The organism is Rahnella sp. AA, assembly GCF_002834385.1.
Taxonomy (GTDB): domain Bacteria; phylum Pseudomonadota; class Gammaproteobacteria; order Enterobacterales; family Enterobacteriaceae; genus Rahnella.
Map to the genome: position 1 here is coordinate 115,344 of NZ_PITQ01000005.1, position 323,767 is coordinate 439,110.

Below are 323,767 nucleotides of genomic sequence, written 5' to 3' on the forward strand. Positions count from 1 at the left end.
GGGTGTGAAAAAGCTGCAACCGAACCTGCGCACCACGCCGTTTGTGCTTGATCCTTTTGCGATCAGAGCGATCGACGCCGTATTGTCCACCCACGATCACAACGATCATATTGATGTAAATGTCGCGGCCGCTGTGATGCAAAACTGCGCTTCTGATGTGCCGTTCATCGGTCCGCAAACCTGCGTGGATTTGTGGATAAGCTGGGGCGTGCCGCGTGAACGTTGCATCGTCATGACACCGGGCAAAGTGTTAAAAATCAAAGATGTGGAAATTCATGCGCTGGATTCTTTCGACCGCACCGTGCTGATAACCTTGCCTGCCGACCAGAAAGCGGCTGGCGTTCTGCCGGACATGATGGATCAGCGTGCGGTGAACTATCTGTTCAAAACGCCGGGCGGAAACCTGTATCACAGCGGTGATTCACACTATTCGAACTACTACGCGAAACACGGCAACGAATACCAGATTGACGTCGCCCTCGGCTCCTACGGCGAGAATCCGCGCGGTGTGACCGACAAAATGACCAGCGTCGATATGCTGCGCATGGCAGAATCGCTGAATACAAAAGTCGTGATCCCGTTCCACCATGATATCTGGTCGAATTTCCAGGCCGATCCGCAGGAAATTCGTGTGCTGTGGGAGATGAAAAAAGACCGTCTGAAATACGGCTTCAAGCCCTTTATCTGGCAGGTTGGCGGCAAATTTACCTATCCGAATGACAAAGATAATTTCGAATATCACTACCCGCGCGGGTTCGAAGATTGCTTCACAACAGATACTGACTTACCGTTTAAATCCTTCCTATAAAGCATTGTGAGAAAAGGCGGAGACTATTTTCTCCGCCTCTTCAGAAACAATTTTATTCGCATTATCGCTCGTTTATAATCACGCGGTAATCATCTTCTTTCAGATTCCCCCGCGGAGACACCATGACAGAGCCACAACGACACAATGCCATCCTTGATCTTTTGCAGCGTCAGGGGCAGATCTCCGTCGCTGATGTCATTGAAAATTTTGATATTTCACCGGCTACTGCGCGTCGTGATATCACTAAACTCAACGAACTGGGGAAATTGCGTAAAGTGCGTAACGGCGCTGAAGCCGTAAACCAGCCACGCCAGAACTGGACCCCGCTTAATATTCATCAAACCCATAACCTCAACGAAAAAATGCGTATCGCCAAAGCGGCTGCCCAATTGTGCCTGCCGGGTGAAAGTGTCGTGATTAACTGTGGCTCAACAGCGTTTCTGCTCGGGCGTGAGATGTGTGGGAAAGACATTCAGGTGATCACTAATTATCTGCCGCTGGCTAATTACCTGATTGAGCAGGAACACGACAGCGTGGTGATCATGGGCGGCCAATACAATAAAAGTCAGTCGATTACGCTGGCACCGCAGGATGGCGATGCAAGCCTGTACGCCGGACACTGGATGTTCACCAGCGGCGCAGGGCTGACCAGCGATGGCCTGTATAAAACCGATATGCTGACCGCGATGGCAGAACAGAAGATGCTCAATTACGTAGGAAATCTGGCGGTACTGGTCGACAGCAGTAAAATCGGACAACGCGCAGGAATGCTCTTCAGCCGCACCGAACAAATCGACGTGCTGATCACGGGAAAAGAAGCCGACGATGAAATCATCGGGCAGCTACGCCTTAAAGGCGTGAGAGTCATTCTGGTTTAACCTTTATCCCTTCTGTTCGTCTGGTCTTCGTCGTGCAATTATTAGGTAGAATGGCGATATAACTTCTTATGAGGCACGACCAGAATGGAACAATTTGAAGCAATCAGCGTTGAACAGGCGCATACCCGCCTGACATCCGGCGAAGCGGTGATGGTCGATATCCGTGACCCGCAAAGTTTTGGTGCCGCACACGCACCCGGCGCATTTCATCTGAGCAATGAAAGCATGCGCGCCTTTATGGAACAGGCCGATGCCAAAACGCCGGTTCTGGTCATGTGCTATCACGGCATCAGCAGCCGTGGCGCGGCGCAATTCCTGATTAGCCAGGGGTTTGAGTCGGTTTACAGCGTTGACGGTGGCTTTGAAGCCTGGTCACAAACCTTCCCGCAAGATATCGAAGCCTGATCTCCTCTCTCTCCGGCGCAGACTAAAGTTTTTATAAACCAAGTTTTTATAAACCGAGTCTTTATAACCAGGCTATCCGGTTTGCGCCGAAAATATTCTTAAGCCGAAAAAGCTACCGTTCTCCAGTGTTGATATAATTTCCGCCTACTATCGACAGGATTTCAAGATGAAACAACTGAACAAAACACGTTCTTTGGGTATGCGTACGCTCGCCGTTCATGGTGGCCAGCAGCCGGACGTCCAGACCGGTGCCGTCGCGACACCGATTACTGCCTCTTCCGCATTCTCCTATCCGGATTTTGACAGCGGCGCACGTCGTTTCAGCGGCGAAGAGCCGGGCTATATGTACAGCCGTTTTGCTAACCCGACGGTCACGGTTTTCGAGCAGAAACTGGCCGCGCTGGAGGGCGCAGAAACCTCCGTCGCCTGCGCAAGCGGCATGGCGGCAATCAGCGCAACGTTATTTGCCCTGCTGGTGCCGGGCGATGAAATCATTCATGTCGGCACGCTGTACGGCGGGACCGAAGGCGTAGTGCGCAATCTTCTGCCACGTTATGGCATCAAACCGGTACACGTCACGAACGTTGGCGAACTGGAGGCTGCTTTCACCAAAAACACCAAAGTCGTGCTGGTTGAGACACCGGCGAACCCGGGTCTGGACATTGCCGATCTGGCAGAAATCGCGCGCTTATCCAAAGCAGCAGGCGCAATCAGCGTGGTGGATAACACTTTCGCGACGCCTTACCTGACGCGTCCGCTGGCGCTGGGCATCGATATCGTTCTGCACTCGGCGACCAAATACATCAGTGGTCACGGCGATGCGACCGGCGGCGTGGTGGCCGGTTCTGCGGCATTAATTACGCCAATCCGCACGCTGAGCCTGAAACAGTTCGGTGGTTGCCTGAGCCCGTTCGAGGCCAGCTTGCTGATCCGCGGGCTGAAAACTCTGCCGTTGCGCGTCGAAGCAAGCTCACTGAGCGCACAGGCGGTAGCGGAATTCCTCTACAGTCACAGCGCAGTGGAAACGGTATTCTATCCTGGGCTGCCGGAACATCCGGGCCATGCCATCGCAGCGCGTCAGATGAAACTGTTCGGCGGGATTATGGCGATTGAGCTGAAAGGCGGGCTGAACGCGGCACGGACTTTCCTCGATAAACTGAACATCATCACGCAGGCGGTTTCCCTCGGCGATACCGATTCGCTGGCCTGCCATCCGGCCTCGACCACTCACAGCGCCGTCGCGCCGGAAGTTCGCCGTCAGAGCGGAATTACCGACGGGCTGGTGCGCATCAGTATCGGTATCGAAGACACCGAAGACCTGATTGCCGATCTGGAACAGGCGCTGGAAGGGCTTTAATCGTTCGGCTAATAAATATGCCGGTTTTTGTCCGTATTCTGGCGATAACCGGCATTTATCGCCAGAATACTGGCGATCTGCATTCCATCAATCATGTCCAGGAACCGGGTAATATTTCACGAGATCCCGATCCATCTCACACCCACGTGATTTTTTTGGTCACCGAAGGTAACACCGCCCCCGTAAATTCTCCCCCTTATCTCGTCTGACGTTATAATCGACTTCCCACACGCTGGCAGATAAGGTATTGCCCTAAAATGACGGCAACAAATCAAACAATTAGGGAAACCGGTTAACGCTATGGTGCGCATTCTAAACCTGAATAACCCCCGCCTCGCTCAGGCATTTGTCGATTACATGGCAACGCAGGGTTTCACGCTGACGATCAAACATGAAAGCCAGGAGGTCCAGCTCTGGCTGGAAGACAAATCCCGTCTGGAAGAGGCCGAGAAACAGGTTGCGCTGTTTGTGCGCGATCCACTGCATCCGCGCTATCAGGAGGCCAGCTGGAAAACCGGCAAAGCGCAGCCACATTTGCGGATGTCGCACACACCGTTTCTGAAAAGCCTGCGCAGCCGTGCAGGCCCCGTGACTATCGGCATGATAGCCCTGAGTTTTGCGGTCTTTATCCTGCAACAAATACTGGGAGATGAACTCGTCATGAACTGGCTGGCGTGGCCTGACAGTTCACGCGTATTCCAGGTCTGGCGCTGGTTTACACCGGCGTTGATGAATTTCTCATTCATTGCCTTGCTGATTAATCTGGCCTGGTGGTGGTATCTGGCGAGCCAGATAGAGATGCATCTGGGCAGCGGTAAATTATTCACCGTCACCGTGATTTCTGCCCTGATCAGCGGCTGGGGCCAGTCGATGGTTAATGGCGTCTGGTTCGGGGGGTTATCTGGCGTGGTTTATGCGCTGATGGGATACGCGTGGTTGACTGGCCAGTTGAAACCGGAAAGCCGGTTGTACGTACCCGGTGGCCTGTTGGTGATTTCGCTCATTTTTATGTTCATCGGTTACACCACTGGCGGTTCCGCCGTGGCGAATGCCGCCCACACCTTCGGCCTCGGGCTTGGGCTGGTGATGGCATTTGTTGATACGCGCACATCGCGCAAAAAAAGCAACTAGGGGATTCGGGTGAAACAAACACAACGCCATGATGCGATTATCGATTTAGTCCGCCAGCAAGGGTATGTCAGCACCGAAGAACTGGTGGAGCATTTTGCGGTCAGTCCACAAACTATCCGCCGTGATCTGAATGATTTAGCTGAACAGAATAAAATTCACCGCCACCACGGCGGCGCAGCGCTACCTTCCAGCTCAGTGAATGCGGCCTATAACGACCGCAAAGTGATGTGGTCAGAAGCCAAAGCACGCATCGCCGCACGTGTTGCCAGCCAGATCCCCGACGGCTCTACGCTGTTTATCGACATCGGTACGACACCGGAAGCCGTGGCGCATGCGCTGCTTAATCATAAAGATCTGCGTATTGTGACCAATAATCTGAATGTGGCCACGCTGTACAGTGCTAAAGATGACTGCCGCCTGTTTCTCGCGGGTGGCGAAGTCCGTGCCCGCGATGGCGGTATCATGGGGGAAGCGACTCTCGATTTCATCTCTCAGTTCCGCCTCGATTATGGCATTCTCGGCATCAGCGGCATCGATATGGATGGTTCTCTGCTCGAATTCGACTATCACGAAGCACGAACCAAACGCGCAATTATTGAGAACTCCCGCTGCGTCATGCTGGTCACCGACCATTCTAAGTTTGGCCGCAACGCGATGGTGAATCTCGGCAAAATGGATCTCATTCATTATATGTTTACCGATAAACAGCCACCTGACAGTGTGAAACGTATTATCGATAAGTACGACGTACATCTCGAACTTTGCTGATCCCTCTTCATTCAGGGAGCGCAGCCCGGGCAGCGCTCCCTGAGTCATCTCGCTTCCCATCCCTTCTTAAAACGAACAATTTCGAAAAATCCCGCGTGCTGTCGCGCTCGGTTTTGTACTCACCTGTTCCGTTTGCTCGTTACTGACACAAAAATGTTACCTCCATCACGCATAATTGTTTTTATTTGGTTAACTCTTGGCTTGTTTGTCGAATCTCGATTACAATCGTGAGCGAAAACGAACATAAAAGAGCTATTGCGAACATCTGGAGGAAGATGACGTGGAAACCAAAGACTTGATCGTAATTGGTGGCGGTATTAATGGTACCGGCATCGCAGTAGATGCAGCTGGCCGCGGGCTGTCTGTTCTGCTGCTTGAAGCGCAAGACTTGGCCTGCGCAACCTCTTCGGCCAGTTCTAAATTGATCCACGGTGGCCTGCGCTACCTGGAACACTACGAGTTCCGTCTGGTCAGCGAAGCGCTGGCTGAACGTGAAGTGCTGTTAAAAATGGCACCGCATATTGCCTTCCCGATGCGTTTCCGTTTACCGCATCAGCCACATTTGCGTCCGGCCTGGATGATCCGCGCTGGCCTGTTTCTGTATGACCATCTGGGCAAACGTACCAGCCTGCCCGCCAGTAAAGGCCTGAAGTTCGGCAGCGAATCAGTGCTGAAACCCGAGCTCACCAAAGGTTTCGAATACTCAGACTGTTGGGTTGACGATGCGCGCTTAGTGGTTGTTAACGCGCAGGAAGTGGAAGAGCGCGGCGGCGAAGTCCGTACCCGCACACGTGTGACCCGGGCATGGCGCGAAGAAGGTTTGTGGATGGTGGAAGCCGAAGATATCGACACCGGCAAAACCTTCACATGGCGCGCTAAAGGTCTGGTGAACGCCACGGGGCCGTGGGTTAAACATTTCTTCGATGACGGCCTGAAGCTGAAATCGCCGTACGGTATCCGCCTGATCAAAGGTAGCCATATTGTGGTTCCGCGTGCACACAATCAGCCGCAGGCTTACATTTTGCAAAACGAAGATCACCGTATTGTTTTTGTGATCCCATGGCTGGATGAGTTCTCGATTATCGGAACCACCGACGTGGAATATCATGGCGATCAGAAAGATGTGAAAATCGACGATAAAGAAGTGAGCTATCTGCTGAAAGTGTATAACGACCACTTTAAAAAGCAGATGACCACGGAAGATATCGTCTGGACTTACTCTGGCGTGCGCCCGTTGTGCGACGATGAGTCTGATTCCCCACAGGCCGTAACCCGTGATTACACGCTGGATGTTCACGATCAGGATGGCAAAGCCCCGCTGCTTTCTGTGTTTGGCGGCAAACTGACAACCTACCGTAAGCTGGCGGAACACGCGCTGGAAAAACTGGTGAAATACTACCCGAAAGCTGGCCCGGCCTGGACGAAAACCGCTGTGCTGCCTGGCGGCAAGCTGAATGGCGATCGTAATACTTACAGCGCTAATTTGCGCAACCGCTTCAAATGGTTACCTGAATCACTGGCACGTCGTTATGCACGAACTTACGGAAGTCAAACCGAGCTGTTCCTGAACGATGCCACCAGCATTGAATCGCTGGGCGAAGATTTCGGCCACGGTTTTTATGAAGCTGAGCTGCGTTATCTGGTAGAAAAAGAGTGGGTCACCCAGCTCGACGATGCCATCTGGCGCCGTACCAAACTCGGTATGTGGCTGGATAAAGCGCAGCAGCAGCGCGTTACCGAATGGCTGGAAACACATAAGCAACAGAAGAAGCATTTGTCGCTGGCGTCTTAAAATCTGGATGTCTAAATGGCACTTTAGCCAGGGTGCCATTTTTTATTGGTTTTTTAGCCGCCATCAGCCTTTTTCGTGAATAGGTTTCAATGGAACGGCGTAATTCTTCTGGTTAATGAAAATTTTTCAGTCGTTGAGCTAAAGAAACCGCTACATTCTTCAAACTTAGAACATGATTTACACTGTTCAAAATAAACTTGTTTAAAATCACTGATACTCTTTTCGCAAATATCCATAACATCATTATTTACCGTACATAATGGAAGGTTATAAATAGTCACGTCAATAGCATGTGATTTAAGTAAAGATATCGCTTCCGAGAGTGTATCTTTATAGTCAAGGGGATCCATATACAAATCATCCCGATTCAACTTAGCAAACCCCATATTCTCCATTCCCATCAGAGCGACATGCTTCACGAAGAATAAGTTTCTTGATATAAACTCAGCCAAATCAATAAGGTAAGGGATTGTCTGTTTATGCAATACCACCCTCAATTCAACCGGGATTGAATTTTTATAACACTCATATATCCCGGCTATAGTTTGATCGAATGCCCCCTGGCATTGAACAATATAGTCATGGATATTTGATACATGAGAAAAGATGGGTATTGCGATGAGAATTCTACGGCGTGATGCTTTAGCAATATCGTGAGCATATGCCGGATAAGACAAAGTCCTGCCATTGGATAATAAATGTATAATAGTACCAGGCATTGCTGAAGATATATTATCGATTATTCTAATCAGGCTGTCTTTTAGCATTGTCGGTTCGCCGCCAGTGATGCACAGCGTTTCTGGGAAATCAACCGGGTCGATGTTTCCTATAATAGAACTTACTCGTGATTCTAAATCTGAAAATTGAAAAGCATCATTCTTTTTTGGGGGTTGAGGACACATAATGCAGAAGTTATTGCATGTTTCAGTAACAAGGAACGCATTATTTTTCGATCTAACCCTGAAGTTCTTATGAATCCTTCCATTTTTATTAATTGTGATTATATCTCCTTCGAAAAACGATGTTTTTGGTTCAACAACCACAACGGGAATATTTAGAGCATTTTTAACAAGCCTTAATTGTGCATTTTCCTGGCTTATCACCAGCGCTTTTATATTTTTACAAGCGATCACATCGATATAATCACTGGTATTAAAAAAGTATATACTCTCTTCGTCATACTTTTTAAAATCCCGGCTTACTCTGCCAAAAACGATATCTTCCAGGTTTATCGTTTCCACCGGATTGACAAAGACGGCATTATCATCATTTTCAAAAAACATCATAAACTCGTCCCCCAGGATCTCATTATTCTCTGCGTTTCTCCGTCAGAATAAAGATATCTTTGAATGATAAACTTAATAATTTCTCTATTCTTCACGCAGAAATCATCATTTCCTGGGTGCCCGAATATTGAACCCGTCGTTTGGTAGCGTCTTACAGGGTCAGCCCCGCAGAAAGGTGAGTATGCGCAGTCACTGCAAACAGGAAGGGCATCGTTTACTCCCGCACTGGCAAGTAACTGCATCGTATCCCCGAAGAATATTTCCTCATAGCTATTCTCCCTGACGTTTCCCATTTTAAAGTATTTATCGCCTGTTTCAGCCATCATTCTGCTTTCGTCACTGGGATAAATATTTCCGTCATAATTATAAAGTGTTACACCAAACCCCGCACCACAAGGAGACTGGAGATCAACAAACCCTGTCGACCAGGGGGTTAGTAACTTCTTTAAAATCAAGCCCGCATAGGACTCCTGAAAAGATACTCCTTGCTTATTTAAACTGATAATGTAATCAAAACATTTTTTGTAGAAAGATAAGAAGTCTTCAGTACTGTAACCTATTTTATGGAAATATTTTTTAGCAAAACCATAAGGATTCAACTCCCGGATAAATATATTTCTAAATCCTAATGAAACATACTCATCTATAATTTCACAGGGATAATTCAGGCTGTTAACTGTTGTTGTCATTAATGCACTGACATTTTCAATTCCGATCTTATCTTTAATAGAATTTAGATTCTCTACTAAACTATCATAAGCACTAAACTTTCCGAAACGTCTGTTTTCATCATGGATGAATTTCGGGCCATCAAGTGAAGTACTAATGGAAACGTTATTTTCCAAAAGAAAACTTAGATCAGCCGTATTTATATCACATAGATTTGTGCATATTACATAGTTAATATATTTTGTTTTATTTTTTATATTTACAAGTTCAATCGCTCTCCTGACCAGCCCCATATTTAAAGTAGATTCTCCTCCCTGAAATTCCAATGTCAAATGCGTAGAAGGCATAGAAAGGAATAACTCAACATTATGCTCTAATACATCCTCATGCATATCATATGTTTGGCAGTCAGCGGTAATACTTTTTCTGGATGCCTGACAATATATACATGTATTATTACATCTTAGTGTAAGCACAAAAATGTGTAGTTTTGAAAAGGATTCTAAAAAGTTATTTTTTGTTCTGTATTTTGAAGCCAATAATTCAATATTAACTGTAGAAGTGCTATCGGTTAAGAAATTTTTTGACTTCAGCCGGTAATAGATATCTGAGTTTAACTTTAGTTTTTTGTTATAAAAATCACGGAATTCTTCATTCTTTAGTGTAATCCACTCGCCAAAATCATTTGAAAGAAAATAGACATCATCCTGAAGATGGCTGAATTTAAACGGCAGAAAAGTATAATCCTTCTCATTTTCGAATGATGATAGTGGTTTGAATTTACTGGCCATTTACGACGGACTCCTGAATACTTTTATCCAGATAATAATTCAAAAATGAATGGATTATTTCTTTCTGGTCTGAAAAATATTTCTCATATACTATGACAGTGATCTTTATGCAACCATCGTTGAACGTATAAGAACAGGACAGATATTCTTTAAAATCCTGACATACGCTGGGAATGATTTCTTGAGAATAAATATCCCCGGGCAAATTGAAATCCATATTATGCCCTTTTTATCATAATTTTTTGTACGTCATTTTGATAATCTGCTCTCATCGGCTCATTTCTTTTTGTCGCAGCAGAGAAAGCCTTTCTCACTATTATTTCACGAATTCCATTTGTCTCTGAAATTATCTTTTGCCGCATATCCTGTTCGAATAACTGTTCCAAAAACGACTGACAAACCGACGATGCCGGGCTTTCTTTACTGCCTTCCTTCAAGTATAAAAATACATTAAAAACATTAGGATGGGTTTCAGAGTTTGTAATGTGAACATAGTAAGATGTTGATATTTCATAGCAAACCTTCATTACTGAGATAAGAGAATAAATAGTCTTATCAATATGAATACACACAAACTCACCGAGTTCATTAGACCCAGAACAGACACTGCTCATATTTATGCCTCAATAATAAGAAGGCCAACATTATTTATTGGCCCGTTATAAATCAACTAGCAAGTTTTACCAGGGGTACAGGAATAATGACTCGCATGGCTTGCGTGGCTGGAGTGACTATAATGTGCTGCAAAAACGACGTCATCTACAGATGACCTTTGCAGAAGAACGGCTGATTCCACATTGTTCGTCGCTTGGGTATGTTCAACGGATTGGGCTTGTGGTACGGCAAATTCACCGCCTTCAGCGGCGAATGCAGGCGCAATAGTGCTTGCCAGTGCTGTAACCAAAACACCGCTCAACATTTTTTTTACTTTATTTTTACTATCAATCTCAGAGATTTGGATTTTATTAACTTTCGGTAGATCCATAATAATAACTCCCTTGCCATTAAGAAAGTTACCAAACATGAAAGGATGGCAACCTGATGAGGTTACCACCCGATACATAAGTCAAATATTGATCACGGATATGTAATGGCAAATATATATATTAAAGTATTCTTAGCCTGCTATAACTTCACAGGCTTAATATTCCAGATCTCATCTGCATATTCCTGAATCGTGCGGTCTGAAGAGAAATAGCCCATGTTAGCGATGTTATGCAGCGTTCGCCGCGTCCACTCTTCCGGCAGTTTATACAGCTCATCGACTTTATCCTGCGTATCGACATAACTGCGATAATCCGCCAGTACCTGATAATGGTCACCCAGATTCACCAGCGTATCGAACAGATTCGTGTAACGCTTTGGTTCGCCCGGGCTGAATACCCCGGTGGCAATTTGTGTCAGCACCTGATGCAGTTCGGCGTCCTGCTCAAAGTACGTATGCGGGTTGTAGCCTTTACGGCGAAGTTCCTCAACCTGCGGTGTGGTATTGCCGAAGATAAAGATATTTTCCTCACCAACGTGTTCGAGCATCTCAACGTTCGCGCCATCCAGCGTGCCGATAGTCAGTGCGCCATTTAACGCGAATTTCATGTTACTGGTTCCCGATGCTTCGGTACCCGCCAACGAGATCTGCTCGGAAAGATCGGCCGCCGGAATGATCAGCTGCGCCAGGCTGACGCTGTAGTTCGGAATAAACACCACCTTCAGTTTATTGCCGATACGCGGATCGTTGTTGATCACTGACGCCACGTCGTTGATCAACCGGATAATTTGTTTCGCTGCGTAATACGCCGACGCGGCTTTCCCGGCAAATATCACCGTGCGTGGCACCCAGTTGGCATCCGGTTCTTCGAGAATGCGGTTATAACGGGTGATGACGTGTAGCACGTTCATCAGTTGGCGTTTGTATTCGTGGATACGTTTGATCTGCACGTCGAACAGACTTTTTGGATCGACGACAATATTCAGTTTCTGGGCGATAAACAGCGCCAGTTTTTTCTTGTTATCCAGCTTGGCCTTGCGAATCGCCTGCAGAAAACTCAGATAATCCAGATTCTGTTCCAGCTCTGCCAGTTGGCTGAGATCAGAACGCCAGGTCTGGCCGATGGCGTCATCAATGACCGCCGACAGCGGCTTGTTAGCCAGCGCCAGCCAGCGGCGCGGCGTCACACCGTTGGTTTTATTGCAGAAGCGATCCGGATAAATATGCGCGAAATCGGCAAATAGCGACTGCACCATCAGATCGGAATGCAGCGCAGATACGCCGTTCACTTTATGGCTCGCAATCACCGCCAGCCACGCCATCCGCACCTTACGGCCGTTGCCTTCGTCGATAATGGATACACGTGACAACAGGCCGTTATCATTCGGGATTTTCTCCGCCACTTCTTTAAGGAAGTGATCGTTAATTTGGAAAATAATCTCCAGATGGCGCGGCAGGATTTTGCCGATCATGTCGACGGGCCAGGTTTCCAGCGCCTCACTCATCAGCGTGTGGTTGGTGTAAGAAAACACCCGGCACACGGTTTCCCACGCATCTTTCCATTCGAATTTATGCTCATCGATCAGTAACCGCATCAGCTCAGGAATCGACAGCACCGGGTGGGTATCGTTGAGGTGGATGGCGATTTTATCGACCAGATTGTCGTAAGTATGGTGTGTCGTGTAATGACGGTTGAGGATGTCCTGCACCGTCGCCGACACCAGGAAATACTCCTGACGCAGACGCAGTTCACGTCCCGAATAGGTAGAATCGTCCGGGTACAAGACGCGCGATACGTTCTCGGAATGGTTTTTATCTTCCACCGCCGCGAAGTAGTCGCCCTGATTAAATTTACCCAGATTGATTTCGTTACTGGCCTGTGCGCCCCACAGCCGCAGCGTGTTGGTGGCGTCGGTATCGTAGCCGGGAATGACCTGATCATAGGCGCAGGCGATAACCTCTTCGGTTTCCAGCCAGCGGGTTTTCACCCCTTCATGCTGAACGCGGCCCCCGAAACGGACTTTATAACGGGTGTTATAGCGCTGGAACTCCCACGGATTACCGTATTCCAGCCAGTAATCCGGCGCTTCCATCTGCTGGCCGTTAATGATGCTCTGCGCGAACATACCGTATTCATAACGGATACCGTAGCCACGCCCCGGCAACGCCAGCGTGGCCAGTGAATCGAGGAAACATGCCGCCAGCCGCCCCAGGCCGCCATTGCCTAAACCGGGGTCGTTTTCTTCGCCGATCAGTTCTTCGAGGTCAAAACCCATTTCATCAAGAGCACTTTTGAGATCATCATAAATGCCCATCGCCAGCAGCGCATTCGAGAGAGTCCGCCCAATCAAAAACTCCATCGACAGATAATAAACCTGCCGCACGTCCTGTGAGGTTTGCGCCCGGTTGGAGCGCAACCAGCGTTCCACCATACGATCGCGTACGGCAAACAAGGTGGCATTCAGCCAGTCATGTTGGGTCGCAATAGAAGGATCTTTGCCGATAATAAACATCAGTTTGTAGGCAATAGAGTGTTTTAGCGCTTCGACACTGACTGTCGGTGAGTTGTAATTAAACGGTGAAGTCATAACGTTACATTCCCGATCTGGTGAGCTATGTTCAGGGTTCAGGACAACAGACGGTTGTACAGCGTGAGATACTCCTGCGCTGCCACCTTCCAGCCGAAATCAATACCCATGGCGTGTTGTTGGACGTGTCGCCAGTGTTTAGGACGGCTCCACAAAACGAATGCCCGGCGGATCGCATTTCCCAGCGATTTCCCCGTTGCTTCTTCAAAGACAAAACCACTGGCCGTTCCGTCAGCCAGATTTTCCAGCGCACAATCGACTACCGTATCGGCTAAGCCCCCGGTGCGGCGCACCAGCGGCAACGTGCCGTATTTCAATCCATAAAGCTGAGTTAATCCGCAAGGCTCGAAACGACTCGGCACCATGATGACGTCCGCACCGCCGATGATGCGGTGAGAGAACGCTTCGTGATAGCCAAGCTGTACGCCGACCTGCCCCGGGTTATCGGCGGCAGCGGCCAGAAATGCCTGTTGCAGCACGGCATCCCCTGCGCCAAGCAACGCCAGCTGGCCGCCACGTTCGAGTAAATCCGGCAGTGCCTCCAGCACCAGATCCAGCCCTTTCTGGCTGGTCAGGCGGCTGACGACGGCAAAAACCAGCCGTGAGTCGTCCACATCCAACCCCATCGCCCGTTGCAAATACGCTTTGTTGACGGCTTTAGATCGCAAATCATCGGCGTCATAACGGGCGGAGAGCAGCACATCATCCCGTGGCTGCCAGATAGCATCATCCACGCCGTTGAGAATGCCGGTCAGCCGCCCCTGCATTTCGCGCTCCAGCAGCAGGGATTCCATACCGTAGCCATATTCCGGACGCGTGATTTCTTTGGCATACGTCGGGCTGACGGTCGTCACGTGATCGGAGTAATACAGCCCGGCTTTCAGGTAAGAAATCTGGCCGTAGAACTCCAGCCCGTGCATCTGGAAGAATTCACGCGGGATGTAAAGCTCATCGAGATGATGCGCGCCAAACAGCCCCTGGAATGCCAGATTATGTACCGTGAAGACGGTGCGCACCGGCGCGTTGCGGGCGCGGATATACGCCGACGCCAGCCCGGCGTGCCAGTCATGGGAATGCACAATATTCGGTTGCCAGTGCGGGTCAAAACCCAGCGCCAGTTCGCACGCCATCCAGCTCAGCAAGGCAAAACGCAGATGGTTATCCGGATAAGCGAAAGACGATTGATCGTGATAAGGGCTGCCGGGGCGGTCGTACAAACCCGGCACATCAATGATGTAAATGCCCACGCCGTCAAAGTAGCCCAGTGAAAGGGTGACATGCCCGGCGAAGGTCGCCAGTGTGCCGATAACGCGGGTCTCTCCCAGCCCTTTTTTGATATCAGGGAAAGCCGGAATGAGTACGCGGACGTCAGCGCCTTCAGCAATCTGAGCGGCGGGCAATGCCCCCGCTACATCCGCAAGGCCGCCCGTTTTTAACAGCGGAAACAGCTCGGAACAAACATGTAAAACCTGCATTCGCGCTCCTGATTATCCCGGTCGTCCCGGCGTTAATTGCCGGGACGACGAAAAAGTGCTTTCTAACGTCTGTTTATAGTTTCGCCAACATTGCGCGGGTCACCAGCACAACGCCATCCTCTGAACGATAAAAACGCCGGCTGTCTTCATCCGCATTTTCACCAATCACCATGCCTTCCGGGATCTGACAGGCGCGGTCAATCACACATTTACGTAAACGGCAGGAACGCCCGATGTTCACATCAGGCAAAATAACCGTCGAATCGATGTTGCAGAAAGAGTTGACGCGTACACGCGGGAACAGGACCGAATGCACGACCACCGAACCGGAGACAATCACGCCACCGGCCACCAGCGAATTCATGGTCATACCGTGGCTGCCCGAACGGTCCTGTACAAATTTGGCGGGCGGCAGCGGCTCCATGTGCGAGCGGATCGGCCAGGAGCGGTCATACATATCCAGCTCCGGCGTCACCGACGCCAGATCCAGATTGGCACGCCAGTAGGCATCGAGCGTCCCGACATCGCGCCAGTAAGGTGGCAATTCGTCGTTTTGCGTGACACAAGACAAACCGAACGGATGCGCACGCGCCACGCCCTGACGGGTCAGTTTCGGGATCAGGTCTTTGCCGAAATCATGGCTGGACTCCTCACTTGCCATGTCTTCTTCCAGCATGCGGAACAGATAGTCTGCATTAAAAATGTAGATGCCCATGCTCGCCAGCGCCACGTCAGGATTACCCGGCATCGCCGGCGGGTCTTTCGGTTTCTCGACGAAGCTGGTGATCTGATAATCCTCCGTCACACCCATTACGCCAAACTCACTCGCTTCAGCAATCGGCACTTCGAGACAGGCGACGGTACATTCACCGCCCTTCTGTACATGGTCGATGAGCATCCGCGAGTAATCCATTTTGTAAATGTGATCCCCGGCCAGAATCACCACAAATTCAGCGTGATAGCGGCGGATAATATCCAGATTCTGATAGACAGCGTCGGCGGTGCCTTTGTACCAATGTTCGGTACTGTGACGCTGCTGCGCCGGAAGCAGGTCAACAAACTCGTTCATTTCTTCGTTGAGGAAAGACCAGCCGCGCTGGATATGCTGAACCAGCGTATGCGACTGATATTGTGTGATCACGCCGATACGGCGAATGCCGGAGTTCAGGCAATTCGACAGGGCAAAATCAATGATGCGGAATTTCCCGCCAAAATGGACAGCGGGCTTTGCGCGGGTTGCGGTCAAATCTTTCAATCTTGAACCCCGTCCCCCTGCCAGAATCAACGCCACGGATTTAAGCGGCAACTGACGTGCCAGCATGACCGGGTCCCGGTTATCTAATGTCGCCATATCTGACTCCTTCGTTTTTATAATTACCGGCTCTGTGGAGTGAAATCTTGTAGGACACAGAGGGTTTTTGCTGCTGCCCGCCATTGCGAACCTTCCATGACACGCCGGGGTTCCTCATCAAAAAGCACGCTGTTAAACGGCGCAACGGGCTGCCAGTTTCCTGGCGGCAGTTGCATATCCACCTCGTGCAGCGAGGCATTCACCATCAGTAACCAGCGCTGTGACAGGCGAATTTGCAGCCACTGTTGCGGCCCCTGCTCCCAGTCGCCGATGTTCATCGGTTGTCCTTGTTGATTCAGCCATTGCACATCGTCCCCCTGCGCATGCCACCAGCGGTTTTGCGTCAGCGCGGGAATTTTCCGACGCAGCGCAACCAGCGCAGAAACATAGGCCGTCAGGCTTTCATCCGCGTTTCCCCAGTCGAGCCAGGTCAGCGGATTGTCCTGGCAATAGGCGTTGTTGTTGCCCGACTGGCTGTTACCCTGCTCGTCACCGGCCAGCAGCATCGGCGTGCCTTGTGACAGAAACAGCGTTGCCAGCAGGGCTCGCTGGCTGAGACGCCGTTGATGCAGAACGTCAGCAGAAGCCTCCAGCCCCTCTTCGCCGTGGTTTTGGCTGAAATTCTCGTTATGCCCGTCACGGTTTTCTTCACCGTTGGCATGATTGTGTTTCTGGTTAAAACTGACCAAATCGCGCAGCGTAAAACCGTCGTGCGCGGTCAGCATGTTGATACTGGCGTAGGGTGCGCGCTGCTCGGGGTTGAATTTATCTGCTGATGCAGCGAAACGCCCTGCAAACTGCCCGATTGGAAGGTTACCGTGCAGCCAGAACTGGCGCATTTCATCGCGCCAGACATCACTCCATTCAGCGAAAGGTGCCGGGAAATTCCCGAGCTGATAACCGCCGGTACCGATATCCCAGGGTTCAGCAATCAGCTTGACCTGGGACAGCAACGGATCTTGCTTAATCGCGTTAAACAGCGGCGATTGCTCAGTGAACTCCGGCGTTCTGCCGAGAAGTGTCGCTAAGTCAAAACGAAATCCGTCAATGTGGCATTCACGCACCCAGTAATGCAGGCAGTCGAGCGTCCAGGCGACGACTTCTTCGTCCATTAGCCGCATCGCGTTGCCGCAGCCGGTCATGTTGTTGTCCGAGCCATCGTCGTTGAGCCAGTACCAGCTGGCATTGTCGATACCGCGAAACGAAATAAACGGCCCGTCGATATCCAGCTCCGCGCTGTGGTTGAACACCACGTCGAGGATCACTTCTATGCCCGCCTGATGCAGCGCTTTCACCGCCGATTTGAATTCATTCAGCGCTGAAACGCCCCCCAACCCGCTGGCATAACTCTGCTCAACCGCGCAAGGCGCCAGCACGTTATAGCCCCAGTAATTACTCAGACCGAGGCGTTGCAGACGCGGCTCATCGGCGTGATGCTGAACCGGCAATAACTCAATGGCCGTGATGCCCAGATGCTGCAAATATTCGAGCATGACCGGATGTGCCAGCCCGGCGTAAGTGCCGCGGATCGCCGCCGGAATACGCGGGTGCTGACGCGTAAGCCCGCGCACATGCGCTTCGTAAATCACCGTTTCACCCCACGGCGTGGCGGGATGTTTATCGTCTTCCCAGTCAAACTTACCGGCGACGACCACCGATTTCGGTGCCACCACCGCGCTGTCCTTATCGTCCGGCGAATCGGTACCGCCCGTGAATCGCGCATTGTCATGCAGCACGCCGTCAACGGCTCTGGCACTGGGGTCGATCAGCACCTTTCTGGGATTAAATCGATGCCCGTTTTTAGGGTCAAACGGTCCGTAAATACGGTAGCCGTAGCGTTGGCCGGCTTTTGCCTCCGGTAAGAAACCATGCCACAAATTGCCGGTACGCCCTGGTAAAGGCAGATGCTGCTCGCTGCCGGTCTCATCAAAAAGACATAACTCCACTTTTTCCGCATGCGCGGAGTACAGGCAAAAATTCACGCCGTTATCTCTGAGATGTGCGCCAAATGGCGCGGCCTGACCGGTTTCGAGCTGTTTCATTACGCCTCCCTTCGCAAATAAACAGTCGCCAGCGGTGGAATAGTCACGCTGATCGAATGCTCACGTTGATGATGGCCAATATTTTCACTGTAAACGTCACCGCCGTTGCCGACGTTGCTGCCACGGTAAAAATGGGAATCTGTATTCAGGATTTCGCGATAATGCCCCGGACGACCGATCCCGATGCGATAGTGTTCGCGCGGAACTGGCGTGAAATTGCTGATGACAATCACCTCGCCGCCATTTTCATCGCGGCGCGCGAAGGCAAAAATGGAGTTTTCATGGTCGTCGACCACCAGCCATTCGAAACCACGCGGGTTGTAATCAAGTTCATACAACGGCGCGTTGGCCTGATACGTCAGGTTCAAATCACGCACCAGATGCTGCACGCCGCAGTGCCAGCCGGTCGGGTCATCCAGCAGGTGCCAGTCGAGGCTGGCGTTAAAGTTCCACTCACGCCCCTGCGCAAACTCGCCGCCCATAAACAGCAGTTTTTTACCCGGATGTGCCCACATAAAACCATAATAGGCGCGCAGGTTAGCGAACTTCTGCCACGCATCTCCCGGCATTTTGTCGAGCAGAGATTTCTTACCGTGAACCACTTCATCGTGCGATAACGGCAATATGAAGTTCTCGCTGTAGGCGTAAAGCACGCCGAACGTCATGAGATTGTGGTGGTATTTGCGGTGAACCGGATCCAGCTGCATATAAGCCAGCGAATCATGCATCCAGCCCATATTCCATTTGTAATGGAAACCCAGCCCGTTGGCATCCGGCGGCATGGTAACGCCAGGGTAATCGGTGGATTCTTCTGCCAGCGTCACTGCACCGCCAAGTTCGCGGCCAATCGTCTGGTTGGTGTATTTCAGGAAGGAAATCGCCTCAAGATTCTCGCGTCCGCCGAAATGATTGGGGATCCACTCCCCGGCTTTACGGCTGTAATCGCGGTAAATCATCGAAGCCACCGCATCTACACGCAGGCCATCGATACCAAAGCGTTCTACCCAATAAAAGCCGTTACCGGCCAGATAGTTACGCACTTCGTGGCGGCCATAGTTGTAAATCAGGGTATTCCAGTCCTGATGATAACCTTCACGCGGGTCGGCATATTCATACAGAGCTGTACCGTCGAATTCTGCCAGACCATGAGAGTCACTCGGGAAATGCCCCGGCACCCAGTCGAGTATCACGTTCAGACCGGCATCATGTGCGGCGTCGACAAACGCTTTGAAATCCATCGGCGTGCCAAAACGGCGGGTCGGCGCGTACATCCCCAGCGGCTGATAGCCCCAACTACCATCAAACGGGTGCTCGTTAACCGGCATCAATTCAATGTGCGTAAAACCCATCCATTTGGCGTACGACACCAGTTGTTCCGCCAGCTCGCCATAGCTCAGCCAGAAATTATCATCGGTATGACGCCGCCACGAACCTAAGTGGACCTCGTACACAGAAACCGGCTGGTTAAGCGCGTTGGCTTTTTTTCTGGCTTCTGAAAAAGGCACAACCTCCGGTATTTTTCTCACGCATGAAGCGGTATCCGGGCGCATCTGTGCCTCAAATGCGTAAGGGTCAGCACGCAGGCTGACATGCCCCCGGCAGTCGATAATTTCGAATTTATACAACTGCCCCTCGTGAACCGCAGGGATGAACAGTTCCCAGATACCGTTTTCCCGCCGCTGGCGCATCGGGTGGCGGCGTCCATCCCAGAAATTAAATTCACCGACGACGGAAACCCGCGTCGCATTCGGTGCCCAGACGGCAAAGCTGACGCCTTCGACGTCATCAAGTGTTTGCAGATGTGCACCGAGTTTTTCATAAGGTCGAAGGTGCGTCCCTTCAGCCAGCAACCAGACATCCAGCTCCTGCAAAAGCGTACCAAACCGGTACGGGTCGTCGATCACATGCCGATTCTCGCCCCAGCGGACTTCCAGCTTGTAACGGAAAGCCGTTTTACGACGGGGGATAAGCCCGACAAAGAAACCACGATCGTCGTAACGCCGCAGTTCTGCCACCTGTTTACCCTTTTCAACATCAATGACCCAGACCTGATCGGCATCAGGCAGTAAGGCACGCACTTCCTGCCCGGCTGCCACAGAGTGCATTCCCAAAAGCGAAAAAGGATCAGCGTAGTGGCCAGATATAATTTGATTAATGACGTGCTGATCGGGAAGTACAGACATGTATTTCGTCCTATGATTAATTAAATCAATAAATCCAATAAAATCATTCAGGTATTCAATGTGAAACGTGATCCCAGTGTGCTCCCCTTTTCATCGTGACATTGTGATCTGACAGAGTTTAGGTTTTGCCAAAAATGCGCGATTGCGCCCATGCTCACAATTTCTAAATAAGTTTCTAATTCAGCTTCTCAAAGAGGCAGAGCTCTTCTACTAAGCATAGACAAAGGTTCGAAATTTCAGCGGCCAGAAACCGATGAATTTTTCGCAAAATGAAATTCAGAGAGTTGCACTGGGGAAAATGCGGTTAAACGGCGAAGTGGTTGATGACAGAAATAAAAACGGGACACCGTGCTGGTGTCCCGTTGGGGTGAAATCAGGGTAATTATGCCGTTACAGCAAGATGCGCAGCATGCGGCGTAATGGCTCTGCTGCGCCCCACAACAACTGGTCACCCACAGTGAATGCAGACAGATATTGCGGGCCCATATTCAGTTTACGCAAACGACCCACCGGCGTATTCATGGTGCCGGTCACCGCCGCTGGCGTCAGTTCGCGCATAGACAATTCACGGTCGTTCGGGATGACGCGAACCCAGTCGTTGTGCGACGCCAGCATTTGTTCGATTTCAGGGATCGATACGTCTTTTTTCAGTTTCAGCGTGAACGCCTGGCTGTGGCAGCGCAGCGCACCGATGCGGACGCACAGGCCATCCACCGGAATGATGCTGGACGTGCCGAGAATTTTGTTGGTTTCCGCCTGGCCTTTCCACTCTTCTTTGGTCTGGCCGTTATCGAGCTGTTTGTCGATCCACGGGATCAGACCGCCCGCCAGCGGAACACCAAAGTTGTCAGTCGGCAACGTGCCGCTGCGGGTCAGCGCCGTCACTTTACGCTCAATATCCAGAATGGCAGAAGCCGGGTTTTCCAGCTCTTTCGCGACGCTGTTATGCAACATACCCATTTGGGTCAGCAGTTCGCGCATGTGGCGCGCGCCGCCGCCGGAAGCTGCCTGGTAGGTGGCAACCGACGCCCATTCAATCAGATCATGGGCAAACAAACCGCCGAGGGACATCAGCATCAGGCTGACGGTACAGTTACCGCCCACAAAGGTTTTGATACCTTTGTCGATACCCTGATGGATTACCGCGCTGTTGACCGGGTCGAGGATGATTATCGCGTCATCTTCCATTCTCAGAGAGGATGCTGCGTCAATCCAGTAGCCAGACCAACCGATTTCACGCAGCTTCGGGTAGATTTCATTGGTATAATCGCCGCCCTGACAGGTGATGATAATGTCCAGCGCACTCAGTGCGTCCAGATCATAGGCATCCTGCAAGGTACCAGACTGCCCCGTGAAAGAAGGCGCGGCCTGACCGTGCTGAGAGGTGGAGAAGAATACCGGACGGATAGCGTCGAAATCGCGTTCTTCAATCATGCGTTGCATGAGTACAGAACCGACCATTCCACGCCAGCCAACGAAACCTACATTTTTCATAATATCTGTCCTGCCCTGAGGGTGATAACGGCTTAAAAAGCTTAACGCGCGTTTTGCACTACGTTGGCGCCTTTTTATGATGCACCATGCTCTGTTAACGCGCTGGTCTACCACCTTACAAAATGTACTAAAAGTGGCAAGTGAATTTAATCAATAGTGCCGCCATTAATAGCAGCACAACTTATAACAAGCGTTTTTAACCCGAATTTCATCATTCTGAGGTAGTCATGACCGAAATGATTTCAGCAACCATTTTGCTGTTTTTAATTATGGATCCGCTGGGCAACTTACCGATTTTTATGTCGGTCTTAAAACATCTTGATCCGAAACGCCGCCGCGTGGTGCTGATCCGCGAAATGCTGATTGCCCTGATCCTGATGCTGATTTTCCTGTTCGCCGGGGAAAGAATCCTGTCGTTCCTGAATTTGCGTACTGAAACCGTATCGATTTCCGGCGGTATCATTCTGTTCCTGATTGCCATCAAAATGATTTTCCCGTCGGAAGAGAAAAGCAGCAGCGGCCTGCCTGCCGGTGAAGAGCCGTTCCTCGTCCCGATGGCGATCCCGCTGGTCGCCGGCCCGTCGATTCTTGCCACGCTGATGCTGCTTTCGCACCAGTATCCGAATCAGATGAGCCACCTCACGCTGGCCCTGTTCATCGCCTGGGGCATGTCGATGGCGATCCTGCTGCTGTCGAATCTGTTCCTGCGCCTGCTCGGCGATAAAGGCGTCAGCGCCCTCGAACGCCTGATGGGCCTGATTCTGGTCATGCTTTCCACACAGATGTTCCTCGACGGGATCAGGGCGTATTTGAAGATTTAGTGGGCATTAAATAGACAATATATATCCATATGGGTATATTTGCGTTTCGGATGTTCAGGGATGAGAACACGTATGAAAACGCTTTTCTGGATTGGAAGCAGTAAAAAAGATTTGGCGTCATTACCGGAAGATATTCAGGATTCTTTCGGCTACGCCCTGCATCTGGCACAAACGGGTAGTAAGCATTGTCATGCCAAACCGTTGAAAGGCTACAAAGGTGCAGGCGTTTTAGAAGTTGTGGAAGATTTGTCAGGTGATACTTATCGCGCGGTTTATACCGTGAAAATTGCCACCGCCGTGTATGTTTTACACGTTTTCCAGAAAAAGTCCTCCAGTGGAATCGCTACGCCAAAACCTGATATTGATAAGATCAATGAACGTCTGAAAATTGCTGAAGCTCATGCAAGAGGACAAATTTAATGAAAGACCCAATTGAAGTTGAAATCAGCAGCGGGAATGTTTACGCCGACATCGGCTTACCCGATGCAGAAGAAATGCTGGTTAAAGCTCAGCTTGCTCAGAAAATCGGAGAGCTCATGCAAAACCGACGTCTGACACAGTCTGCGGCCGCTAAACTTTTTGGCATGACTCAACCGAAAGTATCTGCATTACTTCGTGGACAGTTCCGTGGGATCAGCGAAGCGAAGATGATTGAGTGTCTTAATAAGTTAGGCCGGGATGTGCAAATCGTTATCGCTGAATCCCAGCAGGCTACTGGTACTTTGAAAGTCGTGTTCGCTTAAAGCCGCTGCATATTCAGAGACCTGAAAACAAAGGCGAGCCCGATGGCTCGCCTTTTTATGATTTCAGCAGTCAATCAAACAACCATCGACAGCAACAGGCATCCCACCAGGCCGCACACGGAAATAATGGTTTCCAGCACGGACCAGGATTTGAAGGTTTCGACGATGCTCAGATTGAAGTATTCCTTGAACAGCCAGAAACCGGGGTCATTAACGTGAGAGAAAATAACGCTGCCGGAACCGACCGCAATCACCATCAGCTCAGGGCTGACGCCGGTGGTTGCAATCAGCGGAGCCGCGATACCGCCTGCAGTGATGGCCGCAACGGTTGCGGAACCCAGCGCGAGGCGTAAAACGGCGGCAATTGACCAGGCCAGCAGGATCGGAGATAAGTTGCTGCCATCCATCAGGGCTGCAATGTATTTCTCAATACCGCTGTCGACCAGAACCTGCTTGAACGCACCGCCACCACCGATAATTAACAGCATCATCGCGATGATTTTGATGGAATCGGTCACGGTTGCCATGACGTCTTCCATCTTGCGGCCACGGTTCAGGCCGAAGGTGAAGATTGCGATCAGCACCGCGATAAGCGTTGCCATCACCGGGTCACCGAAGAACTCAGCGTACGCCAGAACCGGATGGCCTTTCGGCAGGATCATTTCGCAGACCGCGCGGAATGCCATCAGAATCACCGGCACCAGAGACGTCGCGACGCTCACGCCAAAGCTTGGCATCTCTTCTTCGGTAAAGGTTTTCGGGTTAAACAGACCTTCCGGAACCGGCTTGTCGATACCTTTCAGGAAGCGCGCATACACCGGACCTGCCAGTATCACCGTCGGTACCGCCAGCAGCGAACCGTAGAGTAAAGTTTTCCCCATATCCGCATGGAAAATGGTCGCGATTGCGGTCGGGCCCGGGTGCGGAGGCAGGAAACCGTGAGTCACGGATAACGCAGCTGCCATCGGCACACCCACGTACAACAGTGGCAAACGCGCAGCCGCAGCAACGGTGAAGACCAGCGGCAGCATCAGCACGAAGCCGACTTCATAGAACAGCGCAAAACCGACGATAAAACCGGTCAGCACGATAGCCCACTGGATGTGCTCACGGCCAAATTTTTCGATAAGCGTCGTCGCGATACGTTGCGCACCACCGCAATCTGCCAGCATTTTACCGAGCATGGCCCCGAAGCCCATGATCAGCGCCAGGCTGCCCAGCGTTCCGCCTACCCCGTTTTTAATCGACGTAATAACTTTATCGACCGGCATACCCTGCATAATCCCGACCGCCAGAGCGACCAGGATCAGCGCGATAAAGCCGTTCAGCTTAAATCGGATCATAAGTAACAACAGCAGTGCAACGCCCACCGCTACAATAACTATTGGCATATTCTTCCCCTCATGCGGTCACCGTGGCATCGTGGCCAGACGGGTGACGCATTATTTTTAATTTTCAACATGTTGTAGGAATTAACAGTGCAACGGGTACAGACCGCGACCGCTAAAACAGCAGTGCATTCCTTTGTGATATTAGTCACATCTCCATTTGTTACCGGTATCATGATACCGGTAACATGGTAATATTAGGACTCACTACGCAGTCGAAATGTTCATTTTGGGATAGAGATCATACTTATGGCAGGACAAAGCATCATTCTGATGGGCGTGTCAGGCAGCGGTAAATCCACCGTCGGCGCGGCACTGGCCCGTGAAATTAACGCAAAATTCATCGACGGTGATGATCTTCATCCCCGCGCAAATATTCAAAAGATGGCCAGCGGTACGCCGCTCAATGACGACGATCGTGCGCCGTGGTTATTACGTCTGAATGACGCGGCTTACAGCCTGCGCCATAAAAATGAAACCGGCATTATTGTCTGTTCCGCGCTGAAACGCCGCTATCGCGACGCGCTGCGTAAAGACAACGAAGGCATGGTGTTCATCTACATGAAAGGCAGTTTTGACGTGATTGCCGAGCGCCTGAAAGCGCGCGCCGGGCATTTTATGCCGACCGATTTACTGAGAAGCCAGTTCGATGCGCTCGAAGAACCGGGCGAAGATGAGCCGGATGTCTTACGCGTGAATATCGATCATAAGTTTGAAGGTGTGGTCGATCGCTGCGTAGCCGCCTTGAAAACATTACAGGAGTAAGACTTTCTCCTCCCCCTGCGAAGGGGGAGGTCGGGAGGGGGTTTTAATGGCAACCCTGCCATGCGCAAAACCAACACCCCATCCCAGCCTTCCCCTCGTGAGAGGGGAAGGAGTTTTAAATCAAATACTTCCGCCTGCCGAGATGGTGAACCCTACATCCACCATCCTCGGTACGACTTCTTCGCCGCGCAATCTCGCCAGCAGGCGTTCGGCTGAAATCTGCCCCATTCTTTCACGCGGCGTGAGTACGCTGGCGAGCGGTGGCTCCATCGCCTGTCCCATGTTGTGACCGTGGAAACCGGCGATCGCCATTTGTGACGGAATGCTCAACCCCTGCCGTAAACATTCAAAGAATGCGCCCGCCGCGAGGTCATCGTTGGTGCAGAAAATACTGTCGATTTGCGGCCAGTCTTTTTGCGCCTGACGCAGTAATTCCGCACCGCCGCTGTAGCTGGATGACCGGCTGGTCATCACGCTGTACGGTTCCAGCCCGGATTCCCGCATCGCCTGCTCGTAACCCTGCTGTTTGATGATCGTACGCTCATCCTGACGCGCGCCGAAATACACCACATGACGATGCCCGTGCGCAATGATTTGCTGTGTCATCTGCCGTGCGGCTTCAAAGTTGTTAAAACCGACCGCCAGATCCACGCACGGCGAGACGCAGTCCATCATCTCCACCACCGGAATACCGGCGACTTCAATCATTTTCAGTGTACGCGCAGTGTGACTCCGCTCGGACAAAATCAGCCCGTCGATGTTGTAGGAAAGCAGCGACGTGAGACGCTGCTCCTCGCGCTCCTGGCTGTAACCGTAGTGCGCCAGCATGGTCTGGTAGCCGTGAATATCCGTGACACTTTCGATGCCGCGCAGCACTTCGGCGAACACCTGGTTGGTCAGAGACGGCAGTAACACGCCGATGGCGCGACTTTTGGCGTTCGAGAGAATATCCGGAGCGCGGTTTGGGATGTAACCCAGTTCATCGAGCGCAGCCGAAATCTTTTCCTGCAAGGCGCTGGAAACTTGTTCGGGATTGCGCAAATAACGGCTGACCGTCATTTTGGTGATGCCTACTTTATCGGCAACATCCTGGAGTACGGGCCTTTTTTTCTTCACGTTTTTCAATGAACTGGATTAAGGGGATCAGAGCGTAATGGTAGCAAACAATCGCGCAGGCGGGTATCCGTTGCTGCGCGACATGAGACGTTTGTCAGAAAGGGACTGAAAGCTGGCCGCGCACCGGAGCGCCCGCGTTCGCTGAAAACTGCCCGGCCAGCAGCGCCATGGCGGTTTGCGCCAGCGTTTCCAGCGGATACGTTATGGCCGGTACGGCGGAAATCCCCGGCGGTAACGTGCTGTCGAGGCTGAAAACCATCACGCTGGCCGGCACCGCGCGCCCGTGCTGCGCGAGTTGCCGCAGGGCGTCCTGTGCACAGGCGTCATCCGGCACCAGCAATGCGTTGAACGGAACGTTTTGTGCCAGCAGCTGCGCCAGCGCCTGTTCGCCGCTGTGTACCAGCCGCCGGTCATACGGCAGCAGAAATTTTTCCAGCGCCTGATGATAGCCCTGCAAAATTTGCCCGGCGGTGTCACCATTTTCTGCGTTAATCAGCGCAATCTGCCGGCGCCCTTGTTGCAACACATACTGGCAGGCGGTTTCTGCGGCAAAGCTGCGGTCAAAGTGAATGCTGCGGTCGGAATCTTCATCAAGGCAATCAATGGTAATGACGTTTTCCGGCAACGGCGGCAGTTCAAACCGCGCGCCGATCACGATCATCGCATCGCATAACCCTCTGCCAATTTCGTTAACCGAATGCGCCAGGCCCGCCGCATCCGTAGCGAATCTCAGCAGCAAATATTTCTGGTTCAGCCGCAACTCTTTTTCCAGTGCGTGCAGATAACCGGTGGACTGGTTGATGTTTTCTGCCGCGCAAATCACGCCGATACAGCCGGTGGACTGCGTGGACAGCGACTGCGCAATCACGCTCGGTTTATATTGCAACGTTTCCACCGCCTGCATCACGGCCAGGCGGCTTTCCTCTTTTACTCCGCGGCTGCCACTCAGGACACGGGAAACCGTCGCTTTCGACACGTTCGCCAGCCGCGAGACGTCGTTTATGTTTGCCATGCCGTTCCCTTGTTAATCGAAACCGTTGTTTTTAGAAACACCCGCGAACCATTCACCGCTTTTCTTCACCGTCCGTTTTTGGGTGGTGAGATCCAGCTGCACAAAACCATAACGGTTTTTGTAGGCATTCATCCATGACCAGCAGTCAATAAATGTCCACATATGGTAGCCGAGACAACCGCTGCCTTCCTGCAACGCGCGGTGTAACCATTTCAGATGTCCGCTGACAAACTCAATGCGGTAGTCATCGTCAATCCGGCCCGCCTTTTCGAAGCGCAATTCATTTTCCACACCCATGCCGTTTTCGGAAATGAAACAACGTGGATTGCCGTAGTTTTCACGCAGATTGGTGAGGATATCGTAGATCCCCTGCTCGTAAATTTCCCAGCCACGGTGCGGGTTCATTTTACGGCCCGGCATCACGTAGTTATCGAAGAACCACTCCGGCATAAACGGGCTTTCAGGATTCACCATGCTGTCGCGGCACTGGATACGGCGCGGCTGGTAATAATTGATGCCGAGTAAATCCACCACGCCCTGCTGCAACAACGCTGCATCGCCTTCCTGACAGGTCGGAAGCTGGCCGTGTTTTTTCAGCAATTCCACCAGTTCCTGCGGATATTCACCACGCAGCGCCGGATCGAGAAAACTGCGGTTAAACATCAGGTCAGCAATGTTCGCGGCTTTCAGATCTGCCGGATTTTGCGAACGCGGGTACGACGGAGTGAGGTTGAGAATGATGCCAATTTCGCCGCCCTGCTGGCGGGCGCGGTAAGCTTTCACCGCCAGAGAATGCGCCAGCATGGTGTGATAGGCCACCGTCGCGGCACGTTTGAAATCCACCACATTCGGGTAATGGAAATCATACAAATAACCGCCTTCCACCGGCACGACCGGCTCATTGAATGTGAACCAGTGTTTGACGCGGTCGCCGAACAGCGCAAAACAGGTATCGGCATATTCTGCATAAGCCTCCACCACGTCGCGGTTTTCCCAGCCGCCAATTTCCTGCATCGCCATCGGCATATCGAAATGGAACAGGTTGATAAACGGCTGCACGCCCTGCGCCAGCATTTCGTCAATCACCTGATTATAAAACGCCACGGCTTCCGGATTCACCGCGCCTTTTCCGCCCGGGATCAGCCTCGCCCAGGAAATGGAGGTGCGGAACGTATTGTGATTGAGCTGTTTCAGCAGCGCGATGTCCTCGCGCCAATTTTTATAAAACGTCGATGTGTCCTGCGGGCCGACGTCGTTATGGAAACGCGTCGGTTGCTGCGAATACCAGTGATCCCAGACCGTCGCACTTTTACCGTGGCTCAGGGTTTCACCTTCGGTTTGCGGCGCAGAGCTGGCGCTGCCCCACCAGAATTCTTTTGGAAATGCGTATTTCATCGTCATCCTCGCTGTCCGTTGCTTTGCGTTTTAGCTGTTGACCGGTACGGCGTTACCCGCCGTTTGGGCACCGGCCTTTTCCGCTTCCTGTTTGAGTAAGGTACGTTCGTACGCCTTCAGGAACGGGTAATACATCACTGCTGATAACACCATACAGAACAGGCACATAATTACCGGACTGAATGCCCAGTTTGCGGCCCATGACGCACCAATTGGCGCAGGCGTTGTCCAGGGTGTGAGCGACACCACTTGCGCGACCCAGCCGAGTTTTGTGGCGGTATACGCGAAAACGGCGTTGAGCATTGGCACCAGGGTGAACGGCAGGAAAAACACCGGATTCATGATAATCGGCGTGCCGAACAGGATCGGTTCGTTGATGTTGAAGAAGCTCGGCACCACGCCCATTTTACCAATCGTCCGCAGATGCACGGCCTTGCTGCACAACAGCAAAATCGCCAGCGGCAGGGTCGAGCCGACGCCGCCAATCAGCAGGTAGTGATCCCAGAAACCTTGCAGATAAATGTGCGGCAGCGGTTCGCCCGCCTGTAACGCGGTCTGGTTCAGCGCCAGATTGGTCATCCAGAACGGGTTCATAATGCCGGTGACAATCAGCGCGCCATGAATACCGGCAAACCACAAGACCTGGCAGATAAACACTGAAATCAGAATCGCCGGCAGGGAATCCGACGCGGAAACCAGCGGCGCCAGCAGATGCATAATCGCTTCAGGAATAATCATGCCGGTGGTGGACTGAATAAACAGGTTCAGCGGATGCAGTGTGGCGACAATCACCACGACCGGGATCAGGATTTCAAACGAGCGCGCCACGCCGGTCGGGACTTCTTTTGGCAGACGGATCGTAATATTGCGACGTTTGAGCAGCGCATACACTTCGGCGGCATAAATCGCCGTCAGGATCGCCGTGAAAATACCCTCGCCGGAGAAGTATTGCGTGGAAATTTGTTTGTCGTGATACGGCGCGGCGACCAGCAGAAAGGCCATAAACGCCAGCAAACCGGTCATGATCGGGTCGAGTTTGTAATATTTACCCAGGCTCGCGCCGATACCGACTGAAATGAAAAAGGTCATCACGCCCATGCTCAGATACCACGGCAGCATCAGCTGTTCGCGGTATTTCAGCGAGAGATCCAGCCAGCCGCGCGCGAAACCGTTGGTGGTATCCGGCGAGAATGGCGGGAAAATAAAGACCAGCATGAACGACCCGATAATCATGAAAGGCAGTGCGGCGATAAAGCCGTCGCGGATCGCAATGACATGCCGTTGCTGGCCGACGCTGCCAGCCAGCGGGGTGATGTGCTTTTCGATGACGTTAACCATCGCCTGATAAAGGCCACTCATACGCGGCTTCCTTCCTGTGCGATCAGGCCAAAGGCGAAGTCCAGCACGTTATCGCCGCGCTGCATGCCGTAATCCATCATGTTGATCACTTCGACCGGAATATTGAATTCCGCCGCCCTGGCCGACAAATCGCCCTGCATGTAACGCACCTGCGGCCCGAGCAGCACCACCTGATAATCACGGAATTTCTCGTCAAACTCGCTGGCTCCGAACGCATCAATCTGCACGTCTTCGCCGCGCTGCGCCGCAACCTCTTTCATTTTGCGAACTAACAAACTGGTCGACATCCCCGCCGAACAACAAAGCATGATTCTTTTCATTTTTGCTTCACTCCCAGATAATTTATGTTCTGCCCGTTTTCTCTTTCTGACGGTATTTGAGTCTCTTTGGAAACCGGTTTCCATAGAACTAAAAGCAATGTGCGAAGGGGGTCAAAGATTTGCCGGTCGATTTGTTGCGGGTGTGAATACCGTCACGAAGCCGAAAAATTCAGCAATGCAAACGCGGGGAAAAGGACTAAGGGACAAAAACAAAAAAGGCGACCGGAGTCGCCTTTAGCGTGGTGCCAGAAATCATCAGACCGGTGGCAGATCGAACAGCAGAATTTCGCTGTCTTCGTCGGCATGCACCGACAACGCCGTTTCATCCCAGATGGCCAGCGCATCGCTCTGCCCGGCTCTCTGGCCGTTAATGGACACGGTGCCTTTCACCACCTGGATCCACACGCGGCGTTCAGCCTGGATCGTGTAAACCGACTGTTCGTCTTTTTTCAGCGCCCAGCGTGACAGTTCCATATCCTGGAAAACTTTCAGGGAACCATCACGGGCATCCGGAGAAAGCACCAGCTGGCGGCCCTGCGGCGCGTCGAACAGACGCTGTTCGTAACGCGGCTCCAGACCTTTTTTGTCCGGAATGATCCAAATCTGATAAAGGTGAAGTTTACGGTCGCTATTTCCGTTGTACTCGGAGTGCGTCACACCGGTTCCGGCGCTCATAATCTGGAATTCACCCGCCTGAATCTGCTCTTTGTTGCCCATGCTGTCCTGATGTTCCACAGTGCCTTCGAGCACGTAGGTCAGAATTTCCATGTCTTTGTGCGGATGTTTACCAAACCCCTGCCCCGCATCGATGAAATCTTCATTGATCACCCGCAGCGCGGAGAACCCCATAAAGTTCGCATCGTAATAATCTGCAAAGGAGAAGGTGTGCCAGCTTTCCAGCCAGCCGTGACTTGCGTGACCGCGTTCTTGTGCCTGACGTAAGTAGATCATGTTCAACTCTCCTCAATGTTTTCTCTAGTCTAGTCAACGCCGGAGAATAAGAAAGCGTAAAAACTTCACCCCTCTGTTCAAAAAATATGAACAAACGCAGATGATTAAATCCAAAGGATTTGTAGAAGACATGAGAAGAATTTGGAAAAGAGAAAAGATGTGTTGTTTTCGAAATAGTTCGTGTTGTGGGCAAGATAAGAAAAAAGGTTTTTCCAAAATAGTTCGGGTTGGGAGAAGGCGGCAAGGGAACGAATCCCCGGGAGCATACATAAGTATGTGACCGGGGTGAGCGAGCGCAGCCAACGCACTACCAGCCGGAAATATGAAGGAAAAAGGCAAAAAAAAAGCCAGCACCCGGCTGGCTAAGTAATACTGGAAGCAATGTGAGCAATGTCGTGCATTCTTGGGGACCCGTTTGACCTTGGTGTGAGGCCATCCCCGGAACGCATGGCAATAATAATCATTATCATTCGCACTTGTAAAGCATTATTTTTCACCCAACATTCGATTGACTCTTATTCAATTCCTGATAAATGTAGAGGATATTCAAACAGTAACCACTAAAAGAGGAGTGTCGCCATGAGCGAAATAGTCATACGCCACGCAGAAGCCAGAGACGCCGAAGCGCTTCAACACCTATACGCTCAGGTTCCTGTTTATCGCGACACCCTACAACTTCCTTACCCACCAGGCACACTCTGGGAAGACCGTCTGGCTAACCATTCCCCCGGCAGGTTTGCGCTGGTCGCCTGCATCGACGGTAAGCTCGTCGGTAATCTGACGCTCATGGTTGAAGATATCTGGCGACGCCGCCATGTCGCGTCTTTCGGCGTTGGCGTGGATACCGGCTTTCAGGGGCGTGGCGTGGGCAGCAAACTGCTCGAAGCCGCTCTGGAACTCTGTGATAAATGGCTGAATGTGAAACGCGTCGAGCTGACGGTTTACGCCGATAACGAGGCCGCCATCGGGCTATACAAAAAGTATGGTTTTAGCATTGAAGGCCACAGCCCGTACTACGCCATGCGCGACGGCGAACTGGTGGATACGCTGCATATGGGGCGTATCCACGGTGTCTGATGCGCGGTTTACTCACTACTGACAGTGGCGCTGGTTTCCTGCGAAGTCTGACGTAACAACAACCGCAAGGCCAGCGCCATCGAAATCAGCACCAGCAGCGCTGAACCCAGATAAATCGAATCAATACCGGCCTGCGCCATCAGAATGCCCGCCAGCGGGCCGGTAATTCCCAGTGATAAATCGAGAAACGCCGAATAGGTCGCCAGTGCGCTGCCCTGATTTTCCTGCGGCAATTTTTTCACCGCCACCACCCCTAACGCCGGATACACCAGTGAGAACCCCGCACCGGTAATAAACGCACCAATCATTGCCACCGGCGATGAGGGCGCGAAAAACACCAGAACCAGCCCGGTAATCTCCACCACAAAACAGACCAGCGCCACACGCAATCCGCCAAAACGATTAATGCTGTTGGGTAATAACAAACGCATGCCGACGAAGGCTACACTGAAAAAAGTCAGGGAAAATGCCGCACCGGGCCAACCTTTGGCGGCGTAAAACAACGTGATAAATGTGGCGATTACACCGAATCCTGTTGAGGCCAAAGCGAGCATTATCCCGTAAGGCAGAACTTTGCCCAGCACCTGACGGAAGGGGATTTGCTTCGAAGCCGTCCCTGCTACCGGCGGCTTACGCCATGCCGTGATAAATGCCGCCAGTGCTACCAGAATGATGCACACAGAGAGCAACGTCAGGCCACCCATGCTGAAAACCCATACGCCGAGCGGCGCACCAATCGCCATCGCACCATAAGTCACCACCCCGCTCCAGGAAATCACTTTACCGATATGCAGGGAACCCACCACGTTAATGCCCCAGAGCGTTGAACCGGTTCCCGCAAAACTTTGCCCCGCCCCCAACAGCAAACGCCCGATACACAACAACGCCAGGCTGACCACCGGTGAAGCATCAAACCACAGCGCCAGCAAATAAAACACGCCGCTGAGCAGGCAGCCGCTCAGCCCAAGCATCACCACGCGCTTTGGCCCGACTTTATCGGCGTAACGCCCGGCGTGCGGACGGCTCAGCAGCGTGGCGAAATATTGCAGGCTGATCACCAGCCCCGCCCAGAACGCGCTGTAGCCGAGATGGTCGTGCACATAGCCCGGCAAAATCGCCAGCGGCAGGCCAATCGTCAGATAGTTGGCAAAGTTGAAAACCAGAATGGAGAGGATCCGCAGCGTGGTTTTTGAAGACGAACTGTCGGGCAAAGCAGGAGCAGGCATGGAAATCGGCGTCTCACGAAGAAGGTTCTGGCATGTTGCACAGCCGTAAATGAGTCTTTGACTTTATTAGCAATGGGTTGTTTTAGCAACATATTGAAATGCCGGTTTACGTGCACAGGATCCACCGCTCTCTCTTAAGAATAAAAACCACGTCCTTTTTTGGACATACAAAATTAAAATGAATACCGGTATGATTCATTCACCAGTTAGATAGTTTAAAAACTTCAATAATGAGAATGAAGTTAAAGGCCAACAAATAACACTGGTATATCCATATCAGAATATCGATATACAAAAGCCCAATAATCAGGATTACTGCGAAAGGGAACAAACATGCCTTTTGTAGAGGCATGGTTATTGGGGATAATACTTAACGCATACGATTTAATAAAATGAAAAAACACACGCCATTTAAATATATAAAGATCGCCCTTTGTATTTTGATGAGCTTTCCTGTCTGCGCACAAGAAGGTTTCATCCTTCCAACGCTGGGCAGTCAGGATGTATTTTCAGAGAAAAATCCGTCCAGGAATAATGAAAACGATAGCCAAACTATCGGGAAAAAATCTGAGCAAATTCTCACAAATGAAGCGCAGCAGGGTTTCCAGAATCTCAGCGTCGAAGGGGCGAAAAGCCAGCTTTATCAGTACGGGAAAGGCGCCGCAACGCAGGCAGCACAGTCGCACGTTGAACAACTGCTTTCCCCATACGGCCATGTAAAAACGACGCTGAATATCGGCGATGACGGCGGCCTGGACGGCTCGTCGTTAGATTATTTAATTCCCTGGTACGCCGGTGAAAGTACATTAATTTTTAATCAGTTTTCCGCGCACAGTAAAGAAGGCCGCAATATTGCCAATATCGGTGCCGGTATACGTTATAACGTGAATAAAGACTGGATGTTCGGCGTGAATACCTTTTATGACTACGATATCAGTCGTGGTCATCGCCGGGGCAGCATGGGTTCCGAAGTCTGGACTAATTTCTTAAAGCTCAGTGGAAACTATTATATTCCGCTGTCTGACTGGAAAGAATCGAAAGACTTCGATAATTACGAAGAGCGCCCGGCCAGGGGCTGGGATGTTCGTCTCCAGACCTATTTACCTTTTTACCCGCAATTAGGTTCATCGCTGGTTTATGAACAATATTATGGCGATCAGGTGGCACTGTTCGGTACGGATAATCTTGAGGAAGACCCGTCCTCCGTCACGCTGGGTGTGGACTACACGCCAGTGCCTTTGGTGACGATAGGAGCGGGTTATAAACAAGGTGATTCTGGCGAAAATGAACTGACCGCCAATATGAGTTTGGATTATCACATTGGCACACCACTTTCTAAACAACTGGATGCCTCTGCGGTCGGCGAAATGCGGACGTTGGCAGGCAGCCGGATGGATTTTGTTGACCGCAATAACGACATCGTTCTGGAATATCGCGAAGTCAGAGATCTCGATATCGATGTATACCTCAAACCCACGAACACGGCGCCGCAATGTATTTTAGGCGATGACCCCGATGAGGCGCAGGCGTACGAAGGGTGTCACTGGACGTTAAATGCGGACATAAAATCTCACCGCAAAATTGCGTCGGCGCGCTGGGTACCGGTGGGGGGATATTCAGCCGAAAACACGCTAGGCTTGCCAGCATTGTCCCCCACATCGAACATTAGTACCGGTAACAATAACCACTGGACACTGACGTTTCCTGCGTGGGTCAGTTCGAAAGCTCCGCACGCCAACGAATACGATTTAGCGGTCACATTTAGCGATGATAAAGGCGACAGCAAGCAGTCCAACGTGGTGAAAATTAAAGTTTCAGAAGCCCCGGTAAGCTATCAGCTGGCGATTGCTAACGATCCGCAAAGCGATAAAGCGGTGAAACGCAATGCAAACGGCAAAGACACGGTCGATCTGGAAGCCAGCGGTACCAAGGTTTCCGGGCTGCAAGGGGAAACGACGACGCTGACTGGTGAAAATCTGAATATGAATTTCCATGCATACAGCGTGTCAGATAAAAACCATGAACACGAAGTTAAAATCCACGCAACAAAAGACGATTGCGATAAAAATACCGGCGGTCTTTATTATGTGAATTCTCCGGATAAAGGGAAATCGACAATTGCCAGCACATTACCGGGTATTTTCTCTATTATTGCCATACCCGCAGAAAATAAAAGCCAGCAAACAAATCAGGTTGTAGTGGATTTTAATGCCGGAAATAAAGAAATCGTCACGGCCATTGTGGATACACAAAATCCGGATGTGAATCTGACCGCAACAAAAGGCAATCAGCTTTTGCTGGGTCACGAATATAAATTCAGAGTCGCTTATGACAGTAATAAAAATGGTCAGTGGGATCCCTCCGACCGGGAAACTATTTCCGATACAGATAAAACACCGATCATTTCCCTGATTAATTACCGCTGGCTGTTCGACGGAATTAATCCGCAAGGCGAAAAAGGCGGTTATGCCACCAGTAACACAGACAATCGCAATATGGTTATTCCGCAGACTAATGCGCAGGCGACTGCGGTATTAGCGTCAGCAGGGAAAAGCGGTGTTCAGGGATTTGAACTGAGAGTCGATTTTGAGTTATCCGATGCTGGCTCGAAACTTTTAAAGGGCCTGTCGCCTGATTAAACCCTCATAAATGCAATTTTATAAATTAACTGAATACAAACTTACAGAGTGATATTGATATGAAAAGATTTAATAAAACCCTTCTGGCCAGCCTGTTATTTGTCGGCTGCTCACACGTTGCTTTGGCTGATATGACAGATTCTGCCGGTCAGGTCATCGGGACCGTTCCTGTGATTAAAGGCACGGATAGCGGGCAAACGGATCACAGCGTTTCTTTCTCAAACGGCCACGAGAGCGGCTCAACGGAGGCGATGTCGCCGGGCGATAAAATTACCCTGAATTATACATTTGCCGACGCGGAAGGCGACACTGACGTGAGTAAAACCACCATCAAATGGTATACCACAAGCGATGGTAAAGGTGCTGATAAAACAGCCATCAGTAATGACGGCAAGGATTCTTACATTTTAAAAGAAACGGATGCCGGCCGCTATCTGGGTGTTGATATTACCGAAAAAACATCAACCGGTATTCCATCAAAAGGTCTGTTGATTGACGTCGGGGATGTGAGTACCAACGACACTACCGATAATATTCCAAATGGCCCTGTGGTCGGCGGCACGATTGGCGTGATGATTGCGGATTCTGCAGCACCAACCGTCAACCTGATCGGCAAGGCGAACAGCGAACTGCTGGTCGGCCATACCTACCAGTTCAAAGCCTGGTATGACGTCAACAATAACGGCACGTGGGATGCGGGCGAGCTGGAAGCGACCAGCAACTATAACTACAAATGGTTCTTTGAAGGCATCAGTGCCACAACCGACACCGCGGGCGGTTACGCCGTATCGGCAACGAATAATAAAGATCTGGCCATTCCTGCGACGAATGCTCAGGCCACATCTGTCTTCGCAACGGCGGGTGCAGACGGTGTTCAGGGTTACAGCCTGAAAGTGGATTACTCGCCATTACTGAAATCAGTAAGAACCGTTAAATCCGTCAGAAAATAACTGACCTGGAAGGATCTTATCTAAAGCGTTACGTCAGGAAAGTTGGGTGCGAAAGTGCTCAGCTTTTCACATCCTCATAAATTATCAGGATGAAACTATGTTTTCTAAATCCTTAAAATTATCACGAATATTATTACTGATATTACTTTTCATAAGTACTATCAGACTGGCTAAAGCAGAAGACGCACCCGCTGGTTATATGACCACTGAATCTGCCGGTATTTTGAAGGGCAATCCTCCGGTCATCAAAAATAATTCCGGTGAGAGCAATAAAGTCGATTTCAAAAAGGTCAGCGAACATGATAATACTGATGAGCTCGACGAAGGCGATATCGTCACGCTGACGTGGGAATTGCAGGATAATGAAGGGGATGCTGACGTAACATTAGCGTCCATCGTCTGGACCTGCGACCATCCGACCAAAGGCTCCCGTGTACTGGCGACACAGGTTAACAGTTATACGATTACCTCGGCAGACTACGGCTGCAATATTGGTGTAGCTGTACAACCCCAGACGCAAACGGGTATTCCCCGGCTCGGTGACGCTATTTCCGTGCCGGATGTCACTGCCTACAATGATAGCGATAATATTATCGACGGGCCGGTCAATCCGCATTCAATTAATTTTACGGATTATATTGTCGCGCCCGGAACCACCCAGAGCAAAACCGTCAGCCCAAATCTTATTCTGCGCACAGCATGGCCCGGTGCTGAAGTTCAGCTGGAAACGGATAACCCGGAGTCCCAGATTATCTGGGCAAGCAGCAATAAAAGCGTGGCGACCGTCTCGCCGGAAGGTTTAGTCACATTCCTTTCTAAAGGCCCGGTAACGATTCAGGCCAGGAATGACAAAGCTATTGCACGTATAAAATTTAATCCGACCGAATTCTATGTGTTTAGCACCATCCGGATGAACTGGCAGGATGCCAAAGACTGGTGCGAGTCCCAGGGGTATGCCCAGCCAGATAGCGATCATTTATCGACAGCAAAAAATCTTCGGAAAATACCCGCAGACTCCTTATGGCAGGAATGGGGGGATATTTCTCAGCAACATGCTGTTTTTGATGGCACCGTTTTCTGGTCTTCGGAAGAATGGGGGGGCGACAGTGCTTACTACATGTATATCGATGACGGTCATGTAACATCGAATAGACTTACCACAACTGAAGGGGTTGCCTGCCTGGTAAATTAATAGACACTGATGGTGAACTTTAATATTCGCGCGGGAATTTTTTGAGAATGGCAATCAGCTTACCGTTCTCGATATTAATATATTCACCCTGGCGCAGATCGGACAGAATTTTCATGACTCCACTCCGGGCCAGGTGAGTATGTTCCTGAATATAATTAAAGACGCTGGTTCGGAGCCTTTCTTCCGGTGGCATCATCTCTAATTCAAAGAGGAATGCGCAGACTATCTGATACGTTGATTTACTGATCAGCAAGTTAGTGCGGTAAGCCTGAAAATCGCTGAGGTAAGTCTGAAACGCCAGCACCTCGTTGAACAGCCGATGATCATTGATAAGTTCAAGTGCGAGGGAATAAGGTAGAGATTCAATTAAGCTCCCTTTTTCACGCTTAAACTGATAAAGATTATTGCGGAAAGGGGAACCCTGCATGCCGAATATATTGGGATAGGATGCTCTGGCGAAACGTAAATTATCAATAATTCGGTAAATATTCAGCGCCCCCTCAAGGACCAAAAGAACCCTTGACTCCCCCTCTTCCTGATTCAGCCCGATAAAAGAACCTTCCCCTTTTATTTCCAGAGGGGCAGATTCCGTACGAAATATCGCAATAAGTTTGTTAATCGCCTCAACGGGTTTGGGCATAGGAGCCAATAAATCAAGAACAACCTTTTTATCCATTTGAGCGCCCACATGTCCGGCCATAAATTTTCTCTACATTATAGTGTCACGGGAGGTTATTAACGAAAATAATTCCTCACGGGAAAGGTTCGCCATTCTGTCATTTTCATGACACATCACTGTCACACCGGCTGACTATGTTCAGAGAACTTCAACCGGAGGACATCCTATGTTCAGCATGGATACCCTGTTTCAGGATCTTGACCCACAGCACAAAACCCCTTCCTGGCAACGCCGTCTGCTCAAAATTCTGTTCCGCGAAAAAGAGTTTCATCGTTTTGCCGACCAGTATCAGCACCTGAAAGGGATTGATATGGCCGAGCAGGTGCTCGAGCATTTTAATATCCGCTGTGAACTGACAGAACGTGACCGGGAACAGATCCCAAGTTATGGCCCTGTGGTAATTGTCGCTAATCATCCGATTGGCACACTCGACGGTCTGGCATTGTTACACGCGGTGGCGTCTGTACGCCCCGATGTCAAAGTGGTGGCGAACCAGCTCCTGTCACTGGTTTCCTCACTCGGCAGCCTGATGATTCCGGTGGATAATATGGGCAACCGTACCCGCCGCAATCAGGTGACGCAAATGCAGGAACATCTGGAAAACCAGGGCGTATTGATCGTATTCCCGGCAGGCGAAGTATCCCGGATGAGCTCAAAAGGCGTGCGTGACGGCAAATGGCATACCGGCTTTATTCGTCTGGCCGCCAAAGCCCGTGCGCCGGTGGTACCGGTTCATATCAGTGGCAGCAACAGTGCGCTGTTTTACCTCAGCTCGATAATTTATCGTCCGCTCAGCACGTTACTGCTGGTACATGAAATGTTCGGCCAGCGAGGCAACAGCCTGACGCTGAAGATCGGCGCACGCATCCCATATTCCAGCTGGCATGACGGACAAATGCAGGCGAGCGATCTGGCCGCACGTTTTCGTAAACACGTCTACCGTCTTAGCAGCGGCAAGCCGGGGCTGTTCCATACAGAAACGTCGATTGCCCGCGCCGAAGACCGCGCAGTGCTAAAACATGCGCTGGAAGCCAGCGAAGTGCTGGGCAAAACGCCCGACGGCAAAATGATTTATCTCTATCGCCGCCACGGTGAAGACTACGTACCGATCTTGCGTGAACTGGGGCGGCTGCGTGAAATCGCGTTCCGCGCCGTCGGCGAAGGCAGTGGCCGTCGTCGCGATCTCGACGGTTACGATGACGATTATTATCACCTGGTGTTGTGGGATCCGCAGGCACTGGAAATCGTCGGCGCTTACCGGTTTATCCCGACCGCTGAACAAGTCGCCAGCAAAGGGCTGAATGGGATATACAGCCAGAGCCTGTTTCAGTATGGCAATCAAATGGATCCGATTCTGGCGCAGGGCATTGAACTTGGCCGCAGCTTTATTCAGCCAGCCTATTGGGGTAAACGCGGGTTAGATTATCTGTGGCTCGGCATCGGCGCATATCTGTCGAAATACCCGCAAACGCGTTATCTGTTTGGCCCGGTGTCGATTTCCGGCGGAATGCCGCTGCCTGCGCGTGATTTACTGGTTGCGTTTTACCGCCTCTATTTTGCACCCGACCTGCCGCTGGCCACTTCACGACGCCCTTACCCGGCCTCCCTGCCCGATGTGCTGGCGCAGTTTTGTGGCGACGATTATCAGGAAGATTTGCAGCGTCTGAAACGCCTGCTGGCCAATCTCGGATGCAGCATCCCGGCGTTGTACAAGCAGTATTCGGAGCTTTGCGAAACAGGCGGCGTGCAGTTTATCGATTTCGGCAGTGACCCGGAATTCAATAATTGCATCGACGGACTGGTGCTGGTCGATCTTAGTCAGCTAAAACCGGCTAAGTTCGAGCGCTATATTGCGGTTCATCAGTTGAACACTGAGCAGGCGTAAACGCTTAACAGGCTTATATTTAACGCCCTCCCCTGAACACTGACGACGAGGGAGGGTTTCCTGTGCTCAATTCATATAACGAGGGAAATTTTCGCTGAGGTACTCAAATAATGCATGGTTCATTTTTTTGTTAAGATTCATCTTGTTGTAACTCATTGCAATATCTACGGGTGGCAATTCAATATCAGTCTTCAGTAATTTAATATTGAATGCGCTCCCAAATTTGTTAAACAACCATTGGGGAACGATAGCCACAGAATTTGATGACTCAACATGGCTGAGAATTGACATAAACGATGGACTGTTGAGCGAAAAAACGCGCGCTGCCTGAATCGTGTTCTCAACTCTTTGCCGGGTAATGACAGCCGGTAATTCATCAGTATGGATATAACAGAATGTCTCAGTCTGAACGTTTTCATCACTGAAAAATTCCGCCAGTCTCGGATGGTCTTTTCTACAAATAAAAGAAAGCTTCTCAGACCCTAATAAAAACGATTTCGTAGATAACCCCAGGTTTTTGCTTACACCAAAAACCAAATCAACCTGTCGAAGAGAGAGTGAATCGCTGAAACCATCTACCATGTTATCACTAACCCGGTGTACGATTTCACAACTGATATTTTCTCTTTGGAAAAACTCACTAATGATAGGAATGATTTTAATCGAAAGATAAATAGGGCATTGAACAACAAGCTGCTGATTATATTCATCTTTTTCGAAATCTTCGATATTTGAAATTAAATCATCCAGGTTATCTTTTATTTTTCTATGTAATTTTGTTGCGATTGTCGTCGGGCTTAATTTTTGCCCATCCCGGAGAAAAAGCGGATCGCCAAAATAGTCTTTTAACTTCTGCAGATATTGGCTAATGCTCGGAGATGACGTGTTAAGAAGTGCCGCAGCATTTTTCACACTCCCGGTGGTATAAACGGCATCAAACACGATCAGAAGGTTGAGGTCGAATTTTCTTATTTTAGGCGATTCAATACGCTCAGCACTCTTTGTACTCATGGCCATCTCCAACGATTTTTGCTCATTATTCTCAGTTGGTTGAATAGTAGCACTGGTTGTTACATTAGCCATCACTCCCCCTCTCGTTGAAGCCCCATCAGATGGATCCATTCAGAAAACTCGTCCTCATAGACGTAGACAATTTCTTCCTCCAGGCAATTAGTTTCACTCGTTTTCAGGTAAACCAGGCAGGGGTAAGCACGTGGAGGGGATTCAGAAAAAGCGGCTTCGATTTCAACCTGGCTCAAAAACCGGGCAACGCCAGCATCGCCGTCCGGATTAATTCTTTGCGCAAACCACTCATCATAATCCTCTTTACATAGTAAGAATTTTATATTCATTTTATGCACCTTAACTAAGCCGAATCCGATATCGCTGAGCATACTAATACTCACTTTAAGGAAGTGACAATGCATAATTATTAAACTATTTATTTAAAATAAATTGAGCAAGATGAGTGAGGCTCGTTATTTAATATAGAAAAATTAATAATGAAATTTTATGGGTGTGTAGTTTCTAAAATCACTTATATCAAAACACGACTTCTGCGTATTATTAAATATCTGTTTACATGAACAATAAGGCTCAGGGTACCGCGCGAAGCGCATTTATCCTGTTTTTCCGCCGCTCACTCCAGACGGCAAAAATACCCGCTGCTGCCACAATGGAAGCGCCAACCAGTGTGGAAGATGCCGGCAGGCTATCGAGAAACAAAAAGCCAATCACCATTGACCAGACCAGCGTCGTATAGTCGAACGGGGCCAGCAGTGACGCATCGGCATAACGCAGGCTCAGGGTAATCAGAATCTGTGCCATTCCGCCAAAAAAGCCGCAGCCAATGAGCAGTAACAGTTGTTTGGTATCAGGGATCTTCCAGCCGAAGAAAATCGTCGCCAGACCAATCAGCATCGTCATTAACGAGAAATAGAAAACAATAGCACCCGGTCTTTCGATACCGTTTAAGAAACGGATTTGCACCGATGAAACCGCAGTGCACATCGCCGCCAGCAGCGCCAGAATAACGCCCAGACCGGCGGATATTTGCGTAAAACCGCCGGACAATAACGAGCCGCTTTCACTCAGATGTGCCCACAGCATGACAATGATCCCGGTAAAGCCAATCGCCACCGCTAACCAGCGGGCTGCGTGAACATTTTCTCTGAGTAAAATGGCCGCCATGATCACGGTGAAAAGCGGTGCGGCGTAACTGATAGCCGTGGCGTCAGCCAGTGAAATATAAACCAGCGCCAGATAATTAAAATACATCCCGCCCGTGCCGGAAAAGCCACGAATTAAATGTCCGAAAATATTCTTCGTTTTAATTTGCTCGAGGATACGACCCTGGAGTTTCAGCCAGACAAGCAACGGGAATAGCGCAATAAATGAACGAAAGAATATCACTTCCCCGGTGGGAATATTTCCGCCCAACCCTTTTACACATGCCAGCATGAGTGTGGCACACAGGGCTGATAATATTTTCAGCGTAACACCCATTTTGGCGTTCATTATTAACCTTCATTCTCTGTGATTAGCGGCCTGAAACCTGATTGCCATTCTCGCAGAGCATCGTTTTTTCCGGTCATACAAAAAGCGTATCGCCATACAGGGTTTACTTCTTATACAAGGCAAAACTGAGCTTATATAGTCAGATTGTACTCATTAGAAACCGCAGCCAGTTTTGCTCATAGTGAGCCAGGGGAAGTTGTAGTCACACTCTGTAAATTAAAAAATCCCGGAGAATAAATGATGAAGCTGAAGTTACTGTCTTGCTCACTGCTGGCACTGCCATTAATGGCGGCCTTTTCTTCGGCGAAAGCCGATGTTCTTTCTGATATTCAGGCACGCGGCGCACTCAATTGTGCGGTGTATTCCGATGTTCCGCCTTTCTCATCCCCTGACCCGAAAACGCGTCAGCTGGCCGGGATGGACGTCGATTTATGTACGGCGCTCGCCAAACAGATGGGCGTCAAACTCAATCTGATGCCGACGTCTATTGAAGCACGCATCGCGGTGATCGCTACCGGTCGCGCTGACGTCCTGATCGCCAACCTGGCGTACACCAAAACACGCGGCCAGCAGATTCAGTTCAGCGATCCGTATTATGTGGCGAAAGAAGTCCTGGTGGTGAAAAAGCCTGACGTTGATAAAACCCGTGCGGATTTTAAAGGCAAACGTATCAGCGCCACCAAAGGCACCACATCGGAACAATCGATTTATCTGGCTGGCGCAAAAGCGGTGACCTTCCAGGACGCTGCATCAGCATTTCTGGCGCTGGAACAGAATAAAGCCGTGGGCTTTGTCACCAACACCATGACCGCCATTAAGATGATTTCGCAGGCCGGAAAAGATGGCATTGAGCTGGGGATGATCAAAGAGCCGATGGCGCTGGAGCCGATTGGCGTCGGCATGAAAAAGGACGAACCAGCGTTACTGGAAAAGGTTAACGCCAGCCTGAAAGCCATGGATGACGACGGTACCATCGACAAAATCTGGGCGACCTGGATCGGCCCCAATACCGAATACAAAATGGTGCGCGAAGACAAAGTTCAGCCGCTCTCCAGCCTTAAATTTGAACCTCTGGAATAGCCGATGACAATTGTGTCGCACGAGGCGCCTTCCCGCGCCTCTTTTATTCTTGCCAGCCAGGGCGACAAAATCAAAATCTCGACCATCGGCAGCCGCGCGTGGCTAATTGAAGCGCCGGGGGATTTCGATCTGCCCGCCCAGCGCCGTATCTGGTCGCTGGCGGCCACCTTGCGCACGCGTGATGATGTCGAATCGCTGATCCCCGGCGTCACCAATCTGCTGGTTCTGTTTCGCCAGACACCGGCAGATTACGACGCCACACTCGCCCTGCTGAGCACCGCGTGGGAACAGGCGCAGGCCGTTCATCCGCAAGGTAAACTGATTGAAATTCCGGTGATTTACGGTGGTGAGCATGCCACTGACCTGGATACGGTTTGTCAGCATACCGGGCTTTCGCCGCGTGAAGTCATCCACCGCCATTCTCAGGGCTGCTACACGGTGTTTTCACTGGGCAGCGCGCCGGGCTTCGGCTATCTCCACGGGCTGGATCCCTCTCTCGCCACGCCGCGCAAAAAAGTCCCCTCGCTTAATATGCTCAAAGGCACCGTCACCATCGGTGGCGCACAGACTGGGGTTTCCGCGCTGACCGGTCCAAACGGCTGGAACGCGATCGGATTTGCCGAACTGACGCTGTTTGACCCGCACGCTGAAAGCCCTGCGCTGATGGCTCCGGGTGACAGCGTGCGCTTTCTGCCAGAAAGGATAGAACTGTGACCCAAACAGCTGTGATTGAAATAGTGAAAACCGGCCCGCTGAATACCGTTCAGGACGCGGGCCGTAGCGGATTTCGTGATATCGGCATTTCGGTCAGCGGCGTGATGGATCCGCTGGCATTTCGCGCAGGCAACATCATGCTGGGCAACGATGAAAACGCCGCCTGCATTGAAGTGCAGATGTTTCCGTTTAAAGTCAGGTTTCTCACCGACACCAGCATTGCCATCACGGGTGCCGATTGCCGCACAAAACTCGACGGCGCGGAACTTCCGCCGTGGTGGGCCTGTTCCGTGCGTGCCGGACAGGAGCTGGAAATGCAGTTTCCGCGTTCCGGCGCGCGCAGTTATCTGTGCATCGCCGGCGGCATTGACGTGCCGGTCGTTATGGGTTCGCGCAGCACCGCATTGCGCGGTGGTTTTGGCGGATTAGACGGGCGGCCTCTGGAGAAGAACGATCGCCTCGCAGCAGGCAAAACCACCCTGTCGCCGTTGCCGGCAGGCGGCATGGGCATTGAACCGCCAGATATCGCACTGGCAAACGTGTTCCCGACCAGCACCGAGGGACGGGTGCAACTGCGTGCTATTCCCGCCGGAGAATATACGTTGTTTGAAGCCGATCTTCCCCGCTTCTGGTCGCAGCCGTGGAAGGTTTCCCTGCACAGTAACCGCACCGGCTACCGCTTATCCGGCGCACCGGTGACACCGTCGAAAATCATCGAAATGCGGTCATACGGCTTGATCCCCGGCATCGTTCAGGTGCCACCCGCAGGCGAGCCGATCATTCAGTTGGCTGATGCCAATACAGCCGGCGGATACCCGAAAATCGCGGGCATTATTGAAGAGGATTTATGGCGACTGGCACAGGTTCAGCCCGGCCAGAGCATCCAGCTGATTAAAAGCGATGCGCGCGAGGCTATTTATGTCGCGACTCAAATTAATCAGTGGCTGACGCGACTGCGCGATACCTTTATGCCGGTGAAAAAAGCGATGGGTTTTTAAATTTAGACAGTATTTTATGACTAAGTAAGCAGAATTATAAGTTTTATATTTCACAATTAAATTGCAGGAGTACATTGCCGCCATCTTTTATAGGGAGTATTTGAAAATGGCAATTCCTGCTTACATGTGGCTCAAAGATGACGGTGGCGCAAGCATCAAAGGGTCTGTCGATATCACTGGCCGTGAAGGATCTATTGAAATTCTGGGTTTTGGGCATTCATTGCACCTTCCGACGGATTCGGGCACCGGGAAAATAACAGGGACACGCATACATTCTGCGCTCGGTTTTGAGAAAGAATTCGACAGTTCAAGCCCCTATCTTTACCGGGCGACTGCCAGCGGCCAAACGTTACAATCGGCAGAAATCAAATGGTACAAAATCAACGATGCCGGGCAGGAAGTTGAATATTTCAACATGCTGCTTGAAGGCGTAAAAGTTGTCTCAATTAGCCCCCTGATGCATAACATCAAAAATCCAGCTTTTGAGAAACATAATCACAATGAAAGCATCGAACTCCGCTACGAAAAAATCACCTGGAAATACTGCGATGGTAATGTTGTTTTTGCCGATGCATGGAATGAAAGAGTGACTGCCTGATGCCCATTGCCTGTAGTTATGTACTTAACGGAATGGAAACTTCAATTTTAAGCTGCACGGGTGTAGGGAATTTCCCTGCGTTCTCTGGCCAGCGCCATGGCCGCAATAATCCCACGCTCACACATGTTGGCGATATTGGTCCACTCCCTACAGGACGTTATTTCGTTGTTAGTCGCGTATCCGGAGGCCGACTCGGAGGCTTACGAAACTGCATTCTCAAATATGGTTACGGGACTGACAGGGATACCTGGTTCGGGTTGTACCGGGATGACGGGAAAGTTAATGATGAAACCTTTATCGAAGGCATGAAACGTGGGGAGTTTCGGCTTCACCCTGTCGGGCCCAAAGGTCTCAGTGAAGGATGTATTACCATGACCTCGCAGGTGGATTTCGATTACCTCCGGGCGGCATTATTGAGTTCTACAATGATTACCGTCCCGGGTTCATCGTTGAAAGCGCATGGCATCATAAAGGTCAGGCTCTGATGCGTTTTTTTGAGCGTATTATCACGGCTTCAGCGTATCTGTTGGCATTCACCATTCTAATGATTGTGTTCATGGAGACCATCAACAACATTGTCACCAGTGAACAAATCCAGCATCTCGCCGGGCTCCTGGGGGTGCATGGCATTGATGACATTCTGGACTGGTATATCAATATCTCAGCGATGGTTTCCGTTTTTTTTACCGTCAGCATTCTTCTGATTTATCGGCGATATGCGCAAAGAAAAAAAACTTTCAAATAATGGTCTCATCAGGCACCGAATCCCGGTGCCTTTTTTACATTCAGAATCTTATCTCAAGCCCGCACAAAACTCCGCGATCCGGTCGCAACCGTCTTGCAGTATTTCCATGCTGGTAGCGTAGGAAATGCGGAAATACGGGCTCATGCCGTAGGCGGCACCCTGTACGGTAACCACGTGTTTTTCTTCAATCAACGCCATCACGAAGTCGGCATCGTTATTGATGCAACGCCCGCCGGCGGTAGTTTTACCGATACAATCCTGAATGTTCACGAACAGATAAAACGCGCCCTGCGGTTTATGGCAACGCAGTTCATGGACCGACGTTAAGCGCTCCAGCACGTAATCGCGGCGCTGGCGGTAAATGCCGGCGCGCTCTTTCAGCAGATCCTGCGGGCCGTTAAGCACAGCAACAGCGGCCGCCTGCGTGAGCGTGGTGACGCCACCGCTGTTTTGCGTGTTCACGTTGCTCATGGCTGTAATCAGATCTTTCGGACCGCCGCAAAAACCTAAACGCCAGCCGGTCATGGAATAGGCTTTCGACACGCCGTTGACCGTCAGCACGCGATCCAGCAAACGCGGCTCCACTTCGGCCAGCGTATAGAAAGTCACATCGTCATAAATCAGGTGTTCGTAAATATCATCGGTCAGGATCCACACGCCAGGATGGCGCAGCATCACCTCGCCAATGGCCTGCAATTCCTGGCGCGTTGCCACGGAACCGGTCGGGTTGCTCGGGTAGTTCAGCAGCAACCATTTGGTTTTCGGGGTAATCGCCGCCTCAATATCTTGCGGATACGGTTTGAAATTGTTCTCTTCCGGGCAAGACACCGGCACCGGAATACCGCCCGCGAATTTAACGATATCCGCGTAGCTTATCCACGACGGCGTCGGGATCACCACTTCATCGCCCGGATTAATGGTTGCCAGCATCGCGTTAAAAATAATTTGCTTCGCTCCGCCTGCGGTAAGGATCTGGCTCACATCGTAGCTGAGATGGTTATCACGCTGGAATTTACGTGCAATGGCAGCGCGCAGCGCCGGTGTTCCGTCGGTCGGCGGGTAACGGGTATCGCCGCCGAGCGCTGCGGCATATGCCGCTTCTGTCGCGTGCAGGGGCGTAGGGAAATCCGGCTCACCGGTGGAAAGCGCGATGACGTGCACACCTTCTGCGGCGAGGTCGCGGGCCTTTTGGGTCATGGCCACGGAGGCAGAAACAGAGACATTTTTTAAGCGATCGGCGATATCAGGCATGGTCCTGGGGTTCCATTGTTTTATCGAACGTAAAGAGACGCACTGCAATGAGGAACTACAGGGGAAAGAGTAATGATGAAGAGGCGCCGCAGACCAATAGCGCTTTGTTGTGGTGACATAACACAAAGCAATGACTGGTGGTCAAATTCTCTCCAGTTGCACCAGCATTGTGCAAGACTCGCTTTTCGCTCTTTATGCCAAACAACATATCACCTGAAAAAAGTTCGCCAGGTGCCGCATAAATCAGCAGGAAAATCGGAGTTCGGGCGTATATCCCCGCATTTAATTTAATTGGCACTCATTTTGCTTCATACAAGATGCTTATAACAACACACCTTCCCGTGATGAGGATGCCATCGTGAATCTCCGCCGCCTTAAATACTTTATCAAGATTGTCGATGTGGGCAGCCTGACCCAGGCCGCGGATATTTTGCATATTGCGCAGCCCGCGCTGAGCCAGCAACTGGCGACGCTGGAAGGCGAAGTGAATCAGCAGTTGCTGATCCGGACCAAACGCGGCGTGACGCCAACCGAAGCTGGCAAAATTTTGTATATCCATGCGCAGGCTATTTTACGCCAGTGCGATCAGGCGCAGAGCGCTATTGATGGCTCAGCGCTGGCACTTTCCGGCAGCGTTTCTGTCGGGCTGGCCCCGGGCACCGCTGCACAGCAACTGGCCCTGCCGCTGATGGAAGAAGTTCACCGGCAGTATCCCGGCATCGTTTTGTATTTCAATGAAAACTTTGGTACCACGCTCAGCGAGCTGATCATGAACGGGCGGATGGATATGGCAGTTATTTATGGCAACCGCGAAATTCACGGGTTGCGCTTTATGCCACTGATGAAAGAAGAACTGTATTTTGTCTGCCCGCACACCCTGAGCAAACCGCTGAAAACCGTCAGTCTGGCCGATGTGGCAAAGTACGATTTATTCCTGCCACGCATCTACAACATTATGCGCAAAGTCATCGATGACGCGTTTATCCACGAAGAACTGACATACCGGGTTAAATGTGAAATCGAATCCCAGACCACGCTCAACGCCGCGCTGGCCGCCGGTTTAGGCTGCACGATCATGCCGGAATCTGCCGCACGCGCAATGCTTAAAGCCTCCGGCTCGTGGATGGCGAAAATTGATAAACCGAATATCCAGGCGGCACTGTCATTTTGTATGTCAGACCATCTCCCGCTCTCCCAGCCCGCCGAAGCGGTCAAAGCGATTTTGCTGTCGCTGATGGCGAGCCGTACGGTGGACAACCGGCCACTGACGCTGGTGGGGTAATAAGCCCGCCTTATCACCGTAAAGCGAAATCCTCTTTCCTGACGCCCGAAGTGACACGATAGAGTGCTATTACCGCCCGCCATGCGGGCCGCTTTGTCGTCGTTATTGTGCGAGGACAATCTCTCTTCGACGGGATGGATATGGAAAAAAAAGCACCAGCACTCAGAGAGTTGCGTGATATCGCACGAAAGATGCGTCAGTCCGGCCTGAGCCAGATTGAACTACGCGGAAACGGCTTTCGGGTCAGCGTGAAATACGCGCCACTCTCCCCCGCCATGTTACCGCTTAACGTGCAGGATACCGCGCCAGCCCTTCCCGCAATTCCTGACCTCGATGCACTGTGTGCGCCTTTCCCCGGCATCGTGCTGTTACAGCATCCGCTCAACAAAATTCCTTTCACCAGGCCCGGTGAGAAAGTCGGAAAAGATACGCTGCTCGGGTTGCTGAAAGTCGGCGTGATTTATCTGCCGCTGCGCAGCCCGGTGCAGGGCGTGGTGGAATCCCTGGCCGTGGAAGACGGTGACTGCGTGGAATACGGCGCGGAGATTTTCACTTTACGCCGGGAGGAACTGGCCGCATGAAATACATCGATTTGAACGCTGATATCGGAGAAGGCTTTGGCGATTACACCATTGCCGACGACGACGCGCTGATGCCGCTGATCACCTCCGCTAACGTGGCCTGCGGTTTTCACGCGGGCGATGCGGTAATTATGGCGAAAACCGTTGCACTGGCGAAAAAGTACCGGGCCGATCTCGGCGCACACGTCGGGTTCCCCGATTTGTCCGGGTTTGGCCGCCGCCGGATGCACATCGAACCGGAGGTGATGGCGCATTACGTCACCTATCAGCTGGGTGCGCTTTTTGCGTTTGCGAAAGCGGCGGATTACCCGCTGACGCACATGAGCTTTCACGGCGCGCTGGGCAATATGGTTTCAGAAGATGCCGTTCTGGCACGGGTATTACTGCAGGCGGTAAAGGATTTTGATCCGAACATGATCATCAGCACGATGTCCGGCAACGCCGTTGAACGCATGGCGCGTGAACTGAATTTGCCGGTGATTTGCACGTTCCTTGCCGACCGTGCCTATGAAAGTAACGGGCTGCTGGTCAGCCGGGCCAAACCCGGTGCAGTCATTCATGACAAAGCCGAAGTACGCACGCGCATCCGCCAGCTGTTGCTTGAAGGAACGGTACAAAGCATCGATGGCGTGACGTTACCGGTGACAGCAACATCGATTCTTGTCCACGGCGACACGCCGGAATCAATCGCCATGGTACATACCCTGCGGGAAATTATTGCCGAAATGGACATCCCGCTGGCGTCACCCTCTCAGCAATTACGCCATCTGGCGCAGGGAAACGCGCTGTTATAAGTCCCGCTTATCGCCTCACACGGTTTATGTCTTATACCGGGTGAACATTACTGGATACAGTCAAAAAACACCCCGCCGGCAGAACGAGATGGAGCCGGGGGCTAACAGGAGACGCACAATGCCATTTTCAGATTACAAGACCGCGCTGGTCACCGGTGCATCGGCAGGGATGGGTGAAGCGATTGTTGAGCGCCTTTGTCAGGAAGGCATCACCGTGCACGCCGTTGCACGCCGCAAAGAACAACTCACCGCGCTGGCGGCCCGCACTGGCTGTATTCCACACGCGCTTGATGTGGGTGATCTGGATGCTTTAACGCGTCTGTGCAGTGAAATCAGCGTGGATATTTTAGTCAATAACGCCGGCGTGTCGCACCCGGGATCAATTTTAAACGCCGATGAACACGTGATTGATACGCAGGTGGATGTGAATCTGCGCGCCGTTTTGCACCTCTGCCGCCTGCTGGTGCCGGGCATGGTTGAGCGTGACCGCGGCCATGTCATCAATATCACGTCCATCGCCGCCATTTATAATTTTAACGGCAACTCGGTTTATCACGCCACCAAGGCGGGCGTTCACGCGCTGTCCCGCCAGTTGCGCGTCGATTGCTACGGTAAGCGTGTACGCATCACCGAAATCTGTCCGGGCCGCGTGGCGACCGATATCTTCGGCAACGTATCCGGCGATCACGAAGACGCACGCCGCCGCTTTATTGACGGTTTCGAACTGCCGCAGGCCAAAGATATCGCCGACTGTGTCGCTTTCGCGGTATCCGCACCGATCGCCGTCAATATCGGCAACATTGAAATCACACCGACGTTGCAGGTACCGGGTGGCCTTTCCACCATGCGACCAGGCGACGGCATTTAGTCTTTCAACCGCAGAAGAAAAAGAGGGTGAAAATCCGATGACGCTCGATTTCAGCAAAGTCCTGACCGGTCAGTTCGGGCAGATGATCGTCGATGGCATGGTTGTCACCCTCAAGCTGGCGTTAGGGTCATGGCTGCTGGCGATGTTTATTGCCCTGCTGCTGGTCGTCATCCGGCTGACACATAAACGCGCCGCTGAATATTTTGTCCGGGCTTACGTTTCCTATCACCGCAACGTGCCGACGCTTATCCAGCTGATGATGTGGTATTTCGCTATTCCGACGCTGTTGCCGGAATCGGTGCAGATGTGGATCAACGATTTTAACGCTGAGTTCCTGTTCTCAATGTTCGCGCTCGGATTGTGCCAGGCAGCGTATTTCTCAGAAGACATCCGCAGCGGGTTGCGTGCCATTCCGGAAGGGCAAACGGAAGCATCACGTGCGCTGGGCATGAGTTACACCCGATCCTTACGTTCGGTGATTTTGCCGCAGGGCATTCGCAATGCGTTGCCTTCTCTGCTCAATCACACTGTGTTGCTGTTCAAAAACACCAGCCTGGCGATGGTCATTGGCGTCGCTGAGCTGACCTACGTAACGCGTGATATCGAGAACCAGACATTCCGGACGTTCGAATCTTATCTGGTTGCCTCTGCTGGCTATCTGTTCTTCTCACTGCTGCTGATGGGGGCGGGTGCATTGCTGGCCCGCCGGTTCCAGCGGGTCTACGCGAGGTAATCCCATGCTTGAGATGTTCACGATTTTGCACGACAACGGGATGCTGTTTCTGATGGGGCAGTATCCGCAAGGCCCACTTGGCGGGATACTCTGCACCCTGCTGATTTCCCTGCTGGCCGTCATTTTTGCCCTGCCGGTCGGCGTGCTTCTCGGGCTGGCGCGTCTGTCACCTTTTCGCTGGTTAAGCTGGCCTGCCGCCTGCTGGGTCTACGGATTACGCGGCATTCCGCTGCTGATGGTGGTGTTCTGGACATACTTCTGCGTACCGCTGCTGATTGGCCATAACATCAGCGGATTCAGTACCATGCTGTGCACGCTGGTGATTTATGAAAGCGCTTATATCGCAGAGATTGTGCGCGGTGGTATTCAGGCGCTGCCGGGCGGCCAGTATGAAGCCGCACGGGCATTGGGAATGGGGTATTTCAAAACGCTGCGTCTGATTATTTTGCCGCAGGCGCTGTACAACACGCTGCCAAGCCTGGTCAGCCAGCTGGTTTCCATCATTAAAGACAGCACGCTGGGCTACGTTATCAACGTTCCCGAGCTGACATTCGCCGCTAACCAGGTGAATAACCAACTCCTGACCAAACCTTTTCAGGTCTTTGCGATTGTCGCCATCGGTTATTACATCATTTGTTTTAGCCTGACATGGCTGGCCAATAAGCTTGAAGCACGCATTACACGCAAACGACTGAACAAAACTCCCGAAGGGGAAAAAATAGCGCAATCCCTGCTGCTGACCAAGACGCAATCACAATAAGGAATGATGATGAGACCGATGATCTTATTTAATCAGGTCAATAAGTGGTACGGCGAATACCAGGCGCTGACTGATCTGAGTGCGGAAATCAAAAGTGGCGAAGTCGTGGTGGTTTGCGGTCCATCCGGCTCAGGGAAATCAACGCTGATCCGTACCGTAAACCGGCTTGAGCCGATTGAGCAAGGCCAGATCCTGTTTGACGGTATTGATATTCACGGCACCAGTACGCGCCTGAATCAGTTACGCACCCGCATCGGATTCGTCTTCCAAAACTTCAACTTGTTTCCGCACGTTTCGGTGCTGGAAAACATCATGATGTCGCCGGTAAAAGTGTTGGGGGTGAAACGTCAGGAAGCCCGTCAGCACGCCGGGGAATTGCTCGAACGCGTCGGGTTATCGCACAAGGCCAATGCCTATCCGGCGCAGCTTTCCGGTGGTCAGCAGCAGCGCGTGGCTATCGCCCGGGCGCTGGCCATGAAACCGCCGGTAATGTTGTTTGATGAACCGACGTCGGCACTCGATCCGGAAATGGTCGGTGAAGTGTTAAATGTGATGCGCAGCCTGGCGCGCGAGGGCATGACCATGATGTGCGTGACGCATGAAATGAATTTTGCCCGCGAAGTCGCCGACACGATCTGGTTTATGGATCAGGGAAAAATCCTGGAGAAATCCACACCGGAAAACTTCTTCACCAAGCCACAGCACGAGCGTGCACAGAAGTTTTTGAGTGATTTATTGCATCACTGAGAAAAATAAAGGCGCTGAGTCAGCGCCCCTTTACTTGTTATTATCACTCAACGCTGAGGGCTAAGCCCTAATTGATACGATTCACAGCAACAACAGAAATAGTGTAAATCACCACCGTATTCAGCGGGGAAACATCTTGCCCGCCTTTAGGTTTTTCGAGCGTGGCGGGTGGGATAACTACCGTAACCTGGCCGCCTTCACGGATGAGTTTCACACTGTCACGCAGCACCGGTGGCATATTGGCGACGCGGAAAATTTCATTGGCATTATCAATCGTTGGTGCATCAACCACAGTGCCATCGACTAATGTACCTTTGTAACTGACCTGAATGGTATCCGTGTCTTTCAATGCGGAACCTTCACCCAGATTATCAATGTGATACAGCAGCCCTTGTTTTGTTTTTTTAACTCCCTCACGTTTCAAGAATGCATCAACGTAGACTTTATCCTCAGCCTGTTTTTTTTCGCTCTGAGCCTGTGTCAGAACCCTGACCTGTTCATCAAATACAGCCATCGTTTGTCTGATTTCGTTGTCGCTCATTTTCACCTGATGGGTGAAAGTATCGGCAATACCGGCCAGCAAAATATTCTTATTCAGTGTGATATGCAGGCTTTTTTGTTGCGCGAGTTGCTCTTCAATTAAATGCGCCAGAATAACGCCACTGGCATAAGCACGCTTTTGCTCTTCACTCTCTAACAACAGTGCAGGCGCCGGTGCAATATCCGCCGCTTTGATACTTTCAGCCGTCACGGTGTCTTTTTCCGGTGCCGTCGGCTCCACGTTCGCAGGGGGAGTGGCTGACGGAGTCGTTGGCAGAACGGCCACTGGTGCAGATGTTTCGGCCGGCACGGCATCAGCTGTTGCTGATATTGCAGGTGCTACCGTCGGCGGCGTGATGGCCGCCGTAACAGGTTCCGCTGCGCTTGCCGATAAAAAACAACCCGGCATTATTAGGGCGCAGAGCAGGCAGAACACCTTTTTGCAAGAGAAGAAAGGCATGATATTCCTTTAAAGAATGAACGACATCAGGGGATAAACGGATTATATAAAATCAACTGCATGATATTTATAAAAATTACATTAAATAATGCGTGCTGCTTTTATGAAAGCCAGACACTAGAAGATGTAATGACAGTTCATTGTAATTGGTAATTATAGACAAGAATGTATTTATTGTGTAAAAAAACACACATCTATAAACCAGCAAAATTATTTTCTGAGATATATTATCAAAACAAATACTATTGGGTCCATTATTGGGCTGAGATATCAACACTGCGCACCCCGATATAACCGGCCTGCCGCGTAATAGTTTGAAGGTATTGATCTTCCCTTGCCAGGATATATTCACCAGCACTCATTTTATCCGGTAATATATTCTTTCTAATATTTTTACTGCGGCGCGTGCAACACTATCGAAGGATTATGAAAATAAGCGCGGTAAATAATTGAGGCTTATCTCCTCCATCCTTCAGCTTCGGAGGGTCATCATCACTATTTTGCGCCAGTCCAATACGTTCCTGTTTCTTTAACTGTCAGAAAATCACGGTTCATCAAAATAACACCTTAATCTCACCCGATGAGATTGTGTGGCTTTCCTCTCGCCGGAAAGGAAAGCCACGGTCTGGTCACATCAGAAATCGACGGAGGCCTGTAAATACATCACGCGCGGTTCACCTTCTGTCACGCGAAGGTTGCCGGCACTGGACTCGTAATACTCTTTGTTGAAGAGGTTTTTAACGTTCAGCTGAATGCTGTCTTTCGCGAACAGGGAACGGCTGTAGAGATTGGTGCGCAGATTGCTCAGCGAATCACTGTAAGTGCTGCTGCTCAGCACCGGCTCTTCGCCATAAACCGGATCATACATATTGAAAGAGCTGGAGACTTTGCCGCGGTATGAATACGCTTTATAGGTTTCATCCTGCTCGTAATCCACACCCAGCAGCAGATCATGCTCCATGCCCCAGATTTCAGGTGTGCCGCTGATATCCCAGCTCACATAGTCCGTCTGATGGTTAAATCCGCGGTTGGCATCGGCGCGTCGTGAAACAATCCCGGTCGTTGTATTGATCGCCGTCGCGCGCACTTCGTTACTGTCGTAGCGACGCTGCATCCACGCATAGTTCAGATGCGTTTCCCAGCCGTTATCCAGCTGATAGCCGTAGCTGACGTTTAAGCGTTTGTTCTTGCCCCAGGCGTGGTTGGCATTGTCATCAAGCCGGCGCTCGTAAGGAACATCGACCGGTTTTTTATTGATAAATGCCGTACCGCGATCATAAGGAACGTCGTACTTATACTCGACATAGCCGACGTTAAAGGATGCACGATCGCCATACCAGCTCAGGGACGGCGCAAGCAGCGTGTGTTCATTCACACCAAAGTTGCGCCAGTAATCTTCGCGCTGGCGTTCGGCAATCATGCGAAACGCAAACCCGTCGCCCAGAGGCCCGGTGACATCCACAGTGCCCGTGCCACCGCCAAAACTGCTGCTCTGCCCGCTGATATGGGTATTCCAGTCATACTGTGGTTTTTTGCTGACTAAATTGATCACACCCCCCGGATTCAGAATGCCATAGAGCAAAGAGGATGAGCCTTTCAGCACCTCGACGTAATCGATAGTCGAATCCATCGCAATACCCTGATTACTGCGGATACCGTCGATAAAGATCGAGCCATCAGTATTCGAACCAAAACCACGTTTAACAAAACCGTCTTCCGTGCCGCCGAGGGTGTTGCCCTGCGTTACGCCACTGACAAACTTCATGGCATCGTTAAGGCTGGTGACGTCGTAATCTTTAATGACTTTTGGCGTTACGACGCTGACAGATTGTGCCATTTCGCTGCGCGGTGTGGACGTACGTGTAGTAGCAACCGCATCATCCTGGGTGTAACTCCCCGCTTCTGCGGCGTTCACCGCATCAGCGGTGATCGTCATTGTCTGACCGTCATCGCTGCCTGCCGCCAAAACGTTGCCACTCACAGCCAGCGTGGAGCACATCAAAACAGCAGAAAGTATCTTTGCCTGGTGGGCGGAATCTGGGGAAATGTGTTTCATTGTCTGAAGTCTGTGTATTTTTGTTAGATTTGGACGAAAATGGTAATGTCATTGATTCTCATTAGTAATATCACCTATTGGCACGGTTTCGGGCGTAAAGCGTCTTACTTCAGAACGAAAGCTGTTTTTGTGGTTTTTTTTCGAAGGCTTGCAGCACAGAGATAAGCGGGAGGGGGATTCTTTCATACACGACGAGGCTAAAAAGCAGGTAATTGAAAAGAATAGAATTTACGCTTCCTTACATTCCGGATTTATTCTGATTTTTATCCTCTCCGGCGCAATAAACTTATGGCGAATGCTGACTGACTGGTTAGCTGAAAGGCCAGTTTTTGTCTTCTTCCTTAAAAATTAAGGGAAAATTAATCTTTAGAGAGTTAGATCTTGCAGTAGTGATACTGCAGTTTATTACTCCATATAAGTCCTTATTTAATGGATTTTAAATCCACGTAAGTCTAGATAATGTAGATTTTTATATCGTTTTAATCAGAAAAAGCCTGTGGAATATATTTTTCACCGTACTTTTGTTACTGAACGAAATGAAAGGCGGGATTCAGGAAGACAGAGAGCGCGGGAGAAAATCTCCCGCTATATTATGCCGTTACCCGAAAAGCGAGAGTCATCTGTTATCAAAGCGCCCGCCCTGAATCTGGATCCCCGATAGCTGGCCGCTATTTATGACCGACGTGTTATTTGCGCACAGCCATCAGGCTCTGCGCACATGCCCATGCAGAACTCCACGCCCACTGGAAGTTATAGCCGCCCAGCCAGCCGGTCACATCGACGACTTCACCAATGAAATACAGACCCGGCACTTTGGCAGCAGCCATGGTTTTGGATGAAAGCTCTTTCGTATCGACGCCGCCCAGTGTGACTTCCGCCGTACGGTAGCCTTCGGTGCCGTTCGGCTGCACCTGCCAGTTTTGCAATTGCTCAACCAGCTCGGCCTGCTGCGGCACATTCAGTTGTTTCAGCGTGACATCCGGTAACTGCCCGAGCGTTTGCAGGCATTCCACCAGACGTTTCGGCAGTTGCATCGACAGCGTATTTTTCAGGCTCTGATTCGGATGTTCCTGCCGCTGTGCATTGAGAAACGCCGCCAGATCGACATCAGGCAGTAAGTTAACGCTCACAAACTCGCCAGGCTGCCAGTAGCTGGAAAGTTGCAGAACCGCCGGGCCGGACATCCCGCGATGCGTAAACAGGATGCTTTCACGGAACACAGTGCCGTCCTGCGCGGTGAGCACTGCGGGCACGGAGACGCCGGAAAGCGTCTGTAAATGGTCGAGCAGCGGTTTGTGTAGCGTAAACGGCACCAGACCGGCGCGGGTCGGTAACACTTTCAGGCCAAACTGTTCGGCCAGACGATAGCCAAACGGTGAAGCCCCCAGCCCCGGCATGGAAAGTCCGCCGCTGGCAATCACAAGTGAGTGAGCACTTACCCTTGAGCCATTCACCTTGATAATAAAGCCATCTTCGGTTTTCTGAACGTCTGAAATCTCGCTGCGCAGACGCACATCGACGTTCCCCAGTTCACATTCTTTATCCAGCAAAGCCACAATTTGCGTCGCTGAATCATCGCAGAAAAGCTGACCGAGGGTTTTCTCATGCCAGGCGATACCGTAACGGTTAACCAGATCGATGAAATCCCACTGGGTGTAACGCGCCAGCGCGGATTTACAGAAATGCGGGTTTTCTGAAAGATAGGCTGCCGGTTCGGCATAAAGATTGGTGAAATTGCAGCGACCGCCCCCTGACATCAGAATTTTTCGTCCGGTTTTTTTGCCATTATCCAGTAGCAGAACCCGGCAGCCACCCTGTCCGGCCTGCGCTGCACAGAACATGCCTGCCGCACCCGCACCAATGACTACCACATCAACCTGTTCCACTTTTGGCCTCTCTTTACGAAAATTTCAGCTACGTTTTAGGTAGGGTTTACCCCGGTGCTAACGGGCTTTAGCCGCATTGCGACGCGGATTGTAAGGGACAGACGCGCCTTAAACCAGCCAGACAGGCGGCTTTCTGAACAGCGTAAGTAAATGTTTCGATTAAGTCAGAGTGAATAACGTTTTGATAAATAGAAAATTAATCGAATGAAGGTTAAATATCGAACTGTTTTTAGTCAAAAAAATGTCATATTTTCCTTTTCCCCTCCCCCTGTTCTCGCAGATAATGCGCGGCGTTCATGACCACTAACTGGCGTAACAATTATGCTGCATCTATTTGCCGGGTTGGATATTCATACCGGTTCGTTATTGATTCTCGCGTTACTGTTTGTTCTGTTCTATGAAGCTATTAATGGTTTCCATGATACGGCCAACGCAGTAGCAACTGTCATCTATACCCGGGCAATGCGTTCGCAATTAGCGGTCGTGATGGCAGGGGTATTTAACTTCTTTGGCGTCCTGCTCGGTGGTTTGAGCGTGGCTTATGCCATTGTCCATTTGCTTCCAACCGATTTGCTGCTCAATGTAGGCTCCGCGCATGGCCTTGCCATGGTGTTCTCTATGTTGCTGGCCGCGATCATCTGGAACCTCGGCACCTGGTATTTTGGCCTGCCGGCGTCCAGCTCTCATACACTGATCGGGGCCATCATTGGCGTAGGTTTGACGAATGCATTAATGACCCACACCTCTGTGGTCGATGCATTAAACATCCCTAAAATGATCGGTATTTTTGCGTCACTGATTGTCTCGCCGCTGGTCGGGATGATCATGGCAGGCTCTATGATTTTCCTGCTGCGCCGCTACTGGAGCGGGAATAAGAAACATGCCCGTATCCACCTGACGCCTGCAGAACGTGAAAAGAAAGACGGCAAGAAGAAGCCGCCATTCTGGACACGTATTGGTCTTATTCTGTCTGCTATCGGCGTGAGTTTCTCGCACGGCGCGAACGACGGCCAAAAAGGTATCGGCCTGATCATGCTGGTTCTGATTGGCGTGGCTCCTGCAGGTTTTGTTGTGAATATGAGCGCCACCGGTTACGACATTACCCGTACCCGTGATGCCGTGACGCACCTCGGCCAGTATTATCAGCAGCATGTTGATGCCGTGCCGCACGTTGTGGCGCAGACACCTTTGGTGCCTGCCCCAGACGTCAATATCGCGCCGACCGACGAGACAAAAGTGTTCCATTGCGACAGCAGCCATGCACTTGACGCTATTGGCCGCGCGCAAACACTGCTGACGAATCTTCAATCCTACAGCGATCTGTCACCTGATGAACGCAGCCATATGCGCCGTCTGCTGATGTGTGTCTCTGATACTGCGGATAAAGTCGCTAAGCTGCCGGAAACTTCTGCGGCAGACAAACGCTTCCTCGGCGAGCTGAAAACCGACATTTTGCAAACGGTTGAATATGCCCCTATCTGGATCATCATCGCGGTGGCTCTGGCACTGGCGCTGGGCACCATGATTGGCTGGAAGCGCGTTGCGACCACCATCGGTGAGAAGATTGGCAAGAAAGGCATGACCTACGCACAGGGCCTGTCTGCCCAGCTGACCGCAGCCGTTTCCATCGGTGTTGCCAGCTACACCGGCATGCCGGTTTCCACGACACACGTGTTGTCCTCTGCGGTTGCAGGCACCATGATTGTGGATGGCGGCGGTGTGCAGTCGAAAACCGTGAAGAATATCGCGATGGCCTGGGTATTAACCCTGCCCGTGTCGATTATTCTCTCCGGCGTTTTGTACTGGATTGCGCTGAAAGTTATCTGATGAGCAGGCGTGTTCAAACGCACCTGTAAAAAAGGCGACCTTGTTCTCAGAACAGGTCGCCTTTTTTTATTCCCTTTTTCACACATTCCTCACAACGATTTCAGACGTTCTAGTACCAGATAAGCATGGCCAGCATACTGATGAGAATCAGCCCCACCAGACATGTCGTCAGGACAAACTGACCGCGAACCCTCTCACAACGGCGGATAAACTCAGGATCGTGATGTTCAACATAGCGCTGAGCATAAATATAACGCACTAACCTTATCTGCTTGCCGGGCTGTCCGTGAGAGGTAAAGAACCCTCCGCCATCCACATATTGATACAGCAGCGGATCACACCCCCGCAGTACCACCAGCAACGCACGTAAAGAAGAGTAATAGCGCAGCATATTCACTACACACACAAAACATAAAGCCCAAAACAGCGCAACGGGACTGATCATGATTCCCCCTTGAGGCGAACTGGCATCGCGCAATGCACCCCATAATGCGACGCACACCCGATGTTTCGCCCTGCCTTTCCGCGATTTCACACCCCCGGGCAAACGACGCCCGCCCTCTTTTCCTATCACAGAAGAATGCCAAAGCAGGAGAAGCCTGCATTATTGAGTGTAGGAAACGAATCTGGAACTGTTCATATTATTTATATCTATAGATTGTCAGATTGGGAAATGAGATCTGTATGCTTGATTTCTTTAACCATTTTGGGGCTATACTGAACTCATGACATTCGCATGATGCTGATATTGCTATTAACTGACTTATGGAAGGAGTTTTCTTATGGCTTACAAACACATACTCATTGCTGTAGACCTGTCGCCGGAAAGCAAAGTTCTGGTCGAGAAAGCCGTCTCCATGGCGCGTCCGTATAACGCCAAAGTGTCCCTGATCCACGTCGATGTGAATTACTCAGACCTGTATACCGGCCTGATTGACGTAAATCTGGGTGACATGCAGAAACGCATTTCCGAAGAAACGCACCACGCACTGAATGAGCTTTCGCAAAATGCCGGTTATCCGATTTCAGAAACCCTGAGCGGCAGCGGTGATTTAGCGCAAGTGCTGGTTGATGCCATCAACAAATACGGCGTGGACTTAGTGCTGTGCGGCCATCACCAGGATTTCTGGAGCAAGCTGATGTCGTCAGCGCGCCAGTTGATCAACACGGTTCATATCGACATGCTGATCGTGCCATTGCGTGACGAGGAAGAAGAAGCGTAAGACTCAACGTCTGCGCGTTGATGAGAAAGAGGTGCCAGTGGCACCTCTTTTTTTATGGGGATTTTATCTCAAAGAGAAAACTGGTTAATTCCTGTGCAAAGGCATAATATTGTATATACAGAGAGGTTATCAATCTCTTAAATATTTATAATTTATTGTTTTACTTGAATTATAAACTCAAATTTTATGTGTATACGGAAAAGCATTTCACACAGGATGTGTCATGAATATTCATTTTTCACCCGCAGTGAAAGAGAAGTTACGCGTTAAACACAATGTGACTGAGAAAGAAGTTTTTGAGTGTTTTGCCAACCGCGAAGGGAATTACCTTATGGATACACGCGAAATACATAAAACGACACCGCCTACGCTGTGGTTCATTGCGCTCACCAACAAGGGCAAAATACTTAAAATCTGCTTTATTCCCCCGCACAGGGGCATCCGGCGCAGTTGAAATCAGCATTCGAACCGAATGAGATTGAAAGGAAGATCTACGCCAGTAAAGGTGCAGTGTGAAAATGGGTAAACAATTTTTGAATTCAGAGGACAACACTATGACAACCCGCCAGGATGCTGAAAACAATGCCGGGATGTGGGACAACCGCGAACTGGGCGCCTCAGAAGAACATGCTGAGGCGGTCAGCGCTTCTCAGGCCGCTGAGTTCGACGACATGATGGAACTTCAGGCCATCTCGATAAGGTTGCATAAATCGCTATTGAGTAACCTGAAAACCATCGCGGCCCATCATCAGATTGGCTATCAGCCGATGGTTCGGGATTTGCTGACACGTTTTGCGGAAGCCGAAATGAAGAAGATCCTGATCGACCAGCTAAAAAAAATTGATGAAGCCCAACGTGACCGGGAAAAAACCGTACCCGTCACTGAGTTTATTGAAGATTTACGTAATCAGGCCTAAACAAAAAACCGGAATTCACGAAGGTGTATTCCGGTTTTTCACGTTTAAAACAGCCGGTTTTTACAGCGGCGTATAAATATCAAACCGGTGGCTTTTGGTGACGACCGCAGCCTGCGCGGCGATATCCGCCATCGGGGGCGCATAGTCAGGACGTTTCACCACAATGCGTTTGGTCGCTAACCGGCGCGCCGGTTCCAGCAGGCCGTCGGCATCTTCGTCCGGGCCAACCAGCCCCTGAAACACGCGCATCTCTTTCTTCACCAGCGCACTTTTCTGTTTGTGCGGATACATCGGGTCGAGATACACCACTTCCGGTTTTGGCGAAAGCTCAGAGAGCGCCGTCAGGCTTGAAACGTGCAGCAGCGTCATGCGTTCACGCAGCCACGGGCCGATTTCTGCATCGCGATAGCCACGCGCCAGCCCGTCGTCGAGCAACGCCGCCACCACCGGATTACGTTCCAGCATTCGCACTTTGCAACCCAGGGACGCCAGCACAAACGCATCGCGCCCCAGACCGGCGGTGGCATCGACGACATCAGGCAGATAACTGCCTTTGATACCGACCGCTTTTGCTACCGCTTCACCGCGCCCGCCGCCGAATTTACGACGATGCGCCATCGTGCCGCCGACGAAATCGACAAAAATGGCGCCGAGTTTTGGCTCGTCGCGTTTGCGTAATTCCAGACGCTCAGGCGTCAGCACCAGCGCCATGACGGCGTCCGGGTCAGACGTCAGATTCCAGCGCTGCGCCAGAACAGATAAGGCGCCTTCATCGGCGCCTTCTTCACAGAGTAAACACACACTCACAGGCAGAAATTATCCTTTGATACCGTAATGGCGCAGCATAGCATCCAGCTGCGGCTCACGCCCGCGGAAGCGTTTGAACAACTCCATCGGCTCTTCGGAACCGCCGCGCGACAGAATATTGTCGAGGAACGACTGCCCGGTTTCGCGGTTGAAAATCCCCTCTTCTTCGAAGCGGGAATAGGCATCGGCAGACAACACTTCCGCCCACAGATAGCTGTAGTAACCGGCCGCATAACCGCCTGCGAAAATATGGCTGAACGCGTGCGGGAAACGGCCCCAGCCTGGTGATGGCACAACCGCAACCTGCTTCTTGATTTCCGCCAGCGTTTGCAGAATTTGCGCGCCTTTCGCCGGGTCATATTCCGCGTGCATGCGGAAATCAAACAGGCCGAACTCGAGCTGACGCAAAATAAACAGCGCCGCCTGATAGTTCTTCGCGGCCAGCATTTTATCCAGCATCTCTTTCGGCAGCGGTTCGCCGGTTTCGAAATGCCCGGAGATGAACGCCAGCGCGTCCGGCTCCCAGCACCAGTTTTCCATAAACTGACTTGGCAGCTCGACGGCATCCCACGGCACACCGGCAATACCGGCAACGCCCGGGGTGTCGATGCGGGTCAGCATATGATGCAAACCGTGGCCGAATTCGTGGAACAGCGTGGTGACTTCGTTATGCGTGAACAGCGCCGGTTTATTGCCGACCGGGCCGTTAAAGTTACAGGTCAGATACGCGACCGGCTTTTGCAGTTCGCCGTCGGCTTTACGCATGCTGCCGACATAATCGTTCATCCAGGCTCCGCCACGTTTGTGTTCACGGGCGTACAGGTCGAGATAGAAACTGCCGCGCAGATCGCCGGATTCATCGAACAAATCGAAGAAGCGCACGTCTTTGTGCCAGGTTTCCACGTCTTTACGTTCTTTGGCGGTGATGCCGTAAATGCGTTTCACCACTTCGAACAGCCCTTCCAGCGCGCGCTGTTCAGGGAAATACGGACGCAGTTGCTCGTCATTGATGGAGAACAGATGCTGTTTCTGTTTTTCGCCGTAGAACGGCAAATCCCAGGCTTCCATTTCGTCCACGCCAAAATGCTCTTTGGCGAAAGCACGAAGCTGCGCCAGCTCACGTTCGCCTTGCGGGCGCGCGCGCGTTGCCAGGCCGCTCAGGAAATCAATCACCTGTTTCGGGCTTTCGGCCATTTTGGTGGCCAGCGACATATCAGCGTAAGAATCAAAGCCCAGCAGTTGCGCCAGTTCGTGGCGCAGCGACAGAATTTCCGCCATCACTTCGCTGTTATCCCACTTGCCGGCATTCGGGCCCTGATCGGACGCGCGGGTGCCGAACGCGCGGTAAATCTCTTCGCGCAGCGCACGGTTTTCACCGTAGGTAATCACCGGCAGATAGCTCGGGATGTCGAGCGTCAGCAGCCAGCCTTCCTGCTCTTTCGATTCGGCCAGCGCTTTCGCCGCCGCCAGTGCGCTTTCCGGCAGGCCTTTCAGTTCGGCCTCGTCGGTAATCAGCTTGCTCCAGCCCATCGTGGCGTCGAGCACGTTGTTGCTGTACGTCGAGCCCAGCTCGGACAGACGTGCGGAGATTTCGCCGTAACGTTTTTGTTTTTCGACCGGCAAACCAATGCCGGATAACTCGAAATCACGCAGCGCGTTATCAATCGCCTTTTTCTGCGCAACGGACAACGTAGTGAAATGTTCGCCGTCTTTTAAATCGCGGTAAGCCTGATACAAACCGGCGTGCTGCCCGGTCCAGGTGCTCAATTCAGATAAAATTGGCAGACATTGCTCGTACGCTTCACGCAGTGCCGGGCTGTTTTTGACCGCATTCAGATGCCCGACGGGCGACCAGATACGGCTCAGACGATCGTCACTTTCCGCCAGCGGCTGGCACAGATTTTCCCAGGTATAAGGCGCGCCCTGAGCGACCACGCGTTCAATCGTCTGGCGGCTTTCTTCGATCGCAGATTGCATCGCAGGGACGATATGTTCAGGTTGGATCGCAGAGAAAGGCGGCAGGGAGAACGGTTTTAAGAGCGGATTCGACGCATTTTGCTGTTCAGTCATAGGGCCAGTCCTTCGTTATAGCGTTTGAGGCTGATGCGCCTGTGGCGCACCACGCCATGAATTCGGGTCGTCTTAAAGATGACGTAACTTCTAACATGCGGTCAAGTTACGGGGAAATCAATGGATCCGGCGAATTTGTCCCGCCAGCAGAAGTTATTCACCGTATCAATCACTCGCACCTGAAACATCACCCCCATTTTAGACCCGCCTCGCATTTCTCAGCATAAGTTCTGCCTGCCGGATAAACCTTATTTACAGCAAGGTTAATCGTGTTATTTTCCAGCTGGCATACGCCAGTCAAGAAAATCCAAAACACATCAGGGAATGAAACAAAAATGAAAAAACTCAAGATTGTCACGCTGGGCGGCGGATCGGGTTACACGCCGGAACTGATTGAAGGTTTCATCCGCCGCTACGATGAATTACCGGTCACCGATTACTGGCTGGTGGATATCGACGCGGGCGCGGAGAAGCTGAAAATTGTCGGGGAACTGGCAAAACGCATGGTGAAAAAGTCGGGATTACCGATGACGGTTCACCTGACCACTAACCGCAACGAAGCGTTGTTTGATGCAGATTTCGTCACCACGCAGTTACGCGTCGGCCAGCAGGAGGCGCGCATTCATGATGAAGCCATTCCGCTGAAATACGGCGTTCTCGGGCAGGAGACCACCGGCGCAGGCGGCTTTATGAAAGCGCAGCGCACCATTCCCGTCCTGCTGGATTTATGCCGCGATATGGAAAGACTGTGCCCGGAGGCGTGGCTGATCAACTTCACCAATCCCGCCGGCATTGTCACTGAAGCCATCGAAAAATATTCCCCAATAAAAACGCTGGGGATCTGCAGCGGCGCGAACAACATGATGATGGACATTGCGGGCGTCTATGGCGTTGAGCGTCGGGAGGTTTACGCCAGAGTGATGGGGCTGAACCACCTGATTTTTGCCGATCAGATTACGGTAAAAGGCCAGGACGTCACCGCTGAATTTATTGAGAAACTGGCGAAACGCTCGGGCGGCGGCTCGCAAAAAAACATCCCCGATATCGGTTTACCCCCCGATTTCATCCGTGCGCTGGGCATGTTCCCGCTCTCTTATCTGAAATACTTTTACCTCAGCCGGGAGATGGTCGAGCACAGCCTTCTGGACAGCAAAAAATATGGCACGCGCGGCGAGCAAACCCGCGAAATTGAACATCAGTTGTTTGAGATTTATAAAAACCCTCAGCTTGAGTCTAAACCGAAAGAGCTCGAAAGCCGCGGCGGCGCATATTACTCGGAAACAGCCTGCTCCATCATCAGCTCAATTTATAACGATAAGAAAGAAATCCACGTGGTGAATACCCCGAACCGGGGCGCAACGCGTGACCTGGACGATGAAAGCGTAGTTGAAACCAACGCCATGATTGACCGTCAGGGCGCGCATCCGCTGGCGTATGGCCGCCTGCCGGTGAAAATTCGCGGGCTGATCCAGAGCGTCAAAGCGTTTGAAGAACTCACCGTTGAAGCCGCCGTCACCGGCGATTATTCCACGGCGTTAATGGCGCTGTCGGTGCATCCGCTGATTCCATCGGTGGATATTGCCGGGAAAATTCTCGATGAATATCTGGCGGTAAACCGGCCCTTCCTGCCTCAGTACAAATTTGGCAAGGCGGGGAAAATATCATGATGAAGTTTTTAGAATCCCGCGTGGTGCCCTGTCTGGTGAAAGTCGGGGAAAACGTAATTCTGGTCGCCGTCAGAAACGGCATCACGCTCACGTTACCGTTTATTATTGCCGGCAGCGTGTTTTTAATTATCGCCAACCTGCCTGTTCCCGGCTGGACGGAATATCTCGGCACCTTTGGCACGGCGCTGAATGTGCCGGTTATCGTCACTTTCGGCATTATTGGTTTAATTTCCGCAATTGGCATCAGCTACAACCTGGCGAAACATTACAAACTCGACGGGCTGACGTGCAGCGGTATTACTGTCGCCGTCTTTCTGATGGCGCAGCTCGATGATAATTATCTGCTGAACGTCGATAATCTCGGCGCCTCGGGGTTATTTTCCGCCATTATTTTGTCGGTGCTGACCGTGTATATCATCCGCTTTTTCATTGATCATAAAATCTATATCCGGCTGCCGGAAAGTGTCCCGCCAGCGGTGTTGCAATCGTTCGTCAGCGTGATCCCGGCGTTTGTCTGCCTGGCACTGGTCTGGTTCGTCAGGGTGATTTTGCACTTTGATATCAACGCGTTCTTCACGATGATCCTCAGCCCGCTGGTGATTGGCCTGGGGACATTGCCCGGCATGTTAATTCTGGTGTTTCTGATTTCACTGCTGTGGTGCTGCGGAATACACGGCACCAACGTGTTATCCGGCATAACCGCACCGATCTTCCTGAAATTCATCGTCGAAAATACGCAGGCTTATCTGAGCCATCAGCCGATCCCGCATATCTTTGCCGAGGGGTTTTATAACTTCTTCATTTGCACCGGCGGCTCCGGCGCGACGATGGGTTTGGTGCTGGCGATGATGGTATCCAAAAGCCGTTATTACAAATCGCTGGGCAGAATGGCATTCGCCCCTTCCCTGTTTTGTATTAATGAACCGGTGATATTCGGCGTGCCGATGGTTTTCAATCCGCTGATGATGTTGCCGTTAATTGTCACGCCGATGCTGCTGTGTACGATGTCTTATTTCCTGATGGAATTTAATATCATCGGCCGTCCGGTATTGCAGATCCCCTGGACCATGCCGCCGTTCCTCAATGCATATTTCGCCACCGGCGGGAATATTCCTGCGGCAATCTGGTCAGGCGTCATGATTATTATTTCGACAATCATTTACTATCCCTTCTTCCGTTTGCTGGAAAAGAAACAACTGGTGGCCGAAATAGCCGAAATACCGGCAAACGCACCACAGGTCAGTGCATAAATTTCTCAGAGGGAGTTCATTATCATGATGATAAACAGTGCATTTATAGGATTCGGCAAAAGCGCAACGCGTTATCACCTGCCCTACGTTTTTCAGCGCCGCGACACGTTTCGCGTCAAAACGATTTTCGATGTGGTCCGTCGTCCGGCACTGGAGGCCGGAAGTGAATATCAGGGCGTTCATTTCACCGGCAATCTGAACGACATTCTGCTCGATGAAAGCATCACGCTGGTCACGCTCTGTACGCCGCCGGAAACACATTATGAATACGCCCGGAAATGCCTGGAGCACGGGAAAAACGTCATCGTCGAAAAACCGTTTACCCGCACGCTGGATGAGGCAGAGGCGCTATTTACTCTGGCAACTGAAAAAGGATTAACGGTGACGCCTTTCCAGAATCGCCGTTTTGACAGCTGTTTTCTGGCCGCTAAAAAAGTGATTAACAGCGGCGTGCTCGGGAAACTGGTGGAATTCGAAAGTCATTTCGACTATTTCCGCCCCGATGCACCCGACGCGCCCGGTGATTTCACCCACGGCGCGTTTTACGGGCTGGGCGTTCATCTTATCGATCAGGTTGTCAGCCTGTTCGGACGACCGGAATTCGTGCACTACGATATCCGCTCCGTCAGGAATAAAAATAATCCTGACGATACGTTTGAATTACAGCTTTATTACGGCGATATCAAAGCGATTGTGAAATGCAGTCATCTGGTCATGCAGCCTTACCCGAAATTCATCGTTCACGGAGAAAACGGATCATTCATTAAAATGTCTGTCGACCCGCAGGAAACATCCCTTAAAGCCGGGGAAATGCCGGGCAGCCAAAATTTCGGTAAAGACCCCGAACGGGGCGTGCTGAAATATCAGAATGTACAGGGCGAAATGATCACCGAGAAAGTGGATGCCGGAACCGGCGATTATGGCCGGGTTTATGACGCCGTTTATGACACACTGATCCATAAAAAACCGGCTTATGTGCCGCATCAGGATGTGATGACCACCATGGAAATATTGCATCGCGCCTTTGAACAACCGTCACCGGCGCAGATTAAACTTCGCTAATCACCTCCGCGCGCCGCTCGCTTTTCACGGCGGTGCGCCCGGATGACACCTCAGTATGTTCTGTTTATACTGCCCGAAAATAAACCGCAGCAAGAAGGCGTTACGCCATGGCCGCCCGCTACATTGATATTAAAAACAGCCTGAAACAGGCAATCCTCAATAAAGAATATCGTGTCGGGGACAAAATTCCTTCTGAGAGGGAATTAGCACTGCACTACGACGTCACGCGCGTCACCCTGCAAAAAGCGATGCATATGCTGGAGCAGGAGGGCTTTATCGAGCGCATCCACGGTAAAGGCATGTACGTCACCAAAGTGATTGAAGATAACGTTTATCTGCTTAATAACGGCACCAGCGATTCCATTCTGGGTTTTTCGCGTGAATTTAAAAATCAGGTCAAAGTCTCCAGCAAATTGATTACATTGAACAAAATCGCTGCGGGAGAATATATATCCGCACAGCTGGATATTCACGCGGATGACGACATTCATTATATCCGCCGCATCCGGCTGGTTGATAATATCCCGGTACTGATCGAAGACTCGTATATTCCCTGCGCTTTCATAGAGACAATTCCTGAAGCTGTTTTACAGGAAGCGTCTTTATATGAATATATTGAAAATAAAGCTGGCAGGAAAATTAAGTTCTATAACTCAGTAATTGAAGCCGCCCTGTTCGACGAAACCCTCTCGGCGTTGCTGAACATTGAAACCGGCAGCCCGATGCTGAAAGTCTCTGGCGTCACCAAACTGGAGGACGGAAAAGCCTTCAACTACTCCATCAGTTTTAACCGTGCGGACATGTTCAAAATTAAAAACAGCTGGGTCGGGAAGTAAGAAGGCGGCGTTTTACGGGCAACTTGGAGGCCGAATGTTTATACTGTCCGCAATACGCCACTCCGGAACAAAAAAGTTATGTTGAGTTACCGCCACAGTTTTCACGCCGGCAACCATGCCGACGTCCTGAAACACACCGTTCAGAGCCTGATCATTGAATCTCTGAAAGAAAAAGAAAAGCCCTTCCTTTATCTCGACACCCACGCGGGTGCCGGGCGCTATCAGCTGAGTGGCGAACACGCCGAACGTACCGGCGAATATCTGGAAGGCATCGCGCGCATCTGGCAACGTGATGATATTCCTGAAGAACTGGCAGCCTATATGTCCGTCGTGAATCACTTCAACCGCAATGAGAACCTGCGCTATTACCCGGGTTCGCCGCTGATTGCCCGTCAGCTGTTACGCGAAGACGACAAACTGCACCTGACCGAGCTGCACCCGAGCGATTTCCCGCTGCTGCGCAGTGAGTTCCAGAAGGATGACCGCACCCGCGTTGCGCGTGCCGACGGTTATCAGCAGCTGAAAGCCCAGTTACCGCCGCCGTCCCGTCGCGGGCTGATCCTGATGGACCCGCCGTACGAAATGAAAACCGACTATCAGGACGTGGTAAAAGGCATTCAGGAAGGCTACAAGCGTTTCGCCACCGGCACCTATGCACTGTGGTATCCGGTGGTGATGCGCCAGCAAATCAAAAAAATGCTGCGTGATCTGGAAGCGACCGGCATCCGCCGTATTCTGCAAATCGAGCTGGGCGTGCGCCCGGACAGCGATCAGCGCGGCATGACGGCTTCCGGCATGATTGTGATTAACCCGCCGTGGAAACTCGAACAGCAGATGAACAACGTGCTGCCGTGGCTGCTGAAAGTGCTGGTTCCTTCCGGTACCGGCCACACTACCGTGAACTGGGTTGTGCCTGAGTAAGTAAAGAATGTCCCTTCGCCAGAGCCTTTTTCTAAGGCTCTGGCTATCAAACCTATCGCAGCCATAGATCCAAACTTTGCGACAAAACACATTCCCGCGCTAAACTCACAAGCAATTTTTAAGATTAACGACGCCGGTAAGGCGTACTTCATTTTCGACAACTCATGGAAAATCCGATGACCAAACATTATGACTATCTGGCAATTGGCGGCGGCAGCGGTGGTATCGCATCAATCAACCGTGCAGCTATGTATGGGAAAAAATGTGCGCTGATCGAAGCTAAAGAGCTGGGCGGTACGTGCGTCAACGTGGGTTGTGTCCCGAAAAAAGTGATGTGGCACGCCGCACAAATCGCCGAAGCTATCCGCAACTACGGCCCGGATTACGGCTTTGACACCACAGTGAACAGTTTCAACTGGAAAACGCTGGTCGCCAACCGTACCGCCTATATCGACCGTATCCACACCTCGTACGACAACGTGCTGGGCAAAAATAACGTTGACGTGATTAAAGGTTTTGCGCGTTTCGTCGACGCACACACTGTTGAAGTGAACGGTGAGAAGATCACTGCAGATCACATCCTGATCGCCACCGGCGGTCGCCCGAGCCATCCGGATATTCCGGGTGCAGAATACGGCATCGATTCCGACGGTTTCTTTGATCTGACCGAAATGCCGAAACGCGTTGCGGTTGTCGGCGCAGGTTACATTGCCGTGGAAATCGCCGGTGTGATGAACGGACTGGGCGCGGAAACTCACCTGTTCGTGCGTAAACATGCGCCGCTGCGCACGTTTGATCCGCTGATTGTTGATACGCTGGTTGAAGTGATGGAAGCCGAAGGCCCTGCGCTGCACAAAGAATCCATTCCGAAAGAAGTGGTGAAAAATGCAGATGGCAGCCTGACGCTGAAACTGGAAAACGGTCAGGAATTTGAAGTCGACAGCCTGGTCTGGGCGATTGGCCGCGAACCGGAAACCGACAACTTCAACCTGAAAGCGACCGGTGTGGAAACCAACGAAAAAGGCTACATCGTTGTCGATAAATTCCAGAACACCAGCGTTCAGGGCATTTACGCGGTGGGCGATAACACCGGCGCTGTTGAACTGACGCCAGTGGCCGTTGCCGCGGGCCGTCGTCTTTCCGAGCGCCTGTTCAACAACAAGCCGGACGAGCATCTGGATTACAGCAACATCGCGACCGTGGTGTTCAGCCATCCGCCAATCGGCACGGTCGGCCTGACCGAACCGCAGGCTATCGAACAGTACGGCGCAGAAAACGTGAAAGTGTATAAATCCGCGTTCACCGCGATGTACACCGCCGTTACGCAGCACCGCCAGCCATGCCGCATGAAACTGGTGTGCGTCGGTAAAGAAGAGAAAATCGTCGGCATCCACGGCATCGGTTACGGCATGGACGAAATGTTGCAGGGCTTCGCGGTCGCACTGAAAATGGGCGCCACCAAAAAAGACTTCGACAACACCGTCGCAATCCACCCGACCGGCGCGGAAGAGTTTGTGACGATGCGTTAATCACGCTGAAAGCTCGTTCAATTTTTTTCTGATAACAGATTAAAAAGAGGTCAGATACTTCGGTATCTGGCTTTTTTTTTGAATATTTCCCTCCCTAAAACAACTGAAGCCCCCATTGCAACGTCGAAGATAACGTCTAATATCACCAGATTAAATATAGAAAAGATATGTATTTATTTTGATGATATTAAAACAGTCAATCTTTATAAGAACAAACATTATCAATACTTAATAAATAATTTAATTGATATGAAAATGCAATTATCTATACCCTAAAAACGCTGAGCAGGAAAAAACATATAAACCTTACCACAGAACAAATTCTTGGGGTGCTTTTGCACTTTAATTGTTTTCACATGTGCGAAGCTTTCTGGGTTTCCTTACCCATTAATATTAAAAGTGAAAATATACAGTAAGCCTGTGGTTATTTTAAGGAGAAAAATTGTATGACAAGACATTTCCAGAAAAAACCAAAACCCCCGGCGATGCGTATGCTTTCCGTAGCAATAATTGCAACATTATCAGGTACGGCGGAAGCAACAACCATTATCAACGCCAGTTCAAGCGTCCAGAACATTAATGGTGATACCAGCTATCTCTTTCTTGAAGGTGGAACTACAAACGGCCTCAATATTAATGGCTCTAATAATTTCACTTTTACAAACCAAGGCAATATTTCACACACGGGTACATCTTCATCTGGGGTGATATTAAACGCACCCGTAAGTAACCTTATTAATGATACATCAGGTAACATTTACGGGGGTTCTTATGGGATAACGGATGCTGATGGTAGTGCAGCTACGGACATGCATATTACCAATCTTGGCGATATTAGCAGTGCAGGCACCCACGGCACCTCTGCAATAGGCACTATCGAATTTGGCGCAGGGGCTTCAGGTGTTGTTGATAATTACAATACGATTAATGGCGGCCGGTCGGGTCAGGTGGGCAGCAATGTCAATGGCATAGTAACGGCGGCAAAAAACCAGATCATCATTAATAACCACAACGGAGCAAGCATAGCGTCTGGCTCGGCAGAAGCCGCAATTAAGATCCTCGGTGGCAGCACGCAGATTGTCATTAACAATGACGGTGAAATTACCGGTTTCTTGCAAGGAATAGTGCAAACTGATGGCGCGATACAAATAAAAAATAGCAACACGGGTCATATTACTTCAGTTTCACAAGCAGCCGTTGAATTGAATAACGATTCCACGCTGGAAAATCACGGAAATATTTCTGGTAACCAGGCAGAGGCTATTCTTTTAGATGGCAAGAATAACCATATTACGCTAGGTACTGGTTCGACATTAAGCGGTGCAAACAACAACGTTATTTTAAGCAAATCCACGGGCAATACCCTGACCCTGACTAGTGATGATGCAAACGCCTCAGTTGAAAACGGCAACATTACCAGCGATACCGCAGAACACGGCCTGAGCCAACTGACGTCAGCGACAAACAGCCATTGGGTGCTCGGTGGTGATGTCCGTCTGGCGGGAACAACAACGGATACGCTCAATGTACAAGGCGATCTTACCCTGACCGGCAGTCTCACACAAAATGGTATCGGCGGTGGAACAACGATTGCCCAAGGTGGCACGTTGGCGCTAAATGATGGCGGCCAGATGAATGGCGCAATCATTGATAATGGCACTCTGATATTTAATAAAAATGAGGACTTTGTCTTCACTGATATTATTTCAGGCAGCGGCTCGCTCATTCAGTCCGGCACTTTAACGTTAACTGCCGATAATACTTATACGGGCCTGACCACCATCAATCATGGCGGCATTTTAACACTCGGCAATGGCACTGACACAGGTAATGTCGCTGGCGATATCACTAACAGTGGCACCCTGAACATTAATCACAATAACAGTGTGGCCCTGAATGGCACACTGAGCGGTGCCGGCAATCTGAACCAGATCGGTACCGGTACCACCACACTGACGGCGCAAAATTCAGTTCAGGGGGCCGTATCGGTCAATGCCGGTACACTGGATTTTGCTCAGGAAGGGAATTTTACCGCCAGTGCGCTTAATGTTGCCTCTGCCGCCACGCTAAAGCTTGAAGACAAAGCGAAGCTCGCGGTCAGCGGTGCAGCCAGACTCGATGGCGAAGTGGATCTCAATATCATCAACGGCGGGCCACTCATCACCGCCGACAGCATCACGCTGGGCGCAGACTCGATACTCAATCTCACCGGTGCCTCAGGCACAATTCCCGAGATGGCCAGTCAGATCGCACAAAACCGGACCACCGTACTGCAAACCAATCAGGGTATCACCGGTGACTTTGCCAGCGTTGAGTTTGGCTACCAGACACATCTGGATTATATCCTGTTCGATGGAACGAAATCTGCCGATGGCAAAAGCTACAGCGTGGGTGAAGAATTAGCATGGACCTCTGCGGCTCCGGAGGCTGGCGGTACTTTCACTCTCGCCAACGCAGGCGATCACTTTAACGTCGACGTGGTGCTGAGTGACGAGAATGCCAATATCACAACGGGCTGGGATGGAAAAAGTCTCACCAAATCCGGTGACGGCACCCTGACACTTTCCGCTGCGAATACCTATTCCGGTGGCACAACCGTCAATGCAGGCAGCGTGATCCTGGCACAAGACAAAGCAGCAGGTACCGGCGCCGTCACCGTCAACAACGCGGGTAATCTCGACCTCACATTCAACGATGGCACCTTTAGCAATAATGTCGCAGGTGCTGGCAAGGTGACCGTCAGTGGCACGGGTATTGAGCTGGCCGGCGATGCGACGGGTTTTACCGGAATGTGGGATGTCACGGGCGGTGCGGGTGCCACACAGCAGTCTCAGCTCGGAGATGCGCAGGTGCTGCTTGATGGTACGCAAAGCCAGCTTACGCTGAACAACTTCAGTGACGCTTTCGCAAGCCAGCTCACCGGCGACGGGATATTGCAGATTAACCAAACCAGCTCAACAACACCGTTTAGCTTCGCCAGCACTACCGGCTCCGGGTTTACCGGTACGGTGAAGGTACAGCAAGGCACCCTGACGCTCGATAGCAACGCAGAACAAACACTGACGAATTCCACCCTTGCCCTGACACCCGCAGGCACGGCAGCAATCGATGCCGATCGCAGCATTCACAGCCTGATAATGGGCGGCGGAACACTGCAAATGGATAACAGCCGCACCGTGGCCCATACCCTGACAACGGAAACTTTCGATGCCAGCGCAGGCGGCAGAATTCAGGCCAATATCCCGGAAGCACTGTCACCACCGGTGATCCCTACCAACCCGTCCTATTTCGATCAGGATGCCATTCGCAACGTGCAGATAGTGAAGGCTACGGGCCAGGTGACCGGCATTGGTAACCATATTGATTTATATAACTTTGATGGCAGCAAGCCCGTCGGCCAGTCAACGGATGTGAGCATCATTGATGGTGGTGTGAATCTGGGGACGGCGACTTACGACCAGGCTCTCGTTGTCACCGAAGATGGCGCATGGGTTGGCTATGACCTGATCAAACTCGATGCGAACGCCGGGCAGACCCTGACGCTTGAAAACCAGCCGGGTATGGACAATATGCTGGTTGCCCAACTGACGGGAGCCGGTAACTTTGATATTCAGGGCAGCGGTACGGTAATACTGAATAATCTTACCAATGATTACACCGGTAATACGCAGGTTTCCGCCGGTAATGTTCAGTTAGGGAGTGACAATGCGCTGGGCCACACCAACGATGTGATCATCGCATCAGGCGCTGGTCTGGATATCAATGGCAAATCACAGAACATCACCACGCTACACAGTGCAGCAGGCAGCAGCCTTAATCTGAACGGAGGTAACCTGACGGTCGCTCAGGGCGGCGAAAGTCTTGGTACCCTGGCAGGCAGCGGCCAGCTGAATCTGAGCGGCGGTGAACTGGCCATTAACGGCGAAAACCAGAACCTCAGCGCCTCCATTCAGATAGCTCAGCCAGCCACCGCCACGATGAAGAATATTCTGGGTTTAGGCGACGGGGCGATTAATGTTGACGGTAATCTGAACCTGTCCGGCGCGAACGGCACAATGAGCAATATGCTTAGCGGTAATGGCACAGTCGCACTGGAAGAGGGGGCGCAGGTAACGCTCAATAACACCGTCCGGACGTTTGCAGGCGACTTCACCGTCGCGACCGGAACACAGCTGACCGCTCAGGAAGCCGGAAGTTTGGGCACGGCAACCGTCACTAACAGCGGCACGCTGGAACTGAATAACAATGCTGACTGGACGCTGACCAACGGGGTAAATGGCAGCGGCGGCGTAAACAAAACCGGCACCGGCACCCTCTTTGCTGACAGCAACATGACGTATACCGGCGACACGCACATCACCGAAGGCGCTTTGCAGGTTAACGGCAATTTCGGCAGCACCGGCACAATGTACGTTGAACAAGCGGGGGCTTTGAAAGGCCACGGCAGCATCGCCGGTTCGGTCATTAACAACGGTATTATCGACCTGACCAGCGCCACGCAAAACAATGCGCTAACCATTAACGGCGACTATAACAGCAACAACGGGCAGCTTTGGGTCAACAGCGAGTTGAATGGCGACGGCTCTGCCCACGATGAACTGTTTGTGAAAGGCAACACGAGCGGCAATACGGCTGTGACCGTTAAGATATGCATGGGTTAGGTGCTCAAACCACAGACGGTATCGAACTGGTCAATGTACAGGGGCAATCCGATGGCACATTTGCTTTACAAGGCCGCGCGGTTGCCGGTGCCTACGAATACAAACTCTATCAGGGCACCGCGACGGACAATAACGGTAACTGGTACCTGCGCTCAACCACCGAAGCACCGACGCCACCGGATCCGACGCCTGGCGCACCCGTTCTGCGGCCGGAAGCAGGCGCCTATCTGGCAAACCAGAGCCTGGCGAACAGCGTATTTATGTCAACGATGCACGATCGTAACGGTGAAAACCGTCAGACGGGTGAAGATTCACCGGCAGCCTGGGCTCACCTGGATACGGGGCGTGTAAACAGTAAAGCCGGCAGCGGCCAGTTATCTATGGGCTCCAACACCACCGTACTCCGACTTGGCAGCGACATTTATCGGCATGACTTTGGCAATCAGCAGATCAAAGCCGGTCTGATGACGGGTTACGCTAATGTCGACACCGACAGCGATGCAAAACACGTCAGCGGCTCAGCGAAGGGGACACTGGAGGGTTACAATTTTGGTGCCTACGGTACGTGGTTTGGCGGCAGAGCAGACGAAAAATCCGGGCCTTATGTCGACAGCTGGATGCAATACGGCACCTTCCACAATACGGTAAAAGGTGATGATTTAGCTGAGGAAAAATACCACGCGCATAACTGGGCCGGGTCTCTGGAAGCGGGCTATCGCATGTCGGTCAGCAGCACGCATGAACTGTATCTGCAACCGCAATTCCAGACGATTTACTCGAACTACAGCCAGGGCGATCATACCGAAGATAACGGCACCCGGATCCACAGCCAGGATTCCGGCGGTATCACAACGCGCCTTGGTACCCGTCTTTCCGGGCAGCTTGATGACGCGGGCAAAACAGAGCCCTTTGTTGAGCTGAACTGGTGGCACGGTGGAAGCAGCAACAGCGTGAAAATGGACACTGAGACCGTCAATCAGTCAATCCCGGTCAACCGGTATGAAGCGAAACTGGGCGCACAGCTCAAGGCGGGAGAAAACTGGACACTGTGGATTAACTCGGGTGTTCAGACCGGTGAAAACGACTATTCCAGCGTGCAGGGCCAGTTGGGCGGAAAATATAGCTGGTAAGGCAAAGAACGTGTAAGCCATAAAATTAGGGCTCCGGACTTCATCTCCGGAGCCTTTTTTATGGCATCAGTCCAGCAAAATCACCTTCGGGCTGTCCGTTTCAAACAGCGGTTTGCAGAGGATTTTATAACTGTCGCGGTCAAAGTGCGGAACGGCGATATCAAACTTTCTGGCGTCTTCCAGGGTTTTTACTGTACCCAGATAAAACCAGTGATTGATGACGTGATACTCCGTCACGCCGTCGGCTTCTTCCACGATGGCGATGCGCCCCGGATACGGCCAGTTGCGGACTTTCAGGGTGCTGAGCGCATTTTTAAGGCGTTCCTGGTGGGCTTCTGGAGATTCTTTTCCGCAGCACACACCGGCACATTTCCCCAAAGAGAACCGGAAACACGCACGGTTTTTTGCCAGTTTCTCCAGCCCCAGCGCGCCGTAACACAGCTTTTCCTGATCGGCGATATCGCGGATTTTTTCCAGCGCGGACATTTTGGTTTTGAACAGACCAAACAGGTCATCGGTGTGGGAAAAATCCACTTCATTGCTGAAAACAACCGTGGCGGTCAGGCCATGAAGGCGGATTGAACACAGCTTGCGGGTGTTGCGCAGACGCTTATTAAACAGCGGACGCCGGTTTTTAATCAGGTCAGATTCCAGCAATAACGCACCGACTTCACCGAGGGTTTCGATGTATTCGATATCCCGCGTCATGTGCAGAAGTTTGGCTTCGTCGGCGTTGCGGAAATGCGACATCACGCGGCTGCGGATATTCACACTTTTGCCGATGTACAGCGGAAAGTTTTTATCGTCACCGTAGAAGATATAAACCCCGGAGCGGGACGGTAAGTTTTCGAGCGTATGACGAAGATGTTCAGGGTACTTATAAAGCTCGGTAAAAAGCTCTTTTTCCGGATTCCACAAAATCGCTGACCTGCTGTTATCGGAGAAGACATCGTTTAAAAAAACAACGGCCGATAATACTGGCTATCCGTACAGCCTTCAACCAACCCGGCTAAAATAAAGTGTAAATTCTGACCGGAGAGAACTACGCCTGCGTGCGCATTTCAATATATTCCCGGCCATTCAGTAAGTTGGCTAATGTGGCTTCGCGGGTTTCGCGCTGGTCAGACTGGATCCAGCCATACAGATTATCGATGTTATCGAAACGTACCAGCACGGTGTAAATCGTTTCACCATGAACCGGGCGTAAAACATTAACACTTTCGTAACCGGCAAAGCGTGCTGAGTCAGACTTCAGCTTTTCCAGCCAGCGTTCGTATTCTTCCAGCTTATCGCGCTGCACGCCGTGGGTTATCACCATCGTGATGTGTTCGGGTTGGTGTGGGTAAGTCACAGGATACTCCTTCTGATTAACCGCTATTCTGGTTAACTGATTGTTGCGTTATATTGATGAACAATACGAAATGCGAACAGTTATTGATAACGGAAATTTTTTGGGTAGTTGTTAAACAATTTTGGGGGTGGGGGAAATAATGCGACTAAGCCTTGAAGCGCTGCTGATCCTGGATGCGCTGGATCGTCACGGCACTTTTGCTGCGGCAGCGGCCAGACTGTTTAAAACTGCGTCTGCGCTGAGTTATACCGTGCAGAAAATGGAAAGTGATCTGGATATTAAACTGCTGGACCGGTCCGGACACCGCGCAACCTTCACGCCAACTGGCCGTCTGATGCTGGAAAAAGGCCGTGTACTGCTTCGCGCGGTCAGTGAGCTGGAACAACAGGCGCAATATGTCGAAAGCGGCTGGGAAAGCAAACTGACGATCAGCGTCGATGCTTCCGTCCCTTTCGCCCTGCTCACCCCGCTTATCGACCGCTTTTACGAACAACATCAGCACACGCAACTGCTGTTCCGCCACGACGTGCTCGCCGGTTGCTGGGAAGCACTGAGCTACGGTGAAGCCGACATTGTCTTCGGCGCAGTGCAGGAACCGGTCACGCGCAGCGGCATTGAATACCGCCCTATCGGCTGGCTGGAATATGTGTTTGCCGTCGCCCCCCATCACCCGCTGGCCTCGCTGCCGGAGCCGTTGTTGCGTGAACAAATCCGCCAGTACCGTGCGGTAGTGGTTCACGATACGTCGCGTCATGGCGCAGGCACGGATTTGCGCGTGCTGGACGAGCAGAAAATGCTGAGCGTTCACGACTTCAACGCCAAAGTTCACGCACAGGTCGCCGGTCTGGGCTGCGGTTATCTGCCGCGTTATCTGGCCGCACCGCATCTGGAAAGCGGCGCCCTGGTTGAACGCCGTCTGGATACCGAAACCCGCCGCGATCAGGCCTTCATGGCCTGGAACGAAAAAGCCACCGGCAACGCCGCCATGTGGTGGCGTGAACATTTACAGAATTTCGACGGCATCTGTTCCGTTTACAGCCGGGAATAATCGTTGCCCGTTTAAGCCGAAAGGCCGCATTGCGCGGCCTTTTTTCTTTCCTGCTTTTTATCTCACGGACAAATAATGCTGAACCACCGGCTTATTTTCACCGCGGTGATAACGCGTTACCTCGCTTTGCAAATCGGCGTCGGCATGCGAAACACGCTGATGCTGGCGTAAATGCTCATGCCAGGATTCCACCAGGAACCATTCGACCAGCCGCGATGGATCGTCGCTGTGCTCGGTAATGCCCCAGGCGTAAGCGCCATCCCGCCGGCGTGCCAGAGATAACTTGCGGATTTCTGCCAGAAACGCCGGGCGATCTTCCTGCGAAATCTGGTATTCAATCTGAATCATCACCGGCCCACGGTCACCCTGCACGTCTCCGTCTACCACCGGATTTTCCCAGTGGCCGGCTGGTTGCAAATCGGCTTCACCGGCCGGTAGTTTCAGGCGCCAGCACAGTAATGCGGCAACAGCCAGCCCGATGCCCGCCAGAATTAACGCGCCGACCAGGCCGGTTTCCCGCGCCACCAGCCCCCAGAACAGGCTGCCCGCCGCCATCGCGCCGTTGAAAACCATCAGGTAAACCGCCAGCCCGCGACCGCGCACCCAGTCCGGTAACACCGCCTGCGCCACGCCGTTCATCGAGGTCAGCGCGATAATCCAGCCCACGCCCAGCACCACCATCAGCACGACCGCCAGCCATTTCGCCGGAGACGTCGCCAGCAGCAACATGACTGCGGCGGATAACAGCGCGGAAAGCAGAACCAGCCCGTCAACGCTCAGTTTCTGCCGCAAACGCGGCAACAACAGCGCTCCGAAAATCGCCCCGACGCCCACGGCACCGAGCAGAATGCCGTAGAAACCGGCGGTTCCGTGCAACATGTTACGGGCAATCAGCGGCAACATCGCCCAAATCGCACTGGCAAACGCAAAGTAAATCGCGGCGCGGAAAAGCACGCGGTGCAGTTCACGGCTGGCTTTCACATAACGCAGCCCCGCACGGAACGCGCCAAGAAAATGTTCTGACAGTTCATTTTTCGCTTTAACCGGACGCTTCCACCACAGTAGTGCGCCAATCACGAACACGTAGCTCATGACATCCGCGCCGTAAGCCGCACCGGCGCCGAGGCTGGCTAACAACAAACCGCCGCCCGCCGGGCCGACGGCGCGGGCGATATTAATGCCCAGCGAATTCAGCGCCACGGCGTTACGCAAATCCGTGCGCGGCACCAGTTCCGGCACAATCGCCTGCCACGCCGGGCCCATCAGCGCGGCACCGATACCACCGATAAACGTCAGCGCCACCAGATATTCGACGGTCAGTAAATTATTGTGCGACAAAATCAGCAAAGTCCCGCTGACGCTCGCCAGCAGTAGCTGCACAAAAATCAGCAGACGGCGGCGGTCGAGAATGTCGGATAAAACCCCCGCCGGAATGGCCAGCAGAAAAATGGGCAACGTGGCGGCGGTTTGCATCAGCGCAACGGCCGCCGGGTTTGATGACAGCCCGGTAACGAGCCAGGAGCTGGCGACATCGCGCATAAAGCTGCCGGTGTTGCCGAGAATGGTCGCCACCCAAATCGTGGCGAACAGCCCTTGTTTCAGCGGTGAAAATGCGCCGGATGCGGCGTTATTCTGGCTCATGTGCGCCCCTTCAGGTCATCCCACGCGACATAAACAAATGCGCCGGCCAGACCGATATGTTCAAAGAAACCGTTCATCAGCATCGCCCGGTCGTGTCCGGATGCCTGCCAGAAGGCGTTTGCCATAAAGTTGGCGACGAAAGTAAACAGCCCCAGCGCCAGCGCGCCCGCCCAGCGAAAACGTCCGGAAAGGATCAGCGCCGATGCGCCCAGTTCCAGAATAATCACAGCTGCAGCCATGGGTGCCGCCGGGGACAATCCAAAGTGCTGCATCTCGGCAATCGCACCGCCGAAATCAAACAACTTGACCAGACCGCCCTGCAAATACGCGGCACAAAGGGCCAGCAGGGCGAACCAGCGGATAAACGCAAAACGAACAACGGGAACCGACAGGCCGGAAACAGGTGCATTACGCATCATTCTCTCCTGCCGGAACCCGCTCGCAGCGCAGTTCCGGCGTTAATAAAAGTTAAATACCTAAATCATTCAGGTTGCAGGAAGGCGGCAAGCGAAGGGATCCCGATGAGCTTACTCAAGTAAGTGATTCGGGTGACTGAACGCAGCCAACGCGCCTGTAGCCTGGAGGATGACGGTATTTTTAAGCTTTACGCTGCGGCGCTTTGTGCACCATGGTGTAGGCGTAATCCACGCCCATGCCGTATGCACCGCTGTGTTCGCGAACCAGATCCATGACGGCGTCGTAGGTTTCTTTGCGGGACCAGTCGCGCTGGTACTCAAGCAGAACCTGCTGCCAGGTCACCGGAATTGCCCCGGCCTGCACCATGCGGTCGATGGAACGTTCATGCGCATCCACGCTGGTGCCGCCGGAAGTATCAGTCACCACATACACTTCATAACCTTCTTTCAGCGCCATCAGGGCCGGGAAAGTCAGACACACTTCGGTCCACAGTGCGGAAATAATCAGTTTCTTACGGCCTGTGGCCTCAACGGCTTTCACAAACGCCGCGTCTTCCCAGGAGTTCATGGAGGTACGTTCAATCGGCTTCACATCCGGATGAACCGCCAGCAGTTCCGGCCAGATATAGCCGCTGAAGCTTTCGGTTTCGACGGAGGTGTAAATCACCGGCACGTTAAAAACTTTGCCTGCTTTAGCGAGAGCGACGGTGTTATTTTTAAGCTGCTGGCGATCGATATTTGCGACGCCGAAAGACATTTGTGGCTGATGGTCGATGAAAATCAGGGTGGAGTTCTGTGGGTCCAGCAGATCGAATTTAGACATTTTCATTTCCTCTCAGAGTGCATTGTTAGGTTGTGTGTTTGTATTTAACGTTGTGTTGCTGTGCTGCTGGAATTAACGATAGGTCAGAAGGGAAAAAGCAGATAGCGGAAAGAATTTGCGAACTTGTTCAGATTTTTTTGACAGGCTCTCGCCTATATAAACAGCCGAAAATATTCTTTTCAGTCAGTGGGATAGGAACAACAAAATCTTTTAACGAGTTATTAAAAATAACGCATTATGACTATTCCTAAGAAGCGTCTACTGTTTATTGCAGCACAACACACATTCACTTAAAACCTGCAAAAATACTCGCTGAGGAAAGACAAATGAGCACATTCACCACGCAAGACGGCACTCAAATTTATTTCAAAGACTGGGGAAAAGGTAAGCCGGTTTTATTCAGCCACGGCTGGCCGCTGGATGCGGATATGTGGGACAGTCAGATGAATTTCCTGGCCGATCGCGGTTATCGCGCCATCGCTTTTGACCGCCGCGGTTTTGGTCGTTCAGAACAGCCGTGGGAAGGGTATAACTACGATACATTTGCTTCAGATATCAACGATCTGATTGAACACCTCGATTTGCACGACGTTACGCTGGTCGGTTTTTCCATGGGCGGCGGCGACGTAACCCGCTATATCAGCCGCTACGGCACAGCGCGCGTTTCCAGTTTAGTGCTGCTCGGCGCGGTGACGCCGCTGTTTATTAAGACGGACGATCATCCGCAAGGCGTTGATAAAACAGCCTTTGACGGCATTAAAGCCGGTTTACTGAAAGACCGCGCGCAATTTATCAGTGATTTCGCGACACCGTTCTACGGTACCAATCAGGGCATGACCGTTTCCGACGGCGTAATGACGCAGACGCTGAATATCGCGCTGCTGGCCTCGCTGAAAGGCACCGTGGATTGCGTGACCGCTTTCTCCGAAACCGATTTCCGCCCGGATATGGCAAAAATTACCGTGCCGACGCTGGTTATCCACGGCAGCAACGACCAGATTGTGCCGTTCGAAGCCACCGGCAAACTGGCCGCAGAGATGATCGAAAACTCACAGCTGAAAGTGTACGAAGGCGCGCCGCACGGTTTCGCGGTCACGCATCAGGATCAGCTGAATGACGATTTGCTGGCGTTCCTGAAAAGCCTGTAACCGCCGCCGCTGAACGCTAAAAAGGCATTCCCCGCAAAGGGAATGCCTTTTTCTTTGGCGCATGTTTTTTAGTGAACACCACGCTTCACGCCACCGGCAGTTTATCCAGAATCGCCTGCGCGGTATTGACGTCAGTGACCAGCGAATTAATCATGCCCGAACGCACTGCGCCGATAATCCCGGCGGCTTTTTCCGGCGTCGCGGCCACGCCAATGGTCAGCGGCGTTTTGCGCAACTGTTCCACCGACGCCGCAATCATTCGCTCCTCGCCTTCCCAGTGCAATAACTCGCCGGATTCCGTGAAGTAGTGGCGCAGCACGTCGCCCGCCGCGTCGCTGAGCGCCTGTTCACCCGGCGTCGCCGTGGTCGATTCACTTGGTTTTGGCGTATGTGTCAGGCCGACGCCGACAATTGCGGCGTCCAGTTTGTCCCACAGGGAAATAATTTCCTGCACGCTGCCGTCAGCGAGAAACGCATCACGCAATTCAGCCGAGGACAGATAGGGCGCATGCAAAAAATACGGTGTGCCTTCCATCTGCTCTGCCGCACGACGCACGAACTCGGTTATCTGAAAATGCGGCGCAGACTGCTGCATTCCGCCATTGAGCGCCACGGTCATAATGCCCGGCAACCGCGGCATTCCGGCCAGCGTCACCTCGCGCACCGCCCTTCCCCAGCCAATGCCCAGCACCGAACCGGCGCCCAAACCGGCTTCCTGCAACAGAGCAGCCAGCGGGGCGGCCAGCGCACCTTGTTCATTACCCGGCGGCGCATCGACCACGTAGGCCTTTTTCAGCCCGAGACGGTTTATCAGGTCAGACGTCATGTCTTCCGGCGAAGATAATCCCACCACTTCAATGCGCACAATGCCCGCCGCACGGGCTTTATTCAGCAGCCGCGAGATTGTCGCCGTTGAAACATCCAGCTTGCGCGCAATCTCCACCTGAGACATATCAGACTCGTAATGCAGCTTCGCCACCAGATGCATCATGGCACGCGTTGCTGCAATATCTTGCAAAATTGGCTCTTTCAGCTTGAAATTCCTTTCAGTAATGAATTACACTCAAATCGTCGATTGAGGGATTATTGCGCAACACCTGTAAAAATGCAATGTGCCGGATCGGGCTTCAACCCTTGTAAACCGGCATGTTACGCGATTTTTCCGCCCCTTCCAGCCTGGGGGCAAAGACAGAACGTCCAGTGTAATCGAGATTTTTTCATCTGTAATAAATTTCACGCAAAGGAGAGTTCCATGTCAAAAATGTCTACTTCTGAATTACGCAGCTATCAGCAAATTTGCGGTAAAAATGGCGCGATGCTGGTGATCGCCTGTGACCAGCGCGGTGCCATGCGCAGCCTGCTCGCCAGCGATCCTCAGCAACAATCTGCGATTTCCGAACACGAACTTGGCCTCATCAAAGCAGACATCACCCAATATCTCGCCAGCCAGGCCTCCTGCGTGCTGGTGGATCCGGTCTGTGCGGTGCCGCAACTGGTGGACAACGGCATCATTGCCCGCGATACCGCGCTGCTGATCGGCCTTGACGCATCAGGCTGGGATAATTCACCGGAAGGCTACCGTCTGTCGCGGTTAGTGGCGAACGTTGATGCGCGCCGCGTGCGTGAACTGGGCGCGACCGGCGGCAAAATTATGGTGTATCTGCGTTCGGATCAGGAAGCCGCCAACTGCCATAACATTGAAATTCTTCGTCAGTGCATCAACGATTTCGCCCGCGAAGACCTGCTGCTGGTGGTGGAGTTCCTCACCTATAAACTCGACAACGAAACCGAGGAAGAATATAAAGAAAAAGTCCCGTCACTGATTTATGGCGGCACGAAGATTTGCCTGGAATGCGGCGCGAAGGTGCTGAAACTGCCTTATCCGGGTTCAAAACAGGCCTGTGCGGACATCACTAAACTGGCCGGAGACGTGCCGTGGGCAGTGCTTTCAGCGGGCGTTGACCACGCAACCTTCCTCAAACAAGTGGCGGATGCCATGAGCGAAGGCGCATCAGGCGTGATTGCCGGGCGTTCCCTGTGGAAAGACTGTATTTCGCTGGATCGCAGCGCGACAAAATCCCGGCTCGAATCGCTGGCGGTTCCGCGTCTGAACGAACTTCAGGCTGTCATTCAGCAATATTTCCATGCCCCGGCCCGCAACCAAACTGAACAGGTGGAACATGTCTGAAAACAGAAGCGCCTCACGAAATGGCTTTACCGGCAAACGCGTCATCCTGGTAAACGGGATCCCGGCGTCAGGTAAAAGCCGGCTCGCCGTTGAGCTTTCTGCATACAGCGGCTGGCTGCAACTGTCGCTTGATGGCATCAAAAACCCGTTTCTTCAGCGGCTGCAAAATGTCGATCGCCCTTTTAACCGCGTGCTCGGGCTGGCAAGTTATCAGGTTATCTGGGATATCATCGGCGGCGCACCGCAGGGCAGCACTTTTATTGCCGATGCGTGGTTTGGTTTCCAGCCAAAAGACGTGTTACAGGATTATCTGCAACGGGCGGGCGTTACGCAGGTTCTGGAAATCTGGTGTCAGATTGATGCAGAACTGGCAGCCGAACGTTTTGCTTCACGACTCGGTGAACGTTTACCCGGACACGTCGGGGCTGAATATATTCCCGAATTAAAAATTCTCGCCGGAAATGCACGACCAATGGCGCTAGGGCCAGTTTATTCTGTTGATCAGAATGTTATTGCACAAAATAAGCCTGTAAATATTGTTGATATACATGAATGGATATTAAATTCATTTCATACCCAAACCCAATAAACATCCACTAAAGGAAAAATTCATTTACAGAAAAGTCAGTGCATTCTGATATCAGCACAATGCTAATACCCTACTATCATTAATTCCTTCGGGTCGTTTGAAATTATTACCTTTCATTAATGGCTAATAGGATTGGATAGATCACAGTTTTTATTTTAATTAAATATCATACTGAGGAAAGGCCCTATTCATATGAAGAGGTATTATGTTAAGCGACTGGATTAATGAAAATAACACCACAATTATTACCAGAATAAAAGACTGGCAAAGCGCCGTGGCATTAGCCGTGCAACCGTTAATTGATTCCGGTGCCGCTGAAAGTCGCTATCTTCAGGCGATATATGACATGCACCGGGAAATCGGCCCTTATTATGTATTGGGTGAAGGGATTGCCATGCCACATGCCCGGCCGGAAGAAGGTGCTGTCAGAACCGCACTGTCTCTGGTGATTGTTTCAGAAGGTGTTGAATTCGGCAGCGAAGATAACGATCCGGTCTATGTCATCTTCGCGCTGGCCGCCGTTGACAGCCATTCGCACATTGAAATGATCGCCAGCCTTTCTCATCTGTTCTGCGATGATGAAGCGGCCAAACAATTAAAACAGAGTAAAAACAAGCAGGAAGCATTAGATATTATCCGGCAGTTTTAGACGTGAAGTGCAGAGAAATGAACATAACCCTATTAACTCTAGCACCCAAAATAATTCGAGTTGCAGGAAGGCGGCAAATGAAGGAATCCCGATGAGCTGATATTAAGTCAGTGATTCGGGTGAGAGAATGCAGCCAACGCATCTGCAGTTTGAAGTATGAAGGGTAAGGAATACTTATGAAAAAGTTATCTATTCTTGCGGTTTGCGGTGCGGGTCTGGGCAGCAGTTTTGCCTGTGAAATGAGTATCGAAGCCGCGCTGAAAGATTTAGGCGTGGAGGCAGATTTATCGCACTGCGATATTTCCAGCGCCACCTCATCCAGAGCCGACATTATTATGACCGGCGAAAACTTCAGATCGCAGTTCCAGCATTACACCATCAGCGCCAATATTATTTACCTGAAACGTTTAGTCGATAAAAAAGAAATAAAAGACAAGCTGACGCCTGTTCTCCAGGAAATGGGCCATCTGGCGGTCTGATAACAAAAATATTTTATTCCAATAGAACAACTCTACATCTCTGCTACAGGGGACGCTTATGTCTTTCCTTCACTTTATTGTCAATGATGTATTAGGCCAGGCATCAATATTAATTTCTCTGATCGCCATGATTGGCCTGATTGCATTAAAGAAAAGCCCGGGACAGATTATTACCGGCACATTAAAAACGCTGCTCGGATTTCTGGTTTTACTTTCCGGTGCCAGTATTATTGTCAATGCACTGACCTTCCTGGGTGAAATATTCCAGAAAGGTTTTCATATGCGCGGCGTGGTCACCGACGTTGGCTCAATCGCCGGTATCGCACAACAAACGCTCGGGCGGGAAACCGCCTTAATTATGGTGCTGGCGTTTATCGTCAATATCCTGATTGCCCGTCTGACCCGTTTTAAATATATCTTCCTCACCGGCCAGGCGTCGTTATGGATGGCGACCGTCTGTTCCGTCATCGGTTATATGGGCGGCCTGCGCGGCGCGGAGCTTATTATTACCGGCGGCGTGATTGCCGGTGTGATGGCGGTCGGCATGCCGGTGCTGGCACAACCCATTGTGCGCAAAATTACCGGTTCCGATGACTTTGCGCTCGGCCATTTCTGCACTATCGGCTACATCGTGCAGGCTGGCGTGGCGAAAATCACCGGCAACGTCAATAAAAGCACCGAAGATCTCGAGTTGCCGCAGGCGCTTTCCTTCCTGCAAGACACGTATCTGTCGATGATGGTGGTGATGATCCCGATTTACCTGATCCCCGCCATCGCCGCCGGCCCGGAAGTCGTCGCGCCTTACGCCAACAGCGTTAACTATCTGGTCTACTCGTTCCTGCAATCCATCCAGTTTGTGGTCGGCGTTTACGTGCTGCTCTCCGGCGTGCGTCTGCTGCTGGCGGAAATCGTCCCGGCGTTCCGAGGGATCGCCCTGCGTATCGTGCCCAACGCCATTCCGGCGCTCGATTGCCCGGTGCTTTTCCCTTACGCGCCGAACGCAGTCATCATCGGCTTTATCTCAACCACCATCGGTTCGGTCATCGGCATGTTCCTGTTCCCGACGCTCGGGCTGGCGATGATTTTGCCGGGCATGCTGACCAACTTCTTTGCGGGCGGTACGGCGGGCATCTTCGGGAACGCCGTCGGCGGGCGTCGCGGGGCGATTATCGGCGGCATCTTCCACGGCCTGTTTATCACGCTGCTGCCGGCGCTATTGCTGCCGCTGCTGGGTAAATTCGGTTTCTCTAACGTGACATTCAGTGACTCGGACGTCATCAGCGTCGGGCTGGTGTTCGGCCATATTCTTAACTTCTTCCATTAATTAAGCCGGAGGGCATTCGTTATGGATACGCGTATTGAGCAAATTTTATCGCAACAGCTGCCGCCGCAGGAATCGGCCAAAGCGCTCAACGAACTGGGAAAAGAGTATCAGGAGCAGCAGGATCTGGAGGCCGCCATTGCCTGCTGGGAGCAAAGCATGGCGTGCTACGGAAAGCCCGGTTTCGCACAGGCGCAGCTGATGAAGGCGTACAACGCGCGGCGTCGCGAGTGTTCGCAAGCCGGTGACGGCAAGGGGCTGGAGAGGTATTCGCAAAAAATTGATGCGCTGATGCAGCAAAGTAAGGATGCGATCCGCTACGGATTTTAAGCTCAAACAAGCCAGAACAGACGTTCTGGCTTTCGTTTTACCCAGCCAGGCTGCTTTACGTTTTCGCCAGGGCATTCATTCTGCTTATCACATGTTTATCATTCATCATCCTTGCGTAGAATAGGTTTTCCACACCCAACCGGGTTTTGATAAAAAAGGATAAACGATGCCTGTTATACATTTAGAAATGTTGCCTGGTCGTACCACTGAGCAAAAACGCGATTTCGCCCGCGAAGTGACCCGCGTGGCAGTAGAAACCCTCAAATGTAAGCCTGAAAGTGTCGATGTGGTGATCACTGAAGTCCCGAAAATACATTGGGCGAAAGGGGGAGAACTGCTGGGGTAATAGTTTTCTGATCAAAAGGAAACAATCAGCCAACACAGGATAAGTGTGTTGGCTGAGCAGAAAAACAGGGTAATCGTTTGATTACTTTTGCAAAGATTTAGTTCTCTGAGCGAAGCTCTTGCGCAGTTTCTGCAATTTTGGCGGGATCACTGCCATACAATAACGATTCTGCTGCCCCGCACCATCCCAGTAATTCTGGTGATAGCCTTCCGCAACATAAACCTCACCCAGCAGCTCGATACTGGTCACAATCGGATCGCTGTGATCGTGCTGTGCCCGCAATATCGCGGCTTCAGCATCGGCTTTTTGCTGTTCACTGGCCGGGAAAATCGCCGAACGGTATTGCGTACCGACGTCATTCCCCTGGCGGTTTAGCTGGGTCGGATCATGCGTGACAAAGTGAATGTCCAGCAGATCGCCGTACGTCAGTTTCTCCGGGTCAAAACCGACACGGATAGCCTCCGCGTGGCCGGTTACACCAGTACAAACCTGCTCATACGTCGGGTTCGGGCGCGTGCCGCCAGTGTAAACACTTTCCACTGACTCCACGCCGATGACGTCTTTAAACACCGCTTCCGTACACCAGAAACAGCCGCCACCGAAAATAGCGTATTCGATTGTCATACAGACTCCTTCACTCAGGGGGTAGAGGAAATATGGGGACGGATAAGACTGAGATAAAGGTATGACATTAAAAAAACGGAATGTGAATTTCTTCTGACCTGAAAATTATAATATTTTGTCTGCGCTTATTTCCCTTAGAAATAGTAGTGATATCCCTTGTAATTGATCTGCCTTTTTTTTCGTGGCAGTATCATTGGCATTGAAATATACGGAACTCCCCTATGAAAGATGTCATCGAAGGCTTCCTCAGATTCCAGAAAGAAGCGTTTCCCCAACGTTCTAAGTTATTCAAAAAACTCGCATTAAACCAAAATCCGAAGACCCTTTTTATTTCCTGTTCTGACAGCCGGTTAGTACCGGAATTAGTCACGCAGCGTGAACCGGGCGAACTGTTTGTTATCCGCAATGCCGGAAATATCGTGCCGCCATTCGGGCCGGAACCGGGCGGCGTTTCCGCCACGGTGGAGTACGCGGTCATGGCGCTGGGCGTCAAAGATATCGTTGTCTGCGGGCATTCCAACTGCGGCGCGATGAGTGCGATTGCTAACTGTACCTGCCTGGATCACATGCCGGCCGTCGCACACTGGTTGCGTTATTCGGATGCGGCAAAAGCGATTAATGAGTCCACCGAACATGCGACCCCTGAGGCCCGCGTTAACGGTATGGTGCATCAGAACGTAGTGGCGCAACTGAGTAATCTGCGTACGCATCCGTGCGTTGCCCTCGCCTTAGCCAAAGGTGAAATTACCCTGCACGGCTGGGTCTATGATATTGAATCTGGCAGCATCGAAGCCTTTGACGGTAAGAGTGGCGCGTTTATTTCGCTCTCCGATAATCCTGAGGCAAAAGCCTCCAGTTAATTACCTGAAATAAAGCAATAATTAATCCAGAGCATGACTTAATAATGTTCTGGATTATCAATTGCCGTTGTTGACGTTATTATTTTCATGCCTGTTCTTCTCAGCCGTCAGTCTTCCTTCACAGAGAAAAGTCATGCCCATTACCACGTTGAACCGTCTGGCCGATTTGCCCGCCGAACAGTGGGATGCACTGGTGCCTGCGCAGCAACCCTTTCTCAGCCATACCTTTTTATCGACGCTGGAAGACAGTGAAAGCCTGGGGCCTGATTCCGGCTGGAGGCCAGAACATCTGCTCTGGACGGAGAACGGCAAAATGCTCGCCGCCATTCCGGGCTACCGTAAACACCACTCTTACGGAGAATACGTGTTCGATCAGGGCTGGGCGCAGGCCTGCCAGCGGTCCGGAATCGCCTATTACCCTAAATGGCTGGGTGCGGTGCCCTTCAGCCCGGTCACGGGTGCACGTCTGTTAGGTGATGAAACAGCGGCGGCGAATTTATTGCAGGCTTTGCCTGATTATCTGGAAAAAAACGACCTGACCGGCGCACACATCAACTTTACCGATGCCCGCGCAAATCACCTGATTGGCAGCCAGCCGGTCTGGCAGCACCGGCAGGGTTTGCAGTATCACTGGCAAAACCGCGGTTATCGTGATTTTCAGGATTACCTTGATGCCCTGACCTCGCGCAAACGCAAACAGTTCCGCAAAGAGCGCGAACAGGTCGCGGCGCAAGGCTTCGAATTTGTGTGGCGGGAAGGCGCAGAGCTGACCGAAACGCAGTGGGATTTTGTCTACGCCTGTTACAGCAACACCTACCACGTTCGTGGCCAGTCACCATATCTGACACGCGCTTTTTTCAGCCTGCTGGCAGAAAGGATGCCGGAAGCGATCCGCGTCGTGTTCGCACAGCAAAACGGGCGCGACGTGGCCATGGCGTTCAGCTTAATCAGCGGCGATACCTTCTATGGCCGTTACTGGGGCTGTCTGGCGGAGTTTGACCGGTTGCACTTTGAGACCTGTTTTTATCAGGGCATGGAATACGCGATTAGCAGCGGTCTGGCACGTTTCGACGCGGGCGCTCAGGGCGAACATAAACTGCTGCGTGGCTTCGAACCGGTGATCACCGACTCGTGGCACTATTTACGGCATCCGGGTTTGCGCGACGCCGTCGAAGATTTTCTGGTTGAAGAACGTGCCGGCGTGCAGAGCTGGGCCGATGAAGCCCGTGAAATGCTGCCCTACCGGCACGTTCCGTCTTAACGCTCGGTACTTAATCCATGCCAACAAATCCGCCGGTCTGATGCTGCCACAAACGGGCATACAGACCGCCGTGCGCCAGCAGCTCGGCGTGACTTCCCGTCTCGACAATCTGCCCTTTTTCCAGCACCACCAGACGGTCCATTTTGGCAATGGTCGATAACCGGTGCGCAATCGCAATCACCGTTTTGCCGCCCATCAGCGTTTCCAGGCTTTCCTGAATCGCCGCTTCCACTTCAGAATCGAGCGCCGACGTGGCTTCATCCATAATCAGGATGGGTGCGTTTTTCAGTAACACGCGCGCAATCGCAATACGCTGACGCTGCCCGCCGGAAAGTTTCACGCCGCGCTCACCGACGTGCGCATCCAGCCCGGTTCGCCCCAGTGAATCATAAAGCTGCGGAATAAATTCATCAGCACGCGCCTGACGTATCGCCAGCTGCAATTCTTCATCCGTCGCGCCCGGTCTGCCGTACAGCAGATTGTCGCGAATCGAACGGTGCAGCAGCGACGTGTCCTGCGTGATCATACCGATTTGCGCACGCAAACTGCCCTGCGTGACGTCAGCAATATTCTGCTCATCAATGAGAATCCGCCCGCCGTCGATGTCGTAAAGCCGGAGCAACAGGTTCACCAGCGTGGATTTCCCCGCGCCGGAAGGCCCGATCAGGCCGATCTTCTCACCGGGGCGGATCGCCAGATCCAGGTTCCGGATCACCGGGCTGCCTTTTCCGTAGTTCTCTTTACCATAATTAAATTCCACGTGATCAAAACGGATCGCCCCCCGATCGACTTTCAGCGCCGGTGCCTGCGGTTTATCCGTGACGGTCAGCGGCTGCGCGATGGTGTGCAGGCCGTCCTGCACCGTACCAATATTCTCGAAAATGCCGTTCACCACCCACATAATCCAGCCGGACATATTCACGATACGAATCACCAGCCCCGTCGCCAGCGCGATAGCCCCGACGGTGATCAGCGATTGTGTCCACAGCCACAGGGCCAGCCCGGTGCTGGCGACAATCAGCAGACCGTTAAGCGTGGTGATCGCAAACGCCATGCCGGTTAACAGGCGGCCAGCCAGCTGGGTTTTGACGGTTTGTTCCGTGATGGCTTCGCGTGCGTACTGCTGCTCGAGATCGGTATGCGCGAACAGTTTGAGCGTCGAAATATTGGTATAGCCATCCACAATGCAGCCCATCAGTTTCGAACGGGCTTCAGACGATTCAACCGAACGCTGCTTCACGCGCGGAACGAAATACCACAGGCAAATGGCGTAACAGAAAATCCAGATAATCAGCGGGATCATCAGACGCCAGTCGGCTTGCGCAAACAGGAACAATGCGCTGGCGGCGTAAATCACCACGTGCCAGATGGCATCGACCATTTGTACCGCGGAATCGCGCAGCGAGCTGCCGGTTTGCATGATGCGCTGGGCAATACGCCCGGCAAAATCACTCTGGAAAAAGTTGAGGCTCTGCCTGAGGACGTATTTGTGATTCTGCCAGCGGATCATGCTGGTCATGCCGGGCGTCAGCGTCTGATGAACCAATAAATCATTCAGCCCGAAAAACACCGGCCGCATGATCATCGCCACCGCAGCCATCCACAGCAGTTCGCCCATATGGTCAGAGAAAAAACTGCCCGGCGGCGTATCTTTGGTGAGATCGATAATCTGGCTGAGATAGCTAAACAGCGACACCTCAATCAGTGACGCCACCAGCCCGACGACCAGCAGCACCGCAAAACTCGGCCAGACCTGACGCAGATAATAAAGATAAAAAGGCCAGACTTTACCCGGCGGCTCAGCCCCCGGTGCCTCCCGAAAAATGTCGATCATTCGCTCGAACCGGCGAAAAAGCATAGCGTTCCCCCTCTGGAATTTCCCTGGCGGCGTTGACCTTTCCCATGCCATTTCAACGCCGTAAAGGGGAAAGCTTAGTGCATTTCACCAATAACGCAGCGGCCTATTTCTTCAGCACGCCCTCTTTTTGCAGCAGCGACAGAATAAACGCCAGCACCATAACGCCTGCGGCAATCTGGTATACCGAGTGCAGCGCCGTGCCAAATGCCTGCAAATAATCATCGCGGATTGCAGCGGGCAATTGCTGAACGGCCTGCGCACCCAGTGAGCGCGGGAGCTGCGTTCCTTCGGGGATCAGCGCTTCCAGCTGATTACGCAAAACATGTGTGAAAATCGCGCCAAACATCGCCACGCCAATCGAACCGCCGATTGAACGAAACAGCGTAACGCCGGACGTCGCAACGCCCATTTGCTTCATCGAAACCGAGTTTTGTACCGCCAGCACCAGCACCTGCATCACCATGCCCAACCCGAAACCGAGCACGCCGATGTAGAGATATAGCATATGAAGCGGCGTGCCGACTTTCAGAAAGCCCAGTAACACCATGCCCGCGAAGCTCAGTAACGTGCCGAGGATCGGGAAAATACGGTAACGCCCGATACGGCTGATAATCCGTCCGCTGATAATCGAGCTGACCAGCAAAGCGCCCATCAGCGGCAGCAGCTGCATCCCGGCTTGTGACGGCGTCGAGCCTTTTACCACCTGCAAATACAGCGGCAGGAATGTCATCGACCCCATCAGCGACATCCCGATAATAAAGCTGATGGCGCAGCTCAGCAGGAACGTGCGGTCGCGGAATAACCCGAGCGGAATAATCGGTTCTGCGGCCAGCGTTTCTTCATAGATGAATCCGCCGAGCGTAACCAGTCCGAACGCCAGAATGCACCACAGCTGCGGATCCGACCACTGATAGACCGTGCCACCTTCGCTGGTGAACAAAATAATGCAGGTCAGCGCCGCCGCCAGATAACCCGCGCCGAGGAAGTCAATTTCATGGCGGATACGCGCGGTCTGCGATTTCAGCGCCACGCCGATGACCAGCAGCGCGAAAATACCCAGCGGCAGGTTGATGTAGAAAATCCAGCGCCACGAAATGTGCTCCACCAGGAAACCGCCTATCAGCGGCCCGATAACCGTCGCGAGGCCGAACACGCCGCCGAACAACCCCTGATATTTCCCGCGCTCAGACGGCGGGATCACATCGCCCACGGCGGCCATACTGACCACCATCAGCCCGCCGCCGCCCAGACCCTGCAAGGCACGCATCAGGATCAGCTGCGTCATGTTCTGCGCCAGCCCGCACAATACCGAGCCGAGCAGGAACACCACGATGGCGGTTTGCAGAACGATTTTGCGGCCAAGCAGATCGCCGAATTTACCGTACAGCGGTACGACAATGGTTGACGCCAGCAGGTAAGACGTCACCACCCACGAAAGCTGATCAAGCCCGCCCAGCTCACTGACAATCGTCGGCAGCGCGGTGGAAACAATCGTCTGGTCGAGCGCGGCCAGCAGCATGACCAGCATCAGTGCGGAGAACAGCAGCTTTATCGACGGCTTCTGTTCTGCGACATCACTCTGCGCTGAATGTATAGTTGTCATGAATAGCTTCCTGACTTGTAATTAATTAACTGTATAATTAATATTGAAGCATCCACCCCATCCGGTCAATGGATCAAACCGCTTATGACAGACAGAAAAATCTCAGAAACGACAGGATCCGCACAAAAGGATCAAACGCCAGCACGCCGTCCGGGCCGCCCGCGCAGCGTAAAAAAAGGCGCGGATAAGCGTGAATTGCTGCTGGATGCCGCCCTGAAACTGTTTGCCCAATACGGTATCGCGGAGACGCCACTGAGCCAGATTGCCAAAGAAGCGGGCGTGACCACCGCGATGCTGCATTACTATTTTAATACCCGCGAGCAACTACTGGACGTCATGATCGACGAACGTTTCCAGCCGGTACGCGCCGGGTTTACCGATATTTTTGAAACTCACGCCGACGACCCGCTGATGGCGATTACGCACATGGCACAATGCATGATTGATGCCGCGGAAAAATACCCGTGGGTCGCGCCGCTGTGGGTGCGGGAAGTGATCAGCGAAAGCGGCATGCTGAAAAAGCGCATGGAAGAACGTAACGGCGACAAAAACCGCAAAATCGTCCATGAATCGATTGCCCGCTGGCAGGCCGAAGGGCGCCTGAACCCGGATCTGAATCCGGCGCTGCTGTTTATTTCACTGTTCGGCCTGACGCTGTTCCCGATGGCTTCGATGAAAATGCGAAAAGAAGGCGGCTCGCTGATTTCCCCCGACATGCTGCGTAAACACGTCTCCCTGCTGCTCTTTAACGGGCTGGGGCCGCAGAAGCGCTGAGCGAAATTCTGACCGCGCGGGTGACTCCCGCGCAACTCTCTTTAATCCCTTCTTTTTGTACCGAAAAATACTGCGCAGACTCGACTATCATGTAGCGAAAATGTTGCTCTGAATTAGGGAATGCCTTTAACAATGAAGGGAATGCCGCCGCTGATCCTTGCGCTGCTCGCCAGTTCGTTAGTGCTTACTATCGGACGTGGTGTCACTCTGCCGTTTATCACAATTTATCTCACCGAGCACTATCATCTGCTGCCCAAAAGCGTCGGGATTATTCTGGGCGCCAGCCTGGCGATCGGTATTCTCAGCAGTTTGTACGGCGGTTATCTGGTGGATAAATTTAATCACCGGACGCTGATTACGGTGTCGATCAGTTCGTTCGGCCTGAGTTTTTTATTGCTGCCGTTGCTGCCGGATGTCACCGGCGTTTTGCTGGTGCTGGCGCTGCTCAATGCGTCTTACGCCCTGCTGAGTATTACGCTTAAAGCCTGCATCGCCAGCTGGTTACCGGTTGAAAAACGGGTCAAAGCTTTCTCCATGAACTACACGCTGGTAAACGTCGGCTGGGCCGTCGGGTCGTCTCTGGGCGTCTGGCTGGCCGGTTTCAGCCCGATGCTGCCGTTTATTATTTCCGGCGTTCTGGCGCTGGGCACCGTGATTTCGTTGGGCTGGGGATTGCGTAATATTCCGCAAAAACCACCGCAAAATGGGCTGGAGCAAAAACCGCTGCCCAAACCAAACCTTCGCCAGACCCTCAGCATTCTGGCACATGATCGCCGCCTGATTTACTTCACGCTCGGCAGCACGCTGGGTTCGGTCGTCTTCGGGCAGTTCGCCGGTTATCTGTCGCAATATCTGATTCTGGTTTCTAACGCGGCGTTTGCGTACAAAATTATCGGCGCCGTGATGATCACCAACGCCGTCATCGTGATCGCCTTCCAGTACGTTTTAAGCAGCCGGATGAAACAAAAAAGCCTGCTGAAATGGCTGCTGCTTGGCACTATTTTCTTCATCATCGGCCTGATTGGCTTCATGACGGCCGGGCAATCCGTGCTGTTCTGGATCATCGCGATGGCGATTTTCAGCTTCGGCGAGCTGATCGTTATTCCGGTCGAATACATGTTTATCGACTATATCGCACCGGAAAACATGAAAGGCAGCTACTACGGCATGCAAAACCTGAGCAATCTTGGCGGCGCGATAAACCCGGTGATGTGCGGATTCCTGCTCAGTTACGCCGCGCCGCCGGTAATGTTTATTGCGCTGATTGCCGCTTCGGCGGGCGGGCTGGTGTTCTTCTGGATGGGCCACCGGCTGGCGGCACGGACGGCGTAAAAAAGCCCTGAGCGCATAACGGTCAGGGCTTTTTCATGGCGGGGGTGGATTACTCTTCCAGGCCCCGGTTTTTCAGCATCGGCTCAATGGACGGAGCTTTGCCTCGCCAGGTTTCATACAGTTTTTCCAGATCCTCGCTGTTCCCGCGCGAGAGGATTTGATCGCGGAATTTCTGACCATTTTCCCGCGTCAGCCCGCCCTGTTCGGTGATCCCGGCAAAAGCATCATCGGCCAGCATTTCTGTCCACAGATACGCGTAATAGCCCGCGGCATAGCCGTTCCCCCAGATGTGCTGGAAATAGCTGGAACGGTAGCGCGGCGGAACGTAAGCCAGATTCACTTTGTCCTTCGCCAGCGATTCGGCTTCGAACTTATCGACATCCTGCTGCGGTTCCGTGGCACTCAGGCTGTGCCAGTGCATGTCCAGAAGCGCGGCGGCCAGAAGCTCGGTCATGTCATAACCTTTATTAAACTTGCTGGCTTTCCCGATCTTGTCCTGCAAGGCCTGCGGCATGACTTCGCCGGTCTGATAATGCTTCGCGAAGTGAGTAAACACTTTCGGGTCACTCGCCCAGTGCTCGTTAAACTGGGACGGGAATTCGACGAAATCGCGCGGGGTTGCGGTGCCTGAAAGGCTTGGATATTGCTGGTCGGCAAACAACCCGTGCAGCGTATGGCCGAATTCGTGGAACATCGTGATCACGTCATCCCACGACAACAACGCCGGTTGCCCCGCAGCCGGTTTCTGGAAGTTAGCGACGTTATAAATCACCGGTTTGGTGCCGAGCAGTCTGGACTGATCGACGAAATTACTCATCCACGCGCCGCCGCCTTTGTTATCACGCTGATAATAATCGGCGTAAAACAGCGCCATCGATTTACCGTCTTTATCGAAGACTTCAAAAACACGTACATCGGGATTCCAGACCGGCAGGTCTTTGCGCTCTTTAAACGTAATGCCGTACAGCAGATTCGCCGCATAGAACACGCCGTTTTCCAGCACATTATTCAGCTCGAAATAGGGTTTGATCTGCGCATCGTCGAGATCGTATTTCTCTTTACGTACCTGTTGGGCGTAATGCTGCCAGTCCCAGGCCGCAACGCTGAACCCGCCTTTCTGTTTATCGATTTCTGACTGAATATCTTTCGCCTCACGCTCCGCGCGGGCGGTCGCGGCTGGCACAATTTTGTGCATGAAATCCAGCGCAGCCTGCGGCGTTTTCGCCATCTGGTCTTCCAGTTTCCACGCCGCATAGCTCGGGAATCCAAGCACTTTGGCCTGTTCCGCGCGGACTTTCGCCAGTTTCGCGATAAGCTCACGTGTATCGTTAGCATCGCCTTTTTCAGCGCGATTGACGGACGCGTCGTACAACGCCTGGCGCGTATCGCGGTTTTCCAGCGACTGCAACAAAGGCTGCTGCGTGGTGTTTTGCAACACCAGCAACCACGCGTTATCCAGCTTACGGTCTTTGGCCGCCTGCGCCGCCGCAGAAAGCTCGGCCTCGCTCAACCCGGCCAACAGCGCTTTATCTTTTACCGTCAGCCCGCCCGCTTTCGTCGCCGCGAGAAGCTTATTGGTGAACTGCGTGCTCAGCGTGGCCGCCTGCTGGTTCAGCGCTTTGAGTTTGTCTTTACCGGCATCAGAAAGATTCGCACCCGCCAGCTCAAAATCTTTATACGTGACTTCAACCAGACGCTGCGATTCCGCATCCAGCTTCAGCGTATTACGCTGGTCATACACGGTTTTAAGGCGGGCAAACAACTTGCTGTTGAGATGAATGCTGTCGTCCATCGCCGCCAGCTTTGGCGAGGTGTCTTCATCAATTTTTTGCAGGGTATCGTTGGTATTTGCGCCAGTCATGGCACCGAAAATGCTCTGCACCCGCTGCAACGTGCCACCGGATTTTTCCAGCGCAACGTAGGTATTTTCGAACGTCGGCGGTGAAGGGTCATCGGCAATTTTACCGACTTCGGCGAGTTTCTGACGGATGCCTTCGAGCAACGCCGGTTCATAATCGCTGTCTTTATACAGATTGAATTGCGGTGCCTGATATTCAAGCGGGCTCGGTTTCAGAAACGGATTATCTTTAACAATGGCGTGATTCATGACGGGCTCCTGCGTGGCGGGCTGCACGCTCTGCGCAGCGCCTGCAAACTGGCTCATGGCCAGACTGGTTGCCAAAAAGAGGTAGGACAAACGCATTTCAGTCTTCCTTATCTGATTAAGAGAAATTGCTCCGTTAAGCCATTGAGAATAGACCCCGGTCGCCGATCCGGCAAAAGAAGTGCGTAAGGAAATCGTGTGATGACAAGGGGTTTCAATATTTTCAGGGGAATTTTTCTGTCAGGATATTGCCCTTCGCAGCGCGTAAAAATGGCAGGAAAACATCATGATTAAAGACCAGACTTTCACCGGCCAGCGTTTTGGTGTGAAACAATTCACCGGCGAAACGCTGGAAAACTGCCGCTTTTACCGCTGCCATTTCGACAGCTGCGATTTGTCAGAAACCGCTTTTAGTGACTGTCTGTTTTACGATGACGACGAACAAACCGGCTGCTCGTTCCAGCACGCAAAATTACAGGACGCCAGCTTTAAGCATTGCGACCTGACGATGGCTGATTTCAAGAATATTCAGGCGCTCGGCCTGGAGATCCGCGAAAGCAAAGCCACCGGCGCAGATTTCAGCGGCGCCAGCTTTATGAATATGATCACTACCCGCACCTGGTTTTGCAGCGCGTTCATGACCAAAAATAACTTCAGCTACGCCAACTTCAGCAAAGTGATTCTGGAAAAATGTGAGCTGTGGGAGAACCGCTGGACCGGCGCCAATGTGCAAGGTGCTAACCTCAGCGGTTCCGACCTTTCCGGCGGAGAATTCACCGAGTTCGACTGGAATAATGTGAACATCACCCACTGCGACCTGACCAATTCCGACCTGGGCGAATTAAACCTCCGGAAAGTCGATCTCGACGGCGTGAAAATCGACGACTGGCAGCAAAGCCATTTGCTGGAGAGGTTGGGGGTGGTTGTGATCTTTTCGAAATAACGGTGCTTGGAATGTGAGATTTTGGGATACAAGGGATTGATGACTTACTCCGCATGGCTCCCATTGAGCAGCGCCGCGGCCATGCCATCGAGGTGAGATTTGATTTTTTCCCAGTGCGGCATGACCTGTTTCATCAGGCGGTAAAACTGCTCGCTGTGATTGTGTTCTACCGGGCTTGTGATATCAGTTAATCCTTTTTCTTAGCAATGGCATAAAGCGCTTCAATATTACTCTTTTCACCTTCCGCCTCTTTCAGACGACGTCGCTGTTCATTAAACGCTTCATATTGCAGGCTGGCTTTTTCATCGGCTTCCTTTTTAGTCGTTTTACCGCTGCCCTGCAAAATATCCAGTTCATTAAAACTGAGGAATTGCTCGAGTTTCTCCTGCCAGTTTTTTAAAAATATCTGCTGACGGCGTTTCGTCTGATCCTCGGCATAATCCAGCCACATGGAGATAATACGGTTAAGGTGATCTATTTCGTCTTCATGCAGATAATTCTTGGCAATCGTAATATCGGTTTTGCGAACGGTACTATACCTGAAGCTGGTCAGCCCCATATTTGGCTCACTGGCATTCGCACGCTGAGTGATGATTTCCGCAGCTGTCAGTCCCGTACAGGCAAAGTGCAATTTATTCTGGATTGCCTGAAAGAAATGCGCTGTCTCATTATCCGGGGACTGATAATCAACTGCCATTGAGAAGATATCTTTAATACGCAGATATACCCGGCGCTCACTGGCACGAATATCGCGGATACGTACCAGCATTTCGTCGAAATAATCCGGCACGACGGATTTTCCAACCGGCGGGTTTTTCAGCCGCTGGTCGTCCAACACAAAACCTTTGATGACATATTCCTGCAAGGTTTGTGTTGCCCATTGGCGAAACTGGGTACCACGGGCAGAACGCACGCGATAACCCACGGCGAGAATGGCATCCAGATTGTAATAATCAATCTGCCGGGAAACCTCGCGGCTTCCTTCCTGGCGAACTATCCGGAATTTCCGGATAGTTGCATTTCTATCCAGCTCTCCCTCCTGATAGATATTCATCAAATGCTCGTTAATAGTACGCACATTTTTCTGATAAATATCAGAAATCAATGTCTGAGAGAGCCACAATGTCTCTGATTCAAAACGACATTCTATTCGTAATCGACCATCCGAACTTTGAAAAAGGACGAACTCCCCTTCAGGCGCCAAAGGCATATTTTGTTCATCCATCAATCCATTCTCCTTCAAGCGCCATGGGATTTAAATCACCCGAATTAAGTCATTCTACCTGCTTAGCCAGAATGCAAAAATAGCGGTTAATCTAACCGCTTTGTGAAAAACCGAAAAGTGCGCTTCTCACCCACCCGTCATCAGATCCTCGCCGCAATATGCTATAACAGGCGTTCGCTGTGGCAACCAAATTAACCTCATGAAAGATAATAGTATTTATTCTCCTCAGGCTTCAGTTCCGGAAAAATCACGGGTTCTGGGCTGGTCCGATTTATTCTCGCTGTGGTTTTCGCTAGGCATGGGCCTGATGGTCTTGCAGGCCGGTGCAATTCTGGCACCCGGATTGGGGCTGGCGGGTTCGATTGCCGCTATCGTGCTCGGCTCAGCAGTCGGCGTCGGGCTGCTCGCGCTGGTCGGCGTGATTGGCGGCCAGACCGGTTTATCTTCGATGGCCTCGCTGAAACTCAGTCTGGGTAAACGCGGCGTTGCGCTGCCGGTCATCTTCAATCTGATCCAGCTAATTGGCTGGGGCGCGTTCGAAATCGTAGTAATGCGTGATGCAGCCAGCCTTCTGGCAAAACGTGCATGGGGCGGAGAAAGTGTCTGGGCGAATCCCACGATGTGGACATTCATCTTTGGCGCCGTCGCCACGCTGCTGGCAGCCAGCGGCCCGCTGGCGTTTATCCGTGTCGTGCTGCGCCGCTGGGGCATCTGGTTATTGCTGGCAAGCTGCGCGTGGCTGACCGGTTATCTGTTCCTGCACGCCGATTTATTTACGCTGTGGCACAAAGCCGGAGATGGCTCGATGCCTTTCGCGCTGGCCTGCGACATCGTGGTTTCGATGGCTTTTTCCTGGTTGCCGCTGGTGTCGGATTACACCCGTTTTGGCAAATCCGCCCGGCAAAATTTCTGGGGCACCGCCTGCGGGTATTTCCTCGGAAGCGTCTGGATGATGTCGCTCGGCGTGGCGTATACGCTGGCCTTTGTCAGCACATCGACCGACGCAAACGCGTTACTTCTGGCGCTTTCCGGCGTCGCGTTCGGTATTCCGCTGCTGCTGATTCTGGTGGATGAACATGAAAACGCCTTTGCCGATATTCACTCGGCGGCGGTTTCTGCGGGCACTTCCGTACCCGTCGGGATCGGTAAGCTGACGCTTGGCATCGGCCTGTTGTGCACGCTGATTGCCTGGGGCGTTCCGCTCACTCAGTACGAAAACTTCCTGCTGCTGATTGGCTCGGTGTTTGCGCCGCTGTTTGGCGTGGTGCTGACGCATCATTTTGTTCTGCGCGAAGCGACCAGTAAAACGCTGAACGTCAACTCGCTGATCGCGTGGATTGCGGGCATCGCGGTTTATCACGCCATGGCAAATCTGCTGCCCGATGTCGGTGCGACAATTCCTTCGCTGGTTGTAGCAGGGGCCGTATGCTGGGGATTAGGGCGGAGAAGATAACGTAAAAAAACCGCCCCGAAGGGCGGTTCCTCTACTGCTTTAAACCAGACCCCAAGTTGACGCTAATGTTGATATCAGAAACGTTAACGTTCCATCCATCGCCAGCAGACGTCATCAAAGAACCCAGTACAACGATCAGTGCATAAATACACTTTTTCATTGATACGGCCTTTTAAAAGCCGCGTTTCATCCATCAGCACCGGGACCGACTGATGAGAGACAAGCAGAATCTGGGTGCCTGTCCTCGCGGTGCTTAAGTGCTAATTTCGAGCCCGGTGACCCGTCGCTAAACGGGCAAATCAGCCCCGCGCAGATGCTAACACCAAGACCACAAAATATATAAGCTTATTGTTCGAAATTTAAACTTGCAGACACTTTATACGTCAGGTACATTTACGCGGTCTGGGCTGCCTGTCTTCGCTTATTTTAGCGAATCAAAACTGGGCTGATTTAGCGCTAACTGAATCACCCAACAAAAAAACCGCTCTCTAAAGCGGTTTTTTTGTGCCTGAAATCCGGTCATTACGCGGTGAATATTTCCTTATTTTCCCAGCCCGAAGAAATCGTTATAGAGCATATACAGATGCGCAGCGCTCCATGAGAAGTTCGGTGCGCCCTGCTGCTGGCCGTTGAGCGGATTGTAGTTTTCGCGGATCGGGCCGTCAGTCATCAGGCCGTCGGCGTGATCGAAAAAGGCCTGCGCCATGGCAATGGCGTCATTGCGATAGCCGTATTGTTCCATGCCTTTCAGCCCGAAATAGAGCTGATCGACCCAAACACGGCCGCGCCAGTAAATATCGGCGCCGAACGCCGGATTGGTCAGCGCTGCGGTGCCGAGCGGCACGTACGTGTTGAACTCACGTACATCCTTCATGACTTTCACCACGGCGTCGGCGTGTGCCTGCGTTGCAGCGCCGTTAAACAAAGGCGACCAGCCTTCCGGGCCTTTTCCGCGTTCGGCGATCGGTTTGCCAGCGCAGCCATTGACCAGCGGTTTTTCTTCAATTCTGATGTCGTAGAAGAAGCCGCTGCGGTCATCGAACATGCAGGTATTTATGTAATCCGCCAGTTTGCTGGCTTTTGTGCGGAAGTCCTGAGCGTCGGTTTTCTTACCCAGGATGTCAGCCATTTCAGCCAGGTACTTGTTGTCGCTGAACATGTAGCTGGCTTCATCGACTGATTCCTGTAGCAGCGAATACCCCAGCAGCGTCCCGTCGGCGGCGCGGTTTTCGGCGAAGCTGACCTGCCAGTCCTGCTTTTTACCGCCATTTTTGATGTATTTCGCCAGCTGATCCGCATCGATAAAACCGAAAGCCGCAGCATCGTCACGGCCTGACTCCCAGGAAGCGGCAACCTGCGCGGGGATTTCGATACTGTCGTATTTGCCGGATTTCACCACGCGGTCGTAGTTTTTCAGTCCTGATTCGGTCTGCTCTTTTTGCCCGTTCTTGACGGTAAACAGCATTTTCCCGTCGCCGGTGTTGTGCGCTTTATCGCGCGTTGCGCCGTATTCCGGCACGCCGTTGTGGTTGTGATCGCGGTTGCGCAGCCACCAGTCGTGATAGGCGACCAGTTTCGGGTACATTTCTGCCAGCCACTGTTTATCACCGGTCGTTTTGTAGACTTCCATCACCGACCATGCCGCCAGACTCGGCTTGGTGTTGCGCTCATTCCAGTTGGTGCCGTCGCCACCGCGTTCTGCGCCGGGGTTATAAGCGATGAGATCGGGAACAAAACCGGCGTCCCACGGGCGAACCGCATCACCGGGTTGGATCTGAAACGCGAACACCGCACGGATATTGTCTTTCGCCACGTCGGGGTTGAAATGCGCCATCGCGTAAGCCTGTTTCCAGGTATCCCACGGCCAGGTCTGATTACCGGAGAACCAGCGCCCCGTGACCGAAGGCGTCACGGAATCAAATTTCATCGCACCCGCCGCACCGCGCCAGTTGCCGTTCAGGGTTTCGATCGCTTTCACCGCCACGCGTTCCTGCGCCGCCGTCGCGTGAGGATTGGTCAGCCCTTTATTGAGATAACCTTCCCAGCGCTTTTCCGAGGCAGCGAGATAGGTTTGCGGATGCGCCAGAATGTCAGCAATTTTCGGCTGTTCCCGCTGCACTTCGGCGGCGGTCAGCAAATGCGAATAGGTGGTGTAAATCGTGGTGGAACCGGTGATTTTGGCCTTCGTGGTAAACTCATTGCCCTGCGCGATAGTCTGCACCGGCAGCGATTTATGGATCTGATATTCCGACTCACCGGACGTCATCAGGCTCGAGGCTGCACGCACTTTGCCAAACGTCACCCGCAAGCCATCGGCGGTCGGGATAATTTTTCGGGTATAACCGGGATATTCCTGCTCAATGGTTTTATCCGACTGCGGTTTTCCCTCCTGAGCGTGAAGTTTTTCCAGCAATGCGCCGTCCCAGACCAGCTCCAGTGGCGCGTCGGTGGTGATTTTGGTTTCCAGCAACGAGGTGCGGTTAGTGACAAAACGCAGCGTCAGATCGATACGGACACCGGCCGCGGTCAGCGTTTGTATTAATGCGCCGGGAATGCTGTAAGCGGTCATGCTCATCGCGACTTTTTTGCCGTCTTTCCAGACCGTCAGGCGGTCAAAATTATCCGCCATAAAGTTGATGTACTCTTCAGTCAGCAACGCCGGGCCGGGGAATCCGCCCATCCCTTCCGCGTTTACAGGTAATAAATGCCCGTGCCACGAACCGTCGTCAAATAAAGGATTAAAACGCTGATGTTCATCAAAATCATAATCGAGCATATATTGCGGCGCGCCTGTTCGATTTATCACATTCTTATATTCACCGGCGCGCAGGGTATTTTCGGTTTCGGCCAAAACATTGCCGGAAATAAATAATGTCGCGACGACAAATAACGCAACAGGTTTAAGCTTGCTGACGGTTTTCATTATGATTTACCCCAATAGAAATATTGCATCAGAAATAGGGAATTGCTGGCACCGGTATTGTCGTTGCTCATATAAAATTTACTGTCCAGCGCCGTGGCGAACCGGCCACCGTAATATTCGTACCAGATACCGGCTTGTGCGTAGGATGTGGTGGTGTCCGCCGCGTTATCTAAATGATGTTCGGCGTAACTGTAAGCGGTGGAGAAATAGAGGCCGGATATCGCTTCCACCATGGCGCTGACCATCGCGCCGGATTCGCTCCCCGGATGATTGCCGTCGCCTTTGCCGGTGTGATGCCAGACGCGTCCGGCCAGGTTTTTTCCCTGCAATCCGGCGAGGAATAATTGCCCGGTGCCGTCGGTAAGTTCGAGGCCGTTGAGCAGCGTCAGCCCTTCCGTCAGGTCATATTGCGTGTAGCCGTTGACCATCGCGCGGTAGGTGTATTTATCTGAATAGCGGTCATATTTTCCGAAATGCAGCAACGCGGTACTTTCATTCACGCGGCTTTCCGGTGCGGCAGTCACGCTGTAGCGGAATTTTCCGGTGAGATTCTGGATTTTTGCCGCCTGCGTTAAATCGCGCGTATTGGGGATCACATAGCCGTATTCCGGTGTGAAATCTCCCCACCATTGCAGGTCATCGAGCGAAGAATCGTTGCGCATACTGAGGATCATTTCGGTGCCGTTATCCGTGCGGTAACCGCCATAAAATCGGTTCAGACCGCCTTCAAATCCGCCCCAGCTGTGGTCCGGCACCCAGGCATTTCCATGGTGATCGGCCTGCACCGTCCAGCCTTCGCCATAAATAAGCCCGAACCAGTTGCCGTGTTTTATTTCCAGGCCGCCTTCAATATAGGTGCCGTCGCTGTATTTATGCTGGTCTTTACCGTTCAAATATACGCTGCCACCGCCGCCCATTTCGCCATAAAATCGGTAGGCGGTATTATTGGCGCCTTGTGGCGTTATTTCCGGTGGCGGTAAAACATTATGTTCAGCGGGCACGACAGATTCCTGCGCCCATGAACTCATTGGCGAGGCGAATAATAAAATCATGAACATTTTGTGGAATGATATTTTCTTCATGGTATGCGCTTCACTTAAGGTGAGTATTTAGAATTCAGAGAAACTGAGCTAAAAAGTAAAACGCAGTCTAGTAAATATTTTACTAAAATATACTTAAATATCGGTAAAGCGTTAACCCTGTCACATTGAGATTTTGGGGGCTTATGCATCCGGGGCCGGTGTACATAAGCCGCTGATCACATTAAGCTACGGCTTTGGTTTACCTGATTATGAGACGCTGATGGCTACTTTGAAGGAAATCGCTGAGGCCGCGAACGTATCCGTTGCGACGGTTTCACGTGTGCTAAATGACGATCCGAGCCTGAGCGTGAAAGCGCAAACCCGGCAGAAGATTTTAGAAGCGGCAGAACGCCTGGAATATAAACTGTCGCCGTCCAAACGTAACGCCACGCACCGGATGACCTTCGCCGCGCTTTTCACCTACCGGCAGGGGCTGGAAATCGACGATCCTTACTACCTTTCCATGCGCTATGGCATTGAAACACAGTGCGAAAAGCTCGGCGTCACATTGATTTCCGGCTATGACTTCACCGGCGATAAACCGCTGCCTGCCGCCGACGGTTTTCTGGTTATCGGCCAGCCGCAAACGGCGCTGTACACCCAGCTCAGTCAGCAATCCAGCCCGGTAGTTTTCATTGATGGCGTGATGGAAGACGCGCAGTTTGACTGCGTAAATGTTGATCTCTTTAAGATCAGCCAGAAAGTGATCGACTTCTTTATCGGCCAGGGTTATTCGCGGATCGGTTTTATCGGCGGGCGTGATCACCCGGAATTTGCCGACCAGCGGGAACAGGCGTTTGTGGAATATGGCCGCCTGAAAAACGTCGTGCAGCCACAGGATATTTACTACGGCGATTTCACCAGCCAGTCCGGTTATCAGTGCGCGAAGAAAATGTTGCAGGAGAATATGCCGTTTCCACCGGCGCTGCTGATCGCCACCGACACCATGGCGCTGGGCGTCACCCGCGCGCTGCTGGAACACGGTGTGAAAATCCCGGAGCAAATCGCGCTGATCAGCGTCAACGACATCCCGACCGCACGATTTGTTTTCCCTTCTTTATCAACGGTTCGCATCCATTCCGAAACCATGGGCGCGCAGGCCGTTAACCTGCTGACCGAACGTCTGCGTGATGAACGCAGCGTCCCGCTTTCCGTGTTTGTGCCCAGCTCTCTCCAGCTGCGCGACACCACCCGCCGCTAAATTTCCCGGCTTTAAAAAGGATCATCAGTTGCAGTAAAAATTAACTGCATGATCCTTCTGCGTATTTTTTAATTTTTGTGATCCCCTGAACAATCGGTAAATGTTTTTAGTTATTTTTACTAAATATTTACTATCTTGTTTCCCATAGAAACACGTCTCAGGAGAGATTACGTGAATAATTGGGAAAACATCGACAAGCAGTCAGAAAACCGTTTACCGCCGCGCGCCCGTTTTTTCAGCTATGAAAATGCGCAGCAGGCACTGAGCTTTGACCGTGCGGCCAGTCAGCACTTTCAGCTGCTCAGCGGCCGCTGGCAGTTTCGCTATTTTGAGCACCCGGCTTTAGTCCCGGACGAATTCTACAATCAGCCGGTGTCCGGCTGGGGCGACATTAACGTGCCGGGCATGTGGCAGATGGAAGGCCATGGCCAGCTGCAATACACCGATGAAGGTTTCCCCTTCCCGATCGATATTCCTTTTGTTCCAACCAGTAACCCCACCGGCGCATATCAGCGGAAATTTCATCTCGATGCCGCATGGGACAATGTGCAAACCCTCATTAAATTCGACGGTGTCGAAACCTACTTCGAAGTGTACGTGAACGGCCATTACGTGGGGTTCAGCAAAGGCAGCCGCCTGTGCGCGGAGTTTGATATCAGCGGTTTCGTACAGCGGGGCGAAAACCTGTTGTCGGTGCGCGTTTTGCAGTGGGCGGATTCAACCTATATCGAAGATCAGGACATGTGGTGGATGGCCGGAATTTTCCGTGACGTGACTCTGACTGGCCAGAATGCCGTACATCTTGAGGATATGACTGTTGTTACGGAGTTCGATGAAGACTACTGCAACGCCACGCTGAAAATTGACGCCGTTTTGCATAATCAGCGTGAACCGGTGAAGGGTTATCGCCTGCACGCACAGTTACTGGATGGCGAAAACTGCGTGGCGGAGCTTTCCGTTACAGATCTTGATATCGCGGATGAAACCCGCTGCCGGCTGGAGATCCCGGTCAGCCAGCCACGCCAGTGGAACGCCGAACATCCCGCGTTATATCAGCTGCTTTTGACGCTGTACGACGAGGCGGACAATGTGATTTCCGTGGTGCCGCAGCGCGTGGGTTTTCGCGATATCTGCGTGCGCGACGGGCTGTTTTACGTCAACGGGCGCTACCTCAAACTGCACGGCGTAAACCGTCACGATCACGATCATCGCAAAGGCCGTGCGGTCGATATGGCGCGGGTTGAGCGCGATATCATTCTGATGAAACAGCACAACATCAATTCGGTGCGCACTGCGCATTACCCGAACGATCCGCGCTTTTACGAACTGTGCGACATCTACGGTTTATTCGTGATGGCCGAAACCGATCTGGAAAGCCACGGTTTCGCGAACGTCGGCGATCTGAGCCGCATTACCGACGATCCGCGCTGGGAACACGCCTATGTTGAGCGCATCGGGCGGCATGTGATGGCGCAGAAGAATCACCCGTCCATCATCATGTGGTCGCTCGGCAACGAATCCGGCTATGGCTGTAACATCCGCGCGATGGCCGCGCGCTGCAAAGCCCTCGACCCGACGCGCCTGATCCATTACGAAGAAGACCGCGACGCCGACGTCACCGACGTCATCAGTACCATGTATTCCCGCGTGCAAATGATGAATGCGTTCGGCGAATACCCGCACGCCAAACCGCGCATCATCTGCGAATACGCCCACGCAATGGGCAACGGCCCCGGCGGATTAGCAGAATATCAGGCCGTCATGAACCGCCACGCCAGCCTTCAGGGGCATTACATCTGGGAATGGTGCGACCATGGCTTGCTGGAAACCGGTGAAAACGGTCAGTCGCGTTACGCCTACGGCGGTGATTACGGCGATTATCCGAACAACTACAACTTCTGCATGGACGGCCTGATTTATCCGGACCAAACCCCCGGCCCCGGCCTGCGCGAATACAAGCAGGTGTTATGTCCGGTGGAAATCAGCCTCAGCGGCAATGCACTGCGGGTCAAAAACCGTTACTGGTTCAGCTCACTGGAAGACATCACGCTGACGCTCACCGTGCAGGTGGCGGGCCGCTGCCTTGAAGACCATCAAATCGCCCTGCCGCATCTGCAATCCGGTGAAATCGAAACGGTTCCACTGCCGGAATTCACCGCCGACGGGCAGGAAACCTTCCTGAATATCCGCATCAGCAAAAACAGCCCGACCGCTTACAGCGAAGCGAATCATCCGCTCGGCGATTATCAGGTGTTGTTGCAGGCAGCTCAGCCGCTGGAGATTTTACCGGATCTTAAGGCCACGACAGCGCTGGTCTGCGACGAGCAAAAACATCAGCTGATCGTTCGCGGCGAAAACTTCCGTCTCGAATTTTCCCGCCTCGACGGCGGACTGAAATCCTGGCAGGCGGACGGCGAAGAAATCGTCGGGCGCGCGCCGAAACTTAACTTCTTCAAGCCGGTTATCGACAACCATAAGCCGGAGTTCGAAGGCATCTGGCAGCCGAATCATCTGCAAATCCTGCAGCAACATTTCCGCTCACTGAGCTGGAAAAATCAAAATGACGACGTGGTGATTGAAGTTCACACCATCATCGCGCCGCCGGTCTTTGATTTCGGGATGCGCTGCGTTTACCGCTGGCAGATATCGCCGCAGGGCGCGGTCAGCCTCGATTTATCCGGCACGCCGTATGGCGATTTCAGCCACGTGATCCCCAAAATCGGGCTGGATTTTGGCCTCAGCCGCCGCTTCGGACAGGTGGAATATTACGGGCGCGGACCGGGTGAAAACTATCCGGACAGCCGGCAGGCCAACCTGATCGGCCATTATCAGCAACCGGCGGCCAGCCTGTTTGAAAACTACCCGATGCCGCAGGACAACGGCAACCGGCAGGACGTTCGCTGGCTGAGCCTGCGCGACAACACGGGCAACGGCATTTTTATTCAGCCGCGCCAGCCGCTCAATTTCAGCCTGTGGCCGTACAGTTCGCAGAAGTTGCAACAGGCGCAGCACATCGACGAACTCACGCCGGACACCTGCCTGACGCTCAATCTCGATCACCAGATCATGGGGCTCGGCTCGAACTCCTGGGGCTCGGAAGTTCTCGAGTCCTACCGTGTGTATTTCCAGGCATTTCGCTACGGCTTCACGATGCTGCCGTTCCGCCAGCAGGACAACGACAGCCTGAGTCTCGCGCAATTCAGCATCCAGCCGCAGGAGGCAAACTGATGATTATTCTCGGATCTTTGGCTGAATTTCAGCAGCTTTATCCTGCCGGGAAAAAATGGCAGCGTTGTAGGGAAGCCATTAATAATATTGAGAAACTCCGTCCCGGCGTCTTTCACTCCATCGGGGATTCGCTGGTGTACCGGCTGGCATCCGGCGCGGAACCTCAGCGGGAAACGTTCGAAGGCCATCGCCGTTATTTCGACGTGCATTATTACCTCGAAGGACGCGAAGAAATCGAATTCGCCGCCAAATCCTCTCTGCAAAATTGCGCGCCCTATTGCGACGAAACCGACCGCGAACTGTTTTCCGGCCGCGGCGAAAAAATTACGGCCCAAAAAGGCAATGTCATTCTCTTTGAAAACCACGAAGCCAGCCGGTTCAGGCCGGAAAAAGACGTCAAAAAAGCCATCTTAAAAGTGACCATCGAAGAAAGTTATTTCGTTAATAAATAATAAAAAAACCTAACCCTACAAAAAGCAGTTGGAGAGAATTTATGGCCGGGTCGAGCAGAAACACAATCGGTAAATTTGGATTGTTATCCATGACATTTGCCGCCGTTTTTAGCTTCAATAATGTCATTAATAACAATATTCAGTTAGGCATCGCCTCTGCGCCGGTCTTTCTGGTGGCGACGATCATTTACTTTATTCCGTTCTGTCTGATCATCGCCGAGTTTGTCTCGCTGAATAAAAACTCGGAAGCCGGAGTTTACGCCTGGGTAAAAAGCGCACTCGGCGGCCGCTGGGCATTTATGACCGCCTACACTTACTGGTTCGTGAATTTGTTCTTCTTCACGGCATTACTTCCGCGCGTCATTGCCTATGCGTCGTACGCTTTTTTAGGCCATGACTATATCTTTACGCCCATCACCACGGCTTTTATCAGCATCTGCCTGTTCGCATTTTCGACGTTAATTTCCAACAGTGGCGCGAAATTACTTGGCCCGATGACGTCGGTGACGTCCACGTTAATGTTGCTGCTGACGTTCTCTTATATTGTGCTGGCAGGCGCGGCATTAATGGGTGGCGTGGAACCGGCGAACCCGATTAACGTAGAAGCCATGACGCCGCACTTTAACTGGGCATTCTTAGGCATTATCGCGTGGATATTCCAGGCGGCAGGTGGTGCGGAATCCGTTGCGGTTTATGTGAATGACGTCAAAGGTGGCAGCCGTTCGTTTGTGAAAGTCATTATTATTTCCGGGCTGGTAATTGGCGTGCTGTATTCCATTGCGTCATTGCTGATCAACGTTTTTGTGGCGCAGTCCGCACTGCATTTCACCGGCGGCACGGTACAGGTTTTTGAAGGGTTATCGGCGCACTTTGGTTTACCGGCCGTCCTGATGAACCGTTTTGTCGGCGTGGTTTCCTTCACCGCAATGTTCGGATCACTGCTGATGTGGACAGCGGCACCGGTAAAAATCTTCTTTACTGAAATTCCTAAGGGGATTTTTGGTGAGAAAACCATCCGTCTGAATAAGCACGGCGTGCCGACACGCGCGGCGTGGATCCAGTTTTTAATCGTCATCCCGCTGATGTTAATTCCAACATTAGGCTCCGACAGTGTGCAGGAATTAATGAATACGCTGATCAACATGACCGCTGCGGCGTCCATGCTTCCGCCGCTGTTTATTATGCTGGCGTACCTGAATCTGCGGCTGAAATACGATAGTGTCGAACGCGATTTCAAAATGGGTTCCAGAATGCAGGGCATCGCCATCGTCAGTACGCTGATTGTGATTTTCACCGTCGGGTTTATTGCTTCGACCTTCCCGACCGGTGCCAGCATTATTACCATCGTGTTTTATAACGTCGGCGGGCTGGTACTTTTCCTCGGCTATGCGTGGTGGAAATACAACAAATATTCCAAAGGGCTGGATGATAAAACGCGTTATCACGAAGACACGCCGCTGGCGAGAATAGTGCTGGAATCACAGAACGAAACGGCGCGTGTGAAAGAAGCGAGTATTACGAAACCGCTTTCAGGCGTGTAGTCAGGGATTATGAGCATAAAAAACCGCCTGAAAAAAGGCGGTTTTTGTTTTTCTGAGATCCGAACTTACAGTGCGATATCTGCGGGCTGCTTCGGTTCTTCTTTGGTTTGCACATCCAGCGGGCGGAGTTGCACAACATCGGCAACCGGCGTCGTTTCCATTGACGGGGTTTCCAGTTCGAGAATACGGCTGGTTTCCAGCAGCTCTTTCTCGGTCGCTTCCACATTGCCATTCAGTTTTGTGCCGTAGGACGGAATGATTTCGCGGAATTTCGCCTGCCATTCAGCACTGGCGGCTTTCTCTTTGAAGACCGTTTCCAGCAACTTCATCATGATAGGTGCCGCCGTAGATGCCCCCGGAGAAGCGCCCAGCAATGCCGCAATGCTGCCGTCTTTCGCGCTGACCACTTCCGTGCCCAGACGCAATACGCCGCCGTGCTTGCCATCTTTTTTGATGATTTGCACGCGCTGCCCGGCAACCCAGCGTTTCCAGTCTTTCAGTTCAGCTTGTGGGAAGAATTCCTTCAGCGCGGCATGACGATCTTCATCGCTGAGCATGACCTGCCCGACCAGATATTTCACCAGGTCGAAATTACCCACGCCGACGTGCGTCATCGGCAGTAAGTTGGAGCTGTTCACGCTGCCAAACAGATCCCACAGGGAACCGTTTTTCAGGAATTTACTGGAGAAAGTGGCGAACGGCCCGAACAGCAGAACCTGTTTGCCATCGATAATGCGGGTGTCGAGATGCGGAACGGACATCGGCGGCGCGCCCACGGCAGCTTTGCCGTAAACTTTCGCCAGATGACGTTTCACCACTTCCTGATTTTCAGTCACCAGGAATTCACCGCCGACCGGGAAACCGCCGTATTCACGCGCTTCCGGAATGCCGGATTTTTGCAGCAACGTCAGCGATGCACCGCCCGCGCCGATGAAAACGAATTTCGCATTCACGACGTGATGTTTGTGGCTGTGCTTGAGATCGGTAATGGTGACGCGCCAGGTCTTGTCGCGGTTGCGCTGGATATCGCGCACTTCCTGGCCGTTCGCCAGCGTGAAGTTGGATTTTTTCTGTAACGCTTCAACCAGCTGACGGGTCACTTCACCGAAGTTAACATCCGTGCCTGCCGTGGTGCGTGTCGCAGCGACTTTCTGATTCGGGTCACGGCCATCCATTACGGCCGGGATCCACTGTTTGATTTGTTCCGGGTCTTCCGAATATTCCATTCCGCGGAACAGGGTGCTTTCCTGCAACGCAGCGAAGCGTTTGCGCAGGAAATCGATGTTTTCATCGCCCCAGACAAAGCTCATGTGCGGCACGCTGTTGATGAATGAGCGCGGATTATTCAGCACACCTTTTTGCACCTGATACGCCATGAACTGACGGGAAACCTGGAAGGCTTCGTTGATCGCCACAGCTTTCGTGATATCGACAGAGCCGTCGGGCATCACCGGGGTGTAATTCATTTCTGCCAGCGCCGCATGACCGGTGCCCGCATTGTTCCAGCCGTTGGAGCTTTCCTGTGCCACGCTATCCATGCGTTCGATCATGTGGATCGACCAGTCCGGCTCGAGTTCCTGGAGATACGTCCCCAGCGTTGCACTCATAATTCCGCCGCCGACCAGCAATACATCAACGGATTTTTCGTCTTCTGCGGCCGCAGGCTCGCTGGCACCCAGTGAGTCACGGTTGAGAAGCATACCAAGTATCTTTCTCATGACGTCTGTTTCTCTAAATGTTCAGTTCTGTTTTGTTAAGACTATCGAACAAGAAATTAGCAAAAAAACACGCGGGAACGTTACTGAAACTTCATTTTTTCAAATGATGGCTACGAATATAACATTATCACTACATAATTTAAAAAAGGATTTAACGTTTCAAAAAAACGGTAGCCGATGATGTGATCTACCTCACAGGCCGCATCCCGGCTGGGTTTTTAAGGGTTTGAAGAGCTTTTGGGGTTCTGTCGAGCAGAAGCACAAGTCGAATGACCCAGTGGTGAAGCGTGGAATGGTCGACCAAAATACCGTGCTCCGTGATCATTTCTTCCTGGTTACGCAGGCTCAGGGAATAAGCCAGATACCAGATTGAGTAATGGTGCGACAGGATGACGGGATAATGCAGACGACGGAAGGATTTTCGGAGCAAGGTCATATTCAGGTAACATCACAGAAAAAAAACAGGATGTTACCTGGTGTAATCTCGATGCCGCAAAAGCACATGTTGCTTGCTGTACTTAAAATCGGCGTGGGTCATGCCCCTGTATCCGCATTTTTACGCTTAAGACTAAGGAGATATTTTATAGTACAAATATTATACAAGTAATTATAACAAAGAAAAAATTTTTAATTTTATAAATTAAATTATTAACCAGCCATTTAGCAACGCATATTTAGCCAAATCTGTACCACCACCAACGCAAACTGGATTTCCCGTTGATTCCAGCATAGGGATATCAGACAAATCATCACCATAGGAAAAATAATTTTTAGGGTTAGTATTAAATTTATTACAAAAATTTAGCAAAGCAATTTTTTTACCCTCGCCAATAGTTTGAGATTGACCAATTTCTCCCGTGACATTACCTGCACTATCAATTAACAGTTGTGTGCAAATTATATACCGTACGTCAAGATAACTTGCAATTGGAAGCATTGAGCCAGATAAGAAAACAACTGGCACTCCTTCTAATTGATGCCTTCGCAAGGCTTCAATTGTGCTGCTTATAAATAAATCACTATTTATTATATTTTTAAACCAGATTTCACCAGCAGTTAACAACTCATTGTATTTAACACATTTAAATTGCATATAGTATTCACGGTTAATTTTTTCTCGAGAACCCCCCTTCTCCACTTCACTTTTTAAATAACTAATGTATTTTTTTAATTTTTCAATTTTGTTTGTTTTGATACACCAAAAACTAAAGAAATCGAACATGCTTTTTATATTAATAATGGTTTCATCAACATCAAAAAAAGCAACTGATTTATACAAAATAGACTCCTGATACTTATTGTCATCATCCAGATTATTATTAGATTAATTAAATCGATATTGACTCGCATAAGAACAGATAAAACACCGCTAAATATTATCAATTTAAAATTGATGCATTATGTAAAACAACCATAAAAAAATTGACACTAAAAAAACATCAAGTCATTATTTTGTACCAACAACCAGAAAACCTATAAAGGATGCAAAGAAAAGGCCTTTTTCATTTTTTATAACTAACTCTTCCCACCAAGCCTGCTCATCTTTGGAGAGATGAGCTATATCTTCTTGTCCCAAAATCATAGACCGTAGTACGCCGAGTGTTAAATTCACACTGATGGCTTCAACGGTTACATTAACGAGTCCATGATCCAAAAACCTACGAAATAACTGGCGACCACTCCAATTGTTTTTAGCTTTATTAGATAGCCTCTCGACTATTTCCCTGGTAAGTTTTACATCTGAGTGATCAATTAAAAGCCCATCAAAATCATGGTCGAAAATAGCGACTTTACCATTAGGCTTAACAACCCTAATAAGTTCTGACAGTGTGGCATCAATGCTATCACAATGCATTAGAACTAACTTCGCACGAGCGCCATCAAATACATTATCTTCAAAATGAAGATGCTTACCATCTCCTTTTTCAAATCTAATACGAGAACCATCAATTATCCGACTATTTGCTTCAGCAATCATAGCTTCACTTAAATCGACCCCGACGATCTCAGCTACGTCTGGATAAATAGATAGCAAATAGCGAACATCATTCCCTGTCCCACACCCTAATTCAATAATGCTTTTATAATCCAGTGGCTCCAGCACTTCAGCTAATTTCCGATTAATTATTTCGTGATCAGGCAGGCAATTTGCCTCATCCATAAAGTTAATAAACCACTTAGGATCATAGGTCATATCAACAGATGTAAATTTGCCTACGGAATCTATAGTATCTTTAACAGCTTTAGAAATAGCCATAATTGAATCCTTTCTGTTTTTAAATTAAAAAATGATAATACAATAAACCGACTATCGTTTTTTACTTCTTGATCGCTCTTCTTCCAGACGAAGATCTTGTGCTTTATAGTCAAGTGAAGCCCGTCTAATTGCTTCTTCGATTGACATTACTGGATGCAGATTTAAATGGTTAGATATATCCTTAACTCTTTTTTCTACACTACCACTTACAATATAGTATGGAGTTCCTATTTCATTTAAGACTTCAATTAAACGCTTGTCGACCAAATCGCGGAAATCAGTGTTCATGGGGCGATGACCGTCTTCTGTAATAGGTAGCTCATGTTTAAGGTGGAAGAAAACGTCATATGTATTTGCTACATGGAGTTTTAGAGAACGACTAAATTCTTTTAACATTTTAGCAAAGAAGGAAATATCACTCTCATACTTTGCATTATCTAAATTACCTGCTGATGGATTGATTCCGTAAACTAGCCTTGCTTCACCATATAACAACTCCTGTAAGGAAGATCCATCTGATACATAGTTATTACCCTTTTTAATTTCCGATTTTAGTCGGCCTATATGGCGAGCAATCATTAGATGAAGAAACTCTTCTGGAGTTACTTCAGAGAGACGTTTACCAGGCATCAGTCCTGGCATGATTTCTCTTATGGCTTTTGAAAGGAGGTGAGGAACTCCTGTATAATAAGCCAGCACCATCGCCGTGAAAGTTTTACCAGAAGAGTAAGTACCTGATATAGCAATTTTCATATTTTCACCCAGTATTTTTTATATCAACTTTTTATTGAAGGTAGAGCATGTGCAAATGTTATTTTGGCTTTCTTATTTCCAAGTGTTCCTAACACTTCGGCATTACGCCACTGTTTTCCATTTAACTCAATTATTTGACTTGTTGATATTAATGTTTTGACTTTATCATGATTTTTTATTTCTCCAGCATCTTCTGAGAAATTGGTTCTAATCATCCACAGCGTTGAGGTCTCACTGCGAGATAGTCCATCTAAAGAATATAGAAGGACTTGAGCAAGCTGTGCACAAGTAACAAATACATCTATATAGCTAACTTTTTCAGGAGTAATGACTTGAGACTCTTCTTTACTGAAGATAAATTCGACCTGTGCATCTGCCGTCAGATTGGCCATATCTAAATAAACTGCAGAAAGGATATGTTTTTGTTCTTTATACCCCAGACCATAATAACGCTTTTTTATATTTAGATTATCCAAACTATTAATTTCTGTTTTATTATTCTCCTTTCCGCAAAATGGGTGTTCAATTTGACAGACTGCACGCATCAAACCTACTCGGCATTCATATGTAGATACTTTTCTTGAGGAATCATCAGTTTTTTCTACACTACGCCGTAACACAAGCGAAACAGGGATATCGTTCAGATCTTCCTGTGGTTTTGTTCCCGCATGGATAGCAATCTCATTAACATGATTAGTATCCAGATCATCCATACTGAGACCGAAATGAAATGAAAGGTGTGTTTCTACCATTTGCATAGCAAGGACGAGCATATCAATAGTACTTAAATGAGGAGTAACATCCATGCCTGCATTTTTAACTGACCAATTCGACGGGTAAAAAAACGAAACAGTTGCTTCTAAGCAACAATTATTTTCTCCGGGCTCAGGGAATGTCAGATTGGATACTTTATGCTCTGAACATCGGTAGCCTGAGGAAAAAAAACGATTCTCCGATGGGCCAAGTATTTCATCGACAGAAGAAAACTTTTTTTTAGATTTCATATATTATCCTAATAGTAGTGACTCTTCATTTTTTGTAAATATATCGATAATATCAGAAATACAATGGATATCTGATAGTAATGAATTACCCTCACCCAAAGGATCAAAACCGAATAGCATCTCTAACTCGATAAAAAGCATTGCGAGGCTTAAAGAATCAAGTCCAACCTCATCAAAATTAGATTTGATATCTATATCAACTACGTCAACCGTTATCAATTCTGAGACTTTGTTGAGAACGCCATATTTAATTTTTTCTTGATTTAGCATATTAGACCTCCATCTACGACTATTGATTGACCCGTTATAAAGCTCCCATGCGGAGAGATAAGAAATGACAACACATTTAGGATGTCGTGAAGTTCTGCATATCTCCCCAGAGGGGTGCGTTTAGCAATTTTCTCACGATTGATATCAGATACATTCTCTGAAAGCTTCGAGTCAAAAAGACCTGGTACGATAGAATTAACACGAATATTTAGCTTTCCCATTTCCCCGGCTAGACTTCGTGTAAAACCATCAAGCCCAGCTTTAGTTGCAGAATATACAGCAGTTCCGCGATAACCTCGGATCGCTCCTACAGAGGAAATATTTATAATACTACCGCTGGTTTTCTGTTTAGCCATAACACGAACACATGCTCTAGTGAGTTTGATGGGGCCAAGTAAATTTACCAACACCATTTCATCAATAGCTTCAAGAGATGTACTTAAAAAAAGGCCTTGATATAAAACAGCACTATTATTTACCAGAAGGTTTATCCCACCAAATCGAACAACTACCGACTTTATGAAAATAGACAGCTCCCTTGGAGCTTTTAAGTCAAGTTCATACCAATAAAATTGTTCAGGATATTTATTCTGATATTGGGAAATAAACTCATTCTCATGTCTGCTAAATGTTGCAACTTTCCACCCCTCCAAAATCAACTTTTCCACAATCGCTTTTCCAAGACCACGACTACCGCCACTAACAATTGCAACTTGTGCAGAAATCATGTTCATACGGTTGTTCCAGACCTGATCATTTTAAACCGTTCTGAGTGGAGATCAGATTGGGTAACCTCAATGACAACAGGAATTTTAAAAGGAGCTAAGTGTGTCTTGCAATGCTCTCTCACTCGAACTTTAAACAACCCAATATCTTCGTATTCCACGAGCTGGAAAGTAGCACGTATTACATATCCAGTGATATGGCTAGGATAGCCATTGACGCGAACAGCAGCGACATTTGGCATTGTCAAAAGTACATTCTCAACTTCATTTGGATAAACTTTTTCTCCTCCGACATTGATTATTTCTGATTTACGACCGAGAATCTGAACATAATCGCCATCGACAAGAACAACATCCTGCGTGTTAAAATAGCCATCTGAATCGATAGGTGATTCAGCATTTAGATATCCCAGCATTGCCATATTAGATTTAACCCACAAAATATTGTCCAATATTTTATAATCAAATCCACTTCCCCCTAGTTTCATCCAAAGAGATCCATTACCCTTCGATTTCGTTGGCATAATCCCTAATTCCGTTAGACCATATGTCTGTTTTAAGCGTACATGAGGCATAGTGATTTTTATAATATCTAACGTACGCTGCGGCATGGGTTCAGTACCATATGTGATTAGCTCTAATGAGCTGGTATTATATTTTTTACAAACGTCAGAGAGTAAAATCATGTTTAGAAAGGTCGGAGTGGTAGGTAGTACTTGCACCCGATGATTTTGTATTGCTTCAAAAACTGTTCTGGGGTTTCGTTCCGTGACTGTAACGAGTACCCCTCCATTAGATAGTGTATGAAGTAAAGTATTTATTCCCCCAATGTGATCCAAACTCAGAAAGGCAAGAATTATCTGAGGTCTCTTATTATCGGAGTAACGAGCAATCATCTTGTGCACGTCGAGCAAAGATGCTTTGGGACTCCCTGTTGTTCCTGAACTAAAAAGGACCAGGCCAGCATGATCACTCTCTATAATCTGGTGATAGAGTGGGTGTTGTTCTATAGAATGGTTCTGAGATGCTATTCTCCGTTTTATACTATATGGCGGTAAGTTCCTTTTAATATTAATAAATACTGTCCATTCGACATGTGCTATCTCATAATAGTCAGTTCGTTCTCCTTTAGCGTTCGGAGATATGGGGATCACAATCACTCCACGCGAAAATAGCGCGAGCATTGCTGTTACCATATCTAAGGAGTATTCACCTTCTAAAGCCACAACCGAGCCTTGAGTTATACCATAGTTAGAAAATTCAGACTCCCATCGTTGAATACCATCAACAACATTTCGATACGTAAAACACTGGCTGTTAAGGATGATGCATTTTGCGTCACCGAGTGTGTGCATAAATTCAATAAATTTCATATTCATCGGAATCTCCTTTTCCATCCCAATTTACTTATTAAAGGCAAAACTTAATAATTTAGTGCTGCCTAATGCCCTGTTTATCCATTCTAAAATAGAGAGTTCACGCTAATATAAAATCCTATTTTCTGGCATCACCCTTAAGGGTGATGCCAGAAAATAAAATTTAATGGATCTTGAAGGTGTGCATGGAAATTTTAATAAAGTTCACATAGTCATTTTAATTAATTGCACATCGGTCATCATGGAATGTTGATAGCAATTTTTCTATGCAAGAGAGTGGTATATTTTTTAGGAGTGAATTTTTAATGGATTTTGTTGCATCATCTTCTTCTAAGGTAGGAAAATTTTTGATATGAATAATTATTCAAAAGATAAATTACCCTGGTTTGGTTTATTGGCTTTGTCTATGGCTTGCTTTATCACAATGTTGACGGAAGCCATGCCTGCGGGGCTCTTGCTGTGGATTAGTCAGGACTTTGGTATATCTGCTAGTTACGGAGGTCAGCTGGTAACTGTTTATGCCGCGGGTTCATTGTTGAGTGCAATTCCTTTGATTACTTTAACTCAGGGTATGCGTCGTAAACCTTTATTGTTACTGGCCATCTTTGGATTTGCGATCGTCAATATAATCACAGCATTTTCTACCAACTATATGCTGACTCTAGTTGTACGTTTTTTTGGTGGTGTTTTTGCTGGGTTAGTGTGGTCTTTAGCTGCCGGGTTTGCCATTCGCATGTCACCTCCTCATCTTGCTGGACGTGCGATTGCAATCGCAATGCTGGGAACCCCCTTAGCCCTAACAATCGGCGTACCCGCAGGTTCATATCTTGCGGGATTAATAGGTTGGCGTACTGACTTTATAGCTATGAGTGCGCTTACTATGATCTTAATTATTTGGGTTGTTATATCCGTGCCAGATGCAGCAGGCCAAAAAAATCGTGAACACCTTTCTCTTTTTCAAGTAGCCAAAATGAAGGGGGTATCAGTTGTTTTATTTGTAACTCTGATATTCATACTGGCACACAATACAATTTTTACCTACATCGCATCATTTGTTTCAAATATAGGGCTCTCGGAACATATTGATTTAGTGTTATTTATTTTCGGCATAGCAGCACTGGTAGGTGTCTGGAGTGCCGGTCTCACCGTTGATCGATGGCCTAGAAAATCGATGATATTAAGCATTGTACTTTTTGCAGTATCAATCTTCGTACTAACGTTAACCAGACATAACTGGTCAATATATGCGTCTATAGCTGCGTGGGGTTTCGCTTTCGGAGGTGCTCCAACCCTTTTGCAAGCCGCATTAGCAAAGACCGCTGGTGATGCTATTGATGTTGCCCAATCAATGATGGTAACTATTTGGAATATTGCGATTGGTGGGGGAGGTATCCTGGGTGGGCTACTCTTAATGAATATAGGGGTGTTATCTCTGCCATATTTTGTCACAGGTCTCTTGATTATTGCTTTTTTTATTACATTCTTCGCGCGCAAACATGGTTTTACTGATAAAGTAGAATAAATAGTAAATCAATGAGATTGATTAGTATGAAGGAACATGCTATGAAAATACACAACCAACAACCCAATAACTTATTAAGATAGGTATCAGATATGGAAAGTCATGATATCTTTTCTTCAGTATTGCGTCCACTTTACGGAGTGGACGATACACAATACTCAATTCAGAGAGTACTTAATAACATTAATGCTCTATTTTGTGTTTCATCTAGTTCCCTTTCATTACGAATAAGCAACACAAAAAAACCTGTGGATTTGATTTGTCATACAGGAGTAGATAGTTTTTTTTCTGATTTTTATCTTAAAAAAAGAAGCTATCATGATCCTATATCAGAAAGAGTCACTCGATACGAGCTGGATTCCGGATTTACTATGGCCGATCTATGTAATCAAGACCCTGAGTGGGGTAAAGTTCATAGATCTTCTTTTCAATCCTTTGGATATAAGGATGCACTACTTGTCAATTTTTACTCTCAAAATGGAGACCGGGGAATTCTAGCTGTCCGAAGTGATCCTCGTCGTGGAGAATTTAAGGTGGCAGATTCTGATACTATATCTCAATTATCTCCGCTTCTAAGAAATGCGCTTCATGTACATTTACAGTTATGTAATCAATCTCTAAACGAAACTGATATTCCTGATGCATTCAGTAATTCAGCAACTGCAATAATTAATATATCAAAGTCAGGCCGACTCATTAAAATGAATTCAGAAGGGCATGGGATACTAGTCAGAGAAGATGGTATATTGCTTCTGAACAACCATATAAAAATGCAAGATAGCCATAGCCATTTTCAGTTTAAAAAATCGTTGGTGGATATTTTTATAGCAACCAATCAATGCACAAAATTAATAAAAGTCCAGCGCGAAAGGGATAGGTTTTATCTGGTTCGTATAGTGGCTAACAATTCAACATCGTTGAATGATCATAATGCTACATTAATTATATGTGATCCATTCCATAATGTTCGTAGCGAATCTATTTTATGTACGCTTTTTAATCTTACACTTCGAGAAGCCAACGTTGCTACCCATTTGGGGAATGGGAGTAAGCTTAGCGATATAGCTACCCAAAATGGAGTATCAATTAATACGGTGAAAAGTCAACGTAATATCATATATGAAAAAATAGGGATTAGGAATCAAATTCAATTGGTGAGAATTGTCTGTTATCTGGAGATTATTGTGGAAACAGAGATTCAAACTCTTCATGAAAACAAATGGATATCATCTTCATTACATGATTCCATATTTCAAAAATTAAACATTGATAAATAAGTTACTTTTTTATTTCTTCACATTTTATCCAGGCGAAGGGTGCCAACCACAGAACCCTCTTTAAGCACATCGGTTTTAGTTCCAAGCACTTTTTTATATTTCCGGGTTTTCAGGAAAGGGGTGGAAAGCGGAAATAAAAAAGCGCGGTCTCCCGCGCCTTCAAAATCACTGCTTAACCAATCCGGTCAGAGCGCGACGTCAGCCACGACTTTTTGCTCTTTTTTCGGTGCAGCATTTGTCTCTGCCGCCGGTGCCGGTTCAGCCGCTTTGGGTTGCGGATTGTCCAGCATCAGAACGCGGCTGGTGTCGCCCAGTTCTTTCTCGGTGGCGGCGACGTTGCCGTTCAGCTCAGTGCCGTAAGAAGGGATGATTTCCTTCAGTTTCGCCTGCCATTCCGGTGTGGCAACTTTGTCTTTAAACACTTTTTCCATCAGGTGCAGCATGATCGGTGCCGCAGTAGACGCGCCCGGTGATGCGCCCAGCAGCGCGGTAATACTGCCATCTTTGGAGCTCACCACTTCGGTGCCCAGACGCAGAACGCCGCCTTCTTTCTCATCTTTCTTGATGATCTGCACGCGCTGACCAGCTTCCCACAAGCGCCAGTCTTCTTTCTTCGCATCCGGGAAGTATTCACGCAACGCATCGAAACGGTCTTCATCGGACAACATCACCTGGCTGACCAGGTATTTCACCAGATCAAAGTTGTCGATACCCACGTGGGTCATCGGCATGATGTTGGAGAAATTGACGCTGCCGAACAGATCCCACAGGGAACCGTTTTTCAGGAATTTGCTGGAGAAGGTCGCAAACGGCCCGAACAGCAGAACCTGTTTACCATCAAGAATACGGGTGTCGAGGTGCGGAACGGACATCGGCGGGGAGCCGACAGCAGCTTTGCCGTACACTTTCGCCAGATGGCGTTTTACGATTTCCGGGTTCTCAGTCACCAGGAACTGGCCGCCAACCGGGAAGCCGCCGTAGTTATCCGCTTCAGGAATACCGGATTCCTGCAACAGGGTCAGGGACGCACCGCCCGCACCGATAAAGACGAATTTCGCCTTAATGACGCTTTCTTTGCCGTCATTTTTCAGGTCAGCCACCGTCACGTTCCAGGTGTTATCCGGGTTACGTTTGATGCCGCGCACTTCATGGCCGAGGCTCAGCGAGAAGTTGGGTTTTTTCTGCAGCGAGGCCACCAGCTGGCGGGTGATTTCACCGAAGTTCACGTCGGTACCGATCGGAATACGGGTCGCCGCAATTTTCTGTTTCGGGTCACGGCCTTCCATCACCAGCGGGATCCACTGTTTGATTTGCGCCGGGTCTTCTGAATATTCCATGCCGCGGAACAGCGTGCTTTGTTGCAGCGCCGCGAAACGTTTACGCAGGAAATTGATGTTGTCGTCACCCCACACAAAACTCATGTGCGGCGTGCTGTTGATGAAGGAACGCGGGTTGTGCAGAACGCCGTTCTGTACCTGATAAGTCCAGAACTGGCGGGAAATCTGGAAGGATTCGTTGATTTCGACCGCTTTGGAAATGTCGATGCTGCCGTCGGCTTTTTCCGGCGTGTAGTTCATTTCAGCCAGCGCAGAGTGCCCGGTACCGGCGTTGTTCCAGCCGTTGGAGCTTTCGAGCGCCACACCGTCCAGACGCTCGACCATGTCGATTGACCAGTCTGGCTCTAATTCCTGAAGGTATGTCCCCAGCGTCGCGCTCATAATGCCGCCGCCGATCAGTAACACATCAACGGGCTTTTCATCTTCTGCGAACGCTGTCTGGCTGAATGCAACCACGTTAAGGCAGAGGATCATGGCGAGTATCTTTCTCATGACGTCTGTTTCTCTGAATGTTTAGTTTTAGTTTTGCAGGTGAAAGCTATCCAGATTCCCTGGATAAACGAAATCAACAACCCGGTGCGGTGGGGAAATAAGCGATTATTTCCTCAGAGTCTGAAAGGACAATAATGGGGAGTAACGAAAACCGCGGTGAACAACGACAAATCAACCACACAAATGTTACCGAATACTCATATTATCGAGATTTCGTAAACAATTTAACATCGTCGTTACGTGCATTAAAAATAGTTTAATACTTTAAATAATTACATAAGTTAGTTTCGGGGAGAAACTACTCAGGCGAGATTAGCCCGCAAAGCCGCGGCCTGCGCGGCCATAACGGCCGCGGGACTGTGGCCGATCAGCATGAAGTTGTAACCCGCCTCGCGCCAGTAAACGACGTTCATTTTCTGCCGGATCTCGCTTTCCTGCGCCGTATTATCCCGGTGTTCGCTGCGGGTAATGCACAGCGCCATCGGCCCGTAACGCGCATCAAGGTAAGTGATCTGCGCAATATCGTAGTCGTCGTAATGCAAAATACGGGCGTTTTTCAGCTCAGCGCCCTGCACTTCCAGCGCTGCCGGGCTGAGCCCGATGCCCATCGTTTTATGCACCCGCGCCAGCTGAATTTGTTGTTGTTCAGCAGAGTCATTCACGTCCGCCAGCGTCTGCGCGGTGTACAGCGACATGTAATCCGCCACGCGATCGCGCCAGTTGTCTTTGGAAGATTCACCGGAAAGCAGCGCGGAATAGCGTCCGGCGAGCAGCCCGACGGCCATAAAGCTGACCGAAGCTGCCAGCAACGCACGGCGGCTGAATCCGCGCGAACGTGCAACCGGTGCGCCCGGTATCGCGTCCAAAGCTGCCTGCAAACGCCCCACCGGCGCGTCCTGCAACATCGACCCGAACGCATCGTGGAAAGGTAAATTGCTGCGCGCCATCTGCGCCAGACGCCCGGCCAGTACGTCGTCTGCGGCGAGCCGTGTATCAAACTGCGCCCGCTGATTTTCACTCAGCCGGTTATCAAGATAGGCAACCAGAACTTCATCGGAGAAAGGCGCTGGCGGGATTTCGCGGGTCATGTTTTCTCTCCCTGTTGTGGCTGAGCGCCGGAACCGGTGTCTTTTGCCAGCGAAAGCCGGGCAGCGGCCAGACGGCTCATAATGGTGCCAATAGGCACTGACAGCGTCATTGCCGCTTCCTGATAGGTAAAACCTTCGACATACACCAGAAACACCGCATTCCGCTGGGCTTCCGGCAGGGCATTCACCCGCTGCATCACCTGCGTATGCCAGTGCCGGTCTTCAAAAGAGAACGCATCGGCGGGCACGTCTGTTTCACTGACATCGACAAATCCCTGCCCCTGACGGACGTGCTGCGCCCTGAGTTCGTTGACCCATAGGGAGTGCAGAATCGAAAAGAACCAGCGATCGGCTCCGGCGCGATCAACCACCTGCGCGCAGCGTTCAAGTGCCCGCACGCAGGTCGATTGCACCAGATCATCTGCCACATCCGGCTTGCGCGATAACACCATCGCGTAACGCCACAGACGCGCCAGACACTGACTCAGTTCATGACGTAAGTCGGTGGGTGAAATTTAGCGTTTCCCCGTTTCAGGATTCAGGATGTCCGGCGATGGCCGCGCTCAGATCGCGATACTCTTCGCAGCCGGTGCCGCACAGGCCTTTGATGGTCGCCAGTTGCGCTTTCGCGAGATCAGGACGCCCTTTAATCATATAAGCCTCGCCGAGATATTCCCGGACTTTGGCGTAATTCGCGTCGATGGCGATAGATTTCTGATAATAGCTGATGCCTTCGTCGGTACGCCCGAGTTTGCGGGTAGCGTAGCCGCGATAGTTCCAGGCTTCTTTGGTGTTCAGGTCTTTCAGCGTGTCGAGCACCGTCAGCGCTTCCTGATACCGGCCCGTTTTCGCCAGATGGTAGGCGTACTGGGTTTTGTCCTGATCGGAAATCATGCTGCCTTTATCCACCATGCAGCTTTTGGTTTTGCTGTCGTAGATTTGCCCCTTCGGGCAGTCCGGCGTTTTTTTCTCATCAGAATCATCACCCATCGCGTGCGCGGCGGCGCTGAACATCAGCAAATTACCCGCCAGACACACCACCGACAACGCCTGAATCACTGTTTTTGTCTTCATAGTTTTCGTCTTCCTGTAGGGGAGAGTTTATTTACGGGCGGCTGACGCGGCCCGGGAGCATGCGGCGCAAAATGCCGTCGCGGAGAACGTAGTGATGGAACAGTGCGGCCAGCGCATGTACGCCCGCTAAAACAATCAGCGCCCAGGCCACGTTGTTGTGTAACGTGCCGAAGGTTCGGGTCATCACGCTGTCGAAGTTGAAAACGTCAGGAATGGGGAAAAGCCCGAAGAAGTAGAAGGGCTCGGCCTGCGACCAGCGGAACAAAAAGCCCAGCACGATTTGCGTGATCAGCAAAATGTAGAGCGCCAGATGGGTCAGATGCGCCGCCGCTTTCATCATCACCGGCATGGCGACAGGTTCCTGTTTGCTGCGCCCGGTGCTGACCGTAAACAGACGCCAGAGCAAACGCCCGAGGATAATCGCCGCCAGTAAAATCCCGACAGAAATATGCACGGATTGCAGCCCTTTGCGCAGCGGCGTGCCGCGCTCAAGCACTTCCCAGATATGCGCGCTGGCAAACAGAAAAATGACGCACAGCGCCGTCAGCCAGTGCAGAAGAATGGTCAGCCCGTCGTAACGGTGGCGGGAAACAGAAGTGGAAGTTTGCATAAAAAACGGTGCCCGTAAGTGTTCGATATGAGGTAAACACCTGAGCACCGCTTTTTATTCGGTATGAGGGAAAAATAATTTTCAGAAATCGTTAAACGCTGGTCGTCCGGTTGCGTCCGTGAGTTTTGGACTGATACAACGCGCCGTCGGCCACAATGATGTTTTCCTGCAGGCTTTTGCCCGGCTGGTAACACGCCACCCCCAGAGAAACGGTGATCTGGAAAGGTTCGCCGTCTGCATTAGTAAAGACCGTGCTTTCGACCGCGCGACGGATACGTTCACAGCATTTCACACATTCATAGGCATTGCCGCTGGCAATCAGAATCACAAATTCTTCGCCGCCAAAACGCGCCAGAACGTCGTCTTTTCGCAGCATCATCCGCGCCACATTCGCCACGCGCACCAGCACGTCATCGCCGATGGCATGTCCGTAGGTATCGTTCACTTTCTTGAAGAAATCGATATCCAGCATCGCCAGCCCGAATCCGCTGTGGTTTTTCTGCACCGCTTTCAGATGCTCTTCCAGCCCCATGCGGTTAAATGTTTTGGTGAGAAAATCCATCGACGAGTTTTCTTTCTCGCGGAAAAACGCACGCACATAGCGAAATTTCCCCCCGAGGCCGTGATAACAGATAAACAGGCAAAAAAGCGTCACCAGCTGGTAAGCCAGTGAGCGCAAAATAATCTCCCAGGAATGCAGGTAAGGAATAGACACCAGGAGGCGGAAGAGCAGCACGACTGAAATCGCGATGGCAAACGTCCGGATGTTGTTATCGCGCCACGGGCGGAAATAGCAGATAACCGCAATCATGGCCACCACAATCAGGTTGTCGAGCGTGAACATTCCGGTGAGGAAAAACTTCACCACAAACGCGCAAACGACGCTGAGCCAGCCGACGTAGAACACACAAATCACCAGCGGGATCATCTCGAAGCTGTAATACACCGTTTCGCTGAGGCGGAACAAATCACGATCCAGAAAAGCCGCCACGGCGCCGCAGAGCACCCCGAACAACACGCGTTTGTAGAGCGGTGAAGTGGGCCCGAGCGGGCTGTCGCTGCTGAGGAAAAAATAGAAAAACACCAGGCTTGCGTAAGTCACACAAATATTAATGTAAAGCGCATCCAGGGACCGAATCACCTGTTCCATAAAACTCCTGTAGCCCGCCGCGCAGCGGATAGCAAAAAATCCATGCCAGAGGGGAAAAAATAGCCTTCGATAGTGTGAAAGATAGCCTATATATAAAGTTAAGACGGCACAAACGGCGGTCTGACTTCAGCGGAATTTCACTTTAATTCAGAGAAAATATCAGTTATTACACAATAAAGATTTGTTCTGAGTAGCCGATAACCGTATTGGGCGCCTTACACGTCGACGGCTGCGCCATAAATTTGCATTTATTTCTTATGAGGTGTGGCAGGTGAGCGAAGTATCTAAAGAGTCGTTTGCTAAGCGGAACACGCTGGCAATCTTGTCCGTTCTGCGTGACTTAAAGAAGAATCAGACGCTGGTCATGGTCAGCCATGCCCGCGGGCAATTTATCAGTAAGATTCTGGACGTCGATGCCGACAACCATCAGTTTTTGTTCGATCTGGGCAGTTCAGACTATGAAAATAGCCTGGCAGTTAATGCCGGAACGCTAAATTTTGTCGCGGAGCCAACCGGTGCCAAAGTGGAGTTTGCCTGCGGCCAGGTGCGTCAGGTGACGTACGAGGGTTTACCGACGTTTACCTGCGATATTCCTCCCGTGCTGTATTTCATTCAACGCCGCGAGTATTTTCGTGTGAATGTGCCATGGCTGCCTGATTACCGTTGCAGCGGCATATTGCCTGATACCTCTGAGTTTGCTTATCGCGTCAGAGATATTTCCCTCGGCGGCCTGGGGCTGGAAATCGATGGCATGACCCCTCCCGAAATGACATCAGGCACGGTACTGAAAGATTCCCTGATCCAGCTGGCCGATCTGGGCTCCTTCAAACTGGATTTGCAGTACATCGGCGCGATGGGGCGTAAATCCGTGAGCAATAAAGGCGAAACCGTCAGCACGCAGCGGCTGAGCTTTAAGTTTCCTCATTTATCGCCCGCACAGGAACGTGACCTGCAACGGGCGATCTTCGAGCTGGAAAAACAACAGCATCTCAAAGCCAGACGTTTCCAGGAAAGCTAACGTTCAGGGCTGAGAAAACCGGTTCAGATAAACATCCCGCCCGACGCTTCCACACGTTGGGCGTTCATCCAGCGCGCTTCATCACTGAGCATCAGCGCCACCATATCACCGATATCATCCGGCAAACCGGCGCGCCCAAGCGCGGTGTTACTGGCAACAATTTTGTTCACCTGCGGGTTATCGCGCACCATACCACCGCTAAAATCAGTTTCAATCGCGCCAGGTGCCAGAACATTGGCGGTAATACCGCGTGCGCCCAGCTCTTTTGCCTGGTACCGCGTCAGCACTTCTATCGCACCTTTCATCATGGCGTAAGCCGAAGACCCCGGCAGCGCAAAACGCGCCAGGCCGCTGGAGATATTCAGGATACGGCCACCGTCAGCCATCAGCGGCAGCAGTTTTTGCGTCAGGAAGAACGGGCCTTTCAGGTGGACATTCATCATCAGATCAAACTGCTCTTCGGTGGTCGTCGCGAAGTCTTCATGCAGGCCCACGCCCGCATTGTTGACCAGATAATCCAACGTCTCGCGCTGCCAGACCTGTTGTAGCTGCGTTTTCACCTGCGCCACAAAAACGTCAAAAGTACGCGCGTCTCCGGTATTTAACGGTAACGCCACGGCTTTACCACCTTGCGCCTGTACTGATTTCACCACCGCCTGCGCAGCTTCAGCCTGGCTGTGATAAGTCAGAATCACGTCAACGCCCTTTTTCGCCAGCTTTTCAATGGCATTCTTGCCCAAACCACGGCTTCCGCCGGTCACAATTGCGATTTTATGGTTCATTCCGGACCTCATTGGCTTTATGTCACGTTTTCATTGGTTGAAACATAGCCTATTGGATTACCCTGTCGTGATAAATGGCTCATAATGAATTTCACTGTCTCATTACCAACAACAATCAGGCAAAATGTGGATAAAATTCAATCAATGCAGGTTTTCGTTCGCGTCGCTGAGCTGAGTAATTTTACCCGTGCAGCGGAAAGTCTCGGCCTGCCCAAAGGCAGCGTGTCGCGGCTGGTGCAACAGCTGGAAACGCGGATGTCTGCCCGTTTACTGCACCGGTCAACGCGCCGCGTGCAGCTGACGCAGGATGGACAGGTTTTCTACCAGCGTTGCAAAGAGCTGCTGGCCAATATGGACGAGCTGGAATCGATGTTTCAGTCAAGCCCGGCGAGCGTCAGCGGGCGGCTACGGGTCGATATGTCCACAGGTATGGCGACAAATCTGGTGCTGCCGCGTCTGGCTGAGTTTCTGAACCGCTACCCGGCCCTCGAAGTTGAACTGAGTTGCACCGATCACCGTGTCGATATCGTGCGTGAAGGGTTTGACTGTGTCATCCGCTCCGGCACGATGAAAGATTCTGGCCTGATTGCCCGCCCGCTCGGCCAGCTCAGCGTGATTAACTGTGCCAGCCCCGGCTATCTTCGCCGCTACGGCACGCCGGATCATCCTGACCAGTTGGCCCATCACGCAATGGTGCATTACGAGCAAACGCTCGGCAGCCATACTTCTGCCTTTGAATATCTCGATGGCAAACAGCTGAAAACGGTGAAAAGCGGCGGGGCCGTCACCGTCAATAGCACCGAAACCTATGTCTGTGCCTGCATGGCGGGGCTTGGGATCATCCAGGTTCCGCTGCTCGGGGTTCGAGATGCGCTGGCGGGAGGCCAGCTGGTGAGTATTCTGCCGCAGTTTCGTGCTCCGCCGATGCCGGTAGCACTGGTTTATCCGCATCGTCTGAATCTGTCGCGCCGCGTAAAAGTGTTTATGGACTGGCTGACGGAAATCTCTCAAACGTTCATTGCCTGACCGCTTAAACCGTTGCGGCTTAGCTCTGGCGGCTCAGGCGTCTATACTTAAGTCCGGATGCACTTTTAAGGACAACATGGATCAATGCCCATCACTTCCAGACAAGAACCCGCTGCGCAGGAAAAACAGACACCGCTGATTAACATCAAAACCGGCAATCCGACGGTGGACAAAAACATCGGCAGATTCTCACGGCTGGTGGAATACGTTCAGTCCTGGGGCTGGGTCGCGCATCTTCTGCGTGCCACAGAGCGTTTTAACGACCGCCTTGGCAGCCAGTTTGGCGCGGCGATTACCTATTTCTCGTTCCTCTCGCTGATCCCGATTTTGATGGTTTCATTCGCCGCCGTGGGTTTCGTGCTGGCGTCCAATCCGGATCTGCTGGCCGGGCTCATCAATAAAATCGTCAACAGCATCAGCGACCCGAATCTGGCAAATACGCTGAAAAGCACCGTCAATACGGCCATTCAGCAACGTACCGCCGTCGGGCTATCCGGCCTGCTGATTGCGCTGTACTCCGGCATCAGCTGGATGGGCAATCTGCGCGAGGCGATCCGCGCACAGTCGCGTGACGTCTGGGAGCGTAACCCGCAGGATCAGGAGAAGATTTATCGCCGCTACATCCGCGATTTTATTTCACTGACAGGGCTGGTGCTGGCGCTGATTATCACGTTGTCGCTGACGTCCATCGCCGGTGCGGCGCAAAAAACCATTGTAGATGCGCTGGGGCTTGGGGGCATCGACTGGCTGAGGCCGGTGATGACCAGCATTACGCTGGTGATTTCCATTGCGGCCAACTATCTCTTGTTCCTGTGGATTTTCTGGATGCTGCCGCGCCACAAACCGCGCAAGAAAGCCCTGCTGCGCGGCACGCTACTGGCGGCGATTGGCTTTGAGGTGATCAAGTTTGTGATGACGATGACGCTGCCGAAACTGGCCACCTCGCCTTCCGGCGCGGCGTTCGGGTCGGTGATCGGCCTGATGGCGTTCTTCTATTTCTTCGCCCGCCTGACGTTGTTTGTTGCGGCGTGGATTGCCACCGCGAAATACAAAGATGACCCGGTAATGCCCGATCATGGGAAAAAGAGCGCAAAATCGGCTAAAACAGCGTCGGGAAACGACAGTGAATACACACCTGACGATCTCATCGTGCCAGATGAAATGCATATAACCGCCGTTAATTCTAAAAATGAAGTCAAAAAGCAGTGAATAACACCAAATAACGCTTCTCGCCGCCCTTAAAACCAGAATAACTGACTAATGGCCGTACTTTTATTTCACGGTTTTGCAGTCAGTTACTCTGAATTTGTTCCATTGGGCAAACTTATGATTTGCGAACAGGCGGCGCTAGAAAAGAATCCCCCGATCCCGCCCAAAAATCCGTTTTTGAACATTTATCCCTCGTTGAAAACCCGTCTGGCTGTGCATAAGATGCCCTTTCACCACACATTTATTTACAAACCCTCTATTTCATCAACAACAAATAAGAAACACTTATGCAAGCCTCCATCGCTCAAGAATTAGAAGCTGACGCCAGCCTGGTGAATCAGAACTCACGCGGAAAAGTCATCGTTGCGTCGCTGATCGGGACGGCCATCGAGTTTTTCGACTTTTACATTTATGCCACCGCTGCGGTGATCGTGTTCCCGCATATTTTCTTCCCGCAGGGCGACCCGACGGCCGCCACGCTACAGTCGCTCGCCACTTTCGCGATCGCCTTTGTTGCGCGCCCAATCGGTTCTGCGCTGTTCGGCCACTTTGGCGACCGCGTCGGACGTAAAGTGACGCTCGTCGCTTCCCTGCTGACCATGGGCGTGTCCACCGTTGTGATCGGCCTGCTGCCGACTTATGCCACGATTGGTGTTTTCGCACCGATGTTGCTGGCACTGGCGCGTTTTGGTCAGGGGCTCGGTCTGGGCGGCGAATGGGGCGGTGCGGCATTGCTCGCGACAGAGAATGCGCCACCGAAAAAACGCGCGCTGTACGGTTCCTTCCCGCAGCTTGGCGCACCGATTGGCTTCTTCTTTGCTAACGGGATGTTCCTGCTGCTGTCATGGCTGCTGACCGACGAACAGTTTATTTCCTGGGGCTGGCGTGTGCCTTTCCTGCTTTCTGCCGTGCTGGTGCTGGTTGGCCTCTACGTGCGTGTTTCCCTGCACGAAACACCGGTCTTTGCCAAAATTGCCAAAGCCGGTAAACAGGTGAAAGTGCCGATCGGCACGCTGTTCACTAAATACAAAAAAGCGACAATTCTCGGCACGTTCACCATGGTGGCGACGTATACGCTGTTCTACATCATGACCGTGTATTCACTGGGTTACGGCACAACGGCGCAGCCCGTCGGTCTGGGCATTCCGCGTAACGAATTCCTGCTGATGCTGATGATTGGCGTGGTCGGTTTCGGCGTGATGGTGCCGGTTGCCGGTCAGTTAGCGGATAAATTTGGCCGCCGTAAAACGATGATCTGTATTACCTTGCTGATGATTGTTTTCGCACTGTGCTTCCCGACCATTCTCGGTTCAGGCTCGCAGGCGCTGGTGATGGTCTTCCTGCTGTGCGGCTTTATGGTGATGGGGCTGACGTTTGGTCCGATGGGCGCGCTGCTGCCGGAACTGTTCCCGACAGAAGTCCGCTATACCGGCGCGTCCTTCTCCTATAATGTGTCTTCGATACTGGGTGCGTCCGTCGCGCCGTACATCGCCACCTGGCTGGCAACTCATTACGGGTTGTTCTATGTGGGCGTTTATCTGGCCTTTATGGCAACGCTGACGCTGATCGCGCTGCTGCTGTCCAAAGAAACCGCCCATCAGTCACTGTAACTGATCCGGACACCGTGCCCGGTATTGCACCCGGCACGGTGCCTTCTGCGAAGGTTTCTTATGCGTTTACGACGATTAGTTTTGCCTGCCCTGCTCCTGCTTATCCTCATTGCCGCCGCTTTCTGGTATTTCTGGCCCCATTCTTCCAATCCCAATGCCCTGTGGAACATCATCAGCAAAAAATGTGTGCCGAATCAGCACAGCACGGGCAAACCCGATCCCTGCGCGCAGGTGGATGAACAACAGGGATTTGTGGTGTTAAAAGATCTGAACGGCCCGCTGCAATATTTGCTGATGCCCACCGCGCGGATCACCGGAATGGAAAGCCCGGCGCTGCTGGAACCGGCAACGCCGAACTTCTTCAACCAGGCCTGGAATGCCCGGCATTTTATGGCGGATAAATACGGCAAACCAATTGATGACAGCAATATCTCGCTGGCGATTAATTCACAGTACGGCCGTTCGCAGAATCAGCTGCATATCCATATTTCCTGTCTGTTGCCGCAGGTAAAAACCACGCTAAGCAAAGATGGCGCGCAGATGGGATACAACTGGCAGGAACTGCCGGACAAACTGCTGGGACACACCTATCTGGCGCGTAAAGTGACGCCCGCCGAGCTCAATGAGAAAGGCGCTTTCCGAATTCTTGCCGAGGGTGTTCCGCAAGCCGATAAGAAAATGGGCCACTTTGGCATGGCCATGGTCAGCCTGCAAAACGGTGATTTCCTGCTGCTCGCCAGCGAGCGCGATTTACTGAAGCTGAATAACGCCTCGACCGAGGAAATCCAGGACCATAACTGCGCGGTACTGGATCCGGTGCCGGTTTCCTGAATCGAGCTTTTAATCAAATAAACAGCGCGGGAGAAATACCAAAACGGGCCGCAAGCTTGCCGATATGTTCGACGGTTAGCTTGCGTTCTCCGCGTAAAATGCGCGATACCAGCGATTTCCCGCCAATTTCATCGGCAAAGTCACTCTGCTTTAAGCCGTACTGATCCATCAGCGTGGCAAGAACGGCAACGCCGCCCGGCAGGGCTTCCATCTCTTCCCGAAAGGCAATGACTTCCGGAAGCGTATTTTCATAAGCCGTGATTTTATTGCTGACAATATCGAGTAAAGGACTGGTCGGGTTGTTCATCAGCAGGTACTCAACCAGTTCCAGCGCTTCCTGATAATCCTGTTCACTGGCGTTATCCCCCAGCAAAGGCACGGCGCTGACTAACGCCTCAGTCGCTTTAATGGCTTCATTAATCATTTCTTTTTACCCCGGTGCAAATCGGTAAAACGATCATACTCAGTGTGGGTATAAACCCCTTTAACGTAAAACTTTTGGCTCTCGAAGAAGATCAACGCAATGACTCTGACGTCGTTTCTTGCGATGTTGATAACATAATGTTTATCCAGATATTTGAAGTTATCCAGCGAGGGATAAACCTTCCTGAGCGCCGCCGGATTTGGAAAATTCCCTTTCTCGATGACCTTCCCGAGGCTCAGTAAGTCCGCTTTATACTGCGGAAAACGTACTGCGGCTTCAGCTAAGGCCCGCATTGTAATCAGATGCATTTTTGTTCCATAAGTTGACAACCTGGCAACAGCGTAACACGGCAATACCAGGTTGCCAAGATGGCAACTTCAACTCAATTACTTCTCTTTCATCTGCTGCAATATCGGGCCGCACTGGTTTTCTTCGTTGTCGCTTGGGGAAATCAGTGCGAGCAACGCAGCGGCCGGGGCGACGACCGCGCCGAGAGCGACCGCAGCGGCACCACGGGCGATCAGCGGGCCGGGTTTGACACCGGCGTCCGGATTTTTGTAGGTGCCGCGCACATACAGCGGTGAACGCAGCGTCAGAATACGCACGCCCTTGCTTTCCGGATTGATCGACAAATCCAGCCGTTCCGTCGCCATATTGGTGTTCCCGGTAATGTTAATCACCGCGTTCTCGGTATCGAACACAAACAGTCGCGGCGTCACCAGTCCGTTCCTGACGTTCACGTTGGCGGCGGCGCAATTAATCGCGACTTCATCATCGCCGAACAGTTTGCTGACCACGTAGTTCCCCACGTTCAGCCCGGCCAGTTCCATCAGACCACGGCTGATCACGCCGTCATTGATGAGAATTTTCATGTCGCCGTTGCTGGTGCCGAGCAATGCCGCCACAGAATTCCCGGTGCCGGTCAGCGTTGCATCGCCATTGAGATCACCCAGGCTGCGCTCCATCGATTGTACGCTCGGCAGCAACTGTTTCAGTTTCAGCTTACGTGCATGAATATCGGCACGCGCCTGCATCGGCGATTTGTCGCCTTCCAGCCGGATGGTGGAATTGAGGTTACCGCCCGCCACGCCAAAGCGCAGAGGGTCGAGCAGAATTTCGCCGTCGGTCAGTTTGAGGTGCGTACTTAAATCGCTGAGCGGCAGGGATTTACCATGCTCAATGCGGTTCGCGCTAAATTTCACATCCGCATCCATCACGCGCCAGCTTTTGGTATCAAACTTCTCAACCGGCAGCACTTTATCGGCAGGCTGGCGGGTCGTCTCGCCGCGCTTCGCTTTATCCGTATTGGAATCGGCTCCGATAAGCGGCGCCAGATCGGCAAAGCGCAGCTGTTTGGACACCACGTCACCGGTCAGTTTCGGTCTCGGCTTGCTGGCCTGATACGTCAGCGAGCCGTGAATATCGCTGTCGCCAATCTCGCCGTTAAAGTTCTGATAGCGGTAAATTGCGCCGTTCTTCCCGTGCAATGTCGCCGACAAATGGCCGTCGGTAGAATACGGCGGGGTTTGCGGCAGCAGGACGCCGGTCAGACCGTACAAATCAGACAGCGTCTGCCCGGAGAATTTCAGGCGTAAATCCAGACCGCCGAGATTCATCGGATCCTGTAATGTCCCGGCGACGGCAACGCGGGTTTTTCCCGAACGCACATCCGCCTGTAACGGGAACAGTGCATCCGGGTCTTTCAGCGCCAGCATTCCGCCAATTTTCCCGCTGCCCGACAGGGATTCGCCGTTGTATTTACCGTCGACTTTCCAGCCAAATACATAAGGCGGGGTTTTGGTTTTCGGCGAATCTTTCTTATCGCCGACCACTTCCGTAAACGGCAGCGGTTTACCCAGCGGATCGATCACCGCACGGAAATCGGCTTTGAGTTTGGCATCCTTGTAGTCAATCTGCCCGCGATCAAACACGATATCATTGAGGGTAAATGACCAGGCTGACGGCGGTTGTGCCGGGTCTTTGGTGTCGCTGTTGGCGAGATTGAACGTCCAGTTATTTTTACCATTATCCAGACGCAGCAGAGAGGCATCCGGCTGTTTCAGCCAGAGAGTGGGGATCAGCACTTCTTTATGCAGCAGCGCGAGCGGCGCAATGCTGGCATCGACGCGGGCGAGTTTCACCATCTGTGCGTCTTTTTCGCCGGTCTGAACGTCGGAAGGGTTTCCAAGCACGATATCTTCCGCATGGATATGCGGCCACGGCACCCAGGCCCGCCAGCCTGTTTCATCTTTTTGACGCGACCAGTCCACGCCCAGATCACCACGTATGGCGAATTGCCGGTTCAGCTCGGTGCTGACTTTTTGGTTAATGGTGGGTTTGAGGCGGTTCCAGTCGAACATCGCGATGAAAATCACGATGGCAATCAACAGAATAACAATCACACCTGCAACCCAGGAGATCACTTTACCTGTGCGCGTCATAACGCTGTTCCTTTCAGACGGTTAACGAGTCCCAAGGTTTAACCATAGTTGAATTCGTCACAGCTTGCCGGAAACGGCCTGCACCTGAAGGGAAAATGCGTAGGGAAGAGACGTCAGTAAAATCTTTAAAATCAGCATGATGATAATGCATCACACCACATCAACTCGCCAGGCACTTTGAGAGTTTGCCTCAGCGGGTAAGGTGTGATTCATTACCCTTTGAAATGTATTGGCAGATTATCCAGGCCATCAAACATGGCCGGACGGGCCAGATAATACCCCTGTGCGGCGAGCGCATCTGAGTTGCAAACCATGGCCCATTCCGCGGCAGTCTCAACACCTTCGATGATCACGCCCTTACTGTAGCGATTCATCAATGTCACCAGCGTATAGAACAGCCTCGATCCTTCGTCGCTCTGACCCAACAGAATAAACAAATCGCGGGCGATTTTGATGTATTCGTAATGCCAGGTCGTGAAAGAAGAGAAGTTGGCAATCCCCTGACCAAAATCATCGAGCCACAACCGGTCCGATTGCTCGATTTGCGACAGCGGAATACTCAGCGCATTCTCAGCGCTTTCAACCAGTTCGAAACGGACGTAAGGCATCGCACTGATTTGCGCACGCAGCGCGCTGTCAGATTGCAGCATTTCCAACACCTGGCCATCAACGTTAATAGAAGCCAGTAACTCATGTTCGACGAACAGATTCTGCCAGCGCTGCAGCAGGTCGAGCTGTTCCTGCACGATTTGCAGGCGCTTACCCACCGCGATCGCGACAAAATATTCTTCAGGTGAAATGAATTTATGCGGATTCGACGGGTGAAAAACCCCGGTCAGCAATTCAATTCCCAACAGTTTTCCTGTGGTGCGGTAAATAGGTTGAAAACGATACACTCTCTGACACTGACGCCAGTAAGACTGTGCTTTTACGCGCTCAATCGCGGTAAAAGAAGGCGTAATCAGCCCTAACATCATCTTAGTTATCATATTTTTCTGCCGTCATGAATAAGAATCAGATCATCAGGGGACATGCGGCAACATGTGTTGCGTGACTACAATGTGATTAGTAGCCCGATTTCCTGGCTTTCGTTAGTAGAGATATCTATCGGCGCTGCGCGGGGAAACTTTAATCACTCCGCATTTCTCGCCACTCTGCCCGCATAAAAAACCAAAAAGGCCGGCTGGCGGTTCTTTTCATCAGCTTCTACAGTGGGGATCTGGCCTCAGATTGTTTCCCTTTTGCTAACCCGATACGGAGAAAAAAATGCCCTACGTCAATATCAAAATCACCCGCGAAGGCGCGACCGCAGAACAGAAAAAAGCGCTCATCGCCGGCGTAACTCAGCTGCTGGTCGAGACGCTGGGTAAAAATCCGGCCACCACGGTCGTGGTCATTGATGAAGTCGATACCGATAACTGGGGCATTGGTGGCCGGCCGGTGACCGAACTGCGTCAGGAAAGCCAGTAACCTCCCCACAGTGATACCCCAGGTGGAAGTTCTGCTGCTTCCACTTTTACCCTCCTTTTATTTCATTTTTTCGCTTCCTGCCTAAAAAAATAAAACCTCGTTTTAATTTATTTGACTGACCGCATTCTTATGAAGAGACTAGAGCGCAATAATGACGGTCTTTTCTTTCCTTTCGTTTTATTGCTTCAGACATAGGCCAGGTACAATGACCAGCAAAAATATTGCCGTTATCGGCGAATGCATGATCGAATTGTCTCAGAAAGGCGATGCCCTTCACCGTGGTTTTGGTGGCGACACGCTAAACACGTCTGTTTATATTTCCCGCCAGGTTTCGCCTGAAGCGCTGAACGTGCACTACGTGACGGCACTCGGCAACGACAGTTTCAGCAATGAAATGCTGGAAGCGTGGCAGCAGGAAGGTGTCCACACCTCGCTGACACAGCGTCTTGAAAACAAACTGCCGGGTCTGTATGTGATTGAAACGGACAGCACCGGCGAGCGCACTTTCTATTACTGGCGTAATGACGCCGCTGCGCGCTACTGGCTCGACAGCCCGCAATCCGAAGAGATTTGCCAGAAGCTGGCAGAGTTTGATTATCTGTACCTGAGCGGTATCAGCCTGGCGATCCTTAACGATGAAAGCCGCAAACGCCTGATGACACTGCTACAGGCCTGCCGTTCACGCGGCGGGAAAGTCATTTTCGACAACAACTACCGTCCGCGCCTGTGGGCCAGCAAAGAGCAAACTCAGGCTGCGTACAACGCGATGCTTTCCTGCACCGATATCGCCTTCCTGACTCTGGACGACGAAGACATGTTATGGGGCAAAAAGCCGTATGACGAAGTCATCGCGCGCACTCATGCGCTGGGCGTCAGCGAAGTGGTGGTTAAACGTGGAGCCGACAGTTGTATCGTCTCCAGCGCTGAAGGCGATCTGCACGACGTGCCTGCGGTGAAGTTGCCGAAAGAGAAAGTGATTGATACCACTGCGGCGGGCGATTCGTTCAGCGCCGGATATCTGGCTGTGCGTCTGACCGGCGGAACCGCAGTAGAAGCCGCCGTGCGCGGGCATGAGACGGCGAGTACAGTGATTCAGCATCGCGGGGCGATTATCCCGGTGGAGTTTATGCCAAACCGGGCATAAGGCGGTTTTCGCTTGCCAGCGGGGGGCGCTTGCAGCAAATGGCTGGACCGAGAAGATTTCGGTTTTTCAATTGCGGTGATCACTTGACGCACTGCGCCGAAACCGACCAAAGAGGCCCAGGACGGGGCCTCTTTGGAATCTCCACGTCTTTTTTACTGCGCGCTATCGCTCGCTGGCTATGTTTCAGAAACGCCTGCTAGTGCCGCAAACTCCGCCGCTGCGCGGTACTCTCACTTCGGGTTCGAACCTGCTCGAAAAAACACTCTCGCTGTTTCTCACCACTCACTCGACGTCGTTTTGAAAGCGGCCACAAACTTTCTAATTCGCAACCTCACTACTGAATGTTAATTATAAAACGAGTGAATCTTCTCGCCTGAAGTTAAGCAAGAAAACAGAATGCTGTTGAATTTAGATAAGCCTCCGGCCGCTTTCAGAAAGCTTGCCGAGCGAAGTGTTTCGAGACCTATGGCTCGAAACCGAGCAAGGGAACCGCGTAGCGGCAAGATTTCGCGGCAATAACTGCCGTGGCTGAAACATAGCCAGCGAGCGATAGCGCGTGTTGAAAAAAGCGGGGAGAGATCCAAGAGAGGGACCGCACTTCCCTCTCTTGGTCGGTTTCGGCGCAACAAGCTAAGCGGTCACCGCAATTGAAAAACCGAAACTTTCTCCATCTTAAAACGAGGATAAATAAGGGCCCAACCCTTATTGAGCAGTCGCTGCCGCCGAAGCCGCTGGCACTTCACCCGCCGGGGTATCCCCCGCCGGAGCGGTCTCCACTGGCGCCATAATTTTATCGTAGATGGCTCTCAGCTCACCCGCATTCAGCTCCGGCTCACCCTTAGGCTGTGCCACAAGCAATGCCGGATCCCGCGATAACTGCTGTTTGAGTTCCTGATTCAATACCGGCAAGGTCAGCGTGGTGAGGAATTGCTGACGCAACTGCTGATACTGCTCAGGGGCAATATCCACAACACCGTTTTGCTGTGAACGTAAACGCTGGCTCATCAGCACATCAGTGTCTGTACGGGCGTAAGTCGCGAAAAGTTTGCTCAGCTGATCGTTCTTTTGCGCAATCAGTGCATCAAACTCAGCCTGCGAAATCCCTTTATCGCGGACGGTCAGTAGCTCTTCCGACAGACGCTTAAACAATTCTGCCAGTTTGGCCTGTGGCGCTTCAATGCGGATAGCACACTGCGCGCGCTGATACTGCACGTTACAGTCAAAACCCAGTCCCGGGCCCGGTACTGTTGCATCTTTTTTGCTTTCAAAGGCATCTTTCAGCTGTTCCTGTAAATGCCAGAACAGCGCTTCGCGGGCTAAATCGCTGCGCCAGTATGCGGCCAGCGCCTGTGAATCCTGAATCGGCTGCCACGCGTTATCCCACATTAATGAGAGACGATCCTGCGTCAGATTCCCGTCCATCATCGTCATGGATTTGGAGGTGACTTCAGACAACGTCGGCAACGTTTGTGGCGTCTGGCGGTTGCCTTTCAGCGGCGAGAATATCCGGTTGATTTGTTCACCCAGAGCACGGCTGTCAACATTGCCCACGACAAACAGTGTCATCGCATCTGGCGTATACCACTGATGATAAAACTTGGTCAGCGCTTCAATATTGATCGGTTTAGCCGGCAGTTGATCCGGGCTATGTCCCACCAGCGTTGAGCCGGCAACACGGGCACGCCACCAGGCATCTTGCGTATTTTGAGGCAATGAACCGACAGGATCCTGCGGCTCCTGCCGTGCGGCACTCACCAGCGCAGGCGTTACAGAAACTTTACCTGCCGTGTTCGCCAGCCAGTTCAGCGCATCTTTCAGAAGTTCGGGGCGATTATTCGGCAGGCTCAGGTTATACATCGTGAAATCATACGAGCTGACGGCCGGTGGCAACGGACGCTGCGGATTAATGCTTTGCTGCCATAAAGATTGTAACTGAGACGTGCTGAACCCTTCGCTGTGCATCAGTGCCAGACGGGGAAGGAAATGGGCGTAGCCCGTTTGCTGGGCCGATTCTGCCAGCGATCCGGTGCGCACCACCAGACGTAATTCAATGCGATCACTCGGGCGTTGCGGCGTGGTCAGCAACTGCCAGGTAAATCCATTGTCCAGTTTTCCCTGCTGCCAGGCAGGGTCAGGTTGTAATGCTTCTGCTTGCACATGACTTGCGGCTGCTGCCAGCAGCAATCCACCAATGAGTAACCGAATTTTGGTGCCCTGCATGTGAACCCCTACGTAATGACTCTCTAATTTTCAATTTGCTGTCCTGCCGGTGTCGGTCGACTCGCCCACAGGAACTGAATGCGTATGTTAAGGACGGAAAATATAGCCCTTCGTTAGACCGCGTATTTTTCGCAATGTCACGCCGTCTGAGAAAATATTCTGGAAAATAGCGGCGGATGAGACGCCTGATGGGACATATTATGAAGATAATCCACCGGTTACATCAAGTAACCGGTGGTTATTAGGAGAGATTGAGGCTAAATAAATGCGTTTATTGATGTCTTTCGCGATATTTTCATCCACTCAACGGCCATTACTCAGAAACCTGAAGCTGACTTCTCGGCTTCTGTCAGCCCTTTCTGGCCGTTTAATGTCGCTTTTAATTGCCCTTCATCGAGCTGATCACACCACTTAGCCACAACGATAGTGGCGACGCCATTACCGACCAGATTAGTCAGCGCACGGGCTTCTGACATAAAGCGATCAATACCCAGAATCAGCGCAAGCCCGGCAACCGGTAAATGGCCAACGGCAGACAGCGTTGCGGCCAGAACGATGAAACCACTGCCGGTCACGCCCGCTGCCCCTTTTGACGACAACAGCAGAACCACAATCAGGGTGATTTGATGCCAGATATCCATATGCGTATTGGTCGCCTGCGCGATAAAGACCGCCGCCATGGTCAGGTAAATCGAGGTACCGTCCAGGTTGAAAGAGTAGCCGGTCGGAATGACCAGGCCGACGACCGATTTCTTACAGCCCAGGCGTTCCATCTTGTCCAGCATCCGTGGCAAAGCAGATTCTGAAGAAGATGTTCCGAGAACAATCAGCAGTTCTTCTTTAATGTAGTTAACAAATTTGAAGATGCTGAAACCGGTGAAGCGCGCGATAAGCCCGAGAACCACCACGACGAACAGAATACAGGTCAGGTAGAAGCACAGAATTAGCTGGCCGAGCTGCACCAGAGAACCGACGCCATATTTACCAATCGTGAACGCCATCGCCCCGAATGCCCCTAACGGCGCGAGACGCATGATCATATTGATGATGCCGAAAATGACCTGCGAGAAGCTTTCAATGACGTTGAAAATCAACTGACCTTTATGGCCAAGGCGGTGCAGCGCAAAACCAAACAGCACGGCAAACAGCAGCACCTGCAAAATATTACCGCTGGCAAAGGCTCCGATCACACTCGACGGAATAACATCGAGCAGGAACGGGATAATGCCCTGGCTCTGCGCCTGTTCGGCGTAAACCGCCACGGCCTTGGCATCCAGCGCAGCCGGGTCGACGTTCATTCCTGCACCCGGCTGGACGATATTCACAATCACCAGCCCGATAATCAATGCCAGCGTACTGACGATTTCAAAATAGAGCAGCGCAATCGCACCAGTACGGCCAACCGCCTTCATGCTTTCCATGCCCGCAATGCCGGTGACGACAGTACAGAAAATAACCGGCGCGATGATCATTTTGATTAATTTAACAAAACCATCACCTAACGGTTTCATTTGTGCGCCGATGTCCGGGTAGAAATGCCCCAGCAGCACACCCACGGTAATTGCCAAAAGAACCTGAAAATACAGGCTCCTGAAGAGAGATTTTTTCATGATAACCATCCTGATGTGATTGCATCGCCCTTTGTTTTGTTCGTTCAAAGGTAATGAGGCGACAACGTGTAGGTAACACCAACACAACATGATGGAAATATTTTGTTTCCCTCTGCAATGACGACTCATGAAAAACCAGAGCGGAAAGCATTCAGCCAGGAATTAAGAAAGTAAAAAAAGTAAAAATCACGGGGAAATGGCAGACAGGAAAGTGTTTCCTGCCGCAGACGGGCTCATAAAGGCTGGCAGAATTTCTGCTCGAATTCTTTTTTCGACAGCGGAGCAGAAAATAAATACCCCTGCCCGAGCTGAATATTTTCTTTCAGTAACCACAAGCGCTGCGCCTGCGTTTCTACCCCTTCCGCAACCAGCTGAATGTCCATCGCGCGGGCAATCGACGCCACAATATTCACCATGACTTCATCCTGTGGCAGAACGCTGACAAAACTGCGGTCAATTTTGATCACATCAATGGGCAAAGAGCGCAGACGGTTGAGATATTCCAGACCTGAATACCCCAAACCAAAATCATCCAGTTCAATAGAAACACCGACCGCACGCAGTTCACTGAGCAACAAAAGGGCGCGATCGAGATCTTCAATCCGCGCCGTTTCGGTAATTTCCAAAACCAGCTGGCCCGGATTAATTTTGTAGCGGCTCAGCAGGCTGCGCAGTTCCGGCAGGAAATTACGCTGCTGCACCTGAGCACCGGAGAGATTGACCGATAACGGCAGCGCAATACCGCGCTGTTGCCAATCCGCCAGAATCTGGCAGCCCAGCTCCAGGATCTTGTATCCCAGCAGGCTCATGACACCAATTTCTTCAGCAAGGATAATGAAATCACTTTCCAGGCCGTAGCGGCCGTCCGCCATTTTTCGGCGCAGAAGCGCTTCGGCACCGACTACCGCGCCGGTCTCCATATTGACCTGCGGCTGAATAAACAACGTGAAATCGTTCTGTTCCATTGCGTGCAGAATGTCGTTTTCCTGCAATAAACGTTTCTGGATCTTTTCTGTCAGTTCCGGCTCAAAGAACAGGATCTGATTTTTGCCCTGCTGATAAGCCGACACTCTGGCCGCCCGCGCATTGGACATCAGTTGAGACGCACTTGACGGCGTTTCTCCCGTGTACTGAACAATGCCGATACTGCCCGTCGGATGTAATGACATGTTACCGGCATCGCTGGTCTGCGGCGCATTAATACGCTCCATGACCTTTCTTGCCAGCCGCATCGCCATAAAGGGCCGCGGAATATCACCTGCCAGTAATGCAAATTCGTTATAGCTCAAACGCGCCATCAGGCAATTCTCCGGCAGTACCTCCATAATCGAAGACACCAGCGGACAATCTACGTGGCCGTCATCACGCAGGCTTTCTATGCCGATCAACAGCAGATGGAAGCCTTTTTCCGGTTCCGGAGAATTCAGCCGGTGTTGCAGGCGCTGCATAAACTGCTCTTCATTATTCAGGCTGTTTTCCGCAGGCAGAAGCACATCATTGATATTTTGCTGTAGTTTTTCCAGTTGCTGCTGGTTGCGGTTGTAACTACGGACCAGCATGCCAATTTCATCGTCCTCGTGACCTTCCGGCATACCTAACTGATGATAAGCCACATCACTTTCCGGCAGGGATTCCAGCTCACTGGCAATGGTTCGTAAGGGCTTAACAATCAGCCGGTTAATAATCCAACTCAATGAAATGGTCAGGATAAGCGCCAGCAGCAGGTAAGTCGTCAGCATGGTTGATAAAGCGCTGACGATGAACTGATACATCCGGTAGGAATCGGCCTGAAGGACCAGATAAGCCAGCGGTTTAGGGGCTTTAGGGCTTGCGGCAGCGGAATAAAGAGGGACTGAAATCGTGACCGGCAAATTGAAGCCACGGATAACCCACCGGGGCACTGGCCGGCCAGGCGGGAAATGCGTATGCAACGCGGCAATCTGGTTTGGCATCACCACGTCAGCGCGGCTAAGAATACCCACCGGTTGCAGTGTGTTAAGGATATCCTGTGTCTCTTCCAGATCGACATCCAGCACCGCTTGCGACAAAGGCTCTCTCACGGAATGTGCAATGTTTTCAAGTTGCTGGGCGTAGTCGTCCCTCCGTTGCTGTACAAAATGAAACAGCTGGATGACGATAAAGATACAAATGGTAATTGCAGCAATACTGGATACCGCTGCCATTTGTTTGATCGTTAATGAACGCCTGACCCGCAACTTAATTCTCCATAAACCACCAACCCGATTTACCCGCCCACCTTAACAGGAGCAGCACTTCTGCGCAGTATACCTTATAACGCGTTATTTCGAGGCTAAACACGGCGTTTTGGCTATAAAAAACAACACGTTTCCCGAACAGGAATCTACACTGAATATTAATTACGTTATTTAACTTACGGAAAACATACATTATCAGGCGTAACCGGATAACCCGTAATATAAGAACATCCTGACTTCAGCGCCACTAATGAAGTTAGTGTGCTATGCATCACACAAAACACAAACAATTCGTCTGCATTAAGGCAAATATACAGCAAAACAATGTTAAAAACCTTTTATGGCAGTGAGTTATACAGCCCCTGTTTTTTATGCGGAAAATCCTATTTTTTGTAAAAAGTGCTCTATGCTGTAAAAGAACTGATATATTAAGAAGAGTCTCATTCCCACAAAAAACTTTAATAAAATTAAACTTTTCACACTCTTTGTTAGCGACCGTCCCAGGTCGTTTTGACGTCCAGAAAACACCGATATATATAATCCTACCGGGCGGGATTTATGAATAAATATGATGATATTAAACGTTTTATGGATAAGACGAAGGTAGAACAGCTTGATTATAAAGAGCTTAATGAAAAAACAACGGGTGAATCCATTACCGGTTCCATGAACCAGTGGACGTTAATTAAACAAGTATCAGCCAGCGAAGAACTCGCCGGGCCGCTTGATAACGGTCGCTCGACACAACCCACGCCTCAGTCCATTTCAGCGGATGAGTTTTCGCTTTCTGCTGCACGGCCAGTGTCTGAAAACCACGAGCCACAGCCACCGGCGGCCTCGTCCATAACGCAGGTGCAAAACACGCCGCTGTCGTCAGAAGTTCCCCCTCCGGCAGCCGGTTTCGGTTTGCTGGATGCGCTGCGTGAAACACTGCCGCCAGTCGCCGCTCAACCTGCGCCAGAGCCAGTGCGACCTGTACAACCCGTACAACATCAGCCTGTTCACACAGCGCCAACGCTGCACGCACAATCGGTCATCCCTGACAGCGGTGCGGGCCTGCTCGATTCGCTGCGTAAAGCGATGCCTGAAGCACCACAACAACCCGTCCAGGCACGGCCAGCGGCACAACAATCTGCGCCGGTTCGCAGCCAGCCTGTGCAAAACACCGCACCGGCCTACAGCTCAGCGCCTGCACGCACCCCGGTGCCCGTGGCACCTGCTGATACTGAACAGCGCTTTAAACAGATGTTTAAGCAACGGGCTCCACAGCCTGCCAATGCTTACTTACATCGCGACACACCGCTTCAACCATTGTTAGAGATGATTGCCTCATGCCGTTAGTTTGCGTTTGTTCACCGAAAGGTGGAGTAGGAAAAACCACGGTGGCCTCCAACCTGGCCTACTCGCTCGCCCGCAGTGGCAGCAAAGTACTGGTCATCGACTTTGATGTGCAGAACGCCCTTCGCCTTCATTTCGGTGTGCCTATTTCTGATACCCGTGGTTTTGTTGCCGGTTCAGGTAATGAATCTGACTGGAGCCAGTTTATTCTCAAGGCAGGCTCCAATACGTTCGTATTACCTTACGGTGAAGTCTCTGAAGATCAGCGGCTGGAATTCGAACATCAGTTAGCCAGCGATCCGCATTTTTTACAGCGCGGATTAAATACCGTCCTAAATTATCCGGGTTTAATTATTATCGCTGATTTTCCTCCTGGCCCAAGTCCGGCACTCAAAGCCGTTCAGGCCATTGCCGATTTGCATGTTGTCGTCATGCTGGCCGATACGGCGTCATTATCTTTATTGCCGTTAATGGAAAAAAATAAATTAATTGGTACGCCTCTTAATAATAAGAAGGGTGAATATTACGTCGTCAACCAAAGTGACACACGCCGGACATTAAGCCGCGACGTCACTCAATTTTTCGAACAGCGTTTAAACGAAAGATTATTAGGCACAATCCACAGGGATGAATGCGTGCCAGAGGCCAACGCCTCACAGCGCTCTATTATTGATTTCAGTCCGGTATCTGCTTCCGCATTTGATATTGAACTGATCAGCAAGAAAGTCGCCGCCATTTTAGGGATTAAAGTCGGTGATGGTGAATTACACGCCGCACCTAAATCTGGCAGTTATTAACTATCACTGTTAACAGCGACCCCAAAAGCGATGAATAAATTCCTATTTTCCTTACTTGTGCTTCTGCTGCTGCCGGTGGCAGCAGTCATCATAATCACCCCAATGGACAGCCAGAAACAGTACATTTTTGGCCTGATCAGTATTGGGCTTTTATTCCTGCTCGGCATCAGCAAAAACCGTCGTATTAGTGTGGTCATGGTCATTATGTCCATAATAATGTCGACACGTTATATTTACTGGCGAGCGACAGAAACGTTGCATTTTAATTCAACCATAGAAGCCATCTTAGGGATTGGGTTATTCCTCGCCGAACTGTATGTCTGGGTTATTTTATTACTGGGCTATCTGCAAACCACCTGGCCACTGAAACGCACTATCGAACCTTTGCCGGATGACACCAGTCTGTGGCCAACGGTTGATGTGTATATTCCGTCTTACAACGAAAGCCTGGATGTGGTGCGCGATACCGTTCTGGCGGCGCAATGTATCGATTATCCGAAAGATAAAATCAAAATATATGTGCTGGATGACGGTAAGCGAGACGAATTTGCCGTGTTCTCCGCCGATGCGGGCGTGGGTTACATCACCCGTGATAACAATGCCCATGCTAAAGCCGGTAACCTGAACCATGCGATGAAACTCACTAAAGGCGAGCTGATTTGCGTATTTGACTGTGACCACGTCGCCACCCGCGCATTTTTGCAGGCGACTGTCGGCAGTTTCCTGAAGGATCCCCGTCTGGCCCTGATTCAGACGCCACACTACTTTTATTCACCGGATCCGTTCGAACGTAACCTTTCCGCTGGCCGTACGATGCCTAACGAAGGTGCGTTATTCTACGGCCCGGTTCAGCAGGGTAACGATAACTGGAACGCCACATTCTTCTGTGGTTCCTGTGCGGTAATCCGCCGCGTTGCGCTTGAAGAAGTAGGCGGCTTTGCCGTTGAAACGGTGACAGAAGACGCGCACTCGGCGCTGAAAATGCAGCGTCGTGGCTGGAACACCGCGTTTCTGGATATCCCGCTGGCCGCTGGCCTGGCAACAGAGCGTCTCGGCCTGCACGTTATTCAGCGTACCCGCTGGGCACGTGGTATGACGCAGATTTTCCGTGTTGATAATCCGTTATTTGGCCGTGGCCTGAAGTGGCAGCAACGTTTGTGTTATCTCAACGCCATGCTGCACTTCCAGTTTGGCCTCCCGCGCGTGGTTTTCCTGACGGCTCCGCTGGCGTTCCTGCTGTTCAACCTGAATATCATTTCCTCATCGGCCAGCCTGATTTTTGCTTATGCGCTGCCGCATCTGGTGATGTCTCTGTACATCAACTCCCGCATGAACGGTCGCTTCCGTTACACGTTCTGGGGTGAAATCTACGAAACCGTGATGGCGTTCCACCTTATCCTGCCAACGATTGTGACCCTGCTCGCGCCAAAACGCGGCAAGTTCAACGTGACAGACAAAGGCGGTCTGCTTGATGTCGGCTTCTTTGACTTCAACATCGTTAAACCCCATCTGATTGTCGCCATCCTGATGATTATCGGTATTGGCTATGGTGTCGTGCGCGCTGTATTCCATAATTATTTTGCGATTGATCCGAACGTTATCGCACTGAATGTGGCATGGGGCAGCTTCAGCGTCCTGATTTTGCTGGCGGCGATCGCCGTGGCGAAAGAAACCCGCCAGGTGCGTAAAACCATCCGTATTGATGTGGCAATCCCGGCCATTATTCACTACGCCAACGGAATTTCGCTGCGCACGAAGACCATTGATATGTCGATGGGCGGCGTGCAACTGGTGACGCCAGATGTGCGTTATCTGGAAGAAGAAATTGAAGAAGTAGAAATCCAGCTTTCATCGGGCGCTGAGAGCTTCCCTGTGACACAGATTAGCGGCAACAAAGAGCGCATTCGTCTGCAATTTGAAAACCTGCCGCTGTCGAAACGCCGTGAACTTGTGCGCGTTGTGTTATGCCGTGCGGACGCCTGGATTGGCGAAGAGTATCCGCCGGATAACCCGTTCAAATCACTGGCCAGTATTATCCGTTGTGTGTTTGAGCTGTTCTACAACACCTGGAAAGAGCGCCGTGCCAAAAATAAACCCGCTGACGCCACCAGCAAGAGTGAAGCAGCATGAATCGACCACGTAAACAAACATTGAAGCGCCGTTTATCTGCGGTGCCGGGCGCGTCCCTGCTCAAAAATATCACCACTGGCTTGTTGCTGACATTCAGCAGCCTGCCATTGACTCACGCTGAAGAAACGCCTGCGCCAGCGGTCGATCCGGCCACCAGCCTGCCAGCTGCACCGTCATGGCTGCCGCCTGTTACGCCAATGCCTGGGGAGGCGGCACCCGCCGCTGCGCCAGTTTCTGCAGGCGATGCACCGCAGGCCGATACCACACCGGTCAATAACAGCGGCACGATACCGGTCACCCCGGGTGCTGACCCGACAGCCGCCCCTGCGCCGGTGATACCGCTGGTTCAGCCAGTCACCACCAATGTCACGGTGGCCGAAATGGGCCAGCCGAACGGAGTCACGCTGAGCGGCGGACAGTTACAGTCAGGGATCATCTTCACCCTGCCAGCGGACGAAGTGGTAACCAATGCACACCTCTCGCTGGCACTGAAAATCTCCCCGGCGCTGATTGCCAGGGATACCACGCTCGAACTGATGCTGAACGGCCAGCCGCTGGGCAACTTGCCGCTGAATCAGAGCAGCAACGGCGGCGATGTCTATGATCTGGATATCCCGTCTGCGATGGTGGTCTCAAACAACAACCTGAGCTTTCGCGTGCATGACAGCAACACAATGACCTGCGAGAAAGATCAGTCGGATAAGTATTGGGTCACAATTTTGCCGACCACCAGCATTGGTCTGGAAGGCCAGCAGCTGAATATTGGCCTCAATTTGGGCAATTTCCCGCGTCCGTTCTTTGACGGCCTGCAAATGCAGGAATCCAAAATCACCATGGGATTCTCTGCATCGATGAAGCCAGGGGATGTCAGCGCTGCGGCGATGTTCTCTTCTTATCTCGGCATGTTGTCCGATTATCGCAACGTCGATTTCCCGGTCATTTTGAACGACCTGCCGGATAAGAACGGCATTCTGTTTGGTAAGCCAGGGGATAAAATCGGTTCTCTGACCCTGCCTGCCAGCAACGGCGCCTCAATTCAAATTATCGATAACCCGATTAACCCGGTTTATAAATTGCTGCTGGTGTTAGGCAACGACGATAACGAGCTTCGTCAGGCCGCTTACCGCCTGATCAGCGGCGGAATGCCAAACAACGTCGCTCATCTGGATGTCGCTCAGCAAACCATTCCGTCGAGCAAACCCTATGACGCACCGCGCTGGATTGACACGTCACGCCCGGTCACCCTGGGCGAACTGGCAGGCAAAGATCCGGATTCTCTGATTTCCAACGGGATTTATCACGATGGTATCCAGGTGGCATTCCGTGCCGCACCTGACTTGTTCATGTGGGACGGGCATAACATCCCCGTGCACATTGATTACCGTTTCCCGACCGAAAACTGGATTGATGAAGACAACTCAAGGCTCAATGTTTCCATCAACAGCAACTATCTGCGCAGCCTGACCGTGAACAAAGTCGGTCTGGTGGAGAATATCTGGCGTCGCCTCGGCGGTGACAGCCGTCAGGAAAGCTACACCATTCAGCTTGCGCCGTACCTGATTTATGGTGATAACCAGCTGCAATTCTATTTCGACATCAAGCCGAAAAAAGATGCGCCTTGCAGCATTCTGACCAGCGACAACATTAAAAGCCGTATTGATCCGAAATCCTTCATCGACCTGAGCGGAAGTTACCACTTTGCCCAGTTGCCGAACCTGTCGTATTTCGTCGGTGCGTCTTATCCGTACTCCAAACTGGCTGATTTCTCAGACACCCTGATGCTGCTGCCTGAAACGCCAACATCGGATGAAATCCACACGCTGCTGAATCTGGCCGCCCGCGCGGGGAAAGCGACAGGTGTGCCGGTGAATCACGTACAGGTCGCCTTTGGCCTGAAAGGGGATGAGCAAAATAATCCGTTGTTTGACCGCGATATTCTGGCCGTCACTACGCTTGGCGATACCGCCTTCAATCAGCAGTTGCTCGCGGATTCTCCGTTCAGCGTCAACGCGGGTTCGATGGGGGTGAAGACGCCAACTCAGGTTCAGCGCATCGTCGCCTGGCTGACCGGCGACTGGTATCGCCAGCCGGTGGATGCGGACCGCTACCTGTCTTCGACCGGGGCATGGCGCGGCTTTGTCAGCTACCGTTCGCGCTGGTCTGGCGATCACGTTGTTGTCGTGGCAACCGGCACGGACGATCAGCAATTATTGAAGATTCATAACGACCTGAAATCACCAAGAATCAACGCCAACGTGCGTGGCGATCTGGCTATCATTACGGATGAAAACGGTATCCGCAGTTTCTCCGTCGGCCAGCAATTCCCGACCGGGCAAATGCCGTGGTACATGATGGTGGTCTGGTATGCCAGCACACACATCGTGATCCTGGCATTAATTGCCACGCTGGTTTCTTTGGTAATCGGTCTGAGTCTGTTTGTGGTCCTGCGCCGCCATGCGGCTAAACGTCTGGGCCAGAAATGAAAAGCGTCGGCTTTATAACAAAAACAATGAAGATCGCCCCGGTGACGGGCGACTCTCTGGCGATTACCGGAGCTGGAAAATGAAAAAACATAAACTGTCCCTGGCGGTGATCAGGGCTATTTATCTGGTAGGGATCGCCGGAATAACGAGTTTCAGCGCGGCCACTTTTGCAGCCGATACGACAAATCCGGCAATGAAGGCGCTGTTTGATCAGGCGGCGTACTGGCACGAACGTGCCCATGACGATCTGGCAAAAGACGCCTTGCAGAAAGTGCTGCTGGTTGAGCCAAATAACGCGCAGGCCCTGTACCTGATGTCGCTGTATTCCATGCAAAGTAGTGACAAAACGGCGGCCAATCAGTGGCGTGAAAAGCTGGTCAGCGTATCGCCGGACGATCCCCGTCTGGCCTCGCTCAACAGCGCCAAAGCCATGCAATCTATTCCGCCGGCACAGCTGGCATCTGCCCGCCAGATGGCCGCGCAGGGCAACGTCAGCGGCGCGCTTTCGGCTTATCGCACCATTTTTAACGGCAACCAGCCGCTCGACAGCCTGGCAACCGAATATTATCTGACGATGGCGGGCGATAAATCGCTCCAGCCACAGGCGATTGCGGGATTACAGCAACGCGTTGCCGCGCGCCCGGATGATACTCAGGCGCGTCTCGGATTGGGTAAGGTGCTCACTTATCAGGAAGCCACCCGCCGCGATGGCATCAAATTACTGAGCACAATGGCCGGTTCCAGTACCGAAGCTGACCGTTCACTGCGCCAGGCGCTCCTGTGGATGGCTCCGCAGGAAGGCGATCGTGATTTGTATCAGGGCTATCAGGCACGTCATCCGAATGACACCGCCGTCATGGCCTACTTCCAGAAAAACATTGGTGGCGCGGCCAAAGGACAGGGCTTTACGGCGCTGAACAGCGGCGACGTCAACAGCGCGAAAGCCAAGTTTGAAAGCGTGCTGGCCGATAACCCGAACGATGCTGATGCACTGGCAGGCCTGGGATATATCGCCCAGCGCAGCGGAAACTTTGAAGAAGCGTCGCAGTATCTGAGCAAAGCCGCCGCACAGGGCGGGGCGAACAGTGCACAGCTGAGCAATCAGGCGCAGGATTCTGCGTTTTACGCCCAGCTGGCGAAAGCCAAAGCCGCCGCTGCGTCCGGCAGTTATGACGCTGCGCTGGCCGCCGTCACCCCGCTGGCGTCAGTCGGCGGAGAAAAAGGTCAGTCTGCCGGTTTGCTACGTGCAGATATTCTGCGCCGCAAAGGCGATCTGGCCGGTGCGGAACAGCAGTACAGCGCACTCGGTGACAACGCCGATGCCCGAGCAGGGCTTTTCTACGTGCTGCGTCAGCAAAACAAAACGGCTGAGGCCAATCAGGTTCTGAAAACCCTGCCAGCCAGTTTGCAGGCGAAGATGAATCCGCCGACCGTGGCCGACGTCATCGAACCGATGCGCCGACAGGCAGCGCAGGCCGTCGCCAACAACGATCCGCAGCGCGCGCTGAATATTCTTCAGCAGGCGCAGGAACGTCAGCCGTCTAACGTCTGGGTAAAACTGGATATGGCGCGCATTCTGCAATCGCAGGGACAAACCGCACAGGCGCAGTCCATCATGGCGCCGTCTTCGCGTCCGGGCGCGTCATCAGCAGACCTTTACGCCGCCGCGCTGTTTGCATCCGAAACCAAAAACTGGGCCACCGCCAACGCCCTGCTCTCGCGCATTCCGCGCAGCAGCCAGAATCAGGGTATGCGTGAACTGGCGCAGCGCGCCAACTTCAATGCGCAAATGGCGGATGCCGAAAATTATCTGCAACAGGGCAATACCGCCGCGGCCGCCAATACCTTGCGCGCACTGGCGCAGAACCCGCCAACGGCGCCAGCCGATGTCGGCGCGCTGGCAAAAAATCTCGCCGCCACCGGGCAGGTTCCGCTGGCCGTGCAGCTGGTTCGCCAGAACATGCGTCAGGGCGTGAACGGTAATGCGGGCGATTATGCCGATCAGATCACCGTGCTCAATTCCGCCGGTCTGGGCAACGAAGCGCAGGCTTTCCTGCAAAATCCGCAAATTCAGTCCGGCACATCCGCAACCGCGCTGGCCAATCTGCGTAACGGATACGTGATCACTCAGGCCGATCAGCTACGTGAGCAAGGTCAGTACGCCGCCGCTTACGACAAACTGGTCGTCGCACTTCAGGCCGATCCGCAAAACCGCGATCTGATGCTGGCGATGGCGCGCCTTTATCAGTCCGGCAAACTCAATAAACAGGCCGGTCAGGTTTATAACTATCTGATGCTCAACGATACGCCGACGCAGGATGCACGCGTCGGTGCCATCAATGTCGCGCTGGGCGAAGGCGATAACAAACGGGCGCAGGAACTGCTAACCGGCCTGCGCGGCGAACGTACGCCGGACCGTTTGTTACTCGAAGCCCGCGTGGCCGAAGCACAGGGCGATCACCAGCAGGCGCTGGCGTTACTGCGTTCCGCGAAGGGCAAGATGATTGGTCTGGAAGGCGCAGACAGCACGGCGCAGGTGGCGGGATTGCAGATCAGCGACAACCCGTTTATCAACCGTTCAACCCGCACTTCACCGGGCCGCCCGGCAACACAATCTTCCTACGGCACCGTATTACCGTGGCAGGTCTCTGATCAGATCACACCTCCGGGCAATGTTCCGGTGGCTGCGGTGCCGACCGCCGTGGCGCAGCGTACTGCGACGGAAAAACAGATCGACGACATGCTCGACGATTTGCAGGGTAAAACGGCCACCTGGGCACAAGGCGATATGTCGATTCGTGGTCGTGACGGTGAAAGCGGCCTCAGCCAGCTGACCGAAGCGAAAGCGCCAATGACCTTTGCTTTCGTGCCGTTCGATACGTCACGCCTGAGCATCGGCGTGACGCCGGTTTCCCTGAGTGCAGGTAGCCCGTCCGGCACCGGTAATACCCGGTTTGGTCAGGGTGCACTGGCAAGAGGCTATTCTTCTGCAGCGGCAGCTTATAATGCAGCAACGGGCTCGAGTCTAACGGCTAATGATGTCCGAGACGCGATGTCAGACCCTGCAAATGCAGGTAGAACTTTAAACAAAATTAGCGATTATCAAACAGACTTGACTGCAGAATATAATGCAGCAAATTGTTCATCGGTGAGCAGCTCTTCCAGTGCAACTCTGATCGCTCAATGTACGGCAATTAACAGCCGTATAGCCGCATTAAATGCTGTAGATCCTACAACTTTCACTGCCCCAGAAGGCGGCAACCAAAGCGCGACTGGCGTAGAAGTTAACGCCGCGCTGACCGGCGACAGCTATAAAGCCGATATCGGCAGCACCCCGCTGGGCCAGGATCTGAACTCACTGGTCGGTGGCGTACAATGGGCACCTAAACTGACTGACTTCACCACCCTGCGCCTGACGGCTGAACGTCGTGCGGTCACCGACAGTATCCTGTCCTATGTCGGCACCAAAGATACGTACAGCGGTAAGAACTGGGGGCAGGTCACCAAAAACGGCGGCAGTATTAATCTGTCCTACGATGACGGCGACGCCGGCTTCTATGCCGAAGGCGGTTACTACAGTTACCTCGGTAACAACGTGAAGAGTAACCAGTCGGTCAATGCTAACGCGGGTTTGTATATTCGCCCTTACCGCTATGACGACCGTGAGCTGAAAACCGGGATTAACGTCGGTTACATGAACTTCGACAAGAACCTCAGTTACTACTCCTATGGTCAGGGGGGTTACTTCAGCCCGCAGAACTACGTCAGCGTCTCCTTCCCGGTGGAATACACCCAGAAGTATGACGACTGGGATTTGAAACTGTCCGGTGCAGTGGGTTATCAGTCTTACTCACAGGATAAGAGTGCGTACTTCCCGAATAACCCGGATCTGCAAAAACAACTGGAAGAGTTGGTCAACGCAGGCTTTGGCACCGAAGCTTACTATGCGGGTAAAACGCAGAATGGCATCGGCTGGAGTGCGGGCGTGGGCGGTAACTATCATCTGAACAAAAACATGCAGATTGGCGGTCAGGTTGGCTACGATACTTTCGGGGATTACAACGAAAGTACCGCACAGGTCTACTTCCGCTATCTGATGGGCCAAAATTAATCGCGGTGACATATAACCATGCAAGAACATAACTATACTCAGGTCGCGCAGGAATATTACCGCCAGCGTCATACTACACCGGGCTGGCAAAGCCTGGTGCAGGTGCTTTTTTCAGGTATTCTGGCTTCCGCTGATGACGAAGATGGCCGCCGTTTTCTCACGCTGATGGGCAATAATCTGGCCCGTCAGCACCCGCTTCCTGCCTCCGCGACCCTTGGCGAGCTGGAAGATAATATCAATCACATCCTCAGTCGCTTTGACTGGGGGGTGGTGAAGCTGGAAGCCACGCAGCAACAACTGGCACTGGTGCACATTGCCTGGCCAGTCTCCCCGCAAGGGCAGGACGACGAAGTGTGGCGTATCGCGCTGATTTCGTTATTTGAGGGGTTGTATGCTGAATGGTTGTTATCACAGGGCGGGCAGCCTTATGTTCCGCTGCGCTGGCAGGAAAGCACACCGGAAGGCGCCTTCGTTTTCCGCTATCAAAATGGTTTGTAAGGAATTTATATGTGGTTATTTCGGCGCTACAGCCTGGTGCTGTGGTTCAGCCTTATTGTTGCATTTTTCAGTTCTTCAGTAATGGCGCAGGATGCAGGTTGGGCGGCTTATAAGAGTCGCTTTCTGATGCCAGACGGTCGAATTATTGATACCGCCAATAAAAACGTCAGCCACACAGAGGGCCAGGGTTTCAGCATGTTGCTGGCCGTGTTCAATGACGATCAGGCGACATTCGACAAACTGTGGCAGTGGGCAAACACAACGCTTTACCGTAAAGATATTGGTCTCTATTCATGGCGCTATGATCCAAACAACAGCAACCACGTCGCCGATAAGAATAACGCCTCCGATGGCGATACGCTGATCGCCTGGGCTTTGCTGCTGGGGGGCGAGAAATGGAATGATGCCCGCTATACGCAGGCCTCTGACAAATTGCAGGCCGCTCTGATCAAACATACCGTGATTGATTACGCAGGCTATAAAGTGATACTGCCGGGCGTATCAGGCTTCAATCAGACCAGCAATATCACCGTCAATCCGTCTTACTTCATCTTCCCCGCCTGGCAGGCGTTTTTTGCGCGCAGCCATTTAAAAGTGTGGAAAGATCTCGATGAAAGCGGCACCGCGATGCTCAGCAAAATGACCTTTGGCGAATTCCGCTTGCCGACGGACTGGGTCGATATGCAGGCAGACGGCACCATGAAACCCGCCAGCCGCTGGCCGACGCGCTTCAGCTACGACGCCGTGCGTATCCCGCTGTATCTCGGCTGGGCGCATCCTGGCAGCCCGCAGCTGGCGCCGTTTATTCTGTGGTGGCAGAAATCTCCGCGTACCGCGACACCGGCCTGGATTGACGTGATGACCGGCACCAAAGCCAGCTACAACATGTCGCCGGGCCTGTTAGCCATCCGTGATTTCACCATGGCCAACGCCAGCGCCATCAGCCCGACTCTGGCACCGAAGGATGACTATTATTCTTCCTGCCTCCAGCTGCTGAGCTGGTGGGCGAGCCATAAAGGTTAAGGGATTTATTGCAGGCCAATTTATTGTATATATGCAATAAATTGGCGCTGCAGTTATTGTATATACGCAATAAGTTTCCACAAAAAAGCCCGCTTTCGCGGGCTTTGTCATTTCTGCAGATCAGTCAGATTTACGCGACGGTTTGCGTGGTTCCGTTTTCATCCTGATCGACGGCAAAGCAGGCGACCAGCTGGTCACCGTATTGCTTCAGCTGTGGCTGGAACTGCTTGCAGGTGCCGAATGCGCGACGGCATCGGGCGTTGAACGCGCAACCGGCTGGCGGGTTCAGCGGGCTTGGCAGCTCACCGGTCAGCTTGATGCGTTCGCGGCGCTCGTCCGGGTTCAGACGTGGCGTGGCGGACAGCAGCGCCTGTGTGTACGGATGGCGCGGGTTGCTGAAGATGGCGTCTTTCGAGCCTTTCTCCACGCAGCGGCCAAGGTACATCACCATCACTTCATCAGCGATATGTTCCACAACGGACAAATCGTGAGAAATGAAGACGTAAGACAGCCCCAGATCCTGCTGCAAATCCATCATCAGGTTCAGCACCTGCGCGCGCACAGATACGTCGAGCGCGGAAACCGGTTCATCGGCGATCACCACGTCCGGGTCCAGCATCAGGCCACGGGCGATTGCAATACGCTGACGCTGACCGCCGGAGAACATGTGCGGATAACGGTCGTAGTGTTCCGTTTTCAGGCCCACTTTCGCCATCATCGCCAGCGCTTTTTCACGGCGTTCGGCGCCCGTCAGTTTGGTGTTGATCAGCAACGGCTCTTCAAGGATCTGACCGACTTTCTTACGCGGGTTCAGCGATCCGTAAGGATTCTGGAACACGATTTGGATCTTCTGACGGCGCAGCTTTTCTGCCGTGGCATCAGGTTTCAGCAAATCCTGCCCGCGATAATAAAGCTCACCGCCGGTCGGTACTTCGATCATGGTCAGCAAACGGCCCAGCGTGGATTTCCCGCAGCCGGATTCACCGACCACTGCCAGCGTTTTCCCGCGTTCCAGCGTGAAAGACACACCGTCGAGCGCTTTTACGGTACGTTCCGGGGCGAACATCCCTTTCTTCACCGGGTAATGTTTTTTCAGGTCAATCGCATGCAACAGCGGCTGCGGTTGGGTGTTATCAGGACTCATAAGTAGGTCTCCCGGCATCATCCAGCGGATAATGGCACTTCGACTGACGCCCGTTCGCGAGGTCACGCAGCGCAGGTTCTTCTTTACGGCAACGGTCAGTTGCATACGGGCAGCGCGGGTTCAGCAGACAGCCGTTCGGGCGGTCATATTTACCCGGCACCACGCCCGGCAATGACTGCAAACGGGCCTTATCCGCCGCAAATTCCGGCAATGAGCGCAGCAGCGCCTGAGTATACGGATGGCGCGGCGCACGGAAAATCTCCGTGGCTTTGGCCGATTCCACCACCTGGCCGGCGTACATCACGATGATGTGATGTGCGGCTTCCGCCACCAGCGCCAGGTCATGGGTGATCAGCATCAGCGCCATGTTTTCTTTCTGTTGCAGCTCAAGCAGCAGCTCGATGATCTGCGCCTGAATGGTCACGTCCAGCGCGGTGGTCGGCTCATCGGCAATCAGCAATTTTGGACGACAGGCGATTGCCATCGCGATCATCACACGCTGGCTCATCCCGCCGGAAAGCTGGTGCGGATACACGTCGAGACGCGAAGCCGGATCAGGGATACCGACCAGATTCAGCAGGTCGATGGTGCGCTGACGACGGGTCTTTTTGTTGCCGCCCTGATGCACCTTGATGGCTTCCATAATCTGGAAACCGACGGTGTAGCACGGGTTCAGGCTGGTCATCGGATCCTGGAAAATCATCGCAACTTCCGCACCGACAATCTGACGGCGCTCTTTTTCGCTGATCCCCTGAAGATTACGGCCACCGAACTCCAGCTTTTCCGCCATCACTTTGCCGGGGAAGTCGATAAGCCCCATCAGCGCCAGTGAACTGACCGATTTACCGGAGCCGGATTCACCGACAATCCCGACCACCTCACCCTGCTTCACGCTGTAACTGATACGGTCTACGGCGCGGAACGGCGTACCTTCGTCACCAAAGTGAACGGAGAGTTTGTCCACGGTCAGCAATGTTTTACCGACCTGAACGTCATTCGTTAATGTTGTTTCCATCTCCAACCCCTTACTGCTTGAGTTTAGGGTCGAGGGCATCACGCAGGCCATCACCCATCAGGTTAAATGCCAGCACCGTCAACAGAATGACCACGCCCGGGAAGGTCACAACCCACCAGGCACTTTGAGCAAACTGTAAAACGTCAGACAGCATGGTGCCCCACTCCGGCGTTGGCGGTTGTGCGCCCATACCGAGGAAGCCCAACGCTGCCATATCGAGGATGGCGTTGGAGAAGCCGAGCGAAGCCTGAACAATCAGCGGCGCTAAGCAGTTAGGTAAAATATTGACGAACATCTGGCGCGCAGAGCCGGCACCCGCAACGCGCGATGCGGTCACGTAGTCACGGTTCACTTCTACCAGCACCGCGGCGCGGGTTAAACGAACGTAGTGCGGCAGGGCAACGAAGGTTAGCGCCAGCGAGGCGTTGACTATCGACGGGCCGAAAATCGCCACCAGCACCAGCGCCAGCAACAGGCTTGGCAGGGCCAGCATGATATCGACCACGCGCATGATGATAGCGTCCACCACACCGCCGTAGTAACCGGCAAACAGGCCGAAAACCACGCCGAGGATCAGCGACAGCACCACGACCAGGCAGCCAACCAGCAGCGATAAACGCGCGCCGTACATCAGACGCGAGAGAATATCGCGGCCCACGTCGTCCGTGCCCAGCAGGAATTTCCAGCTACCGCCTTGCATCCAGACCGGCGGGCGCAGCAGCGCATCGCGGAACTGTTCAGCCGGCGCATGCGGGGCGATGACGTTTGCGCCAATCGCAACGACCAGCATGATGATGATGTAAACCAGGCCGGTCACGGCCCCTTTGTTACGCTTAAAGTAGTGCCAGAATTCGCGCATTGGCGGCATCGGCGCTGGCGCAGCCGTCACTAACTCGTTAGCAACTGGCTCAGTGGTTTGAGACATTGTGCGCCCCTTATTTCTTGTGGCGAATACGCGGGTTGACCACGCCGTAGAGCACGTCTACCAGCAGGTTAACCACGATGATCAGAGTAGCGACCAGCAACACACCGCCCTGCACGACCGGATAGTCGCGGCGCTGGAGTGCGTCGATAAGCCACCGGCCAAGCCCTGGCCAGGAGAAGATGGTTTCTGTCAGGATCGCGCCGCCCAGGAGCGTACCGACCTGCAAACCAATGATGGTCACGACCGGCAACAGTGCATTGCGCAAGGCGTGAATGACGATCACCCGCATACGGCTGACGCCTTTGGCGCGCGCAGTACGGATGTAGTCTTCACCCAGCACTTCCAGCATGGAAGAACGGGTCATACGCACAATCACCGCCAGCGGGATAGTGCCCAGAACAATAGCCGGTAAAATCATGTGCATCACAGCATCAACGAAATCACCCGGTTCGCCCCAAAAAAGCGTGTCAATCAGCATAAAGCCGGTCAGAGGCAGGCTGTCATCAAGGAAGACAGTATCGCTTATTCGCCCCGATACGGGCGTCAGGTTCCAGTGCACCGAGACCAGCATCACCAGCATGATCCCCCACCAGAATATGGGCATTGAATAGCCGGTCAGTGAGATACCCACTGCCGTGTGGTCAAATACCGATCCCCGTTTCACTGCCGCCAGCACCCCCACAGGAATACCGACAATGATCGCAAAGATCATCGCGCAGATACCCAGCTCCAGCGTGGCCTTAAAGCGCGGCACAAATTCCTTCCAGACAGGTGTGCGGCTTTTTAATGACGTGCCCAGGTCGCCATGCAGCACCCCATTCACGTAGTTGAAATATTGTTGATAAAGAGGCTTGTCGAGCCCCATATCTGCCATTAACTGGGCATGACGCTCGGGGGAAACACCGCGCTCGCCTGCCATGATGGTGACCGGGTCGCCTGGTATCATGTGTACGAAGGCAAAAGTCAGCAAAGTAATGCCGATAAACGTTGGGATAACTAACCCCAGACGTCGGAGTATGAACTGCAACATATCCCGTACTCTCTGTATAAAATGCCCGGAGAACCGTAGCTCTCCGGGCTTATTGATAGCTCACAAAACTATAAATCTTTGGATGTTATAGCGAGACGCTATTACTCCATTGAGACGTTTTCGAAGTGATGTTTGCCTAATGGATCAACCACATAGCCTTTCACTTCTTTGCGAACTGGCTCGTACACGGTGGAGTGAGCGATGATCAGCGCAGGCGCCTGGTCATGCATCACAACCTGAGCCTGTTGGTACAGTGCAGCACGTTTAGCGTGATCAGATTCAGCACGGGCTGGCTGGATCAGATCTTCAAACGGCTTGTAGCACCAGCGGGAGTAGTTGGAACCGTCTTTTGCTGCTGCACAGCTGAACAGGGTCGCGAAGAAGTTATCCGGATCCCCATTGTCGCCGGTCCAGCCCATCATCACAGACTGGTGCTCACCGTTTTTCGCACGCTTGAGGTATTCGCCCCACTCGTAAGTCACGATGTTGGCTTTCACGCCAATTTTCGCCCAGTCAGCCTGGATCATTTCAGCCATACGGCGTGCGTTCGGGTTATACGGACGCTGTACTGGCATTGCCCACAGGTCGATAGTGAAACCGTCTGCGTGACCTGCTTCTTTCAGCAGCTCTTTGGCTTTAGCCGGATCGTACGGGTAATCCACGATGTCTTTGTTGTAGCCCCACATTGTTGGTGGGATCAGGTTTTTAGCTGGCTGGCCAGCGCCCTGATAAACCGCATCGATGATGGCTTTTTTGTTCACAGCCATGGTCAGTGCCTGACGCACTTTCACTTCATCCAGTGGTTTTTTCTCAACGTTGAAGGACAGGTAACCCACGTTCAGACCTGGCTGTTGCATCAGGTTGATGGATTTATCTTTCTTCATTGCCGCGATATCAGCCGGGTTCGGGTACGGCATTACCTGGCATTCGTTTTTCTGCAATTTCGCGTAACGCACGGAGGCGTCAGGCGTGATGGAGAAGACTAAACGGTCGATCTGCGGCTTGGTGCCCCAGTAGCCCGGGAAGGCTTTGTAGAGGATGCGTGAATCTTTCTCGTACTGCAGAAGCTGGAACGGACCGGTACCGATTGGATCCAGGTCAACTTTCTCAGGCGTTTTCGCTTTCAGCATGTTGTCCGCGTATTCCGCAGACAGAATGGAAGCGAAGTCCATCGCGAGGTCAGCCAGGAATGGAGACTCAGGGCGGTTCAGTACGAACTGCACGGTGTTGTCATCCACTTTCACGATCTTGTTGATCAGATCGCCCATGCCCATACCTTCGAAGTATTCATAGCTGCCGCCAGATACGCCGTGATATGGGTTATTTTTGTCCAGCTGACGTTCAAAGGAATAGATTACGTCGTCCGCGTTGAAATCACGGGTCGGTTTGAATTCCTTGTTATCCTGCCATTTCACGCCTTTGCGCAGATGGAAGGTATAGGTTTTGCCGTCAGCAGACACGTCCCACTTCTCAGCCAGGCCAGGCTGGATTTCAGTGGTCCCGATCTTGAATTCAACCAGACGGTTGTAGATAGGCACGGAGCTTGCGTCATACGTGGTGCCAGAGGTGAACAGCTGAGGGTTGAAGCCTTCAGGTGAACCTTCAGAGCAATACACTAACGTTTTTGCCTGGACACTGGCCGCAACGGTCAGCGCAATCAGGCCCATACTGAATTTCAGTAGCCCCGACTTACCTAAAGAGATTGTCATCGCTTCTGCTCCATCGATTAATGGTGATGTGGATGTGTGTGTTGTGTATACAGCTCACGTCACCCTTTATTTTTATTTGCGGGTGACTGTGTTTGCTCGTGCGCTGCAATAAGTCCAACCAGAGCATGGTGAACTGCCATTTTTTTCCTTCGATCTGTAAAGCTGGCTTTACAAAACCTTACCGGAAATAATCACTGGTCTTCCTTGGGGCTATCAATTTGGCAACTCCTATCCGTGACGTCAATATAACCGTCAGGCATTTACACAGACTGTGAGTAACAGCAAACAAACATAAAAAAACATTTTATTAACGAATGCAGGATGAATGTTCAGTCCTGACGGCCAATACCCACACAATCCGCCATGTAAAAGAATATTCCTGGGGGTTTCACCCATTTTAATTCCCTAAAAATTTCTGGCTAAATGATGAATATATGAACGGTTATTTTTGAGATCGGGGTGGAAACCAGCGGAAAATGCTGAGAAGTGCAGCAAACGGCTACCGGTCATCACGAAACGTGTTTGCCCCGGCACCCGCGAAACACCCCAAAATGGCGCAAATGCACAACGGTAGTGCAGGAGATTCCGTGTACGAATTCAGGCTGTTTTTCCAGCACGGGGTGTCATGTGGCCTGAAATGGATTGAAACTAGTTTGTTAATCACTTTTTAAACTTTGGCTCACTTATTGCTAGTTCTTAAGGGCTTATCACCCGCCAGAGGTTTTCTGATGGAACTGAAGTGGTTTGAAGATTTTCTCAGTGTGTCTCAATGCTATAGCTTCACGCGAGCCGCCAGTGAAAGAAACATCACCCAGTCCGCGCTGAGTCGTCGCATTAAACAGCTGGAAGAATGGTTAGGAGTTCCGCTGTTTGACCGGAAAACCTACCCGATACGCCTGACACCCGAAGGGCAGGATTTCCTGCATACCGCCGCTGAACTGGTCTTTTCAATGACGCAACTGCGCAGTGACCTGCGTGAGCGCCACGCGCAAAAGCATGCCATTGTCCATTTTGCGGCGCTAAATACGCTCTCCCTGACCTTTTTCCCTGACTGGATTAATCAGATAGACCCGTCGCATCAGTACGGTTATATCCGTCTGTGCGACCAGCAGCCTTCCTTTAGTGGCAATATCTCCTTGTTGCTCGACGGCGAAACGGATTTTTTGCTGACTTACGCGCATGACTCTGTCCCGCTGATGAAACAGCTCGAACGTTTCCCGTATATCGAACTGGGCAAAGAGAATGCGCTGGCCGTCTGCGCGCCAGATGACAGCGGCAGGCCGTTGTTCCCGCTCAATACTTTGGGTACGCACACTCAGCTTCCTTATCTCAGCTATGGTAATCGTTCCTTTTTTGCCCATGCGCTGAGCGCGCTGTTTGCATCGCATCCGCTGCCGCTCAAGCCTGTTTATGAAAACCCGATGTGCAGCGGCCTGAAAGCCATGACCCTATCCGGCTGCGGCGTTTCCTGGTTGCCCTCAAGCCTGATCAGCGAAGAACTGGTGAACGGCTCCCTGATCCGCGCCGGGGAACGCAGTTGGGATATTCAGGCCAGCATCCGTCTTTACCGGCTGGAAAAATTCCGCACACCGCAGGCTGAACGCCTGTGGAATAAAGCCAGTCAGTTACACCACACCCGCGCCGTCGCCTGACGCCCTGAGGCGGAAAAGACATCATTACACGCCTGCCAGATAGCGGGAAGCCGCCCCAAACCCGAAAATTCCTCTTTCTATTCAAATAGTCACAGTGACTATTCTGTTTTCACATGGTTGAAAATAACTATGTGTTTTTGGAATGGGCCAGCTGAAAGACTCATTGGATCTTTGCCGCCTCTGCACACATTCTGAACAGGTTCCTCCGACACATTCACCTAACGAAACCGTAGCCACTGGCACAAGGAGTCTCCGTTGAATAACGCATCTGCGCAGAATAAAGACATCGTCTGGAGCCTGGTCGACGCTAAAAAAGCCCTGTTCACGGCCCTGAGCGATCGCGTCTGGGGTATGCCTGAGATTTGCTATACCGAATACCGCTCCGTCGCTGAACACACGGCAATGCTGAAAGAACAGGGTTTTCGCGTCACGGAAAACATCGCGGATATTCCGACTGCGGTGATGGGCGAAGCCGGTGAAGGCGGCCCGATCATCGCCATTCTGGGTGAATATGATGCCCTGCCGGGGCTCAGCCAGGTGGCAGGGATTGCGCGGCCGGAACCGCTGCCGGGCAACGGTCAGGGCCATGGCTGCGGCCATAACCTGCTGGGGTCGGCGGCGATGCTGGCCGCAACCGCACTAAAAGACTGGCTGGCGCAGACCGGAACACCGGGGCGCGTGCGTTATTACGGCTGTCCGGCAGAAGAAGGCGGTGCAGCGAAATCCTTTATGGCACGCGCAGGCGCTTTCGACGGCGTGGATATCGCCATCACCTGGCATCCGAATGCGTTCTCTGAAGTCGCCCGCGCCGAATCGCTGGCCAATACCCGCATGGATTTCGTTTTCCATGGACGTTCTTCTCACGCCGCCGCCTCCCCGCACCTTGGCCGCAGCGCGCTGGACGCCGTTGAACTGATGAACGTCGGCGTCAACTATCTGCGCGAGCACGTCCCGCAGGACTCCCGCATTCACTACGCCATGCTCGATTCCGGCGGCATCGCGCCCAACGTGGTACAGGCGCGTGCCGCCGTGCGTTACGCCATCCGTTCGCGCGACGTCCACGCCATGTTTGAACTCAATGAGCGGGTGAAGAAAGTGGCGCAGGGCGCGGCGATGATGACCGAAACCACTGTCGACATCAGCATCATGAGCGCCGTTGCCAACCTGCTCGGCAACCGCCCGCTGGAAGAAGCCATGCAGCGTAATTTTGAGCTGCTCGGTCCGCTGGAATTTGACGCAGCCGATAAAGCTTTTGCTGCCGAAATTCAGGCCACGCTCAGCCCGCAGGATTTGCAAAGCGCTTACCGCCGTATTGGCCTGAAAAAACCGCAGGATGCCTCGCCGCTGTGCGAATTTATCGTGCCGCTGGAAACCTCCGGTGAACTGATGCTCGGCTCAACGGACGTCGGTGACATCAGCTGGAAAATGCCGACCGTGCAGGCGCACGTCCCGACTTACGCTATCGGCACGCCGGGGCATTCGTGGCAACTCACCGCGCAGGGGAAAATGCCTGCCGCGCACAAAGGCCTGGCCTATGTCGCCAAAATCATGGCAGCGACGGCCATCGACACCCTGACTGACAGCGCACTGATGAGCGAAGCGAAAAAAGCCCATCAGGAACTGACGGCCGAAACGCCTTACGTTTGCCCGATCCCACCCGAAGTGAAACCGCCGGTTCAGCCACGTCCTGAATAAATAATTAAGCGACCTCCCGCCCTGCCGGGGGAGGTAAAAATTGGCTCGTTTTTTTTAATCAAAGGAACCCGATTTATGCTCAGCACCAGAACAAAAATGCTCTCCACACTGATTGGCCTGACGTTGGGATGCTCCGCTGCGCAGGCTGCCACACCGGCTGACTCGCTGGTGATGGCGTGGAACATTGACGCTATCAGCACCTTTGATCCGGCACAGATCGGCGAAGTGGTCACCAATGAAATCATCAAAAACACCTGCGATACGCTGGTTGATTTTGATCCGAAAGACGAGTCTAAGGTCATACCGCGTCTGGCAAAAAGCTGGGATATCTCCGCCGACCGCAAAGAAATCACCTTCCATCTCAATACCGGTCTGACCTTCCCCTCCGGCAATAAAGCCACGGCGAAAGATGTCGCCTGGTCGTTGCAGCGTGTCGTCCTGCTCGGTTTCGGTAACTCTGCCACGCTGACCGAATATGGCTTTAACAAAGAGAACGTCAAAGAGCGGATTACCGCGCCGGATGACAACACGCTGGTGATGAAATTCGACCAACCGTATCCCACCAATCTGGTATTGCAGGCCATCGCCGCCAATAACGTTTCGACCACGCTGGACCAGGCATTGGTCGGGAAAAACGCCACCGGCGACGACATGGGCAACAAATATCTGACGACGCACACCGCCTGTGTCGGACCCTATCAGCTGATGCGCTGGAACGCCGGTGAAGGCGTGGTACTCCAGGCGAATAAAGACTACTGGGGGCAGAAACCGAAGCTGCAACGCATTCTGATCCGCCACGTCGCGGAAACCGGTACACAACGTTTGCTGCTGACGCAAGGCGATGTGGATATCGCCCGCGACCTGGCACCGGACGATTTGCGCGATCTGGATAAAGGCGGCCAGGTCAATGTGGAGAAAGTGCTCAAACCGCAGTTGTTCTTCTGGACGTTCAACAGCGAAGATCCGATTTTCAAAAACCCGAAAGTGCGGCTGGCGATGCGATATCTGATTGATTATCAGGGGCTGGCCTCCACCGTAATGCCATACCTTGGCGTGCCCCGCGCCAGTTTCGCCCAGCTCGGCGCATTCGGTGCGCTGGATAAAGATGCCGGCCAGCCATTCAAACTCGATCTGGCGAAAGCCAAACAATTGCTCACTGAAGCCGGCTATCCCGAGGGTTTCTCCGCAAAACTGATTATTGGCACCTTGCCTCACTCTGCGCCGATAGCCCAAAGCACACAGGAAAATGCTTCGAAAATCGGCGTAAAACTCTCCATCGAAAGCATGGCGAATGCCCAGTTATTCAGCCGCGTGCGCGGACGTGAATTCCAGAGCGCCATGATGGCGTGGCAGACCTCCGTACCGGATGCCCACGGCAACGCCTCGCGGCTGGTCTACAACCCGGACAACAGCAAAGAAGCCAAGAAAACGCAGTATCCGAGCTGGCGCGCCTCGTATTTTGACCCGGCGATGAACAAAAAAGTGACCGAAGCGCTGCTCGAGCCGGATGAGCAAAAACGCATTGCGCTGTATCACACCCTGCAGGAAGAACAGATGCAGCAAGGTCCGATGGCGATCATGTTCCAGATGTACAACACCGCCGGTCTGACCAAACAAGTCAAAGACTGGACGTGGAACGGTTTTCGCGTCTATTACGCCCTGGCTTCTAAATAACCAAGGAGCGCCCGATGTCACACCTCGACCCAACCGCAGCAGGCGTCGTCTCTGCTGAACCTCTCTGGCTGCGGCTGCGCGAAAGCGCCGCCCGGCTGGGCAAATTGCTGGTTTCCGTGTTCTGCACGTTGCTGGGGCTGGCGGCGCTGACCTTCTTTATCGGACGTCTGTTGCCTATTGATCCGGTGGTCTCGGTGCTGGGTGATAACGCCAGCCAGGAAGCCTATCAGAAGATGTATCACCTGCTCGGCCTCGACAAGCCGCTCTGGGAACAGTTTCTGATGTACCTGAAAAATGTGGCGACGCTGGATTTCGGCAACGCACTGACCACCGGCAATCCGGTCACTACCGATATCGCCCGCGTTTTTCCGGCCACGCTGGAGCTGGCAACGCTGGCGGCGCTGATCGCCACCTGTCTGGGTATTCCGGCGGGTGTGTTATCGGCGATGTACCGCAACACCTGGTTTGATCACTGCATTCGCTTTGTCGGCCTGCTCGGCCATTCGGCACCGAATTTCTGGCTGGGTCTGATGGGTCTGGTGCTGTTTTACGCCGGTCTGGGGTGGATTGGCGGGCCGGGCCGCATCGACTTTATGTATGAATTTGATGTGCAGAAAATCACCGGATTCTACCTGATCGACACCGCACTCAGCGGTAACTGGGAAGCCTTTCGCAACGTCTTCAGCCACCTGATTTTACCGGCATCGATTCTCGGCCTCAGCGGGCTTTCCTATATCAGCCGCATGACGCGCAGCTTTATGATCGAACAGCTTGGGCAGGAATACGTGATCACGGCCCGCGTAAAAGGTCTGTCCTGGGCCCGCAGCGTCTGGATCCACGCCTTTCGCAACGTCGCCGTTCAGGTGGTCACCGTTGTCGCGCTCTCCTACGCCTTTTTACTGGAAGGCGCCGTGCTGACCGAAACCGTCTTTGCCTGGCCGGGCTTTGGCCGCTATCTCACCAACGCCATGCTGGCCGGCGACATGAACGCAGTGGTCGGCTGCTCGTTACTGATCGGCGTGATTTTCGTTGCACTCAACCTTATCTGCGACCTGCTTTACCGCATCTTTGATCCGCGAACCCGCCAGGAGCAATCATGACCGACTCCGCTAAACCTCATCTCTCCGCCCGTCCGGCGTTTTCCCTGCGGGCATGGCTGGATGCCCCCGTTCCGGCCACGCCGTGGCAGGCGCGTGTGCAGCAAAGCCTGAACCAGTGGCGGCGCTTTCGCCGTAATACCTCGGCGTTGTTCGGGTTAATTGTCATTCTGCTGATTGTTGCCGTCGCGATTTTTGCACCGTGGCTGGCGACGCACGACATTTACGCGCAAAACCTGCAATTGCGGCTGGCCCCCGTCAGCCGCGAGTACTGGCTGGGCACGGACGAACTCGGGCGTGACATTTACAGCCGCCTGATTTACGGCGCCCGCATCACGCTCTACATCACCGGCCTGACAGCCCTGATTGTTGGCCCGCTCGGGCTGCTGGTCGGTACGCTGGCAGGCACCGTGGGCGGCTGGACGGACACTATCCTGATGCGCATCGTTGATATCTTTCTGGCATTTCCCAGCCTGATTCTGGCACTGGGTTTTGTCGCCGCGCTCGGCCCCGGCATTGAGAATGCGATTATCGCCATTTCGCTATCGGCCTGGCCACCCATTGCCCGTCTTGCGCGCGCCGAAGCGTTGTCTATCCGCAAAATGGACTACGTCGCCGCCGTGCGTTTACAGGGCGCGTCGCAGATGCGCATCATCCTGCGCCACATCATTCCGATGTGCTTACCTTCAGTCGTGGTGCGCCTGACGCTCAATATGGCGGGCATTATCCTGACCGCATCCGGCCTGGGGTTTCTCGGCCTGGGCGCGCAGGCACCCAGCCCGGAATGGGGGGCGATGCTCTCTTCCGGCCGCCAGTTCATGATGACTCACTGGACAATTGCCGCGATCCCCGGCCTGTCGATTCTTTTCACCAGCCTGGCCTTTAACCTGTTCGGTGACGGCCTGCGCGACGTACTGGATCTGCGCCATGACTGAAAAACTGCTCGATGTACAAAACCTGAACATTACGTTCAAAGGCCACCGACAGGAAAACCACGCAGTACGCGGAATTTCCTTTTCGGTTGGCCGCGAAAAAGTGGCAATCGTCGGCGAATCCGGCTCCGGAAAATCACTGACCGGCCGTTCACTGTTGAAACTGACCCCGCAGGGTGCCAGCGTCAGCGCCGACCGGATGCAGTTCGGGGACATTGACCTGCTTACTACCCGTGAACGCCAGATGCGCAAAATTCGCGGCAAACGGATTTCGATGATCATGCAGGACCCCAAATTCTCGCTAAACCCGCTGATGCGTGTCGGTCATCAGATTAACGAGGCATATCGCATCCACTTCAACGTCAGCGAAAAAGAGGCGCGCACCAAAACACTGATGATGCTGGAGGCGGTCAATATCCGCGATCCGGAGCGGGTATTTGAACTCTATCCGCACGAAATTTCCGGCGGCATGGGACAGCGCATCATGATCGCCATGATGCTGATCCCTGAACCTGATCTGATTATCGCCGATGAGCCCACTTCTGCGCTCGATGTCACTGTGCGCCAGCAGGTACTCAGCGTGCTGGATGGCTTGCTGGCCCGGCGCAAAACCGGCCTGCTGTTTATTACCCACGATCTGGGGCTGGTATCCAGTTTTTGTGACCGGGCGCTGGTGATGTACGCCGGGCGTATTCTCGAAGAAATTTCAGCCGATCAGCTGCATAACGCAAAACACCCTTACACGCAGGCGCTGCTCGCCAGCCAGCCGGATTTGCATCATCCGGTTGACATGCTTGCCATTCCGGCACGCGACCCTGCGTGGCTGACCGGCCCGGTGTACCGATACGGAGAAGCCTGCTGATGACACCTTCCATAAACAGCTCAGCCCTTTACGAAATGCCGGTTATCCCCCCGGTGGAAAAACCGCTGCCGCTGACCGCTGACCGGATGATCGAAACCGTCGACCTGAGTATCTCCTTTGGTAAAGGGATGCACAGCAAAACCGTGGTCGATGGCGTGACGATGCACATCGCCAGAGGCGAAAGCTACGGCCTGATTGGTGAATCGGGCTGCGGGAAATCCACGATTTTGCGCACGCTGACCGGCCAGAACACCCATTACAGCGGCGCAATTTTGTACCAGAACCGTGAACAACATCCGGTACGCGATAAAGACTATTACCGGCAAGTCCAGATGGTATTTCAGGATCCGTATGCTTCACTGCACCCGCGCAAAATGGTTTACCACACCCTGCTGGAACCGCTGGTGATCCACGCCATGGACCGGCGTGAAGCGCGCATTTCCGACGTGCTTAATGCACTCGGCCTGAGTGACGCGTTCCGCTACCGCTATCCGCATCAGCTTTCCGGCGGCCAGCGTCAGCGCGTGGCACTGGCGCGGGCGCTCATCATCGAACCGCAGGTGCTGTTGCTCGACGAACCGACTTCAGCACTCGATGTTTCAGTGCAGGCGGAAATCCTTAATTTGCTGAAGACACTGCGCCGTGAACGCAACCTGACCTATCTGATGGTGACGCACGATCTGGCCGTCGTGGCACATCTGTGTGACCGGGTCGCCATCATGCACCAGGGGAAATTACTGGAAGAACTGACCGCAGATGAAATCCGCTGCGGCGCGGCAACGCAGCCTTATACCCGACAGTTTCTCGCCGCCAGCAACCCCTGACACCGGAGAGCTCAATATGAAATCTGCAATGCCCGGCGCAAGCCGGGACGCCCTTCTGCGCCTGCTCGACGGCCAGAATACCGACGCATTACTGATCGTTCAGGCAGGCAACCCGGTGCTTGAATATGGCGATTTGCAGCACCGTTTCCTGTGCCATTCAATGCGTAAAAGCTTTCTCAGCGCGCTGATCGGTATTCAGGTAGCCCGTGGCGCGATGGATTTATCCGCGACGCTGGCAGAGCTGGGTATCAGCGACATTGACCCGCTGAGCGATGTGGAATCCGGCGCCACGCTCTATGACCTGCTGACTGCGCGCTCCGGTATTTATCATCCGGCCAATTACGAGACGCCGTGGATGACGCGCATCAAACCGCCGCGCCACAGTCAGCCGCCGGGGGGGGTATGGAGTTATAACAACTGGGATTTCAATGCATTAGGCACCGCTTATTCGCAGATGACCGGATTGAATATTCATCAGGCTTTTCTGGAGCAAATCGCCCTACCTCTGGGCATGAACGATTTCCGCCGCGAAGACGGCTGGATGGAACCGGGGCCGAACTCGCAGCACCCGGCATATCCGTTCCGGCTCTCGACACGCGATCTGGCGCGTTTTGGTCAGCTATTTCTTCAGAACGGGCAATGGGAAAACCGGCAAATCATCCCGGACAGTTGGGTACGACAAAGCCTGATGCCCTACTCCCATGCCGGTGAGCGTGGTGCGTATGGCTACATGTGGTGGCTGGCGCGTGAAGGCGTCGCTTTCCCCGGCTGCGTATTGCCACAGGGCAGTTACTTCGCCTACGGCGCTGGCGGCCATTACTGCCTGATGATCCCTTCTCTCAGCGCTGTGATCGTTCATCGCGTGGATACCGACATAACAAACCGGCAGGTCAGCCGCTTCCAGTTTGGTCCGCTGATGACCGCCATCCTGACATTCCTTACATCACTCCACGGGGACATTTATGAATGTGATTGAAGCCATTGCCAGCTGGTGTTGCAGCCAGCCCGATTTCAGCACTACTGCCCGCCGTAAAGCCCGCGAGGCCATTACGGACACGCTGGCCTGCCTGTTCGCCGGACAGGATGATTTTTCCAGCCGTGCCGTCCGGGCCGCCAGCGAAAGCTATTTCAGCCCGCACGCCAGCTCCCGCTTAGCCGGCGGCGGGCGCGCACCAGCGGCCATTGCGGCACTGATCAACGGCACCGCGGCGCACGCCATTGATTACGACGACAACTTTGCCCCCGGCATGAGCCACGCCTCTGCCGTTTTGCTGCCGGCACTGCTGGCCATCGCCGATGAGATCAACGCCAGCGGCGAACAGCTGGTAGATGCTTATCTGACGGGCTTACAGGCGCAGGCGTTTGTGGGGTCAGGCGTCGCGCCTTCGCATTACACTGCGGGCTGGCACGGCACGTCGACCGTCGGCTGCATCGGCAGTGCGGCCGGTGTTGCCTGGCTGATGGGCATGGATCAGGCCGGTATCGCGCGTACGTTAAGCAATGCCGTAAGCTTTGCCTCCGGCACCAAAGGCCAGTTCGGTACACCGATCAAACCACTGCACGCCGGATGGGCCGCGCGCAATGCCGTAGACGCCGCGAAATTCGCCCAACAGCAAATGCAGGGGCGTATCGATATTCTTGAAGCCCCGCAGGGGTTTCTGGAAATGTTCGGGGGCTTAACACCGCCGGGCTGGGATATTGCGGGGATTTTGGGGACGCATCAGCATGTGATCGAAACCACCGGCGTGATGCCAAAACGTCATCCGTGCTGCGGTTCAACGCATATGATCATCGATGCGCTGGATGACCTGCGTGCGCAGCATGATTTCAGCGACACAGACGTACTGGCCGTCGATACACGGGTCGGCATCGCCAATCTGCGCAACCTGGCGTATCCCCTGCCGGCCAATGAAATGCAGGCGCGTTTTTCAATGCAATACTGTGTCGATACCTGGCTGCGCAACGGCTCTTTGGGCGTCAGTGATTTCACCCCCGCGCGGGTGGCTAAGTTGACTGACCCGGCGCGCCTGCAACGCATTTCCATGCGTTGTTACACCCCGGAGCAGGAAGCCGATACACCACCGGGTGAACGCCTGACGCATGAAGTGACACTGATATTGCGCGATGGCCGGACATTGCAGGCAGGACGGAAACTGGCAAAAGGCAGCAATACCGAACCTTTCAGCGATGCTGACCGGTTACGAAAATTCACCGACTGCTGCGCGGCAATGCCTTCTGCCGGGGCGCTTTTCCACCAGCTTAATCAGCTTGAAGAGCAGGAAGATTTAGGGTTTATGGCAGAACTGTTTGGCGAACCTTTGCGGGATACCTCGCAGGCTTGAGTGGAAAGAAAATTTCCCGGCAAGCTTTTTTACATGACACCTCGCAGGCCTGAAAATCCTGCGAAAAATCCCTTTAATGCGTGTACAGCTGCACCTGTTCTCGTGGCTCAGGAAATACAAAAGGCCGTTTTTATGCGCGACAATTTATTGCATTTAGCAATGTTATGGCGCACCCTGCCCGCAGGTGTAAAAACGAACAGAGGTCAACCATGGCAACCAGTATTCGCTTAGACGATGATTTTGTCAGTGACGTAAAAATTCATGCCGAAGCCAGCCACCGCAGCATTCCCAAACAGATCGAACATTGGGCGAAGATCGGCCAGATTGTGGAAGAAAACCCCGATATGACATACCGGTTTATTGTGGAAACGTTATTAGCTAAAAGTGAGATGGATAACAATAAGGTAACGCCTTATGCCAGAAGGACCGAGCGATCAAAGGATTGATACGTATGAATCTCGTCGTTTCACCAAAGCCTTTGCGAGACTTTCTCTGACGCAGCAGATTATCGTAGAGGATGAGATTGAACGTATACAGGAAAACCCGACACTGGGTGAACTGAAGAAAGGTGATCTCAGCTATTTGCGCGTGCATAAATTTCTTCTGGAAAAACAGCAGGCATTATTAGGCTATTGCTGGCTCGAAAAGAAAATTGAGTTGTATCTGCTGAGCTTCGATTCGCATGAGAATTTCTATCAGAGCCACAGAAATCATCGGAAGACTGATTTTAAGATGATGACCTGATAAAGAAACGCAAAACGAAAGCGCATAAACTCCAGACGAAAAAAAACCTGCTTAAAAAAGCAGGCTTTTCAAATATGGTCGGCGAGAGAGGATTACGCGCATCTGCGATGCACGCCCTGCGGGCCGTTGCTAAAGCAACGTTGTCTCGCTTCGCTCGGCTCAAACCTCCTTCGGAGGTTCTCATCCTCATAAACTCCGGGCGAAAAAAAACCTGCTTAAAAAAGCAGGCTTTTCAAATATGGTCGGCGAGAGAGGATTACGCGCATCTGCGATGCACGCCCTGCGGGCCGTTGCTAAAGCAACGTTGTCTCGCTTCGCTCGGCTCAAACCTCCTTCGGAGGTTCTCATCCTCATAAACTCCGGGCGAAAAAAAACCTGCTTAAAAAAGCAGGCTTTTCAAATATGGTCGGCGAGAGAGGATTCGAACCTCCGACCCACTGGTCCCAAACCAGTTGCGCTACCAAGCTGCGCTACTCGCCGCGAGTGGGGCGCATGTTACTGCGGCGGTTTCAAAGCGTCAACGGCTTTTTAAAACTTAAATGCTGACTGACTACAAATTATCCGATGCGCCGTCAAAATAGCCTAAAGCTTCTGTTCAGGCTGAGGTTTTGCGCACCAGTTATTCGCCGGGTTAATACCTCCGTCTGGCGAGGTATATCCCAGACAGCCCAAAATCGAATCGAACAATTCGACGTGACGTTTCTTCGCCCCCACCCGCTGCTGCGCCTGTAACTGCTCAAACGCCTGCTTGTGATCGGCCTGTTCAAGAAAACGGTCAGATGCCCAGACAATCATTGGTACACGGAACTGCTCCGGCGGTGCCATCTCACGCGGCGTGCCATGCAGGTGCGAGTTTTCGTCAATGGACTCACCATGGTCAGCGGCATAAAAAACCAGCGCTTTTTTGTCACGAAGCTCATTGATTACGTTGCCGATGAAAGTATCGGTATACAACACACTGTTATCAAAGGCGTTAATCAACTCTGCTTTGCTGCAGGTGTTACTCATACATTCCGGCGTATAACGGGCATAGCTACGCGGATAACGCTGGGAATACATGTAATGCGAACCTTTGGTATGCAAAATCACCAGATGTTTACCCTGCGGATAGTTCTTCAGTGATTCCTGTAACTCATTCACCAGCAGCATGTCATCGACCGGTTTCCCGTCGTTACGCTTCTCAGAGGCAATGATTTCACGGAAAGAATAATTGTTGGTATCCGCATTATTGTAAAACCACAGCTCGCTTTGCATCGCGAAGAGTTCCGAAGTGAACCCCAGCGATTTCATCACGGCAAAGATATTTTGTTCTTTCAGGGTTCGCTGCGGATTGTCTTCGGCCCCGCCTTCACGGACAAACATGCATCGCAGCGAAAGCTTGGTCGCGGTGTCGCAGGATTCGCCGCGAAATGCCACCAGATTCTTCTCTTTCGACAAACGCGGCGTGGTATCACGCTCGTACCCCAGTATCCCCATATGATCCCAGCGGGTCGTTTCGCCGATAATAAACACCACATAGGTATCGTCGATATCTGCGGGCGGCACATAGGTAAACGCTTTGGCCGGATCCAGATAATTCCCCGCATCCTGGCTCTCATCTGCCTGCGTATACGCATACAAACCGAGCGCAGCCAGCCAGTTTGAAGGCAGATAAGAATGCGCCACCACACCGCCGTAGCTCGGCAAATCGACATTGGTTTTCTTCTCGTTTTCACTTTGCGCGTAATCCAGCATGCGCAGCGGCAACCAGACCAGCAAAACGGCGGCAAGCAATATCACCAGCGGCAGCACGCGTTGTCCCGGTGTTTTCATCTGCTCAATCAGCGTCAGGCGCAGGTTATTTTTCCAGATAAGAAACAACGGTGCGGCACTGACCAGCGCCATCCAGAAAAACAGCGGTAACCCGATGATCTCCTTACTGAGATCGATATCCGTGGTCATCACCGACACCACGATGCCGTAGCCGATCACCACATTGAACATCATCATGTAATAACTGGCGGCGACGGAAATCAGCACCAGCAACGTGGCGATAATGCGGAAAAACGTTTTTCCGCCCAGCGACAGTAAACGCAGCACAAAGAACGTAAACAGGACGATGACGCAGACTTCCGTGATTGCCTGGATCAGCTCAGTTGACGTGAACTGATGGATCAATGCGGCGAAACGGCGCTGGAACACCGAAACGTTGAGGAAAATGCCGATATAAATCGCTAACAATAAAGAGATATTTTGCTGCGATAGAGTCTTCACTCTATTCATGTAATTGGGATATCCGGAAAAATTTTGAAAGATTCGGAATCATTGTGACATGATTATGTGAGGCGAGTTCACGGATTATGCCGGGATTACGTTTATATACAAACTTCCGGAAAATTCTGCGCAGGGCGCGCCTTGCAGGCAAGATGAAGACATTTTTGATTTTGCTTACACCATGAAAAAGGAGGCCGAAGCCCCCTTGTCATTTTCTTCTTCTTGTTTCATTAACAGCCCCTGGTGAAGGTGCTGATTCTGTTTCAGTTATTTCACGTTAAGCGTTACGTCGATGTTGCCACGGGTTGCGTTTGAGTACGGGCAAACCAGATGCGCTTTAGCCACCAGCGCTTCGGCTTCGCTGCGTTCAAAACCAGGCAGAGTGATGTCCAGTTGCACTTCAATCCCGTAACCACCCGGAATTGCACCGATACCGACTGCGCCTTCAATTTTTGCATCCGCAGGGATTTTAATTTTTTCCTGTGCGGCAACAGCTTTCAGTGCGCCGAGGAAGCAGGCGGAATAACCTGCGGCAAACAGTTGTTCAGGGTTAGTCCCGCCGCCCATACCGCCCATTTCTTTTGGCACACCCAGTTTTACATCCAGAACGCCATCATCAGATGTCGCACGACCATCACGGCCACCGGTTGCAGAGGCATGAGCACGATAAACTACTTTTTCAATAGACATGTTTCGTTCCTTTCAATGAGATTGATGAGGGAAAATACGTAAATATTATTATGCGATTTAATCGCGTGCTACTTATATACCATACACAAACGGTGTGAAAACGCTGCCTTCCATTCCGTTTGCTGAATCATTCTTCTCAGGCTTTATCCTGAAGATGGCCGCGCAGTGCTTCAAGTTGCTGTTTCAGCGCCGTAATCTCGCCCATATTGCATTCCGTGGCACAAAAAATCGCTTCCGGAATGCCCTGTGCTTTTTCGCGTAATGCCTTACCTTCAGCGGTCAGGGAAATAATCACCTGACGTTCATCGGCTTTCGCACGCTGACGAACCAGTAAACCCGCCGCTTCGAGACGCTTTAACAACGGGGTTAACGTCGCGGAATCCAGAAACAGCTTTTCGCCGATATCAGACACCGTGACTTCATCACGCTGCCAGAGAACCAACATCACCAGGTATTGCGGATAGGTGAGGTCGAGCTGCCCGAGCAGCTTGCGGTACACTTTGTGCAGCGCAAGATTTGCGGAGTACAGGGCAAAACACATCTGTTGATCAAGATGTAGCATGCTGCTGTGCGTTAAGTCAGTGTCTGTTGTCGTCTTCATGCTTTCAATATATATAGCGCACTATATTATCGCAAGCGCTTTTAACGATTATTTTCTCAACACCCTCCATTTTTTCCGTATCCCTTTCAAAAACCTTCAATTCTTTTCAGCATATACGGATAGAAAGGATTGGAGGAAACGCGCATCAGCTGATCCATGCTTACCACCAGCGCACCATTTTCGCCCCGCGCGGCCAGCGTCCCCAGATGAATACCGAACTGCGCCGGGCCTTGCGGATTGCGCCCGTAGAGCGAATCATCCGTCGGGAAAGGCAACGCAACGTGCGATAACGAATAGAATTCCGAAGGATAATTTAGCCCCAGCGGGCTGCTGCTGACCGTGGTCTGCCCTGCCTGCGTGACCTGCGCAATCGCCGCAGCGTCATCCGGTGAGGCATTAGTAATAATGGTTGTCTGATACGCGCGCGGCGGCGCAGGCAGCAGGCGGTCAACGACGGTCTCCGCCGCAGGCCGCAGCAACGGGCCAACGTAAGCACTGCGGTTGATATCAAATAACACCAGTTGGCTACCGTTGGCGGGAAGCTGATTAAATAATGCCGTGACCACCGCGCGGGTGCTGACGGTGGAATCAATCACCGACTGGAAAGCCAGCAACGGCGGCAATTGCGCCAGCTTGCCGGACTGCGCATCCTCACTGATTTGCTGCTGCAAAACATGGGTGAGCAGATAAGACTGCCGCGCCGCTTTCACCGGGAATGAATTGTATTTAAACGGATTAAATTCTGGCATCAGATTCAGCCAGGCGGTTTTGGCGAAGGCCGGGAAGATCGACGGCCAGCCCGCATATCCGGCGAAACGCGCAAAACGGGTGACGCCAATCATCGGGGAAACCAGCACCACGCGCGTCGGGCGCACCAGTGATTTATCGTCCAGCGCATCAAGCGTGTATTTCATCGCCAGCGCACCGCCGTTGGAAAAACCGACGATCTGCAACGGAACATTTTCACCGGCCGCACGATGCGCTTCTCTCACCGCCAGCCGCGTGGCAGCCAGCCATTGTTCCCAGTCAACGCGCGTCAGGCCGCCCGGCACGGTTCCATGCCCCGGCAGACGGATCCCCACCGCGACAAAACCACGGCGACGGTAATCTTCTGCAATATGGCGCAGGCTGTAGGGCGAGTCCGTCAGACCGTGCAATAACACCACCGCACCGACCGGTTTGCCGTCAGGCATCAGCTCATATGAGCGGTTCCAGTCCTGCGCAAAATGCTCAGGATAAACCGGGCTGCGGTCGTAATACCGGTTCAGCGGAATACGGTCTTCGGCATCGAGCTTGTCCGTCACCTGCTGCTTCACTTCCACAAATGCCTGCTGCTCGGCCCGCAGATACGCAGCCCAGTCGCTTTTATCCAGCTGCGACGCGCTCAGTTCATCAGGAACCAGCTTGTGCCACGGCTCCAGCGCCGGCCCCTGTAATGCGTCGTAAGTGCGAACCGCTAACAAAGTCAGCACGATAAGGATAACCGCCAGTAACAGTTTTTTCAGGCGTTCAAAAAGAGAATGAAGTTGTATCAAATCAAATTTTCCTAAAACCGTTTTGGCGGAAGGTAGAGTTAAAGATATGCCGTTCCTGCACATTATTGGATAAATAATAATGCATCAAACCTGAACGGCGATTGCATAAGCGCACAAAATCGCCCCATTTTTGTTCAGTTGCATTCCGTCCGTGGTGCAACAAATGTGCAATGCAGTCATGCTCAGATTATTAAATCCATAAAAATCAATGAATAAAATTTTGGCACAGGCATTGCTTAGATGAATTCAATCTTGTGTACTAGATGGAATTCAAAAATATGGCTTCAACTTCAGACTCCGTTACCTCGCCTTATCGCGGTTTTACGCTGCGGGAATGGCAGCAGCATTACCGCACTGCGCCGGACAGCCTGCGAACGACGCTTTCACTGGTTTTGGGCAGCCTGAGCAAAACCGACAACGCCTGGCTTTATCTCGCCACGGCGGAGCAGCTTGAAGCCCAGATTACCCGTCTGGAAACCCTGCGCAGTCAGGCCGAAGGATCCCTGAGCGCCCTGCCGTTGTTTGGCGTGCCGTTTGCTGTAAAAGACAATATTGATATCGCGGGCTGGCCGACCACCGCCGCCTGCCCCGCTTTTGCCTACACCGCCGAAGCCGACGCCACCGTCGTCGCCAATCTGAAAGCCAAAGGCGCAGTCGTCATTGGCAAAACCAATCTTGATCAGTTTGCAACCGGCCTGGTGGGCACGCGCTCACCGTTTGGCGCGGTGAGAAACACCTTCAATCCGCAATATGTCAGCGGCGGTTCCAGCTCCGGCTCGGCGTCGGTTCTGGCACGCGGTCTGGTGGCATTTTCGCTGGGCACTGACACCGCCGGTTCCGGCCGCGTCCCTGCCGGTTTCAACAATGTCGTCGGCCTGAAACCGACCAAAGGCTGGCTGTCGAACACCGGCGTAGTGCCAGCCTGCCGCCTCAACGATGCCGTGTCGATTTTTGCCCTGACCGTCGCCGATGCACAGACCGTTGCTCATGCGGCTGGCGGATATGACGCCGCTGATGCGTATTCCCGTAAAAACCCGCACACCGCACCGGCAGCCTTTACTGCGCAACCCCGGATTGCGGTGCCGGATCGTCTGGAATTTTTCGGCGACCGGCAGGCCGAAGCCGCGTTCAGTGAAGCGCTTGAGCGTTTACGCCATAACGGCGTGACGCTGGAGACGATCGATTTCACCGTGTTTCGTGAACTGGCCGAGCAGCTTTATTACGGCGCATGGGTGGCGGAACGCACGGTGGCCGTCGGTGAAATATTTGAGGAAAGCCCGGAAGCGATGGATCCGGTTGTGCGCGGTATTGTCGCCAACGGCCTGAATTACACCGCCTGTGATGCCTGGCGGGCAGAATATCTGCGGGCGGAGCTGGCACGCAAAATCAATCTGGCGCTGGAAGGGTTTGATGCGCTGGTTGTGCCGACGTCACCGACCATCCGCACGCTGGAAGAGATGGCGCAGGAGCCCGTGCTCTACAACTCGCAGTTCGGGATTTACACCAACTTCACCAATCTGGCGGATTTATCTGCGCTGGCGCTGCCCGCCGGAATGCGTGCCGACGGTCTGCCCGCCGGGATCACTCTGGTCGCTCCGGCCTGGCATGACGATGCGCTGGCAGGCTTTGGCCGCCAGTGGCAACGCAGCCTGAGCCTGCCGCTCGGCGCAACCGGCCTGACAATGAAACCGGAAGAATTTATGACCGCCGCACCGGCCAGCGCAGCCATCGTGCGCGTCGCTGTGGTCGGCGCACACCTGACCGGCATGCCGCTCAATTTCCAGCTCACCAGCCGCAACGCGGTTCGCGTCGAACAAACCACCACCGCCAGCCACTACAAACTTTACGCACTGGCGAATACCAAACCACCGAAACCGGGGCTGGTACGGGCGGAAGGCGGCAGCGCGATTATCGTCGAACTGTGGGATATCCCGCTGGCGCGCTTCGGGGAATTCGTTGCCGAAATCCCGGCCCCGCTGGGGATTGGTTCGCTCGAACTGGCCGACGGTCGCACGGTGAAAGGCTTTATCTGCGAGCCGTGGGCAATCCCTGACGCTACCGACATCACCCATTTTGGCGGCTGGAGAAGTTACATCCGGAGCCTCAATTCACCGGTAAAAAGCTGAGGAGCCACAATGATGTTTACTAAAGTTCTGATCGCCAACCGTGGCGAAATTGCCTGCCGCGCGATCCGCACGCTGAAACGTCTGGGCGTCACCTCCGTTGCCGTCTATTCCGACGCCGACCGCAATGCGCCGCACGTCGCGGATGCCGATATCGCCATCGCGCTCGGTGGCGAAAAGGCCAGCGAAAGCTACCTGATGATCGACAAAATTCTGGCCGCCGCGAAAGAATCCGGCGCGCAGGCGATTTATCCCGGCTACGGATTTTTATCCGAGAGCGCAGAGTTTGCCGACGCCTGCGAAGCCGCGGGTATCGCGTTTATCGGCCCGACCGCCGGACAAATCCGCGAGTTTGGCCTCAAGCACCGCGCCCGTGAATTAGCCGGAGCCGCCAGTGTGCCGATGACGCCCGGCACCGGCTTGCTTGACAGCATTGACGATGCGGTCAGCGCCGCCGCCGAAATCGGTTATCCGGTGATGCTGAAAAGCACTGCCGGCGGCGGTGGCATTGGCCTGACGCGCTGCGACGACGAAGACGCATTGCGCGCCGCGTGGGACAGCGTGAAACGTCTCGGCGAACAGTTTTTCCGTGATGCAGGCGTATTTTTGGAACGCTTTGTCGATCGCGCCCGGCATGTCGAAGTACAGATTTTTGGCGACGGCAAAGGCCGCGTAGTAGCACTCGGTGAGCGTGACTGCTCGTTGCAGCGCCGCAATCAGAAAGTTGTGGAAGAAACCCCTGCGCCTAATCTGCCGCAGGCCAGCCGCGAAGCGCTGCACCGTGCCGCCGTACAGCTCGGCGAATCGGTGAATTACCGCAGCGCCGGAACGGTCGAATTTATTTATGACGCCGCGCGTGACGAATTCTATTTCCTCGAAGTGAATACCCGTTTGCAGGTCGAGCATCCGGTCACCGAAATGGTCACCGGGCTGGATTTAATCGAATGCATGTTGCAGGTCGCCGCAGACGAACCGCTTGACTGGCCTGCGATGGAAAAAGCCCCGCAGGGCGCGTCGGTGGAAGTGCGTATTTACGCTGAAGATCCGCTGAAAAACTTCCAGCCAAGCCCCGGCGTGCTGACTGAAGTGTTTTTCCCGCCAGACGTTCGCGTGGACGGCTGGGTTTCAACCGGCAGCGAAGTGTCGGCGTTTTATGACCCGATGATCGCCAAGCTGATTGTTCACGGTAAAGATCGTCAGGACGCGCTGGCAAAAATGTCTGCCGCGCTGGCCGCCACCCGCCTGCACGGCATCGCCACCAATATTGATTACCTGCGTCAGGTCGTCGCCACGCCGGTATTCCGCGAAGGCGAAATGTGGACGCGGATGCTCGACAGTTTTGTCTACGCGCCAAACGCCGTCGAAGTGATTGCGCCCGGCACGTACAGCAGCGTGCAGGATTATCCGGGCCGCCTCGGCTACTGGGATATCGGCGTGCCGCCGTCCGGGCCGATGGACGATTTTGCGTTCCGCCTCGCCAACCGTATTGTCGGGAATCATCTCGATGCCGCCGGGCTGGAATTCACGCTTCAGGGGCCGGTCCTGCGTTTTCATTGTGACGCGACCATCGCGCTGACCGGCGCACGTTGCCCGGCGGAACTCGATGGTGAGAGTGTCGCTTACTGGCAGCCGGTGCCGGTGAAAGCCGGTCAGACGCTGACGCTGGGCCGCGCCACGCAGGGCTGCCGCACTTATCTGGCGGTACGTAACGGTTTTGATGTGCCGGTTTATCTCGGCAGCCGCTCGACCTTCGCGCTCGGGCAGTTCGGTGGCCACGCAGGCCGCACGCTGCGTGTCGCGGACATGCTGACCGTTTCGCAGCCGGAACTTGCCGCCTGCACCACGCCCGCGCCGGTGGATTTACCGCAGGCCGCTGCCGCCAATATCGTTCAGCCTTATGGCGATATCTGGAACATTGGCGTGCTTTATGGCCCGCACGGCGCGCCGGATTTCTTCACGCGCGAATCCATTGAAACGTTCTTCGAAGCCGAATGGCAGGTGCATTACAACTCCAACCGCCTCGGCGTACGACTGGTCGGCCCGAAACCGCAATGGGCACGGCAGGACGGCGGCGAAGCCGGTCTGCATCCGTCGAACGTACATGACTGCGAATACGCCATCGGCGCAATCAACTTCACCGGCGATTTCCCGGTCATCCTGACCCGCGACGGGCCAAGCCTCGGCGGTTTCGTCTGCCCGGTGACCATCGCCAAAGCCGAGCTGTGGAAAGTCGGCCAGGTCAAACCGGGCGATAAAATCCGTTTCCATCCGATCAGTTTCGAACAGGCGCAGGCGCTGGAACTGGCGCAACAAGGCACGATTGATTCGCTGATGCCCGTCAATGCAATGGCGCTGCCGGTGCCGTCGCTGCTGCCGGACACCACGGTTTCCGCCACGGTTCTTGCTTCGTTACCGGCCACTGCGGAACGCCCGTCGGTGGAATACCGGCAGGCGGGCGATGGCTACGTGCTGATTGAGTACGGCGATAACGTGCTGGATCTGGCGGTGCGCATGCGCATTTATCTGCTGATGAATGCCATTAAAGCAGCCGGTCAGGCCGGTATCGAAGAGCTTTCGCCGGGCGTACGTTCGCTGCAAATCCGCTACGACAGCCGAGTGCTGCACCAGACCGCGCTGCTTCAGCATTTACTGACGCTCGAACACAATCTGGCGGACGTCAGCCAGCTCAAAATCCCGACCCGCATCGTGCATATGCCAATGGCGTTTGAAGATTCTGCTACGCTCGGCGCGGTTGAACGCTATCAGCAAACCGTGCGCGCCGACGCGCCGTGGCTGCCCAATAACGTGGATTTCATCCAGCGCACCAACGGGCTGGCCAGCCGCGAAGACGTGAAAAAAATCATTTTCGACGCCAGCTACCTGATCCTCGGGCTGGGCGATGTGTATCTCGGCGCGCCTTGTGCGGTGCCGGTCGATCCGCGCCATCGCCTGCTCAGCTCCAAATACAACCCGGCACGCACGTTCACCGCCGAAGGCACGGTCGGCATCGGCGGCATGTATATGTGCATTTATGGCATGGATTCGCCGGGCGGCTATCAGCTGGTGGGCCGCACGCTGCCTATCTGGAACAAATTCCTCAAAAACGAACAGTTCAAAAATGGCGAACCGTGGTTGCTGCATTTCTTCGATCAGGTGCGTTTCTATGAAGTCAGCGAAGCCGATCTGGATATTCAGCGCGACGCTTTCCGCGAAGGCCGGGCGCAAATCCGCATCGAAGAAACTGAGTTCGACTTTGCGCAATACACGCAATTTTTAGCCGACAACGCCGCCGATATTACTGAATTCCGCACCCAACAGGCCGACGCGTTCACCCGCGAAGTGGCGCACTGGCACGAAGCAGAAAGCGCCGCCGTAGAAGCCGCCGCCAATGCCGTGCAGTTGGTGGAAGACGATGCGGATCAGGACGGGCATTTAGTCAGCGCCGATCTCAACGGCAACGTCTGGAAAATCCTGGTGGAACCTGGCCAGCAGGTCGAAGAAGGCCAGCCGCTGATTGTTGTTGAGGCCATGAAAATGGAGTTATCCGTTAACGCACCGTGCGCCGGTACGGTTCTGAAAATCAGTTGCCAGCAGGGCCGTCCGGTCGGGCCAGGTGATGCCTTGTTGTGGCTGGATGCAGCCGTTTAAAACGGTTCAAAGCAGTTTAAAAATTCAGGGAATATTTTATGCAACTGACGGGTTCTAAATCTTCACGCAGTAAAAGCCGTCCGGAAGGACTGGCAGAACGGATTTATCAGCAACTGAAAGACGACATTTTCAGCTTCCGCCTGCTGCCGGGCGATAAGTTCAGTGAAAACGACATCGCCGATCGTATGGAAGTCAGCCGGACACCGGTGCGTCAGGCGCTGTTCTGGCTGGAGCGCGAAGGCTATGTCGAAGTGTTTTTCCGCAGCGGCTGGCAGGTGCGTCCGTTCGATTTCGACTTTTTCGAGCAGCTTTATGACCTGCGCATTGTGCTGGAGCTGGAAGCGGTGAAACGCCTGTGCGCCCTGCCGCCTGCGGCACAACCGCTGCAACTGGCCGAACTGAAGGCATTCTGGATTGACCAGCCCCGGCTCGAGGATGGTCTGGTGGTTTCACGTTACGACGAAGAATTTCACATGACGCTGGTGGCGGCGGCCGGGAATGCCGAAATGGCCCGTATCCACCGCGAACTGACGGAGAAAATCCGCATTATCCGCCGTCTGGATTTCACCAAAGACGAGCGCGTTAACGCGACGTACAAGGAACACGCGAGCATCTTGCTCGCCATCATTCAACAACAAACCGGAGAGGCGCAACGCCAGCTACACGACCACATTGCCGTCAGCAAAGCCGAGGTGCGCAAGATTACCCTGCATATGTTGCACCGTGCGCGGGCGGAGAGTGACGAGGGCGACCCGTCATGACTTTTTTATCTTTTTTCGGCTTCAGACATTTTTCGACTTAAGACATGCCAGTTTTCTCTTAAATCACTTAAATCACAGCGTTTTTTACAGAGGGTACATCTATGCAACGTCGACATTTTATTAAAGCCTTTGCTCTGTCCGCCACCGTAGTCAGCATGGGATTAGCCTGGAGCGCGCAGGCTGCCGACACCATTAAAGTCGGTATTATGCATTCTCTTTCCGGCACCATGGCCATCTCCGAAACGCCGCTGAAAGACGTGGCGCTGATGACCATTGATGACATCAATGCGCACGGTGGCGTGCTGGGCAAAAAGCTGGAACCCGTGGTAGTCGATCCGGCATCCAACTGGCCGCTGTTCGCTGAAAAAGCCCGCCAGTTGCTGACGCAGGATAAAGTCGCCGTGGTGTTCGGTTGCTGGACATCGGTGTCGCGTAAATCGGTGCTGCCGGTCTTTGAAGAACTGAACGGCCTGCTGTTCTATCCGGTGCAGTACGAAGGCGAAGAGATGTCGCCGAACGTGTTTTACACCGGCGCGGCGCCTAACCAGCAGGCGATTCCGGCGGTGGAATATCTGATGAGCGAAGACGGCGGCGCGGCCAAACGCTTCTTCCTGCTCGGCACGGACTATGTGTATCCGCGCACCACCAACAAAATCCTGCGCGCCTTCCTGCATTCCAAAGGCGTGAAAGACAGCGATATCGAAGAAGTCTATACGCCGTTCGGTTACAGCGATTACCAGACCATTGTGTCCAACATTAAGAAATTCTCCGCAGGCGGCAAAACCGCAGTCATCTCCACCATCAACGGCGATTCCAACGTGCCGTTCTACAAAGAACTGGCGAACCAGGGCGTGAAAGCGACCGATGTGCCGGTGGTGGCGTTCTCCGTTGGCGAAGAAGAACTGCGCGGTATCGACACCAAACCGCTGGTCGGTGATCTCGCGGCGTGGAACTACTTCCAGTCCGTCGATAACCCGACGAACAAGAAATTTGTCGCCGAATGGAAGGCGTACGCCAAGGCTCACAAACTGCCAAACGCGGATACCGCCGTGACCAACGACCCGATGGAAGCGACGTATGTCGGCATCCATATGTGGGCACAGGCAGTTGAAAAAGCCGGGACGACGGATGTGGATAAAGTCCGCGCCGCCATGGCCGGGCAGACCTTCGCCGCACCGTCCGGCTTCACGCTGACCATGGATAAAACCAATCACCACCTGCACAAACCGGTGATGATCGGCGAAATCGAATCGAACGGTCAGTTCAACGTGGTCTGGCAGACCGACAAACCAATCCGCGCCCAGCCGTGGAGCCCGTACATTCCGGGCAACGACAAGAAACCTGATACCCCGGTTAAGACCACTAACTGATTGTTTTAGCGCCTCCCTCTTCACCGGGGGAGGCGCAAATAAGCATCAACTTTATGCGGCGAGAACATTATGAGAATCCTCATCAGATCACTGCTTTTCCTGCTTTGTTGCCTGCCGTTGCTGGCGCAGGCCGGGGCGGCGAATGACTTTGCTGCCGCCAGCCGCAGCCAGCAAGCCGACTTATTACAACAATGGGCGGCGGATCCGCAGCCGGAAAGATTGCCCCTGCTTGAGGCGCTGAAGCAGGAAAACGTCGTCATCGACGAAGCTAAACACGCCTTCACCCAAAATGGCGATCAGCTGACACCGCTCGACGGTGACGCGAAACCGCAGGGCGACACCAAAAAAGTGTGGCTGAACAACCGCCTGCGCATTCTGATTGCCAACGCATTATCCGCGCACCGCCTGGTCAGCATCGACAGCGCCGTACGTTTACAAGCCGCAAAATCCCTACAGCGTGAAGCGCAGGCCGACCAGTTGCCGCTGCTGACCCGTCGTCTCGGTGCGGAAAAAGACAGCGCGGTTCACGATGCGCTTGCCGTCGCGCTGGCGAATTTACAGCTGAGCGATCCTAACCCGCAGGTGCGCCTGAAAGCCGTCGGGCTGCTCGGCACCTCCGGCGATCCGGATACGCAGGGTCGTTTACAAAGCCTGACTGACCCGAAAACTGAAGCCGACGCCACCGTGCGCGCTGCGGCGCAGGCCAGCCTGAAAGCGGTTCAGCACCGCCTGCTGATCGGCGATTTACTCGGACAGGCATTTACCGGCTTATCGCTCGGCTCGATTTTACTGCTCGCCGCGCTCGGGCTGGCGATCACCTACGGCCTGCTGGGCGTGATCAACATGGCGCACGGCGAAATGCTGATGCTCGGATCGTACTCGACCTACATGGTGCAGTCGCTGTTTCAGCATTACGCGCCGGGCCTGCTGGCGATCTACCCGCTGGTCGCGCTGCCGGTGGCGTTTTTTATCACCGCCGGGATCGGCATGGCGCTTGAGCGTACGGTGATCCGCCATTTATACGGCCGCCCGCTGGAAACCTTGCTGGCAACCTGGGGCATCAGCCTGATTCTGATCCAGGGCGTGCGCGTGCTGTTTGGCGCACAGAACGTCGAAGTCGCCAACCCCGGCTGGCTCTCCGGCGGCATTCAGTTATTGCCCAATCTGGTGCTGCCGTACAACCGCATCGCCGTCATTATTTTTGTGCTGCTGGTGCTTGGCCTGACCTGGCTGCTGCTCAATAAAACGCGGCTCGGCATGAACGTGCGCGCCGTCACCCAAAACCGTGCGATGGCCGCCTGCTGCGGCGTGCCGACCGGTCGCGTGGATATGCTGGCGTTCGGCCTCGGCTCCGGCATCGCCGGACTGGGCGGCGTGGCGCTGTCGCAGCTCAGCAACGTCGGCCCGGAACTCGGCCAGGGTTACATCATCGATTCATTTTTAGTGGTTGTGCTTGGCGGCGTCGGCCAGCTGGCGGGAACCGTCGTCGCGGCCTTTGGTCTGGGCATCGTGAACAAAATTCTTGAGCCGGAAATCGGTGCCGTGCTGGGCAAAATCCTGATCCTCGCGCTGATTATTCTGTTTATCCAGAAACGTCCTCAGGGACTCTTCGCCTTCAAAGGCAGGGTGATTGACTGATGAGCCAACCGTTAACGATTACCGGCGTGCAGAAGGCGCCGAAAATTGCGATTTCCGTGGGCACGCTGGCGCTGATCGTTCTGATTATCCTGCCGTTTCTGGCACTCCTTCCGGCAGACAGCCCGCTGTCAATTTCCACTTACACGCTAACGCTGATCGGTAAAATCCTCTGTTACGCCATTGTCGCGGTCGCGCTGGATCTGGTCTGGGGTTACGCCGGTTTGCTGTCGCTCGGCCACGGCTTGTTCTTTGCGCTCGGCGGTTACGCGATGGGCATGTATTTAATGCGTCAGGCGGCGGGCAGCGGCCTGCCGGATTTCATGTCGTTTCTGTCATGGACCGAACTGCCGTGGTTCTGGGCCGGTACGCAGCATTTCGCCTGGGCGTTATGCCTGATCGTTCTGGTGCCCGGTGCGCTGGCGTTCGTGTTCGGCTACTTCGCCTTCCGTTCAAAAATCAAAGGCGTCTATTTTTCGATCATGACCCAGGCGCTGACTTACGCCGGTATGTTGCTGTTTTTCCGCAATGAAACCGGTTTTGGCGGCAACAACGGCTTCACCGGTTTTACCACCCTGCTCGGCTTTCAGGTCACCGCCACCGGCACCCGCGTCGGATTATTTTTGATGACCGTTTTGGTGCTGGTCTTCAGCCTGGCGCTCGGTTTCGCACTGGCGCGCAGCAAATATGGCCGCGTGCTGACTGCCGTGCGCGACGCCGAAAACCGGCTGATTTTCTGCGGCTACGATCCGAAAGGTTTCAAGCTGTTCGTCTGGACGGTTTCCGCCATGCTGTGCGGGCTGGCGGGCGCGCTGTACGTGCCACAGGTCGGCATCATCAACCCCAGCGAAATGTCGCCGACCAACTCTATCGAAGCCGCCATCTGGGTGGCGCTCGGCGGGCGCGGCACGCTGATCGGCCCGGTTATTGGCGCTGGCATCGTCAACGGCGCGAAAAGCTGGTTTACCGTCGCCATCCCCGAATACTGGCAATTTGTTCTCGGCGGCATGTTCATCCTGGTGACGCTGTTCCTGCCACAAGGCGTGATTGGCCTGCTGCGCAAAAGGAAATCCTGATGACCCCGATGACCATGACCGAAGACCTTTTTACCCAGCCGCAGCGGGCAGATAAACATCGCGAACAGACCGATCCGATTTTGCAGCTGGAAAACATCAACGTCAGCTTTGATGGCTTTAAAGCGCTGACCAATTTGTCGCTGAACATCGGCGTTGGCGAGTTACGCTGCGTAATTGGCCCGAACGGCGCGGGGAAAACCACGCTGATGGACGTGATCACCGGTAAAACCAAACCGCAAAGCGGACGCGTTTTTTACGACCAGCGGACCGATCTGACGAAGCTCGATCCGGTACGCATCGCGCAGTCGGGCATTGGCCGTAAATTCCAAAAACCAACGGTATTCGAAGCGCTGACGGTCTTCGAAAATCTGGAAATCGCGCAGAAAACCAATAAATCGGTGTGGGCGTGTCTGCGCGCCAAAATGAACAGCGAACAGCGCGACCGCATCGACGAAATGCTCGGAACGCTGCGCCTCGCGGCAGAACGCCATCGCCCGGCGGGATTACTGTCCCACGGCCAGAAACAGTTTCTGGAGATCGGCATGTTACTGGTGCAGGAGCCGCATTTGCTGCTGCTCGACGAACCGGCGGCGGGCATGACCGACGCCGAAACCGAGTACACCGCCGAGCTGTTCAAACAGCTGGCGGGCAAACATTCGCTGATGGTGGTTGAACACGACATGGGGTTTGTGGAAACCATCGCCGACCACGTCACCGTGCTGCATCAGGGCCAGGTGCTGGCAGAAGGTTCGCTGCGCGACGTGCAGGCCAATGAGCAGGTCATCGACGTTTATTTAGGGCGCTGAGGCTTTTTTTCGAGGAATAACACGCATGCTGGAAGTGAAAGAACTGAATCAGTTTTACGGCGGCAGCCACATCCTGCGCGGCCTGTCCTTTGACGCAAAAATCGGTGAAGTCTCCTGCCTGCTGGGCCGCAACGGCGTGGGCAAAACCACGCTACTGAAATGCCTGATGGGGCTGATCCCGGCAAAATCCGGCACTATCAGCTGGCAGGATCAGGTAATCAATACCCGCAAACCGCACCAGCGGGTGCAGGCGGGCATTGCCTACGTCCCGCAGGGACGCGAAATTTTTCCGCGCCTGACGGTAGAAGAAAATCTGCTGATGGGGCTTTCGCGCTTTTCCGGCAGCGCGGCAAAACAGGTGCCTGACGACATCTATCACCTGTTCCCGATCCTGCTGGAAATGAAACACCGGCGCGGCGGTGATTTGTCCGGCGGCCAGCAACAGCAGCTGGCGATTGGCCGTGCGTTAGCCTGCAAACCCGGCCTGCTGATCCTTGACGAACCTACCGAGGGCATTCAGCCTTCCGTCATCAAGGAAATCGGCGCAGTGATCAGACAGCTCGCCGCTAAAGGCGACATGGCAATTTTGCTGGTCGAACAATTCTACGATTTCGCCGCTGAACTCGCCGACAGCTATCTGGTAATGTCGCGCGGCAGCATCGTGAAACGCGGGCGCGGTGAAGAGATGGAAGCTGACGGCGTACGCGGGCTGGTGGCCATTTAAGGTTTCGAAAAAGTAACGGAGGAACTAATCACGTTATTATTCATAATTCTACACGGCGCTGTGTTTTCCACTTGCCCATGTCGTATACATTTTGAAAAATACCGATACCCATATTTTTGTGGCCATTATGCATCAAAGTCGATCACCCGCAGATATCATGCGCCAGCGGTTGCATGAGCCAGATATGGAATACCAAGCCACACCGCAGGAATAACAGAAACAAAAAAGCCGCGGCTCAGCGCGGCTTTTGCCATCAGGCGTAACGGGAAACCCTTACCGCCTGATTTTGTTATAGATAAACAGCACGACCAGCGCACCGATCACGGCGACAACGAAGCTACCGAAGTTGAATCCGTCGACGCGGCCAAAACCGAAGAAAGTACTGATATACCCCCCGACAACGGCACCGACAATACCCAGAACGACGGTCAGAATAAAACCGCCACCATCTTTGCCTGGCATGATCCATTTCGCCAGAATACCGGCGATCAGACCAAATATAATCCAGGATAAAATTCCCATTTTTGACTCCTCCAAATGAATTTCCGATACCGTGAATATTGTTCAGCAAAGTCAGCCAAACAAAAGCAGAACAACTCAGGTTCTGCGGGCCGGATGTGCATAACACACAAGCCCCACTCTTTTTGTACAACAACTAAAGTTTAGTCGTGTTTGCACAAATCCGCCAAAAATCAGCATGAAGGGCATAAATCCAGAGAAATCTAAGGCAGTTTCAGGCAGTGTCAGCATTAATGCGGTTTCGTCAGCCACCCGCAGACGTGCGTAAAATTGCGTAAAAAGTAGACCAAATATTTTGAACGAGATACTCAAATCAATCCGTTTTTCATCTCCCGCCATCAGGCCTATTATCACTCCATCGAAAGGCAAACACCTTTCACTCACATAACCTGAATGGAAAAATCATCATGAAAAACGTCAAAATTTTTGCTGTAGCTGCAACCCTTTCCCTGATCTCTTTCGGTAGCTTTGCCGCTCAGGAGATTAACCAGCCATCAAACGATATGCAGAAAATCGGTGTGATCTCTGCGGCTAACGCCACTACCCTTGGCGGCCTGGAAGCGAAGCTTTCCGAGCAAGCAAAAGAAGCCGGTGCTTCTTCTTACCGCATCATCTCCGTGACAGGTAATAACAAACTGCACGCTGACGCAGAAATCTATAAATAATCGATTCTCCAAAACCCTCTTAAAAGCCTGTGGAAGCCCAAACTTCCACAGGCTTTTTTATTTCCCCGCCCGATTGCAAACCTTCCATCTGATTGTCTATCCTGAATTCTCCACGCTGAAAACAAGGAATGAAGCCATGAAGTTACGTCTGACTCATGCGCCAACCGATGACGAGATTGAAGCGACTAAAGATGGCCTGCGCGCCTATAACAGACACTTTATCCCGGCAAAACTCCCGTGCCCGGTTGCCGTCTTTGCTGAAGATGAAAACGGTGAACAAAAAGCCGGTATCATCGCTGAAACGATGGGTAACTGGCTGATGATAAAGTATCTGTGGGTAGACGAATCCTTACGCGGGCAATACATCGGCTCATCGCTGATGCAGCGGGCAGAAGAAGAAGCAATGGCGCGCGGATGCCGCTATTCGATGGTGGATACATTCAGTTTCCAGGCCCGCCCCTTTTATGAGCGTCAGGGGTATGAATGCCAGATGGTGCTCGAAGATTTTCTGAATGACATTCGTTATTCACCGAATGGCGAGGCCAGCCATTCCCGCATTTACCTGACCAAGACATTGCGCTGAAAGCTGAGAAAGCGTGCGCGGCCCGGAAAGCCGCGCACTTTGGTTTTATTTTGCAGATAACGCCAGCCATTCTAAAACGGACGGCCTTTGCCATTGTGCATCCGCGTAAGCCGCCAGTTTTTCCGGCACCGCATCGCCGTTCAGATGCAGGCGGTTAAGCATCAGCGCCAGATCCACATCCGCAATGCTCCATTCGCCAAACAAATGTTCTTTGTCTCCCAGCAAACGCTCTGCCGCCGCATACAATTTTTCGGCAGCCTGCTCCGCGCGGGCGGAAAGCGCCGGGCGTTTCTCACCGGCAAACACGATTTCCGTCGGGCGTTCCTCACGAATAGGCATCAGGTCACTGCGCAGCCATGCCTGAACTTCACGGGCTTTGGCACGATTTTCCGGGTCTGCCGGATAAATAGCCGGGAACGTCGGTGCAGGAAACAGTTCATCAACATATTCATCAATCGCCGAAGATTCGGATAAAACAAATGTGCCGTTGGTGAGCGTCGGCACGCGGCGGGTCACAGAGATCGCCAAATACGTTTCTTTCAGGTTATCCGCCTGCGCCAGATCGACCGTTTCCAGCTCAAAAGGAATGCCCTTTTCGGTTAATGCGACAAAAACGGACATCACATAAGGGCTGAAAAAATCGGCGTCGGAATACAAAATCAGCGAAGACTGGCTCATGACGAACTCCAGAAAAATCAAACGAAAGGATAAAAAACATAGCGCAGAATGAGGGGGATGTCGTTAAAAAAGCCTTCATCCGGGCGGATGAAGGCCGTGGGAAACGTTATCTCAGCCGGAACACCTGCACGATTTCATTGAGGCGGCGCGCCTGATCTTCCAGTGAAGCAGAGGCAGCAGAGGCCTGCTGAACCAGCGCGGAGTTTTGCTGCGTTACGCCATCCATTTCGTGAACCGCCTGGGTCACCTGGCTTATCCCACGCGACTGCTCATCAGAAGCAGAGACGATTTCACTCATGATATCGCGTACATCGGTAATGGCTTTCATGATCTCTTTCATCGTTGCCCCCGCGTTTTTCACCAGCCCGACGCCGTGATCGACGCGCGTGGTGGATTCCTCAATCAGTGCAGAAATCTCTTTTACCGCATCGGCGCTGCGCTGCGCCAGGCTGCGCACTTCAGAGGCAACAACGGCAAATCCGCGCCCCTGCTCGCCTGCGCGGGCAGCTTCTACCGCCGCATTCAGCGCCAGAATATTGGTCTGAAACGCGATACCGTTAATCACTGACGTGATGTCAGCAATACGCCGGGAACTGTCGTCTATTTCCCCCATAATGCCGACAACATCCGACATAATGCTGTCACCTTTGCCGGCAATTTCGGTGGCGTTTGCCGTCAGTTCGGTGGCCACGTGCGCGTTATCGGCGTTCTGTTTTACCGTCGCCGTCAGCTGTTCCATGCTGGCAGCGGTTTCTTCCAGCGCGGCCGCCTGTTGCTCGGTCCGCGAAGCCAGATCGATATTCCCTGCCGCAATCTGCGACGCACCGCTGCCGACCGCGTGGCTGGTCGAAATAATGTCGGTCACCACATGCCGCAATTGCGACTGCATGGTTTGCAGTGCGAAGAAGATGCTTGAGTGGTCATTTTTCTGTGTGACGATCGGATGCGTTAAGTCGCCATCGGCCACCGTCAGCGCAATTTTCGCTGCATCTGCGGGTTCACCACCGACCGGGCGCAGCACTTTGCGGGCAAATATCACACTCAGCACGGTAAACACCACCACGATGCTCAGCACCATCAGCACCAGCGCGTAATAAAGCTGACGCGTACTTTCTTTCATCACCGCGTTGACGGGGGCAACAATGCCCAGCATCCACGGCGTGCCGGTGTTGCCAATCTGAATCGGCACAAACTCAGAGAAGGCGTTTTCGCCCAACACAGGATCCGGCTGTTCGCGGCTGGTCATCTGCCCCGCCTGAATACTTTTCAGCAACGACGCATCGTTTTCAAGCTTATGCGTCACCTGCTCTTTTTTCGGTGAAGAGATGTAATTACCGGACTGTGAAAACAGCATCGCATAGCCGGTGCCCTGATACGGTTTGATACCGTTGACCAGGGTCTGCAAGGTTTGCAGCGAGAAATCTGCGGTGATCGAACCGAGGAATTTACCGTCAACCATGATCGGCACCGCAATTGACGTCAGCAAGGTATCCACACCGTTATACGGATAGCTGTAAGGCTCAAGAATGACTTCTTTTTGCAGCTTACGCGGCAACAGATAGTAGTCGCCGCTGCCCGGCGTTTCGTAGTCGGTGAGATTGTGCAGCGCAATGTTTCCGCTGGTATCGCGGTCAACATACCGGACGTAGCGGCCTTGCGGATCCTGCCCCTCTTTTGCGGCAAAATCCCCGTCTTTGCCGTCAAATGCATCCGGTTCCCAGGCCAGCGACATTGACAGAAAATCCGGGTGACTCTTCAGGGCATTTTGCAACAGGGTATCAGCCAGTTTACGATCGGCATGACCGGCCTCACGCAGGCTAATCATGCTTTGCCCCAGGTCACGGGCTGCATGCAGCGCAGTATCGAGCTTCTGGCGGGCAAGATAGGCATCGGTATTCGCCGTTTGCTGGAGATAACGGCGGGCAATGTCACGCTGCTGATTCGCTGACTGCCAGCTCAGCAATCCGACCGTAATGATATAACCCAGGCTGATAGTAAGCAGCCCGACAATCAGCATCAGCGTACGGGTACGCATCGCTTTCTTAGGAACTTTTTTCTCTGGTGCAACCTCAACTCCGGCCGCCGTTGAAAGCGCCTGCATCTGACTCATAAAACACCCCGGAACAGTAAACGTACTGTGAAAGCTCACGATGAAAAAACGCAGGTTATCTGTCCCTGATACGTGTCCCCAGAACGGGCAGGAATTCCGTTATCGTCTGAATTATCGGCATCACGCAGGCGAGGCTTTAGCCAAAACGGTAAAAAACTGTTCCGCAAAGATAAACGTTCGCATCCTGCCGGTGTCTCCCTATACTGCTGTTATGTCGGCTGGCTCAGCACCTTGTTTGGGAAACTCCTATGAAGTCATGGCTCTTACCACTTTTATTGCTTGTTCCGTTGTGCTCGCAGGCGGCGTCAACGCCAAAAGAAATCAAAGCACGTTTTAGCCAGTTTAAAGTCGGGGACAAAACTATCTGCCTGGATGACGTGACCTACGCCAATAACAGCAAAATGAAGGTCATTGAGAATGGCTTCGTTGTGTCAAAGCGCAAAAATGTGCTGGTTTACCAGAGCAACACGTTATTTTTGCTCGGCAATGACATCACGGTGAACATCAAAGCGATTATTGAAAGCAAGGCGGGGAAAACATCGTTCAGCAACCAGTTCAAACAGGCGATGATTCAGGTCAACGGGATGGATGATCCGGCGCGTGCCGGCGAGAAAGCCAAAATCATTCAGTCTTTTGAAGATGTGATTTCCGACAAACACAATGAAACGCCGTACAGCTCGGTGGCGCTGACCGAAAAAGGCTACATCATCACGCAAATGGAAAGCCATTCCACCACCATCAGCGAGTGTTATGTCACTCCGTATAAAAAAGCGGAAAATCCTAAATAAATCAGAGGGAAATGATGACTATTCTAGTGCCAATGAGCGCTGCGTTTTATGAAGAATTTGCAGAACTGCTGGCGAAAGATTACGCCGAAGAGAATGTGACCGCCGGGCTGTGGCTGCCGGATACGGCGCTGGAACGTGCGCGCAGCTCCACGCAAAATGCGCTGCCGCAGGGCATTGATACGCCGGATCACTACTTGTACGAAATCAGAGACGCAGAACCCGGCAAAACCGTGGGATATTTGTGGTTTGCCAATATTGAACGCTACGGCGTGCGCAGCGCTTTCGTGTATGAGCTGACGGTTTATCCGCAATTTCGTCGTCAGGGACATGCGATAGCGGCGTTCCGGCTGATGGAAGAACGCCTGCGCGAGCTGGGCAGCGTGGCTATCGAACTGAACGTTTTCGCCAGCAATCCCGGCGCGCAGGCACTTTATGCCAGCCTCGGTTACGTCACCACCAAAATGAATATGCGCAAACCGCTTTAACGCACATACTTCATAAAGTTGGTCGCTTTACCGATACGGTCATAGAGTTTGCGGGCAGTCAGATTGGTGGTTCGAGTTGTCCAGTACACATTGGCTTTGTTGTTCTGGTCCGCATAGGCGTAAATCGCCTCGATCAATGCCTGCCCCAGCCCCAGTTTGCGGGCGCTTTCATCGACAAACAAATCCTGCAAATAGACCACCGGCTCCAGTGACCAACCGTGGTCATGATTAATGCAGTTAGCGATCCCCACCATTTCCCCGCGATATTCGGCAACATAGCCGAACATCGACGCATATTCCGGATCAGAAAGACGCAGGAAGGTATGCTGATACACCTCGTCTTCCAGTTTGCTTTCATAAAACGTCAGATACGCGTTCCAGAGTTTTTTCCAGCCCGCATAGTCAGCAGGCGTTAACGGACGAATAACAACATCTTGCGACTGGCTCATAGGTCATTCTCCTCGGCAAATTAAACGGTTACGCACGGGTATGGGGATAATGTATCAGGTCGTGAAAACGCACGGAATCACCGCTTTCATTGCGGTAGGCATGCGGGCAATCAGCGGCAAAGCGCAATGCTTCACCGGCGCTGAGCGTGCGCGTGACGCCGTCAACCGTCAGCGTCAGTTCGCCTTTAATGACAACCACATGCTCAACGACCCCTGCTTCGTGTGGCGTCGATTCGCTGTATCCGCCTGGTTTGAGATCGATAACAAACATATCCATCCGCAGCGTAGCATCATAAGGAAACAGCGGCACAACGCGCATTCCCGACGCATCGCTGTTGAATGTGGTGAGCAAACCATGACGGTGCAACGCCGCAGACTGCACGGGCGGCGTTTCGAGAAATTCGGAGAAAGAGACGTTCAGCCCGCTGGCGATTTTCCACAGCGTCGCAACCGTCGGGCTGGATTCGCCGCGTTCAATCTGGCCGAGCATCGCCTTGCTGACACCGGTTTTTTCGGCTGTCTGGCTGAGGCTCCAGCCCCGTTCGCTGCGCACGGCTTTCAGTTGGCTACCGATGTGGCGGGTGAGTTCCTGCATCCTGACTCCTCTGGCGGTCGGATTTTTGACGATCGCAATTGTGCGTTATAACGCACAGTGATATCTTGAGCGCCACGTTGTGCGCTATAACGCACAACAGCATAACGCCCGCGCCCGGTAACCAGAAGGATTTTCATCAATGCCATCGCGTATCAGCTTTCATGATTTGACGTTTTCGGCGGTTATCGCCGGATTTGTCGCCGTTCTCGTCGGTTATACCAGCTCAGCGGCGATCATCTTTCAGGCTGCCGAAGCCGCCGGTGCCAGCGTGGCGCAGATAGGTGGGTGGCTGAGTATGCTCGGGCTGGGGATGGGCGTGACGAGTATCGGGCTGTCGCTGTATTACCGCACGCCGGTGGTGACGGCCTGGTCAACGCCGGGCGCCGCGCTGCTGGTCACCAGCCTGCACGGCACGACAATCAACGAGGCGATTGGCGTTTTTGTGTTTGCGACCGGGCTGATTTTGCTGTGCGGCGTGACCGGGTTATTCGCCAGGCTGATGCAATACATTCCGCAGGCGCTTTCTGCCGCCATGCTCGGCGGGATTTTGCTGCGCTTCGGGCTGGATGCTTTTACCTCGCTGCACAGTAATTTTGCACTGGCAGGCACGATGTGTCTGGTTTATCTGCTGGCGAAACGCGCCCTGCCGCGCTACGCCGTGGTTCTCGCCCTCGCCGCCGGGCTGATGGTGGCCGGATTACAGGGCGATATTTCGCTGCACGGCCAAACCATGACGTTCGCCGCGCCTGTATTTGTTATGCCGCACTTTACGTGGTCTTCCATTATCGGCATCGGCATTCCGTTTTTCGTGGTGACCATGGCGTCACAAAATGCGCCGGGTATCGCCACGCTGAAAGCCCACGGCTATCACCTGCCGGTTTCGCCGCTGATTTCATGGACGGCGCTGACCGCATTAGTTTTAGCGCCGTTCGGTGGTTTTACCGTCTGTATCGCTGCCATTACCGCCGCAATCTGCATGGGCGAGGATATCCATCCGGATCCGAAAAAACGCTATATGGCCGCCGTCGCCGCCGGGATTTTCTACCTGATCGCCGGTGTGTTTGGCGGTTCAATCGGCCTGGTGTTTACCGCGCTGCCTCCCGCGCTTATTCATACCATCGCCGGGCTGGCGCTGCTCGGCACTATTGCCGGGAGTTTATACCGCGCACTGGAAAATGAACGCCAGCGCGATGCAGCGATTATCACGTTTCTGATCACCGCATCCGGCGTGACGCTGCTTGGCGTGGGCTCGGCGTTTTGGGGATTAACCGGCGGCGTGATCTCGCACCTGATCCTCAGTATTCCTGCGCGCAACAGGGCATAACCGCCAGCGAAAGGTTGAGTCCGTTCAAGTTATGGGTAACAGGTTTTCGTAACACGGCGCAAGGTGACAGTGATCACATTTTATGCGCAGCAAACGCTCTTTACTGGGAGCCATCAGGCCAAAAACGCCCCCTTTAAAGAGCGAGAATTCCATGACGATTACCACTCAATCCTGCGTAGTGACCGGGAAAAAAGACGTCTCGGTCATCAACCAGACCATCGACTATGCGGGCCAGGGCACGCTGGTAAAAATGACCCGCGGCGGCATCTGCGGCTCTGATCTGCATTACTACGAGCACGGCTCGGTCGGGGATTTTAAAGTCCGCGAAGCGATGGTTCTCGGGCACGAAGTGGTCGGCGTGGTGGAAAAATCGGATAACCCGCGTTTGCAGCCGGGCCAGAAAGTCGCGCTGAACCCCAGCAAGCCGTGCAAAACCTGCAAATATTGCCTTTCGGGTGATGAAAACCAGTGCACCACCATGAAATTCTTCGGCAGCGCGATGTATTTCCCGCACATCAACGGCGCGTTCACGCAGTATAAAATTGTCGACAGCGACCAGTGCATTCCTTACGACAATCAGGTCAGCGACCAGCTGATGGTTTTCGCTGAACCGCTGGCGGTGGCCATTCACGCGGTGAATCAGGCCGGGGATATTCGCGGCAAAACGGTGTTTGTTTCCGGCGTCGGCCCGATTGGCTGCTTAATCGTGCTGGCCGCTAAAGCCAAAGGTGCCGCGGAAATTGTGGTCACCGACCCGAGTGAACGCTGCCGTACGCTGGCGCTGGCCGTCGGTGCCAGCCAGGCACTTGACGCCGCGCAGGGCGATTTCTCCGCATATCAGGCCGAAAAAGGCTTTTTCGATGTGTCTTTCGATGCCTCCGGCCATCCCTCTTCTATCCGCCGTTGTCTGGAAGTCACCCGTGCGCGCGGCACGCTGGTGCAGGTCGGCATGGGGCCGGTGGTGAATGAATTCCCGCTGATGATGCTGATTGCTAAAGAAATTAACTGGGTCGGCAGCTTCCGCTTCACCGAAGAATTCAATACGGCGGTGGAATGGCTGGCGAACAAAACCGTTGATCCGATGCCGCTGCTTTCCGCCGAATTCCCGCAACAGGATCTGGTGGAAGCGCTGGAGTTTGCGCTGGATAAATCCAGAGCGTCGAAAGTTCAGCTGGTTTTCTAGTCTGCAGACAGACTCACAATATCAAAACGCCGTTTCATTTTATGATGTCCTCTGATTTTCATCCTCAGAGGACATTTGCATTATGGTGAAGGACAACGCGAAAAAGCAGGTCGCCCTGCTGCTGGCGGACGGATTCGAAGAAGGCGAAGCGGTGATCGTGCTCGATATTCTGGAGCGGCTGGAGATTCAGGTGACGACGCTGGCCTGCCAGAAAAGCCTGACGCTACGCACCTATCACGGCATTCAGATGCAGGCCAATGAATTGCTGAGCGCACAGGGCGACCGTTTGTATGACGCGGTGGTGATGCCCGGCGGCCCGGAAGGCTCGGTGGCGCTGGCGGCCAGCAAAGACGTCGTAGAATTTGTCCGCCGTCATGACGAAGCCGGAAAGCTGATTTGCCCGCTGTGCTCGGCGGCCGCGCGCGTTCTGGGCGGTAACGGCCTGCTGAAAGGGCGGCGTTATGTCTGTTCCGGCGATTTATACCAAGACGTCAAAGACGGCGTTTATGTGAATCAGTCTTTCGTCGAGGACGGCAATCTGCTCAGCGGCAAAGGCTTAGGGCTGGCGTTTGATTTCGCTTTCCAGCTGGCGTATCGCCTGACCGGCGACGCCCAAACCACCAATTTCCAGGCTGATCACATTGATTATCACCACTGGCGGGCTGACCAGAAAATCTGATTATTACCGGCGGGCGATGCAGGTCGTCCGCCATCATCAGCATCATGTCCGTTTTTGGCATTCTCCCGACAGACTTTCAGGCGCAGACTGGTTTCACACTCACCAGACGGAGTCCGAAAATGGCCCACAGCGCCCTGTTAAATATCGATGTGCAACGTTCTTTCGAGCAAAAAGACTTCTGGCAGCAGGATGATTTACCGGCTTTCAGCCAGGCATTAACCCGCCTGATAGACGGCTGTCAGACCCGCGACGTTCCCGTCATCGACGTGTTCCACGTCAATCCTGACGGTGTGTTTTCGCTTGAATCCGGGCTGGTCACGCCGATGGCTTTTCTCACCCATCAGCCGCAGCACGTTGTCCATAAACATGTTCACAATTCCCTGACCGAATCCGGCCTCGACGCGTGGCTGCGCGAACGCGGCATCACACATCTGATCATTGCCGGAATGCGTACCGAACAATGCTGTGAAACCACGGCGCGCGTGGCGTCCGATCTGGGTTACACAGTGACGTTTGTTACCGAAGCGACGCTGACGTTTCCAATGACACACGCCAGCGGCGTGACGCTGAGCGCGGCTGAAATCAAATTGCGCACCGAGCTGGTACTGGCCGACCGTTTTGCCACGATTACCGACGTCAACGGCGCACTGGCGGAACTCGATCACGCTGTGTGAAGATAAGCGCTGTGATGGTTAATCTGTGAGGCGATATGCAACGAAATGTCTACTTTATGACGCTGCCGGGCGTGATGGCCTTAGACCTGACCGGCCCGGCGGAAGCACTGCGTATCGCCGGGCAGTTTGCGTTGCACTACATCGGCCCCCTGCCGGAAATCACGATGTCCACCGGGCTGACGGTCAGCCATTTGCAGCCACTGCCGGAAACATTGCCGGAAGGCAGCATTCTGATCATGCCCGGCGTTGATCGTTCAGAAGAAAATTTTTCCTCCCCCGTCGCCCAAATAGCCTGTGACTGGCTGAGTCAGCAAAAAAACGCCATCGAGAACGGCCTGCTGACGCTGGTTTGTATCTGTTCCGGCAGCCTTCTGGCGGGAAAAGCCGGGCTGCTCGACGGCTATCAGTGCACCACGCATCACGACGTGATCGCGCGTCTGCGCCAGCAGGTACCTGCCGCACAGGTGAAAGATAACCGGATATTTGTCGAGGACCGCTCCGTGCTGACCAGCGCGGGGATCAGCGCCGGTATCGATCTGGCACTGCACCTGATCGCCACACATCTCGGCCCGCAGGCCGCGCTGGACGTCGCCCGTGAAATGGTGGTGTATTTCCGCCGCGGCGGCGATGACCCGCAGCTTTCCCCGTGGCTGCGCCACCGCAATCATCTGCATCCTGCCGTCCATCGTGCGCAAAACCTGATGGCCGCCGAACCGGAATCTCCGTGGCAGGTGGAAGACGTCGCCGCCAGAGCCCACATCAGCGGCCGCCACCTGACGCGCCTGTTCCGCCAGCATCTGGGCATCAGCGTACGCGACTACCACGAACAGCTGCGCATCGCCGTCGCACAACAACGCATCCAGCAAGGATCAGGCATCGAGAAAGCTGCCCTCGCCGCCGGATTCTCCTCCGGCAGGCAATTCAGACGGGCGCAGGAAAGGTGGAGTTGAGTGGGTTTAACTCACCCAGTTCCGCCGGTCAATTCTCCCCAGCGCCATGGCCAGCAACAGGCCGCCGCCGAGCCCGCCGATAAACAGGAAGGCGACATTAAGCAGCGGAAATTGGGGGAAATCGAGATGGCGGCCGCGCAGCCCGATGATGATCAGCGCATGAAAGCCGTAGATCGCCAGCGAATGGCGGGAGATAAGCGAAAATCCCGGCAGAATACGTTCTGCGAATGCATTTTTGAACGCAATAAACAGCGCCATCGCGGAGATATACACCAGCGGGCCGGTGTAGACGTAGAAAGTATCGGCGAAATTCTGGTTAATCAGCATCTGCCGGTAAGTCCCACCGGCAATCGCCAGCGTGCTGAGTACAAAAACAGCCGCGGCGGCCAGCGTCACGCCGGGTTTTCGGGTATCAAGCTGGCTGATGGCGCGCCCCATCAGGGCATAAAGGACGTAATAAAACGTGTCGCCGCTGATGTACAAATCCAGCGGCAGAAGATGGATTTTCCGCCAGGTGAGCGCCGGAAGCTGCGGGTTCGCCAGCACGCCCAGCAAAATCCCAGCGATCAGTAAATATTTCCCGGACACGGTTTTTACATTGATCAGCGGGGAAAGCAGGTAGATAACGATAATCGCATAGAAGAACCAAAGGTGATAAAACACCGGTTTTTCCAGAATCAGCCGCAGAGACGGCCAAAAACCAATTTTTGTCATCGTGACGATGTAAACCAGCGAGACAACACTGTAGAACAACAGGCATAAACTGACGCGCAGAAAATGGCGCTTCTGCGCACTTTTCTCCCCCAAAAAAAGCGCGCCGGAGATCATAAAGAACAGCGGCACACAGACACGGGACGCCGAATTCAGCAGGTTTGCCACAATCCATTCCGCCGTGTGTATCGCCGGGAAATTCACCACCAGTGACGTGCTGGCGTGAATCACCACCACCATCATGCAGGCGAGCGCGCGCAGATTATCTATCCAGCTGATTTTTTGGCTCATTACCTGCCATTTCCTTCCCGTTGATGTACTGTTTGCAGCGTAGTCACCTTTTTGAACGCTAACAAGGCAAAAGTGCCGTTCTCAGATCGTGCTTAACGTAAATCAGAAGATTGCGCTACGCTCAAAAAATCGGCAAAATAACGACCATTACTGCCTCGCTTGCGAATCCCGCCCGGACAGTCTCTTATTTTTTCGCTAATGATCAACCGATTAGCCTTACGTCTGTGAAATAAAAATATGCATAATTCTCCAAATACTGCGTCCCTTCTGGGGCGGCAGGCGCTTTTGTTCCCTCTGTGTCTGGTGCTGTTCGAGTTTGCGACCTATATCGGCAACGATATGATCCAGCCGGGCATGCTGGCCGTCGTGGCTAATTTTAATGCCGGGGAAGAGTGGGTGCCCACCTCAATGACCGCGTATCTCGCGGGCGGAATGTTCCTGCAATGGCTGCTCGGGCCACTGTCCGACCGGCGCGGGCGTCGTCCGGTGATGCTTGCGGGTGTCAGCTTTTTCATCGTCACCTGCCTGGCGATTCTGTTCGTGCAGAACATTGAACAATTTATGGTGATGCGTTTTCTTCAGGGTATCAGCCTGTGCTTTATCGGCGCGGTCGGGTATGCCGCGATACAGGAATCCTTCGAGGAATCCATCTGCATCAAGATCACGGCCATGATGGCCAACGTTGCGCTGATCGCACCACTGCTGGGCCCGCTGGCCGGTGCGGCGCTGATCCACGTTGCGCCGTGGCAGCTGATGTTTGTGATTTTCGCCGTACTGGCTGCGATTTCGCTGTGGGGATTGTGGAAATCCATGCCGGAAACCGCGTCACGCCTCGGCGAGAAGTTTTCCATGCCAAGCCTGCTGCACGACTACAAACTGGTGCTCAAAAACCGCCAGTTCCTGTGTGGCGCACTGGCAATTGGCTTTGCCAGCCTGCCGCTGCTGACGTGGATTGCCCAGTCGCCGGTCATTTTAATCAGCGGAGAAGGTTTACCGGCGTACGATTACGGCCTGTTGCAGGTGCCGATTTTCGGTGCGCTGATTATCGGTAACGTCACGCTGGCGCGCCTGACCGGTAAACGGACGGTCGAATATCTGATTAAACTCGGCGCGGGCCCGATGGTCGTCGGTTTGCTGATCGCCGCCGCCGCAACCTTAGTGTCTTCCCACGCTTACCTGTGGATGACCGCCGGTCTGAGCCTGTACGCTTTCGGAATCGGTGTGGCGAACGCCGGTTTGTACCGCCTGACGCTGTTCTCCAGCGACATGAGTAAAGGCACCGTTTCTGCAGCGATGGGCGTCATCAGCATGATGATTTTCACAGTAGGGATTGAGCTGGCGAAAGTGGCTTACGTCGAAGGCGGTGCGGGAATGTTTAACCTGTTCAACCTGCTGAGCGGCCTGTCGTGGCTGGCTCTGGTAGTCGGTTTCCTGCGCAGCCGTCAGGTTGTCTTGCCGCCGAACAGCGTGGTTTAATGTAGTCCAGAGTCGCCTGCTAAACCCCCTCCCAGCCTCCCCCTTCGCAGGGGGAGGAGCCGAAAACCGATCTGCTCCCTCCCCTGCAAAGGGGAGGGCTGGGGTGGGGTATTAATGGCAACACCGAATCAGAACAAGCCCATCGGTTTACTCGAATATGAAACGAGTAAACACTTGGTTTGCTGATAGTGATCCAACATCATCTTATGGGTTTCACGCCCGATACCGGATTGTTTATAGCCGCCGAACGCCGCATGCGCCGGATAGGCGTGGTAGCAGTTGGTCCAGACGCGACCGGCCTGAATGTTGCGCCCCATGTGGTACGCCACGTTGCCGTCGCGGCTCCAGACGCCCGCCCCCAGCCCGTACGCCGTATCGTTGGCGATTTGCAGCGCATCATCCATATCTTTAAACGTGGTCACCGCCAGCACTGGCCCGAAGATTTCTTCCTGGAACACGCGCATGTTGTTTTTACCCAGCAGGATGGTCGGTTGCAGGTAATAACCGTCATTCAGCGAACCTTCGAGTTTTTTCTTCGCGCCACCGGTCAGCACTTCCGCGCCCTCTTTCTTACCGATTTCGATGTAATCCAGAATAGTTTTCATCTGTCCGGCAGAAACCTGCGCGCCCATTTGGGTTTCGATATCCAGCGGGTTACCGGTTTTGATGGCTTCGACGCGTTTAATGGCGCGTTCCATAAAGCGTTCGTAGATGGATTCCTGCACCAGCGCGCGGCTCGGGCAGGTACAAACTTCGCCCTGATTGAACGCAAACAGTGCGAAACCCTCCAGCGCTTTGTCAAAGAAGTCGTCCTCTTTGTCCATCACGTCGGCGAAGAAAATGTTCGGGGATTTGCCGCCCAGCTCCAGCGTGGCCGGGATCAGGTTTTGTGCCGCGTAACCGGCAATTTGCTGGCCGACTTCGGTCGAGCCGGTAAAGGCGACTTTGGCGATACGTTTGGACGTCGCCAGATATTCGCCGATTTCACCGCCTGAACCGTTCACCACGTTGATGACACCCGCAGGCAGAATGTCCTGCACCAGCTCCATCAGCAACAGCACAGAGAGCGGAGTCAGCTTGGCGGGTTTAAGCACAATGCAGTTACCGGCAGCCAGCGCCGGCGCCATTTTCCAGCACGCCATCAGCAGCGGGAAGTTCCACGGGATGATTTGCGCCACAACGCCCAGCGGCTCGTGGAAATGATAGGCAACGGTTTCGCTGTCGATTTCGCTGATCCCGCCTTCCTGCGCACGCACGCAGGACGCGAAATAGCGGAAATGGTCGATGGCTAACGGAACGTCCGCACCGCTGGTTTCGCGGATCGGCTTCCCGTTGTCCCAGGTTTCGGCGTTCGCCAGCAACTCAATGTTTTCTTCCATCCGGTCGGCGACTTTCAGCAGTAAATTCGCCCGCTGCTGCACCGGCATTTTGCCCCAGTAGCCCTTGGCTTTGTGCGCAGCATCCAGCGCCAGCTCAATATCATCGGTACTGGAACTGGCAACTTTGCACAGCACTTCTCCGGTCACCGGCGTCAGGTTGTCGTAATACTCTTTTTTCACCGGCGTGACCCATTCGCCGCCAATGAAGTTGTCGTATTGTTTTTTGAGTTTGAGCGGGAAACCATATTCTTCCGGTTTTACGGCATGAGGATTTTTATCATAAGCCATGATGGGGCTCCTTTATGCAGCAGGTTTTAGCAGAATGCTGCATAAAGTTTAGGCAGTGGAAATTTTACCGGCGGGATGTAAAGAGAACTCTTCGAGCGGCCTCACACCTTTTTTACTGCAACGCTGACGTTACCGCTTCCGGGAGGTGTTGTGCGCGCAAAACTCTCACGCTGAAACAGGCGTTCAACCAGCCGGATGAGTTCAGGGCGCGCTACACACCAGCCCGGCGCGATACGGCGAAAGTTGATATAACCGAGCGAACAGGCGGTTGCGATATCGGCAACGTTGAGGTTTTCAGAATTGAGCAACGTGCGGTTTTCAGCGTGTTTTTCCAGTGCGTCCAGCCCACGCAAAAGCTTTTCCCGTTGGCGGATAATCCAGGCTTCGTTTCGCTTATCCGCTTCGCGTCGGTTTTCCAGCACCAGCGCCACGGCGGCGTCCGTTACGCCATCGGCAAGCGCTTCGATCTGCTTTACGCGCAACGCCTCGAGCGGCTGCCACGGCAAAAAAGTCGGTGCGACGTTCATCAGTTCGATGTACTGCACAATAATAGGAGAATCGTAAAATACTTCGCCGTCGTCAGTGACCAGCGCGGGGACTTTTCCGAGAGGGTTAAACCGGGCAATTTTGCAGCCCGCTTCGTGCGGCACGTCGTTGATGAAATCAAACGGAATGCCTTTTTCCAGCAGCATCACCGAAATTTTGCGCACATACGGGCTGGTATAACTGCCGATCAATTTCATCAGAGCCTCCACGTTTTTCGCCGGAACCTCTGTTAAAGCTAGCAGCCACGGCACGCTTTACCAGTAAAGACGCAGCGGGCTGCCAGCTTTGCGCATCATCCGGCGGGGAACAGGAAAGGATTCACGCCGCTGCCGATGAAGCCTTTATCCTCCATGCGGTCATCAAGCAACAGAGTGGCGAGATCGTCGGCAACAGCGTCGGCCTGCGGGTCTTTTTCCTGATAAATCACCTTCAGGTAAGCCCCGCAGTCATCGCAGGTCTCAGCTTTTACCGTTGCCTGTTCATCGTCGATTGACCAGTAGTGAAGATTGCCCATTTCGTCACAATTGCTGCATTTAGCGCGCACGACGTGCCATTCGCTTTCGCACAGATTGCAGTGCAGATAGCGCAGGCCGTTATTGGCACCCAGCGCAATCACCGCCGAAACCGGAATACTGCCGCACACCGGGCAGAACTGGCGGCTTTCACCATAATCGGCACGGCCAACGCCACGAAGCTGTGCGGCCATTTGCGCCCAGTACAACGACAGCGCCGCCCAGATAAACGGCGCTTTATCGGCGGGAACGTGTTTGAAATCCTGATTTAGCAACTGCGTCGCCATCATTTCCCGCTGAAGGCTCGGAGAATGCTCCAGTCGTTCCAGCACCCCGCGCACCGTTTCATCCGCATCGGGTTTGAGCTGCACAATCAGCGCGTCCAGCAGAACCAGCCAGTGCGGGGTTCGCGGAAACAGGCTGCAGTCGAGCGGCGGTTTACCGGCGGCTTTTTGCAGCTCTTCGCTGAGATCGATTTCAAGCGGAAATGTCGCCAGAACGCGCTGCTGCGCGTCGCAAATCGTCGCGGCAAAATTCAGATACCCGTCCAGCGGGCTGTCTTCAGCCAGTGTGCGCAAACGGTCGGCGCGACGCTGGTAAAGGGTTTTCAGATTGGCAAACAGTACCGGCGGGATATTTCCCGCCGTTTTGCCGTCAGCCAGTTCGTCCTGTGGAACAATCTGTATGCTCATCCGGCTTTCCTTTCGTCCTTGTCTTTTTTCAGTTCTTCAGCACGCACCTGGCGATACCAGCGCGGATGATGATATTTCGCCCATGACGCCGGGATTTTACCTTCGGTCATGGCCGTGATAGAGCCTCTCGCCCAGGTCGCGGCGTAAACATGCATGATGATCACCAGAATCAGCCCGATGCCAGCCAGCGAATGCACCAGTAATGCCAGGCGGATCAGCGGGATCGGGAAGTAACCGGCAAACCACGGACGCCAGATAATCACGCCGCTCGCCATCAGCAGGACCAGACAGCTGATGGCCGCCCAGAATACGCACTTCTGACCAAAGTTATAGCGACCGGTGTCTCCGACTTCTTCATTCATCAGGACTTTATGAATATTTTTCGCCCACACGATGTCATCTTTTTCCGGCAGATTGTGCTTCCAGTAACGGAAGAACATCCCGAGGAACGAGACGAACATCACCACACCGAAGAACGGGTGAAGGATGCGCGCCAGTTGCGGAGTGCCGTAAACATTCATCAGCCAGTTAAATGACGGGAAGAAGAAGCCAATACCGCTGAGCGCCAGCGTCACAAAACAAAAAGCGACGATCCAGTGATTGAGGCGTTCCACCAGGTTATACCGCTGGATTAACTTCTCTTTTTTCATGGGTGTGTCTCCTCATCATTCTGTTTTTCTTCCTCTTTCTCATCTACGTGATCTTCTTTCACGTAGTTTGGCCCCACGCCAAGGAAGTGGAAGGCCGCCGCCGCGAAGGTCACAGCAAAACCCACGGCCGCCAGCGGTTTCCAGATGCCTTTCCAGAGCGTGACCGCCGTGCTGATGGCCGGGTCTTTTGGCAGACCGTGGTACAACTCGGGTTTATCGTTGTGATGCAGTACGTACATGACGTGCGTGCCGCCAACGCCCTGCGGATCGTACAGACCGGCCTGTTCAAAGCCGCGCCCTTTCAGCTCGCTGATACGCTCTGCCGCCAGATCCTGCATTTCCGTTTTGGTCCCGAAATGAATCGCACCGGTCGGGCAGGTTTTCACGCAGGCAGGTTCCTGCCCGACGCTGACGCGGTCAACGCACAGCGTGCATTTGTAAGCGCGGTTATCCTGCGGGTTAATGCGCGGAATGTTGAACGGGCAACCGGCGATGCAGTAACCGCAGCCGATGCAGTGTTCCGACTGAAAATCGACGATGCCGTTGGCGTACTGAAGGATTGCGCCTTCCGCCGGGCACGCTTTCAGGCAGCCCGGATCGGCGCAGTGCATACAGCCGTCCTTGCGGATCAGCCATTCCAGCTTGCCGTTTTCTTCCACTTCCGAGAAACGCATGACCGTCCAGGATTTCGCGCTGAGATCCATCGGGTTGTCGTAAACGCCGGTATTCACGCCGACTTCATCGCGCAGGTCGTTCCATTCGGAACAGGCAACCTGACAGCCTTTGCAGCCGATGCAGGTGGTGACGTCGATAAGCTTCGCCACTTCCTGCTGGTGATCGCGGGCACGCGGCGCAGGCGTGAACCCGTTGGTTGCGGACTTACGAAGTATGTCCTGAGATTGCATTGCCATAATTCGCCTCCGTTAAACCTTTTCCACGTTAACCAGGAACGCCTTGAACTCCGGCGTTTGCGAGTTAGCGTCGCCGACTGATGGCGTCAGCGTATTGGCCAGATAACCTTTACGCGTCGCACCTTCAAAACCCCAGTGACACGTGATGCCGATGGTATCGACATGTTTGCCGTCGATGGTCAGCGGGCGGATGCGTTTGGTCACCACGGCTTTCGCCACGATAAAACCGCGTTTCGAGGAGACTTTAATCTCATCGCCCTGAGCGATATTTTTCGAGGCGGCAAGACTTTCGCCGATCTCGATAAACTGCTCAGGCTGCGCGATGGCGTTCAGCAAGGCGTGTTTGGTCCAGTGCCGGAAAAGTTCGGTGATCGAATAGGTGGTCGCGACGTACGGAAAATCTTTGGCAGTGCCCATATTCGGTAAATCGCTGGCAAAAATGCGGGCGACCGGATTGGAAATCACGTTCGGGTGCAGCGGGTTGGTGCCAATCGGTGATTCGATCGGTTCGTAATGCTCCGGGAACGGGCCATCGGCCATTTTGTCGGTCGCAAACAAACGCCCGACGCCTTCCTGTTGCATGATGAACGGCCCGACGCCGCTGCCAGGCGCGGCGGTGCTGTAATCAGCCACGTCGAAACCGGTCCATTTCGCGCCATCCCAGCGGATGATTTCGCGTTTTGGATCCCACGGCTGGCCCTGCGGGTCAACGGAGGCGCGGTTATACAGAATGCGGCGGTTCAGCGGCCAGCTCCATGCCCAGCCGGACGTGCAGCCCAGACCGGACGGATCGGCGTTATCGCGGCGCGCCATCTGGTTACCGGCTTCGGTCCAGCTGCCGGCGTAAATCCAGCAGAAACTGGCGGTCGAACCGTCATTTTTCAGGTGCGCAAAGGTGGAAATCTGCTGGCCTTTTTTCGCCAGAATATTGCCCTGATCGTCGTGGATATCCGCCAGCGCTTTGCCGTTGGCTTCACGGGCGATTTCTTCCGGCAGCGGGTCAAGCGGATCCTGATAATCCCACGCCATGTTCATCACCGGCAGCGGATTCGCCCCGCCTTCTTTCCGGTACAGCTCGCGCAGTTTCATGAACAGACGTGCAATGATTTTGCCGTCGTGCAGCGCTTCACCCGGTGGCTCAGACGCCTGGAAGTGCCATTGCAGCCAGCGGCCGGAGTTCACGATTGAGCCATTTTCTTCCGCAAAACAGGAAGACGGCAGGCGGAACACTTCGGTCTGAATATCGGCGGTTTGCACGTCGTTCATCGCACCGTGGTTCTGCCAGAAGTTCGAAGACTCGGTCACGAGCGGGTCGATCACCACCATGTATTTCAGTTTTGAAAGCGCGCGCGAGGATTTGTTTTTATCCGGGAAAGCCGCCAGCGGGTTGAAGCCCTGAACGATATAGCCGTTGAGTTTGCCCTGAGTCATCAGCTCGGCCTGTTGCAGCACGTCGTAGCTTTTGTCCCATTTCGGCAACCAGTCATAACCCCAGTCGTTGTCCGCCGTGGCGTGTTCGCCCCAGAAACTTTTCATCATGCTGACGAAGAAGTTCGGCGTGTTTTTCCAGAAGTTAACCTGATTTTCGACCAGCGTTCCCGGCGTAATTTGTTTCAGGTAATCAGTAATATTGGTTTGTTTCTCAGATGGCAGCGGCATGTAGCCCGGCAGATTGAGCGACAGCAAACCGAGATCGGTATAACCCTGAATATTCGAGTGGCCGCGCAGCGCATTCACGCCGCCACCGGGCATGCCGATATTGCCGAGCAGCAGCTGAATCATCGCCGCACAGCGGATGATTTGCGCGCCGCCTGTGTGGTGCGTCCAGCCCAGTGCATAAAGGATGGTGGAGGTTTTATCGCGCGCGCAGGTTTCCGCCAGAATCGAGCTTATCAGCAGGAAATCTTCTTTCGACGTGCCGCACAGGCGTTCGACCAGTTCAGGCGTATAACGGGAAACGTGCTCTTTCAGCAGATTCCAGACACAGCGCGGGTCTTGTAACGTTTTGTCCTGTTTCGCGATGCCCTTTTCATCGAGCTGATAATGCCAGCTGTCTTTGTTGTAGGCTTTTTTCGTGGCGTCGAAACCGCTGAACAACCCGTCGTTAAAGGCATAATCTTCACGCACCAGCAGGCTGGCGTTGGTGTATTCCCTGACATATTCGGTCTGAATTTTATTGTGCGTAATCAGGTAATTAACCATGCCTAGCAGGAAGGCGGTGTCGGAACCGGCGCGGATTGGCGCATAAATATCGGCTACGGCGGCGCTGCGGTTAAAGCGTGGATCGACAACAATGACTTTGGCGTTATTTTTGGTTTTGGCTTCGATCACCCATTTGAATCCGACCGGGTGGGCTTCCGCCGCGTTACCGCCCATAATCAAAATGACGTTAGCGTTTTTGATATCCACCCAGTTGTTGGTCATCGCGCCGCGCCCGAAACTCGGCGCTAAGGCGGCAACGGTCGGCCCGTGGCACAGGCGAGCCTGGCAGTCGATGGCGACCATACCCATTGCGCGGGTGAATTTTTGATCCAGCAGACCGGTTTCGTTACTGGCCGCAGACGAGCAGAGCATTCCGGTGGTCAGCCAGCGGTTGACCGTCACGTTGTTCTCATTTTTCTCCACAAAGTTGGCGTCGCGGTCATCTTTCATCAGGCGGGCGATACGGGAAATCGCCTCGTCCCAGGTGATGCGCTGCCATTTATCCGAGCCCGGCGCACGGTATTCCGGGTATCTCAGACGGCCTTCGCTGTGAATATAATCCAGTACACCGGCCCCTTTCGGGCACAGCGAGCCACGACTGACCGGGTGATCGGCGTCACCCTCAACATGGAAGATATTCTCGGTGACATTTTTCGCACCGTCACCCTGGCTGTAAATCAGCATTCCGCAGCCGACTGAGCAGTAGGTGCAGTTGTTGCGGGTTTCACGCGAACGGAGCAGTTTGTATTGGCGGGTTTCCGCCAGCGCCAGCGTCGGGGCGAACCCTAATAACGCGGCTGTTGTACCGGCCATTCCGCCCGCACAGATTTTGAATAATTGTCTTCTGCTGACCTGCATGAAAGACTCCTTCGCATCATTTGTTAACACATTGCTTTTCAAATTGGCGCTTTCCCCGTCAGAGGCGGAAGCGGTAAAATTAAGGCTGAATTACCCATATTTTTTGTACGGCTTATGTAGCCGGATTGTTTATAAGGTTATTGCCAATGGATGTCCATCAAGTAAACGAACTGGGCGAAAAAGATGACAAAAAAGTGACTCAGATCATCGGAGCGCGCCAAAAAACGGTGATGCAGCGCGCCAGTCTGGATACGCCGGAAGAAGACTGGATTGCTGAAGAAGTGCCCGTCGCGCTGGTCTATAACGGGATATCGCACGTGGTGATGATGGCGTCGCCAAAAGACTTCGAAGCCTTCGCCCTGGGGTTTTCGCTCTCGGAAGGGATTATCGAATCGGCCGGCGACATTTACGGAATGGACGTCGCGCAAAACTGTAACGGAATCGAAGTTAATATTGAGTTATCGAGCCGACGCTTTGCCGGGCTGAAAGAACGCCGCCGCGCGATGGCGGGCCGTACCGGTTGCGGCGTCTGCGGCATCGAACAGCTGGGCGATCTGTTTCGCCCGCTCGCGCCGTTGCCGTTTACGCAAACCTTCGATCTGGCGAATCTGGACGCCGCGCTGCATCAGCTAAAATCCGTTCAGACCATCGGCCAGCTGACCGGCTGCACGCACGCCGCCGCGTGGATCACACCGGAAGGCACGATGTCGGGTGGCTGCGAAGACGTTGGCCGCCACGTCGCACTGGATAAAATGCTCGGCCTGCGCGCCAGACAAAACGACTGGAACACCGGCGCCGCGCTGGTTTCAAGCCGCGCCAGTTATGAAATGGTGCAGAAAGCCGCAATGTGCGGTGTTGAAATCCTGTTCGCCGTCTCCGCCGCCACCACCCTTGCGGTAGACGTCGCAGAAAAATGTAACCTGACGCTGGTCGGTTTCAGCAAACCCGGCCGGGCAACGGTGTATACGCATCCTCAGCGGTTGCGGTAAACTCAGCGCAGAATTTGAACAGTTCCCCTCAACTATAATTATAAGGAAATCAAATGCGACAGCCGTACCGACTGGAAAGCATAACTCTCAGGGATGTGGGCGTATTTGAGAATACGCATTTTGATTTCCCACCGATTAAAAGCGCCGAGGCTGACGCGGAAAAGGCGGAGATTCATATCTTCACCGGCCCGAACGGCTGCGGTAAAAGTACGCTGCTGTATGCGCTGGCGGCGGTTTTTGAATATACATTCAGAAGTGAAAATTTACTTATCAGCCGATGTTCTAAGAATTCTTCAACAGTTGATTTCTCTTTTGCTTCACAGGCTAGCTCTATTTACTTAAAAAATTATATTTATACTAAAAATAAAGGGCTTGGAATTACAGGACAAATGTTGGAGCCCTCCGAAAATGAGCAGTTAAAAAAATACCAACATTTTATGGTTACAATGAACGGGGCAACTGATTTTGCAGCATTTGCCTATTCCGGCCAATCAAGTTCAAGTGATAAATTTGATGTCACTGCTATTGAAGAGATAACCGAGTCTCCCTTTGAAAAAGCTCTATCTTTCAATACAACAGTACGCCCTAAAATTGTCGCCCAATGGATTGCCCTTAATCGTTCCAATGCTGCATTAGCTTTGCAAGATGGTGCACTTGAAGAAATTAAAAATTATGATCTGGCCCTCGAGCGCATCTCAAATTTCATCAAGACCGTCTGTGATTTAGACATCTCATTTCGTTTAGAAAGGAATCCGCGTTCTGTTTCTTTAATTATCAACGGCGAAATCGTCCCCTTTAACGTCCTGCCCGACGGTCTGAAATCCATTATCGGCTGGGTTGCTGACCTCGCTCTGCGACTCGAAGCCATCCCATGGAAGGAAAGCCGCGATATCTTCTCGCAACCCATCATCTTATTCCTCGACGAAGTCGATATTCATCTGCACCCGAAATGGCAGCGCCGCATTCTTCCGGCGATTCAAAAATTACTGCCCAATGCGCAGGTTTTTGTTTCCACGCATTCGCCGTTTGTCGTGGGCTCAGTCGAAGATGCCTGGGTTTACCGGTTGCCCGATCCGCTGCGTCTGGTTTGCCGTGATCCGCATATTGCCGAAGTGATTACGCCGACGGAATCCGCAGGCGGGAAAAGTTATCAGGTGATTCTGGAAGAAGTGTTCGGCGTCGAAGAACAATTTGATGTTGAAACGGAAGAGCTATTAGAACAGCTCCGGCTTGCAAGAAATGGTTATTTAGCTGGCACGCAGGATGACAATGAACTGAAGAAAACGGTTGAATTGCTGTTGGCCAAGAATAGCGAAGAATTGGAAGGTATTGTCCAGATGGAGATGAGACAAGTTGCAAGGCGCAAACCTAAAGGGAATTAATATGTTAAAAATTACCAGACCGGCTTGCCCGCCGCTTTTAGCAACAAGGCATGCAAAGTGGGCGGATGATTTTGTGACCGCCAGAGCTGCAAATTCTAATTCGAAATTTAGCTGGCGATCCAAAAAAAGCTATCAGCAAATGCGTGAAGCGCTTTTAGCCATGACGCTGAATCATTGCGCTTTTTGTGATGGAATCATCGGCATTGAAAGCCTGGAAACTGTTGAGCATTTTCAACCGAAAAAACATTTCCCAGCGCTGGCTTATACGTGGGGAAATTTATTCCCCTGCTGCAACCGATGTCAGGAACAGAAGGGCGAGAAGTACAATCCTGCGCTGCTAAAACCCGATGACGTTCTCTACGATTTTGAACACTTTTTTGTATGTAATGATGATGGTTCGATTGAACCTTCTGCCGCAGCAACTGTGCAGGATCAGGAAAGGGCGCAAGTAACGATCGACCTTTACGGGCTAAATCTGCCTGCACGCAAAAAACAACGCCGTACTCAGCAAAAGTTATATCGCAGCGGCGCACACGGTCTGTCTCTGGATGATTTGCCTTACCGGTTTTATCTTGCTGGCTGAAGAATCAATGATTGAACCCTCTAAGCACTCAGTGCCTTTAGACAATTTAGGATTGTTTGCGATTATCTGGTTCTAAGCCCCGAATAACAGGGGCTTACGCATGGCCTTACGAAGTGTCTGGCTTAGATAATCATTTTCAATATCATTTAATTAACTATAATGATCCGACTGATTACGCGGTGCTCACAAAGACGGTGCCGCCCTACACTATGGAGACGATGAACATGAGTTATTCACTGCCATCACTGCCTTACGCATACGACGCACTCGAACCGCATTTCGACAAAGAAACGATGGAAATCCATCACTCTAAACACCACCAGGCTTACGTTAACAACGCTAACGCCGCGCTGGAAAGCCTGCCAGAACTGGCTGCGCTGTCTGTTGAAGAGCTGATTGCTAACCTGGACAAAGTGCCTGCGGACAAGAAAGTTGCACTGCGTAACAACGCAGGTGGCCACGCTAACCACAGCCTGTTCTGGAAAGGCCTGAAAACTGGCACCACCTTACAGGGCGAACTGAAATCTGCGATCGAACGCGATTTCGGCAGCGTTGACGCTTTCAAAGAAGCTTTCGAAAAAGCAGCAGCAACCCGTTTCGGTTCTGGCTGGGCTTGGCTGGTTCTGAAAGACGGTAAACTGGCGGTTGTTTCTACAGCTAACCAGGACAGCCCGCTGATGGGCGAAGCAGTTTCAGGCGTTTCCGGTTATCCGCTGCTGGGTCTGGACGTTTGGGAACACGCTTACTACCTGAAATATCAGAACAAACGCCCTGATTACATCAAAGCCTTCTGGGCTGTTGTAAACTGGGACGAAGCAGCAAAACGTCTGGCTGAAGCGAAATAATTTCGCTTTACCGCCCGTAGCGGGCACGATGTTTTTTGCAAGAGGCAGGTCTGTGACCTGCCTTTTTTATGTCTCGTTTTCATCCCTAAAACGTAAGCCTGATCACTGTATTTCAGCGAATTATCCTTCCCCCTTCCACCATTTTTAGACCGCCCTCTCATTAATCAAAAATACACCACAGATCCTATAAAGTTTGCCGAAAAGACTACCGATAGAACTTTCACAAAGGCGTCACAAAATCGCTAACTTTTCGCAGGGATGTTTGACGGAGAAAAACTATGGGCAACGGATCGGGTCTTTCGCAGTGGATGAATAATCTCAAAGTCGGCACTAAACTCGGGCTCGGCTTCGGGTTGGTTCTTTTGATTGCCGCGGTGATCACCGCAGCCGGAATGATTAAGTTTAACGACATCAGCCAGCGCGCTGAAAAAGTTGATTTCAGTAATCAGATGAATGCGTTGCTTAATGATGCCCGCCTAAGCCGCACGCTTTATCAGCTCAATTACGACCCCGCCTACCTCAAGCAAAATCAGGACAAAATCAATGCGCTGTCACAGCTGATTGCACAGTCGAAAGACAAGCTGGAATGGGATGCGACCAGCCAGGCCGATCTCAATCAGGTGCCGGTAAAAATCCGGGAATACCAGGCCGCGCAGGACGCCTTCAAACAGGCAGTCGACAGAAAAGATGCCGTGCGTGCCAGCTGGAATCTTTCCGAAACCGAGGCCGTGGTGAAGCGCCTGCAGGAACAGCTGCGCGTAGAAGATGCCGATCCCTCTATTCGTCTTTCCCTTGCGGAAGTCGTTCAGAAACTGATCAGCGTGCGTTATTACGTGCGTGGCCTGTTGCTGAACATTAACAAAGAATCCGAAGCCACTTTACTGCAGGCTATCGACGATACACAGGCCAATGCTAAAAAGCTGAACGCGTTGCTGTTGCCCAATCAGCAGGCAACGCTGGCCCCGCTGATGACGGCGCTGGCGACTTACAAAAGCCACGTCGTCGCTTACATGCCAGCCTATGAAGATGAACAGAAAAACTCGCAACTTCTGTCGGTGAAAGCCACCGAGATGAACGCGCTGGTGGCAAAAATTTTCAAAAATGAACTGGATAACACACATCAGGATATTACCCATGCACAGATGATCATGCTGGTGATTACGCTGATTGTGATGCTGGCCGGTATCCTGATTGCATGGCGAATTACCCGCCAGATTGCACAGCCAATCCGCGATACGCTGAAAACGGCTGAAGCGATTGCGCAGGGCGATCTGACTGCCGCGCGCACTACAACGCGCCGCGACGAACTGGGTATGCTGATGAACGCAGTGGCTGCGATGAGCCAAAATCTCAGCACGATGATTTATGAAATCCGTTCAGGCGTTTCGCAGGTTTCCCACGCGGCAGCTGAAATCGCCGCCGGGAACACCGATTTATCCTCACGCACCGAACAACAGGCCGCAGCGGTTGAAGAAACCGCCGCCAGCATGGAAGAACTGAGCGCCACGGTGAAACAGAATGCCGATAATGCTCATCACGCCAGCAAGCTGGCGAGCGAAGCATCAGGCACCGCAACACTCGGCGGCAAGCAGGTCGGCGAAGTCGTCGAAACGATGCAGCAGATTTCCGGCAGTTCAAAACGTATTGCTGAAATCACTTCTGTCATCAACGGCATTGCCTTCCAGACCAACATTCTGGCACTGAACGCCGCCGTGGAAGCCGCAAGAGCCGGTGAACAAGGGCGCGGGTTCTCGGTAGTGGCTTCTGAAGTCCGCACGCTGGCACAGCGCAGTGCACAGGCGGCAAAAGAGATCGAAGGGCTGATTGCAGAATCAGTCGAACGGGTGAATACCGGTGCGAAGCTGGTGGAAAACACGGGTAACACCATGCAGGACATCGTGAAATCCGTCTCGCACGTCCGCGATATTATGGGAGAAATTGCGTCGGCCTCTGACGAACAAAGTCGCGGGATCAGCCAGATTTCTCAGGCAATTGTCGAGATGGACAGCACCACTCAGCAGAACGCCGCGCTGGTTGAGCAATCTTCAGCAGCCGCAGATTCTCTGGAAGATCAGGCCGCAACGCTGACGCAGGCGGTGTCGGTATTCCGTCTGGCCGATAACGGCAATATGCTGAAAGCACCGGCGTCCGGTGCGCTGCGCCGCCCGGTTCTCCCGGCAGTGCAGAATAAAACCAGCCAGGATAACTGGGAAACCTTCTGATTTACCTCACATCGCCCCGTGTGATTTTCATGCGGGGTGATTCCTGATACGCCAAACCGACAATGCGGGTTATGCTGAGCTCAACGACTGATTTCTCGCGGAGACCTTATGCATTATCCCGACGTCTATATCGGCAATATCGAAAGCTATCCTGATTATTCGCCCAGCGCGATTGCCAAACGGCAGATTGATGGCGCGGTTGTTCTGACCTCCGCCGGGCTTGAAGGCGATCAGCAGGCCGAAAAGAGTTATCACGGCGGCGCAGACCGTGCGCTGTGCCATTTTCCGCGCGAGCATTACGCCTGGCTGCGTCAGCAGTTTCCCGAAGAAGAAGACCGCTTTCATCCTCCCGCTTTTGGCGAAAATCTCTCAACGCTCGGCATGACGGAAGATAATGTGTTTATCGGCGATATTTTCCGCTGGGGCGAAGCGCTGATTCAGGTCACACAGCCGCGTGCGCCCTGCTATAAGCTCAATCATTTTCTGGGATGCAAAAACCTGTCGCCGTTGCTGCAACAAAGCGGGCGCTGCGGATGGCTTTATCGCGTCATCGGCACCGGAAATGTCAGCGGCGATCGCCCGCTGGAGTTGCTGACGCGCAACAGCGAGGTATCCGTCGCGGAAGCGATTTCTATTGCCTTTAACATGCCGTTTGATGAGGAACAGTATCGCCGTCTGATGTCGGCCGCCGGGCTTTCTGCCAGCTGGAGCAAGACGATGCAAACACGCCTGGTTCAGCGCAAGATCGAGGATTTTGGACGGAGATTGTTCGGTTCGGAAGGGAAGTAATTTTAGCTCCCTCCCCTGCGAAGGGGAGGGTTGGGTTGGGGTATTAAGGTCAAAAACATAAGTTAAAGTGTGCTTTAGCTATTGTGTTGCCAGCTACCCCCCTCCCGGCCTCCCCCTTCGCAGGGGGAGGAGCAGGGCCGACTCGTCTGCCGTGGAGCTAAAATCAGAAGGCTTTTTTAGAGAAACCGGTAACGACTTTCAGGCCCATTTCGCGGCCCAGTGCGGTCATCGGGTGAACCACCACGATCCCGCGTACGGTTTTCTTCAGCGTGCCCATGTCAGCCTGTTCTTTCTTGGTGATTTCACGGCTGAACAGCTTTTCCAGCTTCTGCGCTTCGGTGCTGAGTTTTTTTACGCGAACTTCTTTCAGACGCGCGATCTCAGCAGTCAGCTTCTCTTTTTCTTCTTCGTGCGCGGCGATAAGCTCTGAATTACCCGCCTGAATAACGGTCGCATCTTTGTGGTTCAGGGCATCCAGCATGTCGCTAAGGCGCTTAATCTCGGCTTTTTCGATTTCTTTCATGGTCTCAGTCCGTTCATGCCGCAGCGGGCACAACTGTAAAAAGGGATAATAACGCTCAGTGTATCAGAAAGTGCACGGTTCTTCAGTTCACTCCTGCACTTGCACAAGCCCTGGCGGTAAGCCGCACATCTCACAAGCCCGCTCGCCGATGCGGATCATCGCTGAAATATAGCGCGTATCGAACACATAACAGCAGGATAAACGCAGGCCGTTACTGTAACGCCCGCTCGGGGAATACAGCTGGCCAGGCGTCATACAGATTTTATCTTTCAGCAGTTGATGGAACAGCCTGACGCAATCCACTTCCGGCGGGAAATCGACCCAGATGACGAAACCGCCCGCCGGTTGGGTCGCTCGTGTGCCCTGCGGGAAATGCTGAGCAATCAGCGCGCGCGCCTGTTCGACCTGCGAGGCATACCGGCGGCGCAACGCCCGCAGATGATGGTCGTAGCCGCCGGACTCCAGAAACAGCGTCAGCGTCTGTGAAAGCAGGGCCGATTCCGCCATCGAGGAAACGGCTTTCAGTTTATGCAGCCGGTCGGCAAAACGGCCACCTTCCACCCAGCCAATGCGAAAATCCGGTGCGAGCGTTTTGGTAAAACTGGTGCAAAACAGGATCCAGCCATCGGTATCAAACGATTTCACCGCCGGAGAGAGCGTCGCACCGAACTGGATTTCGGCATAAAGACCATCTTCAATCAGCGGTACCTGATGAACGTTCATCAACCGCGCCAGTCGTTTTTTCGCATCCAGCGGCATGGTAAAGCCCAGCGGATTTTGCGCTGTCGGCATCGCGATAACCGCATTCAGGCGCTTCTCGCTGAGCAGCATTTCCAGCACGTCCAGAGAAAGCCCGGTTTGCGGATCGGTCGGGATTTCCACCGCTTTCAGCCCGAGGCTCGCCAGCATCGGCAGCAGATAAAAATAGGTCGGCGTTTCCAGCCCGACGCTGTCGCCCGGTTTGGTCGTCACGCGCAATGCCAGCTGCAACGCTTCCATACAACCGTGCGTAATCGTGATATCGGTCGGTTCTAAAATCATGCCCAGCGCCAGCGCGCGGCGGGCGATTTGTTGCCGCAGCGCCGGATGCCCCGGCGGCAAAGCATATTTCCCGATCAGGTCCGGCTGACGGCGCAACAGGGACGACATAATGCGCCCGAGTTTTCCGCTCGGATAAAAGTCATTGGACTGCGGGCAGGCCAGCGACAGATTGGTGTACGCCGGGTCGGTTTGCGAGGCAAAAACAGTGTCGATCAGATCCAGTACTTCGTCTGCCGGTTCGGCAGCTGACGTCTGCGGCTGTTCCTGCGGCGGCTGATGTTCCAGCGCGGGCAATGCGGCGCGCACATAAAAACCGGACTGCGGGCGGGCCTCAATAAAACCGCGATCTTCCAGCCGCCGGTACGCCGCGACTACCGTATTAATGCTGACCGACCAGGTTTGCGCACTGCGCCGCACCGACGGTAACCGGCTGCCCGGTGCCAGCGTGCCGCGGCGAATGGCTTCGGCCAGTTGTTCCGCCAGCTGGTTGTAACGGGTGTCGGGCAGTTCCGCAATATCGGTCATGGTGTCAGTTCCGTAAAATTGAAAGGGTACAGTTTTTCCCTGTTGAAACTGTAACCCTAACAATAGCGTATTTCTGGTTCTGTTACCTTCCTCCTGAGCTGATTATTCTGGTTGTCTGGAACACAGGGGAAAATAAAAAATGATAGATACCGCTTTTGTCAGTTACGTCACCGTGATGTCGATTACGCCGGGCCCGAATAATCTGTTGCTGGCGGCGTCCGGGGTTAATTTCGGGTTACGCCGCAGCGTGCCGATGATGCTGGGGATCACGCTGGGCTGCGTGGTGCAATGCGCACTGATGACCTCCATGCTGGCGATTTTACTGAGCTGGATGAACGTCGTGCGCCTGCCGATGGCCGTGGTGGGGTGTACTTATCTGTTCTGGCTGTCGTGGAAAATTTACCGATCCGGCACGCCGAAAGAAGGCGAAAAACAGCAACCGATGAATATGGTCGGCGGCGCGCTTTTTCAGGCAATTAACCCGAAAGCATGGCTGATGGCGACTAACGTGGCGATCCTGTTTACACCTCCGGACGGCAATATGCTGCATCACACGCTGCTGATTTGCGTCGGCTTCGCGCTGATCAATCTGCCATGCATTCTGATCTGGGTGGTGATGGGTGACAGATTGCGTCAGGCGTTACGTGTGGAATGGAAGCTGAAACTGTTCAATACAATTATGGGCGGAATGATGGCGTTAACCGCACTGTGGCTGCTGGTCGGCGAAGTGCGTCACGCGCTTAACTAAAGCGAATCCCCAAGATAGTTCGGGTTGCAGAAAGGCGGCAAGTGATGGGATCCCGATGAGCTTACTCAGGTAAGTGATTCGGGTGAGTGAACGCAGTCAACGCATCTGCGGATCGAAGTATGACGGGGATTTATTTTTTGACCGGGGAAAGCCGTGAAGGCTGCTGATTGCTGATATGCGCGATCAGGCCGGTAATGGAAAGCACCATCGTGGAGCGGACGATTTGCTGGTAGCGCTGACGTTGCATAGCGATCAGTGATTCGTCGGCTTCGCCGGGTTTGAGGAAGGTGGGTGCAGGCGGTAGCTCCGTCACGCAATGTAATTCTCCGAACGGGCCGAGAATTTCATCGTCAGTGAAACGATACTCTTCGCCGTCGTAATTCAGCTCTTCACGCAGCGCCATCAGTAATTCCGCGTCTTCATACTCATGACGGCTGATCACGCCTAACGCGTAAATCAGTTTCAGGCGTACGGAGAGATCGCCAAGCGGGCCGGTGCCGGTCAGCAGGGGTTCAACGGCGTACTTCACTGCATAATCGTCTTTGCGAAAAACCTGCACAACCAGGATATCCAGCGCTTCGGCCAGCAATTCTACGGCGGTCATCAAAAAGCTGCGCACAGTTTTACCCGCATTGAGCTTTTCCAGTACACGGTTTTCAAACGCCTGAGCTTTTTCCATAGGGCTTACTTGCAGTAAAGAACCGGTGCTAACAGCGCCCCTGGCGTCATCCATGATGCGCACATGAAGGGCAGGAAGATCCTGCCCGACAGGGCTTTCTTTGCCTGGTGTTGGCGAAATCAAAATAAACGCAGTATTAGTGCATCGATTCGTAGAGAGCGACGGCTTTCGCCACAACTTCGCCTTCTTCTGGCAGACCTGAAATCTGGGCGAGGGCAGCTTTTGGCCCGACTTTCTCCAGCAGTTCTACCAGCTCTTTAGCTTGCGGATCCTGCTCGCTGCGATAATGCATCGCGGCAGCAATCCCTGTCACCAGGTTGTCGTGTGGAAGGCGATATTCCTGTGTCCCCAGCAACGGCTTAATCAGGCGATCGCCTGCGCTCAGTTTACGCAGTGGCTGGCGGCCAACGCGTTCAACATCATCATGCAGATACGGGTTTTCGAAACGGGACAGAATCTTTTCGATGTATGCAGCGTGTTTTTCCGGATCAAAACCGTAACGACGGATCAGCACTTCGCCACTCTCTACCATCGCGCCGCGAACCACCAGACGCACTTTCTCGTCAAGGATCGCATCACGGATTGTCGCGTGGCCCGCCTGCTGACCGAGATAGGCGGTGATCGCATGGCCGGTATTGAGGGTGAAGAGTTTGCGTTCCACAAATGCCATCAGGTTATCGGTCAGCTCCATTCCGGCGATTTGCGGCAGAGGGCCTTTAAACTGTGTTTTATCCACAATCCACTCGCTGAAGGTTTCAACGGTGACTTCCAGCGGATCAGTCGAACCGGCGGCGGCCGGTGGGACGATACGGTCAACGGCAGAATCGACAAAGCCGATATGCGCTTCAACCCAAGCTTTTTCATCCTCCGGCAGCGCGTTGAATACGTGCTGTTTGAACTGGCTGGTGCCGCGCACCATATTCTCACAGGCAATAATATTCAGTGGCTTTTCGTTGCCCTGCTGGTGACGCAGCACCAGACCTTTCGCCACATTTGGCGCGATTTTTTCGAGCACGGTCGGGCCAACGGCGGTGGTCACTAAATCGACTTCGGCAATCAGGTTGATGGCATCCTGACCGGCGCTGTTGACGGCATTCACATTGCTGACAGGCTCAACGGTGGCCTGTTCACCGACAACGTGCACGTTATAGCCTTTGCGGCTGTTCAGTGCATCCAGTAAAGCAGGGCTGACATCGGCAAATGTCAGTTCAGCCCCGGCATCAGCAAGTAATTTACCGATAAAACCGCGACCAATGTTACCTGCGCCAAAATGTAATGCTTTCATAATATTTCCTTCAAATCGGGGGCCATACTTTCTGGTAAAAAGCTTTAGGTAAAGCTGGGAGCCGCCCGGCTCCGAATCAACAAGCGGGTCTCAATATCAAGACCCGCTTAGTAACGCTCTACTGATTAACCGCGAAGAATCGTCAGAACTTCTTCAACGCTGGTGGTGTTCGCCAGACGTTCGATAACACCGTCTTCGTCAAGCGCCGTCGTCAGCTTGGTGATCACGTTGATGTGTTCATTATTACGCGCGGCGATACCGACTACCAGGCGCGCTGAATCATCTTCGTCTTCACCCCAGCGGATGCCCGCCGGATACTGACAGAACACGATACCGGTTTTCAGTACGCGATCTTTCGCTTCGATTGTACCGTGTGGCACCGCGATTGACTCGCCCAGATACGTGGAGGTCAGTTGCTCACGCGCCAGCATCGCTTCAACATATTCTGCCTGAACGTAACCGCCTTTAACCAGTTGTTCACCCGCAAAACGAATGGCGTCTTCTTTCGTTGCCGCCTGCAGGCCCAGGAAGATGTTGCTTTCGCTGATGCGGAACAGGTTTTCGTTTTCACTGTCGGAGACAATACTGTCGCCCAACGTGGTGGTCACTTTCTCTTTGTACTGGCTGCTTTTGTTCACTTCAACCAGGCGTGAAGTCAGGTCAGTGTACAGGCCGCTGTCGAGGAAGTTGGTCAGCGAGATGTGCTGGGCATGTGGCACCTGGCGCATCGCACGTTCAGTCAGGTCACGGTGTGTAATGACCAGGTCAACGTCGTCCGGCAAATTGTTGATTGCACTGTTAGTCACGCTGATGTTGGTCAGCCCTGCATCCTGCACTTTTTTACGCAGCACGCCGGCGCCCATTGCGCTGGAACCCATGCCGGCATCACAGGCAACGATGATTTTACGTACGGTAGACAGGTCGCCAGCAACGCCAGTCGCGCCTGGTTTACCGCCTTTAGATTCGGCTTTCATGTCCTGAACGCGACGGGTTGCGTCTTCCAGATCATCACCTTCTTTTGCTTTCGTTGTTTTCAGCAAGAATGAAGAGATGACGAAAGAAACCGCAAACGCAGCCACGATAGCGGCGATGTTAGCGAAATAAGCACCTTTTGGCGTCATCGCCAGCACGGCCAGGATTGACCCCGGAGAAGCCGGAGAAACCAGACCACCGTTCAGTACGGTCAGGGTGAATACGCCCGTCATACCACCCAGAATTACCGCCAGCAGCAGACGTGGGTTCATCAGAACGTATGGGAAATAAATTTCGTGGATACCACCCAGGAAGTGGATGATTGCCGCGCCGCCAGCAGATTGCTTAGCGCTGCCACGACCGAAGAACATGTACGCCATCAGGACGCCCATACCCGGCCCCGGGTTCGCTTCGATCAGGAAGAAGATTGATTTACCGGTTTCAGTCGCCTGCTGGATACCCAGCGGAGAGAAGATACCGTGGTTGATGGCGTTGTTGAGGAACAGGATTTTCGCCGGTTCAACAAAGATAGAGGCCAGCGGCAACAGGTTATGAATAACCATGATGTGCACGCCTGCGGCCAGCACTTTAGACAGCGCTTCTACCAGCGGACCGATAGCCAGGAAGGCGAGGATCGCCAGCAGCATACCGATAATCCCGGCGGAGAAGTTGTTAACCAACATCTCGAAGCCGCTTTTGATTTTACCGTCAACCCAGCGGTCGAAACGCTTAATTGCCCAGCCGCCCAGCGGACCTGCAATCATTGCGCCGAGGAACATTGGCATATCCGCACCGACGATAACACCCATAACGGTGATTGCGCCGACCACACCACCGCGATCACCACCGACCAGACGACCACCGGTGAAACCGATGAGCAGTGGCAGGAGATAAGTGATCATCGGGCCAACCAGCTTCGCTAATGTTTCATTAGGGATCCAGCCGGTAGGAATGAACAGAGCAGTAATGATACCCCAGGCGATAAATGCGCCGATGTTGGGCATTACCATGTTACTCAGGAAGCGACCAAAGTTTTGAACCTTGATCTTAACGTCTGGTGAAAACATAAAACGCACCCCTATTGATACGCGCTGACAATAGAGCGCGTGATATCAGTTAATTATCGGTGACGGTTAATTCGGTTTTTGTGCCACTACTTTAAAAATCCGTCCGTCGAATTGCTGTCTGCGAGGCGGACTCTACCATGCGATTATAGGCCCCGCGTAGTCACCCGACAGCCCGTGATGAAGATCACACATACACAGCCATCACCCCCTACATTTTGGTGATCACGATCACAAAAACAGCCTGTAACCCAGCTACACTGCAGATAATTTAATCAATTCACCGACAACAATGTGACTTAAGTCACGTTTTATTAACGACTCTTTATCATTAAAATGTGATATTCATCACAAAGTATTTTTCACCAGACTTGTGTATTTCGTTTAAAAACCGTTCAGACGTGTCAGGTGAATGCGGAATTGAGTTTACGGGGAAGATATTGAAATAAAATTACAGGAGGCGGGTAAGAAAAACGGCGGCTGTTTCAGACAGTCCGCCGTTTGATATCGGTTTTTCAGCAGAGATTACTTCCCGCCTTGCGCCTTCACGATGGCGGCCTGCAATTCTTCGGCAGACACGGCACCTGGCAGCACGGTGGTGTTTTCTGCGGTCGCGCCGCTGGTTGGCATCACGACAAAACCAGGCGTGCCGCTAAAGCCTAACGTGCGGGCAAGTTCATCGTTAGCGGCGATAGCGTCATGCGTTGCTTTACGCTGCGCGTCGGTTGGGGTTGTCGCTTTCGCCGCTTTCACAGCACCAGCAATATCCGCGTCGGTCAGTTTGCCTTCGTCATGGCCGGTGCGATAAATGCTGTTGTGGTAGTCGAAGTAAGCTTGTGCGCCCTTTTCTTTCCAGATAGCCATACCGGTTTCAGCCGCAGTGATGGACGCTTTCCAGCGGTCACCGAAGATTGGCCATTCTTTGAAGACGAAACGAACGTTCGGGTTGGCTTTCACCGTCTGCTCAACCAGTGGCGCCATGTGGCTGCAATACAGGCACTGGTAATCAAAGAATTCTACAAAGGCCACTTTGGCATCTTTCGGGCCGTAACTCGGCGTTGCTGGATCTTCAATCAGTGCTTTTGAATTTGCCAGCACGGCGCTCAGGGTTTCCTGTTGCTGCTGATCGGCCTGTTTAGCCTGAAGCTTCTGGCTGACCTGCACCAGAATTTCAGGGTGCTGAAGCATGTAATCAGCCGCAATTTTACCAATGGCTTCCTGCTGCGCCGGGGTGAAATCTGCCGTTGCGCTGTCGGCGGCGTTGGCCAGCGCAGGTGCCAGCACCAGAGAGGCCAACAGAGTCATCGTCTGACGTTTCATCAAAAAATCCTTAGAGTGAAAAACGGGGAAAATCGGACAGTTGCGATCAAAAGTAGAGGAAATCTACAAAATTTGCAGGCAATAAATTGTCATTTTTTATAAATATGCGGCACCGGAGCACTGGTTTGACCCAATAAAAAAGCCACGCATAAAATGACGTGGCTTTTGTCACTCAGGGTCGCGCTTAGTTGCTGAAATCGCCTTGTGCGACTTTCTGCGCCTGAAGCAATGTCTGCTGTTTACCCACGAGATTTGTCATCATAGTGTTGTACTGCGTCGCCTGCTGCTGAGTGGGGAACTGTACGCCGCCGTTAGCAAAAGCAACCTGAGTCCCCTGCTGTTGCAGGAAGTCACCCACGGAGACGATATCCTGCGTGAAGCTTTGCAGCGCAGGCACCAGCGGGGTCAGCACGTTCGCCGGCTGAGTCACCACCGAGTTGTAGACCTGGCCGTAAACCGCTTTCAGGTCATCCGGCTGCTTAAGTACAGCCATCGCAGTATCCGCTTTCACTTTCGAATCGCGTAGCTGTGCATTCAGCAAGCTCAGCGTGCTGGCGGCCTGTTGCAGTGCGCTGCGCTGGGTCATGTAATCCTGCGGTGTACGCACCTGACCGATGGCACTGACGACCGGGGCAAAGCTGCCTTCAACAGCACCTTTCATCTGACGGGAGAATGACAGGATGATGCCGTAGTCATTCGCGTAATTACCAAAACGTTGCTTCTGATCTTCACTCAGCGATGGCAGGTTTTGCCCGCTGCGCATCACGGTATTTTGCAAATAATCGATAAAGGCTTTGCGTTGTTCCGGTTCTTTATCGCCACATGCGGTAAGTTGAAACACTACCAGCAGTGCAATAAACGGCGCCAGCCAGCGAGAAAATGCACCGCTTCTGATCCCTACAGCCATGAGTCCTGACTCCTGATTTCAATGTTCTTCTACCGGCGAATTCCCTGCCGATGCTGTGCATCCCATGCGGGGTATAGGATAGAACATCTGGGGGGGATGTGATACTTAAGGCTGCGCCTTAAAATCCCTTTTTTTGCCGAGGCTCAGCTGTTGAGCTTTTTAAATTCAACGTCCATAACTTGGGTTACCACCCAAACTGGCGTTACTGGCCTTAATGCTAAAAGAAGAACCGCGACAATTTCGGTTTCTCAATTGCAGCGCTCACTTAACGCTTTGCGCCGAAACCGCCCAAAAGAGGCCAGGACGGGCCTCTCTTGGATCTCTCCCGTCTTTTTACTGCGCGCTACCGCTCGCTGGCTATATTTCAGAAGCGACCGCTATTGCCGCGAAAACTTGCCGCTGCGCGGTTCCTTCGTATCGGTATTCGAGCCTTGCGGTCTCGAAACTCTCACTCAGCAAGTCTTCTGAAAGCGGCTGGAGGCTTTTTAAGTCAAAGGAAGATTTGAGAATCAGCCAGTAAGGTTGTGCTTTAGAAAGCCAGTGGCCGCTTTCAAAAATCACGCCGGAGGAGTGGTGGAAAACCGCGTGTCTTTTTACGCGGGTTGTAGCCCGAACGTAGGGAACCGCGAAGCGGCGGGATTTTGCGGCAATAAGAGGAGTGTCTGAAACATAGCCAGCGAGCGGTAGCGCGCAGTGAAAGAGCCCGGGGGTCTTGGGGGCGGCGGCGATATGCCGCCCCCAAGTCGGTGTGGGCCGACGCCCACGACCTTGACCTGATTTTGACTTTTGAAAAGTTGCTTACTTACTGAAGTAAAGAAATATCCGCCACTTGTAAGAACAACTCCCTCAGCTTGGACAGTAACGTCAACCGGTTGATTCGAATCGCTTCGCTCTCATCCATCACCATCACGGTGTCAAAGAACGTATCCACGGTTTCACGCAGGGCTGCCAGTTCGACCAGCGCTTCTTTGTACTGACCGGCAGCAAACAGCGGCTCCAGTTTGTCACGCAGAACCACCAGATGCGTAGCCAGTTTCAGCTCAGCGGGTTCTTTCAGCACGGAGGCGTGAACGTGATCCAGCAGAACGTCGGTGGATTTCGCCAGGATGTTGGAAACGCGTTTGTTGGCCGCAGCCAGCGTTGCCGCTTCATCCAGCGTACGGAAGTAGCTCACCGCTTTTACACGGGCGTCGAAATCAGCCGGTTTGGTTGGACGACGCGCCAGCACGGCCTGAATGGTATCGACCGCGTGACCTTCTTCCTGATACCACGCGCGGAAACGACCGAGCATGAAATCAACCACCTCATCGACAACCTTGGCGTTAGTCAGCTTGTCACCGTACAGGCGCACCGCTTCTTCGGTCAGGGTTTGCAGATCAAGAGACAGGTTTTTCTCAACGATAATACGCAGCACGCCCAGCGCAGCACGGCGCAGTGCAAACGGGTCTTTATCGCCTTTTGGATGTTGGCCAATGCCGAAGATACCGGCCAGCGTGTCCATCTTGTCTGCGATAGCCAGCGCACAAGCCACCAGCGATGCCGGTAATTCGTCGCCCGCAAAGCGTGGCTGATACTGTTCGTTCAGCGCAACCGCGACTTCTTCCTGCTCGCCGTCGTGACGCGCATAGTGCATGCCCATCACGCCCTGTGTGTCGGTGAATTCGAAGACCATGTTGGTCATCAGATCACATTTGGACAGCAGACCCGCGCGTTTTGCGTTTTCAACGTTGGCACCGATTTTCCCGGCAATCCAGCCAGACAGCGCCTGAATGCGGTCCGTTTTGTCACGTAGCGTACCCAGCTGTTTCTGGAACAATACGGTTTCCAGACGCGGCAGGTTATCTTCGAGACGTTTTTTACGGTCAGTGTTGAAGAAGAATTCCGCATCGGCCAGACGCGGGCGAACCACTTTCTCGTTACCGGAGATGATTTGCTGCGGATCTTTCGATTCGATGTTGGCCACGAAGATGAAGTTCGGCAAAAGTTTGCCCGCGGCGTCGTACACCGGGAAATACTTCTGGTCGCCTTTCATGGTGTAAACCAGCGCTTCCGCCGGAACTGCCAGGAATTTCTCTTCGAATTTAGCGGTCAGAACCACCGGCCATTCCACCAGAGAAGCCACTTCTTCCAGCAGGCTTTCGCTGAGATCGGCAATACCGCCAATCTCTTTCGCCGCTTTCTCAGCATCCTGTTTGATGATGGCTTTACGCTGCTCGTAATCCGCAATGACTTTGCCGCGTTCCAGCAGGATTTGCGGGTACTGATCGGCGTTATCGATAGTGAATTCCGGCTCGCCCATGAAACGGTGGCCGCGAATGGTACGCGCAGAATCGATACCGAGGATTTTCGCCGGGATCAGTTCATCGCCCAACAACAACGTCACGGTGTGAACCGGACGCACAAACTGCACGTCGGAATCGCCCCAGCGCATCAGTTTAGGAATAGGCAATTTGGACAAAGATGTCGCGATCATTGCAGGCAGCAGTTGTTGCGCGCTTTCGCCTTTGACGTGTGCGCGGTAAACCAGCCATTCGCCTTTGTCGGTGACCAGACGGTCAGCCTGTTCGACGGTGATGCCGCAACCACGAGCCCAGCCTTCTGCGGCTTTGCTTGGTTTGCCTTCTGCATCAAACGCCTGCGCCACAGCCGGGCCGCGTTTTTCAACTTCGCGATCGGCCTGTGATTCATGCAGACCGGAGACTTTCAGCGCCAGACGGCGCGGTGCAGCAAACCATTTAACGTCCCCGTGTGGCAGATTCGCCGCATCGAGTTCCGCAGTCAGATTAGCGGCAAAGGATTCAGCAAGGCTACGAAGGGCCTTCGGTGGCAGTTCTTCCGTGCCGATTTCCACCAGAAAAGTTTTTTCAGTCATGGCTGTTTCTCACTTCTCGTTCTTTTTGCACATCGGGAAGCCCAGCACTTCGCGGGAAGCGTAATACGCCTCAGCTACCGCTTTAGTCAGGGTACGGATGCGCAGAATGTAGCGCTGACGTTCAGTCACAGAAATCGCTTTACGCGCGTCGAGCAGGTTGAAGCAATGTGCAGCTTTCAGGATGCGCTCGTAAGCAGGCAGTGCCAGCGGCTTTTCGAGAGCCAGCAGGGTTTGCGCTTCTTTCTCGTGCTGTTCAAAACAGGAGAACAGGAAATCGACATCGGCATATTCGAAGTTATAGGTGGATTGCTCCACTTCGTTCTGATGGAACACGTCGCCGTAAGTCGTTTTGCCCAGCGGACCGTTGCTCCAGACCAGATCGTAAACGCTGTCCACGCCCTGGATGTACATCGCCAGACGCTCAAGACCGTAGGTGATTTCGCCGGTCACAGGTTTACATTCCAGGCCGCCGACCTGCTGGAAGTAAGTGAACTGCGTCACTTCCATGCCGTTCAGCCACACTTCCCAGCCGAGACCCCAGGCGCCGAGCGTCGGGTTTTCCCAGTTATCTTCTACGAAGCGGATATCGTGGATAAGCGGGTCAAGGCCCAGCTCTTTCAGGGAACCGAGGTACAGTTCCTGAATGTTTTCCGGTGACGGTTTGATCATCACCTGGAACTGATAATAGTGTTGCAGGCGGTTCGGGTTCTCACCGTAGCGACCGTCGGTCGGGCGGCGGGAAGGCTGAACATAGGCTGCCGCAAAAGGCTCAGGGCCGAGTGCGCGCAGGCTGGTCATCGGGTGCGAGGTGCCCGCGCCGACTTCCATATCCAGCGGTTGAACAATGGTGCAGCCCTGCTGCGCCCAATAATCTTGCAGTGTCAGGATCAGGCCCTGAAATGTCTTGGTATCAAACTTTTGCATGTTGGATTCGCACGCGAGAAAGTGGGTTTATAAAGAGTCGGACAGTATACCCGCTGAACGGAAGATAATCAGCCAGAATCAGGTAAGTGCAGCTTACCTGAGAGAAAGTGTTTAATTTAAGGCAGGAATACGGGGGCCTTCGCCCCCTGGAGAGTTAAAATCTTGCGCTGATCCCCGCATTGTATGACGTTTGTTCGCCGGAATCCAGGCCGGTGGTCTGGGAGACGGCGGCGAAGGCGGAAATGCTGTGGGTGATCTGGACGTTGGCGCCCACGGTCATGTCGACCCAGTCGTCGTCCTGCTCGCCGGTGGTGCGGCTAAAATGCGTGCGGGTGGATTTGATGGCGCCGGTCGCGGTATAGGTTTTGTCGCCGAACTGGCGGTCATACGTGACCTGTGCATACGGATTCACGATGCCCAGCTCCGCGTTCAGACGCCAGCCCAGCGCGCCGATTTGTGAGTGCGAGGTCTGGTCGCCAAAGCGCATCGACGTGCTGTTATTGCCCTTCTCGCTGTAACCCTCAATGCTGCTGTAATCCCAGCTGTACTGCGCCACCGGGCCGGTTTTCAGCACCGGTAAAATCGGGAAATCCCAGCCGGCGGTGATGCGGCCGCCAATCTGCTTACCGTCGGTTTCGCCGCGCTCAGTGCGGGTGGTTGGCCCGAGTTTGATGCTGCGGTTGATGTCGTCATAATTCAGCGAGCCGTAGTGGACATCGCCGTTGATCCAGCCGTTTTCGGCGATTTTCACGCCGGTAAACGCCGTCGCCATCCAGCCACGTGTGCGGTAACTGTAATGGTCAGTCGGATCCTGTTTATCGTCGGAACCGGAAATCATCAGCCCCATCATCCAGCGATCGGTCATCTGATAATCCATCCCGATATTGAGCGAATTCGAGGTCAGGGAGCCATCACCCAGCGACGGGTAAATTTTGCTGTCCGCACTTTGCCCGGCGTAACCGCCGAACATGCCGAAGGTTCCGGCGTCGTTATCCTGTGTGCGTAATTGCTGATAACGGCTGTCGAGAATTCCCTGCGTATTTCGCGCCAGTGCCAGCGAGCCCTGATTCAGCGCTGTGGCTTCCAGCGGGCCGTTGAGCACGGACTGCATGTATTCAGCGATCAGCGCGTGCGCCTGCGGTGTCGGGTGAAAGTGGTCAGCAAACAGAAAAGCTTTGCTGCTGTCGAAACCCGGCAGATTTGACGTACATTCGGAAGCTGAAGTCCCGACCGGGCATGCCGTGCCCGCCGTATTCGCGAACCCGTACAGCGCCGGATCGGCGATCACTTCATTGAACAAACCGTTAATGTCCACGCGCGCAATATTGCCGCCGGTTTTCGCCAGCGCAATATCCTCGGTCGTGTTGTAAGTGTCGGTCAGCCCGCCTGCGACGTCCTTCAGTGCGTCATAAGCGGCGGCCAGCCCTTTCGCAATCACATCCTGAACCAGCGGAATATTCGAACCTTCGGCCGCCGCGGCCGCAAGCGCGTTATGAATCGCTTCGGTACGCGCTGCGGCGTCCGGCGTGTTCTGCGCATTCAGATATTGATAGGCCGCTTCCAGCGCCTGCTGCTGAACCGGCAGCAATCCGACCTGAATAATTCCTTCCATCAGCACCGGCGTCAGCCCAATATTTGGCACCGTCGGCACAATCACCGTTCCGGCACCCGCTTTCAGCAAATCGTTTACCTGGGACGCGGCCTGCGTCGCGCTGTTGGTGGCGATATCCAGCGCGTTCAGCGGATTGAGCGCCGCCGCCGCCAGATCGTTTCCGCCAATCCAGTGAATATACAGCCCGTTGGGATCGGCTTTGCCACCGGTCGAGGCCAGATAACTTTTCACCTGATCCTGCGTGGTGTAATCAGAATCCAGCCCCGGCACCGCGACGCCGCCGCCTTCGGCATAGTTCAGCCCGCCTTGTGACGAAGGTTTTAAGGTTATGCCGATATCGTTCGCCAGGATCTCGTCATAAAGCTGATGCGTGCTGCTGTCGAAGGTCCAGCGGCCGATATTGCCGGTATCACTCAGACTGTCGCCAAAAACATAAAGCTGATCGTAAGCCTGTGCGGAAACCTGCGTTCCGAGGCAAAGCGCCACGGCGAATGCGCCCTGCGTCAGCCGTGTTGCGTACTTTTTTGTGCCTGCCATAAACCTGTTTTCCTGAAGTTTCAGCGGCGCATGCCCCTGATTAAATGTAAGGAATTCGTAATGAATGGCTTTAAATATTGTTCAGATCCGACCAGCGTCAAGTTCGTGACAGGTAAATTGCGACGTTGCAGAGTTATCCGAGAAACCACACACTGGAGCCACGCTTTCAAGGAGAAAACGAGATGACGCGCTGCAGCTGGGTTTCAAAAGAACCGATTTACCTCGATTACCACGATAAAGAATGGGGCGTGCCGGTCAAAGATGGCCGTGAGTTATTTGAAATGCTGTGCCTCGAAGGCCAGCAGGCCGGGCTTTCGTGGATAACGGTGCTGAGAAAGCGCGAAAATTATCGCCAGAACTTCCACGCGTTTGATCCGGTGAAAATTGTCAAAATGACCGACGACGACGTCGAACGCCTGGTGCTGGATGCCGGTATCATTCGTCATCGGGGAAAAATCAAAGCCATCATCGGCAACGCACAGGCTTATCTGGCGATGCAGGCCAGCGGCGAGGACTTCTCAGATTTCATCTGGAGCTTCGTGGGCAATCAACCGGTCATCAATAATCCACTCGGCCCGGAAGGCGTTCCGGCCAAAACGACGGTGTCCGATGCAATGTCCAAAGCACTGAAAAAGAAAGGCTTTAAGTTTATCGGCTCAACGATTTGTTATGCCTTTATGCAGGCGGCAGGCCTGGTGAACGATCACCAGTCTTATTGCTTCTGCCATCCGGCGAATCAGCCGTCATGATCCGCCTTGCGCAGCCCGCCGATCACGAAGCCATTCTGTTGCTCTGGCTGCGCAGTTCCCTGATCTCTCATTCTTTCATTGCCGAATCCTACTGGATTGAAAGCCTGCAAATGGTAAGGGAAGATTTTTTGCCTAAAGCCCGGACCTGGGTTGAGTGTGACGAAAAAGGTCATATCGGCGGGTTTATCAGCGTGCTGAATCAGCAGTTTATCGGCGCGCTGTTTGTGGAAGAAAGCCGCTACGGCGACGGCACAGCACAGCGCCTGATGGCCGCAGCCAAAACGGAATATCCGGTTCTGTTGCTGGAGGTGTATCAGCAAAATCACCGGGCGATGGCGTTCTATCGCAAGGAGAACTTTGAGATCACCGCTGAAACTTGCCACCCCGGAACCAACCTGCCGACATGGATCCTTCGCTGGTACTCTCCCCTTTCCGGATAAGCCTCCAAATCTGCAAAAACGGATAACCGGAATTCTCCTACTGCTTAATCCTTCAAAATTACGCATAAAGAGCGCCAGAACGCCGCAGGGCTGAACTCTGCCTGTTGCATTTGTTTATGTTTTGACACCTTTTTATGTGCAACTTGCCGTTAAGAGCGCGGTCATAATGCAGCAGTAAAGTTCTAAAAAATAAACATCCAGAAAGGAATTACGATGAACAAAAGACTTCTAGTAGTTGCGGGCGTGCTGTGTGTGACGATGGGCCTGTCAGCCTGTACTACCAACCCTTACACCGGGGAATCAGAAGCAGGCAAAGCGGGCATCGGTGCCGGGCTGGGCGCCGCACTCGGCGCTGGCGTTGGCATGCTTTCCTCATCCAAGCACGACCGCGGCAAAGGCGCGCTGATCGGGGCAGCGGCGGGGGCGGCACTGGGTGGTGGCGCAGGTTATTACATGGATGTGCAGGAGTCTAAACTGCGCGATAAAATGAAAGGCACCGGCGTCAGCGTGACCCGTCAGGGCGACAATATCGTGCTGAATATGCCGAACAACGTGACCTTCGACACCAACAGCAGCACGCTGAAACCGGCAGGCGCGAACACGCTGACCGGCGTGGCGATGGTACTGAAAGAGTATCCGAAAACCGCCGTAAACGTCGTCGGTTATACCGACAGCACCGGTACCCGTGCACTCAATATGAAACTGTCGCAGCAACGTGCTGACGGCGTGGGCAGCGCGTTGATCACACAGGGCGTTGAAGGCAGCCGTGTGAGGACAACCGGCGCAGGCCCGGATAATCCGATTGCCAGCAACAGCACTGAGGCCGGTAAAGCGCAGAACCGCCGCGTGGAAATCACCCTCAGCCCGATGCAATAATCGAGTTAATATCCAAAATTAAAACGGGGCCTCAGGGCTCCGTTTTAATTAAATAACGGACTAGTTCGCTTAAATTAAACGTATCACTTGAGATACTAACGATAGATAACAACGCGCCACCTCAGCATCAATTTATTATTTATATACTTTACCGCGACGGTATAAATTGTTTATATATTTAAAACAAACAAAACCTGAAAGACATATTGAAAAAACTAACAATGATTTTAATAAATAATTAATCCTTCATTTCTATTCGTGACGACGACCCTTAATTATTACAACTTGCGTAGTTTATAGTGGGCCTCATTTTAAAAGGAAAATAAGGCCCGAAAATGGAATGGAAACCGAATTTATTCGTTACACTACTATCCTGTGCAATATTTAATACATATGCGGGCGTGATGCGTGAAGACGTATCCGTTCAGGATTACCGCGACTTTGCCGAAAACTTGGGTAAATACACGCCTGGCACTGAAAATATTGAAGTGTTTAAAACTGATGGCACATCTGCCGGCTTTCTTAATTTCCCGATGCCGGATTTTAGTTCTTCAGATGACAGCGCCGTTGCGACGTTAATATCACCGTCTCATATTGTTAGCGTTGCACATAATGGGGGTTATGGCGGGGTTAAATTTGGAAATGGCGCAAAATATTCCTATAGCTTTAAAATTATTAGCAGGAATATAGATCCTTCAGGTAAAGATTTTCATACCCCACGCTTAAATAAAGTTGTCACTGATGTAGCCCCCTCCTCCATGGTCATCGCCAATGACGTACGCAACGATCATGAGCGATATAAATATTTTTCGCGTGTCGGCTCAGGTACTCAATATCAGATCGACGCAGCCACACAAAAAAATAAATGGCTAAGCGGAGCTTATAATTGGATAAGTGGCGGTACGATTGTAAACCCCACTTTTGAAAACTGGCGGTTGCGGTGGACAAATTATGGCCCGAAAGATTCACGTGTACAGCCTTTCAGCAGTGCGGGGCAAGGGGGTGACAGCGGGAGCCCGCTCTTTGTCTACGACAGCCTGGAAAAACACTGGAAGTTATACGGCGTTTTAACGTCTGGCTCAGATTACGGCGTTTATAACATCACGACTTATGCCTTGGATTTGCAGACAGCATTTATACAATCCGTCATTAATGCAACGACCGATCCCGATGTCACAGATACGAAAGCGGATGGCAATATTCACTGGGGCAAGCTGGCGATAGCTCAGGGCAACTCTCAGTGGAAATGGCATGGCCTGAATTATGCGTTGCCCACTCAGGCCAGTTATGAAGAACTGAATACGACACACGACCTGCGTTTTAACGGCGAGGGCGGGCTGATCGTACTGGATTCTTCCGTCAATCACGGCGCGGCAAAACTCCAGTTTTCCAATGATTATCGGGTTATCTCAGCGGAAGGAGCAAACTCAACCTGGGTCGGTGGCGGTGTTGAAGTAGATGCAGGTAAAACCGTCAGCTGGGAAGTTAATGGGCTCGCGGGCGATAACCTTCACAAAATTGGTGAAGGCACGTTGCATGTTAATGCCACTGGAGTTAACGGAGGGGGATTGAGGGTTGGGGACGGCACTGTCATTCTGGCACAACACGCCGATCAACATAATCAGCGGCAGGCATTTTCCACCGTCACACTGGTCAGTGGCCGCCCTGTAGTACAGCTTGGCGATGCCGGCCAAATTACGGGGGACCAAATACAGTTCGGTACGCGCGGGGGTACGCTGGATCTCAATGGCTATGATCTGTCCTTCACCACCATTAATCATAATGACGCGGGTGCCGTTATTGCCAATACCAACGATGCTCATGCGTCTACGGTGACATTGAACAACACTTCCGCACAGGTATTTGTCGGCCATTTAGGCTCTGCGGAGCATCCCGACTCACTCAATATTGTCTACGCTCCGGTCGGAAATCAAAGCTGGAACTTCGCGGGTGGCGGCAATGTTAACAACATGGCATTGCAAGCTGGAACCACGATTTTTAGCGGGCGGCCCACACCCCATGCAGCCAGAGTGGTATTCAGCGATGACTGGATTAACGAAAGCTACCATGTGAATAATCTGCAGGTAAAAAGCGGTGCACATTTCGTTCTGAATGAACATGCATCCCTGTCTGGTGGCGTCACGCTTGCTGAACAAGCTGACATGGTCATGGCAGGCAAAACACATTTTACCGGCAATATTGAGGTGAACAAACTCGCGAAACTGATCATGGTGAATGATCCAACAACGCTGGCCAGCACCGATGGCTCCGCAGACAACTGGCTTATCGGTCGCGTGACAGGGGAAGGCTCGCTGGAAAAATATGGCGGCAACACCCTGTTCTGGAAGGGTGAAAATACCCTGAACGGTGGGGTTACTGTTTATGGTGGAACCCTGAATCTTGATGGCTCTGTAAATTCTGATGTGCATATGTACGAGGGTACAACCCTGGCAGGTGTCGCCACAGTCAATAATCTCACGCTGGGCGATAGCGTTTCGCTGCATCCTTTTGATGATTCAAATTCGGGGCTGCTAAAAGCGGGGAGTTTTGCCGCTGTTTCACAAACAGTGACTGGAAATTTAGTGGCTGCAAATAATACCCGTCTTAACTTACGCAGCTACCTGGGCGAGCAGCAATCTGCGAGTGATACGTTGCTGGTTGCGGGGAATGTTGATGCAACACGGGAAGCCATAACGATACAGGTTGATCTGCTCGGGGAAGGTTATATGACCGATCTGAACAGTAGCGGTATTGCAGGGGCTAAAGAAGGGATGTCACTGGTACAAGTAGGTGGAATGTCAACTAAAGACAGTTTCCAGCTTGAGCATGGTTATGTCGCCAATGGCCCATGGCAATATTCACTTTATGCGTTTGCACCCGGCAAAAGTGACGAAGCAGGCCGTAAAGTTAGCGGCAGTGGCGGGTACTGGGATTATCGTCTGGAATCTCGCTATCTGACTGAGGGCGATGAACCAACGCCCGTTCCAGACCCAACACCGGATGAACCAGTTGTGATCCCAGATCCCACTCAAGATGTGCCTGATAGCGGAGCTTACGATCCTGTTACGCCTTTGCAGCCAAGCCGGCTTGCTGTCATTCCACAGGTTCCGTCTTACTTATCGTTGCCATCCGCGCTGCTCAGTTATAACAGCAGAATAAATCAGACATTTCGTAATCTGGCGCAAACCTCGATCATGGCAGGGAAAGAGAGCGAACATTACCCGGTCTGGTTGCAGTACATCAATGGTGAAGACACCTATCATTCCTCCCTGGATTTTGCCCATTATGGTTACGATTACACCCAGAAAGAGCAGGGCTGGCTGCTGGGTGGGAAAGTGATGCATCTGGGTAATGATGAGCAATATCTGGCGTGGAATGTAGCTATCTCAAACGCCGACTTGAAAGTGACTCCGGATGCCAGGGACGGCAACAGCGAAGGGAATTACACGACGTATGGCCTGACCTCGCAGCTCACCTTCCGCCATCAAAACGGATGGACCTTTGACCTCGGCGCGGATATCACAAAATACGATGGAGATGTTTCGACCGATGCGCGCGGTAAAGTGGCCAACATTGACGCTTATTCCTGGAGCGGTACGCTTGAAAGTAGCTACCCGTTTGTCTTTGGCGACCACGAAATTGCTCCTGTAGTGGGTGCGGGTATCCAGGTATTAAAGGTGGACGACTTCACCGATATAGACGGTACTGCAGTGCACTACGACAATATCGTTCGCCCAACCGGGCAAACTGGTGCCCGTTATCGTTACAAACTACGCAATAGCGCAGCGGGTAACCTGATGTTCTACTCCAACGCTTATCTCACCAAAGACTTCAGCAATACGCCGGATGTATGGATTGGCAGCGCCCGTAATCACGATAACGCTTCCACGTTCAATATGGGAATGCCGGGGAGTTCGGCAAGTATTGATGTCGGTATCATTAGTGAGATTACCCCCCTCATCTCAGTGAATACTGGCGTTCAGTATCAGCAGCGTTTAAGTCGTAGCGATGAAGGTATCAGCTCATGGCAGGCAAATGCCGGCATGAGGATTACGTTCTAATAAAGCAAATGAATATCCACCTCTTTGAGAGGTGGATATTACACTGACAATAAGAACGGAGCCTCAGGGGTTCGTTTTTCGTTTATGCTATTCTCCGCCAAAGCCTCTTCCCCCACCTGCGCAACGGAACTCAGCATGTCGCTAAAAGCTATCGCGAAAGATCTCGGTCTCTCTGTCACCACCGTCAGCCGTGCGCTGAACGGTTACGATGACGTTTCAGCAGACACCAAAGCGCGGGTTCAGGCGGCGGCAGATTTACGCGGTTATCGCCCGAACACCCTTGCCCGCCGGTTGAAAATGGGCAAGATCGATGCCGTCGGTCTGATTTTCCCGTTCACTTCACACCCTTTAAGCAATTCTGCGTTCATCGAAATGGTCGGCTGTATTACCCGCGAACTGGCGAAATATGAAATCGATTTGCTGCTGGTGCCGGACGAACTCGGCACATTTTCGTGGCGGCGGCTTATCGAAAGTAAACGCGTCGATGCCATGCTGGTGGCGCATACGCTGGATAACGACCCGCGCCTGCTGGATTTGCAGCAGCGTAATTTCCCGTTTCTGGCGCTGGGGCGCAGCCAGTGTCTGACGCAGGATTACGCCTGGTTTGATTTCGATAACCGCGCCGGCATGCAGATGGCGGTCGATCATCTGGCCGCGCTCGGCCACAGCCGTATCGCGTTTCTCGGCGAGAACAATCAGCAATCGTTTATTGGCCAGCGCCATCAGGGTTATCTCGATGGTTTGCAGGCAAACAACCTGCCGCTCAATCCAGGTTACGCGCATAAAGTCAGCCCCAGCCGCCGTGCCGGTTATCAGGCCACGCAGGCGCTGCTGGCGTTACCTCAGCCGCCAACCGCAATTGTCTGCGACTGTAATATGCACGGCGAAGGCGCGGCGCTGGCGTTGCACGAAGCTGGTTTACTGCTCAGCGGCGGCGTTTCGCTGATTATTTTTGACGGATTACCTTCCGACAGCGTGCCCGACGTCGCCGTCACGGCTGTCCGTCAGGGCACGCGCGAAGCGGTCGGGCTGCAAATTGCCGACATGACGCGGGCGCTGATCCGCAATGAGCCGGTAAACAATTTGCAGGTACTCTGGCAGCCGGAATTACAGGCGGGCGTCACCGCACATCCACCACGCTGATACTTCCCTTTTAGATTATTTTTCCACTCTATATCACAAATTTGGACGGTTATATTTCCAATCCGAAACGTTTCGGATCAATAGTTACTCCACAAAATCGCGTTTTATCGCTGCATTTTACCCTTGTGGAGTTGTGACAATATGGAAAACCAGACCGTCCATTTAACCAGTGAACACACCAGCCTGATTGTGCGCTGCACGCCGTTCGCCGAAATCCTTTACTGGGGAAAACGCCTCAGCCAGTTTTCAGAGCAAGATCTGATTTCCCTGGCTCGTGCGGTGCCCAATGGCCGTATTGATGTCGATGCACCGGTCAATCTCAGCGCCGATTCCGGGCGCGGCTTGTTCGGTACGCCGGGCGTGGAAGGCCATCGCGACGGTCTGGACTGGTCACCGGTGTTCCATACGACGGACGTCAGGCATCACGGTAATCAGCTGACCATCACCACCGAAGACCCGATCGCCGGTCTGCAATTTCGCAGTGAACTGCATCTGGATGCCAGTGGCATTTTGCAGGCACGAAATGCGCTGACCAACCTCAAACCCGGCACTTATCAGCTGACGCGTCTGGCCGTTACGCTGCCGCTGCCAGAGCGCGCTGCCGAAGTGATGGCGTTTCATGGCCGCTGGATCAAAGAGTTTCAGCCGCACCGCACGTTGCTGGATCACGGCGGCATCGTTCAGGAAAACCGCCGTGGCAAAACCTCTTCTGAACATTTTCCGGCGATGATGATCGGTCATCGGGGTTTCAGCGAAGAACAGGGCGAAGTCTGGGGAATGCATCTGGGCTGGAGCGGCAATCACCGCCTGCGGGCAGATATCAAAACCGATGGCCGCCGCGTGGTGCAGGCTGAAGCCCTGTATTTCCCCGGCGAACAGCGTCTCGAAGAAGGAGAAACGCTGGAAACGCCATGGCTCTACGCCAGTTATTCCGCCAGCGGTCTGAACCGCATGAGCCAGCAGTTTCACCGGTTTGTGCGTGAGCAGATCCTGCGCTTCCCGGTGGAAAAACCGCGTCCGGTGCACCTCAACACCTGGGAAGGCATCTATTTCGATCACGATCCCGGCTACATCATGCAGATGGCGACAGAATCCGCGGCGTTAGGCGTTGAACGCTTCATTATCGACGACGGCTGGTTCCGCGGGCGCGATCATGACCGCGCCGCGCTGGGCGACTGGTATCTCGACGAAAAGAAATACCCGAACGGGCTGAAACCGGTGATTGACCATGTCAAAAAACTCGGCATGGAATTTGGTATCTGGGTTGAACCGGAAATGATTAACCCGGATTCGGATTTGTACCGCGCACATCCGGACTGGCTGCTGGCGTTGCCGGGTTATCAGCAACCGAGTGGCCGTCATCAGTTCGTGCTCGATCTGAATAATCCGCAGGTCTTTGATTATCTGGTGGAACGCATGAGCTGGCTGCTCGGCGAGCACGACGTGGATTATGTGAAATGGGACATGAACCGCGAAATCGTTCAGCCGGGGCATGAAGGCCGCGCGGCGCTGACAAACCAGACGCGGCAGTTTTATCGTCTGCTCGACGTACTCGGCGGGCGCTTCCCGCACATTGAGTTTGAATCCTGCGCGTCGGGCGGCGGGCGCATTGATTATGAGGTACTCAAACGCAGCCATCGTTTCTGGACATCTGACAACAACGACGCGCTGGAGCGGCAGAAAATTCAACGCGGCATGAGCTATTTCTTCCCGCCGGAAGTGATGGGATCGCACATCGGCAACAAGCTGTGCCACGCCACCTCGCGCCAGCACAGCATTGCGTTTCGCGGCCTGACGGCGCTGTTCGGGCACATGGGTATTGAGCTTGATCCGGTGAAAGAAGGCGACGCCGAACGCGCCGGATTTGCGAAATATACCCGGCTACATCAGCAGTTGCGGCCATTGCTGCACAGCGGCGATGTGTACCGCATCGACAGCCACGATGATTCCATGCTGATTAACGGCGTGGTCAGCAAAAACGGCGATCACGCGGTGTTTCTGGTCAGCCAGCTTGCGATGCCGACCTGGTCACTGCCGGGAACGCTTCGGGTGCCAGGGCTAAACCCAGACGCCCGTTATCGCGTCACGGTGCTGGATGAACCGGAATTGCTGGCAGGCGGCGGAAGCGGCCACACCATGCGCGCACAACCGGCGTGGTTGCACGAATCACCGGTGCTGGGCGGTGAATGGCTGGCGAACGCCGGGCTGACATTGCCGGTGCTGGATCCGGAAAGCGCCCTGCTGTTGGGCTTTGAAGAAATGAAATAACAACAAAAAACGCCGGTACGCAGGTGCCGGTTTTCATGGTTTCGGCAAGGAAATCACTATGAACCCTACACAAACTTCCGATCGCTGTTTCTATAAAAAAAATACTAACTTCTGGATATTTGGTGCCTATTTCTTTCTCTACTTCTTCATTATGGCGACCTGTTATCCGTTTTTACCGATCTGGCTTTCGGACATTATCGGCCTTAGCAAAACGGAAACCGGCATCGTATTTTCCAGCATGTCACTGTTTGCCATTCTGTTTCAGCCTATTTTCGGCGTTATTTCTGACAAGCTCGGCCTCAAAAAACATCTTCTGTGGATTATCGCGGTGCTGCTTTTTCTGTTTGCGCCGTTCTTTATTTACGTCTTCGCTCCGCTGCTGAAAATTAATATCGTGCTCGGCGCGATACTCGGCGGCGCATATATCGGCTTCGTTTTTGCCGGCGGTTCCGGCGCAACCGAGGCGTATATCGAAAGGGTCAGCCGCAACAGCGCTTTTGAATACGGTAAGGCGCGGATGTTCGGCTGTTTTGGCTGGGGGATTTGCGCCTCGACCGCAGGCGTGTTGTTTAACATCAACCCGAATATCGTGTTCTGGATGGGTTCCGGCGCGGCATTGATCCTGATGGTTCTGCTGCTGATTTCCCGTCCGCAGGAAAACAAGAATGCCGTGGTGATGGACAAACTGGGTGCCAATCAGCCGCAATTTTCGCTGAAAACGGCGGCGTTGCTGCTGAAAGAACGCAAACTGTGGATGCTGATTTTGTACGTGATCGGCGTTGCCTGCGTCTATGACGTATTTGATCAGCAATTCGCCACGTTCTTCAAAACCTTCTTTGCCTCACCGCAGCAGGGTACGGAAATGTTCGGCTACGTCACCACTGCGGGCGAGCTGTGCAACGCGCTGATCATGTTCTGTTCGCCGTGGATTATTAACCGCATCGGCGCGAAAAATACGCTGCTGCTGGCAGGCACCATTATGTCGATCCGCATTGTAGGCTCGTCATTTGCGACCACCGCCATCGAAGTCATTCTGCTGAAAATGCTGCACGCACTGGAAGTGCCGTTCCTTCTGGTCGGCGTGTTCAAATACATCACGCAGATTTTTGATGTCCGGTTCTCGGCGACCATTTATCTGATCGGGTTTAACTTTGCCAAACAGCTGGCGGCAATTTTCCTTTCGGCGTTCGCCGGCAGCTTGTATGACCGCATCGGGTTCAGCGACACCTATCTGATCCTTGGCGGTATCGCGTTTGGCGTCACGATCATTTCCGCGTTTACGCTCAGTAACCGGCCGGAGAAACAGGCGGTTCCGGCGGCAAGACCGGCGGAAGGATTGCGCTGAGTAACGGATGCAGCCTTTCGGCACTCTGTGCTAGTCTCCGTGGGAAAAGCATGACGGGGGAAAGGTTGTGAGCAAAAAACAGGAACCGGCCGCGGCGGTACGCGCAACAATACGCGATGTCGCCAGCGCCGCGAAAACGGGCAAAACCAGCGTTTCACGCTATCTCAATGGTGAAAAAGACCTGCTGTCCGACGCGTTAAAAGAGCGCATCGGGCGGGCGATCGCCCTGCTCGATTATCAGCCCAGCCAGATGGCCCGTAGCCTGAAAAGCGGCCAGACGCGTCTTGTCGGGCTGATTATTGCCGATATCACCAATCCCTATTCTGTAGAAGTCATGCGTGGCGTTGAAGCGGCCTGCCGTCAGGAAGGGCTGACGCTGCTGGTCTGTAATACCAATAACGAGCTCGATCAGGAAAAGCATTACCTGCAATTGCTCAGCAGTTATCGCGTGGACGGCATTGTGGTCAACGCCGTCGGTATGCGCGAGGCGGCGATTTCCACACTGCAACAGGCCAATTTACCGATGGTGCTGATCGACCGTAAAGTCGCGGATTTCGCCTGCGACGTCATTGGTCTGAACAACGTGGAAGCGACGCAGATGATGACCAATCACCTCCTGCAACAGGGTTTCGAAGCCCTGCTTTTCATCAGTGAACCCGCCACGATTAATACCCGTTTTGACCGTTTGCGCACTTTTCTCCAGCGCATGCAGCAATCACCGCAATACATCGCTGAACAGGGCGAGATTGAGATCAGTAATACCGAAGGGCTGGACACCCTGCTCAGAGAGTTCATCAGTCGGCATCCGGATAAACATAAAGCAGTAATGTGTGTAAATGGCACCCTGACCCTGCAGGTGACACGCGCAATGCGCCGCCTCGGTATTGTCTGGGGGCCTGATATCGGGTTATCCGGCTTTGACGAACTGGTCTGGGCCGAACTGGCAGGCGTCGGGATCACTACGCTGAAACAGCCGACCTACGATATGGGTGTCGCTGCACTCAAACGGCTTGTGACCCGCATACAGGGAAATACTGAACCGGTCACTGACCTGGAATTTTCCGGCGAGCTGATTGCGCGCGGTTCCACGGCGGCGCGCTGAATCTTTTTCTGTCCGGTTATCTCCCCGTTCTTCGTGAGCGGGATCATATTTTGGGCCTTTTTTCCTGTTGATTGGAACCGGTTCCAATTAGGTTGTATAAAACGAAACAAAACATTAACAACATCTCCGGCTGCCGTTTGTTTTACTAAAATGATGTTTTGGATTTGATCGCCTGCGCCGCCGCAGTGGCGCGTTTACCAGGATACACACGCATGAAAAGAGAAGTCGTCATTGTCACCGCCGCTTACGGCAACAGCGTGGTGAAGGCCCTTGGCGGGCAGGCCGCGCTGCTTTCTATCATTGCAGACGCACAGGCTGACGGTGTGGAAATTCGTCGCGAACTCTTCGGTGCAGAAGAGCTGAATTCCCTGCCCGAACTGGCGGAAAACATTAAGCGCCACGGACTGTTTTCGGTTTACTCAGTGCCCTTCCCGCTGTTCATCTCAGGCGGGAAACTGAATCCGGATGCAAAACAGTATTTTTCCGAAGCGCATGTTTTAGGTGCCCGCACCATTAAGTTTTCGCTGGGCGAATTCGAACCGGGTGCAGATCTGACGCCGTTGCGCGTGCTGCTGAATTCTCAGAGCGTCAAACTGGTGGTGGAAAATGACCAGTCGAGCGACTGCGGAATTTTGTCGCGCATTAATGCCTTTGCGTTTGCCGCGGAATCCCTGCATCTGCCCCTGAGCCTGACGTTTGATATGGCGAACTGGCTGTGGGTTGGGCAGGATCCGGCCGCTGCCGCCGAGCGTCTGGCGCGACATGTGGGTTATGTACATGTGAAAGCCGCGGAAAATCGCGCGGGGAAATGGCACGCCGTGGCGCTCGATAACAGCGATGGCAGTTGGGAACCCTTGCTGAAAATTTTGCCGCAGGATGTGCCGCGCGGCATCGAATTCCCGCTGGAAGGGGATGACCTGACCGCCGTGACGCGTTACTACACCGAACTGCTGCGTAAATAATTCTGATGCCTCATCAGGAGAAATCGCCATGAAACAGCCCGGGATCGCCACCCGCCGGTGGTGGTACATCATGCCGGTCGTGTTCATCACGTACAGCCTGGCCTATGTCGACCGCTCAAACTTCAGTTTCGCATCGGCGGCGGGCATTAATGACGATCTGGGCATCACCAAAGGCATGTCATCCCTGCTGGGCGCGCTGTTTTTCTTAGGCTATTTCTTCTTCCAAATCCCCGGCACGGTTTACGCCGAGCGGCGCAGCGTTAAAAAGCTGATTTTCTGGTGTTTATTGCTGTGGGGCGGATTCGCCTCACTCACCGGTGTCGTCACCGATATTCCGATGCTGGCGGTGATCCGTTTCGCACTGGGCGTGGTGGAAGCCGCGGTCATGCCCGCCATGCTGGTGTATATCAGCAACTGGTTTACGAAGTCCGAACGCTCGCGCGCCAATACGTTTCTGATCCTCGGCAATCCGGTCACGGTGCTGTGGATGTCGGTGCTTTCCGGCTATCTGATCAAGTCATTCGGCTGGCGGGAGATGTTTATTTTCGAGGGTATTCCGGCGGTGATCTGGGCGATTATCTGGTGGTTCACCGTTAAAGATAAACCCGAAGAAGTCAGCTGGCTGAGCAGTCAGGAAAAGAAAGCGCTGGCCGAACAGCTGGAAAAAGAGCAGGAAAGTATTCAGGCGGTGGGCGGTTATCGCGAAGCCTTCCGCTCGCGGAACGTCATTTTCCTTTGCCTGCAATATTTCTTCTGGAGCATCGGCGTATACGGCTTTGTGCTGTGGCTGCCGTCGATTTTGCGCGACGGCAAATCGATGGGTATGGTAGAAGCCGGCTGGCTCTCTTCTGCACCTTATCTGGCGGCCACCATCGCGATGATTGTCGTGTCATGGGCCTCAGACAAAATGCAAAACCGCCGGTTATTTGTCTGGCCGTTGTTACTGGTCGGCGCGCTGGCATTTTTCGGTTCATGGGCCGTTGGCACAAACAATTTCTGGCTTTCGTACAGTTTACTGGTGGTCGCCGCCGCCGCAATGTATGCCCCGTATGGTCCGTTTTTTGCAATCATTCCTGAAATGCTGCCGAAGAATGTTTCCGGCGGCGCGATGGCGTTAATCAACAGCCTCGGGGCGCTTGGCTCATTCTTTGGTTCCTGGTTTGTCGGCTATCTGAACGGTAATACCGGCAGCCCGGCAGCCTCCTTTATTTTTATGGCCGTGTCGTTACTGGTTTCCGCAGGATTAACCCTGCTGGTAAAACCGCGACAATCTGAAATGAAACAAAAAGAAGTTTCCTTAACCTGAGGGAGTTGTAATTGATGAAGCCGTCTATCGTTGTGTATAAGAAACAACCCGCAGACCTGCAGCAACGCCTGGAACAGCATTTCGCCATCACCCAATTTGATGACATCACTGAAGAAAACCGTGCGCAGGTTTTAGACGCATTGCAGAACGCAGAAGGGTTACTCGGCTCAGGCGGGCGGGTGGATAAAGATTTGCTGGATCACGCACCGCGCCTGCGCGCCGTTTCCACCAGCTCCGTCGGCTATGATAATTTTGACGTCGCTGAACTGACGCGTCGTGAAATCCCGCTGATGCACACCCCGACCGCGCTGACCGATACGGTCGCCGATACCGTGATGGCGCTGGTGCTGGCGACTGCCCGCCGTGTCGTGAATCTGGCCGAACGAGTGAAAGCGGGCGAATGGACAGAAAACGTCGGACCCGACTGGTTCAGCATTGATGTTCACCACAAAACCATGGGCATTATCGGCATGGGCCGCATCGGCCTGGCGCTCGCGCAACGTGCGCATTTCGGTTTTGATATGCCGATTCTGTACAACGCCCGCAGCCAGCATACCGAAGCAGAAGAGCGTTTTGGCGCACGTAAATGTGAGCTGGACGAACTGCTGGAGAAATCTGACTTTGTCTGTGTTCTGCTGCCGATGACCAAACAAACTTTCCATCTGATTGGCAAGGAACAGCTGGCGAAAATGAAATCCAGCGCCGTGCTGGTCAGCGCCGGTCGTGGCCCGGTGATTGATGAACCCGCACTGATTGAAGCACTGAAAGACGGGACGATTTATGGTGCCGGAATGGACGTGTTTGAGAAAGAACCGCTGCCGAAAGATTCCCCGCTGCTGAGCCTGCCAAACGTGGTGGCGCTGCCACATGTGGGTTCCGCTACCCATCAGACCCGCTATGATATGGCGGCCTGCGCGGTGGATAACCTGATTGCGGCCCTGAACGGTGAAGTAAAACAGTTCTGCGTTAATCCGGAAGTCCTCAGGAAGTAATCCTCTGTTCTCATTCCCTTTCAGTATCAACGGAGAGGGAATGAGAAATTCAAATCCCGGTGGTCCGATTGCACTGCTTTGCCGCAGGCGTTATGGTGGTCATCACATTTCGATAACATACAAAGCTTTCTATGACGTTTTCTGCTTTCGGTGACAAATTTACCCGCTTTTCAGGCATTACACGCCTGATGGGCGATATGAATGACGGTTTACGCACACCAGGTGCTGTGATGTTGGGCGGCGGTAATCCGGCGCAGATCCCTGAGATGCAGGATTATTTCCAGACGCTGCTGACGGAAATGCTGGCCGAGGGCAAGCTGACCGAAGCACTGTGCAATTACGATGGCCCGCAGGGCAAGGACGTACTGCGTCACGCACTGGCAGAAATGTTGCAGAAAGAACTCGGCTGGCAGCTCGATGCGCAAAATATCGCGCTGACCAACGGCAGCCAGAGCGCCTTCTTCTATTTGTTTAACCTGTTCGCCGGACGTCGCGCCGACGGCAGCATGTCAAAAGTGCTGTTCCCGCTGGCACCGGAATATCTGGGATACGCCGACGCAGGCCTGGATGAAAATCTGTTTATCTCTGCCAAGCCGAATATTGAATTGCTGCCGGAAGGCCAGTTCAAATATCACGTCGATTTTGATCACCTGAATATTACCGATGATATCGGTCTGATCTGCGTTTCCCGCCCGACCAATCCGACCGGCAACGTGATTACCGACGAAGAGCTGATCCGCCTCGATGCATTGGCGCAGCAAAAAGATATCCCGTTATTAATCGATAACGCCTATGGCGTGCCGTTCCCGGGTATTGTGTTTACCGACGCGACGCCGCTGTGGAACCCAAATATCATTCTGTGCATGAGCCTGTCGAAGCTCGGCCTGCCGGGTTCACGCTGCGGCATCGTGATTGCCGATGAGAAAATAATCAAAGCGATCAGTAATATGAACGGGATTATCAGTCTGTCGCCCGGCAGCGTCGGGCCAGCAATCGCCAATGAAATGATTGCCCGTGGCGATTTACTACGGCTTTCCGAGGAAGTCATCAAACCGTTTTATTACCAGCGCGTGCAGGAAACCATCGCCACGCTGCGCCGCTATCTGCCGGAAGAGCGTTGCCTGATCCACAAACCGGAAGGCGCGATTTTCCTGTGGCTGTGGTTTAAGGATTTGCCGATTACCACTGAAGTGTTGTATCAGCGCCTGAAACAGCGCGGCGTGCTGATGGTGCCTGGGGATTATTTCTTCCCGGGGCTGGAGCATCCGTGGGCACACACGCATCAGTGTATGCGTATGAACTACGTGCCGGACGCCGAACAAATTGAACGCGGCGTGAAAATTTTGGCGGAAGAAGTCGAGAAAGCGCACGCCGAAAATTAATTTTTCTGCGCGACAGGCATAAAAAAACAGGAGGACATTTGTCCTCCTGTTTTCGTTTTTACCAACCGTGCCGGATTACGCTGTCTGATTCTCCAGTGCAGGTTTCTCGGTGCCGATCGCTATTTTCTGTGGCTGCAAGGCTTCCGGCACGTCACGCACCAGGCTGATATGCAGCAGGCCGTTGACAAACTCGGCGGCCGACACATGCATATGCTCTGCCAGCGTAAAGCTCAGGGTGAAAGGCTTAATCACTAACCCCTGATGCAAATACTCCACTTTCGTTTCTGGCTGTGCCGGGGTGCCGCTGACGGTTAAGCGCGGGCCTTCCACTTCAATATTCAGCTCACTTTGCTGGAAACCGGCCAGCGCCAGTGAAATGCGGTAATGATTGTCGTCAGACTTTTCAATATTGTACGGCGGGAAAGCCTGATCGGCACCCTGCATTGAGCTGGCTAATTTATCAAAACCAATCCACTGACGAAGTAATGGGGAAATATCATAATTACGCATTGTATAACTCCTTCTTTGAAGCGAGATTAATTAATCCGTCACCCGATTTGGGTGTGACGGTTCAGCCCCCTGACGGCGAGCCTAAACTTTTTCATTTGTGCGTTGTCTTTATAAACGCTTAGCGGATCTCGATACGCCGTGGTTTGGACGTTTCAGGAACGATGCGTTCCAGATCGATATACAGCAAACCATTCGACAAATTAGCCGCTTTAATTTGAATGTGTTCGGCCAGCTGGAATTTGCGTTCGAAGTTACGCTCAGCAATGCCCTGATATAAATACGTGCGGTCTGTGTCAGACGGTGCATGCGCGCCTTTGACCACTAACATATTGTCCTGCGCCGTGATGTCCAGTTCGGATTCGGCAAATCCCGCTACCGCGATAGCAATCCGGTAATGGTTTTCATCAACCAGCTCGACATTATAAGGGGGATAGCCGCCACCCTGATTCTGACCCGATTCGATGAGATTGAATAAACGGTCAAAACCAATAGCAGAACGGTATAACGGGGATAAATCAAAATTGCGCATCACTACTTCTCCTGACATTCAGCGAGTGTATATAAATAGCCTTCCGGATTGGACAGGCTCGCAACGCAGTTTATATTTCCGATCCCTTCCGGCGATCGTTTCCTGCGTCGTACATTAAAAATGGAGACGAAAGGAATAATTTCAAGTTTCAAAAACTAAAAATTTTGGTTGTTGTTTAAACCACAGGGGCCAAAATACCTGTCGGGTAGGGCAAAACACCAGGGACTACAGGCAGTTTTCTGCAAGATTTCAAATAGTAATTACACTTAATGAGATCGCAGCCACAGAGCTACAGCTTGCTTTGTTAATTTTTTGTGCTGAGTGGTATAAGTCACTTTGACTTAAAAGCTCAGCCTGACAGCATAAGATGAGTTCTAACATGATGAAATTTGCACTAACGCCGCTGATGACAGGATGCGTTTTTTTAGCGACGAGCGGCTGTTCCAGCGTGATGAGCCACACCGGTGGCGATACCGGCTATTATTCTGGCGCACGCGCAGATGTAAACATGATGAAAAGCGATGATACCAGTTGGGTAATGACGCCACTGCTGTTAATCGATTTGCCGTTCAGCGCCGTGCTGGATACGGTATTGTTGCCTTACGATTATTACCGCAGCGGAAAAGTGACGACGCGCGATCGCGTCAAAGCCAGTGAAGAACATAATATCGCCCTGAGCAACGGCGTTGATATCGACCATGTTCCCCCCATGACGACCACGCCACGCGGGCAAAAATCTTCGGCACACAAGAAGTGAAAAAATGAAGTGCAACCGGCCAGAACTGGCCGGTTTGATAAAATGCTTAGTGACTGCCCGTCACGAAGATCTGAGCAAACTCCCCGCACTGACGCATAAAAGCAATTTTGCTGCCATCCGGCGAATACACGACAGCGTCCGCACACGGCGCGATTTCCGTTCTCCCGGTCAGCCGGTGCATTTCTCCGTTTTCCACATCAAGACGCATTACGCTGTTGTCACACACCAGCGCTATCGATTTTCCGTCCGGGCTCCAGCTAAACGCCGACTGAATTCCGCTGGCCGAATGGCTGATCTGCACCGGCTTGCCGCCATTGGGCGATACCGTCCAGAACTGCACCACGTCTTTTTCATCCTTCATCAGAAACGCAATCTGGCTGCCATCCGGCGAAGCCCGTAACCAGTGACGCGGCTGGGCTGCGATGCCTTTTTCGGTAAACGTAATGCGTCGCTGTTTTACACCCGCCGGTGGCGCAGGCAGCGTGTCCGGCGTTCCCTGCAACGGTTTTCCCCCTGCTTTCAGGTAATCCGCGTCGTCTTCCGGTAAATCCACCACAAAAATTTCCGGGTGCTTTTCGCCGCCTGCGGAAAGCGTGTCGCCGATAAAAGCCAGCGCCCGGAGCTGACGGATGCCATCCGGCTTTAAATACCCCTCGCGCCCAATCCAACCCTCTTCATAGGCGCGGTTAATATCGTCGCTGCCGGGTTCCGGTTTAGCGGTTGTTTCGCTGACCAGAACGCTGAAATGGCTGCCATCGTATTCACGTGGATGATGTTTTGGCGGCGTGACGGGATGTGCAGATAAGGCGACGCCGACGTTGCGTAAATCCTGCGCCGGATCCCGCTCATGCAAAACGTGGTCGTTGTAGGTAAAACTCAGGCGGGAGCCGTCCGGGCTGAAAACGTGAACATGCGTGCCGCCACGCAAAGCGCCGGGCGTAAACGGCGCAGTGATGTCCATCGCGTCGAGCGTCACGGCCTGCGCACGTTGTGGCTCAGAAACAATCACGCCGCGCCGGTGATGGAAATCATATTGCCAGCCGTCATCCGGATTTTCCGGGCCATGAATAAACGCATAACGGGCTGGCTGGCCCGGGCTGACTGTCACCACGCCCACGTGAGCATTTTCACCAGCGCGATAAAGGACTTCCGTCTCGCCGGTTTTCACATTCACACGCTCAATGGTCGAACCGGTGAAAGAGCCACCGTGCGGACGCACGTCGTACACCAGCCACTGGTTGTCCGGCGTCCAGATGTTAATGTTGGTCAACTGATGCCCGCGGGCATCGGAAGTTAACTGTTTTTCCATGGCCTTCTCTCAGACGTTCAGCACAAATTTGTTCACGGCAAACGCCACACCGTCTTCGGTATTGGTTTTGGTGACGAACTGGCTGACCGCTTTTACGCTGTCGAGCGCATTGCCCATCGCAACACCAATTCCGGCGTATTCCAGCATCGCGATGTCATTTTCCTGGTCGCCCAGCGTCATAACGTTTTCGCGCGGAATGCTTAGTTTTTCGGCCAGTACTTTAACGCCTTCGCCTTTATTCACGCGTTTATCCAGGATTTCGAGGAAATACGGTGAGCTTTTCATGATGGTGTAGCGATCTTTGGCTTCCTGCGGAAGCTGGCTGATGGCGCGATCCAGCACTTCCGGGTCATCAATCATCATGATTTTCGGGAAGGTCAGGGATGTATCCATTTCTTCCGCCGGGCAAAACTGAAGCGGAATACCGGTCGTGAAGGATTCATGCACGCTGAATTTGCTGATATGGCGGTTCGCGGTATAAAGATCGGTTTTAGTCAGCGCATGGAAATGCACACCAAGCTCACGCGCCAGTTGTTCGAAGTAGTGATAATCTTCAATTTTGAGGGATATTTCGGCGATCACGCTGCCATCTTTCGCATTGTGAACCAGTGCACCGTTGTTGGTAATGCAGTAGCAACCCTCCTGCTGCAAATCCAGTTCCATCAGATAACGCTGCACGCCGATAAATGGACGGCCCGTCGCCAGAACGATTTGCACACCTTTCGCACGCGCATCGGATAACGCTTTTTTTACGGCAGGAGTCACTTCATGCTGCGGATTGAGCAATGTCCCGTCCATATCAATTGCAATTAATTCAATAGCCATAGCATCCTCAGAGTTTGAAAAATCTTCCTCAATGCTAAGCGACATGCCGGGCTAAAGCCAGTCAGAATGCGGGGGGCTGCAGACGAAAAAAAGCCCGAAGCGGTTTCCCGGTTCGGACTTTCTCATTTCAGCACATCCTGTTATCAGATATCGATATTGGCGGCTTTCAGGGCGTTTTCTTCGATGAAGGCGCGGCGCGGTTCAACCGCATCGCCCATCAGCGTCGTAAACAACTGGTCAGCGGCAATGGCATCTTTCACGGTCACACGTAACATGCGGCGTTGCTCAGGATCCATCGTGGTTTCCCACAGCTGATCAGGGTTCATTTCGCCCAGACCTTTGTAGCGCTGAATCGACAGACCGCGACGCGACTCTTTCACCAGCCATTCCAGTGCCTGCTCGAAGCTGGTCACGGGCTGACGGCGTTCGCCACGTTCGATGAAGGCGTCTTCTTCGATCAGGCCGCGCAGTTGTTCGCCCAGCGCACAGATTTTGCGGTATTCGCCACCCTGAATAAAATCAGCATCCAGATCGTAATCAGTATCGACGCCATGGGTACGGATACGCAGAACCGGTTCAAACAGCTGATGTTCGCGATTTTCACGTACGATCGCACTGTAAGAACTGCCGTGCTGCTCTTTCTCATTGAGACGAGCGACCAGCGATTCCATCCAGGCCTGAACTTTAACCTGATCGGTCAGATCGGCACCCGGCAAGGTTGGCTGATAAATCAGGTTGTTAAGCAGCGCACGCGGATAACGACGTTCCATGCGGCCAATCATTTTCTGCACGCTGTGATGTTCGGCCACCAGTTTTTCCAGCGGTTCACCCGCCAGTGCCGGTGCATGCGCGTTGGCGTGCAGCGTTGCGCCGTCCATCGCAATGGAGATCTGATACTGATCCATTGCTTCGTCATCTTTAATGTACTGTTCCTGCTTGCCTTTCTTCACTTTGTACAACGGCGGCTGTGCGATAAACACATGACCACGTTCAACAATTTCAGGCATCTGACGGTAGAAGAAGGTCAGCAGCAGAGTACGGATGTGTGAACCATCGACGTCGGCATCGGTCATGATGATGATGCTGTGATAGCGCAGCTTGTCCGGGTTGTATTCGTCACGGCCGATACCACAACCCAGTGCGGTGATCAGCGTTGCCACTTCCTGAGAAGACAGCATTTTGTCGAAGCGCGCTTTCTCAACGTTGAGGATTTTACCTTTCAACGGCAGAATCGCCTGGTTCTTACGGTTACGGCCTTGTTTTGCAGAGCCGCCCGCTGAGTCCCCTTCCACTAAGTACAATTCGGAATGAGCCGGGTCGCGTTCCTGACAGTCCGCCAGTTTGCCCGGCAAACCTGCCAGATCCAGCGCGCCTTTACGACGGGTCATTTCACGTGCTTTACGCGCCGCTTCACGGGCACGCGCTGCATCGATGATTTTACCGACAACGATTTTGGCGTCTGACGGGTTTTCCATCAGGTAATCCACCAGTTTTTCGTTCATCAGCGTTTCAACTGCAGTTTTCACTTCAGATGAAACCAGTTTGTCTTTGGTCTGAGAAGAGAACTTAGGATCCGGAACTTTTACCGAAACCACGGCAATCAGGCCTTCACGGGCATCGTCACCGGTGGCACTGATTTTGGATTTCTTGCTGTAACCTTCTTTATCCATGTACGCGTTCAGGGTACGGGTCATCGCCGAACGGAAACCGGCTAAGTGAGTCCCGCCATCGCGCTGTGGAATGTTGTTGGTAAAGCAGTAAATGTTTTCCTGGAAGCCGTCGTTCCACTGCAAGGCCACTTCAACGCCGATATCGTCTTTCACCGTGGAGAAATAGAATACGGTCGGGTGAATTGGCGTTTTGTTCTTGTTCAGATATTCCACGAACGCTTTGATACCGCCTTCGTAGTGGAAGTGATCGCTTTTGCCGTCACGTTTGTCCAGCAAACGGATAGCCACGCCGGAGTTCAGGAATGACAATTCACGCAGGCGTTTAGCCAGAATTTCATACTCGAATTCGGTGTTATTGGTGAAGGTCTGGAAGCTCGGCCAGAAACGCACCGTCGTGCCCGTCACATCAGTATCGCCAATCACTTTCAGCGGATCCTGTGGCTCGCCGTGCACATAAGTCTGGGTGTGCACTTTGCCTTCGCGGCGGATAACCAGCTCCAGTTTTTCCGACAAGGCGTTAACGACGGAAACACCCACGCCATGAAGACCGCCGGAAACTTTGTACGAGTTATCGTCGAACTTACCGCCAGCATGCAGAACGGTCATGATGACCTGAGCAGCAGAAACGCCCTCTTCTTCATGAATGCCGGTAGGAATACCACGACCATCATCCTGCACGGAGACAGAGTTGTCTGCGTGGATCGTGACCTGAATCTCTGAACAGTGGCCCGCGAGGGCTTCGTCGATAGCGTTGTCCACAACCTCGAATACCATGTGGTGCAGACCAGTGCCGTCATCGGTATCGCCGATATACATGCCGGGGCGCTTACGCACCGCGTCCAGCCCTTTTAATACCTTGATACTTGAGGAGTCATAAGAATTCGACATCAACGTTTCTCGCTCATTTTTAGTCCTGTGATAGAACGGCTATTTTACCTTGTTCCACGCGGAACATCTTGCCCTTTTCACCCATCATGTCGGTCACTTGCTCAGCGCTTATCGCACTGACAAAAACCTGTGCCTGGGTGGCTTTCAGGCGATCCGCCAGCAACCGACGTCTGTCGGCATCCAGCTCGGAGGCAAAATCGTCAAGAAGATACAGGCAACGCCGCCCGCTCTGTCGGGTGAGAAACTCACCCTGCGCTAACCGGAGCGCACACATCAGTAATTTCAGCTGCCCACGGGACAGTAAATCTTCCACCGGCGTGCCGTCGGCACGAATGCGGAAATCCGCTTTGTGTGGGCCTGATGCGGTATAGGTTAAGGCTCTGTCGCGTTCAAAATTACGCTCCAGCAATTCGCCATACTCGGTTTCCCTGTCCCATCCACGCTGGAAAGAAAAACTAAGGGCGAATTCTGGCAGGAATTGCGCGCAGGTCGCGCTGATATCAGCCGCGATCGCTTCGCTGTACGCCGCCCGCCATTCGCTAATACGCTCGGCTAACGGGATCAGTTCCTGATCCCAGGCACGAATTTGCGCATAGCGACTCACCTGTCGCAGCGCGGCGTTGCGTTGCTTGAGTAACCGTCTCAGGTTGCTCCAGGCGATAAAAAAACCGGGATCGTGATGGAAACAACCCCAGTCGATAAACGCCCGCCGGTACTTCGGCCCGCCATTGAGCAGGGTGAAGCCTTCGGGCGTGATAAGTTGCATCGGCAACATCTGCGCCAACTCAGACACTTTGTGCCCGTCGCTGCCATCGATACGCACCTTACTGTCGCCCTGACGGCTCTTGCTCAGGCCAATCGATACTTCACGGTCGCCGCCGTCATCGACGCGCGCATGCAGCACAAATTCAGGCTGATCGTGACGAATGACGCGCCCGGCCTGCAAACTGCGAAAAGCGCGGCCATGCCCGAGCGTATACACCGCCTCGAGCACGCTGGTTTTACCGCTGCCGTTGGGACCAACGAGAAAGTTAAAACCCGGCGAGGGATCTAAATCCGCCGCCTCGATGTTGCGGAAATCTTTTATCAGTAAGCGCGTTAAGGCCATTAATTCAGACTAGAGCCTCATCGGCATGACAACGTACGCGGCCGACTGGCTCGCAGCGTCTTCGATCTGCACGCTGGAAACCGAATCGGTCAGCAGCAGATTCACGTCTTCGCACTTGAGCGCATTCAGCACATCCAGCACGTAGCTGACGTTGAAGCCGATTTCCATTTCGGTCCCTTCGTAGCCAACATCCAGAATTTCTTCTGCTTCTTCCTGTTCCGGGTTATTGGCGGTGATTTTCAGCTGGTTATGGCTGACATACAAACGCACGCCACGGAATTTTTCATTAGAAAGAATGGCCGCACGGGCAAAGGCCTGTTTCAGCAGATCGCAACCTGCCTGCAACGTTTTGTCCGGATTCTTCGGCAATACGCGGCGATAATCAGGGAAACGGCCATCAACCAGTTTGGACGTAAAAATGAAGTCACCGACGTGCGCACGGATATTATTGCTGCCGATTTGCAGTTGCAGCGTGGTGTCGCCGCCGTCGAGCAAACGCACCAGTTCCATCACACCTTTACGAGGCACGATCACCGAATGCGAAGGCAATGACTGACCAACCGGCATTGAACAAACAGCCAGACGGTGGCCGTCGGTTGCCACGGTACGCAGCTCTTCGCCTTCGGTTTCAAACAGCATGCCGTTTAAATAATAACGGACGTCCTGATGTGCCATGGAAAACTGCGTGGCTTCGATCAAACGTTTCAACGTCGCCTGCGGCAAGGTGAATTCCACCTCGCTTTGCCAGTCGTCGAGATTAGGGAAATCTGTTGCCGGCAGGGTCGACAGCGAGAAACGGCTGCGGCCTGATTTTACCAACATGCGGTCGCCGTCGAGCGCGACGGAAATTTCCGCACCTTCGGGCAACCCACGGCAGATATCAAAGAATTTACGCGCAGGAACCGTTGTGGCACCCGCTTCATGTGGCTGAGACAGTGCGACTTTCGCCACCATCTCCATTTCTAAATCCGTCCCGGTCAGCGACAACGCGCCATCCGTCACCTGCAATAACAGGTTACCCAGAATTGGCAACGTCGGTCGTCCACCCAGCGGGCTACTGACCTGTTGCAGTGGTTTCAGCAAGTGCTCACGTTCAACAATAAATTTCATAGCGCTAGGAAGATAATGTTCTGATTAAGTTGGAGAAATCTTCTTTGATGTCGTGATTTTCTTCACGCAACTGCTCGATTTTCCGGCAGGCGTGCAACACCGTGGTATGGTCCCGACCACCGAACGCATCGCCGATTTCTGGCAGGCTGTGGTTGGTCAGCTCTTTCGCCAGCGCCATCGCCATCTGGCGTGGGCGGGCTACCGAACGGGAACGCCGTTTGGAGAGCAGGTCAGCGACCTTGATTTTATAATATTCGGCCACTGTTTTCTGAATATTATCGATAGTGACCAGCTTCTCCTGAAGCGCCAGTAAATCGCGCAGCGCTTCACGAACGAAGTCGATGGTAATCGCACGGCCAGTAAAGTTGGCATTGGCGATTACACGGTTCAGTGCGCCTTCAAGCTCACGCACATTGGAACGCAGACGTTTTGCAATAAAGAACGCCACTTCGCCCGGCAGACGGATATCGTTCTCGTCGGCCTTTTTCATCAGGATCGCCACGCGGGTTTCTAATTCCGGCGGCTCGATCGCCACCGTCAGGCCCCAGCCGAAACGCGATTTCAGACGATCTTCAACACCGTTGATCTCTTTCGGATAGCGGTCAGAGGTCAGGATGATCTGCTGATTGCCTTCCAGCAGCGCATTAAAGGTGTGGAAGAATTCTTCCTGTGAACGTTCTTTATTAGCAAAGAATTGGATGTCATCGATGAGCAACGCATCGACGGAACGGTAGTACCGTTTGAACTCTTCAATGGCGTTGTTTTGCAGGGCTTTTACCATGTCCTGCACAAAACGCTCTGAATGCATGTACACCACTTTTGCGTTGGCCTTGCGAGCCATGATGCCGTTACCGACCGCGTGTAATAAGTGGGTTTTACCCAAACCAGTGCCGCCATAAAGGAAAAGCGGGTTGTACGCGCCCCCCGGATTATCAGCCACCTGACGCGCCGCCGCGCGAGCCAGCTGGTTTGATTTACCTTCAACGAAGTTGTCAAAAGTATGTTTCGGGTTGACGTTAGAACGGTAAGAAAGTTCGGGCTGAGCCGGGGAACTGTCCCAGCTTGGGCGGGATGGAGCCAGACGTGGGATCGCCGGCGCAGCCTGTGAGCTGACGCTGGCCGCGACAGGCTGACTGACGCGTTGAATCACCGGCTTGCTGCCGACTTCAAAACGCAGCAACGGAGCATCCGTGCCACAGAAATCGTTAAGCAAGCCGTTAATATTGTTTAAGTATTTGTCACGAACCCAATCCAGGACAAAACGATTCGGGGCGTACAGCGCCAGCGTATTGTCGTTGAGTTCCGCCTGTAGGGGGCGTATCCACATACTGAATTCTGTGGCAGGTAGTTCATCCTGCAAACGGGCAAGACATTGCTGCCAAAGCGAAAGTGACACGGCGGACTCCACTCGAACAAGTATCAAAAAAGAAAAGGATCAGGATATTTTTTAAATCATGATTTTTGGCACACGTTCCGCCGGGCAATGGGGGAATTTTCTCTCACCACCCTGTCAGTGGCGTAAAGTCACGTGCGAACCGCTCTTTGCGGTTTGTTGTCGAAAGTGCCCTGTCAGGATCACGATCGGAATGGCGGATCATAGCGCAATCCGACACAGAGATCCTCCTCTTCCTGAGAGTTTAGATCCTTTTTATCCACAGGCACCGATCGACAAGTGGGTAAGCTTAGCCGATCCTTTTAAAATTAGGCGATGTAATCATCACTCTGGTGAAAAAATAGGAGTCCGCTGACGCTATTTTCGTCAGATTGGGAGAAAGATCTCACCCCTGTGGATAAGGATCAGCCGAGGATCCTTGCGATTTATGACAGAGTCCGTATAATCCTCAGCCCTACGTGTGAAGCCTGTGTTCCTGATGGTCATAACCAGATGGATATTGCGGTGTGACCACGGGCCATTCTGGTAAACACTTGAGCCATTTCTGGCAATGTAAATTGACTCAGGACTGTACAGTTATTACAATCCCGCTTCTTTATATGTTGCGACAAAGGCATCGGTCGTATTTTCGCCGAAATGTCTTCGCGTTTACTGATCAGTAATAATTTAAGTTTAGGTAGAAATCGCCATGAAACGCACTTTCCAACCGTCCGTATTGAAGCGCAACCGTAGCCACGGCTTCCGTGCTCGTATGGCCACCAAAAATGGTCGTCAGGTTCTGGCTCGCCGTCGTGCGAAAGGCCGTACCCGTCTGTCAGCTTCTAAGTAATAAAAGCTAACCTATTTAGTGGTTAAGCTCGCTTTTCCCAGGGAGTTACGTTTGTTAACTCCCCGTCATTTCACTTTCGTCTTCCAGCAGCCACAACGGGCTGGCACGCCGCAAATCACCATACTCGGCCGCCTGAACGAGCTGGGGCATCCCCGCATCGGTCTCACCGTCGCAAAAAAACACGTCAAACGCGCACATGAACGCAACCGAATCAAACGCCTGACCCGCGAAAGCTTCCGGTTGAATCAGCATACGCTGCCGTCGATGGATTTTGTGGTAGTCGCCAAGAAGGGTGTCGCTGATTTAGATAATCATGCGCTGACGGAAGCGTTGGAGAAATTATGGCGTCGACATTGCCGACAGGCTCCCGCATCCTGATTAAACTGATACGTGGTTATCAGTTATTCATCAGTCCGTTGCTCGGGCCACATTGCCGCTTTCGACCAACCTGCTCTCAATACGGTATTGAAGCAATTGGTCGTTTTGGCATGTTAAAAGGCAGTTGGTTGACTTTGAAACGCGTATTAAAATGCCATCCTTTGAACCCAGGTGGTGATGACCCCGTACCGCCGAAAACCGACAATAACAGAGAACACTAACGATGGATTCGCAACGCAATCTTTTCCTCATCGCTCTGCTGTTCGTGTCTTTCATGATCTGGCAGGCATGGCAAACGGACCACGCTCCGCAACCCGCCAACCAGACCACGCAACAGACTGCGAACACTGCAAACGGTGATGCTGCTAACCAGGCTGTTCCTGGTAGCGGACAGGGCAAATTAATTACAGTTAACAGTGATGTGCTGTCATTAACGATCAACACCCGTGGTGGCGACATTGAGCAGGCTCTGCTGACTGCTTACCCAACATCTTTGGGCTCTGACCAGCCTTTCCAGTTACTGGAAACCACGCCTAATTTCCTCTATCAGGCACAAAGCGGCCTGACGGGTAAAAACGGTCCAGATAATCCGGCGAACGGCGAACGCCCTCTGTTCCAGACCAGCTCGGATACCTTCACGATGGCTGAAGGCCAGTCTGAACTGCGTATTCCGATGACGTATACTGCGGCGAACGGTGTGATTTACACCAAAACCTTCATCATCAAACGTGGCTCTTACGCGATTAATGTTGAATACAATATCAATAACACCTCGCCAGCTCCGCTTGAACTGACCCTGTTTGGCCAGCTCAAACAAACCACTGATTTGCCTAAGCACCGTGATACCGGCAGCAATAACTTTGCGCTGCATACATTCCGCGGCGCGGCATACTCCTCAAGTGATGACAAGTATCAGAAGTACGCGTTTGATAAAAGCGAAGCGCTGAATGTCACCACACAGGGTGGTTGGGTCGCTATGTTGCAGCAGTATTTTGCAACGGCGTGGATCCCATCTGCGAAAGATACCAATACATTCTTTACGACGACCAATAACGGCATTTCTTCGATTGGCTTCAAAGGTACTCCGTTTACCGTTGCTCCTGGCGCACAACAGCAGGTTGCTTCCACCCTGTGGGTTGGCCCTGAAATTCAGGACAAGATGGCCGCTATCGCGCCTCACCTTGACCTGACGGTCGATTACGGTTGGTTATGGTTCATCTCTCAGCCACTGTTCAAGCTCTTGAAATTCATTCAAGGTTTTGTCGGTAACTGGGGCTTCTCAATCATTGTTATCACCTTCATCGTGCGCGGCATCATGTACCCGCTGACCCGTGCTCAGTACACGTCGATGGCGAAAATGCGTATGTTGCAGCCAAAACTGGCCGCCATGCGTGAACGTATTGGTGATGACAAACAGCGCATGAGTCAGGAAATGATGGCGCTGTATAAGTCTGAGAAAGTGAACCCGCTGGGCGGTTGTCTGCCGCTGGTTATCCAGATGCCAATCTTCCTGGCACTGTATTACATGCTGTCTGGCTCCATTGAATTGCGCCACGCGCCATTCATCTTGTGGATCCATGACCTGTCAGCGCAAGACCCGTACTACATTCTGCCGGTTCTGATGGGTATCACGATGTTCTTCATTCAGAAGATGTCGCCGACCACCGTCACTGACCCGATGCAGCAGAAGATCATGACCTTCATGCCGGTCATCTTCACCGTGTTCTTCCTGTGGTTCCCGTCCGGCCTGGTGGTGTACTACATCGTCAGTAACCTGGTAACCATCCTCCAGCAACAGCTGATTTATCGCGGGCTGGAAAAACGTGGCCTGCACAGCCGCGACAAGAAAAAGTCATAAGTCCGCGTCAGGGCGTTTCCCGTCCTGACCGCTACACTCATGATTAAGACACGAAGGCGGTCATCGAGACCGCCTTTTTGCATATTCAGAAAGAGACAATTGCTATGAGTACCTCAGATACCATTATTGCCCAGGCAACACCTCCCGGTCGCGGTGGCGTTGGCATTTTGCGCATTTCCGGCCGTGCGGCGCGTGATGTGGCACAGGCTGTCTTAGGTAAACTGCCCAAACCTCGTTATGCCGATTATCTGCCGTTTCAGGACGCAGACGGCAGCACGCTGGATCAGGGGATTGCGCTGTGGTTCCCCGGCCCGAACTCCTTTACCGGCGAAGACGTACTGGAACTGCAAGGCCACGGCGGCCCGGTCATTCTCGACCTGCTGCTCAAGCGGATTGTCGCGCTGGAAAATGTGCGTATCGCGCGTCCGGGTGAGTTTTCTGAACGTGCGTTTCTTAACGACAAGCTGGATCTGGCACAGGCTGAAGCGATTGCCGATCTGATTGATGCAAGCTCTGAACAGGCCGCACGCTCGGCGGTGAACTCGCTTCAGGGCGCTTTCTCGCAGCGTATTCATCATTTAGTGGAAGCACTCACTCACCTGAGAATCTTTGTCGAAGCAGCCATCGACTTCCCGGATGAGGAAATCGACTTCCTGTCCGATGGCAAAATCGAAGCCAAACTTAACACCGTGATGGGCGATCTGGATGCTGTCCGCGCAGAAGCCCGTCAGGGCAGCCTGCTGCGTGAAGGGATGAAAGTAGTGATTGCCGGACGCCCGAACGCCGGTAAATCCAGCCTGCTGAACGCGCTGGCCGGTCGCGAAGCAGCGATTGTGACCGACATCGCGGGTACTACGCGCGACGTTCTGCGCGAGCATATTCACCTCGACGGCATGCCATTGCACATCATTGATACCGCCGGTTTGCGCGAAGCCAGCGATGAAGTAGAACGTATCGGTATCGAACGTGCGTGGAATGAGATCGAACAGGCAGACTTAGTATTGTTTATGGTTGATGGCACCACCACCCCGGCAACTGAACCGGCAGATATCTGGCCGGAATTTATGGCGCGCCTTCCGGCTTCCCTGCCGATTGTCGTGGTACGCAATAAAGCCGATATTACCGGCGAAGCGTTGGGGCAAACCGAAGTGAATGGTCACTCACTTATTCGCCTTTCTGCCCGCACTGGCGACGGCGTGGATTTGCTGCGCGATCATCTGAAACAGGTGATGGGCTTTAATCACAACATGGAAGGCGGATTCCTTGCCCGTCGTCGTCACTTACAGGCACTGGAAGAGGCTGCGCAACATCTGGTTCAGGGTAAGGATCAGCTGCTTGGCGCGTGGGCGGGTGAATTACTGGCAGAAGAGTTGCGTCTTGCGCAGCAGTCGCTGAGTGAAATCACCGGCGAGTTCACGTCCGACGATTTACTGGGCCGTATTTTCTCAAGTTTCTGTATCGGGAAATAACGACCGGAAGAATGCAGAAAAGCCCGCGACTGTTGCGGGCTTTTTTATGCCATTCAGAAAGTTATATTACCAGATTTTATAAATACGCCCGGTTTGTGCGCCTTCCACGCTGCGCACATAGGCTTTTGCCACGCGCGCCGCCGGGGCCGCTTCAAAGCCCGGGAAGAACGGGCCGTAACCTTCGAGAGATTCTTCAACGACCGTCGGGCTGACGCCATTGATGCGCAAGCCTCGCGGCAATTCAATCGCGGCTGCACGCACAAAGCCTTCTACTGCGGCGTTTACTGCCGTTGCATTTGCGCCCTGACGGATGGGTTCATCGGCAACGATACCGCTGGTCAATGTGATTGAACCGCCATCGTTGAGAAACGCATTGCCGATCAGCGCGATACGCACTTGCCCGAGCAACTTATCCTGCAAACCGGTATTAAAGTGTTCTGCCGTCATTTCTTCCAGCGGACCAAAATGCAGGCTGCCGGTCGTGGAGATAATCGCGTCGAGTTTACCGGTGCGGGCAAAAAGCGCTTTCACGCTGCTTTCATCGGTGATATCCACCTGAAAATCGCCGTGCGTTTTGCCTGCGGTGATGACGTTATGGTTGTCGCCTAACGCGCTGACCACGGCTTTACCCAATGTGCCCGTACCGCCAATGACTAAGATTTTCATTTTTTATTCCTCAATTTTGTGTACAGGCTCATCATTAAACAAACTAGAAGTTAGATATAGACTTACAATATTTGTTCTGTCCTAACTCTGGGTTAGCAATATGGATAAGCTGCGGAATATTGAAGTCTTTATCTGCGTGGTCGAATCAGGAAATTTCAGCAGCGCGGCGGAAAAGCTGGGGATTTCAGCGGTGATGGTTGGCAAGCATATTCAGCAGTTGGAAAAACATCTGAACGCCAGGCTTTTGCAGCGCACAACCCGAAAACAAAGCCTGACCGATGCTGGTGACGTGCTTTATGAAAACGGCAAACGGGTGTTGGAGCAGATGAAAGCCACTGAAAACGCAATGGAAAGCCTGCAAAGCGTTCCCACCGGATTGTTGCGCATCAGCGCGCCCGTCTCTTTAGGCTCCAGCATGATTGCGCCCATGCTCGCCCGCTATCTGAATCTCTATCCGCAGGTCAAAGCAGAGCTGGTACTGAGCAATGCACGCGTTGATTTAATCGGAGAAAATTTCGATGTCGCCATCCGTATTGGCGAAATTGGCGATGACCGGCTGGTCGCCAGACCGATGAGGCCCTACGAAATGGTCATCTGCGCTTCGCCGGATTATTTACAGCGCAACGGTACACCTGCATCACCGGAAGATCTGAAAACGCATCCGTGTCTGATCCACTCCGTCTGGAATCAGAGTGAAGGCTGGCATCTGGCGAACGTCGGGCAAACCACCTCGGCATGGCCGGTGAATAGCCGCTATGTCTCCAATGACGGCCATGCATTGCGCAATGCTGCACTGGAAGGTGCCGGTTTGCTGCTTCAGCCGAAAGTGCTGCTGGCCGGGGATATTCTCAGCGGCAGGCTTATTCCGGTTCTTGAGTCTTTCATTCCTGCGCCACGCGCTGTGCATGCGGTCTATCTGCCCGATTTCCGCCCGCGTGCGAAACTCAATAGCCTGATTAACTACATGACAGAACACGATTTCTACTGATTATTCCGGACATAAAAAACGGTAAGTGATCGCTCACTTACCGTTCGGTTTACCGCGAAAAGAAACAATCAGAGTTTAAAGCCAGCCACCACGGTTTCCAGTTGGACGGTCTGATCCTGCATGGCCTGAGCGGCCGCAGAAACCTGTTCAACCAGCGCCGCATTCTGCTGAGTGGCGTTATCAAGCTGAGTGATCGCGACGTTCACCTGCTCGATACCGAGGCTTTGCTCCTGGCTGGAAGACATAATTTCATTCATCAGCGTCGCCACGTTATTCACTCCGCCCATGACTTCATCCATCGTCGTTCCGGCGGTTGCCACCAGTTCGCTACCCGTGGAGATATCCGCCACCGAATCTTCAATCAGCTTTTTGATTTCGCGGGCGGACGTGGCGGAACGTTGTGCCAGGCTGCGTACTTCGGATGCCACAACGGCAAAACCACGACCCTGTTCGCCGGCACGCGCTGCTTCGACGGCCGCATTCAGCGCCAGAATGTTGGTCTGGAAGGCGATACCGTCGATCACACTGATAATATCGACAATTTTGTGCGATGAGCGGGTGATTGAGCCCATGGTATCGACCACCTGTTTCACCACTTCCGACCCTTTCTGCGCCACCGCAGACGCATCGCGCGCCAGCTGGTTAGCGCCTTCCGCGTTGGCTGCGTTCTGTTTCACGGTGCTGGTCAGTTGTTCCATAGACGCCGCCGTTTCCACAATAGAGCTGGCCTGCTCTTCCGTACGGGCAGAGAGATCCAGGTTACCGCTGGCGATCTCACGCGATGCAGAGGTGATCGCCATGCTGCTGTCACCAACCTGACGGAGAATAGATTGCAGGAACGACAGGAAGCTATTGAAGCTCTGGTTGATCTGATTAAATTCAGGGCTGCGGCTTTCAGGCAAACGTTGCGTTAAATCCGCACCGCCCGCAGAAAGCTGGCTGATATTTTTATTCAGCGCCGCGAGCTGACGCATGAAAATTTTGATCGCCGCAATCAGCACAATCAGCAGCAACAACACCATCGGGATTTGCACCATGCCAAGGCTTGCCAGAATACTGTGACTGCGGGCCAGGAGCTGGCTGGTAGGCATGTCGGTCGCGATAAACCACGGCCCCTGAATGTTGCTCATAAACATCGTATGGGAGGTGCCATCATTGTCGTAATCCGTCATCAGGCTTGACTGACCATCGATTTGATCAAGGCTTTTGCGGATTTGCTTCGCCAGAGGTGATTGTTCACCAAGGGAAGTCAGTTTAGGCAGTTTTTCGTCACCCGCATGGCTGGCCCCCACAATAGTGCCGTCCTTTTCCACAATATAAATTGTGGCATGCACCTTTTTCTCCATCTCGGTCACCAGCTGGTTAAAGAAGCCCAGCGTGACGTCAATGGTGGCAACGCCCCATTGCTTATCGCCTTTATAAATCGGCATTGCACAGTTGGTGCGCGGCTGCGGGCTGGCATCATCGAAATAGGCGGGAGCCCAGACACAGCGCCCTTTTTCACCTTTTGATGCAGCCAGATACCAGGACTGATCGAAATAATTTGGCGATTCAGCGCTGTTCCAGAAAGTATTGACCGTCAGCTGATTATTATTATTGCGGGCAAAGAAAGTGCTGAATTTGATTTTTGCGGGATCACGCTGATTAGGTAAAGGCCAGATACCGCCACCAAATACCGCAGAATCACCGTATTGATCGACCAGTGCGGGCAGCAGGCGGTCAATGCTGTCGCTGTCCATCTGTGCGACAGTCTGGGTGACAGTGCGGACCTGAGACTCGACTTTATTCAGACGATCGTTAATAGCGACCGCCACATTATCCACCTGATTAGCCACCAGATGACTTTCTGTCTGTTTCAGCTGTGGAGCAACGAAGACCTGGATCACGATGAGCGTAACGATGACCAGCACAATAAAAAACACGCTGATCAATGCGATAAAGCGAGATTGTGTTGTTTTTAACATTTTAGGGTACTCACAGGCAAAGCAGCGAGATCGCTGCTTAACTAGTAACGGCATATTCTGATGTTTCTTTATGTTGCTATAGTAGATATATCTGGTGCTCAGATCATATGAGTGAAAATCCAGAACATCATTCCAATGAGATTTTTTCTCACTTAGAAGTTAACACCGTGATTCGTTTCACTTTGTGGTTCTGAAAAAGGTTCTGAAAAGTGAAAAAAGTGTGTCGGGCTGCAGGTTTTATGCGGTTTTTAATGATTTCTCTTAATGTTATTCTTTACGATAATAGAGAAGATACGGTCGAACCATTAATCATGGAGTGAACAATGGCGTGCCATTTTGCAAGATGGGCTGTGACGGATGCTGAACCGGATACTCACCGGCTGCCCAGACATATTGTAACGTCCGCAAGACACCTTTCCGAAAAACAACGCAGACGGTTTTTAAACGGCCGGGTATTGCTGGCGGAAATTATTTTCTATCTGTACGGAATTGCTGAACTCCCTAATGTCATCGCGTTGCCCAGTGGACGCCCCAGCTTTGAATCCCCCGATTTGCCTGATTTCAGCCTTGCGTACGCAGGAAGCACCGCAGGCGTGCTCATCAGCAGCGAAGGGAAAGTCGGTCTTGACCTCGAAATCATTCATGCCCGCAGTGCGCTGGTGAATTCGCAACAACAGCTGCAGCTTTCAGCGGTTGAAAAAACCTGGATTGCGATGCAATCCGATCCGGTGGAATCCTCATTGCAACTCTGGTGTATACGCCAGAGCATGCTGAAGATGTCCGGCCTGAACGATCAAAGCCTGCTGACACTCAACCTGAACCCGGCATCGGGGCGTTTGCGTTCTACCGTTACGCCTGAAGCACAGGTGATGAGCGATATCGAAGGGTCTATTACCTGGTCGTGCGCGCAGTCGCCGTCGATTATCCGGCTACAGTGCTGGCGCTATGAACCGGAAAATGGCTTTACCCGCACGCAAACGCTGTCCGTTGACCAGCAATCTGAATCACCCCACTTTATGAAATTCACCAGTCTGCCGCCTGCCAAATAAAACTTCACTCATGTTTTCAAAAACCTTGTATATCGACGTGCCGTTTTTCGTTTAAGGTAAGAATCAGAGAGTCATCCATAACAGGAGTTAATCATGTCAGCTAAGCCACTGAAGTTTGTCACACTGTTAGGTAGTCTTCGTAAAGCCTCTTACAACGCCATGGTTGCGCGCACGCTGCCAAAAGTCGCACCTGAGGGCGTTACTATTGAAGCATTGCCGTCTATCGGCACTCTGCCGTTATACGATGCCGATATTCAGCAGGAAGAGGGTTTTCCGGCCGATTTAGACGCGATTGCGGAGCAAATCCGCCAGGCGGACGGTGTGATCATCGTGACGCCGGAATATAACTATTCCGTTCCCGGTGGCCTGAAGAACGCCATCGACTGGATTTCCCGTTTACCTAACCAGCCGCTGGCCGGTAAACCGGTGCTGATTCAGACCAGTTCAATGGGGCCGGTTGGCGGCGCGCGCTGCCAGTATCATCTGCGCCAGATTCTGGTCTTCCTCGACGCGATGGTAATGAACAAACCTGAGTTTATGGGGGGCGTCATTCAGAGCAAGGTGGACGAACAAATCGGTGAAGTTATCGATCAGGGGACGCTGGATTTCCTTAAAGGCCAGCTGACCGCATTTGCCGACTATACGCACCGCGTCAGCAAATAATTTTCAGCCGCTGAAATGCAAACAGCCCGCCAACTTTCAGAAAGTGGCGGGCTGTTTTTTTATCGTTCGCAGACGCTAAATCGCGTACGGATTAATGCCCGTCAACAAACGCGATTTTCAGCACGAACAGCAGGGCGACGACAACGACGCACGGGCTGATTTCTCTCCAGCGACCTGTACCCAGTTTCATCACCACATAAGAGATGAAGCCCAGCGCAATGCCTTCGGTGATGGAGAAGCTGAATGGCATCATCACTGCCGTCACAAATGCAGGAACCGCTTCGGTCAGATCATCCCATGAAACGCGGGCCAGGCTGGAGGTCATCAGAACGCCCACATAAATCAGCGCCCCGGCTGCCGCGTATTCCGGCACCATCCCCGCCAGCGGGGAAATAAAAATCACCAGCAGGAACAGCAAACCGGTCACGACAGCGGTCAGGCCGGTGCGGCCACCCACGGACACGCCGGACGTGCTTTCGATATACGCGCCAACGGAAGATGTCCCGATGAAAGCGCCCGCCACAGAGGAAATACTGTCAACGTACAGCGCCTGTTTCATCTGCGGGAATTTACCCTTCTCATCAGCCAGACCGGCTTTGTCCGTCACGCCAATCAGCGTACCGGAGGAGTCAAACAGGTTTACCAGCATGAAGGAGAAAATAACGCCCGCCAGGCCGATATTCAGCGCACCTTTCAGGTCAACCTGACCGACGACGGTGGTAATGCTCGGCGGCATCGACCAGAAACCGTTGTAATGCACATCACCGATCGCCAGACCAATGCCCGTTGTCACCACAATCGACACCAGCACGGAAGCGTGGAAGTTACGTGACGCCAGCACCGCAATGATGAAGAAGCCCAGCACGCCCAGCAGGACATTGTGGGATGTCAGGTTGCCGATGGTGACAATGGTGTCCGGATTCGCAACGATAATGCCGGCGTTTTTCAGCCCCATCATGCCGATGAACAGCCCGATACCGGCAGTAATCCCCACGCGCAGGCTGACCGGAATGTTCGCGATCATCCAGTAACGGATACGGAAAATAGTCAGCAGCAGCAGGCCAACGGCACCCCAGAAAATAGCGCCCATCCCGATTTGCCAGGAAACCCCCATTGCACCGACCACTACAAAGGCGAAGAAGGCGTTCAGGCCCATCGCGGGTGCCAGCGCCACCGGAAGGTTGGCAATTACGCCCATCAGGATGCTGCCGAACGCGGCAATCAGGCAAGTGGTCACAAAGACGGCCTGTTTATCCATGCCTGCGACACCCAGAATCTGCGGGTTCACGAAAACGATGTAGACCATGGTCAGGAAGGTGGTTAAGCCTGCGATAGTTTCGGTGCGTACCGTGGTGCCGTGCTGCGTCAGTTTAAACAGACGTTCAGCCAGACATTTTCCGCCAGTAGCATTGCTGTGTGGTGTGCTCATTAGTGAGTTCCAAAATGGGGGGAAAACAATCGGGGGGTATCCTAAGGATTTTAGCCGGAAAGCGCCAGCACTCGATGTGTGGGATTAAATCTATCGTTCGGGTACAGTGCCGTAAACCACGCGAATAGATAAATTCTCTTAGGGAGGAAGTATGACGGGGATCCAATGTGTCTTTTTTGATTGCGACGGAACGCTGGTCGACAGCGAATTGCTGTGCTGTGAAGCCTATGTCGAGATGTTTGCACACTTTGGTGTGACGGTTTCTTTTGACGAAATGTATAAAAAATACAAAGGCGTAAAGCTTTACGAAATCGTGGCCATCGTCAATAAAGAACACGGAATTGACGTGCCGAAGGAGGAGATGGAAGTCGTTTTCCGTCAGCACGTTGCCCGCCTCTTTGACAGTAAACTCCAGCCGATCGACGGTGCACGCGAATTACTGGAACAAATCACCGTGCCGATGTGCGTCGTCTCCAACGGCCCGGTCACCAAAATGCAGCATTCGCTCGGCCTGACCGGATTGTTGCCTTTTATGGGCGACAAACTTTTCAGCGGCTACGATTTACAGCGCTGGAAACCCGATCCGGCAGTGTTCTACAAAGCCGCCGAAGTGATGGACGTCCCGGTGGGATCCTGCATTCTGGTTGAGGACTCAGTGGCGGGCGCACAGGCCGGGATCGCTGCCGGGATCCCGGTATTCTATTACTGCGCCGATCCGCACAACCCGCCGCTGGATCACCCGCTGGTGACTACTTTCCATGACATGCGCGAGTTGCCTGCGATCTGGCGTGAAAAGGGTTATCAGATTACGCGTTAAGGGATGTAAGCCTGCATCCGCCGCTCCAGTTCCGTCAGGGAACTCAGGCCCTCCGCGAGCGGCAGGGTTTTATCGTTAAAGATTTCCAGCGACCAGGGGCCGGTAAAGCCTTTCCGGTTCAGCGTGCTGACGAAATCCACCAGCGGTAAATCGCCCTGACCGGGATAGCAGCGGTAGCTGCGGCTCCACTGCTGCACGTTCATGTCTTTGAACGGCGCATCAGCCAGTTGCAGGAAACTGATTTTCTCCAGCGGCACCTCATCCAGCCGGTCAAGATTGTCGCCAACGGCGAGAATATGGAAGCTGTCGAGCACAATCCCCAGCGCAGGGTGGTTCACCTCACGAACGCGATCCCAGGCCTGCCGGTAGCGGTTGATGTGTTTCCCCCACGCCAGCGCCTCAAAACCAATATGGATGTCATGAAGCTGCGCCATTTCCGCCAGTGCAGCAAGATCGGCAATCTGGACATCGCGCTCCGCCGAACTGTCGGGGTCAGTATTACTGCACACCAGTAAGCGATCGCAGCCCAGTTCATTCATCAGATCAAACTGTCTTCGCGCACTGGCAAATTTTTCATGACGCTTTTCCGGCGGAACACCTTCAACGTCACGGAAAGGTTGTAGCAGGAAAATCCGTAATCCGAGCGAATCTGCCAGATTCCGGATGGCGATGGGTTTAACCGGGCTTTTGAGTAAGTCATCTTCAAAAATCTCTACACCATCAAACCCCGCAGCCGCGATGGCAGTGAGTTTTTCAGGCAGAGTTCCTGGTACTGAAACTGTCGCAATAGAACGTAACCGGGCGGTAGCAGGCAAAATAGCGTCCTTTTTGTCAGGCTTCGAGACTTACAGTAGTGGACCTTCATGCCGCGTTCGTCAAGTGTTGGCGGCTTGTATGAACGCACAGATTGTAACTGATCGAATCAATGGTTAATCTCTCTGGCGTGAATGTGGTTAATGATGAGGATAAGACGCTGAGCAGCCAAAGTTCCCCGGCGCCGGGACGTAAAAATGATCCGATAGGACTGAAACAGCGCATTTTCGACAGTGCTCTGGCTGAATTCGCTGAATCCGGCCTGATGGGCGCGCGTATGGAAAATATCGCCTCTAACGCCCACACCACAAAACGGATGGTGGTCTATCACTATAAGACCAAAGAAGCTCTGTATATGCTGGTGCTCGAGCACGTTTATCGCGGCATTCGCCAGCATGAGCTGGATCTGGATTTATCGTCATTTCCCCCGGCGGAAGCGATCGTCAAACTGGTGGAAGCCAGCTTCGATTTTCACGTTTCGCATCCGGAATTCATCCGCATTGTGTCTACAGAAAACATGCTACGTGGCCGGTTTATCCGTCAGTCCACCAGCATTCGTGAGATAAATAAAACGGCGCTAACCCTGCTCGAAGATATTCTCGCACGCGGAAAGCAAAGCCATCTGTTTAAAGACGATGCGCAGGCTCGTGATGTACACCGCCTGATCAGCAGCCTGTGTGTGCACCAGGTCGCGAACCAGTATACATTTGGCGCGCTGTTCGAAAACCCGGATGAAGTCGATTTACAGACAGCACATTACCGACAGTTGGCTGTCATGGTCGCCCTGCGTTATGTGATGAAGTAATTGTGTTGATCGGAAAGCAAAAAGGCCTCGTCAGAGGCCTTTTTTGTGAGCTGTGATGCTTACTCTTTCGCGTCTTCTTTGCCGTCGGTCAGCAATTTATCCAGCGCATCACCGCCAACATGACGGAAGTCCTGGCCTTTCACGAAATAGAAAATAAATTCACAAATGTTCTGGCAACGGTCACCGATACGCTCGATTGAACGCGCACAGAACAGCGCCGTCAGCACGCTGGGAATCGTGCGTGGATCTTCCATCATGTAAGTCATCAGCTGGCGTACGATGCCTTCATATTCCTGATCCACTTTCTTGTCTTCACGGTAAATACGCACCGCTTCGTCAAGATCCATACGCGCAAACGCGTCCAGCACGTCATGCAGCATTTCTACCGTGTGGCGGCCCAGAGACTCCAGACTGACCAGCAGCGGCTGATGCAAATGCGAGAATTTTTCCAGTGCCGTACGGCAAATTTTATCAGCCACGTCACCGATGCGTTCCAGCTCAGAAATGGTTTTAATAATCGCCATCACTAAGCGTAAATCGCTGGCGGTCGGCTGGCGCTTGGCAATAATGCGTACGCAGGCTTCGTCGATCGCCACTTCCATCAGGTTAACTTTGTCATCACCTTTGATGACGCGCTGCGCCAGCTCGGCATCCTGATTGTGCATTGCGGTGATCGCATCAGTCAGTTGCTGTTCAACCAGCCCACCCATTGCCAGCACCTGAGTGCGGATGTGTTCAAGCTCGGCGTTGAACTGGCCGGAAATATGTTTGTTTAAGTTCAGGTTGTCCATCGTTCTTACCTCAACCGTAGCGGCCAGTAATGTAATCTTCAGTCTGTTTGCGTGCTGGTGAAGTGAACAGCGAGTCAGTGTCGCTGTATTCGATCAGTTCGCCCAGATACATGAACGCAGTGCGATCTGAACAACGTGCAGCCTGCTGCATGTTGTGGGTCACGATCACTACGGTGTAATCAGATTTTAGCTCGGTGATCAGCTCTTCGATACGGCCTGTAGAAATAGGATCCAACGCAGAGCAAGGTTCATCAAGCAACAGAACATCAGGGCGGATAGCAATACCGCGTGCGATACACAAACGCTGTTGCTGGCCACCGGACAGGCTGTAACCGCTCTGGTGCAGCTTGTCTTTGGATTCATTCCATAATGCAGCTTTGGTCAACGCCCATTGCACACGCTCATCCATATCCGTACGGGAAAGCTTTTCAAACAAACGCACACCAAATGCAATGTTGTCGTAAATCGACATGGGGAACGGCGTCGGTTTCTGGAAAACCATGCCGACCTTCGCGCGCAGCAAGGCGATATCCTGCTTATCGACTAAAATATTTTCGCCATCGAGCAGGATTTCACCCTCAGCCCGCTGTTCCGGGTACAGCTGATACATTTTGTTGAACGTACGCAGCAGCGTGGATTTACCACAACCTGACGGGCCGATGAATGCCGTGACTTCGTTCTTAGCGATATCCAGGGAAATATTTTTCAGCGCGTGGAATTTGCCGTAATAAAAGTTCAGATCGCGAACCTGAATTTTGCTGTTGGATGCGTCAGTCATTCGACTCATTAAGACATCTCTCTTTTTCGCGCGCCGCGTGGCGACGCCGGGTAAACAGTGATGGCAGCCGCTACCGCCTGCCATCAATAATGAATTAACTTATTGCTTTTTCGGGGCGAAAATTACACGCGCCAGAATATTCAGCAGCAGCACACATACTGTAATCAACAGCACGCCCGCCCAGGCCAGTTGTTGCCATTCGCCAAACGGACTCATTGCAAACTTAAAGATAGTGACCGGCAGGTTAGCAATCGGCTGCATCATGTCTGTACTCCAGAACTGGTTGGAGAGCGACGTAAACAGCAGCGGTGCGGTTTCACCGGCGATGCGGGCGATGGCCAGCAAAATACCGGTGATAATGCCGGAAACGGAAGCTTTGAGGGTAATGGCTGAAATCATTCTCCACTTCGGTGTCCCCAGTGCGTAAGCCGCTTCACGCAGGCTGTCCGGCACCAGTTTCAGCATGTTTTCCGTGGTACGGATAACAATAGGAATTTGTAACAGCGCCAGCGCCAGAACGCCTGCCCAGCCAGAGAAGTGCCCCATTTTTGCCACCATAATGGTGTACACAAACAGGCCAACAACAATAGATGGCGCAGAAAGCAGAATGTCGTTAATGAAACGAATGAATTCTGCCAGCCAGGATTTACGGCCATATTCCGCCAGATAAATCCCCGCCATGACACCCAGCGGCGTACCGATGACGGTTGCCCACAGGATCAGTAATCCGCTACCCGCAATCGCGTTCGCCAGACCGCCGCCCGCCGTATTCGGTGGCGGCGTATTCTGGGTAAACAGCGCCAGTGACATCCCGTCGACACCTTTAACGATAGTCGTGAACAGGATCCACACCAGCCAGAACAAACCAAACAGCATGGTCAGCATGGAAACCAGCAATGCCAGACGGTTCTTCTGACGGCGCCATGCCTGACGTTTGCGACGGGATTCCAGTAAGGCTGCATTACTTTGCATTTCGAGTGTCGTCATCTTAACGGCCCTCTTTCTTAGCCAGACGCAGAATCATCATTTTTGACAGCGCCAGAACAATAAAGGTGATAACAAACAGGATAAGCCCAAGCTCCATCAACGCGGACGTATGCAGACCGGCTTCCGCTTCGGCAAATTCGTTCGCCAGCGCAGAGGTAATACTGTTACCCGGCGCATACAGCGATGCGCTGTCGAGCTGGTAGGTATTACCGATGATAAAGGTCACCGCCATCGTTTCACCCAATGCACGCCCGAGACCCAACATCACCCCACCGATCACCCCGTTCTTGGTGAACGGCAGCACGATGCGCCAGATCACTTCCCACGTGGTGCAGCCAATTCCGTAGGCCGATTCTTTCATCATGACCGGCGTTTGCTCAAACACGTCACGCATGACGGAGGCAATGTAAGGAATGATCATGATGGCAAGAATAACGCCGGCGGCCAGAATGCCGATACCAAATCCCGGGCCGGCGAAGAGTGCACCAACAATCGGGATACCGGAAAGGACATCGCCAACAGGCGTCTGGAAATACGTCGCAAACAGCGGCGCAAAAACAAACAGCCCCCACATGCCATAAACAATGCTGGGGATCGCCGCCAGCAGTTCAATAGCAATACCCAGCGGGCGTTTCATCCAGTTTGGTGCCAGCTCGGTGAGGAATAATGCAATACCAAAGCTGACTGGTACGGCAATCAGCAAGGCGATAATCGACGTGACCACAGTGCCGTAAATAGGCACCAGCGCACCGAACTCCTGGTTCGGGGCATCCCATGTTTTATTCCACAGGAAGGATAATCCGAACTTTTCAATGCTCGGTAAGGAAGCGATAAACAGCGAGACGATAATACCGCCCAGCATAAATAGCACAATCAGCGCAGCCAGTTTAACCAGTGCGCCGAAGATGATGTCGCCGTTTTTGCTTGGTGCCTTCATAGCCGGCTTGTATTCAGCCATACCACTCTCTTTTAATTCAGATTTAATTCCCTCCCCGGCCGGAGAGGGAATGAAGCAGAAGACTTGTACTCTATATCAGACGAGAGGTCAGATCCTAGTAAAGTGCTTTACCGCTGCTGTCTTTAACGTTGGATTTCCAGGCTGCACGGATCTGCTGAACAACAGATTCAGGCAATGCGGCGTAATCCAGATCCGTCGTCAGTTTGTTGCCGTTTTTGTAAGCCCAGTCGAAGAACTTCAACACTTCAGTGCCTTTCGCTGCGTCTTGCTGATCTTTGTAAACCAGAATGAAGGTGGTGGAGCTGATTGGCCACGCGTTATCACCTTTCTGATAAGTCAGGTCCTGAGCGAAGGTTTTGCTCCAGTCAGCGCCTTTCGCCGCTGCACTGAAGGAAGCCTCAGTCGGGCTGATAGCTTTACCGTCTGCATCAACCAGCTTGGTGTAAGCCAGGTTATTTTGCTTAGCGTAAGCATATTCTACATAACCGATTGAGCCAGGCAGACGCTGTACGAATGCTGCAACGCCGTCGTTACCTTTGCCGCCCAGACCGGTAGGCCAGTTAACTGTTGAGCCTGAACCAATTTTCTCTTTCCACTCGTTGTTCACTTTTGCCAGATAGCTGGTGAACACGAAAGATGTACCGGAACCGTCAGCGCGACGAACTACCGCGATGTTAGTGTCTGGCAGTTTAACGCCCGGGTTCAGCTTAGTGATCGCCGCGTCGTTCCACTTTTTGATTTTGCCCAGGTAGATATCACCCAGCGTTGCGCCGTCCAGCGTCAGCTGACCTGATTTGATACCCGGGATGTTAACGGCCAGTACAACGCCACCGATCACGGTAGGGAACTGGAACAGGCCGTTTTTGGCCAGATCTTCTTCTTTCATCGGGGCATCAGATGCGCCGAAATCTACGGTCTTAGCGATGATTTGTTTCACGCCGCCGGAAGAGCCAATGCCCTGATAGTTAACCTGAGTACCGGTCGCTTTTTGGTAAGCATCAGCCCACTTAGCATAGACAGGTGCAGGGAAGGTGCCGCCAGCGCCAGTCAAATTACTAGCAGCGAAAGCAGACATTGCTGTGAGGGAGAAAGTCGCTGCTACAAGACCGGCGACGGTGTTACGCATCAATTTCATGTTCCACTCCTAGTGGTTTCTTTTCTATTCGACCCAGGTCGAGATTTATAAAGTGTTTGGCACAGGAGGAAAATAGGACAGTTTAGTGACAGTAAAATGTAGGTTATATGACAGTTTTATGACACCGGTCACAATCCAAACAATAACGGCATAAATAGCAGATTGAATGGCGTAATGTCCCGCTAGCGTTGCGCCCAGGCATATTTTAACGTTTCAACAGCCCTTAAAATGTCAGGGACTTTCACACAGGCAAATCCCAACACCAGTCCGTAACGCCCTGTTTGTGCCTCTGAACTGCCGGGCAACCACGAGGCGCTCAGCGGAGTGATTTCAATCCCCTCGGATAACGCCTGTGCAATCAAACGCTGTTCAGTCACGAAATTGGCTAAACGAATGGTGACATGTAAGCCCGAGGAAACCTGCTGCATCTCTCCAATGTGGCTAAGATGCTGGTTCCAGGCCTGCAATAAAGCATCACGCCTTAGCAACGCAGCACGTCGCATACGGCGGCTGTGTTTCTGAAAGTGCCCTTCGCTGAGGAACAGTGCCATCGCCATCTGGTCATTCATCGGTGGCTGTCGGGTGGACATAGTACGCATCAGCAGAAATTGATCGACCAATTGCTTTGGTGCGACCAGATAGCCTAAACGCAATCCCGGATACATCACCTTAGAAAAAGAACCAATGTATAAAACCCGGTTACTCTGGTCGATTGCTGCCAGTGGCGTCAGCGGTGTTCCGCTATAACGGTATTCACCGTCGTAGTCATCTTCAATAATCCACGACTTTTTCTCTTCTGCCCATTTTAACAATTCCAGTCTGCGCGCCATCGAAAGTGTTGCGCCCGTTGGGTACTGGCATGAAGGGCTCACATAGGCAAGCCGGGCTTTGGGGATCCGCTGCAACTGAGAAGTTTGCAATCCGTCATTATCTACGGCAATACCGTTCATTTTGACACCCAGGCACGAAAACGCCCCCGCCGCTGCCCAGTAGCACGGGTTTTCGATCACCACCTCATCTTCGGGGTGTAATAACAAGGCAGAGCAGATCATGATCGCCTGCTGCGCGCCCAGCGTAATGACTATTTGCGAGGGATCGCATTTTAGTCCGCGCGCGTGACGCAAATATTGCGCAATCAATTCCCTGAGCTGCGGCTCACCGGCAGGGTGCCCATACCCCATGTGATCCACGGGTTCACGGCGCCAGAAACGGCTTTGCAGCCGTGCCCAATCATCAAAAGGGAAAAGATCGATAGCCGGCATGCCGATACGGAAAGCTTTTGGCGCCCCCTCATGAATACGATGCTGGTTAAACAAAGAGGCGGCAGGCAGACGAAAACCGAGATGTAGTTGCGGCTCAATACCAAACGACTCGCCCGGTTGCATGGGTTTTGACAGGGCGTGCAACTGCGCAACGTAGGTGCCATCTCCGATACGCGTTTCGATAAAACCTTCCGCAAACAAGCGTTCATAGGCGTTAACCACGGTATTGCGGGAAACCTCCAGCATTCCGGCCAGCTCCCGACTTGCTGGGAGTTTTGCCCCGCTACTTCTGGGGTTACTTATAATCAACTCACGCAGCGCATTGTAGAGCTGCAGGGAGAGTTGCCGGCCAGGTTTTAGCATTAATCCGGTGAGTTCGAAGGGTAACGATGCGGCCAAATTGGCACCTTTATATGTGAGTATCTTGGCTCTTTTATACCGCCAATAGCAGGAATAGGATAGCGCCCATCACATCAGTACTTGCGCCACGCACTTTGCGATGCCAGGGAAATTCAATTTCTTCGAGGATTAATTATGTCTGCTAAAGCAACAGTGATTTATTCAGCCAGAAAAATTATCACCATGTGCCCTTCCTTACCGGAAGCCAGCCATGTGGCGGTAAAAGATGGAAAGATCCTGGGCGTCGGTTCACTGGATGAACTCAAAGAATGGGGCGATTATGTCGTTGATAACACCTTCGCAGATAAAATCATTGTACCGGGCCTGATTGAAGCGCATTCCCATACGACAGGCGGCGGTATGTGGCAATTCCCCTATGTGGGCTTTTATGACCGCCCGGACTATACCGGTAAAATCTGGAAAGGCTGCCGCTCATTCGAAGAAGTCGTCGCAGCTTTGCAAAGCGTCGAAAAAACCATGACGGACCCGCACGCCCCGCTGATTGCGTGGGGCGTAGACCCCATCTACTTCGGCAGCGAGAAGCTTGGCCGTGAGCATCTGGATCAGGTTTCAACGACGCGTCCGGTTGCAGTGATCCATATGAGTATCCATCTGATGGGTGCCAATACAGCGGCCCTGGCAGACTGCGGCATTTTTGATGACTGCCAGATCGAAGGCGTACTGAAAAAAGAGGATGGCTCTCTGCATGGTGAACTGGTTGAGTTCGCAGCGATGGGCCCCGTGTTGCAGAAGTATGGTTTTTGGGATGCGCTGACCACTGAAAAAGCCATTCGTAATTTCGGTCAGGAAGCGTTTCGCGCAGGCTGCACATCAGCCGCCGATATGGGCCTGACTGATTTCGATAATCCTGAACTGGCCGCTAACTATATCCGCATGACCCGTGAAGAAGATTTCCCGATACGCCTGCTGGTGGCTTATGGTCCTCCGTTTGTTAAAAAACCGTTTATTGAAGCCGTAGAGTTTGCCGCTGATGTGATGAAACACGGCCACGATAAGATGATCTTCGGCCCGATGAAAATCTTCCTCGATGGTTCAATTCAGGGTGGTTCAGGCAGAATGCTGGCACCGGGATATTTTAAAACGGGCAATAATGGTGCCTGGAATGCGACGCCGGCTGAAATTGATACGCAGGTATATGAAATCATGAAGCGGGGTTACCAGGTCCATTGCCATTGCAATGGTGATGAAGCGTCTGAAGCCTTCATTCAGGCCGTAGAGAAGACGCTGAACCGCATTCCGGCAGTAAACCATCGGGCAGGTATGCAGCACGCACAAATGCTGCGTGAAGATCAGTTCAAGCGCATTAAAACACTCGGCATGTGCGTCAACTTCTTCAGTAACCATATCTATTACTGGGGCGACCAGCATTACAGTAAAACCATGGGTCCGGAACGCGCCAACCGAATGAATGGCTGTGGCAGCGCCGTTCGTCATGGTATTCCTTTCGCTTTCCACAGTGATTGCGGCATTACACCGATTAACCCTTTATTCACCGGCTGGTGTGCGGTGAACCGGGTTACTGCTTCAGGCCGCGTGCTGGGTGAGCACGAAAAAATCAGTCTGCAGGATGCGCTTCACGCCATGACCGTGGGCGCCGCATACACAATGAAACTCGATCATCTGATTGGCAGTATCGAATGCGGCAAATTAGCTGATTTCACCATCCTTGAAGAAAACCCACTTACCGTTGAGCCGATGCATCTGAAAGATATTCAGGTCTGGGGCACCGTACTGGGCGGAAAAGTGCAACCACTTTCCCGATAGCAAACCTTTTGACCCCTGACCTGCCCGGTTAGGGGTTTTCCTTTTAACGCGCCGTTTTATCTGGCTGGAAACAGCCGGATGGCTTTCTGCTACCCATTTTTTAACGAGGTAATTTTTATGGCAACACATGCCACTCTGCCTTCTGACAGGGCCATTTCAGTCTCAGGATGGGCCAAATGGCTTCCACTTCTGGTGCTTTGCCTTGCCCAGCTTTCGACTTCGGGTGATAACGCCACATTGAGTATTGCGACCGGAGCGCTGGTAAAAGATCTTCATGCTTCAATGGATTTAATCAACATTGCCAACGCCATGTACTCGCTGGCTGCGGGATCACTGATGGTCGCTGCGGGTATGGTAGGGTTGATTGTTGGTTGGAAGAAAACCTTCCGCATCGGCTGCACCTTGTTGTTCTGTGCTGAACTGACCGCATTCCTCTCACCTAATATGCAAATTTTCACTTACGGTGCCCGCCTGCTTTCCGGTGTTGGCGGCAGCTTTATGATCCCATCGGTCCTTGGATTAATCGCCAGTAATTTCAAAGGGCGCGATCAGGCCGTCGCTTTTGGCGCAATCGGTGCAGCCAGTGGCGTCTCATTTGCTGCCGGGCCACTGATTTGCGGCACGCTGGTTGATCAGCTCGGCTGGCGGTATGCTTTCGCGGCCATCGCATGCCTGTGCATTGTTATCTTCATTGGCTCATTTATTATCCCGACACCAGCAAAACCTGAGCGAAAAGTGAAATTCGATTTACCAGGCGTTGTACTGACTGTCATTGGACTGTTCAGCGTCATTCTTGGCTTTCTGAAAGTTTCCAGCTGGGGTTTATTTACGCCTTTTGCAGCGCCTTTCACGGTGTTGGGTTTAAGTCCGGCGCCTTTCCTGGTGGTATTTGGACTTGTGGTTCTGGCAGTCATGCTCAAATGGGAGCGCCATCGTGAAGCATCAGTGGGGAGTGCATTAATTCCAATGTCTTTCCTTTCCACCCCCCAGGTTCGTAACGGCCTCTGTCTCACCGCCTTTATTTTCCTGGCATATGGCTCAGGAATTTTTGTCACCGTCAGCTTTGTGCAGGTCGTCGCCGGGTTGAACGGCATTCAAACCGGTTTGATGATTTTACCTTTCGCTTTAGGGGTAGTGATTTTCTCTCTTGGCCTGCCAGTGGTGTGGAAAAATGCCAATCCGAAACGGATGTGTCAGTCAGCACTCCTGATTGGCACACTCGGCTCGGTGTTATGTATTTTCGGTTTTGGGCCTACCACCTTCTCTGTGATCGTACCCGCAGGGATGTGTCTGATTGGGATCAGCATGGGGATTGTCTCCGCGTATTCCAGCTATATTGTGACCAGCGGGTTACCTGCACGGGATGCACAACAATCTGGCGGGGTTCAGGCGACATCGCGTAATGTGGGCCAGGCGATAGGTGTTGCCGTTTGTGGCATGGTGATGCTGACAGCGGTGACCATGGGGGTTCAGGGTGCTGCGCGGAGTGATTCGTCTTTAAGTGCAGATACCCAAACTAAAGTTTCTCAGATAACGGTTATCCCGTATCTGAGTGATACAAACTTTTCAAAACTGATGCTGGATCATGGGATCACACAAAAAGATGTTCCAGCTCTGACTCAGGTGTATCAAACGTCCAGGCTGAATGCGACACGGGCAGGAATGATTGCGACTGCTGTCATGACAGCTCTCTTCTTATTAGGTACACGTAATTTACCGACCAAAACTCACGTTAATCAGCCAGAAATATTATGTGAAGGCCGCAAAAAGAAGCAGTGATGTTTCAGTCATGGTAATAACCCATTGATTATTATTCTGATATTTTCAGCGTGCATCTTGCAAAACAGATGCACGCTTTTACGCAGATAAAGTCATCAGGAAAAATAAGATGGACTGGAAATTAAAAAATAACCGGCAGGCTATGGGATGGCCTTTGCTGATTCTGTGCCTCGCACAGTTTCTGGCTTCGGCGGATAACGTGACTCTCAGCATCGCCACCCGCGCACTTATTCAGGATTTCGGCGCATCAATGGCGCAAATCAGCACGGCGAATACGATGTACCCGCTGATTTCAGGCACTTTTATGATTGCAGGCGGAATGCTCGGATTAATTTTTGGCTGGCGCAGAACTTTTCGCACAGGTTGCCTGATTTATTTTTTAGCAGAACTCACTGCCGTATTTTCGCCATCAGTCACCGTATTTACCTGTGCAGCAAGGATTCTGGCAGGTATAGGTGGCAGCCTGATGATCCCGGCAGTGTTCGGAATTATTACCGGGAGTTTTTATGGGCGCGAACAGGCCATTGCTTTTGGGGCACTTGGCGCTGCCAGCGGTTTTTCTTTCGCTATGGGGCCGGTTATCTGCGGTTCACTACTCGATTTACTGGGCTGGCGCTGGGCGTTTGGCACGCTGGGCGGCCTTGCATTAGTCATACTCGCCTGCTCGGTACTCATCCCTTCGCCACAGAAACCTCAGAGGCTCGTCCGGTTTGATTTACCGGGTTTTATCCTTTCAACGGCGGGTTTGTTTTTAGTGGTATTTGGGATGTTGCAGATATCAACCTGGGGAATGATCACGCCTTTTAATCCCCCCTTTACCGTTTATGGCTTTAGCCCTGCTCTGTTACTGGTGGTGGCCGGGTTGCTGGTGCTGCTTATGATGTTGCGCTGGGAAAAGCATCGCGAGAAATATTCAGGCAGCGCGATGATCCCACAATCTTTTTTGCGCACGGCTCAGGTTCGTGCGGGCTTGTACCTGACGATGTACATTTTTTTCGCTTACAGCTCAGGTATTTTCGTTGTGGTCAGTTTTGTGCAAGTTGTGGCTGGGTTGGATGCCATACATACGGGTTTACTGATCATCCCTTTCGCCGTTTGTCTGGCGAGCACATCTATGGGTATTCCTTTAATTTTTCGCAAAAGAAATCCACGACGCCAGTGCCGGGTAGGCTTGCTGTTGGGTGTGGCGGGTTCCATGCTGACCACATGTGGCATTGAAGGTCTGAATTTCGATATTTCGATCGTCACATCCGGGCTGTGCCTGATTGGTGCCAGCATGGGGACAGTGGCGGCCAGTGCCCCTTTTCTGATCACCAGCGCTTTGCCCGAGCGAGATGCTCAGCAATCAGGCGGAATACAGGCTGCGGCTCGTGATATCGGGCAGGCATTGGGCGTGGCATTAGTGAGTATGGTGATGCTGACCGCCATGACTTTCAGCATGAAAAAATTGACGTCAGAAGTTCCAGGAATGACCCCGCAAACCTTTCAGGCAGTTAAAAATATGACGGTCATCCCCTATCTCAGTGATGCAGGATTTCAGGCGATGATAGTGACGAATGGAGCAAATCCTCAGGACCTTGCGGTACTTACCCCTGTTTATCAAAAATCCCGGGCCCGGGTTACCCGCGCGGGTTTATTGTCGATGACCGTAATGACGTTATTGTTTCTTATGGGGACAGGGAAAATCCCGGTGACGCTGGAAAACGCACTTCCCAAAGGCAACAAAAGCCACTGATAAAAACAGGGCGAACTTAACGCCCTTTCTTTTTCCGGCCAGGCTGGGCAAAACGCTTGCGGGAAGCGGCGTTACCATCAGATTTGTCGCTCTTTTTCGGCTGGCTGACACCCGTTTTTTTTACCTGAGCGGGTTTAGATTGCGTTTTTTTAGCCAGTTTATCTTCAGAAGAGGAATTCTCAATCAGCTTAAATAGCTCGATCAGCTCATCATCCGTCAAATCACGCCACTCACCCAGCGGTAATCCTTTCAGGTTGATGTTCATAATGCGAACACGTTCAAGCTTCGTCACTTCGTAACCAAAGTGCTTACACATGCGGCGAATCTGACGATTTAAGCCCTGTACCAGCGTGATACGAAACACCATCGGTGCTTCTCTCTTCACCTTACACTTTTTAGTCACCGTCCCCAGCATCGGCACACCAGCGCCCAGGCCGAGAATAAACTCATCCGTTATCGGTTTATTAACAGTTACCACGTACTCTTTTTCGTGATCGTTACCGGCTCGCAGGATTTTATTGACCAGATCTCCGTGATTGGTCAGTAAAATCAACCCCTGTGAATCTTTGTCGAGACGGCCGATAGGAAAGACGCGTTTGCTATGATTAACGAAATCACGGATGTTATCCCGCTCCTCTTCTTCCATAGTCGTAATGATACCAACGGGCTTATTCAGCGCGATCAGCACCAAATCCTCTTCATCGCGCGGTTCAATCACCTGACCGTTAACTTTCACGACATCTCCGGCAAATACCTGAGCACCGACCGCGGCACGCTTGCCGTTAATAAAGACATTTCCTTGTTCAATGTAACGATCGGCATCGCGGCGGGAACAGATACCGCTCTCGCTAATGTATTTGTTAAGACGAATGGAGGGGTTGGTCAGCATTCAGCAGGGTACCTTTAGAAAAACGCGGACTATACATTATCTGCGCCAGGTAACGAAGCCTGAGAGAGGAGAATCGTGACAGGAGCTTAACAAATAGAAAACCGGGGGGTAGCAGTTTTGAAATAAAAAAGCGCCCGCAACAGGCGCTTCGAGATCTGTATCAAAACCAACGTGGCTTATTCTACTGTAACTGATTTGGCCAGATTACGGGGCTGGTCTACGTCAGTGCCTTTAATCAGCGCGACATAGTAAGAGAGTAACTGTAACGGAACCGTGTAGAAAATCGGTGCCACGATTTCTTCGACATGCGGTAACTGAATGATTTTCATACCGTCGCTGTCGGTGAAACCGGCATCCTGATCGGCGAAGACGTACAACAGGCCGCCGCGGGCGCGCACTTCTTCGATATTGGACTTCAGTTTTTCCAGCAGTTCGTTATTAGGTGCCACCACGATCACCGGCATATCTGCATCAATCAGCGCCAGCGGGCCGTGTTTGAGCTCACCAGCCGCATACGCCTCGGCATGAATGTAGGAAATCTCTTTCAGCTTCAGCGCACCTTCCATCGCGATCGGGTATTGATCGCCACGACCGAGGAACAGCGCATGATGTTTGTCAGAGAAGCCTTCTGCCAGAGACTCGATGGTTTTATCCAGCGACAACATCTGTTCAATACGTGCAGGCAGCGCCTGTAATGCGTGAACAATATCGTGCTCAACCTGCGGTGCCATACCTTTCAGGCGTCCCATACGCGCCACCAGCATCAGCAGAACGGTCAGTTGGGTGGTGAACGCTTTGGTCGACGCCACGCCAATTTCGGTGCCCGCTTTGGTCATCAGCGCCAGATCGGATTCACGCACCAGCGAAGAACCGGCAACGTTACACACGGCCAGAGAACCGAGATAGCCGAGCTCTTTGGACAGGCGTAGTGCAGCCAGCGTATCGGCGGTTTCACCGGACTGAGACAGGGTGATGATCAGGCTGCCAGGACGAACGGCAGATTTGCGATAGCGGAATTCCGACGCAATCTCGACATCGCACGGCATACCGGCCAGTGATTCGAACCAGTAACGCGCCACCATACCGGAGTTGTATGACGTGCCGCAGGCAATGATCTGAACATGCTGAACGCGGGACAGGATATCATCCGCCTTTTCGCCCAGTTCGCTCAGATTCACTTCGCCGTGACTGAAACGCCCTTCCAGCGTGTTTTTAATCGCCAGTGGCTGTTCGTAGATTTCTTTTTGCATGTAGTGACGGTAAACGCCTTTATCACCGGCGTCGTACTGCACTTTAGATTCGATTTCTGCGCGTTCAACCGCATGACCTTTTTTGTCATATACGCTGACGGAGCGGCGTTTAACCTCGGCCACATCGCCTTCTTCCAGGAACAGGAAGCGGCGGGTGACGGGCAACAGCGCCAGCTGATCGGAAGCAATAAAGTTTTCACCTACGCCACGACCAATGACCAGCGGACTGCCGGAACGGGCGGCGACCAGAACGGACGGATCACGTCGGTCCATCACCACAGTGCCGTAAGCGCCACGCAGTTGAGGGATCACGCGCTGAACGACTTCCAGCAACGTACCGCCCTGAAGTTGTTCCCAATGCACCAGATGCGCGATCACTTCGGTGTCCGTTTCGGAATCAAAACGATAACCGCGTTCAATCAGTAATTCACGCAGAGGTTCGTGGTTTTCGATAATGCCGTTATGCACTACCGCAATGTAATCAGATACATGCGGGTGTGCATTGGCTTCCGAAGGTTCACCGTGCGTTGCCCAGCGGGTATGTGCAATACCAGTACCGCCGTGCAAGGGATGTTCATCCAGAGCATCTGCCAGCATCTGGACTTTCCCCAGACGACGCAGGCGCCCCATTTTCCCGTCTGCATCAATCACAGCCAGACCCGCTGAGTCATAACCGCGGTATTCCAGACGGCGTAAACCTTCTAACAGAATTTCAGCAATATCGCGTTGCGCTACCGCGCCTACAATTCCACACATCAGTTTTATTCCTATTGAAGGTCTTTCGGGACCTTTTTTGATGCCTGACCTGATTTATCCACACGCCCCGTTTTCCGGTGTACGTGTGGCTCCCCGAGCCTTGTAGAGAGTTGGGGTTATTATGTTTTGGTCTGCGTTCGGAAAAAACGCAGACCAAAACACAAAGTGGCAGAAAGAAATCAGGCGCAAATTTCTGCGCCTGACGCACTAAGTTTCAGAATAGCCTATTTTTTCTTCACCGGTTTCTGCCAGTCCGGCTTATGCACTTGCGGAACACGGCTCAGCAGCAAACCATTATCCGGCACATCGCGCGTTACGGTCGTCCCGGCAGCGATGGTGACATTATTACCCACGGTGACGGGCGCAATTAGCTGCGTATCAGACCCGACGAAAACATCGTTGCCGATAATCGTTTTGCTTTTGTTCACGCCGTCATAGTTGCAGGTGATAGTACCGGCACCAATATTCACGTTATCGCCAATTTCAGCATCGCCAAGATAAGAAAGATGGCCCGCTTTCGAACCTTTCCCCAGACGCGCTTTTTTGATTTCGACGAAGTTACCCACATGAGCGCCTTCGGCCAGCTCGGCACCCGGACGCAGACGGGCAAAAGGTCCGACTGTACAACCGCTTTCCAGCACCGCATCTTCGAATACGCTGTAAGGGCTGACTTCGCAGTCATCGCCGATCACACAGTTTTTCAGTACGCAGCCCGTGCCGATTTTCACGCGATCGCCCAGTTTTACGTGGCCTTCGATAATAACGTTGGTGTCGATCACCACATCAATCCCATGAGACAACTCGCCCCGGAGATCAAAGCGCGCCGGATCCATCAGCATCACGCCTTCCAGAAGCAGGCGCTCCGCCTGCTCGGTCTGATATACGCGCTCAAGGCGGGAAAGTTGCAGGCGGTTATTCACGCCATCCACTTCGCTTTCGCGCGCAGGATGAACTGTGGCGATCAGATTGCCTTCCGCATGTGCCATCGCGATGATATCGGTAATGTAATACTCGCCCTGCGCATTATTGTTGTTCAGCTGACCGAGCCAGCGTTTGAATGACGCGCCGTTGGCAACCAGAATACCGGTGTTAATTTCTTTAATTTTTAGCTGCTCTGCATTCGCATCTTTCTGCTCAACGATGCCGGTCACAATGCCATTTTCGCGCATGATGCGGCCATAGCCGGTTGGATTATCCAGCACGACGGTGAGCAAGCCGATACCGCCGTCAGGTTTGGCTTTCAGCAAATTATTCAGCGTTTCGACCGAAATCAGCGGGACATCGCCATAAAGCATCAGAACATCTTCGTCATCCGCAAAGAAAGGCGCAGCCTGTTGCATTGCATGTCCGGTACCCAGCTGTTCAGCCTGTAATACCCAGTTCAGTTCACTGCCAGCCAGCGTTTTCTTCAGTAAATCGCCACCGTGGCCATAGACCAGATGCACGTTTCTGGCACCCACTTGCGTGGCCGCATCAATGACGTGTTGAACCATTGGCTTGCCCGCCAATGAATGAAGAACTTTAGGAAGGTTGGAATACATGCGTGTTCCCTTGCCCGCGGCAAGGATCACCACACTCAGTGCGCTGTTTGACATAGGTAACCTGACAAATCCAATTTGAGTGATAAAAATAACCCGTTATGTGAACGAATTACTACATATTTCGCGTCAAAAACCGCCTGTAAGCCGCAGCCGGCAAGGGTTGAACACGATATAGACTATAACAAAAAAACTGAGGGCAAAGTGTCCACTAATCCTGCAAGTATTCCACCAAAAGCCCAAATAAGCCTTGGGAAATAGGCTGAAAACCACCTTTTTTAAAGGTAAAAAAAAAGCGACCCGAAGGTCGCTTTTCTCACTGATGTTGTTACATCGCTTTTCTGGTCAGTTCGATAACGCGAAGTTTCGCGATCGCCTTAGCCAGTTCCGCTGATGCCTGAGCGTAATCAACGTCGCCGTGAGAACCACTAATGTGTTCTTCCGCTTTGCGCTTAGCTTCAAGCGCGCGCGCTTCGTCGAGGTCTTGCCCACGGATTGCAGTATCAGCCAACACGGTCGTTGCATTCGGCTGCACCTCAAGGATGCCACCGGAAAGATAGATATACTCTTCTTCACCGTGTTCTTTAACAATGCGCACCATGCCAGGCTTGATGGCGGTGAGCAGCGGAGCATGCCCCGGGAAAATACCCAGTTCGCCTTCGCTACCCGTCACCTGGATTTTCTGTACCATGCCGGCAAACATACGTTTTTCCGCACTAACAACATCCAGATGGTAAGCTTTTTCAGCCATGTCATCCTCTCTCACAACAAACTAGCGTTACAGTTTCTTGGCTTTTTCCACTGCTTCTTCAATGGTGCCGACCATGTAGAACGCTTGCTCTGGCAGGTGATCGTAGTCGCCGTCCATAATGCCTTTGAAACCACGAATGGTATCTTTCAGCGATACGAACTTGCCCGGAGAACCGGTGAAGACTTCGGCCACGAAGAATGGCTGAGACAGGAAGCGTTCGATCTTACGCGCACGGGATACGGCCAGTTTGTCATCTTCTGACAACTCATCCATACCCAGGATCGCGATGATGTCTTTCAGTTCCTTGTAACGTTGCAGAATAGACTGCACGCCACGAGCCACATCATAGTGTTCCTGACCAACAACCAGTGGATCCAGCTGACGGCTGGTGGAATCCAGTGGGTCAACCGCCGGGTAGATACCCAGAGACGCGATCTGACGGCTCAGTACCACGGTTGCATCTAAGTGAGCAAAGGTGGTGGCTGGAGATGGGTCAGTCAAGTCATCCGCAGGGACGTAAACGGCCTGTACGGAGGTGATAGAACCACTTTTGGTCGAGGTGATACGTTCTTGCAGAGCGCCCATCTCTTCCGCCAGCGTTGGCTGATAACCTACCGCCGATGGCATACGGCCCAGAAGTGCGGACACTTCGGTACCGGCCAGGGTGTAACGGTAAATGTTGTCAACAAACAGCAGTACGTCACGACCTTCATCACGGAATTTCTCCGCCATGGTCAGGCCGGTCAGTGCAACGCGCAGACGGTTACCTGGTGGCTCATTCATCTGACCATAGACCAGGGAAACTTTGTCGATAACGTTGGATTCGGTCATTTCGTGGTAGAAGTCGTTACCCTCACGAGTACGTTCACCCACGCCTGCAAACACTGAATAACCGGAGTGCTCGATCGCGATGTTACGGATCAGCTCCATCATGTTTACAGTTTTACCTACACCCGCACCACCGAACAGACCGACTTTACCGCCCTTAGCGAACGGACACATCAGGTCCATAACTTTGATACCGGTTTCCAGCAATTCCTGGGAGTTTGCCAGCTCTTCATAAGAAGGCGCAGCACGGTGAATTGCACGACGTTCTTCTTCGCCGATTTCACCTTTCATGTCGATTGGTTCACCCAATACGTTCATGATACGACCCAGTGTTGCAACACCCACCGGAACTTCAATTGGGTGTTCCAGGTTGTTCACTTTCAGACCGCGACGCAAGCCATCTGATGTACCCATTGCGATACAACGAACAACGCCGCCGCCTAACTGTTGCTGAACTTCCAGCACCAGCTTGGAGGTACCGTTTTCTACCTCAAGAGCATGGTACACGTTCGGTACCGCATCCTGAGGGAACTCGACGTCCACCACGGCGCCGATTACCTGGATAATCTTTCCAGTAGCCATCTTGAATCCTCTACGTAATTCGTAAACCTAGCTTAAACCGCGGAGGCTCCCCCGACGATCTCGGTGAGTTCCTGAGTGATGCTGGCCTGACGAGCTTTGTTGTATACCAACTGCAGCTCTTTGATCAGGCTGCCGCCGTTATCGGTTGCGGCTTTCATCGCTACCATTCGCGCGGCCTGTTCGCTGGCCAGGTTTTCTACGACGCCCTGATAAACCTGAGATTCCACGTAGCGACGCAGGAGGGTATCCAGCAGTGCTTTCGGGTCCGGCTCATACAGGTAATCCCAGGATTTTTTCGCCAGTACGCCATCTTCTGCCGGGGGCAGAGGCAACAGCTGTACGATGCGTGGTTCCTGAGACATGGTATTGACGAATTTATTGCTAACAACACATAACTTGTCTAAACGACCTTCATCGAAAGCCTGCAACATCACTTTCACCGGTCCGATCAGCTCTGACAGGGAAGGGTTATCCCCCATGCCAGTCACCTGAGCAACAACGTTGCCCCCAACGGATCCGAAGAAAGAGGCCGCTTTGGAACCGATCAGGGCTAAGTCAACCTCAACGCCTTTTGCGGACCAGTCTTTCATCTCTGTCAGCAGTTTTTTGAACAGGTTAATGTTCAGACCACCACAAAGACCACGGTCGGTAGACACCACCAGATACCCGACGCGTTTAACTTCACGCTCATCGAGGTAAGGGTGCTTGTATTCCAGATTCCCGAGCGCGAGGTGACCAATCACTTCGCGAATGGTTTCTGCATAAGGACGGCTGGCCGCCATGCGATCCTGCGTTTTACGCATTTTGGAGGCGGCGACCATTTCCATCGCTTTAGTGATCTTTTGCGTGTTTTGCACGCTGCCGATCTTACTACGTATCTCTTTTCCGCCGGCCATCTCTGCTTCTCCTCATGACCAAACGGCCTGCTGCTTATCTGCTAAAAGCAGGGCAGCAGAGCCGTTTAGTATTACCAGGACTGGGTTGCTTTGAAGGTATCAAGGATATTTTTAAATTTACCCTCGATCTCATCGTTATACGCACCAGTTTGGTTGATTTGCTGCAGAAGCTCGCCGTGCTCACGGTCAGCATAAGCCAACAGTGCCGCTTCGAAGCTACCGACTTTGGACAACTCAACGTCTTCCAGGTAACCACGTTCTGCTGCGAAGATGATCAGAGACTGCGCAACGATGGACATCGGAGCGTATTGTTTCTGTTTCAGCAACTCAGTCACTTTCTGACCGTGATTCAGCTGTTTACGGGTTGCCTCATCCAGATCAGATGCGAACTGCGAGAACGCAGCCAGTTCACGGTACTGTGCCAGAGCGGTACGAATACCACCGGACAGTTTCTTCATGATCTTAGTCTGAGCAGCACCACCAACACGGGATACCGAAATACCCGGGTTAACCGCAGGACGAATACCGGCGTTGAACAGGTTTGATTCCAGGAAGATCTGACCATCGGTAATCGAGATTACGTTGGTCGGAACGAACGCGGAAACGTCGCCCGCTTGCGTTTCGATGATTGGAAGCGCAGTCAGGGAACCGGTTTTGCCTTTCACTTCACCCTTGGTGAATGCTTCAACGTAATCGGCGTTTACACGCGCAGCACGTTCCAGCAGACGGGAGTGGAGATAGAAAACGTCGCCTGGGTAAGCTTCACGGCCTGGTGGACGACGAAGCAGCAGGGAAATCTGACGGTAAGCAACAGCCTGTTTAGACAGGTCATCATAAACGATCAGTGCGTCTTCACCGCGGTCACGGAAGTATTCACCCATTGCGCAACCGGAGTACGGCGCCAGGTATTGCAGTGCAGCAGATTCTGATGCAGTTGCAACAACAACGATGGTGTTTTCCAGTGCGCCGTGCTCTTCCAGTTTACGTACCACGTTAGAAATGGTGGACGCTTTCTGGCCGATAGCCACATAGATACATTTGATGCCGGAATCGCGCTGGTTGATGATCGCATCAATAGCCAGAGCAGTTTTACCGGTTTGACGGTCACCGATGACCAGTTCACGCTGACCACGACCAATTGGGATCATGGCGTCAACGGACTTATAACCTGTCTGCACAGGCTGGTCTACGGATTGACGTTCGATAACGCCAGGTGCGATTGCTTCAACAGCGGAGAAGCCGTCGTGCTCTACCGGACCTTTACCGTCAATTGGCGCACCCAGGGTGTTAACAACGCGGCCCAACAGGCCACGGCCAACGGGAACTTCCAGGATACGGCCAGTACATTTTACTTTCATACCTTCGGCGAGGTCAGCGTAAGGGCCCATTACAACGGCACCTACAGAGTCGCGCTCCAGGTTCAGGGCGATAGCGTAGCGGTTACCCGGCAGCGCAATCATTTCGCCTTGCATGACATCGGCTAAGCCGTGCACGCGGATGATCCCGTCACTGACGGAAACGATAGTACCTTCATTGTGAGCTTCGCTCACCACATTGAACTGAGCAATGCGCTGCTTGATCAGTTCGCTGATTTCGGTGGAATTCAGTTGCATGCTCCAGTCCCCTTAAGACTGCAAGACGTCTGCCAGGCGTTCAAGACGACTGCGAACGCTGCCATCAATCACCATATCACCTGCACGGATAATGACACCGGCAAGAACAGACTTGTCAATTTTGCAATTCAGCTTAACTTTGCGAGACAGACGTTTTTCCATCGCAGCAGCAATTTTTGCCTGCTGTTCTTCCGAAAGTGGATTGGCTGAGGTTACTTCAACTTCAGCAACAGCCTCGAGAGAGGCGCGCAGCTCAATAAACTGCTCCAGCACTTCCGGAAGAACGCGTAAACGTCCATTTTCAGCCATTACCTTAATCAGGTTCTGGCCTGCGTCGTCGAGTTGTTCACCACATACGGCAATAAACGTTTTAGACAAAGTTTCTGGCGCGCTAGCACCGGAAAGCAGTTCTTCAATCTGTTCATTGCGCGTGACTTCAGCCGTGAACGCTAACATGGACTGCCAGCGGTCTAAGCTTTGGTGCTCAACGGCAAAGTCAAAAGCTGCTTTGGCGTAGGGGCGAGCTACAGTTACAAATTCAGACATCAGCCCCTCCCTCCTTACAGTTCAGCGACCAGTTTATCAACGATGTCGCTGTTAGCAGCTTCATCCACGGAACGTTCGATGATCTTCTCGGCGCCAGCAATGGCCAAAATCCCGACTTGTTTACGCAACTCTTCACGGGCGCGTTGGCGTTCGGCGTCGATCTCTGCCTTGGCTTGCGTCACGATCTTGTTACGTTCCTGCTCGGCTTCGGCTTTTGCTTCGTCGACGATCTGAGCTTTACGCTTATTCGCCTGATCGATGATTACCTGAGCTTCAGCTTTGGCTTTCTTCAGTTGGTCGGTCGCATCGGCTTGCGCTAAGTCCAGCTCTTTTTTGGCACGTTCTGCGGAAGACAAACCTTCAGAAATTTCTTTCTGACGTTTTTCGATGGCAGCCATAATTGGCGGCCATACATACTTCATGCAGAACCAGACAAACAGGACGAACGCGATAGCCTGGCCGAGGATTGTTGCGTTAAGATTCACAGCACAATGCCTCTTTCAAAGTGAATTATTTGATGTAGTTCGATTAACAGTGAGCGAACTCAGTGTTAGGCGACAGCAAACATCACGTACAGACCCAGACCAACCGCAATCATTGGGATTGCATCGACCAGACCCATAACGATAAAGAACTGTGTACGCAACAGAGGGATCAGGTCAGGCTGACGTGCAGCACCTTCCAAGAATTTACCACCCAAGATGCCGATACCGATTGCAGCACCGATTGCCGCCAGGCCCATCATCACAGCGGCAGCCATGTACAGCAGATCCATACTCAGGTTTTCCATGACAGTCTCCAGTTTGTTTCAGTTAAAACGCAGTAGTGTTGAAAGAAAATCAGTGTTTTTCAGATGCCATCGAGAGATAGACAATCGTCAGAACCATGAAAATAAAGGCTTGCAGCGTAATGATCAGGATGTGGAAAATGGCCCAAGGCACATTCAGGATCCACTGTGACCACCACGGCAACAGGCCAGCAATAAGGATGAAGATCAACTCACCCGCATACATATTGCCAAACAGTCGCAGACCCAGTGAAACTGGTTTAGACAGCAGGCTGACACCTTCAAGAATCAGGTTAATCGGAATGAAAACCGGATGATTGAATGGCTGCATTGTCAGTTCTTTAATGAAACCGCCAAAGCCTTTCATCTTAATGCTATAGAAAAGAATCAGAATGAATACGCCAAGTGCCATGGATAACGTGATGTTCACGTCAGCCGTAGGAACCACACGCAACGCTGGCAGACCAAGGATGTGTTCACCGATGTACGGCAGCAAATCGATTGGCAGCAAATCCATCAGGTTCATCATAAACACCCAGACGAACACAGTCAGCGCGAGAGGTGCAATCACTTTGCTTTTGCCGTGATACATGTCACGCACGCTGCTGTCGACGAAACCAACGACCAGTTCAACTGCAGTTTGCAGTTTACCTGGGACACCGCTGGTGGCGTTTTTGGCTACGCGATGGAAAATAACCAGAAAGAGTACTCCGAGGAACACGGAGAAAAACATCGAATCGATGTTAATCGACCAGAATCCCGTCCCAATCTGAAGCTGAGTCAGATGGTGACCGATATACTCTTGTGGAGTAGAGATTTCTCCTGATGCAGACATGATGCCTCTTACCCTTTAGTAGTTAAGTACGGTAACTGTTAATGACGGCCGGTGCCAAAATCTGAGTCATCAACACCGATAAATAGGCCAACCCCAACGGAGCAAAAGCCGCCTTAAACAGGCCAAGTGCGACAATCATTAAGATCACCGTGACCAGAACCTTCAGCGCTTCCCCGATAGCAAAGGACCAGGCAACTCGTCCAGAGACCGTTGTTTGCGCCTGGTGGCGCCATGCAAACAGCATAAACAGCACATTTGGCACCCAAGCGGCCAAACCACCCATAAGGGCCGAAGTGGTCCATTCCAGACTTTTAAAGCCAAACACAGCACTGAGCAGAACAAAGGTCAATAACTGCAGTATCAACAGCTTTCTGGCAACCTTCACACCATGGGTACTGTGTAAAATACCGGATACAGACATGACGTTTGTTCTCTCCGTATCAAGTACCTAGCTGGAGGTATGCTGAAGGCCGTATATCACTGCCTTTACTGTTTTGAGTCAAGCAGCAAAAACCGAGCAAATTATACGGGGCACAGGAACGAATTCAATGGATAAGTAGCGAAAAGGTGAACAATTATTTAAATTTTCCTCTTCATCACTATTTTGACAACCAAACTATAGCTGAATTTGCCCTTTTTACTTCACTCCGGTTATTTCATCACCCGACAAAGAAGCGTGCACTGGATCACACAATTAATGCAGACCATCTTATATACCCAGTACAGTTTAGATGTCTTTAGCTAATCAGGCCTTTTAAAATTCATATAAATCAAATTGTTAATAATTCACTGTTCGTTAAACAAACTTATTTAAAAATAGCCACGATTTATTGATACAACAACCCAACAAATAACAACATTTTCATTACAAGTTGAATATCAGCAGGTTGATGCTCGTTCAATTTCAAAAGTGACTATTACACTTAGGATTAAAATAAAAACGTCTCAGAAATGCTATCAGTCTGTAAAAAAGCAGTAATTGACTGTCATCTCAGCCTATTTAATTAGCCTGCTCATTTTAACTTAGATAACACATACGTTTTTTAAATATTTTTTGATAAAACGCAACTTTAGTTGGAGTTAAGAATTATCAGATGACGCTCGCCGTCAAGTTCAGGTACTTGCAATTTAATGACACTTTCCAGCGCTATGCCTTCCGGCAAGACAGCAAGTTCATCATCAGGGCACACTCCTTTTAATGCATAAAAGCGCCCCTGCCCTTTCTGTGGCAGATGGTGACACCATGACAACATGTCCTGCAGTGAAGCAAACGCACGGCTAATCACCCCGTCAAACGGGGGTTCTGGCTCAAATTCTTCAACGCGGCTTTGCACAGGTTCGATATTCTTCAGGCCCAGTTCATGCTGTACCTGGCGCAGGAAGCGTACGCGCTTACCCAGGCTGTCCAGCAGCGTGAAATGTGAATCAGGGCGGACAATGGCGAGCGGAATGCCCGGCAGGCCCGGCCCGGTTCCCACATCGATAAAACGGCTGCCTTGCAAATGCTCATTCACCACAATGCTGTCCATAATATGGCGCACCAGCATCTGCATCGGGTCACGGACAGAAGTCAGGTTGTAAGCCTTGTTCCACTTATGCAACAGTTCGACATAGCCAATCAGTTGATGTTTTTGCTGATCGGGTAACGCTATTCCTGCCGCAGCAAGCAGCGAGTCCAGTTTCTTTTGCACAGTGAAATCCTCAGACAGAGTCGATATGCCGGGAACAGCCCGGTTAAGAAATGATAAAACAGCCAGAAAAGTGGGGAAAGCAAGAATTGACCGCTCTTCAGCTTTAAAGAGCGGTCATTAAAGATGTGTTTCAGGCACTGCGGCGCAGTAAGCCCTGTTTTTTAAGCCAGATCAGCAAAATGGAGATCGCAGCCGGTGTAATACCGGAGATCCTCGAGGCCTGACCGATGGATGTCGGTTTGTGATCGTTGAGCTTGGCAATCACTTCGTTCGACAGACCGTTCACCTGGCGGTAATCAAGATCGACAGGCAACACCGTGTTTTCGTTGCGCTGTTGTTTTTCGATCTCTTCCTGCTGACGGGCGATATAACCTTCGTACTTAATCTGAATCTCAACCTGTTCTGCCGCCTGGACGTCAGGGACTGCCGGGGCAAACGGAGAGAGACGCGTGATCAGTTCGTAAGTCATCTCAGGACGACGCAGCAACTCTTCGGCGCTGGCTTCTTTCGAAAGAGGTGCAGAAAGATGCGCGTTAATCTCTTCAACCTGAGCGTGGTGAGGATTGACCCAGATCCCACGCAGGCGCTGACGTTCCTGTTCGATCATTTCCAGCTTCTGGTTGAAACGTGCCCAGCGGGCATCATCAACCAGACCGAGTTCACGGCCTTTTTCAGTCAGACGTAAATCGGCATTGTCTTCGCGCAGCATCAGACGATATTCAGCACGAGACGTAAACATACGGTACGGTTCTTTGGTGCCCAGTGTGCACAAATCGTCAACCAGAACGCCAAGGTAAGCCTGATCGCGACGTGGTGCCCAGCCTTCTTGTTCGCTTGCGCTGCGTGCCGCATTCATACCGGCCAGCAGGCCCTGTGCGGCAGCTTCTTCGTAACCGGTGGTGCCGTTAATTTGCCCGGCAAAGAACAGACCAGCGATAAATTTGCTTTCCAGTGTCGGTTTCAAATCACGAGGATCGAAGAAATCGTATTCGATAGCGTAACCAGGACGAACGATCACCGCATTTTCCATCCCCTGCATTGAGCGGACGATTTGCATCTGAACGTCAAATGGCAGGCTGGTCGAAATTCCGTTTGGATAGACTTCATTGCTGGTCAGGCCTTCCGGTTCAAGGAAGATCTGATGAGAATTTCGATCGGCAAAACGCATAACTTTATCTTCGATCGACGGGCAGTAACGCGGGCCGATCCCTTCGATAATCCCGGCATACATCGGGCTGCGATCCAGATTATTGCGGATCACATCATGCGTCTTTTCGTTGGTGTAGGTCATGTAGCATGGGATCTGGCGTGGATGTTGCGACACGTTCCCCATGAACGAGAATACCGGCGCCGGATTATCGCCATGTTGTTGCGCAAGAACGCTGAAATCAATGGAACGCGCATCAATACGCGGTGGTGTACCGGTTTTCAGGCGGTTTACGCGTAATGGCAATTCACGCAGACGCTGTGACAAAGAGATCGCTGGAGGATCCCCAGCACGGCCGCCGCTGTAGTTCTCCAGACCGATGTGGATCTTCCCGTCCAGGAAAGTCCCGACAGTCAGCACAACGGCTTTAGCGCGGAATTTAAGACCCATTTTGGTCACAGCACCCACGACACGATCGTTTTCGACGATCAGGTCTTCAACGGGTTGCTGGAAGATCATCAGGTTTGGCTGATTTTCTAACGCAGTACGGACCGCCTGGCGGTAAAGCACGCGGTCTGCCTGAGCACGGGTCGCCCTTACGGCAGGGCCTTTGCTTGCGTTTAGTATCCTAAACTGAATGCCCGCATGATCGATGGCAGTGGCCATCAGTCCGCCCAGTGCGTCCACTTCTTTAACCAGATGTCCCTTCCCGATCCCGCCAATAGCCGGGTTACACGACATTTGTCCAAGCGTGTCGATATTGTGGGTTAATAATAAGGTCTGACGTCCCATGCGAGCAGAAGCCATAGCGGCTTCAGTACCTGCATGACCACCACCTATGATGATGACGTCAAATTGATCCGGATAAAACATGCGACTGTACCTCGGCGTTCAAGCGAACTTTCTTTGTATGGCGTTGGGAGGAGGGATTCTACTCAAGTTTAGAGGTTCCACAAGTCCCCGGGGATCTTCACTAATTAAAAGAAGATCTTTTTTATTTAAAGATCTCTTATTAATACTTCTATTAGGATCGCGATCCTCTGTGCATAAGTCTCTTTTGTTTAAGAAGATCAAGATGCTAAGAAGGATCCAATGCTGTGAATGATCGGTGATCCTGGCCAGTATAAGCTGGGATCAGAATTGAGAGTTATGCACAGCATGAAAAGCGTACAGGAGTTGTTAGAGGGATAACTACGGGTTTTACCCTGCTTTTAAGCATAGTTATCCACATCTGATCGCCTGAAATTTACACTTATTTGATCAAATTAATCCAATTGAGGACCCAAACCTCAGCAGGATCTTCAGGAATTTCGTGTTGAGTCACGTCGATCTCAAGACGATCACCGATCCGTTTAGCCCCTAACGAGGTCAGTTTCTGATCCAAGGTGCCGATCGCACCACAGAAGGTGTCATATTCGCTGCTGCCTAAACCTAAGGCACCAAAACGCACTTTAGACAGATTGGGCTGCTGATCTTCCAGCTGTTCCAAAAAGGGCTGTAAATTATCAGGCAGTTCACCCGCACCGTGTGTTGAACACACCATCAGCCAGATCCCGTCCTGCGGGACTTCATACAGCTCCGGGCCATGAAACATCTCGGTAGAAAAACCGGCTTCTTCCAGTTTCTCTGCCACGTGTTCTGCCACATATTCGGCGCTGCCAAGCGTACTGCCACTGATCAGGGTAATGTCTGCCATTGTGCTCTCAACCCGAGAAAAGGAGGCTATTGTACGCTGTGAATGAGCTGGGATCTACCTGTGGATAATAGGGGTATAGAAATGGAGGCTCAGGGTTGGATAGTCCGTGTGATGGGGTTCTGCAGGGAGATCAAGGTCTCCGTAGACTGGATCTCGTCAATGGTCTGGATCTTGTTGATAAGTACGTGCTGGAGGGAATCAATGGAGCGGCACATGATCTTAATGAAGATGCTGTAATGGCCGGTGGTGTAATAGGCTTCCACCACTTCTTCTATACTCTCGAGCTTTTTCAGCGCGGACGGATAATCCTTGGCACTTTTGAGAATGATGCCGATAAAGCAGCAAACGTCATAACCCAGCTGCTTTGGGTTCACGGTGATATGTGCGCCGGTAATGATGCCTGCCTGCTTCATCTTCTCGACGCGTACGTGAATGGTTCCCGGGCTGACGGTAAACACTTTAGCCAGCTCAGCGTAAGGTGTGCGGGCATTTTCCATCAACGCGTTCAGAATCCCGCGATCCAGCTCGTCGAGCTGATAGATTTCAGTCATGGTTTTCTTTCTCTTTAAACTTAATTTCTCTGCCAGCGTCGCTGAACGCGGCTTTTAACGCCGGTATCAAAGCGCCAGATATGATCGAATATGCGCAGAATTCCGGGCTTTCCGTAGTGTGACATTGCCAGCGCATGGAAACGGTGCTGCTTTTCCCGTTGCAGCAATTTTACTTTTCTCTGCACCTCATCGGGTAAGCGCTGGGCAATAAAATCTGAGATGACGACCGCATCTGCGTCGTGCCATTGCGGAGAGGCCAGTTTATCCAGCGTGGCATTGAGGCAGGCGGCCAGATCGGTACCGCCGCGGAAATGCTGCCCAAGAAAGCGTAACGCCTGATCCAGGCCGCCGGCAGAAGTCAGCTCGTAATGGATCACTTCGCTGGCAAACAGCATGATGTAACACTTACGGTTATCGGCGAGCGCGATTTTCAGCAGTGCCAGGCAGAACGCTTTCGCACATTGCTCATTGAAACCGCCCATCGAACCTGAGGTATCCACGCAGACCACAAAGGGGCCACGCGGCTGCGGTTCCTGCTGCTGGTGCACCACCGGGCGCTTAACCACTTTCTCACGCCAGACATCGCCTTGCAGGCGGTACGTCATCAGACGTTTTTCCAGCAGACGCCGGTAAAATTCATATTCCAGTTCAGGCATTCCCAGCGTGACAAGCTCTGTTGGCATCAGGCGCAAGATATCATCACTCTGATGAATACCATTCACTTCTTCCGGCACTGTTGCCGGCTCGCGCACCATCAGCCTTCGGGTTTCCATTTTTGCATCTTCATGCGGGCTGGTTTTCACCGTCTGGCTGCGCCCGAGCTGTTCTGCCAGTTTCATCAGCTCCGGCTGCTGCTGGAGGAAAGCGCCAAAACGCGCCAGCGACTGGATATCGCCACGCAGACGCTTTCCTTTACTCATATCCCACAGGCGCCCGGCTGCTGTGTCATTTTCTGCTAATAAAGGAGAGAGCTCGCTGCTCAGCTCGAGACGTTGTAGCAATTCTTCCTGAAGCTGTTCCTGCTCCTGTTCCAGCAACTGATGATGAACGTTCACCGTCTGGAATGTCAGGTTCAGGCGCCAGCGCTGGAGGAATAAGGTCTGAAAGCTGTTACCGGTCTGCGCTGTGCGGGAGGTTTCATTATTGTCCCGTAAGGTACGGGCTTCGGTCGCAAACGGGGAATTCAGCCGCGCCAGCTCATCAAGCAGGGAGCCCAACTCTGACTGAAACGCCACGGCATCAGTTTGCTGACAATGCTGATAGAGATAAAACTCTTTTGCCAGATCCGGGGGCACGGGGGTTTCGTGGATCCTCTGGCGCAGGCGTAATTTCCACTCAGGAAGATCCCGGGTCAGTGCGCGTTTGAGCCGCGGAAACTTCTCGAAGAAAACCGCCAGGGCTGGCGCGGCCAGTAACCCGACGATCAGTTCCTCGATCAGTTCCCCTTCGCTGATGGCCAGCAGAAGATCCAGTGATTCCAGGGTAAACACGATCAGTGGCCGCTGAAGGTTTGTTGCTGGAGGCGCAGCTGTTCAGAAACCTGCAACAGGCTGGCTTCAATCTTTGCCATCCACGCCGCGGGAACAAACAGGCAGTTTTGCTGCTGGCTGAATTCATGTCTTTGCTGAGTCAGTTTTGCCGTGAGTTCACTCAGCGTATTTTTCATTTCGTCCGGTACCGCAATGTGCTCGTTACCCGGCAGCGTCAGCGGCGTACTTTGGCGGCTGACATCCAGCACTAGCAATTGCTGCTTATCATCAATTTCGGCATCAACCGTTTGAACAAAACCAATCCCGTTAAGTTTGGCCTTCAGAACGCCACCTTTATTTATCCACTCTTCCAGAACGCTGCGTTCAAAAAGCAGATGCGTGACTTTAATCTCGTGCAGATGCAAAGGCGTTTGCAGTAACAGCGTCACTCCGCTGGCAACGAGCGTATCCGGCAGGCTGTATTGTGGCTTACGGCTGAAAATACCGGCTTTTTTGCTCAGCTTAATCGACTGGCGTGAGCTTTGTTGCTGCTGGTATTGCATCCATTGCTGGTTGAGCTGCTGGATTTTCATCAGCAAGGTTTGCTGCTGATAAGCCTGTTCGGTGATCAGTTGCTCTATTTGGGTTTGCAGCAGCTGATAGGTATTCAGGTCATGCCACAGACAATCTTTCAGCAAAATCAGATCGATCGGAGTGATAGTATTCCGGCCGCTGAAAAAGGCGCAGGCCTGCAACAGGCGGAGTGCTTTTTTCCAGCGACGGTCAGAGACATAGGGCGCCGTATCCAGGGCATCAAGACGCTGGCGAAGCTGAAAAATCAGTTCAAAGCCACTGTCTGAAAGATTGACTTTGTCGATCTCCGGCTGCCATTGTTGGTATTCTTCATCGCTGATACTCAGGGATTCCGCCACCGGATTGGTGCTTTCATTGTTACGGCTGGTTAGCAGTAAGCGGAAATTCTGCTTATCCTGCACTTTATCCAGCCACAGGCGGATCAGCATGCGGTCATACAGTGCTTCCAGGCCGCCGTCGGCTTCGGGCAATTCGTTGGAAGCGCTGACCAGCAAACGCAGCGGGATCGGTTCTTCGCGCTCGCCATTACGGAAACGGCGTTCGTTGATGGCCGTCAGCAAGGTGTTAAGGATAGCGGGACCCGCTTTCCAGATTTCATCAAGGAAGACAATTTCCGCTTCCGGCAGATAACCTTCGGTCAGACGCAGATAGCGGCCTTCATCTTTCAGGGCCTGAATCGACAGCGGACCAAAGACTTCTTCCGGGGTGGAAAAGCGCGTCATCAGATATTCAAAAGCACGCGCATGGCGGAAGGCAAATTTCAGGCGACGGGCGATCAGGCTTTTCGCGATGCCTGGCGGGCCGAGCAGAAAAACGCTCTCGCCGCACAGGGCCGCCAGCAGGCACAGGCGTATGGCATCTTGCCTCTCGTACAGACCATGTTCTAATGCGTTAGCAAGACGGGCTATCCGTTCTGCCAGAAGGGGGGATTGCGCCATACTGTCTCTTCCGGTTTCCATTTAGTTGTTGAATAGTGTACTGGCTTATAACGATATGCCACGTTTATTTTTATCGCTATAGCTTGTTGATTACTAAAAATTTTCTATTATCAGAAATGTGACCTCGTTCATCTGAACGCCGGTTTAGCTGCACATTTAAGGGTAGGCAATCTTATTTATTCGTGCATACTGTGCGCCTTTTAGTGGGCATCATTAGACTGAGCGCACGCATCGCTTACGGATGTTCGAGCAAAAAAAGAATCGAAATATGAGCACTGAACATAAACGGTCACTCCCAGCAGTAACCCTGGCCGCCATTGGTGTGGTCTATGGCGACATTGGTACCAGCCCTCTCTATACCTTAAGAGAGTGCTTTTCTGGTCACTATGGTTTCAACGTTGAGCCCAGCGTCGTTTTTGGTTTTCTCTCTCTGATTTTCTGGATGCTAATCCTCATTGTTTCGCTCAAATATCTCACTTATGTGATGCGCGCGGACAACGCAGGTGAAGGCGGTATTCTGACACTGATGTCTTTGGCGGGCAGAAATACATCAGCGCGCACCACGGCGGTTCTGGTTATTCTCGGCCTGATCGGCGGGAGTTTCTTCTATGGTGAAGTGGTCATCACGCCGGCTATCTCAGTGCTTTCCGCTATGGAAGGTCTGGAAATCGCCGCGCCTGCCCTTGATCCTTATATCGTCCCTCTTTCTATTACTGTCCTGACGTTGCTCTTCATTATTCAAAAGCACGGCACCGGCATTGTGGGCAAACTCTTTGCACCCGTAATGTTGCTGTGGTTCCTGTCGCTGGCGGTTCTTGGTGTAAACAGCATCATGCAAAACCCGGAAGTATTGCGCGCCATGAACCCTATGTGGGCGGTTAACTTCTTTATTGAACATAAGTCTTTCTCCTTCCTGGCGCTCGGCGCGGTCGTGCTGTCGATTACGGGTGTGGAAGCGTTGTATGCCGATATGGGACATTTTGGAAAATTCCCGATCAGGCTGGCCTGGTTCACCGTGGTGCTACCTTCTCTGGTGCTGAACTATTTTGGTCAGGGCGCATTGCTGCTGAAAAACCCGGAGTCGATCAAAAACCCGTTCTTCCTGCTGGCACCTGACTGGGCGCTGATTCCGTTACTTATTCTGGCGACGTTGGCAACCATCATCGCGTCTCAGGCCGTCATCTCCGGTGTGTTCTCCCTGACCCGTCAGGCTGTGCGTTTGGGCTATTTACCGCCGATGCGCATTATCCACACCTCAGAAATGGAAGCGGGTCAGATCTACATCCCTGCGATTAACTGGCTGCTTTATTTCGCGGTGGTTATCGTGATTGCCAGCTTCGAGCATTCGAGTAATCTGGCGGCGGCTTATGGTATTGCCGTCACCGGCACCATGGTGCTGACCAGCATTCTTTCCTGCACGGTGGCGCTTAAAAACTGGCACTGGAAACCGTTCCTGGTGGGTATTTTGCTGGTTGCCCTGCTGTTTATGGATATTCCGCTGTTCGCTGCGAATGCCACGAAACTGTTCTCCGGTGGCTGGCTGCCGCTGACGCTGGGTCTGTGCATGTTCATCGTCATGACCACCTGGAAAAGCGAGCGTTTCCGTCTTATGCGTCGCATGAACGAGCACGGTAACTCGCTGGAAGCGATGATTGCTTCCCTTGAGAAGTCACCGCCGGTTCGTGTTCCGGGGACGGCGGTTTATATGTCGCGCGCCATCAATGTTATTCCGTTTGCGTTGCTGCACAACCTCAAACACAACAAAGTGTTGCATGAACGAGTTGTCCTGCTGACGCTGCGAACGGAAGATGCGCCTTATGTGCATAACGTCCGGCGCGTCACCATTGAGCAGCTTTCGCCAACGTTCTGGCGCGTGGTCGCGAGCTACGGGTTTAAAGAAACGCCGAATGTGGAAGAAGTCTTCCACCGCTGCGGCCTGGAAGGTTTACCGTGCCGGATGATGGAAACGTCGTTCTTTATGTCGCACGAATCGCTGATCCTTACCAAGCGTCCGTGGTATCTGTATTTTCGCGGCAAACTGTTTATGGCGCTCAGCCGCAACGCCTTACGGGCTCCAGACCAGTTTGAGATTCCGCCGAACCGCGTTATCGAACTTGGCACGCAGGTAGAAATCTAAATCCTATTTCTGCTTCATACAGGGCACCTTCGGGTGCCCTGTTTTATATCTGTTTCTCCCTTTCTGAATGACTAACTCAAATTGCTGATCGTTTTCTGAATCATGCAGCGAAACGTTTCGACGGCGATCACAATTTCATCAAATCATCGTTGCCTTGTGCGGTAAGTTTCATACACTCCTTCGTGAGCGAAACGTTTCGCTGTAGGAGTTTACAATGAAGAAGTCACCGCTGTTAAATGCCGAAATCTCAAATGTTATTGCCCGCTTAGGTCATACCGATCAGCTGGTTATTGGCGATGCCGGTCTTCCGGTGCCAGCAGCTTGCCAACGCATCGATCTGGCGCTAACCCAGGGCGTCCCCACCTTTCTCCAGGTTTTAGAGGTAGTGACACATGAGATGCAAGTTGAGCGGGCTATCCTCGCAGAGGAAATCCTCACCAAAAATCCTCAACTCCATGAAGCGTTACTCGCCCAATTGACACAACTCGAGCAACACCAGGGAAACACCATTGCTTTGGATTACGTCAGTCATGAGGCATTCAAAGCGCAAAGCGAAAAAAGTCGGGCTGTCATCCGCAGCGGGGAATGTTCGCCTTACGCGAACGTTATTCTGTGTGCCGGCGTAACCTTCTGAGGCCTTTATGCAACCTTTGCTGAAACTGACAGGGATTGATAAAGCCTTTCCCGGCGTAAAAGCACTTTCCGGCGCGGCGCTCAGCGTCTATCCGGGGCGTGTCATGGCGCTGGTAGGTGAAAATGGCGCGGGCAAGTCCACCATGATGAAAGTGCTGACCGGCATCTATCAAAAAGATGCCGGCTCAGTACAGTTTCTTGGAAAGGAAACCCTCTTCAACGGCCCGAAAGCTTCTCAGGAAGCGGGGATTGGCATCATCCATCAGGAATTAAACCTGATCCCACAGCTGACCATCGCTGAAAACATTTTTCTTGGCCGTGAGTTCGTCAACGGTTTTGGCCGCATCAGTTGGAAGAAGATGTACGCCGAAGCCGATAAACTGCTGGCGCGTCTGAATCTGCGTTATAAAAGCGACCGGCTAGTCGGTGAATTATCGATTGGCGACCAGCAGATGGTTGAGATCGCCAAAGTGCTGAGCTTTGAATCCAAAGTAATCATTATGGATGAGCCGACGGATGCGCTCACCGATACCGAAACGGCCTCTTTATTTAACGTCATTCGCGAACTGAAAGCTGCCGGATGCGGCGTGGTGTATATCTCCCATCGCCTGAAAGAGATTTTTGAGATTTGCGATGACGTCACCGTATTCCGTGACGGTCAGTTTATTGCCGAACGTCCGGTCAGCGAGCTGCAAGAAGATACGCTGATCGAAATGATGGTTGGCCGTCGCCTGGAAGAACAGTATCCGCGTATTAACCATGAACGCGGCGCATTGCGTTTGCAGGTTCGTGATGTTTGCGGGCCGGGCGTCAATAATGTCAGCTTCGATTTGTACAGCGGCGAAATCCTGGGTATTTCAGGGCTGATGGGCGCAGGCCGTACTGAGCTGATGAAAATTCTCTACGGCGCGTTGCCGCGTAAAAGTGGTTACGTTTCGCTGGATGGTCGTGAAGTCATCACACATTCTCCGCAGGACGGGTTGGCGAACGGCATCGTTTACATTTCCGAAGACCGTAAGCGCGATGGTTTGGTGCTCGGGATGTCAGTGAAAGAAAACATGTCACTGACCGCGTTGCGCTATTTCAGCCACGGCGGTGGGCGTTTGAAACATGCCGATGAGCAACAGGCTGTGGGCGATTTCATCCGTCTCTTCAATATCAAAACGCCATCAATGATGCAGACTATCGGCCTGCTTTCCGGCGGGAATCAGCAAAAAGTGGCGATTGCGCGCGGATTAATGACGCGGCCAAAAGTTCTGATCCTCGACGAACCGACACGCGGCGTTGATGTTGGCGCGAAAAAAGAGATTTACCAGCTTATTAACCAGTTCAAGCGCGAAGGGCTGAGCATCATTTTGGTCTCCTCAGAAATGCCGGAAGTCATCGGTATGAGCGACCGGATTCTGGTGATGCATGAAGGTCATTTAAGCGGTGAATTCCCGATAGAACAGGCTACGCAAGAAGTGTTGATGGCAGCCGCTGTCGGCAAGCAATACGGCGTGACGCAGGAGTAATCAGATATGAGTTCTCAGACATTGCCAGCCAAAAAGCGCTGGATTAGTAAAGAGTGGTTGTTAGAGCAAAAGTCTCTGATTGCGCTGCTGGTGTTGATTGCCGTGGTTTCTTCCATGAGCCCGAATTTCTTCACGGTCAATAACCTGTTCAATATTCTTCAGCAGACGTCGGTCAACGCCATTATGGCCGTGGGCATGACGCTGGTTATTCTGACTTCCGGCATCGATTTGTCTGTCGGCTCTTTGCTGGCGCTGACCGGTGCGGTTGCCGCTTCAATTGTCGGGCTGGAAGTTAATGCGCTGGTTGCCGTGGCGGGTGCGTTGGCGCTGGGTGCCGCCGTCGGTGCCGTGACCGGGATGATTGTCGCAAAAGGTAAAGTACAGGCCTTTATCGCTACCCTGGTCATGATGTTACTGCTGCGCGGTATCACCATGGTGTATACCAATGGCAGCCCGATCAGCACTGGCTTTAATGATGTGGCCGATGTATTTGGCTGGTTTGGTATCGGCCGCCCGCTGGGCATCCCGACACCGGTCTGGCTGATGGCAGTGGTGTTTATTGCGGCCTGGTACATGCTGCATCACACCCGATTAGGACGTTATATCTATGCGTTAGGGGGTAACGAATCCGCAACGCGTTTATCAGGTATCAGCGTCGATAAAGTCAAAATTATCGTCTACTCCCTGTGTGGTTTGTTAGCCGCTCTGGCCAGTATCATCGAGGTAGCGCGTTTATCTTCTGCGCAGCCAAATGCGGGTACAGGCTATGAGCTGGATGCGATTGCCGCTGTGGTATTAGGGGGAACCAGCCTGTCCGGGGGTAAAGGGCGCATTGTTGGAACGCTGATCGGTGCATTGATCCTTGGCTTCCTGAATAACGGTTTGAACTTATTAGGTGTTTCTTCCTACTACCAGATGATCGTAAAAGCAGTTGTCATTCTGCTGGCGGTTCTGGTGGATAACAAAAGCAACAAATAAACTCTCCTACAGGACTTATGACCATGAATATGAAAAAACTGGCTGTCTGGGTTTCCGCCGCAGCGATCACCGCTTCCTTCAGTGCAAACGTTCTGGCGAAAGATACCATTGCGCTGGTCGTTTCAACTTTGAATAACCCGTTCTTCGTTTCCATGAAAGACGGCGCGCAAAAAGAAGCCGATAAACTGGGCTACAACCTGGTGGTTCTTGATTCTCAGAACAACCCGGCGAAAGAACTGGCCAACGTGCAGGACCTGACCGTTCGTGGCACCAAGCTGATGCTCATCAACCCGACCGATTCTGACGCGGTAGGTAATGCCGTTGCGATGGCAAATCAGGCGAAAATCCCGGTGATCACTCTTGACCGCCAGGCAACGAAAGGGGTTGTTGCCAGTCATGTTGCTTCTGACAACGCCTTCGGCGGAAAAATGGCCGGTGATTACATCGCCAAGAAATTGGGCGAAAACGCTAAAGTTATTGAACTGGAAGGTATCGCCGGGACGTCAGTTGCCCGTGAGCGTGGTAAAGGTTTCGCTCAGGCTGCCGAAAAACACCACTTCCAGATCCTCGCCAGCCAGCCTGCTGACTTCGACCGCACCAAAGGTCTGAACGTTATGCAAAACCTGCTGACCGCACATCAGGACGTGCAGGCGGTCTTTGCTCAGAATGATGAAATGGCACTCGGCGCATTGCGTGCCTTGCAGACTGCCGGTAAAACTGACGTGCTGGTTGTCGGTTTCGACGGCACAGAAGACGGCATCAAAGCGGTCAATGGCGGCAAAATGGGCGCTACCGTGGCACAACGCCCTGAACAAATCGGCGTAATCGGCGTCCAAACCGCAGATAAAGTGCTGAAAGGCGAAAAAGTTCCGGCGGTTATCCCTGTAGATTTGAAACTGGTTGCTCAGCCGTAATACCCTCTTTATCTAAGCTGTAACAGCGCCTCTACCCGGAGGCGCCATTTGACTCAGGGCTCCTCACATGAAGACAGGCAAACTGGTGGTACTCGGCAGTATCAATGCTGACCACATTTTGAATATCAACCATTTCCCGCAGCCGGGTGAAACCGTAATCGGTAAGCAATACACCGTGGCTTTCGGCGGTAAAGGTGCAAACCAGGCGGTCGCCGCCGGTCGCAGTGGCGCTGATATCGCCTTTATTGCCTGCGTTGGGGATGATGATATTGGCGAGCGCGTTCGCAAGCAGCTGGCAAGCGACCATATTGATACGCAACCTATTGAAGCCATCAAAGAGACAACCACCGGTGTAGCGCTGATTTTTGTGAATGCGGAAGGTGAGAATGTCATTGGTATCGATGCGGGGGCAAACAAAGCTGTCACGCCTGACTATCTCGAACGCTACAAACAAAACGTTATCGATGCTTCTGCGCTGCTGATGCAGTTGGAATCTCCGCTGGAAACGGTTATCGCAGCGGCGAAGCTGGCGAAAAATAACGGCACGCAGGTCATCCTTAATCCGGCCCCGGCCTGTGAACTGCCTGATGAATTACTGGCGCGCGTGGACATGATCACCCCTAACGAAACCGAAGCCGAAAAGCTGACAGGGGTTAAAGTCGAGAATAATGATGACGCCACACGTGCCGCCCGCGTACTGCATGATAAAGGTATCGCGACGGTCATCATTACGATGGGGAGTAAAGGTGTCTGGCTGAGCCAGAACGGCGAAGGCAAGCAGGTAGCCGGGTTCCGCGTGAAAGCTGTCGATACCATCGCCGCCGGCGATACCTTTAACGGTGCACTAGTCACTGCGTTGCTTGAAGGCAAAGCCATGGACAGCGCCGTGCGTTTCGCCCATGCCGCTGCCGCGATAGCCGTAACACGTCCCGGCGCGCAGCCCTCGGTTCCGTGGCGTAAAGAAATCGACGATTTTCTTGCACAACAGGAGGCCTGATTGGCCACCATGAAAGATGTCGCCCGCCTCGCGGGCGTTTCAACCTCTACAGTCTCTCATGTCATCAATAAAAATCGCTTTGTCAGCGAATCCATTGCCGACAAAGTGAATGCCGCTGTTGAACAGCTTAACTATGCACCGTCAGCCTTAGCCCGTAGCCTGAAACTCAATCAAACCCGTACTATCGGTATGTTGCTGACGGCCAGCAGCAACCCCTTCTATTCTGAAGTGGTGCGTGGCGTTGAGCGTAGTTGCTATGAACGCGGATACAGCCTCATCTTATGTAATACCGATAATGATGCGGAACGCATGAACCGCAGCCTGGAAACGCTTTTGCAAAAGCGCGTCGACGGGTTACTGATCATGTGTACTGAAAATCACCGGCCATCGAAAGATGCCATCAGCCGCTATCCTTCATTACCTATCGTGATGATGGACTGGTCGCCGTTTGAAGGTTCAATCGATGTGATTCAGGATAATGCGTTGCTGGGTGGAGAAATGGCGACGGACTATTTAATCCGTCATGGATACAGTCGTATTGCCTGCATTACCGGCCCGCTGGACAAAACGACGGCGCAGGAACGGCTGAACGGATATCGTCAGGCCATGAAAAAAGCCGGGCTGGAGATCCTGCCGGGTTATGAAGTCAGCAGTGACTTTGAATTTGGCGGCGGTCTGGTGGCGATGGAGCAGTTGCTGATGTTGCCCGAACCGCCTCATGCCATTTTTGCCAGCAATGATGCGATGGCCGTGGGCGTCTATCAGGCACTTTATCAGCGCGGATTGCGCGTGCCCGATGATGTCGCTGTCGTGGGATACGATGATATTCAGCTGGCGCAATATATGATGCCGCCGCTCACCACTATCCATCAACCTAAAGACTCGCTGGGGGAGCTGGCCGTGGATGCATTATTGCATCGTCTGCAAGAGCCTGAATCAGAGCCCCAGGTTTTAGTGCTGACTCCCGAACTGGTCGTGCGCCAGTCGGTAGGATCATTCATCCGCAAGTAACAAGCTTTGGCATTCCCGTTGCGCCGCATTAGCGTCACTGGCAATAATTGCATCTGTCAGGCGCTGATGATGTCCCAGCTTTATCACTTCGTTGCCGGTAATCGCGCGAAAGTAGCTCTGGTATACAGAACTGAATAAATTCGAGAAAGAAGTGAGAAAAGGATTCTTCCCCGCCTCATAGATGAGTTGGTGGAATTGAGTATCTACCGTTATCCAGCGTTCCCGGTCAAAACTCTTATGCAGCTGGCGCATCTCAGACATATATATAGAGAGCTGATGTTTTTGCTCTTTAGTGGCAGAGACAGCCGCAAGGGCACATGCCTGCGGCTCCAGCGCCCGGCGCAAAACAATAAAATGAGCCATCACTTCATCAAAGTTCTCACGTGTCATCCACCAGGTCAGTAATTCCTGATCGAGGAAATTCCAGCTGGACTGTGGCATCACCCGCGTACCAATACGTGGCCGCGGTAATAGCATCCCTTTTGCAGTTAACGTTTTGACCGCTTCACGCACCGCTGTCCGGCTGACGCCAAAAATCTCGCCCAGCTCGTTTTCACCGGGAAGGATAGAACCCTCCGGATACTCGCCAGACAAAATTCGCTGTGCAATCTTCTCCGCCAGTAAGTAAGAAAGGTTACGTTGAGCAGCCTGTTGATGTGCATTGAGTAGCATGTAAGGTATTCCTGAATGTCTTTCTCTTATTATAAAGGAGAGTTTACGCCAGCCTCTGGCTTTAAACTGACGCTTTTTGGGCTGGTTTAGATTGTTTATTATCCAATTCGGGCGGAATTGTTGAATTAGTGAACGGTTGATAGAATAATTGAAATTAGGGGTTGCGGCCTTCTGAGAACTCCCTATAATGCGCCTCCACTGACCGGGAACAACGACTGACAAGTCGCTCGGACAGGAAGAGAAAAAGATGAAAGTTCGAATGAATAATCTCTTGACTCTTCAGCGGGAAAACGTAATATACGCCTCCCGCGCCGCATAAGATTCCTTGCGAACCGCGGCATGCTCTTTAACAATTTATCAGACAATCTGTGTGGGCACTCACAAGACGATATCAGCCACTTCGGTGGCAAAAAATATCAAGTCTTAAAGAGTGACCAAGCAGTAATTCATTTAGGTGACTTGTTCACTTATAAGAGTACTACGAAAGTTAATTTTTGAGCATCGCTTCACTTGTTGAAGCAAATCGAACTTTTAATTGAAGAGTTTGATCATGGCTCAGATTGAACGCTGGCGGCAGGCCTAACACATGCAAGTCGAGCGGTAGCACAGGAGAGCTTGCTCTCTGGGTGACGAGCGGCGGACGGGTGAGTAATGTCTGGGAAACTGCCTGATGGAGGGGGATAACTACTGGAAACGGTAGCTAATACCGCATGACGTCGCAAGACCAAAGTGGGGGACCTTCGGGCCTCA

General features: G+C 52.5%; 277 protein-coding genes, 1 tRNA gene, 1 rRNA gene, 2 other RNA genes and 4 pseudogenes (1 of these 285 running past the window's edge). 147 read left to right on the forward strand and 138 right to left on the reverse strand.

Translation table 11 applies throughout. From position 1 onward, the window contains the following. From ulaG to glpD, 7 genes are all read left to right on the forward strand, one after another. Positions 1-808, forward strand: partial view of an L-ascorbate 6-phosphate lactonase gene (gene ulaG, locus CWS43_RS13765; RefSeq protein ID WP_101077505.1) — the 3' portion only. Its footprint begins 257 nt before the window's first position; 808 of the gene's 1,065 nt are visible here — the last part of the coding sequence; its start codon lies beyond the left edge, outside the window; its stop codon occupies positions 806-808. A 122-nt stretch (positions 809-930) separates the two neighbouring features. Then, on the forward strand, positions 931-1,686 hold the full coding sequence (gene ulaR, locus CWS43_RS13770) for an HTH-type transcriptional regulator UlaR (protein WP_101077506.1): 756 nt from the start codon (positions 931-933) through the stop codon (positions 1,684-1,686). A gap of 84 nt (positions 1,687-1,770) precedes the next feature. Beyond that, positions 1,771-2,091, forward strand: a complete 321-nt coding sequence (glpE, locus tag CWS43_RS13775; protein ID WP_101077507.1) for a thiosulfate sulfurtransferase GlpE — start codon at positions 1,771-1,773, stop codon at positions 2,089-2,091. A 166-nt stretch (positions 2,092-2,257) separates the two neighbouring features. Further along, entirely contained in the window at positions 2,258-3,448 is a 1,191-nt protein-coding gene (locus CWS43_RS13780) for a PLP-dependent aspartate aminotransferase family protein (RefSeq protein WP_101077508.1), read from the forward strand. Between the two features lie 300 nt (positions 3,449-3,748). Beyond that, the gene (glpG, locus tag CWS43_RS13790) at positions 3,749-4,579 is read left to right on the forward strand and encodes a rhomboid family intramembrane serine protease GlpG (RefSeq protein ID WP_101077510.1); all 831 of its coding nucleotides are present in this window, start codon (positions 3,749-3,751) and stop codon (positions 4,577-4,579) included. A 9-nt stretch (positions 4,580-4,588) separates the two neighbouring features. Further along, complete coding sequence (locus CWS43_RS13795; protein WP_101077511.1) at positions 4,589-5,347, forward strand: DeoR/GlpR family transcriptional regulator; 759 nt, start codon at positions 4,589-4,591, stop codon at positions 5,345-5,347. A gap of 280 nt (positions 5,348-5,627) precedes the next feature. Beyond that, positions 5,628-7,139 carry a glycerol-3-phosphate dehydrogenase gene (gene glpD, locus CWS43_RS13800; RefSeq protein ID WP_101077512.1) on the forward strand — a complete coding sequence of 504 codons (1,512 nt, stop codon included), beginning with the start codon at positions 5,628-5,630 and terminating at the stop codon, positions 7,137-7,139. An 86-nt stretch (positions 7,140-7,225) separates the two neighbouring features. Here glpD and hxsC read toward each other — a convergent pair whose 3' ends face one another. The 10 genes from hxsC to asd all read right to left on the reverse strand — a co-directional run bounded on the left by hxsC (position 7,226) and on the right by asd (position 22,003). Then, positions 7,226-8,425, reverse strand: coding sequence for a His-Xaa-Ser system radical SAM maturase HxsC (gene hxsC / locus CWS43_RS13805; RefSeq protein WP_101077513.1), 1,200 nt, complete (start codon positions 8,423-8,425; stop codon positions 7,226-7,228). Beyond that, positions 8,422-9,885: a His-Xaa-Ser system radical SAM maturase HxsB gene (hxsB, locus tag CWS43_RS13810; RefSeq protein WP_101077514.1), complete on the reverse strand. Its 1,464-nt coding sequence runs from the start codon at positions 9,883-9,885 to the stop codon at positions 8,422-8,424. The genes hxsC and hxsB overlap by 4 nt, the downstream gene beginning before the upstream one ends. A gap of 218 nt (positions 9,886-10,103) precedes the next feature. After that, positions 10,104-10,499: a His-Xaa-Ser system protein HxsD gene (hxsD, locus tag CWS43_RS13820; protein ID WP_101077516.1), complete on the reverse strand. Its 396-nt coding sequence runs from the start codon at positions 10,497-10,499 to the stop codon at positions 10,104-10,106. 56 nt (positions 10,500-10,555) lie between these two features. Next, positions 10,556-10,909, reverse strand: a complete 354-nt coding sequence (locus CWS43_RS13825) for a hypothetical protein (RefSeq protein ID WP_101077517.1) — start codon at positions 10,907-10,909, stop codon at positions 10,556-10,558. Positions 10,910-11,010: 101 nt separating this feature from the next. Further along, a complete protein-coding gene (gene glgP / locus CWS43_RS13830) occupies positions 11,011-13,458 on the reverse strand; it encodes a glycogen phosphorylase (RefSeq protein WP_101077518.1) in 2,448 nt (815 codons plus the stop codon). Between the two features lie 38 nt (positions 13,459-13,496). Next, entirely contained in the window at positions 13,497-14,933 is a 1,437-nt protein-coding gene (gene glgA, locus CWS43_RS13835; RefSeq protein ID WP_101077519.1) for a glycogen synthase GlgA, read from the reverse strand. Positions 14,934-15,006: 73 nt separating this feature from the next. Next, on the reverse strand, positions 15,007-16,284 hold the full coding sequence (glgC, locus tag CWS43_RS13840) for a glucose-1-phosphate adenylyltransferase (protein WP_101077520.1): 1,278 nt from the start codon (positions 16,282-16,284) through the stop codon (positions 15,007-15,009). A gap of 23 nt (positions 16,285-16,307) precedes the next feature. After that, on the reverse strand, positions 16,308-18,326 hold the full coding sequence (gene glgX, locus CWS43_RS13845; protein WP_101077521.1) for a glycogen debranching protein GlgX: 2,019 nt from the start codon (positions 18,324-18,326) through the stop codon (positions 16,308-16,310). Then, on the reverse strand, positions 18,326-20,509 hold the full coding sequence (gene glgB / locus CWS43_RS13850; protein ID WP_101077522.1) for a 1,4-alpha-glucan branching enzyme: 2,184 nt from the start codon (positions 20,507-20,509) through the stop codon (positions 18,326-18,328). Before glgB ends, glgX begins: the two co-directional genes overlap by 1 nt. Before the next feature lie 390 nt (positions 20,510-20,899). Then, a complete protein-coding gene (gene asd, locus CWS43_RS13855) occupies positions 20,900-22,003 on the reverse strand; it encodes an aspartate-semialdehyde dehydrogenase (protein WP_101077523.1) in 1,104 nt (367 codons plus the stop codon). A gap of 227 nt (positions 22,004-22,230) precedes the next feature. Here asd and CWS43_RS13860 point away from each other — a divergent pair, with 227 nt between their 5' ends. From CWS43_RS13860 to CWS43_RS13870, 3 genes are all read left to right on the forward strand, one after another. Further along, on the forward strand, positions 22,231-22,824 hold the full coding sequence (locus CWS43_RS13860; RefSeq protein ID WP_101077524.1) for a YhgN family NAAT transporter: 594 nt from the start codon (positions 22,231-22,233) through the stop codon (positions 22,822-22,824). Positions 22,825-22,896: 72 nt separating this feature from the next. After that, positions 22,897-23,244 (forward strand): type II toxin-antitoxin system RelE/ParE family toxin, encoded by a 348-nt coding sequence (locus tag CWS43_RS13865; protein WP_101077525.1) that lies wholly within the window; start codon positions 22,897-22,899, stop codon positions 23,242-23,244. After that, positions 23,244-23,567 (forward strand): helix-turn-helix domain-containing protein, encoded by a 324-nt coding sequence (locus CWS43_RS13870; protein WP_101077526.1) that lies wholly within the window; start codon positions 23,244-23,246, stop codon positions 23,565-23,567. The genes CWS43_RS13865 and CWS43_RS13870 overlap by 1 nt, the downstream gene beginning before the upstream one ends. Before the next feature lie 74 nt (positions 23,568-23,641). On the opposite strand, the gene gntT is transcribed toward CWS43_RS13870, so the two are convergent. After that, positions 23,642-24,958, reverse strand: coding sequence for a gluconate transporter (gene gntT, locus CWS43_RS13875; RefSeq protein ID WP_101077527.1), 1,317 nt, complete (start codon positions 24,956-24,958; stop codon positions 23,642-23,644). 246 nt (positions 24,959-25,204) lie between these two features. Here gntT and CWS43_RS13880 point away from each other — a divergent pair, with 246 nt between their 5' ends. Then, positions 25,205-25,720 (forward strand): gluconokinase, encoded by a 516-nt coding sequence (locus CWS43_RS13880; protein WP_101077528.1) that lies wholly within the window; start codon positions 25,205-25,207, stop codon positions 25,718-25,720. 120 nt (positions 25,721-25,840) lie between these two features. Here the strand turns inward: CWS43_RS13880 and gntR are convergent, their stop codons facing one another. The 6 genes from gntR to CWS43_RS13910 all read right to left on the reverse strand — a co-directional run bounded on the left by gntR (position 25,841) and on the right by CWS43_RS13910 (position 31,873). Continuing rightward, a complete protein-coding gene (gene gntR / locus CWS43_RS13885) occupies positions 25,841-26,836 on the reverse strand; it encodes a gluconate operon transcriptional repressor GntR (RefSeq protein WP_101077529.1) in 996 nt (331 codons plus the stop codon). Positions 26,837-26,930: 94 nt separating this feature from the next. After that, positions 26,931-27,848: a LacI family DNA-binding transcriptional regulator gene (locus CWS43_RS13890; RefSeq protein WP_101077530.1), complete on the reverse strand. Its 918-nt coding sequence runs from the start codon at positions 27,846-27,848 to the stop codon at positions 26,931-26,933. A gap of 12 nt (positions 27,849-27,860) precedes the next feature. Continuing rightward, complete coding sequence (locus CWS43_RS13895) at positions 27,861-29,243, reverse strand: glycoside hydrolase family 1 protein (RefSeq protein WP_101077855.1); 1,383 nt, start codon at positions 29,241-29,243, stop codon at positions 27,861-27,863. A gap of 30 nt (positions 29,244-29,273) precedes the next feature. Continuing rightward, positions 29,274-30,602, reverse strand: a complete 1,329-nt coding sequence (locus tag CWS43_RS13900) for a PTS sugar transporter subunit IIC (protein ID WP_101077531.1) — start codon at positions 30,600-30,602, stop codon at positions 29,274-29,276. Then, a complete protein-coding gene (locus CWS43_RS13905; protein ID WP_101077532.1) occupies positions 30,599-30,922 on the reverse strand; it encodes a PTS sugar transporter subunit IIB in 324 nt (107 codons plus the stop codon). The genes CWS43_RS13900 and CWS43_RS13905 overlap by 4 nt, the downstream gene beginning before the upstream one ends. A gap of 255 nt (positions 30,923-31,177) precedes the next feature. Next, positions 31,178-31,873: a pirin family protein gene (locus CWS43_RS13910; RefSeq protein ID WP_101077533.1), complete on the reverse strand. Its 696-nt coding sequence runs from the start codon at positions 31,871-31,873 to the stop codon at positions 31,178-31,180. A 579-nt stretch (positions 31,874-32,452) separates the two neighbouring features. Between CWS43_RS13910 and CWS43_RS13920 the strand changes: the two genes are divergently transcribed. Beyond that, the gene (locus tag CWS43_RS13920; protein ID WP_101077535.1) at positions 32,453-32,950 is read left to right on the forward strand and encodes a GNAT family N-acetyltransferase; all 498 of its coding nucleotides are present in this window, start codon (positions 32,453-32,455) and stop codon (positions 32,948-32,950) included. Positions 32,951-32,958: 8 nt separating this feature from the next. On the opposite strand, the gene CWS43_RS13925 is transcribed toward CWS43_RS13920, so the two are convergent. Further along, positions 32,959-34,176, reverse strand: a complete 1,218-nt coding sequence (locus CWS43_RS13925) for an MFS transporter (RefSeq protein WP_101077536.1) — start codon at positions 34,174-34,176, stop codon at positions 32,959-32,961. Positions 34,177-34,619: 443 nt separating this feature from the next. On the opposite strand from CWS43_RS13925, the gene CWS43_RS13930 reads away from it, so the two are divergent. The 3 genes from CWS43_RS13930 (at position 34,620) to CWS43_RS13940 (ending at position 38,957) form a co-directional block, all read left to right on the forward strand. After that, entirely contained in the window at positions 34,620-36,815 is a 2,196-nt protein-coding gene (locus CWS43_RS13930) for an inverse autotransporter beta domain-containing protein (RefSeq protein WP_157825393.1), read from the forward strand. A 59-nt stretch (positions 36,816-36,874) separates the two neighbouring features. Beyond that, a complete protein-coding gene (locus tag CWS43_RS13935) occupies positions 36,875-37,765 on the forward strand; it encodes a SinI family autotransporter-associated protein (RefSeq protein WP_101077538.1) in 891 nt (296 codons plus the stop codon). A gap of 199 nt (positions 37,766-37,964) precedes the next feature. Next, positions 37,965-38,957 (forward strand): Ig-like domain-containing protein, encoded by a 993-nt coding sequence (locus CWS43_RS13940; RefSeq protein WP_157825394.1) that lies wholly within the window; start codon positions 37,965-37,967, stop codon positions 38,955-38,957. Positions 38,958-38,976: 19 nt separating this feature from the next. Here the strand turns inward: CWS43_RS13940 and CWS43_RS13945 are convergent, their stop codons facing one another. After that, on the reverse strand, positions 38,977-39,657 hold the full coding sequence (locus tag CWS43_RS13945) for a helix-turn-helix domain-containing protein (protein WP_232776976.1): 681 nt from the start codon (positions 39,655-39,657) through the stop codon (positions 38,977-38,979). 145 nt (positions 39,658-39,802) lie between these two features. On the opposite strand from CWS43_RS13945, the gene CWS43_RS13950 reads away from it, so the two are divergent. Beyond that, on the forward strand, positions 39,803-41,521 hold the full coding sequence (locus CWS43_RS13950; RefSeq protein ID WP_101077540.1) for a lysophospholipid acyltransferase family protein: 1,719 nt from the start codon (positions 39,803-39,805) through the stop codon (positions 41,519-41,521). Between the two features lie 66 nt (positions 41,522-41,587). On the opposite strand, the gene CWS43_RS13955 is transcribed toward CWS43_RS13950, so the two are convergent. The 3 genes from CWS43_RS13955 to CWS43_RS13965 form a co-directional block, all read right to left on the reverse strand. Beyond that, positions 41,588-42,604: a LysR family transcriptional regulator gene (locus CWS43_RS13955; RefSeq protein ID WP_157825395.1), complete on the reverse strand. Its 1,017-nt coding sequence runs from the start codon at positions 42,602-42,604 to the stop codon at positions 41,588-41,590. Then, positions 42,604-42,873, reverse strand: a complete 270-nt coding sequence (locus CWS43_RS13960; RefSeq protein WP_101077542.1) for a hypothetical protein — start codon at positions 42,871-42,873, stop codon at positions 42,604-42,606. Before CWS43_RS13960 ends, CWS43_RS13955 begins: the two co-directional genes overlap by 1 nt. A gap of 244 nt (positions 42,874-43,117) precedes the next feature. Next, a complete protein-coding gene (locus CWS43_RS13965) occupies positions 43,118-44,038 on the reverse strand; it encodes a DMT family transporter (RefSeq protein WP_101077543.1) in 921 nt (306 codons plus the stop codon). A gap of 240 nt (positions 44,039-44,278) precedes the next feature. Between CWS43_RS13965 and CWS43_RS13970 the strand changes: the two genes are divergently transcribed. From CWS43_RS13970 to CWS43_RS13995, 6 genes are all read left to right on the forward strand, one after another. Then, a complete protein-coding gene (locus tag CWS43_RS13970) occupies positions 44,279-45,118 on the forward strand; it encodes a transporter substrate-binding domain-containing protein (RefSeq protein WP_101077857.1) in 840 nt (279 codons plus the stop codon). A gap of 3 nt (positions 45,119-45,121) precedes the next feature. After that, positions 45,122-45,832 carry a 5-oxoprolinase subunit PxpB gene (gene pxpB, locus CWS43_RS13975; protein WP_101077544.1) on the forward strand — a complete coding sequence of 237 codons (711 nt, stop codon included), beginning with the start codon at positions 45,122-45,124 and terminating at the stop codon, positions 45,830-45,832. 11 nt (positions 45,833-45,843) lie between these two features. Beyond that, positions 45,844-46,830, forward strand: coding sequence for a biotin-dependent carboxyltransferase family protein (locus CWS43_RS13980; protein ID WP_198555846.1), 987 nt, complete (start codon positions 45,844-45,846; stop codon positions 46,828-46,830). Positions 46,831-46,936: 106 nt separating this feature from the next. Beyond that, positions 46,937-47,428, forward strand: a complete 492-nt coding sequence (locus tag CWS43_RS13985; protein WP_101077858.1) for an Hcp family type VI secretion system effector — start codon at positions 46,937-46,939, stop codon at positions 47,426-47,428. A 32-nt stretch (positions 47,429-47,460) separates the two neighbouring features. Next, entirely contained in the window at positions 47,461-47,913 is a 453-nt protein-coding gene (locus tag CWS43_RS13990) for a DUF2778 domain-containing protein (RefSeq protein ID WP_232776978.1), read from the forward strand. After that, the gene (locus CWS43_RS13995) at positions 47,913-48,173 is read left to right on the forward strand and encodes a hypothetical protein (RefSeq protein WP_101077547.1); all 261 of its coding nucleotides are present in this window, start codon (positions 47,913-47,915) and stop codon (positions 48,171-48,173) included. The genes CWS43_RS13990 and CWS43_RS13995 overlap by 1 nt, the downstream gene beginning before the upstream one ends. Before the next feature lie 48 nt (positions 48,174-48,221). Here CWS43_RS13995 and CWS43_RS14000 read toward each other — a convergent pair whose 3' ends face one another. Further along, positions 48,222-49,424 carry a pyridoxal phosphate-dependent aminotransferase gene (locus CWS43_RS14000; protein ID WP_101077548.1) on the reverse strand — a complete coding sequence of 401 codons (1,203 nt, stop codon included), beginning with the start codon at positions 49,422-49,424 and terminating at the stop codon, positions 48,222-48,224. A gap of 358 nt (positions 49,425-49,782) precedes the next feature. On the opposite strand from CWS43_RS14000, the gene nac reads away from it, so the two are divergent. The 7 genes from nac to CWS43_RS14035 all read left to right on the forward strand — a co-directional run bounded on the left by nac (position 49,783) and on the right by CWS43_RS14035 (position 55,189). Then, positions 49,783-50,706 (forward strand): nitrogen assimilation transcriptional regulator NAC, encoded by a 924-nt coding sequence (gene nac / locus CWS43_RS14005; RefSeq protein WP_101077549.1) that lies wholly within the window; start codon positions 49,783-49,785, stop codon positions 50,704-50,706. Positions 50,707-50,846: 140 nt separating this feature from the next. Continuing rightward, a complete protein-coding gene (locus tag CWS43_RS14010) occupies positions 50,847-51,287 on the forward strand; it encodes a biotin/lipoyl-containing protein (protein ID WP_101077550.1) in 441 nt (146 codons plus the stop codon). After that, positions 51,284-52,081 carry a LamB/YcsF family protein gene (locus CWS43_RS14015; protein WP_101077551.1) on the forward strand — a complete coding sequence of 266 codons (798 nt, stop codon included), beginning with the start codon at positions 51,284-51,286 and terminating at the stop codon, positions 52,079-52,081. The genes CWS43_RS14010 and CWS43_RS14015 overlap by 4 nt, the downstream gene beginning before the upstream one ends. A gap of 118 nt (positions 52,082-52,199) precedes the next feature. Then, positions 52,200-52,949, forward strand: a complete 750-nt coding sequence (locus CWS43_RS14020; protein ID WP_101077552.1) for an SDR family oxidoreductase — start codon at positions 52,200-52,202, stop codon at positions 52,947-52,949. 37 nt (positions 52,950-52,986) lie between these two features. Then, the gene (locus CWS43_RS14025) at positions 52,987-53,682 is read left to right on the forward strand and encodes an amino acid ABC transporter permease (RefSeq protein WP_101077553.1); all 696 of its coding nucleotides are present in this window, start codon (positions 52,987-52,989) and stop codon (positions 53,680-53,682) included. A gap of 4 nt (positions 53,683-53,686) precedes the next feature. After that, positions 53,687-54,442 carry an amino acid ABC transporter permease gene (locus tag CWS43_RS14030; protein WP_101077555.1) on the forward strand — a complete coding sequence of 252 codons (756 nt, stop codon included), beginning with the start codon at positions 53,687-53,689 and terminating at the stop codon, positions 54,440-54,442. Between the two features lie 9 nt (positions 54,443-54,451). Beyond that, on the forward strand, positions 54,452-55,189 hold the full coding sequence (locus CWS43_RS14035) for an amino acid ABC transporter ATP-binding protein (RefSeq protein WP_101077557.1): 738 nt from the start codon (positions 54,452-54,454) through the stop codon (positions 55,187-55,189). Positions 55,190-55,256: 67 nt separating this feature from the next. Here CWS43_RS14035 and CWS43_RS14040 read toward each other — a convergent pair whose 3' ends face one another. Continuing rightward, on the reverse strand, positions 55,257-55,940 hold the full coding sequence (locus CWS43_RS14040; protein WP_198555837.1) for an FKBP-type peptidyl-prolyl cis-trans isomerase N-terminal domain-containing protein: 684 nt from the start codon (positions 55,938-55,940) through the stop codon (positions 55,257-55,259). Between the two features lie 43 nt (positions 55,941-55,983). Between CWS43_RS14040 and CWS43_RS27405 the strand changes: the two genes are divergently transcribed. Then, a complete protein-coding gene (locus tag CWS43_RS27405; protein ID WP_198555838.1) occupies positions 55,984-56,202 on the forward strand; it encodes a hypothetical protein in 219 nt (72 codons plus the stop codon). 723 nt (positions 56,203-56,925) lie between these two features. On the opposite strand, the pseudogene CWS43_RS14045 reads toward CWS43_RS27405, so the two are convergent. Continuing rightward, a pseudogene (locus CWS43_RS14045) lies at positions 56,926-58,188 on the reverse strand (TonB-dependent siderophore receptor); the annotation flags it as partial. A 743-nt stretch (positions 58,189-58,931) separates the two neighbouring features. After that, complete coding sequence (locus tag CWS43_RS14055; RefSeq protein ID WP_101077562.1) at positions 58,932-60,131, reverse strand: NAD(P)/FAD-dependent oxidoreductase; 1,200 nt, start codon at positions 60,129-60,131, stop codon at positions 58,932-58,934. 321 nt (positions 60,132-60,452) lie between these two features. On the opposite strand from CWS43_RS14055, the gene pitA reads away from it, so the two are divergent. Then, positions 60,453-61,958, forward strand: coding sequence for an inorganic phosphate transporter PitA (gene pitA / locus CWS43_RS14060; protein WP_101077564.1), 1,506 nt, complete (start codon positions 60,453-60,455; stop codon positions 61,956-61,958). Between the two features lie 109 nt (positions 61,959-62,067). Here the strand turns inward: pitA and uspB are convergent, their stop codons facing one another. After that, on the reverse strand, positions 62,068-62,403 hold the full coding sequence (gene uspB / locus CWS43_RS14065) for a universal stress protein UspB (RefSeq protein ID WP_101077566.1): 336 nt from the start codon (positions 62,401-62,403) through the stop codon (positions 62,068-62,070). Between the two features lie 337 nt (positions 62,404-62,740). On the opposite strand from uspB, the gene uspA reads away from it, so the two are divergent. The 3 genes from uspA to CWS43_RS14080 all read left to right on the forward strand — a co-directional run bounded on the left by uspA (position 62,741) and on the right by CWS43_RS14080 (position 64,098). Next, a complete protein-coding gene (gene uspA, locus CWS43_RS14070; protein WP_014333460.1) occupies positions 62,741-63,181 on the forward strand; it encodes a universal stress protein UspA in 441 nt (146 codons plus the stop codon). A gap of 223 nt (positions 63,182-63,404) precedes the next feature. Beyond that, positions 63,405-63,635 carry a hypothetical protein gene (locus CWS43_RS14075; RefSeq protein WP_198555839.1) on the forward strand — a complete coding sequence of 77 codons (231 nt, stop codon included), beginning with the start codon at positions 63,405-63,407 and terminating at the stop codon, positions 63,633-63,635. Between the two features lie 100 nt (positions 63,636-63,735). Continuing rightward, positions 63,736-64,098: a hypothetical protein gene (locus tag CWS43_RS14080; RefSeq protein WP_157825397.1), complete on the forward strand. Its 363-nt coding sequence runs from the start codon at positions 63,736-63,738 to the stop codon at positions 64,096-64,098. A gap of 60 nt (positions 64,099-64,158) precedes the next feature. On the opposite strand, the gene rsmJ is transcribed toward CWS43_RS14080, so the two are convergent. Further along, complete coding sequence (gene rsmJ, locus CWS43_RS14085; RefSeq protein ID WP_101077570.1) at positions 64,159-64,905, reverse strand: 16S rRNA (guanine(1516)-N(2))-methyltransferase RsmJ; 747 nt, start codon at positions 64,903-64,905, stop codon at positions 64,159-64,161. A gap of 9 nt (positions 64,906-64,914) precedes the next feature. Further along, on the reverse strand, positions 64,915-66,975 hold the full coding sequence (gene prlC / locus CWS43_RS14090) for an oligopeptidase A (RefSeq protein ID WP_101077572.1): 2,061 nt from the start codon (positions 66,973-66,975) through the stop codon (positions 64,915-64,917). 335 nt (positions 66,976-67,310) lie between these two features. On the opposite strand from prlC, the gene CWS43_RS14095 reads away from it, so the two are divergent. The 8 genes from CWS43_RS14095 (at position 67,311) to CWS43_RS14130 (ending at position 80,031) form a co-directional block, all read left to right on the forward strand. Continuing rightward, positions 67,311-68,642, forward strand: a complete 1,332-nt coding sequence (locus tag CWS43_RS14095) for a 6-phospho-beta-glucosidase (RefSeq protein WP_101077574.1) — start codon at positions 67,311-67,313, stop codon at positions 68,640-68,642. Next, on the forward strand, positions 68,639-69,892 hold the full coding sequence (locus CWS43_RS14100; RefSeq protein ID WP_101077576.1) for a PTS sugar transporter subunit IIC: 1,254 nt from the start codon (positions 68,639-68,641) through the stop codon (positions 69,890-69,892). The genes CWS43_RS14095 and CWS43_RS14100 overlap by 4 nt, the downstream gene beginning before the upstream one ends. Positions 69,893-69,916: 24 nt before the next feature. Continuing rightward, on the forward strand, positions 69,917-70,954 hold the full coding sequence (locus CWS43_RS14105) for an oxidoreductase (RefSeq protein ID WP_101077578.1): 1,038 nt from the start codon (positions 69,917-69,919) through the stop codon (positions 70,952-70,954). A gap of 107 nt (positions 70,955-71,061) precedes the next feature. Further along, complete coding sequence (locus CWS43_RS14110; protein ID WP_101077580.1) at positions 71,062-71,790, forward strand: GntR family transcriptional regulator; 729 nt, start codon at positions 71,062-71,064, stop codon at positions 71,788-71,790. 78 nt (positions 71,791-71,868) lie between these two features. Further along, the gene (locus CWS43_RS14115) at positions 71,869-72,711 is read left to right on the forward strand and encodes a 23S rRNA (adenine(2030)-N(6))-methyltransferase RlmJ (protein WP_013573521.1); all 843 of its coding nucleotides are present in this window, start codon (positions 71,869-71,871) and stop codon (positions 72,709-72,711) included. A gap of 176 nt (positions 72,712-72,887) precedes the next feature. Continuing rightward, entirely contained in the window at positions 72,888-74,240 is a 1,353-nt protein-coding gene (gorA, locus tag CWS43_RS14120; protein WP_101077582.1) for a glutathione-disulfide reductase, read from the forward strand. Positions 74,241-75,049: 809 nt separating this feature from the next. Further along, the gene (locus CWS43_RS14125) at positions 75,050-78,901 is read left to right on the forward strand and encodes an autotransporter-associated beta strand repeat-containing protein (protein WP_198555840.1); all 3,852 of its coding nucleotides are present in this window, start codon (positions 75,050-75,052) and stop codon (positions 78,899-78,901) included. Next, positions 78,889-80,031, forward strand: a complete 1,143-nt coding sequence (locus tag CWS43_RS14130; protein ID WP_101077586.1) for an autotransporter outer membrane beta-barrel domain-containing protein — start codon at positions 78,889-78,891, stop codon at positions 80,029-80,031. The genes CWS43_RS14125 and CWS43_RS14130 overlap by 13 nt, the downstream gene beginning before the upstream one ends. Positions 80,032-80,097: 66 nt before the next feature. On the opposite strand, the gene cho is transcribed toward CWS43_RS14130, so the two are convergent. After that, positions 80,098-80,949: an excinuclease Cho gene (cho, locus tag CWS43_RS14135; protein WP_101077588.1), complete on the reverse strand. Its 852-nt coding sequence runs from the start codon at positions 80,947-80,949 to the stop codon at positions 80,098-80,100. A gap of 124 nt (positions 80,950-81,073) precedes the next feature. Continuing rightward, entirely contained in the window at positions 81,074-81,382 is a 309-nt protein-coding gene (locus CWS43_RS14140; protein WP_101077590.1) for an antibiotic biosynthesis monooxygenase, read from the reverse strand. 139 nt (positions 81,383-81,521) lie between these two features. Here CWS43_RS14140 and CWS43_RS14145 point away from each other — a divergent pair, with 139 nt between their 5' ends. Next, on the forward strand, positions 81,522-82,430 hold the full coding sequence (locus CWS43_RS14145) for a LysR family transcriptional regulator (RefSeq protein WP_101077592.1): 909 nt from the start codon (positions 81,522-81,524) through the stop codon (positions 82,428-82,430). 57 nt (positions 82,431-82,487) lie between these two features. Here the strand turns inward: CWS43_RS14145 and CWS43_RS14150 are convergent, their stop codons facing one another. The 3 genes from CWS43_RS14150 to CWS43_RS14160 all read right to left on the reverse strand — a co-directional run bounded on the left by CWS43_RS14150 (position 82,488) and on the right by CWS43_RS14160 (position 85,310). Then, positions 82,488-84,071: an MFS transporter gene (locus CWS43_RS14150; RefSeq protein WP_101077594.1), complete on the reverse strand. Its 1,584-nt coding sequence runs from the start codon at positions 84,069-84,071 to the stop codon at positions 82,488-82,490. Beyond that, positions 84,068-84,487 carry a DoxX family protein gene (locus CWS43_RS14155; protein ID WP_101077596.1) on the reverse strand — a complete coding sequence of 140 codons (420 nt, stop codon included), beginning with the start codon at positions 84,485-84,487 and terminating at the stop codon, positions 84,068-84,070. Before CWS43_RS14155 ends, CWS43_RS14150 begins: the two co-directional genes overlap by 4 nt. 181 nt (positions 84,488-84,668) lie before the next feature. Continuing rightward, positions 84,669-85,310 (reverse strand): hydrolase, encoded by a 642-nt coding sequence (locus tag CWS43_RS14160; RefSeq protein WP_101077598.1) that lies wholly within the window; start codon positions 85,308-85,310, stop codon positions 84,669-84,671. A gap of 326 nt (positions 85,311-85,636) precedes the next feature. On the opposite strand from CWS43_RS14160, the gene CWS43_RS14165 reads away from it, so the two are divergent. Continuing rightward, positions 85,637-86,458 (forward strand): alpha/beta fold hydrolase, encoded by an 822-nt coding sequence (locus CWS43_RS14165; protein ID WP_101077600.1) that lies wholly within the window; start codon positions 85,637-85,639, stop codon positions 86,456-86,458. Positions 86,459-86,543: 85 nt separating this feature from the next. On the opposite strand, the gene CWS43_RS14170 is transcribed toward CWS43_RS14165, so the two are convergent. After that, positions 86,544-87,476, reverse strand: coding sequence for a sugar-binding transcriptional regulator (locus CWS43_RS14170; protein WP_101077602.1), 933 nt, complete (start codon positions 87,474-87,476; stop codon positions 86,544-86,546). A gap of 234 nt (positions 87,477-87,710) precedes the next feature. Between CWS43_RS14170 and CWS43_RS14175 the strand changes: the two genes are divergently transcribed. The 7 genes from CWS43_RS14175 to CWS43_RS14205 all read left to right on the forward strand — a co-directional run bounded on the left by CWS43_RS14175 (position 87,711) and on the right by CWS43_RS14205 (position 92,360). Beyond that, positions 87,711-88,646, forward strand: a complete 936-nt coding sequence (locus CWS43_RS14175; protein WP_101077604.1) for a tagatose-bisphosphate aldolase — start codon at positions 87,711-87,713, stop codon at positions 88,644-88,646. Continuing rightward, the gene (locus CWS43_RS14180) at positions 88,639-89,235 is read left to right on the forward strand and encodes an AAA family ATPase (RefSeq protein WP_101077606.1); all 597 of its coding nucleotides are present in this window, start codon (positions 88,639-88,641) and stop codon (positions 89,233-89,235) included. The genes CWS43_RS14175 and CWS43_RS14180 overlap by 8 nt, the downstream gene beginning before the upstream one ends. A 205-nt stretch (positions 89,236-89,440) precedes the next feature. Beyond that, entirely contained in the window at positions 89,441-89,884 is a 444-nt protein-coding gene (locus CWS43_RS14185; RefSeq protein WP_101077608.1) for a PTS sugar transporter subunit IIA, read from the forward strand. A 176-nt stretch (positions 89,885-90,060) separates the two neighbouring features. Next, the gene (locus CWS43_RS14190; RefSeq protein WP_101077610.1) at positions 90,061-90,363 is read left to right on the forward strand and encodes a PTS sugar transporter subunit IIB; all 303 of its coding nucleotides are present in this window, start codon (positions 90,061-90,063) and stop codon (positions 90,361-90,363) included. A gap of 58 nt (positions 90,364-90,421) precedes the next feature. Further along, on the forward strand, positions 90,422-91,687 hold the full coding sequence (locus CWS43_RS14195) for a PTS sugar transporter subunit IIC (protein WP_101077612.1): 1,266 nt from the start codon (positions 90,422-90,424) through the stop codon (positions 91,685-91,687). Between the two features lie 21 nt (positions 91,688-91,708). Then, positions 91,709-92,014 carry a hypothetical protein gene (locus CWS43_RS14200; protein WP_101077614.1) on the forward strand — a complete coding sequence of 102 codons (306 nt, stop codon included), beginning with the start codon at positions 91,709-91,711 and terminating at the stop codon, positions 92,012-92,014. Between the two features lie 166 nt (positions 92,015-92,180). After that, positions 92,181-92,360, forward strand: coding sequence for a 4-oxalocrotonate tautomerase (locus CWS43_RS14205; protein WP_101077615.1), 180 nt, complete (start codon positions 92,181-92,183; stop codon positions 92,358-92,360). Positions 92,361-92,441: 81 nt separating this feature from the next. On the opposite strand, the gene msrA is transcribed toward CWS43_RS14205, so the two are convergent. Then, positions 92,442-92,984 carry a peptide-methionine (S)-S-oxide reductase MsrA gene (msrA, locus tag CWS43_RS14210; protein ID WP_101077616.1) on the reverse strand — a complete coding sequence of 181 codons (543 nt, stop codon included), beginning with the start codon at positions 92,982-92,984 and terminating at the stop codon, positions 92,442-92,444. 221 nt (positions 92,985-93,205) lie between these two features. Between msrA and CWS43_RS14215 the strand changes: the two genes are divergently transcribed. Both CWS43_RS14215 and CWS43_RS14220 read left to right on the forward strand, forming a co-directional pair. Next, positions 93,206-93,844, forward strand: a complete 639-nt coding sequence (locus CWS43_RS14215; RefSeq protein WP_101077617.1) for a carbonic anhydrase — start codon at positions 93,206-93,208, stop codon at positions 93,842-93,844. Positions 93,845-93,977: 133 nt separating this feature from the next. Next, positions 93,978-95,105: a GNAT family N-acetyltransferase gene (locus CWS43_RS14220; protein WP_101077618.1), complete on the forward strand. Its 1,128-nt coding sequence runs from the start codon at positions 93,978-93,980 to the stop codon at positions 95,103-95,105. 10 nt (positions 95,106-95,115) lie between these two features. Here the strand turns inward: CWS43_RS14220 and CWS43_RS14225 are convergent, their stop codons facing one another. Next, the gene (locus CWS43_RS14225) at positions 95,116-96,963 is read right to left on the reverse strand and encodes an ABC transporter ATP-binding protein (RefSeq protein ID WP_101077619.1); all 1,848 of its coding nucleotides are present in this window, start codon (positions 96,961-96,963) and stop codon (positions 95,116-95,118) included. A gap of 103 nt (positions 96,964-97,066) precedes the next feature. After that, positions 97,067-98,566: an MDR family MFS transporter gene (locus tag CWS43_RS14230; RefSeq protein ID WP_101077620.1), complete on the reverse strand. Its 1,500-nt coding sequence runs from the start codon at positions 98,564-98,566 to the stop codon at positions 97,067-97,069. Between the two features lie 84 nt (positions 98,567-98,650). Here CWS43_RS14230 and CWS43_RS14235 point away from each other — a divergent pair, with 84 nt between their 5' ends. Together CWS43_RS14235 and CWS43_RS14240 are read left to right on the forward strand one after the other, a co-directional pair. After that, positions 98,651-99,340, forward strand: a complete 690-nt coding sequence (locus CWS43_RS14235) for a TetR/AcrR family transcriptional regulator (protein ID WP_101077621.1) — start codon at positions 98,651-98,653, stop codon at positions 99,338-99,340. Between the two features lie 132 nt (positions 99,341-99,472). Next, positions 99,473-100,672 (forward strand): MFS transporter, encoded by a 1,200-nt coding sequence (locus CWS43_RS14240; protein ID WP_101077623.1) that lies wholly within the window; start codon positions 99,473-99,475, stop codon positions 100,670-100,672. A gap of 49 nt (positions 100,673-100,721) precedes the next feature. Here CWS43_RS14240 and dcp read toward each other — a convergent pair whose 3' ends face one another. Next, the gene (gene dcp, locus CWS43_RS14245; RefSeq protein ID WP_101077625.1) at positions 100,722-102,875 is read right to left on the reverse strand and encodes a peptidyl-dipeptidase Dcp; all 2,154 of its coding nucleotides are present in this window, start codon (positions 102,873-102,875) and stop codon (positions 100,722-100,724) included. Positions 102,876-103,062: 187 nt separating this feature from the next. On the opposite strand from dcp, the gene CWS43_RS14250 reads away from it, so the two are divergent. Beyond that, the gene (locus CWS43_RS14250; RefSeq protein WP_101077627.1) at positions 103,063-103,719 is read left to right on the forward strand and encodes a Qnr family pentapeptide repeat protein; all 657 of its coding nucleotides are present in this window, start codon (positions 103,063-103,065) and stop codon (positions 103,717-103,719) included. 44 nt (positions 103,720-103,763) lie between these two features. Here the strand turns inward: CWS43_RS14250 and CWS43_RS14255 are convergent. Next, positions 103,764-103,889: pseudogene (locus CWS43_RS14255) on the reverse strand (YgjP-like metallopeptidase domain-containing protein); the annotation flags it as partial. Positions 103,890-103,906: 17 nt separating this feature from the next. Next, positions 103,907-104,944 (reverse strand): virulence RhuM family protein, encoded by a 1,038-nt coding sequence (locus CWS43_RS14260; protein ID WP_101077630.1) that lies wholly within the window; start codon positions 104,942-104,944, stop codon positions 103,907-103,909. Positions 104,945-105,143: 199 nt separating this feature from the next. Between CWS43_RS14260 and cytX the strand changes: the two genes are divergently transcribed. Further along, positions 105,144-106,397: a putative hydroxymethylpyrimidine transporter CytX gene (gene cytX, locus CWS43_RS14265; RefSeq protein ID WP_101077632.1), complete on the forward strand. Its 1,254-nt coding sequence runs from the start codon at positions 105,144-105,146 to the stop codon at positions 106,395-106,397. Between the two features lie 541 nt (positions 106,398-106,938). Here the strand turns inward: cytX and ygjK are convergent. Both ygjK and ygjJ read right to left on the reverse strand, forming a co-directional pair. After that, complete coding sequence (gene ygjK, locus CWS43_RS14270) at positions 106,939-109,320, reverse strand: alpha-glucosidase (RefSeq protein WP_101077634.1); 2,382 nt, start codon at positions 109,318-109,320, stop codon at positions 106,939-106,941. Further along, positions 109,320-110,402, reverse strand: coding sequence for a protein YgjJ (gene ygjJ, locus CWS43_RS14275; RefSeq protein ID WP_101077635.1), 1,083 nt, complete (start codon positions 110,400-110,402; stop codon positions 109,320-109,322). Before ygjJ ends, ygjK begins: the two co-directional genes overlap by 1 nt. 220 nt (positions 110,403-110,622) lie before the next feature. Here ygjJ and ebgR point away from each other — a divergent pair, with 220 nt between their 5' ends. From ebgR to CWS43_RS14295, 4 genes are all read left to right on the forward strand, one after another. Next, positions 110,623-111,603, forward strand: a complete 981-nt coding sequence (gene ebgR, locus CWS43_RS14280) for a transcriptional regulator EbgR (protein WP_198555841.1) — start codon at positions 110,623-110,625, stop codon at positions 111,601-111,603. A gap of 171 nt (positions 111,604-111,774) precedes the next feature. Continuing rightward, complete coding sequence (gene ebgA, locus CWS43_RS14285) at positions 111,775-114,831, forward strand: beta-galactosidase subunit alpha (RefSeq protein WP_101077639.1); 3,057 nt, start codon at positions 111,775-111,777, stop codon at positions 114,829-114,831. Continuing rightward, complete coding sequence (locus CWS43_RS14290; RefSeq protein WP_101077641.1) at positions 114,831-115,283, forward strand: beta-galactosidase subunit beta; 453 nt, start codon at positions 114,831-114,833, stop codon at positions 115,281-115,283. Before ebgA ends, CWS43_RS14290 begins: the two co-directional genes overlap by 1 nt. Positions 115,284-115,324: 41 nt before the next feature. Beyond that, positions 115,325-116,824: an amino acid permease gene (locus CWS43_RS14295; RefSeq protein WP_101077643.1), complete on the forward strand. Its 1,500-nt coding sequence runs from the start codon at positions 115,325-115,327 to the stop codon at positions 116,822-116,824. 65 nt (positions 116,825-116,889) lie between these two features. Here the strand turns inward: CWS43_RS14295 and mqo (CWS43_RS14300) are convergent, their stop codons facing one another. The 9 genes and pseudogenes from mqo (CWS43_RS14300) to CWS43_RS14340 all read right to left on the reverse strand — a co-directional run bounded on the left by mqo (CWS43_RS14300) (position 116,890) and on the right by CWS43_RS14340 (position 124,930). Then, positions 116,890-118,542, reverse strand: coding sequence for a malate dehydrogenase (quinone) (mqo, locus tag CWS43_RS14300; RefSeq protein ID WP_101077645.1), 1,653 nt, complete (start codon positions 118,540-118,542; stop codon positions 116,890-116,892). 244 nt (positions 118,543-118,786) lie between these two features. Continuing rightward, positions 118,787-118,978, reverse strand: a pseudogene (locus CWS43_RS27245) (IS6 family transposase); the annotation flags it as partial. Between the two features lie 204 nt (positions 118,979-119,182). Beyond that, positions 119,183-119,821, reverse strand: a complete 639-nt coding sequence (locus CWS43_RS14310; RefSeq protein ID WP_101077649.1) for an HAD-IB family phosphatase — start codon at positions 119,819-119,821, stop codon at positions 119,183-119,185. A gap of 168 nt (positions 119,822-119,989) precedes the next feature. Beyond that, complete coding sequence (locus CWS43_RS14315; protein WP_101077651.1) at positions 119,990-120,799, reverse strand: methyltransferase domain-containing protein; 810 nt, start codon at positions 120,797-120,799, stop codon at positions 119,990-119,992. Between the two features lie 51 nt (positions 120,800-120,850). Continuing rightward, on the reverse strand, positions 120,851-121,552 hold the full coding sequence (locus CWS43_RS14320) for an AAA family ATPase (RefSeq protein WP_101077653.1): 702 nt from the start codon (positions 121,550-121,552) through the stop codon (positions 120,851-120,853). Positions 121,553-121,575: 23 nt separating this feature from the next. Continuing rightward, positions 121,576-122,556: an AvrD family protein gene (locus tag CWS43_RS14325; RefSeq protein WP_101077655.1), complete on the reverse strand. Its 981-nt coding sequence runs from the start codon at positions 122,554-122,556 to the stop codon at positions 121,576-121,578. A gap of 3 nt (positions 122,557-122,559) precedes the next feature. After that, positions 122,560-122,826 (reverse strand): acyl carrier protein, encoded by a 267-nt coding sequence (locus CWS43_RS14330; RefSeq protein ID WP_101077657.1) that lies wholly within the window; start codon positions 122,824-122,826, stop codon positions 122,560-122,562. Beyond that, complete coding sequence (locus CWS43_RS14335; RefSeq protein ID WP_101077658.1) at positions 122,820-123,560, reverse strand: SDR family NAD(P)-dependent oxidoreductase; 741 nt, start codon at positions 123,558-123,560, stop codon at positions 122,820-122,822. The genes CWS43_RS14330 and CWS43_RS14335 overlap by 7 nt, the downstream gene beginning before the upstream one ends. Continuing rightward, entirely contained in the window at positions 123,557-124,930 is a 1,374-nt protein-coding gene (locus CWS43_RS14340) for a fatty acid--CoA ligase family protein (RefSeq protein ID WP_101077660.1), read from the reverse strand. The genes CWS43_RS14335 and CWS43_RS14340 overlap by 4 nt, the downstream gene beginning before the upstream one ends. 349 nt (positions 124,931-125,279) lie before the next feature. Between CWS43_RS14340 and CWS43_RS14345 the strand changes: the two genes are divergently transcribed. Then, positions 125,280-126,449 (forward strand): MFS transporter, encoded by a 1,170-nt coding sequence (locus CWS43_RS14345; protein WP_232776980.1) that lies wholly within the window; start codon positions 125,280-125,282, stop codon positions 126,447-126,449. Between the two features lie 92 nt (positions 126,450-126,541). Next, positions 126,542-127,726 carry a helix-turn-helix transcriptional regulator gene (locus CWS43_RS14350; protein ID WP_101077662.1) on the forward strand — a complete coding sequence of 395 codons (1,185 nt, stop codon included), beginning with the start codon at positions 126,542-126,544 and terminating at the stop codon, positions 127,724-127,726. Between the two features lie 185 nt (positions 127,727-127,911). Here CWS43_RS14350 and mqo (CWS43_RS14355) read toward each other — a convergent pair whose 3' ends face one another. The 6 genes from mqo (CWS43_RS14355) to CWS43_RS14380 all read right to left on the reverse strand — a co-directional run bounded on the left by mqo (CWS43_RS14355) (position 127,912) and on the right by CWS43_RS14380 (position 133,477). Continuing rightward, positions 127,912-129,555 carry a malate dehydrogenase (quinone) gene (gene mqo, locus CWS43_RS14355; protein ID WP_101077664.1) on the reverse strand — a complete coding sequence of 548 codons (1,644 nt, stop codon included), beginning with the start codon at positions 129,553-129,555 and terminating at the stop codon, positions 127,912-127,914. A gap of 302 nt (positions 129,556-129,857) precedes the next feature. Beyond that, the gene (locus tag CWS43_RS14360) at positions 129,858-130,643 is read right to left on the reverse strand and encodes an anti-sigma factor (protein ID WP_101077666.1); all 786 of its coding nucleotides are present in this window, start codon (positions 130,641-130,643) and stop codon (positions 129,858-129,860) included. Next, entirely contained in the window at positions 130,640-131,131 is a 492-nt protein-coding gene (locus CWS43_RS14365; protein WP_369825872.1) for an RNA polymerase sigma factor, read from the reverse strand. The genes CWS43_RS14360 and CWS43_RS14365 overlap by 4 nt, the downstream gene beginning before the upstream one ends. A 43-nt stretch (positions 131,132-131,174) precedes the next feature. Next, on the reverse strand, positions 131,175-131,717 hold the full coding sequence (locus CWS43_RS14370) for a tetratricopeptide repeat protein (protein ID WP_101077670.1): 543 nt from the start codon (positions 131,715-131,717) through the stop codon (positions 131,175-131,177). Positions 131,718-131,748: 31 nt separating this feature from the next. Then, complete coding sequence (locus tag CWS43_RS14375; RefSeq protein WP_101077672.1) at positions 131,749-132,327, reverse strand: cytochrome b; 579 nt, start codon at positions 132,325-132,327, stop codon at positions 131,749-131,751. Between the two features lie 91 nt (positions 132,328-132,418). Next, positions 132,419-133,477 (reverse strand): GGDEF domain-containing protein, encoded by a 1,059-nt coding sequence (locus tag CWS43_RS14380; RefSeq protein ID WP_101077674.1) that lies wholly within the window; start codon positions 133,475-133,477, stop codon positions 132,419-132,421. Positions 133,478-133,748: 271 nt separating this feature from the next. Here CWS43_RS14380 and CWS43_RS14385 point away from each other — a divergent pair, with 271 nt between their 5' ends. After that, on the forward strand, positions 133,749-134,495 hold the full coding sequence (locus tag CWS43_RS14385; RefSeq protein WP_101077676.1) for a flagellar brake protein: 747 nt from the start codon (positions 133,749-133,751) through the stop codon (positions 134,493-134,495). Positions 134,496-134,518: 23 nt separating this feature from the next. Here CWS43_RS14385 and CWS43_RS14390 read toward each other — a convergent pair whose 3' ends face one another. After that, positions 134,519-135,277 carry an SDR family NAD(P)-dependent oxidoreductase gene (locus CWS43_RS14390; protein ID WP_101077678.1) on the reverse strand — a complete coding sequence of 253 codons (759 nt, stop codon included), beginning with the start codon at positions 135,275-135,277 and terminating at the stop codon, positions 134,519-134,521. A gap of 126 nt (positions 135,278-135,403) precedes the next feature. On the opposite strand from CWS43_RS14390, the gene CWS43_RS14395 reads away from it, so the two are divergent. From CWS43_RS14395 to CWS43_RS14410, 4 genes are all read left to right on the forward strand, one after another. Then, entirely contained in the window at positions 135,404-136,303 is a 900-nt protein-coding gene (locus tag CWS43_RS14395) for a LysR family transcriptional regulator (protein ID WP_198555842.1), read from the forward strand. A gap of 84 nt (positions 136,304-136,387) precedes the next feature. Further along, the gene (gene yhjD, locus CWS43_RS14400; RefSeq protein WP_101077682.1) at positions 136,388-137,512 is read left to right on the forward strand and encodes an inner membrane protein YhjD; all 1,125 of its coding nucleotides are present in this window, start codon (positions 136,388-136,390) and stop codon (positions 137,510-137,512) included. 287 nt (positions 137,513-137,799) lie between these two features. Next, positions 137,800-139,122, forward strand: coding sequence for an MFS transporter (locus CWS43_RS14405; RefSeq protein WP_101077684.1), 1,323 nt, complete (start codon positions 137,800-137,802; stop codon positions 139,120-139,122). A 60-nt stretch (positions 139,123-139,182) separates the two neighbouring features. After that, positions 139,183-139,953: a CDP-diacylglycerol diphosphatase gene (locus CWS43_RS14410; RefSeq protein WP_101077685.1), complete on the forward strand. Its 771-nt coding sequence runs from the start codon at positions 139,183-139,185 to the stop codon at positions 139,951-139,953. 13 nt (positions 139,954-139,966) lie between these two features. On the opposite strand, the gene CWS43_RS14415 is transcribed toward CWS43_RS14410, so the two are convergent. The 4 genes from CWS43_RS14415 to pdeH form a co-directional block, all read right to left on the reverse strand. Next, complete coding sequence (locus CWS43_RS14415) at positions 139,967-140,377, reverse strand: type II toxin-antitoxin system HigA family antitoxin (protein ID WP_101077687.1); 411 nt, start codon at positions 140,375-140,377, stop codon at positions 139,967-139,969. Then, the gene (locus tag CWS43_RS14420) at positions 140,374-140,685 is read right to left on the reverse strand and encodes a type II toxin-antitoxin system HigB family toxin (protein WP_101077689.1); all 312 of its coding nucleotides are present in this window, start codon (positions 140,683-140,685) and stop codon (positions 140,374-140,376) included. The genes CWS43_RS14415 and CWS43_RS14420 overlap by 4 nt, the downstream gene beginning before the upstream one ends. A 78-nt stretch (positions 140,686-140,763) precedes the next feature. Next, positions 140,764-142,818 (reverse strand): AsmA family protein, encoded by a 2,055-nt coding sequence (locus CWS43_RS14425; RefSeq protein ID WP_101077691.1) that lies wholly within the window; start codon positions 142,816-142,818, stop codon positions 140,764-140,766. Between the two features lie 212 nt (positions 142,819-143,030). Continuing rightward, positions 143,031-143,807, reverse strand: coding sequence for a cyclic-guanylate-specific phosphodiesterase (pdeH, locus tag CWS43_RS14430; protein WP_101077693.1), 777 nt, complete (start codon positions 143,805-143,807; stop codon positions 143,031-143,033). A gap of 277 nt (positions 143,808-144,084) precedes the next feature. On the opposite strand from pdeH, the gene CWS43_RS14435 reads away from it, so the two are divergent. Both CWS43_RS14435 and CWS43_RS14440 read left to right on the forward strand, forming a co-directional pair. Then, a complete protein-coding gene (locus CWS43_RS14435) occupies positions 144,085-144,288 on the forward strand; it encodes a 2-hydroxymuconate tautomerase family protein (RefSeq protein WP_101077695.1) in 204 nt (67 codons plus the stop codon). A 205-nt stretch (positions 144,289-144,493) separates the two neighbouring features. Beyond that, on the forward strand, positions 144,494-145,432 hold the full coding sequence (locus tag CWS43_RS14440) for a sugar kinase (RefSeq protein WP_101077697.1): 939 nt from the start codon (positions 144,494-144,496) through the stop codon (positions 145,430-145,432). A gap of 702 nt (positions 145,433-146,134) precedes the next feature. On the opposite strand, the gene CWS43_RS14445 is transcribed toward CWS43_RS14440, so the two are convergent. The 3 genes from CWS43_RS14445 to hmsP form a co-directional block, all read right to left on the reverse strand. Beyond that, on the reverse strand, positions 146,135-147,652 hold the full coding sequence (locus tag CWS43_RS14445; protein WP_101077699.1) for a pitrilysin family protein: 1,518 nt from the start codon (positions 147,650-147,652) through the stop codon (positions 146,135-146,137). Positions 147,653-147,969: 317 nt separating this feature from the next. Then, positions 147,970-149,262, reverse strand: a complete 1,293-nt coding sequence (locus CWS43_RS14450) for a dicarboxylate/amino acid:cation symporter (RefSeq protein WP_101077701.1) — start codon at positions 149,260-149,262, stop codon at positions 147,970-147,972. Positions 149,263-149,495: 233 nt separating this feature from the next. Then, a complete protein-coding gene (hmsP, locus tag CWS43_RS14455) occupies positions 149,496-151,478 on the reverse strand; it encodes a biofilm formation regulator HmsP (RefSeq protein ID WP_101077703.1) in 1,983 nt (660 codons plus the stop codon). Positions 151,479-152,036: 558 nt separating this feature from the next. On the opposite strand from hmsP, the gene CWS43_RS14465 reads away from it, so the two are divergent. The 7 genes from CWS43_RS14465 (at position 152,037) to CWS43_RS14495 (ending at position 163,858) form a co-directional block, all read left to right on the forward strand. Continuing rightward, positions 152,037-152,819, forward strand: coding sequence for a cellulose biosynthesis protein BcsO (locus tag CWS43_RS14465; protein ID WP_101077707.1), 783 nt, complete (start codon positions 152,037-152,039; stop codon positions 152,817-152,819). After that, positions 152,810-153,613 (forward strand): cellulose biosynthesis protein BcsQ, encoded by an 804-nt coding sequence (gene bcsQ / locus CWS43_RS14470; protein WP_101077708.1) that lies wholly within the window; start codon positions 152,810-152,812, stop codon positions 153,611-153,613. Before CWS43_RS14465 ends, bcsQ begins: the two co-directional genes overlap by 10 nt. A gap of 30 nt (positions 153,614-153,643) precedes the next feature. Then, positions 153,644-155,743 carry a UDP-forming cellulose synthase catalytic subunit gene (bcsA, locus tag CWS43_RS14475; protein WP_101077710.1) on the forward strand — a complete coding sequence of 700 codons (2,100 nt, stop codon included), beginning with the start codon at positions 153,644-153,646 and terminating at the stop codon, positions 155,741-155,743. Continuing rightward, positions 155,740-158,226: a cellulose biosynthesis cyclic di-GMP-binding regulatory protein BcsB gene (bcsB, locus tag CWS43_RS14480; protein WP_101077712.1), complete on the forward strand. Its 2,487-nt coding sequence runs from the start codon at positions 155,740-155,742 to the stop codon at positions 158,224-158,226. Before bcsA ends, bcsB begins: the two co-directional genes overlap by 4 nt. Before the next feature lie 79 nt (positions 158,227-158,305). Next, positions 158,306-162,337: a cellulose biosynthesis protein BcsC gene (locus tag CWS43_RS14485; protein ID WP_101077713.1), complete on the forward strand. Its 4,032-nt coding sequence runs from the start codon at positions 158,306-158,308 to the stop codon at positions 162,335-162,337. An 18-nt stretch (positions 162,338-162,355) separates the two neighbouring features. Beyond that, complete coding sequence (gene bcsD, locus CWS43_RS14490) at positions 162,356-162,835, forward strand: cellulose biosynthesis protein BcsD (RefSeq protein WP_101077715.1); 480 nt, start codon at positions 162,356-162,358, stop codon at positions 162,833-162,835. 9 nt (positions 162,836-162,844) lie between these two features. Next, positions 162,845-163,858 carry a glycosyl hydrolase family 8 gene (locus CWS43_RS14495; protein WP_101077717.1) on the forward strand — a complete coding sequence of 338 codons (1,014 nt, stop codon included), beginning with the start codon at positions 162,845-162,847 and terminating at the stop codon, positions 163,856-163,858. 130 nt (positions 163,859-163,988) lie between these two features. Here the strand turns inward: CWS43_RS14495 and dppF are convergent, their stop codons facing one another. The 5 genes from dppF to dppA all read right to left on the reverse strand — a co-directional run bounded on the left by dppF (position 163,989) and on the right by dppA (position 169,681). Beyond that, positions 163,989-165,002, reverse strand: coding sequence for a dipeptide ABC transporter ATP-binding subunit DppF (gene dppF / locus CWS43_RS14500; RefSeq protein WP_101077719.1), 1,014 nt, complete (start codon positions 165,000-165,002; stop codon positions 163,989-163,991). After that, a complete protein-coding gene (gene dppD, locus CWS43_RS14505; protein ID WP_095923948.1) occupies positions 164,992-166,017 on the reverse strand; it encodes a dipeptide ABC transporter ATP-binding protein in 1,026 nt (341 codons plus the stop codon). Before dppD ends, dppF begins: the two co-directional genes overlap by 11 nt. Positions 166,018-166,027: 10 nt before the next feature. Next, a complete protein-coding gene (dppC, locus tag CWS43_RS14510; RefSeq protein WP_101077721.1) occupies positions 166,028-166,942 on the reverse strand; it encodes a dipeptide ABC transporter permease DppC in 915 nt (304 codons plus the stop codon). A 10-nt stretch (positions 166,943-166,952) separates the two neighbouring features. Next, a complete protein-coding gene (gene dppB / locus CWS43_RS14515) occupies positions 166,953-167,972 on the reverse strand; it encodes a dipeptide ABC transporter permease DppB (protein WP_101077723.1) in 1,020 nt (339 codons plus the stop codon). 101 nt (positions 167,973-168,073) lie between these two features. Further along, on the reverse strand, positions 168,074-169,681 hold the full coding sequence (gene dppA, locus CWS43_RS14520) for a dipeptide ABC transporter periplasmic-binding protein DppA (protein WP_101077725.1): 1,608 nt from the start codon (positions 169,679-169,681) through the stop codon (positions 168,074-168,076). Positions 169,682-170,409: 728 nt separating this feature from the next. Between dppA and CWS43_RS14525 the strand changes: the two genes are divergently transcribed. The 11 genes from CWS43_RS14525 (at position 170,410) to CWS43_RS14575 (ending at position 181,503) form a co-directional block, all read left to right on the forward strand. After that, positions 170,410-171,333 carry a LysR family transcriptional regulator gene (locus CWS43_RS14525; protein WP_101077727.1) on the forward strand — a complete coding sequence of 308 codons (924 nt, stop codon included), beginning with the start codon at positions 170,410-170,412 and terminating at the stop codon, positions 171,331-171,333. Between the two features lie 255 nt (positions 171,334-171,588). Next, complete coding sequence (locus CWS43_RS14530; RefSeq protein ID WP_101077729.1) at positions 171,589-173,028, forward strand: M20 family metallopeptidase; 1,440 nt, start codon at positions 171,589-171,591, stop codon at positions 173,026-173,028. A 75-nt stretch (positions 173,029-173,103) separates the two neighbouring features. Beyond that, the gene (locus CWS43_RS14535; protein ID WP_101077730.1) at positions 173,104-174,702 is read left to right on the forward strand and encodes an ABC transporter substrate-binding protein; all 1,599 of its coding nucleotides are present in this window, start codon (positions 173,104-173,106) and stop codon (positions 174,700-174,702) included. A 14-nt stretch (positions 174,703-174,716) separates the two neighbouring features. After that, a complete protein-coding gene (locus tag CWS43_RS14540) occupies positions 174,717-175,802 on the forward strand; it encodes an ABC transporter permease (protein WP_101077732.1) in 1,086 nt (361 codons plus the stop codon). Continuing rightward, on the forward strand, positions 175,799-176,734 hold the full coding sequence (locus tag CWS43_RS14545; protein WP_101077734.1) for an ABC transporter permease: 936 nt from the start codon (positions 175,799-175,801) through the stop codon (positions 176,732-176,734). Before CWS43_RS14540 ends, CWS43_RS14545 begins: the two co-directional genes overlap by 4 nt. Next, complete coding sequence (locus CWS43_RS14550; RefSeq protein ID WP_101077736.1) at positions 176,727-177,593, forward strand: ABC transporter ATP-binding protein; 867 nt, start codon at positions 176,727-176,729, stop codon at positions 177,591-177,593. The genes CWS43_RS14545 and CWS43_RS14550 overlap by 8 nt, the downstream gene beginning before the upstream one ends. A gap of 86 nt (positions 177,594-177,679) precedes the next feature. Next, entirely contained in the window at positions 177,680-178,417 is a 738-nt protein-coding gene (locus tag CWS43_RS14555; RefSeq protein ID WP_101077860.1) for an ABC transporter ATP-binding protein, read from the forward strand. A 16-nt stretch (positions 178,418-178,433) separates the two neighbouring features. Further along, a complete protein-coding gene (locus tag CWS43_RS14560) occupies positions 178,434-179,393 on the forward strand; it encodes a serine hydrolase (protein ID WP_101077738.1) in 960 nt (319 codons plus the stop codon). Beyond that, a complete protein-coding gene (locus tag CWS43_RS14565; protein WP_101077740.1) occupies positions 179,380-180,759 on the forward strand; it encodes an MmgE/PrpD family protein in 1,380 nt (459 codons plus the stop codon). The genes CWS43_RS14560 and CWS43_RS14565 overlap by 14 nt, the downstream gene beginning before the upstream one ends. 209 nt (positions 180,760-180,968) lie before the next feature. Beyond that, positions 180,969-181,205 (forward strand): hypothetical protein, encoded by a 237-nt coding sequence (locus CWS43_RS14570; RefSeq protein ID WP_101077743.1) that lies wholly within the window; start codon positions 180,969-180,971, stop codon positions 181,203-181,205. Next, complete coding sequence (locus tag CWS43_RS14575; protein ID WP_101077744.1) at positions 181,174-181,503, forward strand: type II toxin-antitoxin system RelE/ParE family toxin; 330 nt, start codon at positions 181,174-181,176, stop codon at positions 181,501-181,503. Before CWS43_RS14570 ends, CWS43_RS14575 begins: the two co-directional genes overlap by 32 nt. A gap of 75 nt (positions 181,504-181,578) precedes the next feature. Here the strand turns inward: CWS43_RS14575 and CWS43_RS14580 are convergent. The 7 genes from CWS43_RS14580 to CWS43_RS14610 all read right to left on the reverse strand — a co-directional run bounded on the left by CWS43_RS14580 (position 181,579) and on the right by CWS43_RS14610 (position 186,579). Then, positions 181,579-181,707: non-coding RNA, RtT sRNA (locus CWS43_RS14580), on the reverse strand. Between the two features lie 35 nt (positions 181,708-181,742). Then, positions 181,743-181,871, reverse strand: a non-coding RNA gene (locus CWS43_RS14585) — RtT sRNA. Between the two features lie 35 nt (positions 181,872-181,906). Continuing rightward, positions 181,907-181,983 (reverse strand) — tRNA-Pro (locus CWS43_RS14590). Between the two features lie 102 nt (positions 181,984-182,085). After that, entirely contained in the window at positions 182,086-183,765 is a 1,680-nt protein-coding gene (eptB, locus tag CWS43_RS14595) for a kdo(2)-lipid A phosphoethanolamine 7''-transferase (RefSeq protein WP_101077745.1), read from the reverse strand. A gap of 258 nt (positions 183,766-184,023) precedes the next feature. Beyond that, positions 184,024-184,446: an organic hydroperoxide resistance protein gene (locus CWS43_RS14600; protein WP_101077746.1), complete on the reverse strand. Its 423-nt coding sequence runs from the start codon at positions 184,444-184,446 to the stop codon at positions 184,024-184,026. Positions 184,447-184,582: 136 nt separating this feature from the next. Further along, complete coding sequence (locus tag CWS43_RS14605) at positions 184,583-185,047, reverse strand: MarR family winged helix-turn-helix transcriptional regulator (RefSeq protein WP_101077747.1); 465 nt, start codon at positions 185,045-185,047, stop codon at positions 184,583-184,585. Between the two features lie 86 nt (positions 185,048-185,133). After that, positions 185,134-186,579 carry a carboxylesterase gene (locus CWS43_RS14610; RefSeq protein ID WP_101077861.1) on the reverse strand — a complete coding sequence of 482 codons (1,446 nt, stop codon included), beginning with the start codon at positions 186,577-186,579 and terminating at the stop codon, positions 185,134-185,136. 281 nt (positions 186,580-186,860) lie between these two features. Here CWS43_RS14610 and atzF point away from each other — a divergent pair, with 281 nt between their 5' ends. The 8 genes from atzF (at position 186,861) to urtE (ending at position 198,725) form a co-directional block, all read left to right on the forward strand. Further along, positions 186,861-188,708, forward strand: a complete 1,848-nt coding sequence (gene atzF / locus CWS43_RS14615) for an allophanate hydrolase (protein ID WP_101077862.1) — start codon at positions 186,861-186,863, stop codon at positions 188,706-188,708. Positions 188,709-188,720: 12 nt separating this feature from the next. Then, the gene (uca, locus tag CWS43_RS14620; protein WP_101077863.1) at positions 188,721-192,353 is read left to right on the forward strand and encodes an urea carboxylase; all 3,633 of its coding nucleotides are present in this window, start codon (positions 188,721-188,723) and stop codon (positions 192,351-192,353) included. A 38-nt stretch (positions 192,354-192,391) separates the two neighbouring features. Next, complete coding sequence (locus CWS43_RS14625) at positions 192,392-193,114, forward strand: GntR family transcriptional regulator (protein ID WP_101077748.1); 723 nt, start codon at positions 192,392-192,394, stop codon at positions 193,112-193,114. 101 nt (positions 193,115-193,215) lie between these two features. Next, complete coding sequence (gene urtA / locus CWS43_RS14630; protein WP_101077749.1) at positions 193,216-194,484, forward strand: urea ABC transporter substrate-binding protein; 1,269 nt, start codon at positions 193,216-193,218, stop codon at positions 194,482-194,484. A 69-nt stretch (positions 194,485-194,553) separates the two neighbouring features. Next, on the forward strand, positions 194,554-196,122 hold the full coding sequence (gene urtB, locus CWS43_RS14635; protein WP_101077750.1) for an urea ABC transporter permease subunit UrtB: 1,569 nt from the start codon (positions 194,554-194,556) through the stop codon (positions 196,120-196,122). Next, on the forward strand, positions 196,122-197,195 hold the full coding sequence (gene urtC, locus CWS43_RS14640; RefSeq protein WP_101077751.1) for an urea ABC transporter permease subunit UrtC: 1,074 nt from the start codon (positions 196,122-196,124) through the stop codon (positions 197,193-197,195). Before urtB ends, urtC begins: the two co-directional genes overlap by 1 nt. Positions 197,196-197,203: 8 nt before the next feature. After that, complete coding sequence (urtD, locus tag CWS43_RS14645) at positions 197,204-198,001, forward strand: urea ABC transporter ATP-binding protein UrtD (RefSeq protein ID WP_369825873.1); 798 nt, start codon at positions 197,204-197,206, stop codon at positions 197,999-198,001. Between the two features lie 25 nt (positions 198,002-198,026). Beyond that, positions 198,027-198,725: an urea ABC transporter ATP-binding subunit UrtE gene (urtE, locus tag CWS43_RS14650; protein ID WP_101077752.1), complete on the forward strand. Its 699-nt coding sequence runs from the start codon at positions 198,027-198,029 to the stop codon at positions 198,723-198,725. A gap of 273 nt (positions 198,726-198,998) precedes the next feature. Here urtE and CWS43_RS14655 read toward each other — a convergent pair whose 3' ends face one another. Together CWS43_RS14655 and CWS43_RS27250 are read right to left on the reverse strand one after the other, a co-directional pair. After that, the gene (locus tag CWS43_RS14655) at positions 198,999-199,247 is read right to left on the reverse strand and encodes a GlsB/YeaQ/YmgE family stress response membrane protein (protein ID WP_101077753.1); all 249 of its coding nucleotides are present in this window, start codon (positions 199,245-199,247) and stop codon (positions 198,999-199,001) included. A 75-nt stretch (positions 199,248-199,322) separates the two neighbouring features. Next, entirely contained in the window at positions 199,323-199,583 is a 261-nt protein-coding gene (locus CWS43_RS27250) for a hypothetical protein (RefSeq protein WP_157825399.1), read from the reverse strand. A 68-nt stretch (positions 199,584-199,651) separates the two neighbouring features. Between CWS43_RS27250 and CWS43_RS14660 the strand changes: the two genes are divergently transcribed. Together CWS43_RS14660 and CWS43_RS14665 are read left to right on the forward strand one after the other, a co-directional pair. Continuing rightward, the gene (locus CWS43_RS14660) at positions 199,652-199,909 is read left to right on the forward strand and encodes a YdgH/BhsA/McbA-like domain containing protein (protein WP_101077754.1); all 258 of its coding nucleotides are present in this window, start codon (positions 199,652-199,654) and stop codon (positions 199,907-199,909) included. Between the two features lie 136 nt (positions 199,910-200,045). Next, entirely contained in the window at positions 200,046-200,492 is a 447-nt protein-coding gene (locus CWS43_RS14665; RefSeq protein WP_101077755.1) for a GNAT family N-acetyltransferase, read from the forward strand. 45 nt (positions 200,493-200,537) lie between these two features. Here CWS43_RS14665 and yfcF read toward each other — a convergent pair whose 3' ends face one another. Both yfcF and CWS43_RS14675 read right to left on the reverse strand, forming a co-directional pair. Next, positions 200,538-201,170, reverse strand: coding sequence for a glutathione transferase (yfcF, locus tag CWS43_RS14670; RefSeq protein ID WP_101077756.1), 633 nt, complete (start codon positions 201,168-201,170; stop codon positions 200,538-200,540). Between the two features lie 106 nt (positions 201,171-201,276). Continuing rightward, positions 201,277-203,187: a methyl-accepting chemotaxis protein gene (locus CWS43_RS14675; protein WP_101077865.1), complete on the reverse strand. Its 1,911-nt coding sequence runs from the start codon at positions 203,185-203,187 to the stop codon at positions 201,277-201,279. A 341-nt stretch (positions 203,188-203,528) separates the two neighbouring features. On the opposite strand from CWS43_RS14675, the gene CWS43_RS14680 reads away from it, so the two are divergent. Together CWS43_RS14680 and CWS43_RS14685 are read left to right on the forward strand one after the other, a co-directional pair. Then, complete coding sequence (locus CWS43_RS14680) at positions 203,529-204,068, forward strand: hypothetical protein (RefSeq protein WP_101077757.1); 540 nt, start codon at positions 203,529-203,531, stop codon at positions 204,066-204,068. An 11-nt stretch (positions 204,069-204,079) separates the two neighbouring features. Then, the gene (locus tag CWS43_RS14685; RefSeq protein ID WP_232776985.1) at positions 204,080-204,553 is read left to right on the forward strand and encodes an N-acetyltransferase; all 474 of its coding nucleotides are present in this window, start codon (positions 204,080-204,082) and stop codon (positions 204,551-204,553) included. Here CWS43_RS14685 and CWS43_RS14690 read toward each other — a convergent pair. Further along, on the reverse strand, positions 204,550-205,002 hold the full coding sequence (locus CWS43_RS14690) for a GNAT family N-acetyltransferase (RefSeq protein WP_101077759.1): 453 nt from the start codon (positions 205,000-205,002) through the stop codon (positions 204,550-204,552). The genes CWS43_RS14685 and CWS43_RS14690 overlap by 4 nt on opposite strands. 28 nt (positions 205,003-205,030) lie before the next feature. Then, on the reverse strand, positions 205,031-205,597 hold the full coding sequence (locus CWS43_RS14695) for a helix-turn-helix domain-containing protein (protein ID WP_101077760.1): 567 nt from the start codon (positions 205,595-205,597) through the stop codon (positions 205,031-205,033). A gap of 139 nt (positions 205,598-205,736) precedes the next feature. On the opposite strand from CWS43_RS14695, the gene CWS43_RS14700 reads away from it, so the two are divergent. The 5 genes and pseudogenes from CWS43_RS14700 (at position 205,737) to CWS43_RS14720 (ending at position 210,407) form a co-directional block, all read left to right on the forward strand. Beyond that, the gene (locus tag CWS43_RS14700) at positions 205,737-206,921 is read left to right on the forward strand and encodes a benzoate/H(+) symporter BenE family transporter (protein WP_101077761.1); all 1,185 of its coding nucleotides are present in this window, start codon (positions 205,737-205,739) and stop codon (positions 206,919-206,921) included. 151 nt (positions 206,922-207,072) lie between these two features. Beyond that, the gene (gene idnD, locus CWS43_RS14705; RefSeq protein WP_101077762.1) at positions 207,073-208,104 is read left to right on the forward strand and encodes an L-idonate 5-dehydrogenase; all 1,032 of its coding nucleotides are present in this window, start codon (positions 207,073-207,075) and stop codon (positions 208,102-208,104) included. An 82-nt stretch (positions 208,105-208,186) separates the two neighbouring features. After that, a complete protein-coding gene (locus tag CWS43_RS14710; RefSeq protein WP_101077763.1) occupies positions 208,187-208,783 on the forward strand; it encodes a DJ-1/PfpI family protein in 597 nt (198 codons plus the stop codon). A 119-nt stretch (positions 208,784-208,902) separates the two neighbouring features. Beyond that, a pseudogene (locus tag CWS43_RS14715) lies at positions 208,903-209,445 on the forward strand (isochorismatase family protein); the annotation flags it as partial. A 47-nt stretch (positions 209,446-209,492) separates the two neighbouring features. Further along, on the forward strand, positions 209,493-210,407 hold the full coding sequence (locus CWS43_RS14720) for a GlxA family transcriptional regulator (RefSeq protein ID WP_101077765.1): 915 nt from the start codon (positions 209,493-209,495) through the stop codon (positions 210,405-210,407). A 6-nt stretch (positions 210,408-210,413) separates the two neighbouring features. Here CWS43_RS14720 and CWS43_RS14725 read toward each other — a convergent pair whose 3' ends face one another. Further along, the gene (locus CWS43_RS14725) at positions 210,414-211,409 is read right to left on the reverse strand and encodes an acyltransferase (RefSeq protein WP_101077766.1); all 996 of its coding nucleotides are present in this window, start codon (positions 211,407-211,409) and stop codon (positions 210,414-210,416) included. A 237-nt stretch (positions 211,410-211,646) separates the two neighbouring features. Between CWS43_RS14725 and CWS43_RS14730 the strand changes: the two genes are divergently transcribed. Beyond that, positions 211,647-212,885 carry an MFS transporter gene (locus CWS43_RS14730; protein WP_101077767.1) on the forward strand — a complete coding sequence of 413 codons (1,239 nt, stop codon included), beginning with the start codon at positions 211,647-211,649 and terminating at the stop codon, positions 212,883-212,885. Positions 212,886-213,013: 128 nt separating this feature from the next. On the opposite strand, the gene CWS43_RS14735 is transcribed toward CWS43_RS14730, so the two are convergent. From CWS43_RS14735 to fdnG, 6 genes are all read right to left on the reverse strand, one after another. Further along, a complete protein-coding gene (locus CWS43_RS14735; RefSeq protein WP_101077768.1) occupies positions 213,014-214,552 on the reverse strand; it encodes an aldehyde dehydrogenase family protein in 1,539 nt (512 codons plus the stop codon). Between the two features lie 101 nt (positions 214,553-214,653). Beyond that, positions 214,654-215,295 (reverse strand): glutathione S-transferase, encoded by a 642-nt coding sequence (locus CWS43_RS14740; protein WP_101077769.1) that lies wholly within the window; start codon positions 215,293-215,295, stop codon positions 214,654-214,656. A gap of 95 nt (positions 215,296-215,390) precedes the next feature. Then, positions 215,391-216,302 carry a formate dehydrogenase accessory protein FdhE gene (gene fdhE, locus CWS43_RS14745; protein ID WP_101077770.1) on the reverse strand — a complete coding sequence of 304 codons (912 nt, stop codon included), beginning with the start codon at positions 216,300-216,302 and terminating at the stop codon, positions 215,391-215,393. Then, on the reverse strand, positions 216,299-216,952 hold the full coding sequence (gene fdoI / locus CWS43_RS14750; protein WP_101077771.1) for a formate dehydrogenase cytochrome b556 subunit: 654 nt from the start codon (positions 216,950-216,952) through the stop codon (positions 216,299-216,301). The genes fdhE and fdoI overlap by 4 nt, the downstream gene beginning before the upstream one ends. Beyond that, entirely contained in the window at positions 216,949-217,863 is a 915-nt protein-coding gene (fdxH, locus tag CWS43_RS14755; protein WP_101077772.1) for a formate dehydrogenase subunit beta, read from the reverse strand. Before fdxH ends, fdoI begins: the two co-directional genes overlap by 4 nt. A gap of 12 nt (positions 217,864-217,875) precedes the next feature. Next, positions 217,876-220,923 (reverse strand): formate dehydrogenase-N subunit alpha, encoded by a 3,048-nt coding sequence (gene fdnG, locus CWS43_RS14760; protein ID WP_101077773.1) that lies wholly within the window; start codon positions 220,921-220,923, stop codon positions 217,876-217,878. Positions 220,924-221,069: 146 nt separating this feature from the next. Between fdnG and fdhD the strand changes: the two genes are divergently transcribed. The 6 genes from fdhD to yiiM all read left to right on the forward strand — a co-directional run bounded on the left by fdhD (position 221,070) and on the right by yiiM (position 227,733). Beyond that, a complete protein-coding gene (gene fdhD / locus CWS43_RS14765) occupies positions 221,070-221,912 on the forward strand; it encodes a formate dehydrogenase accessory sulfurtransferase FdhD (protein ID WP_101077774.1) in 843 nt (280 codons plus the stop codon). Positions 221,913-221,965: 53 nt separating this feature from the next. Beyond that, entirely contained in the window at positions 221,966-223,294 is a 1,329-nt protein-coding gene (locus CWS43_RS14770) for an AAA family ATPase (RefSeq protein ID WP_101077775.1), read from the forward strand. Between the two features lies 1 nt (position 223,295). Continuing rightward, positions 223,296-223,877 (forward strand): retron system putative HNH endonuclease, encoded by a 582-nt coding sequence (locus tag CWS43_RS14775; protein WP_101077776.1) that lies wholly within the window; start codon positions 223,296-223,298, stop codon positions 223,875-223,877. A 224-nt stretch (positions 223,878-224,101) separates the two neighbouring features. Next, on the forward strand, positions 224,102-224,722 hold the full coding sequence (gene sodA / locus CWS43_RS14780; protein ID WP_101077777.1) for a superoxide dismutase [Mn]: 621 nt from the start codon (positions 224,102-224,104) through the stop codon (positions 224,720-224,722). 278 nt (positions 224,723-225,000) lie between these two features. After that, entirely contained in the window at positions 225,001-226,944 is a 1,944-nt protein-coding gene (locus CWS43_RS14785; RefSeq protein WP_101077778.1) for a methyl-accepting chemotaxis protein, read from the forward strand. Between the two features lie 108 nt (positions 226,945-227,052). Next, positions 227,053-227,733, forward strand: coding sequence for a 6-hydroxyaminopurine reductase (yiiM, locus tag CWS43_RS14790; protein WP_101077779.1), 681 nt, complete (start codon positions 227,053-227,055; stop codon positions 227,731-227,733). Positions 227,734-227,896: 163 nt separating this feature from the next. Here the strand turns inward: yiiM and CWS43_RS14795 are convergent, their stop codons facing one another. Next, a complete protein-coding gene (locus tag CWS43_RS14795) occupies positions 227,897-228,256 on the reverse strand; it encodes a YibL family ribosome-associated protein (protein ID WP_101077780.1) in 360 nt (119 codons plus the stop codon). 87 nt (positions 228,257-228,343) lie between these two features. Continuing rightward, complete coding sequence (locus tag CWS43_RS14800) at positions 228,344-229,822, reverse strand: PLP-dependent aminotransferase family protein (protein ID WP_101077781.1); 1,479 nt, start codon at positions 229,820-229,822, stop codon at positions 228,344-228,346. Positions 229,823-229,961: 139 nt separating this feature from the next. On the opposite strand from CWS43_RS14800, the gene CWS43_RS14805 reads away from it, so the two are divergent. Continuing rightward, positions 229,962-230,570: a LysE family translocator gene (locus CWS43_RS14805; protein ID WP_101077782.1), complete on the forward strand. Its 609-nt coding sequence runs from the start codon at positions 229,962-229,964 to the stop codon at positions 230,568-230,570. 130 nt (positions 230,571-230,700) lie between these two features. On the opposite strand, the gene CWS43_RS14810 is transcribed toward CWS43_RS14805, so the two are convergent. The 8 genes from CWS43_RS14810 to CWS43_RS14845 all read right to left on the reverse strand — a co-directional run bounded on the left by CWS43_RS14810 (position 230,701) and on the right by CWS43_RS14845 (position 242,742). After that, positions 230,701-231,249: an MltR family transcriptional regulator gene (locus tag CWS43_RS14810; protein ID WP_101077866.1), complete on the reverse strand. Its 549-nt coding sequence runs from the start codon at positions 231,247-231,249 to the stop codon at positions 230,701-230,703. Between the two features lie 136 nt (positions 231,250-231,385). Further along, positions 231,386-232,534: a mannitol-1-phosphate 5-dehydrogenase gene (locus tag CWS43_RS14815; protein WP_101077783.1), complete on the reverse strand. Its 1,149-nt coding sequence runs from the start codon at positions 232,532-232,534 to the stop codon at positions 231,386-231,388. Between the two features lie 125 nt (positions 232,535-232,659). Continuing rightward, the gene (locus tag CWS43_RS14820) at positions 232,660-234,573 is read right to left on the reverse strand and encodes a PTS mannitol transporter subunit IICBA (protein WP_101077784.1); all 1,914 of its coding nucleotides are present in this window, start codon (positions 234,571-234,573) and stop codon (positions 232,660-232,662) included. Positions 234,574-235,095: 522 nt separating this feature from the next. Then, positions 235,096-235,890, reverse strand: a complete 795-nt coding sequence (locus CWS43_RS14825) for a DsbA family protein (RefSeq protein ID WP_101077785.1) — start codon at positions 235,888-235,890, stop codon at positions 235,096-235,098. A 184-nt stretch (positions 235,891-236,074) separates the two neighbouring features. Further along, on the reverse strand, positions 236,075-236,797 hold the full coding sequence (locus tag CWS43_RS14830) for a DUF3053 domain-containing protein (protein WP_101077786.1): 723 nt from the start codon (positions 236,795-236,797) through the stop codon (positions 236,075-236,077). An 802-nt stretch (positions 236,798-237,599) separates the two neighbouring features. Beyond that, a complete protein-coding gene (glyS, locus tag CWS43_RS14835; RefSeq protein ID WP_101077787.1) occupies positions 237,600-239,669 on the reverse strand; it encodes a glycine--tRNA ligase subunit beta in 2,070 nt (689 codons plus the stop codon). A gap of 9 nt (positions 239,670-239,678) precedes the next feature. Further along, positions 239,679-240,593 (reverse strand): glycine--tRNA ligase subunit alpha, encoded by a 915-nt coding sequence (gene glyQ / locus CWS43_RS14840; protein WP_056775883.1) that lies wholly within the window; start codon positions 240,591-240,593, stop codon positions 239,679-239,681. A gap of 154 nt (positions 240,594-240,747) precedes the next feature. Beyond that, complete coding sequence (locus CWS43_RS14845; RefSeq protein WP_101077788.1) at positions 240,748-242,742, reverse strand: autotransporter outer membrane beta-barrel domain-containing protein; 1,995 nt, start codon at positions 242,740-242,742, stop codon at positions 240,748-240,750. 182 nt (positions 242,743-242,924) lie between these two features. Between CWS43_RS14845 and CWS43_RS14850 the strand changes: the two genes are divergently transcribed. The 12 genes from CWS43_RS14850 (at position 242,925) to CWS43_RS14905 (ending at position 259,368) form a co-directional block, all read left to right on the forward strand. After that, on the forward strand, positions 242,925-243,491 hold the full coding sequence (locus CWS43_RS14850; RefSeq protein WP_101077789.1) for a DNA-3-methyladenine glycosylase I: 567 nt from the start codon (positions 242,925-242,927) through the stop codon (positions 243,489-243,491). Then, complete coding sequence (locus CWS43_RS14855) at positions 243,488-243,931, forward strand: N-acetyltransferase (protein WP_101077790.1); 444 nt, start codon at positions 243,488-243,490, stop codon at positions 243,929-243,931. The genes CWS43_RS14850 and CWS43_RS14855 overlap by 4 nt, the downstream gene beginning before the upstream one ends. 213 nt (positions 243,932-244,144) lie before the next feature. Further along, complete coding sequence (locus CWS43_RS14860; RefSeq protein WP_101077791.1) at positions 244,145-244,807, forward strand: OmpA family lipoprotein; 663 nt, start codon at positions 244,145-244,147, stop codon at positions 244,805-244,807. A 335-nt stretch (positions 244,808-245,142) separates the two neighbouring features. Further along, entirely contained in the window at positions 245,143-248,868 is a 3,726-nt protein-coding gene (locus tag CWS43_RS14865) for a S6 family peptidase (protein WP_101077792.1), read from the forward strand. A gap of 135 nt (positions 248,869-249,003) precedes the next feature. Beyond that, positions 249,004-250,011 (forward strand): substrate-binding domain-containing protein, encoded by a 1,008-nt coding sequence (locus tag CWS43_RS14870; protein ID WP_101077793.1) that lies wholly within the window; start codon positions 249,004-249,006, stop codon positions 250,009-250,011. 141 nt (positions 250,012-250,152) lie between these two features. Further along, complete coding sequence (locus CWS43_RS14875; RefSeq protein ID WP_101077794.1) at positions 250,153-252,279, forward strand: alpha-galactosidase; 2,127 nt, start codon at positions 250,153-250,155, stop codon at positions 252,277-252,279. A gap of 58 nt (positions 252,280-252,337) precedes the next feature. After that, positions 252,338-253,624 carry an MFS transporter gene (locus CWS43_RS14880; protein ID WP_101077795.1) on the forward strand — a complete coding sequence of 429 codons (1,287 nt, stop codon included), beginning with the start codon at positions 252,338-252,340 and terminating at the stop codon, positions 253,622-253,624. A 67-nt stretch (positions 253,625-253,691) separates the two neighbouring features. Continuing rightward, positions 253,692-254,726 (forward strand): LacI family DNA-binding transcriptional regulator, encoded by a 1,035-nt coding sequence (locus CWS43_RS14885; RefSeq protein ID WP_101077796.1) that lies wholly within the window; start codon positions 253,692-253,694, stop codon positions 254,724-254,726. 212 nt (positions 254,727-254,938) lie between these two features. Then, positions 254,939-255,688: a sugar phosphate isomerase/epimerase gene (locus CWS43_RS14890; protein WP_101077797.1), complete on the forward strand. Its 750-nt coding sequence runs from the start codon at positions 254,939-254,941 to the stop codon at positions 255,686-255,688. Between the two features lie 28 nt (positions 255,689-255,716). Beyond that, positions 255,717-256,994, forward strand: coding sequence for an MFS transporter (locus tag CWS43_RS14895; protein WP_101077798.1), 1,278 nt, complete (start codon positions 255,717-255,719; stop codon positions 256,992-256,994). Positions 256,995-257,008: 14 nt separating this feature from the next. After that, on the forward strand, positions 257,009-257,986 hold the full coding sequence (ghrB, locus tag CWS43_RS14900; protein WP_101077799.1) for a glyoxylate/hydroxypyruvate reductase GhrB: 978 nt from the start codon (positions 257,009-257,011) through the stop codon (positions 257,984-257,986). Between the two features lie 131 nt (positions 257,987-258,117). Beyond that, positions 258,118-259,368 (forward strand): valine--pyruvate transaminase, encoded by a 1,251-nt coding sequence (locus CWS43_RS14905; RefSeq protein WP_101077800.1) that lies wholly within the window; start codon positions 258,118-258,120, stop codon positions 259,366-259,368. 75 nt (positions 259,369-259,443) lie between these two features. Here the strand turns inward: CWS43_RS14905 and ibpB are convergent, their stop codons facing one another. Continuing rightward, a complete protein-coding gene (gene ibpB, locus CWS43_RS14910; protein WP_101077801.1) occupies positions 259,444-259,878 on the reverse strand; it encodes a small heat shock chaperone IbpB in 435 nt (144 codons plus the stop codon). A 118-nt stretch (positions 259,879-259,996) separates the two neighbouring features. Continuing rightward, a complete protein-coding gene (gene ibpA / locus CWS43_RS14915) occupies positions 259,997-260,407 on the reverse strand; it encodes a small heat shock chaperone IbpA (protein WP_101077802.1) in 411 nt (136 codons plus the stop codon). A gap of 379 nt (positions 260,408-260,786) precedes the next feature. On the opposite strand from ibpA, the gene CWS43_RS14920 reads away from it, so the two are divergent. Further along, complete coding sequence (locus tag CWS43_RS14920; RefSeq protein ID WP_101077803.1) at positions 260,787-261,164, forward strand: YceK/YidQ family lipoprotein; 378 nt, start codon at positions 260,787-260,789, stop codon at positions 261,162-261,164. A 46-nt stretch (positions 261,165-261,210) separates the two neighbouring features. Here the strand turns inward: CWS43_RS14920 and CWS43_RS14925 are convergent, their stop codons facing one another. The 6 genes from CWS43_RS14925 to dnaA all read right to left on the reverse strand — a co-directional run bounded on the left by CWS43_RS14925 (position 261,211) and on the right by dnaA (position 269,470). Beyond that, a complete protein-coding gene (locus CWS43_RS14925) occupies positions 261,211-262,473 on the reverse strand; it encodes a DUF3748 domain-containing protein (RefSeq protein ID WP_101077804.1) in 1,263 nt (420 codons plus the stop codon). Between the two features lie 9 nt (positions 262,474-262,482). Beyond that, on the reverse strand, positions 262,483-263,298 hold the full coding sequence (gene yidA, locus CWS43_RS14930; RefSeq protein WP_101077805.1) for a sugar-phosphatase: 816 nt from the start codon (positions 263,296-263,298) through the stop codon (positions 262,483-262,485). Between the two features lie 143 nt (positions 263,299-263,441). Next, a complete protein-coding gene (gyrB, locus tag CWS43_RS14935; RefSeq protein WP_101077806.1) occupies positions 263,442-265,856 on the reverse strand; it encodes a DNA topoisomerase (ATP-hydrolyzing) subunit B in 2,415 nt (804 codons plus the stop codon). Between the two features lie 19 nt (positions 265,857-265,875). Further along, complete coding sequence (recF, locus tag CWS43_RS14940; RefSeq protein WP_101077807.1) at positions 265,876-266,964, reverse strand: DNA replication/repair protein RecF; 1,089 nt, start codon at positions 266,962-266,964, stop codon at positions 265,876-265,878. 9 nt (positions 266,965-266,973) lie between these two features. Then, positions 266,974-268,074 (reverse strand): DNA polymerase III subunit beta, encoded by a 1,101-nt coding sequence (gene dnaN / locus CWS43_RS14945; RefSeq protein WP_101077808.1) that lies wholly within the window; start codon positions 268,072-268,074, stop codon positions 266,974-266,976. Between the two features lie 4 nt (positions 268,075-268,078). After that, on the reverse strand, positions 268,079-269,470 hold the full coding sequence (gene dnaA / locus CWS43_RS14950; protein ID WP_101077809.1) for a chromosomal replication initiator protein DnaA: 1,392 nt from the start codon (positions 269,468-269,470) through the stop codon (positions 268,079-268,081). A 685-nt stretch (positions 269,471-270,155) separates the two neighbouring features. Here dnaA and rpmH point away from each other — a divergent pair. The 5 genes from rpmH (at position 270,156) to mnmE (ending at position 274,001) form a co-directional block, all read left to right on the forward strand. Continuing rightward, positions 270,156-270,296 (forward strand): 50S ribosomal protein L34, encoded by a 141-nt coding sequence (gene rpmH / locus CWS43_RS14955; protein WP_009637487.1) that lies wholly within the window; start codon positions 270,156-270,158, stop codon positions 270,294-270,296. 18 nt (positions 270,297-270,314) lie between these two features. After that, positions 270,315-270,674, forward strand: coding sequence for a ribonuclease P protein component (gene rnpA / locus CWS43_RS14960; RefSeq protein WP_101077810.1), 360 nt, complete (start codon positions 270,315-270,317; stop codon positions 270,672-270,674). Next, positions 270,638-270,895, forward strand: coding sequence for a membrane protein insertion efficiency factor YidD (gene yidD / locus CWS43_RS14965; RefSeq protein WP_095924029.1), 258 nt, complete (start codon positions 270,638-270,640; stop codon positions 270,893-270,895). The genes rnpA and yidD overlap by 37 nt, the downstream gene beginning before the upstream one ends. Before the next feature lie 2 nt (positions 270,896-270,897). Next, positions 270,898-272,532, forward strand: a complete 1,635-nt coding sequence (yidC, locus tag CWS43_RS14970; RefSeq protein WP_101077811.1) for a membrane protein insertase YidC — start codon at positions 270,898-270,900, stop codon at positions 272,530-272,532. A gap of 104 nt (positions 272,533-272,636) precedes the next feature. Next, complete coding sequence (mnmE, locus tag CWS43_RS14975) at positions 272,637-274,001, forward strand: tRNA uridine-5-carboxymethylaminomethyl(34) synthesis GTPase MnmE (RefSeq protein WP_101077812.1); 1,365 nt, start codon at positions 272,637-272,639, stop codon at positions 273,999-274,001. Positions 274,002-274,067: 66 nt separating this feature from the next. Here mnmE and CWS43_RS14980 read toward each other — a convergent pair whose 3' ends face one another. Beyond that, positions 274,068-274,667, reverse strand: a complete 600-nt coding sequence (locus CWS43_RS14980; RefSeq protein ID WP_101077813.1) for a short chain dehydrogenase — start codon at positions 274,665-274,667, stop codon at positions 274,068-274,070. 100 nt (positions 274,668-274,767) lie between these two features. Here CWS43_RS14980 and CWS43_RS14985 point away from each other — a divergent pair, with 100 nt between their 5' ends. Beyond that, positions 274,768-275,655 (forward strand): LysR family transcriptional regulator, encoded by an 888-nt coding sequence (locus CWS43_RS14985; RefSeq protein ID WP_101077814.1) that lies wholly within the window; start codon positions 274,768-274,770, stop codon positions 275,653-275,655. 68 nt (positions 275,656-275,723) lie between these two features. Here CWS43_RS14985 and CWS43_RS14990 read toward each other — a convergent pair whose 3' ends face one another. After that, positions 275,724-277,619: a methyl-accepting chemotaxis protein gene (locus tag CWS43_RS14990; protein WP_101077815.1), complete on the reverse strand. Its 1,896-nt coding sequence runs from the start codon at positions 277,617-277,619 to the stop codon at positions 275,724-275,726. A gap of 323 nt (positions 277,620-277,942) precedes the next feature. On the opposite strand from CWS43_RS14990, the gene CWS43_RS14995 reads away from it, so the two are divergent. Both CWS43_RS14995 and CWS43_RS15000 read left to right on the forward strand, forming a co-directional pair. Then, positions 277,943-278,668, forward strand: a complete 726-nt coding sequence (locus tag CWS43_RS14995; protein ID WP_101077816.1) for a 4'-phosphopantetheinyl transferase superfamily protein — start codon at positions 277,943-277,945, stop codon at positions 278,666-278,668. A gap of 93 nt (positions 278,669-278,761) precedes the next feature. Continuing rightward, positions 278,762-279,331, forward strand: coding sequence for an NADPH-dependent FMN reductase (locus CWS43_RS15000; protein WP_101077817.1), 570 nt, complete (start codon positions 278,762-278,764; stop codon positions 279,329-279,331). A 91-nt stretch (positions 279,332-279,422) separates the two neighbouring features. On the opposite strand, the gene CWS43_RS15005 is transcribed toward CWS43_RS15000, so the two are convergent. Continuing rightward, on the reverse strand, positions 279,423-280,760 hold the full coding sequence (locus CWS43_RS15005) for an NCS2 family permease (RefSeq protein ID WP_101077818.1): 1,338 nt from the start codon (positions 280,758-280,760) through the stop codon (positions 279,423-279,425). 151 nt (positions 280,761-280,911) lie between these two features. Here CWS43_RS15005 and yieH point away from each other — a divergent pair, with 151 nt between their 5' ends. Next, positions 280,912-281,577 (forward strand): 6-phosphogluconate phosphatase, encoded by a 666-nt coding sequence (gene yieH, locus CWS43_RS15010; RefSeq protein WP_101077819.1) that lies wholly within the window; start codon positions 280,912-280,914, stop codon positions 281,575-281,577. Here yieH and CWS43_RS15015 read toward each other — a convergent pair. After that, positions 281,574-282,392, reverse strand: a complete 819-nt coding sequence (locus CWS43_RS15015) for a sugar phosphate isomerase/epimerase (protein WP_101077820.1) — start codon at positions 282,390-282,392, stop codon at positions 281,574-281,576. The genes yieH and CWS43_RS15015 overlap by 4 nt on opposite strands. Positions 282,393-282,502: 110 nt before the next feature. On the opposite strand from CWS43_RS15015, the gene CWS43_RS15020 reads away from it, so the two are divergent. After that, positions 282,503-283,195 carry a TetR family transcriptional regulator gene (locus CWS43_RS15020; protein WP_101077821.1) on the forward strand — a complete coding sequence of 231 codons (693 nt, stop codon included), beginning with the start codon at positions 282,503-282,505 and terminating at the stop codon, positions 283,193-283,195. A 59-nt stretch (positions 283,196-283,254) separates the two neighbouring features. Here the strand turns inward: CWS43_RS15020 and phoU are convergent, their stop codons facing one another. The 6 genes from phoU to CWS43_RS15050 form a co-directional block, all read right to left on the reverse strand. Beyond that, positions 283,255-283,986, reverse strand: coding sequence for a phosphate signaling complex protein PhoU (phoU, locus tag CWS43_RS15025; protein WP_101077822.1), 732 nt, complete (start codon positions 283,984-283,986; stop codon positions 283,255-283,257). 10 nt (positions 283,987-283,996) lie between these two features. Then, positions 283,997-284,764, reverse strand: a complete 768-nt coding sequence (gene pstB / locus CWS43_RS15030) for a phosphate ABC transporter ATP-binding protein PstB (protein ID WP_017490418.1) — start codon at positions 284,762-284,764, stop codon at positions 283,997-283,999. Positions 284,765-284,863: 99 nt separating this feature from the next. After that, positions 284,864-285,751 (reverse strand): phosphate ABC transporter permease PstA, encoded by an 888-nt coding sequence (gene pstA / locus CWS43_RS15035; protein ID WP_101077823.1) that lies wholly within the window; start codon positions 285,749-285,751, stop codon positions 284,864-284,866. Between the two features lies 1 nt (position 285,752). Further along, complete coding sequence (gene pstC, locus CWS43_RS15040; RefSeq protein ID WP_101077824.1) at positions 285,753-286,709, reverse strand: phosphate ABC transporter permease PstC; 957 nt, start codon at positions 286,707-286,709, stop codon at positions 285,753-285,755. Positions 286,710-286,803: 94 nt separating this feature from the next. Then, positions 286,804-287,844 (reverse strand): phosphate ABC transporter substrate-binding protein PstS, encoded by a 1,041-nt coding sequence (gene pstS / locus CWS43_RS15045; protein WP_101077825.1) that lies wholly within the window; start codon positions 287,842-287,844, stop codon positions 286,804-286,806. Between the two features lie 182 nt (positions 287,845-288,026). After that, on the reverse strand, positions 288,027-289,469 hold the full coding sequence (locus CWS43_RS15050; RefSeq protein WP_232776989.1) for a PLP-dependent aminotransferase family protein: 1,443 nt from the start codon (positions 289,467-289,469) through the stop codon (positions 288,027-288,029). A gap of 171 nt (positions 289,470-289,640) precedes the next feature. Here CWS43_RS15050 and CWS43_RS15055 point away from each other — a divergent pair, with 171 nt between their 5' ends. The 3 genes from CWS43_RS15055 (at position 289,641) to CWS43_RS15065 (ending at position 294,804) form a co-directional block, all read left to right on the forward strand. Continuing rightward, a complete protein-coding gene (locus CWS43_RS15055; protein WP_101077827.1) occupies positions 289,641-291,290 on the forward strand; it encodes an amidohydrolase in 1,650 nt (549 codons plus the stop codon). A 117-nt stretch (positions 291,291-291,407) separates the two neighbouring features. Next, positions 291,408-293,069, forward strand: coding sequence for an MFS transporter (locus CWS43_RS15060; RefSeq protein ID WP_101077867.1), 1,662 nt, complete (start codon positions 291,408-291,410; stop codon positions 293,067-293,069). Between the two features lie 109 nt (positions 293,070-293,178). Then, on the forward strand, positions 293,179-294,804 hold the full coding sequence (locus CWS43_RS15065) for an MFS transporter (RefSeq protein ID WP_232776986.1): 1,626 nt from the start codon (positions 293,179-293,181) through the stop codon (positions 294,802-294,804). Positions 294,805-294,820: 16 nt separating this feature from the next. On the opposite strand, the gene rluF is transcribed toward CWS43_RS15065, so the two are convergent. The 18 genes from rluF to ravA form a co-directional block, all read right to left on the reverse strand. Continuing rightward, a complete protein-coding gene (gene rluF / locus CWS43_RS15070; RefSeq protein ID WP_101077828.1) occupies positions 294,821-295,693 on the reverse strand; it encodes a 23S rRNA pseudouridine(2604) synthase RluF in 873 nt (290 codons plus the stop codon). A 176-nt stretch (positions 295,694-295,869) separates the two neighbouring features. Then, on the reverse strand, positions 295,870-297,699 hold the full coding sequence (gene glmS / locus CWS43_RS15075; protein ID WP_101077829.1) for a glutamine--fructose-6-phosphate transaminase (isomerizing): 1,830 nt from the start codon (positions 297,697-297,699) through the stop codon (positions 295,870-295,872). 224 nt (positions 297,700-297,923) lie between these two features. Beyond that, positions 297,924-299,294, reverse strand: a complete 1,371-nt coding sequence (glmU, locus tag CWS43_RS15080) for a bifunctional UDP-N-acetylglucosamine diphosphorylase/glucosamine-1-phosphate N-acetyltransferase GlmU (protein WP_101077830.1) — start codon at positions 299,292-299,294, stop codon at positions 297,924-297,926. Between the two features lie 271 nt (positions 299,295-299,565). Beyond that, the gene (locus CWS43_RS15085; RefSeq protein WP_101077831.1) at positions 299,566-299,988 is read right to left on the reverse strand and encodes a F0F1 ATP synthase subunit epsilon; all 423 of its coding nucleotides are present in this window, start codon (positions 299,986-299,988) and stop codon (positions 299,566-299,568) included. Between the two features lie 27 nt (positions 299,989-300,015). After that, positions 300,016-301,398, reverse strand: coding sequence for a F0F1 ATP synthase subunit beta (gene atpD / locus CWS43_RS15090; RefSeq protein WP_101077832.1), 1,383 nt, complete (start codon positions 301,396-301,398; stop codon positions 300,016-300,018). Positions 301,399-301,430: 32 nt separating this feature from the next. After that, the gene (gene atpG / locus CWS43_RS15095; protein WP_101077833.1) at positions 301,431-302,294 is read right to left on the reverse strand and encodes a F0F1 ATP synthase subunit gamma; all 864 of its coding nucleotides are present in this window, start codon (positions 302,292-302,294) and stop codon (positions 301,431-301,433) included. A gap of 71 nt (positions 302,295-302,365) precedes the next feature. Then, the gene (gene atpA / locus CWS43_RS15100; RefSeq protein WP_101077834.1) at positions 302,366-303,907 is read right to left on the reverse strand and encodes a F0F1 ATP synthase subunit alpha; all 1,542 of its coding nucleotides are present in this window, start codon (positions 303,905-303,907) and stop codon (positions 302,366-302,368) included. Between the two features lie 12 nt (positions 303,908-303,919). Beyond that, positions 303,920-304,453 carry a F0F1 ATP synthase subunit delta gene (atpH, locus tag CWS43_RS15105; protein ID WP_101077835.1) on the reverse strand — a complete coding sequence of 178 codons (534 nt, stop codon included), beginning with the start codon at positions 304,451-304,453 and terminating at the stop codon, positions 303,920-303,922. A gap of 14 nt (positions 304,454-304,467) precedes the next feature. Next, positions 304,468-304,938 carry a F0F1 ATP synthase subunit B gene (atpF, locus tag CWS43_RS15110; protein WP_095924051.1) on the reverse strand — a complete coding sequence of 157 codons (471 nt, stop codon included), beginning with the start codon at positions 304,936-304,938 and terminating at the stop codon, positions 304,468-304,470. Positions 304,939-305,003: 65 nt separating this feature from the next. Continuing rightward, entirely contained in the window at positions 305,004-305,243 is a 240-nt protein-coding gene (gene atpE, locus CWS43_RS15115; RefSeq protein WP_004093904.1) for a F0F1 ATP synthase subunit C, read from the reverse strand. Between the two features lie 49 nt (positions 305,244-305,292). After that, positions 305,293-306,075 (reverse strand): F0F1 ATP synthase subunit A, encoded by a 783-nt coding sequence (gene atpB, locus CWS43_RS15120; protein ID WP_101077836.1) that lies wholly within the window; start codon positions 306,073-306,075, stop codon positions 305,293-305,295. Positions 306,076-306,097: 22 nt separating this feature from the next. Continuing rightward, the gene (gene atpI / locus CWS43_RS15125; protein WP_101077837.1) at positions 306,098-306,496 is read right to left on the reverse strand and encodes a F0F1 ATP synthase subunit I; all 399 of its coding nucleotides are present in this window, start codon (positions 306,494-306,496) and stop codon (positions 306,098-306,100) included. 649 nt (positions 306,497-307,145) lie between these two features. Further along, positions 307,146-307,766: a 16S rRNA (guanine(527)-N(7))-methyltransferase RsmG gene (gene rsmG, locus CWS43_RS15130; protein ID WP_101077838.1), complete on the reverse strand. Its 621-nt coding sequence runs from the start codon at positions 307,764-307,766 to the stop codon at positions 307,146-307,148. A 130-nt stretch (positions 307,767-307,896) separates the two neighbouring features. After that, positions 307,897-309,786 carry a tRNA uridine-5-carboxymethylaminomethyl(34) synthesis enzyme MnmG gene (mnmG, locus tag CWS43_RS15135; RefSeq protein WP_101077839.1) on the reverse strand — a complete coding sequence of 630 codons (1,890 nt, stop codon included), beginning with the start codon at positions 309,784-309,786 and terminating at the stop codon, positions 307,897-307,899. Positions 309,787-310,165: 379 nt separating this feature from the next. Further along, complete coding sequence (mioC, locus tag CWS43_RS15145) at positions 310,166-310,609, reverse strand: FMN-binding protein MioC (RefSeq protein WP_101077840.1); 444 nt, start codon at positions 310,607-310,609, stop codon at positions 310,166-310,168. Between the two features lie 89 nt (positions 310,610-310,698). Beyond that, positions 310,699-311,160: a transcriptional regulator AsnC gene (gene asnC, locus CWS43_RS15150; RefSeq protein WP_095924057.1), complete on the reverse strand. Its 462-nt coding sequence runs from the start codon at positions 311,158-311,160 to the stop codon at positions 310,699-310,701. 20 nt (positions 311,161-311,180) lie between these two features. Then, positions 311,181-312,650, reverse strand: coding sequence for an ATPase RavA stimulator ViaA (viaA, locus tag CWS43_RS15155; RefSeq protein WP_101077841.1), 1,470 nt, complete (start codon positions 312,648-312,650; stop codon positions 311,181-311,183). A 2-nt stretch (positions 312,651-312,652) separates the two neighbouring features. Beyond that, positions 312,653-314,161, reverse strand: coding sequence for an ATPase RavA (gene ravA / locus CWS43_RS15160; protein WP_101077842.1), 1,509 nt, complete (start codon positions 314,159-314,161; stop codon positions 312,653-312,655). Positions 314,162-314,429: 268 nt separating this feature from the next. Here ravA and kup point away from each other — a divergent pair, with 268 nt between their 5' ends. The 7 genes from kup (at position 314,430) to rbsR (ending at position 322,345) form a co-directional block, all read left to right on the forward strand. Further along, positions 314,430-316,298: a low affinity potassium transporter Kup gene (kup, locus tag CWS43_RS15165; RefSeq protein ID WP_101077843.1), complete on the forward strand. Its 1,869-nt coding sequence runs from the start codon at positions 314,430-314,432 to the stop codon at positions 316,296-316,298. A 214-nt stretch (positions 316,299-316,512) separates the two neighbouring features. Continuing rightward, positions 316,513-316,932 (forward strand): D-ribose pyranase, encoded by a 420-nt coding sequence (rbsD, locus tag CWS43_RS15170; protein ID WP_101077844.1) that lies wholly within the window; start codon positions 316,513-316,515, stop codon positions 316,930-316,932. A gap of 7 nt (positions 316,933-316,939) precedes the next feature. Continuing rightward, on the forward strand, positions 316,940-318,445 hold the full coding sequence (gene rbsA, locus CWS43_RS15175) for a ribose ABC transporter ATP-binding protein RbsA (protein ID WP_101077845.1): 1,506 nt from the start codon (positions 316,940-316,942) through the stop codon (positions 318,443-318,445). A gap of 6 nt (positions 318,446-318,451) precedes the next feature. Next, positions 318,452-319,423 (forward strand): ribose ABC transporter permease, encoded by a 972-nt coding sequence (gene rbsC / locus CWS43_RS15180; protein ID WP_101077846.1) that lies wholly within the window; start codon positions 318,452-318,454, stop codon positions 319,421-319,423. A 23-nt stretch (positions 319,424-319,446) separates the two neighbouring features. Further along, a complete protein-coding gene (gene rbsB, locus CWS43_RS15185; RefSeq protein WP_101077847.1) occupies positions 319,447-320,337 on the forward strand; it encodes a ribose ABC transporter substrate-binding protein RbsB in 891 nt (296 codons plus the stop codon). 67 nt (positions 320,338-320,404) lie between these two features. Further along, entirely contained in the window at positions 320,405-321,334 is a 930-nt protein-coding gene (rbsK, locus tag CWS43_RS15190; protein ID WP_101077848.1) for a ribokinase, read from the forward strand. Further along, positions 321,335-322,345 (forward strand): ribose operon transcriptional repressor RbsR, encoded by a 1,011-nt coding sequence (gene rbsR / locus CWS43_RS15195; protein WP_101077849.1) that lies wholly within the window; start codon positions 321,335-321,337, stop codon positions 322,343-322,345. It begins immediately after the preceding gene. Here the strand turns inward: rbsR and CWS43_RS15200 are convergent. After that, positions 322,328-323,017, reverse strand: coding sequence for a FadR/GntR family transcriptional regulator (locus CWS43_RS15200; protein ID WP_101077850.1), 690 nt, complete (start codon positions 323,015-323,017; stop codon positions 322,328-322,330). The genes rbsR and CWS43_RS15200 overlap by 18 nt on opposite strands. Positions 323,018-323,549: 532 nt before the next feature. On the opposite strand from CWS43_RS15200, the gene CWS43_RS15205 reads away from it, so the two are divergent. Beyond that, positions 323,550-323,767: ribosomal RNA gene (locus CWS43_RS15205) — 16S ribosomal RNA — on the forward strand; the annotation flags it as partial.

Excerpts from the sequence above, each read along its gene's own strand:
- ulaR (WP_101077506.1), top strand. The coding sequence starts at position 931 with ATGACAGAGCCACAACGACACAATGCCATCCTTGATCTTTTGCAGCGT.
- glpE (WP_101077507.1), top strand. The coding sequence starts at position 1,771 with ATGGAACAATTTGAAGCAATCAGCGTTGAACAGGCGCATACCCGCCTG.
- CWS43_RS13780 (WP_101077508.1), top strand. The coding sequence starts at position 2,258 with ATGAAACAACTGAACAAAACACGTTCTTTGGGTATGCGTACGCTCGCC.
- glpG (WP_101077510.1), top strand. The coding sequence starts at position 3,749 with ATGGTGCGCATTCTAAACCTGAATAACCCCCGCCTCGCTCAGGCATTT.
- hxsC (WP_101077513.1), bottom strand. The coding sequence starts at position 8,425 with ATGATGTTTTTTGAAAATGATGATAATGCCGTCTTTGTCAATCCGGTG.
- hxsB (WP_101077514.1), bottom strand. The coding sequence starts at position 9,885 with ATGGCCAGTAAATTCAAACCACTATCATCATTCGAAAATGAGAAGGAT.
- hxsD (WP_101077516.1), bottom strand. The coding sequence starts at position 10,499 with ATGAGCAGTGTCTGTTCTGGGTCTAATGAACTCGGTGAGTTTGTGTGT.
- CWS43_RS13825 (WP_101077517.1), bottom strand. The coding sequence starts at position 10,909 with ATGTTTGGTAACTTTCTTAATGGCAAGGGAGTTATTATTATGGATCTA.
- glgP (WP_101077518.1), bottom strand. The coding sequence starts at position 13,458 with ATGACTTCACCGTTTAATTACAACTCACCGACAGTCAGTGTCGAAGCG.
- glgA (WP_101077519.1), bottom strand. The coding sequence starts at position 14,933 with ATGCAGGTTTTACATGTTTGTTCCGAGCTGTTTCCGCTGTTAAAAACG.
- glgC (WP_101077520.1), bottom strand. The coding sequence starts at position 16,284 with ATGGCGACATTAGATAACCGGGACCCGGTCATGCTGGCACGTCAGTTG.
- glgX (WP_101077521.1), bottom strand. The coding sequence starts at position 18,326 with ATGAAACAGCTCGAAACCGGTCAGGCCGCGCCATTTGGCGCACATCTC.
- glgB (WP_101077522.1), bottom strand. The coding sequence starts at position 20,509 with ATGTCTGTACTTCCCGATCAGCACGTCATTAATCAAATTATATCTGGC.
- asd (WP_101077523.1), bottom strand. The coding sequence starts at position 22,003 with ATGAAAAATGTAGGTTTCGTTGGCTGGCGTGGAATGGTCGGTTCTGTA.
- CWS43_RS13860 (WP_101077524.1), top strand. The coding sequence starts at position 22,231 with ATGACCGAAATGATTTCAGCAACCATTTTGCTGTTTTTAATTATGGAT.
- CWS43_RS13865 (WP_101077525.1), top strand. The coding sequence starts at position 22,897 with ATGAAAACGCTTTTCTGGATTGGAAGCAGTAAAAAAGATTTGGCGTCA.
- CWS43_RS13870 (WP_101077526.1), top strand. The coding sequence starts at position 23,244 with ATGAAAGACCCAATTGAAGTTGAAATCAGCAGCGGGAATGTTTACGCC.
- gntT (WP_101077527.1), bottom strand. The coding sequence starts at position 24,958 with ATGCCAATAGTTATTGTAGCGGTGGGCGTTGCACTGCTGTTGTTACTT.
- CWS43_RS13880 (WP_101077528.1), top strand. The coding sequence starts at position 25,205 with ATGGCAGGACAAAGCATCATTCTGATGGGCGTGTCAGGCAGCGGTAAA.
- CWS43_RS13890 (WP_101077530.1), bottom strand. The coding sequence starts at position 27,848 with ATGGCAAACATAAACGACGTCTCGCGGCTGGCGAACGTGTCGAAAGCG.
- CWS43_RS13895 (WP_101077855.1), bottom strand. The coding sequence starts at position 29,243 with ATGAAATACGCATTTCCAAAAGAATTCTGGTGGGGCAGCGCCAGCTCT.
- CWS43_RS13900 (WP_101077531.1), bottom strand. The coding sequence starts at position 30,602 with ATGAGTGGCCTTTATCAGGCGATGGTTAACGTCATCGAAAAGCACATC.
- CWS43_RS13905 (WP_101077532.1), bottom strand. The coding sequence starts at position 30,922 with ATGAAAAGAATCATGCTTTGTTGTTCGGCGGGGATGTCGACCAGTTTG.
- CWS43_RS13910 (WP_101077533.1), bottom strand. The coding sequence starts at position 31,873 with ATGATCTACTTACGTCAGGCACAAGAACGCGGTCACGCAAGTCACGGC.
- CWS43_RS13920 (WP_101077535.1), top strand. The coding sequence starts at position 32,453 with ATGAGCGAAATAGTCATACGCCACGCAGAAGCCAGAGACGCCGAAGCG.
- CWS43_RS13925 (WP_101077536.1), bottom strand. The coding sequence starts at position 34,176 with ATGCCTGCTCCTGCTTTGCCCGACAGTTCGTCTTCAAAAACCACGCTG.
- CWS43_RS13930 (WP_157825393.1), top strand. The coding sequence starts at position 34,620 with ATGAGCTTTCCTGTCTGCGCACAAGAAGGTTTCATCCTTCCAACGCTG.
- CWS43_RS13935 (WP_101077538.1), top strand. The coding sequence starts at position 36,875 with ATGAAAAGATTTAATAAAACCCTTCTGGCCAGCCTGTTATTTGTCGGC.
- CWS43_RS13940 (WP_157825394.1), top strand. The coding sequence starts at position 37,965 with ATGACCACTGAATCTGCCGGTATTTTGAAGGGCAATCCTCCGGTCATC.
- CWS43_RS13945 (WP_232776976.1), bottom strand. The coding sequence starts at position 39,657 with ATGGCCGGACATGTGGGCGCTCAAATGGATAAAAAGGTTGTTCTTGAT.
- CWS43_RS13950 (WP_101077540.1), top strand. The coding sequence starts at position 39,803 with ATGTTCAGCATGGATACCCTGTTTCAGGATCTTGACCCACAGCACAAA.
- CWS43_RS13955 (WP_157825395.1), bottom strand. The coding sequence starts at position 42,604 with ATGGCTAATGTAACAACCAGTGCTACTATTCAACCAACTGAGAATAAT.
- CWS43_RS13960 (WP_101077542.1), bottom strand. The coding sequence starts at position 42,873 with ATGAATATAAAATTCTTACTATGTAAAGAGGATTATGATGAGTGGTTT.
- CWS43_RS13965 (WP_101077543.1), bottom strand. The coding sequence starts at position 44,038 with ATGAACGCCAAAATGGGTGTTACGCTGAAAATATTATCAGCCCTGTGT.
- CWS43_RS13970 (WP_101077857.1), top strand. The coding sequence starts at position 44,279 with ATGAAGCTGAAGTTACTGTCTTGCTCACTGCTGGCACTGCCATTAATG.
- pxpB (WP_101077544.1), top strand. The coding sequence starts at position 45,122 with ATGACAATTGTGTCGCACGAGGCGCCTTCCCGCGCCTCTTTTATTCTT.
- CWS43_RS13985 (WP_101077858.1), top strand. The coding sequence starts at position 46,937 with ATGGCAATTCCTGCTTACATGTGGCTCAAAGATGACGGTGGCGCAAGC.
- CWS43_RS13990 (WP_232776978.1), top strand. The coding sequence starts at position 47,461 with ATGGAAACTTCAATTTTAAGCTGCACGGGTGTAGGGAATTTCCCTGCG.
- CWS43_RS13995 (WP_101077547.1), top strand. The coding sequence starts at position 47,913 with ATGCGTTTTTTTGAGCGTATTATCACGGCTTCAGCGTATCTGTTGGCA.
- CWS43_RS14000 (WP_101077548.1), bottom strand. The coding sequence starts at position 49,424 with ATGCCTGATATCGCCGATCGCTTAAAAAATGTCTCTGTTTCTGCCTCC.
- CWS43_RS14010 (WP_101077550.1), top strand. The coding sequence starts at position 50,847 with ATGGAAAAAAAAGCACCAGCACTCAGAGAGTTGCGTGATATCGCACGA.
- CWS43_RS14015 (WP_101077551.1), top strand. The coding sequence starts at position 51,284 with ATGAAATACATCGATTTGAACGCTGATATCGGAGAAGGCTTTGGCGAT.
- CWS43_RS14020 (WP_101077552.1), top strand. The coding sequence starts at position 52,200 with ATGCCATTTTCAGATTACAAGACCGCGCTGGTCACCGGTGCATCGGCA.
- CWS43_RS14025 (WP_101077553.1), top strand. The coding sequence starts at position 52,987 with ATGACGCTCGATTTCAGCAAAGTCCTGACCGGTCAGTTCGGGCAGATG.
- CWS43_RS14030 (WP_101077555.1), top strand. The coding sequence starts at position 53,687 with ATGCTTGAGATGTTCACGATTTTGCACGACAACGGGATGCTGTTTCTG.
- CWS43_RS14035 (WP_101077557.1), top strand. The coding sequence starts at position 54,452 with ATGAGACCGATGATCTTATTTAATCAGGTCAATAAGTGGTACGGCGAA.
- pitA (WP_101077564.1), top strand. The coding sequence starts at position 60,453 with ATGCTGCATCTATTTGCCGGGTTGGATATTCATACCGGTTCGTTATTG.
- uspB (WP_101077566.1), bottom strand. The coding sequence starts at position 62,403 with ATGATCAGTCCCGTTGCGCTGTTTTGGGCTTTATGTTTTGTGTGTGTA.
- uspA (WP_014333460.1), top strand. The coding sequence starts at position 62,741 with ATGGCTTACAAACACATACTCATTGCTGTAGACCTGTCGCCGGAAAGC.
- CWS43_RS14075 (WP_198555839.1), top strand. The coding sequence starts at position 63,405 with ATGAATATTCATTTTTCACCCGCAGTGAAAGAGAAGTTACGCGTTAAA.
- CWS43_RS14080 (WP_157825397.1), top strand. The coding sequence starts at position 63,736 with ATGACAACCCGCCAGGATGCTGAAAACAATGCCGGGATGTGGGACAAC.
- prlC (WP_101077572.1), bottom strand. The coding sequence starts at position 66,975 with ATGACTGAACAGCAAAATGCGTCGAATCCGCTCTTAAAACCGTTCTCC.
- CWS43_RS14095 (WP_101077574.1), top strand. The coding sequence starts at position 67,311 with ATGAAAAAACTCAAGATTGTCACGCTGGGCGGCGGATCGGGTTACACG.
- CWS43_RS14100 (WP_101077576.1), top strand. The coding sequence starts at position 68,639 with ATGATGAAGTTTTTAGAATCCCGCGTGGTGCCCTGTCTGGTGAAAGTC.
- CWS43_RS14105 (WP_101077578.1), top strand. The coding sequence starts at position 69,917 with ATGATGATAAACAGTGCATTTATAGGATTCGGCAAAAGCGCAACGCGT.
- CWS43_RS14110 (WP_101077580.1), top strand. The coding sequence starts at position 71,062 with ATGGCCGCCCGCTACATTGATATTAAAAACAGCCTGAAACAGGCAATC.
- CWS43_RS14115 (WP_013573521.1), top strand. The coding sequence starts at position 71,869 with ATGTTGAGTTACCGCCACAGTTTTCACGCCGGCAACCATGCCGACGTC.
- gorA (WP_101077582.1), top strand. The coding sequence starts at position 72,888 with ATGACCAAACATTATGACTATCTGGCAATTGGCGGCGGCAGCGGTGGT.
- CWS43_RS14125 (WP_198555840.1), top strand. The coding sequence starts at position 75,050 with ATGCATATTACCAATCTTGGCGATATTAGCAGTGCAGGCACCCACGGC.
- CWS43_RS14130 (WP_101077586.1), top strand. The coding sequence starts at position 78,889 with ATGCATGGGTTAGGTGCTCAAACCACAGACGGTATCGAACTGGTCAAT.
- CWS43_RS14145 (WP_101077592.1), top strand. The coding sequence starts at position 81,522 with ATGCGACTAAGCCTTGAAGCGCTGCTGATCCTGGATGCGCTGGATCGT.
- CWS43_RS14150 (WP_101077594.1), bottom strand. The coding sequence starts at position 84,071 with ATGAGCCAGAATAACGCCGCATCCGGCGCATTTTCACCGCTGAAACAA.
- CWS43_RS14155 (WP_101077596.1), bottom strand. The coding sequence starts at position 84,487 with ATGCGTAATGCACCTGTTTCCGGCCTGTCGGTTCCCGTTGTTCGTTTT.
- CWS43_RS14160 (WP_101077598.1), bottom strand. The coding sequence starts at position 85,310 with ATGTCTAAATTCGATCTGCTGGACCCACAGAACTCCACCCTGATTTTC.
- CWS43_RS14165 (WP_101077600.1), top strand. The coding sequence starts at position 85,637 with ATGAGCACATTCACCACGCAAGACGGCACTCAAATTTATTTCAAAGAC.
- CWS43_RS14175 (WP_101077604.1), top strand. The coding sequence starts at position 87,711 with ATGTCAAAAATGTCTACTTCTGAATTACGCAGCTATCAGCAAATTTGC.
- CWS43_RS14180 (WP_101077606.1), top strand. The coding sequence starts at position 88,639 with ATGTCTGAAAACAGAAGCGCCTCACGAAATGGCTTTACCGGCAAACGC.
- CWS43_RS14185 (WP_101077608.1), top strand. The coding sequence starts at position 89,441 with ATGTTAAGCGACTGGATTAATGAAAATAACACCACAATTATTACCAGA.
- CWS43_RS14190 (WP_101077610.1), top strand. The coding sequence starts at position 90,061 with ATGAAAAAGTTATCTATTCTTGCGGTTTGCGGTGCGGGTCTGGGCAGC.
- CWS43_RS14195 (WP_101077612.1), top strand. The coding sequence starts at position 90,422 with ATGTCTTTCCTTCACTTTATTGTCAATGATGTATTAGGCCAGGCATCA.
- CWS43_RS14200 (WP_101077614.1), top strand. The coding sequence starts at position 91,709 with ATGGATACGCGTATTGAGCAAATTTTATCGCAACAGCTGCCGCCGCAG.
- CWS43_RS14205 (WP_101077615.1), top strand. The coding sequence starts at position 92,181 with ATGCCTGTTATACATTTAGAAATGTTGCCTGGTCGTACCACTGAGCAA.
- msrA (WP_101077616.1), bottom strand. The coding sequence starts at position 92,984 with ATGACAATCGAATACGCTATTTTCGGTGGCGGCTGTTTCTGGTGTACG.
- CWS43_RS14215 (WP_101077617.1), top strand. The coding sequence starts at position 93,206 with ATGAAAGATGTCATCGAAGGCTTCCTCAGATTCCAGAAAGAAGCGTTT.
- CWS43_RS14220 (WP_101077618.1), top strand. The coding sequence starts at position 93,978 with ATGCCCATTACCACGTTGAACCGTCTGGCCGATTTGCCCGCCGAACAG.
- CWS43_RS14225 (WP_101077619.1), bottom strand. The coding sequence starts at position 96,963 with ATGCTTTTTCGCCGGTTCGAGCGAATGATCGACATTTTTCGGGAGGCA.
- CWS43_RS14230 (WP_101077620.1), bottom strand. The coding sequence starts at position 98,566 with ATGACAACTATACATTCAGCGCAGAGTGATGTCGCAGAACAGAAGCCG.
- CWS43_RS14235 (WP_101077621.1), top strand. The coding sequence starts at position 98,651 with ATGACAGACAGAAAAATCTCAGAAACGACAGGATCCGCACAAAAGGAT.
- CWS43_RS14240 (WP_101077623.1), top strand. The coding sequence starts at position 99,473 with ATGAAGGGAATGCCGCCGCTGATCCTTGCGCTGCTCGCCAGTTCGTTA.
- dcp (WP_101077625.1), bottom strand. The coding sequence starts at position 102,875 with ATGCGTTTGTCCTACCTCTTTTTGGCAACCAGTCTGGCCATGAGCCAG.
- CWS43_RS14250 (WP_101077627.1), top strand. The coding sequence starts at position 103,063 with ATGATTAAAGACCAGACTTTCACCGGCCAGCGTTTTGGTGTGAAACAA.
- CWS43_RS14260 (WP_101077630.1), bottom strand. The coding sequence starts at position 104,944 with ATGGATGAACAAAATATGCCTTTGGCGCCTGAAGGGGAGTTCGTCCTT.
- cytX (WP_101077632.1), top strand. The coding sequence starts at position 105,144 with ATGAAAGATAATAGTATTTATTCTCCTCAGGCTTCAGTTCCGGAAAAA.
- ygjK (WP_101077634.1), bottom strand. The coding sequence starts at position 109,320 with ATGAAAACCGTCAGCAAGCTTAAACCTGTTGCGTTATTTGTCGTCGCG.
- ygjJ (WP_101077635.1), bottom strand. The coding sequence starts at position 110,402 with ATGAAGAAAATATCATTCCACAAAATGTTCATGATTTTATTATTCGCC.
- ebgR (WP_198555841.1), top strand. The coding sequence starts at position 110,623 with ATGGCTACTTTGAAGGAAATCGCTGAGGCCGCGAACGTATCCGTTGCG.
- CWS43_RS14290 (WP_101077641.1), top strand. The coding sequence starts at position 114,831 with ATGATTATTCTCGGATCTTTGGCTGAATTTCAGCAGCTTTATCCTGCC.
- CWS43_RS14295 (WP_101077643.1), top strand. The coding sequence starts at position 115,325 with ATGGCCGGGTCGAGCAGAAACACAATCGGTAAATTTGGATTGTTATCC.
- mqo (WP_101077645.1), bottom strand. The coding sequence starts at position 118,542 with ATGAGAAAGATACTTGGTATGCTTCTCAACCGTGACTCACTGGGTGCC.
- CWS43_RS14315 (WP_101077651.1), bottom strand. The coding sequence starts at position 120,799 with ATGGCTATTTCTAAAGCTGTTAAAGATACTATAGATTCCGTAGGCAAA.
- CWS43_RS14320 (WP_101077653.1), bottom strand. The coding sequence starts at position 121,552 with ATGAAAATTGCTATATCAGGTACTTACTCTTCTGGTAAAACTTTCACG.
- CWS43_RS14325 (WP_101077655.1), bottom strand. The coding sequence starts at position 122,556 with ATGAAATCTAAAAAAAAGTTTTCTTCTGTCGATGAAATACTTGGCCCA.
- CWS43_RS14330 (WP_101077657.1), bottom strand. The coding sequence starts at position 122,826 with ATGCTAAATCAAGAAAAAATTAAATATGGCGTTCTCAACAAAGTCTCA.
- CWS43_RS14335 (WP_101077658.1), bottom strand. The coding sequence starts at position 123,560 with ATGAACATGATTTCTGCACAAGTTGCAATTGTTAGTGGCGGTAGTCGT.
- CWS43_RS14340 (WP_101077660.1), bottom strand. The coding sequence starts at position 124,930 with ATGAATATGAAATTTATTGAATTTATGCACACACTCGGTGACGCAAAA.
- CWS43_RS14345 (WP_232776980.1), top strand. The coding sequence starts at position 125,280 with ATGAATAATTATTCAAAAGATAAATTACCCTGGTTTGGTTTATTGGCT.
- CWS43_RS14350 (WP_101077662.1), top strand. The coding sequence starts at position 126,542 with ATGGAAAGTCATGATATCTTTTCTTCAGTATTGCGTCCACTTTACGGA.
- mqo (WP_101077664.1), bottom strand. The coding sequence starts at position 129,555 with ATGAGAAAGATACTCGCCATGATCCTCTGCCTTAACGTGGTTGCATTC.
- CWS43_RS14360 (WP_101077666.1), bottom strand. The coding sequence starts at position 130,643 with ATGACCCGCGAAATCCCGCCAGCGCCTTTCTCCGATGAAGTTCTGGTT.
- CWS43_RS14370 (WP_101077670.1), bottom strand. The coding sequence starts at position 131,717 with ATGAAGACAAAAACAGTGATTCAGGCGTTGTCGGTGGTGTGTCTGGCG.
- CWS43_RS14375 (WP_101077672.1), bottom strand. The coding sequence starts at position 132,327 with ATGCAAACTTCCACTTCTGTTTCCCGCCACCGTTACGACGGGCTGACC.
- CWS43_RS14380 (WP_101077674.1), bottom strand. The coding sequence starts at position 133,477 with ATGGAACAGGTGATTCGGTCCCTGGATGCGCTTTACATTAATATTTGT.
- CWS43_RS14390 (WP_101077678.1), bottom strand. The coding sequence starts at position 135,277 with ATGAACCATAAAATCGCAATTGTGACCGGCGGAAGCCGTGGTTTGGGC.
- yhjD (WP_101077682.1), top strand. The coding sequence starts at position 136,388 with ATGCCCATCACTTCCAGACAAGAACCCGCTGCGCAGGAAAAACAGACA.
- CWS43_RS14405 (WP_101077684.1), top strand. The coding sequence starts at position 137,800 with ATGCAAGCCTCCATCGCTCAAGAATTAGAAGCTGACGCCAGCCTGGTG.
- CWS43_RS14410 (WP_101077685.1), top strand. The coding sequence starts at position 139,183 with ATGCGTTTACGACGATTAGTTTTGCCTGCCCTGCTCCTGCTTATCCTC.
- CWS43_RS14415 (WP_101077687.1), bottom strand. The coding sequence starts at position 140,377 with ATGATTAATGAAGCCATTAAAGCGACTGAGGCGTTAGTCAGCGCCGTG.
- CWS43_RS14420 (WP_101077689.1), bottom strand. The coding sequence starts at position 140,685 with ATGCATCTGATTACAATGCGGGCCTTAGCTGAAGCCGCAGTACGTTTT.
- CWS43_RS14425 (WP_101077691.1), bottom strand. The coding sequence starts at position 142,818 with ATGACGCGCACAGGTAAAGTGATCTCCTGGGTTGCAGGTGTGATTGTT.
- pdeH (WP_101077693.1), bottom strand. The coding sequence starts at position 143,807 with ATGATAACTAAGATGATGTTAGGGCTGATTACGCCTTCTTTTACCGCG.
- CWS43_RS14435 (WP_101077695.1), top strand. The coding sequence starts at position 144,085 with ATGCCCTACGTCAATATCAAAATCACCCGCGAAGGCGCGACCGCAGAA.
- CWS43_RS14440 (WP_101077697.1), top strand. The coding sequence starts at position 144,494 with ATGACCAGCAAAAATATTGCCGTTATCGGCGAATGCATGATCGAATTG.
- CWS43_RS14445 (WP_101077699.1), bottom strand. The coding sequence starts at position 147,652 with ATGCAGGGCACCAAAATTCGGTTACTCATTGGTGGATTGCTGCTGGCA.
- CWS43_RS14450 (WP_101077701.1), bottom strand. The coding sequence starts at position 149,262 with ATGAAAAAATCTCTCTTCAGGAGCCTGTATTTTCAGGTTCTTTTGGCA.
- CWS43_RS14465 (WP_101077707.1), top strand. The coding sequence starts at position 152,037 with ATGAATAAATATGATGATATTAAACGTTTTATGGATAAGACGAAGGTA.
- bcsQ (WP_101077708.1), top strand. The coding sequence starts at position 152,810 with ATGCCGTTAGTTTGCGTTTGTTCACCGAAAGGTGGAGTAGGAAAAACC.
- bcsA (WP_101077710.1), top strand. The coding sequence starts at position 153,644 with ATGAATAAATTCCTATTTTCCTTACTTGTGCTTCTGCTGCTGCCGGTG.
- bcsB (WP_101077712.1), top strand. The coding sequence starts at position 155,740 with ATGAATCGACCACGTAAACAAACATTGAAGCGCCGTTTATCTGCGGTG.
- CWS43_RS14485 (WP_101077713.1), top strand. The coding sequence starts at position 158,306 with ATGAAAAAACATAAACTGTCCCTGGCGGTGATCAGGGCTATTTATCTG.
- bcsD (WP_101077715.1), top strand. The coding sequence starts at position 162,356 with ATGCAAGAACATAACTATACTCAGGTCGCGCAGGAATATTACCGCCAG.
- CWS43_RS14495 (WP_101077717.1), top strand. The coding sequence starts at position 162,845 with ATGTGGTTATTTCGGCGCTACAGCCTGGTGCTGTGGTTCAGCCTTATT.
- dppF (WP_101077719.1), bottom strand. The coding sequence starts at position 165,002 with ATGAGTCCTGATAACACCCAACCGCAGCCGCTGTTGCATGCGATTGAC.
- dppD (WP_095923948.1), bottom strand. The coding sequence starts at position 166,017 with ATGGAAACAACATTAACGAATGACGTTCAGGTCGGTAAAACATTGCTG.
- dppC (WP_101077721.1), bottom strand. The coding sequence starts at position 166,942 with ATGTCTCAAACCACTGAGCCAGTTGCTAACGAGTTAGTGACGGCTGCG.
- dppB (WP_101077723.1), bottom strand. The coding sequence starts at position 167,972 with ATGTTGCAGTTCATACTCCGACGTCTGGGGTTAGTTATCCCAACGTTT.
- dppA (WP_101077725.1), bottom strand. The coding sequence starts at position 169,681 with ATGACAATCTCTTTAGGTAAGTCGGGGCTACTGAAATTCAGTATGGGC.
- CWS43_RS14525 (WP_101077727.1), top strand. The coding sequence starts at position 170,410 with ATGGAACTGAAGTGGTTTGAAGATTTTCTCAGTGTGTCTCAATGCTAT.
- CWS43_RS14535 (WP_101077730.1), top strand. The coding sequence starts at position 173,104 with ATGCTCAGCACCAGAACAAAAATGCTCTCCACACTGATTGGCCTGACG.
- CWS43_RS14540 (WP_101077732.1), top strand. The coding sequence starts at position 174,717 with ATGTCACACCTCGACCCAACCGCAGCAGGCGTCGTCTCTGCTGAACCT.
- CWS43_RS14545 (WP_101077734.1), top strand. The coding sequence starts at position 175,799 with ATGACCGACTCCGCTAAACCTCATCTCTCCGCCCGTCCGGCGTTTTCC.
- CWS43_RS14550 (WP_101077736.1), top strand. The coding sequence starts at position 176,727 with ATGACTGAAAAACTGCTCGATGTACAAAACCTGAACATTACGTTCAAA.
- CWS43_RS14555 (WP_101077860.1), top strand. The coding sequence starts at position 177,680 with ATGATCGAAACCGTCGACCTGAGTATCTCCTTTGGTAAAGGGATGCAC.
- CWS43_RS14560 (WP_101077738.1), top strand. The coding sequence starts at position 178,434 with ATGAAATCTGCAATGCCCGGCGCAAGCCGGGACGCCCTTCTGCGCCTG.
- CWS43_RS14565 (WP_101077740.1), top strand. The coding sequence starts at position 179,380 with ATGAATGTGATTGAAGCCATTGCCAGCTGGTGTTGCAGCCAGCCCGAT.
- CWS43_RS14570 (WP_101077743.1), top strand. The coding sequence starts at position 180,969 with ATGGCAACCAGTATTCGCTTAGACGATGATTTTGTCAGTGACGTAAAA.
- CWS43_RS14575 (WP_101077744.1), top strand. The coding sequence starts at position 181,174 with ATGCCAGAAGGACCGAGCGATCAAAGGATTGATACGTATGAATCTCGT.
- eptB (WP_101077745.1), bottom strand. The coding sequence starts at position 183,765 with ATGAATAGAGTGAAGACTCTATCGCAGCAAAATATCTCTTTATTGTTA.
- CWS43_RS14600 (WP_101077746.1), bottom strand. The coding sequence starts at position 184,446 with ATGTCTATTGAAAAAGTAGTTTATCGTGCTCATGCCTCTGCAACCGGT.
- CWS43_RS14605 (WP_101077747.1), bottom strand. The coding sequence starts at position 185,047 with ATGAAGACGACAACAGACACTGACTTAACGCACAGCAGCATGCTACAT.
- atzF (WP_101077862.1), top strand. The coding sequence starts at position 186,861 with ATGGCTTCAACTTCAGACTCCGTTACCTCGCCTTATCGCGGTTTTACG.
- uca (WP_101077863.1), top strand. The coding sequence starts at position 188,721 with ATGTTTACTAAAGTTCTGATCGCCAACCGTGGCGAAATTGCCTGCCGC.
- CWS43_RS14625 (WP_101077748.1), top strand. The coding sequence starts at position 192,392 with ATGCAACTGACGGGTTCTAAATCTTCACGCAGTAAAAGCCGTCCGGAA.
- urtA (WP_101077749.1), top strand. The coding sequence starts at position 193,216 with ATGCAACGTCGACATTTTATTAAAGCCTTTGCTCTGTCCGCCACCGTA.
- urtB (WP_101077750.1), top strand. The coding sequence starts at position 194,554 with ATGAGAATCCTCATCAGATCACTGCTTTTCCTGCTTTGTTGCCTGCCG.
- urtC (WP_101077751.1), top strand. The coding sequence starts at position 196,122 with ATGAGCCAACCGTTAACGATTACCGGCGTGCAGAAGGCGCCGAAAATT.
- urtD (WP_369825873.1), top strand. The coding sequence starts at position 197,204 with ATGACCATGACCGAAGACCTTTTTACCCAGCCGCAGCGGGCAGATAAA.
- urtE (WP_101077752.1), top strand. The coding sequence starts at position 198,027 with ATGCTGGAAGTGAAAGAACTGAATCAGTTTTACGGCGGCAGCCACATC.
- CWS43_RS14655 (WP_101077753.1), bottom strand. The coding sequence starts at position 199,247 with ATGGGAATTTTATCCTGGATTATATTTGGTCTGATCGCCGGTATTCTG.
- CWS43_RS27250 (WP_157825399.1), bottom strand. The coding sequence starts at position 199,583 with ATGGCGGGAGATGAAAAACGGATTGATTTGAGTATCTCGTTCAAAATA.
- CWS43_RS14660 (WP_101077754.1), top strand. The coding sequence starts at position 199,652 with ATGAAAAACGTCAAAATTTTTGCTGTAGCTGCAACCCTTTCCCTGATC.
- CWS43_RS14665 (WP_101077755.1), top strand. The coding sequence starts at position 200,046 with ATGAAGTTACGTCTGACTCATGCGCCAACCGATGACGAGATTGAAGCG.
- yfcF (WP_101077756.1), bottom strand. The coding sequence starts at position 201,170 with ATGAGCCAGTCTTCGCTGATTTTGTATTCCGACGCCGATTTTTTCAGC.
- CWS43_RS14675 (WP_101077865.1), bottom strand. The coding sequence starts at position 203,187 with ATGCTGATTGTCGGGCTGCTTACTATCAGCCTGGGTTATATCATTACG.
- CWS43_RS14680 (WP_101077757.1), top strand. The coding sequence starts at position 203,529 with ATGAAGTCATGGCTCTTACCACTTTTATTGCTTGTTCCGTTGTGCTCG.
- CWS43_RS14685 (WP_232776985.1), top strand. The coding sequence starts at position 204,080 with ATGATGACTATTCTAGTGCCAATGAGCGCTGCGTTTTATGAAGAATTT.
- CWS43_RS14690 (WP_101077759.1), bottom strand. The coding sequence starts at position 205,002 with ATGAGCCAGTCGCAAGATGTTGTTATTCGTCCGTTAACGCCTGCTGAC.
- CWS43_RS14695 (WP_101077760.1), bottom strand. The coding sequence starts at position 205,597 with ATGCAGGAACTCACCCGCCACATCGGTAGCCAACTGAAAGCCGTGCGC.
- CWS43_RS14700 (WP_101077761.1), top strand. The coding sequence starts at position 205,737 with ATGCCATCGCGTATCAGCTTTCATGATTTGACGTTTTCGGCGGTTATC.
- idnD (WP_101077762.1), top strand. The coding sequence starts at position 207,073 with ATGACGATTACCACTCAATCCTGCGTAGTGACCGGGAAAAAAGACGTC.
- CWS43_RS14710 (WP_101077763.1), top strand. The coding sequence starts at position 208,187 with ATGGTGAAGGACAACGCGAAAAAGCAGGTCGCCCTGCTGCTGGCGGAC.
- CWS43_RS14720 (WP_101077765.1), top strand. The coding sequence starts at position 209,493 with ATGCAACGAAATGTCTACTTTATGACGCTGCCGGGCGTGATGGCCTTA.
- CWS43_RS14725 (WP_101077766.1), bottom strand. The coding sequence starts at position 211,409 with ATGAGCCAAAAAATCAGCTGGATAGATAATCTGCGCGCGCTCGCCTGC.
- CWS43_RS14730 (WP_101077767.1), top strand. The coding sequence starts at position 211,647 with ATGCATAATTCTCCAAATACTGCGTCCCTTCTGGGGCGGCAGGCGCTT.
- CWS43_RS14735 (WP_101077768.1), bottom strand. The coding sequence starts at position 214,552 with ATGGCTTATGATAAAAATCCTCATGCCGTAAAACCGGAAGAATATGGT.
- CWS43_RS14740 (WP_101077769.1), bottom strand. The coding sequence starts at position 215,295 with ATGAAATTGATCGGCAGTTATACCAGCCCGTATGTGCGCAAAATTTCG.
- fdhE (WP_101077770.1), bottom strand. The coding sequence starts at position 216,302 with ATGAGCATACAGATTGTTCCACAGGACGAACTGGCTGACGGCAAAACG.
- fdoI (WP_101077771.1), bottom strand. The coding sequence starts at position 216,952 with ATGAAAAAAGAGAAGTTAATCCAGCGGTATAACCTGGTGGAACGCCTC.
- fdxH (WP_101077772.1), bottom strand. The coding sequence starts at position 217,863 with ATGGCAATGCAATCTCAGGACATACTTCGTAAGTCCGCAACCAACGGG.
- fdnG (WP_101077773.1), bottom strand. The coding sequence starts at position 220,923 with ATGCAGGTCAGCAGAAGACAATTATTCAAAATCTGTGCGGGCGGAATG.
- fdhD (WP_101077774.1), top strand. The coding sequence starts at position 221,070 with ATGGATGTCCATCAAGTAAACGAACTGGGCGAAAAAGATGACAAAAAA.
- CWS43_RS14770 (WP_101077775.1), top strand. The coding sequence starts at position 221,966 with ATGCGACAGCCGTACCGACTGGAAAGCATAACTCTCAGGGATGTGGGC.
- CWS43_RS14775 (WP_101077776.1), top strand. The coding sequence starts at position 223,296 with ATGTTAAAAATTACCAGACCGGCTTGCCCGCCGCTTTTAGCAACAAGG.
- sodA (WP_101077777.1), top strand. The coding sequence starts at position 224,102 with ATGAGTTATTCACTGCCATCACTGCCTTACGCATACGACGCACTCGAA.
- CWS43_RS14785 (WP_101077778.1), top strand. The coding sequence starts at position 225,001 with ATGGGCAACGGATCGGGTCTTTCGCAGTGGATGAATAATCTCAAAGTC.
- yiiM (WP_101077779.1), top strand. The coding sequence starts at position 227,053 with ATGCATTATCCCGACGTCTATATCGGCAATATCGAAAGCTATCCTGAT.
- CWS43_RS14795 (WP_101077780.1), bottom strand. The coding sequence starts at position 228,256 with ATGAAAGAAATCGAAAAAGCCGAGATTAAGCGCCTTAGCGACATGCTG.
- CWS43_RS14800 (WP_101077781.1), bottom strand. The coding sequence starts at position 229,822 with ATGACCGATATTGCGGAACTGCCCGACACCCGTTACAACCAGCTGGCG.
- CWS43_RS14805 (WP_101077782.1), top strand. The coding sequence starts at position 229,962 with ATGATAGATACCGCTTTTGTCAGTTACGTCACCGTGATGTCGATTACG.
- CWS43_RS14810 (WP_101077866.1), bottom strand. The coding sequence starts at position 231,249 with ATGGAAAAAGCTCAGGCGTTTGAAAACCGTGTACTGGAAAAGCTCAAT.
- CWS43_RS14815 (WP_101077783.1), bottom strand. The coding sequence starts at position 232,534 with ATGAAAGCATTACATTTTGGCGCAGGTAACATTGGTCGCGGTTTTATC.
- CWS43_RS14820 (WP_101077784.1), bottom strand. The coding sequence starts at position 234,573 with ATGTTTTCACCAGACGTTAAGATCAAGGTTCAAAACTTTGGTCGCTTC.
- CWS43_RS14825 (WP_101077785.1), bottom strand. The coding sequence starts at position 235,890 with ATGAAACGTCAGACGATGACTCTGTTGGCCTCTCTGGTGCTGGCACCT.
- CWS43_RS14830 (WP_101077786.1), bottom strand. The coding sequence starts at position 236,797 with ATGGCTGTAGGGATCAGAAGCGGTGCATTTTCTCGCTGGCTGGCGCCG.
- glyS (WP_101077787.1), bottom strand. The coding sequence starts at position 239,669 with ATGACTGAAAAAACTTTTCTGGTGGAAATCGGCACGGAAGAACTGCCA.
- glyQ (WP_056775883.1), bottom strand. The coding sequence starts at position 240,593 with ATGCAAAAGTTTGATACCAAGACATTTCAGGGCCTGATCCTGACACTG.
- CWS43_RS14845 (WP_101077788.1), bottom strand. The coding sequence starts at position 242,742 with ATGGCAGGCACAAAAAAGTACGCAACACGGCTGACGCAGGGCGCATTC.
- CWS43_RS14850 (WP_101077789.1), top strand. The coding sequence starts at position 242,925 with ATGACGCGCTGCAGCTGGGTTTCAAAAGAACCGATTTACCTCGATTAC.
- CWS43_RS14855 (WP_101077790.1), top strand. The coding sequence starts at position 243,488 with ATGATCCGCCTTGCGCAGCCCGCCGATCACGAAGCCATTCTGTTGCTC.
- CWS43_RS14860 (WP_101077791.1), top strand. The coding sequence starts at position 244,145 with ATGAACAAAAGACTTCTAGTAGTTGCGGGCGTGCTGTGTGTGACGATG.
- CWS43_RS14865 (WP_101077792.1), top strand. The coding sequence starts at position 245,143 with ATGGAATGGAAACCGAATTTATTCGTTACACTACTATCCTGTGCAATA.
- CWS43_RS14870 (WP_101077793.1), top strand. The coding sequence starts at position 249,004 with ATGTCGCTAAAAGCTATCGCGAAAGATCTCGGTCTCTCTGTCACCACC.
- CWS43_RS14875 (WP_101077794.1), top strand. The coding sequence starts at position 250,153 with ATGGAAAACCAGACCGTCCATTTAACCAGTGAACACACCAGCCTGATT.
- CWS43_RS14880 (WP_101077795.1), top strand. The coding sequence starts at position 252,338 with ATGAACCCTACACAAACTTCCGATCGCTGTTTCTATAAAAAAAATACT.
- CWS43_RS14890 (WP_101077797.1), top strand. The coding sequence starts at position 254,939 with ATGAAAAGAGAAGTCGTCATTGTCACCGCCGCTTACGGCAACAGCGTG.
- CWS43_RS14895 (WP_101077798.1), top strand. The coding sequence starts at position 255,717 with ATGAAACAGCCCGGGATCGCCACCCGCCGGTGGTGGTACATCATGCCG.
- ghrB (WP_101077799.1), top strand. The coding sequence starts at position 257,009 with ATGAAGCCGTCTATCGTTGTGTATAAGAAACAACCCGCAGACCTGCAG.
- CWS43_RS14905 (WP_101077800.1), top strand. The coding sequence starts at position 258,118 with ATGACGTTTTCTGCTTTCGGTGACAAATTTACCCGCTTTTCAGGCATT.
- ibpB (WP_101077801.1), bottom strand. The coding sequence starts at position 259,878 with ATGCGTAATTATGATATTTCCCCATTACTTCGTCAGTGGATTGGTTTT.
- ibpA (WP_101077802.1), bottom strand. The coding sequence starts at position 260,407 with ATGCGCAATTTTGATTTATCCCCGTTATACCGTTCTGCTATTGGTTTT.
- CWS43_RS14920 (WP_101077803.1), top strand. The coding sequence starts at position 260,787 with ATGATGAAATTTGCACTAACGCCGCTGATGACAGGATGCGTTTTTTTA.
- CWS43_RS14925 (WP_101077804.1), bottom strand. The coding sequence starts at position 262,473 with ATGGAAAAACAGTTAACTTCCGATGCCCGCGGGCATCAGTTGACCAAC.
- yidA (WP_101077805.1), bottom strand. The coding sequence starts at position 263,298 with ATGGCTATTGAATTAATTGCAATTGATATGGACGGGACATTGCTCAAT.
- gyrB (WP_101077806.1), bottom strand. The coding sequence starts at position 265,856 with ATGTCGAATTCTTATGACTCCTCAAGTATCAAGGTATTAAAAGGGCTG.
- recF (WP_101077807.1), bottom strand. The coding sequence starts at position 266,964 with ATGGCCTTAACGCGCTTACTGATAAAAGATTTCCGCAACATCGAGGCG.
- dnaN (WP_101077808.1), bottom strand. The coding sequence starts at position 268,074 with ATGAAATTTATTGTTGAACGTGAGCACTTGCTGAAACCACTGCAACAG.
- rpmH (WP_009637487.1), top strand. The coding sequence starts at position 270,156 with ATGAAACGCACTTTCCAACCGTCCGTATTGAAGCGCAACCGTAGCCAC.
- yidD (WP_095924029.1), top strand. The coding sequence starts at position 270,638 with ATGGCGTCGACATTGCCGACAGGCTCCCGCATCCTGATTAAACTGATA.
- yidC (WP_101077811.1), top strand. The coding sequence starts at position 270,898 with ATGGATTCGCAACGCAATCTTTTCCTCATCGCTCTGCTGTTCGTGTCT.
- mnmE (WP_101077812.1), top strand. The coding sequence starts at position 272,637 with ATGAGTACCTCAGATACCATTATTGCCCAGGCAACACCTCCCGGTCGC.
- CWS43_RS14980 (WP_101077813.1), bottom strand. The coding sequence starts at position 274,667 with ATGAAAATCTTAGTCATTGGCGGTACGGGCACATTGGGTAAAGCCGTG.
- CWS43_RS14985 (WP_101077814.1), top strand. The coding sequence starts at position 274,768 with ATGGATAAGCTGCGGAATATTGAAGTCTTTATCTGCGTGGTCGAATCA.
- CWS43_RS14990 (WP_101077815.1), bottom strand. The coding sequence starts at position 277,619 with ATGTTAAAAACAACACAATCTCGCTTTATCGCATTGATCAGCGTGTTT.
- CWS43_RS14995 (WP_101077816.1), top strand. The coding sequence starts at position 277,943 with ATGGCGTGCCATTTTGCAAGATGGGCTGTGACGGATGCTGAACCGGAT.
- CWS43_RS15000 (WP_101077817.1), top strand. The coding sequence starts at position 278,762 with ATGTCAGCTAAGCCACTGAAGTTTGTCACACTGTTAGGTAGTCTTCGT.
- CWS43_RS15005 (WP_101077818.1), bottom strand. The coding sequence starts at position 280,760 with ATGAGCACACCACACAGCAATGCTACTGGCGGAAAATGTCTGGCTGAA.
- yieH (WP_101077819.1), top strand. The coding sequence starts at position 280,912 with ATGACGGGGATCCAATGTGTCTTTTTTGATTGCGACGGAACGCTGGTC.
- CWS43_RS15020 (WP_101077821.1), top strand. The coding sequence starts at position 282,503 with ATGGTTAATCTCTCTGGCGTGAATGTGGTTAATGATGAGGATAAGACG.
- phoU (WP_101077822.1), bottom strand. The coding sequence starts at position 283,986 with ATGGACAACCTGAACTTAAACAAACATATTTCCGGCCAGTTCAACGCC.
- pstB (WP_017490418.1), bottom strand. The coding sequence starts at position 284,764 with ATGACTGACGCATCCAACAGCAAAATTCAGGTTCGCGATCTGAACTTT.
- pstA (WP_101077823.1), bottom strand. The coding sequence starts at position 285,751 with ATGACGACACTCGAAATGCAAAGTAATGCAGCCTTACTGGAATCCCGT.
- pstC (WP_101077824.1), bottom strand. The coding sequence starts at position 286,709 with ATGGCTGAATACAAGCCGGCTATGAAGGCACCAAGCAAAAACGGCGAC.
- pstS (WP_101077825.1), bottom strand. The coding sequence starts at position 287,844 with ATGAAATTGATGCGTAACACCGTCGCCGGTCTTGTAGCAGCGACTTTC.
- CWS43_RS15050 (WP_232776989.1), bottom strand. The coding sequence starts at position 289,469 with ATGCTAAAACCTGGCCGGCAACTCTCCCTGCAGCTCTACAATGCGCTG.
- CWS43_RS15055 (WP_101077827.1), top strand. The coding sequence starts at position 289,641 with ATGTCTGCTAAAGCAACAGTGATTTATTCAGCCAGAAAAATTATCACC.
- CWS43_RS15060 (WP_101077867.1), top strand. The coding sequence starts at position 291,408 with ATGGCAACACATGCCACTCTGCCTTCTGACAGGGCCATTTCAGTCTCA.
- CWS43_RS15065 (WP_232776986.1), top strand. The coding sequence starts at position 293,179 with ATGGACTGGAAATTAAAAAATAACCGGCAGGCTATGGGATGGCCTTTG.
- rluF (WP_101077828.1), bottom strand. The coding sequence starts at position 295,693 with ATGCTGACCAACCCCTCCATTCGTCTTAACAAATACATTAGCGAGAGC.
- glmS (WP_101077829.1), bottom strand. The coding sequence starts at position 297,699 with ATGTGTGGAATTGTAGGCGCGGTAGCGCAACGCGATATTGCTGAAATT.
- glmU (WP_101077830.1), bottom strand. The coding sequence starts at position 299,294 with ATGTCAAACAGCGCACTGAGTGTGGTGATCCTTGCCGCGGGCAAGGGA.
- CWS43_RS15085 (WP_101077831.1), bottom strand. The coding sequence starts at position 299,988 with ATGGCTGAAAAAGCTTACCATCTGGATGTTGTTAGTGCGGAAAAACGT.
- atpD (WP_101077832.1), bottom strand. The coding sequence starts at position 301,398 with ATGGCTACTGGAAAGATTATCCAGGTAATCGGCGCCGTGGTGGACGTC.
- atpG (WP_101077833.1), bottom strand. The coding sequence starts at position 302,294 with ATGGCCGGCGGAAAAGAGATACGTAGTAAGATCGGCAGCGTGCAAAAC.
- atpA (WP_101077834.1), bottom strand. The coding sequence starts at position 303,907 with ATGCAACTGAATTCCACCGAAATCAGCGAACTGATCAAGCAGCGCATT.
- atpH (WP_101077835.1), bottom strand. The coding sequence starts at position 304,453 with ATGTCTGAATTTGTAACTGTAGCTCGCCCCTACGCCAAAGCAGCTTTT.
- atpE (WP_004093904.1), bottom strand. The coding sequence starts at position 305,243 with ATGGAAAACCTGAGTATGGATCTGCTGTACATGGCTGCCGCTGTGATG.
- atpB (WP_101077836.1), bottom strand. The coding sequence starts at position 306,075 with ATGTCTGCATCAGGAGAAATCTCTACTCCACAAGAGTATATCGGTCAC.
- atpI (WP_101077837.1), bottom strand. The coding sequence starts at position 306,496 with ATGTCTGTATCCGGTATTTTACACAGTACCCATGGTGTGAAGGTTGCC.
- mnmG (WP_101077839.1), bottom strand. The coding sequence starts at position 309,786 with ATGTTTTATCCGGATCAATTTGACGTCATCATCATAGGTGGTGGTCAT.
- mioC (WP_101077840.1), bottom strand. The coding sequence starts at position 310,609 with ATGGCAGACATTACCCTGATCAGTGGCAGTACGCTTGGCAGCGCCGAA.
- asnC (WP_095924057.1), bottom strand. The coding sequence starts at position 311,160 with ATGACTGAAATCTATCAGCTCGACGAGCTGGATCGCGGGATTCTGAAC.
- ravA (WP_101077842.1), bottom strand. The coding sequence starts at position 314,161 with ATGGCGCAATCCCCCCTTCTGGCAGAACGGATAGCCCGTCTTGCTAAC.
- kup (WP_101077843.1), top strand. The coding sequence starts at position 314,430 with ATGAGCACTGAACATAAACGGTCACTCCCAGCAGTAACCCTGGCCGCC.
- rbsD (WP_101077844.1), top strand. The coding sequence starts at position 316,513 with ATGAAGAAGTCACCGCTGTTAAATGCCGAAATCTCAAATGTTATTGCC.
- rbsA (WP_101077845.1), top strand. The coding sequence starts at position 316,940 with ATGCAACCTTTGCTGAAACTGACAGGGATTGATAAAGCCTTTCCCGGC.
- rbsC (WP_101077846.1), top strand. The coding sequence starts at position 318,452 with ATGAGTTCTCAGACATTGCCAGCCAAAAAGCGCTGGATTAGTAAAGAG.
- rbsB (WP_101077847.1), top strand. The coding sequence starts at position 319,447 with ATGAATATGAAAAAACTGGCTGTCTGGGTTTCCGCCGCAGCGATCACC.
- rbsK (WP_101077848.1), top strand. The coding sequence starts at position 320,405 with ATGAAGACAGGCAAACTGGTGGTACTCGGCAGTATCAATGCTGACCAC.
- CWS43_RS15200 (WP_101077850.1), bottom strand. The coding sequence starts at position 323,017 with ATGCTACTCAATGCACATCAACAGGCTGCTCAACGTAACCTTTCTTAC.